Raw genomic sequence first — 451,388 nt, 5'->3', positions numbered from 1 at the left:
TTCCGCCGCGAACATTCCGAGCTCTACGTCAAAACGCTTGCCGCCGCGTTGCCCACCTTCAGCGCCGACGGACGCATGCCGGACGACGGCCCACCCACCGTCCTGCGCGTCCTCGCCGCCAGCAATGCCAACGCGCGCGACAAGCACATCGATCTCTCGCGCACCTATACCAACAAGTTTGTCGATCAGGTGCGCGAGCAACGCTAAACACTTCGCGTTATGAACCTGTTCACGGTCCGTAGCGAGCGGCCCGAGGTTGGCGGGAGAAGCGCCAGCCGTACACATGGCACGGCGAGCATCGCAGCGCCAAGATCGGGCCGCGCAGTAGGACCGTGAGCAGGTTCAGAAGCGGGTGCGCATACCGAGACCAAACTCGGTCTGGCTGTTGTGGCCGTTGGTCGAGCCCACGATGTACTGATCCTTCAGCTTCATGTAGTCGGCCGCCACGTAGAACTCGGTGCGCTTGGACACGTGATAGAACACCGAGCCGTACAGCGTGCTCTTGCGGCCGCTGCCCGAGGCCGTGGCACCCAGCACGTTGGCGTACGCGTTGAGCGTGTTGCCGTTGGCGTCGAAGGCGGCGTTGTTGGCCTTCATGATCTGGTAGCCGATCTCGTAGTCGAAGGCGCCTTGCGGAGCGATCTTCAGCGAGACGGTGTAGGCGTTGTCGCTACGGTTACCGATCGCGGTCGGCTGCTCGCCCGTGTAGTGGAAGTAGCCGGCGTTGATGCGGAAGATGTCGATGATCACGTTGCCGCCGATCGAGTACGAGCGGTCGGTAAAGCCGTTGACCTTGGCCTGTTGCGCGAAGCCCGCCAGGTGGAAGCTGTCGCCGTTGTAACCCAGGGCCAGCGATTCGGTGGAGCCTTGCGAGAACTGGCCCGGCACTTCGCCAAACTGGTAGGCCAGACCGGTGAAGAAGCGGCCGTCCCACAGCTTCTTCCACACCACGCCGTTGTTCAGGCGCGTGCCGGTGGCGCTGCCTGCGTAGAAAATCAGTTGCTTGAAGTTGTTGACGTTGGTGTAGCCGCCTTCGTCCAGGGTCACCTTCTCGCTGGTGTACGGATCACCGTAGATGCCCGACACGTCACGCGCAATCGCGTTCTGGCGGCCGAAGGTCAGCTTGCCCAGCGTTTCGCTCGACAGGCCCACCCAGGCGTCGCGGTTGAACAGCACGCCCGGGGTGTCCATGTTGCCGGTCGGCGTTTCAAACTCGGATTCCAGCTTGAAGATGGCCGACGTGCCGCCGCCCAGGTCTTCCTTGCCGGTCAGGCCCCAGCGGCTGCCCGAGAACCAGGGCACCTGGAAGCCGGTCGTGCGCGCACCGGCCGCGTTGGTGTTGTTGACGGTGCTGATGGTGGTGTCGATCAAACCATACAGCGTCACGTTCGACGCTTGTGCGTGGGCGCCGGTGGCGGCCAGGGTGGCCGCGGCGGCCGCAGTCGCCGCCAGGGCGAACTTGATACGGGACATTGAAGTCTCCTTCCTTGTGGGTAATGGTGTCCGGTCGTGATGCCGGCTTGGAGTAACGCGCAGAGAGCAGATGGTCAGGCCGCCCGATGCAATCGCTGGGCGAGCGTAGAGGGGGCCACCTTTCTGGAGCCTTTCGCGTCGGCATGCGCGCAACGCTAGGGTTCACCCGCATTGGGGCGTCGATTGGGCACGTTGTTGCGCCACACGCTGCAACGCATTGCAGTCGTGGAAACCCGGCTCGGGGTAGAGTGTCGGGTCACCTCAACCAGCCCCATCCACCCCATGCATCCGTCCCAAATGACCGGCCTGCAACTGCTGCAAGCCATGTCGCGCGGAGAGCTGCCGCGCGCGTCCATCAGCGAAACCATTCCGATGACGATGGACGCCATCGAACCCGGCGTCGTGCATTTCGGCGCGCAGGCTGACAAGCGCCACCTCAATCCGCTGGGTGGCGTGCACGGCGGCTTTGCGGCCACGGTGCTCGATTCGGTAACGGGCTGCGCGGTGCATTCCATGCTCGAAGCCGGTGTCGGCTACGGCACGGTCGACCTGAACGTGAAGATGGTGAAGGCGGTACCGGTGGATGCGCCGCTGGTGGCCGTCGGCCGCGTGCTGCATGTCTCGCGCACGATCGGCGTGTCGGAAGGCACGCTCAAGACGCAGGACGGCACGTTGCTGGCGCATGCCACGGCAACGTGTGTCATCCGCCGCCCGTAAGGCGTGGCAACAAGAAAGGGGGCCTCAGCGCCCCCTTCTTTTTTGTGAACGCAACCGGCTGCGTTTAAGCCGCGCGCTCCGCCATGGCCGCCTCGAACAACGCATCGACGCCGCGCAGCCGCTCCATGGACCAGATGCGCTGGAGCAACGCCTCGCCGTTCGCGCGGGTGATGGCCGTGCCTGCGGTGCGCCAGAACTTGGCTTCGATCGTCTCGCGCGTCAGCGGCACATCGGGTGCGCCCGGCAGGTCGTCAACGCGTTCCGTCAACACCTCCCCCGAACGCAGAGTCACCGTGATGCGGTTCGGAATGTGCCTCGGATACAGCGCGGTGAGCGCGGGGTCCTCCTCGACACGGATCTTGGGCATCAGCGCGCGTACATCGGCCGCGGTGAGTTTCTCGGGGGCGTAGCTCGCGTTCGTCAACGTACCGTCGATGAGCGCACGCGCCACAACGTAGGGCATGCTGTGGTCGGCCGTCTCCTTGGTGGCTGGCGCCCACACATACGGCCCGCTTCCGGTGATCTTGTAGCCGAGCTGTGTCGTGGCAACGACCACCTTGTCGATCTGCGCAGGATCGTGGATCCGCCCTGACAGCCGGATGGCCGCCTCCACCGCGGTCAGCGTGTGGCCTTGTGCGGGATACGGCTTCACCAGCACATCGGCAATGCGGAACGGGCGGCCCGGCCCGCCAAACGCCGCCGTATCGATGGCAATGGGCTGACCGGCAACGAGCTTCTCGAAGCCATAGGTGCCCTCGAAAATGGGGCTGGGGCCGGTAATGCCCTCCCGCGCAAGGCTGGCCGCAAAGACACCGCTTTTTGCCGCCGAAGCATCGGCCAGCCCTTTCCAGTTCGACAGCACCTGCGTTCGGGTCTGGTTCATCGCAACGTGGTCGATGAGCGCGATGTTGACGGCCTGCGTCAATTGCTCGACCGAGAGCTGCATCAGCTTGCCGGCGGTCAAGGCAGCGGTGACCACGCCGTAGCTCGGGTTGTCCCAACCGCGTGGGCTGATGGCGGCGGCATCAAACAGCCGGCATTCGATTTCGTAGGCAATGAGCGAGGCCAGGATGAAATCCTGGATCGAACGCCGCTCCGATTGCGCCACGGCAAGACTGACCGAGATGAAATCGCTCGGGTGCCCGATCTCCTTGGCGGCGTAGCCATCGTTGAGGTCGTAGTAGCGGATGGCCGCACCATTGGCGAAGGCGGCAAGCTCCGGCGTCGTGCGGTGCGTGGTCCCGATCAGCGTCGAAGCGTTGCTCGCGCCGGCTTGCGCAAGGTGGAAGCACCGCTGGACCACCGGCTCCTGCAACGCCGCCAGCGCGCAGCCAAACGTATCGACCAGCCGCAGCTTCAACGCTTCCAGCGCGCCGGCGTCGATGTCTTCGTAGCGCAGGCGATGCACGTATTCGGCCAGGCGATTGGCGATGGGCAGCACAGTGGTGGCGGCAGGTTTGGCCGCGTCGGCAAGGGCTTGTGCCGACGATGCCCCCGCAAAGGCAACGCCGACCGTACCGGCAAGCGCACGCAGCAGAAACGCGCGACGGCGCGCAAGCGTGATGGACATGTCACGATCTCCTGATTTTGGTCTTCTGTTTGAGCATCAGAACAGCTTGCGCATGCCCAGCGCCACGCCCGTGCTGACGGAGCGGCCGCTGGCGAGCGAGTAGTGCAGGAAGCTGTAGTTGTAGTTGTCGAAGTCCAGCGCGGCGCGGTGGGCATAACCGGCCGCGAGATAGAGCGTCGTCGTCTTCGACGGAAAGTAGTTGAGCTGTACCGTGACCTGCTGCGGATTGGTCAGTTGCGGAGCAGGCTGCCCGGGCGAGGGATTCTGCGCACGAACATTCTCGTAATAGAACGCGCCGATGGCCTGGAGGCGTTCCGACAGGCGATAGCGCACGCCCGTCCACAGGAACGTGTAGCGCGTGACAACCAGCGGCGTGTTCACGTTGCCGTTGCCCTCGGTCAGGCCGAGGATCCACTCGGCACGGCCCAGCGCAACCATGGCCGCCGCCGAGTAGCGCCGGAAATGCGTGACGTTGCTGAGCTGCGAACCGTTGACGTTGTCATAGGCCGCGGCAAACGACAGCGGGCCGCTCGCATAGTCAAAGCCGGCACCGTACGCGGCACTGGTCTGGAACGTGCCCGGCGTGCCGCCCAGGGCGTAGTGCGCCTGCACGGCCAGCGGGCCGGTCTCGAACCGGTACTTCACGACGCTGTTCTCGCGAAAGTTCAGGCCGACGATGGCGCCTGCTGGCTCGTACAGCGTGGAGTACGCGCCGGTGGGCGAGTACTTTTCCATGACGTCGAACAGCGTGGTGTACTGGCGGCCCAGGCGCAGCATGCCCCACTGGTCGTTCTCCAGCGCCACCCAGGCAGAGCGGTCGAAGCCGCCCCCGCCCGAGCCCGCTCCGGTGCCGTTGTTGAGGTTGATGCCGCTCTCCAGGCGGAACGCGGCCCGCCAGCCGCCACCCAGGTCTTCCTTGCCCTTCAAGCCCCAGCGCGAGCCACTCTTGCCGCCCGAGGCCATGCGCGTCTGGGTGACCGCTCGGCCATCGCCCGGCGCTGCCTGGCTGGTCAGAAATTCGGTATAGACGTCAGCAACGCCATACAGGGTGAGGGTGGACTGTGCGCTGACGCTGGCCGAAAGAAGGCCCAGTCCGCATAGCGCGAACATTCGCGTGGTCATGGTTGTCTCCTGCTGTTTTGATTTTTGGGGTACGGCAAGTGCCGGCGGCGCCGGCAAATCAGGGCTACGGCATGCGCCTCTGGCTAGCGGCATGGCGGACAAGCACGCGGCGCGCACGTGTGACGCCCGGGGCGTCGACCATCCGTCCGTCGAACCGGAGCGCGCCTCGGCCCTCGGCGCGCGCAGCATCGAAGGCCGCCAGCAGCGCGCTGGCGTCGGAGACCTCCTCAGCCGAGGGCATGAAGGCGCGGTTGAGCACCGCCACCTGCGCGGGATGGATGCAGGTCGCGCCGGCAAAGCCCATGTCGACGGACTGTTGGGCCGCGCGTTCGAAGGCGTCGAGATCGTCCAGCACGTCCAATCCCCCGGTCAGGCCGAGAGGCAGGACACCGGCGGCTCGGGCGGCAATCACCAGCAACTGTTTCGGCACGCGCAACACCTCGGCGCTGGCACGGCTGTCGCAGGACAGGGCGAAATCGCCGCCGCCAAGCATCAGGGCTGCAATGCGCGGCGTGGCGCGCGCAATGTCGCTCATCACCTCGAAGGCGCGCGGCGTTTCGATGATGGCGATGATGCGGGTCCGGCCAAGCGGGGCGCCGCTCTCGTCTTCCAGCAACGCCAGCTGTTCATCGATGGCTTCCAGATGCGCTGCGCCGCGCACCTTGGGCAAGACGACACCGCTCGCGCCGGCCAGAACGGCGGCACGCAGGTCCGCCGCCATGGGCTCCAGCGGGCCGTTGACGCGCACCAACACGTCGTAGCCAATGCGGGCCAGGCGCGGAATCGCCTCGACAAGCGCGCCGCGCGCCTGCGCCTTCTGTTCGGGCGGTACACCGTCTTCCAGATCGAGGATGACGGCATCGGCCCCGCAGACCTCGGCCTTGGCAACGTAGCGGGGGACATGGGCTGGCACGTACAACAGCGAGCGCCAGACCGGCAAGGGTGACGAAAACATGCTGACTCACTAAAATGAAAGTGACTTTCATTTTTTGTGTTCGGCGTCGAATTCGTCAAGACTATCGTTAACCCTTGTGACTGCTTGCACACGCAAATTCCCCCACCATCCGAGCAGGTCTATGCGGCTATTGCCAAATGCGCTCTCGCAAATATAATGAAAACAACTTTCATTTTTTATCGACGCCATCAGCGCGTCGGCCGGCACGTCACGAGGTCCACATGAACACGCAAACAGAGGGCGGCGTCTCCGCGGTCAATCGCGCCCTGACCGTCCTGCTCGCCTTCGGCAACGCCCCCAATGGGCTGATGCTTGCGCAGGTGAGTGAGGCGACAGGGCTGAACATGAGCACGCTGCTGCGCATGTTCGAATCGCTTGAGCAGTTCCGCTTCATCAAGCGGCTGCCGGACGGGCGCTACGTGCTGGGGCCGGCCAACTTTCATCTCGGCATGACGTATCGCGAGTCGTTCCAGCTGCGTGAGCATGCCGCGCCGATCCTCGCCCGGCTGTCGGAGGAGACGGGTGAAACCGCGGCGTTCTATGTGCGCGAAGGCGACCAGCGCGTCTGCCTGTTCCGCTTCCACGCCGAGCGCTCGGTGCGGACCAATCTGCGTGAAGGCGATCGCTTCCCGCTCGACGTGGGTGCGGCGGGGCACGTGCTGCTGGCGTTTTCCGGCACGCGCGGCACGGAGCACGAGAAGGTCGTGGAGCAGGGGTACGCCGTCTCCATCGCCGAGCGCGATGCGGAAAGCGCGGCGATTGCCTGCCCGGTGTTCGGCGTTGGCCGGGTGATCAGCGGCGCGATCTCGCTGGGCATTCCGCGCTACCGCTTCAACAGGAAAGTGCAGAACGACTACCTGCCGCGCGTGCTGGACGCCGCCGCCGAGCTGACCCACGCGCTGGGCGGCGACCTCCCGTCGTCGGGCGCTGCCACCACCCAGGCCGACCCGCTCGGCGCACTACAGGCGTAGCGCAGGCGGCCCTGCGCGCCGCACCAGTTACCCATACCGGAGACACCGATGTCCGTTGAACAAACGCAAGCCCATGCGGGCAAGGCCCCCTTTCGCGCGCCGACTGGCCCGATCCACATGAAGCAGTTCAATGCCGATGCGCGCGGGCCGCTGGCCGGCGTGCGCGTCATCGACCTGTCTCGCCTGATGGCGGGCAACATGCTGAGCGTGCAGCTCGCCGATTTCGGCGCCGACGTGATCAAGGTCGAAGGCGAGCATGGCGATACGCTGCGGGCGGTCGGCGCCGGCGGCATCAGCACCAACTGGAAGGTCTACGGGCGCAATAAGCGCAGCGTGTGTGTGGATCTGCGCTCGCCGGAAGGCATCGACATCGTGCACCGGCTCGTGCGCGAGGCCGACGTGTTCATCGAGAGCTTCAAACCCGGCGTTGCCGAGCAAATGGGACTTGGCCCCGAGGTGCTGCTCGCGCTGCGCCCGCAGTTGGTGATCGCGCGCATCTCCGGCTGGGGCCAGAGCGGCCCGTACCGGCACAAACCCGGCTTCGGCACCCTGGCCGAAGGCTACGCGGGGTTCGCCGCCATCAACGGTTTTGCCGATCGCGAACCAGTGCTGCCGCCGATGTTCCTGGGCGACATGACGGCCGGCCTATCCGGCGCGATTGCCGTGCTGGTGGCACTGCGCGCACGCGACGCCGAGGGCGCGACGGGTCAGGTGATCGACGTGTCGCTGTTCGAGCCGCTGTTCTCCATTCTCGGGCCGGCCGCCGCCAACTATGCGCTCACGGGCAAGATCAAGCCGCGCACCGGCAGCCGCTCGACCAACACCGCGCCGCGCAATACGTACCGCACCCGCGACGGCAAGTGGCTGTGCATGTCGAGCTCCACGCAGGGGATGGCCGAGCGCCTGTTCCGCGCAATCGGACGCCCTGATCTGATCGACGACCCGCGCTACCGCACCAACATCCAGCGTGTGCAGCATGCGGAAGACCTGGACGCCATCGTGAGCGCCTTCATTGCCGAGCGCGACCTGGAGAGCAACCTCGCCTTCTTCGAGGCGGCGGGCGTCACGGTCGGGCCGATCCACGATATCGCGCAGATCGTGCACGACCACTACGTGATCGAGCGCGAAGCCCTGGTCGAGCTGCCCGACGACGATGCGGGCAGCCTGCCCATGCACAACATCGCGCCGCGCCTATCCGGCACGCCAGGCGTGTTCCGCCGGCCGGCACCCGCGCTTGGCGAGAACAACCGCGAAATCCTGCTGCCGCTGCTGGGCGAGGACGACTACGCGCGCCTGACGGCGCAGGGCGTGATCCTGCCGCGCTAGGCAACGCCACCAGAAAACAAATCAAAAACAAGGAGACTGCATGAACCCGCGCTGGACCCACCGGCCGCCCGGTTCCAATTGGGGCGACTTCGGCATCGATGATCAACGCGGCAGGCTGAACTGGCTGACACCAGACCGCGTCTTGCGCGCCGTCGCAGAAGTGCGCGAAGGCGTGGTGTTTTCGCTCAGCCTGCCGCTGGACGTGCCACGCGGCGGCGGGCTCAACGCGCGGCGGCAACCGCCGACGATCAGCCCCGCGCTGCTGCAGGGCAAGCCGTACTTCGGCTATCGCGCTGAAGAAGCGGCACGCAACGCCACCGACGTCGTTTGCGACGACGCCTTCTGCATGCATTCGCAGTTCTCCACGCAGTGGGATGCGCTATCGCATGTCGGCTCGCTGTTCGATGCGGACGGCGACGGCAACGCAGAAGCCGTGTTCTACAACGGCTACCGCATGGACGAACACGTGCGGGTACCGCAGGCCGGCGCATCGACAGGCGGCGCACATGCACTGGGCATCGAAGTCATGGCCCAGACTGGCGTGCAGGGCCGGGGGGTGCTGGTCGACCTGCGGCACCACTTTGGCGATGCTCGCCGCAAGATCGGCTACGACGACTGGATGGCCGTGCTGCGTGCCGATGCGGTCGTCGTCGAACGCGGCGACATCGTCTGCATTCACACGGGCTTCGCCGATCGGTTGCTGCAAGCCGATGCTGCCGGCGAACAGGCCATGCCCGACACCTGCTGCGTGCTCGACGGCAACGACGAGCGGCTGCGGAACTGGATCGATGTCTCGGGCCTGGCCGCGCTGGTTGCGGACAACCACGCGGTCGAAGAACGCCCGCAGCAGCTTGCCGACCGGGCCAGTCCCGGCGCGCTGATGCCGCTGCACGAGCTGTGCCTGTTCAAGCTGGGCATCCACCTGGGCGAGCTGTGGCACCTGACGCCGCTGGCGCAATGGCTGCGCGCACATCAACGCAACCGTTTCCTGCTGACTGCGCCGCCGCTGCACGTGCGCGGGCTCGTGGGGTCGCCGGTCAATCCCGTCGCAACGGTCTGAACCCTGAACCCTGCAGGAGACACTTCATGTCTGCAACCTATGCGCAGTCGATCGCCTCGCGCATCGACCGTCTGCCGGCCACCGGCACCATCTGGCGCCTGGTGCTGCTGTTGAGCGTCGGCGGCTTCTTCGAGGTCTATGACCTGTTCCAGATGACCTACCTGCCGCCCGGCCTGATCCGGGACGGCATCTTCCACGCGGGCGCCCACGGCACGTTCGGGATGTCGGATCAGGGCGCGCTGGGCGCGGCGACGTTTGCCGGCCTCTTCATCGGCGAGATGTTCGTCTCGCGCCTGGCTGACCGCATCGGGCGGCGCACCGTGTTCACCGGCGCGCTGCTGCTGTACACCGTGGCCAGTGTCGCGATGTGCTTCCAGAACACAGCGCTCGGTATCCACCTCTGCCGCCTCGTTGCCAGCTGCGGCGCGGGCGCGGAGCTGATCACGATCGGCGCGTTCCTGACCGAGCTGGTGCCCAAAGACATGCGCGGGCGAGCCTTCGCGGTCTGCTTCGGCATCAGCTACCTGGCGATGCCCGTGCTCGCGCTGGCGTCCTGGCTGTGGATCCCGCAATCGCCGCTGGGCATCTCGGGCTGGCGCTGGGTGGTCGCAGCAGGTGGCAGCGGCGCGATCGTCGCCTGGTGGCTGCAGCACCGCCTGCCGGAGTCGCCGCACTGGCTGGCCATGCGCGGACGCACGCAGGAAGCCGAAGCCATCGTCCAGCAGATCGAGGACCGCGTGGAGCACGAATCCGGCCGCCCCTTGCCGCCCGTCCGAACACAGGCCGCGCAGGCGCCGAGCAGCGCGCCCGCCGCGCAATCGATGTGGAACCAGCGTTACCGTGGCCGCACGGTCATGCTGATCACCTTCAATGCGTTCTTGAGCATCGGCTTCTTCGGCTTCAGCCAATGGCTGCCGACACTGCTTGCCGCGCAGGGCGCGTCCATCGCCAAGAGTCTCTGGTATGCGTTCGTGATTGCGTTTGCGTATCCGGTGTCGCCCATCATCGGTGGGCTGCTGGCGGATCGCATCGAGCGCAAATGGCTGATCGTCGCAACGGCGCTCGGGGTGGTGGTGTTCGGCACCGGGTTCGCCTTGTCGGGGCAGGCGCCGCTGGCGATCCTCTTTGGCGTGCTCATCACCCTGTGCAACACCGTGATGGCCAGCAACGCCACCGCCTATCAGGCCGAAGTGTTTCCGACGCAGATCCGCAGCCGCGCGCTGGGGTTCGTGCACGCGTTCGGCCGGCTGACGGGCATTGCCAGCAGTTTCATCATCGCCTTGCTGCTTGAGCGCGCGGGCGCACCTGCGGTGTTCGTGTTGATCAGCGCGAGCATGCTGATCGTGATGCTGTCGATCGGGATCTTCGGGCCGCGAACGAACAACCGCTCGCTCGACGAGATTGCCGGCGCTGAAGAACCGCGCGCAAACGACGCGGCACCGGCCCTCGGCACGCTGCCGGCAAGCCGGACCTGACGCGCCACGGCGCACTTACACTTCCCGCTGGGGCGGCGGAACCGCGCCGCCAGCCCCCTGTCTGAATCGTCCCATCCCCAGGAGCCACACCGATGTCTACCGAGCAACCGCTGGTCTTGTCGCCCCAATCCACCGCGCTGGTGCTGATCGACCTGCAACGCGGCATCCTGCCGTTTGCGCAGGGGCCGCACTCGCCGGAACAGGTGTTGGGTGCCTCCGCCAAACTGGCCAAGCGTTTTCGCGAGCTGGGCGCACCCGTCGTGCTGGTGCGTGTGGGCTGGGCACCGGACTACGCAGATGCGCCGCGCCAGCCTGTCGACCGCCCGGCACCCACCGTGCCCGGTGGCCTGCCGCCGCAATGGTGGGAACAGCCCGCTGAGCTGGAAGTCGCGCCCACCGATATCCAGATCACCAAGCGCCAGTGGGGCGCGTTCTACGGCACGGAGCTGGACTTACAACTGCGCCGTCGCGGCATCTCCACCATCGTGCTGGGCGGCATCTCCACGCATGTGGGCGTGGAATCGACGGCGCGCGCCGCATGGGAGCACGGCTACGCGCTGGTACTGGCCGAAGACGCGATGAGCTCGAACGATGCGGCGCTGCACCGCTCTTCGGTGGAGCACGTGTTCCCGCGCCTGGGCCGCGTGCGCAGCACCGAGACCATCCTCGCAGCCCTGACCGCGTAAGCCCTCAAGCGCCGTCCTCCACCGGCACGTACAGCACCACGCGCAGCCGCGGGTCTTCCATCACCGGCAGGCCGATGTAGTCATAGCGGACGATCTTGCCGTCGGGCGTGCGGATCAACTTGTGCTCGGCGCGCTGGGCACGCACCTCGTGCTGGCGCCACCAGGTGTCGAACTCGCGGCTGTCAGTGCGCAGGCGGTCGACCAGCGCCACGAGCACCGGGTCGTCCGCATGCGGGTCGTACACCGCCCGGAACTTCGCCAGCATGCGGCGCGCCTCGTTCTCCCACTCGACAAAGCGCTCGCGCGCGTTGGCATACAGGAACATGTAGACCAGCGAGTTGCGGTCTTCCTCCGGCATCGTGCCGAAATCCATGAAAAGCTGCGTGGTCGCGTCGTTCCAGCACAGCAGCTCGGTGCGGTAGCTGCGCACGTGGGCGGGCAGGACCATGCCGGCGACGGCCCGGCGCAAGACGTCGGGCACGGCTTCAGCCTGTGAGTGCCCAGGCGGCCCCGTGAAGGCCGCTTCCGCGCGTGCCAGCCCACGCATGTGCGCACGTTCATCCGGCGACAGCCTCAACGCCCGGCCGATCGCCTCGATGGTCGCCACCGAAGGCCGTACGTCGCGCCCCTGCTCGATGCGCACATACCAGTCGATGCTGATGTTGGCGAGCTGCGCGACTTCCTCCCGGCGCAGGCCGGCGGTACGGCGGCGCCCGGTGCCCTCCGGCAACCCCACATCCTGCGGGCGCAGGTGACTGCGACGGCTGCGCAGGAACTCGCCCAGCTCGCTGCGGGGCGCGGCGGGGATGGGGGCCAGGTCAGCGGTGAAATCGTCCATGGGGGCATTACACACGACGGCGTGTGGAGATGGGAGGGACAGCTCAATCCTAGGTTAATCCTAGCTCTGAATCGAATCGGCACCGGCGCCTACGCTGCGTTCACCTCTCTTTCCGGAGCCGATCGTGACCCACGTGTCTTCTGTTTCTCCCACGTCACCCATGTCCCAACTGCACCGCCACTGGCTCGCCTTTGGTGTGATGGTGACCGCGCAATTCATGTTCATCGTCGATGCGTTCATCGCTAATGTGGCGATTCCGAGCATTCGCATGAGCCTGCACGCCACGCCCGCGCAACTGGAAGCGGTGCTAGCGGTGTACCAGCTCGGCTATGCGATCTTGCTCATCACGGGCGGCCGCCTGGGCGATCTGTTCGGGCGCCGGCGCGTGTTCCTGCTGGGCCTTGTCGCCTTTACCGCCACGTCAGCCGGCTGCGGCCTGGCGGGCAGCGCAGGGGCGCTCATCGCGTGGCGATTTGCGCAAGGGCTGTCCGCCGCGATTCTGGTGCCGCAGGTGCTGGCCAGCGTGCAGGCGCTTTTTGCCGGCACGGAGCGTGACCGCGCGCTGTCGATCTTCGGGCTGGTGATGGGCACCGGCGGCGCGGCCGGGCTGCTGCTGGGCGGCGCACTGACCAGCGCAGACATCGCCGGGCTGGGGTGGCGCTCGGCCTTCCTGATCAACGTGCCAGTGGGATTGACGGCGGCGCTGCTGGGCTGGCGCTGGATTCCGCGCCAGACCGCGGCAGCCGATGTGCACCTCGACACCGCAGGCGTGGCGTGGATGGCCATCAGCGTGGCCGCCGTGCTCGTGCCACTGCTGTTCGGCCGCGAACTGCATTGGCCGCTGTGGAGCCTGGCATTGCTGATCGTGGGCCTGCTCGGCATGGCGACGTTCCAGCAGCTTGAAGCACGCGTCGACCGCGCCGGCGGTACGCCATTGCTGCCGCCCGCGCTGCTGCAGCATCGCGCCTTCATGACGGGCCTGACGGCGTCTGGCTTGCACTACATCGGAATGATGGCGTTTTTCCTGGTGCTGACGCTGTATCTGCAGAACGGGCGACAACTGTCTGCGCTGCACATGGGCGTGGTCATCCTGCCGCTGGCGCTTGCGTTCCTCATCACGTCGCGGGTGGCCAATGCGCTGGTGCGGCGTTACGGTATCCGGTCGCTGCTGGGCGGCCTCGGCTTGATGGCGATGGGCCTGCTGATGTTGCTGTCGGGCTTCGGCACGGAGTGGGCGCACCCCATCGCGCCCAGCATGACGCGCATCAGCATCGCCCTGGCGCTGCACGGCGCGGGGCAAGGGCTGGTCATCGTCCCGCTGATCGGCCTGGTGCTGACCGGCGTGCCGCGTACGCAGGCCGGCGCAGCGGCAGGGTTGTTGATCACGGCGCAGCAACTGGCGGGGGCACTCGGCGTTGCCTGCATCGGCGGGCTGTATTTCACCTTCGCCGCTGATGGCAGCGTGGCAGGCATGGCACACGGCACCATGGCCGGGTGCCTCGCGATGCTGATGGCGCTGGGCGCGGCGGCAGCGGGCTTCATGCGCCTGGGGTCGCAGCAGCGGCAACTGGCGGCGGCCGGTGCAGCCAGCGCGGCCTGATCCCGCCATTCGATACTGCAATTCCATACCACGGAGAGCGACACAAGCGCGCCGCAGTGCATTGATCGGCCCGGGCGGCGGTCCCACACTCCCGCGCGATGCGCTCCGCATCGTCTGCATTCCGCTCCCGCATGGCTACCGTTTCTTCGCTCCGCACTGCATCGCCCTCCATCTCCCTGGGCCGCCGCCTTGTCGCGGAAGGGCTCGGCACGGCCTTGCTGATCGCCGTGGTGATCGGCACGGGCATCCACGCGAACCGGCTCTCCAGCGGCGATGCCACGTGGACGCTGCTGGCGCAATCGCTGGCAGGTGGGGCAGGACTGTGCGCGTTGCTGACAGCGTTCGGGCCGGTATCGGGCGCGCATCTGAACCCGGCCGTCACGCTGTCGGCCCTGGTGCAGGGGCGCCTGCATTGGCGTGAAGCGCTGGGGTATGGGGTCGCCCAGGCAATGGGCGCCGTGCTGGGCGTGATGGCCGCCCATGCCATGTATGGCATGCCGGCGCTGTCGGCGAGCACCCACATCGCCACCGGCCCCGCACTGTGGTGGAGCGAGGCACTGGCCACGTTCGGGTTGATGGGTGTGGGCATCGCCTGCGGCCGTCACGCGCCGAAGCAGTTGCCGCTGGTGGTCGCCACCTACATCGCAGCGGGGTATTGGTTCACGGCCTCGTCTTCACTGGCCAATCCGGCGCTGGCACTAGCCTGCGCGCTGACCGACGGCCCCTCGGGCATCCGCCCCGGTGACGTGCCCGGCTACATGCTGGCGCAACTGGTTGGCGCACTGGTCGCAACGCCGTTGTTTGGTTGGCTGATGGGCGCCAGCGCCGCTGAGGCAGCGCCCGCAATCGAGGCACCGGCAAAGGTCCCGGCACAGACGCTGTCGCTGCCCGCGAACCGCCGCGCCGTCTGACCCGCGGCGCTCAGTGGAGCTGGGATAACCCGTTGGTACGGGCGAACTGGAAGAGATCGGTCTCGCGCGCCAAGCCAAGCTTGCGCAATGCAGCCGTCTTCTGGGTGCTCACGGTCTTGACGCTCGAACCGAGCTTGCGCGCAATCTCCGACACGGCCATGCCGCTGGCATACAGGCAAACGACCTCTCGCTCGCGCGCGCTCAGGGTCTCGAACACGTTGCGCACATTCGGGTTGAGACCGCTTTCCTCCAGGATGCTGGGGCTGTAGTAGTGTGCCCCGCGCGCGGCCGCCGCGATCGCGTGGCCAACGTAGACAAGGTCATCGCTCTTGCTCACGATGGCGGCCACACCAAGCTGCCGCATGCTGCGCAGCAGCGCAGGGTTGTGCACCATCGTACAGACCACGATCGCCCGCTTCGGGTGCTGCTTGCGCAGGCGCGCCAGCAACGCCATGCCATCGAATGCCGGGTCCCCATTCATGCGGTAGTCCGTGACGATGACATCGCAGTCGATATGTTCGAGCACCTGCATCAACTCATGTCCATCGTGCGCCTGCGCAATGACGCGCTGCTGCGGAAACTGCGCGATGGCGGCCGTCAGCCCCATCAGGATCACGGGATGATCGTCTGCCGCCACGATCGATAAGAAAGGGGACATGGCGTGCGATCAGGTAAGCGCTGGCGCTCGGAGGCGCGGCTGCCCATCCGCCTCCGAAACACGGCGTTGATGGACAGAGGCGAAGACGCAGCGCTTGACCAGCGGGCGCGGCAGAAGGGAAGAGATCGGAGCCGTCATGGGATGTGGGAGAGCCGGCAAAAGCGTGCCGGTAACCATACCCACGCGCGATGCCCAATGGGATCAGACTTTTCTTACTTTGGGCGCCCCGTAACCTTTCGGGGCAGAAGCCATTTCAATCAGGGCTGCACGAAACTGAATCAGGCTGCAGCTTGCACGTGCGCCAGGAATGCCGTGGTCGACAACGGTGCCGCCCACAGATAACCCTGCCCCGTCGCACAGCCCAGGGTGCGCAAGGTCTGGCGCTGAGCGTCGGTTTCCACTCCTTCCGCGATGCACTCCAGATGCAGCGTACGCGCCAGTTCGATCATGGTGCGGCAGATCACACCGCGCTGGCTGGTCTGATTGACGGCCGCCGTGAACGAGCGGTCCACCTTGAGGATGGTAAAGGGCAGGTCTGCCAGCAGCTTGAGCGTGGCAATGCCCACGCCAAAGTCATCAATGGCCAGCGGATGGCCAAGCAGACGCAGGCGGTTGAGCGCGATGGTCAGTTGCGCGGCATCCGGCACCGGTGAATCTTCCGTCAGCTCCAGGCTGATGGAGGCCGGTGCGATGCGCGCCTCGCGCACGGTGGACTCGACCCGCTCGATGGTGCCGGGGCGGCTGAGCGTTTGCGCAGAGGCATTCACGCCAATCGGCACCGGATGCGCGTGGGCGGCCAGCGCGTGCTGCACGCGCACGCAATGCTCCAGCACATGGAAGAACAGGCCGTCGGCCAGCCCCAGCGCCTCAAGGCGCGGCACGAACGCGGCGGGCGACACGCGCCCATGCACCGGATGCACCCATCGGCACAGCGCCTCGGCGCCAACAATCTGGTCGCTGGCCAGATCGTGCTGCGGCTGCAGGACGACCTCGATCTGCTCGGGCGTCTCGTTGATCAGCGTGGCAAGCTCGTCGTCGGAAAACTGCGGCGTGCTGGCCGGCGCGGCGGGCGCGGGACTGCGCTCACGCGCGGCGGCTTCTTCCAGCAATGGCAGCACGTGCGCGGGGCGCAGCGGCTTCTGCACGCCGTGCGTGTGGGTGAGACCGATGGCATCAGCCAGGCTCACGTGCGATTCGACGATCGGCGCATCCATCGCACTCACCCACGCCCACACGGGCGCCTGTCGGGGGAACACCTGGCCGCCGCGCAGCAGCATCTGCTCCATCAGTTGAGGGCCGTTCATGCCGGGCATGTCGATGTCGCACAGGACAAGGTCGACATGGCAGAGCTGGAGCAGGTAGAGCGCCTCGCGGCCATCACAGGCGGTGAGGATCTGCTGTACGCCCAGCTTGTGAAGCAGTTGGCGGGCAGCGGCACGTTGCACGGGGTGGTCGTCCACCACCAGCACGGCGAGTTGTGCGAAACCTTCCATCGACCAGTCCTTCTTGTTGTAGGTATGAGGCGGAGGGCGCATCCCGTTTTGCGCCGTGCTGCATCCGCTGCGTGCCGTCATTGAAGCACTGCGCGCGCCCCTTGTCAGGCGGCGACGCCAGAAAAACAAAGCCCGCGCAGCTTTTCAACTGCGCGGGCCTTGAGCGATTCCCCCAACCTTTTGAGCTTCCGACATCCGGTGTCGACGGTGTCGGGATGTCAGAAATCGTGCCTTAAAAAAATGAAGCCCGCAACAGGGGCGGGCTCAAAAGGGGGGGAGTGCTCTCTAAAGAGAGAGCAAGGTGAAGTTTAGTGGAGGGGTCCTCGTCGGACTGTCCGGATGCCGCCGAATCGCTTGTAGGACAAAAGCTGACGCGGTTTCGCGATGTTAAAAGCACAAAGCGCGCGGTTACGCACAGATTCGAGACATTGACATGACTCAGGCGACGCTTTCAATGGCGCTGTCCGACACGCGACCCCTGGGCTGGAATGGCGGCTTAAAGCAGGCGATTGAAAAAGTGCTCGTTGCGATCGGGCAACGCCCAGAGGTTTGGGGCCAGAAAAACAGCGTAGCCGGAATCGGCCAAGAGGCAAGGCGGCCGTGAGGAACAGCAATTGGACGCGCCAAAGAAAAAAGCCCGAGCACCAGGTGCTCGGGCCACAATCCACCAAGGAGGGTGGAGGAGACAGTTCCTACTATAGCGAATCGTTTGCTGCGTTGCAATAACGTAGAACTACTTAATGCAGCCAACGTTGCCAAGGCGCCACGGGTTGCGAAAACGATTGCAGTCGTCACAGGATGACGCGACGCAACAAATGACGCGGCGCGCCGGTGAAGCTCCAACCTCCCGCAGCGCGCCGCCAGTTATTTCCAATCAGGGCGAGAAAGTACCCGCTCACTCCGAGCACATCGATTAAAACGCCGGCAGGATCGCGCCCTTGAACTGCGTGTCGATGTACTTGCGCACCTCTTCCGACTGGTAGGCACGTACCAGCGTCTTCACCCACGGCTGGTTCTTGTCCTTCTCGCGCACGGCGATCAGGTTGGCGTACGGGCCCTGGCGGTCTTCCAGCGCAATCGCATCCTTGGTGGGCGACAGGTTGTTCTTGACCGCGTAGTCGGTGTTGATGGAAGCGACGTCCAGATCATCCAGCGAGCGCGGCAGCTGGGCCGAATCCAGCTCGATCAGCTTGATCTTCTTCGGGTTCTCGACCACGTCGCGCGGGGTGGCGTTGTTGCCGTTGGTGCCGGCACCGGCCTTGAGCTTGATCACGCCGGCCTTCTGCAGGAGCAGCAGGGCGCGATTGCCGTTGGATGGGTCGTTCTGGATGCCGACCTTGGCGCCTTCCTTGAGCTCGGCAAACGACTTCACCTTCTTCGAGTAGAAGCCCATCGGCGCCACGTAGGTCAGGCCCACGTTGACGATCTTGTAGTGGCGCGCCTGGATCTGGCTGTCGAGGAAGGGCTGGTGCTGGAAGCCGTTGGCATCCAGGTCACCGGCGTCGAGCGCGGGGTTGGGCTGGGCGTAGTCGTTGAACTCGATGATCTTGACGTCCAGGCCGTCCTTCTTGGCGACCTTCTGCACGACTTCCCAGATTTGCGCATCAGGGCCGCTCATGGTGCCGAGCTTGACCTGTTTGGTGTCGGCGTTGGCTGCGGCAGACAGGGTGGCAGCGGCGGCAAATGCGATGGCCGGTACGGCCACGCGCGCAAGGCGGGAGAACAGAGACATGGAGAAACCTCGTCGATTTTGTCGTGGATACGTGAACGAAAGCCGCCCGCGGGTAGCGGGCGGTGTGTGACGTGATCCTGTCATAGAGGCGCCGACGACCGAACGATATTTTCGGCATGTCGATATGCCGGGCAACGGTGCAGGGCCAAGCGCCGCGCCGGTTTGCAGCCCGCCGCAGCTGGCCTACTCGGTCTCGTCCACCTCGACGGGTGGCGGCTCGGCAGCGGGCAGGGCGACGACGAAGCAGGCGCCGCCATCGGCGGGCTTCTCGACCCAGATGCGACCGCTGTGCGCGCTGACGATGGCCTCGCACACGGCCAGGCCCAGGCCGACACCGGTGGTGGCCGATTCCTTCTCGCCGCGCGTGAACTTCTCGAAGATGATCCGCTCGGCGCCGGCCGGCACACCGGGGCCGTGGTCGCGCACCTGCAGGCGCAGTTCCTGGCCGCGCTTCTCGTCTTGAACGATGGCCGCCGAGATGCGGACCTCGGTGCCGGCGGGGGCAAACTTGCCGGCGTTCTCCAGCAGGTTGGACAGCACCCGCTCCATGAGCGGGCCGTCGCAGCGCACCAGCGGCAGCTCGGCCATGTCGTCCACCACCACGCGGTGATCGGGCAGGGGAATGGTCTGCAGCGCCGCGCCGATCAGCTCTTCAATCGACTGCCACTCCAGCCGCAGCTTGACCTCGCGGTTCTGCAGGCGGGCCATGTCGAGCAGGTTGGTGACCATCGTGCGCATGCGCTGCGCCTGCTGGCCGATCGCGGCGGCGGCTTCCGCCTGCAGCGGCGAAAGCGGTGGCTGATTGGGCTGCGGGCGCGTGAGCGTCTCGGCCATCCCCACCAGCCCGGTCAGCGGCGTGCGCAGATCATGCGACACGGCGGCCAGCAGCGAATTGCGCAGCCGCTCCGATTCAATGCGCACCAGCGCGTCCTGGGCGATCTCCACGTAGTGCACACGCTCAATGGCGATGGCGATGAGGGTAGCGCAGGCGTCGATCTGGCGACGGTTGTCGGGCTGGGCCAGCACCTGGAAGGCCTCGGGCTCCACCGCCAGCACACCGCGAATCGCCATCGGCGCCTTCAGCGGCAGGTACAGCACCGAGCCCGAGGGCAGCGTGTGGGTGCCGGTGCCAGCAGGCTGGCCATGCTGATATGTCCAATCGGCCAGCACGCGATCGAGGTTGGGCATGCCGGAGGGTGCCGAATTCTGCGCCGCATTGGGCACCCCGGACACCGCAGCGGCGCCCTCCGGCTTGGCGATCTGCGGTGCGCCCAGCCGGCCATCCAGCCCGACGAAGAAGAATGCACAGCGTCCACCGAACGTCGCGTTGACGAAGCGCCCGCCGATGCTGACGATCTGGTCCAGCGTGAGCGCAGCAGACAGCTCGCGCGCCGCCTCATACAACGCACGTGCGGCAGCCTCGCGCTGCACGGCCGCCTCAGCCTGTTCACGCAGGCCCGCCGTGAGCTGCCCCACCAGCAAACCCACCGCCAGCATCACCGCAAAGGTCAGCAGGTACTGCACATCGCTCACGGCAAAGGACCAGCGCGGCGGCACGAAGAAGAAGTCGAACAGCGCCACCGACAGCACCGACGCCAGCGCCGCCGGCCCGCGCCCGTGGCGCATCGCCACGGCCACCACGGCGGCCAGGAACAGCATGACGATGTTGGCCAGGTCGAACACCGGGCGCACGAGGCTGGAGAGCGCCGTGGCAATGCCCACGTACACCCCTGCGGCCAGGTAACCCGGTGTCAGCCAGCCGGGCTGGGCATCCGCCGCACGCTCGACCTCGGTGCGGACATCCGCGCGCCCGAACACGGCTGCCTTGGGCGTGAGCTGGATGCGCGCCGGATCGGCCGCTGCGCGAATCACGTCCACCTCCGGGCAATGCCGCGCGAGCGATTCCGCAAAGTCGCCGCTGGGCAGGCGACGCTCCAGCCCGATCGCCAGCCGCAGCGCCACGATGATCGCGCGCGGCGAGCGCCAGCGCTTCTCCGGTGGCCGTCCAATCACGGCCTTGGTGATGTTGTGACGGCGGATATAGCCGGTGATGGCCTCGATTGCGTTGGTGCCTGCCAGTGTTTCCACCCGCGCGCCCGCGTCTTCGGCCAGCTTGAGCAGGGCGTGCAGGCGCTCGACGCGGCCATCTGCGGCGCGCAGATGCGGCATCACCACGGCCACAGCGTGCCAGTCGCACTCAAGCTGCGCGGCCAGGCGTGCGGCGCTGCGGATCACCTGTTCGCCATCGCCCTGCGGGTCCAGGCACGCGACGATGGTCTCGCGGGTGCGCCAGACGTTTTCGATGCGGCGTGCGCGGCGGTAGGCCTGCACGTCGTCGTCCACGCGGTCGGCGGTGCGGCGCAGAGCGAGTTCACGCAGGGCGATGAGGTTGCCCTTGCGGAAGAAATTGCGCGCCGCGTGCTGCGCCTGTTCGGGCATGTAGACCTTGCCCTCGGCCAGGCGGCGCAGCAGTTCGTCGGCGGGCAGGTCGACGAGGATGACTTCGTTCGCGCTGTCGAACACGGCATCGGGCACGGTTTCCCACACGCGGATGCCGGTGATGCTGCCGACGGCCTCGTTCAGGCTGTCGAGGTGCTGGACGTTGACGGTGGTCCAGACGTCGATGCCGGTGGCGAGCAGGTCTTCGATGTCTTGCCAGCGCTTGGGGTGGCGTGAGCCGGCCACGTTGGAGTGGGCAAGCTCGTCGACGAGGATGAGGGCGGGCTTGCGCGCCAGCGCGGCGTCGAGGTCGAACTCGGGGAGGGCGCGGCCCTTGTATTCGATCTGGCGGGTAGGGAGGTGCTCCAGGTCTGCGACCAGCGCGGCGGTCTCGCTGCGGCCGTGGGTTTCGACCAGGCCGATGATGACGTCGATGCCTTGTGCACGTGCTGCCTTTGCTGCGGACAGCATGGCGTAGGTTTTCCCCACCCCTGCGGATGCGCCGAAGTAGATGCGCAGCTTGCCGCGGGAGGCGTGCTCCTGGTCGGATTGGAGTGCGGCCAGGAGGGTGTCGGGATTGGGGCGTTGATCGACCGTCATGCGTTGTATTTTCGGTGGTTTTTTTGCTGGTGGTGCATCCCTTGTTTCATCCCCTGCCGGGGCTGACTCACTTTCTTTGTCTTGCCAAAGAAAGTAAGCAAAGAAAGGCGCGCCCGATGCGGCGAAAGACTCCTTGAATTTATGTCGCAAGGAGGGAGGGGAGGCAAACTCGCTGCGCTCAAACAAGCCTCCCCTCTTTTTCCTCCTTGCAACAGAAATTCAAGGCGCCGCATAGGGCAGGAACGTCAAACGACAAAAACCAAACCGTTGGTCCACTTGCGTTTCCGCTTGTGAACCAACGGTTTGGCCATTCATGCCCTTGATGGCGCCTTGGATTTTTGTTGCGGGAAGGAAAAAGAGGGGAGGCTTGTCTGAGGCCTTTAGGCCGAGTTTGCCTCTCCTCCCTTCCCGCGACAAAAATCCAAGGGGGTGTCGCCATCTCGGGCGCGCCTTTCTTTGCTTACTTTCTTTGGCAAGACAAAGAAAGTGAGTCGGGCCCGGCAGGGCGCGAAACAGGGGATGCACCACCAAGACCCGACTCAAAAAAAGCTCACTTCAAATCGTCTAACGCCAAGTTCAACTCCAGCACGTTGACCACCGGCTCCCCAAACAGACCCAGCATCGGCCCCTTGGTGTTCTCAGTCACCACTTTCCGAACCATCTCCACCGGCAGGTGACGAGCACGCGCAACACGCTCAACTTGGTACGCAGCAGCAGCCGGGCTGATATGCGGGTCCAGGCCACTGCCCGAAGCCGTCACGAGGTCAGCCGGAATCGGCGCCGTATTCGTCGGGTCCGCTTCCTTGAGCGCCGCAATCCGCGCCTTGGCCGCGTCAGTCAACGCCGGGTTGCTCGGGCCGAGGTTGGAACCACCCGAAGCCTGCGCGTTATACGGGTTGGGCGACGTGGCCGAGATGCGCCCCCAGAAATACTGCGGCGTATCAAAGTTCTGCCCGATCAGCGACGAGCCCACCGGCTTGCCATTGCGCTCAATGATCGAGCCACTGGCCTGCGCCGGAAACAGCCCCTTGCCGATGCCCGTCACCACCACCGGGTACAGCACCCCGGTAATCAGCGACAGCCCAACGAAGACCACCAGCGCCGCGCGCAGCAGACCACCTTGTTGCGGCACATCAGCCTGCACAGGTTGTGTCGTGGTTGCCATGAAGTTCTCCTTCGTTCCTTAGTCCTTAGACCCAGCCCATTGCGGCCAGGAACATGTCGATGATCTTGATGCCCGGGAAGGGCAGCAGCAGACCGCCCAGGCCGTAGATCAAGAGGTTGCGCCGCAGCAGCGAGGCTGCTCCCAGCGCGCGGTACTTCACGCCCTTCAGCGCCAGCGGAATCAGGAACACGATGATCAGCGCGTTGAAGATCACCGCACTCATCACGGCCGATGCGGGCGTTGCCAGATGCATCACGTTGAGCGCTGCCAACTGCGGATACGTGGTCGCAAACGCGGCCGGGATGATGGCGAAGTACTTGGCCACATCGTTGGCGATCGAGAACGTGGTCAGCGAGCCGCGCGTCATCAGCATCTGCTTGCCGATCTCGACAATCTGGATCAGCTTGGTCGGGCTGGAATCCAGGTCGACCATGTTGCCGGCCTCCTTGGCGGCCTGCGTGCCGCTGTTCATGGCGACGGCCACATCGGCTTGCGCAAGGGCAGGAGCATCGTTGGTGCCGTCACCGGTCATGGCGACGAGGCGGCCTTGCGCCTGCTGCTCGCGAATCAGCGCGAGCTTCGTCTCGGGCGTGGCCTCGGCGATGAAATCATCGACACCGGCTTCTGCGGCGATGGAGGCGGCAGTCAGGCGGTTGTCGCCGGTAATCATCACCGTCTTGATGCCCATCTGGCGCAGTTCGGCAAAGCGCTCGCGGATGCCGGCCTTGACGATGTCCTTCAGCTCCACCACGCCGAGCACGCGGTCGTTGTCGGCCACCACCAGCGGCGTACCGCCGGCGCGTGCCACGTCATCCACCGCGGTGGACACGGCATCGGGAAACTTGCCGGCCAGCAGCGTGACGTGTGTGCGGATGGCATCAGCCGCGCCCTTGCGGATCTGGCGGGCTTCGCCGTTGTGGCCCACGTTGATACCGCTCATGCGCGTTTGCGCGGAGAAGGCGACGTACACCGGCTGCGTCTTGGAGAGCGCTGCCTCATCGATGGACGCCTCACCCAGGTTGCGGGCGAGCGTGACGATGCTGCGGCCTTCCGGCGTTTCATCGGCCAGCGACGACAGCCATGCGGCTTCGGCCAACGCCTTGGCCGTCACGCCCGGTGCGGGAATGAAACGCGATGCCTGACGGTTGCCGTGCGTGATCGTGCCGGTCTTGTCGAGCAGCAGCACATCCACGTCACCAGCGGCTTCCACGGCGCGGCCCGACGTGGCGATCACGTTGGCCTGCATCATGCGGCTCATGCCGGCCACGCCAATGGCCGACAGCAACCCGCCGATGGTGGTCGGGATCAGGCACACCAGCAGCGCCACCAGCACGGTAATCGTGATGGGCGAGCCAGCCTTCATCGCTTCCACCGAGAACAGCGAGTACGGCAGCAGCGTGACGGTGGCCAGCATCAGGATGATGGTCAGGCTCACCAGCAGAATCGTCAGCGCGAGCTCGTTGGGGGTCTTCTGGCGCTTGGCGCCTTCCACCATCGAGATCATCCGGTCAAGGAAGCTCTCGCCCGGGTTGGCGGTAATGCGCACGATGATCCAGTCCGACAGCACGCGCGTGCCGCCCGTCACCGACGAGAAGTCACCACCCGATTCACGGATGACCGGAGCGGATTCGCCCGTGATGGCGCTTTCGTCCACCGAGGCCACGCCTTCGATGACCTCGCCGTCACCGGGGACCATGTCGCCGGCTTCGATGAGGACGATGTCGTCGCGGCGCAGCGCGGTGGCGGCGCGGGCTTCCACGCGGTCACGGCGGCGCGCGTCAGACAGCACCTTGGCCTGCACGGTGGTCTTGATGCCACGCAGCGATGCGGCCTGCTGCTTGCTGCGGCCCTCGGCCAGTGCTTCGGCAAAGTTGGCGAACAGCACGGTGAACCACAGCCACACCGACACGGCGAGGATGAAGCCCGCCGGGGCTTCGGCCTGGCCACGCAGCGCCATGACCCACAGGATGGTGGTGAGAATGCTGCCGATGTAGACGACAAACATCACCGGGTTCTTGGCCTGCGCACGCGGCGAGAGCTTGCGGAAGCTGTCAACGATGGCCGGCTTGACCAGCGCCATCGAGAACATCGACAGCTTGCGCACCTCCTTGGCCGACAGCGGCTGATGACCGCCGCCATGGTGCGTAGTGGTAGTGCGGGCCGCAGCGCCGCCGGTAGCGCCAGCCTCGGCGCCATCCAGCCTGTGCTGAACGGTGCGCACGACAGGATCGGAATCAGGGTAACGGATAGCCATAAGGCACCTGTTGATATGAGTGGACTGCGCGCTTTAGCGTGCGAGATGTTCCGCAATGGGGCCGAGCGCCAGCGCCGGGATGTAGGTGAGCGCACCCACCAGCAGCACCGAGCCGATCAGCAGCACGACAAAGAGGGGCCCGTGCGTGGGCAGCGTGCCAACCGTCACCGGCAGGCGCTTCTTGGCGGCAAACGTGCCTGCCATCGCCAGCACCGGCACGATGATCCAGAAGCGGCCCAGCCACATCGCAATGCCCAGCGCCACGTTATAGAACGGCGTGTTGGCAGACAGGCCCGCAAACGCGCTGCCGTTGTTGTTGGCGGCCGACGAGAAGGCGTACAGCACCTCTGAGAAGCCGTGCGTGCCGGGGTTGAAGATGCCCGCCTTGCCCTGTGTCACCACCACCGCCACGGCCGTGCCCACGAGCACCAGCAGCGGCGTGACAAGAATGGCGATGGACGTCATCTTCATCTCGAACACTTCGATCTTCTTGCCGAGGTATTCCGGCGTGCGGCCGATCATCAGGCCCGCAATGAACACGGCCAGGATGGCGTACACCAGCATGCCGTACAGGCCCGAGCCCACACCGCCAAACACCACTTCACCCAACTGCATCAGGAACATCGGCACGAAGCCGCCCAGCGCAGTCAGCGAGTCGTGCATGGCATTGACCGCACCGCACGACGCGGCCGTGGTGATGGTGGCAAACAGCGACGAGGCCACGATGCCGAAGCGCGTTTCCTTGCCTTCCATGTTGCCGACCGCTTGATCGACACCAAGGTTGGCCAGCATCGGGTTGGCATGCAGCTCAGCCCACGCCAGGAAGATGGCCAGCACCACGAACAGCACCGTCATGGCCGCCAGCACCGCCCAGCCCTGACGACGGTCTCCCACCATGCCGCCAAACGTGAAGCACAGCGCCGCCGGGATGATGAAGATCGCCAGCATCTGCACGAAGTTCGTCAGCGCGTTGGCGTTCTCGTATGGGTGGGCCGAGTTGGCATTGAAGAAGCCGCCACCGTTGGTGCCCAGCATCTTGATCGACTCTTGGGAGGCAACCGGGCCCATCGGCAGGGTCTGCGTTTGTGTGGTGGCCTTTTCCGTCACGGGGTTGCCCTGGGCATCCTTGAGCGGCTGGCCGCTGGCGTCCATCTTCGGGTTGTCGTACGTGGTGGCTGTGACCGTGGTCACGTCCTTGTACGCATCGAAGTTCTGGATCACGCCCTGGCTCACGAAGAAGACGGCCACGATGATCGACAGCGGCAGCAGCACGTACACCGTGGCGCGCGTGAAATCGACCCAGAAGTTGCCGATGGTCTTGGCCGAGTGGCGTGCAAAACCGCGGATGAGCGCAATCACCACCGCAATGCCCGTGGCGGCCGACAGAAAGTTCTGCACCGCCAGCCCGAGCATCTGCGTGAGATAGCTCATCGTGCTCTCGCCCGAGTAGCCCTGCCAATTGGTGTTGGCAACAAAGCTGATGGCCGTGTTGAACGACGAATCCGGCGTGACCGCGCCAAAGCCCTGCGGGTTGAGCGGCAGCCATTGCTGCAGACGCTGCAGCGCATACACCGCCAGCGCGCCCAGCACGTTGACGACGATGACCGCCACCGCATAGCGCTTCCAGCCCATTTCGGCCTGCGGGTTGACGCCGGCAATGCGGTAAAACAAACGCTCCACGGGCCCGAGCCAGTGGGTGCGCGAAGGCTTGTCGCCAAACACGCCGGCCATGTAAGTGCCGAGCGGCCTGGCCAGAACCAGCAGCACGACCAGGTAGATCGCCAGCTGGAGGAGGAACGCATTCATGGTGTGCCTCGCGTTGTTATTAGAAGCGTTCGGGCCACAGCAGGGCCACGAACAAATAGACGAGCAGGACCACCGTGATGGCCCCGGACAAGACATAGAGCCAGGTCATTGCTTTTTCTCCATGGCGTGCGTGGTGGGCTGATCACGCGTGGCGAGCCGGGCAGTCAGGGCGAGCAGCCCGCCCACTGCCAAGGCCAGCACCGCGAGGCCGGCGAGGTAAACGAAGTCCATGAGCGCTCCCCTTTTTCTGTCAGGTCGTTAGAACGTTTTGGTGACGGCGAGCAGGGCGGTGGCCTTGCCCATGTAGCTGCCACGCGTATTGGTGTAGGCCAGACGCGAAGCGTTGGTGTCGATGTAGCTCAAAGAAGCTGTCCAGCCGCTGCCGAAATCCTTCGTCACGCCCACCTTCCAGTCGGCATAGGACGTGCGCACCACTTGATGCGGCACCTGCTGATAGCCCACGTGCAGATTCAGCGTCAGGCCCCAGAAACCGGTGTCGAAGTTGCCCGACAGGTCGAAATACTGGCTGTGGTGGCTATCAGCAAAGCCGAACAGGTTGGAGAACGCGTGCGAGTACTTGAACGAGACCGGGCCGTAGCCGATCTGTGCATAGCCTTCGGTGGTGTGCGGGCGGGTGTACCCGTCGGGGTAGCTGCCCGGGTAGTAGTACTGCAGCACGCCCACGTCGATGGGGACGTCCTTCATCAGCTCGGTCTTGTAGCCGCCGTAGAAATCCATCTCGATGGGGGCGGACACGTTGGGGTTGGAATCCCCCAGCCAGCTGATCGACGAGTTCCAGTTGCCGACGTAGAAACCGTTGGGCAGTGCGTAGTCAACGCCGCCCTGAATGGCCGGCTTGTTGTTGGTCTGCATGATGCCGCGATAGCGGTATTGGCTGGCCAGCGTCAGGTTGGCCGTGAGCGGGCTGGCGGGCGCAGCGGCGGGTGCCGGCGCAGCATCGTTGGATTGTGCGTAAGCGGCCGCGCTCGTGAAGGCTGCGGCACAGAGAACAACGCCACCGACAACGGTGGCGCGCAAAGAAACCTGCTTGGCTTGCATGGACCTTTCCCTTGTTGTTTTAGGTGCCGCCCGGCCCGGCGCTCAAGCGCCCGACTGGAACCGGATGCGGCGTGCACGCGGGCTCCCGTCAGTGGGCCTGCGTGCAGTGCAACATTAGGGAAAGGGGGGTAAAAACGGGGTAAAGGTTGGGGGGAGGGGTGTAAACGCCGTATAAAAATGGGCCGCTGCCAGGCTGCAGCTATCAATCATGACGGGCCTTCTTCCGCCGACTTGGAGTCGATATAGAGCACTAGCACAGTCACTTGAGCGTGAGCACTGCAATCGATTTTTCAACAGAATAGGAATGAGTCAGTCATTCCTCAAAGAGGAATCGAGAAAAACTAGATATTATTATTCTAATGACCTTGATATCGCTCCTCGGAAAATTGGGGCGGCGCTTGAAAAGCGACATGCTCATCGTTCGGCAGAACACTCGCCAAAGCGAATGAAACTAAGCCTATACGCGCCCAAACTCAATACCAAAAATATTTTTTATTTGCCAATTGCAATTAATTTCGATAGAAAATTTTATGGCCAAAAATGCCGAAATTCGATCACCAGGAATTTTCACAATGCCCGATGGGCAAAACGTAATAGGTGATCTGTGGTTACGCCGCAACAGAATGAATCTTACTTTGCACTCGCACCAAAAAATCACGCGCTATAGGGAGCCTTCGCTAATAACCGGTGTCTTGGGAGATCTGCGAAAAGTCAGTTGCCTTCACAGCATTCTTGAGGTACTTCAGTCTGGTAGACGTGGCGACTCAGGTAGCTATCACTACGCAAAAATCCTACCGAATTTTGTCACGGTAGGTGACCACTACCTTGAGCCCGACAAATCATGCATATCATCCATACAACTAACCACACAGGACATCGGGACTCTTTTTCATGATTTCGGTGCTTTCCAGCACACCTTTCTATCGAAGCATGATATTGATTTACTAAGAGGTGAAAATGGCCCATTTCAGGACGTTGAATTTGGAGAACATCCTGATTTTTTTTACTTCTCAGGAAAGCAAGAAATAATCTCCGTCGAGACGGAGTTGGGTCAACTCCGGGTTCACCATCGCCCGTCTTATCGCATGGGCCAAACCACCGGTGAGCTTGTGAGAAACAGCATGGTGATTGAGCTCGCATTTGGTGAGCCGGTCAATTTTGGAACATGCCTAGATAGAGTATTGTCCATCCACCGATTCTTGAGCCTCATGGCGGGTCGTCGTCAATCCGTTGACGCTACGCAGATCACTATTACCGGAAAAGATCGAACAATTGGTGAGGGAATCGTTCTGCCAGCCATCCTTGATCTCTATTGGAAATATGCCCCAAAAAAATCGAAAGGCAATAGCAATAGTCCGCACGCTGGAGATTTGCCTTTAAGCCCGAGCCAGCGCCCCGAAGAGTTCTCAACCGTCCTATCCAATTGGCTTGCAAGAGAGCACGTGTGGCGGCAGGCTCGAGTTCGTTATATGGGTTGCCTGGGGAAAGGTCAATTTTATGATATCGACCGCTTGGTTGCCGCAGCCAACATGTTCGACATTCTTCCACCGGAAGCCATAGCCGCTACATCTACCTTACCGGATCAGCTCGAAAATGCTCGCAAACAATGTCGCGCAATTTTCCGGAAACTCCCCGAAGGGCCGGAACGAAGCAGCATTCTCGGGGCACTCGGTCGAATGGATAAACCTTCACTGACCAAGAAAGTGCTCCATCGCGTCAATATAGTGACGGATAAAATTGGAAATCAACTACCCGACCTTTCTCGCGCAGCAACTGTCGCAGTAAAGATTCGGAACTACTTTGTACATGGCAGCTTAGACGGCATCGACCATCGGCGCTTGGAGCCGTTGCTTCCCTTTTTAACTGAAACCCTAGAATTTATCTTCGCCGCCTCTGACTTGATAGACTCGGGTTGGGATGCCAAGAGATGGGTGGTTAGTCCATACGGAACAGGACATTCTTTTGCCAGATTTCGTTGGGGCTACAATGAGCATATTCAACTCCTTCATGAAGTACTGAATCAAGCACGAGCTTAGCTTTTGTGATTGTGACTTACCTCAGAACTTGTGGACTGCAAGAGGTTGATGGAGCGATCAAATTTTCCGGTGTCGTCTTTCTATGGGAACGGGCTTTGATCCAATATTTTTATTAACGAAAAGCAAGCGTGCGAACGTTCCGCGGTATCCAAGATGTGACGAGATGAATCGAAGTTGTCCAATCTAGATTTTTGAGCAGTATCAGCCTACAGACGAAGGGGAAAGCGAGGCATGGAGCTACTTGTTCGGATTTGGAAAGACCCAGTGTGGAGCAAAGTTATTTCTGTGGCGATCATCGCTGCCACCGGTAGCTTCTGGGCACACTATGAGGGCTATTTCACGTGGGCAACGACACAAGCGGGCCTCGCGGCTGTGTGGGCGTTCCTCAATGCCGAGATATACATGACTCGGCTGCTATTGCTTCCTTGGGTAGCTGTCTCAGGGGCCACAGGGGCGCTTTACATGCGCGCCCATCTCACCCGCGTTAATGGGACAAAACTACCGGCATCGGAAGCGGTTGCGACGGTTGAGCAGAAATCATATTTGACCGATGTTCTTTTCGGATTCAAATGGCGCTGGAAAGCCGCGAGGTCAGGTGTGGTGTATGACATCAAGATGTACTGCCCGCTCTGCGACTATGAACTGCTACCGACTGCGTTCGAAGGAGCAGTGGGAGCGAAAATGAGGTGCAGATGTGCTAAATGCGACTATTACGCGGAAACGCCATATCCAACTGAGTTGATTCAGAACGTCAAGCTAGAGGTTGAACGGAAGCTGCGTACCGGTGAATGGGAGCGCGCTCAAAGCTAACCAACGTTTGTTGCTGATCCGTTGACCCGTTTGAGCTGCCGGAAGATAGGCAGGTTGGTCAACTTTATAATCAACATGCGGTGAAAACCAAAGAAACGCACACATCAAACGAGAGTGGGAGGCGACTTGTTCTTGAAGAATGCAGAGGGAAGCTACGAGCCAGCTTTCTTCATTATCCGAATCGAATCTGACGAGCAGCCGGAAGAGCTTGCGGAGGCAAATGCGTCTACATTCGCTCACGAATATCTTCATCTTCTGCAGGACCTCATCATGCCCTACTGCATGCGTGGGAACATCGTCCTGCTAGAGACATTCCTGTTGCAGATTGCGAATGCAAGAGAGACGAGGGAGATGCACTTACCAAGCGACTACTCCGACGAGCATGTCCGACTTGCGAAGAAGATCCAGCAAGTCACTTGGGGAGGCTGGTCTTTTCAGAACGATGTTGGCCGGATCAATCAGATCAATCTCGAGGAGGAGATGGTCGACGGAAAAGGCTACAAGCTCCACAAGTACCTTCTTTCCGGTGACGGCTTCAATGGCTATCACTTTGGTGCTCGCGACCTGCTCGAGTACATCGCATCCAAGATCGAGGTACATCATTTCCCTGGCGGCCCCAAGCCGCCTGACCTTCCGTATCGGTCCGTTGATCTAGTTATTGATCACCAAGATTTGGCGTATTTGAGTGACGTGAAGCGTATCGCGCTGGCCGAGTACTGCCTGATGAACGACAACCCGGCGCGCCGGCTCATGGTCGTCATCGATGACATCAAGAAGGGGGTTTTCAACGGCACAGACCACGGCGACGACGATGCGTTCGTCCAGTTCCTACTGAGTTTGGAATGGGAAGCACAAGGCGTGAACTTCCGAACGATGGCAGAAAAGCTCGCCTGCCGTTATGAGGAACTCCGAGGCACATTGCAACAGCAGTTTCCCGAAAGTGCTTTTCCGGTGATCTATTCGTGGCTCGGTGAAGCCTTGAGCTACGCTCAGGAGGCAATGGCCGGACGTTCACTTTTCACCGCCTTGTACGCAATGAGCACTGAGCAGTTTCGCGAGGTAATGAGCATCGTGCTCTCGAAACTGGGTATTCCGCTTATCGCCAATAGAGGTGGGCAGTTGGGTACCACGCTCGGCGATGCGTCATCGAAATCGCAATTCATTCAGTTGCTGCTCGCATACCAGTTCTCGGAATACCTGAAGAGGGATGAGACCACTTGCCCGCTGTACTCAAATTGCGAACGGGAAACACCGGAGCTCATTGACGATAGCGATTGCATAGAAGCACCGTTTCGTCGCGCAGCAGACGAGGACTTGTGCCCTTTCGGGGTCTTCGTGAAGGCTATGGGTCTATCCACGGTGAGTTGGTACAAGAACGGCAAGTTGATCTCTGGTTTGCGATCAGGACCCTTCTGACCTGACAACACGTGAGCGGTAGCGTCGATCGCGCTGGATGGGTATCGGGTCAACCCTAGTACATGGGAGGTGCTGACCGCTTTGGGGCGGGCTCCCGTGCGCGGCGGTCAATCTTTAGCGCTCCCGCAGAAAAGACCATTCCACCATCGCGCCATCCATTGAGAAGGATGCCCTCTCGCATCTGGCCTAGGTCGCGCGGGAATCGATGCGCCCCCAAGACACGCTCGCGCGCTTTGGCGGCGAGGAGTTCGTCATCCTGATGCCCGACACGTGCCTGGAAGACGGCGTGCAAGCCATCGTCCGGCTTCAGCGCGCGCTTACCCAGCGCTTCTTTGTTGCCGGCAATACGCGGCTCTTTATTACGTTCTCTGCGGGTGTGGTGGAACTCGCCAAGGATGAAGCGCCCATGGATGCGATCCAACGGGCTGATCGTGCCATGTATCAGGCCAAGCGTGCGGGGAAGAACAAGGTTGCTGGTGCGTGATGCGTTCCTCTGTATTGTCCAGGCACCTCCCCCAAAAACTCTGCCTGTCGCGTCTTAGGGCGGGACCGTCACCCGTTGGTCAAGCGCTTTCACGTACGATCGCCCGAGTTGAGGGCTACACGTACAAGCCGTACTTGAGAACAAGGGCGGCTTCAAAGGCTGGGGGCCCGGAAACCTCCCAGTAGGAAGAATCAACAGCCACAAGGCGGCAGCATTCTTTTCCCTCTCGATAGCCAATGAACTCGCCATCAATAGTTTGGTAAATGTTGCGGTAAAGGGTGCGTAGCCATCTAAACCGACCACCCCAAACTCATCACGGGGTATCAAGACGATGATTTTGACGCTTGCAGGAGTGCGCGCCATTTCCTCCAAGCAACGACTCGGCCAGCAATACCACCAACGACGATGCTGCCCAGATAGACGAGACGCTCATTCAGAGACAGCTCAGACAGCACAGTATTCAGCAAGACGAATGCAAGGCCCAGGCAAACGACGCAGCCCACGAGACCATAGATTCTCGAGTCAACCAACTGGGCGCCCTGAATGTATGAGGTGGAGTGCCCTTTGGCTTCATAGATAAGGGTTGTTCCGCATTGGATGCAGTTCACGCTGGTTGCGGAATTTTGGGTATTGCATGCTGGGCAGAACATGTGGCTCCTGAGCGATCATGGTTTGAGGTGACATACGGTACTACGTTACCACCGGCTCATGCGACGACGGAGCGCGAACGTCTATACCGATGACGAGCGCAGCGAGCTCTTTCAGCTCTTGGCATCGGCGCCAGGAATACGGAACGTCGAGATCATCGAAAAGCACCCGAAGGGTGGCTATCGCACTTGCTTCGATTTATCGCCGGACGCCATCGACGACTTTGTTGCCTATCTGGAAGATCACGACTGGATGTCAGTGATGTAGCTAGTCCCCCGAGAGGCTTGGCACTGGAGTCCGGCAAGTAGAAATCAGTGAACGCCATCACCCTCCGGCGTATCAATCCCATCCCAAACCGTCAACGCCCGATACGCCCCCTCCGCATAATCCAAACACGTCCACAGATACTCCGCCTGCCGCACCTCATCCATCGCGCGGAAGTGCTCAAAACCACTGGCGTGCAACATGCTCAAAAACGCCCGCAGCTTTGAGAGCTTGTCGAACAAATCAGCATGCGCCTGATAGCGGCGAATATCGGGAACGGCTTGGGGGTCTGTCATGGCGATGTCTCCGTCGAAATGAGGAAACTCGCCACCCGGGGGGAGGGTGGGCGAGCACTGACAAGGTTGGAACCCGAGTACCGTCACTCGATCGGCGCGAAGCCGTCCCTGCCAGGCTCGCCCATAAAGGGGGAGCGGCCACGGGAGATTGACGACAAGGACCTATGCTCGGTCCCTGCCGGACGATACCGAGGGTTCCAATCCTCGGCCGCTTTCTCTCATGGCACGAAAGCGGCACCGGGAGCATAGGGGCCGCCTTCCAATGAAGCAATGCAGAACGGGACAATTCAGACTTTGCTGATGCGCTGCGTCCCGTGGAGCACGAGGCGGGCATTATCGCGCAGTAGCGTGGTCCCACTAAAAATCGCTCGTGGGGCTGAGGTGAGAAAAAGCCCGCTGGCGCGGGCTTGAGGTCGGTTGATATTGCACTGCTATGCGCACAGCGTGGCGCTGGCGGGCCGAGCTGGGCAATTTCCCGCCGCGCACTTCCATCTTGCAAACCACTTCAGCAACAACCTTGCGAATAGCGGTCCGCTCATCGAGCGTGTGCGGTAGTCCGTGGCAGGAGCCTAGTTGCCGAGCTGGCCAATCATGGCATCAAGCAGCCTGCGGTCTTCTGCGTCATCGAGCTTCGCGCGATCCGCTTCGAGCTTCTGGCGAAGCTCTTTTTTGTAGAACGGTTGGAATGCCCGCTTGAGGGTCGGCAACGTGTCGGCCATGGTCTTGAGCACCAGCGATCTGCCTGCTGCAGAAAAGCCGTGTTCTGCGGTGAGCATGACTTCAGCATCCCCCAATGTTGCCCCGAAAGGGGGTTGCCCATGCTTTACGTTGGCGACTCGGTCCGCGTACTTCTCATCTCTCGGGAAGGTAGGTATGAATGCGTCCGTCAGTTCCAGGCCCGCGACGGCGACGCGAAGCCGGTAGGCCACGATCGCGGCGGTTTCAAGCTGCGTCTTCCCAGCGCTGTCGCGAGGCGAATACACGTACAGCGTCATCAGCGTATTAACGCCGGTAGAAAGGGCGAGATAGTCCCCATAACGCGTCTCCAGCGGCACCGAAGGATTGCGGTAGAAGTCCAGGTTTTCCACGGCCGTCATGCGGTTAAGCACCGCGGCCCCATTGCTGTCCGAGAAACGGGGTAGGGGCGAATCACCCGACTGGAAGACATTCACGGCTTGGGTGTAGTCCGCACCTGTCCAGACGCGCGACGGCGTGGGGATTCCGGCTTTGACGTAAGGCGAGGGGGTATCGGTCTGATCGGTCTGGGCGATGGCCGGCTGGGCGAGGCTGAGCGCGAGGGCAGTGAGGAGGGTTGTGAGACGCATTGTTGATGGGTGTTCGTGCGGATTGCCGAAGCGTAATCCGCCTCCCTCGGCCCCCGCAACGCCTCAAACCTTCGACACCGGCTTCAACTCCCACATCGGCAGGTAATTCATGATCGGCCGCTCAAACGTGCCGCCCTTGTCGATAAAGGGCTTGCCCGAATCCAGCATCGGCTGGAACGTGTTCAGTTGCTTGGCCGCGTCCAGATCGGTCCACAGGCTCACGTTTGATAGCGACGAGGTCGACTCGTCCTCGCCCACATAAAAGGCGATCAATCCACGCATCGCCTCGATACCGGGCCGAAGCACCGGTTCGAGGTCGTTCATCATCTGCCGCATCTCGGCAAACTTATCCGGCGGACACCGAAGAATCGAGACTCTGACGACTGGCTGCATTGGAACGTCCTCTTGTTGAACTACGTGGAAAGACAGATCGGCCAATAGCGTATCCGCAACTCGATTACCCCACGTTCATCGGCAACAGCACCATCTGCTTGCCCTGCACGTGTAACCGCGTCTGGATTTCAAGCGGCGTCTGGTTGTGCAACCAGGCGGTGAGGAAGTTGACCTGTTTGAAGATGAGTTTGCTGGCAAAGCACACGCTGTTCGGGAAGGCGTCCATCGTGGTTTCAGCCAGGCGCGTGAATTCCGCAATCGGGTGCGTGCCGAAGGCGATGCGGTAGTCCGCCGCCATGCCGTGGCGCCGGCAGTGCGCCACGTAGTACGCTAACGATGCACTGATGGTCTGGCGCAGGTGGTCCAGATGTTCCGCGCCTTCATAGCTCTGTGCGTCCACCTCGCCCACGGCCAGGAAGATCACGTTCTTGAAGTGCCCCGGAAACAGCCGGTTCACCCACAGCAGCGCATGCATGCTTGCACCACGATGCTTGCCGACCAGCAGAATGGCAGTCGGCTGTGAAGGGTCTGGCTTGGCCGGGGCGCTGCTTTCGTCCACCGCCGGGGGCGTTCCGCCAAACAACGCATCTTCCTTGGCGATCAGTGCGCGGGTCTCGTCGTAATGCTGCCGGATGAGGAAGCACAGCGCCACGACCGCACTCGTGACCAGCACCGTCAGCCAGCCACCCGCCGTGAATTTCTCGACCAGCGTGATGACCAGCACCGTGCTAGTGACCGACAGGCCCAGGGCGGACAGCGCGAAGTGCTTAAGCCAGTTGCCGCTGTCCTTGCGGCGGCGCCACCAGTACGTGCACAGGCCCAGCAGCGAGAGGCTGAACGTCAGGAACACGTTGATGCTGTACAGCACCACCAGCACCGCCACCTCGCCGTGCGTCCACAGCAGGATGATGACGCTAGCCACGCCCATCACGATGATGCCGTTCTGCCGTACCAGCCGCGTCGACAGGTCACGGAAATGCCGCGGCACCCAGGAGTCTTGCGCCATGTTCGACAGCACCGCGGGGCCATCCAGAAAGCCCGTCTGCGCTCCCACCAACAGCAGGCCCGCCTCAAACGCCAGCACGGCGGCCAGCAGCCCACTGCGCGCAAGCGTGGAGTCGAGCCCCATGTGGTTGATCACGCTGCCAAACACCACCGCGTTGAGCGTCTGGCCCTCTACCGGCTTGGCCTGCCACAGCATGTACAGCAGGATGATGCCGCCCGCCGTAAAGGCCAGCGACGTTGCCATATACAGCATGGTGCGCTTGCCGGAGGGCACGCGCGGCTCGGCCAGCATGTTGACGTTGTTGGAGACCGCTTCCAGGCCGGTGTAGGTACCACCACCCATGGAGAACGCGCGCATCAGCAGGCCAAGCATCACCAGGGGGCCCAGCGCCTGCGACATGCCGTGCGCTTCGCCAACGGCCTCCGGCACCACCGCCGCCAGGTGATCGCCATGCACCGCCACGCCGTAGACGATCAACCCGAGGTGCAGCACGACAAAGCCAATGAAGATCGGCAGCAGCACCAGGATGGATTCACGCATGCCCCGGAAGTTGAGCCCCGTCATCAACACCACGATCACGAGTTCGGTGCCCAGCTTGAACGCTTGCGCGCTCACCGGCAGCAGGCTGAAGAACGCGTCGACACCGCTGGCGAGCGAGGTGGCGACAGTCAGCACATAGTCGACCAGCAGCGCCGCTCCCGACACCAACCCGGGACGGGCCCCCAGCAGTGCGGTGGCCACACGGTAGCCGCCGCCACCGGTCGGGAACAACTCGATCACTTGGTTGTAGCCCAGCGCGATGATGAACACCGTTGCAGCTGTGGCCAGCGCCAGAAACAGCGCCAGCGGGGTGTGCTGGCCCAACGCCAGGAACGCTTCTTCGGGGCCGTAGCAGGAGGAAGACAAGCCGTCCGCGCCAAGCCCGACCCACGCCAGCAAAGGCGTGACGGCAATGGCGTGGCGTGTGCGCGGGTCCAGTGGGTCCAGTGGCTTGCCGACCAGCAATTGCCACATCTTGGCCAAGCTTGCCATGGTGTCTCCCGTGCAACAGAGGATGGTGATGCGATCGGACCTTGCCGTGGCAGGCGGCTTTTTCTGTTTGGTGTTGGGTCGCTTGTACTGCTCAATTTAGGGCACCGCCGCCATGTGCGCCACCCGTGTCTGCCAAGGCTGCATTTGCGGCGCAGGCTGGCCGGGCGTGTGTTCGGGTGCCGCGCGTTTACGCGATTTTTGCGCCGCCGGTGTGACTCTCTACGCGTTTTTGATGGCTGGCTGGCTACCCTTGAGATGTGGCAATTACCCAGGCGCAATGCGCCCGAAACGAAATGGATCTGCTAGCTAGATGGCTGCTGGGTGTGGGCGCCGTGGTCGCCGCCATCGGGGTGTTCATCGCGCTCTATGTTGGTGAGCGTCGCGCATCGCAGCGCTATGACCACGCCATTGAGGATGGAGACTCGAACACGGCAGACCTGTCCTGAGCGATCTGCACATCGAATTGAGCGCGCGGCTTGCGACAAGCCATCGCGTATTGGAAACACCCTGTCCCGGCACTCGCAGGCAATCACCCGACTCACCCTGCCGCCGGTCAATCAACGTGATCTGGATTCTGCAATGCTCAAACTTCTCGTCCCCGTCAATGGCTCCCGCCACGCGCTTGATGCGGTACGCCATGCGGCCTTCCTCTGCCAGGACCGCTGTGCGTCGGGCATCGTGTTGCTGAACGTACAGTCACCGCTCGAAGGCGGCCGCGCCAGCGCGTACCACTCGATCGACGCGCTGCGCCAGCTGGAAGAACAAAGCGGTGAAGCGGCGCTGCATCAGGCACGCGCCATCCTGGACGATGCCGGTGCGCCCTATGTGGCGCAGATCCGGATCGGCCGCGTGGCAGAAACCATCGTGCAAACCGCTGCTGCCAACCAATGCGACATGATCGTGATGGGCACGGCGGCTCGCTCGCCCCTGGGCTCACTGATGGCGGCCCGGCTGTCGAACAGGCTGGTGCGCCTGTCGCGTATTCCGGTGACGCTGGTGCGCTGAACCGATTGACTCTGCGCAGCGGATTGCATTGGAAGCAGGCGATCCACGCGTGTCAGAAGGGCATACGAAGCACGTTCCACTTCGTGTTGTTCATGAAGGAAGCCATTGCGCGATCTGGATGTTGGGAAACTACGCGTCCTTGTAGCGCGTCGGCTGGCTCTTCTCCTTCTTGGGCGCGCCCTCCAACTCCACCAACATCGCATCAATGCGCGCCCGGTCTTCCGCGCCATCCACCTTCGCACGAGCGGCCACAAGCTTTTGCCGCAGCTCCTCCCGGTCATCGACAGAGAACACACCCAGCAGCGTCGGCAACGTTTCAGACAACGCCTTGATGACCACCGATCGATCCGCCGCAGAGAACGAGTTCCCCTGGATGAACAACTTCACGGCACTGGCAATGGCGGTCTTGAAGCTGGCCTCGCTCCTTCTCACCGCCTCCACGCGCGTGGCGTAGCTGTTGTCTCTTGGCAGCGCAAACAGAAGCTCTTTCTGCACGTTCAAAAAGGACGTTTTGGCGAAGAGCCCAAAGGCGACGAGCGCGGCGGTTTCTGGCTGCTCCTGCTCTACGGCATGGGCGGGGAACGTGGCGTAGTACAGCAGAATGATGCGACTGACGTTTGCCGAGATCGCCAAGCACCCATCGTACCGATCGCCCGCTGCAACGCCATTGTCGTAACAGACGTGGAGGTTTTCCGTGGCCGTCATGCGGCTCAGGATGGCGGCGCCATCGTGGTCAGCGTAGCGAGGCAAGGCGATCACTTTCGATTGCAGCACGCTCAACGCCTGGGCGTAGTCTTCCCCGGTCCACACGCGTGACGGGGCCGGCATGCCGGCCTTGACGTAGGCAGAGGGTTGGCCCGCCTGGCCCATTGCCGGCTGGGCGAGGCAGAGCGCGAGGGCGGCAATCAATGGTGCGATGCGCATGGTTCTCTCGAATTGTGGGTGACTGCTGCTAAGGGGCATTGCCTGCAAAAGCCGCGCAAACTCAGCGGCGACCCAACGCTAGCGGGCATTGATCGGCGGCCGTGCGTACTTGGTCCACCACAGATCGTTCGTGGCGTCACCACGGAGCGATTGCACATCCACATGGGGCTCGGGTTGGCCCCGCAATTTCCATGGCTCGCCTCCCACAACTCGGTCTCCTCCCAGCTCGACGAGCATCGCATCGATACGGGCGCGGTCTTCTGCACCACCAAACTTCGCACGGGCGGTTGTGAGCTTGCGCACCAGTTCCTGCCTGTCATAGGCGGAAAACATGCTTTTGTACGCTGGCAGCGTGTCAGACGCGGCCTTGAGCATCACGGTTCTGTCAGCCGCTGAGAACCCGTCCTTTGAGTCGAGCATCTTTATGTAGTCGAAGAACGCCCGCACGGTTTTGGCGTCTGCGGCTGCCTTTTGCGCAGCAAGATTTTCGTCGCTTGGGTGCACGCCGTTCAGCAACGCTGCAAGCTCCCCTCTGACGCGGAGCACGTATGCGGCAAGCGCCGCCAGCTCCGGCGCAGATTGCACCGCACGGTCGCTCGGCAAGGCAGCAACATACAACTGGAGCACGTTAGCGACGCTTGTCAGGATGACGTAACAGCTGCGGTACCGTTCCGCCCCGGCCCTGCTTTGGTCGTGGCAGACGGCAAGGTTTTCCGTGGCCGTCATGCGGTTCAGGATTGCCGTGCCGTCGCCATCAGAAAAGCGAGGCAATGGGGCCGCGCGGGATTTGAGAACGCTCACCGCTTCGGCGTAGTCCTCCCCATTCCAAACGTGTGATGGAGAGGGCATGCCTGCCGTGACGGAGGAAAGCGGCCGATCTGCCTGAGCCGTTGCCGGCAACGTTCGTTGCCCGCGCTCTCCACCCAACTCCAGGATCATCGCGTCAATGCGGGCGAGGTCTTCTGCGCTATCAAACCTCGCGCGCGCGGTCGCAAATTTGTGCACCAGTTCCTGCTTGTCATTGGCAGAGAACAAGCGCTTATACGCAGACAACGTGTCAGACATGGCCCGAAGCAACACCGATCTGTCAGCCGTGGAAAGCCCGTCCTTCATGTCGAGCATCTGCGCGTAATCGAAGAACGCCCGAAGGGTTTTGGTGTCTCCAGCGGCCTGTTGCTTCGTAAGGTTTCCGTCGTTCTGGTGAGTGAGCAGAACGTCTTTCTGCAACGTCGCAAGCACCCCTCCAATACGGAGGATGTACCCGGCCAGCGCTATCAATTCAGGTGCGGATTTCGCGTCGCGGGCCTCCGGCGCGGCGCCGTACAGATCAACCAAGTCCGCAACGTTTGCCAGGATCACAAAGCAGGTCCCGTACCGCGCATCCGCGGAGCTGTCTTGGTCTCGACAGCGGTCGAGGTGTTCCGTTGCCGTCATGCGGTTCAGGAGAGCTGCACCCGCCGGGTCGGAAAACCGGGGTAGCGGGACGGCGTGGGCCTTGAGCACGCTCACCGCTTGCGCGTAGTCATCCCCCATCCACGTGCGTGACGGGGAGGGGATTCCCGCTTTGACGTAAGCAGAGGGTTGATCCGCCTGGGCCATGGCCGGCTGGGCGACGCAGAACACAAGAGCCGCGACAAGACTTATGAGACGCATTGTTTTATTGATCTGTGGTGACTGCGTTTTTCTGGGGATGACTGGGTTGCCTGCCTGCGAACAAGCCGCCACTTTTTCATCCAGACCGCATCTTCGAACAACGGCTTCCCGCAAACGGCGGCTGATAACCGATCGCCGTGCCATGGATTCATGGAAGTCACGCGACAACAAGACGTGCGAACCTGAGCCTTCCGACCGGGCCTCCCATGCACTATCGACTGGGGCCAGGTTTTTCTGAAGTGCGGCCGAATCGCTCCCGGTGCCGACGCTCGCCATCTGCACCGACGCTCGTCATCTGCGGGGCAGACGAAGGATAACGGCTTGGCCGGTTGTGCCCCCCAAAAATGTAGCGACCTCTACACCATTGCAGCAGTCCATACGGCTACCTATGCTGCTGTCATGACTGCCAATTCCACCGCCCCCAACTCCAACTCCTGGCTCCTGCTGATCATCAGCCTGCCCACCGCCAGCGCCACGGCGCGCATGCGCATCTGGCGGGCGCTGAAGGCCATTGGCTGCGCCGCGTTGCGCGACGGAGCCTACCTCTTGCCCGCGCACGCCGAGCAGGCAGCGCAACTGCGCAGCCTTGCCGACGAGGCCCTGCAGGAAGACGGTCAGGCGTGGCTGCTGCGCGTGCAGGCCCAAGACGCCGCAGAAGACAGTGCCTACCGTGCCTTGTTCGATCGCACGGCCGATTACACCGACTGGCTGGCCGAACTGGCGGAGGCCCGCAAGACGTTCCCCAGCCTGGGGGCGGCCGAACTCAATCGGCTGCAGCGCCGCCACGATCGCGCCTATGAGGCCATCCGCAAGATCGATTTCTTCCCCGGCGAGACGTCCATCCGCGCCGATGCGCAATGGCGGGACTTTGCTGCCGCCGTCGAATCCGTTCAGTCGCCGGGCGAACCCCAAGCGGCCGCCGGCAACATCGCGCGCCGCGACCCCACCCACTACCAGGGGCGCCTGTGGACAACACGCCGCCACCTGTGGGTCGACCGGGTCGCCTGCGCGTGGCTGATCCAGCGCTTTATCGACCCGCACGCCCGCTTCCTCTGGCTGGAAAGCCCCGCCGATTGCCCGGCGGATGCCCTGGGGTTCGACTTTGACGGCGCCACCTTCACGCACGTGGGCAACCGGGTGTCGTTCGAGGTGCTGATGGCCAGCTTCGGGCTGGACGACAACCACGGGTTGGTCCGGCTCGGCGCCGTGGTGCACGCGCTGGACGTGGGCGGATCGACCGTGCCGGAAGCCGGCGGCTTTGAAGCCATCCTGGCGGGCGCGCGCAAGCGGCTGGCCAATGACGACGTGCTGCTGGCCGAGATCGGCAGCGTGCTGGACTCGCTGTACACCCATTTCTCCGGCAGCCGGAAACCCTAGTTCACACCATCGGGCCCCCAAGATGAGCGCAACCCCGCAAACCACCTCGCCACCGCAAGCAGGGCACGAACGCCCGACATACACGTTGTGGCAACTGCTGCTGTACTTCGCGCGCCTGGGCACCTTCGGCTTTGGCGGTCCGGTGGCGCTGGCCGGCTACATGCGCCGCGATCTGGTGGAAACACGCCAGTGGATTACCGAGGGCGACTACAAGGAGGGCCTCGCGCTGGCCCAGCTCGCCCCTGGGCCGCTGGCTGCGCAACTGGCCATTTATCTCGGCTATGTGCATTACCGCATTCTGGGGGCCACGCTGGTCGGCATCGCATTCGTGCTGCCGTCGTTCCTGATGGTGGTGGCGCTGGGCTGGGCTTACGTGCGCTTTGGCGGGCTGACGTGGATGCAGTCGGTGTTCTACGGCGTGGGCGCGGCGGTCATCGGCATCATCGCCATCAGTGCCTACAAGCTCACCACCAAGAGCGTCGGCAAAGACAAGCTGCTGTGGTTCGTCTACCTGGTGCTGGCGGGCGTCACGGTCGCTACCGAATCGGAGGTGGCGTGGCTGTTCCTGGCGGGCGGCGTGCTCGTCTGGTTCTGGCGCGCACCGCCCAAGTGGGTGCGCCAGGGCAGGATGAACGCGCTGGCAGCCACGCCCATTCCTGTGGCGAGCGGCCTCTTCAGCACGATCGACTGGCCGTTGCTGTCGCAGATCGGCGTGTTCTTTGCCAAGGCGGGGGCCTTCGTGTTCGGCTCGGGGCTGGCCATCGTGCCGTTCCTGTACGGCGGGGTGGTCACCGAGCACCACTGGCTCAATGAAAAGCAGTTCGTCGATGCCGTGGCCGTGGCGATGATCACGCCGGGCCCGGTCGTCATCACGGTCGGCTTTATCGGCTACCTGATCGCAGGTTTGCCCGGTGCGTGCGTGGCAGCGCTCGGGACGTTCCTGCCGTGCTACCTGTTCACGATCCTGCCGGCACCGTACTTCAAGAAGTACGGCAAGCTGCCCGCCATCCTGGCCTTTGTGGATGGCGTAACGGCGGCGGCGGTGGGCGCCATTACCGGCGCGGTGATCGTGCTGGCCAAACGCTCGATCGTCGACGTGCCGACGGTGCTGCTGGCGCTGGCAACCGTCGTGCTGCTGGTGAAGTTCAAGAAGCTGTCGGAGCCGGTCATTGTGGCAAGCGCTGCCCTGATCGGCCTGGCGGTGTACCCGCTGCTGCATCACTGACAAGGAGGCCGCCATGCAATGGATCACGCGCGAGCGCCCCAAGATCGACCGGATCGCCTGCCCCTGGCTGATCGCCCGCTTCATCGACGAGACACCGGATTTTCTCTACGTGCCGCCGGGCGATGTACTGCGCATCGCCAACGAGACGGGCGCCATTCCGTACGACATTCCCGGCGTGGAACTCACCCACGTGGGTGAGCTGTGCAGCTTCGATGCCTTCCTCGATCAGTACCACCTGGGTGAGGACGCCGCCTTGCAGCACCTGGCCCGCATCGTGCGCGGCGCCGATACGTCGCGGCTGGACCTGACGCCGGAATCGAGCGGGCTGTACGCGATCTCACTGGGCTTGTCGCAGGTGTTTGCCAACGACCACGAAATGCTGGAGCACGGTCTGGTGATGTATGACGCGCTCTATGCTTGGTGCAAGCACTGTCAGGCGGAAACACACAACTGGCCGCCCAAGATGCCCGCGTAGCGGCGGGCCAAAAGCTTGAGGTTCCTGAACGTTGCGCCGCAAACAGGAAGGAGGGGCACCGACAACGTGCTCCTCCCCCAGCGTCAATTTCAACAGCGCCGCTCAGCGCAACGTCCAGACGATTGCCGTATTCGTGCTGTCGTTCACCACCGCAAATTGCGATTGACCACTACTGCTCTGTCCAAACGCGAGGCCGAACGCAGAGCCAGGGGACGGATCCACCTGCATCTGCGCAACGAACTGTCCCTGCGGGGTGAACTCGATGATCTCGCTCGGTTGATTCTGACCAGAGGCAATCGCATCGCCATTCGCTGTCACCAGATCGCCATTCGGCGCAAGGGCCAATGCCAATGGCCCGGCGAGGTAGTTCGTGTCTTGAAAGACGATCGTTCCCGTTCCGTTGCTATGCGCGAGCGTTGAAGCGCTCGCGATGGCGAACACCTTGTTGTCATTCGTCGAGGCGACATACAGCACATCATGGGCGGCGTCATAGGCCAGCCCTGTTGGGCCGACAACGAGTGCTGCGGAATCAGGACGGTGCGCATAGCCAGACGCGATGATGTGCGAGCTTGGCAGGAGCGTCGCGCCGCCCGCGCCAATGTTGAGATCGATCCTGGCCACCGTGCCGTTCAACACGTTCGACACAAACACCGTGACCTGCGGGCCGTTATCGATGAGGACGGTCATGAACCACGGGCCATCCAGCAGGGTGGGATCTTTCAGCTCGCTGAGAAGCTTGCCTTGCGGGGTGATCACCAAGAGCGAGCCGGTCGAGGAAATGGCGGTGCCATTCGTCGTCGGAAGGTTGCCGACCAGCACATAGCCACTCTTCAACACAGCCAGCGCGGTGGTCAGCCCCAGGTTCGCCCCTTGGAAGAAGAGCACTGGCTTGCCGTCGGTCACCAGCTTCACGATGGTTGTTCCGGTGCCTTGCTTGTTGGAGGCGGCGTTGAAGTTGGACACCACAACGTCCCCCGGCTGCAGCATATTCCCCGCCGGTACGCCGGCCGGCACGAAAGCAATGCCGTACGGATTGACGTCCTTGTTGCTCGGCACGGTTGACGCCACCGTGGAGGTGGGTGGAAGGATGGGCTGTCCGCCTGCAATGGATGCCCCCAACGACAACACAGCGAGGCCGATACCACATAGGATGCCGCGTAGATGCCGAGGCATGGACTGCGTTGGAGGAGAGACGATCGGCGGGTGGGTCCCCCGCCTGGGTGATTCGGCGGCAGACAGCTGACGCGAGGCTTGCATTGGGCACCTCCTTCTTCTTGCGGAGCACCCCGGCCGCGTGGGCGGCTGAGGAAAGCTCAGAGCGTCTGCAAGGCTGCAACGCGAAAACCATCGAGGCAAACGTTGCAGGCGTCTCACGAATTCCCTGAGCAATCCGCCGCGCATCTGAAGGTATCTGCCCACCGCTGCGCATTGAATTTTGCCCAGGGCGACGGCCGCCTCCGTACAGAGGCGACTGAGATTCAGTTTAGGTGATGGCGTCTATTTTTCATGGGGCTGCGCGTTCATGAAGCACGAAAAACGCGCGCCTCGGCTTGCTCTGGCGCATCGATCCCGTCGTAGATCGTGAGCGCCGTCTCGTCGCTACGTGCGATGAATCGCGAATCTATCGTTACTCAATGCGCGCTTCGTATCGATTGAGTTGTTTCATGACAGACCGATTGTTCTGATATCGCCTCTTGAGCGCTGCAAGGCGCTTGTCTGTCCCCGCGCAGTAGATGTCCAGGCTGTCAGCAATGAACTGCCGCCGTTCAATCTGTTCCGGGCTGTTGCCTTCGGAGGGCTCCCCGCGAAAGTGCTCACACGTGTCCCGTTCGGCAATGAAGGCTTTGACCTCTTTGGGATAGGAAGCCCCTTGAGCCTGCGCCAATGACGAGGCGCTCAATAGCAAGGCAAAACCCGCGAACTTCAATGTCATATGGCGTCTCGACGGATAGGTGGCAGTCATTCCGGCAGGAGAATATCGTTCAGGCAATAGCAGCCAGTAAATACCCTGCGGCGCGGTACTCATCCTGCCATCCAGTACAACTACGCGCGCCTATGCAGCAAAACACCCACACCAACTTTTGATCGACTGTCCTAGGCGCGTGTAACCATGGACAATCGCCCTCGAATCCCGCCCCGCAAACCTGCAGCTTAGGTATGACAGAAAAAACCCCCTCGGAGACCGCTCGGCACGCCCTCAAGCTGCTGGCCTCGCGCAGGTTGGCCCCCACGCCGGACAACTTTGCCTCGATCTACTACGAAATCTCCGGCAACAAGCCCAACGGCCACACCCTGGATGCGGAGCGGATGGTCCTGGTGCGGGAGTTGTGCGAACAGCTCGCACGCACGGTTGAATACTGTTTGCCTGCGCTGGGCGATGACAACGCCACGATCGGCCCCACAGCCCGCGTGCTGATCAAGGCTTGCCGCTCAGAATCAGAGACCCTTGGCAGCCTGAACACCAAGCTGGCGACGTTCAACCACCGGCTGTCCCTGGCGGCGGCAGATCAGAGCGAGATCCGCAAGTCGTTGCTGAATCTGCTGCAGCTCGTCTTTGAGAACATCGGCGAGCTGTCCTTGGATGACCGCTGGCTGCGCGGGCAAATCGACGCCCTGATGAAAGCCAGCGAACCCCCTGTCAGCCTGCGCCGGCTTGAAGACGTGCGGCGGCGCCTCAAAGAGGTGATCCAGAAGCAGGGCGCGTTGAAGGCGAAGTCGCTCGAAGCGCAGGAGGAGATGAAGTGGCTGCTGGCGTCGTTCATGGAGCGGCTGTCTTCGGCCGCGGAAAGCTCCGGCGAGCACCACCGCCAGATGGAGGCGTGCGTCAAGAAGATCGAATCGGCCAGGACCATCGCCGATATTGCGCCCGTGATCCAAGACGCGCTGGCAGCCACGCGCTGGATGTCCTTGGTTTCGGCGCGTCATCACGAAGAGCTGTCGGCGATGCGGAAGCGGGCCGAAGACGCGGCAGCGGAAGTGGCGCGGCTGCATCAGGCGCTCGACCTGGCGTCGGCATCGGCACGTCATGACCTGCTGACCGGCGCGCTCAACCGCAAGGGCCTGGAAGAAGCGCTGGCACGCGAAGTTGCCCGCGCCGCGCATCTGAAATCTGCGCTTTCCATCGCCTTCATCGACATCGACAACTTCAAGTCGATCAACGATGCGCATGGCCATGGCTTTGGCGACGATGCCCTGTCACATCTGGCCCAGGTCGCGCGCGAAGCGATGCGCCCTCAAGACACGCTCGCGCGCTTTGGCGGCGAGGAGTTCGTCATCCTGATGCCCGACACGTGCCTGGAAGACGGCGTGCAAGCCATCGTGCGGCTGCAGCGTGCGCTGACCCAGCGCTTCTTTGTGGCTGGCAGTACGCGGCTCTTTATTACGTTCTCCGCAGGCGTGGCGGAACTCGCCAAGGATGAAGCGCCCATGGACGCGATCCAGCGGGCTGATCGCGGTATGTATCAGGCCAAGCGGACGGGGAAGAACAAGGTTGTTGGTGCGTAATGCGTCGTGCGGGATAGGGCGGGACCGATACCTCGAACGTTGCAGACTGGCCGAGAGCCGTCGCTCGCGGCGCAAAAGGGGTAACAACCGCTTCCGCCCCACAGCGGACACTGAGGAATCATTCCGGAACTGTCGCCAGCATAGATACGGAAACACCAAATGACGAATGACGATCGCGCCAAGATAGTGCGGGGGCAGACGCCCGAATCAGCGACGATGGTGGCAAATGTGAGAAGAGCGGGGGCGATCACCGCCGCGCTTAACCGGCTATCGTTCAACGATGCTGATGAAGTTCGTGCCGTATTCAGCGAACTCATCGGTCAGCCCGTAGACAAGAGCTTTGTGCTGATCCCTCCCTTCTATACCGCCGGCGGAGACGAAATTCGCGTAGGGCGAAATGTCTTCATCAATCAGAACTGCACCTTCTACGACCTAGGCGGCCTCCATATCGCAGACGATGTGATGATCGGGCCGAACGTAAGCATCATTACGACGGCGCATCCCTTGGATCCTTCGCAGCGCCGATCCGTCACCATCGGAAAGCGCATCGTGATTGAGCGAAACGTCTGGATTGCCGCTGGCGCAACAATTATCGGTGGCGTGACGGTGGGCGAGAACTCGGTTGTTGCTGCGGGATCGGTCGTCACCAAGGACGTTCCCCCGAATAGCCTTGTCGGAGGAAATCCGGCGCGTTTCATTCGTTCGGTCGATGGTTAGCCTCTCAATCAAGCGGGCGTCACAAGGCTCGTTTGACTACGTGCCAAGTCAACGGCGGCTTATGGCCGGTTCCAGCCGACGGCGCCTCGATGGCTCGCGGCCGGCCCAAACCGACCCGTCGCAGCCCATCACATCAGTTGATGTTCAGCGGCAGACATCAGAGTGGCTCCGTCGCTGATAGGCTTCAACCTACTCGTCCTCAAGCTACGCATCGACTTGGTCCCGAGCGGACCGGTGCTCTTGAGGTTGCCGCCACCGGCTGGCGGACTGCCGTACGTTCGCGACGTGTTCTTCGGCCGCGGCGCATGAGGACATGTGCGGTAAGAAGGGGGCCGCTGCAGGGCGTGTCAGATCGCGGCCTGCTTCAGCCGCGTCAGCTGAGCCAGCCGGGCGAAGTCCACGACTTTGGCAGCTTGCAGAATCTGGCGGGCGAAGTCGACCTGTTCGGGGCGGCCATGCAGCCGTGCCTCAGCCCAGGCTTCAATATCGCTAAGGCGCCCCTGCCCAATCAACTCACGCAGCGTTGCGTGCGCCTCCAGGTCAATTGCGCTGGCTGGTGCCTCGGGCTGCAAGTGCTCCAGCGCAGCCAGCAACTGCGCCGCATCGGCCGGCTTGAGCAATTCGGCGTCAAAGGCAAGCCCGGCCGGATAGCCTTCTGGGCATCGGGCCGGTTGGGCGGAATACAGCAGCACGGGCGGTGGCTCCGGCTGCTTGCGCAGCGCAGCCAGTAGCGCCCACCCCCCCGTTTTTGCCATTACCTGGTCGGAGATCACGGCGTCGACAGCGTGCCGTTGCACCAATTGCAGCGCCTCGTCGCCATCGGCGGCCTGAAGCACGCAATGGCCGGCCTGTTGCAGCCAGTGGGCGGTGAGTTCGCGGCTGGACACTGTGTCATCGGCCACCAGTACAGTCAGGCTGCGCGTGGCATGAGGCACCCAGGCCGAGCGCATTGCATTGGTAGCCAGCAACATGGCCTCGCTGCTCAGCTCCAGGTGCAGGATGAAGGCAAAGGAGCTACCGGCACCGATCCTGCTGGTGACGGTCAGTTCGCCGCCCAGCTTGCGTACCAGCAACTGGGCGATGGACAGGCCAAGGCCGGTACCCTCCCGCCCAGCTGCGTTTTCGGCCCGTTCGAACGGTTGGAACAGGCGCGCCATCGCCACAGCGGGAATGCCGATCCCACTGTCGTGCACCTCGAAGCGCAGCGTCACATCGTCCTCTTGCCTCGCCAATCGGCGCACGGACAGCCGCACCGTGCCGTGATCCGTGAACTTGGCGGCATTCGACAGTAGATTGGTCAGGATCTGGCGCAACCGCTTGAAGTCGGTGAGCAGCACCGGCGGTACGCTCTCATCGCTATCGAGCTCGAAGCGGTTGCCGTTGACACTGGCCAGTTGGCGGGCGTCCTGCGCAATGCTTTCGACAAAGGCATGCCAATAGGCAGGGGCCGGGCGCAGCTGCACTTCCTCCTTCTCCGCCCCGGCGAAATCCAGCAGTTCATCAATCAGTTCGAGTTGGTGGCGCGCGTTCTGCTCAATGGCCCGGCGGCTCATTTGCAGGTCGACACCGGTCTGCTGCATCAGCTGCGCGTACCCGATGATCGTCGCCAGTGGTGCACGCAGGTCGTGACCGATGTGAGCGAGTAGCCGGCTCTTGGCTTGGTTTGCGGCTAGTGCAGCGTCGCGTGCTTCCGCCAACTCGCTGGTACGCTCTGCCACTTTGTGCTCCAGCGCATCGCGTTCGTGCTCGCGCATGCTCAGCAACTCGGCCAGCGCCTGTTCTTTCTGCAGATGCACCCGGCGTACCTGCTGGGTGAACGCCGCCAGCAGCAGCACCGGGTAGGCAATGGTTGCCCACGGTACATAATCCGCGAGCCCATTCAGCCCGTGCCAGCCAAGCGCTTGATAGGTACGGGGTACATTGCCTAGCAGGAAGACGACCGAAGCGAGCAGGTACGCCCACGCAACTGCCGCGCCGCGCAACAGCATCCACAGGCAGAGCAAAGGCACGATCACGGTCGTCAGCACGGCGATCGAGGTGCCGAGCATGGCACCAAGCGTGTAGTCGGCGCCCAGCGCCAGTATGGTCGACACCACCAGCCCGCCACACATCGCGATGAAGAGCTTGTTCCAGCGTGGCATGTGGATGTTCATCCGTAACAGATCACGGTAGAACAGCAGGTGGAACAGGATACAAAGATTGATACTGAACTGGATCGCCTGCGTGGCCCAGCCGGTGGCCTGTGGCCACAGGAAGCGGAACGCCCAGCCCTTGACGCTGAAATCGCTCAGCACAAAGCACAGGGTGGTCAGTCCGTAGAAAACGTAGCCGCGCTCGCGTAGTGCCAGGAACAGTATCAGGCTGTAGAGGCCAATCATCAGCATGCCTCCTGCCACCAGTCCGTCCTCCCACCTCTTAGCGGACTCGGCGTGACGGAATGCTTCAGGCGACCACAGCCGTGGCTCCATCGAGAGGGCGGTGCTGCTTGCCACGCGCCAGTACAGTTCGCGTGTTTCGCCCGGCCCTAACGTGATTGCAAATACAGGCTGCACCGCGTCGATCGGGCGCTTGGCAAACGGTTGTGAGGTGCCGGCCTGCGCCACCTGCCAGCGCCCTTGCTCGAACTGGTAGAAGGCGACTTCCTGCAGACGCGCCCAGCCCACCTCGAGCCAGACCGTGCGTGGATAAGGATCGGTGTTGATCAGCCGGGTTCTCAGCCAGAAGGCAGAGCGCGAATAGCCCGGGGTGAGCTGCGTCGCCGTGACCGGGACAAACTGCCCTCGCGCCATCGCCTCGGTCAACGTGGCGGTATGGCTCGGGTCTTCCCACCGTTCGACGAAGGGTTGCAGCGCTCGGCCCTGTTCGCTCGGTTGCAGGAGCACTGTCGCCGCCGCTTGCGTGGCTAGGCACCAGCCGCAGCCTACGCAGAACGCCAAGCAGTACAAGAAGTGTGCAACGTATCGGCTTATCATCGTTCGCCCTCCGGGCGGTTGCGCACCGCCTCTTCACTTACGTAGGCGATCACGGTGAACCTGGAACGCTCACGGAACACCGCTGATAATTTTTGCTCGCACGAGAAAGCAGGGCGGCTGTTAGCTGGCTCAAGTATCACGTTGCACTGTTAAATGTTCTAAGCACGTGAATGCCTGTTCTTGGATCGAGTTCAGCCGTACTCGTTGGGGGACAGCTGCTGTTCAACGCAAAGACACCGACCAATGTCTGGAAACCGCACTATAGCGGGAGCGACGGCTCGAATCTCCTGCGGCAGATAGCAAAGGCGCGGGGCAACATCAGGGCACACCCTCCGGCATTGCTGCAACGCCCGTCCGTACAGCCACTTCAAACGCCACATGTCGCGTCAGGTGGCGTGTAGAGTCACCGCACTCCGCCCACGACCTACGCGACACACCATGACTACATCGCGCCTCCCTGCAGCGCCCAGCCAACTGGTGCTTGAACACGGCCTGCCTGCGTTTGGCATGTATGAAGGGATCGTGGAACAGCTGGACTGGCAGCCGTTGAAGACAACGCTCTACCAGCGACTGACCCGCAAGCTGCATCACAAGCGTTGGCAATATGCGGCCATTGCACATCCGGATTACTTCATCGGCGCAGCGATTGTTGATGTGGGTTGGACAGGCACCGCGTTCGCCTACCTGTTCGACCGGCAACGCCGGGAAGTTGTCGGTGCGACAAGTGCAAATGGATTGCCGGGTGTGTCCGCAAAGATGGAAGACCGCGCCTTTGGTCATGCGTCTTTCACGACCGGAAGTTGCCGCATGGCCTTCCAGCGCAAACGCGATAGTCTGACCCTGACCATTCAGTCACCCAAGCTGCGGCTGGCCGCAGACATCCAACTGACGCGCATGCCGCCTGTGCTGGCATCCATTGCCCCCGCCAACTGGCTCGCGCACTCGACACACAAGAGCGGCGGGCTGAAAGTCAGTGGCACCGCCGATTGCCCGGACAAACGCTATCGGCTGGATAGTGCTGTGGCATCGCTGGACTACTCGAACGGCCTGCTAGCGCGGGAAACGCATTGGCGCTGGGCCAGCGCGCACAGTCATGACATGGGCTTCAACCTGCAGCAAGGCTATATGGCGGATGCCGAAAACGCCGTGTGGCTGCATGGCAAGCTGATCCGCGTCGGCGCGGTCGAGTTTGATTTCGATGCGAAGCAGCCACTGCAACCGTGGCACATCCGCAGTACCAATCGGCAGGTCGACCTGACATTCACGCCGGAAGGCGCGCGCAGCGAAAACAAGAACCTGCTCATTGCCGCCAGCCGTTATATCCAGCCGATCGGCCATTTTGATGGCGAGATCGTGGATCCGGACACGGGCATCCGGCATGCAGTGCAGGGGCTGCCCGGCGTGACCGAAGACCACACCTCGCGCTGGTAAGGCAGCAGATTCGCTTCAGCGAGCAAACCTCTCCACAACACCGCGCCACAACGCCTCCCGCTCTGCGCCCAGGTGGGCACCGCTCGCATCGCCCGATGCGTCCTGCCCCACGGCAAGGTGGACCATGGTCAGCTTGGATTGCGGATCCACGTAGATTGCCTGTCCATGGATGCCCAGCAGCACGACCCGCCGTGCCTCCCCCGGGAGGAGCCAAACCTGAAAGCCATAGCCGTAATAGCGGCTACCGTGATAGACCATCTGTCCGGGGCGAAACGGCTCCGGCTGGCGCGATGCGTCCGTCATGTTCAACAGGAAGTCGCGCGGCACCACTTGTTGACCCTGCACCACGCCATCGTTGGCAAGCATGGCCCCGAGGCGAGCGTAGTCGCGCGCCGTTGCGTTGAAGCCGCCTTGCGCAAATGCTGATCCATCGGATTGGCGCACGAGATAGGTCGCCTTGGATTGCGCGCCCATCGGCTTCCATAGGTTTTCATCCACGAAGTCGCACAGGCTGCGTTGCGTGGCTGCCTGGAGCACCAGTCCCAATACTTCGGTTTGCGCTCCCGCGTAGTTGAAACGCGTACCCGGCGGATCGGCACGCTCGCTCACTTGTGCGGCTGCCGCAAGCACCCCTTGCTTGGCTGCCGTCTTGAGGAATCGCGCCCGATCGTCAGTGGGGGTGTAGTCCTCCACATACTTTGCGCCGGAGGCCATGCGCAGCAAATCGACAATGCGCGTTGCACCGTACAGGGTGCCGGCAAGCCCAGGCACGTATTGGTCGGCGCGATCCTCCAGCGAGTGCAGGCTTCCGTCCTCCAGTGCCTTGCCGATCGCGAGCGCAGCCAGCGTCTTGGCCATCGAGTTGGACAGCATGCGCATGTCTTGCGTGCGGTCGTAGCCGTAGTGTTCCGCCAGGATGGTGCCGTCCTGAACGATCAGAACGGCGGTCGCGCGCTGATGCTGCATGTAGTCCGCAAGCGTGTAGTCACCGCCACGAAAGCGATACCGGAAGTCGGCTTCCTTTTCCGCGATCTTGAGCGGCACCGGTTTGTCGGCCGGCGCGAGTTCGCAGGACGGTGAGAGCCGATCCATGCCGCTAAAGGAACCCACGATGTAAGGAGCTTCGTGGATGCGCGCCGCGCTTGGCGCCAACGGATAACCTTGCTTCTGGCCCAGCAGGTCTTCATCGGGCGATGCCGTAGCGACGCTGCAGGCGAGCAGCCAGCACGCGGCGGCATAGCGTTGGCGTGTCTTCATGAACGGAGTGGCGATTGGTTTGCCGGGCGCGTGAAGATCAGACGCTATTACGCGAGGAACTTGACGATCGCGCTCACGGTAGCTTGCGGCTGCTCCTCCATCAACCAATGCCCGGCATTGGGAACGACCAGCTCTTGCACGTTGGTGGCGGCATTGCGCATGACGATTGCCTCGTTCTGGCCGAAGGACTTTTCACCGCCGATGGCCAGCACCGGCATGGTCAGCTTGGTCGCAAGCGATTTCTGATTGTCTTCAGCGTCTTGCGGAATCGACAGGAACTGCGCGAACGCAGAGTGCATGGCGCCCGGCTTCGCATAGAGGCGCGCATAGTGCACCCGCGTTGCCTCGTCGATCTTTGTGCGGTCTCCGGCAAATTCATTCCAGAACCGATCCAGGTAGATCCGCTCGCGGCCCTTCACCAGACGCTCCGCATCGGGGCCGCCAAACGAGAAGTGCCAGAGGGCAGGCGAGCGGACGATCTGTTCCCACGGCGGGACGCCCGGCACCGGGGCATCCATCACGACCAGTCGTGTCGTCTTGTCCGGATAGCGCGCCGCATAGGCGAAGGCAACCATGGTGCCGATGTCGTGGCCGACCACGTCAGCCTGATCGATGTTCAGGTGCGTCAGCACAGCCCGGATGTCGCCCGCCTGCGTGCGTTTGTCGTAGCCGCCATCAGGGTGCGACGACAACCCCATGCCACGCAGATCCGGAACCACCACGGTATGAGTGCGTGCCAGCTCGGTGGCCAGCGGCGCCCACATGTCGCCCGTGTCGCCAAAACCGTGCAGCAAGACCACCGCCGGCCCGCTGCCGCACACGCGCACAAACAGGGTCGCCCCGTCGGTCTGGATGTTCTGGTGGCGACAGCCCGGCGGATACGGCTTCACCTGTGCCTGTACAACGGGCGTCATGGCCAGCATGAGTGCAATGGCTGCAAACAGTTTTCGCATGATTTGTTCTCTGGGGAGGAATGCCGGTGTCGATCGGGAAACGGCACGCTGACTCTGCTCGGGCCGTATGACAGTGCGCTACGCAAACCTCACCAAGCGTAGTACGCGCCATGCGTGGTGCAAGGATGAAAGAGAGGGGGTTGCCGTGTTCAAAGCGAAGTCGATACGGTTGAGGGCTGATAGCAGGCGTCAGAGGTGAAGACAACGCCAACGCCTGAGCAAATACATGCACGTTGGACGCTAGGCCTGCCGCCTCTTCCAATCGAACGCTGGAATGTTGATTCGCGTCGCGACAGATCCATCCCACGACACATCAAACCCCGCGAGCGTAAGCGCTTCTGCAACGCGGCGGCCCACAGCGGAACCACGCGCCTTGTCGTCGGCCAAGTCGCCAAAGGCGATCATGATGCCGTGTCCGTCCAAGGCCCTGTCCACGTCCTGCCCGTGATAGAAGCAGTATCCGTGGTAGTGGCCCTTCGGGGCGTCTTCCACGGCTTCTGATACGTCTGAGTGGCCATCTGACATGGTGTACCCAGCGTTGGCCAAAGCACAGATCCCGTCTTCGTGAAGATGGTAGAAAACACGATCGAGGCGGTCGCAATCCGTCTCCGAAGGCCAGGACGCTTCTGCGGCCACCTTGCGCTCAAACTCCGACGCAATGAAGGCTTCCAACCGGCTCACATCGCAGTCGGACTCCAGGACGTCGTCCATCATCTCTCGAACGTGAGCCGGTTCATAGAAACCGGACCACACCCATCTGGTGATGCATTCCATTACGTAAGCTTCGCTGTCTGTCACGTGATCGCCTCGTCGAGAAAGTTACTCGCGTCTGAAACTGAGAACACCTCTTCCGATTGGATTGCCGGGAACCAACGGATTCGGCATCCAGGCCGTGCTAACGACGAGCGTGTCTCCATCGAGCATGTAGAAGCGCTCCTGCTCAGTGCCGTTCCAGGCTTCATTCCAGGACGAATCAATCGTGGTGATGAACCTGTCCGCCTCTGTCCGATACCGCCCCGTATAGGCCATGACCGTACGGAAAAGCGCCACCAGCTTCTCGTCGGTATTCCCGGGCTCCCGCGCCTTTGCGGTGACCAGCACCATCATTCGCCCATCCGTGCCGAACATCAGGTACCCATTGGGATCAGCGCCCCACGGTTGCATGCGCTCCTTTGAATCCTGAAGCTCCGTCTCAAACGACACCAACCGCCAGGAACCATGGAGCTTTGCGTCGCGTTCGGACATATCCCACCTTGTAGTCGTTCGACTCAACGTATTTGCCTATCGGATATTGGGTACGTTGCCATGCCAACTGCAATCGCACCATCCACCCCAAGGTACCCCACAGAGGGTTTATAGGTTTACTTCTTTATGTATACAGATAGTAGTAGTAGATAACGGTGGATAAGTTCTGTGGATAAGTGGGAAAACCGCTTTCACATCAATGATTTGCAGAACGGACAACCCATCGGACAGCATGTGCTGTTGCGTGGATGAGTGCGGGCAATCGCATTGGGCACGGTCACCACGGTTGGAAGTTGTGCCCGTGCTATGCGCACGCTGACCCCGGAGAACCAACACGCTTGTCCCTGGAGTTGTTCACAGGGGAAGGTGGAGTTATCCACAGAGGGTTCGGTAAACCATGGTGATGCACTAGACGCGCCTTCGTATCGAAGCAAGCGGACACCCTAATCCAGCGTGAGCTCCATCTCTTGGTTCAATCTCGCGGAAGGTCGCTTCATCACACAGCCATTGCCGCGCAGATGTCGCAGTGTGATCGGGCGGGAAGAATGCTACGAGCCAGATTGGCAAACAAACCGCGCCATGGAGAGATCAGCGATATACGACCCGTCGGGCAGCCGTATGCGCTTCTCGAACCGTCCCTCTTCCACGAATCCAAAGCGCTTGTACAAGGCAATGGCGCGGGCATTCGTCGCCCTGACTCGAAGCTCAACTTTTTCGATGCGAGGATGGCTTTCCGCCCAGGCTATCAGTTCGGTCATGAGCAACGTGCCCACCCCGCGCCCCAGGTGACCGGGGTGGACGACGATCGTGAGACTGAAGACGTGAGAGAGCGCGATGAGGGTCATCGGCTCCAGGAACGCGTGCCCGATCGGGGTGCCCTCGTGCTCTGCCACAAGGTACAGCCCATCTTGCTCAAGAAGCGCGATCTTTTGCTCGAATGCCTCAACCCGCAGCTCGTGAGGCTGTGACACCAGCAGGCCCGGGGTGAGTGCGGTGGCTTTTTCGGCGGCACACAATGCGGCGGCATCGGCTTTGCTTGCTCTTCGGATGGTGGTTCGTTCCGTCATGGTGCGCCATCCCATCAAGCATACGAGTGCTGAAAGAAATTCGGAATCTGGCCCAACCGGATTTTGTGTTCCCACGTATCCAGCCATGTGCTGCCCATCGCCCAGAACGTGCGGCATCGGGCGAGATACTCAAGAACAGGCTCAACCTGGCCTTCCCGCAAGAGCGCCTTTGCAAGTTGCATGGTCGGTCCAAAACTGTTCAGTTGAGGCGATCCCTGAGTACAAGCAGATGCTTGAAGCTCAGCAACGGCCGTCGATATGTTCCGTTCATCGAGCGCCAGTAGACCCAGCACTGTATGGCTCAGGTGAAGAGCATTGCCGTAGTTCCAGTTGCCTTGATAGCCAGGTGCGAGACTTAGCGCGCGCTCTGCATATCGCTTTGCCTCAGCAAGCTGGCCAAGGTGGAATGCCGCAGCCGCTGCGCCAGGTAGATGAACGAAGGCTTCATCCTCGGACTGAGCGCAAGCCAACTGTGCAAGTTTGCCGGGAGCTCGAGCGAGAGCGATTTCGCGTATTTCGGTTTCCATCTCCGGAGTGAAAGGCGCCTTCTCCGTTTCTTCCTCGTAGGTCATGTTGGGTACCCAAATGGAAACGAAATGCAGTGTAGTTCAGCGACGTGTGGACAACTGCCTTCTGCACAGCCCAAACACACTCGCGCCTGCGTTCCGATGGCGCACACGCCCCCGTATTCCCACCCACTTCCTTGCGCCCGTAAGGAACACCCTAGCACCCCCGCGCCGTAAACATTACGGCCGCCACCTTCGCATCCATGGTTCCGACATGCGTCGATTCGAGCATCGCGGCTCTGGTCGCCCGCCCTGCGTGCTGCCCGCATGCGAGTGGCTGATCCGCTCCGGAGATACCCACAAAGGTTCTCCACAGCGGTTATCCACAACGGCTGTCCACAGGGTGTTTCAGATCTGCAAAGGTTTTGGCGTGAAACGCGTGCCTCTCGGCTGCAGGCCGGTCGCAAGACTTGGATGCACAACCTGTGGCGCGACTTTTGCATCGCGCACGGCGGCTTTGCCAATTCCCGTTTTGAATGTGCGACACCGATGCCGGGGTCACCCATTTGGGGTGGCACCCGCTTGCTGCGTCTCCAATCGCGCGAGCTGCAGCGATCCGCTGTCGTGCATGTTCCGGCCGTCGGGTATCAGGCGTTGGTCCGGAACGTTTCAAGGCGCCAACCATGTCCAAGAGTCCAAGACTCAAAGGGGCGCAACATGCTGTTCACATCCAAGCTGTCGAGTAGGGCGACGTCTCTTTGGCGCGCGCTGCTGGTCATCGTGCTGCTTGCCTTTGCGGTATTGCAGCCGGCCGTCGCTCAAGGCGGGTACACCATCACCGATTTGGGCACGCTGCCCGGCGGCGCCATCAGCCAGGCGACCGGCATCAACGACCGAGGCCAGGTGGTTGGGTATGCGGACACCGCAACCGGCACCCATGCGTTTCTGTATGAGAAGGGTGTCATGACCGATCTCGGCACCCTGGGCGGCACCAACAGCGAGGCATTCGCGATCAACAAGCACGGCCAGGTGGTCGGCAATGCGCAAACCAACATCGGTGGCATGCACGCCTTCCTGTATGACAACGGGGTGATGACCGACCTTGGCACGCTACCGGGTGGCAGCATGAGTTACGCCACCGCCATCAACGATCGGGGCCAGGTGGCCGGTTACTCAAACACCTCCACTGGGGCGTATCACGCGTTTGTGCTGGATCACGGGGTGATGACCGATCTCGGCACGCTGCCGGGAGGCGTCTACTTCAGCGGTGCATACGGCATCAACAACCACGGCCAGGTGGTTGGCCAATCCAACACCAGCACTTATGACCATGCGTTCTTGTTTGACGATGGTGTGATGCACGATCTCGGTTCGCTTGCGGGCTATCAGAGTAGCGCCAATGCAATCAACAAGCATGGCCGCGTGGTCGGCTCCTCATACGCTGTCGATCAAAACAATCATGCAGTCATGTGGAAAGACGGCGTGATCGCCGACCTGGGCACGCTGGTGAATGGGAGCTTCAGCATCGCCTATGCGATCAACCATCGCGAGCAGGTGGTCGGCACAGCGGGCACCGCCACGGGCACGCACGGTTTCCTGTTTGAAGACGGCGTGATGAAAGACCTCGGCGCATTGCCCGGCGACCAGTACAGCGATGCAAAAGGAATCAACGATCACGGTCAGGTGGCCGGCAGTTCAGGTTTGCACGCAGTGCTGTGGAATCCACGCTAACGCACCCAGGAGGACAACCATGCGCATGCTCATGAACGTGCGAATCCCGCACGAGCCCTTCAACACCTATGTGCGCGACGGCTCCATCGCCGAGCTGATCCCGCGCGTGATGGAGGCGATCAAACCCGAAGCCGCTTACTTCACGGAACAGGCCGGTGGCCGCGGTGCGGTGCTCATCGTCAACCTGGATGCGCCATCGCAGATTCCCGCACTGGCCGAGCCGTGGTTCCTGCTGTTCAACGCCGATTGCGAGTTCCGCGTGGTGATGAGTGCGGAGGACTTGCAGAAGGCGGGGTTGGTGGGGATTGGGGAGAAGTGGAAGTAGGAGAATCGGGGCGGCACACGCGCGGCGCCCGATTGCAGTCGGGCGGCAAAATTGTCACAGGCAGAGGTGCGGCAGGAACTTGTCGGTATAGGGTGGACTCCCTTTTTTCGTACCCGTTCATCGAGAGCCCATCATGCGCAGCCCCCTTGCTTGCGGAAAACACCTGTTCACCACGCTGGCCCTGCTGCTGGCTTGCGCCGGTGCGGCGGCCAGCGAGCTGCGCCATTTTCTCTACACCGGCTCTGATGAGCTGACCAAGATCGAGCCGCTGCTCCAACGCCCTGATATCGAGGGCGTGCAAATCGTCTATAGCTGGAAATCACTGGAGCCTGCGCCGGGCCGCTACGACTTCTCCAGCATCGAGCGCGATCTGGCGTATCTGCAGCAACGGAACAAGACGCTGTTCGTGCAGGTACAGGATCGCTTCTTCCTGCCGACCGCTCGCCATATCCCTTCGTATCTGCTGACCGACCCCGCGTATGGCGGTGGGCTGGTGCGCCAATCCGATGATTCCGAAGTCAACCCGGGTGGCAGCGGGTGGGTGGCACAGCAATGGAACCCGGCGTTACGCCAGCGCTTCCAGGCGCTGCTGGCCGCGCTGGCAAAGCAGTTCGATGGCCGCATCCTGGGGATCAATCTGCCGGAAACGGCCATCGACATCGATCGCAAGCGTGACAAGACGCGCTTCAGTTGCAACGGTTACTTCAACGCCACGCTGGAGAACATGCGCTTCGCCCGGCAGCAGTTCCATCAGTCCGCGGTTGTGCAGTACGTCAACTTCTGGCCATGCGAATGGGACAACGACCACCAGTACATGTCCCGCACGTTTGCCACTGCTGCGCAGAAGGGCATCGGCCTGGGCGGGCCGGACATCGTCCCATGGAAGAAAGCGCAGATGAAGAACGCCTATCCGTTCTTCCATCAATACAAAGGCAAGCTGCCACTGGTGGCCATGGCAGTGCAGGAGCCCACGCTGCGCTACATCAACCCCAAGACCGGCAAGCCGTTCACACGCGACCAGTTCGTGAGCTTTGCCAAGGACTATCTGGGTGTGGATGTGATGTTCTGGTCGGTCGATTCGCCTTGGCTCAGGCGATAGGCGTGCGGGCTGGGGCCAGTGCTCCGGTGCACTCCGCCTGGCGCAAGCCAATGCCGACGACACGCTGTCGTACATCAACTACCTGCCGCAGTAACGATCCCTCGTACTTGACGTTGCCCAACGTTGCGTCGTTGACCGGGCCGGAGTGCGTCTCCGGCCCGTTTTTGTTGGCGTGTTGTTGATAGGCCCGTCAACGCAGCAATGGTGTGACGATGCGATCCAGGCGTTCAGTCGTCCACGCGGGTTCACGCGAATCCCAGCCGTTGTCGGCCAGCAGGCCATTGCGGTCGATCGTGAAGTTGACCGGAATCCGCCACACGCGGCCGTAACCGCCGGCATAAGCGCTGCCGAGCAACCCCACGGGAAAGCTCCAGGCCGCCGCCATTTCCCGCACCGCAGGCAATGAGGCCGGCTCATCCAGGCTGAAGCCGAGAACGCGCAGGCCGCGGTCTGCATGCTTTGCTGCGTAGTCGGAAAGCAAGGGCAGCTCTTGATGGCACGGGCCGCACCATGTCGCCCAGAAGGTCAGGATCACAACGTGGCCGCGCAGGTCTTCGGTGGAGATGCTGTGCCCGTCAATCGTGCGCAGCACCAGCGCAGGCGCTGGCCGCCCGACTTCAAGGCTTGCCGCCTGCGCATCGTGAGATGGGCTCCCCAACCCGGCGCCCAGCGCCGCTGCACCGGCCGTTTGCAGCCACGCGCGCCGCGACCATGCTCGATCAGAATGCATAGCTGGCTCCGACCGTGCCCGACCAACGCGGGAAGAGTTGATACCCCTGCAGGTTGCTGTAGAGCGCCTTCTGCAGGAACGCATAGATCTGCACGTTGTGCGTCACACTCACCGTCACCCCTGGCGACAGGTAGACCACCGTACCTGCGGTGTTGGTGGTATCGGCCAGCGCACCCTTGTCGGCGTTCTTGCGTGTGACGTTGAACTGCAGCTGCGGCACGATGTGCGGATCGGCCTCGTAGCGCACGCCAAAGCTCATGGTGGCGAGGTTGCCCGGACGGAAATCCGCGCCAGTCTCATTCAGCCGTTGGTACACCGCGGCCTGGAATTGGCCGTTGACGAAGGCATCGAAATCCTGGCTGACGGGCTGGTAATAGTAGGCGCCCAGGATCACGTCGGTGCTGCCTGTGCCGGGCTGCAGGCTGGTATCCAGTGCTTGCCCACCCGCCGCGTTCTGGCCGCTGTTGAAGAACACCGGGTTGCGCCCGACGGTGTTGCCGGTCAGCACGTTCTGGCCGCCGTAGCGGCCAGTCGGCAGCTTGACGCCCAACTGTACGCCCAGGTTGTGTGTGGGCAGGAAGCCCTGGTAGCTGGCAATCAGCTTGATGTCGCCCAAGCCACTGGCGGTGGCGCCACTGATGTTGTTTGGGGTGAGTTGGTCAGATGTGGCTGCACCATAGGTCGTGTGGCTGCGGTCCACATAGGGCACGATCGCGCCAAAGCTCCAGCTGCTGTTCGGGCTGTAGTTGATGCCGAGGTTGATGTAACGGTTGATGGTCTGGCGCTCCACCTCCTGATTGCCACCCGCGTCGTTAATGCTTGCGGCCTGCGCCGGCGTGACCGAGTGCGTACCGCTGCGCAGCTGGTTCTGCGGGAGGTAGGTGTAATCGAAGCTGATGCGCCAACCCGGGATGGCCGAGTAGCCCATCGCTGCGTCGGTGCTGAGCGAACAGCCACAGGTGGCGCAGGCATGTGCTGCGACAGGTGCAAACACGCCGGTGGCGCAGACGAGCAGTGCAATGCGCCGGACGATGTTGGATGGCGTTGTCATGAAGATTCCTCACTCTGATAGATGCGTGCGCGCCCCAAACGGTCATGGGTGCATCGCACGATGTCTTGCCTGAAACGGCGCCGGCCGGGTGCGATGCGACGTGCGCTTGGTGCCCCGGTCAACGTGGTCAGAGGAGGGTGGGGGAGTCGCGTGGCCGCCCGGCATGGCGCGCTTTGTGCGCAGACAACCGACCGGGTTCCGGAGCCCATGCGATTGCATGGACGGGGGCTGGCGTCGCCATCGGGGGGAGGATGGTCGGCGCCAGCACATGCTCTGCCAGCAGATCGCAATAGCCGCATGCCACTTGGTGGCCGGAGGGCATGTCGTGCCAGATCGACCCGATGGGCAGCTCAGCGACGACGGCGGCAGGCGTCTTCGCCTCGCACAGCGGCATGCTTTGCTCGAACACCCGCAGTTCATGCCGCTCCAGCGCTTGGCTCACCATCGGCGCAAACAGCACGAGCGCCATCGCTACCAGGCCAAGCCAGGCAGTCAATGTCTTGCGGGTGCGAGCGAAATGCATGGTGGGCTGTGGGAACGGCCGGACGTCGCCAGCATGTGCGGATGCGCGGTATTACACCGCAAAAAGGCATCGACATCCAGAACAGCGCGAGAGCGACGTTGCCCTCTGTTTGAGCGCATGCAGGGTGATGATCCGCCGTGTCCTGACAGGGCCGTCCGTGGGACGTCTTCACGGCGTTACCTGCCAGGGCTGACTTTCGTGGCTTGCCGTGCGGCAGAAACTGACCACAGCGCCGAAGACCACCCCAGACAAGGCGTGGCACTTCGGGGCTCTCATGTGGAGGCGCCTTCCGGGTGTGCTCGGTGCTTCAGCTGGTGGACTGCTCAGCCGCAGTGAGCGTGTGCCCGATCAACGTTGAGATGGTCATCGGACCAACGCCGCCAGGCACGGGTGTCACGGCGGCACAGCGTCCAACCAGGCCGCTGTGGTCGACGTCTCCAATGCCGCCATTGTGATAGCCCGCATCGATGACGACGGCGTTGTCGGCAATCCAGTCGCTGCACACAAACCTCGGTTTGCCCACGGCCGCAACGACGATGTCGGCACGACGTACCTCGTCCTGCAGATGGATGGTTCTGGAATGGCAGAGCGTAACGGTGGCATTCGCGTTCGACAGCATGAGCGCCATCGGCTTGCCAAGGATGGCGCTACGGCCGATGACAACTGCACGCTTGCCGGCCACGTCGATGTTGTAGTGCGCCAGCAAGCGCATGATGCCTGCCGGTGTGGCCGAACCAAACGCGGGCTCCCCCAATGCCATCCGGCCGAAACCGTGACTCGTCACGCCATCCACATCCTTGGTCACGTGGATACGGTCAAAGCACAGGCGCTCGTTGACGTGCTTGGGCACCGGGTGCTGCAGCAGGATGCCTTGCACGTGCGGGTCTGCGTTCAATGCGTCGATGACGGCAAGCACATCGGACGTTGTTGAAGATTCCGGCAGCTCGATCGCCTTGGACGCCATGCCAACGCGTCGACAGGCGTTACCTTTCATCTTTACGTAGGTTGCCGACGATGGGTCGGCGCCGACCAGGATGGTGGCGAGCACCGGCACGTAACCGTGTCGCGTTTTGAATGCGCTGACGCGCTCTGAGAGCACACCTTCGAAGTGCGCTGCGACTGATTTTCCATCGAGAATGATTGTCATGGCTATGCTCGCGGTGGTTCGCGCACATCTCCATCTCAATCTCTTTGCTCATGGCAACTGCATGACGGCCGCCTGCGGTGCGTGGAGAGATCGATGAAGAATGTCGGGCGAAGATTGGTGAGGCTCGTAGGAACGAATACCAATGTGCCCAGGCGAACGGCGGCGCAGCCGCTACGCTTCCCGATGGTGGCCCATCCTGTCTCGCCAGTCGCGTAGCGCAGCAATTATCTGGCTTTGTGCGATGGATGCCAATGCCTTGTCGAGACCGACTTGGCCGGTAACGAACTAGCCGCCGCTGCCTTGAAAGAACTGCGGTGGGATTTCCACAGCAAACCACTCGTCAAACTCGACGACAAATGTCTTCTTCAGGAACCCCCGCTTGGTGATGCGATAGGGGATGTAGATGAAGCGAGAATAGCCTGCTGCTTCCACATGCACACGCACCCCATCGGGTGCGCTTGGCGAGTATTCCGGCGGGATGTTGACGTTCGCCGCAAGTGCCGTGGCCAACACGTTGCCGTTGAGGGCATCGGCCTTGAAGGCCTGAGCGAGCAACGTGTAGATCTCCAGCGGTTTCGGTCGCTCTTGCCCGTTGTAGCCACCGACCGATCCGAGCGTGCCATCCTTCGACAAGGTGGCACCAAACGGATAGAAATCCCCGGCACGTTCGAGCATCGTCCGCGCGAAATCGGCGCAGTTGGTCAACAACGCGCTCAGTTGTTCAGGGGATACCACCATGTTTGCTCCTTCTTGTTTGCGTTTGAGGATGCAGGTCATGCTGCCGCGGTGATAACCGCTGGCTTCACGCTACCGAGAACCGATACCAACACTTGAACAGAAAAGAGCCGCATCGTGCGGCTCTTTCTTGGGGAACAACCAAAGGGCGCCGTCTTACGCCCCAGCCGCGCCATCCCCACCTTCCTGCGCTTCACGCTCTTCGCGTTCCTCGCGCTCTTCACGGGGCAGGGTCAGCATGCCGGTGTTGTACACGTACTCGTACACCTCGCCGTAGCGGCCCCACTCAATACCGATCTTGAGCACGCGCTCGGCTTCTTCGGGCTTGAGGTAGGCCTCCAGTTCGCGCAGGATCTGCTCTTCGCGAATCTCGCCGTCTTCGTTGGTTTCCAGCTCCGCGCGGATGTGCGAGGCCAGCGCCACCTGCTCCAGCAGCTTCTGGCCGAACAGCACCTTGCGCTCGGGCGGCTCGGTTTCCATGTAGGTCTTGCCGAACGGGGTGACGATGATGTCGCCACGCTCGATGGTGGCGAGCTGCAGCAGGGCCAGCGCTTCGCAGGCGGGGAGCAGGTCGTCGTCGGTCACGCCGGCTTCTTCGGCCAGGTGCGGCAAGTCTGCGCGGCCATTGAACGGGGCTTCGACCAGCAAGTCGAGAATCGCCTCCATCTGGCCGATCTCGGCTTCCGGCAGGCGATAGGCGAGTTGCTGCGCAGCAGACTCGGCGCCCACGTGCACACCCACGCGCTCCGGCGAGGTCATCAGGCCGTACACCTCGTCGATGAGGTTGCGCACAGCGGCGGAATCCCGGTTGCGCGGGCGCGGGAACGGCACGCGCACCTCGGCACGGATACGCCCCGGATCGCTGGAGAGGATGACGATGCGGTCCGCCATCATCACCGCCTCTTCAATGTTGTGCGAGACGATCAGGATGGCCTTGATCTTGGTGCGGCGGTCTTCCCACAGGTCGAGCATTTCGTCGCGCAGGTTCTCGCCGGTCAGCACGTCGAGTGCGGAGAACGCTTCGTCCATCAGCAGCAGGTCAGGCTCGGTCACCAGCGCACGCGCAATGCCCACACGCTGGCGCATGCCGCCCGACAACTCGCGCGGCAATGCGCTGTTGAAGCCCGACAGGCCGATCAGGTCGATGGCCTGCTCAGCGCGCTCTTCGCGCTCGGCCTTGCCCACACCTTGCGCTTCCAGGCCCAGCTCCACGTTTTGCTGCACCGTCAGCCACGGGAACAGCGCAAACGACTGGAACACCATCGCAATGCCCTGCACCGGGCCGCTGTATTCGCGCCCGCGGAACAGCACCTGGCCGCGATCCGCACGCACCAGACCCGCCATGATGCGCAGCAGGGTCGATTTGCCCGAGCCGGACTTGCCCAGCATGGCGACGATCTCGCCCTCGCGGATGTTGATATCCAAACCCTCGAGCACCGAGCGATCGGTGTGGTCTGCGGTGCGGAAGATTTTCGAGACGCCGCGCAGCTCGATGACGGATTCGCCGTTGGTGGCCATGATGTGTTCTCTGCTGAAAAGTCGTCGTCGTTACAGGCGGGTGCGCTCTTGCGCGATCTCGTAGAGGCGGTTCCACAGCAGTCGGTTGAAGCCGACCACGAACAGGCTCATCACCACGATACCCAGTGCAATGCGCGGGAAGTCACCCTTCGATGTCATCTCGGCGATGTAGCTGCCCAGGCCCGTGGCCACTAGCGTGCGGTCGCCCCACGTGACGTATTCGGAGACGATGCTGGCGTTCCACGAACCACCCGCGGCCGTCACCAGGCCCGTAAGCAGATTGGGGAACACGGCCGGAATCAGGAAGCGCTTCCACATCAGCCAGCCGCGCAGGCCGAAGTTGCGCGCGGCCAGTTTCAGCTCGGTCGGGATGCCCGTGGCACCAGCAATCACGTTGAACAGGATGTACCACTGCGTGCCGAAAATCATCAGCGGGCTCAACCAGATTTCGGGGTTGAGCGAAAAGCGCGCGATGAGCATCACCGCCAGCGGGAACATCAGGTTGGCCGGGAACGCCGCCAGGAACTGCGCCACCGGCTGCGCAATGCGCGCCACGTTCGGGTTCAGGCCGATGCGGATACCGATCGGCACCCAGATCAGCGCGGCCAGGGCGATCAGCAAGATCACGCGCGTCATGGTCAGGACGCCGAGCCACAGCACGTGGCCGACTTCCGCCCAGCCCACTTCGGAACGCACGAACTGCAGGATGTGCACAACGGCCGCCAGCGCGGCCAGGATGATGATGACGTCAGCTACACGGTTCCACCACGGAAAGCGCGGGAGGAAGCCGTTACCACCCGCAGCAGTGGGCCGCGTGCGCTCGGCGCCCCAGGACAGCGTGCGCTCGGCCAGCGCGGCGGTGCGCTCCAGCAGCGCCTTGACCCATTCCGAGCGGCGCAGCAGGTCCAGCAGCCACGATTGCGGCTCGCGCTCGGACGACATCGCATCGAAGCGGAAGCGGTCTGCCCAGGCAATCAGCGGGCGGAACAGCAATTGGTCGTAAAGCAGGATGCCGATCAGCATGGCCAGGATGGCCCAGCCGATGGCCGGCAGGTTCTGTTGCTGGATCGCCAGCGAGATATACGAACCGATGCCCGGCAGCTTGATGTCGTGGCCCGATACCGAGATCGCTTCCGACGCCACCACGAAGAACCAGCCGCCCGACATCGACATCATCATGTTCCACAGCAGGCCCGGCATGGCGAACGGCACTTCCAGGCGCCAGAAGCGCTGCCACTTCGACAGGCGGAACACCGTGGCCGCCTCTTCCAGGTCGGTCGGGATGGTGCGAAACGATTGGTACAGCGAGAACGCCATGTTCCACGCCTGCGACGTGAAGATGGCGAAGATGGCCGCGCACTCCACGCCCACCAGGTTGCCCGGGAACAGCGCAATGAAGCCCGTGACCGTAATCGACAGGAAACCCAGCACCGGAATCGATTGCAGGATGTCCAGCGCCGGCACCATCACCTTCTCGGCCGTACGGTTCTTGGAGGCGATGGCCGCAAACGCAAACGAGAACGCCAGTGACGCACCCAGCGCCAGCAGCATGCGGATGCTGGTGCGCAGCAGGTAGTAGGGCAGTTGCGCCACGTCCAGGCTCACGTCCAGCTGCGTCTCGCCGGGCGTGTACGGCACGTTCATCTGCTTGGCGGCAAAGGCCACCAGCACGATGGCCGCCAGGATGATGGGCAGCAGCGCCAGGTCAAAGCGGTTGGGCGGTGCCGTCAACAGGTTGCCGAAGTTGACGCCAAAGGGGCCCCGGATGGTGGTTTCGTTGTCGTTTTGCTGCATCTTGAATAACCGGGACGAAATTCGCTGACGGACATCGCGCTGCGCAACCTCTGCCTGGGCTGCGGCGCGATACGTGGCGTGGGTGGCGGAACGCGGCGCCAGAACGTCGTGTTCGGCATCGCTTGGCACCCGGCGGCAAGCCGCCTAGTTTACCTTGCGTAACGCCGGACCTTGCCGTGCGGTTGTCAGTCTGCCTACGTCACATTCCAGAAATGTGACAGAGATGCGACAACGTTGGTTTGTCATCTTTCTTCCAACAACCTGTCTGCCGTCTGCCCTGGAGCCGCCCCATGTCCGCCATCGCGCAAGTGATCGTTACCGTACAAGGCCGCGTGCAGGGTGTGGGCTACCGGGCGGCCTGCGCCGACATGGCCCTGGCGCTCGGCCTGCGGGGCTGGGTACGCAACCGTCGCAGCGGCGCGGTCGAAGCCTTCCTGGCCGGCCCCGAAGCCAATGTGCTGCGCATGCGCGAATGGATGTGGGAGGGGCCCGCCGGCGCCCAAGTCACCGGACTGGACGTCGCTCCCGGCACCAACGAGGCGCTGGTGCCGGGGTTCGAGATCCGGCCAACGGTGTAGACCATACCGCCAGGTTCTTGCCGCGCCAGTCCATACATCGGCAATCAACGGAAACAAACGCGACACGAAACCGTCACCTACGCCCCATTGGCGACTCCTAGAATCGAGCACTCCCCCTGCCCCCGCCTCGGTGATCCCCATGTCGCATCCGCTTTCCGTGCAACCCGGTGCTGTGCCCGCGCGCTTTCGCAATGCTGGCATTGCCCTGTTTCTGCTGATCCTGGCGGCCGGTGCGGCCTATGTGGTCAGCCACCTGGTATCCGACCTGGAAGGCGTGGTCAGCAGTTCGGTGCTGCCGTTCGTCCTGCTTGGCATTGCGCTGGCGATTGCGCTGGGCTTTGAGTTCGTCAACGGCTTTCATGACACGGCCAATGCCGTGGCCACGGTCATCTATACGCATTCGCTGTCGCCGCACCTGGCGGTGGTGTGGTCGGGCCTGTGGAATTTTGCGGGGGTGCTGACCTCCAGCGGCGCGGTGGCCTTTGGCATCCTGCAACTGCTGCCGGTGGAGCTGATCCTGCAGGTGGGCAGCCACTCGGGCTTTGCGATGGTGTTTGCGCTGCTGATCGCGGCCATCATCTGGAACCTGGCGACGTGGTATCTGGGGCTGCCGTCGTCCAGCTCGCACACGCTCATCGGTTCGATCATCGGCGTGGGCCTGATGAATCAGCTCTTGCGCGGCGCCAACGGCACCAGCGGGGTGGATTGGAGCCAGGCACTGGGGGTGGGCAAGTCGCTGCTGTTCTCGCCCATCGTCGGTTTTCTGCTGGCGGCGCTGCTTCTGCTGGTGCTCAAGGCACTGGTGCGCGTGCCGGCGCTCTATGCCGAACCTGAGGGCAACCAGCCGCCACCGTTCTGGATTCGCTCACTGCTCATCCTCACGTGCACAGGTGTGTCGTTCGCGCACGGCTCCAATGACGGACAGAAGGGCATGGGCCTGATCATGCTGATCCTGATCGGTACGGTGCCCACCGTCTACGCGCTCAACCGCGCCGTCACGCCGGCCGAGACGCAGACCTTCCTGGCCGTGTCGCATCAGGCGTCGGCCGCGCTCGGCAAGTACGCCAACGGTGTGGCGCCTTCGGCCAACCCGCGTGAGGATGTGCAGGCTTATGTGCAGTCGCGCACGCTCATGCCCGCCACGCTGCCCGCCGTGCAGGCCCTGACGGAGACCATCGCCGCGCAGGTCGGCCAGACGGGCTCGATGGCCAGCGTGCCGCAGAACGAGGTGGATAACGTCCGCAACAACATGTACCTGGTCTCCGAGGCCATCCGCCTGCTCAAGAAGAACGGCCAGCCGGCCATCGGCAAGAACGATCAGGCCATCGTCGACAACTACAAGCAGCAGCTCGACCACGCCACCAAGTTCATCCCCACGTGGGTGAAGGTGGCGGTGGCGATTGCGCTGGGCCTGGGCACGATGGTCGGCTGGAAGCGCATCGTGGTGACGGTGGGCGAGAAGATCGGCAAGCAGCACCTGACGTATGGGCAGGGTGCCTCGGCTGAACTGGTGGCGATGGCGACCATTGGCGCAGCCGATGCGTACGGCCTGCCGGTGTCGACCACGCATGTGCTGTCGTCGGGCGTGGCGGGCACCATGGCCGCCAATGGCTCGGGGCTGCAGTGGAATACCGTGCGCAGCCTGCTGCTGGCGTGGGTGCTGACGCTGCCGGCGTCGATCGTGCTGGCGGGCGCGCTGTACTGGGCGTTCAAAGCGGTGTTCTGAATTCCCTGCACAGCGCGCGGGTGGTACCGGTGCCTCAGTAGCTCAGTAGACGTTCGGGACGATCATCTCGTCGGGCACCGGGTGGCGGATGTATTCCGCGTGGTGCACGCGATCGGGCAGCAGCACCGGCGGATGCGGCACCGGGTGATATGGCACCTGGCTGAGCAGGTGGTCGATGCAGTTCAGGCGCGCGCGCTTCTTGTCATCGGCCAGCACCACCCACCACGGCGATTCCGGAATGTGCGAGCGCTCCAGCATCGCCTCCTTGGTGCGCGTGTAGTCTTCCCAGCGGCGGCGGCTTTCCAGATCCATCGGGCTCAGCTTCCACTGCTTGAGCGGATCGTCGATACGGCTCTGGAATCGCACTTCCTGCTCTTCGTCCGTCACCGAGAACCAGTACTTGACGATCTGGATGCCGGAGCGCACGAGCATCTTTTCGAACTCGGGCACGGAGCGGAAAAACTCTTCGTATTCCTCGTCGGTGCAGAAGCCCATCACGCGCTCGACGCCGGCGCGGTTGTACCAGCTGCGGTCGAACAGGACGATCTCGCCGGCGGCGGGCAGATGCGCCACGTAGCGCTGGAAATACCACTGCGTGCGTTCGCGGTTGGTGGGGGCGGGCAGGGCAGCCACGCGGCACACGCGCGGGTTCAGCCGCTGGGTGATGCGCTTGATGGCGCCGCCCTTGCCGGCGGCATCACGCCCTTCAAAGATCACCACCAGCCGATGGCCGGTCTCGATCACCCAGTCCTGCAGCTTGACCAGTTCGCCCTGCAGGCGGAACAGCTCGCGGAAGTACATGCGCCGCGTCTCGCGAGACTCCTCGCTGATGCTCTCGCCGCCGAGCAGGTGGTCGTCGATCTCCATTTCCAGCTCCTCGTCCAGGGTGTCGAGGAGGTCTTCCTGCAGCCTCGCCTGTCGCGCTGCGTCGCGTTCGCTCATGATTCCTGCTCCTGCCGTCCTACCGAATGGGGCACGCCGCCCGGAGGCGGCGCATCTTCAAGCATACGCCCGACTAGGTAGCACAGGCATGTGGCATGGCAGTGACATGGGGCCGCGGCAGGCGCCACCGGGCTCAGCTTGTCTGGGCTTCGAGCGTGAACTTGGCGGCGCTGTCCTGACCAAGCAGACGGACCAGCGTGGGCATGGCCTCTTCCAGTTGTGCCTTGAGCGTCCACGGCGGGTTGACGATGAACATGCCGCTACCGTGCAGGCCCAGGCCGCCGGCAACCGGCTGCTTGACCGTCAGCGTCACGTGCAGCCAGTCACTTCCTCCCAGCCGCTTCAGCTGTGCCGGCAGTTGCACCGATTCACGCCGCTGCACCTGCGGATACCAGACTGCGTACATGCCGGTGGCAAAGCGCTGCAGGCTGTCCTGCAGGGCCTGCACGGTGCGCGCGTAGTCCCGCTTGTCTTCAAACGAGGGGTCGATCAGCACCACGGCGCGACGCGGCGGCGGGGGCAGGATCGCCTTGATGCCAGCAAAGCCGTCGCCGTCGTACAGCATGACCCGGCGGCCGGCGCCACGGAAATTATTGGACAGCACCTTGATCTCGGTGCTGTGCAGCTCGAACAAGCGCAGGCGATCGGCATCGCGCAGCATCTGCCACGCCAGCCACGGCGATCCGGGGTAGTGTTTGAGATCGCCTTTCGGGTTCAGCTCGCGTACCTGGTCGAGGTAGGCATCGAGCAGCGGGGGCATCGGCTCGCCTGCTGCTGCGGCACGCCACAACGGACCGATGCCGGTCTCGAACTCGGCCTTCTTCTGGGCCCATTCGTGGTCCAGCGCGTAGAGGCCTGCACCCGCGTGCGTGTCGATGTACCAGAACGGCTTGTCCTTCTGCGTCAGGTAGTCGAGCAACTGCGTCACGACGGCGTGCTTGAGGACATCGGCATGGTTGCCGGCGTGAAAGGCGTGGCGATAACTGAGCATGAATAGACCAAGTGCGCCTGAAAGCTCAGAACCTGTTCATGATCCTATTGCGCAGCCCGATCTTGCCCCTGCGATGCTCGCCGTACGCGTGTACGGCTGCGCTTCTCGGGTCAACCTCGGGCCGCTCGCTACAGATTCTGAACAGATTCTACGGCGCACGGGCGGCAGAAACGGGGATAAGGCGCGAATGCTACCACCGCGCGGGATGTGTCCCCAGCGGCACGGTAGGCAGCGCCCAGTGCGGCGGCGTGTCGGAAAGCTGCCCTGCGTGGCGCATGGCCGTCAGCGTGCCGAAGCCGGACGGGGTGGTTTCCAGATACGCGCCGACGTCTTCGTAGCGCGGGTCTGGTACGTCAAAGCCGTTGGCCACGCGGCCGAAGCTGCGCAGCCAGCGCCCCGTCTGCGCGAGCGACACGCGTACGTGCCAGCTCCCACCTTCGGTCATGCGGCGTGCAAGCGCGGTCATGGCACCAGCGGCCATCAGGTAGCCCGTACCGTGGTCCAGCGCCTGGGCGGGCAGCGGGTGCGGCTTGTCCTGGCCGGCCGCTTCCGCTTCGGCCCAGTTGAAGCCGCTGGCGGTCTGCACCAGTGAATCGAAACCACGCCGATTCGCCCACGGCCCCTCGTAGCCATAGGCACACAGGCTCACGTAGACAATGCCGGGGCGTGCAGCGGCGGCCTGCTCCGGGCTGAAGCCAAGCGCTGCCACGCCGCCGGGTCGATAGCCCTGCACAAAGACGTCGGCACCACTCAACAGCGTGCGCAACTGCGCGGCGCTGGCGGCATCGCGCAAGTCCAGTTGCGCGGAACGCTTGCCGCGCCCGGTATCGACCACCAGCGACGGAATGGCAGGCAGGTGCGGCGCGGTGACGAGCAAGACGTCAGCCCCATGCGCCGCCAACGTCCGACCGCACACCGGGCCGGCAATCACGCGCGTGACATCCAGCACGCGCACGCCCGATAGCGGCCGGCCATCAGCGTACGCCGCCAGCGGTTCGGGCGGGGCATCGCCGATGCGTTCGATGGTCATCAACGGCTGGCCGGCCATGGCCACGCCTTGCGGGTGGCGATCCCACTCATCAAACGTGCGTGCGGCGGCGACCACCATGCCGACCTGCGCGGCAGCTTCCTCAAACGCTTCAGCCTTCCACTGGCCCAACGCAGCGGCCACCGCATCGCGGTCGTACGCGCAGCCGAGCAGCTTGAGCACGCCATCACGGTGATGCGGGAAGTTGGTATGCAGGCGCACCCAGCGGCCATCGCCGCAACGGTAGATGCCGGCGATCTTGTCCCACGGTTCGGGCGGCAGTTGGCCGTCGACTCGGAAATAGCGCTCGGAGCGGAACTCCAGCGCGGCATGACGCATGTTCACCGACACGGTTTGCTTGCGCCCGGTGCGCAGGGTATCAACCTGCGCGGCCGCCAACGTCGAGGCGGCGATGACGCTCTGCGCCAGCGTGTTCACCGCGAAAGAAGAGGGCAACGCAGCGGCGCCTGTCAACGTCACGCGCGACAGCGCGTCGGCGGGCTGGCGGAGCGTGCTCCACAGTTGGGCAAGGGCTTCAGTCGAGGTGAGGGTCTGCATGGAAGAACCAACCGCATCAGCAACAGGTAACGACATGACAGGACTCCGCAGAAAGAGGGTGCACGCATTACAGTCCTACGGTGGCAATAGCGTCAACATTGACTAGACTGATCAACCTCGATCGCCCGACCACGCTTGCGATGACCCAGTACCTTGATGCCGCTGAAGCTGCGCAGCGCCTGAACATCTCGCGTCCAACACTGTACGCCTACGTGAGTCGCGGGTTGCTGGCGGCCTACCCGTCACCCGATGGACGCGGCAGCCGCTACCGCGAAGCCGATGTGACCCGCTTGGCCGATCAGCGTGCGGGGGGCCGCCGCCCGCGCCAGGTGGTGCGCCACGCGCTGGACTGGGGGCTGCCGGTGATGGAATCGGCCATCACATTGATCGACAACGGGCGGCTGTTCTATCGCGGTACGCCTGCATTGGAGTTGGCTGAAAACGCCACGCTGGAAGCCGTTGCCGCGCGGCTCTGGCAATGCGATGAAGCGGCCGCCTTCGACGCGCCAGCACCGGTGCTGCCCGAGAGCTGGTACGCCGCGCTAGCGTCATTGTCGGACGCCGACATCCGCCAGCGCTGCATGGCGTTGTGCACGCTCGCACTGCCAGCGTTGGACGAAGCCGCATGGCGTCAGGACACTGCACGCACCGCACGCGACGCGGGTGCACTGCTGCGCCTCGTGTTTGCCGCCATGCTGGGCCGCGCGCCCGACGCATCACCCGTGCACCTGCAATGCCAACACGCATGGGGCGTTGACGCACAAGCTGCCGAGGCGATCCGTGTTGCGCTCGTGCTGTGCGCGGATCACGAACTCAATGCGTCGAGCTTTGCTGCACGGGTGGTGGCATCAACAGGGGCAAGCCTCGGCGCGGTGGTCAGCGCAGGGCTGGCTGCGCTCACCGGTGGCCGACACGGTGGCACCACGGCGCGCGTGGAGGCGCTGCTGAGCGAGCTGGAAGGGGAGCGTTCCGTGGCAACAGCATTGCGCCGTCGGCTGGATCGCGGGGATACATTGCCCGGCTTCGGGCACCCTCTATACCGGGAAGCCGATCCGCGTGCGAATGCCATCCTGGCGCGGCTGCCGAGGACGGGTGCGGTGCGCAGGCGGCTGCAATCGGTGATCGACGCCGTGGCCAACCTGACCGGCGATGGACCGTCGGTGGATTTCGCGCTGGTCGCCACGCGGCGTGTGCTGGGGCTGGCAGAGGGCTCAGCCTTTGGCTTGTTTGCGGCAGGGCGCACAGCCGGCTGGATTGCGCACGCGCTGGAGCAACGTGCCGCAGGGCAGTTGATCCGCCCGCGCGCGGCTTACGTGGGGCCGATGCCGGCCGCGCCGGAGGCACCGGCGGGCCGCATCATTCGCGTGCGCTGAGACGTTCGATCAGGCCTGCGGAATCTCGATCTTCACCTCCAGCACTTCCAGGTTGTCCTGGCGCTCGAGGTTGACCTTGATGTCGTCGTTGCCGATCTTCACGTACTTCGAGATCACAGCCACCAGCTCGCACTGCAGCGCGGGCAGGTAGTCGGCAGGGGCACCGGTGGCGGTGCGTTCATGGGCGAGGATGATCTGCAGGCGTTCCTTGGCGACGCTCGCAGTCTTCTTCTTTTCTCCCAGCAGGAAAGACAGAATCGACATGGATGTGCGTCTCCTTATTTGCTGCCGCCGAACAGGCGCTGCAGGAAGCCCGGCTTGTTGTATTCGACGTAGCGCAGCTCCTTCTCCTTGCCCAGGAAACGGTCGATCACGTCGTGGTAGGCGTTGGCCACATCGCTGCCTTCCAGGTGGATGGCAGGCAGACCCTGGTTGGACGCCTGCAGCACCGCTTCCGATTCCGGAATCACGCCGATCAGCTTGATGCGCAGGATTTCTTGAATATCGGAGAGCGACAGCATCTCGCCTTCGGACACACGCTTCGGGTTGTAGCGCGTGAGCAGCAGGTGTTCCTTGATCGGCTCCTTGCTTTGCTCGGCACGGCGCGACTTGGACGACAGGATGCCCAGGATGCGGTCCGAGTCACGCACGGACGAGACTTCCGGGTTCGTCACGACGATGGCTTCATCGGCAAAGTACATCGCCATCAGCGCACCCGATTCGATACCGGCCGGCGAATCGCAGACGATGTATTCGAAGCCCATTTCCTTCAGGCCTTCGATCACCTTCTCGACGCCGTCACGCGTGAGCGCATCCTTGTCGCGCGTTTGCGAGGCGGGGAGGATGAACAGGTTCTCGCACTTCTTGTCCTTGATGAGGGCCTGGTTCAGGTTGGCCTCTCCGTGGATCACGTTGATCAGGTCATACACCACGCGACGCTCGCAACCCATGATGAGGTCGAGGTTGCGCAGGCCGACGTCGAAGTCGATGACGGCGGTCTTGTGGCCGCGCAGCGCGAGGCCCGCGGAAAATGCCGCGCTGGTGGTCGTCTTGCCGACGCCGCCCTTGCCGGAAGTGACAACGATGATCTTGGTCATGGCTCGTATATCTGAAAGTTAAGTCGCTCGGCGCACGGGGTGCGTCACTTCATCCGCAACGGTTCGAAAACCAGCGTGTTGTCCGTGAGCCGGACCTGCGCAGGCTTGCTGGCGTAGGCGTCCGGCCACGGGGTTTCGCCGGTGCGGTAGATGCCGGCGATGGAAATCAGTTGGGGCTCCAGGCACGTGCAGAAGATGCGCGCATCCAGGTTGCCCTTCACACCCGCCAGCGCGCGGCCGCGCAGCGAGGCATACACGTAGATGTTGCCCTCGGCGATCACCTCGGCGCCATCGCTCACGATGTCCAGCACCACCAGGTCGCCACGCGCATAGATGCGCTGGCCGGAACGCAGGGGGCGGTCAATGACCATGGTGCCGGGCTGCATGGCCACGGCATCGACGGGGGGAGCGGAAGGAGCAGGGGCCGCAGCCTCAGGCGACGGCACTTCGGCGGCTTGGGCATGCTCGGGCGCGTCCTGGCCGTCCTTCGCATCCTTGTCACCGCGCGGGCGACGGCCGTGGCTGTCGAGCAGCGGCAAGCCAAAGGCCTGTGCCCACTCAGCCTGCTCGGGACTGGCCACCACACCGATCGCGCGGGCGCGCAGCGTGGTGAGGGTCTCCACCAGACGGTCGATGGGAAGGCGTTCGTCCTCGGCCAGGCGGCGCACGTCGATGGCGATCACGTCGTTGGAGAAAAACTCCGGCGTGTCGGCAAAGCGTCGCGTGAGCTCGGCGGCCAGGGCGTCCATGTCGGCGGTGCGCGGCGACAGCAGCAGGGCATCGACGGTGCCGCTGCGAATCTCGAACAGCGGCGCTTTCTTCTGGGACATAGAACGGCTACGCGGAAAAATGGGCTCATTCTAACGTTGTTGACGAAACGCCTTGGATTTTTTGACCCCGCCGATCCCCCATCCGGCGGAGAGCCGCCGTCGGCGCACGTCTTCGCCCGTAAGGTTCACGCAGAAATGTCACCCGCCGGTCACAGCTTCGTCACGCACCCTTCCGATACTCGCTGGCTTTGAGAGCCCGACCAGCCCCCCGGCCCAGTCAGCAGTTCTCTCGCGTTGCGCAAACGATCGCGTACGTGCCTCCAGCAGTTCATCCAGCAGTCCGTAGTCCGCATACCAAAAAAGAACCTTCAGGGAGAAGTTCATGCGAGTCCGACCGTTGTACTCGGCGGCGTTGCCGCTTGCTGCGTTGTTGTCGCTGTCACTGGCTGCCTGCGGTGGAGGTGACGACAACCCCACCAACGCCGGCAATGGTGGCAACCCCACGCCGGCCGCCGCTGCCCCCACCGGCACCAAGGCCACGCTGGCCGTGCTGGAAACCACTGACCTGCACACCAACGTGCTGTCGTACGACTACTTCAAGCTGGCCGCTGACAGCTCGCTCGGTTTCGAGCGCGTGTCGACGCTCATCAGCCAGGCGCGGTCGCAGTTCCCGAACACGCTGCTGCTGGACAATGGCGACACCATCCAGGGCACTGCCCTGTCGGACTACCAGGCCATGGTGAGCCCGGTCACGTGCGACCAGACCCTGGCGATCTACAAGGTGATGAACGCGGCCAAGTACGACGGCGGCGGCATCGGCAACCACGAGTTCAACTACGGCCTGCCGTACCTGTCGCAGGTCACGGGCAACACGTTCAACGTGGATGGCCTGCCGGATCCGTCCGCACAGAAGAAATGCGCGGGCCCGGCCTTCCCACAGGTACTGGCCAACGTGATGAGCGCGAAGACCAACGCGCCGCTGTTCCAGCCGTACACCATCATCACCAAGACGGTGACGGCCACGGCGCCGGACGGCAGCACCATCAGTGCACCGGTCAAGGTTGGCATCATCAGCTTCACGCCGCCCACCATCACGGCTTGGGACAAGCGCTGGCTGGACGGCAAGGTCTACACCGTCGGCATCAAGGAAACCGCTGCCAAGTACATCCCCGAGATGCGCGCAAAGGGTGCCGACCTGGTGGTCGCCATCTCGCACGGCGGGCTGGACAACTCGACGTACTCACCGACGATGGAAAACGGTAGCTGGTGGCTGTCCACCGTGCCAGGTATCGACGCGATGCTGATCGGCCACTCGCACCAACTCTTCCCGGATGCGAACAGCACGGTCTACCAGTTCAACCTGCCGGGCGTGGACAAGGCCAAGGGCACCGTGAACGGCGTGCCGACCGTCATGGCGAACTACTGGGGCAAGCACCTGGGCGTGATCAAGCTGGGCCTGACGTACAACGGCACGAACTGGGCGGTCGACAAGACGCAGACCACGGTGGAAGCGCGTTCGATCCAGAACGCCGACAAGACCTACGTGGCCGCAGACCCGGCCGTCTCCGCTGCCATCGCCACTGAACACCAGGCAACGATCAACTACGTGAAGACGCCGGTGGGCAGCACGGACTTCCACATGAGCACGTTCTTCGCCGATGTGGGTGACCCGGGTGCGATCGAGATCGTCAACCAGGCGCAGGCAGACTACGTGTCGACCTATGTCCAGGCCAACCTGCCGCAGTACGCGACGCTACCGGTGCTGTCGGTCAGTGCACCGTTCAAGAGCGGCTTTGGCGGCGGCACGGATTTCACCGACGTGGCAGCCGGCCCGCTGGCGATCAACAACGCAGCCGACCTGTACCTGTATCCGAACACGATCTACGCCGTGAAGGTGGCGGGCTCCGACATCAAGAACTGGCTGGAAACTGCCGCCAAGCGCTTCAACACCATCGACCCGACCAAGGCGACGGTGCAGAAGCTGGTGAGCACGTTCCCGGGCTACAACTTCGACATGTTCACCGACCCGAACCTGACGTACGAGATCGACGTCACGCAAGCCGTGGGCGGCCGCATCAAGAACCTGCAGTACAAGGGTGTGGCGATCGACCCGAACGCGCAGTTCATCGTGGCGACCAACAACTACCGTGCAAGCGGTGGCGGCAACTTCCCGGGCCTGGATGGCAGCAAGACGATCTACGCCTCGCCGGATGCCAACCGCGACGTGCTGATCAGCTACATCAAGAAGATCGGCAGCGTGAAGCGTGCAACCAATGGTTCGCAACGCAGCTGGCGCTTTACGAAGCTGGCCGCGTCGGTGGCGCAGGTGCAGTTCTCATCCGCCCCGGGCCGCATTGCTGACGCCACGGCTGCCGGCATCAACAACGTCACGCAAGTGGCGGCAGATGACGGCACCAACAAGGGCCTGGCGGTGTACCAGATCGATCTGACGCAGTAAGCCGTCATCAACAGGAATGGCCATGCCTTCTCTTCGTTCCGCATCGGCCGCGTGGCCCCATACGCCCGCCGCCGAGGTGCCGCACCAGTCAAAGCGCCAGTCGGTGCCGATGCTGACGGTGGCTGCCGCGCTGGCAATCATCGTGACGGTCGGCGGTTGGCTGTCGCACGCACGACAGGCACCCGCCGTCGATGCCACGCAACTGGAATCGTGGCGCGCGATGGTCGTGCAGGCGATGGAGCCCGAAGCGCTGCGTCAGTTGCGGCAGTTGGCGCGCAGTGGTTCGGTGCCGGCGCAGTCGGCGCTGGGTGAAGCCTTGCTCAGCGCGCACGACGGCTCATTGCGTAACGAAGGGATGCGCTGGCTGGAGGCGGCCGCCGAACCGGTCAACGGCGCGGGCAATGGTGCAGCCGGCAATGTGTATGCGCAGCTCTCGCTCGGCAAGGCGTTGCTGCTGGGCACGGGGGGCGTGGCGCGTGACTATCCACGCGCGCTCCGTCTCCTGCGCCAGGCTGCAGACAAGGGCGATGCCGCCGCCGCGTACTACCTTGGCGTGATGTATCGCAGCGGTTACGGCACGGGCATCGACACCACACAGGCCGCGCACTGGTTCGACCGCGCAGCGCAGCACGGCATTCCGGGCGCGATGTTCATGCTGGCCAATGCCTACCGTGATGGGGATGGCGTACCACACGATGAAGCCCGGGCGCTGGCGTTATATCAAGACGCCGCCGAGCATGAATTGCCCGAAGCCGTGCAAGCCTTGGCGATGGCGTATCAAAACGGCGAACTCGGCCTCAAGCGCGATGACGCCGCGTATCACCAGCAGTGGATCGAAACGGCGCACGCGTTGAAGCACCCCGCGTTGGCACCGTAACGAAGCCGTATCGCTGTCTCAGTACAACCCTCGGGTCTGGGCGTGCAAGCGCACCAGACCCAGCAGGGCATCGATCTGCGGCGTCGGCACACCCACGTGCTGACCAATCTCCCGCACCGATGCCACCAGCGCGTCGATCTCCAGCGGGCCACGTCCGGCTTCAGCATCCTGCAGCATTGATGTTCTGAACGCGCCCAACTGGCGTGTCACCGCGCTGCGTTCTTCGCCGCTTTGCGCGATCGGGCAACCGATGCGTGCGCCGATGGCCTTAGCCTCTTCCATGATGGCCAGGCAGAAGGCGCTGACTTGCGGATCATCGAGGATCCGGTCGCACGTGGCACCCGTGAGCACCGACACCGGGTTCATCGTCATGTTGCCCCACAGCTTGAACCAGATGTCGCGCTGGATGGCTACGCTGCGTTCGATCTGCAGGCCCGCACGCTCGAACACAGTGCTGATCGATTCCAAGCGTTGTGATGCGCCACCCGTGGGTTCGCCCAGAATCAACCGCTTGCCAAAACCATGCCGTACATGACCCGGTGCAGATGTTGAGCACGTCAGGTGCACGACGCAGCCGACCACGTTCTTTGTCGGAATCGCTGCGGCAATCCGGCCATGCGGATCAATCGATTGCAGGCGCTGCCCCTCTAGCGGACCGGCTCGATCAAAGAACCACCACGGCACACCGTTCATGGCCACCACGACGCAGGTATCCGGGCCGATAAGTGGGGCGATGGTTTGCGCGACGCTTTCCATCGCCGGTGCCTTGACGGCAACGATCACCACGTCCTGCACGCCGAGTGCCGTTGCATCGTTGCTCGCGTGAACGGGTACGGTGTGCGTGGTGCCGTCCTCAGTCAACCGCAAGCCTTCGGTGTGCAACGCATCCAACGTCGCACCGCGTGCCAACACATTCATGGATTCACCAGCCAGCGCGAGCTTCGCGCCCAGATACCCGCCGACAGCGCCGGCGCCCACGATGCAGATGCGTGTCATGTGCTTGGAAAAGAATCAGGAACGGTAAGAGGGATCGATGCGCTCGACGGTGCGGGTCAGCGCCGCAAACACATCTTCGCCTGCACCGAAGTTCGGATTGAACTGCAATGAGTCGCGCGTGCAGTTGCGCGCAATGGCCTCGGGAATTTCCAGCACAGGGCCCATCGATGTAGAAGCCAGTTGGATCTCGCAGGCGCGATTGAGCAGCCACAGCACGGCAAACGCCCGCGCAATCGAGTCACCCCACGCGAGCAGGCCGTGGTTGCGCAGAATCACTGCGGGCTTGTCGCCGATGTTCTGCACCAGGCGCGGGCCTTCATCGGCATGCACGGTGATGCCCTCGAAGTCGTGATACGCCACCTTGCCGTGCAACTGCGCCGCGTAGAAGTTGCTGATCGACAGACCGTCACGCGCGCAAGCCACGGCCATGCCGGCGGTCGTGTGGGTATGCATGACGCAATGCGCGTCCGGAATACCGGCATGAATGGCCGCATGCACCGTAAAGCCCGCCGGGTTGACCGGCCAATCCGGCTGGCCAGCCGCGCGCTGCACGTTGCCCTGCAGATCGATCTTCACAAGGTTCGATGCGCAGACCTCGGCATACGTCAGGCCAAACGGGTTGATGAGAAAGTGGGGGCCGCCATGTTCGCTGGCGCCGTCTTCAGGCGGCAGGCGTAGCGTGATGTGGTTGTAGATCAGCTCGGTCCAGCCGAGGTGCGCAAAAATGCGGTAGCACGCCGCCAGCTTCACGCGTGCGACCCATTCGCGCGGGCCGCACCAGGTGGGGCGATGGGCCTGAATGTCCGATCCGGCATCGGGAGAAAGCGAAAGCACCGTCATGACCTGTCTCCTGGTCGTGGCGCTGGTCGGATTGCCCGCGCCCTGGTGATTCACATGTTAATGAATTTACTCCGAACGTCAAACCGCGTGACGTTCAGTGTTGTCACGGCAACTGGTTACGCAGGATCACCAGCCACTGCATGACGGAGTTGGTGTACGGATCCACCTGGTTGGCGTCGTTCAACTCGGTGATGCTCATCGAGGCGGATTGCTGCACGTTGCCACCGATCGACTTGACCTCGTGGCGAACCAGATCCACCTCGACAATGAGATCGCAATGCATGGGGGTCATACCCGAGCGAATCTCGGCCGGATCGGCCATGAAGCGGTCTGCGCCGCGTGCGGTGCAGATCAGGTCGCCGGGGCGCGGCACGGCCGGTGTGCGTTCGAGTACAAAGGCGGGATGCCGGAGCAGGTGGTCGCGCGCATCGGTCACGTACTCGGCGTGCGTGGCGCCTGTGAGGAACTGGTCGTTCTGCAAACCCGCCTTGCGCATGATCCATGAGATAAACACGGCAGACCACGCCCAACCACCGGTGGTCAGTTGCTGGCAGGTCGGCGTCTTACCGACGATGGCCCAGTAGCGCTTGGCAAGTACGCAGCCGCGCGCAGTGGCTTCGCCTCCGGTGCCGTCCGGATAGCGTAGGCACGGTGCAGCCGATGGCGCTGCAGCGGTGGCGGCCTGCGGCTTTGACGGCGGCATGCCGGTGCCCGCTTCCGCATCGGATGGTGCAGGCGTCGGATCATCCGGCGTCAGCCAGCGGCCTTGCGGCTGGTCAGGGAAACCGCCAGCCGTCACGCAATACGTATCGTCACGCCCCACACGCACCACCTGGCGCCCCCAGCGATCCCATTCGGTTAGCGCAATCTCGATCATCTTCTGACGCGGCGTCGCACCGGGCGTGGTCTGCACGACCTCGTTGTCGGGCAGCGGCTCCGCTTGCGGGCGTGCAGGCGGCGTCGTACAGCCTGCAAGCCAGACGGCAGGGGCAATCAGGAGAACCGGGAGCGCAAGGCGCAGAACGCGCTGGAAGGGGCGGGGCATGTGTGGGAGGGGCAGATCAGGCCTGACGGGGAGACAGGCCCTCCGACGTGGTACGCCAGCGCTGCGGGCTGGTCACGCATGCGTTGGCATGCCACGTCGTTGGCGAGAGACCAGACAGGCTGGTTCACGCCAAGGTCGTCATCACCTTAGGCGTTGACGGCGTCCTTGAACTTCTGGCCGGCCTTGAACTTGACGGTCTTGGCAGCTTCCACCTTGATTTCTTCGCCGGTGCGCGGGTTACGAGCCATACGCTCGGCACGCTCGCCCTGGCTGAAGGTACCAAAGCCGATCAGGCTGACCGCGTCACCTTTGCCAACGGATTCCATGATGGCCGCGAGCGTCACGTTCAGTGCCTGCTCGGCCTTGGCCTTGGTCAGACCGTCTACACCGCTGGCGATGGCGTCGATCAGTTCGGTTTTCGTCATTGCTTGACTCCCTTCAAGAGTAGATAAAACACACATCGGAGCCTCCGGGGGGCGGCTCCAAGGGCGACATGATACCGGCATGCGCTTGTCGCCGGCATGTGTGCTTTGTAACGGCGCATGGCACGCAGGTTCCGCAAACCCGCATGGTGCTTGCCTTGCGAGGCGGGGCCATCACATCAGGATCGACACATTGCGTTTTGCTTTGGGACTGGTTTGCTCGTCGTTGATAGGAACGACGCAAGTCGATCGATGGGTTTACCTTTTTCTTTATGTATACAGATAGTAGTAGTAGATAACGGTGGATATCTTCTGTGGATAACCGAAAAAAGCGCTTTGCGTTCAATGACTTGCTGCAAGCAAAACCACTTGCACAGTGTGTGCCCTGAGGTGGATGACTTGCGGGTTTCGTCAGACCCCCCGTTGGCAACCTCGTCACTTGTGCCCACACCATCGACAGGGCAGCCACAGACAGCCCACATCCTTTGCCGGTAGTTATCCACAGCGGCAGGCCGGGTTATCCACACGGCTTGTCCACAGCGGTTATCCACATGGGATGGGTTGCATGGGGTTGCGGCACGTGTCGAGTTGCCATGCTTTTGGTGTAGGCTCACGGCTTCGCTGATCGACGTTTTTTGCTTTTGCCCCAACGCCTTATGACACGCACGTCCCCTGATGCCACGCCGGCCCTGGCTGAGTCCTCGCCCGCGCCGGAAGCCCCGGCCAAACCGCGCCGCCGTGATCGCATCGAAGTGCGTGAATCGGGCGTACATGGGCGCGGCGTGTACGCCGTCGCCCCGATCGCCAAGAACAAGAAGATCATTGAATACAAGGGTGAGCACATCTCGTGGAAGGAGGCGCTGCGCCGCCATCCGCACGATCCGACCGACCCGAATCACACGTTCTACTTCAGCCTGGAAGACGGCAGCGTGATCGACGCCAAGTTTGGCGGCAACCGCGCGCGCTGGATCAACCATTCCTGCAAGCCGAACTGCGAGGCACGTGAGAAGGACGGCCGCGTCGTCATTCACGCCCTGCGTGATATCGAACCCGGCGAAGAGCTGTTCTACGACTACGGCCTTGTCATCGAAGGCCGCCAGACCAAGGCGCTGAAGGAACAGTTCGCGTGCCGCTGCGGCGCGAAGAAGTGCCGCGGCACGATGCTGGCGCGGCCCGAGAAGACCAAGAAGAAGTAAGGCGAGGAGGGGCCGTCCGTCGTTCAGGCGGACTCGTTCACCAAAGGCAGGCGTAAAACGAAGCGCATCACACGGCAACCGTCACGGGCCACAGCGTCATCAATGGCGACCGTGCCGCCATGCAGGCGCACGATGTCGTGCACGATGGCCAGGCCCAGGCCGCTGCCCTGTGGTTGACCGGGCAGATGGTCCGCATCGCCACGGAAGAAGCGCTGGAACATGTCGCCGCGGCGCTCGGGCGGAATGCCCGGGCCGTTGTCTTCTACACTCACCACACCCCACCAGCGCGAGACGGTGTCGGCTTCGATTCCGGCGCGCAAGGTGACACGCCCTCCAGTCGGCACGTATTTGATGGCGTTGTCGAGCAGGTTGTTGATGGCCTCGCGCAGTAGCACCGCATTGGCCAAGACCGGCGCCTGCAATGAACCCGGCGAGGCCGCTTCCTGTGGCCAGGCCTCGAAACCCAGATCCAACCCGCGCGCCAGCGCACGCGGTACCCACTGCGCGCCCGTATCAAAAGCGAGGGATACCAGATCGACCCGCGTCGGCGGCCCCAGTTGATCGAGTGTCATGCCTGGCTCGGCGCGCGCCAGTGTCAGCAGCTGGTTGGACAACCGTACCGCGCGGTTGGCACCTGACTGCAACTCCAGCAGCGCAGGCCGGGCGTCTTCCAATGTCTTGGCATCGACAGCGCGGTCCGCATGCAGCTTCAATGCCGTGAGCGGCGTACGCAACTGGTGTGCGGCATCGGCGATGAAGGTGCGCTGCGCCTCGAGGGCATCGCGCAGGCGGGCCAGCAGCGCATTCATCGCGTTGATGAGCGGTTGCAGTTCGGCCGGCACGCGCCGCGCAGAATCGGGTGGCAATGGCGTCACGGATTGCGCGCTCTGCTTGTTGAGCGTGTCGGCCAGCGTTTGCAGCGGCTGCAGCTCTTCCTTGAGTACAAGCGAGAGGATCAGGCCACCAACCGCCAGCAGCACGATCAGCGGAATCGACACCGACAGCAGCACTTCCTTGGCCGCGGTATCGCGGTGGTCGAGCAGTTCCGCCACTTCCACGACGATGCCGTTCTCCGGTTGGCCGGCATAGGGTGGTGTGGCCGGGTTCAGCGCAGGGGCTGTCTGGGCCTGCGTGGGGGCGAGGGCGGGGCGCGTGACGTCGTCTTCCGGGTCTGGCGGTGCCGGCTGGCGCGGGGAACGCGGTTTGGGGATTTCCGCGCTGACGCCCGGCACCAGCAGGTGCACGGCGCGCACCTGTTTGCCGTCGACCCAGCTATAGAATACACGCGCTTCCCCAATGCGGACCTGGCCCGAGCCGTAGCCGAGCAACGTGTCGCGTCCGGCCAGCGTGCCGCTGGGTCCGGCGATGCGCCAGAAGATGCGGTCTTCCCCACCGTTCTGTACGAGCGTCTGGGCGGTTAACTCGATGTCGTACAGCTTGGCGGCCGGCACATGCGGCCCCGCAATGCGGATCTGTTCCGCCAACGTGTTGGCCACGCCCACCAGTGCGCGGTCAAATACCTGCGTGGTGTAGTGCGCGGCCAGCCAGTACGACAGCGCACCGGTACCGACCACCAGGCCGAACAGCGGCGTCGCCAGCGCGCGCAGCAAATGCAGGCGCAGGCTGACGGCGACGCCGGTGGAGGCCTCCGTTGCTGAAGCAGCGGAATCGCGCAAGACAGCGGGCCGGTGGCGCTTGAACATGAGAGGAAGGCTAGGCCGCCGCGCCGCGTGCCTGCAGCAGATAACCGAAACCGCGCACGGTGACGATCTCGGCGTCGGAGTGTTCGATTTTGCGGCGCACACGATGCACGTACACCTCGATCGCCGTGTCGCCCACCACGTCGTGACTGGCCTCACCAATGGCGTGGCCAAAGCTGGCAAGGTGGTCCTGTAGTTGCACCTTGCTGACCACGCGGCCTTGTCGCAGCATCAGCAGCTCCAGCACCGCGAACTCGCGTGGCGACAATTCCAGCGGTGCGGCCTCAACAAAGATGCGTCGTTCGCTGCCGCTCATGCGCAATCGACCGACCAGGATGTCAGGGCGTGCGATTGGTGCGGTCGGATCCCCACGCCTGCGCAATAGCGCCTGCACGCGGGCCACCAGTTCGAGCATTTCGAAGGGCTTGAGCAGGTAGTCATCCGCGCCGGCATTCAGGCCGTTCACTTTGTCGAGCAGGCCATCGCGTGCGGTGAGGATCAGCACCGGCGTGACACTGTCGCGTGCCCGAAACTGCGACAGCAGCGTCATGCCGTCGATGCCCGGCAGGCCAAGGTCGAGAATCACCAGATCGTGCGTCTGTTTGGCGAGCTGCTCGGCGGCAAATACGCCGTCATGCACCGTGTGCACGCGATGCCCGGCCTGGGTGAGTCCGGCGTGGATACCGCTGGCAATGGCGTGGTCGTCTTCAATCAGCAGGATGCGCATGGAATGGGCCTGGATGCGGCGGTCCTTAAATCGGAATGGAGTGGGGCGACGGAGCGCACAGAAAAGGGCAATCTGCACCGATGGCGCAGCGCTACAATGCGCGGATGACCGATGCCCTGCTCACCATCACCGACCTGGAGGCCGCCATCAACTTTTGGCGCGCCCGTTCACCCGCCGAAGGCGAGGAATTGCGGCTGTGTGCCGAGGCGTCGGCGCTGGCCAAGCCGTATGCGCTGATGATTGTACAAGGCGCCACCCGCATCGCACCTGAGCAACTGGGCGACAAGGCGCGGGCGGCGTATGAGGCGTGGCGCGCCGCCGTCGGTGCGTAGGCGCGTAGCTCAGTCGTTGGCGGGTTACTTCGCGCCGGTGCTCTTCGCAGCTTGTTCGATGAAGCGCGCGAGATCGGCGTCACGGTGCGTGAGGCCGTTTGCGTCATGCGTGGACAAGGTGATATCCACGCGATTCCACACGTTGAACCACTCCGGGTGGTGATTCATCTGCTCGGCTTTCATCGCCACGCGCGTCATGAAGCCGAACGCGGCGTTGAAGTCAGCAAAGGTGAAGGTCTTCTGGATCGCATCGCGGTCGCTCTGCAGCGACCAGCCGGGCACTTCGGCAAACAGGGCCTTGCGTTGGTCGTCGTTCAGGGTAGGCATCATGATTTCCGGCGGAATGTGGGTGTGAATGCGCGCAGTATAGTCAGCGCTCAGATATCCGCCGTGTCTGCCCAACCTTCACGGTTGCCGACGTTCAGCACCAGATCCCCATCCACCACATCGCCGGCACCAATGGTCGGCAGCGCGGCAAGTTCTTCATACAGTGGCGTGAAGTCCGGGCGCGTGGCGTCGAACAGTTGCTCGAAGCTGTTGATGGTGAAGTAGGTTTTCTGGAAGGTGTCGATGCGATAGCGCGTGCGCATGATGCGGCGCACGTCAAAACCGATGCGGTTCGGGCTGGCTGAATCCAGTGCGTACACCGATTCACTCTTGCTCGACACGATGCCCGCGCCGTAGATGCGCAGGCCGGCCGGCGTGCGGATCAGGCCAAATTCCACCGTGTACCAATACAGGCGCGCCAGCATGTCGAGCTGCCCGAGGCGTGCCGCCTTCAGGCCGCCTTTGCCGTAGGCTTCCATGTAGTCGGCAAAGATCGGGTTAATCAGCAGCGGCACGTGGCCGAAGATGTCGTGAAAGCAGTCCGGCTCTTGCAGGTAGTCGAGCTGGTCTGGGCGACGCATCCACCAACTGGCGGGGAAGCGGCGGTTGGCCAGGTGATCGAAGAACACTTCGTCCGGTACCAGACCCGGCACGGCAACGATCTGCCAGCCGGTGGCGCGCATCAGCGTTTCATTGAGCTGGTCGAACGACGGCACACCTTCGCGGCTCATGCCCAGCGTCGACAGGCCTTGCAGGAATTCATCGCACACGCGGCCCGGCAGCAGGGCCTCCTGGCGGTCGTACAGGGTGCGCCAGGTGGCGTGGTCGGCAACGGTGTAGCGGTGCACCGGCTGCTGCATGGTGAAATCAGCACGCAGCGTCTGGCCGTCCAGGCCTTCGGCAAATTGTTCGCGCAGCTTGTCGGTCAGGGTGCCGTTGAAGCCAGCCGGGGCCGCGTTTTGGGCAGCGTCGGGGGCGGTGGTTGCGATGTCCATTTGTGATGTCGATCTTGTCCAATCAGAGTCCGGCCAGTGTATTGGGGCGGCCACGCGGATTGGCCGCAAAACCGGCTTCCATTGCACGTCGTTTGCAGATTTCATGCAAAATCTCGGGTATCAACGCAGGAGATTTGCATGATTTCCCTGGATAACTTCGATCTAGCCCTGCTGGCGGCCCTTCAGCGCGATGGCCGTGCGACCCATCAGCAGCTTTCGGAACAGGTGCATCTGTCGGCCAGCCAGGTTGGGCGACGCCTGGGGCGCCTCGAATCTGAAGGGGTGATCGAGGGGTACCGGGTGGTGCTCTCGCCGACCGGGCTGGGGCTGGGGGTGACCGTGTTCGCCAGCGTCAAGCTCGCCCACCACGGCGATGCGATCGTCGAGCGCTTTCACGAGGAAATCAGCCTGCTCGACGCGGTGCAGGAGTGCTATTCAGTGGCCGGCGACGCCGATTACATGCTGCGCGTGGTCGTGCCGGATCTGCCGGCGCTGTCGGAGTTTGTGATGCGCAAGCTGATGCGCGTGCCGGGTGTGGATAACGTGCGCTCCAACATCGTGCTGACTGCGCTTAAGCGTGATGGTGCGCTGCCACTATCCCACCTTGGTGGGTGAATGCGTGCCTTGCGCCAGGGTGCGCGGCGTGTCACGCTGCAAGCCGGCGATCACTTTGCTGCAGTTGAATAACCTGTCTTGGGCGGGAGACCACGATGGTTGAAGGACACACCACGCATCCGGCGCACGCGCTGGCGCATCTTGCAGGCGGCTACGGCATGCCGGCACGGGTTCGCGCGTGGTGGGTGGCCGCAGCCATTGCGGGTGTCACTTACGGCGGCATGCTGACCATGGTGGCCGTCGAAGTGCCGCCTGGCACGCCGCTGGTTGGCCGCATCGCCCTGCAGCCGCTGTGGAAGATGCTGATGGCGTTGCTGCTGGCGCGTGCCGTGGCGCTGCACGAGATGCCGCGCGAGCGCCGCTGGCTGATCGGCGCCATGATTTTTTCCGCGCTGGGTGACTTGTGGCTGGCGCTGCCGGGCATCTCGATCTCGTTCATCGCGGGCTTGGGCAGCTTCCTGATGGCGCACCTGTGCTACCTGCGCGTGCTGGTCGGGCTGCGCGGGGCCTCGTCGCCCATCCGCCTGATCGGGGTCGGAGCCATGATCGGCGTGGCCATCGGCATGCTGCTCTGGTACTGGCCGGGCCTGGGTGAGATGAAGGGGCCAGTCATCGTTTATATGGTGGTGTTGTCGTCGATGGTGTGTGCGGCTTTGCTGGCGCGCCTGCCCGGGCCGTTGACTGCCTGGGGTGCGCTCGCCTTTGCCGCCTCGGATGCGATGATCGGCATCAGCGTGTTCGTCTTTCCGTTCACCGACCATGAGCTGGCGATCTGGTGGAGTTATGCCGGTGCCCAGCTTCTCATCAGCGCCGGGCTACTGACGCGCCGCACGCCGCCGCCGCGCCGGGTTGTTCCGGCGTAATCAGCGCAGTAGGTCCATCCCCCATTTTCATCCGCTGCAGGAGCCCCCGATGCTGCAGACTCTCGACGCCGCCGCCACGGCGGTTCGCCTGCCTTACGCTGCGCTGGCCGATGCCATTGCCCAGGTGCTGCGTGACGCGCGTGCCGGCCGGGCGCAGGCCCCCGCGCGGCTGGTGATGTCGGTGCCCGGTCCGGGCAGCCTGCTGCTGATGCCCGCATCGAATACCGACATCGCCATCACCAAGATGATTACCGTGCATCCGCACAATCCGGCGCGCAGCCTGCCGGCCATCCACGGCGAGGTGGTGGTGATGGATGCCCAGACCGGCGTGCGCCGCTTGCTGCTCGACGGCCCGACGGTGACCGCGCACCGCACGGCAGCCGTATCGCTGCTGGCCGCGCGCCTGCTGGCGCCGGAGCCGGCGGGAGATTTGCTGCTGATTGGCGCCGGTGCGCAGGCACGCGCGCATCTGGAGGCGTTCCGCTTCGGGCTCGGCACGCGGCGTGTGACCATCATTGCGCGCACGGCAGACAGTGCCGAGGCACTTGCCGCCCACGCGCGCCAACTCGGCATGGATGCGATGGCACTGGCCGGTGGTGACGCTGCGGGTGTGGCGGAGGCTGCCCGCGCGGTGTTGCCGCAAACGTCGCTGGTCGTTACCGCGACACCGTCGACGCAGCCGGTATTGCCGGATCTGGCCGGCCCGGATCACCCCGATGGCTACGCCTGGGCCCCGCATCACTTCATCGCCGCGGTTGGCGCGTTCCGGCCCGACATGGCCGAACTGCCGCCACGCCTGTGTGTACAGGCGGCGGCGGGCAATCGGCTCTACGCCGACACGCTGGTTGACCTGGAAGTCGAAGCCGGCGATCTGCTGCAGGCGGGGGTGCCGTGGTCGCGTGTGCGGCCGCTACAACAGTGCGTTGATGCGACACAAAGCACGCTTACGCAGGCGGCGCCGGTGTTGCCGGTCGTCTTCAAGAGCGTCGGCAGCGCGTTGTGGGATTTGGCCGCATGCGTGTTGGCACTGTCCAAATCCAAGCCCGTTTAAAAACGGAATGTGTGCTGAAGACGCCCGCCGCTGGCCGGTTTGGCGTGGCGCTTATAACAGGAAACCTCTAGAAAAAGGGTTCTAGCCAAGGCAATCACACGGGATAATGGCCATCCCTTCCGCCTGGGAGGAGACTTAGAACGCACCGGCAAACGTTCAAATCACGTTTGCCCTGGAAGCGTCTCAACAGGAGCACATACAGAGATGGCCTATAAAAAAGCACTGGCGGCTGCCGCCGGGATGATCCTCGCCACCGCCGCGCACGCACAGGCTGCCGGCAGCAACATCGTCAGCGCCGGCTGGTTCCGCGTCATGCCGAACAGCTCGAGCGACCCGCTCTTCGTGAAGAGCTTCAACGGCATGCCGATCAACCAATCGCAACCGGGCACCGGCGCCAAGATCCAGGAAGCCGATACCCTCGGTCTGGCCTTCACGCACTTCTTCACCGACAACTTCGCCGTGGAACTGGTGGGTGGCATTCCGCCGCGCCACAAGATCGAAGGCACGGGCTCGTTCTCGGGCTATGGCGAGATCGGCTCGGCCAAGCAGTGGAGCCCGGCCGTGCTGGCCAAGTGGTACTTCTTCAACGCCGACACCAAGCTGCGCCCGTACGTGGGTCTGGGCCTGAACTACACGTGGTTCAGCGATGCCAAGATCACCAACAGCGCGTTCCAGAACCAGGTGCTGGGCCGCGGCACGCCGGGCAGCACGAGCAGCGTGTCGACCGACAGCTCGCTCAACCCGGTGGTGAACGTGGGTGCAACCTACGCCATCACCAAGGACTGGTTCGTTGGCCTGTCGGTGTCGTATCTGCCGCTGAAGACCACGGCGACGATCGACACGACGCTGATCAACGGCGCGCGTATCCAGAGCGAAGCGAAGATCAAGATCAACCCGATCGTGACCTTCCTGAACGTCGGCTACCGCTTCTAAGCCGGTTCAGCGCAAACAAAAAGGCGTGCCACTGCGGCACGCCTTTTTTGTTGCCCTCGCGGCTTAAGTCCTGGCGATGGACTTCACGCCCGCCGCCGTCTTCGGCCCGGGAAAACGCTGCAGCAGGCCCAGCAGCAGCACGTCGACCAGCAACTCAAGATGCGGGGTGGCGTCGATGCGCGGGATCCATGGGTCATCGCCGGTGGCGATGCGCAGCGACGTCATGCCGTGCAGGCCTTCCCACAGCAGTTGCGTGACGAGGTGCAAGCCCTCTTCGTCGGCCTGGATGAAGCCTTCGGCCACCAGCTCGGCAGCCATGCCGTAGACGAAGCAATACGGGTCTTTGTCGGGGTTGCCGTATTCGAGCGTGGACGTTTCGATCGGCGCGGCCGGGCGCTGTTCCATGAACACCAGCGCGTAGTGCACGGGATGTTTCAGGCCGTAACTGACATACGCACGGGCGACCTGGCGTACGCGTTCGAGCGCGTTGCCGCCAGCCGCAGCAGCCTGCTGCATGAGCTTGTTGAGCTTGAGCAGGTCTTCGTCCATGGCCTGGGCGATCAGCGTGGCCTTGTCGCCAAAGAGGGCGTAGACCACGGTGGTCGAGAACCCGGCTTCTTCGGCCACCTTGCGCATCGTCAGTTCACGCGCGCCGCCGCGCAGCACGAGCTTGCGCACCACCTTGAGGATGTCCTTGCGCCGCTGGTCGAGCTCGCGCTGCTTGCGCTCGTGCAGGTTGCTGCTGCTGGCCATGTGTCTGAAGCCTGTCTCCCAATAGTGGGCTGATTCTAACCCGCCGATCACCGCTGCTGGCTTGATCTGGGCGGTCTGTTCCGTTTGAAACGCGTGCACCTCAGGGTGATCCCTTATTCAAGAACGACGTTTTCTGTACAGAATTGCGTTACTAAAAAAAACAATGTTATTTCCACAAGGAGAAGACCGCGTGAAGAGAACAGCGAGGACGACGCAGATCGCCTGCATGGCGCTGCCGCTGGTTGTGGGCAGCGCATGGGCACAGAGTTCGGTGCAGTTGTACGGGTTGGTGGATGCTGGTGTCCGCTATGAGACGCACGGCGTGTCGTACGGTGATGACGGCTCGCCCATCGGTACTGGATCGAAGCTCGGCATGACCAAGGGCGGCGGCATGACCGAGAGCTATTGGGGCATCAAGGGCAACGAGCAGATCGCCAATGGCCTGAAGGGCATCTTTCAACTGGAGAGTCACTTCGATCCGTCCAGCGGCCGCACGTGGCCCAAGGGCAGTGCGGAGTTCTTCCAGATTGCGTATGTGGGGTTGGAATCGTCGTCGCTCGGGCAGCTCACGCTGGGGCGCCAGTACAACGTGGTGATAGAGGGCGTCACGCTGGTCTACGGCTCCAACCTGTGGGCTGGTGGAGACCAGGACCAGTACGCCAACCTGTTCAAGCCCGAGCACACGATGATGGCGGGCAGCAAGACCAACAACATGGTCCACTACGGCGCGCAGCTTGGCGACGTGGTGGTGCTGGCGCAGTACGCGCTTGGCGAGCGTGCTGGTGCGGCCAGCCAGGGCAGCCAGTTCGGGGCATCGGTGGCGTATGTGCCGGAGGCGGGGCCGGTCAAGCTCAGCGCATCGTTCCTGCGGACCAAGGACGACTTCACCAACGCCACCTTCAACATCTACACCGCCGGCGGACAACTGGCGTTGGGCGGCCTGACCATCAATGCTGGCTATATCGAGAACCGCCGCGACAACAGCTTCACGTCGTTCGCGGGCGGCCCGTTCAGCCCGACGGACCTTGCCGGGCTCGGCATCATCTCTGCGGACCAGACCGTCGATCCGACACTGCCCGGCGGCTTCAGCAAGCGGCGCATGACCTTTGGCGGTGTGAGCTATCGCGTCTCGCCGGCGCTGACGGTGGCGGCCAACGCGTGGTTCACGCGGCAGTCCGGCTACACGCCGGACTTTGACGGCTCGGCTAACCAGTACCAGTTGATTGCCGGGTACTTCCTCTCCAAGCGGACGATGGTCTATGCCGAGGTCGACTACGCGCACTACAAGGGCGGGCTGGTCGGTGCGCAACTGGTCGGGCTGAACGCGCAGGGCCCAACGCTCTCCAGCTCGCAGATCGGCACGATGATCGGCATGCGGCATACGTTCTGATGACGCGCGGTCTCCTCTCTCTCTCCTGGTTGGCTGCCGCGCTGTGCCTGTCGGCGTGCGGCAGTGATGCACCTGCGGTGCCTGATGCCGCAGCGGTGCAGCGTGCTGAATCGCTACGCCCAACCAATACGGCGCTGACCGCGCAGTACGAACGCGCGTGCATGACCTGTCATGCAGTGCCCGGCAGCGGCGCACCGCTGACGGGCTTCACCGAGCACTGGAAACCGCGCATGAAGCAAGGCATGGACACGCTGGTGCGCCATGCCATCGACGGCTATCAGGCCATGCCCGCGCGTGGCCTGTGCGCCGACTGTACCGAGCAGGACATGCGCGCGCTCATCGGATTCATGGCAAACGGCAAGGACACATCGCATGAGTGATACGCAATCGCCGCAGCGGCAGGATCGCCGCACGGTGCTCAAGGCGGGGGCGGGCGTGGCGGCTGCGCTCGCGCTGGGTGGACAAGGCCGGTTGGTGCGGGCAGCCAGCACGCCTTTGGCGACATCGCCTTCCGCAGCTTCTACGTCTGCCACCAGCGGAATCGCTTCGCGTCAGCGCTGGCAGAACTGGTCGGGCATTCACACCTGTCAGCCTTCGGCCATCGCCACGCCGGCAGACGAAGGCGAGCTGGCATCGTTGCTGCGAGGCGCCGGCACAGGCGTGCGCTGCGCGGGGGCGGGGCATTCGTTTACCGGGCTGGTGCCGACCGATGGCACGTTGATCTCGCTGGACCGCATGTCGGGCGTGATCGCGGCGGATGCCGCGCGCAACACCGCGACGTTGCATGCTGGCACGCGGCTGGCGCTGCTGTCGCGTCAACTGGATGCGCAAGGCGTGGCGATGCGCAATCTGCCCGACATCGACGCGCAGTCCTTCGCCGGCGCCATTGCCACGGCCACGCACGGCACGGGTCGCACGCTGCAAGCGCTGCATGCCGATGTGATCGGCATGCGCCTGATGACGCCTGATGGCAACGTGGTCGAATGCAGCGAGCAGCGCAATCCGGAGCTGCTGTCGGCGGCACGGGTTTCGCTGGGCTCGCTCGGTGTCGTCACTCAGGTCACGCTGCGCACGGTGCCGTCGTTCAACCTGCATCGGCGCGTGTTTCTCAAGCCGCTGCAGGCGATGCTGGATGAGGCACCGACGTTGGCCAAGCAGCACCGCAACTTCGAGTTCTACTACTTGCCGTTCACCGGCTACGCGGCGGGCATCACGCACGACCTCTACGACGCTAGCGATGTGCTGACGCCGCATGCTGCCGACGAAGACATGCTGCGCGACCTGCGCCGCTTGCGCGACTGGCTCGGGCGCTTCCCGCAGTTGCGCCGCTGGGTGGCCGCCAAGTTGATCGACGTGAACCAGACGGAGGAGGCGAAGAACCGCTCGTGGAAGCTGCTTTCCACGCAACGCCCGACGCGCTTCAACGAGACCGAGTGCCACGTGCCGCAGGAGCAGGGCATTGCCTGTGTGCGTGAAGTCATTGCCAAGCTGGAGACGCGCAACGAGGTGTTCTTCCCGCTGGAGTTCCGCTTCGTGAAGGCGGACGACGCGTGGCTCAGCCCCTTCCACGGGCGCGATAGCTGTTCGATTGCCGTGCACGCGGCGCAGGGCGAGCCGTTCGATTACCTGCTCTCCGAGATTGGCCCGATCTACCGCAAGTACGAAGGGCGGCCGCACTGGGGCAAGTTGCACGACGTAGGGCCGGCGCAGCTGGCGGCGCTGTATCCGCGCTGGGGTGATTTTCAGGCGTTACGCCGCTCGCTCGACCCGCAGGGGAAGATGCTCAACCCGTATCTGCGCAAGCTGTTCGGGGTGGACCATGGCTAACCGGCGGCGGTTTCTTCTGGCGGCAGGTGTGGTTGCCGTGGGCGGTGCGGTGGCGCTGCGCCCGGGCGATCACGGCGGGCCGCATGGGCCGTACTTTGTGGGCTTGTCGGCGGCACTGGCGCAGGCGGGTATCAGCGTGCCGGTCATGGTGATCGACCGGGCGCGCATGCGTGCCAACGCCGCGCGGGTCGTGCGCAACATCAACGGGAAGATGGCGCTGCGGCTGGTGGCCAAGTCGCTGCCGTCGCTGCCGCTGCTCGACGAGCTGATGCAGCTCACGCGCACGCGGCGGCTGATGGTGTTCAACCAGCCGTATCTGCAGTTGCTGGCGGAGCAGCGCCCGGATACCGATCTGCTGCTCGGCAAGCCGATGCCTGCGCGTGCCGCGCAAGCGTTTTACGCGGCGTTCAAGGGCGAAGCGTTTGATCCGGCGCGGCAACTGCAATGGCTGGTCGATACGCCCGAGCGCCTGGCCGAGTATCGCGAGCTGGCGCGCGCCGGGCGCCATCCGCTGCGCGTGAACATCGAGATCGACGTTGGCCTGCATCGCGGCGGCGTGCGCGACGACCACGTCTTGGCGGACATGCTCAACATGATCGCCGCCGAGCCGTTGCTCGCGTTCGGTGGATTGATGGGCTACGACCCGCACCTGGTGAAGATTCCCGATCTGCCCGGTGCACGCGCCGGGGCGGAGCGCGATGCCAAGGCGATCTACACACGCTTCCGTGAGATGGCGCTGCGCACGCTCAAGCCGGCGTCGCCCGAGGCGCTGTGCTTCAACGCGGCGGGCTCGCCCACGTATCGCATGCATGACGGCAGCGGCGCAGCCAACGAAGTGTCGGTCGGATCGGCGATGGTCAAGCCGAGCGATTTCGATACGCCGCTGCTCGATGACCTGCAGCCTGCTTCATTCATCGCCACGCCGGTGCTGAAGTCCGGCGGCTTCCTGCTGCCTGACGGTGCGGAAGGTATCGGCCGCGTCGCCACTGCGTGGGACGTTAACCAACGCCACGGCTACTTCATCTACGGCGGCTACTGGCTGGCCGATCCGGTGTCACCGCCTGGGCTGTCTGCCAGCGGGTTGTACGGCAACTCGTCGAATCAGCAGGTGCTGGTGGGGTCCGGCACGCAGGGGCTGAAACCGAATGACTTTATCTTTCTGCGGCCGCGCCAGAGCGAGGCGGTGCTGCAGCAGTTCGGTGAACTTGTCGTCGTGGAGGAAGGCAACACACTGCACCGCTGGCCGGTGATGCCCGCGATGCCCTGAACGTTCAATGCATCAACTGTCGGAGGCCATCATGATCGATCGCAGGACATGGAAGCAGGGGGCGGTGCTGTCAGCCGCGTTGCTGGTGTTGGGCGGATGTGGCGGCAGCGACGGCGGGGGCACGGCGCCGGTGGCGACAGCAGCCACGCGCTCCGTGCAGAGCGTGGCGCAGGCCGCGTCGCCTGCGGCGTACAACATCGGCATGGGCATCAGCGACATCACGGGCGAGGCGGCCGAGGCTGGCATGTTCGGCTACTCAAAGATCGATCAGAAGACCGGTGGTATCCACCAGCGACAGCACGCCCGCGCGTTCATCGTCGAAGACCCGGCCACGAAGCAGCGCGTGGCGATCGTGGTGACGGAAACCGGTGCCGTCATGCAGGGCGTGCAGCAGGCGGTGCTGGCGCGGCTGAAGGCGCGCTACGGGGCGCTCTACGGCGATGCCAACGTGCTGCTCACGGCCACGCACACGCACGCGGGGCCCGGCGGCTTCTCGCACTACGCGCTGTACAACCTGAATGCGCTGGGCTACTTGCCGCAGACGTTTAACGCCATCGTCGACGGCATGGTCGAGGCCATCGCGCAGGCGCACGACAACGTGCAGCCTGGCGAGATCGACTTCAACCAGAGCGAGCTGCACAACGCCAGCCGCAACCGCTCCGCACCGGCGTTCCGTGCCAACCCGGCAGCGGATCGCGCGGTGTTTCCTGAAGAGATCGATCCGCTGGTCACGCAACTGACCTTCCGCCGCGCGGGGCAGGCCGTGGGCGTGCTGAACCTGTTTGCCACGCACGGCACCAGCATGACCAACAACAACACGTTGATCAGCGCCGACAACAAGGGCTACGCCGCCTACCACTTCGAACACGATGTGATGGGCGTGCGCTACCTCGAAGGCAAGGGCTTCGTGGCGGCATTCGCGCAGACCAACGCGGGTGACATGACGCCCAACCTCAATCTCAAGCCTGGCAGCGGGCCCACCGAGAACGAGTTCGACAACACGCGCATCATCGGCGAGCGTCAGTTTGGCGTGGCGCAGGCGCTGGTGGATGCACCATCGACGCCGCTGGCAGGTGGGCTGGATGTGCGGCAGCGCTATGTCGAGATGGGCAATATCACCGTGGAGCCCACCTACACCGGCGATGGCCAGCGCCACACCACGTGCCCTGCGGCCATCGGCACCACGCTGGCGGCGGGCAGCACAGAGGATGGGCCTGGCCCCGGTGTCGCGCTGGAAGGGCAGAGCAACCCGTTCCTGGCCGCGCTCGGTGGCTTGCTGTTCACGATTCCGGATGATCTGCGCAAGTGCCATGCGCCCAAGGAACTGTTCGTGCCCACCGGCCTGATGCGGCCCGTGCCCTGGACGCCGCCCGTGCTGCCGGTGCAGTTGGTACGCATCGGCCCGCTGTACTTGGCCGCGGTGCCGGCCGAGCTGACGATCATGTCGGGCTACCGCATCCGTCGTCAGTTGGCGCGCACGCTCGGTGCCGATATCCACAACGTGCTGGCGGTCAGCTATGCCAATGCGTACTCGCAGTACGTGACCACCCCGGAGGAGTACGACGTGCAGGACTACGAAGGCGGCAGCACGCTGTTCGGCAAGTGGACGCAGCCAGCCTACATGCAGGAGCTGGATCGCCTGGCGCAGGACATGGCGCAGGGCCGTCCCACGACCAACACGCTCACGCCCGCAGACCTGAGCCGGCAGCAGATGACGTTCCAGACGGGCGTGGTGCTGGATGCACCGCCGCTGCTTCACCAGTTTGGCGATGTGAAGACCGATGCTGCCCCGAGCTACACGGCAGGCCAGACGGTGAGCGTGGTCTTCGTCACCGGCCACCCGAAGAACAACCTGCACCGCAACGACACCTTCCTGAAGGTGCAGCGTCTGGTGGATGGTGCGTGGAAGACGGTGGCGGTAGATGGCGACTGGTCGACGCAGTACCGCTGGAAGCGCGTCTTTGGCGCCGAGTCCGAAGCGCAGATCAGTTGGGCGATTCCGACCGGTACGCCGGCTGGCACCTACCGCATCGTGCATCAGGGCGATGCAAAGAACCTGCTGGGGACCATCACGCCATTTACGGGCACGTCACGGTCGTTCCAGGTGAACTGAGGAAGGCGGGCTGGGCGGCACATGCGCCGCCCATTGCCTTGCTTTGCGGTTTCAGGCGACAGCCTTGACCGGATAGCCAGCCTGCTCGATGGCCGCCTTCACCGCATCGGTGCCGGCGCCGCTCGTGACGGCCACGGTCTGCTTGGACAGATCGACCTGCACGCTGGCGGCAGCATCCACCTGTTGTACCGCGCGAGTGACGGCAGACACACAATGGCCACAGCTCATACCTTCCACAGAAAACGTCGTCATGGTTCGGGCTCCTGAATCGAAAGAAAAGAGGGGAGAGGAAGTCGCGGCTGCAGTATGAACCTTCCCACTATGGGAAGCGCAAGCGTAAGATGAGGGCTTGACCTTACCAAGATGGGAAGGTCTAGGCTGATGCCATCTTTCCTGAAATGGACGCTTCCATGACTGCCGCCAGCCCCGTCGTTACCCTTGATGACGCTGTTCCTGCATCACTCGACCTCGACATCAGCGGGATGACCTGCGCCGCCTGTGCCGGCCGGGTTGAGCGTGCCCTGCGCGCCGTGCCAGGCGTGACCGAAGCCAGTGTGAACCTCGCCACCGAGCGTGCCCGCGTACACGGTGGGGCGACCGGTGATGCGCTGGTCGCTGCCGTGACGGCCGCCGGCTATGAGGCGCGTGTTGCGGCGGATGAAACCGCCGCACCGGTCTCGACCGAAACGGATTTCTGGGATGGCGCCGGCCCCGTGTGGATTGCCGCCGCGCTGTCCGTGCCGCTGGTGTTGCCGATGATCGCCGGCTGGTTTGGCAGCGACTGGATGCTACCCGCCTGGGTGCAATGGCTGCTGGCGACGCCGGTGCAGTTCGTGATCGGCGCGCGTTTCTACAAGTCAGGCTGGAAGGCCGCGCGTGCGGGTGCCGGCAATATGGACCTGCTGGTCGCGCTCGGCACGTCGGCGGCGTACGGCCTGTCGTTGTGGCTGTGGTGGCGCGCGGGTGCGGATGCGATGCCGCATCTCTACTTCGAGAGCGCCGCCGTGGTCATCACGCTGGTGCGCCTTGGCAAGTGGCTGGAAGTGCGCGCCAAGCGTCAGACTGCGCAAGCCATCCGCGCACTGCAGGCGCTGCGTCCCGATACCGCCCGCGTGCGAGGGGCTGATGGCACGCTGCGCGACACACCCGTCGCGAAGGTGCGTGTGGGCGACGTGGTGTCGGTGCGCGCCGGAGAACGCATCCCCGTGGATGCCGTGGTGCTCGAAGGCGCCAGCCATGTCGATGAATCCATGCTGACCGGCGAGAGCCTGCCCGTGCCCAAGCGCGAAGGCGATCGCGTAACCGCCGGCGCCATCGCCACGGATGGCGTGCTGCTCGTGCGCACCACGGCCATCGGCGCGGACACCATGCTCTCGCGCATCATCCGCCTCGTTGAAGACGCGCAAGCCGCCAAGCCGCCGATCCAGCAACTGGTGGACCGCGTAAGCGCGATCTTCGTGCCGGCGGTGCTGGTGGCGGCGTTGCTCACGCTGGCCGGTTGGGCGATCGCCGGGGCAGCGTGGGAGACGGCCATTGTCAACGCGGTGGCCGTGCTGGTGATCGCCTGCCCGTGCGCGCTCGGCTTGGCGACGCCGTCGGCCATCATGGCAGGCACCGGCGCGGGCGCACGGCGCGGCATCCTGATTGCCGATGCGCAGGCACTGGAGCGCGCGCAGCAGGTCGACTTCGTCATCTTCGACAAGACGGGCACGCTCACCGTTGGCCAGCCGCGCGTGACGGCGGTGGAGGCCGCGCCTGGTGTGGATGCCGATGCGCTGCTCGATCAACTCGCCGCGCTGCAGGCCGAGAACACCCACCCGCTCGCACATGCCACGCGTGAGTACGCGGTTGAGCAAGGCCGCGCCATCACGCCCGCGCAATCGCCCGAAGTGCTGGCCGGACGCGGCACGCGCGGCATCGTGAACCGCGCATCGCTGCAACTCGGCAACGCGCGCTGGATGGACGAACTGGGGCTCGACCGCAGCGCACTGCAGGCCCGTGCCGACGCCCTGGAGGCGCAAGGCAACACCGTTTCATGGCTCGCACAAAGCAGCGAAGGTGGCGTGCAACTGCGTGGCCTGATTGCGTTTGGCGATGCGCTTAAGCCCGGTGCCAAGGCGGCGGTGGCTGCACTGCAGGCTCGGGGTGTCCGCACCGCGCTCGTGACGGGCGACAACGCGGGCGCGGCACGCACGGTGGCGGCTGCACTCGGCATCGACGAAGTGGCCGCGCAAGTGCTGCCGCAGGACAAGGCTGCACGCGTGACTGCCTGGCAGCAGAGCGGCCACGTGGTCGCGATGGTGGGCGATGGCATCAACGATGCGCCCGCGCTGGCTGCGGCCGATGTCGGCATCGCCATGGCCACCGGCACGGACGTCGCCATGCAGGCTGCCGGCATCACGCTCATGCGCGGTGAGCCGCGCCTGGTGAGCGATGCACTGGACCTCTCGCGCCGCACTGTCGCCAAGATCCGCCAGAACTTGTTCTGGGCCTTCATCTACAACGTGGTGGGCATTCCGCTGGCAGCATTTGGCCTGCTGAGCCCCACCTTTGCCGGTGCGGCGATGGCGTTCTCCAGCGTGAGCGTCGTGACCAACGCGCTGATGCTGCGCCGCTGGCAAGCCTCCGGAGACCGCGCATGACGCAAACCGATCTCAACGCAACCCAAGCCCCCGTCAACATTGGCGAGGCTGCCAAGGCCAGCGGTGTGTCGGCCAAGATGATCCGCTACTACGAGAGCATCGGCCTGCTGCCGCCCAGCCCGCGCACCGAGGGCAACTACCGCATGTACGACGCGCGGGCGCTGCATGTACTGCGCTTTATCCACAGGTCGCGCTCGCTCGGGTTCGCGCTGGAGGAGATTCGCATGCTGCTGTCGCTCTGGCATGACCGCGAGCGCGCCAGTGCTGATGTGAAGGCCATCACCATGCGCCACGTGGCTGACCTCGACGCACGCATCGGTGAGCTGCAAGGCATGCGCGACACGTTGATGACGCTGGCCAACGCCTGCCATGGTGATGATCGGCCCGACTGTCCGATCCTCGAAGGCGTGGCCGGCGACGAAGGGGCCTGCTGCCACTGAGGGAACCCTCGATTGCCGTGCCTTGCAGCGAGGGGCGTCTATGCCACAATCTGGCAACCCAACGAGGAGACGCCCATGACGCAAGCCCCCGCCCAGGTTGCTGAGCAGGAAACCCGCCAGCGCATGAAGGACGGCACTGAGCTGTTGGTCCGGACCTGGTTGCCCGCGCCCGACAGCGGCGAACCTCGCGGTACCGTCATCCTCGTTCACGGCATGGCCGAACACAGCGGCCGCTATCCGCATGTAGCCAAGGTGCTCACCGACCTTGGCCTGCGCGTACGGGCCTTCGACCTGCGCGGTCACGGCAAGAGCGGCGGCGCGCGCATGGCGCTCGACGCGCAGGACAACTACCTCACCGACCTCGCAGAAATCATCGACGCGGCCGTCGCCGAATGGAATGAGATGCCGTTCGTGCTGGGGCACAGCATGGGTGGGCTGATCGTCGCGCGTTTTACGACCGCGCGCATCCGGCCGGTGCGCGGCGTACTGCTGTCATCGCCCGCGCTGCGCGTGAAGCTGCCGCCGGGGGCGGGCATCGTGCGCGGCATTCTCTCTGCACTGGCGCCGCGGTTGGCGGTGCCCAATCCGGTGGACCCGGCCAAGCTCTCGCATGATCCGAGCGTCGGTCCTGCCTACCGTGCCGACCCGCTGGTGCAGAGCACGATCAGTGCTTCGCTGCTTGAATTCATGCTCAATGCGATTACGCAGGCGCAGCAGGATGCGCCTCGCTTGGAAGCGCCGATGCTGCTGATGGCGGGTGGTTCTGATTCGATTGTTGATCCGTCCGGCAGTCGGGATTTTTATGCGAATGCGCCGGAGGAGTTGCGCACGCTGGCCTGGTTTGATTCTGGGTACCACGAGATCTTTAACGAAGCTGAACCGCTGCGTGGTGAGGTGTTTGGGAAGATGACGGAGTGGCTTTCTTCGCGGATTTGATTTGGGCCTTGGTGGTCCATCTCCCTTTCGTACCCTGCCGGGCACGACTCACTTTTCTTTGTCTTGCCAAAGAAAAGTAAGGGCGGTTTCAAGCCCCAAGTGCAACAGCGGGGTCAATCACAATGCCCTGCTTGGCGCAGTTCTCAATGAAGGCTTCTGCAGGTGTGCGCCAGCCGAGCGTCTTGCGTGGTCGGGTGTTCATCAGCAACGCGATCGCGTCAAGCTGACGCTGTGAGAGCACCGACAGGTCCGCTCCCTTTGGCAAGTACTGGCGCAGCAGGCCATTGGTGTTCTCACAGATGCCGCGCTGCCAGGGGCTGTGTGGATCACAGAAGTAGATCCGGATGCCAGTCGCCTCGGCGAGCTTGCTGTGCAGCGCCATTTCCTTGCCCTGGTCATAGGTCAGAGTCTTGCGCAACTCCTCCGGCAGAGGAGCGAACGCCGCGCTATAGGCCTGCAAAGCAGCCTCGGCTGTACTGCCGTCGATCTTCACCAGCATCACGAACAAGGTGCTGCGGTCGATGAGCGTGCCCACTGCCGAACGGTTACCAGCACCTTTGATCAGGTCGCCCTCCCAGTGCCCCGGAATCAGCCGGTCGTTAGCCTCTGGCGGGCGCACATGAATGCTCACCATGTCGGTGAGCTGCCCACGCCGATCTTGCCCGCGCGAGCGCGGCTTGCGAGCACCGTGCGCCTGCCGCAGCAGGCTGACCAACTCGCGCCGCAGAGCACCGCGTGGAGCGGCGTAGATGGCGTGATAGATCGTTTCGTGCGAGACGTTCAAAGCGGGTTCGCCGGGATGGACACGTTTGAGCTGCGCAGCCACCTGCTCCGGCGAGAAGCCTCTCTCCAAGTACTGGCGGACCTCAGGCCACAGTTTGCCTTGCCGGTGCAGCTTGCGTTCGCGACGTGGCTTACGTCGCAACTTGGAGGCCCGCCGGCCAGCGCGCACCGCATTGTAGCCACCGGCTATCGTGGGGCGCCCCATCGGACCGCGCTCATGTTCCGGTTTCCAGCCGTTGCGCCGAAGCTCCCGGCTGATCGTGCTCGGTGAGCGTTGCAGTGCACGCGCAATCTCCCGCATGCTCCTGTCCTCCAGCTTCATCGCGAAGATCGCGCCACGCTCTTCGGCGCTCAGGTGTTCGTAGTCTTGTCCCATGCAACACATCCTAGATAACGTGTTGCACTTGCTACTTGAAACCGCCAAGCAAAAGAAAGGCGCGCCCGAGATGGCGAAAGCCTCCTTGGATTTTTGTCGCGGGGAGGGAGAGGAGGCAAACTCGCTTCGCTCAGACAGCCTCCTCTCTTTATCCTCCCCGCAACAAAAATCCAAGGCGCCATCAAGGGCAGGAACGTCAAAGGACAAACCGACGGAATGCGTACGTGAACACCAAGGCAATTCTTGGTGGCGAGCACGCATGAGATGGTTTGCTTTACCCTTGCCCTAGATGGCGCCTTGAATTTGTGTAAGCGGGCGGAAAAAAGACGGGGAACTGTCTGAGCGCAGCGAGTTTTCCCCGTCTCCGCCCGGTTACAGAAATTCAAGGGATGGGTCGCCATCTCGGGCGCGCCTTTCTTTGCTTACTTTCTTTGGCAAGACAAAGAAAGTGAGTCAGCCCCGGCAGGGGATGAAACAAGGGATGCACCACAAGAACAAGAACCAAAAACACCAAAGAAAAGAAGCACGGAGACATGGAAACCTACGACTACATCATCATCGGCGCAGGCTCCGCGGGCTGCGTCCTCGCCAACCGCCTGACGCAAGACCCTGACGTCTCCGTGCTGCTGCTAGAGGCCGGCGGCAAGGACGACTACCACTGGATCCACATCCCCGTCGGCTATCTCTACTGCATCGGCAACCCGCGCACCGACTGGCTCTACCGCACACGCGAAGAACCCGGCCTGAATGGCCGCTCACTCGGTTACCCGCGCGGACGGGTGCTGGGTGGTTGCTCGTCGATCAACGGCATGATCTACATGCGCGGCCAGCGCGAGGACTACGACGGCTGGGCTGCCACGACGGGCGATGCGTCGTGGAAGTGGGACGCCGTGTTGCCGCTCTTCAAGGCCAGCGAGAACTACCACGGCGGTGCCAACGAATGGCACGGCGCCAACGGCGAATGGCGCGTCGAGCCACAGCGCCTGCAGTGGCAAGTGTTGGAGACCTTCATCGAAGCCGCCGTGCAGGCGGGCATCCCGCGCACGAGCGACTTCAACCGTGGGGATAACTTCGGCGTCGGCTACTTTGAGGTCAACCAGAAACACGGCATCCGCTGGAACACGGCCAAGGGTTTTTTGCGCCCGGCATCACAGCGGCCGAATCTGACCATCGTCACCGGCGCGCAGGTGCGCGCGCTCACGTTTGACGGCAAGCGCTGTACAGGCGTGACGTATCGCGGGGCAGGGCAGGACTACACGGTGGCCGCGCGTGAAGAGGTGATCCTCTCGGCTGGGGCGATCAACTCACCGCAGTTGCTGGAGCTGGCGGGCATCGGCCAGCCGGAGCGGCTGCAGGCGCTGGGCATCAGCGTGCGTCAGGCGCTGCCCGGCGTGGGCGAGAATCTGCAGGACCATCTGCAACTGCGCAGCGTGGTCAAGGTGCATGGTGTGCCCACGCTCAACACGCGCGCAGCCAACTGGTGGGGCAAGGCGCTGATCGGCATGGAATACGCGTTCAACCGCAGCGGCCCGATGAGCATGGCGCCATCGCAGTTGGGGGTGTTCGCACGCTCGAATCCGCAAGTGGTGCGGCCGGATGTGGAGTACCACGTGCAGCCACTCTCGCTCGACAAGTTTGGTGATCCGCTGCACGCGTTCAATGCGTTCACCGCCAGCGTGTGTAACCTGCGGCCGACCTCGCGTGGCACGGTGCATGCGAGTTCGGCCGATCCGTTTGCCGCACCGATGATTGCGCCCAACTACCTGTCGACGGAGGAAGACCGCAGGGTCGCTGCCGATTCACTGCGCCTGACACGCCGCATCGTCGCGCAGCCAGCGCTGGCGAAGTACCGGCCAGAAGAATATCTACCCGGCCCCAGCTACCAAACGGACGACGACCTCGCCCGCGCCGCCGGCGACATCGGCACAACCATCTTCCACCCGGTCGGCACATGCCGCATGGGCCGGGCGGATGACGCGGGCGCGGTGGTCGATGCGCAACTGCGCGTGCGCGGCATCGAAGGCCTGCGCGTGGTGGATGCGTCCGTCATGCCGACGATCACCTCGGGCAATACCAACTCGCCGACCATCATGATTGCGGAGAAGGCCAGCGAGATGATTCGTGCGGCACGCAAGGCGCGTGCGCGGGGTGAGCCGGTGGCGGCCTGACGCCGGTTTGTGGGCCGATGACATGGGCGTGACATACCGCCTGTGTCATATCGATAGGCAATCGGTATTGCTCCGATACGTAACTCTACGTAACCCTCGCCGGTCAGCCGCAAATCCAGTGCTGGCGCGGGTTTCGGGGCCGTAAGCGACGTGTAATCGTCTCGGTAAAAACCCCGATGTTTTGCAACGCAACAGCCGTTGACAATCATCCGCACCATAAAAAGGGCGGGAGACAAGAGGGAATCATGGCGCAGGACATCATTCTCGAAACGCGCGGACTGACCAAGGCCTTCAAGGGCTTTACCGCCGTGTCCGACGTCAACCTGCGCGTGCAGCGCGGGTCGATCCACGCGCTCATCGGCCCGAACGGTGCCGGCAAGACAACCTGCTTCAACCTGCTGACCAAATTCCTGGTGCCCACGCGCGGCACCATCCTGTTCAACGGCGTCGACATCACGTCGGAAAAGCCGGCACAGATCGCACGCCGAGGCGTGATCCGTTCGTTCCAGATCTCGGCCGTGTTTCCGCATCTGACCGTGATGGAAAACGTTCGCGTGGGGCTGCAGCGCCAGCTTGGCACGGCGTACGCGTTCTGGCGCAGCGAGCAATCGTTGAACGTGCTCAATGAACGTGCGATGGCACTGCTCGAACAAGTGGGCCTGACGCAGTTCGCGCACACCGTGACGGTGGAGCTGCCCTACGGCCGCAAGCGCGCGCTGGAGATTGCCACCACGCTGGCGATGGAGCCCGAGCTGATGCTGCTCGACGAGCCCACGCAGGGCATGGGCCACGAAGATGTGGACCGCGTGACCGAGCTGATCAAGCGCGTGTCCGAAGGCCGCACGATCCTGATGGTGGAGCACAACATGAATGTGGTGTCTTCCATTGCCGACAAGATCACGGTGCTGCAGCGCGGCCAGATCCTGGCCGAAGGCCCGTACGAAGACGTCTCGAAGAATCCGCAGGTGATGGAAGCCTATATGGGTACCGCTGATGCGGCGCTCGAAGGCCACTGATCGGCACTGGCTGGTCTCCGATGCAGCCGTGCGCTGCGTCACCGAATGCTTGACCCGAACACACGAGAACACTGCATGAGCACGCCCGCGCTCCAGATCAAGGACCTGCACGCCTGGTACGGCGAATCGCACATCCTGCATGGTGTCGACCTGACCGTGAACCGCGGCGAGGTCGTCACGCTGCTCGGCCGCAATGGCGCGGGCCGTACCACCACGCTGCGCGCCATCATGGGCCTGGTGGGCTCACGCAAGGGCTCGATCGTTGTGCATGACGCGGGCGGCCAGGGTGTCGAGACCATCGACCTGCCGACGCACAAGATCGCCCACTGCGGCATCGGCTACTGCCCGGAAGAGCGCGGCATCTTCTCCAGCCTGTCGTGCGAAGAGAACCTGATGCTGCCGCCGGTGCTCAAGGACCAGGTCGCCAAGAGCGGCAATGCGGGCATGAGCATCGACGAGATCTACGAAATGTTCCCCAACCTGAAGGAGCGCCGCCAGAGTCAGGGCACGCGCCTGTCGGGCGGCGAGCAGCAGATGCTGGCGGTTGGGCGCATCCTGCGCACGGGTGCGAACCTGCTGCTGCTCGATGAGATTTCCGAAGGGCTGGCCCCGGTGATCGTGCAGGCGCTGGCCCGCATGATCCTGATGCTCAAGAAGCGTGGCTATACGGTGGTGATGGTGGAGCAGAACTTCCGCTTTGCCGCACCGCTGGCCGATCGCTTCTATGTGATGGAACACGGCCGCATCGTCGAGCGTTTCGAGGCGGCGCAGTTGCAGGACAAGATGCCGGTGTTGCACGAGCTGCTCGGCGTTTGATCGATTTGGTGGACCTTTGCACGGCGTGCCTATAAAAAAGCGCGCTGTGCCACACGACACAGGAGACAAGACCATGACACTCAAGAAGCTGGCTGGTGCACTGATGGCGGTAGGACTGGGCGCGGCGGCCGGGTTGGCGTCATCCGGCGCGCATGCCCAGGTGAGCGGCGACAAGGTGAAGATCGGCTACATCACCGATCTCTCCGGCCTGTATGCCGACATCGACGGGCAGGGCGGCGTCGAGGCGGTGAAGATGGCCATTGAAGACGCGGGCAGCAAGGTGCTCGGCAAGCCGATCGAACTGGTCACGGCAGATCACCAGAACAAGGCCGACATCGCGGCCTCCAAGGCACGCGAGTGGATGGACCAGCAAGGTCTGGACATGCTGCTGGGCGGCACCAACTCCGCGACCTCGCTGGCGATGAGCAAGGTGGCGGCCGAGAAGAAGCGTCCGTTCATCGCCATCGGTGCCGGCACGGCGCGCTTGACCAATGAGGAGTGCACGCCGTACACGATTCACTACGCGTACGACACCGTGGCCCTGGCCAAGGGCACCGGCAGCGCCGTGGTCAAGCAAGGCGGAAAATCGTGGTTCTTCCTGACCGCCGATTACGCCTTCGGCCATTCGCTGGAGAACGACACCGCGGCCGTGGTCAAGGCCAACGGCGGCACGGTGGTGGGCTCGGTCAAGCACCCGCTGTCGGCGTCGGACTTCTCGTCGTACCTGCTGCAGGCGCAATCATCCAAGGCGCAGATCCTGGGCCTGGCCAACGCCGGCGGCGACACGATCAACTCGATCAAGGCGGCCAAGGAATTCGGCATCACCAAGTCGATGAAGATTGCCGGCCTGCTGATGTTCATCAACGATGTGCACAGCCTGGGCCTGCAAACGGCCGAAGGCCTGCTGATGACCGACAGCTGGTACTGGGACATGAACGACGCCACGCGCAAGTTCGCCACCCGCTACTTCGCCAAGATGAAGAAGATGCCGAGCAGCCTGCAGGCGGCTGATTACTCGGCGGTGTCGAACTACATCAAGGCGGTGGCTGCGGCCGGTACGGATGATCCGGACAAGGTGATCGCGCAACTGAAGAAGACCAAGCTGGACGACTTCTTCGCCAAGGGCATGATCCGCGCCGATGGCCGCTACGTGCACGACATGTACCTGATGCAGGTGAAGACCCCGAAGGAGTCGACCAAGCCGTGGGACTACATGAAGATCGTCACGGACATCCCGGGTGATCAGGCTTTCACCACGCCGGCCGAGTCGAAGTGCTCGCTGATGAAGAAATAAGCAATAAGCAATCCGGCGCCGCTGCCCGCGTGGGTGGCGGCGCCTTCAGCGTTGTTGGTGTGATGTTCTCTTTCTGACCGCGATGGAAATCTTCGGCGTTCCGCTACCGGCCATGCTCAGTCAGCTCTTGCTGGGCCTGGTCAACGGTTCCTTCTATGCGATGTTGAGCCTGGGCCTTGCGGTCATCTTCGGGCTGCTCAACGTCATCAATTTCGCGCACGGTGCGCTGTTCATGCTGGGCGCGGTGCTCACGTGGATGGGCTTCTCCTACCTGGGCCTGCCGTACTGGCTGATGCTGGTGCTCTCGCCGCTGGCGATCGGCGTGCTGGGGATGGTGATCGAGCGCACGCTGCTGCGCTTCATCTACAAGCTCGACCACCTGTATGGCCTGCTGCTCACGCTGGGCGTGACGCTCGTGCTTGAGGGGGTGTTCCGCGCCATCTACGGGGTGTCGGGCCTGCCGTATGACACGCCCGAGCTGCTGCAAGGTGCGACTGACCTCGGTTTCATGATGCTGCCCAACTATCGCGCTTGGGTGGTGGTGGCCTCGCTGGCGGTGTGTTTTGCCACGTGGTTCATGATCGAGAAGACCAAGCTTGGCGCCTACCTGCGCGCCGGCACCGAGAACCCGAAGCTGGTCGAGGCCTTTGGCGTGAACGTGCCGTTGATGGTCACGCTCACCTACGGCTTTGGCGTGGCGCTGGCGGCGTTTGCGGGTGTGCTGGCGGCACCCGTTATCCAGATCTCGCCGCTGATGGGGCAGAGCATGATCATCACCGTGTTTGCGGTGGTGGTGATCGGTGGTATGGGGTCGATCATGGGTTCCATCCTCACCGGCCTCGGCCTGGGGGTGATCGAAGGGCTGACCAAGGTGTTTTATCCACAGGCGTCGGCCACGGTGGTGTTCGTGATCATGGTGCTGGTGCTGCTGGTGCGTCCGGCCGGCCTGTTCGGTAAAGAGAAATAAAGCGAAGCGGCACGATGCAAAACACTTCTTCCCTCAAATACGTCCTGTACGGCCTGCTACTGGTGGCGCTGATTGCGGCGCCGCTGGTGGGTGCGTATCCGGTGTTCGTCGCCAAGCTGCTGTGCTTCGCGCTGTTTGCGTCGGCGTTCAATCTGCTGCTGGGCTACACGGGGCTGCTGTCGTTCGGGCACGCGGCATTTTTTGGCGGCGCGGGCTACGTGGCCGGCTACATGATGCGCGACCTGCACGTCACGCCGGAACTGGGCCTGCTGGCTGGCACGGCGGCGGGCGCGTTCATTGGCTTGATCGTCGGCCTGCTGGCCATTCGTCGCCAGGGTATCTACTTCGCGATGATCACGCTGGCGCTGGCGCAGATGCTGTACTTCTTCTGCCTGCAGGCGCCGTTCACGGGCGGTGAGGACGGCCTGCAGGGCGTGCCGCGCGGCAAGCTGTTCGGCGTGCTGGATCTGGCGGATGACCGGACGCTGTACTACGTGGTGCTCGTCATCGTCGTGCTGGCCTTCCTGCTGATCGTGCGGACGATCCACTCGCCGTTCGGGCAGATCCTCAAGGCCATCAAGGAGAACGAGCCGCGCGCCACGTCCCTCGGCTACGACACCGACCGCTTCAAGCTGCTGGCCTTCGTGCTGTCGGCAGCACTCACCGGGCTGGCAGGTTCGCTCAAGACACTGGTGCTCGGCTTCGAGACGCTGACCGATGTGCACTGGTCGATGTCCGGCTCGGTGATCCTGATGACGCTGGTGGGCGGCCTGGGCATCCTGTCGGGCCCGATCCTGGGTGCGGCACTGGTGATTGCGCTGGAAAACAAGCTGGGCGACATCGGCACCTTCCTGGCGGGCGCTACCGGTTTCGACGGGTTCAATGTGCTGGGCGAATCGGTGACGACGGTCACGGGCGCGATCTTCGTGATCTGCGTGCTGACCTTCCGCCGCGGCATCATGGGCGAAATTGCTGCACGGCTACCTTGGTTGCGGCGCTAGGGTCACAATGGCCGCAAATGGCGTCGCATCCCCCCCGAAAGGGTGATCTCGGAACTGATTTGGTGCTTAGTGCACCGTAAGGGTTTGCTCTAGTTGTTGCGTTGCGGTGCATTCTTTACAGTCTCGTTACGGTTTTCGCACGAGATAAATGAGGCGGGAGCGAGGAGACGACAGCACACACCGCACGAAACGGTGGAGATGCTAAATAAAATAGAGGCCCTGCCTGGTGATCCCCGGCAGGGCCTTTTAGTTTGTGCCTTCAGTGCGTGGCGCTTGCCGCCAACAGGGCCCGGCCCCGGGCGCTGACCGTCACAAGATGTTGCTCTGGTGACGACCCGGGCGCGCAATCCACCAGCCCGTCAATGCACGCATCTTCCCAGATCGACAAGCGCGGACACGACGTCCGCCAAGCCTCCAACACCTCGGTATAGGGCCTTGGCCGTTCGACCAGCGATTGCAGCAATTGCAGCGTGAGCGCGCGGGTCGGGTCGGTCATGGCGGTCTCCTCGGGGTGTTCTTCCCATTCTGGTGGGCGCCGATTCACAAGAGAAATGCATTCGGAGTCGACGCCTATGCGGGCGCTGCATGAAAATGGCGTCTTCGCTTCGAGCCACCCATGACCCTGTCCACCCGCCTTGCCACGCCGGATGACCGGCCCCGCCTGCTGGCTGCCATCGCATCGGGCGCTTCGCCGCTGCAAGTGGCGCACGCCGTCGATACGCTGTTGGCCCAGCCGAGCGTGCATCCGTGTTTTCTCGTTGAGGCGGACGGGGCATTGGTTGGTGTCGCGCCGATCACGCTCGTACCGCACTTGGCGCTGGGCGGTCTGGTGGCATGGCTGCCAGTCGGCGTGATGGCGTTTTCCGATGACGTGGTCACGCGTGATGCTGCCTTGGCTGCCGTCAATGAGTACACTCGCGCACATGGCATACTCCACGTTCTGCTGCCGCCTGCGGCGCTTGCCGCGTATGACGCCACCGCGCTTGGCTTTGCGCCGGATGCGTCCGGCTGCTGGCGGCGTAGCGCGCGTCCGTCGCCAAAATCGCTGGGCTAAGTCCTGATCACCCGCCTGTCTCTACTCCCCTGATGGAATTCGCTTTGCTCGCCTTGGCCGGCTTTCTGGCTGGTCTGATCGATGCCGTGGCCGGTGGCGGCGGCCTGGTGCAGATTCCCGCGCTGTTCTCGGCGTACCCGAACATCGCGCCGGCCACGCTGATCGGCACCAACAAGGTCGCGTCGATGTCGGGCACGGCCACGGCGGCGGTGCGCTACGGCCGTACGGTGCGCATCTACTGGGGCGCGACGGCGCCGGCGGTGGTGACGGCGTTTGGGTTCTCGCTGCTGGGCGCATGGGCGCTCACGCACATTCCCGCCGAGCCGCTGCGCCGCGCGTTGCCGTTCGTGCTGGCGGCGCTGCTGGTCTACACGGTGGCGAAGAAGAACCTGGGCGCAGAACACGCCCCCAGCCTCGCCGGCTGGCGCGAGCGCGCTGCGGCGCTGCTGGCCGGCGCCGTCATCGGCTTCTACGACGGTGTGTTTGGTCCGGGCACCGGCAGCTTCCTGATGATCGTGTTCGTGCGCGTGTTCGGCTACGACTTCCTGCACGCATCCGCATCGACCAAGATCGTCAATCTGGCGACCAACGTGGCGGCCTTGCTGCTGCTGGCGTCCAAAGGCCACGTGTGGTGGCAGCTTGGCCTGGTGATGGCGGTGGCCAACGTGGCCGGCAACCAGGTCGGCAGCCACCTTGCGCTGCGGCACGGCAGCCGCTTCGTGCGCAAGGTGTTCATCGTGGTGGTGCTGGCGCTGATCCTGAAGACCGCCTACGACGCGTTTATCCGTTGAGCTGGGTGTCGAGCGCCACGGTGCGCTCGGTGATCACATCGCCCGTGTGCTGCGTGGTCACGGTTTCGATCAGCATGATCCCGCACTCCTCGTCGGCAACGGGGCAGTGGCGCACGCCGCGCGGCACTACGCAGAATTCGCCGGGGCTGAGATGCACGTCGGCGCGGCCTTCGAAGGTGATCTTCAGGCGGCCGTAGACCACGAAGAACAGCTCATCCTCGTTCGGGTGGTCGTGCCAGACGAATTCGCCCTTCAGCTTGGCGACCTTGATGTACTGGTCGTTGACCTGGCCGACGATGCGCGGCGACCAATAGTCCGTGACCTGTTCCAGTGCGTGGGCGACCTGCACCGCGTGTCCTGCGAGCATGATGGGCTCCGATGTGTGGGGCGTGGGGAGGCCCTGAAGATAAGGGCGCGCCTGGCGCATTCCCAACCAAACTTTCTAATTGCTCGGATCACGCGGGCTAATGCCGGGGCGCGCGGCGATGGCGCTGTCACCGGTTTGACGCATGCGCGCACTACGCTGCAAGGTTCCGCCTTCTTTTGTGCCGCAGCACCATGGCTCTGAGCCTCGACGACATCCAAACGCTATTCGACCGCCACGGCGACATCGCCTATAGCGGCGAGCCTGTCACCCAGCTTGAACACGCGCTGCAGACCGCCGCGCTGGCGGAAGAGGCGGGTGCGTCGGATGCGCTCATCACTGCCGCACTGCTGCATGACCTCGGGCATCTGCTGAACCTGCAGGGTGATACGCCCACCGCCCACGGTATCGACGATCAGCACCAGTACTTTGCGCTGCCGTTCCTGCGCGCGACGTTTCCTGATGCGGTGCTGGAGCCGATCCGCCTGCACGTGGATGCCAAGCGCTGCCTGTGTGCGATGGATGCGCATTACTACGCGCGCCTGTCGGCGGATTCCGTGCGCAGCCTGGCGCTGCAGGGCGGGGTGTTTTCTGCGGAAGAGGCCGAGGCCTTCATGCAGCGCCCCTACGCGGTGGACGCGCTGCAACTGCGCCGCTGGGATGACCTCGCCAAGGTGGCGGGCCAGTCGACGCCCGATCTCGCGCACTTCCTGGCGACGGCGGCGCGCGTCTCAAACGCAGCGTAGGCTGCGCAGCGTCGTACCCACGGCCTCATCCCACGGTGTATGCGGTTCGGCGCCCAGCGCCTGCACGAGCTTGGCGTTGTCCATGCGTACGGGTTGCTGCCACAGATAACGCATTTCGCGCATCTCGCGCAGCATCTCCGAGAACGGCGCCAGCACCGGCAGCAGCCACCACGGAAACGCACGCGTCTTGACCGGATGCCCGACCGCACGGCCGATCGACGCGGCCATCTGCGTGCCGTCGGCGTCCCAGTGGCCGCGCATGTGATAGACGGCAAAGTCCGGCAGGCGGTCGCCCTGTTCGACCAGGCGCAGCATCGTCTCCGCCACGTCCGGCAGATAGGCCCATTGGTGGCCGATACCGCGCGCGCCCGGATAGGTGAGGGTGCCGACCGGCTTGCCCGCATGCACCAGCGCGCCGGCAAACCAGTTGTTGCCCGTCTGGGGCCCGAAGAAATCCCCCGCGCGCACGATCAGGCTGCGCACACCATCGGCACTGGCAGCTTGCATGCGGCGCTCCAGTTCCACGCGGATCTTGCCCTTGCGTGTGAGCGGCTGTTGCGCGGTGTTCTCGCGCAGCACGGGAAAGGTGTCGGGCGCAAAGTTGTACACGGTGCCGGGCAGCACGATGCGTGCACCTGAAGCGCGGGCCGCGGCGATGGTGTTGTCGATCATCGGCAGCACTTGGCCAGCCCAGTTCTTGTAGCCCGGCGGGTTGACGGCGTGGACGATCAGCTCGACGCCTTGTGCGGCCCCGACCACGTCCTCGCGCACCATCGCATCACCGCGCACCCATTCGAAGGCGGTGTTGCGATCCGTCAGCGCATCCGGATTGCGCTGCAATGCACGCACGTGCCAGCCGCGTGCCACCAGCCGCCGTGCCACCTCGCCGCCGATGCCACCGGTGGCGCCCAGTACCAATGCGATGCGCTTTGCCTGTTCCATGACCCTGCTCCCGAGTGAGCGTTGCGATGGAGGCATTCTGGTCGCGCTTGTGCTTCAATGGAATTGTTGATGATGAGCGTGCTGCTATACGAATTTGTATGATGGAATCCAAGGCATTCACCGAGCCGGGTTGGGAGCTGTATCGGACCTTTCTGGCCGTTGTGCGAGAGGGTTCGCTATCGGGTGCGGCGCGCGCGCTGGGGCTGACGCAGCCCACGGCCGGGCGCCATGTCGATGCGCTGGAGCAGGCGCTGGGCCTGTCGCTGTTCATACGTACCCAGCAGGGGCTGAGCCCGACGGAGGCGGCGTTGTCGCTGCGGCCGTTTGCCGAATCACTGGAGTCGACCAGCGCCGCCTTGCTGCGCGCCGCATCCAGCCAGGGCGAGGGTGTGCGCGGTACCGTGCGCATCACGGCGAGCGAGGTGGTGGCGGTGGAAGTGCTGCCACCGATCCTCGCGGATCTGCACGCTGCATACCCGGAACTGACGATTGAGCTGGTGCCGTCCAACCGCCTGGAAGACCTGCTGCGCCGTGAAGCCGATATTGCCGTGCGCATGCAGCCACCCACGCAGGGCGTGCTGGTGGCGCGGCAACTCGGTGGCATTGAACTGGGGGCGTTTGCGCACCGGCGTTATCTGGAGCGGCGCGGTGTGCCCGCCACGCTGGGTGATCTCGCGGGGCACACGTTGATCGGCTACGACAAGGAGAACGCCTTCCTGCGCAGCATGCGCGCGCAGTTGCCGTGGATTCAACGCAACCGCTTCGCGCTGCGCACCGACAGCGATCTCGCGGCGATTGCCGCGCTGCGTGCGGGTTTCGGCATCGGCTTCTGTCAGGTGGGATTGGCACGGCGCAATCCGGAGCTGGTGCGCCTGTTTGTTGACGAGGTTTCGATCACGCTCGATACCTGGCTCGCCATGCATGAAGACTTGCGCGACAGCCCGCGTTGCCGCGCCGTATTTGACGCGCTGGCAGTGGGGCTGCAGCGCTACATCAACGGCGTTTGAGCGGTCGCGCTATCTGCCCTGACGCAGAGGGTCCAGCAGGCCTTTCAGGCCGTTGTGATCCAACTCCTGCATTAGCGCCAGCAAGCGGCCGATCTGCCCCGGTGGAAAGCCCTCGCGCGCGAACCAGTTCAGGTAGTGGCCCGGCAGGTCGGCAATCAGCCGGCCCTTGTATTTGCCGAAGGGCATTTGCGTGGTGACGAGGCGTTGGAGGTCTTCGGGTTGCATGGGCGCTATTGTGCCGCGTCAGCGCGAGGCGGCTGCGACAATCAACCCCGCCAACACCACACACAACGGCGAATACACCCACGTATCCCGCCGCGCAAACACACTGCCGCGCACCCGCTTGAAGAAGCCGACATAGCGGAAATCGCCCACCGCACGCAGCACAAAGATGGCGGCGAGCACGAGGGCGCCAACGCGCAGCACGCCATGCGAAATCGGTGTGGCCAGAATGCCGGCCGCAGCGGCCACCCAAGCTGCCATGACCAGCAGAATCACCGCGACCAACGCTGTGCCGATCGCGCTCGGCGTGAACACCGGTGTGCCACCCACCGACGGCAATGCCGCCTGCTTGCCGGCGCCGCCGCCTGCCGCCCAGTACAGATGCGTCAAGCCGAGGAAGGTGAGCACTGCGCAAGCGATACGACCAGCAACGAGGGCGAAGAACATGATGGTGGCTCAGAGGAGGATGGCCCGAGTGTAGTCAGCCATGTCGCTTGCTGCGACGGCTACGATGTCGCACCCTGCGCCGGCACACGCGCTGCCACCTGCTCCAGCAGATGCGCCACAAAACTGGAGAGCTTCGGCAACGGCCGCCGGTCCTGCCGGTACACGATATGAATCGGCCGAGGCTCCGGCGCATAGGCCTGCAGCACACGCACCAGCCGGCCGTTCGCCAGGTCCTCCGCCACCAGCACCTCGGGCTGCAGCAGCAGGCCGGCACCCGCAATCGCCGCCATGCGCAGGCCGTGGCCGTCATTGCATGTGAAGGCCGGATCGTCGCGCCATGGCGTGTCTCCATCCCACCCGCGCAACTGCCACGCATTGCGGTTGTTCCACACCATGTGCGAGAGGCAGCGATGCTGCGGCAGGTCCGCCGGCGTCTCAGGCCGCCCATGCCGCGCCAGGTAGTCCGGCGCCGCGCAGATGACCATCCGATACACGCACAGCGGCTTGGCCACGAGATCGGCATCGCCCAGCGCACCGATACGGATGGCGAGGTCGAACCCTTCGTCGACGAGATCGACCATGCTGTTGCTCAGGTTCAGCTCCACACGCACCTGCGGATGCGCCTGCTGGAAGGTCGCAGCCAAGGGAGCGATGACGCACGCGCCGAAGGTGGTCGGCGCACTCACGCGCAGCGTGCCCGAGGGCGATGCGCGCAGTCGCTCGACGGAGGTCTCCGCCCAGCGCACCTGCTCCAGCACGCGCTTGGCATCTTCATAGAACACGCGGCCGGCATCGGTCAGGCTCTGGCGGCGCGTGCTGCGCTGGAGCAGGCGGGCGCCGAGTCGCGTCTCGAGTTCCTGCACGTACTTGCCGACCATCACCGCCGACATCTCCAGCCGCGCCGCTGCCTCGGTGAAGTTGCCGCCTTCCACCACGGCGACGAAGGTTTCCATGCTGCGCAGCTTGTCCATATTCCGAACTGGTAATTAGGAATGGGCGAAGTTACCACGTCTTTATCACATGCAAGGTTCGGCCAAGAATAGGCGTCATTCCAACCGAATCAGCAAAGGAGCACAGCATGAAGATCATCGTCATTGGCGCGAGCGGTACCTTGGGCCGCGCCGTGGTGGCCGAACTGGAGCAGGGTGGGGCGCACGAAATCATCCGCGTTGGTCGCACGCAGGGCGATCACCAGGTCGACATCACCAACGCCGACAGCGTGGCCGCGCTGTTCGACAAGTTGGGTCGTGTGGACGCCATCGTCTCCACCGCCGGCAATCTGTTCTTCGGGCCGCTGACCGAGATGTCGGCGGCGGATTTCAATATCGGCCTGCAGGACAAGTTGCTCGGCCAAGTACGCTTGGCGCTGGTCGGCCAGCACTATCTGAACGACGGCGGCTCGATCACGCTGACCACCGGCATCGTCGGTCAGGAGCCGATTGCGCAGGGCGCCAATGCGACGGCGGTGAACTCTGCCGTTGAGGGTTTCGTGCGCGCCGCTGCGTGCGAGCTGCCGCGCGGCATCCGCATCAACGCAGTGAGCCCGACGGTGCTGACCGAATCGATGGCGGCGTACGGCCCCTTCTTCCCTGGCTTCGAGCCGGTGCCGGCGGCGCGTGCGGCGTTGGCATATCGGCGCAGCGTGGAAGGGGTGCAGAGCGGGCGGGTGTACCAGGTGGGCTGAGCTGGCGCGAGTCGTGAACACGTTAAGGACAAGGGAATCTCCCCCTTGCCCGCGCGGCGTGACTCCTTCTAGACTCCTTCATCCCCGACCCATCGGTCGGTGAATTCCCAGATTTCCAGATCAAGGGCGGGCACAGAACCCGCCCACACACTTCAGGAGACGGCATGAAGGTTTCGCGCGCCACCCGCATTGCACTCGCTGCCATGGCACTGTTGGCGGGTACAGCATTCGCCCAGGTCAAGGTCGGTATCACGGTGTCGGCCACCGGGCCGGCGGCTTCGCTGGGGATTCCCGAGAAGAACACCGTGGCGCTGCTGCCCAAGGAGATCGCGGGCAAGAAGATCGAGTACATCGTGCTCGACGATGCGTCTGATACAACGACCGCCGTCAAGAACACGCGCAAGCTCATCACCGAAGACAAGGTGGACCTGGTGATCGGCTCGACTGTCACCCCCAACTCGCTGGCGATGGTGGATGTGGTGGCCGAAAGCGAGACGCCGATGATCACGCTGGCCGCGTCCGCACGCATTGTCGAACCGATGGACGCCAAGCGCGCATGGGTGTTCAAGACACCGCAGAACGATTCGCACATGGCCACTGCCATCGCCGAGCACATGGCCAACCATGGCGTGAAGACCGTCGCGCTGATCGGCTTTGCCGATGCCTACGGCGATTCGTGGGCGCAGGAGTTCGACAAGGTGGCAGGGCTGCGCAAGCTGCAGGTGGTCGCCAATGAGCGCTTTGCGCGCACCGATACGTCGGTGACGGGGCAGGTGCTGAAGATCATGAATGCGAAGCCGGACGCAGTGCTGATCGCCGGCTCGGGCACGCCGGCTGCGCTGCCGGAGCGCGCCCTCAAGGAGCGCGGCTACAAGGGCAAGCTGTATCAGACGCACGGTGTGGCGAACGCCGACTTCCTGCGCGTGTGCAGCAAGGATTGCGAGGGCACGTTCCTGCCCGCCGGCCCGATTCTGGTGGCCGAGCAACTGCCGGACAGCAACCCGGTCAAGAAGCCGGCCCTGACGTACAAGACTGCGTATGAGAAGGCGTATGGCGGGCAGGTCTCGACCTTCGGCGGCCATATGTGGGATGCGGGTCTGCTGCTCGCCAACGCGATGCCCGAGGCGCTGAAGAAGGGCCAGCCCGGCACGCCGGCGTTCCGCAAGGGGCTGCGCGATGCGATGGAGACCACGACCAACCTGGCAATCTCGCACGGCGTGATGAACATGAACGCCAAGGATCACCTGGGCCTGGACCAGCGCTCGCGCGTGATGGTCGAGATCAAGGACGGCAAGTGGAAGCTGCAGAACTGACTTAGTGGCGGTATTACCCCAAGCAAAACGCACGGTTTGCGCCGTGCGTTTTGTTTTTTGGGCTCAGGCGTTGACCAGGCTCTGCGGCACCGGTGATGCCGTGGTCTCCGGCAGCGCGGCCTGGATCTCGGCGAGGTCCGCATCGGTCAACTTCAGGTCGGCCGCCCCGAGCAGCCCGTCCAACTGATCCGGCCGGCGCACGCCGACGATGGCGCCGGTCACCACCGGGTCGCGCAGCGTCCAGGCGATGGCGACTTCGGCGGGTGTCCGCCCATGCCGCGCCCCCACGTCACGCAGCACCTCCACCAACGCCAGGTTGCGCGTCAGATTCGGCTCCTGAAACTCGGGGCTGCGCTGCGCGCGCCAGTCGTTGGCCGGCAGGCTGGCAATACGCTCGCGCGTCATGCGCCCCGACAACAGCCCCGATTGCAGCGGCGAATAGACGAGATTGCCGATACCGTGCGCGGCCGTGTACGGCAGGATCGACGCCTCGATGCCGCGCATCAGCAACGAGTAGGGCGGCTGCAGCGAGGCAATCGGCGCCACGGATTGTGCCCGCGCCATCTGCGCTGCATCGAAATTCGACACGCCGATGTGGCGGATCTTGCCGGCGCGGCGTGCCTGATCCAGCGCAGCGACGGCCGCTTCGATCGATTGCTCCGCCGCGCCCGGCGGAAAGGCGGGCCAGTGGATCTGGTACAGGTCAATCGTTTCCACGTGCAACCGGCGCAGGCTGGCGTCGACCTCGCGCGCGAGCGACGCCGGATCGAGCGAATGCGAAATCCGCCCCTGCGCGTCCCATACCAGCGAACCCTTGGTGAACACATAGGGCCGCCGGCTGGCCGGCAGTTCGCTGAGCGCCTGGCCGACCACGGTTTCCGCGTGGCCCAGTCCGTAGGCGGCGGCGGTGTCGATCCAGTTGATGCCGGCATCCACCGCAGCGGCGATGGCGGCAACAGAGTCGCGGTCGTCCTGCGCGCCCCAGCCGTATTCCCAGTTGCTGCCGCCCGAGGCCCAAGTGCCGAAGCCGAGTGGGGAGATGTGCAGGTCGGATTGACCGAGTTGTCGTGTCTGCATGGCGATGTCCTTGTCAGGTCAGGGTGAGCAGTCGCCAGTCTAGGCAGCGTGATCGCGCCGATTAAGTGGATAGAATCGGATGCACTATGAAGACCGAATTCACAATCGATCCGGACCTGCTGCCCGCCCTCGACGCACTGCGCCGCGTGGCCGAGGCGGGGAGTTTCACGCACGCGGCGGCGGCGCTGGATGTGTCGACCTCAGCGTTGTCGCAGACGATCCGGCGGTTGGAGTCCGCGCTGGGCGCGCAATTGCTGGCGCGCACGACGCGGCAGGTGAGTGCAACCGAGGCTGGCGAAGCGCTGCTCGCTGTCGCCCGGCCGAGCCTCGATGCGCTGTACAGCGCCATGGCGGAGGTGGGTGAGCGCGCGACCGAACCGCGCGGCACGTTGCGCGTGACCGCGTCGCGTGTCGCCTATCAGGCGGTGTTGCAGCCGGTGCTCGGCGATTTCCTTTCGCGCTACCCGCGTATCGAATTGGAGGTGTCGGTGGACGATGGCCTGTCCGCCATCGTCGCGGACCGCTTTGACGTTGGCATCCGCTTTGGCGAGCGGGTTGAGCGCGACATGGTTGGCGTGCCGATCGGGCCGGCGCGGCGCATCGCGGTGGTGGGCAGCCCGGCGTATCTGCAAGCGTATGGCACGCCCGATTCGCCGGACGGACTGCGCGGGCATCGCTGCATCCGCTACCGCTTTCCTAGCAGCGGCACCTTGTACGACTGGGAGTTTGTTGAACCCGAGCAGGGCGGCGCCATTCAGTCGGTCGACGTGGCTGGTGGTTTCATCGCGAATGATGTGCTGGCGATGGTCGGCGCGGCGAAGCAGGGCGTCGGCCTGGCACACGTGCTGGAAGACCTCGTCGCCGAGGATGTGGCGGCCGGGCGTCTGGTCCGTGTGCTCGACGCATGGTGTCCGCCGATGTATCGCTTTCATCTCTATTTCCCCCGCACGCCGCAGATGCCGGGCAAACTGCGCGCCTTCATCGATTTCCTCCGCGCCCGCTCGGGCGACACGTCCTCCCCCTGATGTGTTTCACGTGAAACACAATCGCCGCGAAACAAGCGGTGCATGTTTCACGTGAAACACGAAAAGCGGGTGATTTTCGATCCGATTGCCGCATCGTCGAACAGCGGGGTAGGTGGACGACTTATAATTCCGCTTCTCCAAATTTCTGATGCCTCCATGCGAGGAGGAAGCCATGCTGTATCCAATTGAATTCGATGTGATCGTGGTGGGCGGCGGACACGCCGGCACCGAGGCCGCCCTGGCGGCGGCGCGCATGGGTTGCCAGACCCTGCTGCTGACGCACAACATCGAGACGCTGGGGCAGATGAGCTGCAACCCGTCCATCGGGGGCATCGGCAAGGGCCATCTGGTCAAGGAAGTGGATGCGCTGGGCGGTGCCATGGCCATCGCCACGGACGAGGGCGGGATCCAGTTCCGCATCCTCAACTCCAGCAAGGGGCCGGCTGTCCGCGCGACCCGCGCCCAGGCGGACCGGGTGCTGTACAAGGCAGCCATCCGCCATCGCCTGGAAAACCAGCCGAACCTGATGCTGTTCCAGCAGGCCGTCGAAGACCTGTTGGTGGAAGGTGATCGTGTGGTCGGTGCGGTGACACAGGTGGGCGTGCAGTTCCGCGCACGTGCGGTCGTACTGACGGCAGGGACATTCCTCGACGGCAAGATCCACGTGGGCCTGAACAACTACACCGGTGGCCGAGCGGGTGACCCGGCGGCGGTGTCGCTGTCGGCGCGCCTGAAGGAATTGAAGCTGCCGCAGGGCCGCCTGAAGACCGGTACGCCCCCCCGGATTGATGGCCGGACCATCGATTTCTCGGTGCTGGAAGAGCAACCGGGCGACCTCGATCCGGTGCCGGTGTTCTCGTTCATGGGCCGTGCGGACATGCATCCGCGCCAAGTGCCGTGCTGGGTCACGCACACGAATGAGCGTACGCACGACATCATCCGTGCCGGGCTGGACCGCTCGCCGATGTACACCGGCGTGATCGAAGGGGTGGGGCCGCGCTACTGCCCGAGCATCGAAGACAAGATCCACCGCTTCGCCAGCAAGGACAGCCACCAGATCTTCCTGGAGCCCGAAGGCCTGACGACCAACGAGTTCTACCCGAACGGCGTGTCGACGAGCCTGCCATTTGACGTGCAGCTGGACCTGATCCACTCGATGCGTGGCCTGGAAAACGCACACATCCTGCGCCCCGGTTACGCCATCGAGTACGACTACTTCGACCCGCGCGGGCTGAAGGCCTCGCTGGAATCGAAAGCGATTTCCGGTCTGTTCTTCGCCGGCCAGATCAACGGGACGACCGGCTATGAAGAAGCCGCCGCCCAAGGTCTGCTCGCCGGCATCAACGCAGGTCTGCAAGTGCAGGGCAAGGACGCCTGGGCGCCGCGCCGCGATCAGGCCTACCTGGGCGTGCTGGTCGACGACCTCATCACCCGGGGTGTGACCGAGCCGTACCGCATGTTCACCAGCCGCGCGGAATTTCGCCTGAGCCTGCGTGAAGACAATGCCGACATGCGGCTGACCGAAGCCGGCCGTGCCATCGGCGTGGTCGACGACGCCCGCTGGGATGCCTTCAACCGCAAGCGCGATGCTGTTTCACGTGAAACAGAACGCTTGAAATCGACCTGGGTGAACCCGGCGATCCTCCCGTTGGAAGACGCTGAACCCGTTTTGGGGAAGGGGATTGAGCGCGAATACTCGCTGGCCGATCTGCTGCGTCGCCCGAACGTGACGTACGAATCGCTGATGGGCATGCAAGGGGGCAAGTACGCGCCCGAGGGTCCGTTTGCCGAAGATCCGCTGCTGGCCGAGCAAATCCGCGAGCAGGTCGAGATCGGCATCAAGTACCACGGCTACATCGCCCGCCAAGCGGACGAAGTGGAGCGCCTGGGCGCCAACGAGAACACCCGCCTGCCGGCCGATTTCGACTACTCGCAGGTGCGTGGACTGTCGATTGAAGTGCAGCAGAAGCTGGCCAAGCACAAGCCCGAGACCATCGGGCAGGCCTCGCGTATCTCCGGCATCACGCCGGCGGCGGTGTCGCTGCTGCTGGTGCATCTGAAGAAGGGTGTGTTGCGTGGCCAAGTTGGCCCCCGCACCGGTGCAGAAGGCGAGGCCGCCTGATGGCAAATGCACTGACCGACGCCCGATCCGAGTTGGAGGCGGGCGCCCGTGCGCTCGGACTGTTGCTGGATGATGTGCAACTGGATCGCCTGCTGGCGTACCAGGGGCTGCTTGCCAAGTGGAACCGCGTCTACAACCTGACCGCCATCCGTGATGCGGGTGAGATGCTTACGCACCATCTGCTGGATTCGCTCTCGGCCGTCTCCCGCATTGCTGAGCTGGCACGCCGTGCGCAGCCGGATGCGCCGCGCGTGCTGGATGTTGGCTCCGGCGGCGGTCTGCCCGGTATTCCGCTGGCGATCGCTTACCCCGACGTGAGCGTCACGATGGTTGATATCGTGCAGAAGAAGACCGCCTTCCTGACGCAGTGCCGCGCCGAGTTGGGCCTGGCCAATGCCCAATCGCACTGGGGCCACGTGGAAAAGCTGGCCGATGCGACGGGCTACGGTGTGATCACGTCGCGCGCATTTGCCGAGTTGGTCGATTTCGTCAATCTGGCCGGCCATTTGTTGGCCCCAGGCGGCCGCATGGTCGCTATGAAGGGCGTGCGCCCAGACACCGAAATCGAGCGTCTGCCCGCCGGCTGGACTGTCGAAGCCACCGAGCGCCTGACCGTGCCGGGGCTGCCGGCCGAGCGTCACCTGGTCATCCTCGCGCCGTCGGCGTGAGTCATTCACCGCAGAGGAGTCATGTCGAATATTTTCGTGATCGCCAATCAGAAGGGCGGGGTCGGCAAGACCACCACCACGGTGAATCTCGCGGCCGGGCTGGCCGCACAAGGGCAGCGCGTGCTGCTGGTCGACCTGGACCCGCAGGGCAATGCCTCGATGGGCTCGGGTATCGACAAGCACACGCTCGAGTTCAGCGTGTACCAGGTGTTGGTCGGTTTGGCGACGATTCCGCAGGCGCGCCAGCGTTCGGAAGCTGGCCGCTATGACGTACTGCCCGCCAACCGTGACTTGGCTGGCGCCGAAGTCGAACTGGTCGATCTGGAGCATCGCGAAAACCGTCTCAAGCTTGCCTTGGCCGAGGTCGACGCCGACTATGACTTCGTCCTCATCGATTGCCCGCCGTCGCTGTCGCTGCTCACGCTCAACGGCCTGTGCGCGGCGCACGGCGTGGTGGTACCGATGCAGTGCGAGTACTTCGCGCTCGAAGGGCTGTCGGATCTGGTCAACACCATCAAGCAGGTGCACGCCAACCTGAACCGTGATCTGAAGGTGATCGGTCTGCTGCGTGTGATGTTCGATCCGCGCGTGACGCTGCAGCAGCAGGTGTCGGCACAGCTCGAGTCGCACTTTGGCGACAAGGTGTTCAAGACGGTGATCCCGCGCAACGTGCGTTTGGCCGAGGCCCCGTCATACGGCATGCCGGGCGTGGCGTTTGATGCGGCATCGAAGGGTGCCAAGGCCTACCTGGATTTCGGCGCCGAGATGATCGCGCGTGTGCGGCAGATGGCCGACATGCCAGCCTGAGCGCAAAGAGGAACGACATGAGCACGATGAAGAAAAAGGGATTGGGCCGCGGCCTCGAAGCGCTGCTGGGCAGTCCCGCCGAGATTGTCGAGACCGCCAAGCAAGAAGGTGCGCCGACGGTGCTGAAGCTCGACCAGATGCAGCCCGGCAAGTATCAGCCGCGCACGCGCATGGACGAAGGCGCGCTGCAGGAACTGGCCGCGAGCATCCGTGCGCAAGGCCTGATGCAGCCGATCCTGGTACGCAAGGTCGAGTCCGACGGCCCGCAGCCGAAGTACGAAATCATCGCGGGTGAGCGCCGCTTCCGCGCCTCGCGCCTCGCCGGCCTGACCGAAGTGCCCGTGCTGGTGAAGGACGTGCCGGACGAATCGGCCGCCGCCATGGCGCTCATCGAAAACATCCAGCGCGAAGATCTCAATCCGCTGGAAGAAGCGCAGGGCATTGCGCGCCTGGTGCGTGAATTCCAGTTCACACACGAGCAGGCGGCGGAATCGGTCGGTCGCTCGCGCAGCGCGGTGTCGAACTTGCTGCGCCTGCTCAACCTCGCCCAGCCTGTGCAGACCATGCTGATGGCTGGTGACATCGACATGGGTCACGCCCGTGCGCTGCTCGCTGTGGATAGCGCGACACAAATCCTGTTGGCCAACCAGATCGTCAACAAGCGCCTATCAGTACGCGAGACGGAAAAGCTGGTGGCGTTGACGCTCAAGCCGTTCGAGCTGAAGTCACTCAAGCAGAAGGGCGGGCACCAAGGTGGCCGCGATGTTGCGCGCCTGGAAGAAGAACTGGCTGACCAGCTGGGCCTGGGTGTGCAGATCAAGCTGGCGGCCAAGGGCCGTGGCCAGTTGACCGTGCAGTTCAGCAGTCTCGATGAGTTCGATGGCTTGCTGGCGCGCCTGCGTCCGGAGGGCGACGAAGAAGCCGCCTGAGTTGTATGGCTGCGACAGTTTGACGCAGCTGGCATAACCCGTGCCACTGCGCCATTTGCGGGCATCCTCCGGCACCGAATCAGTGCGATTACCTCGCACATCATCGACGCTGCGCTTGGGTAACACCATCATGGAATCACCGGGGTGCCGCTCCATCAGGCGGATTCGGTGCCCTGGCAGCAGCACATCATTGCGCGCGGAGCGTGGAACACAGCTGCTCCAAGTGCTGTCGAAGGCGCCCGCACGACCGTTCGCTTGCGCGTTGACTGGTGAACGCCATGTCCCGTAAAATCGTGCGGTTTTAAATCCGCCTGACCCAAAGCGGTGCGGCATGATGAAAGACCATTCTTCCATGCAGCTAGCCGAGCGGCAACGGCCTGATTCTTACGCTTCGTTGGAAGCCGCCCGACCCACGTCGGCGCAGGCTCCGAAGCACGACGATTGGGACGATGACGCAGGAAAGGCGGAACCGCCGGTACATGTGCTCTCACATGACGAAGCGGTTGCCATGTTCGGCGAGCAGGCCCTGCGGGCTTCGCGTATCACGCCCTTCTCCATCGTGCTCGGCCAGGTGGCCATCACACTGTTGTGTGCGCTCGGGTGGTATGTCGGTAGCTGGTTCGCGGGCACGGGCGCTGTTTCAGCGGGACAAGCTGCACTGTCGGCCCTGTTGGGTGGCGGTGTGTGCGTGGTGCCTTCGGCATGGTTCGCGATGCGCCTGTCGACGGCCAAGGGGTTCGAGTCCATCGCTCGCCTGGTGGTGGGCGAAGCGATCAAAGTGCTCGGCACGGTCGCGTTGCTGGTGATCGTGGTGGTGGTGTTCAAGGGGCTGCATTGGCCGCCTTTGCTGATCACCCTGATCCTGGCGCTCAAGATGTACTGGGTCGGTCTCGCACTGCGATGACCGACCTTAGCCTGCAGCATTGCGGCAGGCGCACGGGATGTGTCGGAAAACGGCGGGAGCTGGCGGCAGGAGAGGCCCCGGTTCATTGCGCTGACACTCCGCAAGAATAAGGTGGCACGTTCAAGCTGCGTGCAGTCCGCGATCTCCAGGGAAACCTGTCGAGCATCGGGCGCGAGCAAGAACGGGTCACGAAGAATGTTTCGCAATATTGGACTGAATCATCATGGCAACTGAAGTCGCAGAAGCCGCCGGCCACGCCGCCGAGCACGCTCTCACGCCTTCCGCGTATATCGCGGAGCATTTGCAGAATTTCAATAGCATCGGTGGCAAGCAGGCATCCGTCGTCGACTTCTCCGTCATCAACTGGGACACGATGTTCTGGTCCGTGTTGATGGGCCTGATCGGCATCATCTTCCTGGGCATGGCCGCGCGCCGTGTCACCTCCGGCGTTCCGGGCCGCTTCCAAGCTTTCGTTGAACTGGTTGTCGAGATGGTCGACGACCAGGCCAAGGGCATCATCCACGGCGATCGTTCCTGGATCGCTCCGCTGGCCCTGATGGTCTTCGTGTGGGTCACGCTGATGAACGCGGTCGACTTGATCCCGGTGGACTGGGTCACGGGCGTCAACCATCTCCTCGGCACCTTCGGCGTGCACGTGCCGCACCACCGCGCAGTGGCTACGGCCGATTTGAACGGCACCTTCGGCATGTCCTTTGCCGTGCTGATTCTGATGATCTACTACAGCTTCAAGATCAAGGGTGCGGGCGGCTTCGCGCACGAACTGCTGTCGGCCCCGTTTGGCGCCAAGTGGTATCTCGCGCCGTTCAACCTGGTCCTCAACATCATTGAATTCCTCGCCAAGGCTGTGTCGCTGGGCATGCGGTTGTTCGGCAACATGTACGCGGGCGAACTGGTGTTCCTGCTGATCGCGCTGCTTGGTTCGGTCTGGACGTTCGGTGCTGATACTTCGGCACTGGGTTTCGTGGGTCATGTGGTGGCTGGTGCAGTGTGGGCGATCTTCCACATCCTGATCGTGCTGCTGCAAGCCTTCATTTTCATGATGCTGACGCTGGTGTACATCGGCCAGGCACATGAACACCACTAAGTCGTTGCGGTTCAGGTTCTCCGGTTCCGTTTGATTTTTTCAAGTTCTCAAGTTCTTAGTCTTTCACGTAAAAGGGAGTCATCATGCAAGCATTTCTCGCCAACATCCAAGGTCTGACCGCCATCGGTATCGGCATCATCATCGGCCTGGGTGCCATCGGCGCCTGCCTCGGCATCGCCCTGATGGGTGGCAAGTACATCGAAGCCTGCGCACGTCAGCCTGAGCTGATGAACCCGCTGCAAACCAAGATGTTCCTGCTGGCTGGCCTGATCGACGCGGCATTCCTGATCGGCGTTGGTGTGGCCATGCTGTTCGCGTTCGCCAACCCGCTGCTGTCGGTCATCAAGTAATTCTTTTCGGTCTGCATGATGCCGGAGGCGGCCAGGGTGAAACGCAACGCGTGACCCTCGCCGCTTCGTGCATTGATCCGTAGTCTCAATACCGAAAGGAACACACCATGAACCTGAACGCCACACTCGTCGCGCAGATGGTCGTGTTCTTCATCCTGTGGTGGGTTGTTGCCAAGTTCATTTGGCCGCCCCTGGTGAAGGCGCTCGACGAACGCGCGAAGAAAATTGCCGATGGCCTGGCCGCTGCCGATAAGGGCAAGGCTGAGCTGGAGCTGGCCAACAAGCGGGTCGAGCAGGCACTGACCGAAGCGCGCAATGAAGGCGCGCAGCGCATCGCGGACGCCGAAAAGCGTGCCCAGATGAGCGCCGACGAGATCAAGCAAAACGCCCAAGCCGAAGCCGCGCGCATCATCGCGCAAGCCAAGGCAGAAGCCGAGCAGCAAACCGTGCGCGCGCGTGAATCGCTGCGTGACCAGGTTGCCACGCTGGCCGTCAAGGGTGCCGAGCAGATTCTCAAGCGTGAAGTCAATGCGCAGGTCCACTCTGATCTGCTCAATCAACTCAAGGCTGAGCTGTAATCATGGCAGAACTCGCAACCGTTGCCCGTCCGTACGCAGAGGCGCTGTTTCGCGTAGCGAAGGCCGGCAATCTGGGTGCATGGTCTGAGCTCGTGTCGGAAATGGGGCAAGTCGCCGCCGTGCCTGACATGAAGGCAGTCGCCGATGATCCGAAGCTCTCCAAAGCCGATGTGGCGGGGATCTTCCTGTCGGCGTTGAAATCTCCGGTATCGCACGAGGCGAAGGAACTGGTTGGCCTGCTGGTGGCCAACAAGCGCCTGTCGCTGCTGCCGGAAATTGCCGCGCAATTCCATGTGCTGCGGAATGCCAGCGAAGGCGCCGCCGACGTCGAGATCACCAGTGCGTTCCCGCTTGAGGGCGCGCCCCTGACCGAACTGGTCGCCACGCTCGAACGCAAGTTCGGCAAGAAGCTGCAGGCTCACGTGAGCGTCGATCCTTCGTTGATCGGCGGCGTGCGTGTGCAGATTGGCGACGAAGTGCTCGACACCTCGGTGCGCGCGCGCCTGACGCAGATGCAGTCTGCGCTGACCGCCGCGTAATGCTGTTCCGCGAGGCGCCGATGAGATTGCCCGCGGACAGATTGAAGAATTAGGAGCATTCGATGCAACTGAACCCCTCCGAGATCAGCGACCTGATCAAGACCCGTATCGAGGGCTTGAAGGCTGGCGCTGACGCAAAGAACACCGGCACGGTTATCTCCGTGACGGACGGTATCTGCCGCATTCATGGCCTGTCGGGCGTGATGCAAGGCGAAATGCTGGAATTCCCGGGCAACACGTTCGGCCTCGCGCTGAACCTCGAGCGCGACTCCGTCGGCGCCGTGATCCTGGGTGAGTACGAGCACATTTCCGAAGGCCAGGAAGTCAAGTGCACGGGCCGCATTCTGGAAGTGCCGGTTGGTCCGGAACTGCTGGGTCGCGTGGTCAACGCACTGGGCCAGCCGATCGACGGCAAGGGCCCGATCAACGCCAAGAAGACGGACGTGATCGAGAAGGTCGCTCCGGGCGTGATCGCACGTCAGTCGGTGAGCCAGCCGGTGCAGACCGGCCTGAAGTCGATCGACGCCATGGTGCCGATCGGCCGTGGCCAGCGTGAGCTGATCATTGGCGACCGCCAGACCGGCAAGACCGCCGTGGCAGTCGACGCCATCATCAACCAGAAGGGCAAGGGCATCTTCTGCGTGTACGTGGCAATCGGCCAGAAGGCTTCGACGATCGCCAACGTGGTGCGCAAGCTCGAAGAGCACGGCGCGCTGGAATACACGATCGTGGTGGCGGCTGCCGCTTCCGACTCGGCTGCCATGCAGTACCTGTCGGCCTACGCTGGCTGCACGATGGGCGAATACTTCCGCGACCGCGGTGAAGACGCTCTGATCGTGTATGACGATCTGACCAAGCAAGCGTGGGCGTACCGTCAGGTTTCGCTGCTGCTGCGCCGCCCGCCCGGCCGTGAAGCCTACCCGGGCGACGTGTTCTACCTGCACTCGCGTCTGCTGGAGCGTGCTGCCCGCGTGAACGCCGAGCACATCGAAAAGATCACCAACGGTGAAGTCAAGGGTAAGACCGGTTCGCTGACCGCACTGCCCGTGATCGAAACGCAGGCCGGCGACGTGTCCGCGTTCGTTCCGACCAACGTGATCTCGATTACCGACGGCCAGATCTTCCTGGAAACCGACCTGTTCAACGCAGGTGTGCGCCCCGCTATCAACGCCGGTATCTCGGTGTCGCGCGTGGGTGGTGCTGCGCAGACCAAGGTCATCAAGAAGCTGTCCGGTGGTATCCGTACCGACCTGGCCCAGTACCGTGAACTGGCTGCGTTCGCGCAGTTTGCTTCCGACCTGGACGAAGCGACCCGCAAGCAGCTCGAGCGCGGCCGCCGCGTGACCGAACTGCTCAAGCAGCCGCAGTACCAGCCGCTGCAAGTGTGGCAGCTGGCCGCGTCGCTGTACGCAGCCAACAACGGCTTCCTCGACAACGTGGACGTGAAGGACATCCTGGCTTTCGAAAAGGGCCTGCACGACACGCTGAAGACGAAGTACGCCGATCTCATCAACCGCATCGAAGATACGAAGGATCTGTCGAAGGACGATGAGGCCGCTCTGCGTGCCGCGATCGAGGATTTCAAGAAGTCCGCCGCGTTCTAACCGCGTCATTCCCGGAACTGGCCACACGAGGTTGAGAAATTCGGCCTGCGTGGCCAGGACTGAACGGAGAGGAAGAAATGGCCGGAACAAAAGAAATCCGCACCAAGATCAAGAGCGTGCAAAACACGCGCAAGATCACCAAGGCGATGGAAATGGTCGCCGCATCCAAGATGCGCAAGGCGCAGGAACGGATGCGTGCTGCCCGCCCGTACGCTGAGAAGATCCGCAACGTGGCTGCGCACATGGCGCTGGCCAATCCGGAGTACAAGCACCCGTTCATGGTTGCGCGCGACATCAAGCGTGCCGGCCTGATCGTGGTGACGACGGACAAGGGCCTGTGCGGTGGCTTGAACACCAACGTGCTGCGTGCCGTCACCAACCAGCTGCGTGAGCAGCAGGGCAAGGGCATTGAGACACAGACCACGGCCATCGGTACCAAGGGCATGCAGTTCCTGGGCCGTATCGGCGCGAAGGTCGTCTCGAATGTCGTGCACCTGGGTGACACGCCGCATCTGGAAAAGCTGATCGGCGCGATCAAGGTTCAGCTCGACGCGTTCAACGCTGGCGAGATCGATGCCGTGTACCTCGCGTACACCCGCTTCATCAACACGATGAAGCAGGAGCCGGTGGTTGAGCAGCTGCTGCCGCTCACGGCCGACAAGCTGACGCAGACCGACGCCGAGAAGCAGGCCTACTCGTGGGACTACATCTACGAGCCGGACGCGCAAACGGTGGTCGACGAGCTGCTGATCCGCTACGTCGAGGCGCTGGTGTACCAGGCGGTGGCCGAGAACATGGCCTCCGAGCAATCGGCCCGGATGGTGGCAATGAAGGCGGCTTCGGACAACGCGAAGAACGTGATCGGCGAACTGCAACTGGTCTACAACAAGACCCGTCAGGCAGCGATCACGAAGGAACTGTCCGAAATCGTCAGCGGCGCGGCAGCGGTCTGACGCCCACGGCAAAGCATTAAGTTATTGGAGATACAAATGAGTATCGCAAACGGAAATATCGTGCAGTGCATTGGCGCCGTGGTGGACATTCAGTTCCCGCGTGACGCGATGCCGAAGGTTTACGACGCTCTGGTGCTGGATGACAGCAACGAAGCCTCGTTCGCCGAGAAGGGCCTGACCTTCGAAGTGCAACAACAGCTGGGCGACGGCGTGGTGCGTACCATTGCGCTGGGTTCGTCCGACGGTCTGCGTCGCGGCATGCGCGTGGCTACCACCGGCGCGCCGATCTCGGTGCCGGTTGGTCACGGCACGCTGGGCCGCATCATGGATGTGCTGGGTCGTCCGATCGACGAAGCTGGCGAAATCCAGTGCGACGAAAAGCGCGCGATTCACCAGAAGGCACCGAAGTTCGACGAACTGTCGCCGTCGGTGGACCTGCTGGAAACCGGCATCAAGGTGATCGACTTGGTCTGCCCGTTCGCCAAGGGCGGTAAGGTGGGTCTGTTCGGTGGCGCCGGCGTCGGCAAGACCGTGAACATGATGGAGCTGATCAACAACATCGCCAAGCAGCACTCGGGCTTGTCGGTGTTTGCTGGCGTGGGCGAGCGTACCCGTGAGGGCAACGACTTCTACCACGAAATGAAGGACTCCAACGTGCTCGACAAGGTGGCCATGGTGTTCGGCCAGATGAACGAGCCGCCGGGCAACCGTCTGCGCGTGGCGCTGACCGGCCTGACGATGGCCGAGCGCTTCCGTGACGAAGGCCGTGACATCCTGTTCTTCGTCGACAACATCTACCGCTACACGCTGGCCGGTACCGAAGTGTCGGCACTGCTGGGCCGTATGCCTTCCGCCGTGGGCTATCAGCCGACGCTGGCTGAAGAAATGGGCAAGCTGCAAGAGCGTATTACGTCGACCAAGACTGGCTCGATCACGTCGATCCAGGCCGTGTACGTGCCTGCCGATGACTTGACCGACCCGTCGCCGGCGACGACCTTCCTGCACCTGGACTCGACCGTCGTGCTGTCGCGTGACATCGCTGCACTGGGTATCTACCCGGCAGTGGATCCGCTCGACTCGACCTCGCGCCAGCTTGACCCGCAAGTCGTGGGCCAAGAGCACTACGAAGTCGCCGACCGCGTGAAGAAGACGCTGCAGCGCTACAAGGAACTGCGCGACATCATCGCGATTCTGGGCATGGACGAACTGTCGCCGGAAGACAAGCTGGCTGTGGGCCGCGCCCGTAAGATCCAGCGTTTCCTGTCTCAGCCGTTCCACGTTGCAGAAGTGTTCACGGGTTCGCCGGGCAAGTACGTGCCGCTGAAGGAAACCATCCGCGGCTTCAAGATGCTGGTGGACGGCGAGTGCGATCACCTGCCGGAACAGGCGTTCTACATGGTCGGCTCGATCGACGAAGCCTTCGAGAAGGCCAAGAAGCTCCAGTAAGAGCGACGTCTGGCCCTGTGCGTGAGCCAGGGTCAGCACTGGCTTCCTGAAGTCCATTCAGGAAGCGGCTTTTCTGAGCAAAGGAATCGAGATGGCAACCATTCATGTAGACGTCGTCAGCGCTGAGCACGAGATCTTCTCCGGCAATGCCAAGTTCGTGGCACTGCCGGGCGAGGCTGGTGAGCTGGGCATTCTGCCCGGCCACACGCCGCTGATCACGCGCATCAAGCCGGGCGCCGTGCGCATCGAGAAGGAAGACGGCGGCGAAGAGTTCGTGTTCGTTGCCGGTGGCATTCTCGAAGTGCAGCCGAAGAAGGTGACCGTGCTGGCCGATACCGCGATCCGCGGTCACGACCTGGACGAAGCCAAGGCGAACGAAGCCAAGCGTGCGGCCGAAGAGGCGCTGCAGAACCAAAGCAGCGACCTGGATCTGGCCCGTGCACAAGGTGAGCTGGCCGTGGCGGCTGCGCAGTTGGCAGCAATCGCGCGCCTGCGTCGCAAGCGCTGAAGCTGGTTTGGTCTGATCTGCTCGCAGATCGGACTGGCCAAAAGAGAAAGCAGCCCGTTTGGGCTGCTTTTTTGTTGCCTGTCGCCGTCGTGTTGCTTAGCGGTGATCCTCTTCACGTCGCTGCTCGTTGTGGCCGCCGCCTTGGCCTTGCGGGTGCGGCTGTGCAGGCGCGGCTTCATGGTGCTCTACGTGTGGCGGTTGAGGTTGCGGCTGGGGTTGCGGACGCGGTGGTTCCGGGCGAGGTTCGGGCCGCGGCAGCGGCTGCGACGGACGAATTTCCACTGGGCGTGGCGGCTGTGCCGATGGGCGAGGAGCCTCGAAGTGTGGCTCGGGCTGACGCGGTTCCGGGCGTTGCATCTGCGGCTCGGGGTGCGGGCGTTCCTGCGGTGCGGGCGCAGTCGGTCGGATGACTTCGGCGGGGCGCGGTTGCGGTTGCTGCGCCTGCGCTGGGCGATGTTCCTCGCGGGGGATGTCGCCGCGCATGCCTTCCTGCGGCTGCGGACGTGACGTCATACCGGCGGGCGACTGCGGTGGCAGCGCTGGCTTGGGCAAAACGGCGCGTTCTTCACCGCGACGTTGTTCCTGCGGAGGTTGTGCGCCGGCCTGTTGTCCGGGGCGCGTGGTGGTGCCTGGCGCCATGAATGGTTGCGGCGCAGGCGGTTGTGGACCATGCGGGGCTTGCGCATTCCCTGGCATCGGCGCGTTGTTGGCGCCACGCGGACCATTGGGTTCATTGCCCGGACGCGGTGCGCCTTCACCATGTGACATGTTGGCCGGCGTGGCGCGCGTGAGGCGCAGACCAGCAGCCTGCGCACCCACCGGCATCGGTTGCGCGCCGGCATTGGCGGGGCCACGTACCGGTGCGATGTGCGCGGGGGCGTTGCCGCCCGTCCATGCGGGGCCGGCACCAGCCAGCGTGCCGCCTTGGGAGTGGAAGCGCTCGGCCAGCGCATCGTGTCCGCCCGCCGGCGCTTGCGGCGCGCGCACCGCAATGGCTTGCCGCGAGAACACCTGTGCCGGCGGCAACGGGTGCGCACCACTTGCCGCAGCCGCGCCCACCAGACTCGCCTTCACCGGCGCCAGTGCCGGCGTCGACACAATCTGCGCATGGGCGAGTTGTGCGCGCATCTGCTCAGGACGCAGCGTCGTCATCGCAGGGCCGACAGGCTGACCGCTGACGAAGGTCTTGGCCGGCACCGCCGTCAGCGCGGCCGGGTTGTTGGCATTGGCGTACGTGACCCGGTTCACATTGGTGATGTTGGTCACGTTGTTGTTGATGATGGTCTTGTTGACCGTGACGTTGTTCACCACCACTGTGCGGTTGATGTTGGTCACATAGGTCGGGCTGGCCGCGTAGACCGGGCGATACGCCTCACCCGGGGCCAGCGGGAACCAGGCCACACCCGGCGAGCCGATCGAGATGTTAATGCCCCAGCTCACACCGCCGCCACCACCTCCGCCCACGAAGCCGACCAGCGCCGGTGCGTACACCGGGCGCGGCACGACCGGCCCCGGCACCCAGCACCACGTCGTGCCGACGTAGGCCCAGCGGCCATAGTGGAACGGCGCGAAGCCCCACGGCTCATCGTCGACCCAGGTCCAGCCCCACGGTGCGACCCATGCCCAGTGGCCGGTGCGATAGGGCGCCCAGCCGACCGGCACCGCGCGCGGTACCCACACGGCGCCGTAGCCGTCTTCCTCGCGCCATGTACCGTTGTCGTCCAGGGCTTCGTAGCCGGTCATTTCCCGGCCGACGTAGCGTGCGGAGACGGATGCGTCTTCGCGTGCGTCGCGCGATTCGGCCCAGTGGTCGAAGGCGTCTCGGTTCGGGTTGTCCATGCCACCGGCTTCGGCCAGATCGGTGCCGCCGAAGCGGACTTGCTGGCCCGCGCCCAGTGGCACGGAGCGGTCGTCGCCATAGGCGGTGCCGTCGCCGTGCCAGACGGTGACGGTGGTGCTGGAGCCATCCGGTGCGACATCGAGACGATATTCACCCGGTGCCTGGGGTGTGAACGCCAGGTTGGGCGTATCGATTTCAATGGTTTGGTCCGGCGGCAACGCGCGCACGCGAACCGACAGCGCGCCCTGCGTCAGCTTGACCTGCGTATTGCGATCGTCGAGGTCGACCAGTGTGGCGCCGGTGTTCTGACCCAGGCGCAGCGCGGTGGAGCCGACGTGCAGTTCGCTGCGGCTGCCCTGGTCGGACCACAGACGGTCTCCCGTCGTAAACGGGCGGTTGAGCGTGGCGCCGGCCCAGTCGTCGGAGCCCGCAGGCGCGAAGCTCACCGCGCCCGAGAAATCAGACAGCCGCGCGACTCGCGAGGCGGGATCGGCGGCCAGCGCCGCGCGCGACCCGCAGACCAGCAATACGGCGGCGATACCCACGGCACGCAGCACATGCGGCAGCCGCACACCGGAGAGACGGAGAGAACGACGGGATGGTGTGGACATGATGAGCCCTCGTTTTTGTGGCGGCACGCGCCGCGTGGATGCCTCCATTAAACGCAGCAGGCGGCGAAGGGTCGACTTGGCTTTGTAAGGACGTGTATCGGCGTGGCCGTGCGGCGGCACGGACCGTGCTCACACGAGAGGGGTGCTGCGCAGATTGCGCAGGCAAAAAAAAGCGCGCGGGCCGGGGAGCACCGCGCGGACGGGAAATCCCTTCGAGGGGTCAATTCGAAAGGAGGGGGTAACCTTGCACCGCAACCGTGTCGGGCGTGCGCCGCATGATAGGCAGGAGGGCCCAACCGGCGCACAACAATTGGACACAAAGATGTCGCGTGCCGAGGCATTGTGGGCGACCGGGGCACCCCAAGGCGTAACAAAGTGTGTCGGATTGCAATCGAATGCAAGTGCTGTAAGTGCGCACCTGGCGTGATGCAAAAAGCGCTTGGAAACACGCTTTGGGGAACGTCTGCTGCACCTGCGCAGTCCCACGAGTTTGCCGCGCAGGGGCGCGGGGCTTGAGGATAGGCCGACCCGCGATGCGTGGTCTGGTCTGGGGTTGTTGGGTCATAGGAGGGAAGCATGCACAGGCAGGCGGTGCATTGTGGGACGCGTTCGGCAACGCGAAAATCGGCTGGGGGCGGCGTTTTTGTTACCTTGATGGCGACACTCTGCGCGGCAGGTTCGGCACATGCCGTCGGGGAAGCGGCTTCTGCGCCACCCGCAACGCCTGCCAGTGCGCCCGCAGCCTCCGCGCCTGTTGCTTCTGCGCCAACGGTACCGCTTGCAAAATCGCCGGAGCCACGCGAACGCCACGCCGGTACGTTCTGGCAAGGCACGGTGGGCAAGGGTGCCGACAACCCGGGCTGGAATGTCTGGCTCAGTGTGTATGACCCGCCACCCAAGGCGCGGGATCAGGACAAGGACCCCGTCGCCGACACGCTCACTGGCGACGCCTACGACGATCGCCCCCAAGGCCGCACCATGTGGGCCATCGAAGGCCGTAGCGCCCCCGAGCGCCGCTTCGTGTGGCGCGAGCGTGCCGATGCACTCGACGCCAGCGGCCAGCCCATGGTGCGAGAGGGCGGCACGCTCTCCGGCGCGCTGTCGGCCGACGGCATGGCCGCCACGGGCACCTGGAGCGATGGCGGCCGCAGCCAGCCGTTCACGCTCAAGCGCGCAGCGCGCTATCGAGAAGTCACCGGCACCGCCGGCCAGGCCACCATCACCGAGCGCTATCCCGTGACCGGCGACGCGGCCGTCGATGCGCTGGTGCAATCGCTGCGCATCAACCGCTGCGATCCGTACGACACCGAATGCGTTATCCGCATCAGCGCCGTCGGCCTGGGCGACACCGTCAGCCTGCTGCGCATGGTGTGGGCATACAGCGGCGGCGCGCACGGCAACTACGGCTTCACGGCCGGCAACTGGCGGCGCGGCGCGCAGGGCTTCCAGCCGATCACCCTGGCCGATGTGCTGAACCCCACGCCCGCATGCCTGCAGAGCCTCAACACGCAGATCGTCGACGCACTCAAGCGCGAAGGCGCGCCCGAAGCCACGCGCGGCACGCTCAAAGAGAAGGATCTGCGCAACGCGGCGTTTCCGTTTACGCTGCAAGGAGACCGCATCGTCGTGCACTACGGGCCGTATGAAGTGGGTCCGTATTCGTCGGGCGCCTTCCGTGCCGCCGTGCGGGTCGACGATCTGGGTGCCGCGTGCAAGCGGTCCACTACCTGAACGCGCGCTTTCTTTATCTCCATCCGCCATGTCCGCCAATCCTTCCTACGTCGACGAACAAGCCACCATGCGCCGGCTGTTGTCTGCCAAGACCATCGCCGTGGTTGGCCTCTCGCCGCGCCCCACGCGGCCGAGCTACGACGTGGCGCGCTATCTGCAGCAGGCCGGCTATCGCATCGTGCCGGTCAACCCGCAGCATGCCGGCGAAGACGTGCTGGGCGAGCCGTGCTACGCCACGCTGGCCGAAGCCGCGACGACACTCGCGGCGGCCGGCCAGCGTATCGACCTGGTCGACATCTTCCGCCGCGCAGAACAGGTGCTGCCGGTTGTGCAGGAAGCGATTGCTGTGGGCGTGGGTGGCATCTGGGTGCAGCTCGGCATCGTCAACGATGAGGCGATGGCCGCCGCGCGCGCCGCGGGTATCCCGGCCGTGCAAGACCGCTGTACCAAGATCGAGCACTGGCGACTTGGTATCGGCGAGCGCGCCTGAAAGCGCCACCATTTGTGACCGCAGGGCGCGCGTGTTTCACCTAGGCTTCGGGCTCCAACTTCTAAGGAGTCCCCATGCCATTCCGACACTGGATCTCGGCCGTCGCCCTGGCCGCTGCATCGTCCCTGGCGGTTGCTGCCGAAGGCGGCCTGAGCGTACACGTGCTCGATCAGCAAACCGGCACACCCGCTGCCGAGATGCGCGTCACGCTCGATGCGCGGACGGACGGTACCTGGCACACCATTGCCCGCGGCACGACCGACGCCGACGGCCGCATCAAGACGCTACTGAAAGCCGACCAGACGCTCGCTGCTGGCGACTATCGCGCTACGTTCCACACCGGCGACTACTTCAGCGCGCATCACACGGCCACGTTTTTCCCCGAGGTGCCAGTCGTCTTCCACGTGCAGGACGCGGCGCAGCACTATCACATCCCGCTGCTGCTCAGCCCGTTCGGTTTCTCAACATATCGCGGGAGCTAGGGCAGGCGCTGAAGCCCACGCGCTACACTTCGACGGTCATCGAAACTTGCATGAAGCATCCGCACCATGGCCGTCGATCCGCAACTCCTGCAGCTCTATCAACGCATTGCCGAACGCTTTGGCGCCTTGCCTGCGCCGGAAGATGCCTCCGCCCAGCGTGAGCGTTTCGAAGCGATTGCCGCGCTCTCGGACCGGCCCGATCCGGAAGGCATTGAAGCGTCGGACCTGAGCCTGCCGCTGGCGGGTCGCACGCTGGATGCGATCGTCTTTCGCCCGAAGCACGTGGCCACGCCGCGCATGCTGGTGTGGTTTCACGGTGGCGGCTGGGTGGTGGGCGCGCCGCGTACGACGCACCGCATGCTGGCCGCGTTGCTGGCGCAGGACACCGGCTGTGCGGTCGTCAGCGTCGACTATCGCCTCGCGCCCGAGCACCCGTTTCCCACACCCGCCGATGATGCGCGTGATGCGCTCGCGTACCTTGCCGAACAGCGTTCGAGCCTGGGGTTCGATATCGAATTTCTGGCTGTCGGCGGGGATAGTGCGGGCGGGCATCTTGCGGCGCAAGCCACGGCAAGCGCGCGCCCGGGACTGGTCAATGCGCAACTGCTGGTCTACCCCGTCACGACGCCGGCCTTCGGCAGCGAGAGCTACAACGCTTTCGCGCAAGGCCCCGGCCTGACACGCGACGAGATGCGCTGGTACTGGGAGAAATTCATTGGGGCGCAGGCGCTGGCCAAGCCGCTGGCCGAGCAGGACGGGCGCATCTACCTGATGGCGCAGCCGCCGCGATACACGCCACCCGACACGGTCGTCATCGTGGCTGCGCACGATGTGCTGCGCGACGACGGTTTGAACTATGCCGATTACCTCGTGCAGCACGGCGCGCAGGTCATCACCATCGAAGCGTCGGGCATGACGCACGCCTTTGCGCGCCTCCAACCCGAGGTCGAGCGAGCACGCGAATGGATGCGCCGCGCGGCGCATGCCTTCGTTGGGATGATCAGCGAGGAGTAAGCGCCGGGACTAGCGCGGCGGCGTGCGGCGCGGGCGGAACGCCGCCAGCACGCGCCGGGTGACAAACAGTGAGAGGTAGTCGTGCACGCTGGCGTCAGCCGCCAATGTGCGCATGGTTTCCTGGTACTGAACACGGACCAGATCGGCGGGTGCACCGGTGTCCTGTGCGATCTTGTCGATCTGTTCGTCCTGGTCTGCGATGGCGGTGCCCATTGCGGTTCCCCGTCGTTGCTGTGGCAGTGACATGCGCGGCTGGTTCGCGCGACGAGTGACCACTATAGATAACGCGTCGGAACAATCCAGCCCTGTTGCAAAGCTTTCACCGCGCTGTCTGCGTTGCGTCAAAACAGTGCGATTGCCAGTGCAAATGCTGCACCGGCAAGCATCATTTGCCCCAGTTTGCGGGCATGCTCTGCAAGCCGATGGCGGCGCCGGATGCATCGGTCACGCGCGCCAGCTCACGGTACGCACTCGCCTGCACACGCTCGGGCAGCGGCACGAACTTGGCACGCGCGGCCAGTTCGTCGCCGTGAAAGTAACCCCACGTCACGAACTTCAGCGCGGCCAGCGTGCGCGGGCCCGACGGGCTCACGGCCGGCACCACGATGAAGGTGCCCATGGTGATCGGCCACGTATCCGCGCCCGGCAGGTTCACCAGCGGCGCGGTGAAATCCCCCTTGCGGTTCCAGGCGCTTTGCACCACGGCTTCGCGGAAACCGCTCACCTGTGCGCTGACGAAGCGGCCGGCCGCGTTGCGCAGTTGCACGGCGTTCAGGTCGTTGTCGAGGATGTAGTTGTAGTCGACATAACCGATCGCACCCGCGTTGGCCTGCACGGCTTTGACCACGTCGCCGCTGCCCTTGGCGGCCAGGTAGTCCGCCGGCCAGGCGATGGTCGACTTGGTGCCGTAGGTGGACTTCCAGTCGGCGCTGACGGCGCTCAGGTAATCGGTGAAGTGGTACGTAGTGCCCGAGCCATCGGCGCGCACCACGAGGCGGATCTTCAGCTTGGGTAGCGCCACACCGGGGTTCAGCGCGCGCAGCTCGGGCGCATCCCAGTTGTCGATCTTGCCGAGGAAGATCTGGGCGAGCACTTCGCCCGTCAGCTTCAACTGGCCGCGCGATACACCCGGCACGTTAATGAACGGCACCGCGCCCGTCACCACGGACGGCACGCACACCAGGCCCGCCTTGGCCGCATCGGCTGCGGACAGCGGCACGTCTGACGCGCCGAAATCCACCGAACCTGCGCGGATACGCTTGATGCCTTCGCCCGAGCCTACCGCGTCATAGCTGAGCGTGACGCCCGACGACGCGGCATATCCCGCCGACCAGACGCGATAGACCGGCGCGGCGGCGGTCGACCCCGCTCCACGAACCTCAGCGCGAGCGAGAGCGGGTAAGCCTGCAGCGACAACAGCTAGGGCCAGAACAGCGTGCTTGAACATGGGAAGACCTGCGGACAGCGGAGTGCGAAGCCTGAAATTGTAGCGATGTGCGTGCTGCGGTGCGGCATGCTGCGCTGATAGGGCCCATCTACAACAAGGGGATGTGTTGTAAGACGTTCCGCAAACGTTAGGCGGAGTAGGGGGCGGGTTAGGCGGTTTTGTTTAGATCTAGTGAGATTGAGTGGGAGTGCTCGGATTCGAGCGGCCGCTGTTGAAATTCGGGGATTTGGCGGATGGTCTGGGTGAGTTAGGTACGCGGGCTTGTGGCTCAAAAATCGGCGTTTTCGTTTTGTGCTCTTGTGCCTGTCAGTCCGCTAATTTTGACAACGATGAAAGCTACGGCGACTCCCTGTTGCGCAGCATAATGTCTCCCACAAAAAGAGAATTGATCCCTGGGAGGAGATTGTGGCTCGCGGCTTTCTTAGCACCATAAACAAAATATCGCGCGATATGGAACGCGCCGCTCGAGCACGACAGCGTGACATCGAGCGGGCTCAAAGAGAACATGTGCGCTCGCTGCGGGAGGCGGAGCGGAACGAGCGAGCACGTCAGCGAGCAATCTACGCGGATGAGAAAGAGCGACAGCGTTTGTATGTCGAATCGAGGATAGCGGAGACGGCAGAGCTCAACGAAGAGCTTGAGGACACTGTAGCGACGTTACAGACCATACTTGTCGATGGTTTGCAACGTAAGGCTCAAATAGACTTCAACCGTTTGAAGGTTGCGCCGCAGCACCCTCCCTTGGAACTCGGCGATCTGGCTCGGCCGATTGAAGCTCCAGCGTGGGAGACTTTTGAACCAACCAAACCAAGCGCGATTAAGAGCATTCTTCCTTGGGAGAGAAAGCGTTTCTTGGGTCAGCTCTCGCATGCCGAGAGTTTGTTTGCCTCTGCAAAAGAGGACCACTCCCGAAGAGAGGAGCGTCGGCAAGCTGCACTGCAGCAAATCAAAGAAAAGCATGCGGCAGCCGTAATTGCGGCAAACGAGGTCGCTGCGACTCAGAACGCTGAAGTTGATGAGCTTCGCTCGGCGTTTGAAGCGGGTAACTCTGAGGCGATCGCGTCCTACTTTTCCATGGTTCTGGCAAGTAGCCCCTATCCAGACTGTTTTCCTCGCACGGCCGAAACCCAGTACTCCGGTGAATCTAAACAACTCATCGTTGCATATGATCTTCCGGCGTTTGAGGATTCGGTTCCGACTAGCAAAGGGTACAAGTACGTAAAGGCTACGGACTTGATTAACGAAAGCGCTCGCCCTGAGAGTCAACGTCGGGCGCTATACGCATCTGTCATTGGGCAGACCGTTCTGAGATCCATTCACGAAATTTTTTCATCAGACCTGGCGGGGCGGATTGAGGTCGTTGCGTTCAACGGATACGTGAACGCAATCGATCCTGGTACTGGTAAAGCCGTGCGCCCATGTTTGGTAACGGTAAGAGTTGGTAGAGATATTTTTTCGGAAATGGATTTGGAGAACGTTGAGCCGACGGCTTGCCTAAAGACGCTGAATGCTTCGGTGTCTAAGAGTGCTGCTGAACTTGCTCCCGTGCGTCCTGTCGTGGAACTTGATATGTCCGATCCGCGATTCGTCGAAGAGGGGCAGGTGTTGTCTGCACTCGATCAACGGCAAAACTTGATGGAGCTCACCCCAAGTGAGTTCGAGTCGCTCATTACCAACCTTTTCCATGCAATGGGCTTGGAGGCTAGGCAAACTCAAGCATCTCGAGACGGTGGTGTCGATTGCGTTGCCTTCGATCCTCGGCCGATCTTTGGCGGCAAAGTGGTGATCCAAGCCAAACGCTACCAGAACACCGTGGGCGTCAGTGCTGTTCGTGATCTTTTTGGCACGATGCAGAACGAGGGTGCCTCGAAGGGCATCCTCGTGACGACAAGCGGGTATGGCGCTGCCGCGTTCGATTTCGCGAACGGCAAGCCGATTGAATTGCTCAGCGGCAGCAATTTGCTGTATCTGCTCCAACAGCATGCTGGCCTCGAAGCAAAAATCGTGATGCCAGATGATTGGCGAGATGCTCGCCCGGACATGTAGACACGGAGCTTTTCCGGCATCGATAAGACCAACATCGGAGTTTGCGAAGTTGGTTGATGTCTTGAAGGGCTATTTGCTCCCGATGCGCTGCTTCGTCATTCATTTTGATTTTGTTGTGGCTTCCGCCGCAAAACTCCACCTCATATAATCCACTCGCTGCCGCACCAACGGCAGCCTGGTTTAGCGACCTGAAACACCAAGGCGGACGATTGCTGCAAGCAGTCGCACTGCTGCTTCCGTTCGCGCCTACTTTGGCGGGCCGGGTGGTGAGATCTTCGGGTCTACCGGTTTCCTTGGGGGCCGGGTCGCTAACACCATCGTCGGGCCCGCCACCCTCGTTTAGCGCCGAGATGGTGGGCCTCCTTCAACCCCAAGGAGGCTTCATGCCAAACCAGCAAAGCGGGCCACAGCCCGCGTCTTATCCCTCCCCACCCACGCAATACCAAGCCGGCGCGCTCGCGCTGCGACGCTTCCTTCAACGCACACAGAAAACCCTCTCACAGCAACGCCAGTTCCATCCGGCATTGCTACGCGAGGCGCTCGACTACAACGTCGGCCAGCTGTCGTTGGACTATCGCGCGGGGTTTCTGGAAGCGCTCGGTGCGTACGTGCTGCTGACGCTTGAGGGATGCCAACTCGATCCGCAAGACTGGGACGTGCTGGCGGCGGTGAAACCGCAATAACTAAAAGACCATCTTGACGCTCTCCCCGAAGACGGGCGGGGAAGCCATCTGCTAGCCAAGGTTGTTGGCCCTTTATATTTCCACTATATTGGAAATATGGAAGAAGACATCGTTATCCGCTCCTTGGCCGCCCTCGCGCACAACCTGCGCCTGCGGGTGTTTCGCATGCTCGTGGTCGCCGGGCCCGAGGGGCTGACGCCGGGCGCCATCGCCGAACAACTCGACGTGCCGGGCGCCACGCTGTCGTTCCATCTGAAGGAGTTGATGCACGCACAACTCGTGACCCAGGAGCGTGATGGCCGCAACCTGATCTATCGCGCCGAGTTCGCTCACATGAATACGCTGCTCGGCTTCCTGACCGAGAACTGCTGCCAAGGTGAGACCTGCCTCAATACCGGCCCCACCGCCTGCAAGTGTTGAGATCTGCCCGCCATGACCACCAACGTCCTGATCCTCTGCACCCACAACTCCGCGCGCAGCGTGTTGAGTGAGGGCATGCTGAACCACTGGGCACAGATACTGAACAAGGATGTCCGTGCCTACAGCGCGGGCAGTGCGCCGAGCGGCCGTATCAATCCCTTTGCGCTGGAAGCGCTCTCCAATGCGGGCGTGGATACCGAGGGCTATCGCAGCAAAAGCTGGGACGAGTTTGTCGCCGAGGGTGCGCCGCAGATGCGCGTCGTCATCACCGTGTGCGACAGCGCGGCTGCCGAGCCATGCCCGTACTGGCCGGGCAGCCCGGTCAAGGTGCATTGGGGCTATGCCGACCCGTCCAACGCACCGGGCGGCGACGAGGGCAAGCGCCAGGCTTTCGAGCTGACGCGCCAGGCCATTGGCTACCGCATGCTGCAACTGCTGATGCTGCCGCTCGACACGCTGAGCAATGCCGAGCTGCAGGCCCACCTCGACCGCATCTCGCAAAGCTGATCGCGATGGCTGACCTGCGAACCCGGCTCCTTGCCGAAGCGTTGGGAACCGCGCTGCTACTGGCCGTCGTGATCGGCTCGGGCATCATGGCTGAGCGACTGGCAGGCGGGAACGTGGCCATCGCGCTGCTCGCCAATACGGCTGCCACGGTGGGCGGCCTGTACGTGCTGATCGAGGTGCTCGGCCCGACCAGCGGGGCGCATTTCAATCCGGCAGTCAGCGCGGTGATGGTGGTTCAAGGTGAGTTGCCCTTGGCTGACCTGGCGCCGTACGTTGCGGCGCAGCTTGTTGGCGCGGCGCTGGGTGCATGGTTGGCGCACGCGATGTTCGACATGTCGCTCATCCAGGTCTCGACCAAGCTGCGCAGCGGTCTGGGCCAGTGGATTGCCGAAGCTGTGGCGACGGCCGGCCTGCTGCTGGTCATTCTGCGGGCGCCGCAAGGCAGGGCGCCTGCAATGGTTGCCGCCTACATCGGCGCGGCATACTGGTTCACGGCGTCGACGTCGTTTGCCAATCCGGCGGCGGCCTTCGGGCGCATGTTCAGTAACAGCTTTGCCGGCATCGCACCATCGAGCGTGCCGGCTTTCATTGCCGCCGAATGCGTCGGAGCAATCATTGGGCTGGCGCTGCACCGTGCATTGCAGCCGCGCACAGTGGCGGGCGCCCAGCCCAACGTGATCGAACGCTCAGGCGACTGAGCTGGCGACGTCTTCCTTCACCAACCCTTCCGCGATCAGCGCTTCACGCGCGGCAGCGCGCGCACCCACGCGTGCCATATACGCCTGCACATTCGGATACGCGCCCATCGGCAGCGCCAGGAAGTTGGCCCAGTTCAGCACCGTGAAGGCGTAGGCGTCTGCCACGCTGTAGCTGTCGGCCAGGTACGGCTGTGCGGCAAAGCGGGCATCCAACTCGGCAAGGCGCTTGGCCAGTTTGTCCTTCGCGCCTTGGCGGGTGACCTCGGGCGTTTCCTTGTACCAGAGCGGGCCGAAGCCTTTATGCAGCTCGGTGCTGACAAAGGTCAGCCATTCGACCACGGCCAGCCGGTGTGCGCTGCCGGCCTTGCCGATGAGCGCCTGCGTCGGGTCCAGGTCGGCCACGTACTGCAGCAGCGCAGCCGCTTCGGTGTGGCGCGAGCCGTCGGTCAGCTCCAGCAGCGGCACGTAGCCGCGTGGGGAGATCGTATAGAAATCGGCGCCGTCGGCAGTGAGGTGCTTGGTCAGATCCACCGAAGTCAGGTCAAACTTTGCGCCCACTTCACGCAGGGCGATATGTACGGCCAGCGAGCAGGCGCCGGCGGAGTAGTAGAGCTTCATGGTCGTAGTCTCGTTGAACAGGTTGGGAGCCGCCGGAGGTCATCGCCAGCGGCGGCGGTGTCGACACTGTAGGATTGCGTGTATGCCAATGAAATAGGCGACACAGAAAACCATGCATGCAGAAACGCAATACCGGCTCAGCGCCGCCGACCTGGAAGTCGTGCTGGCGATGGTGCGCACCGGCACGCTGGCGGCGGCGGGTGAGCGGCTGGGGGTGGATGCGTCCACGGTGTTCCGGTCGTTGCAGCGCATTGAGCGGGGGCTGGGGCAATCGCTCTTTGTGCGCTCGCGCACGGGGTATCTGGCGAACGAGCTGGCGCAGTCATTGGCCGAGCGCGCGGAGCAGGTGGAGGCCGCGCTGGAGGAGGCGCGCTCTGCGGTCCATGCCGCGCCGGATCAGGTATCGGGCACGGTACGCATCACCACCACCGACACCATCCTGGTTGGCTTGGTGGCACCCGCGTTGAAGGCGTTGCAGGTGCAGCATCCGAACCTGAGCTACGACCTGCAGGTCAGCAACGAACTGGCAAGCCTGACCCGGCGCGACGCCGACATTGCCGTACGGGCCACGCGCCGCCCGCCGCAGCACCTGGTCGGCAAGCACCTGGGCTCGATTCGCGTGGGGCTGTATGCGGGGCGCGGTTGCGGCATCACGTATGCCGATGTGGAAGCGGGCCGCGCGCCGTGGCTGGCCATCGACGATGCGATTCCGGAGCACCCCTCCGTGGCTTGGCGCAAGCGGCACTTTCCCAAGGCGGTGCCGACGTACTTCGTCAACAGCCTGCAGATCGCGGCCGAGATGGTGGCGATGGGGTCGGGTATCGCCATTCTTCCCGTGGTGATGGCGCAGGCGCGCAGCGATCTGGTGTCGCTGCGGGACCTGCAGGACGCGAACCAGTCAGAACTGTGGCTGCTGACGCATCCGGAATCACGCCACCTGCGGCGGATTGCGACGGTGTATGGGCATCTGGCGCAGGTGTTGCGCATGCCGTGATGCGTGGTCAGTTAGCGATGGCCGTGGTTGGCACAACGTCACTCTCGTCGGCAACCAGCGCAGCACGCCGGCGCAAATCCTCTGTCGTCTCGCCGTTGCCGTCGGGCTGCCAGCCCGGCGGGCCGAACAGGTAGCCGAACACATCACGTGCCGAGCGGGCGGTCTTCAGGTCCCGCCACAACCCGCGCCATTGGCTGAACTCGATGGTCAGCAGGTTGTACGTGCGCATCGGGTGCACGAGGCCGTAGCGGCAGGGCACGTCACGGCGCTCGGGGATGTAGGTGCCGAACAGCCGATCGAAGACGATCAGCACGCCGCCGTAGTTGCCGTCCAGGTATTCCAGGTTGGACGCGTGATGCACGCGGTGTGCCGACGGGGTGTTCAGGAACCACTCCAGCGGGCCGAGGCGCGGTATCCACGTGGCGTGAATCCAGAACTGGTACAGCAGGTTCAGCGACAGCAGCATCAGTACGATGCGCGGCGGCATGCCCAGCAGCGGCGCCAGCGCGAAGAAGAGCAGGGTGCCGGTCAGCTTGCCCGTCCACCCGAAGCGGTAGGCGGCCGACAGGTTCAGATCATTGGGGGAGTGGTGGACGGCGTGGGTGCACCAGAACCAGCGCACGCGGTGCGCGGCGCGGTGGTACCAGTAGTAGCAGAACTCCTGGCCGAGAAAGCAGGCGGCCCAGCCTGTCCAGTTGTCCATTGGCAGGGTCCACAGGCGGTGCTGGTAGACCCAGTCCAGGGCGTGCAGCCAGAACGCCATCGGTACCAGCCAGCGTAGTGGGTACTCGCGTACCAGGAAGTCGACCACCGACACTCCAGCGGCCTTCCAATCGTAGTTGTTCCAGCCACGCAGGAACGACAGCGCAAGCGCCTCGGCCAGTGACGACACCAGCACGATCACGACGGCAATCTTCAGGATGGTGAACAGTACGGCCATCGCGTCAGGCTCCTGGCGCCATTGGGGGACCCGACGACGGTACTGCAACCGCACGGGGGCGGCAATTGGGGCTGACGCAGCCGTCTCTTACAAGCTGTTTAGCTTGCCCAGGTGTTGTTCCGGTTGTGCAGATAGATGTGCACGCCGCCATTCCTGTCCTGCGCCACCCCCGCGCTGCCCCAGGGATAGATGGTCATGGCGCCTGGGTCCTTGCCCAGCTTTTTGGTGATCCACTTGCGGTGGCGTTGGTCGGCTGCGGGGATGTCGTCGTAGCTGGCCGGCTGGACCAGCTCAAGGAACGTGCTCACCAGCGCGCCGGACTCAAAGCGCAGGCTGATTGTCACCGGGGTGGTGTCGTCCAGCACGGCGGCGGTGGCGAACTGGCATGGCACGGCCTTGCCTTCAACCAGCACTGGCCGCCGCGGTCCGACCATGAAACGCGCGGGCAGGGCATCTGGCTGCGCCTGCGGGGTCAGGCAAAAGCCGCCCAGGGTGACTTCACCCGTGGCGGGGTCGATACGGATGACGTCGTTCATGCGGATTGTGAGGAGAGAGTTCGGGCTCGGCATCGTTGTACCGATCGTGCCTGGGCACCGGCGCGGTTTGATCCCGCGAATTGTTCGTTATAGCAGCCGCCCCCTCGGATGGGCGGCCTGGGCGCCCTCAAGTTCGCGCACGCCGTGCCGTAGCTTGCTCAGTAGCCCTTGATAGCCGGAAGTATTAGGCGTTCTGGAGGGCGCAACGGTAGCACCGAGCGCTGTACGTCGCACGCAGTCTGATTCACGCAGGACATTCCACCTAGAAGAACCTAGAAGAATCATGATCTCCTCTCTTCGGACCCGCATTCTCCTCATCTCGTCGGCCACCGTGATCGGCGCCCTGGCGCTGTCCGGCGCCGCCACGTATTCCATCGTGCGCAGCAATACGATGGAATCCATCGACCAGAACCTCGCAGCCATCGCCAGCGGCAACACGCTCGCCATCGACAAGTGGGTGGCCGCCAAGGCGCAGGCCGTGAAGGCGACCGCCGAGGTGGTCGAGCACGGCGATCCGCAGGGCTTCGGCAAGCACATGGGCAACGCCAACGGCTTCCCCATCATCACCATCGGCTGGACGGACAAGACGTTCTTCTCCACCAGCTCCACCACGCCCAAGGACTATGACCCGACGGTGCGGCCCTGGTACAAGCAGGCCATCGAAGCCGGCAAGCTGCTCGTGACCAAGCCCTACGGCGATGTGTCGACCGGTGTGCAGTACGTGTCGTTTGCCACGCCGCTCGTGCACAACGGTGAAACGACCGGCGCCATCTCGGGCGCCGTGCCGCTCGACGGCGTGCGTGAAGTGGTGGCTGCCGTGCACCCCACGCCATCCAGCCTCGCCTTCGTGGTCGCCAAGGACGGTCAGGTGATCGCCCACCCCGACGCCAAGCTGATGCTCAAGCCGGCCACCGACGTGGCGGCTTCGCTCAATGCCGATACGCTCGCCACGCTCGCCAAGGCAAGCGCCCCGCTGGAAGTGGAGCTGGCCGGCGCGCCCAAGCTGCTCAAGGCGCAGGCCGTGCAGGGCACCGACTGGTATCTGGTGATTGCCCTGGACAAGGCTGAGGCCACCGCTGGTTTGCGCAACGTCGTCAAGGCATTGGCCGTGGCCATGGTGCTGCTGACGCTGGCCGCCGTGGGCATCGCCGCGTTCTTCACGTCGCAGTCGTTCCGCCGCCTGTCGCAAGTGCGCGATGCGATGGAGACCATCGGCGCCGGCGGTGGCGACCTGACGCACCGCCTGCCCGTGGTCGGCAATGACGAAGTCGCGCAGATCAGCGCCGCGTTCAACACCTTCATCGACAAGATTGGCGAAGTGCTGCTGGAAGTGCGCGCCAGCGTCGACAGCATGAAGTCGGCCACCGGCGAGATCGAGATGGGCAACCGCGATCTGTCCAACCGCACCGAGGTTTCGGCCAGCAACCTGCAGGAAACCTCTGCCGCGTTGACGGAACTGACCACCAGCGTGAAGAACTCCGCCGATGCGGCCGTGCAGGCCACGCGCCTGGCGAGCGACGCCAGCGATGCCGCCACGCGCGGCGGCGAGGTGGTGTCGAGCGCCGTGAGCACGATGGACGAGATCGCCAAGTCGTCGGCGCGCATCACCGAGATCATCGGCGTGATCGACAGCATTGCATTCCAGACCAACATCCTGGCGCTCAACGCCGCTGTGGAAGCCGCCCGCGCCGGCGAGAACGGCCGCGGTTTCGCCGTGGTGGCCGGCGAGGTGCGCACGTTGGCGCAACGCAGCGCCACGGCCGCACGCGAGATCAAGGACCTGATCCAGGCCTCGGAAGCCAGCGTAAAGACCGGTGCGCAGCGCGTGCAGGCAGCCGGCTCGACCATGCAGGAAATTGTGGCTGGCATCGAGCGCGTGTCGCGCATCATCGGCGAGATCGACGGCGCGATGCACGAGCAGAGCAGCGGCATCAGCCAGATCGACCGCAGCGTCGCCGAGATGGACCAGGCCACGCAGCAGAACGCCGCACTGGTGGAGCAATCGACCGCTGCATCGGCGATGCTTAACGAGCAGGCACAGGGCCTGGCGCGCACGGTGGGGCTGTTCAAGCTGCGCGCGGGCTGATCGCCGCGCCGTACCCCTTCTTCATCACGCGTGAGCCGGGGCAAGCCATTGCCTAGAATGGAGCCCCGGCAGCTTCCGCGCGTATCCCACATCGACGGACGTTGCCTGACCTGAACGCTCCGTCTCCATGCCGAATGTGCTGATCCTCGGTGGTCGCGCGCCCGCGGCGCTCGACCACGCTCGCCGCTTTGCCCACCAGGGCTGGACGGTCTGCATTGCCGACAGCATTCCCTGCCAGATCAGCGGGGCCTCCAAGGCCGTCGGGGCGACGTTGCGGGTGGCTTCGCCGCGCCATGCCCCGGCGCAGTTCGCGGCCGATCTCCAGCGCATCGTGCAGGACTACACCATCGACCTGGTCGTGCCGACGTGCGAAGAGGTCTTCTTTGTGTCGCGCTATCGGCATCACCTGCCGGCCCACGTGCGCGTGCTGGCAGAGGACTTTGCCAAGCTGCGCGCGGTGCACAGCAAGTGGCAGTTCCTCACGCTCGCGCAGGATTGCGGGGCCGACGTGCCGGTCTCCGCATGCGTGCAGACGCTGGACGAGGCGCGCGCGTGGGCAGCAGGGCGGCCGGTGGTGCTCAAGCCCGAGTTCTCGCGCTTTGGCGTGCATGTGCGGCTGTACCGCAACGGCATCCCCGACGATGCGCCGCCACTGGCCGATCTGGGTGCGTGGGTGGTGCAGACGCTGGTGCGCGGGCAGGAATTCTGCTCGTACAGCGTGGCCGATCGCGGCCGGCTTGTGGCGCATGCGCTGTATCGCCCGGACTGGCGCATGTCGACCAGCGCGAGCTTCTACTTCGCGCCGGCGCGCATCGACGCCATCCGCATCTTCGTTGCCAACTTTGCGCGCAAGCTCGATTTCACCGGACAGCTCTCGTTCGACTGGATTCAGCAGGCCGACGGCCGCGTGAGCCCGCTCGAATGCAACCCGCGCGCAACCAGTGGCTGCCATCTGTTTGGCCCGGACGATGCGTTGCCAGCGGCATTGGCCGGCACGCTGGATGGCTGCATCGAACCTTCGCCCGGCCAGCCGCGCATGGTGGCGCCCGTGATGGCATCGGTAGGGCTGATGCACGCGCTTAGCCACGGCACGCTGCGCCAATGGCGGCATGACTGGCGCGCCGCCGCCGACGTGCTGACCGTGCCCGGCGATCGCGCGCCGTTGTGGGGCGCGATGAGCGACATGGCCGCCTACGCGCGCCTGGCCCTCCAACAGCGCTGCAACATGCGCCAGGCCGCCACGCAAGACATCGAGTGGGACGGCGAGGAGCTGCCCGAGGTATGAACGCGCCCGGCGCCACCACCGTCGCCATGCACGCGTGTTTTGCCGACAAGGCGGGCGCGTTCCTGCACGTGCATCGCGGGCAGGCGTCATTGCCGTTTGTTGCCAACCTCGTCACACGGGTCGACGTGGTGGAGGCGGGTGGTTTGCCCCTGCCGGTGACCATCAACGGCAGCGATGACCGCGCCGACAACGCATGGGTCTGCTCGCCCATCACTACTTACGGTCGTTATGCGGCGGAAGAATCCGAGCGACTGGCGCCGCCCATGCTGCGGCCCGTGTTGCGCGGCACGATCCATCTTGCCGATGCGTGGATGCGCCGTGCGCAGTTCGACCGCGCCGTGGCCGTCAACAACTGGCTGGTCAGCACGAATCTGTATCCGTCAGCGGCGGCGTTCGATCTCGACGCGCTGGTGCGCGCGTGTCGTGACCGTTGGCCGAACCGTGCGATCTGGCTGCGCTCGCTCAACACGCTGCAGCATGCCGATTGGCTGCATGCCGCGACGACTGCCGGCTTTGCGTTGATCCCCACGCGGCAGGTCTACGTGTTTCGTGATCTGCGCAATGCACGCCTGCATCAGAACTTGCGCCGCGATCTGCACTGGCTGGAGCGCGCGCCGCTGGCCTTTGTGCCGCACGATGCGTTCACCGAGGCTGATTTCGCGCAGGCCGAGCGGCTTTATGCGCAGCTCTATCTCGACAAGTATTCCGCGCTCAACCCGCGCTACACGGCGGCGTTCATCCGTGCGTGGCATGCGGCGGGCTTGCTGGAGTGCGCGGGCTTTCGCGATGCGGATGGTGTACTGCGTGCGGTGGTCGGTGTGTTCGGGCAGGGGGCGTTGTTGACCGCACCCATCGTCGGCTATGACACCACGTGGCCGCAGTCTGCCGGGCTGTATCGCCTGCTGATGGCGCACGTGCTGCGGTTGACGATCACGCGCGACGCCGAGCTGAACCTGAGCGCCGGCGCTGCGCACTTCAAGCGCTTGCGCGGCGGCGTGCCGGCCATTGAGATGAGCGCGGTGTACTGCCGCCACCTCCCCACGGCCACGCAGCGCGCCATTGCTGTGCTGCGTACGTTCACCACCCGGATCGGCGTGCCGATCATGCAACGCTTTCAGTTATGACGATCTGGAATCCCGCACTGCTGCGCGGCTGGTATCCCGTTGCCGAGGCATCTCGCCTGCGTGCCAAGCCGATGCGGGTGACACTGTTCGGCCGTGCCGTGGTGCTCGCACGTTTGCCGTCCGGCAGGCTGCTGGCGCTGGACGACCGCTGTCCGCACCGGCATGTGCCGCTGTCCGACGGGCACCTCGTGGGCGATGCGTTGCAGTGCATGTACCACGGCTGGACCTTCGGCGCGGATGGCCGCTGCACTGCCATGCCGGGCCGATGCCCGAGTGCGGCCATACCCGCCGTGCAGGTGAATGCGTGGCACGCCTTCGAGTACGACGGATTGATCTGGTTGAGCGCTCGCCCCCCAGGAGGTGCCGGCCCCGCTGCGTTGCCTGCATTCCTGAATCGCCTGCCGCCGCGCAGCCGTCGATTTCTGTGGAACGCCGTCTGGCACGCGCGCCCGGTCGACGCGCTGGAGAACTTTCTCGACCCGCTGCACACCCATCTCGTGCATCCGGGCCTCGTACGCAGCCACGCCGCACGCCAGCCGGTGACGGTGGCCGTCACGCAGTCCGCCGATGGACTACAGGTGGACTACACCGGCCAGGCGCAGCAAAGCGGTTTGCTGTATCGCCTGTTCGAATCGCCGCGCACGCTGGAGCGGGCGCACTTTGGGGTTGCCGCGCCTGCCACGGCGCAGCTTGAGTACCGCTACGCCAACGGCAGCGCGCTGTATTTCACCCTACATTTCACGCCTGAAGACGCGCTGCGCACGCGCGTGTTCGGCACGCTGCATGTGGAGAACCGTTGGGCGCCAGCGTGGGCCGTGCGCGGGTTCGTCTGGCCGTTCCTGCGCCGCGTGGCTGAGCAGGACCGCCGTGTGGTCGAAGCGCAGGCCGCCAACAGCGCGCGTTTTGGCCGGCAGGACGGCATCTCCACCGAGCTGGATCTCGTGCGCCCGATGCTCGATGCGGTTTGGATGCCCAATGGGCACGATCTGGGCAAGCCGGTAGAGACCGGCGAGCGGGTGATGCAGATGTGGGTGTAGGGCGGGGATTGGGCCCGCCTGCTCCGGAATCGCCCTAACTCTCTGCACCCGCGCGCCAGTGCGACAATCGGCCGGACATTTCCATCGCGTTGCCACGGACTGCCGCATCCCGACGGCGGCCACATCATGAGGAGGCATCATGCATCGTCATCATCGTCCTGTTGCTGTGGTTCGAGCAGCTTGCGCTGCCGTTGCGCTGGCCGGTTGCGCCGGCGCGTTTGCGCAGGCATCGGCACCCGCCGCCCCTGCCGCGCCAGCACCGCTGACTCCGCAGATCATCAACATGGGCGGCATGACGGCCGAAGAGATCGGCCCCGTCATCGCAGAGATGGGCACGCTGCGTACCAAGGGGCTGGTGAGCACGCCCAACGGCACGGTCGGCATCCAGGTGGGGACGGTCGCCAAGCACACGCATACGTACTCGGACGAGATTCAGTACGTGATGGCTGGCACGGCCACGTTCTGGCTCGACGACGCGCCGCGTGAGGTACGGGCGGGCGACCTGATCGTCATTCCGCATGGGGTTGTGCACGGAACGTCGACCACCAGCCCCGATTTCAAGGCCATGGCGATCAAGCTGCCGCCGCAGCGGGCCGGGGATACGCACAAGGTGTACTGACCGGCGCCGAGTATTGGCGTGGATCAGTCCGGGATAAAAACACCATCCCTTACAATGGCGCCCTCATAAAGAGTCCAACGCCATGTCCGCTCCGCTCGCCAACGACACCTTCCTGCGTGCCCTGCGCCGCCAGCCCACCGACTACACGCCGCTGTGGCTGATGCGCCAGGCAGGCCGCTACCTGCCGGAGTACAACGCCACGCGCGCGCGCGCCGGCAGCTTCCTGGGCCTGGCCAAGTCGCCTGCGTATGCGACGGAAGTGACGTTGCAACCGCTGGACCGCTTTCCGCTGGACGCGGCCATCCTCTTCTCCGACATCCTGACCGTGCCCGACGCCATGGGCCTGGGCCTGTCGTTCGCCCAGGGCGAAGGTCCGCGCTTTGCCAAGCCGGTGCGCTCGGAAGCCGACGTGGCGGCGCTGTCGGTGCCGGACATGTCGTCGCTGCAGTACGTGTTCGATGCGGTGGCGGAAATCCGCCGCGCGCTCGTGCAGGACGGCCGCCAGCGCGTGCCGCTGATCGGTTTCTCGGGCAGCCCGTGGACGCTGGCCTGCTACATGGTCGAAGGCGGGGGCTCGGACGACTTCCGCACCGTCAAGTCGATGCTCTACGCGCGTCCGGACCTGATGCACCGCATCCTGGAGATCAACGCGCAGGCCGTGATCGACTACCTGAACGCGCAGATCGAGGCCGGCGCCCAGGCCGTGCAGGTGTTCGACACCTGGGGCGGCGCGCTGGCCGATGGCATCTATCACGAGTTCTCGCTGGCTTACATGCAGCGCGTGGTGGAAGGTATCCGCCCCGGTGCCGATGGCCAGCGCGTGCCGGTCATCCTGTTCACCAAGGGTGGTGGCCTGTGGCTCGAAGCCATGGCAGAGACCGGGGCCGATGCGCTGGGCGTGGACTGGACGGTCAACTTGCAGCTCGCCCGCCAGCGCACCGGCGGCCGCGTTGCCCTGCAGGGCAACCTGGACCCGACCGTGCTGTTTGCCGAGCCTGACGCCATCCGCGCGCAAGTGCGCCGCGTGCTCGAGGACTACGCCGCTGGCGGCGACAGCGACGGCCACATCTTCAACCTGGGCCACGGCATCTCGCAATTCACGCCGCCCGAGGCTGTGACGGTGCTGGTGGACGAGGTGCACAGCTTCAGCCGTGCACTGCGCAAAAAAGCTGCGTAACAGAATCATGCTGCGGTGCGATGGTGTTTGAATTGGGCCATCGCGGTGCGAGAAGCTGAGCGCATGAGTGGGCCGCTCGCCGCTTTGGTGCAAAGAGGGTGAGCGTCTACTCGCATGCCTGGGCGCGCAGATTGGCCCCAAAGGGGTGTCAAGCGATTTATTTCGCGCACTTTGGTGCGTAACCTGACTGTCAAGACTTGACTTATGCACAAAGCTGTCGCGGCTGGCTCTTTCCGCGGCGCAACAGGGAACGTTACGCACATCCATCGCATAAGTGTTTGATTTTTTTGAAGGAATGGCGTTTGCGCGGAAACCGTGCAAGCCAGAAAAACGGCGGCTTCATCGGCTTTCCTGGGCGCTGCGGGCGACTTTTCAACAAAGTTATCCACAGCTTGTGTGGATAGACCCAAAAACCGGTCACCGATCAGGGCGCCACTGCACAAACCTCAAGTGATACTTGAACATTGAGGCGGGCACGGCAATCACTGTGCCGGCAAGGTGAGACGAGCGCCGCGCTTTTGCTAGGTGCACACTAGGTGCGCGATGCGCCGCTGCACCGCAACAATTCCTTTGCAATTCAACCGTTTGCCCCTCGGATGACCACCGCACAAGCCGACACCGTGTTTCCCGATGCCGCGGCTGGTACCGAAACCGCGGCCGCCTTTGCACGGGTGGTGATCGACACGCCGCTCGATGCGGTGTTCGATTACCGATGCGTGCAGCCGGTGTTGCCGGGGCAACTGGTGGTCGTGCCGTTCGGCAACCGCCGCGTGGTAGCGCTGGTGGTGGAAACCGCCACGACCACCGACGTGCCGCAAGACAAGCTGCGCGACGTCGAACGCGTACTCGACTGGGTACCGCCGCTCGACGCTGAATGGCGCGCCCTGGCTGAGTTTGCCGCCGGCTACTACCACCGTGCGCTAGGCGAAGTGACGCTCCCGGCGCTGCCGCCGCTGTGGCGCACGCCCGGTAGCTGGGACAACCTCGCGCGCCAGGCCAATGAAACGGTCTACGTGATGGCTGAGCCGGCTTCCACGCACGCGGCGGCCTTGCTGGACAGCGTACCCAAGCGCGCCACCGGCGCCATGCGTCTGGCTGAAGCGATCACCGGCGACGGCGAGCTTTCCACCAGCGCCGCCGTCGCGCTGCATGGGCAGGCTGTCGCCAAACTGCGTGACTGGACCGCCGTCGGTTGGCTGCGCGCAGAACTGCGGCCGAAGGCGCTGCTGCCGCAACCGCTGGAATTGCCCGCCCCCTCCGTCGCGCCCGCGTTGAATGCCGAGCAGGGCGCCGCCGTGGCCGCCATCGCGCAGGGTGGAGCGAGCGCCACCTTCAGCCCATTCCTGCTTTATGGCGTAACGGGCAGTGGCAAGACCGAGGTCTACCTGCACGCCATCGCCGATGCCTTGGCACGCGATCCGGCTGCGCAGGTGTTGATGCTCGTGCCCGAGATCAACCTGACGCCGCAGCTCGAAGCGCGCATTGCCGCGCGCTTTCCCGGCGTGCCAATGGCGGCTCTGCACAGCGGCCTGGCCGAGCAGCCACGCGCACTGAACTGGTTGGCCGCCCATCGTGGCGAGGCGCGCATCGTGCTCGGTACACGGCTGGCGATGCTGGCATCGCTGCCCAATCTGGCGCTCATTCTCGTCGACGAAGAGCACGATACGTCCTACAAGCAGCAGGAAGGCCTGCGCTATTCCGCACGTGATCTGGCGCTGTGGCGGGCCAAGCAGCGCAACATCCCGGTCGTGCTGGGCTCGGCCACGCCCTCGCTGGAAACCTGGTGGCGCGCGGAACAGAGCGCCACCACGCGCCTGACACTGTCGCAGCGCGCCCAGGCTGAGGCCGTGCTGCCGCGCGTGTCGCTCATCGACCTGAACCTGGAGCGCCGCGCCGGGCGGGCGATCCGCGATGGGCTATCGAAGCCACTGGTCGATGCGATTGCCGATCGCCTGGCGCGCGGCGAGCAGAGCCTGCTGTTCCTGAACCGCCGGGGTTATGCGCCAGTGCTGTCGTGCGATGCGTGCGGGTGGCTGTCGGGGTGTCCGCGGTGCTCGGCGTACCTGGTGCTGCATAAGCCGGAGCGGCGCCTGCGCTGCCACCATTGCGGCTACGAATCGCGCATCCCGCACCATTGCCCCGACTGCGGCAACGTCGACATCGCCCCGCTCGGGCGCGGTACGCAGCGCATTGAAGAGACGCTCGGCGAGCTGTTCCCGCAGGCGCGCGTCGCCCGCATCGATGCCGATTCCACTCGCCGCAAGGGCAGCGCCGAAGCCCTGTTCGACACCGTGCACGAAGGCAGTGTCGACATCCTGATCGGCACGCAGATGGTCGCCAAGGGGCACGACTTCCAGCGCGTGACGCTGGTGGGCGTGGTGGCGCCGGACCCATCGCTGTTCTCCCATGACTTTCGCGCTGGCGAGCATTTGTTTGCCTCGCTGATGCAGGTGGCTGGGCGCGCGGGCCGTGCCGGGTTGGCGGGGGAGGTGCTGATCCAGACGCGGTATCCGGATGCGCCGGCGCTGCAGGCGTTGGTGCGGCATGACTATGGCGGGTTCGCGCGCCAGTTGCTGCGGGAGCGCAAGCAGGCTGGGTTGCCGCCGTTTGCTTATCAGGCGTTGCTGACCACTGAGCACAAGGAAGTGGCGCGGGCGCTGGAGTTCTTGAAGGCTGCGCGGGAGATGGGTGAAGCACTCGTGGCCGAACTGGGCGCGCCGGTGTTTCTGCATGACCCTGTGCCGATGACCATGGTGCGGTTGGCCAACCGCGAGCGGGCGCAATTGCTGGTGGAATCCGCCTCTCGGGCTGCGCTGCAGAAGCTGTTGTCTGCGTGGACTGAGCGGTTTGGGGAAATTGGGAAGACGGTGAAGGGGGTGCGGTGGCAGTTGGAGATTGATCCGTTGCGGATCTAGCAGCTGCTTGGTTTTGTTGGTTTTTGCCTTGGTGGTGCATCCCTTGTTTCATCCCCTGCCGGGGCTGACTCACTTTCTTTGGTCTTGCCCAAAGAAAGTAAGCAAAGAAAGGCGCGCCCGAGATGGCGACTTCCCCTTGGATTTGTGTCGCGGGGAGGGGAAGGAGCCAAACTCGCTGCGCTCAGACAAGGCTCCTTCCTTAATCCTCCCCGCAACAAAAATCGAAGGCGCCATCTAGGGCAAGGGCAAAGCAAACCATCGATTGCTAGGGCGCCACTTCGTCTTGCATGCGGATGTGCGCCGCGCGCTCTATCCGCCTGCTCGCCCTGCCGCTCACCTTCGTTCACCGCCGGTTTGGCCTTTGACTTTCCTGCCCTAGATGGCGCCTTGAATTTTTGTAAGCGGGCGGAAAAAGGAAGGAGGCTGTCTGAGCGCAGCGAGTTTGCCTCCTTCCCCGCACGGTTACGGAAATTCAAGGAATGGGTCGCCATCTCGGGCGCGCCTTTCTTTTGCTTGGCGGTTTCAAGTAGCAAGTGCAACACGTTATCTAGGATGTGTTGCATGGGACAAGACTACGAACACCTGAGCGCCGAAGAGCGTGGCGCGATCTTCGCGATGAAGCTGGAGGACAGGAGCATGCGGGAGATTGCGCGTGCACTGCAACGCTCACCGAGCACGATCAGCCGGGAGCTTCGGCGCAACGGCTGGAAACCGGAACATGAGCGCGGTCCGATGGGGCGCCCCACGATAGCCGGTGGCTACAATGCGGTGCGCGCTGGCCGGCGGGCCTCCAAGTTGCGACGTAAGCCACGTCGCGAACGCAAGCTGCACCGGCAAGGCAAACTGTGGCCTGAGGTCCGCCAGTACTTGGAGAGAGGCTTCTCGCCGGAGCAGGTGGCTGCGCAGCTCAAACGTGTCCATCCCGGCGAACCCGCTTTGAACGTCTCGCACGAAACGATCTATCACGCCATCTACGCCGCTCCACGCGGTGCTCTGCGGCGCGAGTTGGTCAGCCTGCTGCGGCAGGCGCACGGTGCTCGCAAGCCGCGCTCGCGCGGGCAAGATCGGCGTGGGCAGCTCACCGACATGGTGAGCATTCATGTGCGCCCGCCAGAGGCTAACGACCGGCTGATTCCGGGGCACTGGGAGGGCGACCTGATCAAAGGTGCTGGTAACCGTTCGGCAGTGGGCACGCTCATCGACCGCAGCACCTTGTTCGTGATGCTGGTGAAGATCGACGGCAGTACAGCCGAGGCTGCTTTGCAGGCCTATAGCGCGGCGTTCGCTCCTCTGCCGGAGGAGTTGCGCAAGACTCTGACCTATGACCAGGGCAAGGAAATGGCGCTGCACAGCAAGCTCGCCGAGGCGACTGGCATCCGGATCTACTTCTGTGATCCACACAGCCCCTGGCAGCGCGGCATCTGTGAGAACACCAATGGCCTGCTGCGCCAGTACTTGCCAAAGGGAGCGGACCTGTCGGTGCTCTCACAGCGTCAGCTTGACGCGATCGCGTTGCTGATGAACACCCGACCACGCAAGACGCTCGGCTGGCGCACACCTGCAGAAGCCTTCATTGAGAACTGCGCCAAGCAGGGCATTGTGATTGACCCCGCTGTTGCACTTGGGGCTTGAAACCGCCCTTACTTTTCTTTGGCAAGACAAAGAAAAGTGAGTCGTGCCCGGCAGGGTACGAAACAGGGATGCACCACCAAGACAAAAACCAGACAGCCAAAAAAGCCCCCAAAAACCATGTGCGGTTGCACCATAACTACCCATTTCGAACCAAGGGGTTCTACTAGGTTGCACCTCACAAACCGCCAGGCGTATGATCCGCTCAATTTGCCGGCCACAAGTCAGGCAATGGCAGCTTTGGATAGGAACCCACATGGCTACAACCACCCTCGGGGTCAAGCTGGACGATGCTTCGCGTGAACGCCTCAAGCGCGTTGCGCAGTCCATTGACCGCACGCCGCACTGGCTGATCAAGCAGGCGATCTTCACGTATCTGGACCAAGTGGAGCGGGGGCAGCTGCCGAATGACGTAAAAGCAGATGCAAACGGCCCGGCGGCGGATGGCCTCCCGTCCGCCGCCGCAGCCGTCTCGGACGTGCACGAGGGTGACGAGCCCGCGGTGCAACCGTTCCTCGAATTCGCACAGAGCGTGCAACCGCAATCGGTGCTGCGTGCTGCCATCACCGCCGCGTACCGCCGGCCGGAAACCGAAGCCATTCCGATGCTGCTGGAGCAGGCCCGTCTGCCGGGCGCGCTCGCCTCGGAAGCCAAGCAGCTCGCCCGCAACCTCGCCGGCAAGCTGCGCGCACAAAAGGCTGGCACCGGCCGTGAAGGTCTGGTGCAAGGTCTGATCCAAGAATTCTCCCTGTCGAGCCAGGAAGGCGTGGCGCTGATGTGCCTGGCCGAAGCGCTGCTGCGCATCCCCGACAAGGCCACGCGCGACGCACTCATCCGCGACAAGATCAGCAACGGCAACTGGCACTCGCACCTGGGCCAGAGCCCGTCGCTGTTCGTCAACGCGGCTACCTGGGGCCTGCTGCTCACGGGCAAGCTGGTCGCCACGCACAACGAAGCCGGTCTGTCGAAGGCGCTCACGCGCATCATCGGCAAGAGCGGCGAGCCGCTGATCCGCAAGGGCGTGGACATGGCGATGCGCCTGATGGGCGAGCAGTTCGTCACCGGCGAGACCATTTCCGAGGCGCTGGCCAACGCGCGCAAGTTCGAGGCCGAAGGCTTCCGCTATTCCTACGACATGCTCGGCGAGGCCGCCATGACGGAGGAAGACGCGCAGCGCTACCTCGCGTCTTACGAACAGGCCATCCGCGCGATCGGGCAGGCGTCGGGAGGACGCGGCATCTATGAAGGGCCGGGCATCTCGATCAAGCTGTCGGCGCTGCACCCGCGCTACTCGCGTGCGCAGTACGACCGCACGATCAACGAGCTGTACCCGCGCGTGAAGGCGCTGGCCATGCTGGCGCGTGAATACGACATCGGCATCAACATCGATGCGGAAGAGGCGGACCGCCTGGAGCTGTCGCTCGATCTGCTGGAGCGCCTGTGCTTTGCGCCTGAGCTCGCTGGCTGGAACGGCATCGGCTTCGTGGTGCAGGGCTACCAGAAGCGCTGCCCGTTCGTGCTCGACTTCATCATTGACCTGGCCCGCCGCAGCAAGCACCGCCTGATGATCCGCCTGGTGAAGGGCGCCTACTGGGACAGCGAGATCAAGCGCGCCCAGGTCGAAGGCCTGGAGGGCTATCCGGTCTACACGCGCAAGGTCTACACGGATGTGTCGTACCTGGCGTGTGCCCGCAAGCTGTTGGCCGCGCCGGACGCGATCTTCCCGCAGTTCGCCACGCACAACGCGCACACGCTGGCCGCGATCTACCAGATGGCCGGCCAGAACTATTACCCCGGCCAGTACGAATTCCAGTGCCTGCACGGCATGGGCGAGCCGCTATACGAGCAGGTGGTCGGCAACAAGCCGGGCAAGCTGAACCGCCCGTGCCGCATCTACGCGCCGGTCGGCACGCATGAAACGCTGCTGGCTTACCTGGTGCGCCGTCTGCTGGAAAACGGCGCCAACACCTCGTTCGTGAACCGCATTGCGGACGAGTCGATTCCTCTGGACGACCTCGTCGCCGATCCGGTGGCGGTGGTGGAGAAGATGCACGCCGATGAAGGGACGCTCGGCATGCCGCATCCGAAGATTCCGCTGCCGCGCCATCTCTACGGTGACGTTCGCGCAAACTCGTCGGGCATTGACCTGGCGAACGAGCAGCGCCTGGCGTCGTTGTCGTCCGCCCTTCTTGCGGGCACCAGCACGGTCTGGGCCGCAGAGCCGACCATCGGCGATGCGCCGTATGTTGGCGGTACCCCGCAACCGGTGCGTAATCCGTCGGACCTGCGCGATGTGGTCGGCCACGTGACCGAAGCCACCGAGGCTGACGTTGATGCCGCACTGTCGGCCGCTGCTGCTGCCGCGCCGATCTGGCAAGCCACGCCGCCGGAAGCGCGCGCCGCGCTGCTCGATCGCGCCGCCGACCTGATGGAAGGCGAGATGCAGCACCTGATGGGGCTGATCATCCGTGAGGCGGGCAAGACGCTGTCCAACGCCATCGCTGAAGTGCGTGAGGCCGTGGACTTCCTGCGCTACTACGCAGCGCAGGTGCGTGGTGGTTTCTCGAACGACACGCACCGCCCGCTGGGCCCGGTGGTCTGCATCAGCCCGTGGAACTTCCCGCTGGCGATCTTCACCGGTCAGGTGAGCGCGGCGCTGGCCGCCGGCAACCCGGTGCTCGCCAAGCCCGCCGAGCAGACCCCGCTGATTGCCGCCCAGGCCGTGCGCATCCTGCGCGAAGCCGGCGTGCCGGCCGGTGCCGTGCAACTGCTGCCGGGCCGCGGCGAGACCGTCGGTGCCGCGCTGGTGAAGGACCCGCGTACCAAGGGCGTGATGTTCACCGGCTCCACCGAAGTCGCGCGCATTCTGCAGCGCACGCTGGCCGGCCGCCTGGACGCCAACGGCGCACCGATCCCGCTGATTGCCGAAACCGGCGGTCAGAACGCGATGATCGTGGATTCGTCCGCGCTGGCCGAGCAGGTGGTGGCGGACGTGCTGTCCTCCGCGTTCGATTCGGCAGGCCAGCGCTGCTCGGCACTGCGCGTGCTGTGCGTGCAGGACGACGTGGCCGACCGCGTGCTCACGATGCTCAAGGGCGGCATGGCCGAACTGGCGATGGGCAACTCGGATCGCCTGTCCACCGACGTGGGCCCGGTGATCGACGCCGAAGCGCGCGACAACATCGTCGGTCATATCGAAGGCATGCGTACCAAGGGCCGTCGCGTGCATCAGGCACCGGTGCCGGCGGCTTGCGCACACGGCACCTTCGTACCGCCGACGGTGATTGAACTCGACAGCCTGTCGGATCTGACGCGCGAAATCTTCGGCCCCGTGCTGCACGTGGTGCGCTGGAAACGCTCGGCGGACAACGCCGGCCTGACCAAGCTGATCGAGCAGATCAACGGCACGGGTTACGGCCTGACGCTGGGCATCCACACGCGTATCGACGAGACCATCGCGCACGTGGTGGACCGCGCGCACGTCGGCAACCTGTACGTGAACCGCAATATCGTCGGCGCCGTGGTGGGTGTGCAGCCGTTCGGCGGCGAGGGCCTGTCGGGCACCGGCCCGAAGGCGGGCGGCCCGCTGTATCTGCTGCGTCTGCTGTCGACCTGCCCGCAGGACGGCATGCGCACCGCGCTGTCGCTCACGGCCGGCACTGGCACCGAAGTCGACACCGATGCGCGCCGCGCGCTGCTGGCGCCGTTCGATGCGCTGGCCGAATGGGCGGGCAAGAAGTCGCCCGTGGCGCAGTCCGCCAACCTGACGGCGCTGTGCGAACGCCTGGCCGCTGCCTCGGCCGCCGGTGCCACGGCAACGCTGCCGGGCCCGACCGGCGAGCGCAATACCTACACGCTGCTGCCGCGCGAAGCCGTGCTGTGCGTGGCGGTGGATCCGGCCGACTGGCTGCGCCAACTGGCCGCCGTGCTGGCGGTCGGCAGCGTGGCCGTGGTGCTGGAAAACCCTGCTGTGGAAGCCGTGTTGCGCGAGCTACCACCGGCAGTACAATCGCGCGTCCGTGTGGTGCCGGCCCTGGACGGGGCTGAGTTCGACGCGGTGCTGCATCACGGCGATTCGGACCATCTGCGCGCCATCTGCGAAGGGCTGGCACGACGCGCCGGCCCGATCGTGGGGGTGCAAGGCCTGCCGCATGGCGGGGAAGGGCTGGCGCTGGAGCGCCTGCTGATCGAGCGTTCGCTGTCGGTCAATACGGCCGCGGCGGGTGGCAACGCCAGTCTGATGACCATCGGCTGACGGGGAGCACAAGCAGGATTCGTACTTCCATCCGCACGACGCGTAAGGATGGGAGGCGAAGCGGGAGGAGGGCGACGGTGATCCCGTCGCGCTATTGATCCAAATTGCGTTTGAACTAGGAGACGCACAAATGAAATTGAAGCAACTGTGCATGGCAGCAGCCCTGTGTGCGCTGGCGGGTGGTGCAATGACGGCCGCATCGGCCCAAGAAGTCATCAAGCTCGGCTACGCTGGCCCGATGACCGGTCCTCAAGCCCAGTACGGCAAGGACATGCAGAACGGCCTGACGCTGGCTGTGGAAGAGTTCAACGCCACGCATCCGAAAATCGCGGGCAAGGAAGTGAAGTTCCAGCTGGTGTCGGAAGACGACCAGGCTGACCCGAAGACCGGTACCACCGTCGCACAGAAGCTGGTGGACAACGGCATCAAGGGCATGCTGGGCCACTTCAACTCGGGCACCACCATCCCGGCATCGCGCATCTATAACAACGCCGGCATCGCCCAGATCGCCATGGCAACGGCGCCGGAATACACCACGCAAGGCTACAAGACGACGTTCCGCATGATGACCTCCGACACCCAGCAGGGTTCGGTGGTTGGCGCGTTTGCCGTCAAGAAGCTGGGCTACAAGAACATTGCCATCGTCGATGACCGCACGGCCTACGGCCAAGGTCTGGCGGACCAGTTCGAGAAGGCTGCCAAGGCTGCCGGCGCCAACATCGTGCGTCGTGAGTACACCAACGACAAGGCTTCCGACTTCAAGGCCATCCTGACGCAAATCAAGGGCAAGAACCCGGACGCCGTGTTCTACGGCGGCGCGGAAGGCCAATCGGCACCGCTGATCAAGCAGATGCGCGAACTGGGCATGAAGGCCACGCTGATGTCGGGCGAAATGTCCAAGACCGACGACTTCATCAAGCTGGCCGGCCCGCAAGCGGCCGAAGGCATGGTGGCATCGCTGGCAGGCCTGCCGCTGGAGCAGATGCCGGGCGGCGCTGGCTACAAGGCGCGCTATGAGAAGCGCTTCGGCACGCCGGTGCAGACGTACTCGCCGTACGCCTACGACGGTGCCATGGCCCTGATGCAAGCGATGGTCAAGGCCGGCTCGTCCGATCCGCAGAAGTACCTGCCGATCCTGGCCGCCACCAACATGCAAGGCGTGACCGCCAAGCACTACGCCTACGACGACAAGGGCGACCTGAAGGACGGCGGCATCACCGTCTACAAGGTCACCGGTGGCAAGTGGGCACCGCTGGAAAGCGTGGGCGGCAAGTAAGCCCCCGTCGACCGGTTTCAGCTGTTTGCATGATGAAAACCGCCCTCCGGGGCGGTTTTTCTTTGTCCGGCTCTGACGGAGCCAAACACGCTAATTCTGCGATCTTCTTCAAATCTCTTTCATCTGATATCAAATATCGTGTAACGCGATCTCATCGCGTGTCAGTGCTTGGCTGACTTTCCCGCTCGGGTGCTTCGGGTACCATGTCGCCCATGACAGGACTTCACGATCTCTTCCCTTCGTGGCCTCCCGCTCCGGGCGGCCTGTTCTGGATCGGGCTGGCGCTGGTGGGTGCAGCGCTGTGCGGCGAGTTTGCGCGCGTGGCGCTCAAGCTGCCGCGCATCGTCGGCTACGCGGTGGCGGGGCTGGCGGCCGGGGTGCTCGGCCGTCCGCTGATCGATGCCGAGATGCTCGACCAGACCCACATCCTGATCGAGATGGCGCTGGCGCTGGCGCTGTTCGAGCTGGGGCATCGGCTCTCGTTCGAGTGGCTGCGCGCCAATCGCTGGCTGCTGCTCACCAGTGGTTTCGAGAGCCTGCTGACCTGGGGCCTTGTTACCTGGGTGCTGCAGCTGTTTGGCGTGGCAACACCGGTGGCAGTGGCGGCCGGCGCGATTGCAGTGGCGACTTCGCCCACCGTGCTGCTACAACTGAAGAACGAACTGCGCGCCGAAGGTCAGGTGACCGAACGGCTGCTTTCGCTGGGCGCGCTCAACAGCATCTATGCGAGCGTGCTGGTGCCGCTCACCGCCGGCTGGCTGCACAGCGAATACGGCCACTGGGCCGCCGCGTTGATCCACCCGCTCTATCTGCTGGCCGGCTCCGTGCTACTCGCGTGGGTGGTCGGCAAGGCGGGCCATGCGCTGTATCACCGCATGGCGGGTGACGATCACTACGCGTTCCTGGTGTTGGTGGGCTTGGTGCTGTTTGCGCTGGCGATGGCCAAGCTGCTGAAGCTGTCGGTGCCACTTACGCTGTTGCTGGCGGGCGTGGTGTTCAAGTACCAGGATGCGCATCCGCGCGTATGGCCGTCGCACTTCGGCAGCGCGGGCAGCATCTTGATCGTGGTGATGATCGTGTCGCTTGGGCTGCCGATCACCGCATCGGACTGGGCCATCGGCGGGGTGGCGGCAGTGGCACTCGTGCTGGCGCGCTTCGTTGCCAAGCTGGCGGGTACGACGGCGCTGGGTTCGTTCTCGGGGCTGTCGATGCGCCAGAGCGTAGCCCTGGGCCTGGCGCTGGGGCCGATGTCGGGATTGTCATGGTTGCTGATGCACGATACGGCGGCGCTCTACCCGCAGACCGGCGCACCGCTGGCCGCCATCATCCTGTGCACGCTGGCGATCCAGCAGATTGCTGCGCCCATCCTGACTGCGCGGTCGCTGCGCTGGGCCGGTGAGGTGCGTCAGGGCAACGACAATCGCTAAGAGGTAGGCATGTCCCTCGAACCGTTCTCGAAATCCGAAGCCCTCACGTTTGGCGTTGAGCTGGAGCTGCAGCTCGTCAACCGTCACGACTACGACCTCGCCTCGGCATCGCCTGATCTCCTGCGCATGCTCAAGGGCAAGGAGTACCCCGGCGACATCAAGCCAGAGATCACCGACTCGATGATCGAGATCTCCACCGGCATCTGCCACAGCCATGACGAGGCGCTCTGGCAACTGCGCGAGATGCGCGACCGCATGGCCGAAGCGGCCACGGCGCTGAACATCGGCATCTGCGGTGGCGGCACGCACCCGTTCCAGCAGTGGAGCCAGCGCACGATCTCGCAATCGCCGCGCTATCAGTACATCTCGGAGTTGTACGGCTATCTGGCCAAGCAGTTCACCGTGTTTGGCCAGCACGTGCACCTGGGCTGCTCCAGCCCGGACGATGCGCTGTACCTGCTGCACGCCATGTCACGCTACGTGCCGCACTTCATTGCGCTGGCGGCGTCGTCGCCGTTCGTGCAAGGGGTGGATACCGGGTTTGCTTCGGCGCGCATGAATTCGGTCAGCGCTTTCCCCATGTCGGGCCGCGCGCCCTTCGTGCTCACCTGGGACGCCTTCAACGCGTACTTCGACAAGATGCACGCCACCGGCGTGATCGACAGCATGAAGGACTTCTACTGGGACATCCGCCCAAGCCCCAGGTACGGCACGATCGAAGTCCGCGTGATGGATACGCCGTTGACGGTGGAGCGTGCTGCCGCCATTGCCGCGTACATCCAGGCGCTGGGCCGCTGGCTGTTGCTCGATCGCCCGTTCATGCCGGTGGAAGACGACTACCTCGTCTACACCTTCAACCGTTTCCAGGCGTGCCGCTTCGGGCTGGCGGGCGAATACGTCGATGCGGCCACCGGCAACCGTGGCGCGTTGGCCGATCACATCCTGGAAACCAGCAAGGTGCTGTCAACGCATGCCGAGGCGCTGTCATCCGAAGGTGCGCTCGACATGGTGCGGGAGGTGGTAGAAGGGCGCGACACGGATGCCGAGTGGATCCGCAAAGCCCAGAACGAAACCCGCAACCTGCACGAGACCGTGCGACGTGGTTGCGGGCGGTGGACGCAGGCCCTTGCGCAGCCCGCTTGATTCGACGCCTGCGTAAGCGGAGTGACTAGCGCTTGATCATTGAGCGGGGCGCACCGCCAGCACGCGGCGTGCAAACGCCCAGCAGATCAGCGCGAACACGATCAGCCCCAGCCATTGCGCGGCGCCTTCAAACGAGGCGCCGACAATCGCCAGCGGCGCATCGGTGCCCGTGGTGCCGATAATGGCCGCCATCAGCACGCCCACCAGGCTTTCGCCCACGATCAGGCCCGAGGCCAGCAGCACGCCGTGGCGGTTCGGCACTTCTGCATAGCGCTCATACGGCACGCCGGCAGCTTGGGCACGCTTGGCGAGCATCTTCTCAATGACCCACGCCAGCACGGCACCGATCACCAGCGGCGCGCTCACCGTCGGCGGCAGGTAGATACCGATGCCCACGGCCAGCACCGGCAGCCGTGCCGCGCCACCGCGTCGCTTGAGCACCCAGTCGATGGCGATGAGGATGGCGCCGACGATGGTGCCGGTGATCACCATGTTCCATTCCAGCTTGTGCGTGAAGATGCCGGTGGCGATGGCCGTCATCAGCGTCGCCTGCGGTGCGGACAGCGCCTGCGCGGCGTCCATGCCCGCACGCGGCAGCGCACCCGGGAAGCCGTACGCGTTGTAGAGCAGCTCCAGCACCGGCGAGATGACCGCCGCACCCGCCACGCAGCCCACCAGCAGCGCGACCTGCTGGCGCCACGGCGTGGCCCCGACCAGCCAACCGGTCTTCAGATCCTGCAGGTTGTCGTTGGAGATGGTGGCCACCGCCACCACGGCAGATGTCGTGAAGATTGCCAGCGCAATGCCCAGCTTGCTGGCCTCGGGCGAACCCACGATGCCGTTGTCCGCCCCCACGGCCAACAGCAGCAGCGACACCAGCGTGATGGCGATCATGCCAATCCCCGAGATGGGGCTTGAGGACGAACCGATCAGCCCGGCCATGTAGCCGCACGCCGCCGCCACCAGAAAACCGAACACCACCGCAAACACCACCGCGCAGGCGATCAGCGTCCAGCGTGAGCTGGGCGACAGCATCGTCGGCGCTAGGAAGGCTGCGAAGGTGATGACCAGCACCACCACCATCGCCAGCGTGACGAGCAAAATCCAGCGCGGCGCCATGTCCTGCTCAGTGCGCTGGCGGGCGTCGCCTTGCGGGCGCAGGCTGCCGAACGAGCGCTTGACGCCTTGCACCACCGGGCCGATCAACGTGCCGAGCGTCCACACGGCCGCCACGGCGATCACACCCGCACCGATGAAGCGCACCTGCGTACGCCAGACGTCTGCACCGAAGGCGGCAAGCGCCTTGCCTTCCGGCATTGGCGTGATGGCAGTCAGGTACGGCACGGCGATGCCCCAGGCGATTACCAGACCCACCAGCATGGCCAGCCCGCCCATCAGGCCGATCAGGTACCCGGCACCCAGCAGTGCCGTTGAAAAGCCCAGTGGCAAGCGCACCACCGAGGCCCCTGCCGCGAACCACCAGCTCGCCCCTTCGCCCAGCACGCGCAGGCCGCTGGTCGCAAATGCCACGACTGCCGCGACGATGCCGCCCGCCGCCAGATCGCGCATGCCGGTGGCCGCCGGCACGGCATCGCCATTGACGGCCTGTGTGCCGTCAGCGGAGTGACCGCTGCCCACGCGCAGAATCTCCGCTGCGGCCACGCCTTCGGGGTAGGGCAGATCGCTCTGCACCACCATCGCGTGACGCAGCGGAATCGTGAACACCACGCCCAGCATGCCGCCGGCCATGCACACGCCAAACGTTTGCCAGAACGGAAAGCCCTGCCAGTGGCCGATCATCACCAGGCCCGGCAGAACAAAGATGATGGAAGACAGCGTCCCGGCCGCAGACGCCTGCGTCTGCACCATGTTGTTCTCGAGGATGTTGGTGCCGCCGAGCATGCGGAGCACGGCCATGGAAATGACCGCCGCGGGAATCGCCGAAGAAAAGGTCAGGCCCACTTTCAGGCCGAGGTACACGTTCGAGGCGGTGAAGATCACGGTGATGATGGCACCGAGGATCATGCCGCGCAGCGTCAGCTCCGGCAGGGTCGCTACCGGAATGTGCTTGAGAGGATGAGGAGATTGCATCCTGCGGGGCTCCGATGAGGGTTTTTGTGGCCCGGATTATAGGAGGGGCGGGATGCGACAGGACGAATGATTTGTTTTGAGCTTCTTCTAAATCGGGTTTAGACACACAGGTGATCGATGCACCGTAGCTCTCGGTCTCAAGGGCGCCAGAGCATGGCGTGTTCCGGCCGAAGATCTCGATCCAGTACGGCCTTCAGATCGCACACCACAAACTGCGCGTGAGGTTTGACCAGTGACTCGATCAGGGGCCAGCCGCCCTCTCGATATTCTGCATGGGGAACGGCCAGCACGATGGCATCGGCGGGCCGGACCTCGGCCAGTGGGATCAGTTGAACACCGTACGTATGCGCCACGTCATCGCCGTCGGCCAGCGGATCGACCACTTGCGTACGGATGCCCAGCCTATCGAGTGCCTTCACGATGTCGATCACCTTCGAGTTGCGGGCATCGGGCACGTCTTCCTTGAAGGTGACGCCAAGCACCGTCACGATGGTTTGCGGATGCAGCAGATGGCATTTCGTCATCCAGTGAAGCAGTTGGTCGACGACGAACCGTGCCATGCCATCGTTGGTCTCGCGGGCAGACAGGATCAGGCTTGCGTTGAAGCCAGAAGTCGCCGCGTTGTGCATGAGGTAATACGGATCCACCGAGATGCAGTGGCCGCCCACCAGCCCGGGCTGGAAATCCAGAAAATTCCACTTGCTGCGCGCGGCATCCAGCACGTCATGGGTGTCCACACCGAGCGTGCTGAACTGTTGCGAGACTTCATTCATCAGGGCGATGTTCACATCGCGCTGCGTGTCCTCCAGCACCTTGGCCGCTTCCGCCACCTTGATGCTCGCTGCCGGATACACGTGCGTGATCGACCCGTACAGCCGGATCAGCGTATCAAGCGTCTGCGGCGTGTCGCCCGACACAATCTTGGTCGTCGTGGCAAGTGTGTGTACGCGATCGCCTGGATTGATGCGTTCGGGCGAGTAGCCAACGTGGAAGTCCTGCAGATGCTTCAAGCCGCTGTGGTGCTCAAGCACCGGAATGCAGACCTCTTCGGTCACACCGGGATAGGCGGTGCTCTCATACACCACGATTGCGCCACGCTTCATGTGCTGGCCCACTGCAATGGATGCCTGCTTCACGGGCTCGAGATCCGGAATACGAGCGCCGTCAACCGGCGTCGGCACGGCAACGATGATGATGTCAGCCTGCACCAGTACCGATGCATCCGTCGTCAACCGGATCGAGGCATTCCGTAGTTCCTCGCTGGAGAGCTCATGGGTCCGGTCATGTCCTTCGCTCAACTCCGCCACACGGGCAGCATTGATATCCACGCCCCACACCCGAAAATGTTTGGAGAACGCATGCGCCAGCGGTGCACCAACATAGCCGAGGCCGACCACGGCGATGCACTGCATCTCGCGCGTGTCTCCGGCCGGGGTCGAGCCATGGATGTGTGGTGCATGGGCAATGAGATGAGATTCCACAACAAAAGATTTCTCGCGAGAAGACGTCGCGATTTCCTTTATGAACGTAATGCGGCAGACATGCAGATGCCGGCCTCTTCTCCGAGCTGGCCGCATGCGGCGCGAACACACCCTTGCAAGGTCTTCTGCTGCAAGCGTGTGTTCTGATGGAGTGAACTGAGCTTGCCGATCGATCGCCAGGCTGGCGACATACGAATGGGCTGCCTCGAAGTTATGCGCCGACAACATTTGCGCGTATGAGAATGCTCCGATGTTTGCGCAGGTTTGCGTGACATCTGGTGTCGCAAACCGAAGGCAATCGCCCTCGAGTCGATGCAGAAATACAAAACGGCCAAACCGCCAAGCCCCCGAGCGACAACACTCGCGAACCAACGGTTTGGCCGTTCCTGCCCTAGATGGCGCCTTGAATTTCTGTTGCAGAGAGGAAAAGAGCGGAGGCTGTCTGAGCGCAGCGAGTTTGCCTCCTCTCCCCCCTCTCTGCGACATAAATTCAAGGAATCGTTCGCCATCTCGGGCGCGCCTTTCTTTGCTGACTTTCTTTGGCAAGACAAAGAAAGTGAGTCGGCCCCGGCAGGGGACGAAAGGCAGGTGAACCTCAAACACCCAACCGTGAGCCAAACACCCTCATAGATGGCAGTCAGCCCCCCACCCGTGCGTGTCAACCCTTGGCTGCTCGATGAATGCTGATGTCGATAGCAGACATTCCGAGGCGTTCGACCTGAACCCGGATGGGGGGGCATACTGCACAAGCGCTTCCGAAGCGCCAACGTTACTTTCTGGAAAGTGCCGGTGGGTCCTTCCTGTGGACCCACGCTAGCCAGATGCTTCAGTCTTTGTGATGAGCGATATGGGCAGAAACATGCAGGTCATCGTGCGAGAGTTTGTTGAGGCCGATCGTGAGGCCCTTCGCAAGTTATTTGTTATATCGCGCGATGCCGCTTTCTCGTGGGTGACCGTTGGCACCCATCAGCTGGAAGACTTTGATGTGAGCACCGCAGGTGAGAGGATTCTGGTAGCCGAGCATGCATCCCATCCCATCGGCTTTGCGTCTGTATGGCAGGACGACAGCTTCTTACACAATCTATTTGTTCACCCTCGGCATCAAGGGCTGGGTGTAGGAACGATGTTATTGGCCGGCTGCGACAAGTACTTTTCCAGCGTACCTACACTGAAATGCCTCAAGGCGAATGCGCGTGCCAAGCAGTTCTATCAGTCTCGGGGGTGGCACGTACGCAGTGAGGCTGACGGTCCGGAAGGCCCGTATGTCCTGATGGAAAGGGCCGGTCCCAACAGTGCATGCAAGCCGAACCTGCTTCGCGGGTCGGCTTAATGCAGGCGTCGAGCAACTGCTTCTCTTGTTGAGTCGCGCCGGATTTCCTAGACATCGCTGAGCCTCAAACGGTGGCGCGTGCCGGTTTGAGGCCCTGCGTTCACCCTCAGCCTCAGCACTCCACAATATTCACAGCCAACCCACCCCGCGCCGTTTCCTTGTACTTGGTCTTCATATCCGCCCCCGTCTCCCGCATCGTCTTGATCACGGAGTCGAGCGACACGTAGTGCGTACCATCACCGCGCAACGCCATGCGCGCCGCGTTCACGGCCTTCACCGAAGCCATCGCATTGCGCTCAATGCACGGAATCTGCACCAGCCCGCCAACGGGGTCGCACGTCAGGCCGAGGTTGTGCTCCATGCCGATCTCGGCAGCGTTCTCGACCTGCGCAGGTGTACCGCCCAGCACGGCAGCCAGCGCCCCAGCGGCCATTGAACACGCCACGCCCACTTCACCCTGGCACCCGACCTCGGCACCCGAGATGGACGCGTTCATCTTGTAGAGCATGCCGATCGCACCCGCCGTGAGCAGGAAATCCACGATGCCGTTGTCATTCGCGCCGGGCACGAAGCGATCGTAGTAATGCATCACCGCCGGGATGATGCCGGCCGCACCGTTGGTCGGTGCCGTCACCACACGCCCGCCTGCGGCGTTCTCCTCGTTGACGGCGATGGCGTACAGGTTCACCCAGTCGATCACCGACAGCGGATCGGACAGCGTGCGCTCGGCCTGCCCGGTCAGCCGTGAATACAACTCAGCCGCACGACGGCGCACATGGAACGGGCCAGGCAGCTCGCCCTCCGTGCGGCAGCCGCGCGCCACGCACGCCTGCATCACATGCCAGATATTGAGCAGGCCAGCGCGCACTTCAGCTTCGGTGCGCCAGGTCAGTTCATTCTCGAGCATCAACCGGGCGATGGACTTACCCGTCGCTTCGCACATCGTCAGCAGATCTTTGCCGCTGCGGAACGGATGCGGCAACTGGTCATGCGCAGAGAGCACCTGCGTATTCGGCGCACCGGCCGTGACGACAAAGCCGCCGCCAACCGACAGATAGCGTGCCTCGCGCAGCCGCTCGCCGGCCGCATCGAAGGCGTGGAATTTCATGCCGTTCGGGTGCTCGGCCATCGCCTCGCGGCGGTAGAAGGCGATGTGTTCCTTCTCGGTAAAGCGCACCGCATGGCGCCCCAACAGTGACAGCGATTGCGATTTGCGCAGCTCCGCCAGCTTGGTATCGATGGTGTCGGGGTCAATGGTGTCCGGCGCCTCGCCCATCAGGCCGAGGATGACGCCACGGTCCGTGCCGTGGCCCTTGCCGGTGGCGCCGAGTGAGCCATATAGCTCCACGCGCACGCTGGCGACTTGCGGCATCAGCCCATCGGCTTCGAGGGCCGTGGCGAACATCAGCGCGGCGCGCATCGGGCCGACGGTGTGCGAGCTGGAAGGCCCGATGCCAATTTTGAAGAGGTCGAAAACAGAAACAGCCATGGGGTAAGGCTCCGGGGGACTTTAGGAAGGACAAGTCGGCTTGTGGCCACTTGCTCTGGGTGGTTCGTACCCGCTGTCTACTGCAATGATGCGCCGATCAACGGGCCGCGCACGGCGCCAGCCAATCTGGCGCGGTGGCGGCCAGCCGTTCGGCCAGCGGGCGGTATTTCGGGTCCAGTCGTGCGGCCTGCCAGTAGAGCGTGCCGGCACTCTTCGGCTCCCACTGGCCGGAGAAGCCGGGCAGGCCCGCATCGGCGCGCTTCTTGTCGAAGGCGACGTGCGAGTGGACATATTCCTCATGCGTGCGGCTGCCGTCGGCGTACGGCGTGAGCCAGTCGATGGCGGCGGCGAGCGTGGCGCCATTGCTCGCACGCTCGCGCAGCCAGTGCTGGCCGAACGGTTGCACGGCAATCGCGGCCATCGTCAGCGGCTCCAGGTCGTAGACGACGTAGTGCAGCGCATCGCGGTCTTCAAAGTCTTCCACCGAGCCATCCGGGCGCACGTTGTTGGCGAGCTGCTGCAGGAACAGGCGGTGCACCTGTTCGATCAGCGCACGGTCACCCAGCGCGGCGGCGGACATCGCTATCAGCTTGATGCGGTGGCTTTGCCAATTGTTGACCCACGTGTGCGACAGCGGCTTGCGGGCACCATCGGTACGCGTGATGTAGCCCTCGGCCAGCGTGCGCAGAAAGCGCTGCGCCTCTTCACGCGTGCCCGGCGTTAGGCCGTCGCGCGCGAGCGTGTAAGCCTGGATCAGCGCATCGAACTTCGTCTCGTCGATCGGGTTGAAGCTCGGTACGTAGGTGCCAACCCACGCGTGCAGGAACGTGTCGACCTGCTCGGCAAAGCGCTTGTCGCTGGTGAGTCGCCAGGCCAGCGCGGCGTCGCGCATGACGGGGAAGTCACGCGCGGCGACGACGGATTCGTCGTAGATGCCCTGATGCGGCAGCGTGCCTTCGGTGTGCAGCCGCGGCAGCGGATGCGGGGTCTGTGTGAGGTGCTGGGTGGCGCGGGCGATGAGCTTGACGGCAGCCGGATCACCAGACTGCGCCGGCGAAACGCTGCACCAGTCGCGCGCCGGACCAGCCGGACTGTGCGCGCCAGCGTACACCGATGAGGCCGCACCTGCCTGTGTCGGCGAGCAAGCACTGCACGCCGCAACAGCGGCAGCACAGGCAAGCAGGCGAAGGAGCGGGGCGCGGTGGAGCATCGGCATGGAGGGGCCTCATCGATCAGGTGAACGGTCGTCACCTTACTTGGTGAGGCGCCCAGAAGCGGCGTTTGTCAGAGCGGGTTACAGCGATTGCGCCCGGTTACATGTGACGCGGTAACTGGCTAAGGCACCGGTTGCCGCGTCACCTCAGGCCCGCCTTCAGTCTTGCGCGTACTCGCTCATCGGCACGCAGGCGCAGAACAGGTTGCGGTCGCCGTAGACGTTGTCGGCACGGCCAACCGGCGGCCAGTACTTCTGCTTGCGCAGCGATGCCACCGGGTAGGCGGCCTGTTCACGCGTGTACTTGTGCGACCAGGCATCGGCCATCACCACGGCAGCGGTGTGCGGCGCGTGCTTGAGCGGGTTGTCCTCGCGGTCGAATTCGCCCGAGATCACCTTGTCGACTTCGCCACGGATGGCGATCATCGCGTCGATGAAGCGGTCGAGTTCCACCTTCGGCTCGCTCTCGGTCGGCTCGATCATCAGCGTGCCCGGCACCGGGAAACTCATCGTCGGTGCGTGGAAGCCGAAGTCCATCAGGCGCTTGGCGATGTCTTCGTTGCTGATGCCCGATTCCTTCTGCAGCGGACGGATGTCGAGAATGCACTCGTGCGCCACCAGGTCGTGCGCGCCCGTGTACAGCACCGGGTAGTACGGCGCCAGACGCTTGGCCACGTAGTTGGCCGACAGGATGGCCGTCTCGGTGGCGGCGGTCAGGCCGGCTGCGCCCATCATGGCGATGTACATCCACGAGATCGGCAGGATCGAGGCCGAGCCGAACGCTGCAGCCGACACATTGCCGATGTTCTGGCTGGCGTCTTCACCCGAAGCCGCGCGGCCCGGGAGGAACGGCGCAAGATGCGCACCAACGGCCACCGGACCGACACCCGGGCCGCCACCGCCGTGCGGAATGCAGAACGTCTTGTGCAGGTTCAGGTGCGAAACATCGCCGCCGAAGTGGCCCGGCGCTGCCGTGCCGACCATCGCGTTCATGTTGGCGCCATCGACGTACACCTGGCCGCCGTGGCTGTGCACGATCTCGCAGACGCGCTTGACGCCTTCCTCGAACACGCCGTGCGTGGACGGGTAGGTGATCATGATCGCCGCGAGGTTCTTGCTGTGCTCGGCGGCCTTCTTTTCCAGGTCAGCCAGATCGACGTTGCCGCGCTCATCGCAAGCGACGACGACAACCTGCATGCCGGCCATCTGCGCCGATGCGGGGTTCGTACCGTGCGCCGACGACGGGATCAGGCACACGTTGCGGTGCGCTTCGCCACGGCTGGCGTGGTAGGCGTGGATGATCAGCAGGCCGGCGTATTCGCCCTGCGAACCGGCGTTCGGCTGCAGGCTGATGGCCGCGTAACCGGTGGCGGCGCACAGCATCTGCTCGAGCTGGTCGATCATCTCGCGGTAACCCACGGTCTGGTCGGCCGGCGCGAACGGATGGATGTTCGAGAACTCGGGCCACGTCACCGGCAGCATTTCGGCGGTGGCGTTCAGCTTCATCGTGCACGAGCCGAGCGGGATCATCGTGCGGTCGAGCGCCAAGTCCTTGTCGGCGAGGCTGCGCAGGTAGCGCAGCATTTCGTGCTCGGAATGGTGCGCGTTGAAGACCGGGTGCGTCAGGTACGCGCTCTGGCGCACCAGCGTTGCCGGGTAGGCATCAGCGACGGCTGCTTCGGTCGTGTCGAAGTCCGGCGCGGCAGCGTGGGCGGCGTGCGCGAAGACGTCCCACAGCGCAACCACGTCAGCACGCGTGACGGTCTCGTCCAGCGAGATGCCCAGACGTGCGTCGTCGATCTGGCGCAGGTTGATGCCATGCGTCTGTGCAGCGATGTGCAGGTTGGCGGTGCGCGGGCCGGTGGTGACCGTCAGCGTGTCGAAGAAGGCATCGGATTCCAGCGTGTAGCCGATCGCGCGCAGGCCGGCGGCCAGCGTGGCGGTCAGGCGGTGCACGCGCTGGGCGATGCGCTTGAGGCCCTGCGGGCCGTGGTAGACGGCGTACATCGATGCCATCACGCCCAGCAGCACCTGCGCGGTACAGATGTTCGAGGTGGCCTTCTCACGGCGGATGTGCTGCTCGCGCGTCTGCAGCGCGAGGCGGTAGGCCGAGTTGCCTTGCGCATCGATCGTCACGCCAACGAGGCGACCGGGCATCGAACGCTTGAACGCATCGCGCACGGCCATGTAGCCAGCGTGCGGGCCACCGAAACCGAACGGCACACCGAAGCGTTGCGTGTTGCCAATCACGACGTCGGCACCCCATTCGCCCGGCGCGGCCAGCAGCGTCAGCGCGAGCAGGTCAGCCGCGGCGACGACCAGACCGCCCGCAGCGTGCACGGCATCGGTCAGCGCTTGGTACGTTGCCAGATCGCCCAGCAGCGCACCGTTGGCGCCCGGGTATTGCAGCAGCACGCCAAAGGCATCGTGCTTGGCAGCCTCAGCCGCCGGGCCGGTTACCACTTGCACGCCGATCGGCTCGGCGCGCGTGCGCACGACTTCCAGCGTTTGCGGCAGCACGTCGTCGGCCACGAAGAACACGGTCGACTTCGACTTGCCGATGCGCTGCAGCAGCGTCATCGCCTCAGCGGCGGCGGTGGCTTCGTCCAGCATCGACGCGTTGGCGATGTCCATCGCCGTCAGGTCGATCACCATCTGCTGGAAGTTCAGCATTGCTTCCAGGCGGCCCTGCGAGATTTCCGGCTGATACGGCGTGTAGGCCGTGTACCAGGCCGGGTTCTCGAGGATGTTGCGCAGGATGACGCCCGGCGTGTGCGTGCCGTAATAGCCCTGGCCGATCAGGCTCTTGACCACGCGGTTCTGCCCGGCGATGCCGCGCAGCTTGGCCAGTGCCGCTTCTTCGGTCAGCGGCTGCGTGAATTCACCCAGCGGCATGCCGTCCTGGCGGCGGATGGCGGGCGGGATCACGGCGTCGATCAGCGCGGCGCGGCTGGCGTAGCCCAGCGTGCTGAGCATCGTGGCCTGCTCTTCAGCAGACGGGCCGATGTGGCGGTGCGCGAAGGCGTCGCGCGCCTCCAGGTCAGCCAGGGTGGGGCGTTCGGCAGCAAGCGCCGAGGAAGCGGGGTGCGGAGCGTTCATGGCAAGGGCTCGAAATTCAGGCAATGCAGCAAAAAGCCGATGCGCGGCGCAGGTCAGCGCGCGCGCACCGGCTTGAAAGACCGGCTTAGCCGATCTTGGCGGTGTACTGCTCGGCCGACAGCAGGGCGTTCACGTCGTCGGCGTTGGTCGGCTTGATCTTGAACAGCCACGCGGCGTAGGCGTCGGCGTTGACCGACTCCGGTGCGCCAGCAGCATCCTCATTCTTGGCGACGATTTCGCCCGACACCGGTGCGTAGATGTCGGAAGCCGCCTTTACCGATTCCACCACGGCAATCGCTTCGTCCTTGGCAACGGCGCGGCCAGCGTCCGGCAGCTCGAGGAACACGATGTCGCCCAGCGCGTCTTGCGCGAAGTCGGTGATGCCGATGGTCAGCGTGCCGTCGGCTTCAACGCGGATCCACTCGTCGTGTTCGGTGTACTTCAGATCGGCGGGGATGTTGCTCATGAAAGGTTCTCCAGAAATATTGGAATAGGGGAATTCGGGACTCAGCTGACCAGCGCCTTGCCATTGCGCACGAACGGCAGTTTAACCACAGTCGCGGTCAACTTGCGGTCGCGGATCTCGACCTGCACGTCGGTGCCGAGGGCCACATCCTTGGGCAAGCGCGCCAGCGCGATGGAGAGCGACAGGCTCGGGCTGAAGGTGCCGCTGGTGATCTCGCCGTCACCAGCGGTGGTGATGACTTTCTGATGGGCGCGCAGCACGCCGCCCTTGTCGCGCAGGATCAGCCCGACGAACTGGTCGCGCTGGCCACCGGCTTGCAGCGCAGCCTTGCCGGTGAAGTCGCGTTCGCTTTGCAGGTCGACCGTCCAGGCCAGGCCCGCGTCGAGCGGCGAGACGTGGTCGTCCATGTCCTGGCCGTAGAGGTTCATGCCGGCTTCCAGGCGCAGCGTGTCGCGTGCGCCGAGGCCCGCCGGGCGCACGCCGGCTTGCAGCAGACGTTCCCACACGCCGGCGATCTGCGAGGCGGGCACCACCAGTTCGAAGCCATCTTCACCGGTATAGCCGGTGCGCGCGACCATGATCTCGCCCACGCCATCCACGGTGACGAAGCCTGCGTTGAACGGCTTGAGCGCTTCGCCCACGGCCTGCGTGCCGGGCAGCGCGGCGTAGGTCTTGGCGCGGGCGTTCGGGCCCTGCACGGCGACGATGCCCAGCGGCTCGGTGCCAGCGTTGTTGTCGGAGCGGCGCGGCGTGATGGTCACGTTGGTGCCAGCAGCGGCGTTCTGGGCGACGATCCATTCCAGGTCGGTCGGAGCGGTGCCGGCGTTGACCACCAGGCGGAACCAGTCTTCACGGAAGAAGTAGACGATCAGGTCGTCGATCACGCCGCCCTTGGGGTTGAGCATGCAGCTGTAGAGCGCCTTGCCCGGCGTCTGCAGCTTGTCGACGTTGTTGGCGAGCAGCCCACGCAGGAAATCGCGCACACGCGCGCCGGTGAGGTCGACCACGCACATGTGCGAGACGTCGAAGATGCCGGCGTCTTGGCGCACGGCGTGGTGTTCTTCGATCTGGGAGCCGTAGTTGACGGGCATGTCCCAGCCGCCAAAGTCGACCATGCGGGCGCCCAGCGAGCGGTGGATGGCGTTGAGCGGCGTGTGTTGGAGCGTCATGGAATCTCTCGGCTTGGGCGCCGCCGGTGGCCTCGGCGTGGCGCGTTATTCGGGACCAGAAAAGCAAAAAGGCCACCTGCGCAGCCTGATGCCTCATGGTGACGCCATGAAGATGCAAGCCGCGCAGATGGCCCCTCTGTCCTTGGTACCTGAGAGATTGCGAGCGGGGCGCATAGCGGTGCGCGCCGTTCGTGAGCCCCTTCGGTGGGCGCCCGCAGTGGTCGTGCGGCGCCAGCTCTCCAGAGTGCGGTCAGACGCATGTCTGGCCGATCCGCCCGGTCCTTGGTGCCTGAGAGTTTTTGGGTGCTACCCCTTCGGCGGTGCCTTGCCGTGTGCGGCGGGCACGCTCTCCCGGATGGATGGGCGGAATTTACGGAAGGGGGGAGGGATTGTCAATTGGGGGTGAGGGTGGTCTTAGGCTGGGGTTTATTGCTGGTGGTCCATCCCCTGCCGGGGCTGACTCACTTTCTTTGTCTTGCCAAAGAAAGTAAGCAAAGAAAGGCGCGCCCGAGATGGCGACCCCTTCCTTGAATTTCTGTCGCAGGGAGGGGAAGGGAAAAACTCGCTTCGCTCAGACAGTTTCCCTTCCTTTTTCCTCCCTGCAACAGAAATTCAAGGCGCCATCTAGGGCAGGAACGTCAAAAGCGGAAAGGCCAAAGACAACGGCCACACCCTCGGGGCGCTGGCGGTATCGCCATGCCCCGGGGTGTGGCCGGTGTGCGGGTCGTTGGTCAGCCGGTGATCAGTTGCCGATCTGGCGGCTCACCTTGTTTTCCTGCTGGTTCAGGGTGCGCTGTTCTTGCTTGGTGATGTGGCCACCATTTTGAGCGGCCATGTCGCGCTCTTCCTGGCGGATCTGGCGGTCTTCCTTGTGCAGCGCCTTGGCCTGGCCTTTGGTGATTTCGCCTTCCTTCACTTCGTTGTGGATGCGCTTGTTCTGGTTGGCGAGACGGTGGTTCACCTCGGCGCGGCGCGGGTGATCTTTCTGCCACTGCGTTTGGGCGAAGGCGCCGGTAGTAGCGGCCAGGGTGACGGCGGACACAGCCAGAATTTGGACGATGCGGTTCATGGTGTTCTCTCCAGGTGGTGATCGGGCGACCGATGGATTTAGCCGCTGTCCTGGCTATAACGAACCGTGTTGCCAGCGCGCTTACGGCCTTCGTGTAACCGCGCGTAAGCCGTGTAACGACTGCGGAGGAAAGCGCGGGGCGCAAACGAGTGCGGGCATCCGGCCAGCATGTCGGCGCAGGCATCCACCAAAAGAAAGGGCGCAGCGGCCAAAGCCGATGCGCCCGTTGCTACACCTCCAATGCATCAACGGCTTACCAGCCGTAGCCTGCACCAATGCCCACGTTGTACTCGGAGCCACCGGCGGTGGAGCCACCAATCGTGACCGTGGCACGCGACCCGACCTTGCGCTGGTAGCCGACTGCCAGGGCCGTCTGGCCACGGTACAGGCCGGTGCCGATCGCCATGCGGTTGTCGGTCTGCAGGCCGGCGGCGCTGGCGACCATCGTTGTCATGGCGGCGTTCATGGCGCCAACGCGATTGACGCGGTTGTCGAGCTGATCGAAGCGCTGGTTGACCTGGCTTTGCAGCGTGTCGACGCTTTGCTGGACCTTGGCGGTCTCGCTCTTGAGTTGCTGGACGTTCACGGCGTCGGTGTCCTTCGTGCCGGCCATCACGTTGGTAATCGCGCGTTCCTGGCCGACAGCGCCAACTGACACCGAGTCAGTGCGATCCGTCACCGAGCCCGCGCCCACCGCCACGCTGTTCTCGTGCGAGGCTGTCGAGCCTGCGCCCATTGCCACGCTGTTGTTTGCCGAAGCCGTTGCCTTCGCGCCGGCTGCCGTGGCGTTCGTCCCCGTGGCTTGCGCGTTCTCCTTGTCACCGACGTTGGCGTTACCGCTGCCACTGCCAATGAACCTGGGGTCGCTCGAACCGCCGTTGCCGCCGCTGCCTTCGCCCCGCTCCACGCCGGTGAGCCGGCCGTCCAGGTTCTTGAAGACATCGCCAACGTTGTTGTAGGTCTGGCCGCCCACCGTGTAGCTGGGTGCGATGATCGCGCCATTCCCGCCCAGCGAGGTGCCCAATGCCGAGGCAACCGCCTGATTGGTCGCATACAGCTGGGCGCCGTTGATCGCGTCCATGCTATCCGCCGCCACGGCACCTGCCGCCACGTTGGTCAAGGTCGTACCGCTGGCGCCGCCGAGCGAGACCTTCGACTTGGTGTCGTCGTCATACGTCACGACGTTGGCGAGGGAACCGTCGTCCTTGACCAGGCCGGACTGCTTCAGTTGGCCCAGGTTGACCGCATCGCCGTCTTCGGTGCCATTGGCCACGTTCTTGATCTGCGCCGGCTTGCCGTTGCGTGCCAGATCAACGTTGCCGTTGGCGTCGTACTTGACGGCGTTGGCGTCCAGATCCGCCACCTGCTTGCCGACCGCCTTGAGCTGACCGACGTTGGCGGCATCGGTATCCGCCTCGCCTGCCGTGACGTTGGTCAGTTTGCGGGTGATGGCGTTGCCGTCGGTATCCTTGCCGGCAAAGTTCACGCTGTCGCCAGCGGTGTCCTTGGCGACGGTGATCACGGACGAGGCATCCGCCTGTTGCACGAGGCCGATCGAGCCGTTGCCAATCTGCGTGCTCAGGTTCGTGATGTCCGTCGTGTTCTGGCTGGTGCGTGTATCGAGGTTGCCCAGCGCATCGCCGACGTTGTGGAAATCCGTCTTGGCCGGGTTATCGGTGCTGGTGGCCAACGAGTACGTCGGCGCGGTGATCTTGCCGTCTTCGCCAACGGTGGAGCCGCCGCCCAATGCGTCCGATACGGTTTTTGCATTGGCCGCGTTGAGCGTGTTGGCATTGACAATGTCTGACGCGGCTTGCTCCGCCGTCGCCTTGACGCCGTTGAGTTGGCCGACGTTGACAGCGTCGGTGCCCTCCGTGCCTGCCGTGACGTTGGTCAGCTTGCGCGTGATGGCGTTACCGTCAGCATCCTTGCCCGCGGCAAAGTTCACGGCCGTGCCACCGGTGTCCTTACCCACGGTGATCTCGGACGTGGCATCTGCTTGCTGCACCAGACCGGCCTTGCCATTGATGATGTTGGTGATGCTGTCGCCATTGGCCTTGATGCGGTTGTTCAAGTTGCCCAATGCACTGCCGACGTCGCGGTACACCGTTGCCCCGGTGGGGTCCGTCGGGTCTGCGTAGAGGTTGTACGTCGGAGCGGTGACAGCGCCGGTAACGGAATTAATTGCCGCGCCGCCGCCCAGTGCCCTGGCAACGCCGTTGTTGACTGATGAGAACTGGCCGTAGTTGATTGCATCGGTTGTATCCCGGCCATTGGCAACGTTCGTCAGGCGGCGGCTCTCACCAAGTTCGTTTGCAATGTTGACTACTGATCCACCGGTGCCACTGCCAATGGTGATCGTCCCACTGGAGGGATCCTGCTCCACCAACTGCGCCATTGCGCTAGGTGCCAAGACAGCTGCCGCGCCCGCCACTAAGACAGAACTGACTGCACGCACTGCAGCGCGCCCCTTGCCGTGCCCGCGTGCAATTTCTGAAACCGCCGTCCATGTGCCGGTCGCTTTGTTGCGAACGACGCGATATGCCTTGTTCATGTCAATCCCTCTGCGGAAATGAAAATCGAATTCAGTGCCGATTCAAACGCTGTATCGGCGGCCGCAGAGTCTGGATAAATCGCGGAATTTGTTCCGTCGATTTGTATGTCAATCGCAATGAATTGAGGAAATCGAAAAATCAGAAAGCGCTGATAACACGCTGCATCATGTGTGTCGTGTTGCTGTTCGTGACAACGCTGAAACGATGTGGCGCGGCGGGAGACCTTTCCTCGGTGTCACAAAAAATCCCGGAAATAGGCAAACTCTTATTTTTCTGTTTGACGTCGGCCAATCCATCGACGTTGGATTGGCTGCCGAGACTCTTAGCACGACAGGGCGCCAGGCAGGTACGTGAAAATCGCCTGCATCGGGGCATTAAAAATGCCCGACCGGCACGGCGCTCGACCATGTGCGCGCCACGCCAGATGGGGCGCCAAACTGTGTCGCCCACGCGTGCTACCATCGCCGTCCGCCTGCAATTCCCGCCTGTTTGCCCCCAATGTCTTCCGGTCTCGCCCACGGGCTCAATGCTGCCCAATCCGAAGGTGTGCACTACCTCGATGGCCCCTGCCTGGTGCTGGCCGGGGCAGGTTCGGGCAAGACGCGCGTGATTACGCAGAAGATTGCGCACCTGATCCTCGACAAGGGCTTCGAGCCGAAGCACATCGCTGCCGTCACGTTCACCAACAAGGCGGCCAAGGAAATGCAGGAGCGTGTGGCCAAGCTGATGGACGGCAAGACGCGCGAAGACGGCAAGCGCATCCCCATCAAGCAGCTGACGGTGTGTACGTTCCACTCGCTGGGCGTGCAGATCCTGCGGGCGGAGGCTGAGCATGTGGGCCTCAAGCCGCGCTTCTCGATCATGGATTCGGACGACTGCTTCGGCATGATCCAGGAGCAGTTGGCGACCACCGATAAGCAACTCATCCGCCGCGTGCAAAGCACGATCTCGCTGTGGAAGAACGGTCTCGTCGATCCGGAAACCGCGATTGCCGAGGCGCTCGCCAACAACAACGTCGACGACCACCAGGCCGCGCTGGTCTACCGCAACTACGTGGCCACGCTGCATGCGTACCAGGCGGTGGATTTTGACGACCTGATCCGCATTCCCGCCGAGCTGTTCGCGCGCAACGAGGAGGTGCGCCTGAAGTGGCAGAACCGCCTGCGCTATTTCCTCGTCGACGAATACCAGGACACCAACGCCTGCCAGTACCAACTGCTGAAGCTGCTGGCAGGCGGCTCGCACCTGCGCGCACCGGCCTTCACGGCGGTGGGCGACGACGACCAGGCCATCTACGGCTGGCGCGGCGCCACGTTGGACAACCTCAAGCTGCTGCAGACCGATTTTCCGAACCTGAAGGTCATCAAGCTGGAGCAGAACTACCGCTCCACGGTGCGCATCCTGAACGCCGCCAACGCGGTCATCGCGCAGAACCCGAAGCTGTTCGAGAAGACGCTGTGGAGTGAGCACGGCATGGGCGACGCCATCAACGTGACCGGCGCCAATGACGAAGAGCACGAAGCCGAGAGCGTCGTCTTCAAGCTCTCTGCGCACAAGTTCGAGCGCCGCGCGCAGTTTCGGGATTACGCGATCCTGTATCGCGGCAACTTCCAGGCGCGGCTGTTCGAGCAGATTCTGCGTCGCGAGCGCATTCCGTATGTGCTCTCGGGCGGGCAGAGCTTTTTCGACAAGGCCGAGATCAAAGACCTGTGCGCGTACCTGCGCCTGATTGCCAACGCGGATGACGACCCCGCGTTCATCCGCGCTATCACCACGCCCAAGCGTGGTGTGGGCAACGCGACGCTGGAAGTGCTGGGCGCATTCGCGGGGCAGGCCAAGGTCTCATTGTTCGAGGCGGCGATGATGGGCGGCATTGAAGCGCAACTTGCACCGCGCCAGTTGGAGCCGCTGCGCGTGTTCTGCGAGTTCATCGTGCGCCTGTCCGATCGCGCCGCGAAGGAGCCCGCCGGCACGCTGCTCGACGAGATGATGGAAGGCATCCACTACGAGGCCTACCTGTACGACACCTACGACGAGCGCCAGGCCCAGAACAAGTGGACCAATGTGCTGGAGTTCGTGGAGTGGCTCAAGCGCAAGGGCACCAAGCCCGAGAAAGAAGACGCTGAAGAGGCCACCGGTTTCGACAATGCCGATGGGCTGATGGACACCGGCAAGAACCTGCTGGAACTGACGCAGACCATCGCGCTCATCAGCATGCTCGAAGGCAAGGAAGAAGACCCGGATGCGGTGCGCTTGTCCACGCTGCATGCGAGCAAGGGGCTGGAGTATCCGCACGTGTTTCTCGTGGGCGTGGAAGAGGGCATCCTCCCGCACTGTCGGGAAGACGATGACTTGACCGACGAGAAGATCGAAGAAGAGCGGCGGCTGATGTATGTGGGGATTACGCGGGCGCAACGCAGCTTGCATATCAGCTGGTGCAAGAAGCGCAAGCGGGCGCGGGAGACGGTGGTGTGTGAGCCGTCGCGGTATATCGCTGAGATGAAGTTGGGTGATGATGCTGGGCCGACGCCGGAGGATTCCATGCCGGCGATGTCGCCTAAGGATCGGTTGGGGGCGTTGAAGGGGTTGCTGGCTGCAAAAAAAACCGTGGCGACCTGAGTTTTTTGCTTTTGGTCCATCCCTTGTTTCATCCCCTGCCGGGGACGAAAGGGAGGCAAACCACCAAGCCCCAATCAATTCCCCGTCCCCTGGATGTAGTTGAGATCCACAAACTCACTCCCCCGATTCCCCCGAGTGAAATCCAAGGTAAATCCCCCCACGTCCACCCGCGTCTGCAACGCGCGTCGCAACTCGGCGCCCGACACTTTCCCGCCCGCTGCGTTGATCGCCTGAATCAAATACGTCGCAGCGATATAACCCGACAACGTGGCCCCCGACGGCGGTTCATCCAGAAACTGCTTCATCCGTGCGATGTGCTCGCGCGTGATTTTCGTGTTGCCGACGGCGGGGTTCGGCACGGTCTGCGCGAGCAGCATGCCGCCGCTGTAACCGGTGCCGAGAATTTCACGCGCCACCTGCGGATTAACCGAAGAGAGCCCGACCAGGAAGCCATACCACCCGTGCTGCGCCAGTGCGCGGCCAACACTGGCATAGGCGAGGGTATCGCCGGCGACGATGACGGCGGTCGGCTTGGTCGGGGCGATACGTGCGGCCAGTTCGCCCGGATCGCCCGTCAGGGTGTAGAGATCGAGCGTCTCGGCGGCATCCCCCTTGGCGGGCGCTGTAGCTGCCAGCGTGTTGCGCAGACGCGTACCGAGTTGCGGATCGAACCCCGCAGTGGTGACCAGCGCGATGCGCCGCATGCCGAACTGCCGCAGCCGGTTGTGGGCGGCGATGATCTCGTGGTCGTAGTCGGGGCGGATGAACCAGACGTTGTCCGACGTGGACATGGCGCCCGAGAGCGGTGCCAGCAGCGGGACATTGCGCCGCGCGATCTCCGGAGACGCCGTCAGCGCGGGCAGCAGGCGTTCGCTTACGCCAAAGAGCACTTCCACGCGGTCGCGCTCGATCATGTCGATGGCCTGCGGCACCGCTTCGGGCTGTTCGACTTCGCGACGGACCAGGCTGATGCGCCGGCCCTTGATGCCACCGCTCAGGTTGGCCGCATCAAACGCGACCTTGGCGCCGGCCATGAAATCACGCGCGTAGTCGGCCTGGGCGCCGCCGCGCTCGACCAACTGCCCGACAACAAGGGTGGTATTGCCTTGCGCATGCGCCGTCAGCGTCACAACGGCGGTTGCGCAGGCGAATACGCACGCGCAGCGGCGTGCCAGTGTCTGCCACATCATGCTTCCCCCAAAGACGAATCGACGGCGCGTTGTTCTTGTTGTGACCGGCCTGGCAGGCGAGTGCGCGCCAATCGTCGATGTTAGGCGGTCGAACGTGACAGATCAGTGAAGTTGAGCCCCTCCTGATGGAGGGACCGGCGCGTTTGAACCCGCATTGACCGACGTTGACACATATCAACGCGCCGCTGGGAGCGCGGGAATAGCATCAACCATCGCCCTCGCACCCCACGCCCCATGTTCCCCTTTGCCCAACCGGCCGCCCAGGATGCGGCTGCCAATGACACCGCTTTCCGCTGGTCTGCACCGCAGGTGCGCGCGCTGGTGCAGCGTTTTGATACGCATGGTCCGCGCTATACGTCGTACCCGACAGCGGACCGCTTCCACAACGGCTTCAGCAACGCGGCCTACCTCGACGCACTGCACCGACGCGCCGCGATTGCGCCGGCGCTGCATGCACCCCTGTCGCTGTACATGCATCTGCCGTTCTGCGCGAACCTCTGCTACTACTGCGGCTGCAACAAGGTCATCACCAAGGACCACTCGCGCAGTGCGCGCTACATCCGCGCCCTGGCGCAGGAGATGGCCCTCGTGGCCGGCCACGTCGGCCCGCTGCGCCGCGTGACGCAACTGCATTGGGGCGGTGGCACGCCCACCTTCCTCACACACGATGAGATGCGCGCCGTGATGGCCGCCACACGCGAACATTTCGATCTGATGCCCGACGCGGAAATCTCCGTCGAACTCGACCCGCGCCACGCAGACGACGCCACGCTGTCCATCCTGGCCGACCTCGGCTTCAATCGCGCCAGCCTTGGCATTCAGGACTTTGATCCGGAGGTGCAGCGCGCCGTCCACCGCATCCAGAGCGTGGAAGACACGCGCCGCGTGGTCGATAGCGCGCGCCGCCTCGGCTTCGAATCGATCAGCTTTGACCTGATCTACGGCTTGCCGCATCAACGTACCGAGACATTCAACGCGACACTGGACCGCGTGCTGGAGATGGCGCCGGATCGGCTTTCCGTCTACAGCTATGCGCACCTGCCGCACCTGTTCAAGCCGCAGCGCCGCATCGACCTGCTCGCGCTGCCGACCGCCGACGAGAAGCTCGACCTGCTGGCGATGACGGTGGAGCGTCTGGTGGACGCGGGCTATGTCTATATCGGGATGGATCACTTCGCGCGTCCGGATGACGCACTGGCGATTGCGCAGCGCGAAGGGCGCTTGCAGCGCAATTTCCAGGGCTACTCCACACATGCCGATTGCGACCTGCTGGCCTTTGGCGTGTCCGCCATCAGCCGCGTGGGCGATGTGTATGCGCAAAACGAAAAGGACCTCGACGCGTACTACGCGCGCATCGACGCCAATGCGCTGCCGGTGCTGCGCGGCCTGTCGCTCACGCCGGACGACCACGTGCGGCGTGCGCTGATTGGTGAGCTGATGTGCGGGTTCGAGCTGGACATGCGCGCGTTTGGCGCCACGCACGGGTTGGATTTCAAGCGCACCTTTGCCGATGAACTGGAGGCGCTGGCGCCGCTGGAAGAAGCGGGCCTGGTGAAGGTGGGCGACGAGCGCATCCTCATCACGCCACAAGGACGGTTGCTGGTGCGGCGTATCGCGATGGTGTTCGATGCGCACCTGCGCGCCGTTGGCACCGAGCGCGCGGTCGAGGCGCAGGGCAAGCCCGTCGCCTTCGTTCCGCGCTACTCCAAGGTGGTCTGACCGGCCTTAAGCCGTTGCCGGTTCCTGCGCATTCGTTTCCGTTTGCGCGGTTGCGACCGTCTGTGGCCAAACCTCGGCTAGGCGCAGCAGGTTGGTCGAACCTGCCTGGCCAAACGGCATGCCCGCCGTGATGGCGATCTGGTCGCCCGATACGGCAAAGCCTTCACGCGCAGCAGCGCGGCAGGCCGCATCCACCATTTCATCCACGCTGTGCACGTCGGCGCTCACGGTGCTGTGCACGCCCCAGGTGATCGCCAGACGGCGCGCCGTATCCAGGCGCGGCGTGATGCTCACGATGGGTGCCAGCGGCCGTTCACGCGCGGCGCGCAGGCTGGTCTTGCCGCTGGACGTGTAGGTGACGGTGGCCACCGCCCCCAGGATGTGCGTCACGTCGCGCAGGGCGGCGCAGATGGCGTCCTGGCGCGTCGGCAGCGGGGCCTGGTGTTGTGCGTCGATCAGGTTGCGGTAGAGCGGGTCGCGCTCGGTCTCGGCAATGATGCGGTTCATGATGCTGACCGCTGCCACCGGGTGCTTGCCGCTGGCCGATTCGGCCGAGAGCATCACGGCATCGGTGCCGTCGTACACAGCCGTTGCCACGTCGGAGGCTTCGGCGCGCGTCGGCACCGGTGCTTCGATCATCGATTCGAGCATCTGCGTGGCCACGACCACCGGCTTGCCGTGTTGACGTGCGATGCGCAGGATGCGCTTCTGCACGCCGGGCACGCGCTCAGGCGGCAGCTCCACGCCCAGGTCGCCACGCGCCACCATCAGCGCGTCGGAGGCCTGCACGATGTCTTCCAGGTGCAACAGTGCGGCGGGCTTCTCGATCTTGGAGAGCAGGCCGGCGCGGTCGCCGATGATCTCGCGCGCAGCGATCACGTCTTCGGCGCGCTGCACGAACGACAGCGCAATCCAGTCCACCCCCAGCGACAGGGCGAACTCGAGGTCGCGCAGGTCTTTCTCGGTGAGTGCGGGGATGGGGATCACCGCGTCGGGCACGTTCACGCCCTTGCGGTCCGACAGCGGGCCGCCATCGACCACGCGAGTGACGATGGCGGTCGGGTCAGCGGCTTCCACAGCCAGGCGGATCTTGCCGTCGTCCAGCAGCAGCGATTGGCCCGGTGCGGCGGCAGCATACAGCTCGGGGTGCGGCAGGTGTACGCGGGTGATATCGCCCGGGGTCGGGTCGCGGTCGAGTACGAAGCGATCGCCGTTCTTGAGCACGACGCGGCCTTCGGCGAACGTGCCGATGCGCAGCTTCGGGCCCTGCATGTCGGCCAGGATGCCGATGGGGCGGCCGAGTTCAGCTTCCACTGCACGCACGATGTCGTAGCGCTTGCGGTGGTCTTCGTGCGAGCCGTGGCTGAAGTTCAGGCGGAAGACATCGGCGCCGGCTTCAACGAGCGCGCGGATGGTGTCTTTGTCGCTGCTGGCGGGGCCGAGGGTGGCGAGGATTTTGGTGTTGCGGAAGCGGCGCACTTTATTGCTCCGGTGGGTTTGTGTTTGGACCTGGGTGGTCCATCCCTCATTTCATCCCCTGCCGGGGCTGACTCACTTTCTTTGTCTTGCCAAAGAAAGTAAGCAAAGAAAGGCGCGCCCAAGATGGCGACCCCTCCCTTGAATTTTCGTAACCGGGCGGAGACGGGGAAAACTCGCTGCGCTCAAACAGTTCCCCGTCTTTTTTTCCGCCCGCTTACAAAAATTCAAGGCGCCATCCAGGGCAGGAAAAACACACCGTCTGTGCGCTGCCCCTTCAGGCTCTTGTTTGCTGCTGTGCTTCACGTGCGTCTACAACCAGTCCTTCTACCGGACTCGTGGCCCGATTGTTTGGCCGTACCTTGCCCTAGATGGCGCCTTGAATTTCTGTTGCAGGGAGGAAAAAGGAAGGGAAACTGTTTGAGCGCAGCGAGTTTTTCCCTTCCCCTCCCTGCGACATAAATTCAAGGAGTGTTTCGCCATCTCGGGCGCGCCTTTCTTTGCTTACTTTCTTTGGCAAGACAAAGAAAGTGAGTCAGCCCCGGCAGGGGATGAAACAAGGCATGGACTACAAGACCAAAAACAAGCCCACCCCAACCCAGCTTTAGGCAATGTCGTGGTTCGACATGATCTCAATCGCCCGGCACAGCGCTGAGTGATCCTGCTTGCCCAGACCGTTGGCAGCACAGGTGTTGAACAGCTCCTGCGCCGTCGCCGTGTTAGGCAGTGCCACGCCCAGCGCCTTGGCACCCTGCAGCGCCAGGTTCAGATCCTTCTGGTGCAGCTCGATACGGAAGCCCGGATCAAACGTACGCTTGACCATGCGCTCGCCGTGCACTTCCAGAATGCGCGAATTGGCAAAGCCGCCCATCAGCGCCTGACGCACCTTCGCGGGGTCCGCACCGGCCTTCGATGCAAACAACAGGGCTTCCGACACGGCCTGGATGTTCAGCGCCACGATGATCTGGTTGGCCACCTTGGTGGTCTGGCCGTCGCCGTTGCCGCCCACCAGCGTGATGTTCTTGCCCATCAGTTGGAACAGCGGCAGCGCGCGGTCGAATGCAGCTTGCTCACCGCCGACCATGATCGTCAGCGAGGCAGCCTTGGCGCCCACTTCGCCGCCCGACACCGGAGCGTCCAGGTATTGCGCGCCGGTCTTGTTGACGCGTGCAGCAAAGTCCTTCGTCGCGATCGGCGAGATCGAACTCATGTCGACCACGATCTTGTTGGCAGCTGCGTCCTTGCCGGCATCCTTCAGTGCCTTGGCGACGCCCTTGTCGCTGAACAGCACGGCTTCAACGTGCGGGGTGTCCGGCACCATCACGAAGATGATGTCGGCACGCTTGGCGACTTCTTCCGCGCTCGTGCAGACCGTCACGCCCGCTTCCACCAGGGTGGCCGGTGCCGGGTTCACGTCGTGCACGAACAGCGTGTGACCTGCTGCGCGCAGGTGGCCTGCCATGGGGGCGCCCATGATGCCGAGGCCGATGAAACCGAGATTCAGTGCGTTTGCCATGGTGAGGGATCTCCTTGGGGTTAATGGTTTGTGTGTGGTGAATGGGCCTTGGTGGTCCACTCCCTTTCACCCCCTGCCGGGGGCGACTCACTTTCTTTGTCTTGCCAAAGAAAAGTGAGCAAAGAAAGGCGCGCCCAAGATGGCGACACCCTCCTTGAATTTGTGTAACCGGGCGGAGACGGGGAAAACTCGCTGCGCTCAGACAGTTCCCCGTCTTTTTTCCGCCCGCTTACACAAATTCAAGGCGCCATCTAGGGCAGGGAAAAGCAAACCGTTGGTCTGCATGCCCTAGTGGCTCTTGTTGTTTGCTGCTACCCATTGCTACTGCTATCGCTACTGCGCTTGTGCACAGATGGTTTGGCTTTTGACTTTCCTGCCCTTGATGGCGCCTTGAATTTCTGTTGCAAGGAGGAAAAAGGAAGGGGAACTGTTTGAGCGAAGCGAGTTTTCCCCTTCCCCTCCTTGCGACAGAAATTCAAGGGGAAGTCGCCATCTCGGGCGCGCCTTTCTTTTGCTTACTTTTCTTTGGCAAGACAAAGAAAAGTGAGTCAGCCCCGGCAGGGGATGAAACAAGGGATGCACCCCTCCCGCCGGAACAAAGAGCGAACCAAAAAATCAAGCCACGTTGTGAGCAGCCCGCCAGCCCAGACCTTCAACCGTCCCAGCCTTAGGCTTGTACTCACACCCAATCCAGCCTTGGTAGCCAATCTCATCCAGCCACTTGAACAAGAACTGGTAGTTGATCTCGCCCGTGCCGGGTTCGTTACGCCCAGGGTTGTCCGCCAACTGCACATGCTTGATCTTGTCCAGATGGCGCTTCAGCGTGTTCGCCACTTCGCCTTCCATGCGCTGCATGTGATAGATGTCGTACTGCACGTACAGGTTGGACGCATCCACGTCGTTGATCAGATCCAGCGCCTGCTGCGTGCGGCTCAGGTAGAAGCCCGGAATGTCGAACGTGTTGATCGGCTCGATCAGCAGATCAATCTTCTCGGCCTTCAGCGCCTTGGCTGCAAACTTCAAGTTCTCCACCAGCGTCTTGCGCGCAGCGTCTTCGCTCACGCCTTCGGGGCGGATGCCCACCAGGCAGTTGAGCTGCTTCACGCCGAGCACCTTGGCGTACTTGATCGCCTCGCCCACGCCTTCCTGAAACTCACCCACGCGATCCGGCAGCACGGCGATGCCGCGCTCGCCGCCGTCCCAGTTGCCGGCCGGCAGGTTGTGCAGGACCAGATCCAGTTGGTAGCTGTTCAGCTTGTCGGCGATCTGGTCTGCGTGGAACGCGTAGGGGAACAGGAACTCCACACCGCGGAAGCCCGCACGCGCGGCGGCTTCGAAGCGATCGAGGAAGGCCTGCTCGTTGAAGAGCATGGTCAGGTTGGCTGCCAGCTTTGTCATGTTTTCTCCTGTTATCGGACGGTGAGGGAACAGCGCGCCGTCTTTATGCGGTGGCGCCTTCGGCTTCCGTGAGGGTGTCTTCCAGGTCGAGCACGTCTTCAAACTCGACCACGTTGTCGATCTCCGTGCCCATCGCGATGTTCGTCACGCGCTCTAGGATCACTTCCACCATCACCGGCACCGAGAATTCGGCCATCAGCTTGCGAGCCTGTGCGAAGGCCGGTTCGATGTCTTCCGGCTTGAACACGCGGATCGCCTTGCAACCCAGGCCTTCCACCACCTTCACGTGGTCGACGCCGTAGCCGTTCAGCTCAGGGGCGTTCACGTTGTCGAAGGCGAGCTGGACGCAGTAGTCCATGTCGAAGTTGCGCTGTGCCTGGCGGATCAGGCCCAGGTACGAGTTGTTCACCACCACGTGGATGTACGGCACCTTGAACTGCGCGGCCACCGCCATTTCTTCGATCATGAACTGGAAGTCGTAGTCACCCGAGATGGCGACCACATCGCTGTTGGGCGAAGCCACCTTCACGCCGATTGCGGCGGGAATCGTCCAGCCCAGCGGGCCTGCCTGGCCGCAGTTGATCCAGTGGCGCGGCTGGTTGACCGACAGGAACTGTGCAGCGGCGATTTGCGACAGGCCAATCGTCGACACGTAACGCACGTCGCGCGGGAAGTACTGATTCATCTCGCGGTACACGCGCTGCGGCTTGACCGGCACGTTGTCGAAGTCCGAGCGACGCAGCATCGTGCGCTTGCGCTTCTGCACGTCGGCGTTCCACGACTTGCGGCACGGCAGCTTGCCGGCGGCCTTCAGCTCGCGGGCGACTTCGATGAACTTCTCCAGCGCAGCACCAGCGTCCGACACGATGCCCAGGTCCGGACCGAACACGCGGCCGATCTGGGTCGGTTCGATATCGACGTGAATGAACTTGCGGCCCTTGGTGTAGACGTCGACGCTGCCCGTGTGGCGGTTGGCCCAGCGGTTGCCGATGCCGAACACGAAGTCCGATGCCAGCAGCGTGGCGTTGCCGTAGCGGTGCGACGTTTGCAGACCGACCATGCCGGCGTTGAGCGGGTGGTCATCGGCCAGCACGCCCCAGCCCATCAGGGTCGGGACCACGGGCACGTTCACCAGCTCGGCAAACTCGACCATCAGCTTGTCGGCATTGGCGTTGATCACGCCGCCGCCGCACACCAACAGCGGGCGCTCGGCTGCGCACAGCATCTCGATGGCGCGCTCGGCCTGGGCACGCGTGGCCGCAGGCTTGTAGACCGGCATCGGGCTGTAGGTGTCGATGTCGAATTCGATCTCGGCGACTTGCACGTCGAACGGCAGGTCGATCAACACCGGACCCGGACGGCCCGAACGCATCAGGTGGAACGCTTGCTGGAACACGCGCGGCACCAGCGCCGGCTCGCGCACGGTGACGGCCCACTTGGTGACCGGCTTGGCGATCGACTCGATGTCGACAGCCTGGAAATCTTCCTTGTACAGGCGGGCGCGGGGCGCTTGGCCGGTGATGCACAGGATGGGAATCGAATCTGCCCAGGCCGAGTACAGGCCGGTGATCATGTCCGTGCCTGCAGGGCCCGAGGTGCCGATACACACGCCGATGTTGCCGGGTTCGGCACGGGTATAGCCTTCGGCCATGTGCGAGGCGCCTTCAACGTGGCGGGCCAGCACGTGGTCGATGTTGCCGGCCTTGCGCAGGGCCGAGTACAACGGGTTGATGGCGGCACCAGGCACGCCGAAGGCGGTGGTGATGCCTTCTTTTTCCATCACCGCAACGGCGGCATCGATCGCTCTCATCTTCGGCATGGTGTGTCTCCAGGAAGGGAAGGTGGGAATCCGGTTGAGCTGATCCTATTCCCGCATGCCGATATGGATAAACGCAGCTTTCGTCAGTTGATTACGAACCCTGTGTATCGAATGTTTTCTCGTGTTGCAGCAATCCCGAGTCAACAACACTGCCGAAGAAGCTTGGAACCACGCCGTTTCTACTCGATTTTGTGCGACGCAAAAATCCGATGACTCGCGCAAGTATCGATCACGTCACTGCCTGTCATTTCAGTCATTCGTCACAGGTGAGTTGCGCTGGATAGCACCAATCTGCGTACGGAATCCTCCATAAAATGGTCGGACATTGCGAACTGGAATGATGGAATGGACAAGCTCAAGCAGATCGAAGCGTTCATCGCCGTGGTGGAACACGGCAGCATGGCCGCCGCCGCGCTCACGCAGGACGTGACGCCCGTCATGATCGGCCGGCGCATCAACGCGCTGGAGGCCCGCCTGGGCGTGAAGCTGCTGCACAGGTCCACGCGCCGCATTGCGGTGACGGAGCAGGGCGCGGTGTTCATGGAGCAGTGCAAGAAGGCGCTGGGCGAACTGGACCGCGCCGAACTGCTCGTCGCGGAAGGCCGCCACAAGGCGACGGGCCACCTGATCGTCTCCGCGCCGGCCGCGTTCGGTCGCAAGCACGTCGCGCCGCACGCGCCGGACTTCCTGCGCGCCAACCCGGACGTGCGCTGCTCGTTCAACCTGACCGACCGCGTGGTCGATCTCGTGCGCGAGGGCTATGACGTGGGCATCCGCATCGGTGGGGCGATCGATCCGAACTTCGTCGCGATCCGCCTGGCGTCGAACAAACGTGTGGTGTGCGGTACGCCCGCGTACTTCGCCAAGCACGGTGTGCCGCGCACGCTGGATGACCTGGAAAAGCACAACTGCCTCGCCTTCAACCTGCAGGGCGGCCAGCAGCGCGGCTGGTACTTTCAGCAGAACGGCAAGGCCGTCACCGTCAAAGTGAGCGGCAACCTCGACTGCAACGACGGCGAACTGCTGCACCGCTGGATGGGTGAGGGCCTGGGCCTCGGCTGGCGCTCAACGTGGGAGATCCAGCCCGAGTTGGAGTCCGGCGCACTGATGACGGTGCTGGACGACTACGCGCTGCCCGACTACGACATCCTCGCCGTGTATCCGCAGCAGCGGCCGGTGCCGGCGAAGATCCGGTTCTTTATCGAGCACCTGAAGGCGGTGTATGCGCAGGTGGGGTATTGGTCGCGGGCGAGTTGAGCGACAAGCTGATGCAGGCGCCCAACTCAAGGCGGTGCGGCGATTCGCTAGCGCAATGAAACAAGGCCGGGTCTACTCTGATTTGTGTTAACCGACGACATGTCCGGGCAGTCTTCCTGTCCCTTCCCATCAAATTTGATTCTTAACCAATCCACCATTGCCTTCGTATCAGCAGTGATGGTTTGAAAATGAACATCGATGTAGCCTTCGTGCTTTGGGGTCGGAAGTTTCCCGTACTCCTTGTAACAGACCGAGCTTTTTCCGTTCTTGTTTTCAAGTTGCGCCACCAGAGGGCGTGTTGCAGTTACAGGAACTCGCTCATCTTCGCTGGCCTGCGAAATGCGAATAGGAACGTCAACTTTCTGATTCGGATCCATTTCATTAAGTTGCGCGCCCAATTTCGGCCACGGGAGGATCGGCGGAATCAAATTAGGAAATGGTTTATTAAATAAACTATCCGGATTTTTCCCCCATAGCTCACTGCCACTCAACTCCACCCGGCAATAACTGTCGACGCTGCTCTTGAACACATTCAAGCCCTCCGGCGTCAATATGTTGGTCAAGGAAATGTCTGGGTCTCCACGCTGGGCTCCCAAGATTGCCAGTGGCAAAAATGGTAATGATGGCTCCTTGGTTGGATCCTGTGCGGCGTTGCTCGGCAAGAACTGCAGAAAATACGGATTCGGCGCCGGAGCAATTGCAGCAACACCCACCAACTTTTCCGGTATCCACTTGTTAGCGCCTTCTTGCAGGTGTGCCGCCCACAAGGCGGCATGCCCGCCTTGTGAATGGCCGACAACGGCGAATTTTTCGGAGAATTCGATGCCATGCGTCGCCCCATATTCATGCGTCGCTCGCACAATATCCAGCACACCTCGTCCTTCTGATGGGCCATTCAAGTAGGGGTGTGGCCCAGCCGTGCCCAAGCCCTCGTAGTCGGTCATCACCACCGCCCAACCCGCCTTCAGAAAGGCGTTGAGCATGACATGCGGGGCGCGATTTATTTTTCTGTGAAGTTCGGGAAGACCGAGCAGATCCGAGTCCATCGACGGGGCACATCGATCGGCACTGCCAACTGTGCCATGTGCCCAACTGACGATAGGCCAGCCACCACGAGGCGTGGGGCCTTTAGGTATGGCGACAATCCCGGAGACGGCTCGGGCGGTGTCTTTGCCATCGTTCTTTGCTGACTGATAGATCAGCAATTCACTTCGTTCCGCATGCTCCAGCCCGGCCGTCGGATTGGCTGGTCTGGAGCGAATGAGATGGCCGTGTTCCCCAGAAAGATCCTCCGGGCTTACCCGATAAAAAACATCGTCGGGCTCTCTTTCAGGCAACAAGAATTCACTCGCGGGATGCCGTTGTGCCTTGGCCTGGCAAGCCAACAGCACCGCCACTGTCAACAAACAGCGCATCGCTCGTGATTGGTGTGTACCCATCCTTATCTTTTCTCCGCGCAAGTTTCGTCATGAACATGACTGCAAAATGTCTGCAGCGGAAAAAATTTTAGGAATCACACTACCCACAATCAAAAATTGGCGTACCACGCTGGAGCTTGGTTGTCGGTGCTGCTCGCCAACCGAACCGAAGCGGAGGGCATGGCGCTAAGCGATGACGACCCGCCCCTGCGTCAGATCCCGCAGCGTGACGCGCGCCTCCGCCTCATCCGTCACCGGCAACCGCACGGTGAGCGTGACGCCCGCATCGTAAGCAGCATCGACAAGCGCATAGCCGCCATCGTCGATCCAGCGGCGGATACGCGCCTCATCCGCGTAATCGGTGGCGAGGGTGAGGGTGGTGCTAGCGATGCGCTCCACGCGTTCGGCCTGCATCAGCGCGGTGGCGATGGCATCGGTGTAGGCGCGCACGAGCCCGCCCGCACCGAGCTTCACCCCACCGAAATAGCGAACCACGGCGCCCAGCGTGCCATCGAGGTCGTGATGGCGCAGCACTTCCAGGATGGGGCGACCGGCGGTGCCAGAGGGTTCGCCGTCATCGGACATGCCGGATTGCCCACCCGCCAATAACGCCCAACAGACGTGCGTTGCCGAGGGGTGCTCCGCACGCAGGCGTGCGACGACCTCCATGGCCGCGGCGCGGTCTTCGACCGGTACGGCCAATCCGATGAAACGGCTCTTCTTGATTTCCAGCTCGGCCGAAACCGGCGCGCGCAGTGTGTACGTCGGCACGCGCGTGTCAGGCGAGGAGGGCGGCAACGAGGTCCGTTGCCCGGCCACCCGGCGATTCGAACCTGAGCGAGGCCTCGGTGTGCGCCATGTGTTCTTCCATCAGAGCGATGGCGCCTTCCACGTCACCGCGCTTGGCGGCTTCCAGAAAGGCGGTGTGCTCGTCGGACGAGCGCACGGCGTCGTAGGTGGACTGGTACATCATCGTGATGACCGAACTGCGCGCGGACAGCTCGCGCAGCATTTCCTTGAGCACGCTGTTGCCGACCACGTCGGCCAGCAGCAGGTGGAAGTCGGCCATCAGGCGGTTGCGACGCGGCACGTCGGCGATGCTGCCACTTGCCGCCACCTGGTGTTCTTCGGCCAGGTGTTTTTCCAGCCTCTTGTAATCAGCCGGCGTGGCGCGGGCGATGAACTCGCGCACCAGCGCCACTTCCAGCACGCGGCGCACGGCAAACACCTCGCGCGCCTCGGTCTCGTCCGGCTTGGCGACAAACGCGCCGCGGTCCGGCTCCATGCGGATCAGCTTGTCCTTGGCCAGCATCAGCAGCGCCGCGCGAATCTTGGTGCGGCTGACGCCGTAGACCTTCGCCAGCGCTTCTTCGCGCAGCTTGGTGCCGGGCGGCAGGCGGTGCGCGACGATCGCCTGGGCGATGTCGTCGGCGATGCCTTCGGAGGAGATGTCGGCGGCGGTCGTTTCGGTCATGGTACTGATTTTACCGCCGTCCGACAGGTGCCGGCTTCAGGCATGCGGCAGGGTGTGCGCTGCGGCGGCCGGTGCGGCATGGCCGTGCGCAATCGCTTCGCCTTCTTCTGTGATGTCGATCTTGCCGTCCAGCACCGCGTTGGCGCGCACCCGGTCGATGTCCTTCTCCCACGCGGCAATCACCACCGTCGCCACGCAGTTGCCGATCAGGTTGCCCAGTGCACGGGCAATGCCGATGAACCAGTCGACGGACAGCACCAGCACCAGGCCAACGGCCGGAATGGCGGGGATGACCGACAGCGTGGCCGCCAGGATCACGATGGCCGAACCCGGAATACCGTGCGCGCCTTTGGAGGTGATCAGCGCCACACCCAGGATCAACAGCAGATCCTGCAAAGCCAGCGGCGTGTTGGTCGCCTGGGCGATGAACACGGCCGCCAGCGTCAGATAGATCGAGAACGCATCGAGGTTGAACGAGTAACCGGTCGGAATGACCAGACCCACCACCGAGCGCTTGATGCCCATCTTCTCCAGCTTGTTCATGATGGACGGCAGCACCGCGTCGGACGAGGCCGTGCCCAGCACCACCAGCAGCTCAGCACGCAGGAAGCGGATCAGCTTGAAGATGTTGAAACCCGCCACGCGCAGGATGGTGCCCAGCACCACCACCACGAAGATCGCCACGGCCGCATAGAACAGCAGCACCAGGAAGCCCAGTTGCTTGAGCGAGCCCGCACCGTACTTGCCCACCGTAAAGGCCACCGCGCCCAGCACGCCCAGCGGCGCCAGGCGGATGATCACCGCCATCATGCGGAACAGCACATGCGAGAGCTGATCGATCAGGTTGACCAGCGGCTTGGTGCGCTCACCCAGCAGCGACAGCGAGCAGCCGAACAGGATCGACACCAGCAGCACCTGCAGGATGTCGCCCTTCACAAAACCGCTGACGAACGTATCCGGGATCAGCTTGAGGAAGAACGCCGCCACGCCGGTCGATTCCACCTGCTTGGCCGTGTTCATGTACGACGCCATGGCGGCCGGGTCGAGCGTCTTCGGGTCCACATTCATGCCGTGGCCCGGCCCGAACAGATAGGCCAGCGCAATGCCCAGTGCCAGCGCAATCGTCGTGACGATCTCGAAGTAGATGACGGCCTTGCCGCCCACGCGCCCAACCTTCTTCAGTTCGCCCGCGCCGCAAATGCCGACCACCACCACCGAGAACACGATCGGTGCGATCAGCATCTTGATGAGCTTCAGAAAACCGTCGCCGAGCGGCTGCAGTTTCTGTGCAAATTCAGGCGCCCAGACGCCCAGCGCAATACCGATTGCTAGGGCAATCAAAACCTGCCCGAACAACGGGCGCGTAAAGCGTTGCATGGTGAATCCTCCTTTGGATTTCAGGTGTCTCAAGCCTTGCGGATCGTCTATTGCGATTGTCGTCACGGCTTTGTTTCGCTCATTGCATCGCAGCAAATTGTTGTCGCGAATTGTTGGGCGGTGACGGCATCATAGGCGATCCAATTTTTGTATGCAATTTTTGAATTCACATGCTAGCATCGGTCCATGCAGTCCCGCGAACCCTTGTGGTTCCGCCATTTACGCTGCACTTCCGGCGCTCCCATCGCCATGGTTTCGAGTGTTCTTACTCACCGTTTTTGTTCGATGGGCCTGCCGTATAACATCCAGAGACAAACACCAAGGAGTTTCCCCATGGCGCTGCCTACGCTCGATCCCAACGCCCCCGATTTCACCCGCCGCTATCCGAACCTGGCCGATCCGCGCCTGGGTGCCGTGGCCACGTTCGCGACCGACGAATTTTTCGCGCCGAAAGACCGCATGCTCAACCCCGAGCCGGCAGTCTTCATTCCCGGCAAGTACGATGACCACGGCAAGTGGATGGACGGCTGGGAAACGCGCCGTCGCCGCAACGGTGGCTATGACCACTGCATCGTCAAGCTGGCCCGCCCGGGCGTGGTGAAGGGTGTGGATATCGACACCAGCCACTTCACGGGCAACTTCCCGCCGGCCGCCTCCATCGAAGCCGCCTACCTGCCGGACGGCGAGCCGACCGATGCCACGCAGTGGACCGAGATCGTTCCGTCGACCACGCTGCAAGGCAACAGCCACGCCTACGTGGCCGTGAGCAGCACGCAAGCCTTCACGCACCTGCGCGTGAACATCTTCCCGGACGGCGGCATCGCGCGCCTGCGCGTGTACGGCCAGCCGCAAGTCGACTGGAAGGGTGCTGACCGCACCAAGCTGATCGACTTGGCCGCCATGGAAAACGGCGCCTACGTGGTCGAAGCCAACAACGAACACTTCGGGCCGGCCTCGCGCATGCTGATGCCGGGCCGTGGCGTGAACATGGGTGACGGCTGGGAAACGCGCCGCCGCCGCGAGCCGGGCAACGACTGGTGCGTGATCGCACTGGCCAACCCGGGCCGCATCCGCAAGATCGAAGTCGATACCGCGCACTTCAAAGGCAACTTTGCCGACCGCGTTTCCATCCAGGCAGCCCGCGTGGTGGGCGGCACTGACAGCTCGCTGAAGACGCAAGCCATGTTCTGGCAAACGCTGCTGCCCGAGCAAAAGCTGCAGATGGACCTGCAGCACTACTACGAAGCAGAAATCGCGGACCTGGGTATCGTCACGCACGTGCGTTTCAACATGTTCCCGGACGGCGGTGTGTCGCGTCTGCGTCTGTGGGGGGTACTGGAATGAGTCAAGACACCGCCGCAGTTGCCAACCCTCGCATTGCGCTGACCATCGAGCCGCTCACGCGTGAAGCCTTCGCGCCATTCGGCGACGTGATCGAACTGGAAGGGGCCAAGCAGTTCCCCATCAACCAGGGCACGACCACGCGCTTTCATGACCTCGCCAACGTGGATGTGGGCGAGGGCGGTCGCGCGCTCATCAGCCTGTTCCGTGGCCAGCCGCGCACGCTGCCGTTCGAGGTGAAGATGCTGGAGCGCCACCCCCGTGGCAGCCAGGCCTTCATCCCGCAGAACGACAAGCCGTACCTGGTGGTCGTGGCGCCGGCAGGTGAGTTGGATCCGTCCAAGCTGCGCGCGTTCGTGTCGCACGGCTGGCAGGGCGTGAACTACGCACGCGGCGTGTGGCATCACCCGCTGCTGGCCTTGGGCGAGGTGAGCGACTTCCTCGTGGTCGACCGCGGCGGCGAAGGCCACAACTGCGACGAGCAGGACTTGCCTGAATCGGTGTGGTTGACCGCTGAGGCGATGCAAGCTGCGCAGTAAGCCTCCCCTGACTCGGTGACAACATTGGGCCCCCGCACAACGGGGGCTCAGTCACTTCTAAAACCTACAAGGAGACCATCGACATGACGCAGACTCAACTCACCAACCCCGGCATCGACGCGGACATCCGCGCGTTTGTCGAAGCCGCGCATGCACAGCAGATCGATTTCCTGCGTGAGCTGGTGAAGGTGCCCTCGGACAACCCGTCCGGCGATTGCGCCCCGCACGCGGCGCGCGCCAAAGCACTGCTTGAGGCGCTGGGCCTAACGGTCGAAGCGCATGCCGTGCCGCAAGCGCAAGTGCGCGCCGTCGGCATGGTCAGCGCCACCAATCTGATCGTGCGGCACACGTTCGGCAGCGGCGGCCCTACGGTTGCCATGAACGCGCATGGCGATGTCGTCCCGCCCGGCCTGGGTTGGACGCACGACCCGTACGGCGGCGAGATCGTCGAGACCGAACACGGCCCCACCATGTTTGGCCGCGGCGTGGCGGTCTCCAAATCGGATTTCGCGACCTACACGTGGGCGCTGCTTGCGCTGATCGACGCCGAGAAGCGCGGAGCCAAGCTCAACGGCACGGTCGAACTGCACTTCACGTACGACGAAGAAACCGGCGGCGACATCGGCCCGAAATGGTTGCTGGATCAAGGCCTGAGTAAGCCCGATTACGCCATCTCGGCCGGATTTGCGTACGGCATCACCTCGGCGCACAACGGCTGCCTGCACGTGCAGGTGACGGTGCGTGGCAAGCAGGCGCACGCAGCCATGCCGCATACGGGCATCGACGCTATTGAGGCTGTGACGCACATCCTGCAGGCCGTGTATGCCTATCGTGCGGAACTGGCGACGCGCAAGTCGAGCGTCTCTGGTATTGATCATGCGACGCTCAACGTCGGCTTGATCCAGGGTGGTATCAACACCAACGTCGTGCCGGATCTGGTGACGTTCCGTATTGACCGCCGGATGATTCCCGAAGAGGCAGGGCGTGATGCTGAAGGTGAACTGCGCGCGGTGATTGAGCTTGCGGCAGCCGAGCGGCCGGGAATCGAGGTCTCGGTAGAGCGCATCTTGCTGGCTGCACCGCTGGCTGAATTGCCGGGCGTGCAGACACTGATTGGCGCTTTGCGCCGCAATGCCCTGACGGTATTTGGTGGCGATGTGCCGGTGCATGGCGTGCCGCTGTACACCGATGCGCGCCACTACACGGCGCGGGGTGTGCCGACGGTTCTGTATGGCGCAGGTCCGCGTACGCTGATGGAAGCGCGGGGGCACAACACGGATGAGAACCTGCGGTTGAATGATCTGCGGGGCGCGACGGTTGTGGTGGGTTGCGCTGTGGCGGAATTGCTGGGCGGCTGATCGCTGCTTGAAGTTTTGCCTCTGGGGCCGGCTTTTGTCGGCCCTCTTGTTTTGGGCCTTGGCGGTGCATCCCTGTTTCGTACCCTGCCGGGCACGAAAGGGTGCAGACCACCAACATCAAAAACCCCACGAATCCCCCCTTGGCCAACCACGAAACCAGCAAGCTACGTAGCTACGCTTAAGATGGCACCACGTTCCATCAAGCCAGTCCCAAAGCTCATGCAGATCTACCACAACCCCCGCTGCTCCAAATCCCGCGCTGCGCTCGAACAAGCCCAAGCCTTCGCAGAAAAGAAGGGCGAACAACTCGAAGTCATCGAATACCTGAACACGCCGCCCACGCTGGCCGATCTGAAGAAGCTGGCAGCCCAGCTCAACACGCCGCTGCGCAGCCTCGTCCGAGAAAACGAAGACGAGTACGCTCAACTGAACCTGGCCAATGCATCTGAAGAAGCCTTGCTCAAGGCCATCGCAGCCCACCCCAAGCTGCTGCAGCGCCCCGTGCTGGTCCGCAACGACCGCGCCACCATCGGCCGCACGCCCGAAGCCCTCGACGCGTTCCTGAAGTAATCAACGCGCGCCCCAAAAAGTTGAACGGCCTGCCGATTTCCGTCGGACAGGCCGTTCAGGGGTGGCCGTATCGCCTTGCGCGAGGGCCGGGGCTGCGTCCGTCAAGACGCGCAAGGGCACCGGATCATTCCAGGCCCATCAATCGGGCCATTTCTGACCCGAATCCGACTGCCAGCAGGGCAACCAGCACCACTGCCAGCGCCACAGCGGTGGAAACCACTGTGACCTTCATCACTTCCGCGTCGTCGCTCTCGTCGCCGCGGGCACGATGCAGATGCGTGTGCGCGCTCAGCGGGATCGCCTTGGCGGTTGCTTTGCGATGCCAGTGCAAGCGCTCCGTCATCGCTCGCAAGTGTTGCGTATCAAACGCGTCACGGGAAAATCGCATCGCGGCACCTCCCGTCGTTAGCTGATAGCCGACGCCGGCACGCACCGGCGTCGGGGGTACGTGCGGCCCGAAAACGATACGACAAGCAAATGGCGTATGCGAGTGGCTTTGCTTGTCGGCGCCGGGTGGCGCAGTCGTCTGGTCGCCTCGCACAAGCCCAGCGTAGACGCGGGTTTGCGGCGCCGCAAGTTGCGTTGCGTCATGGTGCGTGCATCACGCGGGCAAAACGCAAACGGACTGCCGCTCTTCGCGAAATGCGTGATGTGAACGGCGCTCAGTCTTGCGCGCTGTGCAGGGCGGTTTGTATTGCCGCATGCTCGGCTTCTCGCACACGCAGTTCAGCGAGCATGTTGCAGAAGAGGGCGCCTTGCTCCTTCGCATCATCCAGCGCGACATGCGTGTGCGGCAGCGGGTCGTGCCAGTGCTCGGGAAAGGCCGCCTTGACGTTGCGCCGGTACGGCAGGCCCGTGAGCGCAAAGGCCAGTGTCTTGATGTCGAGCGCCGCCCAGCCGAATGGTGAGCGCCCGGCAAACCGCATCATGTACCAGAACATGTACGTGAAATCGAAGCCTGCCGGAAACGCCACGAACACGGGCTTGCCCGGCAGGCGCTCGACCCATTCCACGTAGCGCGGCAAAGCCACTTCGGGTGCTTCGAGGTTGCGGCGGCAGGCGGCCCAGGCCTCGGGCTGCGTTTGCCACCATTGCATCTGGATCGGGTGCCCTTCTGCACCGGGCAGCGTTTCGAGATTCGCCTCAAACGTGCCGATGAGCGTCTTGTCAGCCAGGTACGCCGCGCTCGCGAAACTCAGCATCGAATGCGGCCCGGGGATGGGCCCATCGGCTTCGATGTCGGTGCTGACGTAAATCTCGGGCCGCGTGTCAGGCGGCTGGTTGCCGCGCTTGCGGCGGGGCTTGTCTGCAGGTGCCGCGGGCGCAGTGTCGGCGAAGATGTCGTCGCTGTCGTCGCTCATGACGTGCCTTCATTGGCAAACAGGCGATCGGCAACGTACGGGTTGGTTGCGCGCTCATCGCCAAAGGTGGAGACCGGCCCATGGCCCGGCACGAAGGTGACGTCGTCGCCCAGCGGCCAGAGCTTGGTGCGGATCGCATGGATCAGGTCTGCATGGTTGCCGCGCGGAAAATCCGTGCGGCCGATCGACCCGGCAAACAGCACATCGCCGACGATGGCGATGCGGTCTTCTTTGCTGAAGAACACCACGTGGCCAGGCGTGTGGCCCGGGCAATGGAAGACCTGCAGCGTGCGGCCGGCGGCTTCTACGGTATCGCCATCGTCAAGCCAGCGGTCCGGCACGAACGCCTTGGCCGGCGGAAAGCCGAAGCGCTGGCTTTGCATCGGGAGCTGGTCGATCCAGAAGGCTTCGTCTTTCTGCGGGCCTTCGATGGGTACGCCGAGCTGTGTGCGCAGGGCATCGGCGGCGGCGCAGTGGTCGACGTGGCCGTGCGTGAGCAGGATCTTTTCGATGCGTGCGCCGTGCTGCTGGGCGGCTGCCAGGATGCGGTCGATATCGCCGCCCGGGTCGGTGACGGCGGCGGCGCCATCGTCGCCAATCAGCAGCGTGCAGTTCTGTTCAAACGGCGTAACGGGGACGACAACGACTTTCATGTGGTTTTTTGCGCACTTTCGTGCGGAAGGTGGATAAGGCAATTGTAACGGCCCAAGCCCGCGCCAGCATTGGGCTGGCGGGGTGCTCTGTTACATCCGGCGGAAAATATTACAAAGTTCATGCAAGATGCCTGCATGATGTGACCGTTTTAATAGGAAATGTAAATAATCGGGGAGGAGGTGCGTGTTAGACTCGCGCCCATGCTCAAGCTTTCCCCTTTGTTCTCCAGCCTTCCGGCCGGCCGCACGCTGCGTGCCTGGCTGACGCATGGCACCGCTTTGCTGGTGCTGGCGGGTTGTGCTGCCGTACCGGGGGAGCCGCCCCTCAGCGCCAATGCAGGCAAGTCAGCAGCGCCTGCGCTGAAGGTGCCGGACGCGCGCGACAACCCCGACGCCTGGGGTTCGCTGGCGTTTCGTGGTGTGCCGGATTCAAGCAGCCTCAAGCTCGACGAGAACACCAATACCGAACCGGGTCTGCGTGCAGACCTTGGCACGTTCGAGCAGCGCGGCGTCGCCTCCTGGTATGGCCGCGGGTTCCACGGCCGCCGCACGGCCAGTGGTGAGCGCTTCGATATGAATGCCTTCACGGTGGCGCATCCGTCGCTGCCGCTGCAGAGCTGGGTGCTGGTGCGCAACCTCTCCAACGACCGCGTGGTCGTGGCCAAGGTAACGGACCGCGGCCCCTACCACGGCAAGCGCGTCCTCGACGTGTCGTACGCCGCGGCCAAGCGCCTGGATTTCGTCAAGCGTGGTTCAACGCAAGTGGAAATCCGCCGCCTGTCGCGCGCTGAAGTCGAAGCACTGCGCCCGGAGCTCACGCAGACTGACCTCGCCAGCAATGACGGCGACGCCGACGTAGGCGCCGACGAGCCGGCACCGCCGAAGAAAAAGGCGACCAAGCGCCGCGCGAAGGCGCGTCGTTAATCCTTCCCGTCGTTTTTCAATGCCAGCGCGCTTTGATACAGCGCGTCGACCGGCGCACCCGTAATCGCCCCAGCCAGCTTGGCGGCGCGCTTGGCGGGCAGTTCGGCCAGCAGCAGACGCAACACCTGGTCTGCTGCCATGGCCGTCGGGGCCGCGTCCTGCGCGCCCGCACCTTCCACCACCAAGACGAACTCGCCCTTGCCGTGCGAGGCATCGGCGGCCAGCCAAGCCGGCGCTTCGGCCGCAGGCAGCACGACGATCTGCTCGAATAGCTTGGTCAGTTCGCGGCCGATGAGGATGCGGCGTGCAGGCAGGTGCTCGGCCAGCGCCGCGAGCGTGGCATCGATGCGATGCGGCGCCTCATACAGAATCCATGCCGGCCCGTGCGAAGCCCATTGGCGAATGGTTGAATCACGCTGCCCGGCCTTGGGAGGCAGGAAACCGACGAAGGTGAATTGCCCGCCCGACGTGTCGAGCAGCTCCCCCGCAGCGGACAGCGCCGTCACCACCGCGCTCGCGCCCGGCAGCGGAATCACGCGATGCCCGGCTGCGCGCACCGCTTCCACAATGCGCGCGCCGGGGTCGGACACGCCCGGCGTGCCGGCATCGGACACATACGCAATGCGCTCGCCTTGCGCCAGGCGCGCGACGATGCGCACAGCGGCCTCGCGCTCGTTGTGCTCGTGCGCCGCCAGCATCGGCCGCGACAGACCCAGGCGATTGAGCAACTGCCCGGTGTTGCGCGTGTCTTCACAGGCCACCGCATCGACCATGCCGAGCACATATCGCGCCCGCAGCGACACGTCGGCAGCGTTCCCGATGGGGGTGGCCACCACATATAATGCGCCGGCGGGATAGTGCTGGTCGTGCGCCAGCAGGGTCCAGTCAGGATCACTCACAAGAACTTCTCTCAGTCACTTGATTCAAACCGCAAAGCCCATCACCGCAGCCACCGGCGAAGCCGGTGAAGACCGCGCGCTGCGCTATCTGCAGGCGCGCGGTTTGTCGGTGGTCACCCGCAATTATCGCTGCAAGGGCGGCGAGATTGATCTGGTGATGCGCGATGCGGCCGGCGCGTTGATCTTCGTGGAGGTGCGCGCTCGCGTGGCGCGGTCCACGCAGCGCTTCGGTGGTGCGGCCGCGAGCGTGACGCCCGCCAAGCAGCGCCGCCTGATTGCTGCGGCGGAAGATTTTCTCGCACGGCAGGCTGACGATGTGCCGGCCTGCCGTTTTGATGTTGTCGCCATCGACGGCGCGCGTATCGAGTGGATGCGCGATGCGTTTGGCGCCGAAGCATGAACTTCGCTCTTCTCGCTCTTCCTCTTTCCGGACTCTCTTCAAGGACAGCATGAAACTCTCGTCGCCTACGTTTGCCAGCGCCCGCCGCATTGTCGTGCTGGCCGCCCTGGCCGGTGTCACCGCCACGCAGTTGACCGCCTGCTTCCCGCTGTTTGCCGGTGCCGTGGCCGGCGGCGTGGCACTGGCCACCGACCGTCGCCCGACCGCTACCCAGACCATCGACCGCGGCCTGCAGATGGAAGCCGAGAATACGCTGATCTCACGCTACGACGGCCGCGCCCACGTGAACGTGACGGTCTACAACCGCAAGGTGCTGCTGACCGGTGAAGCCGGTACCGAAGCGACCAAGCAGGAGATTGGCCAGTACGCACAGAAGCTGGAGAACGCACGTGAGGTCGTCAACGAGCTCGTGGTGACGCCGGAGTCGAGCACGTTCGGTTCGCGCACCAACGACACGTACATCACCACCAAGGTGAAGAGCGTGCTGGCCGGCACGGAAGGCGTGCCCTGGAACTCCATCAAGGTGACCACCGAAGCCAAGACCGTCTTCCTGCTGGGCGTGGTGACCGAGGCCGAAGGCAACAAGGCCACCGAGGCAGTGCGCACCGTGGGCGGCGTCAACAAGGTCGTGAAGGTGTTCGACTACGTGAGCGAAGACGAGCGTAAGCGCCTGGACACGAACGCATCGTCGAACAATCCGCAGACCGCGCCGGGTACACCGGCACCGGTGCAGGGCACCCCGACGGCCACGCAGGCACCGGCTCCGGTCACCTCGGCGTCGCCGGGCGTGACGGTGTCGCCGACCAACTCGCCGGCACTGCCGCCGGGCAAGCAACTGCCTTAAGGCATTCAGCCAATCCACACCCCGCAAAGAACGCAGCCATCGTGCTGCGTTTTTTGTTGTCCGCGCGCACTGCGCGGCACATGGCAAGGCGGGCGTGTTAGCGTATGACGCTCTCGTGACTTCGCTGCCCCCCATGCCCGTCGCTCACCAACTTGCTGCCGCCGCTTTACTTGCGGCGCTGTCCTCGGCCCTTGCGGCCCAAGCTGCTGACCACCCGCCCACCAACGCGCAAGCCCGCACCTGGGCCGCCTCCTGCGCGAGCTGCCATCACGCTGATACGGCACCCGGTGCCAGATCGGCCGCGCAGACGTTGCCCTCGCTGGCTGGCCGTTCGCAGGCTGAATTGATCGACACGCTGCAGGCGTTCCGCAACGGCACGCGGCCCTCCACGGTCATGGGCCAGCTCGCACGTGGTTATGACGATGCGCAGATCACCGCGATTGCCGGCTGGTTGTCGCGCCAACCGCAGGAGGCACCATGAACCAGACCCTGCGCAAGGACCGACGCGCCGTACTGCGTGCACTTGGGGCGACCGCCTTGGCCGGCCCGCTGGCCGCATGTGCATCGCTGTCGGGCACACGCAATGCCAAAGTCGTCGTGGTTGGCGGCGGCTATGGCGGCGCGACGGCCGCCAAGTACGTGCGCGTGTTCTCCGGCAACCATGTCGACGTGACGCTGGTTGAGCCGAATGCGGCGTTTGTCTCGTGCCCGCTGTCGAACCTCGTGCTGTCGGGTGACCGCGATCTGGCCTCGATCACCGTGCCGTACGACGCGCTGGTCGAGCGCCATGGCGTGCGCTGGGTGCGCGACCGCGCCTCGGCCATCGACATCGGCGCGAAGCAAGTGCGCCTGGCCGGCGGCGGCACGCTGGAGTACGACCGGCTGATCCTCTCGCCCGGCATCGATTTCGTGCCGGGGGCGATTCCCGGTCTGGCCAACGCGACCACCGCCGCGCAGGCGCCGCACGCGTGGAAGGCCGGCATGCAGACGCTCGCGCTGCGTCACCGGCTGGAGGCCATGCCCAACGGCGGCACGGTGGCGATCAGTATTCCGCTGGCCCCGTACCGCTGCCCGCCTGCGCCGTACGAGCGCGCCTGCCTGATTGCCAACTGGCTGCAGCGCGCCAAGCCCGATTCGCGCGTGCTGATCCTCGATGCCAATGACGACGTGACCTCCAAGGGCGCGCTGTTCAAGCGCGTGTGGGCGGAACGTTATCCACAGCACATCGAATATCGCCCGCAATACAACGCGGTCGACATCGATGCCACGGGCCGCGTGCTCAAGTTCGACGTGCAGGACGACGTGCAGGCGGATGTGGTCAACCTCATCCCGCCGCAGCGCGCTGGGGCCATTGCCGTGCAGGCCGGGCTGGCAACCGCCAATGGGCGCTGGTGCGAAGTCGATTTCCTGTCGTTCGAATCGAAGGTGGCGCCGGGCGTGCACGTGATTGGCGATGCCATCCAGACCGCGCCGTTGATGCCCAAATCGGGCCACATGGCCAACCAGCACGGCAAGGTGGTGGCCGCTGCCGTGGTGGCCATATTGGCCGGCCACGCGCCCGACAAGTCGCCGCTGTACGCCAACACCTGCTACAGCTTCATCACCCCTGACGAGGCGATGCATGTGGCAACCGTGCACCGTTACGACCCGGCCGAGCGCACCATGGTGACGGTGCAAGGGGCGGGCGGGCTGTCGGATGGCCCCTCCGTGGCGGAGGGCAAACTGGCGCAGGACTGGAGCCGGGCAATCTGGTCGGACATGCTCGGCTAGGCACAAACAATGCGCAAGATTGTGCAAGTCGCGTAGGCGGCCCGCGCCTACAGTGCGTCATATGGCCGCGCGGGCGGCCGCTGACCGTCTGAGCATTCCGATCATCATGTCTCCCAAGGATCTGCTGCTGGCCCTGACCGTTGTGCTGGTGTGGGGCGTCAACTTCGTCGTCATCAAGGTGGGCCTGCACGGCGTGCCGCCCATGTTGCTGGGTGCGCTGCGCTTTGCGCTGGTCGCATTCCCGGCCGTGCTGTTCGTGCCGCGCCCGAAGATTCCGTTCAAATGGCTGCTCGCTTACGGCGCCACCATCAGCCTTGGGCAGTTCGCCTTCCTGTTTTCGGCCATGTACGTAGGCATGCCGGCGGGGCTGGCCTCGCTGGTGCTGCAGTCGCAGGCGTTCTTTACGCTGACGATCGCCGCGCTGGTGCTGCGCGAGCCGATCCGCTGGTTCCACCTGGCCGGCATGGCCGTCGCCGCGTGCGGGCTGGCGATCATCGGCATGGCGGGTGGTGCCGTGGCGACCGGCATGACCACTGCCGGCTTCCTGCTGACGCTGTGTGCGGCGTTCTCGTGGGCCAGCGGCAACATCGTCACCAAGCGCATCGGCAAAGTGAACGTGGTGAGCCTGGTGATCTGGGGCGCGGTGATTCCGCCCATTCCGTTCCTGCTGCTGTCGTACTGGATGGAGGGGCCGGAACAGATTGTCCACAGCCTGACAAACATCGGCTGGTCGAGCATTGGTGCGATCGTCTACCTGGCCTTTGGCGCCACCATCTTCGGCTACAGCCTGTGGAGCCGCCTGCTGGGCCGATACGCGGCCAGCCAGGTCGCGCCGCTCACGCTGCTGGTGCCGGTGGTCGGGCTGATCTCGGCCGCCGTGCTGCTGGGCGAGCGGCTGGTGCCGGCGCAGTGGCTGGGCGGCGCAGTAGTGATGGCCGGCCTGCTGCTCAACGTATTTGGCGGCCGGCTGGCGACGCGGCGGGCGATGGCCTGAGCGTCGACTCCCTGCCGAACAGGCGCCCGGGCCGTAAGGTTCCGGGCGCTTTGCTTTTGGGGCGACGCGGGATTTGGCCCACTTCGGGCACAATACCGGGTCCATTCTGGTCATTGCGACCATTGGCCCGCACACGCATGCGGGCCGCACCATCCACCGGAGACCACATGAAGTTCGCCCCCACGCTCGCCGCAGCTGCGGTGCTGGCCGGCCTGGCGCTGTCCGCCACGCCGGCGCTGGCTGCCGCGGAGGTTGCCAATTCGGCTGCCCGCGCCCAGACCATCGCCAACCAGAACGCTTGCATGGGCTGCCATGCCGTGGACCGCAAGCTCGTCGGCCCGGCCTACAAGGATGTCGCCGCCAAGTACAAGGGCGATGCCGGGGCCGAAGCCAAGCTCATCAAGAAGGTGCGTGAAGGCGGCATGGGCAACTGGGGCCAGATTCCGATGCCGGCCAACCCGAAGATCGCCGACGCCGATCTGAAGACCGTGATTGACTGGGTGCTCGCAGGCGCCCCGGCCAAGTGAGACAGGCGATGACAGTGATGACGGATTCCGTGAACCTCTCCCGCCGTGACGTGCTGCGCGCAGGTGCCATGATGGCGCTGCTCGTATCCGCCGGCCTCGCCACCCCGGCACAGGCCGCCGAGTGGAACAAGACTGCCTTCGCCATCAAGGGCGTGAACGACGTGCTCAAGCAACTGGGCGGCGGCGCTGTGGACAAGGGCGGCGCTGGTATTCAACTGACCGCACCGGACATCGCCGAGAACGGCGCCGTGGTGCCGCTGGTGGTGACCAGCACGCTGCCCGGCACGGACCTGATTGCCATCTTGGTGGAAAAGAACCCGAACACGCTGGCCGCCACGTTTGCCATTCCTGCCGGCACCGACCCGTTTGTGAGCACGCGCGTGAAGATGGGCGAGACCTCGATGGTCTACGCTGCTGTGCGTGCCAACGGCAAGTGGGTGCTGGCGAGCAAGGAAGTGAAGGTCACCCTGGGTGGCTGCGGCGGTTAAGAATCAGGATCAGGACAAGGAGCACACCATGGCAGACCCGATGCGCATTCGCGCAATGGAAAACGGCGGCACGACCGACGTGAAGATCCTGATGAAGCACGACATGGAAACCGGCCAGCGCAAAGACGCCGCCGGCAAGGTCGTGCCGGCCTGGCACATCACCAACGTGACGGTGCAGCACAGCGGCAAGACGGTGCTGGACGCGCAGTTTGGCCCGGCCGTATCGAAGGACCCGTTCCTCAATTTCAAGTTCAAGGGCGGCGCCAAGGGCGACAAGGTGACGGTCACCTGGGTCGACAACCACGGCGACAAGCGCACCGACGAGACCGCAATCCAATAACGCTTTTCAGGAGGCTGCCATGCGACGCAGTTTCTTCCGTGTGACCGCCGCGCTGGCGGCATTGGGCGTGGCAGGCAAGGCCGCCGCGCAGACCGCACCCCGTGCCGGCGGCGCCGGTGCCCGCTACAAGGTGGTGTACCAGCTGAGCGAAGGCATCGACCAGGCCATGCGCGCGATCGGCAACCTGCGCAACCACCTCAACGGCGCGCCCGGTACGAAGATCGTGGTGGTGGCGCTGGGGCACGGCATCGAGTTCCTCGTCGAAGGGGCCAAGGACGCACAGGGCCGCCCGTTCGATGCGCCCGTGGCCGCACTGGCCAGCATGGGCGTGGAGTTTCGTGTGTGCCACAACTCGCTGATGGCCTTCAAGGTGCCAGAAGACAAGCTGCTGCTCGAAGCCAAGGTGGTGCCCGCGGGTGTGGTGGAGATCACCCGCTTGCAGCAGGAAGAAGGCTTCGCCTATCTCAAACCGTAGGCGACCCACGGAGGGGACGGTGAAACGCACCAAACGAATCGTCGCGCTGGCCGCGGCGCTGGCGGCCGGCATTGCCCTGGTGGCCAATGCGCAGGACGCCAAGGACCAGAAGGACAGCGTCGCCGCCGGCATCGCGCAGTACCGCGAGATGCTGGCCGACGGCAACCCGGCCGAACTCTGGGAAGCCGCTGGCGAAGAACTCTGGAAGAAGCCCGCCGGCCCGAAACAGGCCTCGCTCGAAGCGTGCGACCTGGGCGCAGGCCCCGGCGTGGTGAAGGGCGCGTACGCCAAGCTGCCGCGCTTCTTCAAGGACACCGGCCGCGTGATGGACGCCGAACAGCGCCTCATGTATTGCCGCATGACGCTGCAGGGGCTGACGAAGGAAGAGGCCTCGGCCCGACCGTTCTCGTCGCCGGGCAAGCCGTCGGACATCGAACGGCTGATGGCGTACATCACCTCCGAATCGCGCGGCACGGCCATCGACATTCCGCTCGCGCATCCGGAAGAAAAGCGCGTGTACGAACTCGGCCGCCGCATGTTCTTCTATCGCGGCGGCGCGTATGACTTTGCCTGCGCCACGTGCCATGCCCAGCCGGGTCAGCGCATCCGCCTGCAGGAACTGCCCGATCTGCTGACGGCCGAGGGTGCGCGTTTTGCGTATTCCACGTGGCCCGGCTACCGCGTCTCGCAAGGTGAGGTGCGCACGATGCAGCACCGCCTGTACGACTGCCTGCGCCAGCAGCGCTTTCCGGAACCGCTCTACGGCAGCGAGGTGATCACCGCGCTGGAGCTGTTCCTCGCCCGCAACGCCAACGGCGGCAAGATGGACGCGCCGTCGATCAAACGCTGAGGTCAACCGACCATGCCACACATGAATCGACTGACCCCCATCGTTTTGACCGCGTTGGCACTGGCTGCCGGTACCGCGCATGCGGCGGACGCCATCACGCCGCCCAAGCCCGATGCGAAGGCCGACGCCGCACTCGCCAAAGTCATCCACGAGAGCTTTGTCTCCAAGGGCCCGGCCACCGTGGAAGGCGTGACCGAGCGCGACGACGTGCAGAAGACTTGCAGCCAGTACGCCGACCGCAACGCCGTGCCCGCCGCCGTCGCCAAGAAGCTGGAAGACGCGCAGATGAAGACCATCCACTACCCCGCCGACAACAAGTGGCTGGGCGACTGGAAGGAAGGCGAGAAGACTGCGCAGAGCGGCCGCGGCATGCAGTTCTCGGACCCGGCCGGCACCGTCAACGGCGCCAACTGCTACGCATGTCACCGCTTGTCGAAGGACGAAGTGTCGTACGGCACCATCGGCCCGTCGCTGTATCAGTACGGCAAGCTGCGCGGCGATTCGGAGGCGATCCTGCGCTACACGTGGGGCAAGATCTACAACTCCAACGCGTATGCGGCGTGCTCCAACATGCCGCGCTTTGGGCACAAGGGCATTCTGACTGAGCAGCAGATCCGCGATGTGATGGCGCTGTTGTTTGACCCGGCATCCCCGGTGAATCAGTAACGCCATGCGTACGATTCGGCGGTTCCTGATGTGCGCGGCGGCGGCGATGGTGTTTGCTGCCGGCACAGCGCAGGCCGTCGAAGTGGGCGATGTGGTGACGATGCCCGAGGTGCAACTGCTCGATGGCACGCGTGTGCCGGGCGAGTCGTGGCGCGGGCATCCGGTCATCATCGCCACGTGGGCGTCGTGGTGCCCGTTCTGCACGCTGCAGAACCCGCGCCTGCAAAAACTGGCGGATGCCACGCGCGGCACTGACCTGCGCATCCTCACCATCAGCATCGACGCCAACCCGCAGCTTGCCCGCGACTACGTCGCCAAGCGCGGCTTCACCTTCCCGGTGACGATGGAAACCGACGCGCTGTGCGCCGCTACCGGCCCGCGCAAGGGCTTGCCCGAACTGCTCGTGCTCGATGCCAATGGCCGTGTCGTGCGCAAGGAAGTCGGCGAGATGCTTGAAGACGACGTAGCCGACCTCGCCCAATACGCCCACCCGGCGCACAGCAACAAGAAATGAACCGCCGCGAATTCGTTCAAGCCCTGGCGATTGCCGCAGCCGCCGGCCTGCGCCTGACCGACGCCCACGCAGACACGCTCAACTACGACGTGCCACGCTTCGGCAACGTCCACCTGCTGCACTTCACCGACTGCCACGCGCAGTTGCTGCCCATCGAATACCGCGAGCCCAGCGTCAACCTGGGCGTAGGGCAGTGGGCCGGGCAGCCGCCGCACCTGGTTGGTCACGCGCTGCTCAAGCGTTACGGCATCGCGCCCGGCACACGTGCCGCACACGCCTTCACCTCACTCGACTTCACCGAAGCCGCGCGCCGCTACGGCCGCATGGGAGGCTTCGCGCATCTGGCCACGCTCATCAAGCGCCTGCGCGCCACGCGCCCGAACGCGCTGCTGCTCGATGGCGGCGACACGTGGCAGGGCTCGGCCACATCGCTGTGGACGAATGGGCAGGACATGGTCGACGCGGCCCTCGCCCTCGGTGTCGACGTCATGACCCCGCACTGGGAGATGACCTACGGCGCCGATCGCGTGCGCCATGTGGTCGATCACGATTTCAAGAACAAGGTCGCTTTTGTCGCGCAGAACATCCAGACGGCGGATTTCGGCGACCCGGTGTTCGACCCTTACGTGCTGCGCGAGCTGAACGGCGTGCCGGTCGCCATCATCGGTCAGGCGTTTCCGTACACGCCGATCGCGCATCCGGCGGATTTCACGCCGGACTGGACCTTCGGCATCCAGGAGGAACGGCTGCAGAAGATGATTGACGAGGCGCGCGGCAAGGGCGCCAAGGTGGTCGTCCTGCTGTCGCACAACGGCATGGATGTCGACCTGAAGCTCGCTTCGCGCGTGCGCGGGCTGGATGCCATCCTCGGCGGCCATACGCACGATGCGGTGCCCGCGCCGGTCAAGGTCAGCAACCCGGGCGGCGTAACGCTGGTCACCAACGCGGGCGCCAATGGCAAGTTTGTCGGCGTGCTGGATCTGGATGTGCGCGGCGGTGCGGTGCGCGACATCCGCTACACGCTGCTGCCCGTCTTTGCCGATCTGCTGCCGCCCGATCCGGCCATGACCGCGCTCATCGAGCGCGTGCGTGCGCCGTACAAGAACAAACTCGGCGAGACGCTCGCCGTGAACCGCGGCTTGCTGTACCGGCGCGGCAACTTCAACGGCACGTTCGATCAGCTCATCATCGATGGCCTGATGCACGCGCAGGGCGCGGAGATCGCCTTCTCGCCCGGCTTCCGCTGGGGCACCACGCTGCTGCCCGGCGACGCACTGACGATGGAAGCGCTGATGGCCCAGACCGCCATCACGTACCCCGCCACCACGCTCACCGAGATGACCGGCGCGACCATCAAGACCGTGCTCGAAGACGTGGCCGACAACCTGTTCAATCCCGACCCGTACTACCAGCAGGGCGGCGACATGGTGCGCACCGGCGGCCTGCGCTACACCATCGACCCGATGAAACCGATGGGCCAGCGCATCACCGACATGCGTCTTGGCGACAAGCCCGTCGACGCCGACCGCCGCTACAAGGTGGCCGGCTGGGCCGCCGTGTCGCCCGAGGCCCGCAAGGCCGGTGGCCGCCCCGTGTGGGACGTGCTGGCCGACTGGCTGCGCGACCAGCGCGAAGTGACCGCCCGGCCGCTGAATACGCCGCGCATTGTCGGCATGGAAGGCAATCCCGGCATGGAAACAGGGGCGGGTTGACCCGCGATTGAAGGCGCCACGGAAATTCGAGTAGACTGATTTTTACGGGCCGATAGCTCAGCTGGGAGAGCGCCGCGTTCGCAATGCGGAGGTCGGGAGTTCGATCCTCCTTCGGTCCACCAAATCATTGGCAAAGCTTGCCAGGCAGTGCCAAGAAAACCCCGCTAGCTGCAAGGCTTAGCGGGGTTTTTATTACCGGCGTTATGCATTTGCCGTTGACTCCCGGGGCAAGTCACCACCTCCGAGAACCGCAACACATCAAGTGCGCGTCATCGAGACGCCGCCCTCGACGAGCAGCGTTGTACCCGTCACGAAGCTCGACAGATCGGAGGCAAGATACAGCGCCGACTTGGCGATCTCTTCCGGACGGGCCATCCGTTTGAGCGCGTGGATGCTTTCGACAAACGCTTTCTGCTCCGGCGTGCTGGCTGCCTCCCGCCCCATCTCGGTGTCGGTACCGCCCGGCATCAGCGCGTTGACGCGCAAGCCAGACGGGCCGTACTCAGCGGCGAGCGTGCGCGTCAGGCCCACGAGTGCGGCCTTGCTGGCGGCATACGCAGCCATCCCTGGAAAGCCAACCGTGTGGCCGACGAATGACGACGTGAAGATCAGCGAGCCATGCTGGCGCGCGAGCAGCGCCGGAATTTGATATTTCGCACCGAGGAAGGCGCTCGTCAGGTTGGTCTCCAGCGTGTCGCGCCAGCCGTCCAGTGTGATGTCGGTGACGCTGCCGAGCGCTCCCATCGTTGCGGCGTTGTTGAACGCCACGTCAAGTCCGCCGAAACGGCCGACAGCCAACTCAACGGCGTCCTTCGCGCAACGCTCGTCCTTCACGTCGCCCGCCAGTGCTACCGCCTCGCCGCCGAAGTCGGCAATCTCGTCAACCAGCGTATCAAGCGGCGCCGCGCGGCGTGCAACCAGAACGACGCTCGCGCCTTCCTTCGCAAACATCTTTGCCACCTCACGGCCGATACCCGAGCTGGCGCCCGTCACGATTGCTGTCTTGTCAGTGAGAAGCGTCATGTCCATTTCATCCTGATGATCAGAGCAGCAGAGTAGGCATCTGTGCGCCGTCCAACACTCCGGTTCTTGCTACTCAAATCCATGCTGCTGGATGGAGGCTCGAACGCTGCGCGCATTGGGTCGAGATGCATGGTGAGCGCAGAGCTTTGGCCCTCAGAACCCGACACGCAGAATCAGAACTTGGAGGATTCCCACGTCGCTATAATTGCCCCGCTGCCGCACCAACGGCAGCACGGGTTTAGCGATCCGTAACTCTCCGAAGAGGCCGCCGTTACAAGCGGCAGGCCTCAGCACACTCGCGCGCTTTCTATGGCGGGCCGGGTGGGGAGACCTTCGGGTCTACCGGTTTTCTCGGAGAGCCGGATCGCTAACCCCATCGTCGGGCCCGCCTCCCTCGTTTAGCGACGAAAGACGGGCCTTTCACCAATCTCCGAGAGGTCCTATGTCCACTGAGCAGATGGCGCGGAGAATCGCGTCCTACCCATCCCCACCCAGGCGTCACCCCTGTCCCACCGGATCAGGAGGCGACCAATGATGACCCCCGCCCAACGCCGCGCCTACTTCAGCGGCGCCCTGGCTGCGCGAGACTACCTCCGCTACACGCAGGCAGACCTGCGCATCCACCGCCAGCTCCGGCCCGACACCCTGCGTTGGGAACTGGCCTATGCCAGCAGACAGCCGCCGGAGTTCCGGGCGGGGTTTCTGGATGGCATCGGTACGTTTGTGTCGATGGTGCTGGAAGGCTGTCAGATCAACCCTGATACGTGGGAAGTGCTCTCCGCCTTAGAGCGGGCTGGCGAAAGCCAATAACAACAGAAAGACGGTTCCCCGAGACGGGCGGGGATGCCAAATCCACATGCGACAGGGCGAGGCTGTGCCGCTATTTCGATGTGTAGCCTATTTTCTTCAAACCGCAGGTTGGGGGAACCTACACCCCATTTCGGGGCATTTCGCGGTGGGGGAATTCGTTGTAGCGTAAAGCCCTTCTGGCGATGTTTATGGGCGCTTGTCATGCGCCCGCGCAGCGGGCCGAAAGGGGTGGTTTTCTCCGGCCACGGGATTATGTTTGATATAAATTCCAGCAGAAAACTAACAAGCCGCCATATCAAGGGGTGAGGGCCGTGGGAGTACAAGATCGCGATTGGTTTAGGGACCGTCATAATTCGAAGCCACAGAATCCCGACTGGCAAAGGGAGTACGCACGCTGGTATGGCAAGCCGCCCAAGGGCACTAAGCAGGGCGTGCACTGGACTCTTTCCTTGATGGTGTGGGTCGCCGTCTTTCTCGTCGTCTACATCGCTGCCAAGCAATTGCGGCTTACCGGTAACGGTGCAGCAATGCCAAGCCAGCAGGCCGTCTCGACGCAGCCGGCGCCTCTCACGGCGCCGCCACAGCGACAACCTGCTCCCGCGGTGCAGCAGCCCCCAGCCCAGACGGCCACACCTCCGGCAGGCGTTAACAAATGCGTCATCAACGGGCAGACGGTCTATACGGAAGCGCCTTGCGCGCAGGCAATGCGCGCGCTCGTTGGGAACGCGCCCGCGGAGGCGTCGGGCAGTGCCCGTCAACGTGAGATGGAAGAAGCTGCGGCAGCGGCGAAGCGGGCGGAAGAGCAGCTTGCACGGCAGTGGGATCAACGCATGGCTCAGCGGGATCGAGACCTGGAAGCTGAGCAGGTTATCGCTCAGCAACGGGTCAGCGTTACCAATGCGGAATGCGCTCGGCTCAAGGCCGATCGAGATGGCATTTTGCGGCTCTCTGTAACCACGCAGCAGCAGTCTCCATGGAGGGACAACCTTAGCTACATCCGAAAGCGGATGAACGAGTTGCATTGCTAACGGCGATCTGGGCGGCAAGATGCAACCCCCGATACTGTGACCGCGAGGTGCAGAGACCGCTAAGCGCCTTTGGCAGAGACGAGTTGTTGCACAACTTGTTTGGCCAGTGCATCTACGACAGCGTTGACGCCGTCTAACGAGCGGTTCAAATCATTGAAGATGCCGTCCGCCGTAGCGAACGCGTACTTGTCGTCCTCGACAGATGAGAAGGCCACCCGCGCGGAGCGCCGCTCTCCTATCGGTGTTGCCGGATCACGAGAAGAATCAATGCTAGTTAGCGCGTACGGCCTGTAGCTATGGGCCATGGTCTTTGCCAGATAGGTGACACTCAATCCGCGCAGAAAGATCACCTGACGGTTACTTGGCAGTGCGTTCACGTCCAAGTCATCACCGTCCTCCAGCACAAGGCCTGCCTCCTTGGCTTCGAGAATCACACGATCACGAAATCGTCGCTGGAGCGCTTGAGTCCGTGGGTCATCTTTGACCAGATTGTAGAAACGCTGAGATCCCGACATCGTCCCCTTGTTGATACTGTCGCTAAGGGCAATCCCACCCGCGCCGGGCAAGGAGACCTGTGGCATCGCAATCCCGACAATCTGCGGGGCTGGAATAACTTTGACGTAGGTGACATCTCCAGGTGAGATCACCAAAGCAGGAGCGGGCTTTGTGGCAGCGCAGCCTCCCAAAAACAAGCCAGCAAGTACCGCACTCAAACCAATCCGTAGACGCGAAAAAACGCCTGTCATTCTTTAACCCTCCCTGTTTATTGTGTTGATTCTTCTTGCCGATACTTCGCGCGTTGCCTGAAGTTTCCGCGACTATGCCGCACCAGAGGTGCGCAAGCTAGGTGACTAATTTTAGTCAGCAACAGCCGTTCCATCACTAGAATGGCGCAACACAACTAAACGCATACGCGCCGGGAAATGGCTGACAAATTCGATGACTACAACGAAGCCCTGGCAGCGCTGGTTCGCGAAGCCATTCGGTGCTCGCCTGAATCTTGGGAAACCGGTCGATTGACAATTCAGTGTGATGGCCACCGCATCGACTACAGACTCAAAAATTCGGAATCGGAAGACAAGGCGTTCATTTCCCAGGAGCTTGCCCGGCTGTGCGAGGAATACTGGGGAGCCTTCATGAAGAACGGTGAACCTTGGCTCGAATCGGAAATCGATTTCCGTCGAGTCGACGAGGAATGGAAGTTCAGCGCGAGCTACAAGTATCCGAAGCCAGCTACCATACCCACTACGCCGCGTAAGCCGTTCTGGAAACTCTGGAACTAGCAAGCAGGTTTGCCACGAGATGCAGATATGCGCGGCCTTAGGCATGAAACAACAAAGCCGACCACGTGTCGGCTTTGTTGTTTCATGCGGGTGTCGGCTGAGCGGCTACTTGGTTGAAGGCAGGTCGCCCAAATTCCGCTACGTTGGCACGCATGCTGCGCATGCCAATCACATAACCCGCAGTGCGCACCACCGCCGGATCGGGATCGGCAGCCAGCCGGGCAAGCAAGGCCGACGCCGTGTCGTTGATTTCCGCAAGCGCCTGACAGATGCGTACACGGGTTTGAACATCCGCTGATCCATCCGAGATCGCAGCTTCAAACCGCTCCACAATCTGCTTCGCGATCACAGGATCTTCCGCCAGATCGGCCAGCGCGTCGGCCGCCTCAACATCGTGAGCCCCGACGACAACCTGCTCGATCAGCAACGGAATAGCCTCGCGTACGCCCCATTCGCCAAGCACCCGCGCAGCGCGGTACCGCACGTGCTCCGCAGGGTCGAGCAGCGCGATGCGCAACGCTTGCACTGCATCGGAACCACCGAGTTTCGCCAGCGCAAGCACGGCCCGTTCGCGGACTGCGGGATCGGGCTGTTGAAGCGCTGCGCCAAGTACGCCGGCGCCACTGCCTTCGGCTCTTCCCAACGCCCAGGACAGCGCACCCGCGACATTCGGCTCTTGCTCCTGCAGCAGCGCCCGGGCGATGAGTTCTGCAAGTGGGGCATCGCTGGACGCGGCGTCAAACGCAGCACGCTGCCGCTCAGGCGCATGCGTTGAGTCCAGTCCTTTCAGCAACTGCACGACTTCGAGCACAGCTGACCAATCTTCGGGTGAGGCGGCGGACACGGCGGCCAGCCGGGCAAGCAGCGCTTGCTCTGCGGCCAGACGCTCGCGACTGCGCGCCATCAACGCATCAATGAGCACGTCGGGGCGCGGTGCTTGTTGGCTGAGCGCCTCGCGCACCTCGGCAAGGCCAAGACCCAGCGAGCGCAGGCTTTCCACTTGGAACAGGCGCCAGGCATCGGCTTGCGAATACTCGCGGTATCCCGCCTCTGTCCGCCCGGATGGACTGATCAGTCCGATCCTGTCGTAGTGCCGCAGCATGCGCGCGCTGACGCCGGAGCGATTGGCCAACTCGCTGATGCGCATCACTGGTCTCCGGTGTCGTCTGGGTCATGTGGCCTCGTTTCTCGGCCTTGGGGGGCTTTGATCGAGCCGAAAAAATTCTATCAAACCGGTGGTTGGTAATTTGCCGATGCATTGGCATCTGGCAACGGTGCACCTGCGCGCTCCGCATCGGCAGGATCCAGCGCAAACGCCCCTTCCGGGTCGGCGATCAGCCTGAGGCTCGCGCAGGCATGCACGCGAACCGCTGAGTCCGTAGAGTGGGTCGCGGCCGCATCGAGCGGGGCCACGGCGTCGTCCCCGAGCATGAGCAACGCCCGGCTCAGACTCCGCTGGAGGCGCTTGTCGCCGCGGCCCAGCTCGTGAATCAGTTCGTGTGCCAAGGCGGCGCGTTGCTCGGTCGGCACCAGCCCCGCTGCGGTACGCCACGCGGTGCGCGCGACTTCCGGATCGGGGTCATGCAGATGCCCGCTTGTGATTGCCGACCACGTTGTCGGGTCGCCAATCTTTGAGAGCGTGTGCAGCGCCTGGCTGCGGGCTTGCGCCAGCGGCGAGTGCAGCGCGTCAAGCAACAACGGCACGGTCACGTTCTGCGCATGCCGGGTGAGCGCCCAGGTGAGCATGTCGCGAACGAAGAAGTCCGGCTCAATGCCGCAACGCTTCACGAGCGGCGCAATCTGGCCCGGATCAGGCGCCATGCCGGCGCCCAGCGCCGCCGCAAGGCGCGACGAAGCGTCCGGGTGCTCAAGTGCCGTGGTCAGTGTGTGATGGGTCATGAACGCCTCCTCACCCAGCAGTGGACGCCTTGTCACTGTGACAAGGTCAACTGTTTTCGGGCGAGGAGAGGGCGGCATCCCAAGGAACGTGCAGCAGCCAATCAAACCGTCACGACGATCTTGCCGAACTGCGCATTCGACTCAAGAAAACGGTGCGCCTCAACGATCTCGTCAAACGCAAAAGTCCTGGCGATGGTCGGCCGAAACGCTCCTGACGCCAGCCCGTCGAGGATGAAGGCCTTCGCCGCTTCGAGCTTGGCTGGGTTGCCGGTGATCTCGTGCACGAGATAGCCGCGCAGCGTCAGGGTCTTGCTCAGTACGGCAAGCAAGGGGAAGGGCGTTGGCTCTGGACTCAGGCCGCCGTATTCGATGAGAATGCCGCCGCGTGACATCGCCACCGTGAGCGCTTCGAAGATCGGGCCGCCGATCGAATCCAGCACTACGCGCACGCCTGCCGGCCCCGTAATCTCCTGCAGCCGGGCGGCGAGATCCACCTCTGCGGTCGCAACCACATGGGCGGCGCCTGCGGCAAGCAAGGCGGGGGCCTTGGCCGACGTCCGCGTGATCGCGATGGGTGTTGCGCCGACCCGGTTCGCAATCTGGATGGCCGCCAGCCCGACACTGCTGGACGCCGCCGTCACGGCCACAAAGTCACCCGGGCCGAGCTTGGCGATGTCGATCAGCTCGCCGTACGCGGGCCAGCGCACCATCGACTGCGGCGGCACGATGCTGACGGCATCGCCTGGCGCAAACGCCGTCACACCGGCCCCCACCGCCTCCACAACCCCCGCCGCCTCCAGGCCGAGCCCGGAAGGGAACGTCGGCTTCTCGATATACGAGCCTGCACGCAGCAGCGCTTCAGCCCGATTGAGCCCCAGCGCCTTGACGCGGATCTGCACTTCGCCCTGGCCTGGCCGTGGCACATCGACGTGTTCGATGCGCAAGACTTCCGGCCCCCCATGCTGATGAAAACGGACAACGCGTGCCATACATCCTCCAGTCGAAACGTATTGAAGTGAATCCACTGTAGCGACGCGTTTTCTTGGGATAAATGGTCGATAATTGACGGCAGTCAAAACGATTGGTTTTTAATATGGACCGCTTGACCAGCATGGCCGTGTTTGTGAAAGCCGTCGACCTCGGCTCGTTTGCGGCTGCCGCAGATGCGCTCGGCCTATCCGCGCCAATGGTCGGCAAGCATGTGCTCTCGCTGGAAACACGCCTGGGTGTGCGCCTGCTCATCCGCACCACACGGCGCCAGAGCCTGACCGACTTCGGGCAGGCCTACTACGAGCGCTGCAAGATCGTGCTGGCCGAGGCGGAAGCGGCCGATGCGCTTGCCGCCGATCAACTTGGTGAACCGCACGGGAGGCTGCGCGTCACCATGCCCGTGCACTTTGGCCGGCGTTGCGTGGCGCCCGTGCTGCTGCGGCTGGCGCAGCAATATCCGGCGCTGGAGTTGGACCTCTCGTTCAACGATCGCTTCGTCGATCTGGCCGAAGGCGACTACGACATCGCCATCCGCACCGGCAATCTGGAGGACAAGGCTGGCGTGATCGCGCGTCGTGTCGCACGCCAGCGCATGATCGTCTGCGCATCGCCCGCGTATCTCAAGGCGCACGGGCACCCGACGACCGTCGACGCACTCGGTGGGCACCAGGCCATCGTGTACAGACGGTCTGGCCGCGTCAGCCCGTGGCTCTTTCCGAGAGATGCGCATCCGCCGGAGGAGATCATTCCGCTCAACCGGATGCGCATGGATGATCTCGACGCGATTGCCGATGCCGCGACACTCGGCATCGGACTCGCTTGGCTTCCCTACTGGCTCGTCAGAGATCGCATCCGGACGGGCACGCTGGTTGCGCTGCTACCGGATCGGCCTGCGTTTCTCTACGACGCCTATGCGCTGTGGCTGCAGACACCGCACTTGCCGCGCAAAGTCCGCGTAGCCGTCGATGCGCTGGCCGAGGCATTGCCCGCGCAGATGGCATAAGCGGAGGGCAGCAGGCAGTGCATGTTCGACGCGGGGCCTCCCGTCGTGCTGCGATGTGGATAACTCCTACCTCCCGCTGTGGAGAACTCAAGGGACAAACGTGTTGGCTCTCCGGGGTTAGGTTGTCCACAGCGCAGGCATAACTTGGACACCTGTGGATCGGGTGCGATGCGATCCACCGCACTCATCCACGCAACGGCACACGCTGTCCGAAGGGTTGTGCATTTCGCAAGCCATTGAGCCCAAAGCGTTTTTTGGGCCTATCCACAGAACTTATCCACCGTTATCTACTACTACTATCTTTATATAAAGAAAGAAGTAAACAGAAACAGAACGCCGTGGTGTTCGTGCGCGCTTCAATTGCAGGCATGTCGGTTCAAGGGTGTTTGACCTGCAATGCCTGATCGAGGAAATCGAACATGCGGTGTTCGGCGTCTTCAGTGGCTTGCTTGCTGTAGCGGTAGACCACGTGGTTGCCACGTACGTCGGTCTTGCTGAAGTTGTTCTGGTTCTCGCAATCCCAACAGTGCGTGGTGTCCGGATAGACGTGCCACTGCACGGGGGCGCCGGCGTCCTTGGCGGCCTGCAGTTTGGCGACGCATTCGGCGGGTGGGCCTTCGGTGTCGGCCTCGCCCATCAGCACAAGCAGCGGGTGGTCGATATCGGGGTTGAGCACGTCGAACGGGGCGCCATTGCGCAGCTTGAGCGTAGAGCACACCGGGTAGAACGACACGGCGGCACCAAAGCGCGTGCCGTCGCCCAGCGCTTCGGCCCAGTGTTTGCCGCTGAGCCCCAACCCCATCATCGCGCCCCATGAGTAGCCGGCGTGGGCAATGCGCACCTTGTCGACAAAGTCGAACTTGCTGAGATACGCCGCCGCCTGCAGGGCATCGCGTACGCCACGCATCGGTGTCACGCCGCCCTGGGCGCCCATGCAGACGGATTCGACGCCGCGCTGGCTGAGGCTGTCGATCACCAGGGCCACGTAGCCGTGGCGCACGGCGCGGCGTGCCCATTCGAGCATCGCCTGGTTCTGCCATTTACCGTGGCCGAGTCCCCCGCACTGGTGCTGCAGAACGAGGGCAGGGAAGGGGCCATCGCCCGCAGGCTTGTAAAGCGCCATGGACGGCGTGGTGAAGAAGCCGAGCTCGCTGACCTTGTCGGGGAAGCTCAGGTCAGGTGCGCGTGAGGCAGCGGCGCGCAGCGTTTGTGTATCGACTTGCGCGTTGGCCAGCAGGGGCAAGGCCAGCGCAACGGCCAGCATGTAACCGCGCAGACGTGTCATGGCGGCCTCAATCCATGTCACATCACCGCCGCGGCCATGGCTTGCGCGCTGATGACGAGGTTGCGGCCTGCCGCCTTGGCTTGGTACAACGCGGCATCGGCGGTCTCGACCAGGGTGTCGACGGGGACAATGTCGCTGTCTGGCATGGCGGTGGCACAACCGGCGCTGACCGTCACGTAGCGTGAAGGCGCGACGGCTTCTATGCGCAGGCGCATCACCGCTTCACGGGCGCGTTCGGCCAAGGCTTGCGCATCGCTCGGGGCGGTGTTGGGCAACACGATGACGAATTCTTCGCCGCCGTAGCGGGCGATGAAATCTCCGGGGCGGCGCACCACGCCGGACAGTGCTGCCGCCACGGCGGCCAGGCAGGCGTCGCCCTTGAGGTGGCCGAAGGTGTCGTTGTAGCGCTTGAAGTGGTCCACATCCATCATGACGAGCGAGAGCGGTTGCCCATTGCGCTTTGCCGCGCCCACGCGCGCGCCAATCTGCTCGTTGAAGTAGCTGCGGTTGTAGAGCCCCGTGAGCGCATCGTGCATGGACGCCTGCCGCAGCGACACATGCGCCTCGAACAGCCGCCGGTACAGTGCTGTGACTTCCCACACCAGCACGCACACCAGCACCCCAGGCGCGAACATGCTGAACAGCCGCGCCACGTACCAGCCGACGGTAAAGCGATCGGCGCTCAGCAGGTTCAGGCTCGTATCCGTAAAGCAGGCCAGCGCGGCAATCGCCAGCCACACATCGAGCACGGCGCGCAGCCGGCCACTCGCCAGCACCGCCAGCACGGCGATGGCGTTGATCGCCCATAGGACCACCGCGACGGGGTTGCTGGTGATCGCCCCCCCGTTGGATGCCTCCAGCGGCGGCGGCAGATCGGCCATCAGGGCGACGCCACACAGCAGGGCGCCCACCACCACGGGCCCACCGATCAACAGCCAGGTCCACAGCCTCACGTGCCGGGAGGAGACCGTGTCGCGCGAGAACCGGTCACGCGTGAGTACCGCCAGGGTCACGAACAGCGGAAACCCGCCGTGCCAGAACACCCACATCCACACCGAGCTGGTCGGGCGGGCACCGAACAGGCCCGTGGGCGAGAACACGCCCGGAAACATCAGCAGTTGCAGCGCCACGGCCAGCGCGGTGAAGGCGTAGGCGCCGCCCAGCGCGCCCAGCATGGGCTGGCGTGTGACGGTGAACTGTGCCCCCAGCAGGAAGGCTGCGATGCAGGCGGTGGTGAAGACCGTCAATGCGCACATCGGCATGAACGGGGTGACTGCGGGCCACGGCAAGCTGGCCCGAGGCGCAGCCACGGCCAGTGTCAGGAGGATCAGCAAGGCAATCACGCCGGCAGCGGCCGATTGCCGGCGCGTGGCCCGCTGGATCAGGAAACTTTCCATCCAACCCCCGGTTTGGTTGTAAGCGTCCGATCGGCCGTTGGCCCGCTGTGTGCGCCAGCGGTGCCGGTGTGGTGATCGGCGATGGGTGTGTGCTGCCTGTGTGCCTCCATCATAGGCAGCGGCCGACGGGGCGAAAAGCCCAGGCAACGATCGGGGTATCCCTGTGATTCACCTAAGTCCGGCGGCATAGCCTTGCATACAGACCCGTTCCAAGGGAATTGAAGGGAACGCGCCTTACTGTGCGAGGGACAAAGCACAGCTGTCGAATCAACCTGGCCCATGGGCCGAAGCTGCATGGAATCACTCAATCACACCCTGTTTCTCTGGCTCAACGCCCCGGCTGATCCCGCCCCCGCCACGGTTTGGCTGGCGATGTTCTTTGCGGAATGCATGATCTGGCTGGCGCCGCTCACGCTCGTGGCCTGCTGGCTGTGGGGCGAACCGGCCTCGCGCCGCCATGCCTTGCAGACGGCGTTGGCCACTGGGCTGGCGCTGCTCATCAGCGCGGGTTTCAGCCTGGTCTGGTACCACCCGCGGCCGTTCGAGATCAGCCTGGGGACCAACCTGCTGCCGCACGTGGCGGATTCATCATTCCCGAGCGACCACCTGACCGTGTGGTGGACGGTCGCGTTCAGCCTGATGTGGCATGCGCGCCTGCGCCGCGTGGGCGCGTGGCTCGCCCTGCTGGGCGTGCCGATGGCCTGGGCGCGCATTTACCTGGGGGTGCACTATCCGTTTGACATGCTGGGTGCGGCCGCTGTGTCGGCGTTGAGTGCCTGGCTGTGCAGCGGCCGCGTGGCGCACACATTGTCGGAGCCGCTGCACCGCCTCGGGCTGGCGGTGCACGGCGTGGTACTCGCACCGGCGGTGCGGCGCGGCTGGGTGCGCAAGTAAGCGCAAGTAAGCGCAAGTAAGCGCGACGGGCGCTCAGGCGTGCCGGCGCCACGCACGCCAGAACAGCACGAAGGCGAGCACCGTAGCACCCACGTTGTACAGCGTTGCCAGGGCGAAGGCGTGGCCATAGCGCGCAACGTGCTCGACCGAGCCCGCCGTATCCGCTGTACCGCCGCCTTCCACATGGCCGAGCAGCGAGAACAGCAGCACCCCCACCACCGTCACGCCCACCGCATTGCCGACCGCCTGCATGGTTGCTACCGCACCGGCGCCCATGCCGGCCTGTGAGGCCTGCACGCCGCTGAGGATCGTGTTGAGCGACAGCGGCAGCACCATGCCCTGCCCAAAGCCATTGAGCACCAGCGCCACCATCAGCAGCGGCAGCGGGCCGCCCGCTTGCGCCACCGTGGCCGACAGCGTGAGCCCCACTGCAAAGATCGCCACGCCCAGCAGCAGTGCGCGCTGCCCCATGCGCTCGGCCAGCCGCGGCCCTGACAGCGAGCCCGTGAAGAACGCAATGGCCGCCGGCGTGAACACCATCCCCGCCGACAATGCGGTCATCCCGTGGCCGAATTGCAGCAGGACGGTCAGCGCCAGGAAGTACGAGCTGATGGCCGTGTAGACGAGGAAGATCGCCAGCACGCCCATCACGAAGCTGCGGTTGGCAAACAGCGCGATCTCGATGATGGGCACGCGGCCCGCCGCCGACAGCGCCTGCTCATACCGCACGAAATGCCGGAACACCAGCAGCGACGCCAGCGGCACCGCCCATGACCACCACGGCCAGCCAAACTCGCGGCCCTGCATGATGGGCACCAGCAGCATGCCCAGCGCCACCGCACCGGCCATCGCCCCGTGCACATCCAGCCGCGCCGCCACCGGCGCACGTGACTCCGCGACGAACGCCCGCGCCGCCAGCAGCGCCGCAATGCCGATCGGCACGTTGACCAGAAACACCATGCGCCAGCCGCCAATGTCCGCTGCCAGCGGATGCGCGATCAGCCAGCCGCCCGCGAGCTGCGACAGCGACGCGGCTGCGCCCTGTACCGCGCCCATCACCCCGAACGCGCGCCGGCGCTCATCGCCGTCAAACAGCACGCGCGCGGTGGCCATCACCTGCGGCATCAGAATGGCGGCGCCCAGGCCCTGCGCCACGCGCATGGCAATCAGCATCCACGCGCTCGTCGCCAGCCCGCACAGGGCAGACGCCAGTGTGAACAACGCCATGCCTGCCAGGAACGTGCGCTTGCGCCCGAACAGGTCGCCCAGACGCGCACCGTTAAGCAGGAACACCGCATACGCCGCGCTGTAGCCCACCATCACGAGCTGGATTTCAGCAAAGCTGGCGTGCAGCCCGGTGCGGATGTCCGGAATCGCCACGTTGACGATGAACAGGTCGAGAATGGTGACAAAGTTGCCGGTCAGCAGTGCGGCCAGTGCAGGCCAGCGTCGTGCCGGTGAGGTTGACGTGGCTGCAAGGCCACCCGCGAGGGATTCCGTTGACATGGGTTGATCTCAATCATTAATATACGGTCGTACGTATACTAGGGAGCGATTCTCCCGCGTCAAGGTCCGATTGCGTTGACCTTACTCACAGATAGGGCTTAGCAAACACAGAGGGCATCACCATGAACGAGACCGACGGCCGGCGCGTGCGCGGCGAACGCGCGCGCGCCCAGGTGCTGGAGCACGCCACGACCATTGCCTCCACCGAGGGGCTGGAGGGTTTGACCATTGGCCGCGTCGCCACCGATGCAGGCGTGGGCAAGGGCAACATCCAGGTGCTGTTTGGCGACAAGGAAACGCTGCAGCTTGCCACGCTGGATGCAGGCGTCGTGCACTACCGCAACATGGTGGTGGAGCCAGCGCTGGCACTGGAGAGCCCGCTTGCCCGGCTGCGCGCGTTGACCGAGGGCTGGTTTGACTACGTCGCGGGCGGGCAGTCGCCGGGCGGGTGCTTCGTCTGTGCCGTCAGCTACGAATACCGTGCCCGCCCCGGCGCCATCCAGGATCGCGTGCGCGGCCATCGCGAGGCGGTGCGCGCGCGCTTTCGCGAGGCCATCGTCGCCGGTCAGGCCGCCGGTGAACTGCGCGCGGATCTGGACGTCGAGCAGCTCGTCTTCGAGATCGAATCCTTCCGCTCCAATGCCAACGTCGCCTTCCTGATGGGGGACATGACGGTGTTTGAGCGCGCGCGGCTCAGCACGCGGGCGCGCATCGACGCGGCGCTCGCCTGAGCACGACTTCTGGTGTCCATCGCGGTTATCACAGACAATAAGACATTAAATTTGTGATCGTTTGTGTCGTCTTCTGGCATTAAGGTCTTGGATTGTGTCAATCGGAGACCGACCAACGGCGTCTCAAATCTGTGTCGCAACGCCGAGTCTTGCGGCGCAGTAAAGTCAGCACCCGCGCAGCCGTCCCAAACAAGTCGAATAGGAATTTGCCAACATGAACTGGACCGCGACCCGACCGATCCGCGTGGTCGTGCTGGATGACCATGCGGTCGTCCGCCACGGCTTGGCCGCGCGCCTGAAGCAGGAGGCCGACATCGAGGTCAGCGGCATGTTCGCGTCGGGCCGGGAGGTGGTGCAGTCACTCAAGGACAGCACCGTCGAGGTGGACATCCTGCTGATGGACTACTCGCTCGGGCCTGCCGAGATCGACGGGCTGAACCTGATCCGCCTGATTCGCGTGCGCTACCCGGAGCTGAAGATCCTGGTGGCGTCTGCGCATCACAACAAGGCGACGGTGGGGCTGGTCATGCATGCCGGCGCGCGCGGGTTTGTGGGCAAGGAAGAAGAGCTGTCGGAACTGGTACGAGCCATCCGCACCGTGGCCGCAGGCGGCAAGCGGCTGAACGCCACGCTGGCCGCCGAGATGGAGCGCGATGCCCTGGCCGCCAATGCGCCGGCCCCGACGTCTGCGGTCGATGGCAATGCGCTCTCCGCGCTGGTCGACCGCCCCGAGTTGAGCCCGCGTGAGCGCGAAGTGCTGCGCTGCTGCCTGGACGGCATGTCCGTCTCCGATATTGCCGAGAAGTTCGCGCGCAGCATCAAGACCATCAGCTCGCAGAAGCAATCCGCTTATCGCAAGCTGGGCATCCGCACCGATACCGAACTCTTCAAGATCAAGCACGAGTTGGAGGGGCAGTGAGCGCCGGGCGGCGTCTTGCACGCTGCCTTGCCGGTTGGCTGCTTGCGATTGCAGCATGGCCGCTTGGGGCGACGGCACAACAGGCGCCGCAGTTCACGCCGGAAGAGCGCGCCTGGATGGCGCAGCACCCGGTGGTGCGCGTTGCGTACCGAGAGAACTGGAAGCCCTTCGAGTACGTCGAGCAAGGCAAGATCAAGGGGCTGGCCTCCAGCTATCTGGAGGCGATCAGCCGCGTGAGCGGTTTGCGCTTCAAGCCCGTGTTCATCGACAACTGGGGCGAAAGCCGCCAAGCGTTCTCCAAGGGCGAAGTCGACCTGCTGCCAAGCCTGTCCACGCTTGCCCCATCGGATGGTTTGAAGCAGCAACTGCTGCTGACGGACCCCTACTTCATGGGCGCCACGTTGGCGGTGGCTCGTGCCACGCAGCACCCGATCTTCCGCCTGAACGAACTGGATGGCATGACGGTCGCGCTCATCGGTGGTGGCGCCACCGAGATCCTCATGCGCGAGAAGCTGCCGCACAGCCACCTGCTGCTGTTCGAGTCGACGGACGCGGCCTTGCAAGCAGTGGCGGATGGCTCGGCGGAGGTTGCGGCCGCCACAAACTACGCCGCCGAACCGCTGCTGCGTCGCCGCTTTGTCGACGCGCTGCATATCTCGGGCGTCATCAGCGACCTGCCGGTGCCGCTCCACATGGGGGTGCGTGCGGATCAGCCACTGCTGCGCTCGATTCTGGACAAGTCATTGCATGCGCTCACAGCGGCCGAAACCGACGCCATCGAACAGCATTGGCTTGAGGTGGTGGACTACGGCGCCCCTTCGTACGGATCGATCCTGCGCTACCGGGCGCGTGAGCTGGCGCTGGTGGCCGCAGCGATTGTCGGCATCCTCTTCCTGGCATGGCGTGCGCGCGTGCAGCGCCAGCGTGCCGAGCGTAGCGAGCGGGAGAAGGCACGCTTCCTGGCTGTAATGAGCCATGAGATCCGTACGCCGATGAACGCCATCCTGTCATCGGTCGAACTGCTGCAGCGCACGCCGCTCGACGATAAACAGAAGCGCCTGACCGACGTGGCGACCACCGCCTCGCAGACGCTGCTGGTGCTGCTGGACGACGTGCTCGACATCTCCAAGCTGGAAGCCAAACGCGTCGAGCTTGAGCTGTTGCCGACATCGATCCTGCCGTGGATCAACGAAGCGCTGGATGTGGTGCGCTGGCGTGCCGAGCGCAAGGGGCTGGCACTCACGTTCATGAGCGGCGTTGATCCATCGCTGTGCCTGCGCATTGACCCGACGCGCACGCGGCAGGTTTTGCTGAACTTGTTGTCCAACGCCGTGAAGTTCACGGAGCAGGGCGGCGTGACGGTACGCATGTCTTACGTGCCGGCGGCCCGGCAGGGTATGGACGGTACGCTCACTATCGATGTGGCCGATACGGGCGTCGGCATTGCGCAGCAGGATCAGCACACCATCTTCAAGGCGTTCCAGCAGGCCGATTCCAGCACCACGCGGCGCTTTGGCGGGACGGGGCTGGGTTTGTCCATCGCACGTGAACTCGCGCGATTGATGGGCGGCAGCATTGAGGTGCAGAGCACGCCGGGCGCGGGCACGGTTTTCACCGTTACCCTTCCGGCGGCAGTGGCGACGGTGGAGGAAGCACACGCCGTGGCGGTACGCCCCGTTGCCGAACGCGCCACCACGATCGCGCCCGAGCCTGTCGGGTTGCCCGATGCCGTACCGCACACCGAGTCGCGCCAGGTTGTGTCTGCCCAAACCGGCAAGCTGCGCCCGCGCGTGCTCGTAGTGGACGATCAGCCGACCAACCTGATGGTGATCGAAGACCAGTTGCACGCGCTTGACTGCGATGTCGACCTCGCCGCCGACGGGACACAGGCGCTGGAGAAGTTCGCCGCGCACGCGTTTGACCTCATCCTGATGGATTGCTACCTGCCCGACATCGACGGCTACACGGTCACTGCACGTATTCGTGCACGCGAGGCAGATGCAGGCACACATACGCCCATCCTCGCCATCTCCGCCGCCGTTGACGAAGCGCACCAGCAGCGCGTGATGGAAAGCGGCATGGACGGCATGCTGACCAAGCCGATCCGCCTGGATGCGCTGCGCGAGATGATCGAGCTGTGGTGCGACGTCGGCAGCCATGACGACAGTGAGCGTACGCCGCGCGCGGCTGCATCCGCCCTGGCCGGCGAAGGCCGCGACCTGTGGTCGATCTATCTGGATTCGCTGGATGACGATCTGGAAAGCCTGGCTCACGCGCTGGATGCACGCGACCCGGCCGCGGCGCGCTACGTGGCGCACCGGATCAAGGGCGCAGCGCTGACGGTGGAGCAGGCGGCGATTGCCGAGCAGGCCCGCACGCTCGAAGCCACGCTGGTACAGGCCGGCACGATCCCGGCCGATGCTCCCGCTGCGCTGGCCGAACTGCGCAGCCAGCGCGACCAACTGCGCGCCGACAGCACCGTCGGCTGACCACCCTGCCGTTTGTCCTGCGCAGCGCCCTCAGGCGTTGTGCAGCACGCGCAGCAGCAGGTTTTCCAGTTGCTTGACCTCGGCCTGCGAGAACCCGCGCAGCAAGTGGTTCAACACATCGATGATCAAGGGCCGGATCTCCGGATACAGCGCGCGGCCTTGCTCCGTGAGCGAGACCACCACCGAGCGGCGGTCGGCGTCGCTCGGGGCACGCTTCACGATGTTCTTCTTCTCCAGCCGATCGATCAGCCGCGTCATCGCACCCGGATCGTAGTGCAGCAGGCGCGAGAGTTCGGCCGGCGTGGTGGCCAGGTCTTCTGCCAGGTAGATGACCACCATCCACTGCGCGGCAGTCAGATCAATCGACGCCAGCGCACCGTCAATATGCGTTACCAGCGCATGCCGGACTCGATGCACGAGTCGGCCGACGTTGGTGTCGCGATCCATGGTGTCGACTTGGTAGGCGCCTTCGACCATGCCACTGCTCGCGGCGGTGGCCTCTGGTGGAGTTTGTACGTCGGTGTTCATGGTGATGCTCCCCGTTCTACCGGTGATCCGGCTTGTAAGGCTCGCCATGCGTTCCCGTAACGCCGAGCGTGCTTCATTGCACACTAATCGTCGCTTGCCCAGGCCGTCAAGCCGGGATCGACACCAGGGCCGATCGTCAAATCACATTGGATACCGCTGCAAAACGATTGCGGCTGCCAAGGGGTGGGGTGGTTCGTATCATGGTTGAAACGTCGGGGCCGCAGCAGGTTCAACCCAAGTGGCGCGACGTGCCCGTCCTCCTCCAAATTCCATTTTTTACTGCCATGAACCTCCATCTTCAGAACAAGCTCGCCCTCGTGACCGGGTCCACCAAGGGCATCGGTTATGCCATTGCTGTAGCACTGGCTGCCGAAGGTGCCCGCGTCATCGTCAACGGCCGCACCGAGGCCTCGGTGTCCGACGCCATCAACCGCCTGCGCGCCGAGGTGCCCGATGCCCATGTCGAAGCCTTTGCCGGAGACCTGTCTGCGCCCGAACAGGTGGCGGCGCTGGTTGCCCGTTTTCCCAAGGTCGATGTGCTCGTCAACAACCTCGGCATCTTCGACCCCAAGCCGTTTGAAGAGATCGACGATGCCGAATGGCTGCGCTTCTTCAACGTGAACGTGATGAGCGGCGTGCGGCTCTCGCGTGTCTACCTCGGTGCCATGAAGGCGCAGAACTGGGGCCGCATCATCTTCATCAGCAGCGAGAGCGGCGTGCAGATTCCGGCCGAGATGATCCACTACGGCGTGACCAAGACGGCGTTGCTGGGCCTCTCGCGCGGGCTGGCCGAAGTGACCGCAGGCACCGCCGTCACCGTGAATGCCGTGCTGCCGGGGCCGACGCGTTCTGAAGGCGTGGATGAATTCGTGGGCAAGCTCTCGGGCGGTCAGAGCTTCGAGGCGTTCGAGAAGACCTTCTTCGAGACCGCGCGGCCCACGTCGCTCATCAAGCGCTTTGCCACGCCGCAGGAAGTGGCAAACCTCGTCGCCTACGTTGCCAGCCCGCTGTCGGCCGCCACCACGGGTGCAGCGCTGCGTGTGGATGGCGGGGTGGTGAAGTCGGCGTTCTAGGCTGTCGGCCCTGACGAATGCTCCATTCCCGCGCACCGGCCCGGCTTTTACGCTGGCCGTGTCGCTGGTGCGTGCCGAGCGTGTTCTCGCCCAGGTGTCAGCGGCTTCCATCCACCGATTGGAGTGACCGCCATGTCCACCTGCACTGTCTACGGAACCAAGCCCAGCAACGGCCCCAGCCAACTGGCAGCACAAGCCGCCCGAGACAACGTCAACCGGGCCCACGCGGGCTGGGCGGTAGCGCTGGCGTACAACGCCGGCACGACGACCGCGACGTACACCTCGGCCGTCGCGACCGCCAATCCGCTGGAGACCGCCTTTGGCGCAGAGTTTCCTGGCTAGACGGTGGTCGGCCACTGAGGCTGTGAATCGCCCGCCATGTGTCGCCAAAGCGCCTCGGCGGGTCTTCGCCTTCGCAAGAAACATTGCAATTGCATGCCAGCCCGACACAATGGAAGTCGGATCGACTTTCGAGGGTTGGGATGCAGGGCAGGCAGGCGGTGAGCAGCAATCGGCAAGGGCGTTGGTCAGCGTGGCTGGGTGTCGTCGCGTTGGCGTTCGGGGCCGTTGCGGCCCATGCACAGCCCGCCGATTCCCCGGACCCGCAGATCGCCTTCTACTACGGCCGCGATGTGCCGGCCCCCGAACTGCAGGCCTTCGATTGGGTGGTGCTCGATCCGGCAACGGCCGGCACGTTCGACCCGAAGCAGCCATCGCCCACGCTGTGGCTGGCGCGCGTGGACCTGACACAGCAGACCGAGGCGATGCGCGACGGTACGTGGCCAGCCAATGTGATCGATCAGGTTGTTGCGCCGTTGCTCGCGCAGGGCTATCAGGGCTTTCTGCTCGATGGGCTTGATACGCTCGCGGCCAGAACGCCGGGCGCCGGCAATGCGGTGGCCGCACTGGTACAGGCCCTGCATGCACGTGTACCGCAGGCCAAGCTGCTTGCGGGCGGTACCGCATGGCTCGATACGCTGGCGCCGCAGTTGTCTGGCGTGGTCACGCCCGGCCTCGTGCGTGAGCGCACAGGCGGTGGCGAAGGCCTGCAGGACGTGAACGATGCCGATCGCACGGCCCGCATCGCCGCGCTGCGCAGCATCGGCACGCAATACCACCTGCCCGCTGTCGCACTGGACTACTGCACCAGCTACAACCGCACCTGCCTGCGCGAGACCGCCAACGTGGCGCGCGCCGCAGGCGTGACCAGCTACGCCACCACGCCCGGCGCGGATTTCATCGGCATCGGTCGCCTGGAAGTCATGCCGCGCCGCGTGCTGCTGGTCGAGCCGCAAGAGCCCGGTACCAGCACCAATACCCTGCCAGTCGTGCTTTATCTGGCCATGCCCATCAACTACCTCGGCTATCGCGTTGAGTTTGCCGATGGGTACAAGCCGTTGCCCACCGTCACACCCGACCGCTACGCCGGCGTGGTCACGTGGTTCGATGCCAATTCACCGCGCCCTGGCGCCTGGGCGTCATGGCTCAAGCGCACCATCAATGCCGGTGTGCGCGTGGCGATGTTCAACGAGTTTGGCCTGAACATGGATGCATCAACGGCGCAGACGCTGGGTCTGAAGACCGTGCCGGGTACGCCTTCGGGGCCGTTGTCGATCGTTGCGCGTGATCCGATGGTCGGTTTCGAACTGCAACCGCACCCCGAGCGGCGCGATGCCGTGGGCGTGCAGGTCGACCCACGGGCGCCGGGTGCGCAGTCGCTGCTGCGCTTGTCCGCGGGTGACTACACCTTCGATGCGGCCGCCATCACGCCGTGGGGCGGCTATGTGTTACGCCCATTTGGCGTGTTCCGCATGCCCGACGTGGATCAGGCGCGCTGGGTGATCCAGCCGCTGGATTTTCTGCGCCGCGCACTCGCGTTGCCCCCTATGCCGGTGCCCGATACCACCACCGAAAACGGTCGCCGCCTGATGACCGTGCATATCGACGGCGACGGCTTTGCCTCGCGCACCGAGTTCCCGCCGGGCGAGTTCTCCGGCCAGGCGCTGCTGCGAGAGATTTTCGAGCGCTACAAGGTGCCAACCACCGTGTCGATCATCGAGGGCGAGGTGGCATCCAACGGCATGTACCCCAAGCTCACGCCGCAACTCGAGCCCATCGCGCGCAGCATCTTTGCGCAGCCGTATGTGGAGCTGGCAAGCCACACGTTCTCGCACCCGTTCAACTGGCTGCGCACGGCTGATGCACCCACGTCTGCGCAGGCTGCGCAAGAGGAGGGCGCTGACGCTTTCGGGTTGAAGATCCCCAGCTACCGCTTCAACTTCGACCGCGAGATCGCCGGCTCCATCGACTACATCAACACCAAGCTGGCGCCGGCGGGCAAGCGCGTGAAGGTGCTGCTGTGGAGCGGCAACGGCCAGGTGCCGCCGATTGCCGTGCAGAAGACCGTGGAGGCCGGCGTGCTCAACATGAACGGCGGCGACACGTACATCACGCGCTCCAACCCGAGCTGGACCGCTATCGCCCCATTGGGTGTGGACAAGGGCAATGGCCTGTTCCAGGTGTTCGCGCCCGAGCAGAACGAGAACATCTACACCAACCTCTGGCACGGCCCGTACTACGGCTTCTCGCGCGCCATCGAAACGTTCGAGCTGACCGACAAGCCCTATCGCTTCAAGCCGCTCGGCATCTACTACCACATGTACTCAGGCACCAAGCTGGCCTCGCTGGCTGCGCTGCGGCAGGTGTATGACTGGGCGCTCACGCAGCCGGTCATGCCCGTCTACGCGTCTGACTACATCCACAAGGTGCTCGACTTCCGCAGCTTTGCCGTTGCGCGCGATGGCGATGCCTGGGTCGTGCGCGGCAATGGTGATCTGCGTACCGTGCGCTGGACCGGCGCGGGTGCGCCACGCTTGGCCGATGCGCGCGATGTGGCTGGCTACGTGGCCGGCCCCGGCGGCACCTATATCCACCTGACCAGCGGCTCGGCGCGCTTCACACTGGACAGCGCCCAGCAAGCGCAGCCCTACGTGCGCGATGCCAGTGGCCGGCTGTCGAACTGGCGGCGCGGCGCAGATGGCCGCTCGTTGTCCGTTGACGTGGCGGGCTATACGCGCCCGTTCATCCGTTTTGCCAACGCCGCACGTTGTCGTGCAACTGTGGATGGCCGCGAGGTCACCGGCGCGCACGGCACCGACTGGCGTATCGACCTCGGTACAGGCAACCCGGCCAAGCTGGTCCCTCAGCGCGTTGAGCTGAGCTGCGGCGGTTGATGCCAGCGGTCCCTAGGGCAGCGGCACACCCCAGGCCTGCGTGACGTTGCCGCCCAGTCGCCACTCATGGAAGGCGCGCCGCGTGGCGATCAGAGGCGGCAGGCGTGTGTCGTGCTGGCTGGCATAGTAGGGCTCCATCCACGACAGCTCATCCTGGAAGGTCCACGGAAACAGGTCTTGCTTGATGGGGCTCACGGTGCGGAAGCTGTTTGGATCCTGCACCGCGCGCGTGACGAGGTCTGCCAGCCGGCCGATCGCGTGCTGGTTTTCGGCATACAGGTCGATGTTGCGTGGCCTGACCAGTTCGGCCGTGAACACCAGTGGCAGCAGCGCGAACGTGTGGTAGTGCAAGGCCCGGTCCCCGCGTTTGAGTTCGCGCTGCAGCTCGCCATGCGGGCCGATGTCGCGGATGCCGTCCCGCACGCGGGCGATGCCATCGTCCACCAGGTCCCCCCGACGTGCCGCCGTGCCGATGGCCACCAGGTTGAGCCCGGCCCAGTACGTCAGATTGTTGTGCAGGCTGTTGATCTCCTGCGCATCGCGGGTGGCGATGGCGATGCGGGTGAGCCAGTTGTCGATGGTGGCGGCGCGCGCAGCGTCGAGGCGCCCAAGCTTTTGCGCCCGCATGCGTACCAGCGCGAAATCCGTCCCTGCCCACGAGCGCTCGTAGTAGCCCTGGTAGCCGGTGATCGGCCCCATCAATGCATCGCCCTGCGCCCAGCCCTCAAGCAGATCGATCGTGCAGGCCCAGTCGCCGGCCTCGGCGGCTTTGTTGAGCCGGTCGATGTAGGCGCGCATCGGTTTGACGGCTTGTTGGTAACCGGCGGGATCGTCGTAGAAACCCGGCGGGTCGATCGTATGCTCAGCCGGCGGCACTACGCAGGCGGCCTGGACGATCGGCATCGCGCACAGCAAAGCTGCGGCGGTGAATGCGAGGGCGATGCCGTGGCGTAGCGGTTGGCGTGTGCGCATGTCGTGTCCTGGCTTGTGTTGGGCGAAAGCGTGGGCGGTCAGAGCATTCTAGGCAGGCGGCTGCCCGCTGTCTGGCTCACCGGACACTGTCCGGTTTGTTGGACAAAGGCGACTGTTAAACGTTTGCGCTCAAGCTTTTCCCCGATGATCCGTTGTTAACCCGACAGCCGATCACCAGGAAAAAGCAATGCGAACGCCCCCTCGCCACTCCGCCTCTGAACCCGCCGCCAGCCTCGGCACGCGATTGGCCGTCATCGGCCTGATTGCCCTGGTGCTGGTGTTCGGTGCCTTTGCGCTGGCGAACTCGCATTCGAGCCTGCGCACGCTCGAAGCCAACGCGCAATCGGCCATGCGTGACCAGGAGGCCGCCATGCGCGACATGATCGCGCTCTTCGACGGCGCCATGCGCACCGAGGCCGACCGCTTCCTCACCGCCTTTGCCGATGCCGCCCCCGGCCCCTACAGCGTCGACCCCGCGCAGACCGTGGAAGTGGCCGGCAAGCCCACGCCCACCTTCAAGAGCGGCGACACGGCGCTGAACCTGAACTACACCGTGCCGGACAAGTTCTTCGCGCGCACCGGCGGCACCATTGCCACCGTGTTCGCCCGCACCGGGGACGACTTCGTGCGCGTGACGACCTCACTCAAGAAGGAAAACGGTGAACGCGCCATCGGCACGCTGCTCGATCGCGCCCACCCCAGCTACAAGGCGCTGATGGCTGGCGAGCCGTTCCGTGGCCTGGCATGGCTGTTCGGCGTGCCCTACATGAGCAAGTACGAACCGGTGCGCGATGCGTCTGGCAAGGTGGTCGGCGCGCTGTACGTGGGCGTGGACGTGCGCAGCGAACTGGCGCTGCTCAAGGACAAGATCCGCGCGCACACCATCGGCAAGACCGGCGGTTACTTCGTCATCGACGGCAAGCCTGGCGCCGACCAGGGCAAGGTGCTGATCGACCGCAACACGGCGCGCGAAGGCAAGAACCTGCTCGATGGCAAGGACACCGCCGGCCAGGCCTGGGTGCGCGAGATGATCGAGCAGAAGGACGGCATCCTGCGCCATACGCTGGCCGACACCGAAGGCGGCACCACGCGTGAGCGCTTCACCGTTTTCTCGCAGTATCCGGACTGGAAGCTGGTGATTGCCGGCACGGCCTACGTGGATGAACTGGAGGCCGATCTGATCGCTGCCCGCAACCGGTTCCTGCTGCTGGGCCTGGCGCTGGGCGCGCTGCTGGCCGCCGGCCTGTGGTGGATGCTGCGCCGTGCGGTGAGCATGCCGCTGGCCGAAGTAGTGACCGTGGCCGAACGCGTGGCCGCCGGTGATCTGACGCACCGCTTGCCCGCCACCCGCCGCGACGAGATCGGCCAGTTGATGCGCGCCATCAACGGTGTCGGCGATGGCCTCTCGGGCATTGTCGACAAGGTGCGCGCCAGTGCTTCCACCATCGCCTCCAGCACGGGTCAGATCGCCGCGGGCAACGCAGACCTTTCCGCACGTACCGAGGCACAGGCCGGCAGCCTGGAGCGCACGGCATCGAGCATCGAGGAGCTGGCCGCCACCGTGCGCCAGAACGCTGACAGCGCACAGCATGCGCACGACATGGTGCAGTCCGCCAGCCAGGCGGCCAACGCGGGCGGGCAGACCGTCGAGCGCCTGGTCGGCACGATGTCGGGCATCCACACCACCGCACAGAAGATTGCCGACATCACCGGCATCATCGACGGCATCGCTTTCCAGACCAACATCCTGGCGCTGAACGCTGCCGTGGAAGCTGCCCGCGCCGGCGAGCAGGGCCGCGGCTTTGCCGTGGTGGCGGGCGAGGTGCGCAGCCTGGCGCAACGCAGCGCCGCCGCCGCCAAGGAGATCAAGGCGCTCATCACCCGCTCGGTGGATGAAGTCCAGGCCGGCAACGAAGCCGCGCGTGGTGCGGGGGACGCCATGCAGGACATCGTCACGCGTGTGGAGCGCATCGCCGGCTTCATGGGGGAGATCAGCCATGCCTCGCGCGAGCAGTCGCAGGGCATTGAAGAGGTCAATCAGGCCGTGACGTCGATGGACGAGGTGACGCAGCAGAACGCTGCGCTGGTGGAGGAGGCTGCCGCCGCGGCCGAGAGCCTGCGTCAACAGGCCCAGGAGCTGCGCGGCGCGGTGGATGTGTTCCGGTTGGCTTGAGCAGGGGACGGTGGCGGAAGATTGAGGAAGCGTTGCAGTTGGTAAAAGGTCGGGTGGTGAATCTGTGCAAACCTGTACGTCGCGGAACTCGTGTCCTGCCCAGGCACTCGCACCACGGAATCAGCCAGCCATTTGCAACGCAACGTGACGGGACACCCCGGAGCGTGCGCGCCTCAGTCCATGTCCTCCGTAGGTCAAGCCTTTCATTCAGTGGTCGCGATCGACGACCACCCCCTCGTTCTGGAATCCATTCAAGCGCTGCTTGCCGGGTCGCCGTATCTGCGCCTGGTCGCCACCGCGACTGATGGCGCGGAAGGGCTGCAACTGATCCGCTCGGCGCGCCCCAAGCTGGCGATCATCGACATCAATCTGCCCAGCCTGGACGGCCTTGAGCTGGTGCGGCGGATTCGCGCGCAACGCCAGGACATCGGCATCGTGACGATCTCGTCGGAAAGCGCAGACGACAACGCGCGGCTGGCCTTCCTGGCCGGCGCGAATGCCTACGTCGAGAAGTCGGAAACCACCTCTGTCCTGTCGGCGGCCCTGCTGTTGGCCGCACGCGGGTATCTCTCGTTTCCCCATGCAGCGATGGGCCCCTCGGAAGGCGCGGGCCTGGCAACGCTGACCAAACGGGAGTTGCGCGTGAACCAGCTGCTCGCGCAAGGCTACGGGAACACGGAGATCGCCCAGCGCCTCGGCATCTCGCCGAAGACGGTCTCGACCTTCAAGCACCGTATCTCCAAAAAGGTCGGGCTGACTGCCTGACCACTGACGCTCGCACGACGTTGCGCCGGCAGACACGCGTTCTGCGGCGGCGCGAGCGCCTAATCTTTTCGACACCACCAGTACACTGCGGTAGCTGTAAGGCCATCGGGTGCGCAGGCATGCGCGCAGGCAAAAAAAAGGCCGCTTTTTCAAGCGGCCTTTAAAGTCGATATGAAGCTGTGAAACTGTAATTCAAGCTTCGGGCGAATCATAATCGAAAACACGTGATCTGAAATATTTTATTTTTTGTCGTCTATCGGATTATTTTTCCTGATTTGTGGATTAGAGCTTGCCGACTTCAGGATTATTCCGATGTAAGCCATGCTTACGCTGATTTTATTTGTTTCGTAAGTCATTGAGAATGCTGGGATATTTTTTGCTAGCGCTTTAGGTTTCATATTCGCCACAGCTTGATCTCGTTAATTGTTAAATGCATTCCTTGGGGATACATAATTGCCGCATCGCAATTCCCCGCGATAGTGTTTTTCAAGGAAAACGATATGAAGATCAAGCTGTTTGCGGCGGCAGCCGCATCCCTGGTTTCGGCCGGCGCATTTGCTCAATCGAGCGTCACTTTGTACGGCGTGGTCGACGCTGGCGTTGAGTGGGTGAACAAGGCACCAGGCAACGGCGGCTCGCGTGCGGCCATGCAGTCGGGCGGTATGTCGGGTTCGCGTTGGGGCCTGCGTGGCGTTGAAGACCTGGGCGGCGGCCTGAAGGGCATCTTCAACCTGGAAAGCGGCTTCAACATCGACGACGGTCGTATGGGCCAGGGCGATCGCCTGTTCGGCCGTAACGCCTACGTCGGTCTGCAAGGCCAGTGGGGCCAACTGACCCTGGGTCGCCAGCAGAACCTGCTGTATGACTTCGCGCTCCAGTACGACCCGATGGCGACTGCACGCTACTCGATCGCCTCGCAAGACAACGCGATGGTCGGTCGTGCTGATAACGCCGTGAAGTACATCGGTACGTTCGGTGGTCTGACCGCCTCGGCGCTGTACTCGATGCGCAACGACGGCCAAGAGATTGCCGGCAACTACAAGCAAGGTCGTGAGTGGAGCGCTGGTCTGAACTACGCAGCCGGCCCGTTCGCGCTCGGCGCGGTGTATGACGAAACGAACGGCAACACGGCTGCGCTGGCGGATGCCAAGGTGCAACGCGCGACCATCGCCGGCACGTACGTCTACGGCCCGGCCAAGCTGTACGCAGGCTACCGCTGGCGCAACGCCAGCCACCTGCTGGCTGCTGACGAGTCGTCCTCGCGCTCGAACATGTACTGGCTGGGCGCTGGCTACCAAGCCACGCCGGCGCTGACGCTGACGGGCACCGCCTACTATCAGAACTACAAGACGAGCGGCACGGGCAATCCGTGGCTGTTTGTTGTGGGTAGCGACTATGCCCTGTCCAAGCGCACCGACGCTTACCTGAACCTGGCCTATGCCAAGAACAGCAGCGGTTCGGCACTGGGCGTGGCCGGTATGGGTGATGTGTACACGGTGCCTGCGACGGCAACGTCCCCGGCAGATACCAGCAACCAAATGGGCGCCATGGTCGGCATCCGTCACAAGTTCTAATCGACTCGCGTTGATGGCTTGAACGAAAAACCCGGGCATCTGCCCGGGTTTTTCTTTGGGTCTGCGCTGTGCGTGAAGGTCAGTGCAGTACCACGCGCCGCACCAGCGCCACCAGCGGCGGGCGGATCGAGCGTTCGATCACCGGCCGCAAACGCAGCGGCTTGAGCAGCATCTTGGCCGCCATGTCGATCGGCAGATGCGAGCGCACCAGTGCGCTCACGCGTGAGTTGAGTGCGCGCACGTCGGCCTCGGGCACGTCTTCTTGATCGCGTTCGATGCGCAGCACGTTGCGCAGGGCGATCATCGAATCTTCGTTCTTGATTTCGCGCAGGCGTGAGGCGAGCGCCTTGAGCACGCGCGCACGGCCGACGCCTTCGCGGGCATTGCACTCGTTGAAGAAGCGCAGGAAGTGCTTGTAGTGACGGACTTCATCCGCCGAGATGCGGCTGGCAAGGTCGCGCAGCACGGGCTCGTCGGCCTCGGTAGCGGCCTGGGCGATGGCGCGGTAGAAGGTGGCGGTGCCCATCTCGACCACGCAGCGGGCGACCATTTCCAGTGCCTGCGTCGGCTCGAACTGGTCGATCGAGCAGGTGACGGAGTATTCGTCGAAAAAGCGGGCGTAGCCGCGCTCCCAGTCAAACTCGGGCCAGACGGTCTCAACATAGCGGCGCAGGGCGTGGCCATGCTGCAGTTCTTCGCGCTCCCAGTGGGCGATCAGCCAGTGGGCGGTTTCGGGGCGATCTGCGTAGTACTCGGCAAGATTGCCTGCGTAGAGATCAGAGCCGCTCTCGACAAACGAGGCGCTGACCACGAGATAGAACAGCGTGCGGTTCTCGCGCACGCGTGCAACGTCGATGTTGCCGTAGGCGATCTCGTGGACTGTCCACGGGAGTTGTTCGCTTGCGGATCTTGCTTCCAGATGAACCTGTGACACGGCGCGTCCTCCGTTGGCGGTGCCGCAAGAAGTCGGCTGCCTTAGCATGAGAATGAAACATCACGTCTCATGTTTCAAGACACTTTTGCGTCAGTAAAGGTTCCTATAAGCAATCTTCTGCGTACAAAGTAGTGTCAGAGCTATGGCGATTGCGTCACTCGGGTGTTTTGCGCATCGGCCAGGCCTGGGCGTGCCGCAACCCATAGGTGAAGGCGCCGAGCGCGACAAGTGCCGCCGCCACCATCGCCCACTCGACTGCCGCATAGCCGCCGGAAGCCTTCCACAGCAGCGCGCCCAGCCACGGCGCACTGGCCTGTGCCAGCAGCACGGGCGTCATCATCAGGCCGTTGAGCGTGGCGTACTGGCTGCGCGAGACCAGCTCCGGCATGGCGATCGCACGCAGCATGGTGTTGATGCCGTTGGCTGCGCCGTAGACCAGCGCAAAGACGATCAACAGCGGACCGCTGGAGAGTGCCAGCACCACGAGCGCGAGCGCCATCGCCACATACGTCGCCGGAGCAATGCGCACCGGATGCGCCAGGCGAAAGCGCATCATCGCCAGCCGGCCAAGCACCTGGGCCGGGCCGATGAGCGCCGCGATCAGCAATTGGCGGCTGGTTGGTTCCCCTTTCTCGGAAAGCAACGGAATCAGGTGCGCACCGAGCACCGTGTTGGTCAGGGCGACGGCTACGAACGCCAGCACCACTGCCCAGAACACCGGCATGCGAAGCGCCAGGCGCCACGCGGAAGGCTGCGCGGGCGCTGCGGGACCGGCCGCTTCTGCCGGCGCATGCACCGGCGGCCGCACGCGCAGCCGCGCATGGATGGGCAAGCAAATCAGCAGATGCGCCAGCGCAAACAGCTGCAGCGTGTGCCGCCAGCCGATGTGCTCCACACCCCATTGCGCCAGCGGAATGCAGATCGTGCTGGAGAACCCCGCAATCAGCGTGAGGCCGATGATGGGGCGCTGGTAGGCATCGCCAAACGCCTGGCGCAGCACGACGAAGGCGGGGTCGTAGAGCGTGGTGGCCATCGCCACGCCCAGCGGCAGCCAGAGCAGGAGGAAGGCGGTTTCACCGGAGACGAGCGACCACGCCAGCAGGCTGCCCGCTGCCAGCATCGTGCCCAGGCCCATCACGCGCCGCGCGGGCCAGCGATCCAGCGCGCGCCCGACCCAGAACGAGCACAGCGCCCACACCAGCAGCCCCAGCGAGAACCCGCCCGCCAGAAACGGCCGCGCCCAGCCGAGCGTGTCGTGCATCGGCGCAAGGAAGACGGTGAAGGTGAAGTACAGCGTGCCCCACGAGACCGTTTGCGCGAGGCCGAGCAGCAAGACAAGGCGCCGGCCTTCCGGTGAGGCCGGCGAGAGCATGGGTGTCATGGAGGCTGAAGCAGTGGGCGGCAGGCCACGGGCGGGCCCACGCGCGGGGTGCGGATCATTCTAGCGGCGCGCGTCGGATTGCGCGTGCCCCGCTCGAAGGGGACGCTCAGCCTAATGGCTGCCCGCAAGCACCCGCAGGGCCGGCACATCGACAAGCTCCACTATTCGGTAATGACACCGGACCCAGCCCGCGCGCTGCCATGCCTGCAGGTATTTGGAGATCGTCTGCCGCGAGCGCGCCAGCATGCGGCCCAGCTCTTCGTTGCTGGCGGCCACGGTACGGCCATCGCCCGCCCGCGCGAGCTGCAGCAGGCGCTGGGCGAGGCGCGCGTCGGCGGGCATTTCGCTGGCGTGTTCGAACTCGTCGAAGATCAGGCGGATGCGCTGGCAGAGCTGTTGCATCAGCGCCCACATGCCGGCCGGGTAGGCGGCCACCACGCGCGCAAACGCGGCACTGCCCAACAGGATGAGCGTGGTCGGCCCCTGGGCATGCGCGCTGTGCGTACGACCGCCGCCGTCGATGAGGGCGATTTCCCCAAACCACTCGCCCGCGCGCAGTACGCCGTAGACGAGTTCGCTGCCGGCATCCGTCGTCCGGCTGATGCGTACGCGGCCGCGCACAATCAGGAACATGCCCTGTGCGGGGCCGCCGTGGGGGTGGATGCATTCGCCGTCGGGGTAGGTGATCAGGCGTGCGGCGGGCGCGATCTCGGCCAGCAGTTCGGCCGGCGCGTCACGTAACCAGCCCTGCGCGAGTTGCGCAGGCGTTGGGGCAGGGGCGGCGTGGGATGCTTCGGCAGGCATGGCGGCAGGATGCAGCGAACGGGGATCGAGCCATTGTCAAATGCTTGACAGTCTGCGTGCAAGACCCGGGCAGAGAATGGCCCGGAGTTATCCACAAGTGTTATCCACAGCAGTTATCCACAGTGGTTATCCACCGCAGTTATCCATAACAAGCCGCGCACCCATGACGCGGCACCCCAGATCTGTTCAGGCGACGAAGGAGACACCCCATGACGCACGACACCGCCCCGCGCGCGACGTTTTCCCACATGGAGCACGGCACGCGCGAAGACTGGGCTGCTATCTCGGCCGAGTTCATGCCATTTGCCCGCGCGCTGCCTGACCGCGTGCTCGCACACCTGAAGCTGCTCGACGGCGATTGCGGCGGCTTCCCGATCGACCGCCTCGCGCATTCCCTGCAGACCGCTACGCTGGCCCACCGCGACGGCCGCGACGAGGAATACGTGGTTTGCGCACTGCTGCACGACATTGGCGACACGCTGGGCAGCTTCAACCACCCGGACATCGCCGCCGCCATCCTCAAGCCCTTCGTCAGCCCCGAGAACCTGTGGATGGTCGAGAAGCACGGCATCTTCCAGGGCTACTACTTCTTCCACCACCTGGGCCTGGATCGCAACCTGCGCGAGCAATACCGCAGCCAGCCCGAGCTGTTCGAGCGCACCGCCGAGTTCTGCGCCAAATACGACGGCGCCGCCTTCATGGCCGACTACGACAACCTGCCGCTCTCCTTCTTCGAGCCGATGGTGCGCCGCGTGCTGGCCCAGCCGCGCAACTCCATCTACGTGAAAGAAGGTGAGCGCGAACTGTCCAAGCCGAAGGCCGAGGCGGCGTAACTAGGGCTTCACCACGTTCACGGGCGCGCCGGCGGCCCATGCCGCCACGTTGGCGAGCGTCGTATCCGCAATGCCCGCCAGCGCCTCGCGCGTGAAGAACGCCTGGTGCGCGGTGACGATGACGTTGGGAAATGTCAGCAGCCGCGCGAATACATCGTCTTGCAGCACATCGGCGGAGCGGTCTTCGAAGAAGAGGTCCGCTTCTTCCTCATACACGTCCAGGCCAAGGTGGCCGAGCTGGCCGATCTTGAGCGCGTCGATCAGCGCCGGGCTGTCGACCAGGCCGCCGCGGCTCGTGTTGATCAGCATCGCCCCCGTTTTCATGCTGGCGAGCGCGCTGGCGTCGATCAGGTGGTGCGTATCGGCGTTGAGCGGGCAGTGCAGGCTGACGATGTCGGATTGCGCCAGCAAGTCCGGCAGCGGTACGTAGCGCACACCCAATGCGGTAAGGGCGGTCTGCGGAAACGGATCGAACGCCAGCAATTGGCACCCGAAGCCCGCCATGATCCGCGCGAACACCTGCCCGATCTGCCCGGTGCCGACCACGCCGACGGTCTTGCCATGCAAGTCGAAGCCCAGCAGCCCATCCAGCGAGAAATCGCCCTCGCGCGTGCGGTTGCAGGCGCGGTGCAGGCGCCGGTTGAGCGTGAGGATCATGCCGACCGCGTGCTCGGCCACCGCGTACGGTGAATACGCTGGCACGCGCACCACCGTCAGCCCGAGGCGCTGGGCGGCCGCCAGATCGACGTGGTTGAAGCCCGCCGAGCGCAGGGCGATCAGCCGTGTACCGGCGGCGGCGAGCGCCGCCAGCACGTCGGCGCTCAGACAATCGTTGACGAACGGACACACCACTTCAAAGCCGGCTGCGAGCGGCGCGGTGTGCACGTCCAGGTGGGCACGCTGGAAGACCAGATCGACGTGCTGGCCGCCGCGCGCCAGGGCCTGGGCCTGAGCAACTCGGAAGCTGTCTTCGTCGTAACGGTGGCTGCTGAAGAAGAGGATGCGCATGGCGGTGGAGCGAGCGGACGTGATGCTGAAAGCTTACTCGCCCCGCGCCGGGCGCGATCATGAACAGGTGCCTAGAGGGTCAGCACGATGCGGCCATCCACCTTGCCGGCCTTCAGGTCGGCGAAAACCTGGTTGATGTTGTCGAGCTTGTCGCGGTGGATATGGGCGCGTACCAGCCCCTCGGCGGCAAACTGCAGGGATTCCTGCAAATCCCGCCGTGTGCCGACAATGGAGCCGCGCACCGTAATGCCATTGAGCACCGTGGAGAAGATCGGCAGCGGAAAATCCCCCGGCGGCAGCCCGTTGAGCGAGATCGTGCCGCCACGTCGCACCATGCCCAGCGCCTGCGCAAACGCACTGCGCGACACCGCCGTCACCAGCACGCCGTGCACGCCGCCGATCTCTTTCTGGATGACGGCAGCCGGGTCCTGCTGGCTGGCATCCACCACCAGCTTGGCGCCCAGCTCGCGCGCCAGGGCCAGTTTGTCGGGCGCCACGTCCACGGCCACCACGTGCAGGCCCATGGCAATCGCGTACTGCACCGCCACATGCCCCAGCCCGCCAATGCCGGAAATGGCAATCCACTGGCCGGGCCGCGTATCGGTCATGCGGATGCCCTTGTAGACCGTCACCCCCGCGCACAGAATGGGCGCGATCTCTTCAAAGCCGACCTGCGCCGGCAGATGGCCGACGTAGTTCGGGTCGGCCAGCACGTATTCCGCATAACCGCCGTTGACCGAGTAGCCGGTGTTCTGTTGCTCGTGGCAGAGGGTCTCCCAGCCGGAGAGACAGTGCTCGCAATGGCCGCAGGCGGTGTAGAGCCAGGGCACGCCCACGCGGTCGCCTTCCTTGACGTTGGTCACGCCTTCGCCCACGGCCGCTACATAGCCCACGCCCTCGTGCCCGGGGATGAACGGCAGGCTCGGCTTGACGGGCCAGTCGCCATCGGCGGCGTGCAGGTCGGTATGGCACACGCCCGAGGCCGCGATCTTGACGAGAATCTGGCCGCGCCCGGGTGTGGGAATCGGCACTTCCTCAATGCGCAAGGGTTCGCCAAAGGCGTGGACAACCGCCGCTTTCATTGACTGGGCCATGGGACATCTCCTGATTGGGGGAGATACCAGTCTGGTCGACGCCCGCCGGCTGCGGGTTGATGTGCATCAATGGCTGGCCGGCTGCCGGATGGCATCCGCAAGGCTGTTAGCATGCCGGCATCTCTGGCCTTTTCTGCGAGCGGTTGCCTTGCCCGTCACCCCAACTTTTCTCTGGCACGACTACGAAACCTTCGGCGCCGTGCCGCGCCGCGATCGCCCGGCGCAGTTTGCGGGCATCCGCACCGATGCCGAGCTCAACGAGATCGGCGAGCCGGTCGAGCTGTTCTGCCAACCCTCCAACGATTGGCTGCCCGATCCGGTGTCGTGCCTGATCACCGGCATCACGCCGCAGCAGTGCGCCAAGCAGGGCATTCCGGAATACCAGTTCGCACAAGCCATCGAGCGCGAACTGGGCACGCCCGGCACCATCGGCGTCGGCTACAACACCATCCGCTTTGACGACGAGGTCACGCGCCACCTGTTCTGGCGCAACCTGATCGACCCGTATGCGCGCGAGTGGCAGAACGAATGCGGCCGGTGGGATTTGCTCGACGTGGTGCGCACCACGTGGGCGCTGCGCCCTGAAGGCATCCAGTGGCCGAAGCACGAAGACGGCAAGCCGAGCTTCAAGTTGGAGCACCTCTCGCAAGCCAACGGCCTGGTGCATGAAGCCGCGCACGATGCGGTGTCCGACGTGCGCGCGACGATTGCGCTGGCGCGCCTGATCCGCAACGCGCAGCCACGCCTGTTCGATTTCTGTTTCGCGCTGCGCAAGAAAGACCGCGTGCTGGCGGAAATCGGTGATGCGGCGAAGCCGCTGCTGCACATCTCCGGCATGTATGGCGTCGATCGCGGCTGCATGGCGGTGGTGTGGCCGCTCGGCTGGCATCCGACCAACAAGAACGAACTGATCGTGTGGGACCTGGCGTTCGATCCGTCGGAGTTGTTCGACATGGACGTCGCCACCATCCGCGAGCGCATGTTCACGCGCACCGCCGATCTGACCGAAGGCACCACGCGCCTGCCCATCAAGTCGATCCACATCAACAAATCGCCCATCGTCATCAGCAATCTGAAGACGCTGCAGCCTGAGCAGGCCGCGCGCTGGGGTATCGACTTCACTGTGATCGAACAGCATGCGCACATCGCCCAGAGCGCACCGGACATGCGTGAGACCTGGCGCAAGGTCTACGCCCGCGAGCTGGAGCCGATTGAAGACGTCGACCAGAACCTCTACGGCGGCTTCGTCGGCAATGACGACCGTCGCACGCTCAACGAACTGCGCACACTCAGCGGCGAACAGCTCGCGCAACTGCACCCGGACTTCGCCGATGAACGCCTGCCGGAGTTGCTGTTCCACTATCGCGCGCGCAACTTTCCCGACACGCTCTCCGAAGAGGAATACGAACAGTGGGAACAGCTGCGTGCCGAGCGCCTGTTTGAGGGCAACGGTGGTTATCTGACCTTCGAAGCCTTTGGCGAGCGGCTCCAGCAATTGGGTGCCGAAGCCGCTGAGAGCGGCGATGTGCGCGCGCAGAACATCCTGCAAGACCTGTACGACTACGCGCAGCAGATCGTGCCGGGGTGAGCGGATTCGACACGCCGCGCGACTGTGCGCGGTGTGTCCCGCAGCGCAAGAAGGCACTCGGAGGGCGCGCGCTTCCGAGCCTTTCGTCCTTTTCCGGATCTCTCTGGCTTCGCGCTGTGCCTTTGCCCGTCACTGGGGCCGGTCGCTCAGACCCTGATGCGACGGCGTCAACGGTGTACTCAGCGATGCACGCAAACGCGGTCGTTATCGCTTAGGCCGTCGCTCTGACGGGCCGCGCGCCCGCAGGCGCGTGAGTGTGGTTCTCCATCGCGCTGCCGCACATCCAATCGCACATCAACTGAACGGTGGATGCTGCGTGACGCGCGCGCATCTGCAATGAACTTTTCATACACAGGTGGCCAGCGCGACCTAGTGTGTAGGTGCATCTATCGGCGGGCGGCAGCAAGGGTGGCTTCGCGGCGGGGCTAGTCGTTCTCGCACATGGATCGGCCGATCACGGAGAGAGAGTCCTGGCGCCGGTGATGCGAAGGGGGCCATGCAAACGTGTTCTACCGGTTTCGCGAGGCACAGTATGAAAAAAACCAATGGCAGGCGCCTGTCCCGTTTCATCTCCCTAGGTATCGCGGGTGGCGGCATGATCGCGCTCACCTGCGCGCTCGGCCCAGGCGCCCAGGCGCAAGTGCTCGGCCCGCTCGTTCAGGTGGCCGCAGGCGATCCATTCAACGCGTGTACCACTGACGATGTGCACGCACAGGAGACCGCATTCGGGAGCACCCTGTTTCCATCCACGTCGATCGAGCCATGGGTGGCGGTCGACCCGACCAACGTGTCTCGCTTGCTGGCCGGCCACCAGCAGGACCGCTGGAACGACGGCGGCTCACGCGGCCTGGTGGGCGTCGTCTCCACGGATGCGGGTAGCACCTGGGCCAATTCGATCCCACCCGGCGTGACGGCGTGTACGGGAGGAACGTTCCGTCGCGCCTCGGACCCCTGGGTCGACTTTGCGCAGGATGGAACCGCCTTCTTCATGTCGCTGGCGTTGGACCCGATGAAGCCGACCACCCCGTTTGGGGCACGCAACAGCGCAATGCTGGTGAGCCGCTCCACCGACCACGGTGCGACATGGCAACCACCGGCGACGCTGGTCCGCAGCAGCTCGCCGCATACACTCAACGACAAGAACTCGCTCACCGCAGACCCGACCGCGAATGGTTACGTCTATGCGGTGTGGGATCAGTTGAGCGTGTTCCCGGCAACCAAGGAAGGCGCGCAGTTGCTTGCGCAGAACGATGGCGTTGCCATCGCACGCGAGTTGCACAACGCCACGGCGGGCGGTGCCCCGAACTTCAAGTTCAACTTCAGCGGCCCAAGCTTCTTCGCACGATCAACCGACAACGGCGCCACCTGGAGCGCAGCGGCCCCGATTTACCAGCCGGGCACCAACAAGCAGACGATCGACAACATCGTGCGGGTGTTGCCGGATGGGACGCTGCTCGATTTCTTTACGGCGATCGGCGTCACACAGTCGGGCCTGAGCATCGGCTACATCAAGTCCACGGACAAGGGCGCGAACTGGAGCTCGCCGACGTTCGCCACCGATATTGCCGTGGTCGGCGTGGTCACGCCGGACACCGGCCAGCCGATCCGCGATGCCTCGATTCTCTACAGCATTGCCGTGAACCCGGTCAGCGGCGCCATCTATCTCGCCTGGCAGGACGCCCGTTTTTCGACCGCCAACTGCACCACGCCCACGGGGTCGATCCCGGTCGACGGCATCGTCTTTACCGAATCGGATAACGGCGGGGTCACCTGGTCGACGCCGGTGATGATCAACAAGACGCCGGTGAATGCCGCGAACCCGTGCCGGCAGCAGGCATTCATTCCTGCGGTGGTGGCATCGGGTGATGGCAAGACGGTCGTGGTGACCTACTACGACTTCCGCAACGACACGAACACGCCCGCCGGCTTCGAGGGCACTGACTATTTCGCGCTCTTCTGCTCTACGTCGACCGCGTGCACGAACCCCGCCAACTGGGGCAATGAGCAGCGACTGACAACGGCGTCGTTCAACATCCTGAATGCACCGGTGGCGCGTGGCCACTTCCTTGGCGACTACATGGGCCTGGCTGCGGCCGGCCCGACCACCGTGTATCCAGTGTTCGGCATTGCGACAGCCCCCAACGTGACAGGCGAGTTCACGCGCAAGATCACGGGATTGCCATAAGCGCAGACGCGGCGGCGACGGGAGGTCGCCGCCCGATCCGTTGCGACGCGCGTGCCTGCGAGGTCAAAGGCCATGCGTAAGCGAAGGCGGTGATCAAAAAAAAAACCGGAGGCAGAAGCCTCCGGTTGTCTTGCTGCACTTCCCCGACCATCAATCCATCAGGCCGCGCGTTGCGCCCCCGCCGGATCACGCCACTGCGTCAGCAGCTTGTTCCAGCGGATGCGTGCGGCTGCCAGGTTGGCGTCCTTCACATGGCCGAAGCCGCGGATGTCTTCCGGCAGGCGCGCCAATTCCACGGCCTGCGCCAGCTTCTGTGCCGACAGCCCCTTCACCAGCTCATCCACCAGCGCACGGTATTCGCCGATCAGCGCGCGCTCGGTGCGGCGCTCTTCGGTCTTGCCGAACACATCGAACGCCGTGCCACGCAGGCCCTTGAGCTTGGCCAGCACCTTGAAGATGCGCATCGTGTTCGGGCCGAAGCGTTTCTTGACTAGGTGGCCCTTCTCATCGTGCTTGGCCGTCATCGGCGGCGCGAGCCAGAAGTTGAGCTGGTAGTCGCGGCCGGGCTCGCCATCGAACTGCGCGCGCAGCTTGTCGAGGAACGCCGGATCGGTGTACAGGCGGGCGACTTCGTACTCGTCCTTGTACGCCATCAGCTTCGACAGGTTGCGCACCACGGCTTCGGTGAACGTGAGCGCTTGGCCAGCACCAACCACCGCCGTTTCAGCAGCACGCACACGCTCGACCACCGAGCGGAACTCGGCAGCGTACGCAGCGTTCTGGTACGCAGTCAGCAGATCGACGCGGCGGGCGATCAGCGTGTCCAGCGAGGGCAGGGCGATGACATCTGCTTTGACGCGCGGAGCATCGTCCGCCAGCTTCAGCACCGCATCGCGGTCCTGCGCGAGGTGGCGGCCCCATTCGAACGCAGTCTTGTTCTTCTCGACCGCCACGCCATTCAGTTCGATCGCGCGGATGAGCGCATCGTACGTCAGCGGAATCCAGCCCTTCTGCCACGCAAAGCCCAGCACCAATGGATTGGTGAAGATCGCGTCGCCCAGCAGGCGCACGGCCAGCGTGCTGGCGTCTTCAAACGCACAGGCGTCGCCGACGGCCGCGCGGATGTCCGCTTCGGCCGAGCTGCCCGGGAAGCGCCAGTTCGGGTTCTTGATGAAGTCCGCCGTCGGGGATGCCGCGCTGTTGACGATGGCGCGCGTCTGACCGTGTTGCACTTTCGACAGTACTTCGTCGGACGCCGAGACGATCGCATCGCAGCCGATCACGAGGTCCGCCTCGCCCATGGCGATGCGCGTGGCGTGGATCGAATCCGGACGTTCACCGATCTGCACGTGCGAGAGTACCGCACCGCCTTTCTGCGCTAGGCCTGCCATGTCGAGCACGGTCACGCCCTTGCCCTCGATGTGCGCGGCCATGCCGAGCAGGCCGCCGATGGTCACCACGCCCGTGCCGCCCACGCCGGTCACCAGCACGCCGTAGGCACGCTGGATGGCAGGCAGTTCAGGATGCGGCAGCAGCGGCAAGTCGCTCATTGACGTGCCGCGCGATTCCGGCTTGCGCACCTGCGCGCCTTCGGTCGTCACAAAGCTCGGGCAGAAGCCGTTCACGCACGAGAAATCCTTGTTGCACGACGACTGGTTGATCTTGCGTTTGGTGCCCAGCTCCGTTTCCAGCGGCTCGACCGACAGGCAGTTCGACTTGACCGAGCAATCGCCACAGCCTTCGCACACCGCGTCATTGATGAACGCACGGCGTGCCGGGTCGGCCATCGTGCCGCGCTTGCGGCGGCGGCGCTTCTCAGTCGCGCAGGTTTGATCGTAGATCAGGATGCTGGTGCCCGGCACTTCGCGCAGTTCGCGCTGGATCGCATCGAGGCGATCGCGGTGGTGCACAGTCACGCCTTCGGGCAGCTTGATGGCCGCGTTGTACTTCTCGGGTTCGTCCGTGACGATGACGATGCGCGACGTGCCTTCCGCATGCACCTGCGCAGCAATCTGCGGCACCGACAGCGGGCCATCGACCGGCTGACCGCCCGTCATGGCCACGGCGTCGTTGTAGAGGATCTTGTAGGTGATGTTCACCTTCGCCGCAATCGACGCACGAATCGCCAGCAGGCCCGAGTGGTAATACGTGCCGTCGCCCAGGTTGGCGAACACGTGCTGGTCGCCCGAGAACGGCATCTGGCCGATCCACGCCACGCCTTCGCCGCCCATCTGGCTGAAGGTGTCGGTGCGGCGGTCCATCCACACGGTCATGTAGTGGCAGCCGATGCCGGCCAGCGCGCGCGAGCCTTCCGGCACGTTGGTCGACGTGTTGTGCGGGCAGCCCGAGCAGAACCACGGCTTGCGCTCGGCGGTGATGCGCGGCTTGGCGAGCGCCTTCTCTTTGGCGTCGATGATGGCGATGCGCGAGGCAATGCGTGCACGCACATCCGACGGCAGCTCGAACTTCTCCAGCCGCGTGGCGATGGCGCGGGCGATCAGCGCGGGCGACAGCTCGTAGTGCGCCGGCAGCAGCCAGTTGGCCATCGGCACAGACCATTCGCCGCCGGCGTTGTCGCGCTCGTCGAACTTGCCGTACACGCGCGGGCGCACGTCGTCGCGGTAGTTGTACAGCTCTTCCTTCAGTTGGTATTCGAGGATCTGGCGCTTCTCTTCCACCACCAGGATCTCTTGCAGGCCTTCGGCAAACGCGCGCGCGCCGTGGGCTTCGAGCGGCCACACGCAGCCGACCTTGTACAGGCGGATGCCGATGCGGCGGCAGGTTTCCTCGTCGAGGCCGAGGTCGACCAGCGCCTGGCGCACGTCCAGGTAGGCCTTGCCGGCGGTCATGATGCCGAAGCGCGCCTGCGGCGAATCGAGCACCACGCGGTCGAGCTTGTTGGCACGCACGTACGACAGGCCGGCGTACCACTTGTAGTCGAGCAGGCGCGCTTCCTGCACCAGCGGCGGATCGGGCCAGCGGATGTTCAGGCCGCCCTGCGGCATGATGAAATCTTCCGGCAGGATGATCTCGGCGCGATGTGGGTCGACGTCGACCGACGCGGACGATTCCACCACGTCCGTCACGCACTTCATCGACACCCACAGACCGGAGTAGCGGCTCATCGCCCAGCCGTGCAGGCCGTAGTCGAGGTACTCCTGCACGTTCGACGGATACAGCACCGGAATGCCGGCCGCCTTGAAGACGTGCTCCGACTGGTGCGCCAGCGTCGAGGATTTGCAGGCATGGTCGTCACCGGCCAGCACCAGCACCCCGCCGTGCGCGGACGAGCCGGCCGAGTTGGCGTGCTTGAACACGTCGATGGTGCGGTCCACACCCGGGCCCTTGCCGTACCACATGCCGTACACGCCGCTGAACTTGGCCGACGGATACAGATTGACCTGCTGGGAGCCCCAGACCGCCGTGGCGGCCAGGTCTTCATTGAGCCCCGCCTGGAAAACGATGTTGTGCCCGGCCAGATGCTTCTTGGCCTTCCACAAGGCCTGGTCCAGCGCGCCCAGCGGCGAGCCGCGGTAGCCGGAGATGAAGCCTGCGGTGTTCAGCCCGGCCGCGCGGTCGCGCTCCTGCTGCAGCATCGGCAGACGCACCAGTGCCTGCGTGCCGCTGATATAGATGCGGCCACGCTCGAGCGTGTACTTGTCGTCCAGGGAAACGGTTTCGAGCGCGCGGCGTAGCGCGTCGTTCAGAGGGGCATTCATGCGTGCTCCGTGTGGGTGTGCCGGGATCACCAGCAGCAGGTCTCTTTTGGTGCCGCCTGCGCCGCTTCTTGTGGAAGCTGGCAGACAGCGATGGATCGCGGCATCGTAGCACCGCGTGACATTCCCAACACCGTGCAACGCAGCAAGAATGGGGCGGGGTTTTCCCGAGGTTGCGGCGCTTTCGGCACAGATGTGGCGCATTGGCAGGACCGGCGGCGCGGATGTTGCGCCGCATGCAAAGTGGCGCGACGAAGCCGCTGCGTGCGATTCGAATTGGCAAACTTCGGTCAAGAAGTAGGGCGTGCGTCACCTTGTCTCTGGACTTTCCCTACCACCGCCGCCATCCTGCGCAGTTACGTCCTGAAAACCCCATTCCAGACCATGTCCCGCACCCAACCCACTCGCGCTCAGCGCCGGCAAGCACTGCCGGTGGCCTGCACGCGCGTGCGTTGTGGCGCGGGGCATGACCTCCCGCCCGCGCACGCTGCCCTCCGGCACTTCCTGCTCGCCCGGCTTTCGTAAGCCGTGCGGGGCGCCGCCCATCTGGCGCCTCTGCCCCGTACGGCCACTTTCGCTTTCTCCCCGTCTTTAACGCTGGTCTGGCGCTGCATCTACACGATGGGCGCCGGCACCGGTTCGTCCGCCATCTGCCGGCTGATCGTTGATCGCCAAGTTGCCGGGCGCAGGAATCGCCATGGAACTCACACAGAACTTCATCAAGGCCAAACAGCCTTGCGCGGCTGGCTATCGCTGGTACATCCGCAACCGCCACAACGGCACTGACTACCAACACCTGCTCGACAGCCTCGTGCGCGAAGGTCGCATTACCGATGCGATCTGGTTGCTCGACAACTTTGGCCCGACCGATGCCGTGCTCGAAGCCGACGACATCGAAGCCGATGCGCTCATCTTTGCCGGCACGATCATCGTGCGCGGCGGCATCCACGTCGATGGCGTGCTGCGCGCGGGGCAGGCTATCCGTGCGGGCGGTGGTGTGCGCGCGGGCGAGTCCATCACCACGGGCGGCGATTTCGAAGCCAAGGCTGGCCTCTACTGCGACGGCACTGTGCATGTGGGCGGCGACCTCCGCGTCGGCTGGAGCGTGACGGCTGCCGGTGCGCTGCACTGTGGCGGCGTGGTGCGCGTGCACCGTGACTTGCATTGCGACGCCGACATCGACGTGGCGGACGACTTGCTCATCGGCGAGGCGCTGGCCGTACGCGGCAGCGTGCACGTGGGCAAGGGCCTGCGCGCTGGCGGCGAGGTGATCAGCGAGGCCGGCATCGTCAGCGCGAACGGCATTCTCGCGGGCGCTGACTTACGCGCGCATACGCACCTGGAGGCCGGTTGGGGCATCAAGGCCTGGGGTGATATCGAAGCCGGCGGCGCCATCCGCGCGGGCGAGGGCGTTGAGGCTGGCGGCGTGATCGTTGCCGGGCCGGGCTACGGCATTCACGCAGGCCTGAACGTGCGCATGGACGATTGGCCTGCCAGTGCCCGCATCGTGGCGGTCGAGCCTCCGGCACGGCTCATCAGCGGCCACTGGGCGGAGGCCGCATGAGCACCGTACTGACCCTGCCCATGTCGTCACTGGCATTGCCGACGCTGGCATCGATGGTGCAATCGCTGCGTCGGTGGCTTGCGCCGCTCGGCCTGCGTACCGACGTCGACTTCAACAACGAAGACATCGAGCGCGAACTCGACGCGCTGTATGAGCGCATGCAGACGCCCGGCACGCCGCTGCATGGCATGACGTTCGATGACGGCACCCTACCGGGCTTCCGCATTCACACGCGCGAGGCCGATGGTGAGACCTATGTCTATGTCGAAGACGTGGCGGCGCGCCGCCTGGCCGGCTACACGGTCTTCAACCGCCTGATTGAGCTGGACAAGCGCGCGGATCGCTATCTGCGTTCGCCGCACTCGAAGTACGCGTTGGCGTACCAGCGGCGCGGGCTGGCCTCGACCGTATTCCGGCGCGCGCTCGACGGTGGGATGTGTCTGATGAGCGGCGCGCGTCAGTCCGTCGGGGTGCATGGGGTGTGGCAGTCGCTCGCCAGGCGCTATCCATCGGGGTATGTGGAGGTGCGCGACAAGCGCCTGCGCTACCTGGGCGACCATGTGGATGACGTCGTGCTGGAGGCCCTGCACACGCGGCGCGTGCTGCTGGGGGCGGGCTGGAGCTTGGCCGAGCTGGCCGCCGCCACGAGGATGGTCGTCTGACTGGGGGCCCGGTGCGTAGCAGATCCTATGCGGCGACCTCCTCAATCACGCGCTGCATCTGCAAGACCAGTCCGTCCATCGCTTCGGCGGGCACATTGCCGTAGCCGAGCACCAGGCCGTTGTACTGCGCGGTCAGCGTGCCCGGCAGGCAGAAGCGCGACAGCGGCCGCAGCACCATCCCCTGCGCGCGGGCGGCAACGCTCACATCCACGTCGCGTACCGGCGCGTCGAGCCGCGTCGACAGGTGCATGCCACCGGCGCCGCCCGAGACGGTCACCACACCGTGCAGGTGCCGCTCAAGCGCGGCCTGCAACGCATCGCGACGCTCGCCGTACAGGCGTCGCATGCGCCGCAGATGCCGCGTGAAGTGGCCCGTTTCAATGAACTCCGCCAGCGCCAGCTGATCGGCTACGCGTCCGCGCAGCATCAGCGCGCCGGCTGCCGGGCGTAGCACGGTGGCCAATGCCGGCGGCACGACCATGTAGCCGAGACGCAGCGCCGGAAACAGCATCTTGCTGAAGGTGCCCAGGTAGACCACCGGCGCATCTGCAGTCAGGCCCTGCACCGCAGACAGCGGCGCACCGCTGTGACGGAACTCGCTGTCGTAGTCGTCTTCGATGATCCACGCACCCACGGCGCGTGCCTGCTGGATTAGTGCGAGGCGCCGCTCCAGGCTCATCACCGAGCCCAGCGGGTACTGGTGCGACGGTGTGATGTAGATCAGCTTGGGCGGCGTGTCGCGCCAGTCTTCGGGGCGCGGGGCGAGGCCATCGGCATCAATGCCGATCGGCACCAGCCGCAGGTCCGCCGCCCGCATGGAGGCGCGTGCGCCGTAGTAGCCGGGGTTCTCGATCCAGGCAATGTCGCCGGCATCGGCCAGTGCGCGGGCGCACAGGTCCAGGCTGTTCTGCGTGCCATCGGTGATGAACACCTGCGCGGCTTCGCACCGCACGCCGCGCGAGACGCGCAGATACTCCGCCACGGCCTGACGCAGCGCCACGTTGCCTTCCACCTGCCCGTAGCCCATCTGTGCCGGCCCGACGCGGCGCCATGCCCGCTCCATGCAGCGCCGCCACTGCGCGAGCGGAAACTCATCCAGCGCGGGCGTACCCGGCAGGAAGGGCAGCAGATCGCTCATCTCGCCGCTTGGGCGCTCCAGCCCGGTAACGCGGCGCGACAACGCAGGCGGCGCTTCCGGCGCTTGTGTCGGGGCCTGCTGCAGGCCCACGCGTGCGACCACCGTGCCTTGTCGGCGGCTGAGCACAAAGCCCTCCGCTGCCAGCTGTTCGTACGCATATAGCACCGAGTTGCGTGCCATGCCCAGCTCTTCCGCCAATGAGCGCGATGAAGCCAACCGCGTGCCTTCCTCAATCTGCCCACTCAGGATGGCCGTGCGCAGGCAAGCGTACAACCGATGCTGCTGCGAGGGTCGTGCACCGCTCTCGGCTTTGCCGCGCGCAGCGGTTCGCTCGTAGTTCGACAGCAAGACGCCGTAGTCCATCCTGGCTCCAAGGTTCTGCATTTCTGTGGGTCTACGCATGGTGCCACGGTTTTCTTATCGTCGGCGGATTGATGACCTATTCGGAGCTTTGCCATGACGACCACTGCTGCCACCCCGCCCACCGATCGCACGCGCGTGAACCGTGTCGCCCGACGTGGCCACTACGATGCCGCCACGCTGCACGCCATCCTGGACGCTGCCTACGTCTGCCACATGGCCTTTGCCGATGAGCACGGCGTGCATTGCATTCCCACCGCATGCTGGCGCGAAGGCGACCACCTTTACGTGCATGGTTCCAACGGCAGCCGCATGCTCAAGCTGGCGGCCAGCGGTGCGCAGGTGTGCGTGACGGTCACGCATATCGACGGGCTGGTGCTGGCGCGCTCGGCGTTCAACCATTCGATGAACTATCGGTCGGCCGTTATCTACGGCGCGTTCGAGGTGGTGCCCGACGAGCAGAAGCCCGCCACGCTCGACGCTTTCATGGAGACCCTGGCCCCCGGACGCTCGAAAGAGGCGCGTCCCGGCAATGCCAAGGAATTGGCGGCCACCACCGTGCTGCGCATTCCGCTGGACGAAGCCGCGTGCAAGATCCGCACGGGCGGTCCGAAGGACGACGCAGAAGACCTCGCGTTGCCCGTATGGGCGGGCGTGCTGCCGATGGCGTTGCTGCCGCTCGCGCCGGTGGTGGACGGCGCACCGGCCGGTACGCCGGACTATGTACGCGAGTGGAAAGTCACCGCCCGTGTTCCCGCAGAAGAAGTGACGCCATGACCACCGCCGTCGGCACCGCCACAACCGGAAGCCCGGCGCGCACCGCCTGGCTGCTGCTCGGCGTGGTCGCGCTGGCCTGGGGGATCAACTGGCCGGTCGGCAAGGCCATGCTGGCGTACCTGCCGCCGATCTGGGTGGTGGCGTTGCGCTCCGCCGTGGGCACGCTTGCGCTGCTGGTGATCTGTCTGTCGCGCGGGCGGTTGGTAATACCGAAGCGCGGCGACATTCCGGTCATCCTGAGTGTCGGGGTGCTGCATATGACGGCGTTCTCGGCGCTGGTCAGCCTCGGGCTGCAGTTCGTGCCGGCGGGGCGCTCGGTGGTGCTGGCGTATACCACGCCGCTGTGGGTGGTGCCGGGGGCGTGGCTGCTGCTCGGCGAGCCGCTGACCGGACGGCGCCTGTTCGGTGTCGGGCTGGGGCTGTTGGGGTTGCTGCTGATCTTCAATCCGCTGACGTTTGATTGGCATGCGGGGCGTGCCGTGTTTGGCGATGGCTTGGTGATGCTGGCGGCGCTGTGCTGGGCGGCGAGCATTCTGTACGTCCGCTCGCACAAGTGGGTGACGCCGCCGTTTGAGTTGGTGTTCTGGCAGGCGTTGCTGGCGACCGTGCTGTTGGTGCCGCTGGCGTTTTTGCACGATGGTGCGCCGTCGATTGACTGGCAGCCTTCGTTGATGGGGTTGCTGCTTTACGGTGGTGTGTTTGGGATTGCGTTGGCGTATTGGGCGGTTACCACGGTCAATCGGATGTTGCCGGCTACGACGACCTCGCTAGGGTTGCTGGGGGTGCCGGTGTTTGGGATTGTTTGCTCTGCTGTGGCACTGGGGGAGGCTGTCAGTGCTGCGTTGTTTGGGGGCGATGGGGTTGATTCTGGCGGGGATATTGGTGGGGGCTTTGGGGAAGCGTTCTTAGGTTTGGTTTTGTATTGGTCCTGGTGGTGCATCCCTGTTTCGTACCCTGCCGGGCACGACTCACTTTTCTTTGTCTTGCCAAAGAAAAGTAAGGGCGGTTTCAAGTAGCAAGTGCAACACGTTATCTAGGATGTGTTGCATGGGACAAGACTACGAACACCTGAGCGCCGAAGAGCGTGGCGCGATCTTCGCGATGAAGCTGGAGGACAGGAGCATGCGGGAGATTGCGCGTGCACTGCAACGCTCACCGAGCACGATCAGCCGGGAGCTTCGGCGCAACGGCTGGAAACCGGAACATGAGCGCGGTCCGATGGGGCGCCCCACGATAGCCGGTGGCTACAATGCGGTGCGCGCTGGCCGGCGGGCCTCCAAGTTGCGACGTAAGCCACGTCGCGAACGCAAGCTGCACCGGCAAGGCAAACTGTGGCCTGAGGTCCGCCAGTACTTGGAGAGAGGCTTCTCGCCGGAGCAGGTGGCTGCGCAGCTCAAACGTGTCCATCCCGGCGAACCCGCTTTGAACGTCTCGCACGAAACGATCTATCACGCCATCTACGCCGCTCCACGCGGTGCTCTGCGGCGCGAGTTGGTCAGCCTGCTGCGGCAGGCGCACGGTGCTCGCAAGCCGCGCTCGCGCGGGCAAGATCGGCGTGGGCAGCTCACCGACATGGTGAGCATTCATGTGCGCCCGCCAGAGGCTAACGACCGGCTGATTCCGGGGCACTGGGAGGGCGACCTGATCAAAGGTGCTGGTAACCGTTCGGCAGTGGGCACGCTCATCGACCGCAGCACCTTGTTCGTGATGCTGGTGAAGATCGACGGCAGTACAGCCGAGGCTGCTTTGCAGGCCTATAGCGCGGCGTTCGCTCCTCTGCCGGAGGAGTTGCGCAAGACTCTGACCTATGACCAGGGCAAGGAAATGGCGCTGCACAGCAAGCTCGCCGAGGCGACTGGCATCCGGATCTACTTCTGTGATCCACACAGCCCCTGGCAGCGCGGCATCTGTGAGAACACCAATGGCCTGCTGCGCCAGTACTTGCCAAAGGGAGCGGACCTGTCGGTGCTCTCACAGCGTCAGCTTGACGCGATCGCGTTGCTGATGAACACCCGACCACGCAAGACGCTCGGCTGGCGCACACCTGCAGAAGCCTTCATTGAGAACTGCGCCAAGCAGGGCATTGTGATTGACCCCGCTGTTGCACTTGGGGCTTGAAACCGCCAAGCAAAAGAAAGGCGCGCCCGAGATGGCGACCCCCTCCTTGGATTTTCGTAAGCGGGCGGAGACGGGAAAAACTCGCTTCGCTCAAACAGTTTCCCGTCTTTTTTCCGCCCGCTTACGAAAATTCAAGGCGCCATCAAGGGCAGGAAAATCAAAGGCCAAACCGACGGTGAACGAAGGCGAGCGTCAGGACTCGGTCGGTGCGTGGTGCGTGGTGCGTGGTGCGTGGTGCGTGGTGCGTGGTGCGGAACGCGAGTGCGAGTGCGAGGCTGGCGGCTGGCAGCGCGCAATTGGGAACACAAGACGAAGTAGCGCACTGGCAATCGATGGTGTGCTTTACCCCTGCCCTAGATGGCGCCTTGAATTTCTGTTGCAGGGAGGAAAAAGAGAGGAGGCTGTTTGAGCGAAGCGAGTTTGCCTCCTCTCCCTCCCTGCGACAGAAATTCAAGGGGAAGTCGCTATCTCGGGCGCGCCTCTCTTTGCTTACTTTTCTCTGGCAAGACAGAGAAAGTGAGTCGGCCCCGGCAGGGGACGAAACACCAGATGCACCACAAACAAAAAATCAGTGCACCAACTGGTTGATCTCAATGATGGGCATCAACACAGCCAACACGATCAGCAGCACAACCACACCCATCGTCAGAATCAGCGCAGGTTCCAGCAGCCCAGTCAGGAACAGGGTGCGTCGCTCAAGCTCCTGAGCCTCACCCTGTGCAGCCCGTTCCAACATCGCGGGCAAATTCCCCGTTGCCTCGCCAGAGCGAATCAAATGCACCAGCACAGGCGGAAACTGATTCTGCGCCGCCAACGCCCGCGCCAGCGACGTCCCCTCCCGCACCCGCGTAGACGCATCTTCCACGTTGGTCTTGAGCGCTACATTGTTCAGCGTCTCCCCCGCCGCCTGCAGCCCCCGCAAGATCGGCACACCCGCACTGGTCAGAATCGCCAGCGTGCTGGCAAACCGCGCCGTGTTGTAGCCCCGCACGAGCTTGCCGAACAGCGGTGCCGTCAGCAGCCACTTGTGCCACGACAGCTGCAGCGCGGGCTGCTTGAGCAGGTTGCGGATCAGCACCCCGATCGCCACCAGCACGATCGCCGCCAGCCACCCCCAGTTGCGCACGAAGTCTGAGAGCCACAGCATTACGATGGTCAGCGTCGGCAGCTTCTGCTTGGTGTTGGCAAACACGCTCACCACCTGCGGCACCACGTACGACAGCAGGAAGATCACGATCGCAAACGCCACCACCGTGACGATGGCGGGGTAGGTGAATGCCAGCTTGATCTTCGAGGTGAGTGCGTTGCGGCTCTCGATGTAGTCGGCCAGGCGCGTGAGCACGAGACCCAGGTTGCCCGAGTGCTCCCCCGCCGAAACGAGTGCGCGGTAGATGTCCGGAAAATCCTTCGGGTGCTGCGCCAGCGCCACCGACAGCGAACTGCCGCCCACGACTTCCGCGCGGATGGCGGCGAGCAGTTCGCCCACGTAGGCGCGTTCGGCCTGGTCCGCCAGCGCAGCCAGAGCTTCGTCGAGTGGCAGTCCGGCCACCAGCAGGCTGGCGAGCTGGCGTGTGATCAGTGCGTTTTCCTGCGCGGAGAGCCGCTTGCCGAAGCTCGCCCCGCTGCGCTTGGTGGCCTGTGCGCCCAGCGCGTCGACCAGCAGCGGCGTGAGCCCACGGGCGCGCAGCAGCGTACGCGCCTGACGCGCGCTGTCGGCTTCGATGACACCCTTGTCGGTTTTGCCGGCGGCGTCGGCGGCTTCGTAGCGGAAGGCTGGCATGGCAAATCGTGTTCGGTCAGGGCTTCTTGTTGGGGGCGCAATCGGCGGCGCGGTCGGGGATGACCATCCAGCGTTCCTTGCCGATGAGCAGGTCGTTCCAGAGCGGCTTGGCGGCCGTGGCCGTTGCGGCGTCGGCGTCGGTGCTGTCGTGGCGGCAGCCGCGCAAGGAGATTTCCAGATAGCCGATCGTTTGCCAGCCGGCAGACGTGCGCGCGTAGATCTGCGGACGGTATTGCGGCACGGCGGGCAGGATCTCGGGCTGGCCGTCACCGTCGAGGTCCAGCACGATCAGGCCGCAGTCGGGTGCATCACCCCGCTGGCATGCGAGCGAGATGAAGTTGTCGCGGTGCGCGCGGGCGTAGTCGATGAAGTCGGCGGGCAGGGTGGCGCCCGTCGGGTAGATCTTGGTGCTGGCGAGCACGGTATCGAAGTCGGCGGCCTTGGCGCCGTTGCCCCAGCGCTGCGTCTTGGCCAGCGCCAGCGTGGCGCGCCGGTTGATCTCGGCATGGTTGGCGAGCGTGGTATCGGCGGCGAGCTTGGCCAGTGCGGCGCGGCCCGGTCGGCCCATGTCGAAGCGCAGGGCATCGTAGTCGAACTTTTCGGCGGTGACCTTGCCGGCGCTCAGGCGTGCGAGCTGGCTGTTCAGCGCCAGACGGTGCTGCTCCAGCACCGGGCTGGCGAGCAGGGCAATCGCCACCAGAAGGCCAATCGCCACGGCCACGTTGACGCGACCGATGCCACCCAGCCACGCGCCACCGCGCACGGCAGCCAGTGCATAGCCCAGCGCATAGACGCAGCCGGTGAGTGCGACCAGCATGCCCCAGATGCGCTCGGTGGTCAGGCCATGCTGCTGGATGCGCAGCCACAGGGCGGTGAGTGCCAGCCCAGCGAGCACCGGCAGCGCCAGCGTGAACAGGCGCAGCAGGGCGGCCAGCCAGCGCGGGTAGCCTGGGGCTTCGCTGCCGTCACCATACGCGGCGTTGATGAAGAGCACCGACACCGCCAGCAGCCACAGCAGCAGCGAGGCCGCATAACGGGTGGCCCACAGCGTCTTCAGGCCCGTGAACGGCAGCGCCAGCACAAAACCCGCACCAATCAGCAGCGTGAGCGGCAGCAGCCACTTGCACGCCGACAGCGCGTGCCGCTGGATCGACTCGACCATCACTGCATGGCGCCGGCAGAGCTGCACGGCATAGGCAAAGCACACCGTGGTGGCCGGCCAGGCAAAGGCGGGTTTGCGGACCAACTCACGGAAGAAGCTCAGCCCGATGATGTCGAACAACTGCGCGCCCAGGAACAGCACGGCCCAGAAGATGCCGGTGAAGACCGCGGCGTCGATCACCAGGATGGCGTCGCGCCAGCTGGCGCGGAAGAGGGCGGGGTAGTCGGTCAGCGCATGGCCATCGGCGCGCAACTGGATGAGCGGCAGTGCCAGCACCCACAGCACGAGCGACACCACCTGCACGCGGCCGAGGCTGGTGAAGCGGTCGGACGTCGTCCCTGCCTGCCCCATCCAGTGGCCGTAGCCGGCCAGTGCGGCGATCAGCACCGCTGCGATCGCCAGCAATACAACCTGCCGGCGCAGCGCGGTGGTGCGATCACACAGGTAGTACGCGGTGGGGCCGAAGGCCAGGAGCGTGAAGCTCGTGGCCAGCACGGCTTGTTGTACGTCGGCCATCGGCGCGCTGGACAACCGCCCGCACAGGTACAGACCCACGCCTTGCACCAAGGCAATCAGCATCAACCGCAACGACGGCATCTATGAGGGCTCCAGGGGCCAACAGGCCCTAGCGCAGCCGGGCCGGGTCTATGAATGGCGCGCCAGCCGCGCACTAGTCGCGCGTCACGCGCAGCACTTCTTCTAGCGAGGTCGCGCCCGTGTCGATCCAGCGCTGCGCATCGGCGCGCATGGTCTGCATGCCCTGGCCGATGGCGAAGGCCTTGATCTCGGATTCGGCGGCCTGGCGGTGGATCATGGTCTGGATCTCAGGCGTGACGGTCAGCAGTTCGTACACACCGGTCCGGCCCTGGTAGCCCGAGTTGCCGCAGCGCTCGCAGCCAACGTGGTGCCACACCGATTTGTGCGCGGGCGCGGCCGGCGCCACACCGTCCGCAACCGGCGTACCGGCCACGGCTTCCACTTCGGCGGGCGTGAGTTCCAGCACTTCTTCACGGCGGCATTGCACGCACAGGCGGCGTACCAGCCGCTGCGCCAGCACCCCCAGCAATGACGACGACAGCAGGAACGGCTCGATCCCCATGTCGATCAGGCGCGTCACCGCGGAGGCCGAGTCGTTCGTGTGCAGCGTCGCCAGCACCAGGTGGCCGGTCAGCGAGGCCTGCACGGCAATCTGCGCGGTTTCCAGGTCACGGATTTCCCCAATCATCACCACGTCCGGGTCCTGGCGCAGGATGGCGCGCAGGGCCTTGGCGAAGGTCATGTCGATCTTCGGGTTGACCTGCGTCTGGCCGATGCCGTCCAGGTCATATTCGATCGGGTCTTCCACCGTCATGATGTTGGTGGACGCCGCGTCGAGCCGCGACAGCGCCGCGTACAGCGTGGTCGTCTTACCGGAACCCGTCGGGCCGGTGACGAGCACGATGCCGTGCGGCTGGTTGATCAGGTGATCGAAGCGCGCCAGCGTGCCGGCGCCCATGCCGAGCTTGCCGAGGTCCAGCCGGCCAGCTTCCTTGTCGAGCAGACGCAGCACCGCGCGTTCACCGTGGCCGGTGGGCAGGGTGCTCACGCGTACGTCCACCGGGCGGCCACCCACGCGCAGCGTGATGCGGCCGTCCTGCGGCAAACGTTTCTCGGCAATGTCGAGCTGCGCCATGATCTTGATGCGCGAGATCAGCGCGCCGTGCAGCGCCTTCTTCGGGCGCACCACGTCGCGCAGCGTGCCGTCCACACGGAAGCGCACCACCGATGCGTTTTCGAACGGCTCGATGTGGATATCCGATGCGCCTTCGCGTGCGGCTTGCGTGAGCAGCGCGTTGATCATGCGGATGATCGGCGCATCGTCTTCGGATTCGAGCAGGTCTTCCACGGCGGGAATGTCTTGCATCAGACGCGACAGATCGACCTCGCCTTCCACCTCGCCGACCACCTGGGCGGCGCTGCCGTCCTGGGCGTTGTAGGCCGTTTGTGTGGCGGTGGAGAGGGCGGCCGTGTCGAGCGTCACCAGGTGCAGCGCGCCGAACACGCGCGTGAGTTCGGCCAGCGCGGTGCGCGAGGTTTCCGGGCAGACCCAGACTTCCAGCGTGTCGACGTCCTGCCGGGCGACGAGCAACTTGGCGTCACGCGCGAACGCGTATGGCACCAGCCGCACCGCCGATTGCGAGGGCGGCTCCAGCGTCTGGACGTCGGTGGTCAGGGCTTGCGTCGTTGCCATGGTGTGTTGTCCTCGGCTGCTTTAGCCGCCGTTCCTTGGCGCGTTGCCGTCGTAGCCGCCCGAGGTGGGCGCCGCGAAGTTCTGCAGGCGCGGTTCGCTGCGGGTGGTGCTTTGCGGCATCGGCAGCGGTGCGCCCGGCGGCACTTGCGTGCCGGTGGGGCCCTTCGGCACGACCGATATGTCGCCGTAATTGTCGGCTGGGCGCATGGATTCGGGCGCGGGCAACACCGGCGTGTCCTTGTCGGACGTGGTCGGCAGCATGTTGGGCGAGACAAAGCCCTGCTGCGTGCCGCGCATGTAGTTATAGCGGTTGTCCGACAGCGCGCCGGTGGCATCGGCCGTGCGCAGGATGATTGGGCGCAGGAACACCAGCAGGTTGGTCTTCACGCGCGTCTTGTTCTCGGAGCGGAACAGTGCGCCCAGGATGGGGATGTCGCCCAGGCCCGGCACCTTCTGCTCGCCGTCTTGGTAGTTGTCTTCCAGCAGGCCGCCGAGCACGACCACCTGGCCGTCGTTGGCCAGCACGTTGGTCTCGATGGAGCGCACGTTGGTGGTCGGGCCTTGCTGCAAGGCTTGCGTGCCCGGCACCACCGACGACGACTCCTGGAAGATCTGCATCTTCACCAGGCCACCATCGGTGATCTGCGGCTTGACGCGCAGCGTGATACCGACGTCCTTGCGATCGAAGGTCTGGAACGGCTGCGATGCCGTGCCCGATTGCTGCGTGTACGAGCCGGTGGTGATCGGCACGTTCTGGCCGATCAGGATCTTGGCTTCTTCGTTGTCCAGCGTGATCAGGTTGGGCGTGGACAGCACGTTGATCGAGCCATCCGAACCCAGTGCGCTGAGGATGGCGCCCAGGCCGCTACCACGGTTGAACACCCCCACGTTGCCACCGTTGAGCTGACCGACGTTCAGGTTACTCAGAGCCGTCTGCGCCACCGTACTGCCGATGCCGCCCGAGCTGACGGCGGCAATGGTGCCGGCCAGATTGAGCAGGTTACCGGAGCCGGTGCCGAAGTTAGTGCCGCCGCCGATAAACGTGCCCGGCCCGCCACCGCCCACCAGCCATTGGATGCCAAGCTGCGACGCCTTGGTGGCCGTCACTTCCACGATCATCGATTCGATGTAGACCTGCGCACGGCGTGCATCCAGGTCATCAATCACGGCGCGCAGGTTGCGGTAGACCGGCTCGCTGGCGGTGATGATGAGTGCGTTGGTGGCGGGGTCGGCCTGGATGATGCCGCCGGTGGTTGGGGTGTTGTTCTGCCCGAACGAGGCACGGAACGACGAATTGCCGCTGCCCGCGCCGCTGCCCGAACCGGAGCCGCTGCCGTAGTTGGTGTTTTGCGTATTCTGTGCGCCGGTGTTGCCACCGGTTGGCTGTGCCGTTGCACCCTGCGCAGCGCTCTGCCCGCCCGGGCCCGTGGATGCGGAAGCCGACAGCGTGGAGTCGGCCGCCACGATGGCGCGCAGCGTGGTCGCCAGTTGCACCGCGTTGGCGTTCTTGAGCGGCACTACCCAGATGTTGCCCGGGCGTGCATTGGGCACGTCCAGCTTGGCGATCAGTTGCTTGGCCTGTGCCAGGCGTGCAGCGCTGGAGGCACGCACCATCACGCTGTTCGAGCGCGGCTCGGCCACCACCGAGGTACGCAGGCTCGGGTCCGACAGCGACGCGCCTGCACCGGCTGCAGCACCGCCACCCGCCGACGGATCGAGCAGCTTCTGCAGCGTAGCGGCCACGTCGATGGCCACGGCGTTCTTCAGCGGAATGAGTTCGGTCTCGCCGGCGGCCGGCGTGTCGATCGACGCGATGATGCGGCCGATGCGGCGCAGGTTGTCGGCGTAATCGGTAATGACCAGTGTGTTGTTGGCGGGGTACGCGGTGATCGTGTTGTTGGGCGCGATCATCGGCCGCAGCACCGGCACCAGGTTGTTGGCCGATTCATGCTGCAGGCGGAATACCTGCGTGACGACCTGCTCGCCGCCACGTGCACCCCCAGCACCTGCTGCACCCACGCTGGTGGGCGAGCCCTGCAGCTTGGCATCGGCTTCCGGCACCACCTTGGTAAAGCCGTTGCCCTCGACAATCGCGTAGCCCTGCATGCGCAGGATCGAGCCCAGCGATTCCAGCGCCTGCGAGCGCGTCACCGGCTTCTCGGTGACGAGGTTGACCGTGCCCTTCACGCGCGGGTCAACGATGAAGTTCTTGCCGGTGGCCTGGCCCACGGCCTTCACCACCGATTCGAGATCGGCGTTGACGAAGTTCAGCGAGACCTCATCCCCCGGATTACCGGAGTTAGCGGCATTGCCGTTCTGGGATGCTGGCGCACCGGCAGGCGGGGCTGCATAGACGGGCATCGAGCCGGCCACCATCGTTGCGCAGCACGCCAGGACGATGGCGCGGACGGTGAGTCGGGAAGAGGCGTTGTGCATGGTCTCGTTCATGGTTGTCGGCACACTGGCTCGCGCGCCGGCTTAGGAATCAAAAGCGTAGTCGATAATGCGAGCCGTCACGCGGGCCCAGCAGGCTCAACAAGCCAATCAATTGCGGTTCCGACTCCGGCGTGGCACTGGCCACACCGTCAAAATGCGCGCCCTGTCCGAGCGTTCCCTGGCCCTGCAGCGACAGCGGTCCGGCCAGCGTCGACAGGGCCAACTGCATGGGCCCGCCGGCAGCGCCCCCGAACGACAGCACGGCCTGGTAACTACCCAGCGGCCGTACCCGGCTGAGGCTGGATGATACCTGCTCAACCGTGACAGTCAGCGCGCCCTGGACCGTGTCTGGCTGGCCCTTATCTCGTCCGGACGCACGGCCAAATTGACCCGACAGCGGCGTCCACTGCGCACGCAGTCGGCCATCCAGCTTGAGCGTGTTGAACGGCGCGCCAATGCCCTCCAGCAGCGACGCCGGCAGCTTGATCGCACCGGCCTCGGCCTGCCAGTTGCCCGGCGAAACCGTCAACGCCACCGGCTGCTCCAGCGCGCGGTCATGCGCCACGTGCGCCCGCAGCGTGCCGGTCAGCAGCGGCAGCATGTCCACCGACCAGGACAGCCGCCCCGGCAGCACGGTTGCATCGGCGCCACCGTTGCCGGCCGTGAGCGCCAGCGTCGCGCTGCCATGCCAGATACTGCCTTGTGGATCGGCCAGCAGCACACGCTGCCCCGTGGCCGATGCCACCCGCTCAGCGGCCCATGCCGCCGGGTATTGCGATATGACTGTCACCCCCACGGCCAGCAGTGCAACACCGCACCACAGCAGGCGCCAGCCCAGGCTCGTACGTTCAGACGCGTCGCGGCGGCGCAGGCGCAGCGGCGGTAGTGATTCGATTGCCATCGGTACAGCGTCAGCGGCTCGTGGCGGCGGGGCCTTGCAGCGTTGCCGTCACGTTGACCAGGGCGGTGGCGCCCACGTATTTGATGTTCGCGTCGATCACCTTCATGCGCTGCGCCTGCCGCACTTCCTGCAGCCACTCGGCAACGGCGCCGAAGGACACCTTGTCCAGCTGCACCTGCACGCTCTCACCCGACAGCGCCATCCGCGTGGCTTTCAGGCCGTGGTTGGTGAGGCTGGTGTTGAGTGCCTGCTGCAGCTCTGCGCCATGCGGCACCGGCGCAGCGGCAATGGCCGACAGCCCGCGGGCTTCCTGGCCGAGCGTTTCCATCTCGGCCAACTGGCTGCGCATCTGCGGCAGGGCTTTTTCGATGCGGCGCTGGCCTTCAAAGGCAGGGTCCCACAGCACCAGATAGATGATGACCAGCACGAGGATCGCGCCGCCGCCCGCAAGAATGCGACGCTCGCGCGGCTCGCGCTGCATCCAGAAGGTCGTGACCGCGTCGCGTACCGAATCCGGCACGCCGATGCGTGGCAGGCGGCGGGCACCGGAAGCGGAGGAAGGAGAGGAAGTCGCCATGGAGGAGTCGTTATTGGGCGATGGAGACCGTCCAGCGCGAGCCTGGCACGGTGGCTTCGGCGCCGCGCGGGGCCTCGGCGGTGTCCATGTTCAGGCCGACATTGCGGGCGGCGGTGCGCAGCGCATTGGTGTCGGTGCCGTCCTTGAGCGTGACCGTCAGCGCGCGGCCATGATAGTCCAGCGCGAGCAGGGCGTCGGGCGCGAGGCTTGTGGCGGCCTGGGCAAAGCGATCGGCCAGCGGCAGGAAATCTTCCGGTGCCGATTTGCCGGCGGCCAGGCGCAGTTGCTCGACCTGGCGGCGCATCTGCGCGGGCGGGTCGAGAATCACCGGCGTATTCGGAAAGGCCGTCTGCAGTTGCGTGCGCATGGCGGTATCGAGGCGCTTCTGCTCGGCGCGCAGCGTGAGCCAGCGCGCGTTCATGCCAATGAGCTGCACGACCACGAGCAGCACGGCCAGCGCGATCGGCAGGCGCCACATGGACCAGTCCACGCTGGCCATGCCGCCGTTGGCGAAGTCGAATTGGCAGAGGTCGGTTTCGCCCGAGGCGAGTGCGGTGCGTGCGCCGGCCGTCCACGCCGCCCAATCGAGGGTGGCGGCCGCCGGATCAGCAGATAGACCCGGCGCCAACTCGCGCAGGGCGGGCGACACCATCAGCCTGGCCGGGGTGGGTGCAATGGCCAGCCAGTTGGCGACGTTGGCCGGCAGCAGGCGCAGGCCGTAGCCCTCGGCAGGGCCGGTGCGTACGGTGATGTCGACGGCAGCGGGTGCATCCGGATCGGACGGCGGCGCAGCATCGAGTGCGATGGTGGCCGGGGCGACTATCGTCGTGGCAGCTTCTGCAGCGGCTGGTTCGGCTGGCGTGTCGAGCGAGGGCTCGGCGCGCTCGGCATCGTTGGCGGCGTCTGCCGATGGGACTGCGGCTGCGGGCGTTTCAAACGGCAGGCAAAGCTGCGCAGGCAGCAAGTGACACGTGCGGTGTTTGTGCGCGCCGAAGTTGTCGAGGATGAAGCGGACCCATGCGCGGTCGGTAATCATCAGCGTGCGCGATTGCGGCTCACGCGGGGCACGCCAGCCACGCACGGGGGTGCCGTTCAGGCGTGGGCCCAGGGCGATGTGGCACTGCTGCGCGTCCTGCACCAGGCGGTCTTCCACCAGGTTGGGCAGGGCCAGACGCAGTTTGGGCAGGGCCAGCGGCGGCACGCTGGCGGGCACGAGCAAGACGTCGGCGGCCGGCAGCAGCAGGATCAGGCGGTCGGCGGCGGGCAGCTCGTCCGGGCGCGACGTGCCTTCACGCAGGATGCGCTGGGCGCCCTGTGCGCCTTCCTCGCGCACCAGCGCAAACGGCACGGACGCGAGCGCACCCGCTTGCCAGCGTTCGGGCGATTGAATGGGCCGGTGCGGCAGGCGCACGTACAGGGAGGTCGTCAAACCGCTCCTCTATTGAGAGTGTTGATGCGAGCTACCGGAATCACCGGGAAAGCCGCCAGAAAGGGCTGGTGGCGCAAGACCCGCGATGCTGAACGATGCGGATGACAATACGGCGAAGGCTAGGGTCTGTCTACTGACGGAATGTCCGTAGTTAGAGGGGTGTTGCGGCGCCGTCATGACGGAATTCCGTCGATGCGGCGGACCCAGACGATACGGGTCGCGTTATTGTTGACCGGATCGCCACGTGAAACAAGCGCCACTTGACCAAGCTGCGCGCGCTCGTGGCGGGCCATGCCGTAGACCAGAAAATAGTGCGTCTGCACGTCGAGCAGGTTGGCCGCTGCCGTGGTGTCCACGCCAGGCGCGAGGCCGCGCAGCTGGTTGGTGACGTCGCCGATGTTGCGGAAGTAGGCGCGGTCGCGCGCCTGCACCAGCGCCCGGGCGCGGTCCACACTCAGGCCGGGGATGACGGCGGCCAGCACTTCGGCACTGGCTGTGTTGGCGTTGATCTGCGTGCGCGTGGGCAGCACGATCACGTAAGGGCGCAGCTTGCGGATGGCGTCTGCCGTGTAGCCGGGAATGGACAGCAGGCCATCCACATCATCGAGTGGGCGCGGGCCGTTGCCGCCGCTAGCGCCGCTGTCATCGCCGCCTGACTGTCCGCCCGTGGCACCCTCGACCGACTGGATACCGCCCAGCATCTGCGCCAAGTACGTCGCCGTGAGGTTGGCCAGGTTCGGGTCGAGGCTCAACGATTGCAACAGCAGGCCGTAAGCCTTGATGCCGTCCTTGTCGCGGCCGGTGACGATGGTGCGCGTGCCCAGCGTCTGCATTGTCAGCAGGTTCATCAGGTTGAAGCGCGCCTGGGCATCGAAGATGCGGCCCGAGAGGTACGACTCTTCGCCGGCCGTATCCGTGCGCAGCGAGCTGCCTAGGAAGTCCGACAGCTTGGTCTCCTGAATGGGCACGGCCCAGATCTCGCCCAGGTGGTCGACGGCGCCGGTGCGGCGCAGGTCGTCACGCAGGATCAGGCGGGCCCAGTCGATGCCTGCCCGCGCGATCCACGTGGCCTGGGCCTTCAGGCGCTGGTTTTCCACCGCGCGAATCTCCACCTGCTGGCGCCACAGCATGCCCGAGACGATCACCACGGCCAGCGTGACCACCAGCAATGCGGTGACGATGGCCGCGCCACGCTGGCGCGTACCACGGTGCAGAGGCCTGGACGAGCATCGCGCCATGTCAGAGTCCCGTCATGCAGATGCGCGTGAAGCGCTGCGGCGCACCCTGCGGCGTCATGCGCACGAGCAGCGCCAGCTCCACCGCGCGCACTGAGGCAGCCGGCACTACCACGCCGGTGTTGGCAGACGGCGCCGATGCGCTGGGCGTGGAGGCTGACGGCAAGCCCGTCAGCGTGGTCGTATTGCTGCCGCCCGGAAACAGCGCCGCCGACAGCGCGCCGGTGTTGTCCATCCAGCCGCCCGGTTCGATCCAGGCGCGGGCGCTGATGCTGTCGATATTGCTGGCGAGCTGGTAGCGCGCGGCGTTGCCGCCGCCCTGGCGCAGGTTGTCGAGCGCGCCGCGCAGATCGCCGCGGTTGGTGATGGGCTGGCTTTGCAGGCGTTCGAGCCGGCTGTCGACGATGCGGTAGAGCACCACCTGCCACGCGGGCTGCTGGCCGTCGTCGCGTCGGTCGCGCACCAGAAGCACGCGGTTTGCGTCCACCTCGATCGGCGAGCGCGACAGCGTGTTCGGATCGGCCAGTTGCGTGCAGTCGGCATCGAACTGGGCGTAGGCGGTCTTGAGGGCTTCGATACGTTCGTCGCGCTGGGCCAGTGCTTCGTGCGTGCGCGTCATGCTGTCCAGCCCGCGCCAGGCCAGCACGGCCAGGATGGCCAGCAGCGTGATGGCCACCAGCAGCTCAAGCAGGGTGAAGCCGCGCGCGGCACGGAGGGCGCGGCGCTCAGAAGACATTGCGCGCATCGTTGGGCAACAGGGTGACCAGCCAGGCCAGACGCACGGACTTGGCGGCGTCTGCATACACCGACACCTCCACGCGGCGGAACACCGGGTTGGGCGTGGTGGCGACGGTCTCTTCGCACCACAGTTCGGTATCGCCCTGCGGGCACGAGAAGCCGCGCGAGCCCGGGTCGGGGAAGGCGCGCGCCAAGCGGAGGTTGGCGAGGTCGTTCTCGGCGCTCCAGGTGGCGATCATGCGGGTCTGCAAGGATTCGCTGGCCGAAGTCATGCTGCCCATGGCGCGCATGGTGGCTGTGAGCGCCACGGCCACGATGGTCAGCGCCACCAGTACTTCCAGCAGAGTGAAGCCACGCGTACGCGCGCGGCCGAGGGTGCGCGAGGGTTTCACGGCGGGCGTCATGGTGTTTCGGTCAGTACGCGCGGGCCGCCGTCGGAGACGATGTCCACGCGCGCGCCCTGAGAGGTCAGTGCCACGCGCCACGGCAGGCCGATCGCCTCGCGGCCGAACACCAGCCGCTGCGGCGCGCCGGGCACCGTGGCAGCGCCGGTGACGATCTGTACGCTGTCCATGCCCTGTCGCCAGTGGCCCGGCGCCAGTACATCACGTGTGAGCAGGCGCCAGCCGTTGGGCGTTGATTCATAGAAGCGCCAGCCCTGCGCGTCACCTTCCCACGCCACGGGGCGCGAGGTCAGTTGCGCTTCTTCCTGGCCGAGTTCGATCAGACGGGCCATCTTTTGCGCGTCGTCGTTCAACTGCGAGCGCGGGTTGGGCGTGGCGTTCACGGCCACCACGCCCAGCACGATGCCGATGATGACCACCACCACCAGCAGCTCCAGCAGCGTGAAGCCGCGAGCGTGCCGCGGGGCCTGCCGGTAAGCCAGCGGATGGCCGGTCATGATGATGGGAGCCGTGCTCAGGCTAGGGAATCAGTTGTCCCAGTTGCCGATGTCGGCGTCGTTGCCCGTGCCGCCCGGCTGGCCGTCGGCGCCAAAGCTGAAGATGTCCACTTCACCGCGCACGCCCGGGTTCAGGTACTGGTACGGATGGCCCCACGGGTCCTTGGGCAGGCGCTCCAGATAGCCGCCGGCCTTCCAGTTGTTGGGGATGGGCTCGGTGGTTGGCTTGGCGACCAGCGCGCCAATCCCCTGCTCGGTGGTCGGGTAGCGGCCGTTGTCCAGGCGATAGAGCTTGAGCGCCTGCGAGATGGAAGCAATGTCCTGCTTGGCGGCGATGATGCGCGCCTCATCCGGGCGGCTCATGATCTTCGGCACCACCAGCGCGGCAAGGATGCCGAGGATCACCACCACCACCATGATTTCGATCAGGGTGAAGCCACGCGCCGCGCGAGAGCCCAAGGCGGCGCCCGAACGTTGGCGGAAAGAGGAGCGGAGTTGGCCTTGCATCATGGCGAGAGAGTTGGCAATAAGAGTGGGAACACAGTATATCCGTGACATATGACCATAGATTGTGCGGCGGGGTCATGCCGCGCATACGTTTAGAACGGGCCCTCCAAGCTGTTCATCGAACCGGCATGAAGGGCGGATAGAATCAGCAAATTCTCACGGTGCATCACCACGTTTCATGAACGCTCAACAGTCGTCCCGCCTGCTCAGTCTTGTACTGTTTGCTGCCCTGTGTGCGCTGTTGACGCACTGGGTTCTGACACTGTCGTCGCTGCGCGCGCTGTCCGTGCCGCGCGAGGCCCGCGTGGCGCAGACCGACGCGCTGGAGACTGGCGCCTCGGTCACGCTCTTCGGCGGCGGCCCGCAGACCGGCCCGCGCGACGTGCAGGTGGCCGGTGTGGTGGCCGATCTGGCTGACGGCACCGGCGCGGCCATCGTCTCGGTCGATGGCGGTCCGCCGCAGGCCGTGCGTGCCGGCAAGTCGCTGTCCTCCAACCTGAAGCTGGTGGAAATCAAGGCGCGCTCCGTGGTGATCGAGCGCAACGGCGCACGCCAGGAAATTCCGCTGCCGGCCAGCGCCGTGGTGGCGGGCGTCACGCCGGCCAACCGCAATGCGCCGTCGGGGCTGCCGCTGCCGCCGTCGGGCGCCGCCGCTCCGATGGCAACGCCTGCCGTACCGCCGGCACCGGCCGTGCCGAACAACCCGGCCAATACCGCCATGCCGGGCGCCATGCTCCCCATCGCCCCGGCGCAGATGAACACGGGCGATGAGGCTGCCGACCAGGGCGGCATTACCGGCCCGCGCCATCGCGCTGCCGCTGCAGCGCGCAAGGGCGACGTAGCCCCGCAACCCGGCGCAGACCAGTAAGCCCACAGCCCCTCCGGAACAGCGCCCGGCGTGACCGGGCGCGCATATTACAGCGCGTGTCATCGGGGTAACAGCGTGTAAAACCCGGCAACGTGACGTCATTGTCGGGTTCTAATCGGCTACACAGTCCATGTGAAAGGAGCTGACCATGACCAACAAACGTGCTGTCCAAGCCTTCCTCGCAACTTCGGCCCTGTTCCTGGCCATGTCGGGCATGAACGCTCGCGCCCAGGAGGCCAGCGCACCCGCCGCGCAGGCACCCGCCGCCGCCCAGGCCCCGAGCACCACCGCCCGCGCCGCCAAGCCGGCCCACCACGGTGGCTTCAAGGCCATCGACACCAACGGCGACGGCCAGATCTCGCGCGACGAGGCCAAGGGGCATGCCTGGCTGGAAAAGAACTTCGACCAGATCGACACCAACCACGACGGCCAACTGAGCAAGGAAGAGCTGGCCGCCTGGCGCAAGGCCCACAAGGGCGAGATGCACGAGAAGATGGCGCAGCGCTTTGACGCCAAGTTCAAGGCCGCCGACAAGGACAACGACGGCAGCCTGACCAAGGACGAAATGCAAGCCGGCATGCCGCGCCTGGTTAAGCACTTTGACCAGATCGACGCCAACCACGACGGCAAGGTCACGGAAGACGAGATCCGCGCGTACATGCAGGCGCGTCACGATGCCCGCAAGGCACAGAAGGCCGCCTCGGCAACGACGCCGGCCACGACGCAAACGCAATAACGCATCGTGCGATGCAGCCAATGGCGGCGCCTTCGGGCGCCGTTTTTCATGGCTGCGCGAACACACATCATCCCATCGACACGCGACCGAATTGAGGCGGCTTCGCGACAGCGCGGTGTCGGCAACGCATGCGCTTTCGCCACGCTGCGCGCATGAAAAAACACCCCGGTGGCGAACCAGCGGGGTGTGGAGGAAGCAAACCTGACGTGAGGATGTTCAGGCTGGCTGACCGTCGGCCTTGAGCACGCCGCGGCGCATCTGGTCGAGCTCAATCGACTCGAACAGCGCCTTGAAGTTGCCCTCGCCAAAACCTTGGTTGCCCTTGCGCTGGATGAACTCGAAGAAGATGGGCCCAAGTTGGTTTTCCGAGAAGATCTGCAGCAGCAGGTCGCCCGGGGCACCGTCGATCAGGATCTTGCGCTTCTTCAGTTCCGCCACGTTTTCGCCATGGCCGGGGATGCGCTTGTCGACCAGTTCGTAATACGTGTCGATGGTGTCCAGCAGCTTGATGCCGTTGCCGCGCAGTGCGTCCACCGTGGCCGACAGGTTGGTCGAACCCAGCGCGATGTGTTGGATGCCCTCGCCGTGGTACATGTCCAGGTACTCCTGGATCTGACCGGCCTTCTCCGTCCCTTCCTCATTGATGGGGATGCGGATGTTGCCGCACGGGCTCGTCATCGCCTTGCTCTTCACGCCCGTGACTTGGCCTTCGATGTCGAAGTAGCGCACCTCACGGAAGTTGAAGAAGCGTTCGTAAAACTCGGCCCATTCCTTCATGCGGCCACGGTAGACGTTGTGCGTCAGGTGATCGATGTAGGTCAGGCCGTGCCCGGTGGGGTTCGGGTTGGCGCCAGCAATGGGCACGAAATCGACGTCATAGATGCTGATGTTGCCGATGTCGCCCGGCTTGGCTTCGTTCTTGCCGGTCCAGCGGTCCACCAGGTAGATCAGCGAATCGCCGATGCCCTTGATGGCCGGAATGTTCAGTTCCATCGGGCCGCTGTGGGTGTCGAAACCCCAGGCGCCCAGTTCCAGCGCGCGCTTGTAAGCGAAGGCCGCGTCTTGCACGCGGAACGCAATCGCGCAGATCGACGGACCGTGCAGGCGCGCAAAGCGCTGCGCGAACGAATCCGGCTCGGCGTTGATGATGAAGTTGATCTCGCCCTGGCGATACAGCGTCACGTTCTTGTGGCGGTGCTTCGCAATGGCGGTGAAGCCCATGTTCTCGAACAGCTTGCCCATGGCAACGGGGTCCGGCGCGGCGTATTCGATGAACTCGAAACCGGCGGTACCCATCGGGTTTTCCCAAGGCGTGAATTGCATGGCGATGTCTCCTGCAGGGGCGGCGCCTTCACTGCAAGGAGGAGGGCGCTCAGGGCTTTGACGATCCTCGCAGTGTAGAAGTGTCCTTCTACGCAAAAATTGCGAAGTTGTGCCCGGCTTGCTAAATTTGCGCAAGAAAATTGCCGAATAAATTGGTGCGGAGCAACAAAATGAGCAAGGTAGAACTCGACAAGATTGACCGCAAGATCCTGGAAGTCCTCCAGAACAACGGCCGCCTCACCAACCTGGAAGTCGCCGAGCGGGTGAATCTGTCACCCAGCCCGTGTTTGCGACGCATCCGCCGCCTTGAGGAGAGCGGCGTGATCCGCCAGTACGCCGCGCTGCTCGACCCGGGCAAGATCGGGCTGGGGCTGTCGGCCTATATCAATGTGCGGCTGGAGAAGCAGGGCGGGGCGCCCAAGGGCAAGGCGCCGGGCGATATCTTTCGCGCTGCCGTCGCCACCTGGCCCGAGGTGGTCACGTGCTACGCCATGACCGGCGAGATGGACTACCTGCTCAAGGTGTTCGTGGAAGACATGGACCACTTTGCGCGGTTCATTCGCGACCAACTGCTCGCGCACCCGGCGGTGATTGATGTGAAGAGCAGTTTTGCGTTGGAGCGGATTAAGGATACGACGGCGTTGCCGGTGGTGGTTTGAGAGGGAGGCTTATAGCGCGCGACTGTTGTGGTCGCTATCCTCCAGTCGACTTGTCCAAGGTGTCAGCACCGATATCAACTCAACATCAGTAGCATTCAACGGTATAGGGGAATAGATGGTTACTGCGAAGAAGACACGGAAGAAGATCGTCACCGCTAAGAAGAAAACGGCCGCCAGAACCACAACCAGCGATGATCTTGCGCGGACAAGAACAAGTCGCCCCTATCCGGCCTCGGGTTTCTTGGATGCGCTCGTGCTGGGGAATGCGATCATGCAGCACGCGGCGGGTGAGCGGGTACGGCGATTGACTCTGCTGGAAAAAATGGCCAAATCGGCCACTAGCGGAACCACAAAAATGATGATCACCAACTCAGGGAAGTATGGGATCACAACGGGTTCCTATGCTGCAGACTTCCTTGAGCTCACGCCAAAAGGGGCGGTTGCTGTCAATTCAACCCTGCCTGAAAAGGATCGTCGCAAGGCTGCATTTGATTTGGCAATTGATGGGATTGCGCCCTTCAAGATCCTCTACGAGCACTACCAAGGAAAGCGTCTTCCAGAGCGGGAAATTATCAAAGACTTTCTCCGCGATTCGAAACTGGTCGTTCCCGATTTGGACGAGTGCGTCGATACCTTTATTGTCAACGTGAAGGATTTGGGGCTTTTGCGGACTATCGGAGGTGCAGAGACTTTGGTATCGATCGAGCAAGTGCTCGAACAACTACCGGGTGATAGTGCCGAGGGACCCAGCTCGTCGGGGTTGGCGGCTTTGCCGGTACAGTCGGCCGTAAAAGGCGGGATGGATAGTTCGCCGAGTGCTTCTGATTGGAAGAAGATTTGCTTCTATATCACGCCAATTGGGGCAGAAGACAGCGTTGAGCGGAAGCATGCTGATCTCTTCATGTCTTCTCTGGTGCAGCCGGCTTTGGAGGAGTTAGGTTTAACCGTTGTTCGCGCAGATCACATTGGTGAACCCGGCATGATAACGACACAGGTTCTCGAATACCTGAAGCGGTCTAGGCTTGCTATCGCCGATTTGTCGTACCTCAATCCCAATGTTTTCTATGAAGTGGCGCTACGCCACTCTTTGCGTCTTCCTGTTGTTCAAATAATTCGGAAAGCTGATCGACTTCCTTTTGATGTGAATCAATCACGCACACTTGTTTTCGATACTAGCGATATTTATAGCTTGGTTCCGAAGTTACAAACATATCGTGCCGAGATTGCCAATCAAGCGAGGAAGGCTCTGGATGATCCTGAGAGTGTTGGTAATCCAGTAAGCGTTTTTTATCCAGATTTTTACAAGTAAAGAAGCAAGGGCACTTATACTTGCTTTGCCGCCGCGCAAGCGATGGCACGGGTTTGGCGACCCATCAGCTAGGACGGCGAACGCATCAAGCGCTCGCCGCGCTCGCGCACGTCGTGTCTCATACGGCGGGTCGGGTGGGGAGACCTTCGGGTCTGCCGGGTCCTAGCTCCGGTTCGCCAACCCCGCCGTCTGGCCCGCCACCCTCGTTTGGCGACGAGGAAGGCGGCCGGTTATTCAACCGTCGCTAGGAGACACTATGCTGTTTGTACCCAGCGGGCACCGCCTCGCGTCTTATCCATCCCCGCCTCGCACCCCTGCGCGCACCGCTCACGGAGGTGCCCAATGACCCATCGCAAACGCCACTACCTGAGCGGCGCGCTGGCCGCGCGGGAATTCCTCCGCCGCACGCAATCCGATTTGCGCGTGCACAGGCAATTCCGGCCGAACGCCTTGCGCTGGGAGTTTGCGTTCACGGTCGGGCTGCATCCGCACGAATTTCGTGCCGGATTTCTCGACGCGATCGGGGCGTATCTGCTGACCACGCTGGAGGGCGTGTTGGTCGATCCGTACCGGTGGGAGGTGTTGGACCTGCTTGAGCGGGAAGAGAACTAAAACAGTAGGAAGGCTTCCCCGGGGACGGGCGGGGATGCTGAGTCAGGCGGGTTCTAGCGAGCTATCACCGAATACGAGCGGTGGATGTTCCGCAGGGTCCCAGGATTTCAATGCTGCGCCCAAGCGGTTGATTACCTCAGCCTCAACTGGAACAGCAAAGCGAGCGGCTTCGCGATTCAGTCGATCGTCGCGCTTTTCATATTCGATCTCTAGTGCCGTGGCGCCAGCGCCGTTCACGACGAACGCGCGGATAACCAGCCAGAGACCGGTGTTGTCGCCGTTTGCGCCTTTCTCGAAGGTCACCTCGTCGCTGATGCTGGTCGGGAACGCTGTCAATTGCGCGCCCCACGCTGTCAGACTGGGTGCGTAGTCATAGAAGTCGACAGCGACGGATTGAGTTGTGCTCTGAAGTGAGAACCTCAGTTCGAGCATGCCGTCATCGGGGTCGCGCCAGAGTAGTTCCAGGGAGAGTCGCATTGAGGAAAGGGCCTAAGTCGATGTCAGGTGCTCTACCCAAACGGGCTCGCCAGGATGATGTTCCGCAATCGTATCGACTGCACTTTGAAGAGCTTCGGCAGAAGCGCCGCACAGCGGATAGACAAACCGCGAGACGTTGCGTCCAGCGAGCTTGGTGTAGTCGGCGTCGGACACTGCATCCGATCCGCACCAGATAGGCAAATTCGCATCGCTTGCGAGTTGCAGCGCGCGCTGCAAACCTTCAGGGGTAATGGCTAAGAAAACCATGTCGCGTTAGTTGGCCGCCTCAGCCACCACCAAATTCGCATCCCGCACCAACCGCCACTTCCCATCCGCCTCCTTGCGCAAGATGGTGAGCGTCTGCCCGGAGCGCCGCACCACCTTCCCATCCGGCATCGTGATGACGATGCGCAGCGCGTTGCGCAGGTAAGCGATGTCGCCAAACACCTGCACTTCCTGAATATCGCTCATGCCGTCCACCTGCACATCCTTCATGCTGTTGGACATCGCTGCGAAAGCTTCCTTGCCGAAGGGCGCCTGACCGGGCGTGAGGAACAGCACGTCATCGGTCATCAGGCTGAGCACGGTGGGCAGATCGCCCGCTTTGCTGGCAGCGAGCCAGGTCTCCACTACGTTGCGGATGGCGCGTTCGTCGTCGGTCATGGCGGTGCGGGTGTCGGTGAAAGGTCGGTCTTTCACTCTACACCGCAGGCTCGACCGGCGGTGTTGCGCGGCGCTTCACAAACACCGCTGGCGACAACACCGGAATGTGCCGCGCACGCAGCGTGACCAGCCAGTCGCCGACGGCGCCTTCGCAGGTGAGGCGAAAGTGCTCCGCATCAATCCACTGCACATCGGCCAGCCAGAACGTGGCGTAGGGCGCGCCGATGGTGGCGGTGTCGATCACGCGTGACAGGTCGTGCGTGACGAGGGTGATGGAGACGGCTTCTTCAAATGGACAGTCGTACTCGGTGATGAGCACGAAGCCGAGGTCGGTTTCGTACTGCCGCAGCAAGTCGTAGCCGGGGATGGCGAGCGTGGGGTGCGGCACGCCGTCGACAATCACGCGCGTGCGCGCGGGCCACTTCTCATACGGGCCGCTGTGTTTCACCAGGCTGAAGCGTTGGAGCGGCTGCATGGCGGCGGCGCGGTGCGTGCGCTTATTCCTTGCGCATGCCGCACAAGGCGACCTGGCGGGCAGGGTCGGCTGAGTCTTTCCAGCCGGGTTCTTCGCGCTTCTGGTAGGCCTCCAGCGTCTGGTAGCCCTTTACGCTCCAAGAGAACTCGCTGTAGTGGGAGACCTCGATGACGGCAAGGCCACAGCGCTTGCGGTGGTCGTCAATCTTGAACGCCGCGCGCGGATGGTCGCCTGACAGGTCCTGCTCGATCACCTTGTAGCGCGTTGGGCCGCATTTGAAGAAGCTGGCATTCCACTCGATGGTCTTGGGCCGGACGAACAGCGCGCCGTAGCACGCACGGCCATCACCACGGAAGGTTCCGGTCAGGGACTCTGCAGCCATGGCCGATTGCGCGGCCAGCAACGCCACGGCGATCGTTGTGAAAAGAGGGCGACCTACTTGCATGCGGCGGTTCCGTTCTTCGGGATGAGCGTGAGCACGTAATCGAGCTTCCGGATATAGGCGGCGTCGCCGTGGTTGTATAGCACGGCAATGTTTTGCGTTGTCACGGGCCGCCAGCCGGTAATCACCTTGCGCATGGCCGCCTTGCGGTACTTCAGCACCTGGCCGGGCTTGAGCATCGAGGCGTTGGGGTTGAGCGCACGCATCTCCACCAGGGTTGAGCCCTGGGCGCTGGCAATCTTGTCGAGGCTGTCGCCGGCTTTGACGGTCACCTCATAGACTTTGTCGTCGGCGTCACGCACGCTCTGGACGTCGAACTTTGCCATGCGCGTGAGCAGATAGCCCACGCCCGCACGGATGTTCCAGCTCGGCACCGTGCGGGCCAAGGTGGCATTCAAGCGAGTGCGGATGGCGGGTGGCAGGATCAGGTTGCTGCCTTCTTCACCGCGTAGCAGGGTATTCAGGCCGGGGTCGCGCAAGTTACCAATCTGCATTGGCTTGTTGGGCCACGCTTCCGAACCCGGTCCGGTCTCGACCCACACCATGGCTTTGACGATCTGCCAGTCCAGCGGTTGGTAGCCGGCGGTGCCCATCAAGTAGCGGTTGTATTCCGTGACGGCAGATTGGATATCGCAGTCGTAGCCGTTCCATTGGTCCGGATGCTGCGCAGAGCCGTTGACGTAGTCCTGCCAACGCTCGAAATCCGTCTTGGGTTTGGCCGCTGGCTTGGCCTGATGGTGGGTTTGAGCCTTGGTGACCATGCGCCCCTCCGTGGTTGCTTGGCGTGTGGAGGAGCATGGTAGCCAGCGTGCATCGGCTGCGTGTTAAGGGGTGTTTATCTAGCTTGCCGACCGCTGGCTAGGCGGGATGGCTACCCCGGTGGCCTCGGGGGCAGCCATCGACGCGGCGCGCTATTGCTATTGCTTGGGCGACGGGTCGTCCTGCGGGTTGACGTACTTGATATCCAGCGGCCCTGTGCCGTGGATCTGCACCACCGTTGCGGTCTTGGTGAAGGCGTAGTGGTGCACACCACCCGGCAGGTTGTGGAAGCCGCCCGCCTTGAGTGCGTGCGCGGCGCCCATGTCCATGGTGTCGCCGCCGCCCAGGTAGAGCGTGCCCGAGATCACCGTGAGGTTCTCGGTTTGCGTGTGCCAGTGTGGCGGCACCTTGTAGCCGCCCGGCGCCTTCATGCGGATGACGTACGGGCCTTCCTTGCCTGGGTCGCCGTAGAGCACGGCCAGCTTGAGGCCCTTGGGCATGCTCGGGGGGCCGTCGACCCATTTCAGGCCGGACGGATTGGTCATCATCATCTCGCTCGCGGCGGTGTCTTGCGCAGCGGCAGGCAGGGCGCCCGTACACAGCAGGATGAACGCTGCCAGCAGCGGCCAGTGTGCAGAGGGTGTGTTCATCTTCGTCTCCTTCTTCTTGCCTCGGCATCGGCTCGCGGGCGACGAGGGATGGCCGCCCCTGGAGGGCGAGTGGTGCCTCGCAATCATCGTAGGGGAGGCACCCGTGCGGCTGACAAGCGCGCAATCGCTCTAGGCGGTGGTCGGCGTTTCGGGATAGACGCGAATCTCCAGTGCGTGCCCGTCTGGGTCATCAAAGTAGATCGCCTCCGCTATGCCGCGCGCACCATAGCTGTGACCGACCATGCCGTTGCGCCGGTCGAATGGCGATCCGCCGTAGGGGATGCCGCGTTCCACCAGCCGCCCGTGGATGGCATCGAACGATGCGCGGTCCAGGCTGAAGGCGAAATGTTCGCTGTGCAGTTCGTCGGCCTGGCGCAGGTCGAGCGTGAGCGTGTCGTTCACGCGCACGATGTCGAACGGCCCCAGTTGCCCCTCGTGCGCGAACCCCAGCACCTGTGAATAGAACGCCACCGAACGGGCCATGTCGCGCACCCGCAGGATGGTGTGATCAAGCACAATCATGGCGAACCTCCTTCAGCCGACGTAGCGTGCGATGACCATGCACACCAGTGCGATGCCCAGCAGCGGCGCCGCCACGCGGTGCGCCAGTGCCGGCCGCTTGCGCAGTGCCCCTTGTGCCCCGGCGGCGGCAATGGCGGCCAGCGCGCCGAGCAGCAGCACCGTGCGCGGCCAGCCGAGCAGCCCGGCGTGGACCCAGGCGCCCAGCCCCAGGCCGGTCAGCACGGCCACGGTGGCGGCGCCCATCTGCGGGCGGAACATCACATCGGCATTGGCGCCGCCGGTGCGGGCGAGCATGAAGGTGGAGCCGGCCCAGAACACCGCGGCCATGGCATGAAGGGCGATTAGCAGAATCCATCCGAATTGCATGGCGACTCCTGGTTTGACGTGCAGCGATTGAGAGATGGTGCGGCGATGGCAGCCGCACAACACTTTGACATCGAATGATTCGATATCTATCATAGACCGCTATGAAGCCAATGCAAGTTCCTGTCGGATTTCTGCTCGCGCAAACGTCCAAGGTGGTCGGTCGCGCCTTTGACGACGCGCTGCAGGAGCGCGGCGGCACGCTGCCGGAGTGGTTGATCCTCAAGGCGCTGATGCAGGGCGGCCACCGCACGCAGGCTGAGCTGGCCACGACCGTGGGCGTGCAGGGCCCGACGCTCACGCATCACCTGAACGGGATGGAAAAGGCGGGGTTGCTGGTGCGCAGCCCGCTGCCGGACAACCGGCGCGTGCACCAGGTGGATCTCACCCCGGCGGGGCGGGCGCTGTTTTTGAAGCTGCGTGAGGCGGCAATCGCCTATGACGCGCGTTTGCGCGCCGGCATTGACGATGCCGATCTGGAGGTGTTCCGTGCTGTGCTGCGGCGCATGGCAGCCAACGTCGGCACCGAGGCTGAGCAGCCCGATGACGACACGGTCTGCTGACGCCTAGTCCGTCACCTCAAAGGCCGCTGCGTCCTGCAGCGCGTCCAGCCGATATGGCCGCTTGGGTTGGGTGGTCAGTGCCGTCATGGCTTGCAGCATCAGCCGCTCGCGCACGCTGGCCAGAAAATCGGCGCGATGGCGGCGCAGCACGAAGTCGCGGTAGTTGTCAGTCTCAAGCGCGCGCCAGGCGGTTTGGCGGGTGGCTTCGGAGCGCGTGCGCGCGGCATCCACAGCATCGGCCTCGATGACGGTGTTGGCATCGGTCAGGCGCGTGTAGCCGTAGCGGGCCATGTCGTCGCGGGCGAGCGTTTCAATGAGCGCGATCTCGTCCAGCGACAACTGCTGGTGGAACTTGTCGATGTTCGCGGTAATGGGCGCAAAGCAGTTGGACGTCCACAGTGCCGAGAGCTGCGAGAGCTGCCGCGCCTCGGTTGAGCGCGATACGTCCAGCATCTGCGGCAGGAAGTCGATCTCCAGGAATGCGCATACGCGGCGCAGCGTGGCCTCCTGATCGGTCAGGAAGTCCTCATAGCGGATGGTGAGCGTGCGCTCCGGATGCTTGGCGATGAGCGCGTTGGCAGCGCGGTGCGCGGCCACCCAGGTCTGCGTGTTCAGCTGCGTGTCGAAGTCGTGGATGATCGCGCGGTTCATCGACGCCACCTGCGCGCGCGGGTCGCGCACCACGTTCAGGAAGCGCATGTCGGGCAACAGCGTCATCAGCTCGTCGGCGTAGTGGACGCTGTCGAGCGACTTGTCCATGACCACGCGTGCGCCGTGTTGCGCGCCGGCGCGCAGCAGCAGTTCCCACACCACGCGATGCACGCTGCGCGGCGCGTCGCGCAGGGCTTCGAAAATCTCCACCGGGTCGAACACCACGCCGGGCCACTTGACCATGCTGGCCGCCTGCAGGCCGATCACATCGGTGACGAGGCGGAAGTAGGCGCGGTCGTCATCGAGGTTGCCGTACAGCGGCACGAGCGGCATGAAGTCGACGATGTGCAGCGGATATGGTGCGTAGAACGCCGGGTTGAAGTTCAGGCGCAGGCGCAGCGCGTGGCTGCCGCAGCGGCGCAGCGGAATCATCAGGACGGGGCGTGGGCGTGCGGTCATCGTGTGGTCTCCAGTGTGCAGACGTCCAGCCAGGAGGCCAGGTGCGCGTGCAATGCGGCGGTGGCGGCGGCCAGCGGCAGTACGCCGGTATCGAGCCGCAGCGATGGCGCGGTCGGCGGCTCGTATGGCGATGACACGCCGGTGAACTGCGGAATCTGCCCGTCGCGTGCGCGGGCGTACAGGCCTTTCGGGTCGCGTGCCTCGCATACATCGAGCGCGGTGCAGACATGCACTTCCACAAAGCGGTCGGCACCGATGATCTCGCGCGCCATCTCGCGGTCAGTGCGCAGCGGCGAGATGAACGCGGTGATGACGATGAGCCCCACGTCATTCATCAACCGGGCGACTTCTGCGGCGCGGCGCAGGTTCTCGGCGCGGTCCGCTTCGGAGAACCCGAGGTCATGGTTTAGGTGATGGCGCAGGTTGTCGCCGTCGAGCACGGCGCAGCGCTGGCGCGCGTCGTACAGGCGCTTCTCCAGCGCGTAGGCGAGGGTGGATTTGCCAGCGCCGCTCAAGCCCGTGAGCCACAGCGTGAGCGGCGCGTGGCCGAACTGGTGGGCGCGTGCATCGTCGGCCAGCGTGCTGGTGTGCCAGTAGACGTTGCGCGCGGCGGCGCCGGAAACTGCCGTGGTGGGCTTCATGTAGGGTGGGCTCCGTGTCAGGCCGGCAGCAGCGCGGGCTGGCGATGGCCGACACGCTGCGCCAGGGCGAGGTTCCGCGTCTGGTCGGCCAGCTTGAACACGCTCACCACGCGCACCAGGCGGGTGGTCTGCTCGCGCATCGATTCCGCCGCGGCGGCAGCTTCTTCGACGAGGGCGGCGTTCTGTTGTGTGACTTCGTCCATCTGCGCGATCGCGTGGTGGATCTGGTCGATACCGCCGGCCTGCTCGTCGGTGGCGCCCATGATCTCGGTCATGATGGCCGTCACGCGCTGGATGCTGGTCACCACGTCCTGCATGGTGGCGCCGGCCTGTTCGACCAGCGCATTGCCGGCCGCAACCTGGTTGACCGAGTCGCCAATCAGCAGCTTGATCTCCTTGGCGGCGGACGCCGAGCGCTGCGCCAGCCCGCGCACCTCGCTGGCAACCACGGCAAAGCCGCGCCCTTGCTCGCCGGCACGGGCGGCTTCCACGGCAGCATTGAGCGCGAGGATGTTGGTCTGGAACGCAATGCTGTCGATCACGCCGATGATCTCGCTCACCTTGCGCGCCGATTCGCTGATCGCGCCCATGGTGTTGACCACGCGTGCGACCACCGCGCCGCCTTGCGAGGCCACGTCGGCTGCCGTGGTAGCGAGCTGGTTGGCGTGCCGCGCGTGGTCGGCGTTCTGCTTGACGGTGGCGTTGAGTTCTTCCATTGATGCGGCGCATTCTTCCAGCGCGGAGGCCTGCTCCTGCGTGCGGGTCGACAGATCGAAGTTGCCTGTGGCGATCTGCTCTGACGCGGTGGCCAGCGTGTCGGTGCTGGTGTGCACCTGCTCGGCAATCGCGGCCAGGCTGTCGCGCATGCGTTTCATGGCGTGCATGAGGCTCGCCTGGTTGTCGCTGCGCGTGTGGATGACCACGGCCAGGTTGCCGCCCGCAATCTGCCCGGCAATGTCGGCCACGGTGCCAGGCTCGCCGCCCAGCTTGCGGATCAGCCCACGCGTGATGAGCGCGCTGGCCGCCAGGCTCACCAGCAGCGCCAGGCCGCTCAGCGCCAGCAGCCAGTAGCGGCTTTCGATATAGCTTGCCTTGGCCTTGGCGGTGTTCTCGTCGTTGAGCTTGTCTTCAAAGGCCTGCAGCTTGGCGAGCAGATCCCACCAGGTGCGCTGCACTGGGCGGAACTCGAAACGCAGCAGCTTGTAGGCCTCGTCCTTCTTGCCATCCAGGATCAATGCCTTGGTACGCGCAATATAGGGTGCCGCCAGTTCGGCCTGATGCTTAACCTGCGCGAACATGGCCTTCTCGTCCGGCGTGGTGTCGTCCAGCGTGGCGAACATGCGGCCGAGGTGGTTTTCGGCATCAGCGTATTCGCGCTCCTGGCTTTCAATGCGTTTCAGTTCAATCTGGATTTCATCGCGCTGTTCCAGCAGCACGATATTGCGGAAGGCCAGCGCGCGCTCGGTCACGCTGTTATGCATTTGCGCCGCCAGTTTGGCCTCCACGGCGTTGATCTCCGTGGTTTCTTCCATCAGGCGCCGAAAATCAGACATGCGTTGCAGGCTGAATACCGTGAGGAGGACAAGCAGGCTCATCGTCAGGCCGAATCCCAACGCCAGTTGGGTAGCCACCTTCATTTGCGAGAAACGCATGGTTGTCCCCATCGCGATTGATTAACGACAGCTGTAACGAACCGTTTGGCTGGAGCTTGAGTGATCTAAATCAAAATACCGAATATCAATATATGTGCGTCGAATTCGAATCACAAAATCGCACGCCGGATAATTTCAGGATTTTCACCAGATATAAATTGAATGAAATGAAGCGCATTGCATTGCGCAAAACATAAGCGTGTTGCGCAAACAAAAACGCCCGGTCAAAGCCGGGCGTTTTGTCTTTTGCGGAGCGGGTGCGATCAGACTGTGCGCTTTTGCGGCACCAGCGAGCGCCAGAAGCGCTGGCCGAAGCGGCGTGCATCGCGCAGGTTGCGCTTGAGCAGGTAATCCAGATCGGCCACTTGTTCGTCGATGGCTTCGGTCAGCAGGCTCATCGTGTCGGCGGGCGGCAGCTCCAGGTAGGCGTCGGCCTCACCGTACGCGTATTGCACGCGCATGCCGGCCTTCTTGGCGATGTGCATCATGGCCGCATTGCGCGACAGGCAGTGCATGTACAGCGTGCGCACCTTGGTGTTCTGGCCGTGCATGGCTGCACGCTGGAACAGCGCACTGCCCACGCCCTTGCCGCGTGCCGATTCCGACACCGACACGCCAAACTCCGCCACGCGCCCTTGCGGGTTGTCGCGCAGGTAGGCAAGGTGGCCGACGCCGACCAGCTCCAGGCGCTCGTTATAGACGCCGAAGACCTTGTCGTGGTCAAAGTCGATGCTGTCGACGTACGCTTCGATGACGTGATCCCGCACCACCTGGCCGAAACGCAGCAGGCGGTCTTCCTCGCCCAGGGCGAGCAGGTGTTTGAGCAGGCGCGAGCGATGGTGCGCGGCAAGCTCACGCACCAGCACGGTGGAACGCGGCGCGCCTTGCGCTGCTTCCGTCTTGTCGATGTCGTCCTGGGTGACGACGCCGATGGCCTTGCTCAGTTCGAGCGGGTTCACGACAACGTTTCCTATTCTGGGTACGCCCTTGTTTACAGGGCGACGGGGTGATGAATCGGGGGCGCGGGTGGCGCCTCCGGAGCACACAGTCGGGTGCAACTGGGTGTTGTGCAACGCACCATGCTATTGTAGGGCAATCAGGGATTTCCCGTAAGACTCGTGTCAGGCTTTCGCCAGAATTTCCCGCCAAATCATTGATTTATCGCAGACGAGCGCGGCTTCCAGGGTTGTGGTGTGTCCACAACGGAGGTTGCTGTGATGCACAAAAAGCGCCGCCGGAATCGCCTGATTTGCGCAAATGTGCGCCGTCGTTTCCGTGAAGCGTCGGGGCACCCTGTAACGCCGCTCCACAATAGCCGTGCGAAGATGCACGTTCAAGACGTCCCCGCCTCCTGATTTTCCATGACTCCGTCGCGCATTCTTGTGATCTACGCGCACCCTGCGCCGCGCCGTTCGCGCGCCAACAAGCCGCTTGCGCGCGCGCTGGCCAGCCTGCCGGGCGTGGCCATGCATGACCTCTACTGGCATTACCCTGATTTCGACATCGATGTGCGCATCGAGCAGGAAGCCGTGGAGGCCGCCGAGCTGATCGTCTTCCAGTTTCCGGTGCAGTGGTACGCCACGCCGTCGCTGCTCAAGGAGTGGCTGGACGTGGTGCTTGAGATGGGCTGGGCCTATGGGCCGGGCGGCATCGCGTTGCGGGGCAAGCATCTGATGGTGCTGGCCACGACCGGTGGCCGCGCCCACGCCTATAGCCAGACCGGCACCCACGGCTACACGTTCGACATGTTCCTGCTGCCGCTGCAGCGGACTGCTGCGCTGTGCGGCATGCAGTGGCAGCCGCCGCACGTGCTGCACGACGCCGACGATGCGTCACCGGAAGCCATTGACGCCCATATCGCCCAGGTGCGCGCCGCACTGCAGCCGTGGCTGCCGGACGACGCTGATTTCTCGGCCTGACGTTCCCGATTCTCCGTTTCTTGCCAGCCCATGCAATCGCACGACCTGCTCGTCAACTTCGTCATCTATCTGGCTGCGGCCGTGGCAGCGGTGCCGCTGGCGCGCCGGCTGGGGCTGGGCTCGGTGCTCGGCTATCTGCTGGCCGGGGTGATCGTGGGGCCGTGGGGGCTGCGGCTCATCACCAACGTGCAGTCGATCCTGGATTTCTCCGAGTTCGGCGTGGTGCTGATGATGTTCGTGATCGGGCTGGAGCTGGAGCCGGCGCGGCTGTGGTCGCTCCGGCGCAGCATTTTCGGTTACGGCGGGCTGCAGTTGGCGGTGTGCGCGCTGATGGTCGGGCTGGCGGTGATGGCGGTCGGCCACCCGTGGCGCGCGGCGGTGGTGGCTGGGCTGGGGCTGGCGCTGTCGTCCACGGCCATTGCGCTGGCCACCCTCGCCGAGCGCAACCTGATGCGCACGCCGGCGGGCACCGCCAGCTTCGGCATCCTGCTGTTCCAGGACATTGCGGCCATCCCGATGATCGCGCTGCTGCCACTGCTGGCGGCCGACGCGGGCGATGCCTCCGGCAGCCACAGCTGGATGGCGGCGGCCAAGGCCGTGGGCGTGGTGGCGGCGGTCATCTTTGGCGGGCGTACGGTCCTGCGGCCGGTGCTGCGCGCGATTGCCCGCACCAACATGCGCGAGATGTTCACCTCGTTCTCGCTGCTGCTGGTGGTGGGCATTGCGCTGCTGATGCACAGCGTGGGGTTGTCGATGGCGCTGGGCGCCTTCATTGCCGGTGTGCTGCTGGCTGATTCCGAATACCGCCACGCGCTGGAAACCGACATCGAGCCATTCAAGGGCCTGCTGCTCGGGTTGTTCTTCCTGGCCGTGGGCATGTCGATCGACTTTGGCGTGCTGATGCGCCAGCCGCTGGCGGTGGTGGTGCTGGTGGTGGTCTTCCTGGTGGTGAAGATTGGCGCACTGCGCCTGCTGGCCACGCGCTTCGGCATCGCGCGTGGCCAGGCGTGGCTGTTTGCGTTCCTGCTCTCGCAGGGCGGTGAATTTGCCTTTGTGGTGTTCGGGCCCAGCGTGGCAGGCGAGGTGCTGGGCGCGGAGACCACGGCCACGCTGAACCTGGTGGTGGCCCTGTCGATGGCGGCCACGCCACTGCTGCTGCTCTTTCACGACAAGATCCTCGTGCCGCGCCTGACCAGCGGAAAGAAGCGCTTGCCGGAGGCCATCGAGCCGCAGGACAACCAGGTCATCATCGCCGGCTTCGGCCGCTTCGGGCAGATCGTCGGCCGCATGCTGTACAGCCAGGGCTACAGCGCCACGGTGCTTGACCATGATCCTGATCAGATCGACATGCTGCGCCGCTTCGGCTTCAAGGTCTTCTACGGCGACGCCACGCGCATGGACCTGCTGGAAACCGCCGGCGCCGACAAGGCCCGCCTGATGGTCGTTGCCATCGACGACATGGAGACCAGCCTGGAGGTGGTCGACCGCGTGCGCGAGCGCTTCCCGCACCTGACGCTGTACGTGCGGGCACGCAACGTGTCGCACGTGTACCAGTTGCGCGACCGCGGTGTGGAGGTGATCGAGCGCGAGATGTTCGAGGGCTCGTTGATGCTCGGTCGACGCGTGCTGGAGGGGCTGGGCAAGGAGCCGTACGAGGCGCACCGCATTGCCCAGACGTTCCGCCGTCACACGCTCAATTCCATGGACCAGGTCTACCCGGTCTACCGAGATCAGAAGAAGCTGGTGTCGCTCGCCCAGCAGGGCCGTGACGAGCTGGCCGAGATGTTCCAGCGCGACCGCACGCAGCGCAAGCGCCTGCGCGAATCGGGCATGCCGTGGGGCGAGGGCAACGAGCACAACGACGTTGCCGACACCCAACCAGACGCCGATCTCGCCAACGAGATCGACGGCAGTGAACCCGCGACGCCCATCGATTGCCCGGCGCGTGCGGGCATTCGGCGCGAAGACTGACGCCCCGCGCCTGACGCATCAGCCGATCAGCTATACCAAAAAGGAGCGCTCTGGGCGCCCCTTCTGGATGGACTGATCAACGGCCCGATTGGCGTGAACTTAAACCGCCACGCTCACATTGCGGCGCAGCTCGCAGGTGGAGAGCGAGTCGGCTTCGCCACGCAGCAGCAACTGGCCGCTGCCGACCAGCTCGCGGCAGCGCCAGAAGACGAACCAGTCGCTGGCGAGCAGCCCATCGATGGCGCCCATGATGCTGCCGACCACGTCGCGCGCGCTGGCCCAGTCGGTCGGCACGTGCTCCAGGATCACTTCATCGACGGTGGCATACGACACGGGCACCAGCGTGTTGCCCTTCCACAGCCGCACGTCGGCGTTCTCGCGCACGGTTTGCTGCCACTCATACGCCAGGCGGCCGATGCGCAGCACCGATACCGGCGCGATGGTCGAGAACCGCCGTGCCAGTCGCGCACCCGAATACATGCCGATGGACGTGAGCGGCCCCTGGCCGTTGGGCGTTTCCAACTCGCGGGTGTCCATGCCGATTTCGTTGATCCGCTGCGGCGACTGACACAGGTGAAAGGCCACCCGGCGCAGCATGAGCTGATCTGACGCGCTCTGTCCGTGCCAGATCGCCACTTCAGTGGCGGCATCGCGCACGTCCGCCAGCGACGCGAGCGCATCGCGCATTTCGGCGGCGAAATCGATGCTGCTGGTGGGGGCCACACGCTGCCAGAAACCCGAGCGCGCCATGGCGACGCTATCGACGTCGGCCAGCGGCCCGACGGCGAGGTCGTCGCGCAGAACTACGACAGAATCGGGGCGGCCAGCCTGTGCGAGCGCCTGCTTGAGCGTGGCGCCGGCAACATCGCCGTTGACGACATGGATGTATTGCATGGCGGCAATTGTAGCGACAGTGTCAGCGGTGCGCTTTCGTTTCAGGTGCGTTTTTAGGCAGCACTGCCGATATTCCATTGCGTTGGGTCAGAAGCCCTATCCGAAGAGGGGATGGGCCCCAGGCAACCATCAGGCGGACATGAGAAAATCACGCTTTTGTTGCAGACCATAACTAAGAGACAGGTGAGGGAGCATCCATGAATGCCACGTTGTTGAAGAGGGGATTACGGCCGGTCATGTTCGTGGCGCTCGCCACGGTCGGTGCATTGGCTGCAGGCCAGGCGGCTGCGGTGCCGCCCGCTGAAATCTACAAGCGGGCCCAGCAGGAAAAGCCCGCGCTGATCGACACCATGAAGACGCTGGTGTCGATCGAATCGGGCAGCAAGGACATCGAAGGACTGGACAAGATTGCCGGCGTGATCGCAGACCGCCTGCGCCTGCTGGGGGGGGACGTCAAGCTGATCGACCCGAGCGACCACGCCTACCGCATGGCCGACACGCCCGAGAAGGTCGGCAAGATGGTGCTCGCGCGCTTCAAGGGCGAAGGCACGCGCAACATCATGCTGATCGCGCACATGGATACGGTGTACCTGAAGGGCATGCTCGCGCAGCAGCCGTTCCGCATCGACGGTGACCGCGCCTACGGCCTGGGCATTGCGGATGACAAGAACGGCGTGGCTGTCATCCTGCACACCGTGTCGATCCTGCAGGCGGTTGGCTTCAAGAAGTACGGCACGCTGACCGTGCTCATCAATGGCGACGAAGAAATCAGCTCGCCGGGCGCGCGCGCCATGCAGGCCAAGCTGGGCGCCGAACAAGATGCCGTATTTTCGTGCGAAGGCACGCGTGTGACCGCTGACAAGCTGTCGCTGGCCACCAGTGGCATCGGTGCCATCCTGCTCGATGTGAAGGGCAAGGCATCGCATGCCGGTGGCGCACCGGAGCAGGGCCGTAACGCGCTGTATGAACTGTCGCATCAGCTGCTGCAGATGCGTGATCTGTCCAATCCGCAGACCGGGCTCAAGGTCAACTGGACGGTGTCGCAGGCTGGCACCAACCGCAACGTGATCCCGGCCGTCGCCAGCGCCCAGGCAGATGTGCGCCTGCTGCGTGCGGCCGATGCCGACAAGCTGGAAGAGACCGTCAACGAGCGCATCAAGAACAAGCTGATCCCCGATACGCAGGTGAGCGCCAAGTTCGAGCGCCGCCGCCCGCCCCTGGAAGCCACGCCGGCTTCGCGCGCGCTGGCCGAGCATGCCCAGAAGATCTACGGTGAACTCGGCAAGACGCTAGAGATTGACGACAAGGCCGAGGGCGGCGGCACCGATGCCGCGTTTGCCGCATCGAAGACGAAGGCACCGGTGATCGAGCGCTTCGGCCTGGCCAGCTTTGGCGCGCACTCGAATGACGCCGAGTACGTCGATCTGAACTCCATCGTGCCGCGCCTGTACCTGCTCACGCGCATGGTCATGGATGTGTCGCGCGACCGTGTGGGCGTGACCAAGTAACGATCATCGCCATCCAATTAAGACGCGGGACGGTTGCCAATCGGCACCGTCCCGTTTTTTGTTGGGCACCTGACAGTGATGGAAAAGCCCCGCTGGTGCAACACCAGCGGGGCCGGATTGGGCCAAAGGCGGAAACGGAGGATGCCTGGAGACTGGCCCTTAACTAGAGAAAACTAGATAAAGCGTGCGAACAAAGCGCGCATTCCGTATCAACTCGGTACTGGATAACCGTAGACCGAGCCGCCGCCGTCGCGGGTGCGACCGGCCGGGTCGCTGCGCATGCCGTCCGAATACGGATCAAAGCGGCCGCTGCGCGCACCTTCCGTGTACGTGTCGAAGCGTCCGGTGCGGGCGCCATCGCTATAGACATCAAAACGTTCAGCGCGGGCGGCCTGCCCGAACACCTCCACGCGGCTGGCCTGCGCCCAAGCGCTGCCCGCCGCCAGGGCACCTGCCGCCAACAACGCGGCCATTCCAATCTGCTTGAGTCGCATGGCGAACTCCTTCTTCAACTGATTTTCGATGCTGTTTTAAGGCGTGGTCTTTTGACTGTCCTGCCACGGCCTGAAGCGTAGGTCAGAGGGGTGGCCGTATCCACAGTGGTGCGACGAACGGTTTGTTGTGAGCGCCGAAATGATGCAAGTCAGCGTGAATGGCGCTGAAAAACGCGCCAATGGCAGAGCAGTGGGGGAGGGGGCTCAACCTTTTTGCCTAATCAGGGAATATTTGAAATCCGTGAACCAGTCTTGGTGCACCACAGCAGGGCACGACGAGCCGGCAAGCCTTGCCGGAGGCTGTTTTGGTGCGCCGCATTAAGAGCGATGCGTGCGTACCACACTTGGCGGGGCGATTCTGTGAATTGCTTTGCCCGGCATAAGGGCTTTTGTTAAATTTGCGCGGCACTTCCGACACGGAAGCAAAGGAAACGGAGGAGCCCAACCTCATGCACACGGGGGCGGGCGGTTTGAGACAACTCTTTTATTACGAGCCCACATGAAAAAGTCTGCCATTCTGGTTGCAGTCGGCGCCCTGTTCGCAGGTTCCGCTTATGCCCAATCGAGCGTGACGCTGTACGGTATTGTCGATACCAGCATTCACTACATCAACAACGCCAACCAAGCTGGCAACAGCGTGACCCAGATGGAAAGCGGCGCTGTGTCGAACAGCCGCTGGGGCCTGAAGGGCTCGGAAGATCTGGGCGGTGGTAACAAGGCGCTGTTCGTGCTGGAAAGCGGTTTCAATTCCGATTCGGGCACCATGAGCAGCAAGGGTACGCTGTTCAATCGTCAATCGTTCGTGGGCCTGTCCAACAAGGACCTGGGCACCATCACGCTGGGCCGTCAATACAACTTCGGCTTCACGATGGGTGGCAACTTCGATCCGCTGGGCGTGGGTAACTACGACGGCAACTCGTGGGTGTTCTACGGTCTGACCGGCCTGCGTGAATCGAACATGCTGAAGTACGAGAACAAGATCAACGGCCTGTACGTTGGTCTGGGCTACGGCTTCGGCGAAGTGCCGGGCAGCGCCAGCCAGAACCAGTACCTGGGCGCAGCCCTGTCGTATGAATTCGGCCCGGCCCTGATCGGCGGCCTGTACCAGCAACATAAGGACGTGGCTGGCAACAAGCAGTCGGTGTGGAGCATCGGTGGTAACTACACCATCGGACCGGCAAAGCTGTACCTGGGCTACATCGACAGCAGCGACGCCACCGGTTGCGTGAACAGCTCGAACAACTGCGTCGGCAACAGCGCCTTCGGCCTGAACATCTACGGCAACGCCACGACGGGTGCTGGCCTGACCCCGGGCGCCACGAAGCGTCGTGACAAGGTTGCCCTGGGTGGCGTGACGTACCAAGTCACCCCGGCACTGGCTCTGACGGGCGCGTTCTACTACGACAAGATCAGCAACGCTGCGCTGACCGCCGGCAACGACGGCAAGCGCTACACCGCTGTGCTGCTGGCCGAGTACGCTCTGTCGAAGCGCACGCAAGTGTATGGCACGATTGACTACAACAAGGTCAAGGACGCAGCGCTGCCGGAACTGTCGGGTGGCGGCAACGCAACCGGCGTCGGCAAGTCGAACCAGACCAGCGCTGGCGTGGGTATCCGCCACATCTTCTAATCGACGCAGTCACTCGATTGGGAACGGAAAAGGCGCCTTCGGGCGCCTTTTCTTTTTCCTTGTCGTCCAGGCGTGACCCAGCAAGACTGCCTGGGCATCCGCCTACAATGGCACCTTCTGATGCCTTTCTTCTGTGCCAGCCATGACTGCAGAACGTTCCATCCGTCGTCGTCTGATTGCATCTGCTGTGCTGGTGTGTGCTGGCGCTTCGCTGCTCGCACCAGTGCCTGTGCAGGCGCAGGACTATCCGGTCAAGCCGATCCGCGTCATCGTGGCGTACCCGACCGGTGGGATTTCCGACAACGTGGCGCGCGCACTGGGCGAGAAGCTCTCGACCCAGCTCGGTCAGCCGGTGGTGGTCGAGAACCGCGCCGGCGCCGGCGGCAGCATCGGCATGGATGCGGTGGCCAAGGCGGCGCCCGATGGCTATACGCTGGGCTTTTCGTCGGTGAGTCCGCTCACGCTCAACCCGCATTTCAGCAAGTTGCCGTATGACCCGCAGAAGGACATCGCGCCGGTGGCCAACGTCATGTACGCACCGATGATCCTGCTGGGAACGTCATCGTTCACGGGCAAGAGCTTTGCCGACATGCTGGGCCAGTCGCGCGCCAAGCCAGGTTCGATCCGCTGGTCGACGTCGGGTCTGGGCACGGTGGGGCATCTGGCGCTGGAGCAGATCAAAACGCAGGCGCGTGTCGATATCACGCTGATTCCCTACAAGGGCGGTGGCCAGCAACTGACCGACGCCCTGGGCGGGCAGGTGGAGGTGATGTCGACCAACGTGGGGCCGACGCTGATGCAACACATCGCCAGTGGCAAGCTGCGGCCCCTGGCCGTGGGCGCGCCGCACCGGCTCGATGCGCTGCCGAACGTGCCGACCTTTGCGGAGCTCGGCTACGCCAAGGCCAACATGGCGTCGACCTTTGGCGTGTTCGCGCCGGCCAAGACACCCGCACCGGTCATCACGCGGTTGAATATGGAGATCAACAAGGCGCTGGCAGCGCCCGACTTGCGTGACCGGCTCACGCAGGCGGCGGTGGTGCCTGCCGGCGGCACGCCCGAACAGTTTGCTGCCGCCATCCGCGCGGAATACGACAGCAACGGCCGCATCGTGCGCGCCGCGGGCATCAAGGAGCAGTAAGGCTCAGGCCGTAAATCGGTAACCGACGCCGACTTCGGTCAGCAGGTACTCGGGCCGTGCCGGGTCGCGCTCGAGCTTGTGGCGCAGGTGGCCCATGTAGATGCGCAGATAGTGGCTGCTGTCGGAGTGCGCGGGGCCCCAGACTTCACGCAGCAATTCCCGGTGGGTCATCACCGTGCCGCGCCGGCCGAGCAGCACCGCCAGCAGGCGATACTCGATGGGCGTGAGGTGCACGGCCTCGCCGTTGCGGGTGACCAGGCGGCGCGCCAGGTCCACCTCCACCTCACCAAAGCGGATGACGCTGCCGCCGTCTTCGCCGCGCTTGGCGTGTCGGCGCAGCAGCACGCGCAGGCGTGCAATCAGTTCGCCCACGCCAAAGGGTTTGGTCAGGTAGTCGTCCGCACCGGCATCGAGCGCGTCGATCTTATCGCGCTCATCCACGCGGGCCGATAGCACCAGCACCGGCACCTCCGTCCAGGTGCGCAGCTCGCGGATCAACTGCATGCCGTCGCCATCGGGCAGGCCGAGGTCGAGGATCACCGCATCTGGCTGGCGCGTGCCGGCTTCGATCAGGCCGCGCTCGACGCGGTCGGCTTCATGGACTTCGCAGCCTTCTTCCTCCAGCGCGGCGCGGACGAAGCGGCGAATGTGCGGCTCGTCGTCGATGACGAGGACGGTGGGCGTGAATGTGAACGGCATGGCACGCATTGTAGAGCGGCGCCCGAAAAACAAAAACGGACCCCGCAGGGTCCGTTTGCATTGGCGAGTGGCCAGCCTGTGTGGCTTAGGCCTTCTTCGCCCAGGCGCTGCACCAGCCCTTGTTGGCAACGTCCTTGCCGGCGAACAGCGGGCAGCCGCCTTGTGCAGCCGTACCACCTTGGTACAGGGCGCAGTTGCCGCAGTGTTGATCTGCCGCGTGCTTCGGGAACTTGGCTTTGTCGACCTTGGTGGTGTCAGCCTTGTAGCCGAGGGCAGCGGCTTGCGGGTCGGTCTCCGCCACCATCGGTGCTGCCAGAGCCAGGTCCGACATCGACATGACGGCGCCTGCGGCGGCCACGATGGGGATGCTCTTCAGGAATTGACGACGATTGGACATGCTGATTCCTTTTGTGGGAGTGTGTTGTGTGGCGTCCCTTGCCGCGCGGGTGCTTGTGCACCGGCTCGCCCTAGGGGACAGCGGACGGCGTCGGCGCGCCATTTTCCCGCTCGTGCATTCTGGCACAGCAATCGGCCGGAGGCACCTGCGTCTGGTCAATGTTCCCCATACCTGCATGCAGCAATCGCTGACCAATGTGTTCGGTAATGCGGTCAGCGAACGCGTGCCGCTATGCCGTGTGGCTGAGGGATTACGCGGCAATGGGGCTTGCCATCCCCTATCTGGTTGGCGGCGTTCATCGACGCATCTGTCGGCTGCCCGCAGGGGATGGCAATTTGTCGCATGGGTCAGGCCAGCAGGTCGCGCAGCGCCTTTAAGAATGCGTCGCATTCATCATCGGTGCCGACGGTGATGCGCAGATGCTGGTCAATGCGCGGTAGCTTGAAATGCCGCACGAAGATCTCCCGCGCCTTCAGGCTCGCCGCAAGCGTGGCGGCATCGTGTGCCGGATGGCGCGCGAAGACGAAGTTCGCTGCCGAGGGTACGACCTCGAACCCCAGGGCTTGCAAGGCCTGCATCAGGCGATCGCGGCTGGCGATCACGCGTGTGCAGGTGGAGCGGAAATAGGCGTCATCTTCGTAGGCCGCCTGGGCCGCGACCTGTGCAAGGCGGTCCAGCGGGTATGAGTTGAAGCTGTCCTTCACGCGGTTGAGCGCTTCGATGAGCGCCGCATGCCCGAACGCGAATCCGACCCGCATACCCGCGAGCGAGCGGGATTTGGACGTCGTATGGACGACCAGCAGGTTCGGATAGCGATCGACCAGCGTGACTGCCGACTGGGCGCCGAAATCCACATACGCCTCGTCGATCACGACCACCGACGACGGGTTGGCCGCGACGATCCGTTCGACCTCCGCCAGCGGCAAGGCGTGGCCGGTCGGCGCGTTCGGGTTCGGGAACAGCACGCCGCCCGCGTCGCCAAGATAGTCGTTGGCGTTGATCGAAAAGTCCGCGGCCAGCGGCATCACCGTGCACTGCACGCCGTATAGCCGCGCGTACGTCGGGTAGAAGCTGTACGAGATGTCGGGAAAGCGCAGCGGCTTGTCGTGCTTGAGTAGCGCGTGGAATACGTGCGCCAGCACTTCATCCGAGCCGTTGCCCGCGAACACCTGCTCGGGCTGCAAGCCGTGATGGGCGGCGACCGTCTCGCGCAGCCGGCGCGACAGCGGATCGGGGTAGCGTCGCAGGCTGTCGCCGGTGCTGCCCAGTTCGCGGGCAATGGCCTCAGCGACACGCGGCGACGGCGGGTAGGGGTTCTCGTTGGTGTTCAGCTTGATCGGGTGCGCCAGCGCAGGCTGTTCGCCCGGTACGTACGGCACCAGTTGCTGAACCACATCGCTCCAGTAACGGCTCACTGCTCGACTCCTGACGGGTGGATTTCCCAGCGTGCCTGATCTGCGATCGACGGAATGGGGGGATCGCGAAGGAGGGCGGGGAAGGGGGCTTGATAGTGCTTGGCACCGCGTTTGGCAGCGGCGCCATAGATTGCGGCAAAAATGCGATTCAGGCGCGAAAACGCCTCAAAATTTTGCGCGATTCAGTGAGTGTTTGGCGCGCCCGGCTGGGATCGAACCAGCAACCCCTGCCTTCGGAGGGCAGTACTCTATCCATTGAGCTACGGGCGCACATCGGCACAGAACGCGCCGAAAGAGAAGCCCCGCAGGATAACGTATTTGCGTTCAGGCGTCCATCGCGCCCAGGTCAGGGCGCTTGATGCAACGCCGTTTCCAGTGGTTTTTGACGCAGGTCGAAAAGCGCTGCCTAGGGCTCTCCCGCGTGTCAAACGGCTTGGCATTGCGGATATAATCGCCCGTCATTTGCCAGAAAAACAAGCGGGGACAGGTCTGTTCGGGCCAATGGGGCACGTCCCAAGGTCTTCCTGCCCTCATTGCGACCCCACGGGGCCCCACGCACTGCCGGCGATGCTCGCGACTCCTGCCGGTGGCGCTCTGAGGTTCCAAGAGCGGTTCCACCATCCTGAGAGTTGATGAGCATGAGCGACGCGCAGCACGACGAACACGAGCCCCTGATCAAGACCCCCAAGCAGCTGATCATCGCGGTGATCGCCGCCTTTGCCGTTCCCATCCTCATTATCATTCTGCTGGCCAACTACGTTGGCATGGGCGCCAAGGAAGGCGCCGGCGGCTCGGGCATGTCCGAAGAGGCCGTCAACGATCGCATCAAGCCCGTTGCGCAGCTTGACCTGAAAGACCCGAACGCACCGCGCGTCTTCAAGACGGGCGAGCAGCTCTACAAGGAAGTCTGCGCGACCTGCCACGCTGCCGGTGTGGCTGGTGCCCCCAAGTTTGGTGATGCGGCCGGCTGGGGCCCGCGTCTGTCGCAGGGCCTGGATGGCCTGACCAAGGTTGCACTGGCCGGCAAGGGCGGGATGCCTGCGCGCGGCGGCACGTCACCTGACGACGTGAGCGACTACGAAATCGAACGTGCCATCGTCTATATGGCCAACTCCGGCGGCGGCAAGCTGCAGGAGCCGGCCGCACCGGCAGGTGGCGCTGCCGCTCCGGCGGCTGCTTCGGCACCGGAAGCCGCGGCCCCGGCTGCAGCACCGGCAGCTGCAGCAGCGCCCGCACCGGCTGCTGCGCCGGCCGCCGCCGCTGCACCGCAAGCTTCGACGGGTGACGTTGGCAAGAAGGTCTACGACTCGACCTGCCAGATGTGCCACGCGGCGGGTGTGGCTGGCGCGCCCAAGTTTGGCGACAAGGCTGCCTGGGCACCGCGTATTGCTGAAGGTAAGGCGAAGATGTACGACATCGCGCTGCACGGCAAGGGCGCCATGCCCCCCAAGGGCACCTACGCCGGCTCCGACGATGACGTGAAGGCCGCCGTGGACTACATGGCCGCTGCAGCCAAGTAAGTCGTCACTCTCGTTTCTCGAAGAAGCCCGCCCAGTGCGGGCTTTTTTGTTGCCTGCCAAAGCAGGCGCCCCCTGGGCATGCTGATTGCTCACCTATGCTTGATGTGCGGAGCCCGGTGCCGCCAAATGGCAAACGGCATCGCTCCCCACGCGCCCAGGTAGATGCAAACGGAGGTTGCCATGCGAAGGGATCGAAGGTCATTGACCGACTGCTACTGGGCGGCATTCGCCCTGGTGCTCTGCGGCTCGGCTGCCATGGCGGCCGATAACTGGGTCAAGCTATCCCCGCTGGCTGACAACGCCGGCACGCTCTACCTGGACAAGGATTCCATCGAGCGCAACAAGGATGGCACCGTGCGTGCCACCTCGCGCGACGCCTATGACACGCCGCGCAAGCTCGCCGACGGCGTCGCGTACCAATACGACTCGCGCACGTCGGTCTACGACTGCAAGAACGAACGCGTCCTGCCAGTCAGTGCACTGATCCAGGACAGCCAGCATGCCACCATCCTCTCCAAGAACATTGACGACCCCCGCTGGGAACCCGTCACGCCGCGCACGGAAGGGGAGGCCGTTCTGCGCGCGGTCTGTCTGCTGAAATAGAACCGTCGTGTTACTGCACGGCCGCCGCCGCCGCCGCCGCCGCCGGCGCCAGGTCGACGCGCAGCGTGCCGTCCGCATCCATGCGCGTGGTGCCGAGCGCGGCGGCCTCGCGGTAGTGGTACAGGTCAAAGCGCAGCGGCCCGCGCGCCGATGTGTCGGTGACGAGCACGCGGCTGTTGGTCACCAGCACGTTGTACATCTTCAGGTCACCCGACTGGATCCAGATGCGGCTGCCGGCGTCGGTCGGGGCGGGCGCACACATGGACGGCGCCGGGCCGAAGCCGAGCACCAGACCATCGGGCGTCACGCGTGCGGTCTGCATCTGGCCGAGCAGGCGCGGCGGCGGGAACACCGTGGTCTGGTCCAGCACCATCGCATTGCCGTCCAGCTTGGCGCCGCCACGATCGAGCGGTGCCAACTGCGACAGCTCCAACCCCATCCCCTTGAGCATCGCCAGCGTCTGGACGCCCATCACGCGCGCTTCGCTCGGCGTGTAGACGAGGTAGCGCGACTCCTTGAGCGAGAGCGTGCCGCGCATGCCAAACGGCATCCACACGCCCGGAAAGTGGTTGCGCAACTTGAGCCCGCCCGACACGTCGAGCACGCCATCGCCCGGCGTGAGTGACAGCGCATTGAGCGAGCGCGGCGCGTAGTCCAGCAGGTACGTGTTGAACAGCGCATCGAGCGATGCCTTGGGCACCGTCACCTCGCCGCCGAGGATGCGGATGTCGAACTGGCTCGGGTCGTCCATGTCGACTGGCTGGCCCGGCGTGTGCGGCACGAGCTGCGCGGTGAGCTGGTGCACGTGGAAGCCGATGTCGCCGGTGATGCGGAAATCGACATCGCGCATCTGCACCACGGGCGGAGCGGAGCGGGAGTCGCGCACCGCAACGGCGCCGTTGGCGTTGGCCGCACCGGAGGTCGGCTGGCAACGCTGGGCCCACTGCTGGCGCACCGTGCTCAGCTCCTTGCGCTGGGCGCTGGCCATGGGGGGCTCGTCTGCACGCGCGAGCGTACTGGCCAGCAGGCCGGCGAACCCCAGCGCCAGCAACACCAGGCGCAATGTGAGGGCAGCGAGGGCGATGGCGGGGGCGATCATGGCGCAGTCCTCTTGGCGAGTTGCAGTGCGGGTTTGGCGGGGTTGCCCACCGGTTTGGCTGCGAGTTTGGTCGCGGGTTTGGCTGATCTGGCCGCGGCGAGCATGTCGAATGACGGCATCAGCACGCGAATGCCGCCATCGGTCGAGAAGCGCAGCGAACCGGCAACGAGCTGATCCCGGTAGCGGTACAGGTTGAACACGAAGGGCTTGGTCGGATCGGCAACCACGATGTCGATGCGTGCGTTCATCGGCATCGAGCGCAGGAAGCGGATGTCGCCGCCGCGAAAGAGGATGTACGGACGCTGCGCATCGGCGGCGTTGGCCAGCGGCGGCATCTGTGGGTTGCCATCGCCGATTTGCATGACAAGTCCGTCGCGCGTGACGCGGATGGCGGAGAGCTTCAGATCCAGCGCCGGCGGCGGGAAGAGCTTGGGCACCTGCATGACGATCTCGCTGCCGGTCAGCTGCACGGCCGGCGTGGACACGGGCAGCAGGTCGGCCAGCTCGATATGCGCCGCGCCCATCAGCGCGCCGGCATCCTGGCCTTGCACCTTGACCACGTGGGGGCGGAATACGATGGTTTGCGCGTCGCGCAGCACCAGCGGGCCACGCAGTTCGATCGGCACCCAGGCGCCGCGGCGGCGCATTTCTGCGCGCATGTCGAGCGTGCCGTCGTCCAGCGTGAAGCTGAAGCGCCGCAGAGGCGGATCGCTGCCTGGCCCGCGCGCGAAGACCACGGTGTTGAACAGCGCGGCCATGCTGTCGGCGCTCACGCGCACCGTACCGCTCACGGGTTGCAGCGTGTACGACGACACGTCGTCTAGCCAGACCGGATCGCCCGGCTGACGCGGCACCATGCGCAGCGCGAGCTGGTCGACCAGGAAGCCGACGCCGCCGTCAAAGCGGAAGTCGACATGGCGCAGGTACGAGATGGCATCGGGCTGGCCGGAATCGCGCAGCGTGGTCGGGCGGACTTCACGCGTGGCGAGGTTGCCCGACTGGAACGGCGCACGCGCTTGCTGGCGGGCGTCTTCCAGTTGCTTGGCCTTGGCCGCTTCGATGCCGCCGTGGCCGTCACCGGCGCTGGCACAGCTTTGCAGCAGCGCCACACACAGAACGCCCGCAGCCCGGAGCACCACCCTACGGTTGCTCAAGTTCAAGTCCCACATCGACGGTCTCCTCGTCGCGAGAATCAGCCGGAAGGTCCGGCAATCGGCGCGGTCATGGCGCCACGCTCGTGTAGAATTTTTTGCATGCCTGCCCGCAAACCAACCGGCGATGCCGGTCCGCCCGCTGCTCCGCCCGTCCGCGAATTCACCATCGATGAACTCGCGCGCGCGGCCGAGACCACTGTCCGCAATGTCCGCTCGTACCAGGACCGCGGGCTGATCGACCCGCCTGAGCGGCGCGGGCGCGTGGGTATCTACACGCAGGCGCATCTCGGGCGGCTCAAGCTCATCAACCACCTGCTGGCGCGCGGCTACACGCTTGCCAACATCCAGGAACTGCTCAAGGCCATCGTCGAGGGGCATGATCTGCGTTCCATCCTCGGGCTCGAATCCGCCATCAGCAGCCCTTGGTCGGACGAGCAGCCCAAGCATTTCTCGCTGCTGGCGCTGGCCAAGCTGTTCGGCCGCTCCATGTCGCGCCAGGCGCTGGCCCGTGCCATCTCGCTTGGCATGCTGCAACCCGATGGCCTGGGTTATCTGGCCCGCAGCCCCAAGGCATTGCTGGCCGGCGCGCAGATGGCGAAAGCCGGTTTCCCGCTGGTTGAAGTGCTCGATATTCTCGAGCGGGCCCGTCCGCATACGCAGGCCGTGGCCGACGATCTCGTCTCCATGGTCGTGCGCGAACTCGACAAGTACGGCGAAGGCCAACTGCCGCCGGTCGAGGATGTGCCGCGCCTGGTCGACGTGATCTGGCGCATCCGCCCGCTGGCGCTGGTGGCCGTCGAGGCCGAACTGATGCGTGCGCTCGAGATCGCTGCCAACAAGTACCTGGGCGACCGCGTGGCGCAGGTCATCGAGCATCTGCACGAACCGCCGAATCCTTCGAACTCGCCGGACAAAGGCTAGTGTCTCCGGCGCGCCCATGCGTGGGGCGCGCCTTGTCTATTTCTAGTTTGATCCTGATTTGGCCCCGGCATGGTCGGTGCCGCAGGTGTTTTGAATGCCTGCTCAGGACCCGGCTGCACTTGCTGCCGACAGCTTGCGCCGGATCGACGGTGACGGCGCTTCGCCATTGGCGGCGGCATACGCTTCAATCTCCGAGATCAGCTTGGGCAGGCGCTCAAGTGCTGCGCGGTTGTCTTCATCCCACGGGTGGAAGGACGGCCGGAAGAAATCAAAGAACTCCGGAATGATCTTGCGCAGCGGCGCTGGGTGAATCCACAGGAAGTGGAACGCCTTACCCAGGCCGAAGAACTTGTTCCTGCAGGTGCGATCCGCAAAGATCAGCCGCAGGTGCACGTAGAACACCATCGACCAGAACAGCACCGTGGTGGTCAGCATCACCGAGGTACGCAGGATGTAGCGGCGCAGCCCCGGCTTGATGGCGAGGTTCCACACGTCGTAGCTCACGGCCTTGTGCTCGGTCTCTTCCATCGCGTGCCACAGCCAGACCTGCCGATAGCCGGGCTGGGAGTTGCGGCCCAACCCGTCTTCATGGCTCAGCACCTGATTGGCCAACATGGCGGTGTAGTGCTCCAGCGCCACCGTCACCGCCAGTTGATGCGACTTGGGCGTGTACTTGCGCAGCACGTTGAGGAACTTGCCGACAAAGCGGTCGATGCGGTTGGCGGGCAGGCCGGCGCGGTCGAGCAGGTCGTTGTACAGCACGTGCTCGCGCGTGTGCATGGCTTCCTGGCCGATGAAGCCGGCCACGGCCTGCTTAAGCTCGGGGTCGGTCACCAGATGGCGGTAGTTGCGCACGCTGTCCATGAAGAAGCGCTCGCCGGTCGGGAAGAAGATCGACAGCGCGTTCAGGAAGTGAGTGACGTGGTGGCCTCGCTCGTGCCAGTTGCTGATGCGATCAGCCGGCAGGTGAGGATGCACGTCGCGGCGGACTGGCATCATGGGCGGTTCTCCTGGGATGTGGTTTCTGCGAGGCGGCGCGCGGCGCGCCCCTGGTCGAGGAATGCACAGAGGTCGGTCCCCACGCGCACGGGGTCTTCCTCCATTGGGATATGGCCGAGTGCCGGATACAGGCGCAGCGTGGCGCCGGGAATGCGGCGGGCAAATTCACCGGCATGCGCGGGCGGGATCCACCGGTCGCGCTGGCCCCACAAAATGAGCGTGGGCACTCGGATCGAGGCCAGCCCGCTGGTATCGACATCGTCAAAGCGGAACTTCGGCACCATCTGGCCGATGGCCTGGCGGGCGCCGTCGGCGTAGAAGAAATCGGTGTAGCGACGCAGCGTGGGTTCGGACACGCGCGACGGGTCGCCATACACATCGCGCGTGGCGGCGCGGATGATGCCCTCGGGCAGCATCCACGGCGAGGTCAGCCGCACGGCGAGGTGGTTGAACAGATCGATGTAGATCGGCAACTGCATCGGGAAGCCGGCGGAGTCGATCAGCACGAGCTTCTCCACACAGCCGGGGTGCCGTACCGCAAAGTCCCACGACACCATACCGCCGAGCGAGTTGCCGATCAGCGTGAGCTTCGACAAGCCCAGCGAATCGACAAACGCGTCGATGAAGTCGCGGTACAGCGGCAGCTCCATCGTGCGCGGGCGGCCTTGCGCATCGCGCAGCGGGCCGGTGATGCCGAACGGCGGCAGGTCGAGCCGGATCACGCGATAACGCCGCGTGAGCTGCGGCAGCACGCCGTCCCACGTGTGCAGCGAGGCGCCAAAGCCGTGGATCAGCAGTAGCGTGCCTTCGGCATTGGCGGCGCCTTCATCGGTGTAATGCACGCGCGTGCCCATCAGCGGCAGGTAGCGCGATTGCGGCTTGGCGTAACGGGCGATCAGCACGTCGCGGCCGATGCTGCGCAGACCGAGGCGGCCGGGGCGCAGCATGGCGCGTGCAACGTTGAGCAGATTCGCGCGCGGGGGGCTGGCGAAGTGTTCGAGTTCAGCGGTGGTGGCCGTGTTCATGCGCGGCCCCTTATTTGGCACGTGCAGTGGCCGGCGCCGTGTCCTCGCGCAGCGCCTTCTTGCGCGTGCGGCGCGCTTCGCGCACGACCAGCGCCTGATACGCGGCAGGCAGCACGCGGGCCATCACGTCGGCGGCGTGGGCGTCGGGGCCGATCAGCACGCGGCGCTTGTTCTTGCGCACGCCATCGAGGATGACCTCTGCCGCCTTCTCAGCGGTGGTGATGAAGAACTTCTCGAACTCGGCTTTACCCTGCTGTTCGTCGCGGACCAGGAAGCCGTTCATGCTCGGCGATACGCGGCTCGACTTGGCGATGTTGGTCTTGATGCCGCCCGGGTGCACGCACGTGGCCGACACGCCGCAGTTCATCAAATCCAATTCCTGGCGCAGCGCCTCCGTGTAGCCGCGCACGGCGTACTTGCTGGCGTTGTAGGCGCCCATGCCGGGCTGCGCGAAGATGCCGAAGATGCTCGACGTGTTGATGATGTGCCCATCGCCGCTCGCCTTGAGCAGCGGCAGGAACGCCTTGGTGCCGTGCACGACGCCCCAGAAGTTGATGTTCATGATCCAGGCCAGTTCGTCGTCGTCCATGCCTTCGATCGTGCTGGACAGCGCCACACCCGCGTTGTTGAAGATCAGGTTGACCTTGCCGTGCGCGGCAGCCGCTTCTTCGGCCCAGCGGTAGACGGCGCCACGGTCGGCCACGTCGACCGCGTGCGTGGTGACGCGGATGCGGTCGCCTTCATGTGCGCGCACCAGTTGCAGCGTCTGTGCGAGGGCGGCTTCGTTGCGATCGGCCAGCGCGAGGTGGCAGCCCTCGCGCGCCAATTGCAGCGCCAGCGTGCGGCCCATGCCCGATGCGGCACCGGTGATGGCGGCAACCTTGTTGTTGAATGACTTCATCGCGGGGTCTCCTGGTTTTGCTGCTTGTCTTGTATGGGCTGGTGGTGCATCCCTTGTTTCATCCCCTGCCGGGGCTGAGTCACTTTCTTTGTCTTGCCAAAGAAAGTAACCAAAGAAAGGCGCGCCCGAGATGGCGACCCCCTCCTTGAATTTCTGTCGCAGGGAGGGGAAGGGGAAAACTCGCTTCGCTCAGACAGTTCCCCTTCCTTTTTCCTCCCTGCAACAGAAATTCAAGGCGCCATCTAGGGCAGGGAACGGCCACACCGTCTGGGCGCTTGTGTTAGTGGCACGGTGTGGGTCGGGGCTTTAAACACGGTCGAGCGCTTCCTCGTTCGGGGTGTTCTGAGCGGCAGCAGGCACGGTGCGCGCCGGCACGCGCGACGGCACGCCCTTGGGCACGGGCATCGGGCGCGTGCGGTAATCAGCCAGGCGGAAATGCGCGGTGGCGCGGCGGAACTGCCACGTGAATCCCGGCCACAACGTGGTGTTCTTGCCGGTCTTCGGATCGAGGTACCAGCTCACGCAGCCGCCGGCCGACCAGATCGCATTCGACAGCCGCTTCTGGATGCCGTCGTTGAAGCGGCGTTGTACGTCAAGGCGCACGTCGATGGTCGCCACGTTGTGTGTGCGCATCGACTTGAGTGCATCCACGATGTACGCCACCTGCGACTCGATCATGAACACCATCGACGAATGGCCGAGCCCCGTGTTCGGGCCCACCACCATGAAGAAATTCGGGAAGCCCGACACCGTGGTGCCCAGGTAGGCCTCGGCACCGTGCTTGTCCCATGCGTCGACGATGTCCACGCCTTGGGCGCCGAGCAGCACGCCGCGCGGGAACGGGTCCGTCGCGTGGAAGCCCGTGCCGAAGATCAAGCAATCGACCTCGCGCCGCGTGCCGTCGGTGGTGACGATGGCGTTGGGTTCCACACGCGCGATGCCGGTGGTGATGACGTCGACGTTCTCACGCGTGAGCGCCGGGTAGTAGTCGTTCGAGATCAGGATGCGCTTGCAGCCGATGGTGTAGTCGGGCGTGACCTTCTGGCGCAGTACCGGGTCGGCAATGCGGCGCTTGATGTGGCCGCGCGCCATGCGCTCGACCGCCTTCATCAGCTTGGGATGCACCACAAAGCCGAGCACGCGCGATTCGAGCATCCAGTAGATGCTGGTGCGCATCAGTTTTTGCGTGAAGGGCAGATGGCGGAACAGCCAGTGCTCGGCGCGCGACACCTTGCGGTCGGGTTTGGGCAGGATCCACGGCGGGGTGCGCTGGTACAGGTCAACGCGGCCGGCCTTGGGGGCGATCTGCGGGACGAACTGGATGGCCGACGCACCCGTGCCGATTACCGCCACGCGTTTGCCGCGCAGGTCGTAGTCGTGTTCCCACAGCTGCGAGTGGAAGGCCTTGCCCTGGAAGGTTTCGATGCCGGGAATGTTCGGCCACGACGGACGGCTCAGGCCGCCCATGCCCGAGATCAGCACGCGGGCGCGGTAGCGGCGGCCGTCGGCCATCTCCAGGTCCCACGCGCCGGCTGCTTCGTTGAAGGCCGCACGCGCCAACTCGTGGTGAAAGCGCACATGCGGGCGCACACCGAATTCGTCGGTGCAGCGTTCCAGATAGGCGCGGATTTCCGGCTGCGGCGAATACATGCGCGACCAGTCCGGATTGGGCGCGAACGAAAACGAATACAGGTGCGATTGCACGTCGCACGCGCAACCTGGGTAGTGGTTGTCGCGCCACGTACCCCCCACCGAACCGGCCTTCTCGAAGACGAGGAAGTTGTCGATGCCGTGCTGCTTGAGCTGGATGGCCGTGCCCAGGCCGGCAAAGCCGGTGCCGATGATGGCGACATCAATCAAGGCCGGAGCCTCGGTACTCGGGTCTGGGCGGGAGGGGTGGAACAACAAGTCGGACCGTGCATTCACGTGGTGTCTCCGTGGGCACCACATGATGGGCGCCTCTTAATGTGACATTGATCGATGTCATCGTAGGAGGCGACCCTGATTGCGTCAATCGGCCGATTGGAAAGGAACGTCTAGAAGCGGCGTATCAGGCGCTTGAAACGGATTTTCCTTATGAATCCGTCACTTGCGTGCGGTGCACAACGTCGTGGCAGGCGGTTTCGAGCGTCGTCATCAAGCGCTTAAGGTGCGCGAGCAGTCGCATTATGCGTTCGCCGGCGGAGCGGAGATCGTTGTCGGCCGCGCTGAGGATGGCATGGCGGAAGGCCTGCATTTCCGCATCAACGGAAGGGCTGCGCAGCAAAGCCAGGGCGCCGCCCGTACGGTGTGCCCATTGGCGCAGGGCGGTGCGGTTGGCCGTTTCCAGCAGCACGCGCAGCTGCTGCGCATCGTCACCCAGAGACGCAAGGAAGACCTCGACCATGCCGTCCGCTGCGGCGCCTGTGCCCAGCGTGCGCTGCAGATCGTTGAGCGAGACCGCGAAGGACGCGTCGTCTGTGACGGCAGCGTCCTGTGCATCGTCGGATGGTGTTGCGGCCGGCCACAGTGTTGACAGTGCTTCCTGCAAGGTGGCCAGCGTGGTCGGCTTGAGCAGGCTGCCATCCATGCCGACGGTGCGGCAGCGTGCATGTTCTTCGGCCAGTGTGGTCGCGGTGATGGCGATGATGGGCAGGCGCGTGCCATCGGCGCGTTCCTGCTCTTGCTTGCGGATGTGCGCCGCCAGGTCGAACCCGTCCATGCGCGGCATATGGCAGTCGGTCACCAGCGCGTCGAAGTGGCCTTCGCGCAGGCGTTCGAGCGCGGCGATGCCGTCTTCCGCCAGCGTGACGCGGTATCCCAGCAGCCGCAGTTGCTTGGCGATCAGCTCGCGGTTGATGGGGTGGTCTTCTGCCACCAGGATGTGCGCGCCCAACGCCTGGTTGGGCACCGGGAGCGACGCGGCAATCGCCGGTGTACTGGCCGGTTTCACCACCTCCGGCTGCGGCAAGGCACGCTCGCAGGCGTGCAGGAAAGCGAGCCAGCTCAGCGGATTCACGCTCAGCACCGCGCCGCGCTTGGCGTAGCGCACCTCGCGCGTCACGCAAATCGTCCCGGGTTGGGCTTGCTGCGACGTGGTGAAGAGAATGTCTGCGTGGGCATCCGACGTGACACGCAGCCCAGCAGCCTCGGCAAATTGCGCAAGGCAGTGTTGGTCGATGGCCGAGTCCACATGGATGGCAACGCTGTGGCCTGCCAATTGAGGCAACGCATAGTGCGTCGCTACGACCGGCACCGACAGTTGCAGTGTGATGGTCGTGCCGTGCCCGGGGGTGCTGTCCATCTCGAGCGTGCCGCCCATCAGCCCGGCCAGCTGGCGCGAAATCGCCAGGCCCAGGCCGGTGCCGCCGTAGTTGCGCGTGGTCGAGCGTTCGGCCTGGACAAACGGCGCGAACAGCGTGGCCTGCACCTCGGGCGTGATGCCGATGCCCGTGTCAGTGACGTGGATGGCGATCTGCGCGGCGCCGCCGTCAACGTGGGTGCATTCCGCCTTGAGGCTGACGCTGCCGCGATCCGTGAACTTGATGGCGTTGGATAGCAGGTTGAACAGCACCTGCCGCACGCGCACGCTGTCGACCGAAACGGTGGCCGGCACGTCGGCCGCCACGTCTACGTGCACGGCCAGCGATTTTTCGTGCGCACGGCTGGCCAGCAGACCGACCGTGCCGTCGAACAGTTCACGCAAGTCCGTGTCCACGGGCAGGATGTCCAGGCGCCCGGCCTCGATCTTGGCGTAGTCGAGGATGTCGTCCAGGATGTGCAGCAGCGCGCGGCCGGAATCCTGCACCAACGACACCATCTGCTTCTGCTCACCCTCCAGCTTGGTCTGCTGCAATAGCTCGACCAGGCCCAGCACACCGTTCATGGGCGTGCGGATCTCGTGGCTCATCATGGCCAGGAAGCGATCCTTGGCCAGCAACGCCGATTCGGCCGCGTTCTTGGCGGCTTCCAGGGCGTCGGCCTGTTCCCGCTCGGCGGTGACATTGCTCATGTAGCCGTTCCAGACGGTGCGGCCGTTCGCCTCACGGTGCGGGATTGAGCGCGCATGCAGCCAGCGGATCGAGCCGTCGTCACAGACGTGGCGGAACTGCTGATCGAATGGCGTCAACTGCTGCGCAGAAATACGCACCGCCTGCAGCATGCGTTCCCGGTCGTCTTCGTGGATCAGAAGTTCGGGCGTGGACAGATAACCCAGCACGTCATCAGTGTGCGCGCCCAGGGTTTCGTACGCTTTGCCGGCCACGTAGGTGCCGCGTCCCTGGGACTCGCCAGGTTGCAGTTCGAACTGGTAGACCAGTGCCGGCAGCGATTCCGTCACCTCGCGCAGGCGCCGTTCCAAGCGCTCGGCGCGCGCCTGTGCCTCGCGAATCTCGCTGATGTCGACCACCGAACTGATGATGCCGCCGGGTTGGCCGTCGCGCAGATGGAACGGCTCGACCCAGTACAGCACGTTGCGCGATTGCCCGTCGGGCGTGGTGATGAGGATCTCTTCGCGCGTGCTCTCGTCTGTCTCCAGGGCACGCCGGTTGATGTCGGACAGATAGGCGGTGTTCCTGGTCGAATACAGGCCAAGTTCGTCTGGCGTGCGGCCCAGCAGCGCCTCGCGCGGGTGATCGAACATGCTGCAGAAGGCGGCGTTCACGGCCACGTAGCGATGCTGCGCATCCTTGGCGGCCAGCGGGAAAGGTACCGACTCCATCAGCGCCCGCTGGAAGTTCAACTGGCGGGCGAGTGTTTCTTCCGCCATGCGGCGCTGCCGGTTTTCGCGGCGCAGTTGCAGGTGCTTGATGAACAGGGCCACCAAGGCGGCCAATACGATCGCCACCGCCGGTCCGAACTTGGCAAGCAGCGCCGAGGCCGACGGCCCCAGTTGATAGCTCACCGACAGCCACTTGTTACGGATGCTGATCCGTTCGCCCTCGGGCATGGCGAACAGTGCGCGGTTGATGAGCGGCACCAGCGTCGCATAGCGCGCCGATACGCCCACGCCGATGCTCTCCGACAGGTTGGCCGAGCCCGTCACCTTCAGCTCGCCTGGGAAGTGATGGCGGATCAGCGCGTCCACCACCGGCAGATTGGCAATGGTGAAATCGGCCTGCCCCGTGGCCACCTGAGACAGCGCGTCGTTGGGCGACGCAGCGGACACGATGTGGATTCTCGGCACGTTCTTGCGCAACACATCCGCCAGCGTATCGCTGCGCGGCAGGGCGACCACCGTGCCGGCCAGCTCGGGCAACGCCGCCACCGCCAATGTATCGCTACGCCCAACCACGACCATCGGCATGGTGTCGACCGGCTGGCTGAACGTGAAGCCGGGCGGGTGGTAATCCTGGTCGGACAGGCCCAGCAGGATGTCGACCTCGCCCGCGCTTGCCTTGGCCAGCGCGTCGGCCCAGTCACGCACCTGCACGCGCTCGAAGCGCAGGCCGAGGGTGCGCGACAGGAAGCTCAGATATTCGGGCAGGATGCCGAGCAGTTCGCCGCTCTGCTCGTTGAAGCTGTAAGGCATGTAGTCGGCGTCGGCGGCGTAACGTAGCGGCGGCAGCGACGCCAGCATCGTCCGTTCTCTGTCTGATAGCGGCAAGGCCACAGTGTTGGCGCCGCCCTGGGTGATCCAGCGCGTGCGCAGGTCGCTCACTGCCGCGTCGGGCAATTGCGCGAGGTGGCGGTCGATGTAGCGGATGAGTGCGGCGCGGTCGCTCGGTGCCGCAAAGTGCAGTGCATCGACCTGCTGGTTGACCAGTTGCACGACGGACAGAGGCCGGTAGCGCGGCTGCAACATCAACTCACGTGTCGGATAGGTGACGCCTACGTACGCGTCCGCCTCACCGTGCAGCACGGCGTCGAGCGCATCGGTGGGCGTGGGCGCGCTCACCATGCGAATGCTGGGGTACTGGCGCGGCAGTTCGTCCATGAGTGGCGAGCCCTGCTCCACCGTGATGCGCGCGCCGGAGAAGAACGGATTCTGTGCCACTCGCATGTTGTCGTTGCGCGCAACCACGGCCGTTGGCCGCTCTAAGTACGGTGCGGAGTAGTCGAGGCAGCGGTTGTATTCCGAGCGCGGCACCACGCTCATGATGATGTCGACCTCGCCACGGCAGGCGGCGTTGACGAGCTCGTCGCGGCGGTTGAACACGCGCGGCACGATGCGTACGCGGTCTTGCGGAATCAACTGCATGAGCAGATCACCCGAGAAGCCGGTGAGCTTGTCGGCGGCGACACCTTCGAGCGGCATCATCGATTCGCCGACGACCCCCACGGTGAGCTTGGACGGGATCTGGTGAACGAGCTGGACGGCATGGGCTGCATCCTCCGCGCGGGCTTCGTTCGCGCTGCCCAGCCAGGCAAGCGCCGCCGCGCAGGCAAGCAAACCTGCGCCAATGCCGCCGCGCATCCGCGTCAGCGGCGACAAGGTAGAGAACCGCACGCGCCAGCCCATGGATCAGCCCTCGAGGGTGCCAAGCAGGCCGTGTCGCACGGCAAAGTCGAACAGTGCCGCCTCGGTGGTCAGCGCAAGCTTGCGCATGCCCGCCTGCTTCTGTGCGCTGATGGTCTTGACGCTGCGGTTCAGCCGTACGGCAATCTCGCTGACCGTCATGCCGGTCACGTACATGCGCAGCACTTCCAGCTCGCGCTTGCCGAGCAGGTTGATCGGGTCGTTCTCGGCCGGTTCCGGCGCTGCGGCACGGCGGATGAGCTGGGCGTCGAGCTGCGGCGAGAGGTAGATGCGGTCGCTCAGTGCAGCGCGCACGCCTTCGAGAATGTGACGCGGTTCGTCGGACTTGCTGACGATGACCTTGATGCCGGCGCGCAGGATGTTGCTCATCAGGGCGCGCGTCTCCAGCATGGTCAGCACCATGATGCGCAGGTCCGGATGGCGGCGCGCGAGGAATTCGAGCAGGACGATGCCGTCGCCGTAGCGGCTGCCGGGCATGGCGTAGTCGGTGATGGCGATGTCGCAGCGCACGCGGCTGAGCACCGAGAGCAGTTCGTCGGCACTGCTGGCTTCTCCCACCACCTCGAAGCCGTCAACCGCCGAAACGAGGTGCCGCACCGCGGTCACCACGCCAGGGTGGTCATCTGCAATCACGAGTTGGATGGGGGGCTGCATGTCAACAAGTCTCCAGAGCGCGTAACGTGCGGCAACCTGTTTGCCGCATTGCTGAGAATCGCCGAAGCAGCAACGTGGGAAAATCGGAAAAGTCTTATTAATGCGCCGCGATCTGCGCGCTCCTGGTGCAAATTCGTTAAGACATGTCACGAATTGGGTGGCGTGTCTGATCCGAGGCCGAGCCGTCGTGCGTGGCACAATGCACGCGCTCCAAATCTGCTGATCTCCATGACACCCGACCTGCCCACCACTCCGTCTGCTGCCACGCGCCAGCAGAGCGCTGAACGCTCCACGCTCGTGAGCGCTGGGGTCAATTGCCTGCTCTCTGCAGGGCAGATTGCGGCTGGGTTGTGGTCGCACTCGCAGGGGTTGGTGGCCGACGGGCTGCACACGCTGTCGGACCTGATTGCCGACGGCATCGTCTTCATCGCCAACCGCAACAGCCACAAGGGGCCGGACGAAGACCACCAGTACGGTCACGCGCGCTATGAGAACGCCGCATCGCTCGGGCTGGGCCTGCTGCTGGTGGCGGCCGGTGCCGGCATGATCTGGGCGGCCGTGGAAAGCCTGCGCTCGCCGCAGGGGCCGGCGCCGGTGCACGGCCTGGCGCTGGTGGTGGCGCTGATTGCGCTGGCCGCCAAGGAAGGGCTGTTCCGTTACATGCTGGCCGTGGCCAAACGCATCGGCTCACGCATGCTGATTGCCAATGCGTGGCATGCACGTTCCGATGCGGTGTCGTCGCTGGTGGCGGCGATTGGCGTGGGTGGCAACCTGATGGGCTACCACTGGCTGGACCCGCTGGCCGCGTGCGTGGTGGGGCTGATGATCGGCCGCGTGGGCCTGCGCTTCGCGTGGGAGGCGCTCAATGATCTGATGGACCGCGCGCTGCCGCCCTCAGAAGTGCAGGACATTCGCGCCAGCCTGGCGGCCACGCCGGGTGTGCTCAGCGTGCACGACCTGCGCACGCGCGTGACGGGCGACCAGGCCCTGGTGGATGCGCATATCGAGGTGGACCCGCGTGTGTCCGTCAGCGAAGGCCACGCCATTGCCGTGCGTGCTCGCGCCAGCGTGCTGGCCGCGCACACCGCCATAGCCGTGCTCGACGTGCAGATCCACGTCGACCCGCGCGAGCGTGTCTCTACCGATCCGCTACCGTTGCCCGACCGAGACGCGCTGCACGCTGCGCTGGCACCGCTGCTGCCGGTCGGCACACCGCTCGATGCCCAGCACTGCGTGCTGCATTACGTGGATGGCGCGGTCGAGATGGACCTGATTCTGCCACCCGCGCTGGCTGCGGAGCACGCCCGCATCGCCGCAACACTGCACGCGCGCTGGGATGGCCTCGTGCGCCTACGCGTGCTGAGCACCGACGCCTGAGAACCTGCTCACGATCCTACTGCGCAGCCCTGATCGGAGCTCACGCGCTGCTCGGATTCCTCATGGACTCAAGTCCATTCCGGTTCCTGCGCCGCTCTTCACCCCGCTGAGGGCCGCTCGCTACGGATCGTGAACAGGTTCTGAAGCCAGACGTCTAGCGGCACTGATCGACCGCGTTGGCCGGCTGCACCTTGGCCGGGTCGAAGCGCAACTGCTCCAGCCCCTTTTCCGTCAGCGAGAGCCAATCGAGTGAACCCGACGTGCGCAGCAGCCCGATGCTGCCCACCGGTCTCCATTGCACCGTCTTGCCATCCGCGTTCATCAGCGTGCCCGATAGCGTGAGCGAATCCGGCCCAGCCTGGAACTGCAGCAGACGGCCATCTGCGGCGGGGGTGTAGGCGGTGCTCTGGTTCACGGCGATGCTCGCTTCGCGCACCGTTGCAGGCATGCACGAAATGGAGGCGCGCACCTTACCCGTGCTGTCGATCAGATCGGCAAAGCCGTTGCCCTTGGCCACACCCACCAGCAGGAATCGTTCGACCGCCGGCAACCACGTGACGCTGTAGGTGTAGTACTGCAGATGCTTGTGCAGGACCTGCTCGCCGGTGACGCGTCCGCTGACCGGGTCGAAGATGGCGATCTTCAGGTTGGCCTCGGTCTGCCCGGGCACGAACTGCTGCCAGGCCAGCAGCGCGTGCGTGCTGCCGCCGGCCACCATGGGCCACCACTCGCGGCGTTCGTCAGCGATGTTGACGTCGTGCAGGCGGCGGCCGCGTCCGTCATACACCTTCACGTAGACGCCGTTGCCGCTGCCCAGGTTGTCGACGCCGCCACCGTTGATCCAGCCATCGGAATAGAACACCACGAAACGGTCACCCACGGCCGTGATGTGGCCCGAGTGTCCGCCCGATTCCACCTGTTGCGGGTACGGCTTGATCGGGCGCAGTGCGGTGTTGTAAAGCCCAAAGCGCTGCGTGACGTTTTCCGTCGTGTTCCAGCCGTCTTCGAACGACACCATCACTTGGCCCGCACGGTTGCGTGCCACTGTTACGGGCTCCTGCGCCTCGGGCTTCTGGATGAAGATGCGCGGCGCGTCCAGCACCCCCGTATCTGCATGCCACTGGGCGACATACACATCGTGCGGCCAACTGCCGTTGCGATCTGCGCCGCGCGGCGGCAGGCCCGAGGCGCTGAAGAACACGTTGAAGGTGTTGGCAGTTGTGGCCGGCACGGCGCCAATGCCGTGCATGTACTGGCGCGGGTCGGGCGTGCCGGCCAGGGCCAGCGTGGGCACGGCCAACGTGCTAGCCAGGCAGGCCAGGCCCAGCAGCGTGCGCAGCAGGAAAGGCAGGAAGGACGTCGGTCGGGGCATGCGGTGCTCCATAGGCGCTTCATCAGGGGGCGGGGTGCAAGGGGAGTAGCAATTGCGGAACCCATTGGGCCGTGCCCCCGCGTTGAAGTTGCTGCGCGAACGGGGGAGCCCGTTCGGCGGAGGGTGGGCCTACCCCCTCGCCATGGCAATCAAGTTTCGGCCCCACCTGCCGTTCTCATGGGCAAGAGCGGAACCCATTCCGCCAATCCCTTCCCCAGCACGGCCAGAGTGGGCTTAAGCCCGCCGCCCTCCGCGCTAAAACCGACCAACACGAGAACAACATGACCCAGCAAGTCAGCAGTGAGTCGAGCCGCCGATGGCGCAGTGAAGTGACGGAGGCGCTATCTACCGTGCGGCAGCAGTTTGGTGTATCACCGCAAAGCCTGCCACGCGAGGCGCTGCTTGCCGCGCTGACGGATGCCATCTGGGCGCAGCGCGCAGCTTATGCGCGCATGCGTGAGGCGCTGGTCATGCAAACCGAGTTGGCTGACGAATCGATGTGACCTGTGCGCGCCGGTGTGTCGCATGGGCGTTTTCTTCGAGTAGGTGATGTGATGCGGTACTGCGGTTCGCTGGATCTGGAACATCTGCTGCGCCAGCCGTTTGCCCAGCTCGGCCGGCTGGTGCGCGACACCGAAACCGGGCAGCCCCTGCCCCCGGTCGAGGTGGCTGCACGCGCGGTGCTGCTGCGCGCCGCCGGCTACGAAGTCATGCCCATGTGCACACATCACGACCATCGCGGCTTCTGTCTTGGTCACTCGGACCAGCCCATCGGCGTGTAAGCGCCGTTCCTACGACGGCTGCGTCACCTGCGCGTATGCAGCAGCACATGCACGCGCACCCTGTTGCGAAGACGCACTAGCGCATCCAGGCACACGTTGTATTGCGTGGCGCCCAGGACACTTGAAAAGCGTTGCACAGCGCACCTTTGCAGCCAATCCGTTGCCAAACGGCAAACGGTAAAAATGACTTACATTCCCCCGCTTTTTGGGCCGATGGTTCTGGTGCATCCTGAATCAAGATCGGTCGCACGCATCGACCCGTCACACTCGATGTCAGGCCAGCAATGCATCAACAACACCGTGGGTCTGGGGTCTGGGGAACAACATGACAACGCGATATCTCAGCAAACAAGAAATCTACGATGGGGCCGTGCGCCATCTTTTTGGGCAGGGCGGTGCCGCCATCCTTCCGCGTGGCGGTGCCGCGTATCACGGCCAGGGCGGCCGTTGCTGCCCGATCGGCAACCTGATCAGCGTGCGTGACTACACCACCTCGATGGAAAGCGTGCCGGTGCGCACCATCCTCAAGCCCGCCAACGAGATCCCGCGCTATATGGATGCCGGTGTCATCGCACTGCGTCGCGCGCTCAAGAAAGCGCGCATCGATGTGGATGACTACGACACAGTGGAGTTGCTCTCCAAGCTGCAGAACGCGCATGACGTGTTCGGCACGTGGGAGTGGAAAGAGCGTCTGCATTCGATCGCGCATCAGTTTGGTTTGAGCGGCGCGGTGGTCGACGCGTTCTGACGCGGCGCCGCTCAGCCTGATGAAACCCGGCCCCGCGCCGGGTTTGTCATTTCAGCGCATCGAGTTCCGGGTAGTGGCGGAAGATGCCCATTGTGTTGAACGGAATGCGCCGTGGGGATTGCAGATACGCCGCAATGTTCGGCTGCGCGGCCACGCGGTCGTGCAGGGCCGTGAGGTACGGCAGGCTGTGTTCATAGCGCTGCATGTGACGCGGGAACGCATAGCGCAGCCCGGCCACGATCTGGAACAGCGACAAGTCCACATAGGTAAGCGCGTCACGCACCGCCCAGGTGGGGCCAGCGGGGTTGCGAGTGAGTACGCGCTCGAAGTAGTGCAGGAACTTGGGGGCGCGGTGGGTCAGGAAATCCTGCGCGCGGCGCAGCGCTTCGGTCTGCTGGTCTTCGTAGTACTCGCACGAGGCGATGGGGTGGTGCGTATCGTGAATCTCCACGACAAAGTCGGCAATCGTGAGCTGCAGGCCGTGCGTCCACAGACCCCCGGCCTCGTCCTGTGGTGCCAGACCGTAGTGCTGGCCCAGGTACAGCAGGATGTTGGCCGTCTGCGGAATCACCAGCGGGCCGACCACCAGAAACGGCGGCGCGAACGGCGGTGTGGCGATGCCGGCATCGTCGAGGAAGGCCTCGATGGCCACCTCGTCTTCACGGCCGAGATCGGTGTACGGCACCGCCGCCTGTTCGAGCGCGAGGCGGACAAATTCACCGCGGCCCTGGATCTCGGGCCAGTAATAGAGCGTGGTTTCCATGGTCGGGCAGAAGAGGGCGGGCGGCGCAGCGTGCCGCATCGCAGCAGAAAAGGTGGCTGCAAACGATAATAGGCGGTCGCCTCTGCGCTTGTTTCCCATTCCTCCGCTGTGACCGCCCCGTCTTCCAACGCACCCGCCATCGAACCTGCCGATCCGTCCCGCTGGCTGGTCCGGGGGCACCCGGGCTATCTGCGCGCCAATCTCGCGCTGTTTGCCGCGGGCTTCTCCACCTTCTCGCTGCTGTATTGCGTGCAGCCGTTGATGCCGCTGCTGGCGCATGACTTTGGCCTCACGCCCGCGCAGACGAGCCTGGTGCTGTCGGTATCGACGCTGTTGCTGGCGTTTGCGATCCTGTTTGCGGGGCTGCTGTCGGAGTCGATCCACCGCAAGACGTTGATGGGTGTGTCGCTGGTGCTGTCTTCCGGGCTCACGCTGCTGGCGGCGGTGCTGCCCGGCTGGCATGACCTGCTGATCACGCGTGCGCTGCTGGGCATCGTGCTGGGCGGTGTGCCGGCGGTGGCGATGGCGTATCTCGCCGAAGAGGTGCACCCGCAGGGCCTTGGCATGGCGATGGGCCTGTACGTGGGCGGTACGGCCTTCGGCGGCATGGCCGGGCGCGTACTGACCGGCGTGGTGGCGGACCACACGGGCTGGCGCGTCGCCATGGGCGTGACCGGTGCGCTGTGCCTAGTGGCCGCGCTGGTCTTCATCTGGCTGCTGCCGCCGTCGCGCCGCTTTGTGCCGCGCAAGGGTGTCGCGCTCGGCGATTTGTTCGATACGCTCGCCGCGCATCTGCGCGAGCCGGGCCTGCGTGCGCTGTTCGCCATGGGCTTCCTGCTGATGGGCGGCTTCGTCACGATCTACAACTACGCGAGCTTCCACCTGCTCGACGCGCCGTACGCCCTGAGCCAGACGGCGCTTGGGGGCATCTTCATGGTGTACCTGCTGGGCATCGTTGCGTCGGCATGGTTTGGGCGCATGGCCGATCGGCATGGCCGCGGTCGCATGCTGCTGGCGGGCACGGCACTGATGTCGGCCGGCGTGCTGCTGACGCTGGCGGCCCCGCTGGTGTTGGTGATTGGCGGGATTGCGCTGCTGACCTTCGGCTTCTTTGGGGCACACGCGGTGGCCAGCGGCTGGGTGGGGCGCCGTGCGCAGCGAGCCAAGGGGCAGGCTGCAGCGCTGTACTTGCTGGCGTACTACCTGGGTTCGAGTGTGATCGGCACGGCGGGCGGCAAGCTGTACGCGCTGTGGGGCTGGCCCGGCGTGGTGGTGCTGGTGACGGCGCTGATGCTCTGTGCGCTGGGTACGGCGGCTTGGTTGTGGCGGCGCGCGCCCATGCCGCCCGGCGCCAAGCGTTGAGGCTGCACGCAGCTCGCTGACGGGCGAGGCGCGGAGGAATTCGGGTATGGTGCAGTGTTCCGTGTCTGCACGATCGCATTCCTCATCATGCGCACCCACTTCCTGTTTCTGACGCGGCAGCTGCCGCTGCTCGGGCTGTTTCTCCTGATGCTGGGGGCTGCGCCGAATGTGGTGCATGCGGCGCCGATGTCATTCTCCAAGCTGGCGGGGCTGTCTTCTTCCAGCGGCAGCGCCTCGGCGCCGGCAGCCACACCTGCGCAGACGCGCGAATCGCTCGACGCCGTCATCACGCTGCTCGACAACGATCAGCAGCGCGCTTCGCTCGTGGGTGAACTCAAGCAGTTGCGCGACGGCGTGACCGCACAGCAGAAGGCGCAGGCCGAGCAGGCACCGGGGCTGCTTGGCGCGGTGGCCTCGCTCATCGAGAACGGCTCCGTGGCGGCGGACGTGGAATCCGGCGCGCCGCGCTACTGGAAGCGCCGCATCGAGGCGGCCAGCGGTAACGCCAGCCTGCTCGTCGCGCCCGAGAAGTTCACGCGCGTCCTGGCCGACTTTGTCGGCACGATTGCCTTCTGGGCGGCGATCGCCGGCAGCCTGCTGGGCCTCGGCTGGTTGCTGCGCCGCGTGTTCGGCATCCAGGCCGGGCTGGGTGCCCACCCGACCACACGCGCCTTGTTTGTCGACGCGCTGCGCAAGATCGGCCCGTGGGCCGTGTCGTTTGTCGTGCTGATGCGGTGGGAGCATGAAGCCACGCCGGGCTTTGTGCTGGCGGTGGTGCTGGCCTACGCCATCGTGTGGGGTTCGATCATCACGGCAGGTGTGGCGATGCTGTTCTCGCTGTTTGCCGGCAGTGCGCACCGGCGCGTGGCGGTGGAGTACCTGCTCAAGCACGGCATGTGGCCGATCTTCCTGACCGCCTTGCTGGGCGCCTGTGGCGATGCACTGGTCGACCCGCGCGTCGCGCTACAGCTGGGGGGCTCACTCAGCCTGCTGCTGGCCACCGTCTGCAACGTGGTCTCGTCGATGCTGCTGGCGGTCGGTGCCCTTTGGGTGCGGCGCCCGATTGGCCAGTTGATCACCAACCGGCCGCTGGAGTTGCGTCAGGGTGAGCACGCCGGCAACGAGTTCCGCCGCCTGATCGCCGCGCTCTGGCCGGTGCCGGTGGTGGTGCTGGCCGGCGTGACGGTGGCGGCCACGCTCACCATGCCTGACAACGTCGACGCCATTTCGCGCCGCGCGGTGATGACCTCGCTGCTGCTGGTGGCCGCGTTCTTCCTGACGGCGGTGGTGCGTCCGCGCGCAAGCTGGCGCTCGCATCTGCGGTTGGCGCGCAGCTCACCGTATGTGGCGCGGCTCAAGCATTTCTTCACAGCGCTGGTGCAGCTCGGCATCTGGATCGTCTTCGTCGAGCTGGTGCTGCGCGTGTGGGACCACACGCTGGTGGAGGTGACGCACAGCTCGGTCAACGGACGCCGCATCGCCGATGCCATGGCGGGCCTGATCAGCACCGTGTTTGCCACCTGGCTTGTGTGGATCCTGCTGGACACGGCGATTCTGCGGGCGCTGTCGCCGGCCACGTCGCGGGGGCAGCCCAGCACGCGTGCGCGCACCATCCTGCCGCTGCTGCGCAATGGCCTGAAGGTCGCGCTGGTGGTGACGGCAGGCATTGGCGTGCTGGCCAACCTGGGCGTGAACGTGACGCCGCTGGTGGCCGGCGCCGGGGTGATCGGCCTGGCGGTGGGCTTTGGTGCGCAGTCGCTGGCGCAGGACTTCATCACCGGGATCTTCATCCTGATGGAAGACACCATCAGCGTGGGTGATGTGGTGGATGTGGGGGTGGCGTCGGGCACCGTCATCAACCTGACGATCCGCACGGTGCGGCTGCGCGATGGCACGGGCGCGGTGCTGTCGATTCCGTTCAGCCAGATCAAGACCGTGCGCAATCTCTCGCGCGACTACTCGTATGCGGACTTTGAGGTGCGTGTGGCGATGGATGCCGAGCCGCAGCAAGCCATCGACCTGGTGCGTGCGTCGGCGGACCAGATTGCCGGCGAGCCGCGCTTTGCCTACACGCTGCTTGGCGGAGCCGAGGTGTTTGGCCTGGACCGCTTCGATGGTGGCGCGATGATCGTCAAGGGGCGCTTCAAGACGCGGCCGCAGAAGCAGGCGGAGGTGCTGCGAGCCTTCAATGTCGTGCTCAAGGATGCGTTTGATCAGGCGAAGATGCCGCTGGCTACGCCGGCTACGGTGTTGCGCACCTCGCCTGCGTTTGAGCAGTGGATGACGCAGGTGGGTGGGGAGAAGATGGACAAGGTGCCGCCGGCCTCGAATGAGCCGCCTGCGGGGGCGCTTGCCTAAAGGCGTTGGTGGTTTGCTGCTGTTTCGTCCCCTGCCGGGGCCGACTCACTTTCTTTGTCTTGCCAAAGAAAGTAAGCAAAGAAAGGTGCGCCCGAGATGGCGACTTCCCCTTGAATTTCCGTAACCGGGCGGAGACGGGAAAAACTCGCTTCGCTCAAACAGTTTCCCGTCTTTTTTCCGCCCGCTTACAGAAATTCAAGGCGCCATCTAGGGCAGGGTACGGCCACACCGGCTGAGCGCATGGGTTGGCGCCGGGCTTGTTCGGTGAGGCCGTCGTTGGGTGTCAGAACCCGTGGCGCATGCCGACCATCACGCCTGTCTGCGAGGACTTCGGCAGTGCGGCGGCCAGCACGGTGCCGGCGTCCTTCTCGTGGGTGTAGTCCAGGCCGACGTACAGCCACGTGCGCTTGCTGACCACGTAATTCATGATCGCGTAGGCGGTGTAGCGCAGGCCGTCGGGGTTGCGCTGGCGCGTGGCCATTCCGCCCACCACCAGGTTGTATTGCCCGCTGAAGTCGTACTTCACGCCGCCCAGGATCAGGTCGTTCTTGGTGGGGGTGCCATCGCGGTAGTTGATGTAGCCGAGCATGAGCTTGGCGGGGCCGACTTGCACGCTGCCGCCTGTCGTCCACGTGCGGGTGGCGACGGACAGCAGGTCCTTCTGCTGCTCCCATGCGCCGCCCACGGTGACCGGGCCACTGCCGTAGTTGAGCGACAGCGCGCTGTAGTTGCCCGCCGAGAACGCGCCCGCCTGTTCGCCCATGCCGACCATCACGCCGGGGCGCAAGCCGTTGAAATCGCCCACGTACTTGACCGAGTTGTCGATGCGCACGCCGGTGGCGGTGACGTGCCATGCCGTCGCGCCCAGGTTGCCAATGCTCAGTGCGTCGTACTGGCCGGCGGTGTTGAAGACGAGGTTTTCCTGGCGCCCGAACGTGAGCGAACCGAAGCCGCCTTCCAGACCCACATAGGCCTGACGCCCGAACAAGCGCGACGTGGCCGGCGTGACCGGCTTGTAGCCGCCCAGGCCCATGTCGTTGGTGGAGCCCACGCCCGTGTCCGGCGCGAAACCGCTGACCAGGTGGAACACCGCCTTCAGCCCGTTGCCCAGGTCTTCCGAGCCACGGATGCCGAAGCGGCTGCCGCTGTAGTAGCCGCCGACTTCTTCTGCCTTGCCGTGGCCGGCAGCGTCGTTGTTGGTGCTGTAGCGCAGGCCGGTTTCCATCACGCCGTACAGCGTGACGTTGGATTGTGCGTGCGCAGCGCCGCCGGCAAGCAGTGCGGCCAGCGCAGCGGCGGACAGCGGAATGGAACGGATCGAAGTGGTCATGCGGCTCCCTTGTCGTTGTATTGCCGGAATGGGTTTCCGGATTGGCTCGGGGGCCGACTCTCAGGCAAGTCGTGTCTGTAAGGGTTGAAGTTACGCGTGCACCGGCAAAGCGCCGCGCACGCCGCGCCGGTTGGAGCGTCGCACGGTCTTTGTGCGGCGTGCGTAAACCACGGACTTACAGATTCTTGGGGGTTTTCCCTCGGGCAAGCGGTGCGGCGCGGGGCTGCCGCTACACTGGCGACGTTTTGATCCGCCCTCCGCCATGCCTTCATTCTCCGTGCCCGTACTCAACGCCTTGCGTGATCAGTTGCCAGCGCTCTCGCCGGCGCAGCAGGGGGTGGCGCGGCTGATCCTGGAGGCGCCGGAGCTGTCGCTGGAGCAATCGGTGGAGACGCTGGCCGTGCGTGCGGGCGTGTCGATGCCGACCATCGTGCGGATGTGCCAGGCGCTCGGCTTCGAGGGCCTGCGCGAGTTCAAGGCCACGCTGGCCGCCGAGCTGGCGCACGCGCAGCCGACGCTGCCGGGCCACGTCGGCCGGGCGGACCCACCCGCGCTGGTGGCCAGCAAGGTCATCGACGGTGCCACGCGGGCGCTCGCCAAACTGCGCGAGTCGCTCTCCGCCGCCAGCATCGACGCCGCCGCCGAGCGCATCGCCCGTGCGCGCCGTATCGATTGCTATGCCGCTGGTGCCGCGTCGTCATTCATGGCCAACGACATGCAGTCACGGCTGATGCGGTTGGGGCTGGCCTCCAATGCCTACTTCGATGCGCACCTGCAACTGGTGTCGGCTGCCATGCTGGGTGCATCGGACGTGGTGGTGGCGTTCTCACACGTGGGGCGCATGCCGTATCTGCTGGAGTCGATTGCCTACGCGGCGGAGCAGGGCGCCTGCGTGATCGCCATCACCCAGGCGGGCACGCCGCTGGCCGAGCGCGCACAGATCGCGCTGACGGTGGATGTGCCGGAGGATGCGGTGATGCGGGTGGGTACCGAGGCGTACCTGGTGCATCTGACGGTCATCGAGATCCTGATGACCTGCGTGGCGCAGCGCCGCGACGAGATGGTGCGGGCGCGGATGCGGGCGATCCAGCGGTTGCTGACGGAACGCAGCGTAGATCGCCCTTAAGAACGGCGAGGCTTACAAGCGGGCGATCACCAGCCCGATCGTCAGCACACTCCCCAGCCCGAAGACCGTCCAGCCGACGGTGCGGCGCTTGGTGGTCAGCACCCACAGCCACAGGCCCGAGATCGACAGGAAGATCAGGCAGCCGGCCAGCGTATCCACCAGCAGGATCCATGGCACCGTCATGCCGGTGCCCTTGTGCAAATTGTTGAGCGTGGCGAGGAAGCCGTTGTCGGTCTGGCGGATCGCCACCGAGCGGTTGCCGGCCCAGTACTCGGCCTGGATCTGCGTGGTGGCATTGCCGAAGCTGAAGCTCCACTGCTCGGGCTGCATCAGCGGCTTGGCGGTGTCGCGCGGGGCGTCGCCTTCAGCCTTGGGTGCGGCGTCACCGCTGTCCTTGCCTTCCTTGCGGCCTTCCCCCTTAGCCGGGCGCTCGGCCCAGGCGACAGGCTTGGCTTTTTCCACGCGGACGCGGGTGGCAGGCTCCGGAATGCTCAGCGTCTGCTGCAGCCACGCGCCCATCGCCTCGGGCGTGGCGGGCACCGGATCGGGCAAGGCGATCTGCGTATTGGTGCGCTGTTGCGCTACCGGCAGTTTCAGCACCGCGCGATGGTTCAGCCAGATGCCGGAGACGCCGAAGATCAGCCCCATCACCGCACCCCACAACCCGAACCAGCCGTGTGTCTTGCGCAGCCAGCGCACCAGGGTGGCGCGGCGGTTGGCGGGGTGTTCGGCTTTGGCCTTGGCCGGGCGGGCGTTTGCCGCGGGCTTGACGCCGGGTTCGGCCGAAAGAGGGGGATGCGACAGGTCGGTCATGATGCACATGGCAACGCAGCGCGCTACCGATGGGGGACAAATCGACCGGTCAATATAAATGAGAATGATTCTCGTTGCAATGCGTATGCGCTTACAACGTAATCCGCTCCAGCGCCCGCCGCGACGCCTCGTCCGCCGGATAGAAGCACTCGATGCGCATCTCCTGCAGCCCCGCATCGCGCGGTGTACCCAGCGTGGTGAGCGTGGTGAACAGCGAGAGCGTCACGCCGTCGCGCTGCAAGGTGACGGGCAAGAAGGGCAGTGGGTCACCAGCGCCGGTGGCCGTGGGCGAAGACGGCGCTTCCACCGCATCGAACAGGGCAGGCTGCAGCGCGCGAATGTCATGCAGCAGCCGCTGCGTGGCCGGGTCGATGGCGTGCAGGGCCAGTTCCTGCCGTACGCGCCTGGCGAGGTAGCGGCCGACCTCTTCGCGGTTCACGATCGCCGGCCATAGCCCGGTCGGGTCGAACACCAGCTTCATCATGTTGACGGCGCCAGGCGTCCCCTCGGAGCGGTCGTCGCCGATGGCCCAGCGCATCAGGCGCCGGTGCGCGGCGTTGGCGTCGAGTAGGTGCCAGAAGCGGTCGAGCACGATGGCCGGGTAGGGCGCCTGCTTGTCGAGGATCAGCTTCACCGCATGGCGCACCGCCTGCATCATCGGCGAGGTTTCGTCAGGTGGCGCGGCCAGGCCCTGTTCCGGGTACGCGGGCGCGAAGCCGGCGGCCAGCAGCATCTGGTTGCGATGGCGCAGCGGCACGTTCAGCTCTTCGGCCAGTTGCAGGATCATGCTGCGGCTGGGCGCCGCGCGCGCCGATTCCAGAAAACTCACATGCCGCTGCGACACGCCGGCCGCCAGCGCCAGGGCCAACTGGCTGTAGCCGCGCCGGGTGCGCCAGAAGCGCAGCAGCTGCGGGAAGCGGGTCAGGGCGGCTTCGGGCGGCTCGGCGCCGGTCTGCGCGGCGTCGGCGTCATCCAGCACGGGAGTGCTGTCGGCGGAGGAGATCTGGTCGGGTTTCATGTCACCTATTGAAGCAGAGTCGGGTAGGTGCGGCGATTACCTGTCGCGTAATTGTGACCGCCACCCGTGCCGCCCATACTGCCAGCACCCCCGACACCCCGAGCGGAGTGCCCCATGCAGCGCGAACCGATCGACTACCCCGCCGACGCCCTCGCCACCCGCGAAGACCACGTGCGTACCGCCGACGGCTGGACGTTGCCGGTCACGGTCACCAGCCCTGGCCTGGGCGCGCACGGCACGGTGGTGATCTGCTCGGCGCTGGGCGTACCGCGCCAGTTCTACGGCGCGTTTGCACGCGGGCTCTGCCTGGCCGGCTGGCGCGTGGTGACGTTTGACTATCGCGGCATTGGGGAGGCGCTGGCCACCGGCCCAGGCACCCCGCGATTTGTGGACTGGGGCCGGCGCGACATCGATGCCGTGCTCAAGTGGGTGCACGACACGCTCGTCCCCGAGGGCTGCGGCGGGCGCAGGCTGGTGGTGCTCGGCCATAGCGCGGGCGGACAACTGGCCGGATTGGCGCCGCACATCGTGCATGCCGATGCGCTGGTGCATGTGGCGGTGTCGCTGGCCAATGCGCGGTTGTGGCCCTGGCGCGGGCTGCTCAGCCGGCCGCAACTGGCGTGGCTGCTGAATGTGCGGATTCCGCTGGCAGTGGCGCGTGTACGTCGCGGCATGTTGCCGCTGTCGACTGTCGGGATGGGCTCGCTGGCGATTCCGGCCGCCATCCTGAGCGATTGGGCACGCTTTGCCCGCAAGCGCGGCTATCTGTTTGCACCCGGTGCCGGGTTGGATACGTCCCGCTACCCGAGGCTCGCCGTACCGCTGCTCGCCTGGGGTTTCGATGATGATCCGATGGCGCCGGCCGCCGCCATCGATGCGCTGGTTGCGCAGTTTCCTGCCGCCTGCGTCACGCGCCGACAGGTGGGCGGTGCGGCGCTCTCGGGCAGGGGCGTCGGCCACATGGGCTTCTTCCGCGCAGCGTCGGGGGGGCCTTGGTGGCGCGAAACGGTGGCGTGGCTGGATGCGTTACCCGCGCTTGCCTGAGCCCGAGCGAACTTAGAACGTGTAGACGACGCCCGTGCCGCCAAAGTAGCTCTGCTTGTTCTGCACGATCGGGCTCTTGGCCGCGTTGCCCAGCAGGCGCGTGGTGCCGACCGCCGTCTGCATGGCCCAGTGGCGCGAGAACGCATGCGTCCAGGCCACCGTCAGCGACACCGCCTGCAGGCCGCTGCCCGCATCGTATTGCGCAAAGCCGCTGTTGGCCGATTGCTGCGGCGTCACCCCGAAGTACGTCTGCATGTACTTGCGCGAGCCGAAATGCAGGCTCGGGCTCACGCTGATCTTGCTGGTGCCCCAGCTCACCAGCGGCGTTGCCGCGTCGATGTGGCCGGACCAGCCGCGCTCGCGGTTGGTGAGCGGCACCTCCAGCGAGGCGCTGGCTGTGGTTTCGCCGACGATCTTGCCACCCACCGTGAACACGCCCAGCAGCGAGCCCTTCACCGAGCCCATGCCCTTCAGGTAATCCGAGCCGGGACGGCCAAAGCGGTTGGTGTCGGAGCGGCCCGGGTCATACGACAGCGCGGCCGACGCGAACATGCCGTTCAGGAAGCGGAGGGCGTAACCCGCGCCGCCCTGGGTCGGGTCAATGAACCAGCCGTTGCCGAAATCCGCCCGGAAGCCTGGGCCGGCCGTCACGGTGTACTGCTTGCCGCCCTGATAGCGCGGCGCCACGCCAGCGTTGAGCGACAGCGAGTACGAAGCCTCATCGGCATACGCCGATGCTGTCGGCAGCCACATGCCAGAGAGCAGCACCAGATACGGAAGGGAGACACGGGGAGCGAGACGCAGGGGGAGACGATTGAGCACGTTGGACCTCTTGTTGGATCTCTTGAGAGAGAGCCAGCAGTCTGGCGAGGTGTCGCGCACACGTCTGTCTGGAAATTGCCGGGAAGTTGTGCGCAATTGTGCGCGAGTGTTTGTAAATTTCGCCGCCCGCTCCACTCGCAAGCCGCCCGCCGTACACTGCGCTCCATCAAAAGAAAAACGGGGCGAATGGACCATGACGGCGATGACGGCGATGCCCGACGGGCCGCTCAAGACCAAGGTGCTGCTGATCGAAGACGATGACCGTCTCGCGCAGCTCATCAGCGAATACCTGGGCAACTACGAATTTGCGGTGGAAGTGGTGCGCCGGGGCGACATCGCCGTGGCAGCCGTGCGCGAGCATGCGCCGGCGCTGGTGATTCTCGACCTGATGCTGCCGCACATGGACGGCATGGAGGTGTGCCGGCGCATTCGCGGGTTCTCGCGCGTGCCGGTGCTGATCCTGACGGCGCGCGTGGATACCTACGACCAGGTGGCGGGCCTGGAGATCGGCGCCGACGACTACGTGCTCAAGCCAATCGAGCCGCGCCTGCTGGTGGCACGGGCCCGTGCGCTGCTGCGCCGCGCCTTGCCGACCATGTCGAATTCGGAACCGGCCGCGCTCCACGACGACACGCTCGTTTTTGGCGAACTGGCCATCTCGCCGCCCAATCGCACCGTCACCTGGCGCGGCCAGCCGGTCGACCTGAAGACGGCTGAGTTCAACCTGCTGCTGATCCTGGCGCGCGCCGCGGGCACCGTGCTTAGCCGCGACGACATCCTCAAGCAACTGCGCGGCATCGAGTTCGACGGGCTGGACCGCACCGTGGATTCGGGCATCTCGCGCCTGCGCCGCCGCTTTGGTGATGCCTCGCCCGAGCCGCACAAGATCAAGACAATCTGGGGACGCGGCTATCTGTTCAGCCCCTCCGCCTGGGAGGAGTAAGCCGTGCTCAAGTCCCTATTGAAGCTCTACGCGATGGTGGTGCTGGCCGCGGCGCTGGCGCTGATTGGCGTGAACAAGTCGTTCGTCTGGATGTTCCACGACACGCTCACGCACGGTGAGCGGGAGGTGCGCAAGGGCTACGCCTTTACGCTGCAGGACTACCTGGACCGTGCTGGCCCGGCCGGCCGCGACGCCGCGATCGCACGGTTGAACAAGAACGCGTGGGAGCAGTTCAACCTGGTCGACCCGGACACCCTGCCTGACCTGTCTGCCCAGCAGCGGCGCGATCTGGCTGATCACAAGCTCGTCCTGATGACCAACGGCCGGGACTACTACCTGCCGCTGCGCGACGGCAGCGTGCTCCATGCCTACAGCGCCGACATGGATTACCTCGGCATCCAGTTGATCGCTTACGCGCTGATTGCGATTGCGGCGCTGTTGCCTCTGCTGGCCTGGGTCTGGCTGCATTGGCGTGATCTGCGCGCGCTGGAAGAGGCGGCGCGGGGCTTTGGCGCCGGCAAGCTGTCGACGCGCGCGCATCTGCACAAGCGCTCCAACGTGTTTGGCCTGGCGCGCCAGTTCAACGAGATGGCCGAGCGCATCCAGGGCTCGATCCAGCACCAGCGCGAGATGATGAACGGCATCTCGCACGAGCTGAAGACACCGATTGCGCGGCTGGAATTCGGCATCGCGCTGCTGCAGTCCCCCGTGCCGGAGGCGCAGCGCAACCTGCGTCTGGACGCCCTGCGCCGCGACGTGCGCGAGCTGGACGAGCTGGTGAGCGAGCTGCTGGCCCTGAGCCGCCTGGAGCAGGGCGCCACGCACCTCGTGCTGATGCGCGTGGCGGTGGGCGAGTGGCTCGACAGCGTGGTCGCCAGCGTCGCCAACGACGTGGCCGACCGCCAGCTCTCGCTGGCCGTGCACGTAGAGGCCGCACCCACGCACCACGTGTGCGATCCGCGCCTGGTGGCGCGCGCGCTGCTCAACCTGATCCGCAATGCCGCACGCTATGCGCGCAACACCATCACCGTTCGGCTGGAGACCGGCCACGCCGGTGCGCTGCGCCTGACCGTGGAAGACGACGGCCCCGGCATCCCGGCGCCGGACCGTGCGCGCGTGTTCGAACCCTTCCTGCGCCTGGATGCCAGCCGCGATCGCCATACCGGCGGCTTCGGCCTGGGCCTGGCGATCGTCCGCCGCATTGCGCTGGTGCACGGCGGCGAGATCCGGCTCGACGCAGCCGAGGGCGGCGGTGCGCGCTTTTCGATGCTGCTGCCGGCGATGAGCGAGCCGCCAATCTAAGCGGCGTCGCCCTCCGAGCCCGGCCGGTGCAGGAACGCGCTCGGGCTCTGCCCGAATGCCCGGCGGAACATCGCCGAGAACGCGCTCTGGCTGTTGTAGCCCAGATCTTGCGCCACACGTGCAAGCGGTATCCCCTTCGACATCATCGGGATGGCGCTGGCCAGCACGGCCTGCTGGCGCCACTGCGAAAAGCTCACACCCAGTTCTTCGCGAAAGCGCCGCGCCAGCGTGCGCTCGCTGGCGCCCACGTCGCGGGCCAGCACATCGAAGGTGAGCGAGGTGCCGGGGTCGGCCATGACGCGCTCGCACAGGGCGCGCAGGCGCTTGTCGGTGGGCATGGGCAGATCCAGCGGCAGCGGGGCACTGTGGCGGATTTCGTCGAGGATGAGGGCGCCCAGTGCCTGCTCACGCGCGGACGGCAGCGGGTGGCGCACGTCCATCGCCGCAATCAGCTCGCGCAGCAGCGGCGACACCTCCATCACGCGGCACTGCGCCAGCGTGCCCGTCGCCAGGGACGGGTCGGCATAGAGGGTGCGCAGGAACGCCGCTTCGACCACCCACACCTCATGCTCGATGCCGGGTGGAATCCAGATGGCGCGCGAGGGCGGTACCACCCAGGCCGTGTCGCCCGCCTGCACGCGCAGCACGCTGTTGTGGCTGTACGCCACCTGCGCCCACGGATGCGTATGGCGCGGGAAGCGCGTGTTGGCATCCATCTGCCGCGTGTATAGCCGCACTGGATGCGCCGGAGAGGGCGGGGTACGGCCTTCGATATCGGTGGGCAGGAGGCGCTGTGGCATGACACGTTTGCGACAGAAGCGATGCAGTGAGTCTAAAACGCCACCGGCGGGACTTGTCGAAGCCCCTGCGCAATGGCAGGCTATCGCCCGCGTGAATGATGTTCCGCACAACCAGAACGACAAAGCGGGCCGCCCAGGCGGCCTCGACAATAACGCCGCCGCCCACGAGGCAGCGGTGAAGGGTGCTAGCAATGCAAACGGGAAATCACACGCGCAGCCGGGGGGCGCGCGGAAGGACCTGGCGCGGCCGGCCGTGGGCTGCCGCGCTTGCGGTCGGTGCGGTGCTCGCGGCGTCCGTCGCCCGCGCCGACATCAGCATCATCCAATCGTTGCCGCTATCCGGCTCGCAGGCCGCCACCGGGCGTGCGCTCAATGCTGGCGCCCGGCTGTATTTCGACTGGCTCAACCTTGATGGCGGCATCAACGGCGAAACCATCCGCCTGGTTGCCCGCGACGACGAGCAGAAGGTCGAGCAGACCCTGCGCAACGTGCGCGACATGGCTAAGATCGACAACCCCGTGGCCGTGCTCACCGTGGTAGGCACCGCCAATGTGGAAGCGCTCATGCGCAACGGCGTGCTGGCCGAGGCCAACCTGCCGCTGGTTGGCCCGGCCACCGGCGCCACCACCATGACGGGCGATCCGTGGGTGTTCCCCATCAAGGCGAGCTACCAGCAGGAGATGGACAAGATGGTGGGCGCGCTGGTCACCATCGGCGTCACGCGCATCGGCGTGTTGTACCAGGACGATGCGCTGGGCAAGGAGACATTGGCCGGCGTGGAGCGCACGCTCAAGCCGCACAAGCTGGCGGTTGCCGCCACGGCCTCGTACCAACGCAATACGGCCACCGTCGGTCCGGCGGTGGACAAGCTGCTGGGTGCGGACGTGCAGGCGATCTTCCTGGGCGCTACCGCCGAGCCCGCCGCACAGTTCGTCAAACAGTATCGGGCGCGTGGCGGCGGGGCGCAGTTGCTTGGGCTGTCGTCCATCGATCCGGGCATTCTGCTCAAGGTGGCGGGCATCGAGGCGGTGCGCGGCTACTCGCTGGCACTGGTGATGCCCAACCCGGGAAAGAGCGTGAACCCCGTCATTCGGGAATTCAACCGCGCCCGCACGGCGGTGGGCGCCAAGGATGTCGACCTGTCATTCCGTGCGGTGGAAGGCTTTGTGGCCGCCAAGGTGCTGGCTGAAGCCGTGCGCCGCGCCGGCCCCAAGCCCTCGCGCGACCAGGTGCGCCGCGAACTGGCCAACCTGCGCAACTTTGATGTGGGTGGCGGGTTCGTGGTGGACTTCTCGGATCGCACGCGACCGGGCTCGCACTATGTGGAGCTGGGGGTGGTCGGGCCGAACGGGCTGGTGATTCAGTAAGTCAGCGGCGTTAGGCTGGCTGCGTTGGCCCGACGCGGTAGTGATACGCGTAGGCCTCAACAAAGCCCAGCGAGCGGTACAGGCTGAGCGCAGGCACGTTCTCGGCGCTGACCTGCAAATAAGCGGTGACCGGCGTACCAGCCGTGCCCTGGGTACGCGCCCAGCCGAGCATCGCGTCCGTCACGGCACGCCCCAGCCCTCGGCCGCGCGCGGCGCTTGCCACGCGCACATCGAACAGGCCGACATACGCGCCGTCTGCCACGGCCAAACCGATTCCCAGCGTGGTGCCGTCCGCTTCGCGCAGCGTGATGGCTGCGTGCGGGCGGTCGAGCGCGTCGAGCATGGTGCGACGCGTGGCGCGTCCGCGCGCATCGAGGCCGTCGAACTGTGCGAAGGCGTCGTGCCAGGGTTCGGGGATCGTCGTGTCGATGCTGACGGTGATGCCGTCAGGCGGTGTCGCCGGCGCCGCAGGCGCAAGCTGCGCCGTCATGACGAGGCTGCGGTCGGTGATGCGGTAGCCGCGCGCTTCGAGCAGCGCCTCGGCCTCGGGTGAGGTCAGCGGCGTGACGCGCACGATGGGCGGAAAGCCGGCGTGACGGTAGAAGGCTTCGATGCGGTTCAGTCGATCCGCATCCAGTGGCGCGCCGGGTGTGCGCGGGTTGGCGGAGTTGGCCCGTTTGGCCAGGCCCCCCGCCATGCGCAGCACCCAGGGGCCGTCTTCGATGTGGTGCTCGGGCGGCAGCGCGGCAAAGCCGGCATGCTCGATGGCGACAATGTCCGTCAGGCCGCCCGGGTTCTGCATCTTGGCGATCAGGCTGCGGGAGCGGTGCCTGCGCCGTGCACGTGCTTGCCGGCCGGCTTGACGATGGCCAGCGTGGCCACCAGACCGCACAGCGCGGCAAACGACACCCACACGCCCGGCATCGCCTTGTTGCCCGTCTCGTGGATCAGCCACGTCGCAATCGCCGGGGTGAAGCCGCCGAAGATGGCCGTGGCCAGGCTGTACGCCAGCGAGAAGCCGGTGGTGCGCACTTCGGGCGGCATGATCTCGGTGAGCGTGACGACCATCGCACCGTTATAGCTGCCGTACAGGAACGACAGCCACAGCAGCACGATCAGCATGTGGGCGAACGACGGCGCCGCCACCAGCCACTGCATGGCCGGGTAGGCGGTCAGCAGCATCAGCACGGTGAAGAGAATCAGCAGCGGGCGGCGGCCGACGCGGTCAGACACCGCGCCCATCACCGGCAGCCAGAAGAAGTTGGACGCACCCACGCACAGCGTGACGATCAGGCTGTCGAAATCCGACAGGTGCAGCACGCTCTTGCCGAAGGTCGGCGTGTAGGCGGTGATCAGGTAGAACGACACGGTGGTCATCACCACCATCAGCGTGCCGGCGCCCACCAGGCGCCAGTTCTGGCCCATCGAGCGGAACACTGCAGCCAGGTCGGGACGGTGCTTGCGCTTCTGGAACTCTTCCGTCTCTTGCAGCGAGCGGCGGATGATAAACAGGAACGGCACGATCAGGCAGCCGACGAGGAACGGCACGCGCCAGCCCCACGCGCTCATCTCAGACGGCGGCAGCAGGAACGACATCAGCACGCCCAGCAGCGCGGCAAACATCACCGCCACCTGCTGGCTGGCCGACTGCCAGCTCACGAAGAAGCCCTTCTTGCCCGGGGTGGCGATTTCGGCCAGGTAGACCGACACACCGCCCAGCTCCACGCCGGCCGAGAAGCCCTGCAGCAGCCGCCCGATCAGCACCAGCAGCGGCGCCGCCAGCCCGATGGTGGCGTAGCCCGGCACCAGCGCGATCAGCAAGGTGCCGCACGCCATCAGCGCCAGCGTGACGATCAGGCCGACGCGGCGGCCGTGGCGGTCGATGTACGCACCCAGGAAGATCGCGCCCAGCGGCCGCATCAGGAAGCCGGCGCCAAAGGTCACCAGCGACAGCATCAGCGAGAGGAACTCGTTGCCGGCCGGGAAGAAGGTGTCCGCGATGGCCTTGGCGTAGTAGCCGTAGACCATGAAGTCGTACATCTCCAGGAAGTTGCCGCTGACCACCCGGAAGATGGCGCGGGCCTTGGATTCGTTGGGGTTATGGGTATGCATGGGGTGCCTCACTCAACAGCTTGGGTACAACGTGCAGGCGAGTCGGACAGCGCAGCAGTGTGCATTGCCCGGGCCGCCTCGTAAAAGGTGGTGATGTGGTACGGGGTGCTCGATGGCATGTCGGCGCGCAGGCTCTGGCCGGTGGCGTCGATCACCTCATGCCAGCCGTGCGCGTGCAGGAAGCGCGCGGACCACGTCGGCAGCAGGTGCGCGAGCATCGCGCCGTGGGTTTCGGTGCACAGCGCGAGGGCGCGGCCGTATTCGGTCTGCGCCCAGATGCGCTGGCTGGCGTCGCGCATGGCGTCATCCAGGCCGAGTGCGAGGCACACGCCCTGCGTGTGCGGGTCGACGCCCAGGCTGCAGGCGGTGTCGACAGCACGGCCGAGCGTTTTGGCCAGGTGCCGGCCGGCGTCGAAGCGGGCGAACACGTCGGCATGCGCCCGCACGAGGTAGAACCATTCGAACTGGTGACCAGGCTCGATGCGGTTGTCCGGGCTGGCCTCATCGACGGGCAATTCGGTGATGCTGCCCGTGCGTGCATCGATGAAGCGCGCGAGGATGCCCTCGGCCAGCGTGCGCACGCCGGCTTCGGCCCAGGCGGGTGGTTCATCCAGCGCGGCGGCAGCCAGGTAGGCCTCGGTCAGGTGCATCACCGGGTTTTGCGCAACGCCGGCCTGGGGCATGGCAAAGACGGCATCCATGGCGGCCACCGGCAGCGGCGCCGCATTCGCCCCCCCAGTTGCACGGGCAAAGCGGCGCGCGATCACTTCGTGCGCATCGTCCATCAGGGCGGCGGCGCGCGGGTCATCGCTCACGGCCAGCCAGTGGGCAGCCGCGAACAGCACGAAGGCGTGCGTGTACAGATCCTTGGTGGTGTCCTGCGGTGCGAGCGCGCTGTCGATCGAGAACAGCCAGCCGCCGTTGATGGTGTCGCGAAAGCGTGTGTCGAGTGCGTGACACAGCGCAGCGGCGCGTTCGGCGCACAGCGCCTTGTGCCGCGTCGAGAGCTGTGTAGCGCGCGCAAATGTATACAGTTGCCGCGCGCAGGCCATCGCGCGGTAGCGCGACGTCGACGCCGACACCAGCGTGCCGTTCTCGACGATCAGCGCCTCATAGCAGAGGCCCGCCTGCGCGTTCCAGCCCGGGCCGAGCCACATGGGCAGCAGGACGTCGTCGTAGAAACGGTCGAATGCCGCCAGCGCGACCGCCATATCGGGCATGTCGGGCGATTGGGCCGTGCCGGGCAGCGTAGACGTGGAAAACGTTGGAAACATGTGCGCCGTGAGGATCGTGGCGAATGGCCTAGGGCCGGTAGGGCGTGAATTGTGCGCCAATTGAAGAATAGGCGCCACGCGGATCGGCCCCAATCCCGGTTTTGGTGAAGGGTTGTGGGTCCAATGAAAGGTTTCTTGCGGGATGCTGCCTGGGCGGATGTTTATGCGAAGATGGCTCACCCCTGGCTTCGCCTTGATCCATGCATCGTCGCGACCTGCTCAAGCAGTTGACCGCCGGGCTGCTTGCCCTGGCGCCCGGTTTGTCCCGTAGCGCAGCAGCCGGCAGTCCGCTCGGCGCGCCGGAACCGTTTGACGAACCCCGCCTGCTGGCGCGTGCCCGTGCGCTGGCTGCACGGCCCTATCGGCCACGCAGCACGCAGCTTCCGGCGCCACTGGCCACACTGGGGTGGGACGGCTACCAATCCATCGGCTACCGTGCCGATCACGCCCTCTGGGCCGGGCAGCATCTGCCGTTCGAGGCGCGTTTCTTCCACCTGGGGTTGTTCTTCAAGTCGCCCGTGCGGATGCACGAGGTGGTGGATGGCCAGACGCACCTGATTGCCTATGACCCGGCCATGTTCGATTACGGCCGCAGTGGGCTGGACCACCAGGCGCTGCCGGCCGATCTCGGCTTTGCCGGTTTCCGGCTGACCACCAAGGCGGACCCGACGCGTGACGTGGCCGCCTTTCTGGGCGCGAGCTACTTCCGCGCGGTGGGCGGGCAGTGGCAGTACGGCATGTCGGCGCGCGGGCTGGCGATCGATACCGGCCTGCCGCGCGCCGAGGAGTTTCCGGATTTCACCGAGTTCTGGCTGGTGCGCCCGGCGGCCGATGCGGAGACGCTGCGTGTCTATGCGCTGCTGGATTCGCCCAGCGTGGCTGGGGTCTACCGCTTCGACATCCGCCCGGGGGACACGCTGGTGATGGACGTGGGCACCACGCTCTTCGTGCGCAAGCCGATCGAGCGGCTGGGCATTGCGCCGCTCACCAGCATGTTTCTCTACGGCGAAAACGACCGCACCGACCGTGCCGGGGATCGCCACAGCGCCGCCCGCCGCTGGCGCGCATCGGACTGGCGGCCCGAGATTCACGATTCCGATGGTCTGGCCATCTGGCGCGGCTCGGGCGAATGGATCTGGCGACCGCTGGCCAACCCGCCCATGCTGCGCAGCCAGCGCTTTGCCGACGACGACCCGCGCGGCTTCGGCCTGCTGCAGCGCGACCGCAACCCCGACCACTATCAGGACGACGGTGTGTTCTACGAGAAGCGCCCCAGCGTGTGGGTTGAGCCCACGCACGGCTGGGGCGAGGGCGCGGTCGAGCTGGTGGAGTTGTCGGCCAACGATGAGACGTTCGACAACATCGTTGCCTTCTGGCGTCCGGCCATGGCGCCGCAGGCTGGGCAGGAATTGGCGTTCGGCTATCGGCTGACCTGGGGGGCGCAGCCTGCCGCCGCTTCGCCGCTAGCGCGTGTGGTGGCAACGCGTACGGGAATCGGCGGCGTGGTCGGGCAGCCGCGTAAGTATTTTTCTTGGCGCTTCGTGGTCGATTTCTCGGGTGGGGAGTTGTCGCGGCTGGGGCGTAGCACTGCAGGGTCCACCGTTGAGCCGGTCATTCGTGCCTCGCGGGGGCGGGTGGAGATTGCTTCGGCACGGCCGCTGGCCAGTATCGATGGGGTGCGGGCGATGTTTGATGTGGTGCCGGATGCGAGCAATGCGCCGATTGAGCTGTCGCTGACGTTGCAGTCGGGGGAGCGGTTGCTTTCTGAGACGTGGATGTATCAGTGGACGCCGCCGGTGGATCGGTCAGTCTAGGCTTTGTTCTTTGGTTGGGGGCTTGGTGGTCCGCCTCCGTTTCGCCCCCTGCCGGGGCCGACTCACTTTCTTTGTCTTGCCAAAGAAAGTAAGCAAAGAAAGGCGCGCCCGAGATGGCGACTTCCCCTTGAATTTTTGTAACCGTGCGGAGACGGGGAAAACTCGCTTCGCTCAGACAGTTCCCCGTCTTTTTTCCGCCCGCTTACAAAAATTCAAGGTGCCATCTAGGGCAGGGTACGGCCACACCGGCTGGGCACGTGGGTTAGCGCCAAGGTGCGCCTCTTCGGTGGCGCCAGGTTCAGTTGCGGGGTGGCTGCTCGCTGAACTTCGCCACCATCTCTGCCCAGCCTTCCGGCCCCAGTCGTTCCATCGTTGCGATGTTCCGCTCGTAGATGTCCGCTGCATCGGGCACGGCCGCGGCGGCGCGGGCGATGCTGTCTTCGCGCAGCAGATGCAGGATCGGGGCGGGGGCGCGGTTGGTGGCGTTGGCGATGTCGTCCGGGTCGGCATCGGCAAAGACGAAATCAGGGTGGAAGCTGGCGAGTTGCAGCTCGCCCTCGAAGCCGGCCTTGGCGAGCAGCGCTTCGGCGCGTTCGGTGAGGGTGTGGAAATCGAAGAAATCCGTCAGTGCGGGAACGAGCAGCAATGTGGTGTCGATTTCAGCGGCGGGGGTGTTGTGTAGCAGGTCGGCTTCGGCGCGCAGGTGGTCGAGCACGTCGCCGTCCATCGTGGCGCGGCTGACCACGTAGCGCACCTGCCGTTTGACGTGCACGGCCTTGGCGAACGGGCACAGGTTCAGGCCGATCACGGCGTCTTCCAGCCAGCGCTGTACGTGGGCGACGTGGCTGGCGGCGGCGTCTTCGCTCAGCGACAGGGCATCAGCGGGCGGATCGAGCAGGATGAACGGGGTAGTGCGGTCGGACACGGCAGGCACGGAAGAGGAAATCAGCGCGCAGTGTAGTCGATGGCCCGGGAGCGCTTCTTGCGACAACAAGGGTGTTGTGACTTGCAACATTCGGCGCGCGGCTTTGAGGTGCGTCGAGATCACTGAGCGGCGCCTCGGGCACCGCTTGTGTGGTCAATCCATCCCTCGAAACGAACTGAGAAGGAGCCCAACCATGATCGAACCGCGTGGTTTGAAGAGCGTATTCGCCATGGCTGCCACGCTCGCCGCGTCGGCCGCCCTGGCCCAGATGACACCCGCACCGCAGACCTCGCCGGAAACGACTGGCACGGTGCAGACCGCGCCGGGCGGCCAGCCGCCGGCAGCATCGTCGACTGACCCGCTGGTACAGAAGCGCATCGACGACAAGGCCGCCAACGATGAATACAAGGCGCGCAAGTCCGACGCCAAGGCTGCTTACAAGGAGGAGAAGAAGGCCGCCAAGTCCAACCGCAAGGCCGAGAAGAAGGAGGCCAGCACCAAGCGCAAGGAGGCCATGACCGAGCAGGGCGGCCCTGCTCAGACGCCGGTCAGCGAAGGCAAGTAAGCTGTGACTGCACCATGAGAAAAGGCGACCCGAGAGTCGCCTTTTTCTTTGTGCCGATGTGCGGGGGCTCAGTGTCCGCGCGAAGCCGTCGGCAGGCGTACCTGCGCAACCGCCATTTCCCACTGTGCGATGCGGCTGAGCGCCTCGTCCCGGCTGATGACCGGGTGGAAGGTACGCGAGGCGCGCCATTGCTGCGCGACCTCGTTTTCGCCACGGTAGAAGCCGGTGGCGATGCCGGCCAAGTAGGCCGCGCCCAGCGCGGTGGTCTCGATGATCTCCGGCCGCACCACCGGAATGCCCAGCAGATCGGCCTGGAACTGCAGCAGCAGGTTGTTGGCCGAGGCGCCGCCATCCACGCGCAGCTCCGAGATGGTGGAGACGGCGTCGCGTGTCATGGCCTGCAGCAGCGCGGTGCTCTGGAAGGCGATCGATTCCAGCGCCGCCCGTGCGATGTGGCCGATGGTCGTGCCGCGCGACAGGCCGACGATGGCGCCCTGTGCGGTCGGGTCCCAGTACGGTGCGCCCAGGCCGGTGAACGACGGCACGAACACCACGCCGCCGGAATCGGGCACCGAGGCGGCCAGGCCTTCCACATCGGCCGAGCGCTGGATGGCGCGCAGGCCGTCGCGCAGCCATTGCACCACCGCACCGCCGACAAACACGCTGCCTTCCAGCGCGTAGCTGCGCTTGGTGCTGCTCTGGCAGGCGGCCGTGCTGATCAGGCCGTTATGCGATTGCACCGCCTTGTCGCCCGTGTTGAGCAGCATGAAGCAGCCGGTGCCGTAGGTGTTCTTGGCCATGCCGGGTTTGAAGCAGGCCTGGCCGAACAGAGCCGATTGCTGGTCGCCCGCAATGCCGCCGATGGTGAGCGAGGCGCCGAGCCAGTCGGCATCGGTCTGGCCGAATTGATAGGCCGACGGATGCACCTCCGGCAGCAGGCTCGGGTGGATGTCGAGCGCGCGCATGAGGTCTTCATCCCACTGGCCGGTGTGGATGTTCCACAGCATCGTGCGCGATGCGTTGGACACGTCGGTCACATGCAGGCGGCCGCGCGTGAGTTGCCACACGAGCCAACTGTCGATCGTGCCGAAGGCGAGTTCGCCACGGGCGGCACGCTCGCGGGCGCCATCGACGTGGTCAAGAATCCAGCGCAGCTTGGTGGCAGAGAAGTACGGATCGATGACCAGGCCGGTGCGCTTGCGCACCTCGTCTTCCAGGCCTTCGGCGCGCAGGCGCTCGCAGATGCTCTCGGTGCGGCGGTCCTGCCACACGATCGCGTTGAAGATGGGTTTGCCCGTGGCGCGTTCCCACACGACGGTGGTCTCGCGCTGGTTGGTGATGCCCAGCGCGGCCATGTCGGCGGCCGTCAGCTTGGCTTGTTCGAGTGCGGCGCGGCAGGTGGCGAGCTGGCTGTTCCAGATGTCGAACGGATCATGCTCTACCCAGCCGGGCTGCGGGAATTGCTGCGGAAACTCCTGCTGGGCGCTGGCCACGATCTGGCCGGCACGGTTGAAGACGATGGCACGTGAGCTGGACGTGCCTTGGTCGAGCGCGAGGAGGTATTCCATAAGACAGATTCAGTAAGCCGCCGGGACAGCGTGAACTGGCCCGGCGGTGGGTGAAGCGGAAGCAGGCATGGTAGCCCGCCGGTCGAGGGTGAGTCGATCCGGCGGAGACCCAAATTAACGAACCTTGCCTTCCTTCCAGGCGGCCAGCAGCTTGTCGTAGGCCACCGTCTCGCCCTTCGGACGCTCGTTGTCGAGCTTCTTCCACGGGGCGTGTTCAGCCGACAGCCACTTGCCTGGATCGCTTTCCGGGTTCAGCTTGGGCGCGCAGTTCTTCATGCCGGCGCGCTGCAGGCGACCCATCACCTGGTCCATTTCCTTGGCCAGGTTGTCCATCGCACCTTGCGGGGTCTTCTCGCCGGTCACGGCCGTGGCGACGTTCTTCCACCAGAGCTGGGCCAGCTTCGGATAGTCGGGCACGTTGTTGCCGGTCGGCGTCCAGGCCACGCGGGCCGGGCTGCGGTAGAACTCGATCAGGCCGCCGTACTTGGCTGCGTTCTTGGTGAAGTAGTCGCTGTGGATGTCCGAGTCACGAATGAACGTGAGCCCGGTGATCGACTTCTTGAGCGACACGGTCTTCGACGTGACGAACTGGGCGTACAGCCAGGCGGCCGAGCGGCGCTCGAACGGGGTGGACTTGAAGAACGTCCACGAACCAACGTCCTGGTAGCCGTTCTGCATGCCGTCCTTCCAGTACGGGCCGTGCGGCGACGGGGCCATGCGCCACTTGGGCGAACCGTCGGTGTTCACGACCGGGCCCGGCTTGGTCATCGGCGCGGTGAAGGCGCTGTACCAGAACACCTGCTGGGCGATGTGGCCTTGCGCGGGCACCGGGCCAGCCTCGTTGAAGGTCATGCCGGTCGCCTCGGGCGGGGCGTACTTCTTCATCCAGTCGATGTACTTGGTGAGGGCGTACACGGCGGCCGGGCTGTTGGTAGCGCCGCCGCGCGAGACCGACGCGCCCACCGGCGCGCAGTTTTCCGCACGGATGCCCCATTCGTCAACCGGCAGGCCGTTCGGGATGCCCTTGTCGGCGGAGCCGGCCATCGACAGCCACGCATCGGTAAAGCGCCAGCCCAGCGACGGGTCCTTCTTGCCGTAGTCCATGTGGCCGTAGACCTTCTTGCCGTCGAGCTCCTTCACGTCGTTGGTGAAGAAGTTGGCGATGTCTTCATAGGCCGTCCAGTTGACGGGCACGCCCAGGTCGTAGCCGTACTTGGCCTTGAACTTGTCCTGCAGGTCCTTGCGGGCGAACCAGTCGGCGCGGAACCAGTACAGGTTGGCGAACTGCTGGTCGGGCAGCTGATACAGCTTGCCGTCCGATGCCGTGGTGAAGCTCGTGCCAATGAAATCCTTCAGGTCCAGGCCCGGGTTGGTGAACTCCTTGCCTTCGCCGGTCATGTAGTCCGACAGCGGCATGATCACGCCGTAGCGGTAGTGCGTGCCGATCAGGTCGGAGTCGGAAATCCAGCCGTCGTAGATGCTCTTGCCCGATTGCATCGAGGTCTGCAGTTTTTCGACGACATCGCCTTCCTGCATGATGTCGTGCTTGACCTTGATGCCGGTGATCTCTTCAAACGCCTTGGCCAGCGTCTTCGATTCATAGGCATGCGTGTCGAGCGTTTCCGACACAACGTGGATCTCGGTCACGCCCTTGGCCTTGAGCTTGGCCGCGGCGTCGATGAACCACTTCATTTCCGCCATCTGCTTGTCTTGCGACAGCGTGCTGGGCTGGAATTCGCTGCTGACCCACTTCTTGGCTTCGGCTTCGCCGGCGTGTGCTGCGCCGACAGCCAGGGCGCTTGCCAGTGCGATGGCACTGATCTGAAGCGTCATGCGCCAGGATGTTTTCATTGGTATCTCCTCGTGCTTTTGTTCTCCCCGCAGCGAAAACATCCGACATTCCGACGCGGGGAGCGTGGTGGAATGCGTGTGCCCGACCATCAATTCGGGCGTGGGGGCATCAGCCCGTGCCGAGGCCCCCGGGACCTGCAAAGACGAATACGAATGCAGTGGCGCCGCATCAAATGCACCACATCAACCACGCCACATTACGATCACCAGTACCACCATCGAGGCGATGAAGCCGCCCCAGGCGCCGGTCTCTTCCGACGTGAACCCGACCCACGCCAGGTTGATGTAGGCAGCGGTCAGCAGCCCGATGAAGAGGCGATCGCCGCGCGTGGTGGCAATGGGCAGAAAGCCCTTGCGCTCCACCGTCGGGCGGGTCACTTCCCACACCGTCATGCTTGCCAGCATCAAGGCGATGCAGCCAAAGAAAGTCGCCACTTCGGGCGTCCAGGCCATCCAGCTGAACATGGCTGTGTCTCCTGTTCTTCTCGTTCTTTAGACGCGGCCCATCGCGAAGCCCTTCGCGATGTAGTTCCGCACAAACCAGATCACCAGCGCGCCCGGAATGATCGTCAGCACACCGGCCGCAGCCAGCACGCCCCAGTCCATGCCAGAAGCCGACACCGTGCGCGTCATCACTGCGGTGATCGGCTTGGCATCGACCGAGGTGAGCGTGCGCGCGAGCAGCAGCTCCACCCAGCTGAACATGAAGCAGAAGAACGCCGTCACGCCCACGCCTGCCTTGATCAGCGGCAGGAAGATCTTCAGGAAGAACGCGGGGAAGCTGTAGCCGTCGATGTAGGCCGTCTCGTCAATCTCGCGCGGGATGCCGGACATGAAGCCTTCCAGAATCCACACCGCCAGCGGCACGTTGAACAGCATGTGCGCCAGCGCCACGCCCAGGTGGGTGTCCATCAGGCCGACCGTCGAATACAGCTGGAAGAACGGCAGCAGGAACACCGCGGGCGGCGTCATCCGGTTGGTCAGCAGCCAGAAGAACATGTGCTTGTCGCCCAGGAAGCGGTAGCGCGAGAAGGCGTAGGCCGCCGGCAGCGCCACCACGGTCGAGAGCACCGTGTTCATCGTCACGTAGATGATGGAGTTGATGTAACCCCAGTACCACGACGGATCGGTAAAGATGATCTTGTAGTTGTCGAACGTGACGAGCTTCGGCCAGATCGAGAAGCCGGCCAGCGTCTCCTCGTTGGTCTTGAGCGACATGCTCAGCATCCAGTACAGCGGCAGCACGGCAAACGCCACGTAGATGACGAGCGTGATCGCGCGGGCGATCTTGCGCTGGTGCTCGTTGTTCTTGCTTGTCGGATTACGCATGGTCGTCTCCCACGGCCGTGCTGGCACTGCCCATGCGCTGCATCCAGTTGTAGAGGACGAAGCAGAACAGCAGAATGATGAGGAAGTACACGATCGAGAACGCCGCCGCCGGGCCCAGATCGAACTGGCCGACCGCCTTCTGCGTCAGGTACTGCGACAGGAAAGTCGTGGCATTGCCGGGGCCGCCGCCGGTGAGCACGAACGGCTCGGTGTAGATCATGAAGCTGTCCATGAAGCGCAGCAGCACGCCGATCATCAGCACGCCACGCATCTTCGGCAGCTGGATGTAGCGGAACACGGCCAGGCGGCTCGCGCCATCAATCTCGGCGGCCTGGTAGAACGCATCCGGAATCGAGCGCAGGCCGGCATAGGCCAGCAGCGCCACCAGTGGCGTCCAGTGCCACACGTCCATGATGAGCACGGTGATCCACGCGTCGAACGAGTGCGACGTGTAGTTGTAGTCGATGCCCATCTGGTTGAGCCAGTAGCCGGCCAGGCCGATGTCCGAGCGCCCGAAGATCTGCCAGATCATGCCGACCACGTTCCAGGGAATCAGCAGCGGCATGGCGAGCACGACCAGCGCCGCCGAGGCCTTCCAGCCCTTGCTCGGCATCGACAGCGCCAGGCCGATGCCCAGCGGAATCTCCACCGCCAGCACGCACAGCGAGAAGATCAGCTGGCGGGTGAGGGCGTCTTGCAGATCGCCATCACGCAGGATCTGGCGGAACCAGTCCACGCCCACGAATACGTGCTGCTCGGGGCTGATGATGTCCTGCACCGAGTAGTTCACCACCGTCATCAGCGGCAGGATGGCGGAGAACGCCACGCACAGGAACACCGGCAGGATCAGGAACCACGCCTTGTTGTTGAGCGGCTTGTTCATCGGCCGATCCTCTCGTCGTCGGAGTAATACAGCGTCTGCGGCGCATCGAGGCGCAGCCACACGCGCGAATCGGTCACGCTCACTTCGTTGGGCAGCTTCGCCTTGATGGGCAGGCCGACCGTGCCGTCGCCATTGCCACCCAGACTGGCCGTCAACAACTGGTGCGTACCCAGTTGCTGCACCTGGTGCACATCCGCCGCCACCGTGCCGACTTCGCCCGGCGTGGCCAGTTGCACAAACTCCGGACGGATACCGAGCTTGAGGGAACCGTTTGCGTTCTTGAGCGTAGACAGCGTGTCGCGGCTCACGGACAGGCGCTGGTCGCCCAGTGCAATCACGTCACCATCCACCGTCACCGGGTAGAGGTTCATGCCCGGGCTGCCGATGAAGTAGCCGACGAAGGTGTGGTCCGGGCGCTCGAACAGCGCTTCCGGCCCGCCTTGTTGCACCACCTTGCCTTCGGTCATGACGACCACCTCGTCGGCAAAGGTCAGCGCCTCCACCTGATCGTGCGTCACGTAGATCAGCGTGAGCTTGAGCTGCTGGTGAATCTTCTTGAGCTGGCGGCGCAGTTGCCACTTCAGGTGCGGGTCGATCACGGTGAGCGGCTCATCGAACAGGATGGCCGCCACGTCCTTGCGCACCAGGCCGCGGCCCAGCGAGATCTTCTGCTTGGCGTCTGCCGCCAGGCCCGAGGCACGGCGCTTGAGCGCGTGCTGCAGCTCCAGGATCTCGGCCACTTCTTCCACGCGCTTCTTCACCTCGGCTTCCGGCGTCTTGCGATTGCGCAGCGGGAAGGCGAGGTTGTCGAACACAGTCATCGTGTCGTAGATGACCGGGAACTGGAACACCTGCGCGATGTTGCGCTCGCGCGGGCTGGCGTGCGTCACGTCCTGGCCGTCAAACAGCACCTGGCCTTCCGACGGCACCAGTAGCCCCGAGATGATGTTCAGCAGCGTGGACTTGCCGCAGCCCGACGGACCCAGCAGCGCGTACGCACCGCCGTCGCGCCACGTCATGTTCATCGGCTGCAGCGCGTAGTCGCTCAGGCTTTGTGGATTGGGGCGGTAGCTGTGCCCCAGGTTACGGAATTCAATGCGCGCCATGTGCGTCTCCCTGCTTGGGCGCGCTCACCAGCTTGCCCGCTTCATCGAACAGGAACAGCTCGGCCGGATCGACAAACACGTCCAGCGCCGCACCCAGCTCGAACTCGTGCACGCCCGGCAACTGCGCGACCAGGCCGATGCTGCTTGCCTGACCGGCGGCATGCGCGCGCACGTGCAGATAGGTTTCGGAGCCTGACAGCTCGGCCAGCTCCACCGCCCCAGGTAGGGCGACGCTGCCGCCGTTGCGCGGCGCCAGGCGGATGTGGCTTGGGCGCAGGCCGATGCGGCAGCGCGTGCCGGCGGCCATCGGCAGCGGACGCGTCCATTGCACATCAATGCCTTGCGGAAGACGGATGTGGTTGCCTTCCGCCACGGTGGCGTCCAGCACGTTCATCGGCGGGTCGTTGAAGATCGCCGCGGCATTGACCGACACCGGCACTTCGTACATATCCAGCGTCGGGCCCGACTGCAGCACGTGCCCTTCATGCATGACGACGGTGTGGCCGCCCAGCAGCAGCGCTTCCTGCGGCTCGGTGGTGGCGTACACCACGGTCGTGCCGCCATCGGCAAACAGCGAGGCCAGCTCGGCGCGCAGCTCTTCGCGCAGCTTGTAGTCGAGGTTGACCAGCGGCTCGTCCAGCAGCACCAGCGGCGCACGCTTGACCAGCGCCCGCGCCAGCGCGCAACGCTGCTGCTGGCCGCCCGACAGCTCGGCCGGCAGACGCTGCAGCAGGTGTTCGATGTGCAGCTTGGCAGCGACGGCGCGCACGCGCGTATCGATCTCGCCCTTGTTGGTGCCCTGCAGACGCAGCGGCGACGCGATGTTGTCGAACACCGTCATCGCCGGGTAGTTGATGAATTGCTGGTACACCATCGCCAGATTGCGATCGCGTACCCCCACGCCCGTCACGTCCTTGCCATCGACCAGCACGCGGCCGGTGGTCGGCCGGTCCAGCCCGGCCATGATGCGCATCAAGGTGGTCTTGCCGGCTTGCGTCGGCCCGAGCAGCACGTTGATCGCGCCGGGCGCCAGCCGCAGGCTGGTCGGGTACAGATGTGTCTGCGCCCCGACCATGGCCGTAACCTGGTCCAGTTCCAGAATCAATTGTGTCTCCCGTCTTTTGCTTCTACTTCTTGATCTGTGTGCGGGCCCCCCGGCCCCGTTACTGCGGTGTCGCCTGCCTCAGGGGGCGCGTTCTGCGACTGGTGCGGCTTCGTTCTCCGGCAGATGCCGCATCAGCCAGCCTTCCAGGCGGCCGCGGTCGGCATCGCTGGCGTGCAGCCCCAGCTTGGTCCGTCGCCACAGGATGTCCTGTGCCGTGCGGGCCCATTCGTGTTCGGTCAGGTAGCGGATTTCCGCTTCATACAGACCAGGCGTCACCTCTGTGCCCAGGTCTTCCAGACGTGCGGCGCCGGCCAGCAGCGTGTTCACGCGCGTGCCGTACTGGTGCGCATAGCGCGTGGCCAGCGAGGTCGGCAGCCAAGGCAAACGTTTTTGCAGGCGCGTCACAAAATCGTCGAAGGTGTATTCGGCAACGAGCTGGCCTGGCGCTTCCAGATCGCCGCCCGGCAGCGATGCAGTCGCCGTCCACGACGGCTTGCCGGCTGCGGGCAGATGCGGCGCCAGTTGGTCCAGCGCTTCCTCGGCCAGCTTGCGGTAGGTCGTGATCTTGCCGCCCCAGACGTTGATGAGCGGTGCGCTGTTGCCGTCGGCGCCGGTCTCGCACTCGACCAGATAGTCGCGCGTGATGGCCGAGGCGTTGGCGGCGCTGTCATCCAGCAGCGGGCGCACCCCCGAGTACGTCCACACCACGTCGGCTGGCGTGAGCTGCTGCGTGAAATAGCGGCTCGCCATTTCGCACAGGTATTGAATCTCGCCAGCGTCGATGGCCACCTGATCGACCGAGCCCTTGTATTCCAGGTCGGTCGTGCCGATCAGCGTGAAATCGTTCTGGTACGGGATCGCAAAGACGATCCGCCCGTCCGGGTTCTGGAAGATATAAGCGAACGGGTGGTCGAACATCCGCCGCACGACGATGTGGCTGCCCTTGATCAGGCGCAGGCCGCGCGTGCTCGGCAGCGCGTGCGCCGAGCGTGCAAAATCTGCTGCCCACGGTCCGGCCGCGTTGACGATGGCCTTGGCGCGTACCGAGCGGATGCCGTCCGGGCCCGCCAACGAGGCATGCCAGCCATCGGCGCGGCGCTCGGCGTTCAGGCAGCGCGTGCGGGTGAGAATCTGCGCGCCGCGGTCGGCCGCGTCGCGGGCGTTGAGCACCACTAGGCGGGCGTCATCGACCCAGCCGTCGGAATAGACGAAGCCGCGCGTGTAACCCGGCTTGAGCGGCTTGCCCGACGGATGCTGCGCCAGCTTGATCGACTTCGAGCCCGGCAGAAAACGCCGGCGCGCCAAGTGGTCATATAAGAAGAGGCCCGCGCGGATCATCCACGCCGGGCGCTGCGCCGCATCGTGCGGCATCACGAAGCGCAGCGGCCACATGATGTGCGGCGCCATGCGCAGCAGCACCTCGCGCTCCTGCAGCGCCTTGCGCACGAGGCTGAATTCGTAATATTCGAGGTAACGCAGCCCGCCGTGGATCAGCTTGGTCGAGGCCGAAGAGGTGTGCTGGGCCAAGTCGTCCTTTTCACACAAGACCACCGACAGGCCACGGCCCACAGCGTCACGCGCGATACCCACGCCGTTGATGCCGCCTCCGACCACCAGCAGATCACAGTCCAGATGCGAAGCGTCAGAGAGTTGCATGGGTTGGAATCTGTTGATTTGCGCGCCAATGCTTGCGAATTCTTGCGAATAGTGACGCGTTCGCGGATAGTGTAGTGAAAGGCGAAAATAAAGCAACATAGGGAATCGCCTAATTCGCTCATATATGTTCGTTTGTGTTCATTTGACGCATTGATGCTTCCCCGCCACCGCCAGATCCTTGAATACGTCCGCCAGCATGGCGATGCCTCCGTCGACGCGCTTGCCCGTGTACTGGGCGTCACCACCCAGACCATCCGCCGCGACATCCGCCAGCTTGAAGACGAGCGCCTGCTCGCGCGCTACCACGGCGGCGTCGGCTTGCCCTCGTCGGTCGAGAACATCGACTACGACCAGCGCCAGGTACTGCATATCGACGCCAAGCGCAGCATTGCCGAAGCCGTCGCCCGCCATGTCGAGCCCGGCCGCTCGCTCATCATCAACATTGGGACGACGACTGAAGAGATCTCCAAGGCACTGGTCGGCCGCAAGGGTTTGCGTGTCATCACCAACAACCTGAACGTCGCTTCCATCCTCTCGGGCAGCCCGGATGCGGAAGTCATCGTCGCCGGCGGCCTGGTGCGCAACCGCGATCGCGGCATCGTCGGCGAGGCCACGATCGACTTCATGAAGCAGTTCCGGGTCGACATCGGCATCATCGGCGTCTCCAGCATCGACGAAGACGGCACGCTGCTCGACTACGACTACCGCGAGGTCCGCGTCGCCCAGGCCATCATCGAACAGTCGCGCGAGGTCTGGCTCGCCGCCGACCATTCCAAGTTCGGCCGCCGCGCCGTGGTGCGTCTCGGTCACATCTCGCAGATCGACAAGTTCTTCACCGACGTGCCGGTGCCCGAGCCGATGGCTGAAGTCTTCCGCGCGGCGGAAGTTGATGTTGTCGTCGCCAGCGAGGCCGGGCAATCCTGAGTGTCTCGTGCGCTCTTGATCTGACGTATCGCCCAGTCTTGTCCCCGTCGACTACAGTGAAATGACAGGGCGCGCACCTTGTGTGCCCAATGCCATCCACATGGCAGTCACCTTGCGGGGCGTCGTGAGCGAGCACTCACAAGCGGCAATCCTTTCGATCTTCGCGGGCATCGTCGTCGAACACGTCGCAGCTTTGCGCGACGCCCTGGTCAAACTGGCGGCGCCCAGGCCTAGCGACGAGGATCTCCACCAATTCCGTGTCACCCTGCGCCGGCTGCGTTCGGCCTGGGTAACGTTCGCCTCCGTCTTGCCTGAAGCATTCGCCGCCGAATGGAAGCCGCGTCTGCGGGCGCTGGCGGCATCCACGGGTCCCGTGCGCGAGTGGGATGTTCTTCTATTGGATTGGCTTCCGGCTGCTCAGCAGTCGCTGGCTGAGGAGGATGAAGCCGGGCACGCATGGCTTACCGCGGCGATTACCAAGGCCAAGGCGGCCCGCAACCGATCGTGGCGATTGCTGCGAGCGGAGTTGGCATCACCTGATGTGCTGAACACGCTCGCTGATCTGGAAAAGGCCGTCGCTCCTTTCCGGCTGGAGGCTGAGGCGGGCCCGTACGCAGACTTCGCCCATGCTCAGGCTCGGGCGCTCAGAAAGAGGCTCATCGACCGGGGGCGCGGTCCGAAGCGTGCGTCGCCCGCGCGCTTGCATCGGGCTCGAATCACCGCGAAGCAATGGCGCTATCTATATGAGGCGTTCTACCTGGCGCTCGGCGTGCAAGCCCCCAAACGCTGCCACGCACATCTGCGTAAGCTGCAGGACGCCCTGGGCGAGGTGCATGACGCGGATATCTCTTTGGAGCATGCGGCCGGGGTAGTAAAGAGTGCGCCACCAGCCTCCATCGTGAGCGCGTTTCACAAGCGCGCCCGCGTCGCCCGAAAGCATGCAGCTTTGCAGCTGCGCTGGATACGCGATCACTCGGTGGTCTAGCCTCTAAAAAAGTGCGGAAAGACCCCACAAAAAGAAAGGGCTTGCGCAGTTCGAAAAACCTGCCTATAGTTCGCCCCTCGCTGCACGACACAGCGCCGAAACGAAAGCGACGGTGGTGGTGTTGGGGCGGTGGAGAAGTAGAGGTGGTGCGGGTTTCCGGCCGATTGGTAGTGATGATCGGGTGGGTGTCGCGGTAGGGAGTTAGCAGCGCGTTGATGATAAAAATTCTTCAGCAAGTTGTTGACAGCGACGAAAAAGCTCTGCATAATCTCGTTTCTCTGCTGCAGCAAACGCAGCGACGCGGTGAACAAAGTTGATCGCGAAGTTCTTTAACAAGCAAACAGCCGATAAGTGTGGGCGCTTAATACTGGGTGCGGCGAATGCAAATTCGCTAGCTTACAAGTAATGAAGTGCTCGCACAGAAGTAAGGTTTGAACGAAAGTTCAAGTCAGATTCTGAGAGTGAGCGACCGCTCGTAAAGAGCGAAAACAGCAGATTGAACTGAAGAGTTTGATCCTGGCTCAGATTGAACGCTGGCGGCATGCCTTACACATGCAAGTCGAACGGCAGCATGATCTAGCTTGCTAGATTGATGGCGAGTGGCGAACGGGTGAGTAATACATCGGAACGTGCCCTGTAGTGGGGGATAACTAGTCGAAAGATTAGCTAATACCGCATACGACCTGAGGGTGAAAGTGGGGGACCGCAAGGCCTCATGCTATAGGAGCGGCCGATGTCTGATTAGCTAGTTGGTGGGGTAAAGGCCCACCAAGGCGACGATCAGTAGCTGGTCTGAGAGGACGATCAGCCACACTGGGACTGAGACACGGCCCAGACTCCTACGGGAGGCAGCAGTGGGGAATTTTGGACAATGGGGGCAACCCTGATCCAGCAATGCCGCGTGTGTGAAGAAGGCCTTCGGGTTGTAAAGCACTTTTGTCCGGAAAGAAATCGCACTTAATAATACTAGGTGTGGATGACGGTACCGGAAGAATAAGGACCGGCTAACTACGTGCCAGCAGCCGCGGTAATACGTAGGGTCCAAGCGTTAATCGGAATTACTGGGCGTAAAGCGTGCGCAGGCGGTTGTGCAAGACCGATGTGAAATCCCCGGGCTTAACCTGGGAATTGCATTGGTGACTGCACGGCTAGAGTGTGTCAGAGGGGGGTAGAATTCCACGTGTAGCAGTGAAATGCGTAGAGATGTGGAGGAATACCGATGGCGAAGGCAGCCCCCTGGGATAACACTGACGCTCATGCACGAAAGCGTGGGGAGCAAACAGGATTAGATACCCTGGTAGTCCACGCCCTAAACGATGTCAACTAGTTGTTGGGGATTCATTTCCTTAGTAACGTAGCTAACGCGTGAAGTTGACCGCCTGGGGAGTACGGTCGCAAGATTAAAACTCAAAGGAATTGACGGGGACCCGCACAAGCGGTGGATGATGTGGATTAATTCGATGCAACGCGAAAAACCTTACCTACCCTTGACATGCCACTAACGAAGCAGAGATGCATTAGGTGCTCGAAAGAGAAAGTGGACACAGGTGCTGCATGGCTGTCGTCAGCTCGTGTCGTGAGATGTTGGGTTAAGTCCCGCAACGAGCGCAACCCTTGTCTCTAGTTGCTACGAAAGGGCACTCTAGAGAGACTGCCGGTGACAAACCGGAGGAAGGTGGGGATGACGTCAAGTCCTCATGGCCCTTATGGGTAGGGCTTCACACGTCATACAATGGTGCATACAGAGGGTTGCCAAGCCGCGAGGTGGAGCTAATCCCAGAAAATGCATCGTAGTCCGGATCGTAGTCTGCAACTCGACTACGTGAAGCTGGAATCGCTAGTAATCGCGGATCAGCATGCCGCGGTGAATACGTTCCCGGGTCTTGTACACACCGCCCGTCACACCATGGGAGTGGGTTTTGCCAGAAGTAGTTAGCCTAACCGTAAGGAGGGCGATTACCACGGCAGGGTTCATGACTGGGGTGAAGTCGTAACAAGGTAGCCGTATCGGAAGGTGCGGCTGGATCACCTCCTTTAAGAGCGTGCATCCGACGTTAGGCGTCCACACTTATCGGTTTGTTTGATGTTACAGCCAAGGGTCTGTAGCTCAGGTGGTTAGAGCACCGTCTTGATAAGGCGGGGGTCGTAGGTTCAAGTCCTACCAGACCCACCAAGTTACGGACGGTGGAAGAAGTTCTCTGCCGTGACTGGGGGATTAGCTCAGCTGGGAGAGCACCTGCTTTGCAAGCAGGGGGTCGTCGGTTCGATCCCGTCATCCTCCACCAAAACCTTTTGGTTACCAAACGCAAGCATCGACGAAGTGATGTCGATGGTGTTTGCGTTTGGCCTAGCCAAGACGAGCGTAAAAGTTCGGCTGTTCTTTAACAATATGGAATGTAGTAAAGGTGTCGCGGAGCATTGATGAGATGCTCGGTAGTAACGCGACACTGGGTTGTGATTGTATCAACCAGTATTACCAGAGCAATCGAAAGATTGTCTTGGAATACGGCACAACGCGAGAACTCAGCCTGTAACGAGACATACTCGTTATAGGGTCAAGCGAATAAGTGCATGTGGTGGATGCCTTGGCGATTACAGGCGATGAAGGACGTAGTAGCCTGCGAAAAGCTGCGGGGAGCTGGCAAACAAGCTTTGATCCGCAGATGTCCGAATGGGGAAACCCGGCCCGAATGGGTCATCTGTTACTGAATACATAGGTAACAGAAGCGAACGCAGCGAACTGAAACATCTAAGTAGCTGCAGGAACAGAAATCAACCGAGATTCCCAAAGTAGTGGCGAGCGAAATGGGATCAGCCTTGTACTCTTTAGCAGTATTGTTAGCGGAACGGAATGGAAAGTCCGGCCATAGCGGGTGATAGCCCCGTACGCGAAAACAGTATTGTGGAACTAGGTGTACGACAAGTAGGGCGGGACACGTGAAATCCTGTCTGAAGATGGGGGGACCATCCTCCAAGGCTAAATACTCGTAATCGACCGATAGTGAACCAGTACCGTGAGGGAAAGGCGAAAAGAACCCCGGGAGGGGAGTGAAATAGATCCTGAAACCGCATGCATACAAACAGTCGGAGCCTGGAAACGGGTGACGGCGTACCTTTTGTATAATGGGTCAGCGACTTACATTCAGTGGCAAGCTTAACCGATTAGGGAAGGCGTAGCGAAAGCGAGTCCGAATAGGGCGTTCAGTCGCTGGGTGTAGACCCGAAACCAAGTGATCTATCCATGGCCAGGTTGAAGGTGCGGTAACACGTACTGGAGGACCGAACCCACTAACGTTGAAAAGTTAGGGGATGAGCTGTGGATAGGGGTGAAAGGCTAAACAAACTTGGAAATAGCTGGTTCTCTCCGAAAACTATTTAGGTAGTGCCTCGTGTCTCACCTTCGGGGGTAGAGCACTGTCATGGTTGGGGGGTCTATTGCTGATTACCCCGCCATAGCAAACTCCGAATACCGAAGAGTGCAATCACGGGAGACAGACATCGGGTGCTAACGTCCGGTGTCAAGAGGGAAACAACCCAGACCGCCAGCTAAGGTCCCTAAATATTGCTAAGTGGGAAACGAAGTGGGAAGGCTAAAACAGTCAGGAGGTTGGCTTAGAAGCAGCCACCCTTTAAAGAAAGCGTAATAGCTCACTGATCGAGTCGTCCTGCGCGGAAGATGTAACGGGGCTAAGCAATATACCGAAGCTGCGGATGCACGTAAGTGCATGGTAGGAGAGCGTTCTGTAAGCCTGTGAAGGTGTCTTGTAAAGGATGCTGGAGGTATCAGAAGTGCGAATGCTGACATGAGTAGCGATAAAGGGGGTGAAAGGCCCCCTCGCCGTAAGCCCAAGGTTTCCTACGCAACGTTCATCGGCGTAGGGTGAGTCGGCCCCTAAGGCGAGGCAGAGATGCGTAGCTGATGGGAAGCAGGTTAATATTCCTGCACCGTCGTATGATGCGATGGGGGGACGGATCGCGGAAGGTTGTCCGGGTGTTGGATGTCCCGGTCCCTGCATTGGAGATGGCACTTAGGCAAATCCGGGTGCGTGATTCAAGGGTGTGGGGCGAGCGACTTTAGGTCGCGAAGCAATTGGAAGTGGTTCCAAGAAAAGCCTCTAAGCTTCAGTCATACGAGACCGTACCGCAAACCGACACAGGTGGGCGAGATGAGTATTCTAAGGCGCTTGAGAGAACTCGGGAGAAGGAACTCGGCAAATTGGTACCGTAACTTCGGGATAAGGTACGCCCTTGTAGTTTGACTGGCTCGCGCCAGAAGGACGAAGGGGTTGCAATAAAATGGTGGCTGCGACTGTTTAATAAAAACACAGCACTCTGCAAACACGAAAGTGGACGTATAGGGTGTGACGCCTGCCCGGTGCCGGAAGATTAAATGATGGGGTGCAAGCTCTTGATTGAAGTCCCGGTAAACGGCGGCCGTAACTATAACGGTCCTAAGGTAGCGAAATTCCTTGTCGGGTAAGTTCCGACCTGCACGAATGGCGTAACGATGGCCACACTGTCTCCTCCCGAGACTCAGCGAAGTTGAAGTGTTTGTGATGATGCAATCTCCCCGCGGCTAGACGGAAAGACCCCATGAACCTTTACTGTAGCTTTGCATTGGACTTTGAACCGATCTGTGTAGGATAGGTGGGAGGCTTTGAAACCGGGACGCTAGTTTCGGTGGAGCCGACCTTGAAATACCACCCTGGTTTGTTTGAGGTTCTAACCTTGGCCCGTGAATCCGGGTCGGGGACAGTGCATGGTAGGCAGTTTGACTGGGGCGGTCTCCTCCCAAAGTGTAACGGAGGAGTTCGAAGGTACGCTTGGTACGGTCGGACATCGTACCTAAAGTGCAATGGCAAAAGCGTGCTTAACTGCGAGACCGACAAGTCGAGCAGGTGCGAAAGCAGGACATAGTGATCCGGTGGTTCTGTATGGAAGGGCCATCGCTCAACGGATAAAAGGTACTCTGGGGATAACAGGCTGATACCGCCCAAGAGTTCATATCGACGGCGGTGTTTGGCACCTCGATGTCGGCTCATCTCATCCTGGGGCTGTAGCCGGTCCCAAGGGTATGGCTGTTCGCCATTTAAAGAGGTACGTGAGCTGGGTTTAAAACGTCGTGAGACAGTTTGGTCCCTATCTGCCGTGGGCGTTGGAATCTTGACGGGGGCTGCTCCTAGTACGAGAGGACCGGAGTGGACGTACCGCTGGTGTACCTGTTGTCTCGCCAGAGGCATCGCAGGGTAGCTATGTACGGAAGAGATAACCGCTGAAAGCATCTAAGCGGGAAACTTGCCTGAAGATGAGGATTCCCTGGAGACTTGATCTCCCTGAAGGGTCGTTCGAGACCAGGACGTTGATAGGCTGGGTGTGGAAGCGCAGTAATGCGTTCAGCTAACCAGTACTAATTGCCCGTGCGGCTTGATCCTATAACCGGTATGTTTCCGGCTGAGTCTGCCTTGTGCCTGATACACAAACACAACCTGAACTACATTCCCATATTGGCGGCGTTGACCACTGAGTCAGCGACGCGACAAGTCATAGCCTGGTGACCATAGCGAGTCGGTACCACCCCTTCCCATCCCGAACAGGACCGTGAAACGACTCCGCGCCGATGATAGTGCGGATTCCCGTGTGAAAGTAGGTCATCGCCAGGCTCTCCCATAAAACACCCCAGCTCAACCCGAGCTGGGGTGTTTGCTTTTACGCCTCCCAAACGCAGCACCACCGCTGCCTCCCTGCCGCAACAGCCCAAAAGAAAAGCCACCCAACGGGTGGCTTCTTGCGCTTGCGCACCAGATCCGCCCAGCTACACCGCCAGGAACCGCTCCACCAGCCTCACCCAGTACGTCGCCCCCAACGGCAGCAGCTCGTCGTTGAAGTCGTAACTCGGGTTGTGCAGCATGCAGGGGCCTAGACCGTGGCTGTAAAGCCATTTGTAGCCGTGCCTTGGCCCGAGCGCTCTTCTCGAGTCGCCGGGTTCCCTGCGGTAGTGCGATGGTGGGCGCTTCAGATTTGGGATGCCTAAGGGTGAGAGCATATGCAAGTTTCGTTATGCGATTTCATCAAGCGCCGCTTGACAAGGTGCCTCGATGGTCCCATAATCGCAAGTTCTCTTCGGAGAGGTGCCCGAGTGGCTAAAGGGGGCAGACTGTAAATCTGTTGGCTTACGCCTACGCTGGTTCGAATCCAGCCCTCTCCACCAGAATTAAGCAGTGAGTTCGGTCCTTAGCCAGGGCCGAATGGCAAGGGAAGAAGTAACCCGGGCGGGTGTAGCTCAATGGTAGAGCAGAAGCCTTCCAAGCTTACGACGAGGGTTCGATTCCCTTCACCCGCTCCACTCACTGTTAAGCAGCAAGTTTTGCCCATGTGGCTCAGTGGTAGAGCACTCCCTTGGTAAGGGAGAGGTCGGCAGTTCGATCCTGCCCATGGGCACCACGCATCCACCAACCCAAATCGCTACCGAGACAGGAGTCGCGTCATGGCAAAGGAAAAGTTCGAGCGGACCAAGCCGCACGTGAACGTTGGGACGATTGGTCACGTTGACCACGGCAAGACGACGCTGACCGCAGCGATCGCAACCGTGCTGTCGAGCAAGTTCGGTGGTACCGCCAAGAAGTACGACGAAATCGACGCAGCGCCGGAAGAAAAGGCACGCGGCATCACGATCAACACCGCGCACATCGAGTACGAGACGGCTAACCGTCACTACGCGCACGTTGACTGCCCGGGCCACGCCGACTACGTCAAGAACATGATCACCGGTGCCGCCCAGATGGACGGCGCCATCCTGGTGTGCTCGGCCGCTGACGGCCCGATGCCGCAAACGCGTGAGCACATCCTGCTGGCCCGCCAAGTGGGCGTGCCGTACATCATCGTCTTCCTGAACAAGTGCGACATGGTGGACGACGCTGAGCTGCTGGAACTGGTCGAGATGGAAGTGCGCGAACTTCTGTCGAAGTACGAGTTCCCGGGCGACGACACCCCGATCATCAAGGGTTCGGCCAAGCTGGCGCTGGAAGGCGACAAGGGCGAGCTGGGCGAAGTGGCCATCATGAACCTGGCCGACGCACTGGATACCTACATCCCGACGCCGGAGCGCGCTGTTGACGGTACGTTCCTGATGCCGGTGGAAGACGTGTTCTCGATCTCGGGTCGCGGCACCGTGGTGACCGGCCGTATCGAGCGCGGCATCATCAAGGTCGGCGAAGAAATCGAAATCGTCGGTATCGCGATGGACGGCGACAAGCCGAAGATCGACAAGACGACCTGCACGGGCGTGGAAATGTTCCGCAAGCTGCTCGACCAAGGTCAGGCAGGCGACAACGTCGGTATTCTGCTGCGCGGCACGAAGCGTGAAGACGTTCAGCGTGGTCAAGTGCTGGCCAAGCCGGGTTCGATCAAGCCGCACACGGAATTCACGGGCGAGGTCTACATCTTGTCGAAGGACGAAGGTGGTCGTCACACCCCGTTCTTCAACAACTACCGCCCGCAGTTCTACTTCCGTACGACGGACGTGACTGGCTCGATCGCTCTGCCGGAAGGCAAGGAAATGGTCATGCCGGGTGACAACGTGTCGATCACCGTCAAGCTGATCGCCCCGATCGCCATGGAAGAAGGCCTGCGCTTCGCTATCCGCGAAGGTGGCCGTACCGTGGGTGCTGGCGTCGTCGCCAAGATCATCAAGTAAGTGCTGTAACTCTTCCGTGCGGCTGCCAACCGGCCGCACGTGAAGTGCCAGAGTGGGGTTGACCGAATGGCAACCCCAATGCTGTTTTAGGGGTATAGCTCAACTGGCAGAGCGTCGGTCTCCAAAACCGAAGGTTGGGGGTTCGATTCCCTCTGCCCCTGCCAATTCATCAGCCGCGTAGCGCGATTGCGCGCCACGCGGCTTGTCTCGTTTGGGAAACATGGCCAATCCGAACGTCGAAACCGTTAACACCGCCAGCGGCAAGTGGCTGCTGGGCGTGGCGTTCCTGCTTGTGGTCGCCGGGGTGATCGGTTTTTATCTGCTGGCACAGCAGCCAAGTTACGTCCGAGCTGCCTCGCTGATTGGCGGGCTGGTGTTGGGCGCTGGTGTCGCATTGGTGTCCGCGCCTGGGCAGAGCTTTATCGAATTTGCCCGCGAGTCGTACCGCGAAGTTCGCAAGGTCGTTTGGCCGACTCGCAAGGAAGCTGGGCAGATGACCGGTCTGGTGTTTGCCTTCGTGGTGATCATGGCCTTGTTCCTGTGGTCTGCGGACAAGCTCATCGAGTGGGTGATCTTCTCGCTCGTGTTGGGCTGGAAATAATCGGGTGAAGCCATGACGGATAACGTAGCGAACGACACGTCCACGGATTCGTCCGCACCGGCCTCGAAGAAGCGCTGGTATGTCGTGCATGCCTACTCAGGCATGGAAAAGAGCGTGCAACGCGCGCTGCAGGAGCGCATTGAGCGCGAAGGTCTGCAACATCTGTTCGGCCAAATTCTGGTGCCGTCGGAAGAGGTGATGGAGAGCAAGAGCGGTCGTAAGACTGTGACCGAGCGCCGCCTTTTCCCGGGCTATGTCTTTGTCGAAATGGAGATGACCGACGAGACCTGGCACTTGGTCAAGAACACGGCCAAGGTGACGGGATTCATCGGTGGTACGGGCAATCGGCCCTCGCCGATCTCCAAGGGTGAAGTCGACAAGATCATGGCGCAGATCCAGGAAGGCGTCGAAAAGCCGCGTCCCAAGACGCTGTTCGAGGTGGGCGAGATGGTGCGCGTGAAAGAAGGCCCGTTCACCGACTTCAACGGCAACGTCGAGGAAGTGAATTACGAGAAGTCGCGTCTGCGCGTCTCCGTGACGATCTTCGGGCGTGCAACGCCGGTCGAACTCGAGTTCGGTCAGGTCGAGAAGGTGTGAAGCATTGGGTGCGGGGGCGTAAGCCGCCGCGCCAGTCGCCCGGTCCACTGGACTTGGCGGGCAACGGCGGCGAAGCCGCCCGTGCCAACAGAGGAGCGTCAGCCTTGTGCTGATGCGTTACCACTCAATAGGATTGCCGCAGTTGTCTTAGCTGGGCGATCCGGATTGGAGTCAAGATGGCCAAGAAAATTATTGGCTTTATCAAGCTGCAAATTCCGGCTGGTAAAGCAAATCCGTCCCCGCCTGTCGGCCCGGCCCTGGGCCAGCGCGGTCTGAACATCATGGAGTTCTGCAAGGCGTTCAACGCGCAGACTCAAGGCATGGAACCGGGCCTGCCGGTGCCGGTGGTGATCACCGCCTTCGCCGACAAGAGCTTCACCTTCGTGATGAAGTCGCCGCCGGCGACCGTGCTCATCAAGAAGGCCGCCGGTATCCAGAAGGGTTCCGCCAAGCCGCATACCGACAAGGTTGGCAAGATCACTCGCGCCCAGGCTGAAGAAATCGCCAAGGCAAAGAACGCGGACCTGACCGCAGCTGATCTGGACGCCGCTGTGCGTACGATCGCCGGTAGCGCCCGTTCGATGGGTATCACGGTGGAGGGCCTGTAATCATGGCAAAGATTTCGAAGCGCGTGGCCGCGAACAAGGCCAAGGTCGAGCGCACCAAGTTCTACCCGATCGATGAAGCCCTGAGCCTCGTTAAGGAATGCGCCAGCGCCAAGTTCGATGAGTCCATCGACGTGGCCGTGCAACTGGGCATCGATGCAAAGAAGTCGGACCAAGTGGTCCGTGGTTCGGTGGTGCTGCCTGCCGGTACTGGCAAGTCGGTTCGCGTGGCCGTGTTCGCCCAAGGCGACAAGGCCGAGCAAGCCAAGGCTGCTGGCGCTGAGATCGTCGGCATGGAAGACCTGGCCGAGCAGATCAAGGCCGGCAACATGGACTTCGACGTCGTGATCGCTTCGCCGGACACGATGCGCGTGGTCGGTACGCTGGGTCAGATCCTGGGCCCGCGTGGCCTGATGCCGAACCCGAAGGTCGGCACCGTGACGCCGGACGTCGCTACGGCTGTGAAAAACGCCAAGGCGGGTCAGGTGCAATTCCGTGTCGACAAGGCCGGTATCATCCACGCCACCATCGGCCGCCGTTCGTTCGAACCGGCTGCCCTGAAGAGCAACCTGGCTGCGCTGCTGGACGCACTGACAAAGGCCAAGCCGGCATCGAGCAAGGGCGTGTACCTGCGTAAGGTTGCTGTCTCGTCGACGATGGGTGTTGGCGTGCGCGTCGACCAGTCGACGCTGGCTGCCTGATCGTTCTCGATCATTAGCGCTGGGTGGCCCGATAACCATCCCGGCGTTAGCAGTTTTCTCCCGCGTAGCTTCGGCTATGCGACCCCTAGAAGTTTGAGGGAAGAACTTTGGGCAGTGGCGGATGCGCGTGCAAGCGTGCTGATGCCGCTGGTTATCAAAGACCGTTGGCGGTGAAGGGCTCTTCGGAGCCGACACCTTAATCGCTGCGTAATCCGGCAACGGAGCGCACGGCCAACGCAGATGGCGCCCCCGAAGGGAATAAGTGACTTTGGTATTGCCGAAGTGATTTGTGCCAATCGGACGCCGTACTTTTGGACTGACCGAGGTGACCGCAATGCTTGTGGAAACCGACGTCGTTTTGGAGCTTAACCGTGGCACTCAATCTCGAAGATAAGAAGGCCGTCGTGGCCGAGGTAACGGCGCAAGTCGCCAAGGCCTCGACCATCGTCGTTGCTGAATATCGCGGTATCACGGTTGGCGATCTGACCAAGCTGCGCGCGCAAGCGCGCCAGCAAGGCGTCTACCTGCGCGTTCTGAAGAACACGCTGGCACGCCGCGCTGTTGAAGGCACGCCGTTTGCCGAACTCGCTGAGCAACTGACCGGCCCGCTGATCTACGGTATTTCCGAAGACGCAGTGGCCCCGGCCAAGGTGCTGAACGATTTCGCCAAGGGCAATGACAAGCTGGTGCTGCGCGCCGGTTCGTACGAAGGCAAGGTGCTGGACGCCAATGGCGTGAAGGCCCTGGCTTCGATCCCGAGCCGCGAAGAACTGCTCAGCAAGCTGCTGTTCGTCATGCAGGCGCCGGTGTCGGGCTTTGCCCGTGCCCTGGCTGCGCTGGCCGCAAAGCAAGGCGAGGGCGAAAGCGCAGCAGCCTAATCGGCCGCGGCAACTCGCACAGATCGCACGATCGATACCGAATCACATTCTGGAGTTATTCAAATGGCAATCACCAAAGACGACATCCTCGAAGCCGTTGGCTCGATGTCCGTGATGGAACTGAACGACCTGGTCAAGGCGTTTGAAGAGAAGTTTGGCGTGTCGGCTGCTGCCGTCGCCGTTGCTGGCCCGGCTGGCGCTGGCGCAGCAGCTGCTGCTGAAGAGCAAACCGAATTCACCGTGACGCTGAAGAGCGCCGGCGCGAACAAGGTTGGCGTCATCAAGGCCGTGCGTGAAATCACCGGCCTGGGCCTGAAGGAAGCCAAGGACCTGGTCGATGGCGCACCGAAGCCCGTGAAGGAAGGCGTCGACAAGAAGACCGCCGACGAGCTGGTGAAGAAGCTGGTGGAAGCCGGCGCGGAAGCCGAAGCCAAGTAAGTGCAGGTCTCGCGTGCCGTGCTCGGTACGCGATAGAGGCTGGCAAAGGGAAATTTCCCGGCGCCAGCCTTTTTGCGCTTGTGGGGCCGGTTGTTGAGCGATCCCGCAATCACGCAATAAGTATCGTTGAAGTCTCTTTCGCCGGATTTTCCGGCGGCCGGCCGAGGTAAGGCCAGCAGAGGCCAAACATCAGTGGCACACTAGGCAGTTCGCAGTCCGCTGATGTTTGTCTTCTGAACCGACTGCAGAAGGCAAGTTTGGTCGGGTACTCCCCCGTCCGTGGCATGGGCTCCATGGGTTCATGTGCGGGCGGCGCGCGCAGTACCGTCAGCCAGAGGTTGGTAGCGGCCAACCGCCAAATCCCGTCACCAGTCGCTGAACACCTCAAGTGCCAGGCGTGACTCACGCCACAAGTCCGTCGCATGCACTTGCGATGATTCGGAGATCCCATGGCGTACAGCTTTACCGAGAAAAAGCGCATTCGCAAGAGTTTCGCGAAGCGTGCAACGGTCCATCAGGTTCCCTTCCTGCTTGCCACCCAGATTCAATCGTATGCTCAGTTCTTGCAAGCCGAGACAGGCCCCTCGCAACGCAAGACCGAAGGCCTGCAGGCTGCATTCAATGCCATCTTCCCCATCGCGTCGCACAATGGTCTGGCGCGCATGGAGTTCGTGTCGTATCACCTGTCCAACCCGCCGTTTGACGTCAAGGAATGTCAGCAGCGTGGTCTGACCTTCCACTCGGCGCTGCGCGCAAAAGTGCGCTTGATCATCAACGACCGCGAGAACCCCACTAAGGTCAAGGAAATCAAGGAGCAGGAAGTCTACATGGGCGAAATTCCGCTCATGACCTCCACCGGTTCGTTCGTGATCAACGGTACGGAACGTGTGATCGTGTCCCAGCTGCACCGCTCGCCTGGCGTGTTCTTCGAGCACGACAAGGGCAAGACGCACAGCTCGGGCAAGCTGCTGTTCTCGGCACGGATCATTCCGTACCGCGGTTCGTGGCTCGACTTCGAATTCGACCCGAAGGACATCCTGTACTTCCGCGTTGACCGCCGCCGCAAAATGCCGGTGACGATTCTGCTGAAGTCGATCGGTCTGACGCCGGAACAAATCCTGGCGCACTTCTTCGTGTTCGACAACTTCACGCTCAAGAGCGAAGGCGCACTGATGGAGTTCGTGCCCGAGCGCCTGCGCGGTGAAGTCGCGCGCTTTGACATTGCCGACAAGAACGGCAAGGTCGTCGTCGAGAAGGACAAGCGTATCAACGCGAAGCACATCCGCGACCTGGACTCGGCTGGCACCAAGCTGATCAGCGTGCCGGAAGACTACCTGCTGGGCCGCGTGCTGGCGAAGAACATCGTCGATCCGGATACCGGTGAAGTCCTGGCCAACGCCAACGACGAACTGACCGAAGGCGTGCTCGAAAAGCTGCGTGACGCCGACGTGAAGGAAATCCAGACGCTGTACACGAACGATCTGGACCAAGGTCCGTACATCTCGTCGACGCTGCGCACGGACGACACGGCCGACCAGACCGCCGCGCGCATCGCGATCTACCGCATGATGCGTCCTGGCGAGCCGCCGACCGAAGACGCCGTCGAAGCGCTGTTCCAACGCCTGTTCTACAGCGAAGACTCGTACGACCTGTCGCGCGTGGGCCGCATGAAGGTCAACAGCCGCCTGAACCGCTCGGAAGGTACGGGCCCGATGGTGCTGACGGATGACGACATCCTCGACACGATCAAGCTGCTGGTGAACCTGCGTAACGGCAAGGGCGAAGTGGACGATATCGACCACCTCGGCAACCGTCGCGTGCGTTGCGTCGGCGAGCTGGCGGAAAACCAATTCCGTGCCGGTCTGTCGCGCGTTGAACGTGCCGTGAAGGAACGTCTGGGCCAGGCCGAGACGGAAAACCTGATGCCGCACGACCTGATCAACTCGAAGCCGATTTCGTCGGCGATTCGCGAGTTTTTCGGTTCGTCGCAGCTGTCGCAGTTCATGGACCAGACCAACCCGCTGTCGGAAGTTACGCACAAGCGTCGTATTTCGGCACTGGGCCCGGGCGGTCTGACGCGCGAGCGCGCGGGCTTTGAAGTCCGTGACGTGCACCCGACCCACTACGGCCGCGTGTGCCCGATCGAAACGCCGGAAGGTCCGAACATTGGTCTGATCAACTCGCTGGCTCTGTACGCGCAGTTGAACGACTACGGCTTCCTGGAAACGCCGTACCGCAAGGTTGAGAACGGCAAGCTGACCGACCAGGTCGACTACCTGTCGGCCATCGAGGAAGGCAAGTACGTGGTGGCGCAGGCCAACGCGACGGTGGACAAGGACGGCACCCTGGTGGACGAACTGGTCTCCGCTCGTGAAGGCAGCGAGCGTGAAACCCGTATGGTCACGCCGGACCGCGTGGAATACATCGACGTGGCGCCGTCGCAGATCGTGTCGGCCGCAGCATCGCTGGTGCCGTTCCTCGAGCACGATGATGCAAACCGTGCACTGATGGGCGCCAACATGCAGCGTCAGGCTGTGCCTTGCCTGCGTGCCGACAAGCCGCTGGTGGGTACCGGCGTCGAGCGCACCGTGGCGGTTGACTCGGGTACGGCCGTGCAGGCCACCCGTGGCGGCGTGGTCGACTACGTTGACGCGAACCGTGTGGTGATCCGCGTGAACGATGCCGAAGCTGTTGCCGGTGAAGTTGGCGTCGACATCTACAACCTGATCAAGTACACGCGTTCGAACCAGAACACGAACATCAACCAGCGTCCGATGGTCAAGGTGGGCGATATCGTTGCCCGCGGCGACGTGATCGCTGACGGCGCTTCGACCGACATGGGCGAGCTCGCGCTCGGCCAGAACATGCTGGTCGCGTTCATGCCCTGGAACGGCTACAACTTCGAGGATTCGATCCTGATCTCGGAGCGTGTGGTTGCGGAAGACCGCTACACCTCGATCCACATCGAGGAACTGTCGGTCGTTGCTCGCGACACCAAGCTCGGACCGGAAGAAATCACGCGCGACATCTCGAACCTGGCCGAAGCCCAATTGGCGCGCCTGGACGAATCGGGCATCACGTACATCGGCGCAGAAGTGGAAGCCGGCGACGTGATGGTCGGCAAGGTCACGCCGAAGGGCGAGACCCAGCTGACGCCGGAAGAGAAGCTGCTGCGTGCGATCTTCGGTGAGAAGGCGTCCGACGTGAAGGACACCTCGCTGCGTGTGCCGTCGGGCATGAGCGGTACCGTGATCGACGTGCAGGTCTTCACGCGTGAAGGCGTGACGCGCGACAAGCGCGCCCAGTCGATCATCGACGAAGAACTGAAGCGCTACCGCCTGGACCTGAACGACCAGCTGCGTATCGTGGAAGGCGATGCCTTCCAGCGTCTGGAGCGTCTGCTGGTGGGCAAGGTGGCCAACGGCGGCCCGAAGAAGCTGGCCAAGGGCACTGCGCTGACCAAGGAATACCTGGCCGACCTCGACAAGTGGCACTGGTTCGACATCCGTCCGTCGGATGACGACGTCGCCACCCAGCTCGAAGCCGTGAAGGAAGCCATCGAGCAGAAGCGCCACGACTTCGACCTCGCGTTTGAAGAGAAGCGCAAGAAGCTCACGCAAGGCGACGAACTGCCGCCGGGCGTGATCAAGATGGTCAAGGTGTACCTGGCCGTGAAGCGTCGCCTGCAGCCTGGCGACAAGATGGCCGGTCGTCACGGTAACAAGGGTGTTGTGTCGAAGATCACCCCGATCGAAGACATGCCGTACATGGCTGACGGTACGCCGGCAGACATCGTGCTGAACCCGCTGGGCGTGCCTTCGCGGATGAACGTGGGTCAGATTCTCGAAACCCACCTGGGCTGGGCCGCGCGCGGTCTGGGCGAGCGCATCGGCAACATGCTCAAGGCGCAAGCCAAGGCCGCCGAAGTGCGCAAGCTGCTGGGTCAGATCTACAACGAAAGCGGCAAGGTTGAAGACCTGGACAGCCTGTCCGACGCAGAAGTGCTGGAACTGGCCGAGAACCTGAAGAAGGGCGTGCCGTTCGCGACGCCGGTGTTCGATGGTGCGCATGAGGACGAAATCCGCCGCATGCTGGACCTCGCCTATCCGGAAGACATCGCGAAGGAGAAGGGCCTGACCGCTTCCAAGCAGCAGGTCACGCTGTTCGACGGTCGCACCGGTGAAGCCTTCGAGCGTCCGGTCACGCTGGGCGTGATGCACATGCTGAAGCTGCACCACTTGGTCGACGACAAGATGCACGCGCGTTCGACCGGTCCGTACTCGCTGGTGACGCAGCAGCCGCTGGGCGGTAAGGCCCAGTTCGGTGGCCAGCGTTTCGGTGAAATGGAAGTGTGGGCACTCGAAGCGTACGGCGCGTCCTACGTGCTGCAGGAAATGCTGACCGTGAAGTCGGATGACGTGAACGGCCGGACCAAGGTGTACGAGAACATCGTCAAGGGCGAGCACTCGATCGATGCCGGCATGCCGGAATCGTTCAACGTGCTGGTGAAGGAAATCCGCTCGCTGGGTATCGACATCGACCTCGAGCGCAACTAAGCGCGAGTGCGGTGAGGGCGTGGCAGCAGCATCGCCACGCTCCAGTAACAGCAGCCATTGACGAAGATTTAGGGCCGGTGCCTTTGGAAACCCCAAGGTGCCAGCCTCAAACTCAAGGAGTTTGGAATGAAAGCATTGCTCGACCTATTCCGTCAGGTACAGCAAGAAGAGCAGTTTGACGCGATCAAGATTGGCCTCGCGTCGCCTGAAAAAATCCGTTCGTGGTCGTACGGTGAAGTCAAGAAGCCCGAGACCATCAACTACCGTACGTTCAAGCCCGAGCGTGACGGTCTGTTCTGCGCCAAGATCTTCGGCCCGATCAAGGACTACGAGTGCCTGTGCGGCAAGTACAAGCGCCTGAAGCACCGTGGTGTGATCTGCGAGAAGTGCGGCGTGGAAGTGACGCTGGCCAAGGTGCGCCGTGAGCGCATGGGCCACATTGAACTGGCTGCGCCGACCGCGCACATCTGGTTCCTGAAGTCGCTGCCGTCGCGTCTGGGCATGGTGCTCGACATGACGCTGCGCGACATCGAGCGCGTGCTGTACTTCGAAGCATTCGTCGTGGTTGAGCCGGGCATGACCGCGCTCAAGAAGAGCCAGATCATGTCGGAAGACGACTACCTGGCCAAGTGCGACGAGTACGGCGAGGGCGAGTTCGTCGCCATGATGGGCGCCGAAGGCATCCGCGAACTGCTGCGCGACATCGACATCGAGAAGCAGATCGAGACGATCCGTGCCGAGCTGCAAGCCACGGGTTCGGAAGCCAAGATCAAGAAGTTCGCCAAGCGCCTGAAGGTGCTCGAGGCATTCCAACGTTCGGGCATCAAGCCGGACTGGATGATTCTCGAAGTGCTGCCGGTGCTGCCGCCCGAACTGCGTCCGCTGGTGCCGCTGGACGGCGGTCGTTTCGCCACGTCGGACCTGAACGACCTGTATCGTCGCGTGATCAACCGGAACAACCGTCTGAAGCGTCTGCTCGAGCTGAAGGCGCCGGAGATCATCGTGCGCAACGAAAAGCGCATGCTGCAGGAAGCCGTGGATTCGCTGCTGGACAACGGCCGTCGCGGCAAGGCGATGACCGGCGCCAACAAGCGTCCGCTGAAGTCGCTGGCTGAAATGATCAAGGGTAAGGGCGGCCGTTTCCGTCAGAACCTGCTGGGCAAGCGTGTGGACTACTCGGGCCGTTCGGTCATCGTGGTGGGCCCGACGCTCAAGCTGCACCAGTGCGGCCTGCCCAAGCTGATGGCGCTCGAGCTGTTCAAGCCGTTCATCTTCCACAAGCTGGAAACGATGGGCATCGCCACCACGATCAAGGCGGCGAAGAAGGAAGTGGAAAGCCAGACACCGGTGGTATGGGACATCCTGGAAGATGTCATCCGCGAACACCCGGTGATGCTGAACCGCGCACCGACGCTGCACCGTCTGGGTATCCAGGCGTTCGAGCCGGTGCTGATCGAAGGCAAGGCCATCCAGCTGCACCCGCTGGTCTGCGCGGCGTTCAACGCCGACTTCGACGGTGACCAGATGGCTGTTCACGTTCCGCTGTCGCTTGAAGCGCAGATGGAAGCGCGTACGCTGATGCTGGCGTCGAACAACGTGCTGTTCCCGGCCAACGGCGAACCGTCGATCGTGCCGTCGCAAGACGTGGTGCTGGGTCTGTACTACACGACCCGCGACAAGATCAACGGCAAGGGTGAGGGCATGACCTTCGCCGACATCTCGGAAGTCATCCGCGCCTACGAGAACAAGGAAGTCGAACTGGCTTCGCGCGTGAACGTGCGGATTACCGAGTATGAGTTGGTCAACCCGGAAGCCGACGGCGACGCCCGCTTCGCACCGAAGATCACGCTGCAATCGACCACGATTGGCCGCGCGATCCTGTCGGAGATCCTGCCGAAGGGTCTGCCGTTCTCGGTGCTGAACAAGCCGCTGAAGAAGAAGGAAATCTCGCGCCTGATCAACACGGCGTTCCGCAAGTGCGGTCTGCGCGAGACGGTGATCTTCGCTGACAAGCTGCTGCAGTCGGGTTTCCGTCTGGCAACGCGCGCCGGTATCTCGATCGCCATCGACGACATGCTGGTGCCGCCGGCCAAGGAGAAGATCATCTCCGAAGCTGCCGCCAAGGTGAAGGAATACGACAAGCAGTACATGTCGGGTCTGGTGACGGACCAGGAGCGTTACAACAACGTCGTGGACATCTGGGGCGCCGCTGGTGACCAGGTGGGCAAGGCGATGATGGAGCAGCTCCAGACCGAAGACGTGGTCGATCGCAACGGCAAGACCGTCAAGCAAGAGTCGTTCAACTCCATCTACATGATGGCCGACTCGGGCGCACGGGGTTCCGCAGCGCAGATCCGTCAGCTGGCAGGGATGCGTGGCCTGATGGCCAAGCCGGACGGCTCGATTATTGAAACGCCGATTACCGCAAACTTCCGCGAAGGCCTGAACGTTCTGCAGTACTTCATCTCGACCCACGGTGCACGTAAGGGTCTGGCTGATACGGCACTGAAGACCGCAAACTCGGGTTACCTGACCCGTCGTCTGGTTGACGTGACGCAGGATCTGGTCGTGGTGGAAGACGATTGCGGCACCACCAACGGCGTCCTGATGAAGGCGCTGGTGGAAGGCGGTGAAGTGATCGAAGCCCTGCGCGACCGTATCCTGGGCCGCGTGGTCGTGGGCGATGTGGTGAACCCGGAAACGCAGGAAACGGCCATCGAAAATGGCACGCTGCTGGACGAAGACCTGGTCGAGCTGATCGATTCGATCGGCGTGGACGAAGTCAAGGTCCGCACGCCGCTGACCTGCGACACGCGCTACGGCCTGTGCGCCAAGTGCTACGGCCGTGACCTTGGCCGCGGTGTGCTGGTGAACTCGGGTGAAGCGGTGGGTGTGATCGCTGCTCAGTCGATCGGTGAGCCGGGCACGCAGCTGACGATGCGTACGTTCCACATCGGTGGTGCGGCATCGCGTGCGGCAGTGGCATCGAGCGTGGAAGCGAAGGCAACCGGTATCGTGCGTTTCACGGCGACGATGCGTTACGTCACCAACGCGAAGGGCGAGCAGATCGTCATCTCGCGTTCGGGCGAAGCGCTGATCACCGACGACCACGGCCGTGAGCGCGAGCGCCACAAGATCGTCTACGGTGCAACGCTGCTGGTGCAGGATGGCCAGTCCATCAAGGCCGGCACGCAGCTCGCCACGTGGGATCCGCTGACACGTCCGATCATCTCGGAGTACTCGGGCACCATCAAGTTCGAGAACGTCGAAGAAGGCGTGACCGTTGCCAAGCAGATGGACGAAGTGACCGGTCTGTCGACGCTGGTGGTGATCGATGCGAAGCGTCGTACCACCGCTTCGAAGGGCATCCGTCCGCAGGTGAAGCTGCTCGACTCGTCGGGCGCTGAAGTGAAGATCCCGGGCACGGACCACTCCGTGACCATCGGCTTCCAGGTGGGCGCGCTGATCACCGTGAAGGACGGTCAGCAAGTGCACGTGGGTGAAGTGCTGGCACGTATCCCGACCGAATCGCAGAAGACGCGTGACATTACCGGTGGTCTGCCGCGTGTGGCCGAACTGTTCGAAGCGCGTTCGCCGAAGGACGCCGCCGTGCTGGCGGAAGTCACCGGTACGACTTCGTTCGGTAAGGACACCAAGGGCAAGCAGCGCCTGGTGATTACGGACCTCGACGGCAATGCCCACGAGTTCCTGATCGCCAAGGAAAAGCAGGTGCTGGTGCACGACGGCCAGGTGGTCAACAAGGGCGAAATGATCGTCGAAGGCCCGGCCGACCCGCACGACATTCTGCGTCTGAAGGGTGTGGAAGAGCTGGCAACCTACATCGTTGACGAAGTGCAGGACGTGTACCGTCTGCAAGGCGTGAAGATCAACGACAAGCACATTGAAGTGATTGTTCGTCAGATGCTGCGCCGCGTGCAGATCGCCGATACGGGCGACACCCGCTTCATCCCGGGTGAACAGGTCGAGCGTTCGGACCTGCTCGACGAGAACGACAAGGTGATCGCGCTGGGCAAGCGTCCGGCGACCTACGAGAACCTGCTGCTGGGTATTACGAAGGCATCGTTGTCGACCGACAGCTTCATCTCGGCGGCATCGTTCCAGGAAACCACGCGCGTGCTGACCGAAGCCGCCATCATGGGCAAGGTCGACGACCTGCGTGGTCTGAAGGAAAACGTCATCGTCGGCCGTCTGATCCCGGCTGGTACCGGTCTGGCTTACCACCGCGCCCGCAAGGCCAAGGAAGCCGCCGACCGCGACCGCGCCGCAGCGATTGCCGAAGAAGAAGCCGCTTCGATCTTCGAGACGCCTGTCGTCCACCAAGAGGAAGGCGGCGCCGCCTGAAGTTAGGTAGCGTCCTTCGCATCAAAAGCCCGGCCCCCTTGTGGGGTGCCGGGCTTTTTTTTGCCTGCGCGCCGCGTGCAGACGCACGACAACATCGGCATGGGAGAGTTCTGATTTTCTCGAAACGTTAACCTGCCTTAACATCGCAACGGCTATGATCTCGCGGTTATAGACCGGCACTTTTTACAAGCCGCCGGCCCTCTCCAGTCTTGCCGCAGATTCCTCCATGAAGCTCACACGCAAGCAGATCGCCGTTGGCGCGGTCGCCCTGGTCGTTGCCGGCGCGGCGGTGGTGCAGATGGTCTGGCACCCGTTTAGCCGCACGCGCGCGCTGCACGCCCGCCAGGTCCAACTCGACCTGACCTATCCCGACGCCCTGATCGACAGCCAGAGCCTGTCGCAACTGCCGCGCGACGTGCTGCGTGTGCCGCTGCTGCGCGATGTGCTGACCGAAGATTTCGTCGCCTACTACGAGGGCAACGAAGACCGCCTCTCGGTGGCCGGTGCGCTGCGCCGCCTCGCTTACGAGCAGAAGCTCGACCTGGCCGAGACGGTGCTCAAGCACGTGTTTGACGAGCCCGCCCGCGTGATGCTGTGGCGCGGCCCGGACGACAAGCTGCGCTACTGGGTGCTCTCCATGCAGCGCAACGGCTTGGCGAAGGCGCTGGAAGCCGTCGCCACCGTGGCCACGAGCGACACGCAACTCACCAAGGTGGCTGATGCGCTGGGTGATTCCGGCGCGCCGGTCTATGCGTTGCGGCTTTCGGCCACGCGCTCGATCCTGATCGCCAGCAAGGGCGACCGGCTGATCGCGCTGTCCGAGCCGGGCATTCTGCTGGACAAGGACGGCAAGCCGATCTCCAAGCAGGCAAGCGCGCTGGCAGCGCTGCTGTCGGACGACGCCGGCAAGCGCAACGTGCAGGGCACGGCCTACGCGCTGCCTGTGCAGGAGCCGACGGGCCACCACATCGTGGTGAGCGCCAACTATCTGTCGTTCGGCTATCAGCAGTACTTCCCGGGTATCGAGGCACTGCGCTTCGATTTTGGCTCTGGGGCGTCGGGCAACGGCTGGCAGAGCGCAGCGCTCATCGACCCGAGCCGCCTGAGCGGCAAGTGGGACAACGCCGGCCTGTGGCGTGCGCTGCCGTCCGATCCGGCCGCCTGCGCCACACTGCCCGTTGATTGGAAGGCCGCCGGTGCACTGCTGCGCTCTGTGGCGGGCGATGCCAAAGACGTCAGCGAAGCCGCGGCCCATGTTGGCGACGCGTTTGCCGGCCCGGCTGCTGCGTGCTGGTATGGCAAGTCGTCGCTGGTGGCGCCACTGTTCGTGGCGAAGCTGTCGTCGGCCTCGCAGACGGAGGCGGTCAAGCCGGCGCTGGCTGCGCTGTTCGGTCAGATCATCGGCTCGTATGAATCCAAGGCGCAGGCCGATGACAAGTCCGGCCCGTACAAGCGCCTGCCGGTGACGACGCGCCAGGGCCCGGCCAACGCCACGCTGTGGCAGCGCCCGGTGAGCGCGCGCTACGGCACCGCGAAATCAGCTGAGGCACCGTTTGGTGCGCAGCTGTCGTGGGAGCGTTACTTCCCGGTCACGCTGGCGATTGCGGGTGACGTGGTGGTGTTCTCGCCCGATGCGCGCCTCGTCGACGATGCGCTGGCCGTGCTTGCCAAGCGCTTCCCGGCGGTGGCTGACAGCCTGCCGAAGGACAAGACCGAGCGCATCGTGCTGACGATGACGCCCGCATCGCTTGCGCCGCTCGTCCGCCGCGAAGCCGGTGCCGCGCTGCCCGCCGACCAGGAAGCCGTGTTCCTGAACGCCGCGCAGACGCACCTATTCCCGAAACTCAAGGCGCTGTCGCGCTATGCGCCGGTGTCGCTGGCGCTCGATGGCGGCGTGCCGTCGTCGCGTGGCTGGGTGCCGGTGACGTGGCTGTCGAGCGGGCGCGGTTTGCCCGCCGGTGGCGACGGGTCGCCTGCGCCGGCCGATACGGCTGAGGCGCCTGCCGCGCCCGCTGCATCCGCCGCGCCTGCCGAGGCGCCGGCTACCGAGGCAGCCGCTCCCGTTCCCGCTGACAACACCAGCACGCAATGACACCGCGCGCTTCGGCCGCCGTGCTGAGCCGCCGCCGCTGGCTGGCGGTGGCCGGCGGCTGCCTGCTCGCTCCGGCCGCGCATGCGCTGTCGGGCTGGGCAGATGCCGCACCGGCAGACCCCGACGCGCTCACGCCGGATCAATCCAGCGTGTTCCGCGCGTGGTTCGTGCGCATCATCAACGAGCAGCTCCGCCAGGGCCCGACGCCGCGCTGGACGCACCGCGACTGCGCCGGTCTCGTCCGCTTTGCCGCCGGTGAGGCGCTGCGCACGCACGATGCACGATGGCTGCGCGCCAACGGCATGCGCGACGCGGAATCCGCACGGCAACTGCCGCCCGAGCTGAACCTCACGCCCGTCCAGCGCACGCTTACGCAGCGGTGGGCACGCATTGACGGCAGCACCGGCGCGTATGTCTCTGCGCTCGGGCTGATCCAGCAGAACAGCCGCTTCATTGCCAAGGACGTGAATCAAGCGCTCCCCGGCGATCTGCTCTTCTTCGATCAAGGCGACGACCAGCATCTGATGATCTGGATGGATCGCTACATCGCTTACCACACCGGCACCGTCACCCGCACCGACAACGGCCTGCGCGCGGTCCCGGTCTCTGAATTGATGCAATGGAAAGACTCGCGCTGGCAGCCGCAGAGCGGCAACCCCAACTTCATCGGCGTGTTTCGTCTGGCCTTTTTGACACGGTAGAAAAATTCATGCGCAACCGCGGATGGTCATTCATGTCGTTCAATCTCGTTGCCGTCGTCTGCCTGACAGTGCTGGCCTTGGTCGGCCCTGCGCATGCGGCCGACGCGCCAGAAAAGCCGAACCCCACCTTCGCCGATGCGCCCCCCAGCGGCTACGAGCCGTTCAAGGGTCAGCCGTTCTTCCTGCTCTCGGACGCCAGCTACGGCACCGACCAGGAAGCGATGGTCCGCCTGGAAGCACCGGGGCGTGAGTACAAGGACGAACTCTCCCGCTACGGCGGCGCAGACATCCTCGTCTACCGCGTGCCGCAGCCGCTTGAATTTTTGAAGGCGCAGAAGAACCTGCACCGCATTGACGTCAAGGCCAACTACACGGGCGAAGGCCTGGCCAACACGCTGGCGTATCTGTGGGATAACTGGACGCGCCAGGCCCGCCGTGCCTGGCAGCGCGTGCTGTCGTTCGCCACGCGCAGCAAGGCCGTGGAGACCGCGCCGCAGTTCAGCATGGGCGACCAGATGATCGCGCCCACACGCTTCTCGAACAACCCGCAGTACGCGCCGCTCAAGGGCTATGAACTGCTCGGCCGCTTCCGCTACCCGATCTGGGATGCCAAGCCGATCGCGCCGCCCAAGGACGTGAAGCTCGAAGGCAGCAGCAGCGAGTGGATGCCGCAGAACGCCGGCAACGTGATGATTCCGGTGGGCAAGTTGCCGGCGGGTTTGTACATTGTGGAAGCCGTGATTGGTGCGTACCGTGCGCACACGCTGCTGTTCGTCTCGGACACCGTGGCCGTCACCAAGGGCACCTCGCAAGGGATGATGGTGTGGACGGCCGAGCGCAAGAGCGGCAAGCCGGTGAGCGGATCGTCTGTGAGCTGGACCGACGGCGTCGGCGTGCTCGCTTCCGGCACCACCGATAGCGACGGCACGGCTGATTTGCGCCACGTCTCGCCGGAACGCAGCTACGTGATCGGCAACGACCGCGCGGGCGGCGTGTTCATCTCAGAGAATTTCTATTACGACAGCGAGATCTACAACACCAAGCTGTACGCCTTTACCGATCGCCCGCTGTATCGCCCGGGCGATGAAGTGCGCGTCAAGTTCATCGGCCGCAACTTCAAGAACGCCACCGAGTCGACCGTGCCCGCTGCGGGCGATATCAAGCTGCAGGTGCTCGACCCGAACGGCGCACCGGTGGCGACGTCCACCACGCGCCTGGCCGGCGAGACCGGTGCCGATGCGCGCTTCATGCTGCCGTCCAACGCCCCGGCCGGCGGCTACTCGCTGCGCTTCGACTACAACGGCGGCACCTACGGCGGCGCCTTCCGCGTGGCTGAATACATCAAGCCGCACTTTGACGTGAACCTGTCGCTGGACAAGGCCAGCTATGGTACGGGCGAAGCGGTCAAGGGCAAGATCAGCCTGCGCTATCCGGACGGCAAGCCGGTCAAGAACGGCAAGGTGTCGGTCAGCCTGCGCGCGCAGCAGGTGACGATGGTGGAGGGCGAGCTGCGTTACGCCGGCCTGTTCCCCGTCAAGCTGGAGCAGCAGGAGCTGACCACCGACGGCGATGGCAATGCCAAGCTGGAGTTGCCCGCTGCTAAGGAACCGAGCCGCTACGTGGTGACCGTGTTCGCCAACGATGGTGCGGCCTACCGTGTGAAGGTCACGCGCGAACTGCTGATCGCGCGTGGCGCCACGCCGTACAAGCTGTCGACCACGTCGAATTTCACGACACCGGGGCAGGACGTGTCGTTCAACCTGACGCCGATGCCAGTGGCGGGTGGTGCCAGTGGCGCCTCAGCGCCTCCCGCCAAGTGGGACCTCGTGCGCCTGGAAACGCGCGCCCGCACCGAAGGCACGGTGGCTCCGGATGCCAAGGGCAATGCCACCTTCCCGGTCAAGTTTGACCAGCCGGGTTCGTACACGCTGTCGGTGCGTGATGCGGCCGGCAACTTGCTCGCAGCCGCCAGCCACTGGGTGGCCGGTGACGGCGTGCAGACCGTACCGGGCAATATCGAGATGGTGTTCGACCGCGATCGTTACCAGATCGGTGATACGGCCGAGGCACTGATCACCTTCCCGCTGCCAGTGGATGACGCGCTGCTCACGCTGGAGCGCGACAAGGTCGAGCGCCACGGGCTGCTCTCCAGCCCAGGCGACTGGCTCAGCCTGAAGAAGGTCACGCCCACGCAGTACCGCGCGCGCATCAAGATCGGCCCCGACTTCGCGCCGAACATGACGTTCTCGGTGCTGTACGTGCGCGACGGCGACATGGTGTTCCAGAACGCCGGTATCGTCGTCACGCAGCCGACGCTGGACCTGACCGTGCGCGCCGACAAGGCCGTCTATGCGCCGGGCGAGACGGTCACGCTGGACCTGACCAGCGCGCTGGCGGGCAAGCCGGCGCAGGCCAACCTGACCGTGTCGGTGGTCGATGAGATGATCTACGTGCTGCAGCCGGAAGTGGCCCCCAGCATCGTCGACTTCTTCTACCACCCGCGCCGCAACAGCGTGCGTACCACGTCCAGTCAGAGCTTCATCAGCTACGACCTGGCGCTCGCCTCGCTGCCGGGCAAGCCGGGTGGCACCTACGGCCGCCATAACGAGCGCGGCGTGAAGGTGCTGGAGCGCCCGCGTCGCGACGAGCAGGACACCGCTGCGTGGGTTGCCAACCTGCAGACCGATGCGGATGGCCGCGCGCGTATGACCTTCAAGATGCCGGACTCGCTGGCACGCTGGCGCATCACGGTGCGCGCCGTGTCGACCACCGGCGCCTCGGACGGCATCGTCGGCCAGCGCACCGCGAGCATCCGCTCCGACAAGCCGCTGTATCTGAAGTGGACCGGCCCGCAGCGCTTCCGCGAGAGCGATCAGCCGCGCCTGGACATGGTCGCCTTCAACCAGACCGAGAAGGACATCACCGCCGACTGGATCGTCTCGGGCGCCGGCCTGAACATCAACCAGCGCGTGACGCTCAAGCGCGGCGCCAACTACCTGCGCGCGCCGGTGATGGCACTGCAGGCGGGCGTCATCAATGCCGAGCTCAAGCAGGGCGATGCCGTATCGGACCGCCTGCAGACCACGCTCAAGCTGGATGCCACCGGCTGGCTGGCGGACCGTGAAAACGTCGTCCCGCTCACGCAGCTGCAAGGCACGCGCCTGCCGTTGGGCCTGCCCGCCGATGCGCGCGACGTGCGTCTGCGCGTGGTCGGCAACACGGCCAGCCAGTTCGCCCGCGTGGCGGACGACCTGATCGAGTACCCGTACGGTTGCGCCGAGCAGACCGCCAGCCGCCTGATTCCGCTGGCCCTCGCGCAGCAGAGCCTGGCTGCCACCGGCACGCGTCTGGGCGATGGCGGTCCGGCCGGTACGCAGGGCGTCGACGCGTTGTTGCGCACGCAGCGTCAGCGTCTGGCATTGCTGGCAGGCACCAACGGTACGTTCGGCTGGTGGGGCGAACTGACCACCAGCAGCGCGCTGATCACGTCGTATGCGTACTACGCGGATTGGCTGGCCAGCCGCTCGGTCGGTATCAGCCTGCCGGCGGACAACTGGAAGCAGGTGCTCGAAGCCTACAAGCGCACCAGCCAGAACGAGCCGCTGCTGCACCGTGCGCTGGCGCTGTGGTTTGCCAACGAGATGGGGCTGCCGGTAGCAACGCCGCTGTCGGGCGTGGCCAACGAGCTTGCCCGCAACGCCAAGGCTCAGGCCGACGCCGAGCCCGCTGCGAGCGACAGCCTCATCTTCGTCGCGCCGGATTCCACGCGCGGCCGCCAGGTCGCAACGGTGCTGACCGCGCAGCTGATGCGTCAGGTCGGTCAACCGGTGCCGGAAGCGCTGGTCTCCGCAGACATCGCGGCGCGCAGTGCGCTGGCGGCAGATACCTCGCCGCTGGTGCAAAGCCTGCTGCTGATGGGTGGTGGCCGATCGGCTGCCGACCCGGCACCGCTGCTGGCCCGCGCCAGTGCCGCCATGCCGACGATGGACCGCGCCATCGCGCTGGTCTGGCTGCAGAAGGGGCTGGGCGGTCTACAAGGCGCGAGCGTTGCTGCCATCCAGCCGGCAGTGTCGGCCGGTGGCTGGCAGGCGACGCGCTCGCCGGTGGGCGTACCGACGTGGCGCTGGACGGGGGCCCAGGTGCCCGCCGCGCTGGACCTGACGACCGCACCGTCTGACGTGACCACGCAATCGGCCATCGTGTCGTACCGCAGCCGCGCGCCGGAAGCGTCGAAGCTGCCGATCACCGTGGAGCGCAAGCTGTACCGCCTGGAGCCGATCGACTCCACGCCGGCCAAGGCCGACCCGAAGGCGCCCAAGCAGCCGGCGGCGGACGCCAACAGCAACGGTATCGCCTTCACGGCCAAGCCGGTCAAGCCGGGCGACACGCTTGACAGCAACGCGCTCTACGTCGACGAGATCGTGCTAACGCCGCGCCAGGGTATGTACCGCTACGGCCTGGTCGAAGTGCCGCTGCCGCCGGGCGCCGAGGTGGAAGCCACCACCTGGGGCATCCAGATCGACGGCCTGAAGGGCGAGCCGAACGAAGGCAACGGCCCGCAGGCGTTCGAGCGCAAGGCGGCCTACGAGATGGGGCAGCTCTCGTACAACCAGCCGGTGCCCGCGCTGGAGCGTCCTACTGTGCTGCGCCAACTCGTGCGCTTCTCGCTGCCGGGTCGCTTTGCGCTGCCGCCGGTGCGTTACTTCCGCATGTACCAGCCGGAAGCCAAGGCGTTGCAGGGTGACGGCAACACGGCCAGCTATCCGTACAAGGTGGAGTGAGGCGGCCATGCGCTCTGGCCTGCTTGCGCGCAGTGTGCTGACCGGCCTGATCTGGGCTGGCGGCGCACTCGCGCCTGTCGGGCACGCGGTTGCCGTACCTGCCGCTGCGCCGTTGCCGCAGTTACGATTTGCAGTCTTGCAAGGCGATGAAGCCAAGCTCTGGCAATTCAGCGCCGATCCGTCTACCGGCATGCCGCCGGCCACCGCGTTGCCGCGCGACACTGAAACGCCGCTCGGCAGTGTCTGGAAGCTCTTCGTTTACAGCTACCTCGTCTCGCGTCGCATCAACACGCCCGACTACACGTGCCACGGCAACGATGCTGAAGAGGTCTACTGCTGCACGGCCGGCCAGAGCATCGACCGCGAGCGCGCGCTCATTCAATCCTGCGGCCGCTATTTCGAGCCGGCGCGACTGGGCCTCGATAGCGCCGACTGGCGTCGGTTCTGGCAGCAAGCTAACGCCCCAGCGTGGCTGCGCGACCTGCGTGCCATGCAGCCAGCGCGTCGCGTGCCTGTCTCCGATCTACTGACTGCATTGCACAGTGTTCCCGCCGATGGGCGAGAGACGGCTGCGCAAACGCTCGTTTCCGTGCTGACCGTGGGGCGAGGTGAGGGCACCGTGTCGTACTTCGGCGGCTTGCTGCGCGCTAAGACATGGACGATGCCTGACCCGCAGCGCTCCGGGGCGTCGATCGGCGGCGCGGCCGGCTGGCTGGCCGACGGAACACCCGTGTGGTTGGGTGGCGCGGGCTCCAGCAATCAGGTGCTGGCTGCCGCCGCACCGCGCCTCACACCGCTGATCGAGCAGACGCCCGTGCCCGATGACGATGCCTGCGTGGCGGTTGATTTCTTCACACGCTATCCCCTGCGAGAGGTGCGCGATGCTGACGGAAAGCCTGTCGGCCCCGGCCGTCTGGAAGGCCGCTACATCGTGCGCTTCGTCAACGGCAACACGCTGCCGATCGAGAGTCGCGGCGAGCTGACGCTCGCGCGCGAGAACAACGCGCCCGTCATCACCGGCCGGCTCGGCATGAACGACTACGTGGCGCGCGTCGTGGAGCGCGAAGGCACACTGGCCGAGCCGCAGGCCGCTCGCGCCCTGGCGGTGGCCGCACGCAGCTACCTCGTGCAGCACGCCTCGCGCGACAAGGGCTGCTACCGCATCGCCGACAGCTCGCGCACGCAGCGCGTGCTGCCGCGCCCGCCGGCGGCTGCCGCCCGCAACGCGGCGGAATTTACCGATGCGCTGGTGCTGGTCGGCCAGTCCGTGCAATACCACGGCACGATCAGCGCGCGCGGCCAGATGAGCTGGACCGCCGCGCGCGCTGCCGCCCAGCGTGGCCAGGGGTTTGACGGCATCCTCGCGCAGTGGTGGCCGCGGGCAACGCTCACGTCGTTCCAGAGTCCGGTGGCGGGCGATTGCTCGCCGGTGGCGGGTGCGCAGCAGTGGCTGCAGGCGCAGACGCCGCGCTGGTCCGCCCGCCTGGGCGCTGAACCCGGCTACGAGACGCCACCGTTGCCCGCCGTGTGCGTGGTGCACGAAGGCCGCCCGTACGCTGATGCGCGCCGCAACCGGCTCTACATCCATCGGCTCGCCAGCGAGGAGGACCGTATCGCGCTGGCGCACGAATATCTGCACCTGGCCTTTGCGCACCATCCGCTCGGACAGGACGAACAGTTTGTTGAGGCGACGGCGCGCCGCCTGATCCGAGGGGAGGGTTTGCTGTGAAGAGTGGGATGACGCGCTTGGGGCTGGGGGCCGCTGCGTTGCTGCTGGCGGCTTCGGCACTGGCAGAGCCGGTGGCCGATCTGGAAGGCCCGATCGGCGGCTGGCGCAACAGCAAGCTGACCAACGAGCTGGAGCAGTACACCGCCGCATACCCGAAACCGCCGGTCGATCGCGGTGCTCAGAAATACCGCACGCTTATCGCCGGACGCATTCGTGCCGCGGGCAAGCAACGCCGCCCGCCAGTGCTGATCGTCAACGGCAACGCCATGCCGCTCTATGGCGATAGCGAAGGCCGCTTCGCGCGCCCCTGGGCGTTTGGCCCGGGCTCGAACAGCGTGGAGATCGTCAGCCCCGACGGCCAGTCGCGCCAGCGCCTGCAGTTCTACGAGGCCGATACCACCAAGACGTCGGCCAAGCTGCGCGCCATCCTCACCTGGGACGACCCGCGCGCCGAGGTCGACATGCACGTCATCTCGCCGATTGGCGATCACGCGTTCTGGGCGCAGCCGCTGCTGTCCGATGGCGGCGGGCTCGACGTGGACAGCGTTGACGGCGCCGGCCCCGAGATCTTTTCCACCGCCGCGCCACGCCCTGGCGTCTGGCTGTTCTACGTGAACTACTGGGGCAACTTCAACGCCGGTGGCTACAACTTTGATGAAAAGGCGCACGACCGCGATCTCATCACCGCGCAACTGACGCTGATCTATAACGAGAACACGCCCAACGAGCGGCGCGAGTTCGTCACCGTGCCGCTGCGCAAGATCGGCGAGCTGGCGTTGATGAAATCGATCCGCTTCTGATGCTCATGATGCCTTCCACATTCCGCCTCGCATTCGCCGTCGTACTCGCCACGCTCGGGGGCTCGGGTGCTGCATTTGCGCAAACCGATACCGGCAATATCGAGATCACCGCGCCGCAGGGCGGCTGGCGCAACTCGGCCGGCGACGATTCGCGCTACACGCAGGACGTGCACTACCCAGCCGTGTCGGTCTCGACGCCGCAAGGGCAGGGCACCGCCTCGATGATTGCCGGGCGCATCCGCAACCAGCCCAAGGCCGCGGCACCCACGGACGAGAACAAGCCGCGCCGCCGTCGCGGGGCAGACGGCTCGTCGGTCGGTACGCTGATCGTCAACGGCGTGGCGATGCCGCAGCGTATCGAGGCGGACGGCACGTTCTCGCGCCCGTACGCATTCGGCGCCGGCAGCAACAGCGTCGAAGTGCGCAGCGCGCGCGGCGATGCCAAGCGCGTGCAGTTCTATGACAGCTACGCTGGCAAGCAGCGCCCGCGCCTGCGCGTGGTGCTGTCGTGGGACACCGACGGCACCGACCTCGACCTGCACGTCATCTCGCCCGACGGCCAGCACGCCTGGTATGGCAACCGCGTGGTCGAGAACGGCGGCGCACTCGACGTGGACGTCACCACCGGCTACGGCCCCGAGATCTATTCGAACCCGGCCCCCCCGCCCGGCACGTACCTCGTCTACGTGAACTACTACGGTAGCGGCAATGACCGCAGCGCCATCACCACCGCCACCGTCACCGTCATCACCGACGAGAACACGCCGTCCGAGCGCCAGCAGACCTTTGTCGTACCGATGCGCAAGGCCGGCGACCTGACGCTGTTACGTAGTTTCACGATGAAATAGGAACCGAGGCTCAGGAGCCCACCGCCATGGACACGCAGACCGTTGCCGCCTACGACACCCTTGCCGAGACCTTCGCGCAGGAGTGGCGCGAGCAGCCTGTGCCGGAAGACATGTACGCGTTGTTCCGGCGCGAGTTCAAGGCGGGAGGAGCCACGGCGGACATCGGTTGCGGCGCTGGGCGCGAGGTGGCCTGGCTCAACGCCAATGGCTATCCGGCTGTCGGTTACGACGCTTCGGCGGGGCTGCTGGAGGCGGCGCGTTCGCAGTATCCAGGGCTGTCGTTCCGGCGGGCGCCGTTGCCGGAACTGGTGGGCATTGCCGACGGCGCGTTCGATAACGTTGTCTGCGAGACCGTCATCATGCATCTGCCGCCCGAGCAGATCGGTGCAGCGGTGCGGCGGCTGGTGTCGCTGCTGCGCCCCGGCGGCACGTTGTACCTGAGCTGGCGCGTGACGCCCGACGCCGACCAGCGCGATGGTCGTGGCCGGCTGTTCACCGCCTTCGAGGCAGCACCCGTATACGAAGCACTGGCCGGCACCGACATGGTTTTCAACGAGGCGGCCGTCAGCCGGTCGTCGGGCCGGACGATTCACCGCATTGTCGCGCGCAAGGTCTGAAAGTCGGCTCTGACCACAATCCGATTCCCCTGATTGACCATCGACGGACGGGGTTTGTCACAATAGCGGTTTCGCCCAGCCCGCGCGCGTGACACCGCGCGCACCCGCCGTCCCGATGTACGACTCTCCCGCCATCAACCACGCGCTGCAGGCGCTGCCCGAAGACACCGCTGCCGCCACGCACGCCGTGCTGCACGATGTGTTCGGCTACAACGCCTTCCGCGGCCCGCAGGCGGAGATCGTCACCCACGTGGCCGATGGTGGCGATTGTCTGGTGCTGATGCCTACCGGCGGCGGCAAATCCCTGTGCTACCAGATCCCGGCACTTGTGCGGCACCGGCGCGGGCAGGGGGCGGGCATTGTCGTTTCGCCGCTGATTGCTTTGATGCAGGACCAGGTTGCGGCGCTGGAAGAAGCCGGCGTGCGTGCCGCCTACCTAAACTCCGCGCTGACGGGCGCCGAGGCCGCACAGGTCGAGCGCGATTTGGCGGCGGGGCGTCTGGACCTTGTCTACGTGGCGCCCGAGCGGCTGATGACGCCGCGCTTTCTCGACTTGCTGGAGCGCTCGCGCATCGGCCTGTTCGCCATCGACGAGGCGCATTGCGTGTCGCAATGGGGGCACGACTTCCGGCCGGAGTACATCCAGCTCTCCGTGCTGCACGAGCGCTTCCCGCACGTGCCGCGCATCGCACTCACGGCCACGGCCGATGCGGTCACGCGTGATGAGATCGTCGAACGGCTCGCGCTGACGGGTTCACGCGTCTTCCTCTCCAGCTTCGACCGCCCGAACATCCGCTACACCATCGTCGAGAAGGACAGCGCGCGCCAGCAACTGCTGCGCTTCATTCGCGCCGAGCACATGGATGGCGAGTCGTGCGACGCCGGCATCGTCTACTGCCTGTCGCGCAAGAAGGTGGAAGAGACGGCGCAGTGGCTGGCCGAACAGGGCATCCGCGCGCTGCCGTATCACGCGGGGATGGATTCGGAGATCCGTGCCCGCCATCAGGCCATCTTCCGCAAGGAGGAGGGCGTGGTGATGGTGGCGACCATCGCCTTCGGCATGGGCATCGACAAGCCGGACGTGCGCTTCGTCGCGCATTTGGATTTGCCCAAGAGCTTGGAGGGCTACTACCAGGAGACCGGCCGCGCCGGCCGCGACGGCATGCCCGCCAACGCGTGGATGGCCTACGGCCTGGCCGACGTGGTGCAGCAGCGCCGCATGATCGATGAGTCCGAGGCGGACGACGTGCACAAGCGTGTGTCGACTGCCAAGCTCGATGCACTGCTGGGCCTGTGCGAAGCCGCGAGCTGCCGGCGTGTGGCGTTGCTTGCTTACTTTGGCGAGAGCAGCCAGCCGTGCGGCAACTGCGATACCTGCCTGACACCGCCGCAAACCTGGGATGCCACGCGCGAAGCGCAGATGGCGCTGTCCTGCGCCTACCGCGTGCAGCAGGCCAGCCGCGTGAGCTTTGGTGCCGGGCAGCTCATCGACATCCTGCGCGGCAACGCCACCGAGCGCATCAAGCAGTGGCATCACGAGACGCTCTCCACCTTCGGCATCGGTGCAGAACTGTCCGAAGTGGCGTGGCGTAGCGTGTTCCGCCAATTGGTCGCGCAGGGTTTGTTCGCCGTCGACCACGGTGGCCATGGCGCGCTGATCCTGACCGACGCCGCACGCCCCGTACTCAAGGGCGCGCAGTCGGTGATCCTGCGTCGTCAGGCCGAGAAGGTTCGCGGTGCGTCGTCATCGTCGGCCAAGAAGGAGCGCCGCGCCGATCCGGCCGCCGACCTCTCCGACGAGGCGCAGGCGCGCTGGCAGGCGTTGCGTGTCTGGCGTGCTCAGACGGCGCGCGAACACAGCGTGCCGGCCTATGTGATCTTCCACGACAGCACGCTCGCCCGCATTGCCGAGACCGATCCCGACTCGCGCGACGCACTGGGCGAGCTGCCGGGCATCGGCATGGCCAAGCTCGACCGCTACGGCCAGGCGCTGCTCGACGTGCTGGAGAAGTGCCGCGAGCAAGCCTAAGCCGCCGCAGCGGGCAGCGGCCCCATGACACCGGTGCGTGTCAGGTGGTCGCCCAGGAAATCAACAAACGCGCGCACCTTCGGCAACAAGTGCACACGCTGCGTGAATACGGCGTGCAGCGGCACCTCACGTGCGGTGTAGTCCGTCAGCACCACCTGCAGCCGGCCAGCGGCGACGTCTTCGCGCACCAGATACGCTGGCCCCAGCGACACCCCCAACCCTGAGCGCGCCGCCTCGCGTAGCACGAGGCTGTTGTTGGCCAGCATGGAGCCGTTCACATGCGCGACATGGCGTTGGCCGGCTAGGTCGGTCAACACCCAGTCGTACGGTCCGTCGTAGTTGGCATAGACGAGACAGTTGTGGTCGCGCAAATCATCCGGTGACCGCGGAATGCCGCGCTCGCGGAAATACGACGGTGCGCCGTAGATGACGTGCGCGCAATTCGCCAGCCGCCGCGCTACCAGCGATGAATCCTCCAGCAGGCCGATGCGGATGGCGACGTCGATGCGGCCCGCCACCAGATCGGCGTAGCGGTCGTTCATGTCCAGGTCGATCTGCACAGCGGGGTAGCGCGCCTGGAACACACCCAGCAGCGGCGCCAGCAACGTCACCGCAAACGACGCCGGCGCCGACACCCGCAGCGTGCCGCGCGCCTCGTCGCGCAGGGCGGTCACGGCTTGCTCGGCGGCGTCCATGAGTGCGAGGCCCTCGCGGCTTTTCTCGAAGAAGGCGGCGCCCGCCTCGGTGAGTGACAAGCGTCGCGTCGTGCGTTGCAGCAGGCGTGTGTCCAGCCGTACCTCCAACCGCGCCAGCGCCTTGCTGATGACCCCGCGCGACACGCCCATTGCATCGGACGCTGCGGACAGGCTGCCGCACTCCACCACCCGCACAAAGATCACCACGTCGGAGAGCCGATTCATATTTGCGCGTTTCTGGAAACAATATGACGCCAGAGGCTACCTTAATCTGCGCGAATAGGCTGGCTACGATGGGGCATCTCGATCTTTCTCCTCGCCATCATGACGACTGAAGCCCCCAACGTTGCCGTGTCTCATCCCCCTGCTGATCGCTTGCCGCGCGGCGCGACGCCATTGTTCGCTGCTGCGGTTGGGCTCATCGTCGTCAACCTGTTCGGCATCCAGCCGCTCGTCGCCGAGATCGCCGCCACCATCGGTTGGACCACGGCGGCGACGGGGCTGCTGGTGACCGCGACGCTCATCGGCTACGGCATCGGCCTGTTGCTGCTGATGCCGCTGACCGACCTGCAGGACAACCGGGCGCTCGCTTCGCGCACGCTGTGGGGTGCGGTGGCGTCGCTGGCGCTGACTACCGTGGCGCACAGCGGGCAGGTGTTGATGCTGGCTGCCTTCGCCATCGGCCTGACGTCGACTGTCATCCAGATGCTGATCGCGCTGGCTGGGCGCCTGGCCGCCGACCGTCGGCGCGGGCGTGTGCTCGGCGACATCATGATCGGCCTGAACCTGGGCATCCTGCTCTCACGCCCGGTCGCCAGCCTGATTGCGGCGCAGTGGGGTTGGCGCGCGTTCTATGGCGCGTCGGCGGTGGCGATCGCTGTGTTGGCGATTGTTCTGCCGCGCGTGATGCCGACCTTCGTGCCGCCGCGTACGCAGTCGTACGGTGCGCTGTTGGGCTCGTACGGCCGCTTGCTGCGCGATGAGCCGTTGCTGCGCCGGCGCGCCGCCACCCAGGCCTTGCTGATGGCCGCTTTTACGTTGTTCTGGACAGCCGTGGCACTACGGCTGGCAGCGGCGCCGTTCCAGTTGTCGCAAAACGGCATCGGCATCTTTGCGCTGTGTGGGGCGGCTGGTGTCGTGGCGGCACCCGTTGCGGGGCGACTGGCCGATCGCGGTTTGGTACGCCTGGGTACGCTGCTCGCACACGGCAGTGCGGCGACCGGGCTGCTGCTGGCGCTGGCTTCGGCACTGGTGCCGGGGTTGAGCGTTCCCGTCATGCTGGCCATGCTGGTGGTCGCTGCGTTGCTGTTGGATTTTGGCGCCATCGGGGACCAGGCGCTTGGTCGCTATATGGTCAACACGCTGTCGCCGGAGATCCGCGGGCGTGTGAATGGTTTATATACCGGCGCATTCTTCTTTGGCGCGGCGGCGGGTGGTGGCTTGGCAGGAGTGGCCTGGGCGCATGCCGGCTGGATTGGTGTCTCGGTGCTCGCGCTGGCGTTTGTGTCGGCTGGCGCACTCGTCTTTCTCTGGCCCAGCGCGGCCCCGCGTGCCATTGGCGCCACACCGCGCCGCTGCTGATCTGTAACGCGCGTCGCCAGACAGGCGGCGCGCTTGACGCTTGCAAAACAGCCCGCTATAGTGCCAGATTCGAGTTTTTGGCTTCTGGTTTCGCACGTCCATGTCCGGCAACGCGCCGTGCAAGGCATCTGAACCAGACGGGCTCGCGCTCTTTGGTCTCGATCTGTTCCCGCAGGTCCTCTCTCTAGAGCGTTCTGCTCGCCACTTCCAAAACCCGATTGCGCCGATTGCCTCACATGTGAGGCTGCCACGTCACGTGGTCCGGCGATTTTTCAAAAACCAAGCTGGATTGAACAATGCCAACTATCAATCAATTGGTTCGCAAGCCCCGCGTCTCTGAAAAGCTGAAGAGCAAGAGCCCGGCGCTTGAGAACTGCCCGCAGCGCCGCGGCGTGTGCACCCGCGTGTACACCACGACGCCGAAGAAGCCGAACTCGGCACTGCGTAAGGTCGCCAAGGTGCGCCTGACCAACGGTTTCGAAGTCATTTCGTACATCGGCGGTGAAGGCCACAACCTGCAAGAACACAGCGTCGTGCTGATCCGCGGCGGCCGTGTGAAGGATTTGCCGGGTGTGCGTTACCACATCGTGCGCGGCTCCCTTGACCTGCAAGGCGTCAAGGACCGTAAGCAAGCGCGTTCGAAGTACGGCGCGAAGCGCCCGAAGAAGGCCTAAGTTGTCAGTGAGATCGACCCGCGCGTGTTGTGCGAATGCGGGGACACGGTCTTGTCATGAGCAGGCGGTACAACAGTGCGTTTTTTGATCGCACTGGCACCGTCGAGTAAGTGGTCACCCGGCTCAGATTGTTGGAAGACAAGCTAGTTGGTGGCCAGAGAACCGAAGCGGTTCTCAACTGAACAGAGAAGGAAAGAAGATGCCACGTCGTCGTGAAGTCCCCAAGCGGGAAATTCTGCCGGACCCGAAGTTCGGCAATGTGGAAGTCGCCAAGTTCATGAACGTCCTGATGCTGGACGGCAAGAAGTCGGTGGCTGAGCGTATCGTCTACGGTGCGTTCGACCAGATCGAGAAGAAAGCAGGCAAGGCGCCTATCGAGGTGTTCACGCTGGCAATCGGCAACATCAAGCCGGTGGTCGAAGTGAAGAGCCGCCGTGTTGGTGGCGCCAACTATCAGGTGCCGGTCGAAGTCCGGCCGTCGCGTCGTCTGGCATTGGCGATGCGTTGGCTGCGGGAAGCTGCGAAGAAGCGCAGCGAGAAGTCGATGGCCCTGCGTCTGGCTGGTGAACTGCTCGAGGCCTCGGAAGGCCGCGGCGGCGCCATGAAGAAGCGCGACGAAGTGCACCGTATGGCGGAAGCCAACAAGGCGTTCTCGCACTTCCGCTTCTAAGCGACTCACGCACGTTGTTGGTTGCTGGGCGGGCTGTGTGCGCACATCTCGCCCATTTGTATTAGGGGCGCTTGCTATCCAGCAGCGCCCCGTTGACGAATCAGAGCAAAGGATTAACCGTGGCTCGTAAGACCCCCATTGAGCGCTACCGTAACATCGGTATTTCCGCTCACATCGACGCCGGCAAGACCACCACGACCGAGCGGATCCTGTTCTACACCGGTGTGAACCACAAGATCGGTGAAGTGCATGATGGCGCTGCCACCATGGACTGGATGGAGCAGGAACAAGAGCGCGGCATCACCATCACGTCGGCTGCTACCACTGCCTTCTGGAAGGGCATGGGCGGCAACTACCCCGAGCACCGCTTCAACATCATCGACACCCCGGGCCACGTGGACTTCACCATCGAGGTGGAGCGTTCCATGCGTGTGCTGGACGGCGCGTGCATGGTGTACTGCGCAGTGGGTGGCGTGCAGCCGCAGTCGGAAACCGTCTGGCGCCAGGCCAACAAGTACAAGGTGCCGCGTCTGGCGTTCGTCAACAAGATGGACCGTACCGGCGCGAACTTCTTCAAGGTCTACGACCAGCTGAAGACCCGCCTGAAGGCCAACCCGGTGCCCGTGGTGGTGCCGATTGGTGCAGAAGAAGGCTTCCAAGGCGTCGTCGATCTGCTGGAAATGAAGGCGATCATTTGGGACGAAGCCAGCCAAGGCGTGAAGTTCGAATACACCGACATCCCGGCCGAACTCGTTGACACCTGCAACGAGTGGCGCGAGAAGATGGTCGAGTCGGCTGCTGAAGCCAGCGAAGCGCTGATGGAAAAGTACCTGGGCGGCGAAGAGCTGACCCGTGCTGAGATCGTCAAGGCGCTGCGCGACCGTACCATCGCCTGCGAAATCCAGCCGATGCTGTGCGGCACCGCGTTCAAGAACAAGGGCGTGCAGCGCATGCTCGACGCCGTGATCGACTTCCTGCCGTCGCCGGTCGACATTCCGCCGGTGCAAGGCATCGACGAAACCGACGAAACGAAGAAGCTCGAGCGCAAGGCTGACGACAGCGAAAAGTTCTCGGCACTGGCGTTCAAGATCATGACTGACCCGTTCGTCGGTCAGCTGATCTTCTTCCGCGTCTACTCGGGCAAGATCAACTCGGGCGACACCGTGTACAACCCGGTGAAGCAGAAGAAGGAGCGTCTGGGCCGTATTCTGCAGATGCATGCCAACCAGCGCGAAGAAATCAAGGAAGTGCTGGCCGGTGACATCGCCGCTGCGGTGGGCCTGAAGGATGCGACCACGGGTGATACGCTGTGCGACCCGGCTGCTCCGATCATTCTCGAGCGCATGGTGTTCCCGGAGCCGGTGATCTCGCAGGCTGTCGAGCCGAAGACCAAGGCTGACCAGGAAAAGATGGGCATCGCCCTGAACCGCCTGGCCGCTGAAGATCCGTCGTTCCGCGTGCGTACCGATGAAGAATCGGGCCAGACCATCATTTCGGGCATGGGCGAGCTCCACCTCGAAATTCTGGTCGACCGCATGAAGCGCGAATTCGGCGTGGAAGCCAACATCGGCGCGCCGCAGGTTGCCTACCGCGAAACCATCCGCAAGAAGGTTGAGGACGTCGAAGGCAAGTTCGTCAAGCAATCGGGCGGCCGCGGTCAGTATGGTCACGCTGTGATCACGCTGGAACCGCTGGACGAAGAAGGCAAGGCGGCAGCGAAGGCTGCGGCGACCACGTCGGCAGCAGCTGCTGCTGCGGCCAATGGTTTCGTCTTCATCGACGCCATCAAGGGCGGTGTGATTCCTCGCGAATACATCCCGGCGGTCGAAAAGGGTATCGTCGACACGCTGCCGGCCGGTATTCTGGCTGGCTTCCCGGTGGTGGACGTGAAGGTCACGCTGACGTTTGGTTCGTACCACGATGTGGACTCGAACGAAAACGCATTCCGTATGGCCGGCTCGATGGCCTTCAAGGAAGCGATGCGCAAGGCCACTCCGGTTCTGCTCGAGCCGATGATGGCTGTGGAAGTGGAAACGCCGGAAGACTACACGGGCACCGTGATGGGCGACTTGTCGTCCCGCCGCGGCATCGTGCAGGGCATGGACGACATGGTGGGCGGCGGCAAGGTCATCAAGGCCGAAGTCCCGCTGTCGGAAATGTTCGGTTATTCGACGTCGCTACGCTCGGCCACGCAAGGCCGCGCCACGTACACCATGGAATTCAAGCAATACGCTGAGGCGCCGAAGAACATCGCCGAAGCTGTGATGGCCGCCAAGGGTACGAAGTAATCAACGTGTTTGGGCGATCGCATGAGCGATCGCCCGCATCCAAATCTAGTAATTAGCCGATTCCGAATTGAGGAGCTGACATGGCAAAGGAAAAGTTCGAGCGGACCAAGCCGCACGTGAACGTTGGGACGATTGGTCACGTTGACCACGGCAAGACGACGCTGACCGCAGCGATCGCAACCGTGCTGTCGAGCAAGTTCGGTGGTACCGCCAAGAAGTACGACGAAATCGACGCAGCGCCGGAAGAAAAGGCACGCGGCATCACGATCAACACCGCGCACATCGAGTACGAGACGGCTAACCGTCACTACGCGCACGTTGACTGCCCGGGCCACGCCGACTACGTCAAGAACATGATCACCGGTGCCGCCCAGATGGACGGCGCCATCCTGGTGTGCTCGGCCGCTGACGGCCCGATGCCGCAAACGCGTGAGCACATCCTGCTGGCCCGCCAAGTGGGCGTGCCGTACATCATCGTCTTCCTGAACAAGTGCGACATGGTGGACGACGCTGAGCTGCTGGAACTGGTCGAGATGGAAGTGCGCGAACTTCTGTCGAAGTACGAGTTCCCGGGCGACGACACCCCGATCATCAAGGGTTCGGCCAAGCTGGCGCTGGAAGGCGACAAGGGCGAGCTGGGCGAAGTGGCCATCATGAACCTGGCCGACGCACTGGATACCTACATCCCGACGCCGGAGCGCGCTGTTGACGGTACGTTCCTGATGCCGGTGGAAGACGTGTTCTCGATCTCGGGTCGCGGCACCGTGGTGACCGGCCGTATCGAGCGCGGCATCATCAAGGTCGGCGAAGAAATCGAAATCGTCGGTATCGCGATGGACGGCGACAAGCCGAAGATCGACAAGACGACCTGCACGGGCGTGGAAATGTTCCGCAAGCTGCTCGACCAAGGTCAGGCAGGCGACAACGTCGGTATTCTGCTGCGCGGCACGAAGCGTGAAGACGTTCAGCGTGGTCAAGTGCTGGCCAAGCCGGGTTCGATCAAGCCGCACACGGAATTCACGGGCGAGGTCTACATCTTGTCGAAGGACGAAGGTGGTCGTCACACCCCGTTCTTCAACAACTACCGCCCGCAGTTCTACTTCCGTACGACGGACGTGACTGGCTCGATCGCTCTGCCGGAAGGCAAGGAAATGGTCATGCCGGGTGACAACGTGTCGATCACCGTCAAGCTGATCGCCCCGATCGCCATGGAAGAAGGCCTGCGCTTCGCTATCCGCGAAGGTGGCCGTACCGTGGGTGCTGGCGTCGTCGCCAAGATCATCAAGTAAAAGGCGGACCGATGCGCTGCTCCTCGTAAGAGGTGTGGCGCATCGCCTGTTGCATCGCTCTTTCAATCTACCGGCGGCCCAGCCGTCATGCTCTTTAAGGAAACATCATGCAGAACCAGAAGATCCGTATCCGCCTGAAGGCTTTCGACTACCGCCTGATCGACCAGTCGGCTGCTGAGATCGTTGAAACTGCCAAGCGCACTGGCGCGATCGTCAAGGGCCCGGTGCCCCTGCCGACCCGCATCCAACGTTTCGACGTTCTGCGTTCGCCGCACGTCAACAAGACCAGCCGCGACCAGTTCGAAATCCGCACGCACCAGCGCCTGATGGACATCGTCGATCCGACGGACAAGACCGTCGACGCGCTGATGAAGCTGGACCTGCCGGCTGGCGTGGACGTCGAGATCAAGCTGCAGTAAGCAAGACAACGCTGCCGGATCACTCCGGTAACGGGCAAACGGCGAGCCAAGTGCTCGCCGTTTTGCTTTTTGGGTGCCGGCTGTTGCAATGCACATGACGCCCGCGCGCCCATCTGGCAATCGCACTTGCATATTGTTGGTAACCGGGATATATTGTAGGGCTACCCCTTTAGTCAGGGGAGTGGGCTGGCCATTTGGCCTCGCGCTATCTCTTTAGGCGCAGTCCAGTTCAAGATTCGTAGTATCAATCAGCCCCGGCCAATCGCAGCTGGGAATGGAGCAAACCATGAGCCTTGGCCTTGTAGGTCGCAAGGTTGGCATGACCCGTATTTTCACGGACGACGGCGATTCGATTCCCGTTACCGTGCTCGAGGTCGGCGACAACCGCGTGACGCAAATCAAGACGGACGAGACCGACGGTTATACCGCGGTTCAAGTCACCTTCGGCACCCGACGCGCCAGCCGCGTCACCAAGCCGCTGGCGGGTCATCTCGCCAAAGCCGGCGTGGAAGCGGGCGAAGTCATCAAAGAATTCCGAGTGGATGCCGCTCGTGCCGCTGAATTCCAGCCTGGCGCGAACATCAGCGTCGACCTGTTCGAAGTCGGTCAAAAGATCGACGTCCAGGGTGTGACGATTGGTAAGGGCTACGCCGGTACCATCAAGCGTTACAACTTCTCGTCGGGCCGCGCCACGCACGGTAACTCGCGTTCGCACAACGTGCCGGGCTCGATCGGTATGGCGCAGGATCCGGGCCGCGTGTTCCCGGGTAAGCGCATGACCGGTCACATGGGTGACGTCACCCGTACCGTCCAGAATCTGGAAATCGCCAAGATCGACGCAGAGCGCAAGCTGCTGCTGGTCAAGGGTGCGATCCCGGGCGCCAAGGGCGGTCAAGTCATCGTCACGCCGGCTGTGAAGGCCCGCGTCAAGAAGGCATAAGGAGCAAACGCATGGAACTGAAGCTGCTCCAGGACAACGGTCAACTCGGCGCTGGCGTTGCTGCCTCGCCGGAAGTGTTCGGCCGTGACTACAACGAAGCCCTCGTTCACCAGATCGTCGTCGCTTATCAGGCCAACGCTCGCAGCGGTAACCGTAAGCAGAAGGATCGTGAAGAGGTCAAGCACACGACCAAGAAGCCGTGGCGCCAAAAGGGTACGGGCCGCGCCCGTGCAGGTATGAGCTCCTCCCCGCTGTGGCGCGGGGGTGGTCGTATCTTCCCGAACAGCCCGGAAGAAAACTTCTCGCAGAAGGTCAACAAGAAGATGTACCGCGCCGGCATGCGCTCGATTTATTCGCAGCTTGCCCGTGAAGGTCGCATCAACGTCGTTGACAGCCTGTCCGTCGAAGCCCCGAAGACCAAGCTGCTGGCCGACAAGCTCGGCGCCATGGGCCTGGACTCGGTGCTCGTGATTACCGATAACCTGGACGAAAACCTCTTCCTGGCATCGCGCAACCTGGCGCACGTGCTCGTGGTTGAGCCGCGTCACGCTGACCCCCTGTCGCTCGTGCACTACAAGAAGGTGCTCGTGACGAAGGGTGCCGTCGCGCAGATCGAGGAGTTGCTGAAATGACGCAAGTTGCCAAGAACGACCATCGCCTGATGCAGGTGCTGCTGGCGCCCGTGGTGTCTGAAAAGGCAACGCTGGTGGCCGAGAAGAACGAACAGGTCGTGTTCGAAGTGGCTCCCGACGCCAACAAGATCGAAGTGAAGGCTGCCGTTGAACTGCTGTTCAAGGTGGAAGTCGCTTCCGTCCAGATCCTGAACCGTAAGGGCAAGCAAAAGCGCTTCGGTCGCTTCATGGGGCGTCGTAACCACGTGAAGATGGCCTATGTTTCGCTGAAGCCGGGTCAGGAAATCAATTTTGAAGCGGAGGCCAAGTAATCATGGCACTCGTCAAGACCAAGCCGACATCGCCGGGCCGCCGCTCGATGGTGAAGGTCGTTAATCCCGACCTTCACAAGGGTGCGCCGCACGCTCCGCTGCTGGAAAAGCAATTCCAGAAGTCGGGTCGTAACAACAACGGCCATATCACCACCCGTCATAAGGGCGGTGGTCACAAGCATCACTATCGCATCGTCGACTTCAAGCGCAACGATAAGGACGGTATCCCGGCCAAGATCGAACGCCTGGAATACGACCCGAACCGTAGCGCCAACATCGCGCTCGTGCTGTTCGCTGACGGCGAGCGCCGCTACATCATCGCCCCGAAGGGCGCTGTGGTTGGCCAAGCCATCACCAACGGCTCGGAAGCGCCGATCAAGGCCGGTAACAACCTGCCGATCCGCAACATTCCGGTCGGTACGACGATCCACTGTGTGGAAATCCTGCCGGGCAAGGGCGCTCAGGTTGCCCGTTCGGCTGGTACGTCCGCCGTGCTGCTGGCTCGCGAAGGCATCTACGCTCAAGTGCGTCTGCGCTCGGGTGAAGTGCGCCGCGTGCACATCGAGTGCCGCGCGACCATCGGTGAAGTCGGCAACGAAGAGCACAGCCTGCGCCAGATCGGCAAGGCCGGTGCAACCCGTTGGCGCGGTATTCGCCCGACCGTTCGCGGTGTGGTGATGAACCCGGTTGATCACCCGCACGGTGGTGGTGAAGGTAAGACTGCTGCTGGCCGTGATCCGGTGTCCCCGTGGGGTACGCCGACCAAGGGCTACCGCACCCGTCGTAACAAGCGCACGGACAGCATGATCGTTCAGCGCCGTCACAAGCGTTAATCGGTAGGTAGGAGCTAAGAAATGACTCGTTCCGTAAAGAAAGGTCCGTTCATCGACGCCCACCTGCTGAAGAAGGTGGAAGCGGCGGTGAGCAACAAGGACAAGAAGCCCATCAAGACGTGGTCGCGTCGTTCGACCATTCTGCCGGACTTCATCGGTCTGACGATCGCCGTTCACAACGGCCGTCAGCACGTGCCCGTGTATGTCACGGAAAACATGGTTGGCCACAAGCTCGGCGAATTTGCGCTTACGCGTACGTTCAAGGGCCACGCTGCCGACAAGAAAGCGAAGCGATAAGGGGCAATCATGGAAGTTAAAGCGATTCATCGCGGCGCCCGTATCTCCGCACAGAAGACGCGCCTGGTTGCTGACCAGATCCGCGGCCTGTCGATCGAGCGTGCGCTCAACGTGCTGACGTTCAGCCCGAAGAAGGCGGCTGGCATCGTGAAGAAGGTGGTTGAGTCCGCCATCGCGAACGCCGAGCACAACGAAGGCGCCGACATCGATGAGCTGAAGGTCAAGTCGATCTACATCGACAAGGCAACCTCGCTCAAGCGCTTCACCGCGCGTGCGAAGGGCCGTGGCAACCGCATCGAGAAACAAACCTGTCACATCACTGTGACGCTGGGCAACTAAGGGGTCACGATGGGACAGAAGATTCATCCGACTGGCTTCCGTCTGGCTGTCAGCCGTAACTGGGCTTCGCGTTGGTACGCGAACAACACCCAGTTTGCGGGCATGCTCAAGGAAGACATCGAAGTTCGCGAGTTTCTGAAGAAGAAGCTGAAGAACGCTTCGGTGGGCCGCGTGGTCATCGAGCGTCCGGCCAAGAATGCACGTATCACCATTTACAGCTCGCGTCCGGGCGTGGTGATCGGCAAGAAGGGCGAGGACATCGAACTGCTGAAGGCAGAACTGCAACGTCGCATGGGCGTGCCCGTGCACGTGAACATCGAAGAAATCCGCAAGCCGGAAGTCGATGCGCAGCTGATCGCCGATTCGATCACGCAGCAGCTCGAGCGCCGCATCATGTTCCGCCGCGCCATGAAGCGCGCGATGCAGAACGCAATGCGTCTGGGTGCTCAGGGCATCAAGATCATGAGCTCGGGCCGTCTGAACGGCATCGAAATCGCCCGTACCGAGTGGTACCGCGAAGGCCGTGTGCCCCTGCACACGCTGCGCGCTGATATCGACTACGGCTTCTCCGAAGCGGAAACCACCTACGGCATCATCGGTGTCAAGGTGTGGGTGTACAAGGGCGACCACCTGGGTCGCAACGATGCACCCGTGGTGGAAGAGCCGAAGGAAGATGAGCGCCGCCGCCGTCCGGGTCGCCCGGAAGGCCGTCGCCGTGAAGGCGATCGCCCGGCCGGTCAGCGCCGCGGTGCTGGTGCAGGTGCTCCCCGCCGTAGCGGTGGCGCCGACGCCAAGACTGGAGAATAAAGATGCTGCAACCTAAGCGCAGGAAGTACCGCAAGGAGCAGAAGGGCCGCAACACCGGTATCGCCACGCGCGGTAACGCCGTGTCGTTCGGCGAATTCGGCCTGAAGGCGATGGGCCGTGGCCGTCTGACCGCACGTCAGATCGAGTCGGCCCGTCGTGCGATGACCCGTCACATCAAGCGTGGCGGCCGCATTTGGATCCGGATTTTCCCGGACAAGCCGATCTCGAAGAAGCCTGCCGAAGTCCGTATGGGTAACGGTAAGGGCAACCCGGAATACTACGTGGCTGAAATTCAGCCGGGCAAGATGCTGTACGAGATGGACGGCGTTGGCGAAGAGCTGGCACGCGAGGCATTCCGCCTGGCCGCTGCCAAGCTGCCGATCGCGACCAGCTTCGTGGTGCGTCAGGTCGGAACGTAAGGAGCACACACCATGAAAGCAACCGAACTGCGCGGCAAAGATGCCGCCGGCCTGAACCAGGAGCTCTCCGAGCTGCTGAAGGCCCAATTTGGCCTGCGCATGCAAAAGGCGACGCAACAGCTGCAGAACACCAGCCAGCTGAAGAAGGTGCGTCGTGACATCGCGCGTGTTCGCACCGTGATGGGCGAGAAAGGGAGCCAGAAATGACTGAAGCAGCAACGTCCCTGAAACGCACGCTCGTCGGTCGCGTTGTCAGCGACAAGATGGACAAGACCGTGACGGTCCTGATCGAAAACCGCGTCAAGCATCCGCTGTACGGCAAGTACGTTGTGCGCTCGAAGAAGTACCACGCGCATGACGAAGCCAACCAGTACAAGGAAGGCGACAAGGTTGAAATCACGGAATCGCGTCCGATCTCCCGCACCAAGTCGTGGGTGGTCTCGCGCCTGCTGGAAGCAGCACGCGTGATCTAAAACAACAGCTTGCAGTTTGCTGTTGCAAGACCGAGATTATGTGTTATAGTCTCGGTCTTTCCCTTTGTGAGGGTGGCTGATCGATTGGCGGCTCGAGCAAGGAGAAAACGAATGGGTCTGGTGGCACTCGCTGCCAGGCAGCTACCGACTTCAAGTTGATCAACCCAATCGCGGTTGGCGCAATGCCAGCGGCCGGCGGGACCAAGACTGATCGCCTCTGTGCATTGTGCGTAAAGGCGAATTAAGTTGGGACGAGAACACCATGATTCAGACAGAAAGCCGGCTCGAAGTGGCCGATAACACGGGTGCACGTGAAGTCATGTGCATCAAGGTGCTGGGTGGTTCGAAGCGCCGCTACGCCAGCGTCGGCGACATTATCAAGGTCAGCGTCAAGGATGCTGCCCCGCGTGGTCGCGTCAAGAAGGGCGATATCTACAACGCCGTGGTGGTGCGTACCGCCAAGGGCGTGCGCCGTCCTGACGGCTCGCTCATCAAGTTCGACGGCAATGCCGCCGTGCTGCTGAACACCAAGCTTGAGCCGATCGGCACCCGTATCTTCGGGCCGGTCACTCGCGAACTCCGTACCGAGCGCTTCATGAAGATCGTGTCGCTCGCGCCGGAAGTGCTGTAATCGGAGGCCGCATGAACAAGATTCGCAAGGGCGATCGCGTCATCGTCCGCACCGGTAAAGACAAGGGTAAGCAAGGTACCGTGCTGTCCGTGCTCGCTGAGCACGTGACGGTGGAAGGCGTGAACGTTGCCAAGAAGCACGTGCGCCCGAACCCGATGCTGGGTACCACGGGTGGTGTGGTCGACAAGGTCATGCCCATCCATATTTCGAACGTTGCGCTCGTGGATGCCAATGGCAAGCCGTCGCGCGTCGGCATCAAGGTTGAAGGCGGCGTGAAGACGCGCGTGCTGAAGACCACCGGTGCTGCCGTCGGCGCTTGATTCTGGGCGATAGAGAGGAGTTGAGCATGACTGCACGTCTGCAAGAGTTTTACAAAGAGAAGGTTGTGCCGGAACTGATCAAGCAGTTCGGTTACAAGTCCGTGATGGAAGTGCCGCGCATCACCAAGATCACCCTGAACATGGGCCTTGGCGAAGCGATCAATGACAAGAAGGTCATTGAGCACGCCACCGGCGACCTGATCAAGATCGCTGGCCAGAAGCCCATCGTGACGAAGGCCCGCAAGGCTATCGCCGGCTTCAAGATTCGCCAGGGTTACCCGATCGGCACGATGGTCACGCTGCGTGGCCAACGCATGTACGAATTCCTGGACCGCTTCATCACCGTGTCGCTGCCGCGTGTGCGCGACTTCCGCGGTGTGTCGGGTAAGGCGTTCGACGGTCGTGGCAACTACAACATCGGTGTGAAAGAGCAGATCATTTTCCCCGAAATCGAGTACGACAAGATCGACGCACTCCGTGGTCTGAACATCAGCATCACGACGACTGCGAAGAACGACGAGGAAGCGAAGGCGCTCCTCAATGCGTTCAAGTTCCCGTTCCGTAATTAAGGGGTTACCGTGGCTAAATTGTCTCTGATCGAACGCGAGAAGAAGCGTGCCAAGCTCGTGGCCAAGTACGCTGAGAAGCGCGCCGCTCTCGAAGCCATCGTGGCAGACCAAAGCAAGTCGGAAGAAGAGCGTTACGAAGCGCGCCTGAAGCTGCAAGCTCTGCCGCGCAACGCGAACCCGACTCGTCAGCGCAACCGCTGCTCGATCACCGGTCGTCCCCGCGGTACGTTCCGCAAGTTTGGCCTGGCGCGTAACAAGCTCCGTGAAATCGCCTTCAAGGGCGAAATCCCGGGTCTGACGAAAGCCAGCTGGTAATCACGCACAGGCTACAGGAGAAACACTATGAGCATGAGCGATCCGATCGCCGATATGCTGACGCGTATCCGCAACGCGCAAGCGGTGGAAAAAGCGTCGGTGGTCATGCCGTCGTCGAAGCTGAAGGTGGCAATCGCCAAAGTCCTGAAGGACGAAGGCTACATCGACGAATTCGCCGTGACCGAGCAGGGTGGCAAGTCCACGCTGACGATTGGTCTGAAGTACTACGCTGGCCGTCCGGTCATCGAGCGCCTGGAGCGCGTCTCGAAGCCTGGTCTGCGTGTGTACAAGGGCCGTAACGAAATCCCGCAAGTGATGAACGGCCTGGGCGTTGCCATCATCTCGACCCCGCAGGGTCTGATGACGGACCGCCGTGCGCGCGCAACCGGTGTCGGTGGCGAAGTCATTTGCTACGTCGCCTAAGGGAGGGGAACCATGTCTCGCGTAGGTAAGGCTCCCATCGCGCTGCCCAAGGGCGCCGAAGTCAATTTCGCTGGTGGTCTGCTGACCGTCAAGGGCCCGCTGGGCACGCTGACGCAGCCGATTCACTCGCTGGTTAAGGTCAACACCGACAACGGCACGATCACGTTCGCGCCGGCAGATGAGTCGCGTGAAGCCAATGCGTTGCAAGGCACGATGCGCGCCCTGACGGCCAACATGGTCAAGGGCGTGACGACGGGCTTCGAGCGCAAGCTGAACCTGGTCGGCGTGGGTTACCGTGCTTCGCTTCAGGGTACGGCCTTGAAGCTGCAACTCGGTTTCTCGCACGACGTGATCCATGAGATGCCGGAAGGCGTGAAGGCGGAAACGCCGACGCAGACCGAAATCATCATCAAGGGTTCGGACAAGCAGAAAGTTGGTCAGGTCGCCGCTGAAGTGCGTGGCTATCGTCCGCCTGAGCCCTACAAGGGCAAGGGTGTGCGTTACGCCGACGAGCGCGTGATCCTGAAGGAAACCAAGAAGAAGTAAGGGTGCACATCATGAACAAAAATGACTCGCGTTTGCGCCGTGCACGTCAGACCCGCCTGAAGATTGCGGAGCTGAACGTCGCTCGCCTGGCTGTGCACCGTACTAACCTGCACATCTACGCGCAGGTCTTCTCGGAAGACGGCACGAAGGTTCTGGCTGCGGCCTCGACGGCGGAAGCCGAAGTCCGCAAGGAACTGAACGGCAACGGTGGCAACACCGCGGCTGCCACCCTGGTGGGTAAGCGTATTGCTGAGAAGGCGAAGGCTGCCGGCATCGAAGCCGTGGCGTTCGATCGCTCGGGTTTCCGTTATCACGGTCGCGTGAAGGCACTGGCTGACGCGGCACGCGAAGCTGGCCTGAAGTTCTAAGCCGGCATAGAGGATATCGTCATGGCAAAAATTCAACCTAAGGTCCAAGGGGACGAACGCGACGACGGTCTTCGCGAGAAGATGATCGCGGTCAACCGCGTGACCAAGGTGGTCAAGGGCGGCCGGATTCTCGGTTTCGCTGCTCTGACCGTGGTCGGCGACGGCGACGGCCGTATCGGCATGGGCAAGGGTAAGGCGAAGGAAGTGCCCGTGGCCGTGCAGAAGGCAATGGACGAAGCCCGTCGCAAGATGGTCAAGGTCCCGCTGAAGAACGGTACGCTGCAGCACGAAGTGGTTGGCAAGCATGGCGCCGCTAAGGTGCAAATGATGCCCGCGAAGGACGGTACTGGCGTGATCGCCGGCGGCCCGATGCGCGCCATCTTCGAAGTGATGGGCGTGACGAACATCGTGACCAAGTCGCACGGTTCGACCAATCCTTACAACATGGTGCGCGCAACGCTGGACGGCCTGCGCAAGATGAGCACCCCGGCTGAAATTGCTGCCAAGCGTGGCAAGTCGGTCGAAGAGATCCTCGGCTAAGCCGAAGGGATAGGTGAACGATATGTCGCAGAAAACCGTGAAAGTCCAACTCGTGCGTAGCCTGATCGGTACGCGCGAAGACCACCGCGCCACGGTGCGTGGTCTGGGCCTGCGCCGCATGAACTCGGTGTCCGAATTGCAGGACACGCCGGCAGTGCGCGGCATGATCAACAAGGTGTCCTACCTGGTCAAGGTCATCGGCTAAGGCAAGACGGAGAAGAACATGCAACTGAATAACCTGAAGCCGGCAGCCGGCTCCAAGCACGCCAAGCGCCGTGTCGGTCGCGGTATTGGCTCGGGCCTGGGTAAGACGGCTGGTCGTGGTCACAAAGGTCAGAAGTCGCGTTCGGGTGGTTTCCACAAGGTCGGCTTCGAAGGCGGCCAGATGCCCCTGTATCGACGTCTGCCCAAGCGTGGTTTCACCTCGCTGACCAAGGAATTCACCGCTGAAGTGCGTCTGGGCGACCTGGCGGGCCTGCCGATCGAAGAAATCGATCTGCTGTCCCTCAAGCAAGCCGGCCTCGTTGGCGAGATGGTCAAGAGCGCCAAGGTGATCCTGTCGGGCGAGATCGACAAGAAGGTGGTTCTGAAGGGCCTGGGCGCAACGGCTGGGGCGAAGGCCGCAATCGAAGCGGCTGGTGGCTCGCTGGCCTGATAGCCTGCTGTTTCACACTGACGGAGCATCCGTTTGGCCACGGCGAAACCTAATGTGATGGCCCAGGCCAAGAACACGGCCAAGTACGGCGATCTTCGCCGTCGGCTGGTGTTCCTGGTCCTGGCACTGCTGGTGTACCGGATCGGCGCGCACATCCCTGTGCCTGGCATCGATCCGGATCAACTGGCGCAGCTTTTCCAACGGCAGTCGGGCGGCATCCTCGGGATGTTCAACCTGTTCTCCGGTGGCGCGCTGTCGCGGTTCACGGTGTTTGCGCTGGGGATCATGCCGTACATCTCGGCGTCGATCATCATGCAACTGCTGACGATCGTGCTGCCGCAGCTGGAATCGCTCAAGAAGGAAGGCCAAGCCGGCCAGCGCAAGATTACGCAGTACACGCGCTACGGTACGGTCCTCTTGGCGACGTTCCAGGCGCTTGGGATTGCAGTGGCACTCGAAGCACAGCCGGGTCTGGTGTTGGATCCGGGTCTGATGTTCCGAGCGACCGCAGTGATCACGCTGGTGACGGGCACGATGTTCCTGATGTGGCTGGGTGAGCAGATTACCGAGCGCGGTCTGGGCAACGGGATCTCGATCATCATCTTTGGCGGGATTGCAGCGGGTCTGCCCAATGCCATCGGCGGGCTGTTTGAGCTGGTGCGCACGGGTTCGATGGGGATTTTCTCCGCGATCCTGGTGGTGGCGATCATTGGCGCGGTGACTTTCGTGGTGGTGTTCATTGAACGCGGCCAGCGCAAGATCCTCGTCAACTACGCCAAGCGGCAGGTTGGTAACAAGATTTATGGCGGTCAGTCGTCGCATTTGCCGCTGAAGTTGAATATGGCTGGGGTGATTCCGCCGATCTTTGCATCGTCGATCATTCTGTTCCCGGCCACGATCGCGGGCTGGTTTACGGCCGGCAACTCGACGAATCCGGTTACCCGGTTCGTCAAGGACCTGGCAGCAACGCTGTCGCCAGGTCAGCCGGTGTACATCCTGCTGTATGCGGCGGCGATCATCTTCTTCTGTTTCTTCTATACCGCGCTGGTCTATAACAGCCGCGAAGTGGCAGATAACCTGAAGAAGAGTGGGGCGTTCATTCCGGGCATCCGTCCGGGCGAGCAAACCACGCGGTATATCGACAAGATTCTGGTGCGTCTGACCTTGGCGGGTGCGATCTACATCACGCTGGTGTGTCTGTTGCCGGAGTTCTTGGTGCTGCGCTGGAATGTGCCGTTCTACTTTGGTGGGACGTCGCTGTTGATCATCGTGGTTGTCACGATGGACTTCATGGCGCAAGTGCAGTCCTACGTGATGTCTCAGCAGTACGAGTCTTTGATGAAGAAGGCGAATTTCAAGGGCAACCTGACGCTCCGGTAGAAAAGAGCGGTCGCACGAAGCTAAAAAGACATGGCTAAAGACGACGTGATTCAGATGCAGGGTGAGGTGCTGGAAAACCTTCCCAACGCAACGTTTCGCGTCAAGCTAGAGAACGGCCACGTAGTGTTAGGCCATATTTCCGGCAGGATGCGGATGCATTACATCCGCATCCTGCCCGGGGACAAGGTGACGGTCGAATTGACCCCGTATGATCTGTCCCGCGCGCGCATCGTATTCCGGGCGAAGTGAGCGGACTGGAATTGAAGGAAGAGGAAAATCATGAAAGTGCTGGCTTCTGTTAAGCGCATTTGCCGCAACTGCAAAATCATCAAGCGCAAGGGCGTGGTGCGTGTGATCTGCTCGTCGGACCCGCGTCATAAGCAGCGCCAAGGCTAATTTCGCAAAGAGGATTGACGAATGGCACGTATCGCAGGGGTCAACATCCCCAACCACAAACATACCGTGATTGGCCTGACGGCGATCTACGGTATCGGCCGCTCGCGCGCTCAGAACATTTGCGAGGCTACTGGCATCCCGACCGACAAGAAGGTCAAGGACCTGACGGATTCGGACCAGGAAGCGCTGCGTAAGGAAATCGAGAAGTTCCTCGTCGAAGGCGATCTGCGCCGTGAAACGACGATGAACATCAAGCGCCTGATGGATCTGGGCTGCTACCGTGGCGTGCGTCATCGCAAGGGCCTGCCGATGCGCGGTCAGCGCACCCGCACCAATGCCCGCACCCGTAAGGGTCCGCGCAAGGCCGGCGTCGCGCTCAAGAAGTAATCCGTCGGGTAAAGGATAGGAACTATGGCAAAAGCAGCGAATACCGCCGCCCAGCGCGCGCGTAAGAAGGTTCGCAAGAACGTCGCCGACGGCATCGCGCACGTTCACGCGTCGTTCAACAACACGATCATCACGATCACCGACCGTCAGGGCAACGCCCTGTCGTGGGCGACGTCGGGCGGCCAAGGCTTCAAGGGCTCGCGTAAATCGACGCCGTTCGCGGCTCAGGTCGCTGCTGAAAGTGCTGGCCGCGTGGCGCAGGACCAAGGCATCAAGAACCTGGAAGTGCGCATCAAGGGCCCGGGCCCGGGTCGTGAGTCGGCCGTGCGTGCTCTGAACAACCTGGGTATCAAGATCGCCGTGATCGAAGACGTGACGCCGGTGCCGCACAACGGCTGCCGTCCGCCGAAGCGTCGTCGCATCTAAGTGACTCGACCGGCCGCGCCAGTTGCTGGCGAGGGCGGTCTGCGGGTGCTACACTTGCCCGCTTGCCTGTCTTCCGGGTTTCCCGGAAGGCGGGTTTCGTCTTTTCATAAGCCCACTGTTCGTCACGGTTCCATTGGGAGCCTGGTGATGGACCATCCGCGGAGTTTGTGCTGCGGATGACTGACAACAAAGGAACGCAACGTGGCACGCTATACCGGCCCCAAGGCGAAACTGTCTCGCCGCGAAGGTACTGACCTTTTTCTGAAGAGCGCACGTCGCTCGCTCGCCGACAAGTGCAAGCTGGACAGCAAGCCTGGCCAGCACGGTCGCACGTCCGGCGCCCGCACCTCCGACTACGGCAACCAACTGCGCGAAAAGCAGAAGGTCAAGCGCATCTACGGTGTGCTGGAGCGTCAATTCCGCCGCTACTTCGCTGAAGCTGATCGCCGCAAGGGCAACACGGGTGAGACCCTGCTGCAACTGCTGGAATCGCGCCTGGACAACGTCGTCTACCGCATGGGCTTCGGCTCGACCCGCGCTGAAGCGCGTCAGCTGGTGTCGCACAAGGCGATCCTGGTGAACGGTCAAGCTCTGAACGTGCCGTCGGCCCAGATCAAGTCGGGCGATGTGATTGCCATCCGCGAAAAGTCGAAGAAGCAAGTGCGTATCGCTGAATCGCTGACGCTGGCAGAGCAAAGCGGCTTCCCGATGTGGGTGACCGTGGACGCCAAGAAGATGGAAGGCACCTTCAAGCAAGCCCCGGATCGCGCAGATATCGCTGGCGATATCAACGAAAGCCTGATCGTCGAATTGTATTCGCGTTGATGACGACGCCCGTGCCGGAAGGTGCGGGCTTCTTGCGCTTTTTGGGGACGCTCATCGTCAACAAAATTGTGTTCGTGCGCCCGCCGTATCTTGGCGCCGACCCAATCTGGTTCGTTACGTGCCGCAACGCGATTGCGGCACGCGCGTCTTCCGTCGCGGTGGACGCGACGGAATCTTTCCAGTCCAATCCGTCAGCCTTATCGGTGTAACGAGCCGAGGGTATTGAAACAGGACAACCTACATGCAAACAGCACTCCTGAAGCCGAAAATTATTGCGGTTGAGCCGCTTGGCGATCATCACGCGAAGGTCGTCATGGAACCGTTCGAGCGTGGCTACGGCCACACGCTCGGTAACGCGCTGCGCCGCGTGCTGCTGTCGTCGATGGTCGGCTATGCCCCGACCGAGGTTACGATCGCTGGGGTCGTCCACGAATATTCCACCATCGATGGCGTGCAGGAAGACGTCGTCAACCTGCTGCTGAACCTGAAGGGCGTGGTGTTCAAGCTGCATAACCGTGATGAAGTCACGGTGTCGCTGCGCAAGGAAGGCGAAGGTGTGGTGACCGCTGCCGATATCGAGCTGCCGCACGATGTCGAGATCATCAACCCGGGTCATGTCATCGCCAACCTGTCGGCTGGCGGCAAGCTGGATCTGCAACTGAAGGTCGAGCAAGGCCGCGGCTATGTGCCGGGTAACGTGCGCAAGTTCGGCGACGAGTCGAGCAAAGTCATTGGCCGCATCGTGCTGGACGCTTCGTTCGCACCGGTGCGCCGCGTGTCGTACGCCGTTGAGTCCGCTCGTGTGGAACAGCGTACCGACCTCGACAAGCTGGTGATGAACATCGAAACCAATGGCGTGATCTCGCCGGAGGAAGCGATTCGCCAGTCGGCTCGTATCCTGGTTGACCAACTGTCGGTATTCGCTGCTCTGGAAGGTACCGAGAGCGCCGCTGAGGCCGCCGCCGCCCGCGCACCGCAGATCGATCCGATCCTGCTGCGCCCGGTCGACGATCTGGAGCTGACGGTGCGTTCGGCCAACTGCCTGAAGGCCGAGAACATCTACTACATCGGCGACCTGATCCAGCGTACCGAGAACGAGCTGCTGAAGACCCCGAACCTGGGTCGCAAGTCGCTCAACGAGATCAAGGAAGTCCTCGCTTCGCGTGGCCTGACGCTCGGCATGAAGCTCGAGAACTGGCCGCCTGCAGGTCTCGAGAAGTAAGTTGCAGTTGTCGGCCGGTGCGTGTGCATCGGCCGGTTTTCCCGCCGTTGCTGTGTGAGCGGCCTATTGTTAAAGCTACCGGCCCGCGCCTCGCAAGGGGTGATAGAAGAGCTGGTCAAACACTCTTAAGAAGGAATCATCATGCGTCACCGTCATGGTTTGCGGAAACTGAACCGCACCTCGTCGCACCGTCTCGCGATGCTGCGCAACATGTCCAACTCGCTGCTGCAGCACGAGCTGATCAAGACCACTCTGCCGAAGGCCAAGGAGCTGCGCAAGGTTGTTGAGCCGTTGATCACGCTGGCCAAGAAGGACACCGTTGCCAACCGCCGTCTGGCATTCGCCCGCCTGCGCGATCGCGACATGGTCACCAAGCTGTTCACCGAACTGGGCCCGCGTTTCGCGACCCGTCCGGGCGGCTACACCCGTATCCTGAAGTTCGGCTTCCGCCAAGGCGACAATGCACCGATGGCACTGGTCGAACTGCTGGACCGTCCGGAAGTTGCCGAGGCTGTGGACGCCGAAGCCGCTGAGTAAAGTCAGCCGAGGTTTGCCGGTGCGACACGTCGTCGCGCCGGATGAACCGAAAGTGCGCGTTTCAACGCGCATTACAATGAAGCCAGGATTCGCATCCTGGCTTTTTTGTTGTCTGCGCTGGGCTAGTTGGCCATTGGAGCGCATCTGTGGAGTTTCCATGTCTGTCGGAACCGATGTGCTGCTGGTGCTGACCAATCTGCCGGATGCCGACAGTGCCGACCGTGTGACCAAAGTCGTGCTCGAATCTCGGTTGGCAGCGTGCGTCAATCGCTTGCCTGCCTGCGCGTCGACATACTGGTGGAATGGTGCTATCGAACAGGCGACCGAGATTCCTCTGTTGATCAAGACCACGCGCGCGGCGTATCCCGCACTCGAGGCGGCGTTGCGCAAGGCGCATCCATACGAGGTGCCTGAAATCATCGCTGTGCCGGTGACGGCGGGCTTGCCGGCGTATCTTGCATGGGTGACCGACGAGACGCGCCCGTCTTCTGTTTGAAGTTTGATTGCCGTTGATATGACCTTGTCTTCGTTCCTGCCCATGCGGCGCGTATTGCAGCTGTTGATGTTGCTGATCGCCGTGACGATGCTGCGCGTACCGGCGCATGCCGCGGACGATTTCTTGCCGCCCGAGAAGGCATTCCGTTTCTCTGCCACGCAGGTCGATGGGCAGACTGTCGAGGTCAAGTTCGACATTGCCGACGGTTACTACATGTACCGCGAGCGTTTGGCTGTGGCAGCGGATCCGGCAACGGTCACATTCGCGCCGCTTGAGCTGCCGGCCGGCAAAGTGAAGTTTGACGAGAACTTCAACAAGGACGTCGAAACCTATCGTCACACGCTCGTCTTTCATGTGAAGGCGCAGAACGCGTCGACGCCGTTTACGCTGGTCGTCACCTCGCAAGGCTGCGCCGACCAGGGCCTGTGCTATCCGCCGATGAAGAGCCGCTTCCAGGTGGAGCCGGCTTCAGCGTCAAGTGCACCGACCACACCGGGTACCGTAGCAGTGAATGGCGCGGAATCGTCCTCGGGGGATGCGCTGGGCCGCATCGCCAGCACGCTGGGCAGCGGCAACCTCGGGGCGATTGCCTTGCTGTTCTTCGGTTTTGGTTTGCTGCTGACATTCACACCGTGCGTGCTGCCCATGTTGCCGATCGTCTCGGCCATTGTGGTGGGCGAGCATGCCACGCGCATGCGTGCGGCGTTGGTGTCAGTGGCATATGTGTTGGGGATGGCGACGGTCTATACGGCGCTTGGCGTGGCGGCGGGCTTGGCGGGGCAGGGTCTTCAGGCCGCCTTGCAGAACCCTTGGGTATTGGGCGCGTTTGCGTTGCTGATCGCGCTGTTGTCTTTGTCGATGTTCGGCCTGTACGAACTGCAACTGCCAGCGGCGTGGCATCACCGCTTGACGCAGGCGTCCAACAAACTGAGCGGTGGTCAGATTGTTGGGGCTGCGGTCATGGGCGCGCTGTCCGCGCTGATCGTTTCGCCGTGCGTGACTGCACCGTTGGCGGGCGCACTGGCCTACATCGCGCAGACCGGCAATGCGGCAACAGGTGGAACAGCGCTGTTTGCCCTGTCCATGGGGATGGGGGTGCCGCTGATTCTGGTGGGCATGGGCGCCGGCAATCTGCTGCCGCGTTCAGGGCATTGGTTGACCGTCACCAAGGCGGTTTTCGGATTCATTCTGCTGGCCGTCGCTCTGTACATCGTGCAGCCGGTGCTGCCCGCGTGGGCCGCAATGGTGGCGTGGGGTGCGCTGCTGATCGGTGCGGCTGTGTTTCTGCGGACATTCGATTCGCTGCCGGACGGTGCGGGCAACGTGCAGCGTCTGGGCAAGGTGGTGGGCGTGGTACTGGCACTGGCTGGTACGGCCCAACTGGTGGGGGTGGCAGCCGGTGGGCGCGACCCGCTGCAGCCGTTGGCCGGTGTGCTGCGTGCGTCGACGGGCGCATCCGCGCAAGCCGAAGCCCAAGGTGTGACGTTCAAGCGCGTGAAGAGCATTGCCGAACTCGACGCCGAAGTGCGTAGCGCCAGTGCGTCGGGTCGTGCAGTGATGCTCGACTTCTATGCCGACTGGTGCGTGAGCTGCAAGGAAATGGAGCGCCTGACCTTCACCGATGCGCGGGTACGCGCGGCGCTCGCTGAGGTGGTGCTGTTGCAGGCGGATGTGACGGCCAACAACGCCGATGACCAGGCGCTGCTCAAGCGCTTCGGCTTGTTTGGTCCGCCGGGCACGATCTTCTTTGATACGCAGGGCCGCGAGGTTCAGGCCCGAGTGGTCGGCTTCGAGCGCGCCGACATCTTCCTCGCCAGCCTGCGCCGCGCGCTTGGCGCAGCACAGACGGCGAAAACCTCGACCTGATCAACCGCGCAGCAAGCGGGCGGCGTCCAGCGCGAAGTACGTCAGGATGCCGTTCGCGCCGGCACGCTTGAACGCCAGCAGCGACTCCAGCACAACCTTGTCGTGATCCAGCCAGCCGTTCTGCGCGGCGGCCTTGAGCATCGCGTATTCGCCGCTGACCTGGTAGACGTAGGTCGGGAAGCGGAACTCGTCCTTCACGCGGCGCACGATGTCGAGGTACGGCATGCCTGGCTTGACCATCACCATGTCGGCGCCCTCGGCGATGTCGAGCGCAACTTCGCGCAGCGCCTCGTCCGAGTTGGCCGGGTCCATCTGGTAGGTCATCTTGTTGCTCTTGCCCAGGTTGGCCGCCGAGCCCACGGCATCACGGAACGGGCCGTAGAACGCCGACGCGTACTTGGCCGCGTAAGCCATGATGCGCGTGTAGATGTGGTCATCATTTTCCAGTGCCATGCGGATCGCGCCGATACGGCCGTCCATCATGTCTGACGGTGCGACGATGTCTACGCCAGCCGCTGCCTGCACCAGTGCTTGGGCGGTCAGGATCTCGACCGTCTCTTCATTCAGGACGTAACCGTTGGCATCGAGCACGCCGTCCTGGCCATGGCTCGTGTACGGGTCGAGCGCCACGTCGGTCAGGATGCCCAGCTCGGGGAAGCGCGCCTTGAGCGCCTTCACTGCACGCGGGATGAGACCCTCGGGGTTGGTCGCCTCAATGCCGTCCGGCGTCTTGATCGACGGCTCGATGACGGGGAACAGCGCCAGTACCGGAATGCCCAGCTGCACGCACTGCTCGGCCACGCCCAGCAGCACGTCGACCGAGACGCGCTCGATGCCAGGCATCGACGGCACGGCCTGGCGCACGTTGGTGCCTTCCAGAATGAAAACGGGGTAGATCAGGTCATCGGCCGTCAGGCGCGACTCGCGCATCATGCGGCGGGAGAAATCGTCGCGGCGCATGCGGCGCGGGCGATGGTCGGGGAAGCTTGCGATCATGTCAGCGGACTCTAAGAACACACTGTGAAGTTTGAAAACTTTCGTGGCGATTATCCATCCTATGCACGGACAATGCGCCCGCGACGCTGGTGCAGCGTCCCCCGCGGCTCCTCCCTGACGCGGGTTCCCATCGATGGCTCGATGGGGTCGTTACCCCCGTTGCGCGTTTGGCGACGGGGTTTTTTTTGCCTGCTCGGCTTGCGGTGCCGGCGCGGAAGCCTCTGGCAGGCACAGCCAGCCTGCGACAATTCGCTGCGCCTCTTCGATGCCGCGACGCTTCAGGCTGGAGAACAACTGCACCGTGAGTGACACGTCACCTTCGATCTGCGCACGGTAGTCGGCGAGCACCTTGCGTGCGGCCATCAGTGAGCGCGAGGCGTCGTTGTTGGTCAGCTTGTCTGCCTTGGTGAGCAGCACGTGGATCGGCTTACCCGTCGGCAGGAACCACTCGACCATCTGGCAATCGAGGTCGGTGAAGGGGCGACGCGCATCCATCATGATGACCAGGCCGGCCAACTGCTGGCGTGCCTGGACGTAGTCACCCAGCAGGTGGACCCAGTGCGATTTGGTCTCGCCGGGCGCTTCGGCATAGCCGTAGCCGGGCAAGTCGACCAGAAAGCCGAGCGGATCCTCCGCCTTGGCCGGCATCACCGAGAAGTAATTGATGTGCTGCGTGCGGCCGGGCGTCTTACTGGAGAACGCCAGCCGCTTCTGATTGCACAGAATATTGATCGCGGTGGACTTGCCTGCGTTGGAGCGGCCCGCAAACGCGACTTCCGGCACGGCGGTCGCCGGTAAATCACGCAAATGATTGACGGTGATGAAGAAACGGGCTTGATGCAGGAGCGACATGCGCGGCAGTACCTGTAGACTGCAGTTCAGAACTGCGTGGTTGCTGCGCCGCGAGGTCGCATTGCAGAGGTGTTATTGTACAATACGCCGGTTTACGGACGTCCCCACCAGATCCGTCGCAGGACCGCCCCGAGGCCCGGGCCGGTCCGTTTTCATGCACGGATTCGGTACGAGGAGAAGGGGATGCCCGGCGCCGCAGGGTCCGGCATTGGGCGGCGCACGCAGCATTCGAAAACAATCTAAACAAGGTGTGCGAATGAACCGCATCGCGAACGTTTTTGCTGTCGCAGCGCTGTCCCTGGCATCGGCCCTTTCCGTGGCCCACGCTGAAGAACAAAAGGTTGCCAAAGCCGATGCTGCGCGCGGCGAAACGCTCTTCAACGCCGGTGTTCCCGCCAATGGCGTGCCGGCCTGCACGAGCTGCCACGGTGCGGGCGGCAACAGCGCAATGAACGTCAACCCGAAGCTGGCGGGTCAGCACGCTGAATACGTCGAGAAGCAACTCAAGGATTTCAAGGCCAAGACCGATCGTAACCATGCGGTCATGTCGCTGTACGCGGGCGCGCTGTCCGATCAGGACATGAAGGACATTGGCGCGTACCTGGGCAAGCAGGCGGCCTGGAAGCCGGGTTCGGCCAAGAGCAAGGACACCATCGAGCTGGGCCAGAAGCTGTATCGCGGCGGTGACGCCAAGCGCGGCATCGCGGCATGCGCAGGCTGCCACGGCCCGACCGGTGCCGGCATCCCGGCGCAGTATCCGCGTATTGCAGGCCAGTTCTCTGAGTACACCGAGGCGCAGCTGGTGGCGTTCCAGAACGGCACGCGCAAGAACAGCGTGCAGATGCATGACTTGGCCAACCGTATGACGACCGAGCAGATCAAGGCTGTGGCCGATTACGTCGCCGGCCTGCGTTAATCTGCCGCACCCGACCGTCTGGCAGGCGGTCGCACAATCAACAAGAAGAACAGGGTGGCAATGCGCCTGGCATCGCCGCCCTGTTTTCGTTTCTGAACAGGTTTTCTTCGCATGCCTTCGGTCTCCACTTCCGGCGTCCAGATCCGCTCCCGCCGTCGCGCACTGCGCGAGACGGTCGAGCTGCTGTCGTCGATGCGCTTTGCGATCAGTCTGCTGACGGTCATCGCCATCGCCAGCGTGATCGGCACGGTGCTCAAGCAGAACGAGCCGTACCCGAACTATGTCAACCAGTTCGGGCCGTTCTGGGCGGAGGTGTTTCGCTCGCTGACGCTGCCCACGGTGTATAGCGCGTGGTGGTTCCTGCTGATCCTGGCGTTTCTGGTGGTGTCGACCTCGTTGTGTATCGTGCGCAATGCGCCCAAGATGCTGGCCGACATGCGTGCCTGGCGCGAGAACGTGCGCGAGGGCAGCCTGCGCGCGTTCCATCATAAAGACGAATTCGACACGCCGGCCGATACGGCTACCGTCACGGCACGCCTGGCCGCGCTGGCGCAGAATCGCGGCTTTCGCATCAAGGCTTTCTCGCGCGACGGCGGTGCCACGCTCATCACGGCCAAGGCCGGTGCGGGCAACAGGATCGGTTACATCCTGGCGCACGCGGCGATCGTCGTCATCTGCATTGGCGGGTTGCTCGATGGCGACATGATGATCCGCGCGCAGATGTGGTTTGGCGGCAAGTCGCCCATCAAGGGCAATGCGGTCATCAGCGAGATTGGGCCGGAGCATCGGCTGACCACCGCCAACCCGGGTTTCCGCGGCAACGCGTTTGTGCCGGAGGGCTCGACCGTCAGCACGGCCATCCTGAACATTGCTGACGGCGCGTTGATCCAGGACCTGCCGTTCATGATCACGCTCAAGAAGTTCACCGTTGAGCATTACTCGACCGGCATGCCCAAGCTGTTCGCCAGCGACATCGTCGTGACCGACCGCCGCACCGGCAAGCAGGTCGATGCGCGTGTCGAGGTGAACAAGCCGTTCGTGTATGACGGCGTGGCGATCTACCAATCGAGCTTTGAAGACGGCGGTTCCAAGCTCAAGCTGACCGGCTTTCCCATGCTGGGGGGCGACGCCAAGACGTTCACGCTGTCCGGCGTTGTTGGCCAGGACACCAAGCTGACTGGTCACGGCGCGGACTACATGGTCGAGTTCACCGACTTCCGCCTGATGAACATCGAGACGGTGACGGACGCCTCCGGCAAGCCCGACGCACGCGGTGTCGGCAAGAAGGGCGGCAATGCGAGCGGTCTGCGCGCAGAACTGGGCAACGTCACCAAGATGACCCGCGACCGCGACCTGCGCAATGTCGGCCCGTCGGTGCAGTACAAGCTGCGCGACGCGAACGGCCAGGCGCGCGAGTTCAGCAACTACATGCTGCCGGTCACGCTCGACGGGCAGTCGGTGTTCCTGGCGGGCATGCGCACGCAGCCGGACGAGCCGTTCCGTTATCTGCGTATCCCGGCGGATGCGCAAGGCACGGTGAACGATTGGATGCGCCTGCGCGCCGCGCTGCAAAACCCGACGATGCGTGCAGAGGCGGCGCGCCGCTTTGCGCTGCTCTCCATGCCCGGCGCTGATCGTGCGGCACTGCGCAGCCAGTTGACTGACAGCGCACGCCGTGCGCTCGACCTGTTTGCTGGTGCGGCCGCTGATCTGAAAGACGCCCCCGCTGAGGCGCAAGGTGGTTTTTCGGCCATCGCTACGTTCTTGCAGAAATCGGTGCCCGAAGGCGAGCGCGAGAAGGCGGCCGACGTGCTGATGAAGATCATCAACAGCGCGATGTGGGAACTGTGGCAACTGGCCCGCGCGCAGGATGGCCTGCCCGCGCCCACCGTTGATGCGGCAAGCAGCCAGTGGCTGCAGACCGCGATCAATTCGCTGTCGGACAATGCCTTCTACGGCGCCCCTGTGTATCTGCAGCTGGCTGACTTCCAGCAGGTGCAGGCCAGCGTGTTCCAGCTCACGCGTGCGCCGGGCAAGAACATCGTGTATCTTGGGTCGTTGCTGCTGGTGCTGGGCGTGTTCTCGATGTTCTACGTACGGGAGCGCCGCTGGTGGCTGTGGATCAAACCGCAATCCGGTGATTCCACCTCCGGCGCACATGTGCTGACCGCCATGTCGACCATGCGCCGCACGCTCGACTTCGACCGCGAGTTCGAGCGCCTCAAGCACGATATCCGCGCCGTGACGGGCGCCCCAGGTGCCGCCAGTGCAGCGGACGCCGACCCCAAACCAATGAAGTGAGCAGGTGATGGAAGCGACCAATCCTCCCCAAACGTCTGTGGCGAGCGCTGATCTGGGTGCACTAGAACGCCCGTCGTATTTCCGCCGGCTGGGCTGGTTTGACTGGCTGTTTGCCGCGTTGCTGGCTGCCGGCGCCGGTTTCGCCTTCTCGCGCTACGGTGCCTACATGGATGGCTACGAGCGCGGCATTCTCGTCGCGGCTGTCCCCGCCTTCGCATGGCTGGGCTGGACATGGAAGCCGGTGCGGGTGCTGATGATCGGCATTGCCGTGCTGTCGCTGTTCGGCATCTCGCAATACAGTGGTGCGAACGGCCCTGAACTCGCCCGCGCTGAGCACGCCTTCTTCCTCAAATACTTCCTTGCCAGTCAGTCGGCCATCCTGTGGATGAGCGCGCTGATCTTCCTGTCCACGCTGTTCTTCTGGACGGGCTTGGCGCTGCGCTGGGAAGCGGGCGGCTCGATCGGCAGCAAGCTGTGCTGGGCCGCTGTGGTGCTGGGTCTGACCGGCATGCTGGTGCGCTGGTACGAGTCCTATCTGGTGGGGGCGGATATCGGCCACATCCCCATCTCGAACCTCTACGAAGTCTTCATCCTCTTCACACTGATCACGTCGCTGTTCTACCTGTACTACGAGCAGCGCTACAAGACGCGCGCTCTGGGTCCGTTCGTGATGCTGGTGGTGTCGGCGGCGGTGGGCTTCCTGCTGTGGTACACGGTGTCGCGCGGCGCGCAGGAGATCCAGCCGCTGGTGCCGGCGCTGCAAAGCTGGTGGATGAAGATTCACGTGCCGGCCAACTTCATTGGCTACGGCACGTTTGCGCTGGCTGCCATGGTGGGCGCGGCCTACCTGCTCAAGGAGCACGGCGTTCTGGCTGACCGTCTGCCGTCGCTCGAAGTGCTGGATGACGTGATGTACAAGGCCATCACCGTTGGCTTTGCATTCTTCACCATCGCTACGATCCTGGGTGCGCTGTGGGCAGCGGATGCCTGGGGCGGCTACTGGAGCTGGGACCCGAAGGAAACCTGGGCGCTGATCGTCTGGCTGAACTATGCCGCTTGGCTGCACATGCGCCTCATGAAGGGCCTGCGTGGGCGTATGGCGGCGTGGTGGGCGCTGATCGGCCTGCTGGTGACGACCTTTGCCTTCCTGGGCGTGAACATGTTCCTGTCGGGCCTGCACAGCTACGGCGAACTCTAAGTCACAAAAAATCCTCAGCGGACTGGAATAAAGACGCGCCCCGCGTGTTTACTGCTCTGTGAGGGCGCGACTTCCGCGCCCCTCCATCCAAGGAGAACAAGATGAGCCAGTCCGCAGCTTTCCCCCTGTTGTCCAATGTACGCCTAGCGCTTGGCGGGGCTGTAGCACTTGCCGCCCTGGGGCTGGCCGGTTGCAGCAGCATGGGCATGGGGATGTCGTCTACGCCGTCGGCCGTCAAGGTGGCGAATGGTGCGCTCACCGATCAGCACGGCATGTCGCTGTACACGTTCGACCGTGACACCACCGCCGGCAAGAGCGCCTGCAACGGCAACTGCCCGAACGTCTGGCCGCCGCTGGCAGCCAATGACGCTGACAAGGCTTCCGGCGACTACGCCATCATCATGCGCGACGACGGCAAGAAACAGTGGGCCTATCGCGGCAAGCCGCTCTACCTGTTCAGCAAGGACAAGATGCCCGGCGACCAGACCGGCGATGGTTTCCTGAACATGTGGCACGTCGCCAAGCCGTAAGCGTACGACCTGTCATCCTCGCGCACCCATGACCGACCTCGCCGGCCGCCTGATCGCGCTGACACCGCGTCTGCGCCGTCATGCCCGCGGCCTGGTGGGGGACGCCACCCGTGCCGATGATCTCGTGCAGGACACCCTGGAACGCGCTTGGCGCTACCGCTGGCGGTTCCAGTTGCGCCCGAGGTTGGGTGCAGGGTTCAGCGGAGGTGGCGGCGAGAGCGACGGGCTGTTCGCGTGGCTGCTGACCATCATGCATCGTCTGCACCTGAACGCCGTGCGCCGGCCGGATCGGATCGAACTGACCGACACCCCGCCTGACATCCCCGTCAATGAAGACCCCGGCCAGCGCCGCGATCTGCTGCGCGCGCTGGCTGCGCTGCCGGAGGATCAACGCGCCGTGTTGCTGCTCGTCGGGCTGGAGCAGCTCGCCTACAAGGAAGCTGCTGACGTGCTGGGCGTGCCGCTGGGCACGGTGATGTCGCGCCTGTCGCGAGCGCGCGAGCGGATGCGTGTGGCGCTGGAGGGGACGTCCAACGCGCCGGGGTCTTCCGGTGATGGCAGCACCGCGCTGCACCGAGTGAAGTGAGGCCGACCATGTCTGCCGATTCGATCCATATCGACGAACTCCATGCCTACGCCGACGGTCGGCTGGCCGCCGCGCGCCGTGCCGCCGTGGAGGCGTACCTTGCCGCGCACCCCGGCGCCGCTGCCGAGGTGGCCGGCTGGCGCACGACCGATGCGCAGCTCCATCGCGAGCTCGATCCGCTGCTCAACGAGCCGGTGCCGCCGCGACGCATTCCGGCGGCCATCCTGGCAGCGGCACAGCAACCGCAAGCTGCGCGCGGCTTCGGCGCAATGCGAGGCTGGAGCATGTTGGCGCTGGGTGTGGCGTGCTTGGCGATCGGTACCGGCGTGGGCTGGCTCGGCCGGGGTGCGGTGGAGGGCACCGTGCCGATGCAACGTTTTGCCAACGACGCACTTGTGTCGCACGTCGTCTTCTCGCCCGAGTCCAAGCATATGGTGGAGGTGCCGGCCAACGAAGAGGCGCATCTCGTCACATGGCTGTCGCGGCGGCTGGATGCGCAACTGCACGTTCCCGACCTGACGCCGCTTGGCTACCGCCTCATTGGTGGGCGTCAGACTGTGGTGGCCGATGCGCCCACGGCCATGCTGATGTACGAGGGGCCGGACGGCACGCGCATTTCCGTGCAGTTGCGGCGCATGCCGAACAACCGCGACACCGGTTTCCGCCTGGAAACACTGACGCCGGACAACCGTGTGCTGCAGGCGGTCCACCCGGCGGTCGATCACCCGCAGCCCATGGCGTTCTACTGGGCGGATCACGGGCTTGGGTTTGCCGTCTCGGGGCCGTTGGCACGGACGCAGCTGCTGGAAGTGGCGCAGACTGTGTTCCGGCAGTACAGCGAATTCACTGGGCCCGTGTCCGAAGCAGCGCAGAAAAAGGAATAGCGCTGCAGAAATTTTTTCGCCGCGCGCTGTCAGGTCGGCGGCGCCGGTGCGACCAAGACACATGGGAGCGAGACTCCCGCACAACGAGGACCACCGATCATGCTGATCAAGACCGACTGCTGGCTGCGCGGCGAAGACATCCCCGCTGGTGAGATCACCCCGCAGCACATCTTCGAGCAGCGCCGCCGCTTCATGATGGCCGCCGCCATGGGCGCGGCCGGTGCGACGCTGGCACCTTGGGCATCGCGCGAGGCATTCGCCGCCAACGCACCGCTGGCCAAGCTGGCCGCCAAGCCCAACCCGGCTTACACGATCGTCGAGAAAGCCACACCGTACGACCAGGTCACCACGTACAACAACTTCTACGAGTTCGGCACCGACAAGTCCGACCCCGCACGCTACGCTGGCACGCTGCGCCCGCACCCCTGGCAGGTCAGCGTGGAAGGGCTGGTAAAGACGCCCAAGACCTACGATTTGGATGACCTGATCAAGCTCGCGCCGATGGAGGAGCGCGTCTACCGCCTGCGCTGCGTCGAGGGCTGGTCGATGGTGATTCCGTGGGTGGGCTTTCCGCTGGCCGAGCTGATCAAGCGCGTGGAGCCGCTGGGTAGCGCCAAGTACATCCAGTTCATCTCGCTGGCTGACAAGCGGCAGATGCCCGGCGTCAGCAGCCCCGTGCTGGAGTGGCCGTACAGCGAAGGTCTGCGCTTGGACGAAGCGATGCACCCGCTCGCGCTGCTGACGTTTGGCCTCTACGGCCAGGTGCTGCCGAACCAGAACGGCGCGCCGGTGCGCGTGATCGTGCCGTGGAAGTACGGCTTCAAGAGCGCCAAGTCCATCGTCAAGATTCGCTTTGTCGACAAGCAGCCGCCCACCAGTTGGAACATTGCCGCGTCCAACGAATACGGCTTCTACTCCAACGTGAACCCGACCGTGGATCACCCGCGTTGGAGCCAGGCCACCGAGCGCCGCATCGGCGAGGACAAGGGCGGCTTTGGCGGCCTGTTCGCACCCAAGCGCAAGACGCTGATGTTCAACGGCTACGACCAGGTCGCCCCGCTGTACGCGGGCATGGATCTGCGCAAGAACTTCTGAGGACGTGACGACATGAAACTGCTGCCGCCCATGCTGTCGCCCAGGCAACTGCGCGTGCTGAAGATCGCCGTATGGCTGGTGGCGCTCGTGCCGTTCCTGCGCATCGTCTTTCTGGGGGCGACCGACCAGTTCGGGCCGAATCCGCTGGAGTTCGTCACGCGCTCGACCGGCACGTGGACGCTGGTGCTGCTGTGCTGCACGCTGGCCGTCACGCCACTGCGCCGGCTCACGGGCATGAATTGGCTGATCCGCATCCGTCGCATGCTGGGGCTGTACACGTTCTTCTACGGCACGATCCACTTCCTGATCTGGCTGCTGGTCGATCGCGGGCTGGATCCGGCGTCGATGTTGAAGGACATCATCAAGCGTCCGTTCATCACGGTGGGTTTTGCAGCCTTCGTGTTGATGATTCCGCTGGCGGCGACGTCCACCAACGCGATGGTCAAGCGCCTGGGTGGCAAGCGCTGGCAGTGGCTGCACCGTCTCGTGTATGTGACTGGCGTGCTCGGCATCCTGCATTACTGGTGGCACAAGGCCGGCAAGCATGACTTTGCTGAAGTGTCGATCTACGCTGCGGTGATGGCGGTGTTGCTGGGGTTGCGCGTTTGGTGGGCATGGCGTGGTGCGCGGCAAAGCGCCATGGTCGCCGGTGCAATGCCGGCGCGTGATTGACTGGCGCGGATCGCCAAAGAAAAAGCCTCGCAGTTGCGAGGCTTTTTCTTTGCAGTGATGCTGCCCTATGCCGGGAACAGATGCTCGCCGCGGATCTGGTCTTCAAAGCGCTCGCGTTCGCGCGCCAGGTGCACCTTGTCGCCATCAACGATGACTTCCGCCGCACGGTTGCGCGTGTTGTAGTTCGAGCTCATCGTGAAGCCGTACGCACCGGCCGACAGGATCGCCAGCAGGTCACCAGCTTGCACGGCCAGCGAACGATCACGGCCGAGCCAGTCGCCCGACTCGCACACCGGGCCGACCACGTCGTAGACGACTGGCGCGCTTTCACCTTCGCGCACGGCAACGATGTGGTGATACGCCTCGTACATCGCCGGACGCGCCAGATCGTTCATCGCCGCATCAACGATGCAGAAGTTCTTGCTGGCACCCGGCTTGAGGTACTCGACGCGCGTGAGCAGCAGGCCAGCGTTGCCGACCAGCGAGCGGCCCGGCTCGAACAGCACGGTGCGATCGCTAAAGCCGCGCTGCTCGACGCGGTCCAGCAGTGTGCGCGCGAAGGCGGTGATGTCCGGCGGGGTCTCGTCGGTGTAGGTGATGCCCAGACCGCCGCCCACATCGATGTGCGACAGGCGGATGCCCTCGGCGTCCAGCTTGGCGACCACGTCGAGTACCTTGTCCAGCGCATCCAGGTACGGCGACACCTCGGTGATCTGCGAGCCGATATGGCAATCGATGCCGACCACGCGCAAGTTGGGCATGGCCGCGGCGGCGCGATAGGTCGGCAGCACCTCGTCGAAGGCCACGCCGAATTTGTTGCCCTTCAGGCCCGTCGAGATGTACGGGTGTGTCTTGGCGTCCACGTCCGGGTTGACACGCAGCGACACGGGGGCGGTTTTGCCCATCGATGCGGCCACATCGTTCAGACGGTGCAGCTCGGGGATCGATTCCACGTTGAAGCACGCCACGCCGACTTCCAGCGCGAAGCGCATTTCATCCGCGCTCTTGCCCACGCCTGAGAACACCACTTTCGACGCCGGTGCACCGGCGGCCAGCACGCGCTTGAGTTCACCGGCCGAGACGATGTCGAAGCCTGCCCCCAACTGCGCAAACACTTGCAGGACAGCGATGTTCGAGTTGGCTTTCACGGCGTACTGCACATGCGCGTTGCGGCTCTCGCACGCAGCAGCGTAGGCACGATAGTTGGATGTGAGCGCAGCGCGCGAATACACGTAGGTGGGCGTGCCGAACTGCGCGGCAATCGCGTCGAGCGCGACGCCTTCGATCATCAGGGTGCCGTCCTGGCGGATCAGGGACTCGGACATGAGTGGAGAGCAATCAAGGCGCTGCCGTGCATGAGGTGGGCGGCGCCGGTTGAAGAGAGAAGCGGATCAGCGGTTGGCTGGCACCGCGCTGGCAGGATTCGCCGCGGGTTTGGCACCCGGCACCGGCGGCTGCGGCACGGCGTTCGGGCCGGCAATGCCAGGGTCGGTGGTTTCAGGCGCGGTGGGTGCCGGCGGCACCTTCGGCATATAAAGCGGCCCGCGAATCCCGCAGCCGGATAGACCTGCGGCCGTCAGGGTCAGACCGACAGTGGCTACAATGGCTGCGATTCGTGTCATCGGATGGTGGTGCGGAAAAGAGCCCCAAGGGTGCAACCTTGCGGCAATCAGAGTCACATGGGGCGAGGCGCCAAACGGTCGAAAAAGGCCGGTATGCCGCGCCCGCGCAAGATTTTGGAGTGTAGCATGCCCCCCCTGACCGAATCGGAGTTCCTGGCCCTGGCCGACGCTGAGCTCAGCCGCATCGAAAGCATCGTCGAGATCGCCGCCAATGATGCGGACGCCGACATCGAAGTCAGCCGCGTCGGCAACGTGCTGACGCTCGAATTCGACGATGGCTCCAAGATCATCATCAACAGCCAGGCGCCGATGCAGGAACTGTGGGTGGCGGCACGCGCCGGCGGTTTCCACTTCCGCCACAGCGACGGCCGCTGGACCGACACGCGTAGCAGCGAAGAGCTGTACGTTGCCCTGTCGCGCTATGTCAGCCAGCAGTGCGAAGTGGATGTGACGCTGGCCGCCAACTAAGCGCTACGCGCATCCGCCGCACCAAACAAAAGCCGCCCCGAAGGGCGGCTTTTTCGTTGGCGACGGCGCTTAGTTGCCGCGGAACATGTCGAGAATCTTCTGCTTCTCCTGTTCCGGTGTCGGCGCCAAATTGATGCCGGGCTGCGGTTGGTCGCCGCCGGGTGCAGAGGCAGGTCCCGACGCGCCGGGCATTGCATCGCCCAGGCCCACCGAGGCGATACCCTGGCCGTTGGCGTATTCCTCGTAGGCCCAGTCGCCGGCCATCTGCACCACGCCTTCGGGCGGCTGACGCTCCGTTTGCGGTTCGCCCTTGAGGGCGTAGCTCATATAGTTGATCCAGATCGGCAGGGCCAGGCCACCACCGGTTTCGCGGTCACCCAGGCTGCGCGGGTTGTCGTAGCCCATCCAGGCCACGCCGACCAGCTTGGGCGTATAGCCGCAGAACCACGCGTCGAACGAGTCGTTGGTCGTGCCCGTCTTGCCGGCCATGTCGTTGCGGCCAAGCTTGACCTTGGCCTGGTAGCCCGTGCCGTTCGCCACCACGCTGCGCAGCAGCGAGTCCATGATGAAGTCGTTGCGCGGATCGATCACGCGGACGGCGTCCTTGGAGGCCGTCATCGGGTGCGTCTGCTGGATGACCGTGCCGCGCGCATCGACCACGCGATCGATGATGTACGGATTCACGCGGTAGCCGCCGTTGGCGAACACCGAATACGCACCGGCCATCTGCAGGATCGTCACCGAGCCTGCGCCCAGCGCCATCGGTAGATAGGCCGGGTGCTTGTCCGCCTCGAAGCCGAAGCGCGTGATGTACTGCTGCGCGTACTGCGTACCGATGGTGCGCAGGATACGCACAGACACGAGGTTCTTCGACTTCTGCAGCGCGCGGCGCATCGTCATCGGGCCGTCGTAGCCGCCGCCGTAGTTCTTGGGTTCCCACACCTGGCCGCCGGTGTCGCCGGTCGGGATCGACAGCGGCGCATCGTTGATCACCGTCGACGGCGAGAAGCCCTTGTCCACCGCTGCCGAATAGATGAATGGCTTGAAGCTCGAACCCGGCTGGCGCCAGGCCTGCGTAACGTGGTTGAACTTGCTGCGGTTGAAGTCGAAGCCGCCGACCATCGAGTAGATCGCGCCCGTCTGCGGGTCCAGCGAGACAAAGCCCGAGGCCACTTCCGGCAACTGCGTGATCGACCATTTCTGCGTCTTGGTGTCCTGGGTCACACGGATGACCGCGCCCGGACGCAGCTTGATCTTCGGTTGTGCATTGGCCGACAGTGCGGCCTGTGCAAACCGCAGACCATCGCCCGCCAAGTCGATCGTCTCACCCGACAGCATCGTCGCGCGCACCAGCTTGGGTGCCACGCTCACCACCACCGCCGATTGCAGATCGTCGCTGCTCGGGTGTTCCAGCAGGGCGTCGTCGATGGCCTGTTCGCGGTCGTCCGCGTCGGCCGGCAGATCGATGAAGGCTTCGGGGCCGCGGTAACCGTGACGGCGCTCGTAGTCGAGAATGCCGCGGCGCACCGATTGATACGCGACGTCCTGGTCGCCCTTGCGCAGCGTCGTGTAGACGTTCAGGCCGCGTGTGTAGGTTTCTTCGCGGTATTGCGCGTACATGAGCTGACGTACCATTTCCGCCACGTACTCAGCGTGCACGTCGAATTCATGGCCCTCGCTGCGCACCGGCAGTTGCTCGTTGATGGCCTGTGTGTACTGCTCCGGCGTGATGTAGTGCAGGTCGCGCATGCGCTGCAGGATGTACTCCTGGCGCACCTTGGCGCGCTTGGGGTTCACCACCGGGTTGTACGCCGACGGCGCCTTCGGCAGACCGGCCAGCATGGCGGCCTCGGCCAGGGTGATGTCCTTGATGTTCTTGCCGAAGTAGATCTGCTCAGCGCTGGCAAAGCCGTACGCGCGCTGGCCCAGGTAGATCTGGTTCATGTACAGCTCGAGGATCTGGTCCTTGCTCAGGCTGGCCTCGATCTTGTACGAGAGCAGCATCTCGTAGATCTTGCGCGTGAACGTCTTCTCGCTCGAGAGGAAGAAGTTGCGCGCCACCTGCATGGTGATGGTCGACGCGCCTTGCGACAGGCCGCCGTGCAGATTGGCCAGGCCCGCGCGCAGCACGCCAACGAAGTCCACGCCGCCGTGCTCATAGAAGCGATCGTCCTCGATGGCGAGCACCGCGCGCTTCATTACGTCGGGTATCTGCGCGATCGGCACGAAGCTGCGGCGTTCCTCGCCGAACTCGCCGATCAGGACGTTATCGGCGGTGTACACGCGCAGCGGAATCTTCGGACGGTAATCGGTAATGACGTCGAGCGACGGCAGGTTGGGCGCGGCCACCAGCAGGGCATAGCCCACCAGCAGCGCCCCGACGACCCCCATGGCAACGAACAGGCCGAGCATCCAGAGAAGCAGGCGCGCCCACAGCGGGCGGCGGGCTTTGGGCGGCTTGGGCGAAGCTGGGGTGGTTTGGGCAGTAGCCATTACAAAGGGTGTCTGTCAGCGTGGCGGCGATTATATCTTCGGGACTGATGGGGTCCGGCTGGAGAGGGCGTAACAGCGCGTAACGACTGTCACGCCGGCGGTGCGCGCTGCACTTGTGCGGCGTACCCAGCACTGCTTGCGCGCGAATTGTGCGCTTGCACTAGCCTGATTCAAGGCCGTGAAGAATCCGCCGTTAGAAGTAGACGAAGCGGAAAGCAAGTCAGACGAAAGGGGTATCCCCCGACCGTGGGGTTTTGACAACGCTTTGCGAATCGGCGCCTGCGAAATGCGTCGCGGTCTGTCGGAGCGTTTGCCTGTTCTAAAGGATTTTGTGAGAATCCAGCAGCAAATCCATGCAGGCTATGGCGCACGTTGGACGGGTAACGGGCGCCACGGTTCAAAAATATATAAACGGTGGGGTGTCTCTGTGCGACGGGGTTTGTTGTCCGGCCTGCTGCGCCGCAATATCGTCGGGATTGATATCGGGTCTTCCAGCGTCAAAGTGGTGGAGCTATCCGCCAATGGCAAGCAGGGGGATTTCCGTCTCGAGAAATGCGCCAGCGAGCTGATTGAACGCAGTGCCGTAGCTGACGGCAATCTGGTCAATATCGATGCGGTGGGCAGCGCGCTCAAGCGCGCCATCGCCAAGGCAGGCATCCGCAGCAAGGATGCCGTACTGGCCATTCCTTCCAGCCTGACGGAATCGCAAACCGTCAGCCTGCCTGACAACCTGAGCGAAGACGAGCTCTTCGTACAGGTCGAGAGCGAAGCCAACCGGCTGTTTCCGCCCTCGCAGAACGTCAATTTCGACTATGTGGTGATCGGTCCGTCCGAAACCGAGGGCGGGATCGGCGTGCGCGTGACGGCGACTGTTTCCGAGCGTGTGACCGAGCGCGTGACCGCTGCCGAGATGGCCGGACTGAAGCCGATCGTCATGGACGTGGAGGAAAACGCCATCCAGCGCGCCATGACGCACATGCTGGCGGTCAAGTCGGATGCCTCCGAAACCGAGATGCGTGACATGCCCGTGGTGGCGATGTTCCATCTGGGCGGCGCCCGCTCGCACGCCCTGTTCTACCAAGGCTGGAAAGAGCTGTACGAGCAGCCGCTCTCGGGCTCGGGCGACCAGCTTACGCAGAGCATCTCGCGCCTGTTCTCGCTCGACTTGCTCAAGGCCGAGGTGAAGAAGCGCAAGAACACGCTGCCCGACGAATATCGCAGCCAACTGCTTAAACCGTCGCTGGAAACGCTGGCAATGGAAATCAGCCAAGCCATCCAGAACTTCATGTCGACCTCGAGCGTCGGCCGGGTCGACGAGATTGTGCTCTCGGGCGGCCACGCATCGCTGCTGGGTGTGCAGACCGCCATTCAGCAGCAGACGCAGATCAACACGACGCTGGCCAACCCGTTTGCCAATATGGGCGCGGCCAAGAACGTCAACGCGCGCTATCTGCAACGCGATCTGCCGGCGTACATCGTCAGCGCGGGCCTGGCCCTGCGCGGGCTGCAATAAGGAGGGGCGATGGCCAACGAAACCGTCAACGCGCTCCCGAGCGTCAACCTGCTGCCGTACCACGCCGAGCGGCGTGCGGACAAGCGCAAGAAGGTCTTCATGAGCCTGGGCGGCGCGGCCGTCGCGGGCGCCCTGGTGGTGTTCCTGGGCGGCATGGTGATCGATCACCAGACCGAAGAGGCGCAGCGCATCAACGACATCCTCACGCAGAAGAACGCGGAGATGGACAAGCAGATCGTTGAAGTGAACACGCTCAAGAAAGACATCGAAGACCTGCTGCAGCGTCAACAGGCTGTCGAAAGCCTGCAGAACGAGCGCAATCGTCCTGTGCAGTTGCTGGAAGAGCTGGTGCGCCAAGTGCCTGAGGGTGTCTATCTGACCTCGCTCAAGCAGGATGGTGACAAGTTCACGATTTCCGGCGTAGCGCAGTCGAATGAGCGCGTGTCGGACCTGCTGCGCAACCTGGGCGCGGTGTCCTGGCTGGACCGTGCCGAGTTGGGTGAATCCGTCGCCACCACGATGACGAACAACCTGAAGGAGCAGCGTCGTCTGTTCAATTTCACCGTCCGCTTCCAGTGGAAGGCTGAGGCGGCAACGCCCGCCAAGCCAGGTGCGGCCGGCGCAGGGGCAGGGAAATAATCATGGCGCTCTCGACCGAAATTTCGCTGGAAGACCTGGTCAGCCAGTTCCGTGGGCTGAACCTGAACGAGCCGGAAACGTGGCCGATCGGCCCGCGCATCCTGTTCATGATTCTCGCCGCCGTGCTCGTGATGGTGCTGGGCTGGCAGTTTTACTGGAGCGGCAAGTTCGACGAGCGCGATGCCAAGCGCACCGAGCAAGAGCAGTTGAAGTCCGCTTATCAGAGCAAGCTCGCACAGGTGGTGAACCTCGAGGCGCTGCGTAAGCAGAAGGCTGAGGTGGAGCAGCGCGTCGCCAAGCTAGAACTGCAACTGCCCAACAAGACCGAGATGGACGCGCTGCTGGCCGACGTCAACCACGCCGGTATCGCGCGTGGGCTGACCTTCGATCTGTTCCGTCCGTCGGCGGCCGTGGTCAAGCCGTACTACGCCGAGATTCCCGTCGCTGTAAAGGTGAACGGTCGCTACCACGACATGGCACTGTTCGCTGCGGACGTGGCGGCGCTGTCACGGATCGTCACGCTGCAGAACGTCGCACTGACCGGTACCAAGGACGGTGGCATGGTGATGGATGCGCGTGCGGAAGCGTATCGCGCGCTTGACCCGGATGAGCAGATCGCCCAGCGCAAGGCCAATGCTGCTGCCAAGGGGGGCGCCAAATGATGGGCCAGACCATGAGCCGCCGCCGGATGCCGCATCTTGTGCGTATTGTGCCGCTGTGCCTAGTTGTCGTACTGGGCGCTTGCGGGGCAAATGCGGATGACGAATTGCAGCAATGGATGCAGCAAGCACGCCAGAACGTGAGCACGACTGTGCCGCCGCTGCCGCAACCCAAACCTTACGCGCCGCGTGAATACACGACCACCAAGCAGACGGATCCGTTTAGTGTGCAGAAGGTGGCGGAGCTTTCGCGCGCGCAGAACGAATCGCCAGAACCGAATCGCCGTCGCGAACCGCTGGAAGACTATCCGCTGGAAGCCTTCCAATTGGTCGGGACGATGAAGCGCAACGGCGAGACGGAAGGCGTCCTGTCTGTCGGGGGCAAGACGCAGCACGTGCATGTGGGGCAGTACATCGGACAAAACTATGGTCGTATCGTCCGCATCGGCGATCAGGAACTCACCCTGCGTGAGCTGGTGCGCGAAGGCTCGACCGAATGGAAAGAAAAAATGACTACCCTGAAAGTTCAGGAGGGCGCGCAATGACGATGCGTCTCGTGAAGGGCGGCCTGGCGCAGGCAGCCCGAGTGGCCCGGGGGGGCGCAGCCGCATGGCTTTCGCTGTGCATGTTCATGGTGGCGGGGCAAGCGCTTGCGCAGCAGGCCGCCGCGTCCGGCAATGCCATCGAGAAGGTGGAGCAGGCTACGGCCGGTGAGTCCACTGTCGTGACCGTCACCTTGAAGGATGCACCTGCACAGAAGCCAGTGGAGTTCAGCACGCAGCAGCCAGCGCGCATCGCCATTGATTTCTTTGGTGCAGGCTTCGCCCAAGGGCGCGCCAACTATCAATATGGCGGCAAGTTGCTGCGCTCGGCCAACGTCGTGCAGATCGGCGACCGTACGCGTGTCGTGCTCGATCTGGCACGTCAGACGCAATACAAGTCAGAGGTTCGCGGCAACCAGTATGTGCTGACGCTGGAAGCAGCGCCGGTTGCAGCTGCCGTAGCTGCACCGACCTTCTCCGCGCCGGCACCCGTTGCTGGCGCCCAGCGCCCGGCGGTGCGCAATGTCGATTTCCGCCGGGGTGAAGATCTCGCCGGCCGCGTGGTGGTGGACCTGTCGACCGCGAACTCCGCGATCAACATTGCCCAGCAAGGCCAAAACCTAGTGGTCGACTTTGTTGGTGCGACGCTGCCGCAATCGCTGCGTCGTCGCTATGACGTGAGCGACTTCGGTACGCCCGTCCAAGCCATGCGCGCCACCGACAACGGCACCGGCGCACGCTTGATCATCGAGCCGCGCGGCAACTGGCAGTACAGCTCGTATCAGACCGACACGCAGTTTGTGGTGGAAGTGCGCCCGACCAAGGAGGATCCGAACAAGCTGATCTCCGGCCCCGGCTACCGCGGTGAGCGCTTGTCGCTGAACTTCCAGAACATCGACGTGCGTTCCCTGCTTCAGGTCTTTGCTGACTTCACCAACCTGAACATCGTCACTAGCGACAGCGTGACGGGCACTCTGTCGCTGCGTCTCAAGGACGTGCCTTGGGACCAGGCACTGCAGATCGTGCTGGATTCCAAGGGCCTGGCCTCTCGCCGCAACGGCAACGTGCTGTGGGTCGCGCCGCGCGGGGAACTGGCAACGAAAGAGAAGGCGGAACTGGAATCGCAGCAGCAAGTGAATGAGCTGGAGCCACTGCGCAGCCAGGTGTTCCGTCTGAACTATCAGCGTGCGGATGACGTGCGCAACATGCTGTTGGGTGGGGGGGCGGCGGCCGCCGCCGGTGGAGCGGCGGGCGGTACGGTATCTCGGATTCTCTCCAAGCGCGGCTCGCTGACTTCGGATGCGCGTACCAATCAGCTGTTTGTGTCGGACATCCCGAGCAAGCTGGAAGAGGTCCAGGCATTCCTGCAGAAGATCGACGTCCCGGTTCGTCAAGTGGTGATCGAGGCGCGCATTGTCGAGGCGACCGACTCGTTTAGCCGCAACCTGGGTGCCAAGCTAGGCTTTACCGCTAAGAACAACGGGGCTTCCGTCAGCAACACCTATGGCAACGTAACGGCGCCGCTCACGGGCGGCGCGGCCGACAACACCCCGGCGATCAGCTTCCCTGCCGCTCCTATCAACGGCGCGAACGCTGCAAGCTTGGCTGTCAGCCTGTTTAACGCGGGTGCTGGCCGTTTCCTGGCGCTGGAACTCTCGGCGCTGGAGGCAGATGGCCAAGGCAAGATCATCTCCAGCCCGCGCATTGTGACCGCCGACAACATCAAGGCGTTGATCGAGCAGGGTACTGAGATCCCGTATCAGCAGGCGACGTCTTCCGGGGCGACTGCGGTGCAGTTCAAGAAGGCCAACCTGAAGCTGGAGGTCACGCCGAAGATCACGCCGGACGGCAACATCTTCATGGATGTTGATGTCACCAAGGACAGCCCGAACACTAGCCTCGCGATTCCCGGCGGGATTGCTATCGACACCAAACATGTGCAGACACAAGTGCTGATCGAGAACGGCGGCACCGTGGTGATTGGTGGTATCTATACGCAGAATGAGTCCAACGGCGTGAGCAAAGTACCGCTGCTGGGCGACATTCCGGTGGTGGGCAACCTATTCAAGACCACAAGCAAGACCAACAACCGCACCGAGCTGCTGGTGTTCCTGACGCCGCGCGTGGTCTCCGACCAACTGTCGCTGAAGTAATCGGCAGCCCGGCGTTGTTATCCGCCAAGCCCGGCCTCCTCACGGAGCGCCGGGCTTTTTTGTGTTCTGCAACTGGGTTTGCGCTGGATGGTGGGGAAATGCCACTACAATCAGGCTCAAACTCCTGATTCCACGCGATTTTGTCTGTTTCCAACGTTTTTTTCGTCGGCCTGATGGGCGCGGGCAAGACCACGGTCGGCCGGGCGGTGGCGCGTCGGCTTGATCTGCCGTTTTTCGATTCCGATCACGAGATCGAAGCGCGTTGTGGCGTACGCGTTCCCATCATCTTCGAGCATGAAGGCGAGGTGGGCTTTCGCGATCGCGAAACCCACATGATCGACGAATTGACCGCACGCAGCGGTGTGGTCGTCGCGACGGGCGGGGGTGCCGTGCTGCGGCCGGAGAATCGCGCCTTCCTGCGCGAGCGCGGCACCGTCATCTACCTGCGAGCCAATCCGCACGACCTATATCTGCGCACGCGGCACGACAAGAACCGGCCGCTGCTGCAAACTGAAAACCCGCGCGCCCGGCTCGAAGAGCTGCATGCGATCCGCGATCCGCTGTACCGCGAGGTGGCACACTTTGTCATCGAGACCGGCAAGCCCACTGTCGCCCAGCTTGTTAATATGGTGCTGATGCAACTTGAGGTGGCTGGCATCGTGGTACCGCCCGCGGATTCTCCCACCTCCTCGCAAGTCTCCCCTCAGTCATGATTACCGTCGATGTCGACCTCGGTGAGCGCACCTATCCGATTCATATCGGGTCGGGGCTGATCTCCCAGGCAGCACTGTTTGCTCCTCACATTCGCGGCGCGCGTGCCGTGATCGTCACCAACGAGACCGTTGCGCCGCTGTATGCCGCCCAGGTTGAAGCGGCCGTCCGCTCGCTCGGCAAGGCCGTCGACACGGTTGTGTTGCCCGATGGCGAGTCGTTCAAGAAGTGGGAAACGCTTAACCGCATTTTTGATGCGCTGCTGACGGCGGGTGCAGACCGCAAGACCACGCTCATCGCCCTGGGGGGCGGCGTGATCGGTGACATGACCGGCTTTGCCGCTGCCTGCTATATGCGCGGCGTGCCGTTCATCCAGGTGCCGACGACGCTGCTTTCGCAGGTAGATTCCTCGGTGGGTGGCAAGACGGGGATCAATCACCCGCTGGGCAAGAACATGATCGGCGCATTCCATCAGCCGCAGGCGGTGCTGGCCGACATCGACACGCTGCGCACACTGCCTGCACGCGAGCTGGCTGCTGGCATGGCCGAGGTCATCAAGCACGGCGCCATTGCCGATGCCGATTACTTCGCCTGGATTGAGCGGAACATTGCGGGCCTCAACAGCTGCGATACTGACCTGATGGCCGAAGCCGTGCGCGGCTCGGTGCGCATCAAGGCATCCGTGGTGGCGCAGGATGAGCGCGAAACCGGCCTGCGTGCCACGCTCAACTTCGGCCACACCTTCGGGCACGCCATCGAGGCCGGCCTGGGCTACGGTGAATGGCTGCACGGTGAGGCCGTCGGCTGCGGCATGGTGATGGCGGCCGACCTGTCGCATCGCCTGGGCTTCATCGATATCGACACGCGCAACCGCATCACTGCGCTCACGCGGGCGGCCAACCTGCCGACCGTGGCGCCGGACCTGGGCATCGAGCGTTTCATCGAGCTGATGCGCGTCGACAAGAAAGCCGAAGCCGGCGAGATCAAGTTCGTGCTGCTGCGCAAGCTGGGCCAAGCCTTCGTGACCACTGTGCCTGACACCGACTTGCGCGCCACCCTGCAGCATGCCGTGCTGCGCCCACCCACCGAGGCGCCCGTCGCCTGATGCCAGAAGAGATGGCCCCGATGAACGATCGACTCGATTTGCCGCCTGCGCCGTTCGATCTCGAGGGCCATCTCGCTCCCTACGCCGCGCACGCTGCGCAGACGCGCGGCCGCGTGCATGCCGAGCCGCCATCCACCTCGCGCACCGAGTTCCAGCGCGATCGGGACCGCATCATCCACAGCACCGCCTTTCGCAGGCTCGAATACAAGACGCAGGTTTTCGTGAACCACGAGGGCGACCTGTTTCGCACGCGTCTGACGCACAGCCTGGAAGTTGCGCAGATCGCCCGCTCGATCGCACGCAGCCTGCGGTTGAATGAAGACCTTGTCGAGGCGATTTCTCTGGCGCACGACCTGGGTCACACGCCGTTCGGGCACGCTGGACAAGATGCGCTCAACGATTGCATGAAGCCGCACGGCGGCTTCGAGCACAATCTGCAGAGCCTGCTGGTGGTTGATCGATTGGAAGAGCGCTACGGCGGCTTTGACGGCTTGAACCTGACGTTCGAGACGCGCGAGGGCATCCTCAAGCATTGCTCACGCAACAACGCCGCCACGCTGGGTGACCTGGGGCGGCGTTTTCTCGAAGGGCAGCAGCCCTCGCTGGAGGCGCAGCTCGCCAACCTGGCCGATGAGGTCGCGTACAACAACCACGACATCGATGATGGCTTGCGCTCCGGCTTGATCACGCTGGAGCAACTGGAAGGCGTGCCGCTGTGGGCGATCCACCGCCGCGAGGCGGAGGCTGCGTTTCCGAATGCGGGTGGCCGGCGCCTCATCAACGAGACGATCCGCCGGATCATCAATGCCTTGATCGTCGATCTGATTGCCACCACACGTGCCGGTATCGCCGAGGTTGCGCCGCGGAGCGTCGACGACGTGCGCGCAGCGCCTGCGCTGGTGGCGTTCTCCGAGCCGATGCGTGAAGAGGCGCGCGTGCTCAAGCGCTTCCTGTTCGATAACCTCTATCGGCACTACCTCGTGATGCGCATGGCCGCCAAGGCGCGCCGCATTATCGATGACCTGTTTGGCGCATTCCTCGACGATCCGCGTCTGCTGCCGCCGCAGTACCAGGCCAAAGCGAATCCCGAGGAACAGCCGCGCTGGATCGCGCATTACATCGCCGGCATGACGGATCGGTATGCCATCAAGGAGCATCGGCGCATCTTTGCAGTCGATGCGGTCTGAGCTGGATATCGGACAATTCTGAATGACGGGGCTTTAGGCGCTGCCTAGGATGACAGGCACTTTGTCATCCAAGTCCATCTCATGCGCCGTCTTCTCTTGCCGTTGTTGATCGCCTCGGCGTTCAACGCTCATGCCGCCAGCCCGGCGGATCATTTCGATTACCAGCACCAGGCCGAATGGCACGCGGTGCATGATGCATTTCAGTCGCCCATCGACATCCATACCGTTGATGCAGTTGCTGTGGATGAAGATGAGCCCGATGCCGTTCAGCCGCACTACGGTACGCTTGCCGGCATGGTCGTCGATACGGGCCACGCCCTGCAGGTGAACGTGCCCGGCGGTGACGCGAAGATCCGCGGCCGTCGCTTCATGCTGCGCCAGTTCCACTTCCACGCACACAGCGAGCACACCATCGACGGCAAGTCGTTTCCGGCCGAGGTACATCTCGTGCATGTGGCCAAGGATGGCCGCATGGCGGTGATCGGTGTGATGCTGGAAGAGGGTGCTGCCAACCCCGCGCTCGACGCCGTTCTCAAGGCTGCGCGCAAGGGCGAAGCGCACGAAGTGCCTGCCGTCGCCCCGGCCGATCTGCTGCCCAAGAGAGATGCGTACTATCATTACCTCGGTTCACTGACTACGCCGCCGCTGACCGAGAACGTCGAGTGGTATGTGCTGAAGCAACCGATCACGGCATCGCGTGCACAGCTTGACGCGCTACGCGGCTTCTACGCAGATAACTTCCGCGCGCCTCAGCCGCTCGAAGGCCGCGTCGTGACGCAGTTCGATCCGGCACCGCTCAAAAAGTAAGCGCCCAAAAAAAATGCCCGGCCGCCCCAACGCATGCCGGGCCGAACGTGCCAACTACCGTCGACGAGCGCCCCCGCCGTCGACGACCCCTGCGGCACGTCGGAAAAGTCGATCAGAAGAAGGTCTGTTCGCTGATCGTCTCCCTAAAAGTTAAAAGCGATAGCCCAAGCCGATACCCAACAGCCACGGGTCGACCTTGACCTTGCTGATGGTTTGGCCGGCCATCTTCACGTCGGCGCTGATCCAGGTCTTCTTCAGGTCCATGTTGAAGTAGACGCGATCAGTCAGGCGGTAGTCGAAACCGACCTGCAGCGCGGGGCCGAAGCTGTTCTTGCTCAGGTCCAGCTGGCCGACGCCCGGCACCTGCAGGTTCACGTTCGAGATGCGCGTGTAGTTGATGCCGGCGCCCACGTACGGCTTGAAGCGCGATTCCGGTGTGAAGTGGTATTGCAGCGTCAGGATCGGCGGCAGATGGCGGAAGTCGCCGATCTTGGTCGGGCCGCCCAGCGCGCTCTTCATGACCGTCACGTCCTGTTGTTGCGGATAGGTCAGGATCAGCTCGGCCGCGATGTTCGGCGTGAAGAAGTACGAAACGTCCAGCTCAGGGAACGCCTTGTTGTTGATCTGGATGGCGTCGGCCGGAATGGCCAGCGCGTTCACCGGGTCGGATTTATTGGCGGCCGTCAGGTTGACGGCGCGCAGGCGCACCATCCAGTTGCCGGTGGCCGGCGGCAGATCGGTGCTCTGCGCAAACGCGGTCGGACTGAAGATGCCAGCAAGGGCACCGGTGATTGCCGCAGCAGTGGCGAGGCGTGCAAAAGCCATGAAACGCTCCCTCTCGATATCGTCTTGTGAATGTGACGGGAGCCAGTCTCGCGGCAATGCGCGCCAGTTGATTTGCGCGGGATCAATTTGCCGGTCGTGCCGGAGCGCCATGCACCTCTCGGTTTGACATCGGGCAAATCCGACCGCGAATGGGGGCGATTCTCGTTGCGCTCGGGCGACAGCCGAAACGCAACCGTTTGCCATACGAAAAATTGGGGACAGAGTAATTGCCGCCGCGCTACGATGTGCGCTTTCTCCGCCGACTTTTCGCCATGGCACGCCTGCCTCGCCTCAGCCCCGTTGATGTTCCGGTACACGTGTTGCAGCGCGGCAACAATCGCCAGGCCGTCTTCCGCACGGGTGACGACTACGCCTTCTACCTCGACACGCTGCGCATGGCTGCCCGCGAGCACGATTTCGCCATCCATGCCTTCTCGCTGATGCCGAATCACGTGCACCTGGTCGGCACGCCCAAGGTGGCGGACAGCTTGTCGCGCACGCTGCAGGCGGTGGGGCGGCGCTATACGCGGTATTTCAACGCGGCAGCGGACCGCAGCGGCACGCTGTGGGAAGGGCGCTTTCGCTCGACCGTGCTCGATCCGGCCGACTGGGTGCTGCCGATGCTGCTGTATGTGGAATCCAACGCCGCACGCGGGGGGCTGGTCAGTGCGCCAGAGGACGATCGATGGAGTACCTACCGCCACCACGTCGGCATCCAGTCGATTCCGTGGGTGAGCGATCACTACTGCTACTGGCGGCTTGGCAATACGCCTTTCGAGCGTCAATCGCGCTATCGGACGCTCTGGCACGAGGGGCTCGGCTCGGATCAACTCGAGAAGATCCGGCAGCATGTGCACAGTGGTTGGCCGCTCGGCAACGAGGCCTTCTTAGCGACGCTTGCGCGTTCGGGTGGCCGCCGCGTCGCGCCGCTGCCCAAGGGCCGACCACCACGCAAAAACGCAGAAGTGGGGACGGAGGACGCCGCGTCCGTGGAGTAACCGGACAGGGACGTTGCTGTCGCGAGGCGTCGCAATCCGCACCAAATTAATCTGTCCCCATTTATAAGCCAGCACTAGGAACGTGCATTTCTAAATTTACTCCGACCCCATTTAAAAACTTTTGCCTGTTACGAATCGCTCTTTTATATTCGTTCCACCCGCATTCATGGTGCGGCGCGTCATTGCTTGTTTGCCCATCGCCTGCACCCACCGCGAGGGCCTTCTACGGCGCGCAGCACCCACAACAACGGAAGATCGCCGTGGAACAACATTCCTTCCCCATCACGCCGTCGGCGCCGTCGGCCCAGGGTCTGTACGACCCGACCAATGAACACGACGCTTGCGGCGTCGGCTTCGTCGCTCACATCAAGGGCAAGAAGAGCCACGAGATCGTCCAGCAGGGCCTGCGCATCCTGCACAACCTCGACCACCGGGGCGCGGTTGGTGCCGACCCGCTGATGGGCGATGGCGCGGGCATCCTGCTGCAGATTCCCGATCAGTTCTTCCGTGAAGAGATGGCCAAGCAGGGCATCAACCTGCCGCCGGCCGGCGAATACGGCGTCGGCATGATCTTCCTGCCGAAGGAACACGCTTCGCGTCTGGCCTGCGAACAGGAACTGGAACGCACCGTGCGCCTGGAAGGCCAGGTCGTGCTGGGCTGGCGTGACGTGCCGGTCGACAAGACCATGCCGATGTCGCCCACGGTGCAGAAGACCGAGCCGGTGATCCGCCAGATCTTCATCGGGCGCGGCCGCGACATCATGACCACCGACGCGCTGGAGCGGAAGCTGTACGTGATCCGCAAGACCGCCAGCCACGCCATCCAGGCGCTCAAGCTCAAGCACGGCAAGGAATACTTCGTGCCGTCGATGTCGGCGCGCACGATCGTCTACAAGGGCCTGCTGCTGTGCGAACAAGTCGGCCGCTACTACCAGGACTTGGCTGATCCGCGCACGGTGTCGGCGCTGGCGCTGGTGCACCAGCGGTTCTCGACCAACACGTTCCCAGCCTGGGAACTGGCGCACCCGTATCGCATGGTTGCGCACAACGGCGAAATCAACACCGTCAAGGGCAACGTCAACTGGATCAACGCACGTACGGGCGGCATCTCGTCGCCGGTGCTGGGCGATGACCTGCCCAAGCTGTGGCCGCTGATCTATCCGGGCCAATCGGATACGGCATCGTTCGACAACTGCCTCGAGCTGCTGACGATGGCCGGCTACCCGCTGGCCCAGGCGATGATGATGATGATTCCGGAAGCGTGGGAACAGCACACGCTGATGGACGACAACCGTCGCGCCTTCTACGAATACCACGCCGCGATGATGGAGCCGTGGGACGGCCCCGCCGCCATCTGCTTCACCGACGGCCGCCAGATCGGCGCGACGCTCGACCGTAACGGCCTGCGCCCCGCACGCTATTACGTGACCGACGACGACATGGTCGTGATGGCCTCGGAAGCCGGCGTGCTGCCGATCCCCGAGTCGCGCATCGTCAAGAAGTGGCGCCTGCAGCCGGGCAAGATGTTCCTGATCGACATGGAACAGGGCCGCATCATCGACGACAAGGAGCTCAAGGACAACCTGGCCAACGCCAAGCCGTACAAGAGCTGGATCGACGCCGTGCGCATCAAGCTCGACGAGCTGGAAGCCAAGCCGGAAGACGTGGCTGCGGAAACCAAGCCGGCCGCCAAGCTGCTCGATCGCCAGCAGTCGTTCGGCTACACGCAGGAAGACGTCAAGTTCCTGATGGCACCGATGGCCGCCAACGGTGAAGAAGCCGCCGGCTCGATGGGCAACGACAGCCCGCTGGCTGTGCTGTCGAGCAAGAACAAGACGCTCTACAGCTACTTCAAGCAGCTGTTCGCGCAGGTCACGAACCCACCGATCGACCCGATCCGCGAAAACGTGGTGATGTCGCTCGTCTCGTTCATCGGGCCGAAGCCGAACCTGCTCGAACTGAACAACATCAACCCGCCGATGCGTCTTGAAGTGAGCCAGCCCGTGCTGGACTTCAAGGACATGGCGAAGATCCGCAACATCGAGCACTACACCGGCGGCAAGTTCATGGCTTACGAGCTGAACATCTGCTACCCGGTGGCCTGGGGCAAGGAGGGCATCGAAGCACGCTTGGCCTCGCTGTGCGCTGAGGCGGTGGATGCCGTCAAGTCGGGCTACAACATCCTGATCGTATCGGACCGCGCGGTCGACGAGAAGCAGGCTGCCATTCCGGCGCTGCTGGCGACGTCCGCCATCCACCATCACCTAGTGGAGAAGGGGCTGCGTACGAGCACGGGTCTGGTCGTCGAAACGGGTTCGGCCCGCGAAGTGCACCACTTCGCGCTGCTGGCCGGCTACGGCGCAGAAGCCGTGCATCCGTACCTCGCCATGGAAACGCTGGCCGAACTGGCCCCGGGCCTGGGCGTGACGCCTGAGAAGGCTGTTTACAACTTCACCAAGGCGATCGGCAAGGGCTTGCACAAGGTGATGTCGAAGATGGGCATCTCGACGTACATGTCGTACACCGGTGCGCAGATCTTCGAAGCGATCGGCCTGTCGCGCGAGCTGGTGGACAAGTACTTCCACGGCACCGCGTCGAACGTGGGTGGCATCGGCATCTTCGAGGTGGCTGAGGAAGCCCTGCGCCTGCACCGCGACGCCTTTGGCGATGCGCCGGTGCTGGCCAACATGCTGGATGCCGGCGGCGAATACGCCTACCGCGTCCGCGGCGAAGAACACATGTGGACCCCGGATTCGATCGCCAAGCTGCAGCACGCCACGCGCGCGAATTCGTACCAGACGTACAAGGAATACGCCAACCTGATCAACGACCAGAGCAAGCGCCACATGACGCTGCGCGGCCTGTTCGAGTTCAAGGTGGACCCGGTGCGCGCGATTCCGCTGGAAGAAGTGGAGTCGGCCAAGGAGATCGTCAAGCGCTTCGCTACCGGCGCCATGTCGCTGGGCTCGATTTCGACCGAAGCGCATACCACGCTGGCCGTGGCGATGAACCGCATCGGCGGTAAGTCGAACACGGGCGAGGGTGGTGAAGACGAGCGCCGTTATCGCAACGAACTGCGCGGCATTCCCATCAAGCAGGGCACCAAGCTGTCGGACGTGATCGGCCGCGAAGTGGTCGAGCGCGATCTGGAGCTGCAAGAGGGTGATTCGCTGCGCTCGAAGATCAAGCAGGTGGCATCGGGCCGCTTCGGCGTGACGGCCGAGTACCTGGCGTCGGCTGATCAGATCCAGATCAAGATGGCCCAGGGCGCCAAGCCTGGTGAAGGCGGTCAACTGCCCGGCCACAAGGTCACGGACTACATCGGCAAGCTGCGTTACGCAGTGCCGGGCGTGGGCCTGATCTCGCCGCCGCCGCACCACGACATCTACTCGATTGAAGATCTGGCGCAGCTGATCCACGACCTGAAGAACGTGAACCCGCGTTCGGACGTGTCGGTCAAGCTGGTGTCGGAAGTGGGCGTGGGCACGGTGGCCGCCGGTGTCGCCAAGGCCAAGGCCGATCACGTGGTGATCGCCGGCCATGACGGTGGCACCGGCGCTTCGCCGTGGTCGTCGATCAAGCACGCTGGCACGCCGTGGGAACTGGGCCTGGCCGAGACGCAGCAGACGCTGATGCTCAACGGCCTGCGCAACCGCATCCGCGTGCAGGCTGACGGCCAGATGAAGACCGGCCGCGACGTTGTGATCGGCGCACTGCTGGGCGCAGACGAGTTCGGCTTCGCCACCGCACCGCTGGTGGTCGAGGGCTGCATCATGATGCGCAAGTGCCACCTGAACACCTGCCCGGTGGGCGTGGCGACGCAGGATCCGGTGCTGCGCAAGAAGTTCTCGGGCAAGCCCGAGCACGTGGTGAACTACTTCTTCTTCGTGGCTGAGGAAGTGCGCGAAATCATGGCGCAACTGGGCATCCGCTCGTTCAACGAGCTGATCGGCCGCGCAGACCTGCTCGACACCAAGGCCGGCATCGAACACTGGAAGGCACGCGGTCTGGACTTCGCGCGCATCTTCTACCAGCCGGCCAAGAAGGACGGCGAGCCGTGCTACCAGGTCGACGTGCAAGACCACGGTCTGGACCGCGCGCTGGATCACCAGCTCATCGAGAAGGCCAAGGCTGCACTGGAGAAGGGCGAGCGCGTGTCGTTCATCCAGCCGGTGCGCAACGTCAACCGCACCGTGGGCGCGATGCTCTCGGGCGAGGTGGCCAAGCGCTACGGCCACGAAGGTCTGCCCGATGATTCGATCCACGTGCAGATGCAGGGCACGGCGGGTCAGTCGTTCGCCGCGTTCCTGGCGCATGGCGTGACGCTGGACCTGGTGGGCGATGGCAACGACTACGTGGGCAAGGGCCTGTCGGGCGGCCGCGTGATCGTGCGTCCGCCGCATGAGTTCCGCGGTGAGCCGACCAACAACATCATCGTCGGCAACACCGTGCTGTACGGTGCGCTGGCCGGTGAGGCGTTCTTCAACGGCGTGGCGGGCGAGCGCTTTGCGGTGCGTAACTCCGGCGCCACCACCGTGGTGGAAGGCACCGGCGACCACGGCTGCGAGTACATGACCGGCGGCACCGTCGTCGTGCTGGGCGCCACCGGCCGCAACTTCGCGGCGGGCATGTCGGGCGGCGTGGCCTACGTCTATGACGAAGACGGCCTGTTCGACAAGCGCTGCAACACCGCGCAGGTCGCACTGGAATCCGTGCTGTCGGCGGCTGACCAGGAGAAGGCGCACACGCAGGCGACTTGGCACAAGGTCGATGGCGAGCGCGTGCTCGACGAGCAACTGCTCAAGGCGCTGGTGGAAAAGCACTTCCGCTACACCGGCTCCGAGCGCGCCAAGGAACTGCTGGCCGACTGGAGCAACGCACGCCGCCGCTTCGTCAAGGTCTTCCCGACCGAGTACAAGCGCGCGCTGACCGAAATGTACGAGCGCGAACAGGAAGCCGGCCGCGAGCAGATCGCCGCCTGAACCTGATTCAAAGCGACTAGGCGGGCGATTGATCCCACAAGACCAATCACCCGCCAACTACTGAATAAACGCAACCTCACAAGACAGGCCCGAGCGCCCGGCAAGCGATGCTGTGCCGGAAGGAATCGGGTCAGGAAGGACACCATGGGCAAGGCGACCGGTTTTCTCGAATTTCCCCGCCAGAACGAGGGATACGAAGCGCCCGAAGCGCGCGTGAAGCACTACAAGGAGTTCGTGTTCGCACTGGCGGACAACGAAGCCAAGATTCAAGGCGCACGCTGCATGGACTGCGGCATTC

The 451,388-nt window shown here is 64.0% G+C and carries 412 protein-coding genes, 8 tRNA genes, 3 rRNA genes, 1 other RNA gene, 2 pseudogenes and 3 riboswitches (2 of these 429 running past the window's edge); of the genes and pseudogenes, 253 read left to right on the top strand and 173 right to left on the bottom strand.

Translation table 11 applies throughout. From position 1 onward, the window contains the following. Positions 1 to 207, top strand: the final stretch of a protein-coding gene (locus tag ACS13N_RS07425; protein WP_438931054.1) for an ABC transporter substrate-binding protein. The gene continues 852 nt to the left of window position 1, outside the view; 207 of the gene's 1,059 nt are visible here — the last part of the coding sequence; the start codon falls outside the window, past its left edge; its stop codon occupies positions 205 to 207. A 135-nt stretch (positions 208 to 342) separates the two neighbouring features. On the opposite strand, the gene ACS13N_RS07420 is transcribed toward ACS13N_RS07425, so the two are convergent. Next, on the bottom strand, positions 343 to 1,473 hold the full coding sequence (locus ACS13N_RS07420; protein ID WP_438931053.1) for a porin: 1,131 nt from the start codon (positions 1,471 to 1,473) through the stop codon (positions 343 to 345). Positions 1,474 to 1,755: 282 nt separating this feature from the next. On the opposite strand from ACS13N_RS07420, the gene ACS13N_RS07415 reads away from it, so the two are divergent. Next, entirely contained in the window at positions 1,756 to 2,190 is a 435-nt protein-coding gene (locus tag ACS13N_RS07415; protein WP_438931052.1) for a PaaI family thioesterase, read from the top strand. 64 nt (positions 2,191 to 2,254) lie between these two features. Here ACS13N_RS07415 and ACS13N_RS07410 read toward each other — a convergent pair whose 3' ends face one another. From ACS13N_RS07410 to ACS13N_RS07400, 3 genes are all read right to left on the bottom strand, one after another. After that, positions 2,255 to 3,760: an MmgE/PrpD family protein gene (locus ACS13N_RS07410; protein WP_438931051.1), complete on the bottom strand. Its 1,506-nt coding sequence runs from the start codon at positions 3,758 to 3,760 to the stop codon at positions 2,255 to 2,257. 36 nt (positions 3,761 to 3,796) lie between these two features. After that, positions 3,797 to 4,882, bottom strand: a complete 1,086-nt coding sequence (locus ACS13N_RS07405) for a porin (RefSeq protein WP_438931050.1) — start codon at positions 4,880 to 4,882, stop codon at positions 3,797 to 3,799. Positions 4,883 to 4,946: 64 nt separating this feature from the next. Then, positions 4,947 to 5,837, bottom strand: a complete 891-nt coding sequence (locus tag ACS13N_RS07400; RefSeq protein ID WP_438931049.1) for an HpcH/HpaI aldolase/citrate lyase family protein — start codon at positions 5,835 to 5,837, stop codon at positions 4,947 to 4,949. 221 nt (positions 5,838 to 6,058) lie between these two features. Between ACS13N_RS07400 and ACS13N_RS07395 the strand changes: the two genes are divergently transcribed. The 5 genes from ACS13N_RS07395 (at position 6,059) to ACS13N_RS07375 (ending at position 11,355) form a co-directional block, all read left to right on the top strand. Next, entirely contained in the window at positions 6,059 to 6,808 is a 750-nt protein-coding gene (locus tag ACS13N_RS07395; protein WP_438931048.1) for an IclR family transcriptional regulator, read from the top strand. Between the two features lie 48 nt (positions 6,809 to 6,856). After that, the gene (locus tag ACS13N_RS07390; RefSeq protein ID WP_438931047.1) at positions 6,857 to 8,134 is read left to right on the top strand and encodes a CaiB/BaiF CoA transferase family protein; all 1,278 of its coding nucleotides are present in this window, start codon (positions 6,857 to 6,859) and stop codon (positions 8,132 to 8,134) included. 40 nt (positions 8,135 to 8,174) lie between these two features. Beyond that, positions 8,175 to 9,194 carry a cyclase family protein gene (locus ACS13N_RS07385; RefSeq protein ID WP_438931046.1) on the top strand — a complete coding sequence of 340 codons (1,020 nt, stop codon included), beginning with the start codon at positions 8,175 to 8,177 and terminating at the stop codon, positions 9,192 to 9,194. 26 nt (positions 9,195 to 9,220) lie between these two features. Then, a complete protein-coding gene (locus ACS13N_RS07380; RefSeq protein ID WP_438931045.1) occupies positions 9,221 to 10,669 on the top strand; it encodes an MFS transporter in 1,449 nt (482 codons plus the stop codon). A gap of 92 nt (positions 10,670 to 10,761) precedes the next feature. Further along, positions 10,762 to 11,355 (top strand): hydrolase, encoded by a 594-nt coding sequence (locus ACS13N_RS07375; RefSeq protein WP_438931044.1) that lies wholly within the window; start codon positions 10,762 to 10,764, stop codon positions 11,353 to 11,355. Between the two features lie 4 nt (positions 11,356 to 11,359). Here ACS13N_RS07375 and ACS13N_RS07370 read toward each other — a convergent pair whose 3' ends face one another. Then, positions 11,360 to 12,193 (bottom strand): helix-turn-helix transcriptional regulator, encoded by an 834-nt coding sequence (locus ACS13N_RS07370; protein WP_438931043.1) that lies wholly within the window; start codon positions 12,191 to 12,193, stop codon positions 11,360 to 11,362. Between the two features lie 160 nt (positions 12,194 to 12,353). On the opposite strand from ACS13N_RS07370, the gene ACS13N_RS07365 reads away from it, so the two are divergent. Together ACS13N_RS07365 and ACS13N_RS07360 are read left to right on the top strand one after the other, a co-directional pair. Further along, positions 12,354 to 13,793, top strand: coding sequence for an MFS transporter (locus ACS13N_RS07365; RefSeq protein ID WP_438931042.1), 1,440 nt, complete (start codon positions 12,354 to 12,356; stop codon positions 13,791 to 13,793). 131 nt (positions 13,794 to 13,924) lie between these two features. Then, positions 13,925 to 14,704: an aquaporin gene (locus tag ACS13N_RS07360; protein ID WP_438931041.1), complete on the top strand. Its 780-nt coding sequence runs from the start codon at positions 13,925 to 13,927 to the stop codon at positions 14,702 to 14,704. A 10-nt stretch (positions 14,705 to 14,714) separates the two neighbouring features. On the opposite strand, the gene ACS13N_RS07355 is transcribed toward ACS13N_RS07360, so the two are convergent. Then, the gene (locus tag ACS13N_RS07355) at positions 14,715 to 15,362 is read right to left on the bottom strand and encodes a response regulator (RefSeq protein WP_438931040.1); all 648 of its coding nucleotides are present in this window, start codon (positions 15,360 to 15,362) and stop codon (positions 14,715 to 14,717) included. Positions 15,363 to 15,640: 278 nt separating this feature from the next. After that, positions 15,641 to 16,855 (bottom strand): EAL domain-containing response regulator, encoded by a 1,215-nt coding sequence (locus tag ACS13N_RS07350; RefSeq protein WP_438932808.1) that lies wholly within the window; start codon positions 16,853 to 16,855, stop codon positions 15,641 to 15,643. Positions 16,856 to 17,288: 433 nt separating this feature from the next. Here ACS13N_RS07350 and ACS13N_RS07345 point away from each other — a divergent pair, with 433 nt between their 5' ends. After that, on the top strand, positions 17,289 to 17,459 hold the full coding sequence (locus tag ACS13N_RS07345; RefSeq protein ID WP_438931039.1) for a hypothetical protein: 171 nt from the start codon (positions 17,289 to 17,291) through the stop codon (positions 17,457 to 17,459). Positions 17,460 to 17,768: 309 nt separating this feature from the next. Here the strand turns inward: ACS13N_RS07345 and ACS13N_RS07340 are convergent, their stop codons facing one another. The 8 genes from ACS13N_RS07340 to ACS13N_RS07305 form a co-directional block, all read right to left on the bottom strand. Beyond that, positions 17,769 to 18,587: a MetQ/NlpA family ABC transporter substrate-binding protein gene (locus tag ACS13N_RS07340; protein ID WP_438931038.1), complete on the bottom strand. Its 819-nt coding sequence runs from the start codon at positions 18,585 to 18,587 to the stop codon at positions 17,769 to 17,771. A 183-nt stretch (positions 18,588 to 18,770) separates the two neighbouring features. Continuing rightward, positions 18,771 to 21,626 (bottom strand): DUF4118 domain-containing protein, encoded by a 2,856-nt coding sequence (locus ACS13N_RS07335; protein ID WP_438931037.1) that lies wholly within the window; start codon positions 21,624 to 21,626, stop codon positions 18,771 to 18,773. A gap of 550 nt (positions 21,627 to 22,176) precedes the next feature. Continuing rightward, positions 22,177 to 22,791 (bottom strand): potassium-transporting ATPase subunit KdpC, encoded by a 615-nt coding sequence (gene kdpC / locus ACS13N_RS07330; protein WP_438931036.1) that lies wholly within the window; start codon positions 22,789 to 22,791, stop codon positions 22,177 to 22,179. Positions 22,792 to 22,816: 25 nt separating this feature from the next. After that, positions 22,817 to 25,045: a potassium-transporting ATPase subunit KdpB gene (gene kdpB / locus ACS13N_RS07325; protein ID WP_438931035.1), complete on the bottom strand. Its 2,229-nt coding sequence runs from the start codon at positions 25,043 to 25,045 to the stop codon at positions 22,817 to 22,819. A gap of 33 nt (positions 25,046 to 25,078) precedes the next feature. After that, positions 25,079 to 26,851, bottom strand: coding sequence for a potassium-transporting ATPase subunit KdpA (gene kdpA, locus ACS13N_RS07320; protein ID WP_438931034.1), 1,773 nt, complete (start codon positions 26,849 to 26,851; stop codon positions 25,079 to 25,081). 19 nt (positions 26,852 to 26,870) lie between these two features. Further along, positions 26,871 to 26,960, bottom strand: a complete 90-nt coding sequence (gene kdpF / locus ACS13N_RS07315) for a K(+)-transporting ATPase subunit F (RefSeq protein WP_004628487.1) — start codon at positions 26,958 to 26,960, stop codon at positions 26,871 to 26,873. Beyond that, positions 26,957 to 27,082 carry a hypothetical protein gene (locus ACS13N_RS07310; protein ID WP_269848264.1) on the bottom strand — a complete coding sequence of 42 codons (126 nt, stop codon included), beginning with the start codon at positions 27,080 to 27,082 and terminating at the stop codon, positions 26,957 to 26,959. The genes kdpF and ACS13N_RS07310 overlap by 4 nt, the downstream gene beginning before the upstream one ends. Before the next feature lie 27 nt (positions 27,083 to 27,109). Continuing rightward, a complete protein-coding gene (locus ACS13N_RS07305; RefSeq protein ID WP_438931033.1) occupies positions 27,110 to 27,910 on the bottom strand; it encodes a TorF family putative porin in 801 nt (266 codons plus the stop codon). Positions 27,911 to 28,440: 530 nt separating this feature from the next. Between ACS13N_RS07305 and ACS13N_RS07300 the strand changes: the two genes are divergently transcribed. From ACS13N_RS07300 to ACS13N_RS07280, 5 genes and pseudogenes are all read left to right on the top strand, one after another. Continuing rightward, positions 28,441 to 29,946: a HEPN domain-containing protein gene (locus tag ACS13N_RS07300; RefSeq protein WP_438931032.1), complete on the top strand. Its 1,506-nt coding sequence runs from the start codon at positions 28,441 to 28,443 to the stop codon at positions 29,944 to 29,946. 231 nt (positions 29,947 to 30,177) lie between these two features. Further along, positions 30,178 to 30,756 carry a hypothetical protein gene (locus ACS13N_RS07295; protein ID WP_438931031.1) on the top strand — a complete coding sequence of 193 codons (579 nt, stop codon included), beginning with the start codon at positions 30,178 to 30,180 and terminating at the stop codon, positions 30,754 to 30,756. A gap of 132 nt (positions 30,757 to 30,888) precedes the next feature. Beyond that, positions 30,889 to 32,172 carry a hypothetical protein gene (locus tag ACS13N_RS07290; protein WP_438931030.1) on the top strand — a complete coding sequence of 428 codons (1,284 nt, stop codon included), beginning with the start codon at positions 30,889 to 30,891 and terminating at the stop codon, positions 32,170 to 32,172. 160 nt (positions 32,173 to 32,332) lie between these two features. Then, a pseudogene (locus tag ACS13N_RS07285) lies at positions 32,333 to 32,656 on the top strand (GGDEF domain-containing protein); the annotation flags it as partial. 708 nt (positions 32,657 to 33,364) lie between these two features. Further along, positions 33,365 to 33,571 (top strand): hypothetical protein, encoded by a 207-nt coding sequence (locus ACS13N_RS07280; RefSeq protein ID WP_438931029.1) that lies wholly within the window; start codon positions 33,365 to 33,367, stop codon positions 33,569 to 33,571. A 44-nt stretch (positions 33,572 to 33,615) separates the two neighbouring features. Here ACS13N_RS07280 and ACS13N_RS07275 read toward each other — a convergent pair whose 3' ends face one another. From ACS13N_RS07275 to ACS13N_RS07260, 4 genes are all read right to left on the bottom strand, one after another. Further along, positions 33,616 to 33,864, bottom strand: coding sequence for a hypothetical protein (locus tag ACS13N_RS07275; RefSeq protein WP_438931028.1), 249 nt, complete (start codon positions 33,862 to 33,864; stop codon positions 33,616 to 33,618). 569 nt (positions 33,865 to 34,433) lie between these two features. After that, positions 34,434 to 35,189, bottom strand: coding sequence for a hypothetical protein (locus ACS13N_RS07270; protein ID WP_438931027.1), 756 nt, complete (start codon positions 35,187 to 35,189; stop codon positions 34,434 to 34,436). 63 nt (positions 35,190 to 35,252) lie between these two features. Continuing rightward, the gene (locus tag ACS13N_RS07265; protein ID WP_438931026.1) at positions 35,253 to 35,516 is read right to left on the bottom strand and encodes a hypothetical protein; all 264 of its coding nucleotides are present in this window, start codon (positions 35,514 to 35,516) and stop codon (positions 35,253 to 35,255) included. 130 nt (positions 35,517 to 35,646) lie between these two features. Next, the gene (locus ACS13N_RS07260; protein ID WP_438931025.1) at positions 35,647 to 37,620 is read right to left on the bottom strand and encodes an APC family permease; all 1,974 of its coding nucleotides are present in this window, start codon (positions 37,618 to 37,620) and stop codon (positions 35,647 to 35,649) included. Positions 37,621 to 37,913: 293 nt separating this feature from the next. On the opposite strand from ACS13N_RS07260, the gene ACS13N_RS07255 reads away from it, so the two are divergent. Both ACS13N_RS07255 and ACS13N_RS07250 read left to right on the top strand, forming a co-directional pair. Beyond that, positions 37,914 to 38,066 (top strand): hypothetical protein, encoded by a 153-nt coding sequence (locus ACS13N_RS07255; RefSeq protein WP_438931024.1) that lies wholly within the window; start codon positions 37,914 to 37,916, stop codon positions 38,064 to 38,066. A 133-nt stretch (positions 38,067 to 38,199) separates the two neighbouring features. After that, the gene (locus tag ACS13N_RS07250) at positions 38,200 to 38,625 is read left to right on the top strand and encodes a universal stress protein (RefSeq protein ID WP_438931023.1); all 426 of its coding nucleotides are present in this window, start codon (positions 38,200 to 38,202) and stop codon (positions 38,623 to 38,625) included. Between the two features lie 129 nt (positions 38,626 to 38,754). Here ACS13N_RS07250 and ACS13N_RS07245 read toward each other — a convergent pair whose 3' ends face one another. Beyond that, a complete protein-coding gene (locus tag ACS13N_RS07245) occupies positions 38,755 to 39,549 on the bottom strand; it encodes a hypothetical protein (protein WP_438931022.1) in 795 nt (264 codons plus the stop codon). Between the two features lie 78 nt (positions 39,550 to 39,627). Continuing rightward, positions 39,628 to 41,478, bottom strand: a complete 1,851-nt coding sequence (locus tag ACS13N_RS07240; RefSeq protein ID WP_438931021.1) for a hypothetical protein — start codon at positions 41,476 to 41,478, stop codon at positions 39,628 to 39,630. 123 nt (positions 41,479 to 41,601) lie between these two features. Between ACS13N_RS07240 and ACS13N_RS07235 the strand changes: the two genes are divergently transcribed. Genes ACS13N_RS07235 through ACS13N_RS07225 form a run of 3 tightly spaced genes read left to right on the top strand, consistent with a single transcriptional unit; the run spans position 41,602 to position 44,279 of the window. Continuing rightward, complete coding sequence (locus tag ACS13N_RS07235; RefSeq protein WP_438931020.1) at positions 41,602 to 42,579, top strand: chromate resistance protein ChrB domain-containing protein; 978 nt, start codon at positions 41,602 to 41,604, stop codon at positions 42,577 to 42,579. Positions 42,580 to 42,601: 22 nt separating this feature from the next. After that, positions 42,602 to 43,804 (top strand): chromate transporter, encoded by a 1,203-nt coding sequence (locus tag ACS13N_RS07230; RefSeq protein ID WP_438931019.1) that lies wholly within the window; start codon positions 42,602 to 42,604, stop codon positions 43,802 to 43,804. 13 nt (positions 43,805 to 43,817) lie between these two features. Beyond that, positions 43,818 to 44,279 (top strand): chromate resistance protein ChrB domain-containing protein, encoded by a 462-nt coding sequence (locus ACS13N_RS07225; protein ID WP_438931018.1) that lies wholly within the window; start codon positions 43,818 to 43,820, stop codon positions 44,277 to 44,279. Between the two features lie 102 nt (positions 44,280 to 44,381). Here the strand turns inward: ACS13N_RS07225 and ACS13N_RS07220 are convergent, their stop codons facing one another. Together ACS13N_RS07220 and ACS13N_RS07215 are read right to left on the bottom strand one after the other, a co-directional pair. Next, the gene (locus ACS13N_RS07220) at positions 44,382 to 45,335 is read right to left on the bottom strand and encodes a hypothetical protein (RefSeq protein ID WP_438931017.1); all 954 of its coding nucleotides are present in this window, start codon (positions 45,333 to 45,335) and stop codon (positions 44,382 to 44,384) included. Positions 45,336 to 45,906: 571 nt separating this feature from the next. Continuing rightward, positions 45,907 to 46,305 carry a hypothetical protein gene (locus tag ACS13N_RS07215; protein ID WP_438931016.1) on the bottom strand — a complete coding sequence of 133 codons (399 nt, stop codon included), beginning with the start codon at positions 46,303 to 46,305 and terminating at the stop codon, positions 45,907 to 45,909. A gap of 131 nt (positions 46,306 to 46,436) precedes the next feature. On the opposite strand from ACS13N_RS07215, the gene ACS13N_RS07210 reads away from it, so the two are divergent. After that, positions 46,437 to 47,783: a GGDEF domain-containing protein gene (locus tag ACS13N_RS07210; RefSeq protein WP_438931015.1), complete on the top strand. Its 1,347-nt coding sequence runs from the start codon at positions 46,437 to 46,439 to the stop codon at positions 47,781 to 47,783. A gap of 159 nt (positions 47,784 to 47,942) precedes the next feature. Further along, positions 47,943 to 48,500 (top strand): sugar O-acetyltransferase, encoded by a 558-nt coding sequence (locus ACS13N_RS07205; RefSeq protein ID WP_438931014.1) that lies wholly within the window; start codon positions 47,943 to 47,945, stop codon positions 48,498 to 48,500. A gap of 347 nt (positions 48,501 to 48,847) precedes the next feature. Here the strand turns inward: ACS13N_RS07205 and ACS13N_RS07200 are convergent, their stop codons facing one another. Then, positions 48,848 to 51,382, bottom strand: coding sequence for a hybrid sensor histidine kinase/response regulator (locus ACS13N_RS07200; protein WP_438931013.1), 2,535 nt, complete (start codon positions 51,380 to 51,382; stop codon positions 48,848 to 48,850). Positions 51,383 to 51,910: 528 nt separating this feature from the next. Here ACS13N_RS07200 and ACS13N_RS07195 point away from each other — a divergent pair. Then, positions 51,911 to 52,903, top strand: coding sequence for a DUF2804 domain-containing protein (locus ACS13N_RS07195; protein ID WP_438931012.1), 993 nt, complete (start codon positions 51,911 to 51,913; stop codon positions 52,901 to 52,903). Between the two features lie 15 nt (positions 52,904 to 52,918). On the opposite strand, the gene ACS13N_RS07190 is transcribed toward ACS13N_RS07195, so the two are convergent. The 6 genes from ACS13N_RS07190 to ACS13N_RS07165 all read right to left on the bottom strand — a co-directional run bounded on the left by ACS13N_RS07190 (position 52,919) and on the right by ACS13N_RS07165 (position 57,997). After that, positions 52,919 to 54,160 carry a serine hydrolase domain-containing protein gene (locus ACS13N_RS07190; protein ID WP_438931011.1) on the bottom strand — a complete coding sequence of 414 codons (1,242 nt, stop codon included), beginning with the start codon at positions 54,158 to 54,160 and terminating at the stop codon, positions 52,919 to 52,921. 47 nt (positions 54,161 to 54,207) lie between these two features. Continuing rightward, positions 54,208 to 55,113: an alpha/beta fold hydrolase gene (locus ACS13N_RS07185; RefSeq protein ID WP_438931010.1), complete on the bottom strand. Its 906-nt coding sequence runs from the start codon at positions 55,111 to 55,113 to the stop codon at positions 54,208 to 54,210. A gap of 240 nt (positions 55,114 to 55,353) precedes the next feature. Continuing rightward, positions 55,354 to 55,887, bottom strand: a complete 534-nt coding sequence (locus ACS13N_RS07180) for a DUF6891 domain-containing protein (protein ID WP_438932807.1) — start codon at positions 55,885 to 55,887, stop codon at positions 55,354 to 55,356. Positions 55,888 to 55,932: 45 nt separating this feature from the next. Beyond that, a complete protein-coding gene (locus ACS13N_RS07175) occupies positions 55,933 to 56,358 on the bottom strand; it encodes a lipocalin-like domain-containing protein (protein WP_438931009.1) in 426 nt (141 codons plus the stop codon). Positions 56,359 to 56,906: 548 nt separating this feature from the next. Next, a complete protein-coding gene (locus ACS13N_RS07170) occupies positions 56,907 to 57,425 on the bottom strand; it encodes a GNAT family N-acetyltransferase (RefSeq protein WP_438931008.1) in 519 nt (172 codons plus the stop codon). Positions 57,426 to 57,439: 14 nt separating this feature from the next. Beyond that, a complete protein-coding gene (locus ACS13N_RS07165) occupies positions 57,440 to 57,997 on the bottom strand; it encodes a hypothetical protein (protein WP_438931007.1) in 558 nt (185 codons plus the stop codon). 408 nt (positions 57,998 to 58,405) lie between these two features. Between ACS13N_RS07165 and ACS13N_RS07160 the strand changes: the two genes are divergently transcribed. From ACS13N_RS07160 to ACS13N_RS07150, 3 genes are all read left to right on the top strand, one after another. Beyond that, positions 58,406 to 59,662: a DUF3466 family protein gene (locus ACS13N_RS07160; RefSeq protein WP_438931006.1), complete on the top strand. Its 1,257-nt coding sequence runs from the start codon at positions 58,406 to 58,408 to the stop codon at positions 59,660 to 59,662. 19 nt (positions 59,663 to 59,681) lie between these two features. Beyond that, entirely contained in the window at positions 59,682 to 59,987 is a 306-nt protein-coding gene (locus tag ACS13N_RS07155; RefSeq protein ID WP_438931005.1) for a panthothenate synthetase, read from the top strand. Between the two features lie 133 nt (positions 59,988 to 60,120). Next, the gene (locus tag ACS13N_RS07150) at positions 60,121 to 61,086 is read left to right on the top strand and encodes a hypothetical protein (RefSeq protein ID WP_438931004.1); all 966 of its coding nucleotides are present in this window, start codon (positions 60,121 to 60,123) and stop codon (positions 61,084 to 61,086) included. Between the two features lie 190 nt (positions 61,087 to 61,276). On the opposite strand, the gene ACS13N_RS07145 is transcribed toward ACS13N_RS07150, so the two are convergent. The 7 genes from ACS13N_RS07145 to ACS13N_RS07115 form a co-directional block, all read right to left on the bottom strand. Continuing rightward, positions 61,277 to 61,816, bottom strand: coding sequence for a peroxiredoxin family protein (locus ACS13N_RS07145; RefSeq protein WP_438931003.1), 540 nt, complete (start codon positions 61,814 to 61,816; stop codon positions 61,277 to 61,279). After that, entirely contained in the window at positions 61,806 to 62,867 is a 1,062-nt protein-coding gene (locus tag ACS13N_RS07140; RefSeq protein WP_438931002.1) for a transporter, read from the bottom strand. The genes ACS13N_RS07145 and ACS13N_RS07140 overlap by 11 nt, the downstream gene beginning before the upstream one ends. Before the next feature lie 127 nt (positions 62,868 to 62,994). Further along, complete coding sequence (locus ACS13N_RS07135; RefSeq protein WP_438931001.1) at positions 62,995 to 63,390, bottom strand: DUF2946 domain-containing protein; 396 nt, start codon at positions 63,388 to 63,390, stop codon at positions 62,995 to 62,997. Between the two features lie 307 nt (positions 63,391 to 63,697). Further along, positions 63,698 to 64,537: a tetrahydrofolate dehydrogenase/cyclohydrolase catalytic domain-containing protein gene (locus ACS13N_RS07130; RefSeq protein WP_438931000.1), complete on the bottom strand. Its 840-nt coding sequence runs from the start codon at positions 64,535 to 64,537 to the stop codon at positions 63,698 to 63,700. 139 nt (positions 64,538 to 64,676) lie between these two features. Continuing rightward, a riboswitch (ZMP/ZTP riboswitch) is annotated at positions 64,677 to 64,759 on the bottom strand. A 63-nt stretch (positions 64,760 to 64,822) separates the two neighbouring features. After that, complete coding sequence (locus ACS13N_RS07125) at positions 64,823 to 65,314, bottom strand: hypothetical protein (protein ID WP_438930999.1); 492 nt, start codon at positions 65,312 to 65,314, stop codon at positions 64,823 to 64,825. 114 nt (positions 65,315 to 65,428) lie between these two features. Further along, positions 65,429 to 66,790, bottom strand: a complete 1,362-nt coding sequence (locus ACS13N_RS07120; protein WP_438930998.1) for an ABC transporter ATP-binding protein — start codon at positions 66,788 to 66,790, stop codon at positions 65,429 to 65,431. A gap of 30 nt (positions 66,791 to 66,820) precedes the next feature. Next, positions 66,821 to 68,584: an ABC transporter permease gene (locus ACS13N_RS07115; RefSeq protein ID WP_438930997.1), complete on the bottom strand. Its 1,764-nt coding sequence runs from the start codon at positions 68,582 to 68,584 to the stop codon at positions 66,821 to 66,823. Between the two features lie 290 nt (positions 68,585 to 68,874). Between ACS13N_RS07115 and ACS13N_RS07110 the strand changes: the two genes are divergently transcribed. Then, positions 68,875 to 69,162: an acylphosphatase gene (locus tag ACS13N_RS07110; RefSeq protein WP_438930996.1), complete on the top strand. Its 288-nt coding sequence runs from the start codon at positions 68,875 to 68,877 to the stop codon at positions 69,160 to 69,162. Between the two features lie 139 nt (positions 69,163 to 69,301). Continuing rightward, positions 69,302 to 70,888, top strand: coding sequence for an inorganic phosphate transporter (locus ACS13N_RS07105; protein WP_438930995.1), 1,587 nt, complete (start codon positions 69,302 to 69,304; stop codon positions 70,886 to 70,888). A 42-nt stretch (positions 70,889 to 70,930) separates the two neighbouring features. Here ACS13N_RS07105 and ppk2 read toward each other — a convergent pair whose 3' ends face one another. The 3 genes from ppk2 to ACS13N_RS07090 form a co-directional block, all read right to left on the bottom strand. Then, entirely contained in the window at positions 70,931 to 71,830 is a 900-nt protein-coding gene (ppk2, locus tag ACS13N_RS07100; RefSeq protein ID WP_438930994.1) for a polyphosphate kinase 2, read from the bottom strand. A gap of 133 nt (positions 71,831 to 71,963) precedes the next feature. After that, entirely contained in the window at positions 71,964 to 72,821 is an 858-nt protein-coding gene (locus ACS13N_RS07095; RefSeq protein ID WP_438930993.1) for a 23S rRNA (adenine(2030)-N(6))-methyltransferase RlmJ, read from the bottom strand. 190 nt (positions 72,822 to 73,011) lie between these two features. Next, the gene (locus ACS13N_RS07090; protein WP_438930992.1) at positions 73,012 to 74,406 is read right to left on the bottom strand and encodes a CoA transferase; all 1,395 of its coding nucleotides are present in this window, start codon (positions 74,404 to 74,406) and stop codon (positions 73,012 to 73,014) included. A gap of 140 nt (positions 74,407 to 74,546) precedes the next feature. Here ACS13N_RS07090 and ACS13N_RS07085 point away from each other — a divergent pair, with 140 nt between their 5' ends. After that, positions 74,547 to 75,779, top strand: a complete 1,233-nt coding sequence (locus tag ACS13N_RS07085; RefSeq protein WP_438932806.1) for a citrate/2-methylcitrate synthase — start codon at positions 74,547 to 74,549, stop codon at positions 75,777 to 75,779. Positions 75,780 to 75,788: 9 nt separating this feature from the next. Here the strand turns inward: ACS13N_RS07085 and minE are convergent, their stop codons facing one another. Genes minE through minC form a run of 3 tightly spaced genes read right to left on the bottom strand, consistent with a single transcriptional unit; the run spans position 75,789 to position 77,706 of the window. Next, on the bottom strand, positions 75,789 to 76,043 hold the full coding sequence (minE, locus tag ACS13N_RS07080; protein WP_438930991.1) for a cell division topological specificity factor MinE: 255 nt from the start codon (positions 76,041 to 76,043) through the stop codon (positions 75,789 to 75,791). A gap of 14 nt (positions 76,044 to 76,057) precedes the next feature. After that, entirely contained in the window at positions 76,058 to 76,876 is an 819-nt protein-coding gene (minD, locus tag ACS13N_RS07075; protein ID WP_438930990.1) for a septum site-determining protein MinD, read from the bottom strand. Between the two features lie 44 nt (positions 76,877 to 76,920). Next, positions 76,921 to 77,706 (bottom strand): septum site-determining protein MinC, encoded by a 786-nt coding sequence (gene minC, locus ACS13N_RS07070; RefSeq protein ID WP_438930989.1) that lies wholly within the window; start codon positions 77,704 to 77,706, stop codon positions 76,921 to 76,923. Positions 77,707 to 78,028: 322 nt separating this feature from the next. Here minC and ACS13N_RS07065 point away from each other — a divergent pair, with 322 nt between their 5' ends. Together ACS13N_RS07065 and ACS13N_RS07060 are read left to right on the top strand one after the other, a co-directional pair. Continuing rightward, positions 78,029 to 80,104, top strand: a complete 2,076-nt coding sequence (locus tag ACS13N_RS07065) for a bifunctional 2',3'-cyclic-nucleotide 2'-phosphodiesterase/3'-nucleotidase (RefSeq protein WP_438930988.1) — start codon at positions 78,029 to 78,031, stop codon at positions 80,102 to 80,104. Positions 80,105 to 80,126: 22 nt separating this feature from the next. After that, positions 80,127 to 80,981, top strand: coding sequence for a tetratricopeptide repeat protein (locus ACS13N_RS07060; protein WP_438930987.1), 855 nt, complete (start codon positions 80,127 to 80,129; stop codon positions 80,979 to 80,981). A gap of 18 nt (positions 80,982 to 80,999) precedes the next feature. Here the strand turns inward: ACS13N_RS07060 and ACS13N_RS07055 are convergent, their stop codons facing one another. The 4 genes from ACS13N_RS07055 to ACS13N_RS07040 form a co-directional block, all read right to left on the bottom strand. Further along, complete coding sequence (locus ACS13N_RS07055; protein ID WP_438930986.1) at positions 81,000 to 81,977, bottom strand: 2-dehydropantoate 2-reductase; 978 nt, start codon at positions 81,975 to 81,977, stop codon at positions 81,000 to 81,002. Between the two features lie 15 nt (positions 81,978 to 81,992). Beyond that, positions 81,993 to 82,817 carry a class II aldolase/adducin family protein gene (locus tag ACS13N_RS07050; protein WP_438930985.1) on the bottom strand — a complete coding sequence of 275 codons (825 nt, stop codon included), beginning with the start codon at positions 82,815 to 82,817 and terminating at the stop codon, positions 81,993 to 81,995. A gap of 103 nt (positions 82,818 to 82,920) precedes the next feature. Continuing rightward, a complete protein-coding gene (locus ACS13N_RS07045) occupies positions 82,921 to 83,862 on the bottom strand; it encodes a DUF2272 domain-containing protein (RefSeq protein WP_438930984.1) in 942 nt (313 codons plus the stop codon). Positions 83,863 to 84,008: 146 nt separating this feature from the next. Beyond that, positions 84,009 to 84,287, bottom strand: coding sequence for an HU family DNA-binding protein (locus tag ACS13N_RS07040; RefSeq protein ID WP_021197116.1), 279 nt, complete (start codon positions 84,285 to 84,287; stop codon positions 84,009 to 84,011). A 653-nt stretch (positions 84,288 to 84,940) separates the two neighbouring features. On the opposite strand from ACS13N_RS07040, the gene ACS13N_RS07035 reads away from it, so the two are divergent. Next, the gene (locus ACS13N_RS07035) at positions 84,941 to 85,480 is read left to right on the top strand and encodes an SET domain-containing protein (RefSeq protein ID WP_438930983.1); all 540 of its coding nucleotides are present in this window, start codon (positions 84,941 to 84,943) and stop codon (positions 85,478 to 85,480) included. Positions 85,481 to 85,503: 23 nt separating this feature from the next. Here the strand turns inward: ACS13N_RS07035 and ACS13N_RS07030 are convergent, their stop codons facing one another. Together ACS13N_RS07030 and ACS13N_RS07025 are read right to left on the bottom strand one after the other, a co-directional pair. Then, positions 85,504 to 87,183 (bottom strand): sensor histidine kinase, encoded by a 1,680-nt coding sequence (locus ACS13N_RS07030; RefSeq protein ID WP_438930982.1) that lies wholly within the window; start codon positions 87,181 to 87,183, stop codon positions 85,504 to 85,506. A gap of 10 nt (positions 87,184 to 87,193) precedes the next feature. Further along, on the bottom strand, positions 87,194 to 87,907 hold the full coding sequence (locus ACS13N_RS07025) for a response regulator transcription factor (RefSeq protein WP_438930981.1): 714 nt from the start codon (positions 87,905 to 87,907) through the stop codon (positions 87,194 to 87,196). 104 nt (positions 87,908 to 88,011) lie between these two features. Here ACS13N_RS07025 and ACS13N_RS07020 point away from each other — a divergent pair, with 104 nt between their 5' ends. After that, a complete protein-coding gene (locus ACS13N_RS07020; RefSeq protein WP_039598312.1) occupies positions 88,012 to 88,239 on the top strand; it encodes a DUF3717 domain-containing protein in 228 nt (75 codons plus the stop codon). A 24-nt stretch (positions 88,240 to 88,263) separates the two neighbouring features. Here ACS13N_RS07020 and ACS13N_RS07015 read toward each other — a convergent pair whose 3' ends face one another. Next, positions 88,264 to 88,569, bottom strand: coding sequence for a 4a-hydroxytetrahydrobiopterin dehydratase (locus ACS13N_RS07015; RefSeq protein ID WP_438930980.1), 306 nt, complete (start codon positions 88,567 to 88,569; stop codon positions 88,264 to 88,266). 47 nt (positions 88,570 to 88,616) lie between these two features. Further along, positions 88,617 to 89,561 carry a phenylalanine 4-monooxygenase gene (gene phhA, locus ACS13N_RS07010; RefSeq protein WP_438930979.1) on the bottom strand — a complete coding sequence of 315 codons (945 nt, stop codon included), beginning with the start codon at positions 89,559 to 89,561 and terminating at the stop codon, positions 88,617 to 88,619. Positions 89,562 to 89,699: 138 nt separating this feature from the next. Between phhA and ACS13N_RS07005 the strand changes: the two genes are divergently transcribed. From ACS13N_RS07005 to ACS13N_RS06990, 4 genes are all read left to right on the top strand, one after another. Beyond that, the gene (locus ACS13N_RS07005; RefSeq protein ID WP_438930978.1) at positions 89,700 to 90,176 is read left to right on the top strand and encodes an Lrp/AsnC family transcriptional regulator; all 477 of its coding nucleotides are present in this window, start codon (positions 89,700 to 89,702) and stop codon (positions 90,174 to 90,176) included. 95 nt (positions 90,177 to 90,271) lie between these two features. After that, positions 90,272 to 91,039: a lysoplasmalogenase gene (locus tag ACS13N_RS07000; RefSeq protein ID WP_438930977.1), complete on the top strand. Its 768-nt coding sequence runs from the start codon at positions 90,272 to 90,274 to the stop codon at positions 91,037 to 91,039. 49 nt (positions 91,040 to 91,088) lie between these two features. Beyond that, positions 91,089 to 92,090 carry a delta(1)-pyrroline-2-carboxylate reductase family protein gene (locus tag ACS13N_RS06995; RefSeq protein ID WP_438930976.1) on the top strand — a complete coding sequence of 334 codons (1,002 nt, stop codon included), beginning with the start codon at positions 91,089 to 91,091 and terminating at the stop codon, positions 92,088 to 92,090. Between the two features lie 204 nt (positions 92,091 to 92,294). Next, complete coding sequence (locus tag ACS13N_RS06990) at positions 92,295 to 93,023, top strand: OmpW/AlkL family protein (RefSeq protein ID WP_438930975.1); 729 nt, start codon at positions 92,295 to 92,297, stop codon at positions 93,021 to 93,023. Positions 93,024 to 93,086: 63 nt separating this feature from the next. On the opposite strand, the gene ACS13N_RS06985 is transcribed toward ACS13N_RS06990, so the two are convergent. After that, complete coding sequence (locus ACS13N_RS06985) at positions 93,087 to 93,776, bottom strand: TetR/AcrR family transcriptional regulator (protein ID WP_438930974.1); 690 nt, start codon at positions 93,774 to 93,776, stop codon at positions 93,087 to 93,089. Positions 93,777 to 93,966: 190 nt separating this feature from the next. Here ACS13N_RS06985 and ACS13N_RS06980 point away from each other — a divergent pair, with 190 nt between their 5' ends. The 5 genes from ACS13N_RS06980 to ACS13N_RS06960 are packed head-to-tail and all read left to right on the top strand — an operon-like array spanning position 93,967 to position 100,373. After that, complete coding sequence (locus tag ACS13N_RS06980) at positions 93,967 to 95,166, top strand: porin (protein WP_438930973.1); 1,200 nt, start codon at positions 93,967 to 93,969, stop codon at positions 95,164 to 95,166. After that, a complete protein-coding gene (locus ACS13N_RS06975) occupies positions 95,166 to 95,546 on the top strand; it encodes a c-type cytochrome (RefSeq protein WP_438930972.1) in 381 nt (126 codons plus the stop codon). The genes ACS13N_RS06980 and ACS13N_RS06975 overlap by 1 nt, the downstream gene beginning before the upstream one ends. Continuing rightward, positions 95,539 to 96,993: a D-arabinono-1,4-lactone oxidase gene (locus ACS13N_RS06970; protein WP_438930971.1), complete on the top strand. Its 1,455-nt coding sequence runs from the start codon at positions 95,539 to 95,541 to the stop codon at positions 96,991 to 96,993. The genes ACS13N_RS06975 and ACS13N_RS06970 overlap by 8 nt, the downstream gene beginning before the upstream one ends. Continuing rightward, a complete protein-coding gene (locus ACS13N_RS06965; RefSeq protein ID WP_438930970.1) occupies positions 96,986 to 98,260 on the top strand; it encodes an alanine racemase in 1,275 nt (424 codons plus the stop codon). Before ACS13N_RS06970 ends, ACS13N_RS06965 begins: the two co-directional genes overlap by 8 nt. 7 nt (positions 98,261 to 98,267) lie before the next feature. Continuing rightward, positions 98,268 to 100,373 carry a neutral/alkaline ceramidase gene (locus tag ACS13N_RS06960; RefSeq protein WP_438930969.1) on the top strand — a complete coding sequence of 702 codons (2,106 nt, stop codon included), beginning with the start codon at positions 98,268 to 98,270 and terminating at the stop codon, positions 100,371 to 100,373. A gap of 51 nt (positions 100,374 to 100,424) precedes the next feature. Here ACS13N_RS06960 and ACS13N_RS06955 read toward each other — a convergent pair whose 3' ends face one another. Continuing rightward, positions 100,425 to 100,625, bottom strand: coding sequence for a heavy-metal-associated domain-containing protein (locus ACS13N_RS06955; protein WP_438930968.1), 201 nt, complete (start codon positions 100,623 to 100,625; stop codon positions 100,425 to 100,427). A gap of 158 nt (positions 100,626 to 100,783) precedes the next feature. On the opposite strand from ACS13N_RS06955, the gene ACS13N_RS06950 reads away from it, so the two are divergent. The 3 genes from ACS13N_RS06950 (at position 100,784) to ACS13N_RS06940 (ending at position 104,391) form a co-directional block, all read left to right on the top strand. Next, complete coding sequence (locus tag ACS13N_RS06950) at positions 100,784 to 103,015, top strand: heavy metal translocating P-type ATPase (protein ID WP_438930967.1); 2,232 nt, start codon at positions 100,784 to 100,786, stop codon at positions 103,013 to 103,015. After that, positions 103,012 to 103,455 carry a Cu(I)-responsive transcriptional regulator gene (gene cueR, locus ACS13N_RS06945; protein ID WP_438930966.1) on the top strand — a complete coding sequence of 148 codons (444 nt, stop codon included), beginning with the start codon at positions 103,012 to 103,014 and terminating at the stop codon, positions 103,453 to 103,455. Before ACS13N_RS06950 ends, cueR begins: the two co-directional genes overlap by 4 nt. Before the next feature lie 75 nt (positions 103,456 to 103,530). Continuing rightward, positions 103,531 to 104,391 carry an alpha/beta hydrolase gene (locus tag ACS13N_RS06940; protein ID WP_438930965.1) on the top strand — a complete coding sequence of 287 codons (861 nt, stop codon included), beginning with the start codon at positions 103,531 to 103,533 and terminating at the stop codon, positions 104,389 to 104,391. Positions 104,392 to 104,479: 88 nt separating this feature from the next. Here ACS13N_RS06940 and ACS13N_RS06935 read toward each other — a convergent pair whose 3' ends face one another. Next, positions 104,480 to 105,550, bottom strand: coding sequence for an IS30 family transposase (locus ACS13N_RS06935; RefSeq protein ID WP_438930839.1), 1,071 nt, complete (start codon positions 105,548 to 105,550; stop codon positions 104,480 to 104,482). A gap of 533 nt (positions 105,551 to 106,083) precedes the next feature. On the opposite strand from ACS13N_RS06935, the gene ACS13N_RS06930 reads away from it, so the two are divergent. The 6 genes from ACS13N_RS06930 (at position 106,084) to ACS13N_RS06905 (ending at position 112,812) form a co-directional block, all read left to right on the top strand. After that, positions 106,084 to 107,718, top strand: coding sequence for a GMC family oxidoreductase (locus ACS13N_RS06930; RefSeq protein ID WP_438930964.1), 1,635 nt, complete (start codon positions 106,084 to 106,086; stop codon positions 107,716 to 107,718). A 245-nt stretch (positions 107,719 to 107,963) separates the two neighbouring features. After that, on the top strand, positions 107,964 to 108,734 hold the full coding sequence (locus ACS13N_RS06925; RefSeq protein ID WP_438930963.1) for an ABC transporter ATP-binding protein: 771 nt from the start codon (positions 107,964 to 107,966) through the stop codon (positions 108,732 to 108,734). A gap of 75 nt (positions 108,735 to 108,809) precedes the next feature. Further along, on the top strand, positions 108,810 to 109,550 hold the full coding sequence (locus ACS13N_RS06920; RefSeq protein ID WP_438930962.1) for an ABC transporter ATP-binding protein: 741 nt from the start codon (positions 108,810 to 108,812) through the stop codon (positions 109,548 to 109,550). Between the two features lie 73 nt (positions 109,551 to 109,623). Next, entirely contained in the window at positions 109,624 to 110,844 is a 1,221-nt protein-coding gene (locus ACS13N_RS06915; RefSeq protein WP_438930961.1) for an ABC transporter substrate-binding protein, read from the top strand. An 82-nt stretch (positions 110,845 to 110,926) separates the two neighbouring features. Then, entirely contained in the window at positions 110,927 to 111,811 is an 885-nt protein-coding gene (locus tag ACS13N_RS06910; RefSeq protein WP_438930960.1) for a branched-chain amino acid ABC transporter permease, read from the top strand. A gap of 14 nt (positions 111,812 to 111,825) precedes the next feature. Further along, positions 111,826 to 112,812: a branched-chain amino acid ABC transporter permease gene (locus ACS13N_RS06905; RefSeq protein ID WP_438930959.1), complete on the top strand. Its 987-nt coding sequence runs from the start codon at positions 111,826 to 111,828 to the stop codon at positions 112,810 to 112,812. 259 nt (positions 112,813 to 113,071) lie between these two features. Here ACS13N_RS06905 and ACS13N_RS06900 read toward each other — a convergent pair whose 3' ends face one another. Continuing rightward, positions 113,072 to 113,308 carry a hypothetical protein gene (locus ACS13N_RS06900; protein ID WP_438930958.1) on the bottom strand — a complete coding sequence of 79 codons (237 nt, stop codon included), beginning with the start codon at positions 113,306 to 113,308 and terminating at the stop codon, positions 113,072 to 113,074. A 120-nt stretch (positions 113,309 to 113,428) separates the two neighbouring features. Here ACS13N_RS06900 and ACS13N_RS06895 point away from each other — a divergent pair, with 120 nt between their 5' ends. Both ACS13N_RS06895 and ACS13N_RS06890 read left to right on the top strand, forming a co-directional pair. Next, complete coding sequence (locus ACS13N_RS06895) at positions 113,429 to 113,866, top strand: hypothetical protein (RefSeq protein WP_438930957.1); 438 nt, start codon at positions 113,429 to 113,431, stop codon at positions 113,864 to 113,866. Between the two features lie 32 nt (positions 113,867 to 113,898). Next, positions 113,899 to 114,657 carry a sulfite exporter TauE/SafE family protein gene (locus ACS13N_RS06890; protein ID WP_438930956.1) on the top strand — a complete coding sequence of 253 codons (759 nt, stop codon included), beginning with the start codon at positions 113,899 to 113,901 and terminating at the stop codon, positions 114,655 to 114,657. Here ACS13N_RS06890 and ACS13N_RS06885 read toward each other — a convergent pair. Beyond that, a complete protein-coding gene (locus tag ACS13N_RS06885) occupies positions 114,647 to 115,024 on the bottom strand; it encodes a cupin domain-containing protein (protein WP_438930955.1) in 378 nt (125 codons plus the stop codon). The two genes, ACS13N_RS06890 and ACS13N_RS06885, sit on opposite strands and share 11 nt — an antisense overlap. A 191-nt stretch (positions 115,025 to 115,215) precedes the next feature. Between ACS13N_RS06885 and ACS13N_RS06880 the strand changes: the two genes are divergently transcribed. After that, positions 115,216 to 115,767: a phosphonate degradation HD-domain oxygenase gene (locus ACS13N_RS06880; RefSeq protein ID WP_438930954.1), complete on the top strand. Its 552-nt coding sequence runs from the start codon at positions 115,216 to 115,218 to the stop codon at positions 115,765 to 115,767. Here the strand turns inward: ACS13N_RS06880 and ACS13N_RS06875 are convergent. After that, positions 115,753 to 116,709, bottom strand: a complete 957-nt coding sequence (locus tag ACS13N_RS06875; protein ID WP_438930953.1) for an SDR family oxidoreductase — start codon at positions 116,707 to 116,709, stop codon at positions 115,753 to 115,755. The two genes, ACS13N_RS06880 and ACS13N_RS06875, sit on opposite strands and share 15 nt — an antisense overlap. A 101-nt stretch (positions 116,710 to 116,810) precedes the next feature. On the opposite strand from ACS13N_RS06875, the gene ACS13N_RS06870 reads away from it, so the two are divergent. Further along, complete coding sequence (locus ACS13N_RS06870) at positions 116,811 to 117,716, top strand: LysR family transcriptional regulator (protein ID WP_438932805.1); 906 nt, start codon at positions 116,811 to 116,813, stop codon at positions 117,714 to 117,716. Between the two features lie 9 nt (positions 117,717 to 117,725). On the opposite strand, the gene ACS13N_RS06865 is transcribed toward ACS13N_RS06870, so the two are convergent. From ACS13N_RS06865 to crgA, 3 genes are read right to left on the bottom strand one after another with little or no spacing between them, the layout of a single operon-like run. Next, complete coding sequence (locus tag ACS13N_RS06865) at positions 117,726 to 117,941, bottom strand: DUF3820 family protein (RefSeq protein WP_021197147.1); 216 nt, start codon at positions 117,939 to 117,941, stop codon at positions 117,726 to 117,728. An 18-nt stretch (positions 117,942 to 117,959) separates the two neighbouring features. After that, on the bottom strand, positions 117,960 to 118,385 hold the full coding sequence (locus ACS13N_RS06860) for a DUF3995 domain-containing protein (RefSeq protein ID WP_438930952.1): 426 nt from the start codon (positions 118,383 to 118,385) through the stop codon (positions 117,960 to 117,962). Between the two features lie 59 nt (positions 118,386 to 118,444). Next, positions 118,445 to 119,356: a LysR family transcriptional regulator CrgA gene (gene crgA / locus ACS13N_RS06855; protein ID WP_438930951.1), complete on the bottom strand. Its 912-nt coding sequence runs from the start codon at positions 119,354 to 119,356 to the stop codon at positions 118,445 to 118,447. A 107-nt stretch (positions 119,357 to 119,463) separates the two neighbouring features. Here crgA and ACS13N_RS06850 point away from each other — a divergent pair, with 107 nt between their 5' ends. Continuing rightward, on the top strand, positions 119,464 to 120,069 hold the full coding sequence (locus ACS13N_RS06850) for a short chain dehydrogenase (RefSeq protein ID WP_438930950.1): 606 nt from the start codon (positions 119,464 to 119,466) through the stop codon (positions 120,067 to 120,069). Between the two features lie 164 nt (positions 120,070 to 120,233). Beyond that, positions 120,234 to 121,382, top strand: a complete 1,149-nt coding sequence (locus ACS13N_RS06845; protein ID WP_438930949.1) for an ABC transporter substrate-binding protein — start codon at positions 120,234 to 120,236, stop codon at positions 121,380 to 121,382. Positions 121,383 to 121,445: 63 nt separating this feature from the next. Here the strand turns inward: ACS13N_RS06845 and ACS13N_RS06840 are convergent, their stop codons facing one another. Further along, the gene (locus tag ACS13N_RS06840; RefSeq protein WP_438930948.1) at positions 121,446 to 122,459 is read right to left on the bottom strand and encodes an aldo/keto reductase; all 1,014 of its coding nucleotides are present in this window, start codon (positions 122,457 to 122,459) and stop codon (positions 121,446 to 121,448) included. A gap of 86 nt (positions 122,460 to 122,545) precedes the next feature. On the opposite strand from ACS13N_RS06840, the gene ACS13N_RS06835 reads away from it, so the two are divergent. From ACS13N_RS06835 to ACS13N_RS06770, 14 genes are all read left to right on the top strand, one after another. Then, on the top strand, positions 122,546 to 123,484 hold the full coding sequence (locus ACS13N_RS06835; protein WP_438930947.1) for a LysR family transcriptional regulator: 939 nt from the start codon (positions 122,546 to 122,548) through the stop codon (positions 123,482 to 123,484). Between the two features lie 172 nt (positions 123,485 to 123,656). Next, positions 123,657 to 125,606 (top strand): tRNA uridine-5-carboxymethylaminomethyl(34) synthesis enzyme MnmG, encoded by a 1,950-nt coding sequence (gene mnmG / locus ACS13N_RS06830; RefSeq protein ID WP_438930946.1) that lies wholly within the window; start codon positions 123,657 to 123,659, stop codon positions 125,604 to 125,606. Continuing rightward, positions 125,606 to 126,274, top strand: a complete 669-nt coding sequence (gene rsmG / locus ACS13N_RS06825; RefSeq protein ID WP_438930945.1) for a 16S rRNA (guanine(527)-N(7))-methyltransferase RsmG — start codon at positions 125,606 to 125,608, stop codon at positions 126,272 to 126,274. Before mnmG ends, rsmG begins: the two co-directional genes overlap by 1 nt. Before the next feature lie 21 nt (positions 126,275 to 126,295). Continuing rightward, a complete protein-coding gene (locus tag ACS13N_RS06820; RefSeq protein WP_438930944.1) occupies positions 126,296 to 127,081 on the top strand; it encodes a ParA family protein in 786 nt (261 codons plus the stop codon). 17 nt (positions 127,082 to 127,098) lie between these two features. After that, positions 127,099 to 128,010, top strand: coding sequence for a ParB/RepB/Spo0J family partition protein (locus ACS13N_RS06815; RefSeq protein ID WP_438930943.1), 912 nt, complete (start codon positions 127,099 to 127,101; stop codon positions 128,008 to 128,010). 331 nt (positions 128,011 to 128,341) lie between these two features. Continuing rightward, entirely contained in the window at positions 128,342 to 128,914 is a 573-nt protein-coding gene (locus tag ACS13N_RS06810) for an ATP synthase subunit I (RefSeq protein ID WP_438930942.1), read from the top strand. 223 nt (positions 128,915 to 129,137) lie between these two features. Then, on the top strand, positions 129,138 to 130,019 hold the full coding sequence (gene atpB / locus ACS13N_RS06805; RefSeq protein WP_438930941.1) for a F0F1 ATP synthase subunit A: 882 nt from the start codon (positions 129,138 to 129,140) through the stop codon (positions 130,017 to 130,019). An 83-nt stretch (positions 130,020 to 130,102) separates the two neighbouring features. After that, positions 130,103 to 130,369 carry a F0F1 ATP synthase subunit C gene (gene atpE, locus ACS13N_RS06800; protein WP_003262709.1) on the top strand — a complete coding sequence of 89 codons (267 nt, stop codon included), beginning with the start codon at positions 130,103 to 130,105 and terminating at the stop codon, positions 130,367 to 130,369. Positions 130,370 to 130,476: 107 nt separating this feature from the next. After that, a complete protein-coding gene (locus tag ACS13N_RS06795) occupies positions 130,477 to 130,947 on the top strand; it encodes a F0F1 ATP synthase subunit B (RefSeq protein WP_013210897.1) in 471 nt (156 codons plus the stop codon). A gap of 2 nt (positions 130,948 to 130,949) precedes the next feature. Continuing rightward, on the top strand, positions 130,950 to 131,486 hold the full coding sequence (locus ACS13N_RS06790) for a F0F1 ATP synthase subunit delta (RefSeq protein ID WP_048935664.1): 537 nt from the start codon (positions 130,950 to 130,952) through the stop codon (positions 131,484 to 131,486). A gap of 62 nt (positions 131,487 to 131,548) precedes the next feature. Beyond that, the gene (gene atpA, locus ACS13N_RS06785; protein ID WP_199032284.1) at positions 131,549 to 133,090 is read left to right on the top strand and encodes a F0F1 ATP synthase subunit alpha; all 1,542 of its coding nucleotides are present in this window, start codon (positions 131,549 to 131,551) and stop codon (positions 133,088 to 133,090) included. 77 nt (positions 133,091 to 133,167) lie between these two features. Next, positions 133,168 to 134,043 (top strand): F0F1 ATP synthase subunit gamma, encoded by an 876-nt coding sequence (gene atpG, locus ACS13N_RS06780; protein ID WP_039598272.1) that lies wholly within the window; start codon positions 133,168 to 133,170, stop codon positions 134,041 to 134,043. 42 nt (positions 134,044 to 134,085) lie between these two features. Further along, positions 134,086 to 135,489, top strand: coding sequence for a F0F1 ATP synthase subunit beta (gene atpD / locus ACS13N_RS06775; protein WP_438932804.1), 1,404 nt, complete (start codon positions 134,086 to 134,088; stop codon positions 135,487 to 135,489). Between the two features lie 91 nt (positions 135,490 to 135,580). Next, positions 135,581 to 135,997: a F0F1 ATP synthase subunit epsilon gene (locus tag ACS13N_RS06770; RefSeq protein ID WP_009239559.1), complete on the top strand. Its 417-nt coding sequence runs from the start codon at positions 135,581 to 135,583 to the stop codon at positions 135,995 to 135,997. 96 nt (positions 135,998 to 136,093) lie between these two features. On the opposite strand, the gene ACS13N_RS06765 is transcribed toward ACS13N_RS06770, so the two are convergent. After that, complete coding sequence (locus ACS13N_RS06765; RefSeq protein WP_438930940.1) at positions 136,094 to 138,448, bottom strand: DUF6600 domain-containing protein; 2,355 nt, start codon at positions 138,446 to 138,448, stop codon at positions 136,094 to 136,096. A gap of 576 nt (positions 138,449 to 139,024) precedes the next feature. Between ACS13N_RS06765 and ACS13N_RS06760 the strand changes: the two genes are divergently transcribed. From ACS13N_RS06760 to ACS13N_RS06745, 4 genes are all read left to right on the top strand, one after another. After that, positions 139,025 to 140,179 carry an RsiV family protein gene (locus ACS13N_RS06760; RefSeq protein ID WP_438930939.1) on the top strand — a complete coding sequence of 385 codons (1,155 nt, stop codon included), beginning with the start codon at positions 139,025 to 139,027 and terminating at the stop codon, positions 140,177 to 140,179. Between the two features lie 28 nt (positions 140,180 to 140,207). Further along, complete coding sequence (locus ACS13N_RS06755) at positions 140,208 to 140,669, top strand: CoA-binding protein (RefSeq protein ID WP_438930938.1); 462 nt, start codon at positions 140,208 to 140,210, stop codon at positions 140,667 to 140,669. A 74-nt stretch (positions 140,670 to 140,743) separates the two neighbouring features. Further along, complete coding sequence (uraH, locus tag ACS13N_RS06750) at positions 140,744 to 141,151, top strand: hydroxyisourate hydrolase (protein ID WP_438930937.1); 408 nt, start codon at positions 140,744 to 140,746, stop codon at positions 141,149 to 141,151. 66 nt (positions 141,152 to 141,217) lie between these two features. After that, positions 141,218 to 142,165 (top strand): alpha/beta hydrolase, encoded by a 948-nt coding sequence (locus ACS13N_RS06745; RefSeq protein WP_438930936.1) that lies wholly within the window; start codon positions 141,218 to 141,220, stop codon positions 142,163 to 142,165. A 9-nt stretch (positions 142,166 to 142,174) separates the two neighbouring features. Here the strand turns inward: ACS13N_RS06745 and ACS13N_RS06740 are convergent, their stop codons facing one another. Both ACS13N_RS06740 and pstS read right to left on the bottom strand, forming a co-directional pair. After that, the gene (locus tag ACS13N_RS06740) at positions 142,175 to 142,378 is read right to left on the bottom strand and encodes a DUF3562 domain-containing protein (protein ID WP_438930935.1); all 204 of its coding nucleotides are present in this window, start codon (positions 142,376 to 142,378) and stop codon (positions 142,175 to 142,177) included. Positions 142,379 to 142,550: 172 nt separating this feature from the next. Beyond that, positions 142,551 to 143,612, bottom strand: coding sequence for a phosphate ABC transporter substrate-binding protein PstS (gene pstS, locus ACS13N_RS06735; RefSeq protein WP_438930934.1), 1,062 nt, complete (start codon positions 143,610 to 143,612; stop codon positions 142,551 to 142,553). A gap of 450 nt (positions 143,613 to 144,062) precedes the next feature. Here pstS and ACS13N_RS06730 point away from each other — a divergent pair, with 450 nt between their 5' ends. From ACS13N_RS06730 to ACS13N_RS06710, 5 genes are all read left to right on the top strand, one after another. Beyond that, entirely contained in the window at positions 144,063 to 145,658 is a 1,596-nt protein-coding gene (locus ACS13N_RS06730) for a restriction endonuclease (RefSeq protein ID WP_438930933.1), read from the top strand. 383 nt (positions 145,659 to 146,041) lie between these two features. Beyond that, positions 146,042 to 146,341 (top strand): hypothetical protein, encoded by a 300-nt coding sequence (locus ACS13N_RS06725; RefSeq protein ID WP_048935655.1) that lies wholly within the window; start codon positions 146,042 to 146,044, stop codon positions 146,339 to 146,341. 96 nt (positions 146,342 to 146,437) lie between these two features. Then, a complete protein-coding gene (locus ACS13N_RS06720; RefSeq protein WP_438930932.1) occupies positions 146,438 to 146,761 on the top strand; it encodes an ArsR/SmtB family transcription factor in 324 nt (107 codons plus the stop codon). A 12-nt stretch (positions 146,762 to 146,773) separates the two neighbouring features. After that, positions 146,774 to 147,268 carry an arsenate reductase ArsC gene (locus tag ACS13N_RS06715; protein WP_438930931.1) on the top strand — a complete coding sequence of 165 codons (495 nt, stop codon included), beginning with the start codon at positions 146,774 to 146,776 and terminating at the stop codon, positions 147,266 to 147,268. 5 nt (positions 147,269 to 147,273) lie between these two features. Next, complete coding sequence (locus tag ACS13N_RS06710; RefSeq protein ID WP_438930930.1) at positions 147,274 to 147,966, top strand: aquaporin; 693 nt, start codon at positions 147,274 to 147,276, stop codon at positions 147,964 to 147,966. Here the strand turns inward: ACS13N_RS06710 and gstA are convergent. Next, on the bottom strand, positions 147,955 to 148,584 hold the full coding sequence (gene gstA / locus ACS13N_RS06705) for a glutathione transferase GstA (protein ID WP_438930929.1): 630 nt from the start codon (positions 148,582 to 148,584) through the stop codon (positions 147,955 to 147,957). The two genes, ACS13N_RS06710 and gstA, sit on opposite strands and share 12 nt — an antisense overlap. Before the next feature lie 112 nt (positions 148,585 to 148,696). On the opposite strand from gstA, the gene ACS13N_RS06700 reads away from it, so the two are divergent. Beyond that, the gene (locus ACS13N_RS06700) at positions 148,697 to 149,578 is read left to right on the top strand and encodes a LysR family transcriptional regulator (RefSeq protein WP_438930928.1); all 882 of its coding nucleotides are present in this window, start codon (positions 148,697 to 148,699) and stop codon (positions 149,576 to 149,578) included. Positions 149,579 to 149,585: 7 nt separating this feature from the next. On the opposite strand, the gene ACS13N_RS06695 is transcribed toward ACS13N_RS06700, so the two are convergent. Next, positions 149,586 to 150,518 (bottom strand): sterol desaturase family protein, encoded by a 933-nt coding sequence (locus ACS13N_RS06695; RefSeq protein WP_438930927.1) that lies wholly within the window; start codon positions 150,516 to 150,518, stop codon positions 149,586 to 149,588. Positions 150,519 to 150,616: 98 nt separating this feature from the next. Further along, positions 150,617 to 151,054 (bottom strand): hypothetical protein, encoded by a 438-nt coding sequence (locus ACS13N_RS06690; protein ID WP_438930926.1) that lies wholly within the window; start codon positions 151,052 to 151,054, stop codon positions 150,617 to 150,619. A 283-nt stretch (positions 151,055 to 151,337) separates the two neighbouring features. Here ACS13N_RS06690 and ACS13N_RS06685 point away from each other — a divergent pair, with 283 nt between their 5' ends. The 12 genes from ACS13N_RS06685 (at position 151,338) to ACS13N_RS06630 (ending at position 171,027) form a co-directional block, all read left to right on the top strand. Next, complete coding sequence (locus tag ACS13N_RS06685) at positions 151,338 to 153,140, top strand: methyl-accepting chemotaxis protein (RefSeq protein WP_438930925.1); 1,803 nt, start codon at positions 151,338 to 151,340, stop codon at positions 153,138 to 153,140. A 127-nt stretch (positions 153,141 to 153,267) separates the two neighbouring features. Continuing rightward, positions 153,268 to 154,425, top strand: a complete 1,158-nt coding sequence (locus tag ACS13N_RS06680) for an ATP-grasp domain-containing protein (protein WP_438930924.1) — start codon at positions 153,268 to 153,270, stop codon at positions 154,423 to 154,425. Next, positions 154,422 to 155,549, top strand: coding sequence for a hypothetical protein (locus tag ACS13N_RS06675; RefSeq protein ID WP_438930923.1), 1,128 nt, complete (start codon positions 154,422 to 154,424; stop codon positions 155,547 to 155,549). Before ACS13N_RS06680 ends, ACS13N_RS06675 begins: the two co-directional genes overlap by 4 nt. Continuing rightward, positions 155,546 to 156,586 carry a Rieske 2Fe-2S domain-containing protein gene (locus ACS13N_RS06670; RefSeq protein WP_438930922.1) on the top strand — a complete coding sequence of 347 codons (1,041 nt, stop codon included), beginning with the start codon at positions 155,546 to 155,548 and terminating at the stop codon, positions 156,584 to 156,586. Before ACS13N_RS06675 ends, ACS13N_RS06670 begins: the two co-directional genes overlap by 4 nt. A 139-nt stretch (positions 156,587 to 156,725) precedes the next feature. Further along, positions 156,726 to 157,205, top strand: a complete 480-nt coding sequence (locus ACS13N_RS06665; protein ID WP_438930921.1) for a cupin domain-containing protein — start codon at positions 156,726 to 156,728, stop codon at positions 157,203 to 157,205. Positions 157,206 to 157,287: 82 nt separating this feature from the next. Continuing rightward, positions 157,288 to 158,382, top strand: a complete 1,095-nt coding sequence (hemE, locus tag ACS13N_RS06660; RefSeq protein WP_438930920.1) for a uroporphyrinogen decarboxylase — start codon at positions 157,288 to 157,290, stop codon at positions 158,380 to 158,382. Between the two features lie 596 nt (positions 158,383 to 158,978). Continuing rightward, positions 158,979 to 161,297, top strand: coding sequence for a primosomal protein N' (locus tag ACS13N_RS06655; protein ID WP_438930919.1), 2,319 nt, complete (start codon positions 158,979 to 158,981; stop codon positions 161,295 to 161,297). 561 nt (positions 161,298 to 161,858) lie between these two features. Beyond that, the gene (locus ACS13N_RS06650; protein WP_438930839.1) at positions 161,859 to 162,929 is read left to right on the top strand and encodes an IS30 family transposase; all 1,071 of its coding nucleotides are present in this window, start codon (positions 161,859 to 161,861) and stop codon (positions 162,927 to 162,929) included. A 253-nt stretch (positions 162,930 to 163,182) separates the two neighbouring features. Next, complete coding sequence (gene putA / locus ACS13N_RS06645) at positions 163,183 to 167,181, top strand: trifunctional transcriptional regulator/proline dehydrogenase/L-glutamate gamma-semialdehyde dehydrogenase (protein ID WP_438930918.1); 3,999 nt, start codon at positions 163,183 to 163,185, stop codon at positions 167,179 to 167,181. A gap of 130 nt (positions 167,182 to 167,311) precedes the next feature. Then, on the top strand, positions 167,312 to 168,457 hold the full coding sequence (locus tag ACS13N_RS06640; protein ID WP_438930917.1) for a branched-chain amino acid ABC transporter substrate-binding protein: 1,146 nt from the start codon (positions 167,312 to 167,314) through the stop codon (positions 168,455 to 168,457). Between the two features lie 203 nt (positions 168,458 to 168,660). Next, a complete protein-coding gene (locus ACS13N_RS06635) occupies positions 168,661 to 169,884 on the top strand; it encodes a cation:proton antiporter (RefSeq protein ID WP_438930916.1) in 1,224 nt (407 codons plus the stop codon). 9 nt (positions 169,885 to 169,893) lie between these two features. Continuing rightward, positions 169,894 to 171,027: a YbdK family carboxylate-amine ligase gene (locus ACS13N_RS06630; protein WP_438930915.1), complete on the top strand. Its 1,134-nt coding sequence runs from the start codon at positions 169,894 to 169,896 to the stop codon at positions 171,025 to 171,027. Positions 171,028 to 171,063: 36 nt separating this feature from the next. Here ACS13N_RS06630 and ACS13N_RS06625 read toward each other — a convergent pair whose 3' ends face one another. Further along, positions 171,064 to 173,118, bottom strand: a complete 2,055-nt coding sequence (locus tag ACS13N_RS06625) for an OPT family oligopeptide transporter (protein ID WP_438930914.1) — start codon at positions 173,116 to 173,118, stop codon at positions 171,064 to 171,066. Positions 173,119 to 173,255: 137 nt separating this feature from the next. Further along, positions 173,256 to 174,827, bottom strand: coding sequence for a nucleotide sugar dehydrogenase (locus tag ACS13N_RS06620; protein ID WP_438930913.1), 1,572 nt, complete (start codon positions 174,825 to 174,827; stop codon positions 173,256 to 173,258). Between the two features lie 610 nt (positions 174,828 to 175,437). Here ACS13N_RS06620 and ACS13N_RS06615 point away from each other — a divergent pair. After that, positions 175,438 to 175,929 carry a GNAT family N-acetyltransferase gene (locus ACS13N_RS06615; protein WP_438930912.1) on the top strand — a complete coding sequence of 164 codons (492 nt, stop codon included), beginning with the start codon at positions 175,438 to 175,440 and terminating at the stop codon, positions 175,927 to 175,929. 112 nt (positions 175,930 to 176,041) lie between these two features. On the opposite strand, the gene ACS13N_RS06610 is transcribed toward ACS13N_RS06615, so the two are convergent. From ACS13N_RS06610 to ACS13N_RS06575, 8 genes and pseudogenes are all read right to left on the bottom strand, one after another. Beyond that, a complete protein-coding gene (locus tag ACS13N_RS06610; protein WP_438930911.1) occupies positions 176,042 to 177,418 on the bottom strand; it encodes an L-serine ammonia-lyase in 1,377 nt (458 codons plus the stop codon). Positions 177,419 to 177,515: 97 nt separating this feature from the next. Further along, the gene (locus tag ACS13N_RS06605; RefSeq protein ID WP_438932803.1) at positions 177,516 to 178,628 is read right to left on the bottom strand and encodes an alginate lyase family protein; all 1,113 of its coding nucleotides are present in this window, start codon (positions 178,626 to 178,628) and stop codon (positions 177,516 to 177,518) included. Between the two features lie 162 nt (positions 178,629 to 178,790). Beyond that, positions 178,791 to 181,730: an aminomethyl-transferring glycine dehydrogenase gene (gcvP, locus tag ACS13N_RS06600; RefSeq protein WP_438930910.1), complete on the bottom strand. Its 2,940-nt coding sequence runs from the start codon at positions 181,728 to 181,730 to the stop codon at positions 178,791 to 178,793. 85 nt (positions 181,731 to 181,815) lie between these two features. Next, on the bottom strand, positions 181,816 to 182,196 hold the full coding sequence (gene gcvH / locus ACS13N_RS06595; RefSeq protein WP_438930909.1) for a glycine cleavage system protein GcvH: 381 nt from the start codon (positions 182,194 to 182,196) through the stop codon (positions 181,816 to 181,818). A gap of 41 nt (positions 182,197 to 182,237) precedes the next feature. Beyond that, positions 182,238 to 183,365: a glycine cleavage system aminomethyltransferase GcvT gene (gcvT, locus tag ACS13N_RS06590; RefSeq protein ID WP_438930908.1), complete on the bottom strand. Its 1,128-nt coding sequence runs from the start codon at positions 183,363 to 183,365 to the stop codon at positions 182,238 to 182,240. Positions 183,366 to 183,491: 126 nt separating this feature from the next. Then, a riboswitch (glycine riboswitch) is annotated at positions 183,492 to 183,618 on the bottom strand. A gap of 13 nt (positions 183,619 to 183,631) precedes the next feature. After that, a riboswitch (glycine riboswitch) is annotated at positions 183,632 to 183,729 on the bottom strand. 378 nt (positions 183,730 to 184,107) lie between these two features. Further along, a complete protein-coding gene (locus ACS13N_RS06585) occupies positions 184,108 to 184,434 on the bottom strand; it encodes a hypothetical protein (RefSeq protein WP_438930907.1) in 327 nt (108 codons plus the stop codon). Positions 184,435 to 184,687: 253 nt separating this feature from the next. Beyond that, the gene (locus ACS13N_RS06580; protein ID WP_438932802.1) at positions 184,688 to 186,847 is read right to left on the bottom strand and encodes a YadA family autotransporter adhesin; all 2,160 of its coding nucleotides are present in this window, start codon (positions 186,845 to 186,847) and stop codon (positions 184,688 to 184,690) included. 12 nt (positions 186,848 to 186,859) lie between these two features. Then, a pseudogene (locus ACS13N_RS06575) lies at positions 186,860 to 186,988 on the bottom strand (ESPR domain-containing protein); the annotation flags it as partial. A gap of 499 nt (positions 186,989 to 187,487) precedes the next feature. On the opposite strand from ACS13N_RS06575, the gene ACS13N_RS06570 reads away from it, so the two are divergent. Continuing rightward, positions 187,488 to 189,608 carry a UvrD-helicase domain-containing protein gene (locus ACS13N_RS06570; RefSeq protein ID WP_438930906.1) on the top strand — a complete coding sequence of 707 codons (2,121 nt, stop codon included), beginning with the start codon at positions 187,488 to 187,490 and terminating at the stop codon, positions 189,606 to 189,608. 74 nt (positions 189,609 to 189,682) lie between these two features. Here the strand turns inward: ACS13N_RS06570 and ACS13N_RS06565 are convergent, their stop codons facing one another. Beyond that, positions 189,683 to 190,795 carry an ABC transporter substrate-binding protein gene (locus ACS13N_RS06565; RefSeq protein ID WP_438932801.1) on the bottom strand — a complete coding sequence of 371 codons (1,113 nt, stop codon included), beginning with the start codon at positions 190,793 to 190,795 and terminating at the stop codon, positions 189,683 to 189,685. 237 nt (positions 190,796 to 191,032) lie between these two features. On the opposite strand from ACS13N_RS06565, the gene hemN reads away from it, so the two are divergent. Beyond that, on the top strand, positions 191,033 to 192,517 hold the full coding sequence (gene hemN / locus ACS13N_RS06560) for an oxygen-independent coproporphyrinogen III oxidase (protein WP_438930905.1): 1,485 nt from the start codon (positions 191,033 to 191,035) through the stop codon (positions 192,515 to 192,517). Positions 192,518 to 192,523: 6 nt separating this feature from the next. Here hemN and pyk read toward each other — a convergent pair whose 3' ends face one another. The 4 genes from pyk to gcl form a co-directional block, all read right to left on the bottom strand. Further along, complete coding sequence (gene pyk, locus ACS13N_RS06555; protein ID WP_438930904.1) at positions 192,524 to 193,996, bottom strand: pyruvate kinase; 1,473 nt, start codon at positions 193,994 to 193,996, stop codon at positions 192,524 to 192,526. Positions 193,997 to 194,597: 601 nt separating this feature from the next. Further along, the gene (gene glxR / locus ACS13N_RS06550) at positions 194,598 to 195,509 is read right to left on the bottom strand and encodes a 2-hydroxy-3-oxopropionate reductase (RefSeq protein ID WP_438930903.1); all 912 of its coding nucleotides are present in this window, start codon (positions 195,507 to 195,509) and stop codon (positions 194,598 to 194,600) included. Between the two features lie 615 nt (positions 195,510 to 196,124). Next, a complete protein-coding gene (gene hyi, locus ACS13N_RS06545) occupies positions 196,125 to 196,907 on the bottom strand; it encodes a hydroxypyruvate isomerase (protein WP_438930902.1) in 783 nt (260 codons plus the stop codon). Positions 196,908 to 196,950: 43 nt separating this feature from the next. Then, positions 196,951 to 198,726 carry a glyoxylate carboligase gene (gcl, locus tag ACS13N_RS06540; protein ID WP_438930901.1) on the bottom strand — a complete coding sequence of 592 codons (1,776 nt, stop codon included), beginning with the start codon at positions 198,724 to 198,726 and terminating at the stop codon, positions 196,951 to 196,953. A 345-nt stretch (positions 198,727 to 199,071) separates the two neighbouring features. On the opposite strand from gcl, the gene ACS13N_RS06535 reads away from it, so the two are divergent. Further along, the gene (locus ACS13N_RS06535; RefSeq protein ID WP_438930900.1) at positions 199,072 to 199,983 is read left to right on the top strand and encodes a LysR family transcriptional regulator; all 912 of its coding nucleotides are present in this window, start codon (positions 199,072 to 199,074) and stop codon (positions 199,981 to 199,983) included. Between the two features lie 47 nt (positions 199,984 to 200,030). Here ACS13N_RS06535 and ACS13N_RS06530 read toward each other — a convergent pair whose 3' ends face one another. The 4 genes from ACS13N_RS06530 to ACS13N_RS06515 all read right to left on the bottom strand — a co-directional run bounded on the left by ACS13N_RS06530 (position 200,031) and on the right by ACS13N_RS06515 (position 204,252). Then, the gene (locus ACS13N_RS06530) at positions 200,031 to 201,422 is read right to left on the bottom strand and encodes a lipase family protein (RefSeq protein WP_438930899.1); all 1,392 of its coding nucleotides are present in this window, start codon (positions 201,420 to 201,422) and stop codon (positions 200,031 to 200,033) included. A 165-nt stretch (positions 201,423 to 201,587) separates the two neighbouring features. Continuing rightward, entirely contained in the window at positions 201,588 to 202,172 is a 585-nt protein-coding gene (locus ACS13N_RS06525) for an IMPACT family protein (protein WP_438930898.1), read from the bottom strand. A gap of 7 nt (positions 202,173 to 202,179) precedes the next feature. Then, entirely contained in the window at positions 202,180 to 202,875 is a 696-nt protein-coding gene (locus ACS13N_RS06520) for a GntR family transcriptional regulator (protein ID WP_438930897.1), read from the bottom strand. 36 nt (positions 202,876 to 202,911) lie between these two features. Next, positions 202,912 to 204,252: a C4-dicarboxylate transporter DctA gene (locus tag ACS13N_RS06515; protein WP_438930896.1), complete on the bottom strand. Its 1,341-nt coding sequence runs from the start codon at positions 204,250 to 204,252 to the stop codon at positions 202,912 to 202,914. 333 nt (positions 204,253 to 204,585) lie between these two features. Here ACS13N_RS06515 and alc point away from each other — a divergent pair, with 333 nt between their 5' ends. The 4 genes from alc (at position 204,586) to arsC (ending at position 208,060) form a co-directional block, all read left to right on the top strand. After that, complete coding sequence (gene alc, locus ACS13N_RS06510) at positions 204,586 to 205,596, top strand: allantoicase (protein WP_438930895.1); 1,011 nt, start codon at positions 204,586 to 204,588, stop codon at positions 205,594 to 205,596. Continuing rightward, positions 205,593 to 206,132, top strand: a complete 540-nt coding sequence (locus ACS13N_RS06505; RefSeq protein ID WP_438930894.1) for an ureidoglycolate lyase — start codon at positions 205,593 to 205,595, stop codon at positions 206,130 to 206,132. The genes alc and ACS13N_RS06505 overlap by 4 nt, the downstream gene beginning before the upstream one ends. 83 nt (positions 206,133 to 206,215) lie before the next feature. After that, complete coding sequence (locus ACS13N_RS06500) at positions 206,216 to 207,490, top strand: M20/M25/M40 family metallo-hydrolase (RefSeq protein WP_438930893.1); 1,275 nt, start codon at positions 206,216 to 206,218, stop codon at positions 207,488 to 207,490. A gap of 219 nt (positions 207,491 to 207,709) precedes the next feature. Beyond that, positions 207,710 to 208,060, top strand: coding sequence for an arsenate reductase (glutaredoxin) (gene arsC / locus ACS13N_RS06495; protein ID WP_438930892.1), 351 nt, complete (start codon positions 207,710 to 207,712; stop codon positions 208,058 to 208,060). Positions 208,061 to 208,184: 124 nt separating this feature from the next. Here the strand turns inward: arsC and ACS13N_RS06490 are convergent, their stop codons facing one another. The 3 genes from ACS13N_RS06490 to ACS13N_RS06480 all read right to left on the bottom strand — a co-directional run bounded on the left by ACS13N_RS06490 (position 208,185) and on the right by ACS13N_RS06480 (position 210,074). Next, entirely contained in the window at positions 208,185 to 208,448 is a 264-nt protein-coding gene (locus tag ACS13N_RS06490) for a hypothetical protein (protein WP_316680959.1), read from the bottom strand. Between the two features lie 274 nt (positions 208,449 to 208,722). Beyond that, positions 208,723 to 209,421, bottom strand: a complete 699-nt coding sequence (locus ACS13N_RS06485) for an exonuclease (protein ID WP_438930891.1) — start codon at positions 209,419 to 209,421, stop codon at positions 208,723 to 208,725. Further along, complete coding sequence (locus ACS13N_RS06480; RefSeq protein WP_438930890.1) at positions 209,418 to 210,074, bottom strand: MBL fold metallo-hydrolase; 657 nt, start codon at positions 210,072 to 210,074, stop codon at positions 209,418 to 209,420. Before ACS13N_RS06480 ends, ACS13N_RS06485 begins: the two co-directional genes overlap by 4 nt. A 201-nt stretch (positions 210,075 to 210,275) precedes the next feature. Between ACS13N_RS06480 and ACS13N_RS06475 the strand changes: the two genes are divergently transcribed. After that, positions 210,276 to 210,998 carry a septal ring lytic transglycosylase RlpA family protein gene (locus ACS13N_RS06475; RefSeq protein ID WP_438930889.1) on the top strand — a complete coding sequence of 241 codons (723 nt, stop codon included), beginning with the start codon at positions 210,276 to 210,278 and terminating at the stop codon, positions 210,996 to 210,998. Here the strand turns inward: ACS13N_RS06475 and rsmI are convergent. Next, positions 210,995 to 211,897: a 16S rRNA (cytidine(1402)-2'-O)-methyltransferase gene (gene rsmI, locus ACS13N_RS06470; protein WP_438930888.1), complete on the bottom strand. Its 903-nt coding sequence runs from the start codon at positions 211,895 to 211,897 to the stop codon at positions 210,995 to 210,997. The two genes, ACS13N_RS06475 and rsmI, sit on opposite strands and share 4 nt — an antisense overlap. Before the next feature lie 22 nt (positions 211,898 to 211,919). Between rsmI and ACS13N_RS06465 the strand changes: the two genes are divergently transcribed. The 14 genes from ACS13N_RS06465 (at position 211,920) to ACS13N_RS06400 (ending at position 221,599) form a co-directional block, all read left to right on the top strand. Next, complete coding sequence (locus ACS13N_RS06465) at positions 211,920 to 212,297, top strand: YraN family protein (RefSeq protein ID WP_438932800.1); 378 nt, start codon at positions 211,920 to 211,922, stop codon at positions 212,295 to 212,297. Between the two features lie 49 nt (positions 212,298 to 212,346). After that, positions 212,347 to 213,141, top strand: coding sequence for a BON domain-containing protein (locus tag ACS13N_RS06460; RefSeq protein WP_438930887.1), 795 nt, complete (start codon positions 212,347 to 212,349; stop codon positions 213,139 to 213,141). A gap of 133 nt (positions 213,142 to 213,274) precedes the next feature. Next, positions 213,275 to 213,622, top strand: a complete 348-nt coding sequence (locus tag ACS13N_RS06455) for a c-type cytochrome (protein WP_438930886.1) — start codon at positions 213,275 to 213,277, stop codon at positions 213,620 to 213,622. Then, a complete protein-coding gene (locus ACS13N_RS06450; protein ID WP_438930885.1) occupies positions 213,619 to 214,911 on the top strand; it encodes an NAD(P)/FAD-dependent oxidoreductase in 1,293 nt (430 codons plus the stop codon). The genes ACS13N_RS06455 and ACS13N_RS06450 overlap by 4 nt, the downstream gene beginning before the upstream one ends. Before the next feature lie 106 nt (positions 214,912 to 215,017). Continuing rightward, positions 215,018 to 215,905, top strand: a complete 888-nt coding sequence (locus ACS13N_RS06445) for an EamA family transporter (RefSeq protein ID WP_438930884.1) — start codon at positions 215,018 to 215,020, stop codon at positions 215,903 to 215,905. Between the two features lie 167 nt (positions 215,906 to 216,072). Further along, positions 216,073 to 216,432 carry a c-type cytochrome gene (locus ACS13N_RS06440; protein WP_438930883.1) on the top strand — a complete coding sequence of 120 codons (360 nt, stop codon included), beginning with the start codon at positions 216,073 to 216,075 and terminating at the stop codon, positions 216,430 to 216,432. A 17-nt stretch (positions 216,433 to 216,449) separates the two neighbouring features. Continuing rightward, positions 216,450 to 216,920: a thiosulfate oxidation carrier protein SoxY gene (gene soxY, locus ACS13N_RS06435; RefSeq protein WP_021197223.1), complete on the top strand. Its 471-nt coding sequence runs from the start codon at positions 216,450 to 216,452 to the stop codon at positions 216,918 to 216,920. Between the two features lie 28 nt (positions 216,921 to 216,948). Further along, complete coding sequence (soxZ, locus tag ACS13N_RS06430) at positions 216,949 to 217,260, top strand: thiosulfate oxidation carrier complex protein SoxZ (RefSeq protein WP_438930882.1); 312 nt, start codon at positions 216,949 to 216,951, stop codon at positions 217,258 to 217,260. 19 nt (positions 217,261 to 217,279) lie between these two features. After that, on the top strand, positions 217,280 to 217,735 hold the full coding sequence (locus tag ACS13N_RS06425; RefSeq protein WP_438930881.1) for a DsrE family protein: 456 nt from the start codon (positions 217,280 to 217,282) through the stop codon (positions 217,733 to 217,735). A 19-nt stretch (positions 217,736 to 217,754) separates the two neighbouring features. Further along, a complete protein-coding gene (soxA, locus tag ACS13N_RS06420; protein WP_438930880.1) occupies positions 217,755 to 218,585 on the top strand; it encodes a sulfur oxidation c-type cytochrome SoxA in 831 nt (276 codons plus the stop codon). A 21-nt stretch (positions 218,586 to 218,606) separates the two neighbouring features. Beyond that, positions 218,607 to 219,251: a sulfur oxidation c-type cytochrome SoxX gene (gene soxX / locus ACS13N_RS06415; protein WP_438930879.1), complete on the top strand. Its 645-nt coding sequence runs from the start codon at positions 218,607 to 218,609 to the stop codon at positions 219,249 to 219,251. Positions 219,252 to 219,255: 4 nt separating this feature from the next. Further along, a complete protein-coding gene (locus tag ACS13N_RS06410) occupies positions 219,256 to 219,765 on the top strand; it encodes a TlpA family protein disulfide reductase (protein WP_438930878.1) in 510 nt (169 codons plus the stop codon). Continuing rightward, a complete protein-coding gene (gene soxB / locus ACS13N_RS06405) occupies positions 219,762 to 221,477 on the top strand; it encodes a thiosulfohydrolase SoxB (RefSeq protein ID WP_438930877.1) in 1,716 nt (571 codons plus the stop codon). Before ACS13N_RS06410 ends, soxB begins: the two co-directional genes overlap by 4 nt. 46 nt (positions 221,478 to 221,523) lie before the next feature. Further along, positions 221,524 to 221,599: transfer RNA gene (locus ACS13N_RS06400), tRNA-Ala, on the top strand. A 136-nt stretch (positions 221,600 to 221,735) separates the two neighbouring features. On the opposite strand, the gene ACS13N_RS06395 is transcribed toward ACS13N_RS06400, so the two are convergent. After that, positions 221,736 to 222,500: an SDR family oxidoreductase gene (locus tag ACS13N_RS06395; RefSeq protein WP_438930876.1), complete on the bottom strand. Its 765-nt coding sequence runs from the start codon at positions 222,498 to 222,500 to the stop codon at positions 221,736 to 221,738. A gap of 531 nt (positions 222,501 to 223,031) precedes the next feature. Between ACS13N_RS06395 and ACS13N_RS06390 the strand changes: the two genes are divergently transcribed. Together ACS13N_RS06390 and ACS13N_RS06385 are read left to right on the top strand one after the other, a co-directional pair. Continuing rightward, a complete protein-coding gene (locus tag ACS13N_RS06390) occupies positions 223,032 to 223,310 on the top strand; it encodes a hypothetical protein (RefSeq protein WP_438930875.1) in 279 nt (92 codons plus the stop codon). A gap of 311 nt (positions 223,311 to 223,621) precedes the next feature. Continuing rightward, positions 223,622 to 224,338 carry a hypothetical protein gene (locus ACS13N_RS06385; protein WP_438930874.1) on the top strand — a complete coding sequence of 239 codons (717 nt, stop codon included), beginning with the start codon at positions 223,622 to 223,624 and terminating at the stop codon, positions 224,336 to 224,338. A gap of 59 nt (positions 224,339 to 224,397) precedes the next feature. On the opposite strand, the gene ACS13N_RS06380 is transcribed toward ACS13N_RS06385, so the two are convergent. Beyond that, positions 224,398 to 225,084, bottom strand: coding sequence for a hypothetical protein (locus ACS13N_RS06380; protein ID WP_438930873.1), 687 nt, complete (start codon positions 225,082 to 225,084; stop codon positions 224,398 to 224,400). A gap of 177 nt (positions 225,085 to 225,261) precedes the next feature. Here ACS13N_RS06380 and ACS13N_RS06375 point away from each other — a divergent pair, with 177 nt between their 5' ends. Continuing rightward, positions 225,262 to 225,621, top strand: a complete 360-nt coding sequence (locus ACS13N_RS06375; protein ID WP_438930872.1) for a hypothetical protein — start codon at positions 225,262 to 225,264, stop codon at positions 225,619 to 225,621. Between the two features lie 82 nt (positions 225,622 to 225,703). Here the strand turns inward: ACS13N_RS06375 and ACS13N_RS06370 are convergent, their stop codons facing one another. From ACS13N_RS06370 to ACS13N_RS06360, 3 genes are all read right to left on the bottom strand, one after another. After that, on the bottom strand, positions 225,704 to 226,768 hold the full coding sequence (locus tag ACS13N_RS06370) for a HEAT repeat domain-containing protein (RefSeq protein WP_438930871.1): 1,065 nt from the start codon (positions 226,766 to 226,768) through the stop codon (positions 225,704 to 225,706). Between the two features lie 80 nt (positions 226,769 to 226,848). Further along, positions 226,849 to 227,520 carry a HEAT repeat domain-containing protein gene (locus ACS13N_RS06365; RefSeq protein ID WP_438930870.1) on the bottom strand — a complete coding sequence of 224 codons (672 nt, stop codon included), beginning with the start codon at positions 227,518 to 227,520 and terminating at the stop codon, positions 226,849 to 226,851. Positions 227,521 to 227,621: 101 nt separating this feature from the next. After that, positions 227,622 to 228,509, bottom strand: coding sequence for a zinc-dependent alcohol dehydrogenase family protein (locus ACS13N_RS06360; protein WP_438930869.1), 888 nt, complete (start codon positions 228,507 to 228,509; stop codon positions 227,622 to 227,624). A gap of 104 nt (positions 228,510 to 228,613) precedes the next feature. Between ACS13N_RS06360 and ACS13N_RS06355 the strand changes: the two genes are divergently transcribed. Beyond that, the gene (locus tag ACS13N_RS06355; RefSeq protein WP_438930868.1) at positions 228,614 to 229,513 is read left to right on the top strand and encodes a LysR family transcriptional regulator; all 900 of its coding nucleotides are present in this window, start codon (positions 228,614 to 228,616) and stop codon (positions 229,511 to 229,513) included. Between the two features lie 376 nt (positions 229,514 to 229,889). On the opposite strand, the gene ACS13N_RS06350 is transcribed toward ACS13N_RS06355, so the two are convergent. Continuing rightward, the gene (locus ACS13N_RS06350) at positions 229,890 to 230,798 is read right to left on the bottom strand and encodes a dienelactone hydrolase family protein (RefSeq protein ID WP_438930867.1); all 909 of its coding nucleotides are present in this window, start codon (positions 230,796 to 230,798) and stop codon (positions 229,890 to 229,892) included. Positions 230,799 to 230,815: 17 nt separating this feature from the next. Beyond that, complete coding sequence (locus ACS13N_RS06345) at positions 230,816 to 232,195, bottom strand: sensor domain-containing diguanylate cyclase (protein WP_438930866.1); 1,380 nt, start codon at positions 232,193 to 232,195, stop codon at positions 230,816 to 230,818. Positions 232,196 to 232,489: 294 nt separating this feature from the next. Here ACS13N_RS06345 and ACS13N_RS06340 point away from each other — a divergent pair, with 294 nt between their 5' ends. After that, a complete protein-coding gene (locus ACS13N_RS06340; RefSeq protein ID WP_438930865.1) occupies positions 232,490 to 233,089 on the top strand; it encodes an undecaprenyl-diphosphatase in 600 nt (199 codons plus the stop codon). 33 nt (positions 233,090 to 233,122) lie between these two features. On the opposite strand, the gene ACS13N_RS06335 is transcribed toward ACS13N_RS06340, so the two are convergent. Beyond that, on the bottom strand, positions 233,123 to 234,595 hold the full coding sequence (locus ACS13N_RS06335; RefSeq protein WP_438930864.1) for an MFS transporter: 1,473 nt from the start codon (positions 234,593 to 234,595) through the stop codon (positions 233,123 to 233,125). A 122-nt stretch (positions 234,596 to 234,717) separates the two neighbouring features. Here ACS13N_RS06335 and ACS13N_RS06330 point away from each other — a divergent pair, with 122 nt between their 5' ends. The 3 genes from ACS13N_RS06330 (at position 234,718) to ACS13N_RS06320 (ending at position 238,734) form a co-directional block, all read left to right on the top strand. Continuing rightward, the gene (locus ACS13N_RS06330; RefSeq protein ID WP_438930863.1) at positions 234,718 to 235,326 is read left to right on the top strand and encodes a TetR/AcrR family transcriptional regulator; all 609 of its coding nucleotides are present in this window, start codon (positions 234,718 to 234,720) and stop codon (positions 235,324 to 235,326) included. 214 nt (positions 235,327 to 235,540) lie between these two features. After that, positions 235,541 to 236,245 (top strand): response regulator, encoded by a 705-nt coding sequence (locus ACS13N_RS06325; RefSeq protein WP_438930862.1) that lies wholly within the window; start codon positions 235,541 to 235,543, stop codon positions 236,243 to 236,245. After that, on the top strand, positions 236,242 to 238,734 hold the full coding sequence (locus ACS13N_RS06320; protein ID WP_438930861.1) for an ATP-binding protein: 2,493 nt from the start codon (positions 236,242 to 236,244) through the stop codon (positions 238,732 to 238,734). Before ACS13N_RS06325 ends, ACS13N_RS06320 begins: the two co-directional genes overlap by 4 nt. A gap of 30 nt (positions 238,735 to 238,764) precedes the next feature. Here the strand turns inward: ACS13N_RS06320 and ACS13N_RS06315 are convergent, their stop codons facing one another. Beyond that, on the bottom strand, positions 238,765 to 239,262 hold the full coding sequence (locus tag ACS13N_RS06315; RefSeq protein ID WP_438930860.1) for a MarR family winged helix-turn-helix transcriptional regulator: 498 nt from the start codon (positions 239,260 to 239,262) through the stop codon (positions 238,765 to 238,767). A gap of 284 nt (positions 239,263 to 239,546) precedes the next feature. Between ACS13N_RS06315 and ACS13N_RS06310 the strand changes: the two genes are divergently transcribed. From ACS13N_RS06310 to ACS13N_RS06300, 3 genes are all read left to right on the top strand, one after another. Next, a complete protein-coding gene (locus ACS13N_RS06310) occupies positions 239,547 to 240,335 on the top strand; it encodes an SDR family NAD(P)-dependent oxidoreductase (protein WP_438930859.1) in 789 nt (262 codons plus the stop codon). Positions 240,336 to 240,467: 132 nt separating this feature from the next. Continuing rightward, positions 240,468 to 240,677, top strand: coding sequence for a hypothetical protein (locus ACS13N_RS06305; protein WP_438930858.1), 210 nt, complete (start codon positions 240,468 to 240,470; stop codon positions 240,675 to 240,677). 140 nt (positions 240,678 to 240,817) lie between these two features. Further along, positions 240,818 to 243,568 (top strand): polysaccharide deacetylase family protein, encoded by a 2,751-nt coding sequence (locus ACS13N_RS06300; RefSeq protein ID WP_438930857.1) that lies wholly within the window; start codon positions 240,818 to 240,820, stop codon positions 243,566 to 243,568. Between the two features lie 12 nt (positions 243,569 to 243,580). On the opposite strand, the gene ACS13N_RS06295 is transcribed toward ACS13N_RS06300, so the two are convergent. Further along, a complete protein-coding gene (locus ACS13N_RS06295) occupies positions 243,581 to 244,540 on the bottom strand; it encodes an alginate lyase family protein (RefSeq protein ID WP_438930856.1) in 960 nt (319 codons plus the stop codon). Positions 244,541 to 244,727: 187 nt separating this feature from the next. On the opposite strand from ACS13N_RS06295, the gene ACS13N_RS06290 reads away from it, so the two are divergent. From ACS13N_RS06290 to ACS13N_RS06280, 3 genes are all read left to right on the top strand, one after another. After that, positions 244,728 to 246,713, top strand: a complete 1,986-nt coding sequence (locus tag ACS13N_RS06290) for a methyl-accepting chemotaxis protein (RefSeq protein WP_438930855.1) — start codon at positions 244,728 to 244,730, stop codon at positions 246,711 to 246,713. A 210-nt stretch (positions 246,714 to 246,923) separates the two neighbouring features. Further along, the gene (locus ACS13N_RS06285) at positions 246,924 to 247,478 is read left to right on the top strand and encodes a response regulator transcription factor (protein ID WP_438930854.1); all 555 of its coding nucleotides are present in this window, start codon (positions 246,924 to 246,926) and stop codon (positions 247,476 to 247,478) included. Between the two features lie 500 nt (positions 247,479 to 247,978). After that, entirely contained in the window at positions 247,979 to 249,052 is a 1,074-nt protein-coding gene (locus ACS13N_RS06280; protein WP_438930853.1) for a porin, read from the top strand. Positions 249,053 to 249,131: 79 nt separating this feature from the next. On the opposite strand, the gene ACS13N_RS06275 is transcribed toward ACS13N_RS06280, so the two are convergent. The 3 genes from ACS13N_RS06275 to ACS13N_RS06265 form a co-directional block, all read right to left on the bottom strand. Beyond that, positions 249,132 to 250,034: a ferritin-like domain-containing protein gene (locus ACS13N_RS06275; protein WP_438930852.1), complete on the bottom strand. Its 903-nt coding sequence runs from the start codon at positions 250,032 to 250,034 to the stop codon at positions 249,132 to 249,134. A gap of 106 nt (positions 250,035 to 250,140) precedes the next feature. Beyond that, on the bottom strand, positions 250,141 to 251,367 hold the full coding sequence (locus ACS13N_RS06270) for an MFS transporter (protein WP_438930851.1): 1,227 nt from the start codon (positions 251,365 to 251,367) through the stop codon (positions 250,141 to 250,143). Between the two features lie 111 nt (positions 251,368 to 251,478). Next, on the bottom strand, positions 251,479 to 252,171 hold the full coding sequence (locus ACS13N_RS06265; protein ID WP_438930850.1) for a Crp/Fnr family transcriptional regulator: 693 nt from the start codon (positions 252,169 to 252,171) through the stop codon (positions 251,479 to 251,481). A 209-nt stretch (positions 252,172 to 252,380) separates the two neighbouring features. On the opposite strand from ACS13N_RS06265, the gene ACS13N_RS06260 reads away from it, so the two are divergent. Continuing rightward, positions 252,381 to 253,004, top strand: a complete 624-nt coding sequence (locus tag ACS13N_RS06260; RefSeq protein WP_021197259.1) for an HD domain-containing protein — start codon at positions 252,381 to 252,383, stop codon at positions 253,002 to 253,004. On the opposite strand, the gene ACS13N_RS06255 is transcribed toward ACS13N_RS06260, so the two are convergent. Together ACS13N_RS06255 and adhP are read right to left on the bottom strand one after the other, a co-directional pair. Then, on the bottom strand, positions 253,005 to 254,012 hold the full coding sequence (locus ACS13N_RS06255) for a 2-hydroxyacid dehydrogenase (RefSeq protein WP_438930849.1): 1,008 nt from the start codon (positions 254,010 to 254,012) through the stop codon (positions 253,005 to 253,007). A 71-nt stretch (positions 254,013 to 254,083) separates the two neighbouring features. After that, the gene (gene adhP / locus ACS13N_RS06250) at positions 254,084 to 255,106 is read right to left on the bottom strand and encodes an alcohol dehydrogenase AdhP (protein ID WP_438930848.1); all 1,023 of its coding nucleotides are present in this window, start codon (positions 255,104 to 255,106) and stop codon (positions 254,084 to 254,086) included. 148 nt (positions 255,107 to 255,254) lie between these two features. On the opposite strand from adhP, the gene sbcB reads away from it, so the two are divergent. Both sbcB and ACS13N_RS06240 read left to right on the top strand, forming a co-directional pair. Further along, complete coding sequence (sbcB, locus tag ACS13N_RS06245) at positions 255,255 to 256,694, top strand: exodeoxyribonuclease I (protein ID WP_438930847.1); 1,440 nt, start codon at positions 255,255 to 255,257, stop codon at positions 256,692 to 256,694. A 595-nt stretch (positions 256,695 to 257,289) separates the two neighbouring features. Beyond that, positions 257,290 to 258,879, top strand: coding sequence for a sialidase family protein (locus ACS13N_RS06240; protein ID WP_438930846.1), 1,590 nt, complete (start codon positions 257,290 to 257,292; stop codon positions 258,877 to 258,879). A gap of 158 nt (positions 258,880 to 259,037) precedes the next feature. Here ACS13N_RS06240 and ACS13N_RS06235 read toward each other — a convergent pair whose 3' ends face one another. Next, on the bottom strand, positions 259,038 to 262,598 hold the full coding sequence (locus tag ACS13N_RS06235) for an indolepyruvate ferredoxin oxidoreductase family protein (RefSeq protein ID WP_438930845.1): 3,561 nt from the start codon (positions 262,596 to 262,598) through the stop codon (positions 259,038 to 259,040). A 694-nt stretch (positions 262,599 to 263,292) separates the two neighbouring features. Between ACS13N_RS06235 and ACS13N_RS06230 the strand changes: the two genes are divergently transcribed. Both ACS13N_RS06230 and ACS13N_RS06225 read left to right on the top strand, forming a co-directional pair. After that, positions 263,293 to 264,159 carry a hypothetical protein gene (locus ACS13N_RS06230; RefSeq protein WP_438930844.1) on the top strand — a complete coding sequence of 289 codons (867 nt, stop codon included), beginning with the start codon at positions 263,293 to 263,295 and terminating at the stop codon, positions 264,157 to 264,159. Then, entirely contained in the window at positions 264,156 to 264,821 is a 666-nt protein-coding gene (locus ACS13N_RS06225) for an N-acetyltransferase (RefSeq protein ID WP_438930843.1), read from the top strand. The genes ACS13N_RS06230 and ACS13N_RS06225 overlap by 4 nt, the downstream gene beginning before the upstream one ends. Positions 264,822 to 264,846: 25 nt before the next feature. Here ACS13N_RS06225 and ACS13N_RS06220 read toward each other — a convergent pair whose 3' ends face one another. After that, entirely contained in the window at positions 264,847 to 266,322 is a 1,476-nt protein-coding gene (locus ACS13N_RS06220; protein WP_438930842.1) for a PLP-dependent aminotransferase family protein, read from the bottom strand. 93 nt (positions 266,323 to 266,415) lie between these two features. Between ACS13N_RS06220 and ACS13N_RS06215 the strand changes: the two genes are divergently transcribed. Genes ACS13N_RS06215 through ACS13N_RS06200 form a run of 4 tightly spaced genes read left to right on the top strand, consistent with a single transcriptional unit; the run spans position 266,416 to position 269,623 of the window. Beyond that, positions 266,416 to 267,096, top strand: a complete 681-nt coding sequence (locus ACS13N_RS06215) for a pyridoxamine 5'-phosphate oxidase family protein (RefSeq protein WP_438930841.1) — start codon at positions 266,416 to 266,418, stop codon at positions 267,094 to 267,096. After that, the gene (locus tag ACS13N_RS06210) at positions 267,093 to 268,112 is read left to right on the top strand and encodes a DMT family transporter (RefSeq protein ID WP_438930840.1); all 1,020 of its coding nucleotides are present in this window, start codon (positions 267,093 to 267,095) and stop codon (positions 268,110 to 268,112) included. The genes ACS13N_RS06215 and ACS13N_RS06210 overlap by 4 nt, the downstream gene beginning before the upstream one ends. Before the next feature lie 31 nt (positions 268,113 to 268,143). Next, entirely contained in the window at positions 268,144 to 269,214 is a 1,071-nt protein-coding gene (locus tag ACS13N_RS06205) for an IS30 family transposase (protein ID WP_438930839.1), read from the top strand. After that, the gene (locus tag ACS13N_RS06200; protein WP_438930838.1) at positions 269,186 to 269,623 is read left to right on the top strand and encodes a hypothetical protein; all 438 of its coding nucleotides are present in this window, start codon (positions 269,186 to 269,188) and stop codon (positions 269,621 to 269,623) included. The genes ACS13N_RS06205 and ACS13N_RS06200 overlap by 29 nt, the downstream gene beginning before the upstream one ends. 159 nt (positions 269,624 to 269,782) lie before the next feature. On the opposite strand, the gene gspF is transcribed toward ACS13N_RS06200, so the two are convergent. The 12 genes from gspF to gspG all read right to left on the bottom strand — a co-directional run bounded on the left by gspF (position 269,783) and on the right by gspG (position 283,113). Continuing rightward, complete coding sequence (gene gspF / locus ACS13N_RS06195) at positions 269,783 to 270,994, bottom strand: type II secretion system inner membrane protein GspF (RefSeq protein WP_438930837.1); 1,212 nt, start codon at positions 270,992 to 270,994, stop codon at positions 269,783 to 269,785. Between the two features lie 16 nt (positions 270,995 to 271,010). Continuing rightward, positions 271,011 to 272,753 (bottom strand): DUF4153 domain-containing protein, encoded by a 1,743-nt coding sequence (locus ACS13N_RS06190; RefSeq protein WP_438930836.1) that lies wholly within the window; start codon positions 272,751 to 272,753, stop codon positions 271,011 to 271,013. A gap of 73 nt (positions 272,754 to 272,826) precedes the next feature. Beyond that, a complete protein-coding gene (gene gspE, locus ACS13N_RS06185) occupies positions 272,827 to 274,386 on the bottom strand; it encodes a type II secretion system ATPase GspE (protein ID WP_438930835.1) in 1,560 nt (519 codons plus the stop codon). Between the two features lie 21 nt (positions 274,387 to 274,407). Next, positions 274,408 to 276,834 (bottom strand): type II secretion system secretin GspD, encoded by a 2,427-nt coding sequence (gene gspD / locus ACS13N_RS06180; protein ID WP_438930834.1) that lies wholly within the window; start codon positions 276,832 to 276,834, stop codon positions 274,408 to 274,410. Between the two features lie 37 nt (positions 276,835 to 276,871). Then, positions 276,872 to 277,723: a type II secretion system protein N gene (locus ACS13N_RS06175; RefSeq protein ID WP_438930833.1), complete on the bottom strand. Its 852-nt coding sequence runs from the start codon at positions 277,721 to 277,723 to the stop codon at positions 276,872 to 276,874. 10 nt (positions 277,724 to 277,733) lie between these two features. Further along, positions 277,734 to 278,300: a type II secretion system protein GspM gene (gene gspM / locus ACS13N_RS06170; protein WP_438930832.1), complete on the bottom strand. Its 567-nt coding sequence runs from the start codon at positions 278,298 to 278,300 to the stop codon at positions 277,734 to 277,736. Between the two features lie 10 nt (positions 278,301 to 278,310). Continuing rightward, positions 278,311 to 279,729, bottom strand: a complete 1,419-nt coding sequence (gene gspL, locus ACS13N_RS06165; RefSeq protein WP_438930831.1) for a type II secretion system protein GspL — start codon at positions 279,727 to 279,729, stop codon at positions 278,311 to 278,313. A gap of 173 nt (positions 279,730 to 279,902) precedes the next feature. After that, a complete protein-coding gene (gene gspK / locus ACS13N_RS06160; protein WP_438930830.1) occupies positions 279,903 to 280,967 on the bottom strand; it encodes a type II secretion system minor pseudopilin GspK in 1,065 nt (354 codons plus the stop codon). A 1-nt stretch (position 280,968) separates the two neighbouring features. Next, complete coding sequence (locus ACS13N_RS06155; RefSeq protein WP_438930829.1) at positions 280,969 to 281,709, bottom strand: PulJ/GspJ family protein; 741 nt, start codon at positions 281,707 to 281,709, stop codon at positions 280,969 to 280,971. Beyond that, positions 281,690 to 282,106: a type II secretion system minor pseudopilin GspI gene (gene gspI / locus ACS13N_RS06150; RefSeq protein ID WP_438930828.1), complete on the bottom strand. Its 417-nt coding sequence runs from the start codon at positions 282,104 to 282,106 to the stop codon at positions 281,690 to 281,692. The genes ACS13N_RS06155 and gspI overlap by 20 nt, the downstream gene beginning before the upstream one ends. Continuing rightward, entirely contained in the window at positions 282,103 to 282,603 is a 501-nt protein-coding gene (locus tag ACS13N_RS06145) for a GspH/FimT family pseudopilin (RefSeq protein WP_438930827.1), read from the bottom strand. Before ACS13N_RS06145 ends, gspI begins: the two co-directional genes overlap by 4 nt. A gap of 30 nt (positions 282,604 to 282,633) precedes the next feature. Beyond that, complete coding sequence (gene gspG, locus ACS13N_RS06140) at positions 282,634 to 283,113, bottom strand: type II secretion system major pseudopilin GspG (RefSeq protein ID WP_438930826.1); 480 nt, start codon at positions 283,111 to 283,113, stop codon at positions 282,634 to 282,636. 175 nt (positions 283,114 to 283,288) lie between these two features. Between gspG and ACS13N_RS06135 the strand changes: the two genes are divergently transcribed. Together ACS13N_RS06135 and ACS13N_RS06130 are read left to right on the top strand one after the other, a co-directional pair. Then, a complete protein-coding gene (locus ACS13N_RS06135; RefSeq protein ID WP_438930825.1) occupies positions 283,289 to 283,978 on the top strand; it encodes a type II secretion system protein N in 690 nt (229 codons plus the stop codon). 148 nt (positions 283,979 to 284,126) lie between these two features. Then, the gene (locus ACS13N_RS06130) at positions 284,127 to 284,714 is read left to right on the top strand and encodes an EF-hand domain-containing protein (RefSeq protein ID WP_438930824.1); all 588 of its coding nucleotides are present in this window, start codon (positions 284,127 to 284,129) and stop codon (positions 284,712 to 284,714) included. Between the two features lie 216 nt (positions 284,715 to 284,930). Here ACS13N_RS06130 and hppD read toward each other — a convergent pair whose 3' ends face one another. Then, positions 284,931 to 286,037 (bottom strand): 4-hydroxyphenylpyruvate dioxygenase, encoded by a 1,107-nt coding sequence (gene hppD, locus ACS13N_RS06125; protein ID WP_438930823.1) that lies wholly within the window; start codon positions 286,035 to 286,037, stop codon positions 284,931 to 284,933. Positions 286,038 to 286,207: 170 nt separating this feature from the next. Here hppD and ACS13N_RS06120 point away from each other — a divergent pair, with 170 nt between their 5' ends. The 3 genes from ACS13N_RS06120 (at position 286,208) to ACS13N_RS06110 (ending at position 288,617) form a co-directional block, all read left to right on the top strand. Further along, positions 286,208 to 286,696 (top strand): Lrp/AsnC family transcriptional regulator, encoded by a 489-nt coding sequence (locus ACS13N_RS06120; RefSeq protein WP_021197282.1) that lies wholly within the window; start codon positions 286,208 to 286,210, stop codon positions 286,694 to 286,696. 115 nt (positions 286,697 to 286,811) lie between these two features. Then, entirely contained in the window at positions 286,812 to 288,005 is a 1,194-nt protein-coding gene (locus tag ACS13N_RS06115; RefSeq protein ID WP_438930822.1) for a hypothetical protein, read from the top strand. 342 nt (positions 288,006 to 288,347) lie between these two features. After that, positions 288,348 to 288,617, top strand: a complete 270-nt coding sequence (locus ACS13N_RS06110; RefSeq protein ID WP_048933418.1) for a hypothetical protein — start codon at positions 288,348 to 288,350, stop codon at positions 288,615 to 288,617. 42 nt (positions 288,618 to 288,659) lie between these two features. Here ACS13N_RS06110 and ACS13N_RS06105 read toward each other — a convergent pair whose 3' ends face one another. From ACS13N_RS06105 to ACS13N_RS06065, 9 genes are all read right to left on the bottom strand, one after another. After that, positions 288,660 to 289,094: a hypothetical protein gene (locus ACS13N_RS06105; RefSeq protein ID WP_438930821.1), complete on the bottom strand. Its 435-nt coding sequence runs from the start codon at positions 289,092 to 289,094 to the stop codon at positions 288,660 to 288,662. A 12-nt stretch (positions 289,095 to 289,106) separates the two neighbouring features. Next, the gene (locus tag ACS13N_RS06100; protein ID WP_438930820.1) at positions 289,107 to 289,361 is read right to left on the bottom strand and encodes a hypothetical protein; all 255 of its coding nucleotides are present in this window, start codon (positions 289,359 to 289,361) and stop codon (positions 289,107 to 289,109) included. Between the two features lie 6 nt (positions 289,362 to 289,367). Beyond that, on the bottom strand, positions 289,368 to 289,757 hold the full coding sequence (locus ACS13N_RS06095) for an SgcJ/EcaC family oxidoreductase (protein WP_438930819.1): 390 nt from the start codon (positions 289,755 to 289,757) through the stop codon (positions 289,368 to 289,370). A 37-nt stretch (positions 289,758 to 289,794) separates the two neighbouring features. Next, positions 289,795 to 290,232, bottom strand: coding sequence for a hypothetical protein (locus ACS13N_RS06090; RefSeq protein ID WP_438930818.1), 438 nt, complete (start codon positions 290,230 to 290,232; stop codon positions 289,795 to 289,797). 22 nt (positions 290,233 to 290,254) lie between these two features. Then, the gene (locus ACS13N_RS06085) at positions 290,255 to 290,677 is read right to left on the bottom strand and encodes a hypothetical protein (protein WP_438930817.1); all 423 of its coding nucleotides are present in this window, start codon (positions 290,675 to 290,677) and stop codon (positions 290,255 to 290,257) included. Further along, positions 290,668 to 291,435, bottom strand: a complete 768-nt coding sequence (locus ACS13N_RS06080) for a LysM peptidoglycan-binding domain-containing protein (RefSeq protein ID WP_438930816.1) — start codon at positions 291,433 to 291,435, stop codon at positions 290,668 to 290,670. The genes ACS13N_RS06085 and ACS13N_RS06080 overlap by 10 nt, the downstream gene beginning before the upstream one ends. A 156-nt stretch (positions 291,436 to 291,591) precedes the next feature. After that, on the bottom strand, positions 291,592 to 292,083 hold the full coding sequence (locus tag ACS13N_RS06075) for a cupin domain-containing protein (RefSeq protein WP_438930815.1): 492 nt from the start codon (positions 292,081 to 292,083) through the stop codon (positions 291,592 to 291,594). Positions 292,084 to 292,212: 129 nt separating this feature from the next. Then, positions 292,213 to 292,605, bottom strand: coding sequence for a VOC family protein (locus ACS13N_RS06070; RefSeq protein ID WP_438930814.1), 393 nt, complete (start codon positions 292,603 to 292,605; stop codon positions 292,213 to 292,215). A 12-nt stretch (positions 292,606 to 292,617) separates the two neighbouring features. After that, positions 292,618 to 292,971: a hypothetical protein gene (locus tag ACS13N_RS06065; protein WP_438930813.1), complete on the bottom strand. Its 354-nt coding sequence runs from the start codon at positions 292,969 to 292,971 to the stop codon at positions 292,618 to 292,620. A 101-nt stretch (positions 292,972 to 293,072) separates the two neighbouring features. Between ACS13N_RS06065 and ACS13N_RS06060 the strand changes: the two genes are divergently transcribed. Next, complete coding sequence (locus tag ACS13N_RS06060) at positions 293,073 to 293,531, top strand: MarR family winged helix-turn-helix transcriptional regulator (protein WP_438930812.1); 459 nt, start codon at positions 293,073 to 293,075, stop codon at positions 293,529 to 293,531. Between the two features lie 3 nt (positions 293,532 to 293,534). Here ACS13N_RS06060 and ACS13N_RS06055 read toward each other — a convergent pair whose 3' ends face one another. The 4 genes from ACS13N_RS06055 to ACS13N_RS06040 form a co-directional block, all read right to left on the bottom strand. After that, positions 293,535 to 294,641: a sulfotransferase family protein gene (locus tag ACS13N_RS06055; protein WP_438930811.1), complete on the bottom strand. Its 1,107-nt coding sequence runs from the start codon at positions 294,639 to 294,641 to the stop codon at positions 293,535 to 293,537. Continuing rightward, positions 294,638 to 295,282 carry an adenylyl-sulfate kinase gene (cysC, locus tag ACS13N_RS06050; protein ID WP_438930810.1) on the bottom strand — a complete coding sequence of 215 codons (645 nt, stop codon included), beginning with the start codon at positions 295,280 to 295,282 and terminating at the stop codon, positions 294,638 to 294,640. Before cysC ends, ACS13N_RS06055 begins: the two co-directional genes overlap by 4 nt. Positions 295,283 to 295,299: 17 nt before the next feature. Beyond that, positions 295,300 to 296,934, bottom strand: coding sequence for a methyl-accepting chemotaxis protein (locus ACS13N_RS06045; protein WP_438930809.1), 1,635 nt, complete (start codon positions 296,932 to 296,934; stop codon positions 295,300 to 295,302). Between the two features lie 263 nt (positions 296,935 to 297,197). Next, a complete protein-coding gene (locus tag ACS13N_RS06040) occupies positions 297,198 to 297,893 on the bottom strand; it encodes a GNAT family N-acetyltransferase (RefSeq protein WP_021197288.1) in 696 nt (231 codons plus the stop codon). Positions 297,894 to 298,295: 402 nt separating this feature from the next. Between ACS13N_RS06040 and ACS13N_RS06035 the strand changes: the two genes are divergently transcribed. After that, positions 298,296 to 298,853, top strand: a complete 558-nt coding sequence (locus ACS13N_RS06035) for an NAD(P)H-dependent oxidoreductase (protein WP_438930808.1) — start codon at positions 298,296 to 298,298, stop codon at positions 298,851 to 298,853. Between the two features lie 30 nt (positions 298,854 to 298,883). Next, entirely contained in the window at positions 298,884 to 300,824 is a 1,941-nt protein-coding gene (gene kefC / locus ACS13N_RS06030; protein ID WP_438930807.1) for a glutathione-regulated potassium-efflux system protein KefC, read from the top strand. 99 nt (positions 300,825 to 300,923) lie between these two features. Here kefC and ACS13N_RS06025 read toward each other — a convergent pair whose 3' ends face one another. Beyond that, positions 300,924 to 301,718 (bottom strand): DUF1835 domain-containing protein, encoded by a 795-nt coding sequence (locus tag ACS13N_RS06025; protein WP_438930806.1) that lies wholly within the window; start codon positions 301,716 to 301,718, stop codon positions 300,924 to 300,926. A gap of 197 nt (positions 301,719 to 301,915) precedes the next feature. On the opposite strand from ACS13N_RS06025, the gene ACS13N_RS06020 reads away from it, so the two are divergent. Next, positions 301,916 to 303,226, top strand: coding sequence for a M20/M25/M40 family metallo-hydrolase (locus ACS13N_RS06020; protein ID WP_438930805.1), 1,311 nt, complete (start codon positions 301,916 to 301,918; stop codon positions 303,224 to 303,226). Positions 303,227 to 303,435: 209 nt separating this feature from the next. Here the strand turns inward: ACS13N_RS06020 and ACS13N_RS06015 are convergent, their stop codons facing one another. After that, positions 303,436 to 303,720 (bottom strand): hypothetical protein, encoded by a 285-nt coding sequence (locus ACS13N_RS06015; protein WP_031330111.1) that lies wholly within the window; start codon positions 303,718 to 303,720, stop codon positions 303,436 to 303,438. A 499-nt stretch (positions 303,721 to 304,219) separates the two neighbouring features. Here ACS13N_RS06015 and ACS13N_RS06010 point away from each other — a divergent pair, with 499 nt between their 5' ends. After that, a complete protein-coding gene (locus ACS13N_RS06010) occupies positions 304,220 to 305,350 on the top strand; it encodes a porin (protein WP_438930804.1) in 1,131 nt (376 codons plus the stop codon). Positions 305,351 to 305,492: 142 nt separating this feature from the next. Then, positions 305,493 to 306,491: a Bug family tripartite tricarboxylate transporter substrate binding protein gene (locus tag ACS13N_RS06005; protein WP_438930803.1), complete on the top strand. Its 999-nt coding sequence runs from the start codon at positions 305,493 to 305,495 to the stop codon at positions 306,489 to 306,491. 3 nt (positions 306,492 to 306,494) lie between these two features. Here the strand turns inward: ACS13N_RS06005 and kdpE are convergent, their stop codons facing one another. From kdpE to ACS13N_RS05985, 4 genes are all read right to left on the bottom strand, one after another. Further along, positions 306,495 to 307,199 (bottom strand): two-component system response regulator KdpE, encoded by a 705-nt coding sequence (kdpE, locus tag ACS13N_RS06000; RefSeq protein ID WP_039599490.1) that lies wholly within the window; start codon positions 307,197 to 307,199, stop codon positions 306,495 to 306,497. Between the two features lie 76 nt (positions 307,200 to 307,275). After that, entirely contained in the window at positions 307,276 to 307,587 is a 312-nt protein-coding gene (locus tag ACS13N_RS05995) for a high-potential iron-sulfur protein (protein ID WP_021197298.1), read from the bottom strand. A gap of 347 nt (positions 307,588 to 307,934) precedes the next feature. Continuing rightward, the gene (gene hisC, locus ACS13N_RS05990) at positions 307,935 to 309,002 is read right to left on the bottom strand and encodes a histidinol-phosphate transaminase (RefSeq protein WP_438930802.1); all 1,068 of its coding nucleotides are present in this window, start codon (positions 309,000 to 309,002) and stop codon (positions 307,935 to 307,937) included. Between the two features lie 194 nt (positions 309,003 to 309,196). Further along, positions 309,197 to 309,272: transfer RNA gene (locus ACS13N_RS05985), tRNA-Arg, on the bottom strand. 368 nt (positions 309,273 to 309,640) lie between these two features. On the opposite strand from ACS13N_RS05985, the gene ACS13N_RS05980 reads away from it, so the two are divergent. Together ACS13N_RS05980 and ACS13N_RS05975 are read left to right on the top strand one after the other, a co-directional pair. After that, positions 309,641 to 310,522 carry a c-type cytochrome gene (locus tag ACS13N_RS05980; protein ID WP_438932799.1) on the top strand — a complete coding sequence of 294 codons (882 nt, stop codon included), beginning with the start codon at positions 309,641 to 309,643 and terminating at the stop codon, positions 310,520 to 310,522. Between the two features lie 180 nt (positions 310,523 to 310,702). Next, positions 310,703 to 311,125 carry a surface-adhesin E family protein gene (locus ACS13N_RS05975; protein WP_438930801.1) on the top strand — a complete coding sequence of 141 codons (423 nt, stop codon included), beginning with the start codon at positions 310,703 to 310,705 and terminating at the stop codon, positions 311,123 to 311,125. 10 nt (positions 311,126 to 311,135) lie between these two features. On the opposite strand, the gene ACS13N_RS05970 is transcribed toward ACS13N_RS05975, so the two are convergent. Further along, positions 311,136 to 312,224, bottom strand: coding sequence for a DUF2993 domain-containing protein (locus ACS13N_RS05970; protein ID WP_438930800.1), 1,089 nt, complete (start codon positions 312,222 to 312,224; stop codon positions 311,136 to 311,138). Further along, the gene (locus ACS13N_RS05965; RefSeq protein ID WP_438930799.1) at positions 312,221 to 313,393 is read right to left on the bottom strand and encodes a hypothetical protein; all 1,173 of its coding nucleotides are present in this window, start codon (positions 313,391 to 313,393) and stop codon (positions 312,221 to 312,223) included. Before ACS13N_RS05965 ends, ACS13N_RS05970 begins: the two co-directional genes overlap by 4 nt. An 84-nt stretch (positions 313,394 to 313,477) precedes the next feature. Here ACS13N_RS05965 and ACS13N_RS05960 point away from each other — a divergent pair, with 84 nt between their 5' ends. Continuing rightward, a complete protein-coding gene (locus tag ACS13N_RS05960; RefSeq protein WP_438930798.1) occupies positions 313,478 to 314,299 on the top strand; it encodes a MerR family transcriptional regulator in 822 nt (273 codons plus the stop codon). A 102-nt stretch (positions 314,300 to 314,401) separates the two neighbouring features. Here the strand turns inward: ACS13N_RS05960 and ACS13N_RS05955 are convergent, their stop codons facing one another. The 6 genes from ACS13N_RS05955 to ACS13N_RS05930 form a co-directional block, all read right to left on the bottom strand. Further along, a complete protein-coding gene (locus ACS13N_RS05955; RefSeq protein ID WP_438930797.1) occupies positions 314,402 to 315,298 on the bottom strand; it encodes a metal-dependent hydrolase in 897 nt (298 codons plus the stop codon). Further along, positions 315,295 to 316,323: an alpha/beta fold hydrolase gene (locus tag ACS13N_RS05950; protein WP_438930796.1), complete on the bottom strand. Its 1,029-nt coding sequence runs from the start codon at positions 316,321 to 316,323 to the stop codon at positions 315,295 to 315,297. Before ACS13N_RS05950 ends, ACS13N_RS05955 begins: the two co-directional genes overlap by 4 nt. A gap of 10 nt (positions 316,324 to 316,333) precedes the next feature. Then, entirely contained in the window at positions 316,334 to 317,224 is an 891-nt protein-coding gene (locus ACS13N_RS05945) for an SDR family NAD(P)-dependent oxidoreductase (protein WP_438930795.1), read from the bottom strand. A gap of 306 nt (positions 317,225 to 317,530) precedes the next feature. Beyond that, positions 317,531 to 319,150 (bottom strand): flavin-containing monooxygenase, encoded by a 1,620-nt coding sequence (locus ACS13N_RS05940; RefSeq protein ID WP_438930794.1) that lies wholly within the window; start codon positions 319,148 to 319,150, stop codon positions 317,531 to 317,533. 148 nt (positions 319,151 to 319,298) lie between these two features. Further along, positions 319,299 to 323,651 (bottom strand): ATP-binding protein, encoded by a 4,353-nt coding sequence (locus ACS13N_RS05935; protein WP_438930793.1) that lies wholly within the window; start codon positions 323,649 to 323,651, stop codon positions 319,299 to 319,301. Positions 323,652 to 323,666: 15 nt separating this feature from the next. After that, positions 323,667 to 324,335 (bottom strand): response regulator, encoded by a 669-nt coding sequence (locus tag ACS13N_RS05930; protein ID WP_438930792.1) that lies wholly within the window; start codon positions 324,333 to 324,335, stop codon positions 323,667 to 323,669. Between the two features lie 228 nt (positions 324,336 to 324,563). On the opposite strand from ACS13N_RS05930, the gene ACS13N_RS05925 reads away from it, so the two are divergent. Together ACS13N_RS05925 and ACS13N_RS05920 are read left to right on the top strand one after the other, a co-directional pair. After that, positions 324,564 to 325,712, top strand: a complete 1,149-nt coding sequence (locus ACS13N_RS05925; protein ID WP_438930791.1) for a cation diffusion facilitator family transporter — start codon at positions 324,564 to 324,566, stop codon at positions 325,710 to 325,712. A gap of 62 nt (positions 325,713 to 325,774) precedes the next feature. Next, a non-coding RNA gene (locus ACS13N_RS05920) (sX9 sRNA) lies at positions 325,775 to 325,848 on the top strand. A gap of 18 nt (positions 325,849 to 325,866) precedes the next feature. Here the strand turns inward: ACS13N_RS05920 and ACS13N_RS05915 are convergent. Continuing rightward, positions 325,867 to 327,084: a hypothetical protein gene (locus ACS13N_RS05915; RefSeq protein ID WP_438930790.1), complete on the bottom strand. Its 1,218-nt coding sequence runs from the start codon at positions 327,082 to 327,084 to the stop codon at positions 325,867 to 325,869. 281 nt (positions 327,085 to 327,365) lie between these two features. On the opposite strand from ACS13N_RS05915, the gene ACS13N_RS05910 reads away from it, so the two are divergent. From ACS13N_RS05910 to ACS13N_RS05900, 3 genes are all read left to right on the top strand, one after another. Then, positions 327,366 to 327,587 (top strand): hypothetical protein, encoded by a 222-nt coding sequence (locus tag ACS13N_RS05910; RefSeq protein ID WP_438930789.1) that lies wholly within the window; start codon positions 327,366 to 327,368, stop codon positions 327,585 to 327,587. A gap of 51 nt (positions 327,588 to 327,638) precedes the next feature. Then, a complete protein-coding gene (locus ACS13N_RS05905) occupies positions 327,639 to 327,866 on the top strand; it encodes a hypothetical protein (protein WP_438930788.1) in 228 nt (75 codons plus the stop codon). Positions 327,867 to 328,191: 325 nt separating this feature from the next. Beyond that, positions 328,192 to 328,614: a hypothetical protein gene (locus ACS13N_RS05900; RefSeq protein WP_438930787.1), complete on the top strand. Its 423-nt coding sequence runs from the start codon at positions 328,192 to 328,194 to the stop codon at positions 328,612 to 328,614. Positions 328,615 to 328,660: 46 nt separating this feature from the next. Here ACS13N_RS05900 and ACS13N_RS05895 read toward each other — a convergent pair whose 3' ends face one another. Further along, entirely contained in the window at positions 328,661 to 329,377 is a 717-nt protein-coding gene (locus ACS13N_RS05895) for a glutathione S-transferase (RefSeq protein WP_438930786.1), read from the bottom strand. Positions 329,378 to 329,485: 108 nt separating this feature from the next. Between ACS13N_RS05895 and ACS13N_RS05890 the strand changes: the two genes are divergently transcribed. Together ACS13N_RS05890 and ACS13N_RS05885 are read left to right on the top strand one after the other, a co-directional pair. Further along, on the top strand, positions 329,486 to 330,739 hold the full coding sequence (locus ACS13N_RS05890) for an MFS transporter (RefSeq protein ID WP_438930785.1): 1,254 nt from the start codon (positions 329,486 to 329,488) through the stop codon (positions 330,737 to 330,739). An 87-nt stretch (positions 330,740 to 330,826) separates the two neighbouring features. Further along, positions 330,827 to 333,097, top strand: coding sequence for a mechanosensitive ion channel family protein (locus tag ACS13N_RS05885; protein ID WP_438930784.1), 2,271 nt, complete (start codon positions 330,827 to 330,829; stop codon positions 333,095 to 333,097). A gap of 283 nt (positions 333,098 to 333,380) precedes the next feature. On the opposite strand, the gene ACS13N_RS05880 is transcribed toward ACS13N_RS05885, so the two are convergent. Beyond that, the gene (locus tag ACS13N_RS05880) at positions 333,381 to 334,427 is read right to left on the bottom strand and encodes a porin (RefSeq protein ID WP_438930783.1); all 1,047 of its coding nucleotides are present in this window, start codon (positions 334,425 to 334,427) and stop codon (positions 333,381 to 333,383) included. Positions 334,428 to 334,689: 262 nt separating this feature from the next. Between ACS13N_RS05880 and ACS13N_RS05875 the strand changes: the two genes are divergently transcribed. Beyond that, positions 334,690 to 335,553, top strand: a complete 864-nt coding sequence (locus ACS13N_RS05875) for a MurR/RpiR family transcriptional regulator (RefSeq protein WP_438930782.1) — start codon at positions 334,690 to 334,692, stop codon at positions 335,551 to 335,553. Between the two features lie 12 nt (positions 335,554 to 335,565). Here the strand turns inward: ACS13N_RS05875 and ACS13N_RS05870 are convergent, their stop codons facing one another. Continuing rightward, on the bottom strand, positions 335,566 to 336,366 hold the full coding sequence (locus ACS13N_RS05870) for a PepSY-associated TM helix domain-containing protein (RefSeq protein ID WP_438930781.1): 801 nt from the start codon (positions 336,364 to 336,366) through the stop codon (positions 335,566 to 335,568). A gap of 91 nt (positions 336,367 to 336,457) precedes the next feature. Then, positions 336,458 to 337,384 carry a helix-turn-helix domain-containing protein gene (locus tag ACS13N_RS05865; protein ID WP_438930780.1) on the bottom strand — a complete coding sequence of 309 codons (927 nt, stop codon included), beginning with the start codon at positions 337,382 to 337,384 and terminating at the stop codon, positions 336,458 to 336,460. A gap of 114 nt (positions 337,385 to 337,498) precedes the next feature. Between ACS13N_RS05865 and ACS13N_RS05860 the strand changes: the two genes are divergently transcribed. After that, positions 337,499 to 338,428, top strand: coding sequence for an alpha/beta hydrolase family protein (locus tag ACS13N_RS05860; protein WP_438930779.1), 930 nt, complete (start codon positions 337,499 to 337,501; stop codon positions 338,426 to 338,428). Between the two features lie 12 nt (positions 338,429 to 338,440). Here ACS13N_RS05860 and ACS13N_RS05855 read toward each other — a convergent pair whose 3' ends face one another. After that, positions 338,441 to 339,250, bottom strand: a complete 810-nt coding sequence (locus tag ACS13N_RS05855) for a MipA/OmpV family protein (protein WP_438930778.1) — start codon at positions 339,248 to 339,250, stop codon at positions 338,441 to 338,443. Between the two features lie 211 nt (positions 339,251 to 339,461). Here ACS13N_RS05855 and ACS13N_RS05850 point away from each other — a divergent pair, with 211 nt between their 5' ends. Further along, positions 339,462 to 340,193, top strand: coding sequence for a response regulator (locus ACS13N_RS05850; protein WP_438932798.1), 732 nt, complete (start codon positions 339,462 to 339,464; stop codon positions 340,191 to 340,193). Between the two features lie 3 nt (positions 340,194 to 340,196). Continuing rightward, positions 340,197 to 341,495 (top strand): ATP-binding protein, encoded by a 1,299-nt coding sequence (locus ACS13N_RS05845; protein ID WP_438930777.1) that lies wholly within the window; start codon positions 340,197 to 340,199, stop codon positions 341,493 to 341,495. Here ACS13N_RS05845 and ACS13N_RS05840 read toward each other — a convergent pair. Then, positions 341,492 to 342,295, bottom strand: a complete 804-nt coding sequence (locus tag ACS13N_RS05840) for an AraC family transcriptional regulator (protein ID WP_438930776.1) — start codon at positions 342,293 to 342,295, stop codon at positions 341,492 to 341,494. The two genes, ACS13N_RS05845 and ACS13N_RS05840, sit on opposite strands and share 4 nt — an antisense overlap. 191 nt (positions 342,296 to 342,486) lie before the next feature. Between ACS13N_RS05840 and ACS13N_RS05835 the strand changes: the two genes are divergently transcribed. Beyond that, on the top strand, positions 342,487 to 343,662 hold the full coding sequence (locus ACS13N_RS05835) for an ABC transporter substrate-binding protein (protein ID WP_438930775.1): 1,176 nt from the start codon (positions 342,487 to 342,489) through the stop codon (positions 343,660 to 343,662). A 10-nt stretch (positions 343,663 to 343,672) separates the two neighbouring features. Here ACS13N_RS05835 and ACS13N_RS05830 read toward each other — a convergent pair whose 3' ends face one another. From ACS13N_RS05830 to ACS13N_RS05820, 3 genes are read right to left on the bottom strand one after another with little or no spacing between them, the layout of a single operon-like run. Then, on the bottom strand, positions 343,673 to 344,464 hold the full coding sequence (locus ACS13N_RS05830; RefSeq protein ID WP_438930774.1) for a GNAT family N-acetyltransferase: 792 nt from the start codon (positions 344,462 to 344,464) through the stop codon (positions 343,673 to 343,675). An 8-nt stretch (positions 344,465 to 344,472) separates the two neighbouring features. Continuing rightward, positions 344,473 to 345,774 carry an MFS transporter gene (locus ACS13N_RS05825; RefSeq protein WP_438930773.1) on the bottom strand — a complete coding sequence of 434 codons (1,302 nt, stop codon included), beginning with the start codon at positions 345,772 to 345,774 and terminating at the stop codon, positions 344,473 to 344,475. Between the two features lie 8 nt (positions 345,775 to 345,782). After that, complete coding sequence (locus ACS13N_RS05820) at positions 345,783 to 347,048, bottom strand: AGE family epimerase/isomerase (protein ID WP_438930772.1); 1,266 nt, start codon at positions 347,046 to 347,048, stop codon at positions 345,783 to 345,785. A 200-nt stretch (positions 347,049 to 347,248) separates the two neighbouring features. Here ACS13N_RS05820 and ACS13N_RS05815 point away from each other — a divergent pair, with 200 nt between their 5' ends. Beyond that, complete coding sequence (locus ACS13N_RS05815) at positions 347,249 to 348,862, top strand: glucan biosynthesis protein (RefSeq protein WP_438930771.1); 1,614 nt, start codon at positions 347,249 to 347,251, stop codon at positions 348,860 to 348,862. Positions 348,863 to 349,160: 298 nt separating this feature from the next. Here ACS13N_RS05815 and ACS13N_RS05810 read toward each other — a convergent pair whose 3' ends face one another. Further along, positions 349,161 to 349,787: a DUF1415 domain-containing protein gene (locus ACS13N_RS05810; protein ID WP_438930770.1), complete on the bottom strand. Its 627-nt coding sequence runs from the start codon at positions 349,785 to 349,787 to the stop codon at positions 349,161 to 349,163. Between the two features lie 193 nt (positions 349,788 to 349,980). On the opposite strand from ACS13N_RS05810, the gene ACS13N_RS05805 reads away from it, so the two are divergent. Further along, entirely contained in the window at positions 349,981 to 350,352 is a 372-nt protein-coding gene (locus ACS13N_RS05805; RefSeq protein ID WP_438930769.1) for a hypothetical protein, read from the top strand. A 68-nt stretch (positions 350,353 to 350,420) separates the two neighbouring features. Here ACS13N_RS05805 and glpK read toward each other — a convergent pair whose 3' ends face one another. The 8 genes from glpK to glpD all read right to left on the bottom strand — a co-directional run bounded on the left by glpK (position 350,421) and on the right by glpD (position 359,850). Beyond that, a complete protein-coding gene (gene glpK, locus ACS13N_RS05800) occupies positions 350,421 to 351,920 on the bottom strand; it encodes a glycerol kinase GlpK (RefSeq protein WP_438930768.1) in 1,500 nt (499 codons plus the stop codon). Between the two features lie 114 nt (positions 351,921 to 352,034). After that, entirely contained in the window at positions 352,035 to 353,771 is a 1,737-nt protein-coding gene (locus ACS13N_RS05795) for an ABC transporter substrate-binding protein (protein ID WP_438930767.1), read from the bottom strand. A gap of 183 nt (positions 353,772 to 353,954) precedes the next feature. After that, positions 353,955 to 354,236 carry a DUF2160 domain-containing protein gene (locus tag ACS13N_RS05790; protein ID WP_438930766.1) on the bottom strand — a complete coding sequence of 94 codons (282 nt, stop codon included), beginning with the start codon at positions 354,234 to 354,236 and terminating at the stop codon, positions 353,955 to 353,957. 27 nt (positions 354,237 to 354,263) lie between these two features. Continuing rightward, positions 354,264 to 355,100 (bottom strand): carbohydrate ABC transporter permease, encoded by an 837-nt coding sequence (locus ACS13N_RS05785; RefSeq protein WP_064805496.1) that lies wholly within the window; start codon positions 355,098 to 355,100, stop codon positions 354,264 to 354,266. Further along, positions 355,093 to 355,983 carry a carbohydrate ABC transporter permease gene (locus ACS13N_RS05780; protein ID WP_438930765.1) on the bottom strand — a complete coding sequence of 297 codons (891 nt, stop codon included), beginning with the start codon at positions 355,981 to 355,983 and terminating at the stop codon, positions 355,093 to 355,095. The genes ACS13N_RS05785 and ACS13N_RS05780 overlap by 8 nt, the downstream gene beginning before the upstream one ends. After that, positions 355,980 to 357,089, bottom strand: a complete 1,110-nt coding sequence (locus tag ACS13N_RS05775) for an ABC transporter ATP-binding protein (RefSeq protein ID WP_438930764.1) — start codon at positions 357,087 to 357,089, stop codon at positions 355,980 to 355,982. Before ACS13N_RS05775 ends, ACS13N_RS05780 begins: the two co-directional genes overlap by 4 nt. Continuing rightward, complete coding sequence (locus ACS13N_RS05770; RefSeq protein ID WP_438930763.1) at positions 357,076 to 358,194, bottom strand: ABC transporter ATP-binding protein; 1,119 nt, start codon at positions 358,192 to 358,194, stop codon at positions 357,076 to 357,078. The genes ACS13N_RS05775 and ACS13N_RS05770 overlap by 14 nt, the downstream gene beginning before the upstream one ends. Positions 358,195 to 358,272: 78 nt before the next feature. Then, complete coding sequence (gene glpD / locus ACS13N_RS05765; protein ID WP_438930762.1) at positions 358,273 to 359,850, bottom strand: glycerol-3-phosphate dehydrogenase; 1,578 nt, start codon at positions 359,848 to 359,850, stop codon at positions 358,273 to 358,275. Between the two features lie 153 nt (positions 359,851 to 360,003). On the opposite strand from glpD, the gene ACS13N_RS05760 reads away from it, so the two are divergent. From ACS13N_RS05760 to recQ, 28 genes are all read left to right on the top strand, one after another. Further along, the gene (locus ACS13N_RS05760) at positions 360,004 to 360,774 is read left to right on the top strand and encodes a DeoR/GlpR family DNA-binding transcription regulator (protein ID WP_438930761.1); all 771 of its coding nucleotides are present in this window, start codon (positions 360,004 to 360,006) and stop codon (positions 360,772 to 360,774) included. Positions 360,775 to 360,898: 124 nt separating this feature from the next. Further along, positions 360,899 to 361,759, top strand: coding sequence for a CHAD domain-containing protein (locus tag ACS13N_RS05755; protein WP_438932797.1), 861 nt, complete (start codon positions 360,899 to 360,901; stop codon positions 361,757 to 361,759). A gap of 498 nt (positions 361,760 to 362,257) precedes the next feature. Continuing rightward, positions 362,258 to 363,795 (top strand): 16S ribosomal RNA (locus ACS13N_RS05750). Positions 363,796 to 363,855: 60 nt separating this feature from the next. Further along, positions 363,856 to 363,932 (top strand) — tRNA-Ile (locus ACS13N_RS05745). Between the two features lie 36 nt (positions 363,933 to 363,968). Next, positions 363,969 to 364,044: transfer RNA gene (locus ACS13N_RS05740), tRNA-Ala, on the top strand. A 268-nt stretch (positions 364,045 to 364,312) separates the two neighbouring features. Continuing rightward, positions 364,313 to 367,191, top strand: a 23S ribosomal RNA gene (locus ACS13N_RS05735). A gap of 115 nt (positions 367,192 to 367,306) precedes the next feature. Continuing rightward, positions 367,307 to 367,419: ribosomal RNA gene (gene rrf, locus ACS13N_RS05730) — 5S ribosomal RNA — on the top strand. Together the 16S, 23S and 5S rRNA genes with 5 tRNA genes alongside form the textbook arrangement of a ribosomal RNA operon. A 462-nt stretch (positions 367,420 to 367,881) precedes the next feature. Next, positions 367,882 to 367,967, top strand: a tRNA-Tyr gene (locus tag ACS13N_RS05725). 61 nt (positions 367,968 to 368,028) lie between these two features. Further along, positions 368,029 to 368,102, top strand: a tRNA-Gly gene (locus ACS13N_RS05720). 23 nt (positions 368,103 to 368,125) lie between these two features. Further along, positions 368,126 to 368,200: transfer RNA gene (locus tag ACS13N_RS05715), tRNA-Thr, on the top strand. Between the two features lie 43 nt (positions 368,201 to 368,243). Then, a complete protein-coding gene (tuf, locus tag ACS13N_RS05710; protein ID WP_039601006.1) occupies positions 368,244 to 369,452 on the top strand; it encodes an elongation factor Tu in 1,209 nt (402 codons plus the stop codon). A gap of 88 nt (positions 369,453 to 369,540) precedes the next feature. Next, positions 369,541 to 369,616: transfer RNA gene (locus ACS13N_RS05705), tRNA-Trp, on the top strand. A gap of 56 nt (positions 369,617 to 369,672) precedes the next feature. Next, the gene (gene secE, locus ACS13N_RS05700) at positions 369,673 to 370,053 is read left to right on the top strand and encodes a preprotein translocase subunit SecE (protein ID WP_438930760.1); all 381 of its coding nucleotides are present in this window, start codon (positions 369,673 to 369,675) and stop codon (positions 370,051 to 370,053) included. A 12-nt stretch (positions 370,054 to 370,065) separates the two neighbouring features. Then, a complete protein-coding gene (nusG, locus tag ACS13N_RS05695; RefSeq protein ID WP_199032108.1) occupies positions 370,066 to 370,650 on the top strand; it encodes a transcription termination/antitermination protein NusG in 585 nt (194 codons plus the stop codon). Between the two features lie 176 nt (positions 370,651 to 370,826). After that, on the top strand, positions 370,827 to 371,258 hold the full coding sequence (gene rplK, locus ACS13N_RS05690; RefSeq protein WP_004634453.1) for a 50S ribosomal protein L11: 432 nt from the start codon (positions 370,827 to 370,829) through the stop codon (positions 371,256 to 371,258). Positions 371,259 to 371,260: 2 nt separating this feature from the next. Further along, on the top strand, positions 371,261 to 371,956 hold the full coding sequence (gene rplA, locus ACS13N_RS05685) for a 50S ribosomal protein L1 (protein ID WP_021197602.1): 696 nt from the start codon (positions 371,261 to 371,263) through the stop codon (positions 371,954 to 371,956). A 371-nt stretch (positions 371,957 to 372,327) separates the two neighbouring features. After that, a complete protein-coding gene (gene rplJ / locus ACS13N_RS05680; RefSeq protein ID WP_021197601.1) occupies positions 372,328 to 372,834 on the top strand; it encodes a 50S ribosomal protein L10 in 507 nt (168 codons plus the stop codon). Positions 372,835 to 372,897: 63 nt separating this feature from the next. Then, complete coding sequence (rplL, locus tag ACS13N_RS05675) at positions 372,898 to 373,272, top strand: 50S ribosomal protein L7/L12 (RefSeq protein WP_021197600.1); 375 nt, start codon at positions 372,898 to 372,900, stop codon at positions 373,270 to 373,272. Positions 373,273 to 373,721: 449 nt separating this feature from the next. Beyond that, positions 373,722 to 377,828, top strand: a complete 4,107-nt coding sequence (gene rpoB, locus ACS13N_RS05670; protein WP_438930759.1) for a DNA-directed RNA polymerase subunit beta — start codon at positions 373,722 to 373,724, stop codon at positions 377,826 to 377,828. A gap of 126 nt (positions 377,829 to 377,954) precedes the next feature. Beyond that, positions 377,955 to 382,190, top strand: a complete 4,236-nt coding sequence (gene rpoC / locus ACS13N_RS05665) for a DNA-directed RNA polymerase subunit beta' (protein ID WP_438930758.1) — start codon at positions 377,955 to 377,957, stop codon at positions 382,188 to 382,190. Between the two features lie 226 nt (positions 382,191 to 382,416). Beyond that, a complete protein-coding gene (locus tag ACS13N_RS05660) occupies positions 382,417 to 384,282 on the top strand; it encodes a DUF2138 domain-containing protein (RefSeq protein WP_438930757.1) in 1,866 nt (621 codons plus the stop codon). After that, positions 384,279 to 384,983 (top strand): DUF1175 domain-containing protein, encoded by a 705-nt coding sequence (locus tag ACS13N_RS05655; RefSeq protein ID WP_438930756.1) that lies wholly within the window; start codon positions 384,279 to 384,281, stop codon positions 384,981 to 384,983. Before ACS13N_RS05660 ends, ACS13N_RS05655 begins: the two co-directional genes overlap by 4 nt. Before the next feature lie 32 nt (positions 384,984 to 385,015). Continuing rightward, the gene (locus ACS13N_RS05650; protein ID WP_438930755.1) at positions 385,016 to 389,764 is read left to right on the top strand and encodes an alpha-2-macroglobulin family protein; all 4,749 of its coding nucleotides are present in this window, start codon (positions 385,016 to 385,018) and stop codon (positions 389,762 to 389,764) included. Between the two features lie 7 nt (positions 389,765 to 389,771). After that, complete coding sequence (locus ACS13N_RS05645; protein ID WP_438930754.1) at positions 389,772 to 391,493, top strand: DUF2300 domain-containing protein; 1,722 nt, start codon at positions 389,772 to 389,774, stop codon at positions 391,491 to 391,493. An 8-nt stretch (positions 391,494 to 391,501) separates the two neighbouring features. Next, positions 391,502 to 392,293: a YfaP family protein gene (locus ACS13N_RS05640; protein WP_438930753.1), complete on the top strand. Its 792-nt coding sequence runs from the start codon at positions 391,502 to 391,504 to the stop codon at positions 392,291 to 392,293. A gap of 5 nt (positions 392,294 to 392,298) precedes the next feature. Then, complete coding sequence (locus ACS13N_RS05635; RefSeq protein ID WP_438930752.1) at positions 392,299 to 393,141, top strand: YfaP family protein; 843 nt, start codon at positions 392,299 to 392,301, stop codon at positions 393,139 to 393,141. Positions 393,142 to 393,167: 26 nt separating this feature from the next. Beyond that, complete coding sequence (locus ACS13N_RS05630) at positions 393,168 to 393,758, top strand: class I SAM-dependent methyltransferase (RefSeq protein WP_438930751.1); 591 nt, start codon at positions 393,168 to 393,170, stop codon at positions 393,756 to 393,758. Positions 393,759 to 393,873: 115 nt separating this feature from the next. Continuing rightward, a complete protein-coding gene (gene recQ, locus ACS13N_RS05625; protein WP_438930750.1) occupies positions 393,874 to 395,787 on the top strand; it encodes a DNA helicase RecQ in 1,914 nt (637 codons plus the stop codon). On the opposite strand, the gene ACS13N_RS05620 is transcribed toward recQ, so the two are convergent. Continuing rightward, a complete protein-coding gene (locus ACS13N_RS05620; RefSeq protein ID WP_438930749.1) occupies positions 395,784 to 396,707 on the bottom strand; it encodes a LysR family transcriptional regulator in 924 nt (307 codons plus the stop codon). The genes recQ and ACS13N_RS05620 overlap by 4 nt on opposite strands. Positions 396,708 to 396,806: 99 nt before the next feature. On the opposite strand from ACS13N_RS05620, the gene ACS13N_RS05615 reads away from it, so the two are divergent. The 37 genes from ACS13N_RS05615 (at position 396,807) to dsbD (ending at position 420,356) form a co-directional block, all read left to right on the top strand. Continuing rightward, positions 396,807 to 398,063, top strand: a complete 1,257-nt coding sequence (locus ACS13N_RS05615) for an MFS transporter (RefSeq protein ID WP_438930748.1) — start codon at positions 396,807 to 396,809, stop codon at positions 398,061 to 398,063. Positions 398,064 to 398,359: 296 nt separating this feature from the next. Then, positions 398,360 to 398,737, top strand: coding sequence for a 30S ribosomal protein S12 (gene rpsL / locus ACS13N_RS05610; protein ID WP_021197587.1), 378 nt, complete (start codon positions 398,360 to 398,362; stop codon positions 398,735 to 398,737). A 199-nt stretch (positions 398,738 to 398,936) separates the two neighbouring features. Next, complete coding sequence (gene rpsG / locus ACS13N_RS05605) at positions 398,937 to 399,407, top strand: 30S ribosomal protein S7 (protein WP_004634470.1); 471 nt, start codon at positions 398,937 to 398,939, stop codon at positions 399,405 to 399,407. 119 nt (positions 399,408 to 399,526) lie between these two features. Continuing rightward, the gene (gene fusA / locus ACS13N_RS05600) at positions 399,527 to 401,695 is read left to right on the top strand and encodes an elongation factor G (protein WP_438930747.1); all 2,169 of its coding nucleotides are present in this window, start codon (positions 399,527 to 399,529) and stop codon (positions 401,693 to 401,695) included. 80 nt (positions 401,696 to 401,775) lie between these two features. Beyond that, positions 401,776 to 402,984, top strand: a complete 1,209-nt coding sequence (tuf, locus tag ACS13N_RS05595; RefSeq protein WP_039601006.1) for an elongation factor Tu — start codon at positions 401,776 to 401,778, stop codon at positions 402,982 to 402,984. Positions 402,985 to 403,091: 107 nt separating this feature from the next. Further along, positions 403,092 to 403,403 (top strand): 30S ribosomal protein S10, encoded by a 312-nt coding sequence (rpsJ, locus tag ACS13N_RS05590; RefSeq protein ID WP_004634473.1) that lies wholly within the window; start codon positions 403,092 to 403,094, stop codon positions 403,401 to 403,403. A 286-nt stretch (positions 403,404 to 403,689) separates the two neighbouring features. Continuing rightward, on the top strand, positions 403,690 to 404,343 hold the full coding sequence (gene rplC / locus ACS13N_RS05585) for a 50S ribosomal protein L3 (RefSeq protein ID WP_199033313.1): 654 nt from the start codon (positions 403,690 to 403,692) through the stop codon (positions 404,341 to 404,343). A gap of 11 nt (positions 404,344 to 404,354) precedes the next feature. Further along, positions 404,355 to 404,975, top strand: coding sequence for a 50S ribosomal protein L4 (rplD, locus tag ACS13N_RS05580; protein ID WP_021197584.1), 621 nt, complete (start codon positions 404,355 to 404,357; stop codon positions 404,973 to 404,975). Next, the gene (gene rplW, locus ACS13N_RS05575) at positions 404,972 to 405,286 is read left to right on the top strand and encodes a 50S ribosomal protein L23 (RefSeq protein ID WP_039598701.1); all 315 of its coding nucleotides are present in this window, start codon (positions 404,972 to 404,974) and stop codon (positions 405,284 to 405,286) included. Before rplD ends, rplW begins: the two co-directional genes overlap by 4 nt. A gap of 2 nt (positions 405,287 to 405,288) precedes the next feature. Next, entirely contained in the window at positions 405,289 to 406,119 is an 831-nt protein-coding gene (gene rplB / locus ACS13N_RS05570) for a 50S ribosomal protein L2 (RefSeq protein WP_438930746.1), read from the top strand. Between the two features lie 21 nt (positions 406,120 to 406,140). Next, complete coding sequence (gene rpsS, locus ACS13N_RS05565; RefSeq protein WP_438930745.1) at positions 406,141 to 406,416, top strand: 30S ribosomal protein S19; 276 nt, start codon at positions 406,141 to 406,143, stop codon at positions 406,414 to 406,416. A 9-nt stretch (positions 406,417 to 406,425) separates the two neighbouring features. Further along, a complete protein-coding gene (gene rplV / locus ACS13N_RS05560; protein ID WP_004634479.1) occupies positions 406,426 to 406,755 on the top strand; it encodes a 50S ribosomal protein L22 in 330 nt (109 codons plus the stop codon). A gap of 9 nt (positions 406,756 to 406,764) precedes the next feature. After that, positions 406,765 to 407,562 carry a 30S ribosomal protein S3 gene (gene rpsC / locus ACS13N_RS05555; protein WP_021197580.1) on the top strand — a complete coding sequence of 266 codons (798 nt, stop codon included), beginning with the start codon at positions 406,765 to 406,767 and terminating at the stop codon, positions 407,560 to 407,562. Between the two features lie 2 nt (positions 407,563 to 407,564). Then, positions 407,565 to 407,981: a 50S ribosomal protein L16 gene (gene rplP, locus ACS13N_RS05550; protein ID WP_003264123.1), complete on the top strand. Its 417-nt coding sequence runs from the start codon at positions 407,565 to 407,567 to the stop codon at positions 407,979 to 407,981. 12 nt (positions 407,982 to 407,993) lie between these two features. Continuing rightward, positions 407,994 to 408,188: a 50S ribosomal protein L29 gene (rpmC, locus tag ACS13N_RS05545; RefSeq protein ID WP_039598703.1), complete on the top strand. Its 195-nt coding sequence runs from the start codon at positions 407,994 to 407,996 to the stop codon at positions 408,186 to 408,188. Next, positions 408,185 to 408,454 carry a 30S ribosomal protein S17 gene (rpsQ, locus tag ACS13N_RS05540; protein WP_039598704.1) on the top strand — a complete coding sequence of 90 codons (270 nt, stop codon included), beginning with the start codon at positions 408,185 to 408,187 and terminating at the stop codon, positions 408,452 to 408,454. Before rpmC ends, rpsQ begins: the two co-directional genes overlap by 4 nt. A gap of 262 nt (positions 408,455 to 408,716) precedes the next feature. Further along, positions 408,717 to 409,085, top strand: a complete 369-nt coding sequence (gene rplN / locus ACS13N_RS05535; protein WP_003264129.1) for a 50S ribosomal protein L14 — start codon at positions 408,717 to 408,719, stop codon at positions 409,083 to 409,085. Between the two features lie 11 nt (positions 409,086 to 409,096). Next, positions 409,097 to 409,405: a 50S ribosomal protein L24 gene (gene rplX, locus ACS13N_RS05530; RefSeq protein WP_048935286.1), complete on the top strand. Its 309-nt coding sequence runs from the start codon at positions 409,097 to 409,099 to the stop codon at positions 409,403 to 409,405. Between the two features lie 26 nt (positions 409,406 to 409,431). Further along, on the top strand, positions 409,432 to 409,974 hold the full coding sequence (gene rplE / locus ACS13N_RS05525) for a 50S ribosomal protein L5 (protein WP_009241894.1): 543 nt from the start codon (positions 409,432 to 409,434) through the stop codon (positions 409,972 to 409,974). 9 nt (positions 409,975 to 409,983) lie between these two features. Beyond that, positions 409,984 to 410,289 carry a 30S ribosomal protein S14 gene (rpsN, locus tag ACS13N_RS05520; protein WP_004634486.1) on the top strand — a complete coding sequence of 102 codons (306 nt, stop codon included), beginning with the start codon at positions 409,984 to 409,986 and terminating at the stop codon, positions 410,287 to 410,289. 27 nt (positions 410,290 to 410,316) lie between these two features. After that, the gene (gene rpsH, locus ACS13N_RS05515; protein ID WP_004634489.1) at positions 410,317 to 410,712 is read left to right on the top strand and encodes a 30S ribosomal protein S8; all 396 of its coding nucleotides are present in this window, start codon (positions 410,317 to 410,319) and stop codon (positions 410,710 to 410,712) included. Between the two features lie 12 nt (positions 410,713 to 410,724). Further along, positions 410,725 to 411,258, top strand: a complete 534-nt coding sequence (rplF, locus tag ACS13N_RS05510; protein WP_438930744.1) for a 50S ribosomal protein L6 — start codon at positions 410,725 to 410,727, stop codon at positions 411,256 to 411,258. An 11-nt stretch (positions 411,259 to 411,269) separates the two neighbouring features. After that, positions 411,270 to 411,626, top strand: a complete 357-nt coding sequence (gene rplR, locus ACS13N_RS05505) for a 50S ribosomal protein L18 (RefSeq protein ID WP_021197575.1) — start codon at positions 411,270 to 411,272, stop codon at positions 411,624 to 411,626. A gap of 21 nt (positions 411,627 to 411,647) precedes the next feature. Next, on the top strand, positions 411,648 to 412,166 hold the full coding sequence (gene rpsE / locus ACS13N_RS05500) for a 30S ribosomal protein S5 (protein ID WP_013211230.1): 519 nt from the start codon (positions 411,648 to 411,650) through the stop codon (positions 412,164 to 412,166). Between the two features lie 22 nt (positions 412,167 to 412,188). Next, the gene (rpmD, locus tag ACS13N_RS05495; RefSeq protein ID WP_003264137.1) at positions 412,189 to 412,371 is read left to right on the top strand and encodes a 50S ribosomal protein L30; all 183 of its coding nucleotides are present in this window, start codon (positions 412,189 to 412,191) and stop codon (positions 412,369 to 412,371) included. Positions 412,372 to 412,389: 18 nt separating this feature from the next. Next, positions 412,390 to 412,821, top strand: coding sequence for a 50S ribosomal protein L15 (rplO, locus tag ACS13N_RS05490; protein WP_021197574.1), 432 nt, complete (start codon positions 412,390 to 412,392; stop codon positions 412,819 to 412,821). A 57-nt stretch (positions 412,822 to 412,878) separates the two neighbouring features. Beyond that, positions 412,879 to 414,201 (top strand): preprotein translocase subunit SecY, encoded by a 1,323-nt coding sequence (gene secY, locus ACS13N_RS05485; RefSeq protein ID WP_021197573.1) that lies wholly within the window; start codon positions 412,879 to 412,881, stop codon positions 414,199 to 414,201. Between the two features lie 30 nt (positions 414,202 to 414,231). Then, positions 414,232 to 414,450 (top strand): translation initiation factor IF-1, encoded by a 219-nt coding sequence (infA, locus tag ACS13N_RS05480; RefSeq protein ID WP_039559157.1) that lies wholly within the window; start codon positions 414,232 to 414,234, stop codon positions 414,448 to 414,450. A 30-nt stretch (positions 414,451 to 414,480) separates the two neighbouring features. After that, a complete protein-coding gene (rpmJ, locus tag ACS13N_RS05475; protein WP_003264141.1) occupies positions 414,481 to 414,597 on the top strand; it encodes a 50S ribosomal protein L36 in 117 nt (38 codons plus the stop codon). 21 nt (positions 414,598 to 414,618) lie between these two features. Further along, the gene (gene rpsM / locus ACS13N_RS05470; RefSeq protein WP_021197572.1) at positions 414,619 to 414,984 is read left to right on the top strand and encodes a 30S ribosomal protein S13; all 366 of its coding nucleotides are present in this window, start codon (positions 414,619 to 414,621) and stop codon (positions 414,982 to 414,984) included. A 24-nt stretch (positions 414,985 to 415,008) separates the two neighbouring features. Then, positions 415,009 to 415,410, top strand: coding sequence for a 30S ribosomal protein S11 (rpsK, locus tag ACS13N_RS05465; RefSeq protein ID WP_021197571.1), 402 nt, complete (start codon positions 415,009 to 415,011; stop codon positions 415,408 to 415,410). A gap of 201 nt (positions 415,411 to 415,611) precedes the next feature. After that, positions 415,612 to 416,235: a 30S ribosomal protein S4 gene (rpsD, locus tag ACS13N_RS05460; RefSeq protein ID WP_438930743.1), complete on the top strand. Its 624-nt coding sequence runs from the start codon at positions 415,612 to 415,614 to the stop codon at positions 416,233 to 416,235. Then, on the top strand, positions 416,235 to 416,444 hold the full coding sequence (locus tag ACS13N_RS05455; RefSeq protein ID WP_438930742.1) for a hypothetical protein: 210 nt from the start codon (positions 416,235 to 416,237) through the stop codon (positions 416,442 to 416,444). The genes rpsD and ACS13N_RS05455 overlap by 1 nt, the downstream gene beginning before the upstream one ends. Before the next feature lie 32 nt (positions 416,445 to 416,476). Continuing rightward, positions 416,477 to 417,457, top strand: coding sequence for a DNA-directed RNA polymerase subunit alpha (locus ACS13N_RS05450; protein WP_004634508.1), 981 nt, complete (start codon positions 416,477 to 416,479; stop codon positions 417,455 to 417,457). Positions 417,458 to 417,598: 141 nt separating this feature from the next. Then, positions 417,599 to 417,994: a 50S ribosomal protein L17 gene (gene rplQ / locus ACS13N_RS05445; protein WP_031330213.1), complete on the top strand. Its 396-nt coding sequence runs from the start codon at positions 417,599 to 417,601 to the stop codon at positions 417,992 to 417,994. Between the two features lie 157 nt (positions 417,995 to 418,151). After that, positions 418,152 to 418,490: a divalent-cation tolerance protein CutA gene (cutA, locus tag ACS13N_RS05440; RefSeq protein ID WP_438930741.1), complete on the top strand. Its 339-nt coding sequence runs from the start codon at positions 418,152 to 418,154 to the stop codon at positions 418,488 to 418,490. An 18-nt stretch (positions 418,491 to 418,508) separates the two neighbouring features. Then, the gene (gene dsbD / locus ACS13N_RS05435) at positions 418,509 to 420,356 is read left to right on the top strand and encodes a protein-disulfide reductase DsbD (RefSeq protein ID WP_438930740.1); all 1,848 of its coding nucleotides are present in this window, start codon (positions 418,509 to 418,511) and stop codon (positions 420,354 to 420,356) included. On the opposite strand, the gene hemB is transcribed toward dsbD, so the two are convergent. Both hemB and yihA read right to left on the bottom strand, forming a co-directional pair. Beyond that, on the bottom strand, positions 420,357 to 421,352 hold the full coding sequence (gene hemB, locus ACS13N_RS05430; RefSeq protein WP_438930739.1) for a porphobilinogen synthase: 996 nt from the start codon (positions 421,350 to 421,352) through the stop codon (positions 420,357 to 420,359). Between the two features lie 150 nt (positions 421,353 to 421,502). Further along, positions 421,503 to 422,204, bottom strand: a complete 702-nt coding sequence (gene yihA / locus ACS13N_RS05425) for a ribosome biogenesis GTP-binding protein YihA/YsxC (protein WP_438930738.1) — start codon at positions 422,202 to 422,204, stop codon at positions 421,503 to 421,505. A gap of 256 nt (positions 422,205 to 422,460) precedes the next feature. Here yihA and ACS13N_RS05420 point away from each other — a divergent pair, with 256 nt between their 5' ends. The 8 genes from ACS13N_RS05420 (at position 422,461) to msrQ (ending at position 430,386) form a co-directional block, all read left to right on the top strand. Further along, complete coding sequence (locus ACS13N_RS05420; RefSeq protein WP_438930737.1) at positions 422,461 to 423,120, top strand: c-type cytochrome; 660 nt, start codon at positions 422,461 to 422,463, stop codon at positions 423,118 to 423,120. 111 nt (positions 423,121 to 423,231) lie between these two features. Then, positions 423,232 to 425,421: a cytochrome c biogenesis protein ResB gene (locus tag ACS13N_RS05415; RefSeq protein WP_438930736.1), complete on the top strand. Its 2,190-nt coding sequence runs from the start codon at positions 423,232 to 423,234 to the stop codon at positions 425,419 to 425,421. 7 nt (positions 425,422 to 425,428) lie between these two features. Further along, the gene (ccsB, locus tag ACS13N_RS05410) at positions 425,429 to 426,619 is read left to right on the top strand and encodes a c-type cytochrome biogenesis protein CcsB (RefSeq protein WP_438930735.1); all 1,191 of its coding nucleotides are present in this window, start codon (positions 425,429 to 425,431) and stop codon (positions 426,617 to 426,619) included. A gap of 101 nt (positions 426,620 to 426,720) precedes the next feature. Further along, positions 426,721 to 427,149 carry a COG4315 family predicted lipoprotein gene (locus tag ACS13N_RS05405; protein ID WP_438930734.1) on the top strand — a complete coding sequence of 143 codons (429 nt, stop codon included), beginning with the start codon at positions 426,721 to 426,723 and terminating at the stop codon, positions 427,147 to 427,149. Positions 427,150 to 427,177: 28 nt separating this feature from the next. After that, complete coding sequence (locus ACS13N_RS05400) at positions 427,178 to 427,735, top strand: RNA polymerase sigma factor (protein ID WP_438930733.1); 558 nt, start codon at positions 427,178 to 427,180, stop codon at positions 427,733 to 427,735. Between the two features lie 8 nt (positions 427,736 to 427,743). Further along, entirely contained in the window at positions 427,744 to 428,619 is an 876-nt protein-coding gene (locus tag ACS13N_RS05395; RefSeq protein ID WP_438930732.1) for an anti-sigma factor family protein, read from the top strand. A 99-nt stretch (positions 428,620 to 428,718) separates the two neighbouring features. Further along, on the top strand, positions 428,719 to 429,714 hold the full coding sequence (msrP, locus tag ACS13N_RS05390; protein WP_438930731.1) for a protein-methionine-sulfoxide reductase catalytic subunit MsrP: 996 nt from the start codon (positions 428,719 to 428,721) through the stop codon (positions 429,712 to 429,714). 12 nt (positions 429,715 to 429,726) lie between these two features. Further along, entirely contained in the window at positions 429,727 to 430,386 is a 660-nt protein-coding gene (gene msrQ, locus ACS13N_RS05385; RefSeq protein WP_438930730.1) for a protein-methionine-sulfoxide reductase heme-binding subunit MsrQ, read from the top strand. A 65-nt stretch (positions 430,387 to 430,451) separates the two neighbouring features. On the opposite strand, the gene lysA is transcribed toward msrQ, so the two are convergent. Beyond that, positions 430,452 to 431,711, bottom strand: a complete 1,260-nt coding sequence (lysA, locus tag ACS13N_RS05380; RefSeq protein ID WP_438930729.1) for a diaminopimelate decarboxylase — start codon at positions 431,709 to 431,711, stop codon at positions 430,452 to 430,454. Between the two features lie 66 nt (positions 431,712 to 431,777). Then, a complete protein-coding gene (gene lptM, locus ACS13N_RS05375; RefSeq protein ID WP_438930728.1) occupies positions 431,778 to 432,008 on the bottom strand; it encodes an LPS translocon maturation chaperone LptM in 231 nt (76 codons plus the stop codon). Positions 432,009 to 432,134: 126 nt separating this feature from the next. Between lptM and cyaY the strand changes: the two genes are divergently transcribed. Then, complete coding sequence (cyaY, locus tag ACS13N_RS05370; RefSeq protein ID WP_438930727.1) at positions 432,135 to 432,476, top strand: iron donor protein CyaY; 342 nt, start codon at positions 432,135 to 432,137, stop codon at positions 432,474 to 432,476. Between the two features lie 69 nt (positions 432,477 to 432,545). On the opposite strand, the gene ACS13N_RS05365 is transcribed toward cyaY, so the two are convergent. Then, positions 432,546 to 434,969 (bottom strand): penicillin-binding protein 1A, encoded by a 2,424-nt coding sequence (locus tag ACS13N_RS05365; RefSeq protein WP_438930726.1) that lies wholly within the window; start codon positions 434,967 to 434,969, stop codon positions 432,546 to 432,548. Between the two features lie 442 nt (positions 434,970 to 435,411). Here ACS13N_RS05365 and pilM point away from each other — a divergent pair, with 442 nt between their 5' ends. From pilM to ACS13N_RS05320, 9 genes are all read left to right on the top strand, one after another. Further along, positions 435,412 to 436,482 carry a type IV pilus assembly protein PilM gene (pilM, locus tag ACS13N_RS05360; RefSeq protein WP_438932796.1) on the top strand — a complete coding sequence of 357 codons (1,071 nt, stop codon included), beginning with the start codon at positions 435,412 to 435,414 and terminating at the stop codon, positions 436,480 to 436,482. Positions 436,483 to 436,491: 9 nt separating this feature from the next. After that, positions 436,492 to 437,121, top strand: coding sequence for a PilN domain-containing protein (locus tag ACS13N_RS05355; RefSeq protein WP_438930725.1), 630 nt, complete (start codon positions 436,492 to 436,494; stop codon positions 437,119 to 437,121). A gap of 2 nt (positions 437,122 to 437,123) precedes the next feature. Continuing rightward, the gene (locus ACS13N_RS05350) at positions 437,124 to 437,783 is read left to right on the top strand and encodes a type 4a pilus biogenesis protein PilO (RefSeq protein ID WP_438930724.1); all 660 of its coding nucleotides are present in this window, start codon (positions 437,124 to 437,126) and stop codon (positions 437,781 to 437,783) included. Then, on the top strand, positions 437,780 to 438,325 hold the full coding sequence (locus ACS13N_RS05345; protein ID WP_438930723.1) for a pilus assembly protein PilP: 546 nt from the start codon (positions 437,780 to 437,782) through the stop codon (positions 438,323 to 438,325). The genes ACS13N_RS05350 and ACS13N_RS05345 overlap by 4 nt, the downstream gene beginning before the upstream one ends. A gap of 2 nt (positions 438,326 to 438,327) precedes the next feature. After that, a complete protein-coding gene (gene pilQ / locus ACS13N_RS05340; RefSeq protein WP_438932795.1) occupies positions 438,328 to 440,475 on the top strand; it encodes a temperature dependent type IV pilus secretin PilQ in 2,148 nt (715 codons plus the stop codon). 140 nt (positions 440,476 to 440,615) lie between these two features. Beyond that, positions 440,616 to 441,188 carry a shikimate kinase gene (locus tag ACS13N_RS05335; RefSeq protein ID WP_438930722.1) on the top strand — a complete coding sequence of 191 codons (573 nt, stop codon included), beginning with the start codon at positions 440,616 to 440,618 and terminating at the stop codon, positions 441,186 to 441,188. Further along, entirely contained in the window at positions 441,185 to 442,291 is a 1,107-nt protein-coding gene (gene aroB, locus ACS13N_RS05330) for a 3-dehydroquinate synthase (RefSeq protein WP_438930721.1), read from the top strand. Before ACS13N_RS05335 ends, aroB begins: the two co-directional genes overlap by 4 nt. Then, positions 442,291 to 443,478 carry a deoxyguanosinetriphosphate triphosphohydrolase gene (locus ACS13N_RS05325; RefSeq protein WP_438930720.1) on the top strand — a complete coding sequence of 396 codons (1,188 nt, stop codon included), beginning with the start codon at positions 442,291 to 442,293 and terminating at the stop codon, positions 443,476 to 443,478. Before aroB ends, ACS13N_RS05325 begins: the two co-directional genes overlap by 1 nt. An 81-nt stretch (positions 443,479 to 443,559) precedes the next feature. Next, complete coding sequence (locus ACS13N_RS05320) at positions 443,560 to 444,285, top strand: carbonic anhydrase (protein ID WP_438930719.1); 726 nt, start codon at positions 443,560 to 443,562, stop codon at positions 444,283 to 444,285. Positions 444,286 to 444,435: 150 nt separating this feature from the next. Here the strand turns inward: ACS13N_RS05320 and ACS13N_RS05315 are convergent, their stop codons facing one another. Then, positions 444,436 to 445,110, bottom strand: coding sequence for an OmpW/AlkL family protein (locus ACS13N_RS05315; RefSeq protein WP_438930718.1), 675 nt, complete (start codon positions 445,108 to 445,110; stop codon positions 444,436 to 444,438). Positions 445,111 to 445,382: 272 nt separating this feature from the next. On the opposite strand from ACS13N_RS05315, the gene ACS13N_RS05310 reads away from it, so the two are divergent. From ACS13N_RS05310 to ACS13N_RS05300, 3 genes are all read left to right on the top strand, one after another. Then, the gene (locus ACS13N_RS05310; protein WP_438930717.1) at positions 445,383 to 446,108 is read left to right on the top strand and encodes a transposase; all 726 of its coding nucleotides are present in this window, start codon (positions 445,383 to 445,385) and stop codon (positions 446,106 to 446,108) included. Between the two features lie 260 nt (positions 446,109 to 446,368). Next, a complete protein-coding gene (locus tag ACS13N_RS05305; protein WP_438930716.1) occupies positions 446,369 to 451,090 on the top strand; it encodes a glutamate synthase-related protein in 4,722 nt (1,573 codons plus the stop codon). A 144-nt stretch (positions 451,091 to 451,234) separates the two neighbouring features. Beyond that, positions 451,235 to 451,388, top strand: partial view of a glutamate synthase subunit beta gene (locus tag ACS13N_RS05300; protein WP_438930715.1) — the beginning only. 1,310 nt of this gene lie beyond the right edge of the window; only the first 154 of its 1,464 coding nucleotides appear in the window; it begins with the start codon at positions 451,235 to 451,237; the stop codon falls past the right edge of the window.

This window comes from Ralstonia sp. 24A2 (assembly GCF_051783885.1).
Lineage (GTDB): Bacteria > Pseudomonadota > Gammaproteobacteria > Burkholderiales > Burkholderiaceae > Ralstonia.
The sequence above is the reverse complement of the archived record's forward strand: the minus strand, read 5'-3'. Positions and strand labels throughout refer to the sequence as shown.

Excerpts from the sequence above, each read along its gene's own strand:
- ACS13N_RS07420 (WP_438931053.1), bottom strand. The coding sequence starts at position 1,473 with ATGTCCCGTATCAAGTTCGCCCTGGCGGCGACTGCGGCCGCCGCGGCC.
- ACS13N_RS07415 (WP_438931052.1), top strand. The coding sequence starts at position 1,756 with ATGCATCCGTCCCAAATGACCGGCCTGCAACTGCTGCAAGCCATGTCG.
- ACS13N_RS07410 (WP_438931051.1), bottom strand. The coding sequence starts at position 3,760 with ATGTCCATCACGCTTGCGCGCCGTCGCGCGTTTCTGCTGCGTGCGCTT.
- ACS13N_RS07405 (WP_438931050.1), bottom strand. The coding sequence starts at position 4,882 with ATGACCACGCGAATGTTCGCGCTATGCGGACTGGGCCTTCTTTCGGCC.
- ACS13N_RS07400 (WP_438931049.1), bottom strand. The coding sequence starts at position 5,837 with ATGTTTTCGTCACCCTTGCCGGTCTGGCGCTCGCTGTTGTACGTGCCA.
- ACS13N_RS07395 (WP_438931048.1), top strand. The coding sequence starts at position 6,059 with ATGAACACGCAAACAGAGGGCGGCGTCTCCGCGGTCAATCGCGCCCTG.
- ACS13N_RS07390 (WP_438931047.1), top strand. The coding sequence starts at position 6,857 with ATGTCCGTTGAACAAACGCAAGCCCATGCGGGCAAGGCCCCCTTTCGC.
- ACS13N_RS07385 (WP_438931046.1), top strand. The coding sequence starts at position 8,175 with ATGAACCCGCGCTGGACCCACCGGCCGCCCGGTTCCAATTGGGGCGAC.
- ACS13N_RS07380 (WP_438931045.1), top strand. The coding sequence starts at position 9,221 with ATGTCTGCAACCTATGCGCAGTCGATCGCCTCGCGCATCGACCGTCTG.
- ACS13N_RS07375 (WP_438931044.1), top strand. The coding sequence starts at position 10,762 with ATGTCTACCGAGCAACCGCTGGTCTTGTCGCCCCAATCCACCGCGCTG.
- ACS13N_RS07370 (WP_438931043.1), bottom strand. The coding sequence starts at position 12,193 with ATGGACGATTTCACCGCTGACCTGGCCCCCATCCCCGCCGCGCCCCGC.
- ACS13N_RS07365 (WP_438931042.1), top strand. The coding sequence starts at position 12,354 with ATGTCCCAACTGCACCGCCACTGGCTCGCCTTTGGTGTGATGGTGACC.
- ACS13N_RS07360 (WP_438931041.1), top strand. The coding sequence starts at position 13,925 with ATGGCTACCGTTTCTTCGCTCCGCACTGCATCGCCCTCCATCTCCCTG.
- ACS13N_RS07355 (WP_438931040.1), bottom strand. The coding sequence starts at position 15,362 with ATGTCCCCTTTCTTATCGATCGTGGCGGCAGACGATCATCCCGTGATC.
- ACS13N_RS07350 (WP_438932808.1), bottom strand. The coding sequence starts at position 16,855 with ATGGAAGGTTTCGCACAACTCGCCGTGCTGGTGGTGGACGACCACCCC.
- ACS13N_RS07345 (WP_438931039.1), top strand. The coding sequence starts at position 17,289 with ATGACTCAGGCGACGCTTTCAATGGCGCTGTCCGACACGCGACCCCTG.
- ACS13N_RS07340 (WP_438931038.1), bottom strand. The coding sequence starts at position 18,587 with ATGTCTCTGTTCTCCCGCCTTGCGCGCGTGGCCGTACCGGCCATCGCA.
- ACS13N_RS07335 (WP_438931037.1), bottom strand. The coding sequence starts at position 21,626 with ATGACGGTCGATCAACGCCCCAATCCCGACACCCTCCTGGCCGCACTC.
- kdpC (WP_438931036.1), bottom strand. The coding sequence starts at position 22,791 with ATGGCAACCACGACACAACCTGTGCAGGCTGATGTGCCGCAACAAGGT.
- kdpB (WP_438931035.1), bottom strand. The coding sequence starts at position 25,045 with ATGGCTATCCGTTACCCTGATTCCGATCCTGTCGTGCGCACCGTTCAG.
- kdpA (WP_438931034.1), bottom strand. The coding sequence starts at position 26,851 with ATGAATGCGTTCCTCCTCCAGCTGGCGATCTACCTGGTCGTGCTGCTG.
- kdpF (WP_004628487.1), bottom strand. The coding sequence starts at position 26,960 with ATGACCTGGCTCTATGTCTTGTCCGGGGCCATCACGGTGGTCCTGCTC.
- ACS13N_RS07310 (WP_269848264.1), bottom strand. The coding sequence starts at position 27,082 with ATGGACTTCGTTTACCTCGCCGGCCTCGCGGTGCTGGCCTTGGCAGTG.
- ACS13N_RS07305 (WP_438931033.1), bottom strand. The coding sequence starts at position 27,910 with ATGCAAGCCAAGCAGGTTTCTTTGCGCGCCACCGTTGTCGGTGGCGTT.
- ACS13N_RS07300 (WP_438931032.1), top strand. The coding sequence starts at position 28,441 with ATGGCCAAAAATGCCGAAATTCGATCACCAGGAATTTTCACAATGCCC.
- ACS13N_RS07295 (WP_438931031.1), top strand. The coding sequence starts at position 30,178 with ATGGAGCTACTTGTTCGGATTTGGAAAGACCCAGTGTGGAGCAAAGTT.
- ACS13N_RS07280 (WP_438931029.1), top strand. The coding sequence starts at position 33,365 with ATGCGACGACGGAGCGCGAACGTCTATACCGATGACGAGCGCAGCGAG.
- ACS13N_RS07275 (WP_438931028.1), bottom strand. The coding sequence starts at position 33,864 with ATGACAGACCCCCAAGCCGTTCCCGATATTCGCCGCTATCAGGCGCAT.
- ACS13N_RS07270 (WP_438931027.1), bottom strand. The coding sequence starts at position 35,189 with ATGCGTCTCACAACCCTCCTCACTGCCCTCGCGCTCAGCCTCGCCCAG.
- ACS13N_RS07265 (WP_438931026.1), bottom strand. The coding sequence starts at position 35,516 with ATGATGAACGACCTCGAACCGGTGCTTCGGCCCGGTATCGAGGCGATG.
- ACS13N_RS07260 (WP_438931025.1), bottom strand. The coding sequence starts at position 37,620 with ATGGCAAGCTTGGCCAAGATGTGGCAATTGCTGGTCGGCAAGCCACTG.
- ACS13N_RS07255 (WP_438931024.1), top strand. The coding sequence starts at position 37,914 with ATGGATCTGCTAGCTAGATGGCTGCTGGGTGTGGGCGCCGTGGTCGCC.
- ACS13N_RS07250 (WP_438931023.1), top strand. The coding sequence starts at position 38,200 with ATGCTCAAACTTCTCGTCCCCGTCAATGGCTCCCGCCACGCGCTTGAT.
- ACS13N_RS07245 (WP_438931022.1), bottom strand. The coding sequence starts at position 39,549 with ATGCGCATCGCACCATTGATTGCCGCCCTCGCGCTCTGCCTCGCCCAG.
- ACS13N_RS07240 (WP_438931021.1), bottom strand. The coding sequence starts at position 41,478 with ATGGCGAGCGTCGGCACCGGGAGCGATTCGGCCGCACTTCAGAAAAAC.
- ACS13N_RS07235 (WP_438931020.1), top strand. The coding sequence starts at position 41,602 with ATGACTGCCAATTCCACCGCCCCCAACTCCAACTCCTGGCTCCTGCTG.
- ACS13N_RS07230 (WP_438931019.1), top strand. The coding sequence starts at position 42,602 with ATGAGCGCAACCCCGCAAACCACCTCGCCACCGCAAGCAGGGCACGAA.
- ACS13N_RS07225 (WP_438931018.1), top strand. The coding sequence starts at position 43,818 with ATGCAATGGATCACGCGCGAGCGCCCCAAGATCGACCGGATCGCCTGC.
- ACS13N_RS07215 (WP_438931016.1), bottom strand. The coding sequence starts at position 46,305 with ATGAGTACCGCGCCGCAGGGTATTTACTGGCTGCTATTGCCTGAACGA.
- ACS13N_RS07210 (WP_438931015.1), top strand. The coding sequence starts at position 46,437 with ATGACAGAAAAAACCCCCTCGGAGACCGCTCGGCACGCCCTCAAGCTG.
- ACS13N_RS07205 (WP_438931014.1), top strand. The coding sequence starts at position 47,943 with ATGACGAATGACGATCGCGCCAAGATAGTGCGGGGGCAGACGCCCGAA.
- ACS13N_RS07195 (WP_438931012.1), top strand. The coding sequence starts at position 51,911 with ATGACTACATCGCGCCTCCCTGCAGCGCCCAGCCAACTGGTGCTTGAA.
- ACS13N_RS07190 (WP_438931011.1), bottom strand. The coding sequence starts at position 54,160 with ATGAAGACACGCCAACGCTATGCCGCCGCGTGCTGGCTGCTCGCCTGC.
- ACS13N_RS07185 (WP_438931010.1), bottom strand. The coding sequence starts at position 55,113 with ATGCGAAAACTGTTTGCAGCCATTGCACTCATGCTGGCCATGACGCCC.
- ACS13N_RS07180 (WP_438932807.1), bottom strand. The coding sequence starts at position 55,887 with ATGGAATGCATCACCAGATGGGTGTGGTCCGGTTTCTATGAACCGGCT.
- ACS13N_RS07175 (WP_438931009.1), bottom strand. The coding sequence starts at position 56,358 with ATGTCCGAACGCGACGCAAAGCTCCATGGTTCCTGGCGGTTGGTGTCG.
- ACS13N_RS07170 (WP_438931008.1), bottom strand. The coding sequence starts at position 57,425 with ATGACGGAACGAACCACCATCCGAAGAGCAAGCAAAGCCGATGCCGCC.
- ACS13N_RS07165 (WP_438931007.1), bottom strand. The coding sequence starts at position 57,997 with ATGACCTACGAGGAAGAAACGGAGAAGGCGCCTTTCACTCCGGAGATG.
- ACS13N_RS07160 (WP_438931006.1), top strand. The coding sequence starts at position 58,406 with ATGCACAACCTGTGGCGCGACTTTTGCATCGCGCACGGCGGCTTTGCC.
- ACS13N_RS07155 (WP_438931005.1), top strand. The coding sequence starts at position 59,682 with ATGCGCATGCTCATGAACGTGCGAATCCCGCACGAGCCCTTCAACACC.
- ACS13N_RS07150 (WP_438931004.1), top strand. The coding sequence starts at position 60,121 with ATGCGCAGCCCCCTTGCTTGCGGAAAACACCTGTTCACCACGCTGGCC.
- ACS13N_RS07145 (WP_438931003.1), bottom strand. The coding sequence starts at position 61,816 with ATGCATTCTGATCGAGCATGGTCGCGGCGCGCGTGGCTGCAAACGGCC.
- ACS13N_RS07140 (WP_438931002.1), bottom strand. The coding sequence starts at position 62,867 with ATGACAACGCCATCCAACATCGTCCGGCGCATTGCACTGCTCGTCTGC.
- ACS13N_RS07135 (WP_438931001.1), bottom strand. The coding sequence starts at position 63,390 with ATGCATTTCGCTCGCACCCGCAAGACATTGACTGCCTGGCTTGGCCTG.
- ACS13N_RS07130 (WP_438931000.1), bottom strand. The coding sequence starts at position 64,537 with ATGACAATCATTCTCGATGGAAAATCAGTCGCAGCGCACTTCGAAGGT.
- ACS13N_RS07125 (WP_438930999.1), bottom strand. The coding sequence starts at position 65,314 with ATGACCTGCATCCTCAAACGCAAACAAGAAGGAGCAAACATGGTGGTA.
- ACS13N_RS07120 (WP_438930998.1), bottom strand. The coding sequence starts at position 66,790 with ATGGCCACCAACGGCGAATCCGTCATCGAGCTGCGCGGCGTCTCGAAA.
- ACS13N_RS07115 (WP_438930997.1), bottom strand. The coding sequence starts at position 68,584 with ATGCAGCAAAACGACAACGAAACCACCATCCGGGGCCCCTTTGGCGTC.
- ACS13N_RS07110 (WP_438930996.1), top strand. The coding sequence starts at position 68,875 with ATGTCCGCCATCGCGCAAGTGATCGTTACCGTACAAGGCCGCGTGCAG.
- ACS13N_RS07105 (WP_438930995.1), top strand. The coding sequence starts at position 69,302 with ATGTCGCATCCGCTTTCCGTGCAACCCGGTGCTGTGCCCGCGCGCTTT.
- ppk2 (WP_438930994.1), bottom strand. The coding sequence starts at position 71,830 with ATGAGCGAACGCGACGCAGCGCGACAGGCGAGGCTGCAGGAAGACCTC.
- ACS13N_RS07095 (WP_438930993.1), bottom strand. The coding sequence starts at position 72,821 with ATGCTCAGTTATCGCCACGCCTTTCACGCCGGCAACCATGCCGATGTC.
- ACS13N_RS07090 (WP_438930992.1), bottom strand. The coding sequence starts at position 74,406 with ATGCAGACCCTCACCTCGACTGAAGCCCTTGCCCAACTGTGGAGCACG.
- ACS13N_RS07085 (WP_438932806.1), top strand. The coding sequence starts at position 74,547 with ATGACCCAGTACCTTGATGCCGCTGAAGCTGCGCAGCGCCTGAACATC.
- minE (WP_438930991.1), bottom strand. The coding sequence starts at position 76,043 with ATGTCGATTCTGTCTTTCCTGCTGGGAGAAAAGAAGAAGACTGCGAGC.
- minD (WP_438930990.1), bottom strand. The coding sequence starts at position 76,876 with ATGACCAAGATCATCGTTGTCACTTCCGGCAAGGGCGGCGTCGGCAAG.
- minC (WP_438930989.1), bottom strand. The coding sequence starts at position 77,706 with ATGTCCCAGAAGAAAGCGCCGCTGTTCGAGATTCGCAGCGGCACCGTC.
- ACS13N_RS07065 (WP_438930988.1), top strand. The coding sequence starts at position 78,029 with ATGCGAGTCCGACCGTTGTACTCGGCGGCGTTGCCGCTTGCTGCGTTG.
- ACS13N_RS07060 (WP_438930987.1), top strand. The coding sequence starts at position 80,127 with ATGCCTTCTCTTCGTTCCGCATCGGCCGCGTGGCCCCATACGCCCGCC.
- ACS13N_RS07055 (WP_438930986.1), bottom strand. The coding sequence starts at position 81,977 with ATGACACGCATCTGCATCGTGGGCGCCGGCGCTGTCGGCGGGTATCTG.
- ACS13N_RS07050 (WP_438930985.1), bottom strand. The coding sequence starts at position 82,817 with ATGACGGTGCTTTCGCTTTCTCCCGATGCCGGATCGGACATTCAGGCC.
- ACS13N_RS07045 (WP_438930984.1), bottom strand. The coding sequence starts at position 83,862 with ATGCCCCGCCCCTTCCAGCGCGTTCTGCGCCTTGCGCTCCCGGTTCTC.
- ACS13N_RS07040 (WP_021197116.1), bottom strand. The coding sequence starts at position 84,287 with ATGACGAAAACCGAACTGATCGACGCCATCGCCAGCGGTGTAGACGGT.
- ACS13N_RS07035 (WP_438930983.1), top strand. The coding sequence starts at position 84,941 with ATGACACGCACGTCCCCTGATGCCACGCCGGCCCTGGCTGAGTCCTCG.
- ACS13N_RS07030 (WP_438930982.1), bottom strand. The coding sequence starts at position 87,183 with ATGTTCAAGCGCCACCGGCCCGCTGTCTTGCGCGATTCCGCTGCTTCA.
- ACS13N_RS07025 (WP_438930981.1), bottom strand. The coding sequence starts at position 87,907 with ATGCGCATCCTGCTGATTGAAGACGACCACGCCATTGCCAGCGGTATC.
- ACS13N_RS07020 (WP_039598312.1), top strand. The coding sequence starts at position 88,012 with ATGACCGATGCCCTGCTCACCATCACCGACCTGGAGGCCGCCATCAAC.
- ACS13N_RS07015 (WP_438930980.1), bottom strand. The coding sequence starts at position 88,569 with ATGATGCCTACCCTGAACGACGACCAACGCAAGGCCCTGTTTGCCGAA.
- phhA (WP_438930979.1), bottom strand. The coding sequence starts at position 89,561 with ATGGACATCGCAACCACCGCCCCCGACGCTGCCCAAAACGCGGCCCCG.
- ACS13N_RS07005 (WP_438930978.1), top strand. The coding sequence starts at position 89,700 with ATGATTTCCCTGGATAACTTCGATCTAGCCCTGCTGGCGGCCCTTCAG.
- ACS13N_RS07000 (WP_438930977.1), top strand. The coding sequence starts at position 90,272 with ATGGTTGAAGGACACACCACGCATCCGGCGCACGCGCTGGCGCATCTT.
- ACS13N_RS06995 (WP_438930976.1), top strand. The coding sequence starts at position 91,089 with ATGCTGCAGACTCTCGACGCCGCCGCCACGGCGGTTCGCCTGCCTTAC.
- ACS13N_RS06990 (WP_438930975.1), top strand. The coding sequence starts at position 92,295 with ATGGCCTATAAAAAAGCACTGGCGGCTGCCGCCGGGATGATCCTCGCC.
- ACS13N_RS06985 (WP_438930974.1), bottom strand. The coding sequence starts at position 93,776 with ATGGCCAGCAGCAGCAACCTGCACGAGCGCAAGCAGCGCGAGCTCGAC.
- ACS13N_RS06975 (WP_438930972.1), top strand. The coding sequence starts at position 95,166 with ATGACGCGCGGTCTCCTCTCTCTCTCCTGGTTGGCTGCCGCGCTGTGC.
- ACS13N_RS06970 (WP_438930971.1), top strand. The coding sequence starts at position 95,539 with ATGAGTGATACGCAATCGCCGCAGCGGCAGGATCGCCGCACGGTGCTC.
- ACS13N_RS06965 (WP_438930970.1), top strand. The coding sequence starts at position 96,986 with ATGGCTAACCGGCGGCGGTTTCTTCTGGCGGCAGGTGTGGTTGCCGTG.
- ACS13N_RS06960 (WP_438930969.1), top strand. The coding sequence starts at position 98,268 with ATGCATCAACTGTCGGAGGCCATCATGATCGATCGCAGGACATGGAAG.
- ACS13N_RS06955 (WP_438930968.1), bottom strand. The coding sequence starts at position 100,625 with ATGACGACGTTTTCTGTGGAAGGTATGAGCTGTGGCCATTGTGTGTCT.
- ACS13N_RS06950 (WP_438930967.1), top strand. The coding sequence starts at position 100,784 with ATGACTGCCGCCAGCCCCGTCGTTACCCTTGATGACGCTGTTCCTGCA.
- cueR (WP_438930966.1), top strand. The coding sequence starts at position 103,012 with ATGACGCAAACCGATCTCAACGCAACCCAAGCCCCCGTCAACATTGGC.
- ACS13N_RS06940 (WP_438930965.1), top strand. The coding sequence starts at position 103,531 with ATGACGCAAGCCCCCGCCCAGGTTGCTGAGCAGGAAACCCGCCAGCGC.
- ACS13N_RS06935 (WP_438930839.1), bottom strand. The coding sequence starts at position 105,550 with ATGGGACAAGACTACGAACACCTGAGCGCCGAAGAGCGTGGCGCGATC.
- ACS13N_RS06930 (WP_438930964.1), top strand. The coding sequence starts at position 106,084 with ATGGAAACCTACGACTACATCATCATCGGCGCAGGCTCCGCGGGCTGC.
- ACS13N_RS06925 (WP_438930963.1), top strand. The coding sequence starts at position 107,964 with ATGGCGCAGGACATCATTCTCGAAACGCGCGGACTGACCAAGGCCTTC.
- ACS13N_RS06920 (WP_438930962.1), top strand. The coding sequence starts at position 108,810 with ATGAGCACGCCCGCGCTCCAGATCAAGGACCTGCACGCCTGGTACGGC.
- ACS13N_RS06915 (WP_438930961.1), top strand. The coding sequence starts at position 109,624 with ATGACACTCAAGAAGCTGGCTGGTGCACTGATGGCGGTAGGACTGGGC.
- ACS13N_RS06910 (WP_438930960.1), top strand. The coding sequence starts at position 110,927 with ATGGAAATCTTCGGCGTTCCGCTACCGGCCATGCTCAGTCAGCTCTTG.
- ACS13N_RS06905 (WP_438930959.1), top strand. The coding sequence starts at position 111,826 with ATGCAAAACACTTCTTCCCTCAAATACGTCCTGTACGGCCTGCTACTG.
- ACS13N_RS06900 (WP_438930958.1), bottom strand. The coding sequence starts at position 113,308 with ATGACCGACCCGACCCGCGCGCTCACGCTGCAATTGCTGCAATCGCTG.
- ACS13N_RS06895 (WP_438930957.1), top strand. The coding sequence starts at position 113,429 with ATGACCCTGTCCACCCGCCTTGCCACGCCGGATGACCGGCCCCGCCTG.
- ACS13N_RS06890 (WP_438930956.1), top strand. The coding sequence starts at position 113,899 with ATGGAATTCGCTTTGCTCGCCTTGGCCGGCTTTCTGGCTGGTCTGATC.
- ACS13N_RS06885 (WP_438930955.1), bottom strand. The coding sequence starts at position 115,024 with ATGCTCGCAGGACACGCGGTGCAGGTCGCCCACGCACTGGAACAGGTC.
- ACS13N_RS06880 (WP_438930954.1), top strand. The coding sequence starts at position 115,216 with ATGGCTCTGAGCCTCGACGACATCCAAACGCTATTCGACCGCCACGGC.
- ACS13N_RS06875 (WP_438930953.1), bottom strand. The coding sequence starts at position 116,709 with ATGGAACAGGCAAAGCGCATCGCATTGGTACTGGGCGCCACCGGTGGC.
- ACS13N_RS06870 (WP_438932805.1), top strand. The coding sequence starts at position 116,811 with ATGGAATCCAAGGCATTCACCGAGCCGGGTTGGGAGCTGTATCGGACC.
- ACS13N_RS06865 (WP_021197147.1), bottom strand. The coding sequence starts at position 117,941 with ATGCAACCCGAAGACCTCCAACGCCTCGTCACCACGCAAATGCCCTTC.
- ACS13N_RS06860 (WP_438930952.1), bottom strand. The coding sequence starts at position 118,385 with ATGTTCTTCGCCCTCGTTGCTGGTCGTATCGCTTGCGCAGTGCTCACC.
- crgA (WP_438930951.1), bottom strand. The coding sequence starts at position 119,356 with ATGGACAAGCTGCGCAGCATGGAAACCTTCGTCGCCGTGGTGGAAGGC.
- ACS13N_RS06850 (WP_438930950.1), top strand. The coding sequence starts at position 119,464 with ATGAAGATCATCGTCATTGGCGCGAGCGGTACCTTGGGCCGCGCCGTG.
- ACS13N_RS06845 (WP_438930949.1), top strand. The coding sequence starts at position 120,234 with ATGAAGGTTTCGCGCGCCACCCGCATTGCACTCGCTGCCATGGCACTG.
- ACS13N_RS06840 (WP_438930948.1), bottom strand. The coding sequence starts at position 122,459 with ATGCAGACACGACAACTCGGTCAATCCGACCTGCACATCTCCCCACTC.
- ACS13N_RS06835 (WP_438930947.1), top strand. The coding sequence starts at position 122,546 with ATGAAGACCGAATTCACAATCGATCCGGACCTGCTGCCCGCCCTCGAC.
- mnmG (WP_438930946.1), top strand. The coding sequence starts at position 123,657 with ATGCTGTATCCAATTGAATTCGATGTGATCGTGGTGGGCGGCGGACAC.
- rsmG (WP_438930945.1), top strand. The coding sequence starts at position 125,606 with ATGGCAAATGCACTGACCGACGCCCGATCCGAGTTGGAGGCGGGCGCC.
- ACS13N_RS06820 (WP_438930944.1), top strand. The coding sequence starts at position 126,296 with ATGTCGAATATTTTCGTGATCGCCAATCAGAAGGGCGGGGTCGGCAAG.
- ACS13N_RS06815 (WP_438930943.1), top strand. The coding sequence starts at position 127,099 with ATGAGCACGATGAAGAAAAAGGGATTGGGCCGCGGCCTCGAAGCGCTG.
- ACS13N_RS06810 (WP_438930942.1), top strand. The coding sequence starts at position 128,342 with ATGATGAAAGACCATTCTTCCATGCAGCTAGCCGAGCGGCAACGGCCT.
- atpB (WP_438930941.1), top strand. The coding sequence starts at position 129,138 with ATGGCAACTGAAGTCGCAGAAGCCGCCGGCCACGCCGCCGAGCACGCT.
- atpE (WP_003262709.1), top strand. The coding sequence starts at position 130,103 with ATGCAAGCATTTCTCGCCAACATCCAAGGTCTGACCGCCATCGGTATC.
- ACS13N_RS06795 (WP_013210897.1), top strand. The coding sequence starts at position 130,477 with ATGAACCTGAACGCCACACTCGTCGCGCAGATGGTCGTGTTCTTCATC.
- ACS13N_RS06790 (WP_048935664.1), top strand. The coding sequence starts at position 130,950 with ATGGCAGAACTCGCAACCGTTGCCCGTCCGTACGCAGAGGCGCTGTTT.
- atpA (WP_199032284.1), top strand. The coding sequence starts at position 131,549 with ATGCAACTGAACCCCTCCGAGATCAGCGACCTGATCAAGACCCGTATC.
- atpG (WP_039598272.1), top strand. The coding sequence starts at position 133,168 with ATGGCCGGAACAAAAGAAATCCGCACCAAGATCAAGAGCGTGCAAAAC.
- ACS13N_RS06770 (WP_009239559.1), top strand. The coding sequence starts at position 135,581 with ATGGCAACCATTCATGTAGACGTCGTCAGCGCTGAGCACGAGATCTTC.
- ACS13N_RS06765 (WP_438930940.1), bottom strand. The coding sequence starts at position 138,448 with ATGTCCACACCATCCCGTCGTTCTCTCCGTCTCTCCGGTGTGCGGCTG.
- ACS13N_RS06760 (WP_438930939.1), top strand. The coding sequence starts at position 139,025 with ATGCACAGGCAGGCGGTGCATTGTGGGACGCGTTCGGCAACGCGAAAA.
- ACS13N_RS06755 (WP_438930938.1), top strand. The coding sequence starts at position 140,208 with ATGTCCGCCAATCCTTCCTACGTCGACGAACAAGCCACCATGCGCCGG.
- uraH (WP_438930937.1), top strand. The coding sequence starts at position 140,744 with ATGCCATTCCGACACTGGATCTCGGCCGTCGCCCTGGCCGCTGCATCG.
- ACS13N_RS06745 (WP_438930936.1), top strand. The coding sequence starts at position 141,218 with ATGGCCGTCGATCCGCAACTCCTGCAGCTCTATCAACGCATTGCCGAA.
- ACS13N_RS06740 (WP_438930935.1), bottom strand. The coding sequence starts at position 142,378 with ATGGGCACCGCCATCGCAGACCAGGACGAACAGATCGACAAGATCGCA.
- pstS (WP_438930934.1), bottom strand. The coding sequence starts at position 143,612 with ATGTTCAAGCACGCTGTTCTGGCCCTAGCTGTTGTCGCTGCAGGCTTA.
- ACS13N_RS06730 (WP_438930933.1), top strand. The coding sequence starts at position 144,063 with ATGGAACGCGCCGCTCGAGCACGACAGCGTGACATCGAGCGGGCTCAA.
- ACS13N_RS06725 (WP_048935655.1), top strand. The coding sequence starts at position 146,042 with ATGCCAAACCAGCAAAGCGGGCCACAGCCCGCGTCTTATCCCTCCCCA.
- ACS13N_RS06720 (WP_438930932.1), top strand. The coding sequence starts at position 146,438 with ATGGAAGAAGACATCGTTATCCGCTCCTTGGCCGCCCTCGCGCACAAC.
- ACS13N_RS06715 (WP_438930931.1), top strand. The coding sequence starts at position 146,774 with ATGACCACCAACGTCCTGATCCTCTGCACCCACAACTCCGCGCGCAGC.
- ACS13N_RS06710 (WP_438930930.1), top strand. The coding sequence starts at position 147,274 with ATGGCTGACCTGCGAACCCGGCTCCTTGCCGAAGCGTTGGGAACCGCG.
- gstA (WP_438930929.1), bottom strand. The coding sequence starts at position 148,584 with ATGAAGCTCTACTACTCCGCCGGCGCCTGCTCGCTGGCCGTACATATC.
- ACS13N_RS06700 (WP_438930928.1), top strand. The coding sequence starts at position 148,697 with ATGCATGCAGAAACGCAATACCGGCTCAGCGCCGCCGACCTGGAAGTC.
- ACS13N_RS06695 (WP_438930927.1), bottom strand. The coding sequence starts at position 150,518 with ATGGCCGTACTGTTCACCATCCTGAAGATTGCCGTCGTGATCGTGCTG.
- ACS13N_RS06690 (WP_438930926.1), bottom strand. The coding sequence starts at position 151,054 with ATGAACGACGTCATCCGTATCGACCCCGCCACGGGTGAAGTCACCCTG.
- ACS13N_RS06685 (WP_438930925.1), top strand. The coding sequence starts at position 151,338 with ATGATCTCCTCTCTTCGGACCCGCATTCTCCTCATCTCGTCGGCCACC.
- ACS13N_RS06680 (WP_438930924.1), top strand. The coding sequence starts at position 153,268 with ATGCCGAATGTGCTGATCCTCGGTGGTCGCGCGCCCGCGGCGCTCGAC.
- ACS13N_RS06675 (WP_438930923.1), top strand. The coding sequence starts at position 154,422 with ATGAACGCGCCCGGCGCCACCACCGTCGCCATGCACGCGTGTTTTGCC.
- ACS13N_RS06670 (WP_438930922.1), top strand. The coding sequence starts at position 155,546 with ATGACGATCTGGAATCCCGCACTGCTGCGCGGCTGGTATCCCGTTGCC.
- ACS13N_RS06665 (WP_438930921.1), top strand. The coding sequence starts at position 156,726 with ATGCATCGTCATCATCGTCCTGTTGCTGTGGTTCGAGCAGCTTGCGCT.
- hemE (WP_438930920.1), top strand. The coding sequence starts at position 157,288 with ATGTCCGCTCCGCTCGCCAACGACACCTTCCTGCGTGCCCTGCGCCGC.
- ACS13N_RS06655 (WP_438930919.1), top strand. The coding sequence starts at position 158,979 with ATGACCACCGCACAAGCCGACACCGTGTTTCCCGATGCCGCGGCTGGT.
- ACS13N_RS06650 (WP_438930839.1), top strand. The coding sequence starts at position 161,859 with ATGGGACAAGACTACGAACACCTGAGCGCCGAAGAGCGTGGCGCGATC.
- putA (WP_438930918.1), top strand. The coding sequence starts at position 163,183 with ATGGCTACAACCACCCTCGGGGTCAAGCTGGACGATGCTTCGCGTGAA.
- ACS13N_RS06640 (WP_438930917.1), top strand. The coding sequence starts at position 167,312 with ATGAAATTGAAGCAACTGTGCATGGCAGCAGCCCTGTGTGCGCTGGCG.
- ACS13N_RS06635 (WP_438930916.1), top strand. The coding sequence starts at position 168,661 with ATGTCGCCCATGACAGGACTTCACGATCTCTTCCCTTCGTGGCCTCCC.
- ACS13N_RS06630 (WP_438930915.1), top strand. The coding sequence starts at position 169,894 with ATGTCCCTCGAACCGTTCTCGAAATCCGAAGCCCTCACGTTTGGCGTT.
- ACS13N_RS06625 (WP_438930914.1), bottom strand. The coding sequence starts at position 173,118 with ATGCAATCTCCTCATCCTCTCAAGCACATTCCGGTAGCGACCCTGCCG.
- ACS13N_RS06620 (WP_438930913.1), bottom strand. The coding sequence starts at position 174,827 with ATGTTGTCGGCGCATAACTTCGAGGCAGCCCATTCGTATGTCGCCAGC.
- ACS13N_RS06615 (WP_438930912.1), top strand. The coding sequence starts at position 175,438 with ATGAGCGATATGGGCAGAAACATGCAGGTCATCGTGCGAGAGTTTGTT.
- ACS13N_RS06610 (WP_438930911.1), bottom strand. The coding sequence starts at position 177,418 with ATGGCTGTTTCTGTTTTCGACCTCTTCAAAATTGGCATCGGGCCTTCC.
- ACS13N_RS06605 (WP_438932803.1), bottom strand. The coding sequence starts at position 178,628 with ATGCTCCACCGCGCCCCGCTCCTTCGCCTGCTTGCCTGTGCTGCCGCT.
- gcvP (WP_438930910.1), bottom strand. The coding sequence starts at position 181,730 with ATGAACGCTCCGCACCCCGCTTCCTCGGCGCTTGCTGCCGAACGCCCC.
- gcvH (WP_438930909.1), bottom strand. The coding sequence starts at position 182,196 with ATGAGCAACATCCCCGCCGATCTGAAGTACACCGAACACGACGAGTGG.
- gcvT (WP_438930908.1), bottom strand. The coding sequence starts at position 183,365 with ATGACGCTCCAACACACGCCGCTCAACGCCATCCACCGCTCGCTGGGC.
- ACS13N_RS06585 (WP_438930907.1), bottom strand. The coding sequence starts at position 184,434 with ATGAACCGCATCGTCCAAATTCTGGCTGTGTCCGCCGTCACCCTGGCC.
- ACS13N_RS06570 (WP_438930906.1), top strand. The coding sequence starts at position 187,488 with ATGTCTTCCGGTCTCGCCCACGGGCTCAATGCTGCCCAATCCGAAGGT.
- ACS13N_RS06565 (WP_438932801.1), bottom strand. The coding sequence starts at position 190,795 with ATGTGGCAGACACTGGCACGCCGCTGCGCGTGCGTATTCGCCTGCGCA.
- hemN (WP_438930905.1), top strand. The coding sequence starts at position 191,033 with ATGTTCCCCTTTGCCCAACCGGCCGCCCAGGATGCGGCTGCCAATGAC.
- glxR (WP_438930903.1), bottom strand. The coding sequence starts at position 195,509 with ATGGCAAACGCACTGAATCTCGGTTTCATCGGCCTCGGCATCATGGGC.
- hyi (WP_438930902.1), bottom strand. The coding sequence starts at position 196,907 with ATGACAAAGCTGGCAGCCAACCTGACCATGCTCTTCAACGAGCAGGCC.
- gcl (WP_438930901.1), bottom strand. The coding sequence starts at position 198,726 with ATGCCGAAGATGAGAGCGATCGATGCCGCCGTTGCGGTGATGGAAAAA.
- ACS13N_RS06535 (WP_438930900.1), top strand. The coding sequence starts at position 199,072 with ATGGACAAGCTCAAGCAGATCGAAGCGTTCATCGCCGTGGTGGAACAC.
- ACS13N_RS06530 (WP_438930899.1), bottom strand. The coding sequence starts at position 201,422 with ATGGGTACACACCAATCACGAGCGATGCGCTGTTTGTTGACAGTGGCG.
- ACS13N_RS06520 (WP_438930897.1), bottom strand. The coding sequence starts at position 202,875 with ATGACCGAAACGACCGCCGCCGACATCTCCTCCGAAGGCATCGCCGAC.
- ACS13N_RS06515 (WP_438930896.1), bottom strand. The coding sequence starts at position 204,252 with ATGCAACGCTTTACGCGCCCGTTGTTCGGGCAGGTTTTGATTGCCCTA.
- alc (WP_438930895.1), top strand. The coding sequence starts at position 204,586 with ATGGCGCTGCCTACGCTCGATCCCAACGCCCCCGATTTCACCCGCCGC.
- ACS13N_RS06505 (WP_438930894.1), top strand. The coding sequence starts at position 205,593 with ATGAGTCAAGACACCGCCGCAGTTGCCAACCCTCGCATTGCGCTGACC.
- ACS13N_RS06500 (WP_438930893.1), top strand. The coding sequence starts at position 206,216 with ATGACGCAGACTCAACTCACCAACCCCGGCATCGACGCGGACATCCGC.
- arsC (WP_438930892.1), top strand. The coding sequence starts at position 207,710 with ATGCAGATCTACCACAACCCCCGCTGCTCCAAATCCCGCGCTGCGCTC.
- ACS13N_RS06490 (WP_316680959.1), bottom strand. The coding sequence starts at position 208,448 with ATGCGATTTTCCCGTGACGCGTTTGATACGCAACACTTGCGAGCGATG.
- ACS13N_RS06485 (WP_438930891.1), bottom strand. The coding sequence starts at position 209,421 with ATGAGCGACGACAGCGACGACATCTTCGCCGACACTGCGCCCGCGGCA.
- ACS13N_RS06480 (WP_438930890.1), bottom strand. The coding sequence starts at position 210,074 with ATGAAAGTCGTTGTCGTCCCCGTTACGCCGTTTGAACAGAACTGCACG.
- ACS13N_RS06475 (WP_438930889.1), top strand. The coding sequence starts at position 210,276 with ATGCTCAAGCTTTCCCCTTTGTTCTCCAGCCTTCCGGCCGGCCGCACG.
- ACS13N_RS06460 (WP_438930887.1), top strand. The coding sequence starts at position 212,347 with ATGAAACTCTCGTCGCCTACGTTTGCCAGCGCCCGCCGCATTGTCGTG.
- ACS13N_RS06455 (WP_438930886.1), top strand. The coding sequence starts at position 213,275 with ATGCCCGTCGCTCACCAACTTGCTGCCGCCGCTTTACTTGCGGCGCTG.
- ACS13N_RS06450 (WP_438930885.1), top strand. The coding sequence starts at position 213,619 with ATGAACCAGACCCTGCGCAAGGACCGACGCGCCGTACTGCGTGCACTT.
- ACS13N_RS06445 (WP_438930884.1), top strand. The coding sequence starts at position 215,018 with ATGTCTCCCAAGGATCTGCTGCTGGCCCTGACCGTTGTGCTGGTGTGG.
- ACS13N_RS06440 (WP_438930883.1), top strand. The coding sequence starts at position 216,073 with ATGAAGTTCGCCCCCACGCTCGCCGCAGCTGCGGTGCTGGCCGGCCTG.
- soxY (WP_021197223.1), top strand. The coding sequence starts at position 216,450 with ATGACGGATTCCGTGAACCTCTCCCGCCGTGACGTGCTGCGCGCAGGT.
- soxZ (WP_438930882.1), top strand. The coding sequence starts at position 216,949 with ATGGCAGACCCGATGCGCATTCGCGCAATGGAAAACGGCGGCACGACC.
- ACS13N_RS06425 (WP_438930881.1), top strand. The coding sequence starts at position 217,280 with ATGCGACGCAGTTTCTTCCGTGTGACCGCCGCGCTGGCGGCATTGGGC.
- soxX (WP_438930879.1), top strand. The coding sequence starts at position 218,607 with ATGAATCGACTGACCCCCATCGTTTTGACCGCGTTGGCACTGGCTGCC.
- ACS13N_RS06410 (WP_438930878.1), top strand. The coding sequence starts at position 219,256 with ATGCGTACGATTCGGCGGTTCCTGATGTGCGCGGCGGCGGCGATGGTG.
- soxB (WP_438930877.1), top strand. The coding sequence starts at position 219,762 with ATGAACCGCCGCGAATTCGTTCAAGCCCTGGCGATTGCCGCAGCCGCC.
- ACS13N_RS06395 (WP_438930876.1), bottom strand. The coding sequence starts at position 222,500 with ATGACGCTTCTCACTGACAAGACAGCAATCGTGACGGGCGCCAGCTCG.
- ACS13N_RS06390 (WP_438930875.1), top strand. The coding sequence starts at position 223,032 with ATGATGACCCCCGCCCAACGCCGCGCCTACTTCAGCGGCGCCCTGGCT.
- ACS13N_RS06380 (WP_438930873.1), bottom strand. The coding sequence starts at position 225,084 with ATGACAGGCGTTTTTTCGCGTCTACGGATTGGTTTGAGTGCGGTACTT.
- ACS13N_RS06375 (WP_438930872.1), top strand. The coding sequence starts at position 225,262 with ATGGCTGACAAATTCGATGACTACAACGAAGCCCTGGCAGCGCTGGTT.
- ACS13N_RS06370 (WP_438930871.1), bottom strand. The coding sequence starts at position 226,768 with ATGCGCATCAGCGAGTTGGCCAATCGCTCCGGCGTCAGCGCGCGCATG.
- ACS13N_RS06365 (WP_438930870.1), bottom strand. The coding sequence starts at position 227,520 with ATGACCCATCACACACTGACCACGGCACTTGAGCACCCGGACGCTTCG.
- ACS13N_RS06360 (WP_438930869.1), bottom strand. The coding sequence starts at position 228,509 with ATGGCACGCGTTGTCCGTTTTCATCAGCATGGGGGGCCGGAAGTCTTG.
- ACS13N_RS06355 (WP_438930868.1), top strand. The coding sequence starts at position 228,614 with ATGGACCGCTTGACCAGCATGGCCGTGTTTGTGAAAGCCGTCGACCTC.
- ACS13N_RS06350 (WP_438930867.1), bottom strand. The coding sequence starts at position 230,798 with ATGACACGTCTGCGCGGTTACATGCTGGCCGTTGCGCTGGCCTTGCCC.
- ACS13N_RS06345 (WP_438930866.1), bottom strand. The coding sequence starts at position 232,195 with ATGGAAAGTTTCCTGATCCAGCGGGCCACGCGCCGGCAATCGGCCGCT.
- ACS13N_RS06340 (WP_438930865.1), top strand. The coding sequence starts at position 232,490 with ATGGAATCACTCAATCACACCCTGTTTCTCTGGCTCAACGCCCCGGCT.
- ACS13N_RS06335 (WP_438930864.1), bottom strand. The coding sequence starts at position 234,595 with ATGTCAACGGAATCCCTCGCGGGTGGCCTTGCAGCCACGTCAACCTCA.
- ACS13N_RS06330 (WP_438930863.1), top strand. The coding sequence starts at position 234,718 with ATGAACGAGACCGACGGCCGGCGCGTGCGCGGCGAACGCGCGCGCGCC.
- ACS13N_RS06325 (WP_438930862.1), top strand. The coding sequence starts at position 235,541 with ATGAACTGGACCGCGACCCGACCGATCCGCGTGGTCGTGCTGGATGAC.
- ACS13N_RS06315 (WP_438930860.1), bottom strand. The coding sequence starts at position 239,262 with ATGAACACCGACGTACAAACTCCACCAGAGGCCACCGCCGCGAGCAGT.
- ACS13N_RS06310 (WP_438930859.1), top strand. The coding sequence starts at position 239,547 with ATGAACCTCCATCTTCAGAACAAGCTCGCCCTCGTGACCGGGTCCACC.
- ACS13N_RS06305 (WP_438930858.1), top strand. The coding sequence starts at position 240,468 with ATGTCCACCTGCACTGTCTACGGAACCAAGCCCAGCAACGGCCCCAGC.
- ACS13N_RS06300 (WP_438930857.1), top strand. The coding sequence starts at position 240,818 with ATGCAGGGCAGGCAGGCGGTGAGCAGCAATCGGCAAGGGCGTTGGTCA.
- ACS13N_RS06295 (WP_438930856.1), bottom strand. The coding sequence starts at position 244,540 with ATGCGCACACGCCAACCGCTACGCCACGGCATCGCCCTCGCATTCACC.
- ACS13N_RS06290 (WP_438930855.1), top strand. The coding sequence starts at position 244,728 with ATGCGAACGCCCCCTCGCCACTCCGCCTCTGAACCCGCCGCCAGCCTC.
- ACS13N_RS06280 (WP_438930853.1), top strand. The coding sequence starts at position 247,979 with ATGAAGATCAAGCTGTTTGCGGCGGCAGCCGCATCCCTGGTTTCGGCC.
- ACS13N_RS06275 (WP_438930852.1), bottom strand. The coding sequence starts at position 250,034 with ATGCTAAGGCAGCCGACTTCTTGCGGCACCGCCAACGGAGGACGCGCC.
- ACS13N_RS06270 (WP_438930851.1), bottom strand. The coding sequence starts at position 251,367 with ATGACACCCATGCTCTCGCCGGCCTCACCGGAAGGCCGGCGCCTTGTC.
- ACS13N_RS06265 (WP_438930850.1), bottom strand. The coding sequence starts at position 252,171 with ATGCCTGCCGAAGCATCCCACGCCGCCCCTGCCCCAACGCCTGCGCAA.
- ACS13N_RS06260 (WP_021197259.1), top strand. The coding sequence starts at position 252,381 with ATGACGCACGACACCGCCCCGCGCGCGACGTTTTCCCACATGGAGCAC.
- ACS13N_RS06255 (WP_438930849.1), bottom strand. The coding sequence starts at position 254,012 with ATGCGCATCCTCTTCTTCAGCAGCCACCGTTACGACGAAGACAGCTTC.
- adhP (WP_438930848.1), bottom strand. The coding sequence starts at position 255,106 with ATGGCCCAGTCAATGAAAGCGGCGGTTGTCCACGCCTTTGGCGAACCC.
- ACS13N_RS06240 (WP_438930846.1), top strand. The coding sequence starts at position 257,290 with ATGATCGCGCTCACCTGCGCGCTCGGCCCAGGCGCCCAGGCGCAAGTG.
- ACS13N_RS06235 (WP_438930845.1), bottom strand. The coding sequence starts at position 262,598 with ATGAATGCCCCTCTGAACGACGCGCTACGCCGCGCGCTCGAAACCGTT.
- ACS13N_RS06230 (WP_438930844.1), top strand. The coding sequence starts at position 263,293 with ATGGAACTCACACAGAACTTCATCAAGGCCAAACAGCCTTGCGCGGCT.
- ACS13N_RS06225 (WP_438930843.1), top strand. The coding sequence starts at position 264,156 with ATGAGCACCGTACTGACCCTGCCCATGTCGTCACTGGCATTGCCGACG.
- ACS13N_RS06220 (WP_438930842.1), bottom strand. The coding sequence starts at position 266,322 with ATGGACTACGGCGTCTTGCTGTCGAACTACGAGCGAACCGCTGCGCGC.
- ACS13N_RS06215 (WP_438930841.1), top strand. The coding sequence starts at position 266,416 with ATGACGACCACTGCTGCCACCCCGCCCACCGATCGCACGCGCGTGAAC.
- ACS13N_RS06210 (WP_438930840.1), top strand. The coding sequence starts at position 267,093 with ATGACCACCGCCGTCGGCACCGCCACAACCGGAAGCCCGGCGCGCACC.
- ACS13N_RS06205 (WP_438930839.1), top strand. The coding sequence starts at position 268,144 with ATGGGACAAGACTACGAACACCTGAGCGCCGAAGAGCGTGGCGCGATC.
- gspF (WP_438930837.1), bottom strand. The coding sequence starts at position 270,994 with ATGCCAGCCTTCCGCTACGAAGCCGCCGACGCCGCCGGCAAAACCGAC.
- ACS13N_RS06190 (WP_438930836.1), bottom strand. The coding sequence starts at position 272,753 with ATGCCGTCGTTGCGGTTGATGCTGATTGCCTTGGTGCAAGGCGTGGGT.
- gspE (WP_438930835.1), bottom strand. The coding sequence starts at position 274,386 with ATGGCAACGACGCAAGCCCTGACCACCGACGTCCAGACGCTGGAGCCG.
- gspD (WP_438930834.1), bottom strand. The coding sequence starts at position 276,834 with ATGAACGAGACCATGCACAACGCCTCTTCCCGACTCACCGTCCGCGCC.
- ACS13N_RS06175 (WP_438930833.1), bottom strand. The coding sequence starts at position 277,723 with ATGGCAATCGAATCACTACCGCCGCTGCGCCTGCGCCGCCGCGACGCG.
- gspM (WP_438930832.1), bottom strand. The coding sequence starts at position 278,300 with ATGGCGACTTCCTCTCCTTCCTCCGCTTCCGGTGCCCGCCGCCTGCCA.
- gspK (WP_438930830.1), bottom strand. The coding sequence starts at position 280,967 with ATGGCGCGATGCTCGTCCAGGCCTCTGCACCGTGGTACGCGCCAGCGT.
- ACS13N_RS06155 (WP_438930829.1), bottom strand. The coding sequence starts at position 281,709 with ATGCGCGCAATGTCTTCTGAGCGCCGCGCCCTCCGTGCCGCGCGCGGC.
- gspI (WP_438930828.1), bottom strand. The coding sequence starts at position 282,106 with ATGACGCCCGCCGTGAAACCCTCGCGCACCCTCGGCCGCGCGCGTACG.
- ACS13N_RS06145 (WP_438930827.1), bottom strand. The coding sequence starts at position 282,603 with ATGACCGGCCATCCGCTGGCTTACCGGCAGGCCCCGCGGCACGCTCGC.
- gspG (WP_438930826.1), bottom strand. The coding sequence starts at position 283,113 with ATGATGCAAGGCCAACTCCGCTCCTCTTTCCGCCAACGTTCGGGCGCC.
- ACS13N_RS06135 (WP_438930825.1), top strand. The coding sequence starts at position 283,289 with ATGAACGCTCAACAGTCGTCCCGCCTGCTCAGTCTTGTACTGTTTGCT.
- ACS13N_RS06130 (WP_438930824.1), top strand. The coding sequence starts at position 284,127 with ATGACCAACAAACGTGCTGTCCAAGCCTTCCTCGCAACTTCGGCCCTG.
- hppD (WP_438930823.1), bottom strand. The coding sequence starts at position 286,037 with ATGCAATTCACGCCTTGGGAAAACCCGATGGGTACCGCCGGTTTCGAG.
- ACS13N_RS06120 (WP_021197282.1), top strand. The coding sequence starts at position 286,208 with ATGAGCAAGGTAGAACTCGACAAGATTGACCGCAAGATCCTGGAAGTC.
- ACS13N_RS06115 (WP_438930822.1), top strand. The coding sequence starts at position 286,812 with ATGGTTACTGCGAAGAAGACACGGAAGAAGATCGTCACCGCTAAGAAG.
- ACS13N_RS06110 (WP_048933418.1), top strand. The coding sequence starts at position 288,348 with ATGACCCATCGCAAACGCCACTACCTGAGCGGCGCGCTGGCCGCGCGG.
- ACS13N_RS06105 (WP_438930821.1), bottom strand. The coding sequence starts at position 289,094 with ATGCGACTCTCCCTGGAACTACTCTGGCGCGACCCCGATGACGGCATG.
- ACS13N_RS06100 (WP_438930820.1), bottom strand. The coding sequence starts at position 289,361 with ATGGTTTTCTTAGCCATTACCCCTGAAGGTTTGCAGCGCGCGCTGCAA.
- ACS13N_RS06095 (WP_438930819.1), bottom strand. The coding sequence starts at position 289,757 with ATGACCGACGACGAACGCGCCATCCGCAACGTAGTGGAGACCTGGCTC.
- ACS13N_RS06090 (WP_438930818.1), bottom strand. The coding sequence starts at position 290,232 with ATGCAGCCGCTCCAACGCTTCAGCCTGGTGAAACACAGCGGCCCGTAT.
- ACS13N_RS06085 (WP_438930817.1), bottom strand. The coding sequence starts at position 290,677 with ATGCAAGTAGGTCGCCCTCTTTTCACAACGATCGCCGTGGCGTTGCTG.
- ACS13N_RS06080 (WP_438930816.1), bottom strand. The coding sequence starts at position 291,435 with ATGGTCACCAAGGCTCAAACCCACCATCAGGCCAAGCCAGCGGCCAAA.
- ACS13N_RS06075 (WP_438930815.1), bottom strand. The coding sequence starts at position 292,083 with ATGAACACACCCTCTGCACACTGGCCGCTGCTGGCAGCGTTCATCCTG.
- ACS13N_RS06070 (WP_438930814.1), bottom strand. The coding sequence starts at position 292,605 with ATGATTGTGCTTGATCACACCATCCTGCGGGTGCGCGACATGGCCCGT.
- ACS13N_RS06065 (WP_438930813.1), bottom strand. The coding sequence starts at position 292,971 with ATGCAATTCGGATGGATTCTGCTAATCGCCCTTCATGCCATGGCCGCG.
- ACS13N_RS06060 (WP_438930812.1), top strand. The coding sequence starts at position 293,073 with ATGAAGCCAATGCAAGTTCCTGTCGGATTTCTGCTCGCGCAAACGTCC.
- ACS13N_RS06055 (WP_438930811.1), bottom strand. The coding sequence starts at position 294,641 with ATGACCGCACGCCCACGCCCCGTCCTGATGATTCCGCTGCGCCGCTGC.
- cysC (WP_438930810.1), bottom strand. The coding sequence starts at position 295,282 with ATGAAGCCCACCACGGCAGTTTCCGGCGCCGCCGCGCGCAACGTCTAC.
- ACS13N_RS06045 (WP_438930809.1), bottom strand. The coding sequence starts at position 296,934 with ATGCGTTTCTCGCAAATGAAGGTGGCTACCCAACTGGCGTTGGGATTC.
- ACS13N_RS06035 (WP_438930808.1), top strand. The coding sequence starts at position 298,296 with ATGACTCCGTCGCGCATTCTTGTGATCTACGCGCACCCTGCGCCGCGC.
- kefC (WP_438930807.1), top strand. The coding sequence starts at position 298,884 with ATGCAATCGCACGACCTGCTCGTCAACTTCGTCATCTATCTGGCTGCG.
- ACS13N_RS06025 (WP_438930806.1), bottom strand. The coding sequence starts at position 301,718 with ATGCAATACATCCATGTCGTCAACGGCGATGTTGCCGGCGCCACGCTC.
- ACS13N_RS06020 (WP_438930805.1), top strand. The coding sequence starts at position 301,916 with ATGAATGCCACGTTGTTGAAGAGGGGATTACGGCCGGTCATGTTCGTG.
- ACS13N_RS06015 (WP_031330111.1), bottom strand. The coding sequence starts at position 303,720 with ATGCGACTCAAGCAGATTGGAATGGCCGCGTTGTTGGCGGCAGGTGCC.
- ACS13N_RS06010 (WP_438930804.1), top strand. The coding sequence starts at position 304,220 with ATGAAAAAGTCTGCCATTCTGGTTGCAGTCGGCGCCCTGTTCGCAGGT.
- ACS13N_RS06005 (WP_438930803.1), top strand. The coding sequence starts at position 305,493 with ATGACTGCAGAACGTTCCATCCGTCGTCGTCTGATTGCATCTGCTGTG.
- kdpE (WP_039599490.1), bottom strand. The coding sequence starts at position 307,199 with ATGCGTGCCATGCCGTTCACATTCACGCCCACCGTCCTCGTCATCGAC.
- ACS13N_RS05995 (WP_021197298.1), bottom strand. The coding sequence starts at position 307,587 with ATGTCCAATCGTCGTCAATTCCTGAAGAGCATCCCCATCGTGGCCGCC.
- ACS13N_RS05980 (WP_438932799.1), top strand. The coding sequence starts at position 309,641 with ATGAGCGACGCGCAGCACGACGAACACGAGCCCCTGATCAAGACCCCC.
- ACS13N_RS05975 (WP_438930801.1), top strand. The coding sequence starts at position 310,703 with ATGCGAAGGGATCGAAGGTCATTGACCGACTGCTACTGGGCGGCATTC.
- ACS13N_RS05970 (WP_438930800.1), bottom strand. The coding sequence starts at position 312,224 with ATGATCGCCCCCGCCATCGCCCTCGCTGCCCTCACATTGCGCCTGGTG.
- ACS13N_RS05965 (WP_438930799.1), bottom strand. The coding sequence starts at position 313,393 with ATGTGGGACTTGAACTTGAGCAACCGTAGGGTGGTGCTCCGGGCTGCG.
- ACS13N_RS05960 (WP_438930798.1), top strand. The coding sequence starts at position 313,478 with ATGCCTGCCCGCAAACCAACCGGCGATGCCGGTCCGCCCGCTGCTCCG.
- ACS13N_RS05955 (WP_438930797.1), bottom strand. The coding sequence starts at position 315,298 with ATGATGCCAGTCCGCCGCGACGTGCATCCTCACCTGCCGGCTGATCGC.
- ACS13N_RS05950 (WP_438930796.1), bottom strand. The coding sequence starts at position 316,323 with ATGAACACGGCCACCACCGCTGAACTCGAACACTTCGCCAGCCCCCCG.
- ACS13N_RS05945 (WP_438930795.1), bottom strand. The coding sequence starts at position 317,224 with ATGAAGTCATTCAACAACAAGGTTGCCGCCATCACCGGTGCCGCATCG.
- ACS13N_RS05930 (WP_438930792.1), bottom strand. The coding sequence starts at position 324,335 with ATGCAGCCCCCCATCCAACTCGTGATTGCAGATGACCACCCTGGCGTG.
- ACS13N_RS05925 (WP_438930791.1), top strand. The coding sequence starts at position 324,564 with ATGACACCCGACCTGCCCACCACTCCGTCTGCTGCCACGCGCCAGCAG.
- ACS13N_RS05915 (WP_438930790.1), bottom strand. The coding sequence starts at position 327,084 with ATGCCCCGACCGACGTCCTTCCTGCCTTTCCTGCTGCGCACGCTGCTG.
- ACS13N_RS05910 (WP_438930789.1), top strand. The coding sequence starts at position 327,366 with ATGACCCAGCAAGTCAGCAGTGAGTCGAGCCGCCGATGGCGCAGTGAA.
- ACS13N_RS05905 (WP_438930788.1), top strand. The coding sequence starts at position 327,639 with ATGCGGTACTGCGGTTCGCTGGATCTGGAACATCTGCTGCGCCAGCCG.
- ACS13N_RS05900 (WP_438930787.1), top strand. The coding sequence starts at position 328,192 with ATGACAACGCGATATCTCAGCAAACAAGAAATCTACGATGGGGCCGTG.
- ACS13N_RS05895 (WP_438930786.1), bottom strand. The coding sequence starts at position 329,377 with ATGGAAACCACGCTCTATTACTGGCCCGAGATCCAGGGCCGCGGTGAA.
- ACS13N_RS05885 (WP_438930784.1), top strand. The coding sequence starts at position 330,827 with ATGCGCACCCACTTCCTGTTTCTGACGCGGCAGCTGCCGCTGCTCGGG.
- ACS13N_RS05880 (WP_438930783.1), bottom strand. The coding sequence starts at position 334,427 with ATGACCACTTCGATCCGTTCCATTCCGCTGTCCGCCGCTGCGCTGGCC.
- ACS13N_RS05875 (WP_438930782.1), top strand. The coding sequence starts at position 334,690 with ATGCCTTCATTCTCCGTGCCCGTACTCAACGCCTTGCGTGATCAGTTG.
- ACS13N_RS05870 (WP_438930781.1), bottom strand. The coding sequence starts at position 336,366 with ATGACCGACCTGTCGCATCCCCCTCTTTCGGCCGAACCCGGCGTCAAG.
- ACS13N_RS05865 (WP_438930780.1), bottom strand. The coding sequence starts at position 337,384 with ATGAAACCCGACCAGATCTCCTCCGCCGACAGCACTCCCGTGCTGGAT.
- ACS13N_RS05860 (WP_438930779.1), top strand. The coding sequence starts at position 337,499 with ATGCAGCGCGAACCGATCGACTACCCCGCCGACGCCCTCGCCACCCGC.
- ACS13N_RS05850 (WP_438932798.1), top strand. The coding sequence starts at position 339,462 with ATGCCCGACGGGCCGCTCAAGACCAAGGTGCTGCTGATCGAAGACGAT.
- ACS13N_RS05840 (WP_438930776.1), bottom strand. The coding sequence starts at position 342,295 with ATGCCACAGCGCCTCCTGCCCACCGATATCGAAGGCCGTACCCCGCCC.
- ACS13N_RS05835 (WP_438930775.1), top strand. The coding sequence starts at position 342,487 with ATGCAAACGGGAAATCACACGCGCAGCCGGGGGGCGCGCGGAAGGACC.
- ACS13N_RS05830 (WP_438930774.1), bottom strand. The coding sequence starts at position 344,464 with ATGCAGAACCCGGGCGGCCTGACGGACATTGTCGCCATCGAGCATGCC.
- ACS13N_RS05825 (WP_438930773.1), bottom strand. The coding sequence starts at position 345,774 with ATGCATACCCATAACCCCAACGAATCCAAGGCCCGCGCCATCTTCCGG.
- ACS13N_RS05820 (WP_438930772.1), bottom strand. The coding sequence starts at position 347,048 with ATGTTTCCAACGTTTTCCACGTCTACGCTGCCCGGCACGGCCCAATCG.
- ACS13N_RS05815 (WP_438930771.1), top strand. The coding sequence starts at position 347,249 with ATGCATCGTCGCGACCTGCTCAAGCAGTTGACCGCCGGGCTGCTTGCC.
- ACS13N_RS05805 (WP_438930769.1), top strand. The coding sequence starts at position 349,981 with ATGATCGAACCGCGTGGTTTGAAGAGCGTATTCGCCATGGCTGCCACG.
- glpK (WP_438930768.1), bottom strand. The coding sequence starts at position 351,920 with ATGGAATACCTCCTCGCGCTCGACCAAGGCACGTCCAGCTCACGTGCC.
- ACS13N_RS05795 (WP_438930767.1), bottom strand. The coding sequence starts at position 353,771 with ATGAAAACATCCTGGCGCATGACGCTTCAGATCAGTGCCATCGCACTG.
- ACS13N_RS05790 (WP_438930766.1), bottom strand. The coding sequence starts at position 354,236 with ATGTTCAGCTGGATGGCCTGGACGCCCGAAGTGGCGACTTTCTTTGGC.
- ACS13N_RS05785 (WP_064805496.1), bottom strand. The coding sequence starts at position 355,100 with ATGCGTAATCCGACAAGCAAGAACAACGAGCACCAGCGCAAGATCGCC.
- ACS13N_RS05780 (WP_438930765.1), bottom strand. The coding sequence starts at position 355,983 with ATGAACAAGCCGCTCAACAACAAGGCGTGGTTCCTGATCCTGCCGGTG.
- ACS13N_RS05775 (WP_438930764.1), bottom strand. The coding sequence starts at position 357,089 with ATGGCGCGCATTGAATTCCGTAACCTGGGGCACAGCTACCGCCCCAAT.
- glpD (WP_438930762.1), bottom strand. The coding sequence starts at position 359,850 with ATGCAACTCTCTGACGCTTCGCATCTGGACTGTGATCTGCTGGTGGTC.
- ACS13N_RS05760 (WP_438930761.1), top strand. The coding sequence starts at position 360,004 with ATGCTTCCCCGCCACCGCCAGATCCTTGAATACGTCCGCCAGCATGGC.
- tuf (WP_039601006.1), top strand. The coding sequence starts at position 368,244 with ATGGCAAAGGAAAAGTTCGAGCGGACCAAGCCGCACGTGAACGTTGGG.
- secE (WP_438930760.1), top strand. The coding sequence starts at position 369,673 with ATGGCCAATCCGAACGTCGAAACCGTTAACACCGCCAGCGGCAAGTGG.
- nusG (WP_199032108.1), top strand. The coding sequence starts at position 370,066 with ATGACGGATAACGTAGCGAACGACACGTCCACGGATTCGTCCGCACCG.
- rplK (WP_004634453.1), top strand. The coding sequence starts at position 370,827 with ATGGCCAAGAAAATTATTGGCTTTATCAAGCTGCAAATTCCGGCTGGT.
- rplA (WP_021197602.1), top strand. The coding sequence starts at position 371,261 with ATGGCAAAGATTTCGAAGCGCGTGGCCGCGAACAAGGCCAAGGTCGAG.
- rplL (WP_021197600.1), top strand. The coding sequence starts at position 372,898 with ATGGCAATCACCAAAGACGACATCCTCGAAGCCGTTGGCTCGATGTCC.
- rpoB (WP_438930759.1), top strand. The coding sequence starts at position 373,722 with ATGGCGTACAGCTTTACCGAGAAAAAGCGCATTCGCAAGAGTTTCGCG.
- rpoC (WP_438930758.1), top strand. The coding sequence starts at position 377,955 with ATGAAAGCATTGCTCGACCTATTCCGTCAGGTACAGCAAGAAGAGCAG.
- ACS13N_RS05660 (WP_438930757.1), top strand. The coding sequence starts at position 382,417 with ATGAAGCTCACACGCAAGCAGATCGCCGTTGGCGCGGTCGCCCTGGTC.
- ACS13N_RS05655 (WP_438930756.1), top strand. The coding sequence starts at position 384,279 with ATGACACCGCGCGCTTCGGCCGCCGTGCTGAGCCGCCGCCGCTGGCTG.
- ACS13N_RS05650 (WP_438930755.1), top strand. The coding sequence starts at position 385,016 with ATGTCGTTCAATCTCGTTGCCGTCGTCTGCCTGACAGTGCTGGCCTTG.
- ACS13N_RS05645 (WP_438930754.1), top strand. The coding sequence starts at position 389,772 with ATGCGCTCTGGCCTGCTTGCGCGCAGTGTGCTGACCGGCCTGATCTGG.
- ACS13N_RS05640 (WP_438930753.1), top strand. The coding sequence starts at position 391,502 with ATGACGCGCTTGGGGCTGGGGGCCGCTGCGTTGCTGCTGGCGGCTTCG.
- ACS13N_RS05635 (WP_438930752.1), top strand. The coding sequence starts at position 392,299 with ATGATGCCTTCCACATTCCGCCTCGCATTCGCCGTCGTACTCGCCACG.
- ACS13N_RS05630 (WP_438930751.1), top strand. The coding sequence starts at position 393,168 with ATGGACACGCAGACCGTTGCCGCCTACGACACCCTTGCCGAGACCTTC.
- recQ (WP_438930750.1), top strand. The coding sequence starts at position 393,874 with ATGTACGACTCTCCCGCCATCAACCACGCGCTGCAGGCGCTGCCCGAA.
- ACS13N_RS05620 (WP_438930749.1), bottom strand. The coding sequence starts at position 396,707 with ATGAATCGGCTCTCCGACGTGGTGATCTTTGTGCGGGTGGTGGAGTGC.
- ACS13N_RS05615 (WP_438930748.1), top strand. The coding sequence starts at position 396,807 with ATGACGACTGAAGCCCCCAACGTTGCCGTGTCTCATCCCCCTGCTGAT.
- rpsL (WP_021197587.1), top strand. The coding sequence starts at position 398,360 with ATGCCAACTATCAATCAATTGGTTCGCAAGCCCCGCGTCTCTGAAAAG.
- rpsG (WP_004634470.1), top strand. The coding sequence starts at position 398,937 with ATGCCACGTCGTCGTGAAGTCCCCAAGCGGGAAATTCTGCCGGACCCG.
- tuf (WP_039601006.1), top strand. The coding sequence starts at position 401,776 with ATGGCAAAGGAAAAGTTCGAGCGGACCAAGCCGCACGTGAACGTTGGG.
- rpsJ (WP_004634473.1), top strand. The coding sequence starts at position 403,092 with ATGCAGAACCAGAAGATCCGTATCCGCCTGAAGGCTTTCGACTACCGC.
- rplC (WP_199033313.1), top strand. The coding sequence starts at position 403,690 with ATGAGCCTTGGCCTTGTAGGTCGCAAGGTTGGCATGACCCGTATTTTC.
- rplD (WP_021197584.1), top strand. The coding sequence starts at position 404,355 with ATGGAACTGAAGCTGCTCCAGGACAACGGTCAACTCGGCGCTGGCGTT.
- rplW (WP_039598701.1), top strand. The coding sequence starts at position 404,972 with ATGACGCAAGTTGCCAAGAACGACCATCGCCTGATGCAGGTGCTGCTG.
- rplB (WP_438930746.1), top strand. The coding sequence starts at position 405,289 with ATGGCACTCGTCAAGACCAAGCCGACATCGCCGGGCCGCCGCTCGATG.
- rpsS (WP_438930745.1), top strand. The coding sequence starts at position 406,141 with ATGACTCGTTCCGTAAAGAAAGGTCCGTTCATCGACGCCCACCTGCTG.
- rplV (WP_004634479.1), top strand. The coding sequence starts at position 406,426 with ATGGAAGTTAAAGCGATTCATCGCGGCGCCCGTATCTCCGCACAGAAG.
- rpsC (WP_021197580.1), top strand. The coding sequence starts at position 406,765 with ATGGGACAGAAGATTCATCCGACTGGCTTCCGTCTGGCTGTCAGCCGT.
- rplP (WP_003264123.1), top strand. The coding sequence starts at position 407,565 with ATGCTGCAACCTAAGCGCAGGAAGTACCGCAAGGAGCAGAAGGGCCGC.
- rpmC (WP_039598703.1), top strand. The coding sequence starts at position 407,994 with ATGAAAGCAACCGAACTGCGCGGCAAAGATGCCGCCGGCCTGAACCAG.
- rpsQ (WP_039598704.1), top strand. The coding sequence starts at position 408,185 with ATGACTGAAGCAGCAACGTCCCTGAAACGCACGCTCGTCGGTCGCGTT.
- rplN (WP_003264129.1), top strand. The coding sequence starts at position 408,717 with ATGATTCAGACAGAAAGCCGGCTCGAAGTGGCCGATAACACGGGTGCA.
- rplX (WP_048935286.1), top strand. The coding sequence starts at position 409,097 with ATGAACAAGATTCGCAAGGGCGATCGCGTCATCGTCCGCACCGGTAAA.
- rplE (WP_009241894.1), top strand. The coding sequence starts at position 409,432 with ATGACTGCACGTCTGCAAGAGTTTTACAAAGAGAAGGTTGTGCCGGAA.
- rpsH (WP_004634489.1), top strand. The coding sequence starts at position 410,317 with ATGAGCATGAGCGATCCGATCGCCGATATGCTGACGCGTATCCGCAAC.
- rplF (WP_438930744.1), top strand. The coding sequence starts at position 410,725 with ATGTCTCGCGTAGGTAAGGCTCCCATCGCGCTGCCCAAGGGCGCCGAA.
- rplR (WP_021197575.1), top strand. The coding sequence starts at position 411,270 with ATGAACAAAAATGACTCGCGTTTGCGCCGTGCACGTCAGACCCGCCTG.
- rpsE (WP_013211230.1), top strand. The coding sequence starts at position 411,648 with ATGGCAAAAATTCAACCTAAGGTCCAAGGGGACGAACGCGACGACGGT.
- rpmD (WP_003264137.1), top strand. The coding sequence starts at position 412,189 with ATGTCGCAGAAAACCGTGAAAGTCCAACTCGTGCGTAGCCTGATCGGT.
- rplO (WP_021197574.1), top strand. The coding sequence starts at position 412,390 with ATGCAACTGAATAACCTGAAGCCGGCAGCCGGCTCCAAGCACGCCAAG.
- secY (WP_021197573.1), top strand. The coding sequence starts at position 412,879 with ATGGCCCAGGCCAAGAACACGGCCAAGTACGGCGATCTTCGCCGTCGG.
- infA (WP_039559157.1), top strand. The coding sequence starts at position 414,232 with ATGGCTAAAGACGACGTGATTCAGATGCAGGGTGAGGTGCTGGAAAAC.
- rpmJ (WP_003264141.1), top strand. The coding sequence starts at position 414,481 with ATGAAAGTGCTGGCTTCTGTTAAGCGCATTTGCCGCAACTGCAAAATC.
- rpsM (WP_021197572.1), top strand. The coding sequence starts at position 414,619 with ATGGCACGTATCGCAGGGGTCAACATCCCCAACCACAAACATACCGTG.
- rpsK (WP_021197571.1), top strand. The coding sequence starts at position 415,009 with ATGGCAAAAGCAGCGAATACCGCCGCCCAGCGCGCGCGTAAGAAGGTT.
- ACS13N_RS05455 (WP_438930742.1), top strand. The coding sequence starts at position 416,235 with ATGACGACGCCCGTGCCGGAAGGTGCGGGCTTCTTGCGCTTTTTGGGG.
- ACS13N_RS05450 (WP_004634508.1), top strand. The coding sequence starts at position 416,477 with ATGCAAACAGCACTCCTGAAGCCGAAAATTATTGCGGTTGAGCCGCTT.
- rplQ (WP_031330213.1), top strand. The coding sequence starts at position 417,599 with ATGCGTCACCGTCATGGTTTGCGGAAACTGAACCGCACCTCGTCGCAC.
- cutA (WP_438930741.1), top strand. The coding sequence starts at position 418,152 with ATGTCTGTCGGAACCGATGTGCTGCTGGTGCTGACCAATCTGCCGGAT.
- dsbD (WP_438930740.1), top strand. The coding sequence starts at position 418,509 with ATGACCTTGTCTTCGTTCCTGCCCATGCGGCGCGTATTGCAGCTGTTG.
- hemB (WP_438930739.1), bottom strand. The coding sequence starts at position 421,352 with ATGATCGCAAGCTTCCCCGACCATCGCCCGCGCCGCATGCGCCGCGAC.
- yihA (WP_438930738.1), bottom strand. The coding sequence starts at position 422,204 with ATGTCGCTCCTGCATCAAGCCCGTTTCTTCATCACCGTCAATCATTTG.
- ACS13N_RS05420 (WP_438930737.1), top strand. The coding sequence starts at position 422,461 with ATGAACCGCATCGCGAACGTTTTTGCTGTCGCAGCGCTGTCCCTGGCA.
- ACS13N_RS05415 (WP_438930736.1), top strand. The coding sequence starts at position 423,232 with ATGCCTTCGGTCTCCACTTCCGGCGTCCAGATCCGCTCCCGCCGTCGC.
- ccsB (WP_438930735.1), top strand. The coding sequence starts at position 425,429 with ATGGAAGCGACCAATCCTCCCCAAACGTCTGTGGCGAGCGCTGATCTG.
- ACS13N_RS05405 (WP_438930734.1), top strand. The coding sequence starts at position 426,721 with ATGAGCCAGTCCGCAGCTTTCCCCCTGTTGTCCAATGTACGCCTAGCG.
- ACS13N_RS05400 (WP_438930733.1), top strand. The coding sequence starts at position 427,178 with ATGACCGACCTCGCCGGCCGCCTGATCGCGCTGACACCGCGTCTGCGC.
- ACS13N_RS05395 (WP_438930732.1), top strand. The coding sequence starts at position 427,744 with ATGTCTGCCGATTCGATCCATATCGACGAACTCCATGCCTACGCCGAC.
- msrP (WP_438930731.1), top strand. The coding sequence starts at position 428,719 with ATGCTGATCAAGACCGACTGCTGGCTGCGCGGCGAAGACATCCCCGCT.
- msrQ (WP_438930730.1), top strand. The coding sequence starts at position 429,727 with ATGAAACTGCTGCCGCCCATGCTGTCGCCCAGGCAACTGCGCGTGCTG.
- lysA (WP_438930729.1), bottom strand. The coding sequence starts at position 431,711 with ATGTCCGAGTCCCTGATCCGCCAGGACGGCACCCTGATGATCGAAGGC.
- lptM (WP_438930728.1), bottom strand. The coding sequence starts at position 432,008 with ATGACACGAATCGCAGCCATTGTAGCCACTGTCGGTCTGACCCTGACG.
- cyaY (WP_438930727.1), top strand. The coding sequence starts at position 432,135 with ATGCCCCCCCTGACCGAATCGGAGTTCCTGGCCCTGGCCGACGCTGAG.
- ACS13N_RS05365 (WP_438930726.1), bottom strand. The coding sequence starts at position 434,969 with ATGGCTACTGCCCAAACCACCCCAGCTTCGCCCAAGCCGCCCAAAGCC.
- ACS13N_RS05355 (WP_438930725.1), top strand. The coding sequence starts at position 436,492 with ATGGCCAACGAAACCGTCAACGCGCTCCCGAGCGTCAACCTGCTGCCG.
- ACS13N_RS05350 (WP_438930724.1), top strand. The coding sequence starts at position 437,124 with ATGGCGCTCTCGACCGAAATTTCGCTGGAAGACCTGGTCAGCCAGTTC.
- ACS13N_RS05345 (WP_438930723.1), top strand. The coding sequence starts at position 437,780 with ATGATGGGCCAGACCATGAGCCGCCGCCGGATGCCGCATCTTGTGCGT.
- pilQ (WP_438932795.1), top strand. The coding sequence starts at position 438,328 with ATGCGTCTCGTGAAGGGCGGCCTGGCGCAGGCAGCCCGAGTGGCCCGG.
- aroB (WP_438930721.1), top strand. The coding sequence starts at position 441,185 with ATGATTACCGTCGATGTCGACCTCGGTGAGCGCACCTATCCGATTCAT.
- ACS13N_RS05325 (WP_438930720.1), top strand. The coding sequence starts at position 442,291 with ATGCCAGAAGAGATGGCCCCGATGAACGATCGACTCGATTTGCCGCCT.
- ACS13N_RS05320 (WP_438930719.1), top strand. The coding sequence starts at position 443,560 with ATGCGCCGTCTTCTCTTGCCGTTGTTGATCGCCTCGGCGTTCAACGCT.
- ACS13N_RS05315 (WP_438930718.1), bottom strand. The coding sequence starts at position 445,110 with ATGGCTTTTGCACGCCTCGCCACTGCTGCGGCAATCACCGGTGCCCTT.
- ACS13N_RS05310 (WP_438930717.1), top strand. The coding sequence starts at position 445,383 with ATGGCACGCCTGCCTCGCCTCAGCCCCGTTGATGTTCCGGTACACGTG.